This window comes from Leucobacter insecticola (assembly GCF_011382965.1).
In the GTDB taxonomy this organism is placed as follows: Bacteria; Actinomycetota; Actinomycetes; order Actinomycetales; family Microbacteriaceae; genus Leucobacter; species Leucobacter insecticola.
This window is the reverse complement of sequence record NZ_CP049934.1, coordinates 1,896,711-2,358,083: the sequence shown is the minus strand read 5'-3', so window position 1 is coordinate 2,358,083 and position 461,373 is coordinate 1,896,711. Positions and strand designations below refer to the sequence as shown.

397 protein-coding genes, 13 tRNA genes, 1 other RNA gene, 50 pseudogenes and 1 riboswitch (2 of these 462 running past the window's edge) are annotated in these 461,373 nt (G+C 62.5%); of the genes and pseudogenes, 308 read left to right on the top strand and 153 right to left on the bottom strand.

The annotated features are described in order from the left end of the window. The 7 genes from G7067_RS10955 to G7067_RS10925 form a co-directional block, all read left to right on the top strand. On the top strand, nucleotides 1-159 hold the 3' end of the coding sequence (locus G7067_RS10955) for a YlbL family protein (RefSeq protein ID WP_166324236.1). 924 nt of this gene lie to the left of the window's left edge; 159 of the gene's 1,083 nt are visible here — the last part of the coding sequence; its start codon lies off the left edge, out of view; its stop codon occupies nucleotides 157-159. Between the two features lie 124 nt (nucleotides 160-283). Next, nucleotides 284-3,268, top strand: coding sequence for a UPF0182 family membrane protein (locus G7067_RS10950; RefSeq protein WP_205881131.1), 2,985 nt, complete (start codon nucleotides 284-286; stop codon nucleotides 3,266-3,268). Nucleotides 3,269-3,526: 258 nt separating this feature from the next. Continuing rightward, nucleotides 3,527-4,123, top strand: a complete 597-nt coding sequence (locus G7067_RS10945) for an alternate-type signal peptide domain-containing protein (protein ID WP_166324233.1) — start codon at nucleotides 3,527-3,529, stop codon at nucleotides 4,121-4,123. 79 nt (nucleotides 4,124-4,202) lie between these two features. Further along, on the top strand, nucleotides 4,203-4,778 hold the full coding sequence (locus G7067_RS10940) for a hypothetical protein (protein ID WP_166324230.1): 576 nt from the start codon (nucleotides 4,203-4,205) through the stop codon (nucleotides 4,776-4,778). Then, a complete protein-coding gene (locus tag G7067_RS10935; RefSeq protein ID WP_166324227.1) occupies nucleotides 4,768-6,123 on the top strand; it encodes an RICIN domain-containing protein in 1,356 nt (451 codons plus the stop codon). Before G7067_RS10940 ends, G7067_RS10935 begins: the two co-directional genes overlap by 11 nt. Nucleotides 6,124-6,125: 2 nt before the next feature. Then, nucleotides 6,126-7,025 carry an LPXTG cell wall anchor domain-containing protein gene (locus G7067_RS10930; protein ID WP_166321099.1) on the top strand — a complete coding sequence of 300 codons (900 nt, stop codon included), beginning with the start codon at nucleotides 6,126-6,128 and terminating at the stop codon, nucleotides 7,023-7,025. Further along, nucleotides 7,022-7,615 carry a signal peptidase I gene (locus G7067_RS10925; RefSeq protein ID WP_166324224.1) on the top strand — a complete coding sequence of 198 codons (594 nt, stop codon included), beginning with the start codon at nucleotides 7,022-7,024 and terminating at the stop codon, nucleotides 7,613-7,615. The genes G7067_RS10930 and G7067_RS10925 overlap by 4 nt, the downstream gene beginning before the upstream one ends. A 118-nt stretch (nucleotides 7,616-7,733) precedes the next feature. Here the strand turns inward: G7067_RS10925 and G7067_RS10920 are convergent. Continuing rightward, nucleotides 7,734-7,806, bottom strand: a tRNA-Met gene (locus tag G7067_RS10920). Between the two features lie 299 nt (nucleotides 7,807-8,105). Between G7067_RS10920 and G7067_RS10915 the strand changes: the two genes are divergently transcribed. The 4 genes from G7067_RS10915 to G7067_RS14695 all read left to right on the top strand — a co-directional run bounded on the left by G7067_RS10915 (nucleotide 8,106) and on the right by G7067_RS14695 (nucleotide 14,330). Continuing rightward, a complete protein-coding gene (locus tag G7067_RS10915; RefSeq protein ID WP_166324221.1) occupies nucleotides 8,106-10,067 on the top strand; it encodes an LPXTG cell wall anchor domain-containing protein in 1,962 nt (653 codons plus the stop codon). A gap of 501 nt (nucleotides 10,068-10,568) precedes the next feature. Continuing rightward, on the top strand, nucleotides 10,569-11,843 hold the full coding sequence (locus tag G7067_RS10910) for a S1C family serine protease (protein WP_244301087.1): 1,275 nt from the start codon (nucleotides 10,569-10,571) through the stop codon (nucleotides 11,841-11,843). Nucleotides 11,844-11,946: 103 nt separating this feature from the next. Further along, the gene (locus G7067_RS14700; protein ID WP_280115710.1) at nucleotides 11,947-12,636 is read left to right on the top strand and encodes a CDP-glycerol glycerophosphotransferase family protein; all 690 of its coding nucleotides are present in this window, start codon (nucleotides 11,947-11,949) and stop codon (nucleotides 12,634-12,636) included. After that, nucleotides 12,525-14,330 (top strand): CDP-glycerol glycerophosphotransferase family protein, encoded by a 1,806-nt coding sequence (locus tag G7067_RS14695; protein WP_280115709.1) that lies wholly within the window; start codon nucleotides 12,525-12,527, stop codon nucleotides 14,328-14,330. Before G7067_RS14700 ends, G7067_RS14695 begins: the two co-directional genes overlap by 112 nt. Here G7067_RS14695 and G7067_RS10900 read toward each other — a convergent pair. Then, nucleotides 14,327-15,367 (bottom strand): glycosyltransferase family 2 protein, encoded by a 1,041-nt coding sequence (locus G7067_RS10900; RefSeq protein WP_166324218.1) that lies wholly within the window; start codon nucleotides 15,365-15,367, stop codon nucleotides 14,327-14,329. The two genes, G7067_RS14695 and G7067_RS10900, sit on opposite strands and share 4 nt — an antisense overlap. A 39-nt stretch (nucleotides 15,368-15,406) precedes the next feature. Here G7067_RS10900 and G7067_RS10895 point away from each other — a divergent pair, with 39 nt between their 5' ends. Then, entirely contained in the window at nucleotides 15,407-16,630 is a 1,224-nt protein-coding gene (locus G7067_RS10895) for a CDP-glycerol glycerophosphotransferase family protein (protein WP_166324215.1), read from the top strand. 12 nt (nucleotides 16,631-16,642) lie between these two features. On the opposite strand, the gene G7067_RS10890 is transcribed toward G7067_RS10895, so the two are convergent. Together G7067_RS10890 and G7067_RS10885 are read right to left on the bottom strand one after the other, a co-directional pair. Continuing rightward, entirely contained in the window at nucleotides 16,643-17,398 is a 756-nt protein-coding gene (locus G7067_RS10890; protein WP_205881130.1) for an ABC transporter ATP-binding protein, read from the bottom strand. Nucleotide 17,399: 1 nt separating this feature from the next. After that, complete coding sequence (locus G7067_RS10885) at nucleotides 17,400-18,188, bottom strand: ABC transporter permease (RefSeq protein ID WP_166324212.1); 789 nt, start codon at nucleotides 18,186-18,188, stop codon at nucleotides 17,400-17,402. Between the two features lie 98 nt (nucleotides 18,189-18,286). Between G7067_RS10885 and G7067_RS10880 the strand changes: the two genes are divergently transcribed. The 6 genes from G7067_RS10880 to G7067_RS10860 all read left to right on the top strand — a co-directional run bounded on the left by G7067_RS10880 (nucleotide 18,287) and on the right by G7067_RS10860 (nucleotide 24,559). Next, on the top strand, nucleotides 18,287-19,330 hold the full coding sequence (locus G7067_RS10880) for an ABC transporter ATP-binding protein (protein ID WP_244301086.1): 1,044 nt from the start codon (nucleotides 18,287-18,289) through the stop codon (nucleotides 19,328-19,330). Next, nucleotides 19,300-20,871, top strand: coding sequence for a hypothetical protein (locus tag G7067_RS10875; protein ID WP_166324209.1), 1,572 nt, complete (start codon nucleotides 19,300-19,302; stop codon nucleotides 20,869-20,871). The genes G7067_RS10880 and G7067_RS10875 overlap by 31 nt, the downstream gene beginning before the upstream one ends. Before the next feature lie 168 nt (nucleotides 20,872-21,039). Next, nucleotides 21,040-22,638, top strand: a complete 1,599-nt coding sequence (locus G7067_RS10870; RefSeq protein ID WP_166324206.1) for an HNH endonuclease signature motif containing protein — start codon at nucleotides 21,040-21,042, stop codon at nucleotides 22,636-22,638. Between the two features lie 131 nt (nucleotides 22,639-22,769). Further along, on the top strand, nucleotides 22,770-23,168 hold the full coding sequence (locus G7067_RS15280; RefSeq protein WP_425280679.1) for a DUF7674 family protein: 399 nt from the start codon (nucleotides 22,770-22,772) through the stop codon (nucleotides 23,166-23,168). A 162-nt stretch (nucleotides 23,169-23,330) separates the two neighbouring features. Then, entirely contained in the window at nucleotides 23,331-23,915 is a 585-nt protein-coding gene (locus G7067_RS10865; protein ID WP_166324203.1) for a hypothetical protein, read from the top strand. A gap of 347 nt (nucleotides 23,916-24,262) precedes the next feature. Further along, nucleotides 24,263-24,559, top strand: a complete 297-nt coding sequence (locus G7067_RS10860) for a DUF3039 domain-containing protein (protein ID WP_166324198.1) — start codon at nucleotides 24,263-24,265, stop codon at nucleotides 24,557-24,559. A gap of 159 nt (nucleotides 24,560-24,718) precedes the next feature. Here the strand turns inward: G7067_RS10860 and G7067_RS10855 are convergent. After that, nucleotides 24,719-26,034 (bottom strand): annotated as a pseudogene (locus tag G7067_RS10855) (nicotinate phosphoribosyltransferase). A gap of 125 nt (nucleotides 26,035-26,159) precedes the next feature. On the opposite strand from G7067_RS10855, the gene G7067_RS10850 reads away from it, so the two are divergent. From G7067_RS10850 to G7067_RS15275, 12 genes and pseudogenes are all read left to right on the top strand, one after another. After that, on the top strand, nucleotides 26,160-27,005 hold the full coding sequence (locus G7067_RS10850; protein WP_244301085.1) for a GntR family transcriptional regulator: 846 nt from the start codon (nucleotides 26,160-26,162) through the stop codon (nucleotides 27,003-27,005). A gap of 34 nt (nucleotides 27,006-27,039) precedes the next feature. Then, nucleotides 27,040-27,204, top strand: a complete 165-nt coding sequence (locus G7067_RS14390) for a hypothetical protein (protein ID WP_244301084.1) — start codon at nucleotides 27,040-27,042, stop codon at nucleotides 27,202-27,204. Next, a complete protein-coding gene (locus tag G7067_RS10845) occupies nucleotides 27,174-27,983 on the top strand; it encodes a BMP family lipoprotein (RefSeq protein ID WP_341872888.1) in 810 nt (269 codons plus the stop codon). Before G7067_RS14390 ends, G7067_RS10845 begins: the two co-directional genes overlap by 31 nt. 30 nt (nucleotides 27,984-28,013) lie before the next feature. Beyond that, complete coding sequence (locus G7067_RS10840) at nucleotides 28,014-29,168, top strand: ATP-binding cassette domain-containing protein (RefSeq protein ID WP_244301083.1); 1,155 nt, start codon at nucleotides 28,014-28,016, stop codon at nucleotides 29,166-29,168. Continuing rightward, nucleotides 29,057-29,590 (top strand): ATP-binding cassette domain-containing protein, encoded by a 534-nt coding sequence (locus tag G7067_RS14690; protein WP_341872887.1) that lies wholly within the window; start codon nucleotides 29,057-29,059, stop codon nucleotides 29,588-29,590. Before G7067_RS10840 ends, G7067_RS14690 begins: the two co-directional genes overlap by 112 nt. Beyond that, complete coding sequence (locus G7067_RS10835) at nucleotides 29,587-30,717, top strand: ABC transporter permease (protein WP_166324195.1); 1,131 nt, start codon at nucleotides 29,587-29,589, stop codon at nucleotides 30,715-30,717. The genes G7067_RS14690 and G7067_RS10835 overlap by 4 nt, the downstream gene beginning before the upstream one ends. Continuing rightward, a complete protein-coding gene (locus G7067_RS10830; protein WP_166324192.1) occupies nucleotides 30,714-31,616 on the top strand; it encodes an ABC transporter permease in 903 nt (300 codons plus the stop codon). The genes G7067_RS10835 and G7067_RS10830 overlap by 4 nt, the downstream gene beginning before the upstream one ends. A 17-nt stretch (nucleotides 31,617-31,633) precedes the next feature. Next, entirely contained in the window at nucleotides 31,634-32,197 is a 564-nt protein-coding gene (locus tag G7067_RS10825; protein ID WP_166324189.1) for a cysteine hydrolase family protein, read from the top strand. Continuing rightward, entirely contained in the window at nucleotides 32,194-33,114 is a 921-nt protein-coding gene (locus G7067_RS10820) for a carbohydrate kinase family protein (RefSeq protein ID WP_166324186.1), read from the top strand. Before G7067_RS10825 ends, G7067_RS10820 begins: the two co-directional genes overlap by 4 nt. After that, nucleotides 33,114-33,869: a phosphorylase family protein gene (locus G7067_RS10815; RefSeq protein ID WP_244301082.1), complete on the top strand. Its 756-nt coding sequence runs from the start codon at nucleotides 33,114-33,116 to the stop codon at nucleotides 33,867-33,869. Before G7067_RS10820 ends, G7067_RS10815 begins: the two co-directional genes overlap by 1 nt. Nucleotides 33,870-33,917: 48 nt before the next feature. Beyond that, nucleotides 33,918-34,706 (top strand): sugar isomerase domain-containing protein, encoded by a 789-nt coding sequence (locus G7067_RS10810; RefSeq protein WP_166324183.1) that lies wholly within the window; start codon nucleotides 33,918-33,920, stop codon nucleotides 34,704-34,706. A gap of 2 nt (nucleotides 34,707-34,708) precedes the next feature. Beyond that, nucleotides 34,709-36,162 (top strand): annotated as a pseudogene (locus G7067_RS15275) (aldehyde dehydrogenase family protein). A gap of 23 nt (nucleotides 36,163-36,185) precedes the next feature. Here the strand turns inward: G7067_RS15275 and G7067_RS10800 are convergent. The 3 genes and pseudogenes from G7067_RS10800 to G7067_RS10790 all read right to left on the bottom strand — a co-directional run bounded on the left by G7067_RS10800 (nucleotide 36,186) and on the right by G7067_RS10790 (nucleotide 41,921). Then, a pseudogene (locus G7067_RS10800) lies at nucleotides 36,186-39,625 on the bottom strand (error-prone DNA polymerase). 20 nt (nucleotides 39,626-39,645) lie between these two features. Continuing rightward, on the bottom strand, nucleotides 39,646-41,259 hold the full coding sequence (locus tag G7067_RS10795) for a DNA polymerase Y family protein (RefSeq protein WP_166324180.1): 1,614 nt from the start codon (nucleotides 41,257-41,259) through the stop codon (nucleotides 39,646-39,648). Beyond that, complete coding sequence (locus G7067_RS10790) at nucleotides 41,256-41,921, bottom strand: hypothetical protein (protein ID WP_166324177.1); 666 nt, start codon at nucleotides 41,919-41,921, stop codon at nucleotides 41,256-41,258. The genes G7067_RS10795 and G7067_RS10790 overlap by 4 nt, the downstream gene beginning before the upstream one ends. Nucleotides 41,922-41,997: 76 nt before the next feature. On the opposite strand from G7067_RS10790, the gene G7067_RS10785 reads away from it, so the two are divergent. From G7067_RS10785 to G7067_RS10760, 8 genes and pseudogenes are all read left to right on the top strand, one after another. Then, nucleotides 41,998-42,321: a DUF2469 domain-containing protein gene (locus tag G7067_RS10785; protein WP_166324174.1), complete on the top strand. Its 324-nt coding sequence runs from the start codon at nucleotides 41,998-42,000 to the stop codon at nucleotides 42,319-42,321. Nucleotides 42,322-42,449: 128 nt separating this feature from the next. Then, the gene (locus G7067_RS10780) at nucleotides 42,450-42,836 is read left to right on the top strand and encodes a YraN family protein (protein WP_166324171.1); all 387 of its coding nucleotides are present in this window, start codon (nucleotides 42,450-42,452) and stop codon (nucleotides 42,834-42,836) included. Further along, nucleotides 42,833-44,388: pseudogene (locus G7067_RS10775) on the top strand (YifB family Mg chelatase-like AAA ATPase). Before G7067_RS10780 ends, G7067_RS10775 begins: the two are co-directional and overlap by 4 nt. Continuing rightward, nucleotides 44,385-45,434 carry a DNA-processing protein DprA gene (gene dprA / locus G7067_RS10770; RefSeq protein ID WP_244301079.1) on the top strand — a complete coding sequence of 350 codons (1,050 nt, stop codon included), beginning with the start codon at nucleotides 44,385-44,387 and terminating at the stop codon, nucleotides 45,432-45,434. The pseudogene G7067_RS10775 and the gene dprA overlap by 4 nt, the downstream one beginning before the upstream one ends. Then, the gene (locus G7067_RS14370) at nucleotides 45,431-45,661 is read left to right on the top strand and encodes a DprA-like winged helix domain-containing protein (protein ID WP_244301078.1); all 231 of its coding nucleotides are present in this window, start codon (nucleotides 45,431-45,433) and stop codon (nucleotides 45,659-45,661) included. The genes dprA and G7067_RS14370 overlap by 4 nt, the downstream gene beginning before the upstream one ends. Before the next feature lie 4 nt (nucleotides 45,662-45,665). Continuing rightward, nucleotides 45,666-46,037: a site-specific integrase gene (locus tag G7067_RS13840; RefSeq protein WP_205881129.1), complete on the top strand. Its 372-nt coding sequence runs from the start codon at nucleotides 45,666-45,668 to the stop codon at nucleotides 46,035-46,037. Further along, nucleotides 46,016-46,609: a tyrosine-type recombinase/integrase gene (locus G7067_RS10765; RefSeq protein ID WP_280115707.1), complete on the top strand. Its 594-nt coding sequence runs from the start codon at nucleotides 46,016-46,018 to the stop codon at nucleotides 46,607-46,609. The genes G7067_RS13840 and G7067_RS10765 overlap by 22 nt, the downstream gene beginning before the upstream one ends. A 207-nt stretch (nucleotides 46,610-46,816) precedes the next feature. Further along, nucleotides 46,817-48,103, top strand: coding sequence for an ATP-binding protein (locus tag G7067_RS10760; RefSeq protein ID WP_166324168.1), 1,287 nt, complete (start codon nucleotides 46,817-46,819; stop codon nucleotides 48,101-48,103). Nucleotides 48,104-48,163: 60 nt separating this feature from the next. Here the strand turns inward: G7067_RS10760 and G7067_RS10755 are convergent, their stop codons facing one another. After that, nucleotides 48,164-48,709 (bottom strand): murein hydrolase activator EnvC family protein, encoded by a 546-nt coding sequence (locus G7067_RS10755; RefSeq protein WP_166324165.1) that lies wholly within the window; start codon nucleotides 48,707-48,709, stop codon nucleotides 48,164-48,166. A 302-nt stretch (nucleotides 48,710-49,011) separates the two neighbouring features. On the opposite strand from G7067_RS10755, the gene rpsB reads away from it, so the two are divergent. The 8 genes from rpsB to G7067_RS10715 all read left to right on the top strand — a co-directional run bounded on the left by rpsB (nucleotide 49,012) and on the right by G7067_RS10715 (nucleotide 54,731). After that, nucleotides 49,012-49,896, top strand: a complete 885-nt coding sequence (gene rpsB, locus G7067_RS10750) for a 30S ribosomal protein S2 (protein ID WP_166324162.1) — start codon at nucleotides 49,012-49,014, stop codon at nucleotides 49,894-49,896. Between the two features lie 49 nt (nucleotides 49,897-49,945). Then, nucleotides 49,946-50,776 carry a translation elongation factor Ts gene (tsf, locus tag G7067_RS10745; protein WP_166324159.1) on the top strand — a complete coding sequence of 277 codons (831 nt, stop codon included), beginning with the start codon at nucleotides 49,946-49,948 and terminating at the stop codon, nucleotides 50,774-50,776. Nucleotides 50,777-50,923: 147 nt separating this feature from the next. After that, a complete protein-coding gene (gene pyrH / locus G7067_RS10740) occupies nucleotides 50,924-51,643 on the top strand; it encodes a UMP kinase (protein WP_166324156.1) in 720 nt (239 codons plus the stop codon). A 34-nt stretch (nucleotides 51,644-51,677) separates the two neighbouring features. Further along, nucleotides 51,678-52,232 (top strand): ribosome recycling factor, encoded by a 555-nt coding sequence (gene frr / locus G7067_RS10735; protein WP_166324153.1) that lies wholly within the window; start codon nucleotides 51,678-51,680, stop codon nucleotides 52,230-52,232. A 5-nt stretch (nucleotides 52,233-52,237) separates the two neighbouring features. Next, entirely contained in the window at nucleotides 52,238-53,134 is an 897-nt protein-coding gene (locus tag G7067_RS10730) for a phosphatidate cytidylyltransferase (RefSeq protein ID WP_166324150.1), read from the top strand. Then, nucleotides 53,134-53,739 carry a DivIVA domain-containing protein gene (locus G7067_RS10725; protein WP_166324147.1) on the top strand — a complete coding sequence of 202 codons (606 nt, stop codon included), beginning with the start codon at nucleotides 53,134-53,136 and terminating at the stop codon, nucleotides 53,737-53,739. The genes G7067_RS10730 and G7067_RS10725 overlap by 1 nt, the downstream gene beginning before the upstream one ends. 92 nt (nucleotides 53,740-53,831) lie before the next feature. After that, entirely contained in the window at nucleotides 53,832-54,422 is a 591-nt protein-coding gene (locus tag G7067_RS10720; protein WP_166324144.1) for an aggregation-promoting factor C-terminal-like domain-containing protein, read from the top strand. Between the two features lie 12 nt (nucleotides 54,423-54,434). Continuing rightward, nucleotides 54,435-54,731, top strand: coding sequence for an ATP/GTP-binding protein (locus G7067_RS10715; protein WP_166324141.1), 297 nt, complete (start codon nucleotides 54,435-54,437; stop codon nucleotides 54,729-54,731). Between the two features lie 152 nt (nucleotides 54,732-54,883). Here the strand turns inward: G7067_RS10715 and G7067_RS10710 are convergent. After that, nucleotides 54,884-55,399: pseudogene (locus G7067_RS10710) on the bottom strand (ribonuclease H family protein); the annotation flags it as partial. An 86-nt stretch (nucleotides 55,400-55,485) separates the two neighbouring features. Between G7067_RS10710 and G7067_RS10705 the strand changes: the two are divergent. Next, nucleotides 55,486-56,211: an alpha/beta hydrolase gene (locus G7067_RS10705; RefSeq protein ID WP_166324135.1), complete on the top strand. Its 726-nt coding sequence runs from the start codon at nucleotides 55,486-55,488 to the stop codon at nucleotides 56,209-56,211. 19 nt (nucleotides 56,212-56,230) lie between these two features. On the opposite strand, the gene G7067_RS10700 is transcribed toward G7067_RS10705, so the two are convergent. Then, nucleotides 56,231-59,116 (bottom strand): hypothetical protein, encoded by a 2,886-nt coding sequence (locus tag G7067_RS10700; RefSeq protein WP_166324132.1) that lies wholly within the window; start codon nucleotides 59,114-59,116, stop codon nucleotides 56,231-56,233. Between the two features lie 226 nt (nucleotides 59,117-59,342). On the opposite strand from G7067_RS10700, the gene G7067_RS10695 reads away from it, so the two are divergent. From G7067_RS10695 to G7067_RS10640, 13 genes and pseudogenes are all read left to right on the top strand, one after another. Beyond that, nucleotides 59,343-60,725 carry a hypothetical protein gene (locus G7067_RS10695; protein ID WP_244301077.1) on the top strand — a complete coding sequence of 461 codons (1,383 nt, stop codon included), beginning with the start codon at nucleotides 59,343-59,345 and terminating at the stop codon, nucleotides 60,723-60,725. A gap of 8 nt (nucleotides 60,726-60,733) precedes the next feature. Beyond that, nucleotides 60,734-61,294 carry a hypothetical protein gene (locus tag G7067_RS14365; RefSeq protein ID WP_244301076.1) on the top strand — a complete coding sequence of 187 codons (561 nt, stop codon included), beginning with the start codon at nucleotides 60,734-60,736 and terminating at the stop codon, nucleotides 61,292-61,294. Nucleotides 61,295-61,299: 5 nt separating this feature from the next. Continuing rightward, nucleotides 61,300-62,262 (top strand): tetratricopeptide repeat protein, encoded by a 963-nt coding sequence (locus tag G7067_RS10690; RefSeq protein WP_166324129.1) that lies wholly within the window; start codon nucleotides 61,300-61,302, stop codon nucleotides 62,260-62,262. A gap of 18 nt (nucleotides 62,263-62,280) precedes the next feature. Further along, nucleotides 62,281-63,468 carry a cysteine desulfurase family protein gene (locus G7067_RS10685; protein WP_166324126.1) on the top strand — a complete coding sequence of 396 codons (1,188 nt, stop codon included), beginning with the start codon at nucleotides 62,281-62,283 and terminating at the stop codon, nucleotides 63,466-63,468. 172 nt (nucleotides 63,469-63,640) lie between these two features. Further along, the gene (gene mnmA / locus G7067_RS10680; RefSeq protein ID WP_244301075.1) at nucleotides 63,641-64,825 is read left to right on the top strand and encodes a tRNA 2-thiouridine(34) synthase MnmA; all 1,185 of its coding nucleotides are present in this window, start codon (nucleotides 63,641-63,643) and stop codon (nucleotides 64,823-64,825) included. Between the two features lies 1 nt (nucleotide 64,826). Further along, nucleotides 64,827-67,158: pseudogene (gene ligA / locus G7067_RS10675) on the top strand (NAD-dependent DNA ligase LigA). A gap of 126 nt (nucleotides 67,159-67,284) precedes the next feature. Beyond that, nucleotides 67,285-67,965: a DNA-3-methyladenine glycosylase I gene (locus G7067_RS10670; RefSeq protein WP_425280678.1), complete on the top strand. Its 681-nt coding sequence runs from the start codon at nucleotides 67,285-67,287 to the stop codon at nucleotides 67,963-67,965. Between the two features lie 89 nt (nucleotides 67,966-68,054). Then, nucleotides 68,055-68,324 carry an antitoxin of toxin-antitoxin stability system gene (locus tag G7067_RS10665; protein ID WP_166324123.1) on the top strand — a complete coding sequence of 90 codons (270 nt, stop codon included), beginning with the start codon at nucleotides 68,055-68,057 and terminating at the stop codon, nucleotides 68,322-68,324. Continuing rightward, the gene (locus tag G7067_RS10660; RefSeq protein WP_166324120.1) at nucleotides 68,321-68,599 is read left to right on the top strand and encodes a type II toxin-antitoxin system RelE/ParE family toxin; all 279 of its coding nucleotides are present in this window, start codon (nucleotides 68,321-68,323) and stop codon (nucleotides 68,597-68,599) included. The genes G7067_RS10665 and G7067_RS10660 overlap by 4 nt, the downstream gene beginning before the upstream one ends. A gap of 121 nt (nucleotides 68,600-68,720) precedes the next feature. Further along, a complete protein-coding gene (gene gatC / locus G7067_RS10655) occupies nucleotides 68,721-69,056 on the top strand; it encodes an Asp-tRNA(Asn)/Glu-tRNA(Gln) amidotransferase subunit GatC (RefSeq protein ID WP_166324117.1) in 336 nt (111 codons plus the stop codon). After that, nucleotides 69,057-70,592 (top strand): Asp-tRNA(Asn)/Glu-tRNA(Gln) amidotransferase subunit GatA, encoded by a 1,536-nt coding sequence (gatA, locus tag G7067_RS10650; protein ID WP_166324114.1) that lies wholly within the window; start codon nucleotides 69,057-69,059, stop codon nucleotides 70,590-70,592. Next, nucleotides 70,592-72,106 carry an Asp-tRNA(Asn)/Glu-tRNA(Gln) amidotransferase subunit GatB gene (gene gatB / locus G7067_RS10645; protein WP_166324111.1) on the top strand — a complete coding sequence of 505 codons (1,515 nt, stop codon included), beginning with the start codon at nucleotides 70,592-70,594 and terminating at the stop codon, nucleotides 72,104-72,106. Before gatA ends, gatB begins: the two co-directional genes overlap by 1 nt. Nucleotides 72,107-72,153: 47 nt before the next feature. Further along, complete coding sequence (locus G7067_RS10640) at nucleotides 72,154-72,732, top strand: DUF2165 domain-containing protein (RefSeq protein WP_166324108.1); 579 nt, start codon at nucleotides 72,154-72,156, stop codon at nucleotides 72,730-72,732. A gap of 160 nt (nucleotides 72,733-72,892) precedes the next feature. On the opposite strand, the gene glpK is transcribed toward G7067_RS10640, so the two are convergent. Both glpK and G7067_RS10630 read right to left on the bottom strand, forming a co-directional pair. Then, nucleotides 72,893-74,419 carry a glycerol kinase GlpK gene (glpK, locus tag G7067_RS10635; protein WP_166324105.1) on the bottom strand — a complete coding sequence of 509 codons (1,527 nt, stop codon included), beginning with the start codon at nucleotides 74,417-74,419 and terminating at the stop codon, nucleotides 72,893-72,895. Further along, the gene (locus tag G7067_RS10630) at nucleotides 74,412-76,163 is read right to left on the bottom strand and encodes a glycerol-3-phosphate dehydrogenase/oxidase (RefSeq protein WP_166324102.1); all 1,752 of its coding nucleotides are present in this window, start codon (nucleotides 76,161-76,163) and stop codon (nucleotides 74,412-74,414) included. Before G7067_RS10630 ends, glpK begins: the two co-directional genes overlap by 8 nt. 141 nt (nucleotides 76,164-76,304) lie before the next feature. On the opposite strand from G7067_RS10630, the gene dinB reads away from it, so the two are divergent. Next, a complete protein-coding gene (dinB, locus tag G7067_RS10625) occupies nucleotides 76,305-77,522 on the top strand; it encodes a DNA polymerase IV (RefSeq protein WP_166324099.1) in 1,218 nt (405 codons plus the stop codon). On the opposite strand, the gene G7067_RS10620 is transcribed toward dinB, so the two are convergent. From G7067_RS10620 to G7067_RS10610, 3 genes are read right to left on the bottom strand one after another with little or no spacing between them, the layout of a single operon-like run. Next, nucleotides 77,519-78,103 carry a DUF2017 family protein gene (locus G7067_RS10620; RefSeq protein ID WP_166324096.1) on the bottom strand — a complete coding sequence of 195 codons (585 nt, stop codon included), beginning with the start codon at nucleotides 78,101-78,103 and terminating at the stop codon, nucleotides 77,519-77,521. The two genes, dinB and G7067_RS10620, sit on opposite strands and share 4 nt — an antisense overlap. Then, nucleotides 78,100-78,393, bottom strand: a complete 294-nt coding sequence (clpS, locus tag G7067_RS10615) for an ATP-dependent Clp protease adapter ClpS (protein WP_166324094.1) — start codon at nucleotides 78,391-78,393, stop codon at nucleotides 78,100-78,102. Before clpS ends, G7067_RS10620 begins: the two co-directional genes overlap by 4 nt. Continuing rightward, complete coding sequence (locus tag G7067_RS10610) at nucleotides 78,393-78,740, bottom strand: metallopeptidase family protein (protein WP_166324092.1); 348 nt, start codon at nucleotides 78,738-78,740, stop codon at nucleotides 78,393-78,395. Before G7067_RS10610 ends, clpS begins: the two co-directional genes overlap by 1 nt. A 134-nt stretch (nucleotides 78,741-78,874) precedes the next feature. On the opposite strand from G7067_RS10610, the gene G7067_RS10605 reads away from it, so the two are divergent. Further along, nucleotides 78,875-78,950 (top strand) — tRNA-His (locus G7067_RS10605). A gap of 127 nt (nucleotides 78,951-79,077) precedes the next feature. Here G7067_RS10605 and orn read toward each other — a convergent pair. Further along, nucleotides 79,078-79,682, bottom strand: a pseudogene (gene orn, locus G7067_RS10600) (oligoribonuclease). Between the two features lie 155 nt (nucleotides 79,683-79,837). Between orn and def the strand changes: the two are divergent. Beyond that, complete coding sequence (def, locus tag G7067_RS10595; protein WP_166324090.1) at nucleotides 79,838-80,401, top strand: peptide deformylase; 564 nt, start codon at nucleotides 79,838-79,840, stop codon at nucleotides 80,399-80,401. Nucleotides 80,402-80,415: 14 nt separating this feature from the next. On the opposite strand, the gene G7067_RS10590 is transcribed toward def, so the two are convergent. Continuing rightward, nucleotides 80,416-81,618 carry an MFS transporter gene (locus G7067_RS10590; protein ID WP_166324088.1) on the bottom strand — a complete coding sequence of 401 codons (1,203 nt, stop codon included), beginning with the start codon at nucleotides 81,616-81,618 and terminating at the stop codon, nucleotides 80,416-80,418. A gap of 542 nt (nucleotides 81,619-82,160) precedes the next feature. Continuing rightward, nucleotides 82,161-82,853 (bottom strand): TetR/AcrR family transcriptional regulator, encoded by a 693-nt coding sequence (locus G7067_RS10585; protein WP_166324086.1) that lies wholly within the window; start codon nucleotides 82,851-82,853, stop codon nucleotides 82,161-82,163. Nucleotides 82,854-82,969: 116 nt separating this feature from the next. Between G7067_RS10585 and G7067_RS10580 the strand changes: the two genes are divergently transcribed. Further along, complete coding sequence (locus tag G7067_RS10580; RefSeq protein ID WP_166324084.1) at nucleotides 82,970-84,421, top strand: MFS transporter; 1,452 nt, start codon at nucleotides 82,970-82,972, stop codon at nucleotides 84,419-84,421. Between the two features lie 49 nt (nucleotides 84,422-84,470). Here the strand turns inward: G7067_RS10580 and G7067_RS10575 are convergent. Further along, nucleotides 84,471-84,941 (bottom strand): annotated as a pseudogene (locus G7067_RS10575) (alpha/beta fold hydrolase); the annotation flags it as partial. A 53-nt stretch (nucleotides 84,942-84,994) separates the two neighbouring features. Between G7067_RS10575 and G7067_RS10570 the strand changes: the two are divergent. Continuing rightward, nucleotides 84,995-85,582, top strand: coding sequence for a helix-turn-helix transcriptional regulator (locus G7067_RS10570; protein WP_244301346.1), 588 nt, complete (start codon nucleotides 84,995-84,997; stop codon nucleotides 85,580-85,582). A gap of 116 nt (nucleotides 85,583-85,698) precedes the next feature. Here the strand turns inward: G7067_RS10570 and G7067_RS10565 are convergent, their stop codons facing one another. Then, entirely contained in the window at nucleotides 85,699-86,043 is a 345-nt protein-coding gene (locus G7067_RS10565) for a hypothetical protein (RefSeq protein ID WP_166324082.1), read from the bottom strand. 59 nt (nucleotides 86,044-86,102) lie between these two features. Between G7067_RS10565 and G7067_RS10560 the strand changes: the two genes are divergently transcribed. Further along, the gene (locus G7067_RS10560; RefSeq protein ID WP_166324080.1) at nucleotides 86,103-86,381 is read left to right on the top strand and encodes a TipAS antibiotic-recognition domain-containing protein; all 279 of its coding nucleotides are present in this window, start codon (nucleotides 86,103-86,105) and stop codon (nucleotides 86,379-86,381) included. 2 nt (nucleotides 86,382-86,383) lie between these two features. Here G7067_RS10560 and G7067_RS10555 read toward each other — a convergent pair. Next, nucleotides 86,384-86,459, bottom strand: a tRNA-Arg gene (locus G7067_RS10555). A 15-nt stretch (nucleotides 86,460-86,474) separates the two neighbouring features. Then, nucleotides 86,475-87,062, bottom strand: coding sequence for an HhH-GPD-type base excision DNA repair protein (locus G7067_RS10550; protein WP_166324078.1), 588 nt, complete (start codon nucleotides 87,060-87,062; stop codon nucleotides 86,475-86,477). 78 nt (nucleotides 87,063-87,140) lie between these two features. On the opposite strand from G7067_RS10550, the gene G7067_RS10545 reads away from it, so the two are divergent. Further along, nucleotides 87,141-87,785 (top strand): LysE family translocator, encoded by a 645-nt coding sequence (locus G7067_RS10545; RefSeq protein WP_166324076.1) that lies wholly within the window; start codon nucleotides 87,141-87,143, stop codon nucleotides 87,783-87,785. A 33-nt stretch (nucleotides 87,786-87,818) separates the two neighbouring features. On the opposite strand, the gene G7067_RS10540 is transcribed toward G7067_RS10545, so the two are convergent. The 5 genes and pseudogenes from G7067_RS10540 to pepN form a co-directional block, all read right to left on the bottom strand. Next, nucleotides 87,819-89,216, bottom strand: a complete 1,398-nt coding sequence (locus tag G7067_RS10540) for an FAD-binding oxidoreductase (RefSeq protein ID WP_166324074.1) — start codon at nucleotides 89,214-89,216, stop codon at nucleotides 87,819-87,821. Continuing rightward, nucleotides 89,213-90,730, bottom strand: coding sequence for a purine-cytosine permease family protein (locus G7067_RS10535; protein WP_166324072.1), 1,518 nt, complete (start codon nucleotides 90,728-90,730; stop codon nucleotides 89,213-89,215). The genes G7067_RS10540 and G7067_RS10535 overlap by 4 nt, the downstream gene beginning before the upstream one ends. 126 nt (nucleotides 90,731-90,856) lie before the next feature. Continuing rightward, nucleotides 90,857-91,306, bottom strand: coding sequence for a globin (locus G7067_RS10530; protein WP_166324070.1), 450 nt, complete (start codon nucleotides 91,304-91,306; stop codon nucleotides 90,857-90,859). After that, nucleotides 91,303-92,223, bottom strand: coding sequence for a mechanosensitive ion channel family protein (locus G7067_RS10525; protein WP_166324068.1), 921 nt, complete (start codon nucleotides 92,221-92,223; stop codon nucleotides 91,303-91,305). The genes G7067_RS10530 and G7067_RS10525 overlap by 4 nt, the downstream gene beginning before the upstream one ends. After that, nucleotides 92,224-94,793, bottom strand: a pseudogene (gene pepN / locus G7067_RS10520) (aminopeptidase N). 90 nt (nucleotides 94,794-94,883) lie between these two features. Between pepN and G7067_RS10515 the strand changes: the two are divergent. From G7067_RS10515 to G7067_RS10470, 10 genes and pseudogenes are all read left to right on the top strand, one after another. Further along, nucleotides 94,884-95,492, top strand: a complete 609-nt coding sequence (locus tag G7067_RS10515) for a mycothiol-dependent nitroreductase Rv2466c family protein (RefSeq protein WP_166324066.1) — start codon at nucleotides 94,884-94,886, stop codon at nucleotides 95,490-95,492. Between the two features lie 29 nt (nucleotides 95,493-95,521). Beyond that, the gene (locus tag G7067_RS10510) at nucleotides 95,522-96,013 is read left to right on the top strand and encodes a ribose-5-phosphate isomerase (RefSeq protein WP_166324064.1); all 492 of its coding nucleotides are present in this window, start codon (nucleotides 95,522-95,524) and stop codon (nucleotides 96,011-96,013) included. Nucleotides 96,014-96,030: 17 nt separating this feature from the next. Next, nucleotides 96,031-97,016, top strand: a pseudogene (locus G7067_RS10505) (Fpg/Nei family DNA glycosylase). Between the two features lie 146 nt (nucleotides 97,017-97,162). Next, on the top strand, nucleotides 97,163-97,510 hold the full coding sequence (gene rplS, locus G7067_RS10500) for a 50S ribosomal protein L19 (protein WP_166324062.1): 348 nt from the start codon (nucleotides 97,163-97,165) through the stop codon (nucleotides 97,508-97,510). A 112-nt stretch (nucleotides 97,511-97,622) separates the two neighbouring features. Further along, nucleotides 97,623-98,345 (top strand): signal peptidase I, encoded by a 723-nt coding sequence (lepB, locus tag G7067_RS10495; protein WP_166324060.1) that lies wholly within the window; start codon nucleotides 97,623-97,625, stop codon nucleotides 98,343-98,345. Next, nucleotides 98,342-99,040, top strand: coding sequence for a ribonuclease HII (locus G7067_RS10490; protein WP_244301074.1), 699 nt, complete (start codon nucleotides 98,342-98,344; stop codon nucleotides 99,038-99,040). Before lepB ends, G7067_RS10490 begins: the two co-directional genes overlap by 4 nt. Before the next feature lie 9 nt (nucleotides 99,041-99,049). Further along, entirely contained in the window at nucleotides 99,050-99,916 is an 867-nt protein-coding gene (gene murI, locus G7067_RS10485; RefSeq protein WP_166324058.1) for a glutamate racemase, read from the top strand. Then, nucleotides 99,913-100,665, top strand: a complete 753-nt coding sequence (gene rph / locus G7067_RS10480; RefSeq protein WP_166324056.1) for a ribonuclease PH — start codon at nucleotides 99,913-99,915, stop codon at nucleotides 100,663-100,665. The genes murI and rph overlap by 4 nt, the downstream gene beginning before the upstream one ends. A gap of 2 nt (nucleotides 100,666-100,667) precedes the next feature. Then, nucleotides 100,668-101,276, top strand: coding sequence for an RdgB/HAM1 family non-canonical purine NTP pyrophosphatase (rdgB, locus tag G7067_RS10475; protein ID WP_166324054.1), 609 nt, complete (start codon nucleotides 100,668-100,670; stop codon nucleotides 101,274-101,276). 152 nt (nucleotides 101,277-101,428) lie between these two features. Continuing rightward, a complete protein-coding gene (locus G7067_RS10470) occupies nucleotides 101,429-104,383 on the top strand; it encodes an aminotransferase (protein WP_166324053.1) in 2,955 nt (984 codons plus the stop codon). On the opposite strand, the gene mgtE is transcribed toward G7067_RS10470, so the two are convergent. Together mgtE and mgtA are read right to left on the bottom strand one after the other, a co-directional pair. Next, nucleotides 104,384-105,739, bottom strand: coding sequence for a magnesium transporter (gene mgtE / locus G7067_RS10465; RefSeq protein WP_166324051.1), 1,356 nt, complete (start codon nucleotides 105,737-105,739; stop codon nucleotides 104,384-104,386). Nucleotides 105,740-105,805: 66 nt separating this feature from the next. Beyond that, nucleotides 105,806-108,559 (bottom strand): magnesium-translocating P-type ATPase, encoded by a 2,754-nt coding sequence (mgtA, locus tag G7067_RS10460; protein WP_166324050.1) that lies wholly within the window; start codon nucleotides 108,557-108,559, stop codon nucleotides 105,806-105,808. A 307-nt stretch (nucleotides 108,560-108,866) separates the two neighbouring features. Then, nucleotides 108,867-109,036: riboswitch (M-box (ykoK) riboswitch) on the bottom strand. Nucleotides 109,037-109,164: 128 nt separating this feature from the next. On the opposite strand from mgtA, the gene G7067_RS10455 reads away from it, so the two are divergent. Then, on the top strand, nucleotides 109,165-109,878 hold the full coding sequence (locus tag G7067_RS10455) for an MgtC/SapB family protein (protein ID WP_166324048.1): 714 nt from the start codon (nucleotides 109,165-109,167) through the stop codon (nucleotides 109,876-109,878). 7 nt (nucleotides 109,879-109,885) lie between these two features. Here the strand turns inward: G7067_RS10455 and kdpC are convergent, their stop codons facing one another. The 14 genes from kdpC to G7067_RS10380 all read right to left on the bottom strand — a co-directional run bounded on the left by kdpC (nucleotide 109,886) and on the right by G7067_RS10380 (nucleotide 123,819). Beyond that, complete coding sequence (kdpC, locus tag G7067_RS10450; protein WP_166324047.1) at nucleotides 109,886-110,497, bottom strand: potassium-transporting ATPase subunit KdpC; 612 nt, start codon at nucleotides 110,495-110,497, stop codon at nucleotides 109,886-109,888. Nucleotides 110,498-110,507: 10 nt separating this feature from the next. Then, nucleotides 110,508-112,655, bottom strand: coding sequence for a potassium-transporting ATPase subunit KdpB (gene kdpB / locus G7067_RS10445; RefSeq protein ID WP_166324046.1), 2,148 nt, complete (start codon nucleotides 112,653-112,655; stop codon nucleotides 110,508-110,510). Then, complete coding sequence (gene kdpA, locus G7067_RS10440; protein WP_166324044.1) at nucleotides 112,652-114,325, bottom strand: potassium-transporting ATPase subunit KdpA; 1,674 nt, start codon at nucleotides 114,323-114,325, stop codon at nucleotides 112,652-112,654. The genes kdpB and kdpA overlap by 4 nt, the downstream gene beginning before the upstream one ends. Beyond that, a complete protein-coding gene (kdpF, locus tag G7067_RS10435) occupies nucleotides 114,325-114,414 on the bottom strand; it encodes a K(+)-transporting ATPase subunit F (protein WP_166324043.1) in 90 nt (29 codons plus the stop codon). The genes kdpA and kdpF overlap by 1 nt, the downstream gene beginning before the upstream one ends. A gap of 438 nt (nucleotides 114,415-114,852) precedes the next feature. Further along, nucleotides 114,853-115,308 (bottom strand): prevent-host-death protein, encoded by a 456-nt coding sequence (locus tag G7067_RS10425; RefSeq protein ID WP_166324040.1) that lies wholly within the window; start codon nucleotides 115,306-115,308, stop codon nucleotides 114,853-114,855. Between the two features lie 32 nt (nucleotides 115,309-115,340). Further along, nucleotides 115,341-116,162 (bottom strand): TrmH family RNA methyltransferase, encoded by an 822-nt coding sequence (locus G7067_RS10420; protein WP_166324039.1) that lies wholly within the window; start codon nucleotides 116,160-116,162, stop codon nucleotides 115,341-115,343. Nucleotides 116,163-116,217: 55 nt separating this feature from the next. Continuing rightward, nucleotides 116,218-117,093, bottom strand: coding sequence for a MerR family transcriptional regulator (locus G7067_RS10415; RefSeq protein ID WP_244301073.1), 876 nt, complete (start codon nucleotides 117,091-117,093; stop codon nucleotides 116,218-116,220). 18 nt (nucleotides 117,094-117,111) lie between these two features. Beyond that, nucleotides 117,112-117,399, bottom strand: coding sequence for a hypothetical protein (locus G7067_RS10410; RefSeq protein ID WP_166324037.1), 288 nt, complete (start codon nucleotides 117,397-117,399; stop codon nucleotides 117,112-117,114). Between the two features lie 410 nt (nucleotides 117,400-117,809). After that, nucleotides 117,810-118,772, bottom strand: a complete 963-nt coding sequence (locus G7067_RS10405) for an SRPBCC family protein (protein ID WP_166324035.1) — start codon at nucleotides 118,770-118,772, stop codon at nucleotides 117,810-117,812. Next, entirely contained in the window at nucleotides 118,769-119,014 is a 246-nt protein-coding gene (locus tag G7067_RS10400; RefSeq protein WP_166324033.1) for a hypothetical protein, read from the bottom strand. The genes G7067_RS10405 and G7067_RS10400 overlap by 4 nt, the downstream gene beginning before the upstream one ends. A gap of 56 nt (nucleotides 119,015-119,070) precedes the next feature. Next, on the bottom strand, nucleotides 119,071-121,404 hold the full coding sequence (locus tag G7067_RS10395) for an FtsX-like permease family protein (protein ID WP_166324031.1): 2,334 nt from the start codon (nucleotides 121,402-121,404) through the stop codon (nucleotides 119,071-119,073). Further along, on the bottom strand, nucleotides 121,401-122,126 hold the full coding sequence (locus G7067_RS10390) for an ABC transporter ATP-binding protein (RefSeq protein WP_166324029.1): 726 nt from the start codon (nucleotides 122,124-122,126) through the stop codon (nucleotides 121,401-121,403). Before G7067_RS10390 ends, G7067_RS10395 begins: the two co-directional genes overlap by 4 nt. Further along, nucleotides 122,123-122,659: a PadR family transcriptional regulator gene (locus G7067_RS10385; RefSeq protein ID WP_244301072.1), complete on the bottom strand. Its 537-nt coding sequence runs from the start codon at nucleotides 122,657-122,659 to the stop codon at nucleotides 122,123-122,125. Before G7067_RS10385 ends, G7067_RS10390 begins: the two co-directional genes overlap by 4 nt. A 77-nt stretch (nucleotides 122,660-122,736) precedes the next feature. Further along, nucleotides 122,737-123,819: an NAD(P)/FAD-dependent oxidoreductase gene (locus tag G7067_RS10380; protein WP_166324027.1), complete on the bottom strand. Its 1,083-nt coding sequence runs from the start codon at nucleotides 123,817-123,819 to the stop codon at nucleotides 122,737-122,739. Nucleotides 123,820-123,939: 120 nt separating this feature from the next. Here G7067_RS10380 and sigJ point away from each other — a divergent pair, with 120 nt between their 5' ends. After that, entirely contained in the window at nucleotides 123,940-124,833 is an 894-nt protein-coding gene (gene sigJ, locus G7067_RS10375) for an RNA polymerase sigma factor SigJ (RefSeq protein WP_166324025.1), read from the top strand. A gap of 7 nt (nucleotides 124,834-124,840) precedes the next feature. Here sigJ and G7067_RS10370 read toward each other — a convergent pair whose 3' ends face one another. The 3 genes from G7067_RS10370 to G7067_RS10360 are packed head-to-tail and all read right to left on the bottom strand — an operon-like array spanning nucleotide 124,841 to nucleotide 126,290. Then, nucleotides 124,841-125,026 (bottom strand): hypothetical protein, encoded by a 186-nt coding sequence (locus G7067_RS10370; protein ID WP_166324023.1) that lies wholly within the window; start codon nucleotides 125,024-125,026, stop codon nucleotides 124,841-124,843. After that, nucleotides 125,023-125,433, bottom strand: coding sequence for a VOC family protein (locus G7067_RS10365; protein ID WP_166324021.1), 411 nt, complete (start codon nucleotides 125,431-125,433; stop codon nucleotides 125,023-125,025). Before G7067_RS10365 ends, G7067_RS10370 begins: the two co-directional genes overlap by 4 nt. Before the next feature lie 50 nt (nucleotides 125,434-125,483). Then, entirely contained in the window at nucleotides 125,484-126,290 is an 807-nt protein-coding gene (locus tag G7067_RS10360; RefSeq protein ID WP_166324019.1) for a DNA alkylation repair protein, read from the bottom strand. A gap of 154 nt (nucleotides 126,291-126,444) precedes the next feature. Between G7067_RS10360 and G7067_RS10355 the strand changes: the two genes are divergently transcribed. Continuing rightward, entirely contained in the window at nucleotides 126,445-126,936 is a 492-nt protein-coding gene (locus tag G7067_RS10355) for a TetR/AcrR family transcriptional regulator (protein ID WP_244301071.1), read from the top strand. Between the two features lie 505 nt (nucleotides 126,937-127,441). On the opposite strand, the gene G7067_RS10350 is transcribed toward G7067_RS10355, so the two are convergent. The 7 genes and pseudogenes from G7067_RS10350 to G7067_RS14950 all read right to left on the bottom strand — a co-directional run. After that, nucleotides 127,442-128,401, bottom strand: coding sequence for a virulence RhuM family protein/type II toxin-antitoxin system death-on-curing family toxin (locus G7067_RS10350; RefSeq protein ID WP_166324015.1), 960 nt, complete (start codon nucleotides 128,399-128,401; stop codon nucleotides 127,442-127,444). 128 nt (nucleotides 128,402-128,529) lie between these two features. Next, nucleotides 128,530-129,639 (bottom strand): annotated as a pseudogene (locus G7067_RS10345) (type I restriction-modification system subunit M); the annotation flags it as partial. Between the two features lie 246 nt (nucleotides 129,640-129,885). Beyond that, nucleotides 129,886-129,967: transfer RNA gene (locus G7067_RS10340), tRNA-Leu, on the bottom strand. Nucleotides 129,968-130,170: 203 nt separating this feature from the next. Further along, nucleotides 130,171-131,079, bottom strand: a complete 909-nt coding sequence (locus G7067_RS10335) for a hypothetical protein (protein ID WP_166324013.1) — start codon at nucleotides 131,077-131,079, stop codon at nucleotides 130,171-130,173. Beyond that, nucleotides 131,016-131,516, bottom strand: coding sequence for a hypothetical protein (locus G7067_RS10330; protein WP_166324011.1), 501 nt, complete (start codon nucleotides 131,514-131,516; stop codon nucleotides 131,016-131,018). The genes G7067_RS10335 and G7067_RS10330 overlap by 64 nt, the downstream gene beginning before the upstream one ends. Beyond that, a complete protein-coding gene (locus G7067_RS14955) occupies nucleotides 131,513-131,710 on the bottom strand; it encodes a hypothetical protein (RefSeq protein WP_341872823.1) in 198 nt (65 codons plus the stop codon). The genes G7067_RS10330 and G7067_RS14955 overlap by 4 nt, the downstream gene beginning before the upstream one ends. A 200-nt stretch (nucleotides 131,711-131,910) precedes the next feature. Beyond that, nucleotides 131,911-132,102: pseudogene (locus tag G7067_RS14950) on the bottom strand (ATP-binding cassette domain-containing protein); the annotation flags it as partial. A 314-nt stretch (nucleotides 132,103-132,416) separates the two neighbouring features. Between G7067_RS14950 and G7067_RS10320 the strand changes: the two are divergent. From G7067_RS10320 to G7067_RS10310, 3 genes are all read left to right on the top strand, one after another. Next, nucleotides 132,417-133,619 (top strand): sensor histidine kinase, encoded by a 1,203-nt coding sequence (locus tag G7067_RS10320; RefSeq protein ID WP_166324009.1) that lies wholly within the window; start codon nucleotides 132,417-132,419, stop codon nucleotides 133,617-133,619. Next, entirely contained in the window at nucleotides 133,619-134,323 is a 705-nt protein-coding gene (locus tag G7067_RS10315; RefSeq protein WP_166324007.1) for a response regulator transcription factor, read from the top strand. The genes G7067_RS10320 and G7067_RS10315 overlap by 1 nt, the downstream gene beginning before the upstream one ends. An 80-nt stretch (nucleotides 134,324-134,403) precedes the next feature. Further along, nucleotides 134,404-135,942 carry an HNH endonuclease signature motif containing protein gene (locus G7067_RS10310; protein ID WP_205881127.1) on the top strand — a complete coding sequence of 513 codons (1,539 nt, stop codon included), beginning with the start codon at nucleotides 134,404-134,406 and terminating at the stop codon, nucleotides 135,940-135,942. Nucleotides 135,943-136,057: 115 nt separating this feature from the next. On the opposite strand, the gene G7067_RS10305 is transcribed toward G7067_RS10310, so the two are convergent. Then, on the bottom strand, nucleotides 136,058-136,747 hold the full coding sequence (locus G7067_RS10305) for a TIGR00645 family protein (protein ID WP_166324005.1): 690 nt from the start codon (nucleotides 136,745-136,747) through the stop codon (nucleotides 136,058-136,060). A 304-nt stretch (nucleotides 136,748-137,051) separates the two neighbouring features. On the opposite strand from G7067_RS10305, the gene G7067_RS10300 reads away from it, so the two are divergent. The 7 genes and pseudogenes from G7067_RS10300 (at nucleotide 137,052) to G7067_RS10270 (ending at nucleotide 144,903) form a co-directional block, all read left to right on the top strand. Next, complete coding sequence (locus tag G7067_RS10300) at nucleotides 137,052-138,065, top strand: TerC family protein (protein ID WP_205881126.1); 1,014 nt, start codon at nucleotides 137,052-137,054, stop codon at nucleotides 138,063-138,065. 171 nt (nucleotides 138,066-138,236) lie between these two features. Continuing rightward, entirely contained in the window at nucleotides 138,237-139,730 is a 1,494-nt protein-coding gene (leuC, locus tag G7067_RS10295) for a 3-isopropylmalate dehydratase large subunit (RefSeq protein ID WP_166324000.1), read from the top strand. Nucleotides 139,731-139,733: 3 nt separating this feature from the next. Next, nucleotides 139,734-140,335 (top strand): annotated as a pseudogene (gene leuD / locus G7067_RS10290) (3-isopropylmalate dehydratase small subunit). A 50-nt stretch (nucleotides 140,336-140,385) separates the two neighbouring features. Then, nucleotides 140,386-141,822, top strand: a complete 1,437-nt coding sequence (gene murA, locus G7067_RS10285; RefSeq protein WP_425280713.1) for a UDP-N-acetylglucosamine 1-carboxyvinyltransferase — start codon at nucleotides 140,386-140,388, stop codon at nucleotides 141,820-141,822. Between the two features lie 74 nt (nucleotides 141,823-141,896). Next, nucleotides 141,897-142,670 carry a lysophospholipid acyltransferase family protein gene (locus G7067_RS10280; protein ID WP_205881125.1) on the top strand — a complete coding sequence of 258 codons (774 nt, stop codon included), beginning with the start codon at nucleotides 141,897-141,899 and terminating at the stop codon, nucleotides 142,668-142,670. A gap of 62 nt (nucleotides 142,671-142,732) precedes the next feature. Continuing rightward, complete coding sequence (locus G7067_RS10275) at nucleotides 142,733-143,788, top strand: NAD(P)H-dependent glycerol-3-phosphate dehydrogenase (protein ID WP_341872822.1); 1,056 nt, start codon at nucleotides 142,733-142,735, stop codon at nucleotides 143,786-143,788. Continuing rightward, a complete protein-coding gene (locus tag G7067_RS10270) occupies nucleotides 143,785-144,903 on the top strand; it encodes a D-alanine--D-alanine ligase family protein (protein ID WP_205881124.1) in 1,119 nt (372 codons plus the stop codon). Before G7067_RS10275 ends, G7067_RS10270 begins: the two co-directional genes overlap by 4 nt. Before the next feature lie 220 nt (nucleotides 144,904-145,123). Here G7067_RS10270 and G7067_RS14360 read toward each other — a convergent pair whose 3' ends face one another. Then, a complete protein-coding gene (locus tag G7067_RS14360) occupies nucleotides 145,124-145,498 on the bottom strand; it encodes a hypothetical protein (protein WP_244301069.1) in 375 nt (124 codons plus the stop codon). On the opposite strand from G7067_RS14360, the gene G7067_RS14355 reads away from it, so the two are divergent. Continuing rightward, on the top strand, nucleotides 145,499-145,942 hold the full coding sequence (locus G7067_RS14355; RefSeq protein ID WP_244301068.1) for an endonuclease domain-containing protein: 444 nt from the start codon (nucleotides 145,499-145,501) through the stop codon (nucleotides 145,940-145,942). 95 nt (nucleotides 145,943-146,037) lie between these two features. On the opposite strand, the gene G7067_RS10260 is transcribed toward G7067_RS14355, so the two are convergent. Continuing rightward, complete coding sequence (locus tag G7067_RS10260) at nucleotides 146,038-146,532, bottom strand: DUF3515 family protein (RefSeq protein ID WP_244301067.1); 495 nt, start codon at nucleotides 146,530-146,532, stop codon at nucleotides 146,038-146,040. A 52-nt stretch (nucleotides 146,533-146,584) separates the two neighbouring features. Between G7067_RS10260 and thiL the strand changes: the two genes are divergently transcribed. Then, the gene (gene thiL / locus G7067_RS10255) at nucleotides 146,585-147,568 is read left to right on the top strand and encodes a thiamine-phosphate kinase (RefSeq protein WP_244301066.1); all 984 of its coding nucleotides are present in this window, start codon (nucleotides 146,585-146,587) and stop codon (nucleotides 147,566-147,568) included. A 36-nt stretch (nucleotides 147,569-147,604) separates the two neighbouring features. On the opposite strand, the gene G7067_RS14350 is transcribed toward thiL, so the two are convergent. Both G7067_RS14350 and G7067_RS10250 read right to left on the bottom strand, forming a co-directional pair. After that, a complete protein-coding gene (locus G7067_RS14350) occupies nucleotides 147,605-148,162 on the bottom strand; it encodes a PucR family transcriptional regulator (RefSeq protein ID WP_244301065.1) in 558 nt (185 codons plus the stop codon). After that, nucleotides 148,159-149,214, bottom strand: a complete 1,056-nt coding sequence (locus tag G7067_RS10250) for a PucR family transcriptional regulator ligand-binding domain-containing protein (protein ID WP_244301064.1) — start codon at nucleotides 149,212-149,214, stop codon at nucleotides 148,159-148,161. Before G7067_RS10250 ends, G7067_RS14350 begins: the two co-directional genes overlap by 4 nt. A 172-nt stretch (nucleotides 149,215-149,386) precedes the next feature. Here G7067_RS10250 and gabT point away from each other — a divergent pair, with 172 nt between their 5' ends. Together gabT and G7067_RS10240 are read left to right on the top strand one after the other, a co-directional pair. Next, nucleotides 149,387-150,724, top strand: coding sequence for a 4-aminobutyrate--2-oxoglutarate transaminase (gene gabT / locus G7067_RS10245; RefSeq protein WP_166323994.1), 1,338 nt, complete (start codon nucleotides 149,387-149,389; stop codon nucleotides 150,722-150,724). A gap of 28 nt (nucleotides 150,725-150,752) precedes the next feature. Beyond that, the gene (locus G7067_RS10240; protein WP_166323992.1) at nucleotides 150,753-152,222 is read left to right on the top strand and encodes an NAD-dependent succinate-semialdehyde dehydrogenase; all 1,470 of its coding nucleotides are present in this window, start codon (nucleotides 150,753-150,755) and stop codon (nucleotides 152,220-152,222) included. A gap of 52 nt (nucleotides 152,223-152,274) precedes the next feature. Here the strand turns inward: G7067_RS10240 and rsmD are convergent, their stop codons facing one another. Further along, nucleotides 152,275-152,877, bottom strand: coding sequence for a 16S rRNA (guanine(966)-N(2))-methyltransferase RsmD (rsmD, locus tag G7067_RS10235; RefSeq protein WP_166323990.1), 603 nt, complete (start codon nucleotides 152,875-152,877; stop codon nucleotides 152,275-152,277). 88 nt (nucleotides 152,878-152,965) lie between these two features. Here rsmD and G7067_RS10230 point away from each other — a divergent pair, with 88 nt between their 5' ends. The 14 genes and pseudogenes from G7067_RS10230 (at nucleotide 152,966) to mutM (ending at nucleotide 164,817) form a co-directional block, all read left to right on the top strand. Continuing rightward, nucleotides 152,966-153,391, top strand: a complete 426-nt coding sequence (locus G7067_RS10230; RefSeq protein WP_166323988.1) for a GntR family transcriptional regulator — start codon at nucleotides 152,966-152,968, stop codon at nucleotides 153,389-153,391. Beyond that, a complete protein-coding gene (locus tag G7067_RS10225) occupies nucleotides 153,388-153,783 on the top strand; it encodes a DUF1648 domain-containing protein (RefSeq protein ID WP_166323986.1) in 396 nt (131 codons plus the stop codon). Before G7067_RS10230 ends, G7067_RS10225 begins: the two co-directional genes overlap by 4 nt. Before the next feature lie 75 nt (nucleotides 153,784-153,858). Continuing rightward, nucleotides 153,859-154,422, top strand: a complete 564-nt coding sequence (locus G7067_RS10220) for a hypothetical protein (RefSeq protein ID WP_166323984.1) — start codon at nucleotides 153,859-153,861, stop codon at nucleotides 154,420-154,422. Between the two features lie 41 nt (nucleotides 154,423-154,463). Continuing rightward, nucleotides 154,464-155,447: a CPBP family intramembrane glutamic endopeptidase gene (locus G7067_RS10215; RefSeq protein WP_166323982.1), complete on the top strand. Its 984-nt coding sequence runs from the start codon at nucleotides 154,464-154,466 to the stop codon at nucleotides 155,445-155,447. Between the two features lie 49 nt (nucleotides 155,448-155,496). Next, nucleotides 155,497-157,713, top strand: a complete 2,217-nt coding sequence (locus G7067_RS10210) for an ATP-dependent DNA helicase RecG (RefSeq protein ID WP_166323980.1) — start codon at nucleotides 155,497-155,499, stop codon at nucleotides 157,711-157,713. 115 nt (nucleotides 157,714-157,828) lie between these two features. Continuing rightward, entirely contained in the window at nucleotides 157,829-158,740 is a 912-nt protein-coding gene (locus G7067_RS10205; RefSeq protein WP_166323978.1) for an ABC transporter ATP-binding protein, read from the top strand. A 20-nt stretch (nucleotides 158,741-158,760) separates the two neighbouring features. Continuing rightward, nucleotides 158,761-159,675, top strand: a complete 915-nt coding sequence (locus tag G7067_RS10200; RefSeq protein WP_166323976.1) for an ABC transporter permease — start codon at nucleotides 158,761-158,763, stop codon at nucleotides 159,673-159,675. 20 nt (nucleotides 159,676-159,695) lie between these two features. Further along, entirely contained in the window at nucleotides 159,696-161,087 is a 1,392-nt protein-coding gene (locus G7067_RS10195; protein WP_166323974.1) for a sensor histidine kinase, read from the top strand. After that, complete coding sequence (locus G7067_RS10190; RefSeq protein ID WP_166323972.1) at nucleotides 161,088-161,792, top strand: response regulator; 705 nt, start codon at nucleotides 161,088-161,090, stop codon at nucleotides 161,790-161,792. 50 nt (nucleotides 161,793-161,842) lie between these two features. Continuing rightward, the gene (gene coaD, locus G7067_RS10185) at nucleotides 161,843-162,337 is read left to right on the top strand and encodes a pantetheine-phosphate adenylyltransferase (protein WP_166323970.1); all 495 of its coding nucleotides are present in this window, start codon (nucleotides 161,843-161,845) and stop codon (nucleotides 162,335-162,337) included. Next, complete coding sequence (locus G7067_RS10180; protein WP_244301063.1) at nucleotides 162,337-162,912, top strand: YceD family protein; 576 nt, start codon at nucleotides 162,337-162,339, stop codon at nucleotides 162,910-162,912. The genes coaD and G7067_RS10180 overlap by 1 nt, the downstream gene beginning before the upstream one ends. A 13-nt stretch (nucleotides 162,913-162,925) precedes the next feature. Continuing rightward, nucleotides 162,926-163,128: pseudogene (rpmF, locus tag G7067_RS10175) on the top strand (50S ribosomal protein L32). Between the two features lie 38 nt (nucleotides 163,129-163,166). Then, nucleotides 163,167-163,868 (top strand): ribonuclease III, encoded by a 702-nt coding sequence (rnc, locus tag G7067_RS10170; RefSeq protein WP_166326078.1) that lies wholly within the window; start codon nucleotides 163,167-163,169, stop codon nucleotides 163,866-163,868. A gap of 1 nt (nucleotide 163,869) precedes the next feature. Beyond that, nucleotides 163,870-164,817 carry a bifunctional DNA-formamidopyrimidine glycosylase/DNA-(apurinic or apyrimidinic site) lyase gene (gene mutM / locus G7067_RS10165; RefSeq protein ID WP_166323968.1) on the top strand — a complete coding sequence of 316 codons (948 nt, stop codon included), beginning with the start codon at nucleotides 163,870-163,872 and terminating at the stop codon, nucleotides 164,815-164,817. A gap of 27 nt (nucleotides 164,818-164,844) precedes the next feature. On the opposite strand, the gene G7067_RS10160 is transcribed toward mutM, so the two are convergent. Beyond that, nucleotides 164,845-165,267, bottom strand: a complete 423-nt coding sequence (locus tag G7067_RS10160; RefSeq protein WP_166323966.1) for a type II toxin-antitoxin system VapC family toxin — start codon at nucleotides 165,265-165,267, stop codon at nucleotides 164,845-164,847. Then, a complete protein-coding gene (locus G7067_RS10155; protein ID WP_244301062.1) occupies nucleotides 165,264-165,536 on the bottom strand; it encodes a type II toxin-antitoxin system prevent-host-death family antitoxin in 273 nt (90 codons plus the stop codon). The genes G7067_RS10160 and G7067_RS10155 overlap by 4 nt, the downstream gene beginning before the upstream one ends. Before the next feature lie 72 nt (nucleotides 165,537-165,608). Here G7067_RS10155 and G7067_RS10150 point away from each other — a divergent pair, with 72 nt between their 5' ends. Together G7067_RS10150 and G7067_RS10145 are read left to right on the top strand one after the other, a co-directional pair. Further along, entirely contained in the window at nucleotides 165,609-166,010 is a 402-nt protein-coding gene (locus G7067_RS10150) for a hypothetical protein (protein WP_166323964.1), read from the top strand. Between the two features lie 2 nt (nucleotides 166,011-166,012). After that, a complete protein-coding gene (locus tag G7067_RS10145; RefSeq protein WP_166323962.1) occupies nucleotides 166,013-166,261 on the top strand; it encodes a hypothetical protein in 249 nt (82 codons plus the stop codon). A 34-nt stretch (nucleotides 166,262-166,295) separates the two neighbouring features. On the opposite strand, the gene G7067_RS10140 is transcribed toward G7067_RS10145, so the two are convergent. The 4 genes and pseudogenes from G7067_RS10140 to G7067_RS15270 all read right to left on the bottom strand — a co-directional run. Beyond that, nucleotides 166,296-166,760 (bottom strand): SRPBCC family protein, encoded by a 465-nt coding sequence (locus G7067_RS10140; RefSeq protein WP_166323960.1) that lies wholly within the window; start codon nucleotides 166,758-166,760, stop codon nucleotides 166,296-166,298. 465 nt (nucleotides 166,761-167,225) lie between these two features. Next, nucleotides 167,226-167,483 carry an AAA family ATPase gene (locus G7067_RS14345; RefSeq protein WP_244301061.1) on the bottom strand — a complete coding sequence of 86 codons (258 nt, stop codon included), beginning with the start codon at nucleotides 167,481-167,483 and terminating at the stop codon, nucleotides 167,226-167,228. Nucleotides 167,484-167,486: 3 nt separating this feature from the next. Beyond that, on the bottom strand, nucleotides 167,487-167,699 hold the full coding sequence (locus tag G7067_RS10130; RefSeq protein ID WP_244301060.1) for a hypothetical protein: 213 nt from the start codon (nucleotides 167,697-167,699) through the stop codon (nucleotides 167,487-167,489). Nucleotides 167,700-167,711: 12 nt separating this feature from the next. Continuing rightward, nucleotides 167,712-167,771: pseudogene (locus tag G7067_RS15270) on the bottom strand (TA system antitoxin ParD family protein); the annotation flags it as partial. 352 nt (nucleotides 167,772-168,123) lie between these two features. Here G7067_RS15270 and G7067_RS10125 point away from each other — a divergent pair. From G7067_RS10125 to G7067_RS10120, 3 genes are all read left to right on the top strand, one after another. After that, nucleotides 168,124-169,716 (top strand): isocitrate lyase, encoded by a 1,593-nt coding sequence (locus G7067_RS10125; RefSeq protein ID WP_166323958.1) that lies wholly within the window; start codon nucleotides 168,124-168,126, stop codon nucleotides 169,714-169,716. Between the two features lie 134 nt (nucleotides 169,717-169,850). Beyond that, nucleotides 169,851-170,081: a FitA-like ribbon-helix-helix domain-containing protein gene (locus G7067_RS15265; RefSeq protein WP_425280677.1), complete on the top strand. Its 231-nt coding sequence runs from the start codon at nucleotides 169,851-169,853 to the stop codon at nucleotides 170,079-170,081. Beyond that, the gene (locus G7067_RS10120) at nucleotides 170,078-170,473 is read left to right on the top strand and encodes a type II toxin-antitoxin system VapC family toxin (RefSeq protein ID WP_166323956.1); all 396 of its coding nucleotides are present in this window, start codon (nucleotides 170,078-170,080) and stop codon (nucleotides 170,471-170,473) included. The genes G7067_RS15265 and G7067_RS10120 overlap by 4 nt, the downstream gene beginning before the upstream one ends. A 44-nt stretch (nucleotides 170,474-170,517) precedes the next feature. Here G7067_RS10120 and G7067_RS10115 read toward each other — a convergent pair whose 3' ends face one another. The 3 genes from G7067_RS10115 to G7067_RS10105 form a co-directional block, all read right to left on the bottom strand. Next, nucleotides 170,518-171,024: a GNAT family N-acetyltransferase gene (locus tag G7067_RS10115; protein ID WP_166323954.1), complete on the bottom strand. Its 507-nt coding sequence runs from the start codon at nucleotides 171,022-171,024 to the stop codon at nucleotides 170,518-170,520. A 96-nt stretch (nucleotides 171,025-171,120) separates the two neighbouring features. After that, complete coding sequence (locus G7067_RS10110; protein WP_244301059.1) at nucleotides 171,121-171,738, bottom strand: AAA family ATPase; 618 nt, start codon at nucleotides 171,736-171,738, stop codon at nucleotides 171,121-171,123. Between the two features lie 111 nt (nucleotides 171,739-171,849). Next, nucleotides 171,850-172,698, bottom strand: coding sequence for a GNAT family N-acetyltransferase (locus G7067_RS10105; RefSeq protein ID WP_244301058.1), 849 nt, complete (start codon nucleotides 172,696-172,698; stop codon nucleotides 171,850-171,852). A 177-nt stretch (nucleotides 172,699-172,875) separates the two neighbouring features. Between G7067_RS10105 and G7067_RS10095 the strand changes: the two genes are divergently transcribed. Then, a complete protein-coding gene (locus tag G7067_RS10095; protein ID WP_166323950.1) occupies nucleotides 172,876-173,121 on the top strand; it encodes a hypothetical protein in 246 nt (81 codons plus the stop codon). Then, nucleotides 173,111-173,530 (top strand): TA system VapC family ribonuclease toxin, encoded by a 420-nt coding sequence (locus G7067_RS10090; RefSeq protein ID WP_166323948.1) that lies wholly within the window; start codon nucleotides 173,111-173,113, stop codon nucleotides 173,528-173,530. Before G7067_RS10095 ends, G7067_RS10090 begins: the two co-directional genes overlap by 11 nt. 51 nt (nucleotides 173,531-173,581) lie before the next feature. On the opposite strand, the gene G7067_RS10085 is transcribed toward G7067_RS10090, so the two are convergent. Continuing rightward, nucleotides 173,582-174,151 (bottom strand): dihydrofolate reductase family protein, encoded by a 570-nt coding sequence (locus G7067_RS10085; protein ID WP_166323946.1) that lies wholly within the window; start codon nucleotides 174,149-174,151, stop codon nucleotides 173,582-173,584. Nucleotides 174,152-174,208: 57 nt separating this feature from the next. Here G7067_RS10085 and G7067_RS10080 point away from each other — a divergent pair, with 57 nt between their 5' ends. From G7067_RS10080 to G7067_RS09975, 23 genes and pseudogenes are all read left to right on the top strand, one after another. Continuing rightward, entirely contained in the window at nucleotides 174,209-175,252 is a 1,044-nt protein-coding gene (locus tag G7067_RS10080) for an NAD(P)H-dependent flavin oxidoreductase (protein WP_244301057.1), read from the top strand. A gap of 13 nt (nucleotides 175,253-175,265) precedes the next feature. Continuing rightward, entirely contained in the window at nucleotides 175,266-175,817 is a 552-nt protein-coding gene (locus G7067_RS10075) for a hypothetical protein (RefSeq protein WP_166323944.1), read from the top strand. A gap of 234 nt (nucleotides 175,818-176,051) precedes the next feature. Next, nucleotides 176,052-179,704: pseudogene (smc, locus tag G7067_RS10070) on the top strand (chromosome segregation protein SMC). Between the two features lie 135 nt (nucleotides 179,705-179,839). Then, nucleotides 179,840-180,532: a response regulator transcription factor gene (locus G7067_RS10065; protein ID WP_166323942.1), complete on the top strand. Its 693-nt coding sequence runs from the start codon at nucleotides 179,840-179,842 to the stop codon at nucleotides 180,530-180,532. After that, nucleotides 180,514-181,950, top strand: coding sequence for a sensor histidine kinase (locus G7067_RS10060; protein WP_166323940.1), 1,437 nt, complete (start codon nucleotides 180,514-180,516; stop codon nucleotides 181,948-181,950). The genes G7067_RS10065 and G7067_RS10060 overlap by 19 nt, the downstream gene beginning before the upstream one ends. Further along, on the top strand, nucleotides 181,943-182,935 hold the full coding sequence (locus G7067_RS10055) for a TAXI family TRAP transporter solute-binding subunit (RefSeq protein ID WP_166323938.1): 993 nt from the start codon (nucleotides 181,943-181,945) through the stop codon (nucleotides 182,933-182,935). Before G7067_RS10060 ends, G7067_RS10055 begins: the two co-directional genes overlap by 8 nt. A gap of 207 nt (nucleotides 182,936-183,142) precedes the next feature. Beyond that, nucleotides 183,143-183,889 carry an amino acid ABC transporter ATP-binding protein gene (locus tag G7067_RS10050; protein WP_166323936.1) on the top strand — a complete coding sequence of 249 codons (747 nt, stop codon included), beginning with the start codon at nucleotides 183,143-183,145 and terminating at the stop codon, nucleotides 183,887-183,889. Nucleotides 183,890-183,946: 57 nt separating this feature from the next. After that, complete coding sequence (locus G7067_RS10045; RefSeq protein ID WP_166323934.1) at nucleotides 183,947-184,852, top strand: glutamate ABC transporter substrate-binding protein; 906 nt, start codon at nucleotides 183,947-183,949, stop codon at nucleotides 184,850-184,852. Nucleotides 184,853-184,912: 60 nt separating this feature from the next. Beyond that, nucleotides 184,913-185,569, top strand: a complete 657-nt coding sequence (locus G7067_RS10040; protein WP_166323932.1) for an amino acid ABC transporter permease — start codon at nucleotides 184,913-184,915, stop codon at nucleotides 185,567-185,569. After that, nucleotides 185,566-186,498, top strand: coding sequence for an amino acid ABC transporter permease (locus G7067_RS10035; protein ID WP_166323930.1), 933 nt, complete (start codon nucleotides 185,566-185,568; stop codon nucleotides 186,496-186,498). The genes G7067_RS10040 and G7067_RS10035 overlap by 4 nt, the downstream gene beginning before the upstream one ends. 78 nt (nucleotides 186,499-186,576) lie before the next feature. Next, nucleotides 186,577-187,362 carry a TSUP family transporter gene (locus G7067_RS10030; protein WP_166326066.1) on the top strand — a complete coding sequence of 262 codons (786 nt, stop codon included), beginning with the start codon at nucleotides 186,577-186,579 and terminating at the stop codon, nucleotides 187,360-187,362. Nucleotides 187,363-187,400: 38 nt separating this feature from the next. Then, nucleotides 187,401-188,276 (top strand): signal recognition particle-docking protein FtsY, encoded by an 876-nt coding sequence (gene ftsY, locus G7067_RS10025; protein ID WP_166323928.1) that lies wholly within the window; start codon nucleotides 187,401-187,403, stop codon nucleotides 188,274-188,276. Nucleotides 188,277-188,573: 297 nt separating this feature from the next. Further along, nucleotides 188,574-188,834: a 3-hydroxyacyl-CoA dehydrogenase NAD-binding domain-containing protein gene (locus G7067_RS14940; protein WP_341872819.1), complete on the top strand. Its 261-nt coding sequence runs from the start codon at nucleotides 188,574-188,576 to the stop codon at nucleotides 188,832-188,834. Next, nucleotides 188,810-189,421, top strand: a complete 612-nt coding sequence (locus G7067_RS10020) for a 3-hydroxyacyl-CoA dehydrogenase NAD-binding domain-containing protein (RefSeq protein WP_341872818.1) — start codon at nucleotides 188,810-188,812, stop codon at nucleotides 189,419-189,421. Before G7067_RS14940 ends, G7067_RS10020 begins: the two co-directional genes overlap by 25 nt. A gap of 32 nt (nucleotides 189,422-189,453) precedes the next feature. Further along, nucleotides 189,454-191,012 (top strand): annotated as a pseudogene (gene ffh / locus G7067_RS10015) (signal recognition particle protein). A gap of 162 nt (nucleotides 191,013-191,174) precedes the next feature. Further along, complete coding sequence (gene rpsP, locus G7067_RS10010; RefSeq protein ID WP_166323926.1) at nucleotides 191,175-191,636, top strand: 30S ribosomal protein S16; 462 nt, start codon at nucleotides 191,175-191,177, stop codon at nucleotides 191,634-191,636. Between the two features lie 5 nt (nucleotides 191,637-191,641). Then, nucleotides 191,642-191,959, top strand: coding sequence for an RNA-binding protein (locus G7067_RS10005; RefSeq protein ID WP_166323924.1), 318 nt, complete (start codon nucleotides 191,642-191,644; stop codon nucleotides 191,957-191,959). Continuing rightward, complete coding sequence (gene rimM, locus G7067_RS10000; RefSeq protein WP_166323922.1) at nucleotides 191,959-192,558, top strand: ribosome maturation factor RimM; 600 nt, start codon at nucleotides 191,959-191,961, stop codon at nucleotides 192,556-192,558. The genes G7067_RS10005 and rimM overlap by 1 nt, the downstream gene beginning before the upstream one ends. Beyond that, on the top strand, nucleotides 192,555-193,289 hold the full coding sequence (trmD, locus tag G7067_RS09995) for a tRNA (guanosine(37)-N1)-methyltransferase TrmD (protein ID WP_166323920.1): 735 nt from the start codon (nucleotides 192,555-192,557) through the stop codon (nucleotides 193,287-193,289). Before rimM ends, trmD begins: the two co-directional genes overlap by 4 nt. A 50-nt stretch (nucleotides 193,290-193,339) precedes the next feature. Further along, nucleotides 193,340-194,680 (top strand): Mur ligase family protein, encoded by a 1,341-nt coding sequence (locus G7067_RS09990; protein ID WP_166323918.1) that lies wholly within the window; start codon nucleotides 193,340-193,342, stop codon nucleotides 194,678-194,680. Between the two features lie 44 nt (nucleotides 194,681-194,724). Further along, a complete protein-coding gene (locus G7067_RS09985) occupies nucleotides 194,725-195,402 on the top strand; it encodes a type 1 glutamine amidotransferase (RefSeq protein ID WP_425280712.1) in 678 nt (225 codons plus the stop codon). Nucleotides 195,403-195,581: 179 nt separating this feature from the next. Further along, nucleotides 195,582-197,123, top strand: a complete 1,542-nt coding sequence (locus tag G7067_RS09980; protein WP_166323914.1) for a leucine-rich repeat domain-containing protein — start codon at nucleotides 195,582-195,584, stop codon at nucleotides 197,121-197,123. 83 nt (nucleotides 197,124-197,206) lie between these two features. Further along, nucleotides 197,207-197,764: a YceI family protein gene (locus tag G7067_RS09975; RefSeq protein WP_166323911.1), complete on the top strand. Its 558-nt coding sequence runs from the start codon at nucleotides 197,207-197,209 to the stop codon at nucleotides 197,762-197,764. Nucleotides 197,765-197,837: 73 nt separating this feature from the next. Here the strand turns inward: G7067_RS09975 and G7067_RS09970 are convergent, their stop codons facing one another. Then, a complete protein-coding gene (locus tag G7067_RS09970) occupies nucleotides 197,838-198,905 on the bottom strand; it encodes an FUSC family protein (protein ID WP_166323909.1) in 1,068 nt (355 codons plus the stop codon). Next, nucleotides 198,902-199,951, bottom strand: a complete 1,050-nt coding sequence (locus tag G7067_RS09965; protein ID WP_166323907.1) for an App1 family protein — start codon at nucleotides 199,949-199,951, stop codon at nucleotides 198,902-198,904. Before G7067_RS09965 ends, G7067_RS09970 begins: the two co-directional genes overlap by 4 nt. A 241-nt stretch (nucleotides 199,952-200,192) precedes the next feature. Here G7067_RS09965 and G7067_RS09960 point away from each other — a divergent pair, with 241 nt between their 5' ends. From G7067_RS09960 to G7067_RS09935, 6 genes are all read left to right on the top strand, one after another. Next, nucleotides 200,193-201,653, top strand: a complete 1,461-nt coding sequence (locus G7067_RS09960; RefSeq protein ID WP_166323905.1) for a cytochrome ubiquinol oxidase subunit I — start codon at nucleotides 200,193-200,195, stop codon at nucleotides 201,651-201,653. A gap of 12 nt (nucleotides 201,654-201,665) precedes the next feature. Next, nucleotides 201,666-202,694, top strand: coding sequence for a cytochrome d ubiquinol oxidase subunit II (gene cydB, locus G7067_RS09955; RefSeq protein ID WP_166323903.1), 1,029 nt, complete (start codon nucleotides 201,666-201,668; stop codon nucleotides 202,692-202,694). A gap of 81 nt (nucleotides 202,695-202,775) precedes the next feature. Continuing rightward, the gene (cydD, locus tag G7067_RS09950; RefSeq protein ID WP_166323901.1) at nucleotides 202,776-204,452 is read left to right on the top strand and encodes a thiol reductant ABC exporter subunit CydD; all 1,677 of its coding nucleotides are present in this window, start codon (nucleotides 202,776-202,778) and stop codon (nucleotides 204,450-204,452) included. Continuing rightward, nucleotides 204,449-206,188, top strand: a complete 1,740-nt coding sequence (cydC, locus tag G7067_RS09945; protein ID WP_244301056.1) for a thiol reductant ABC exporter subunit CydC — start codon at nucleotides 204,449-204,451, stop codon at nucleotides 206,186-206,188. The genes cydD and cydC overlap by 4 nt, the downstream gene beginning before the upstream one ends. Further along, a complete protein-coding gene (locus tag G7067_RS09940) occupies nucleotides 206,185-206,571 on the top strand; it encodes a hypothetical protein (protein WP_166323899.1) in 387 nt (128 codons plus the stop codon). The genes cydC and G7067_RS09940 overlap by 4 nt, the downstream gene beginning before the upstream one ends. Further along, the gene (locus G7067_RS09935; protein WP_166323897.1) at nucleotides 206,562-206,783 is read left to right on the top strand and encodes a hypothetical protein; all 222 of its coding nucleotides are present in this window, start codon (nucleotides 206,562-206,564) and stop codon (nucleotides 206,781-206,783) included. Before G7067_RS09940 ends, G7067_RS09935 begins: the two co-directional genes overlap by 10 nt. Here the strand turns inward: G7067_RS09935 and G7067_RS09930 are convergent. Then, the gene (locus G7067_RS09930) at nucleotides 206,771-207,511 is read right to left on the bottom strand and encodes an aminotransferase class IV (RefSeq protein ID WP_166323895.1); all 741 of its coding nucleotides are present in this window, start codon (nucleotides 207,509-207,511) and stop codon (nucleotides 206,771-206,773) included. The genes G7067_RS09935 and G7067_RS09930 overlap by 13 nt on opposite strands. A 375-nt stretch (nucleotides 207,512-207,886) precedes the next feature. On the opposite strand from G7067_RS09930, the gene G7067_RS09920 reads away from it, so the two are divergent. From G7067_RS09920 to holA, 8 genes and pseudogenes are all read left to right on the top strand, one after another. After that, nucleotides 207,887-208,351: a hypothetical protein gene (locus G7067_RS09920; RefSeq protein WP_166323891.1), complete on the top strand. Its 465-nt coding sequence runs from the start codon at nucleotides 207,887-207,889 to the stop codon at nucleotides 208,349-208,351. After that, nucleotides 208,348-209,409: an anthranilate synthase component I family protein gene (locus G7067_RS09915; protein WP_244301055.1), complete on the top strand. Its 1,062-nt coding sequence runs from the start codon at nucleotides 208,348-208,350 to the stop codon at nucleotides 209,407-209,409. Before G7067_RS09920 ends, G7067_RS09915 begins: the two co-directional genes overlap by 4 nt. Nucleotides 209,410-209,463: 54 nt before the next feature. Continuing rightward, nucleotides 209,464-211,985 (top strand): annotated as a pseudogene (gene leuS, locus G7067_RS09910) (leucine--tRNA ligase). A 243-nt stretch (nucleotides 211,986-212,228) separates the two neighbouring features. After that, nucleotides 212,229-214,502, top strand: a complete 2,274-nt coding sequence (locus G7067_RS09905) for an RCC1 domain-containing protein (RefSeq protein ID WP_166323887.1) — start codon at nucleotides 212,229-212,231, stop codon at nucleotides 214,500-214,502. Between the two features lie 265 nt (nucleotides 214,503-214,767). Continuing rightward, nucleotides 214,768-215,571: a ComEA family DNA-binding protein gene (locus G7067_RS09895; protein ID WP_244301054.1), complete on the top strand. Its 804-nt coding sequence runs from the start codon at nucleotides 214,768-214,770 to the stop codon at nucleotides 215,569-215,571. After that, on the top strand, nucleotides 215,568-216,992 hold the full coding sequence (locus tag G7067_RS09890) for a ComEC/Rec2 family competence protein (RefSeq protein ID WP_166323883.1): 1,425 nt from the start codon (nucleotides 215,568-215,570) through the stop codon (nucleotides 216,990-216,992). Before G7067_RS09895 ends, G7067_RS09890 begins: the two co-directional genes overlap by 4 nt. Before the next feature lie 5 nt (nucleotides 216,993-216,997). Continuing rightward, nucleotides 216,998-218,083: a ComEC/Rec2 family competence protein gene (locus G7067_RS09885; RefSeq protein WP_244301345.1), complete on the top strand. Its 1,086-nt coding sequence runs from the start codon at nucleotides 216,998-217,000 to the stop codon at nucleotides 218,081-218,083. Between the two features lie 9 nt (nucleotides 218,084-218,092). After that, nucleotides 218,093-219,094: a DNA polymerase III subunit delta gene (gene holA / locus G7067_RS09880; protein WP_166323879.1), complete on the top strand. Its 1,002-nt coding sequence runs from the start codon at nucleotides 218,093-218,095 to the stop codon at nucleotides 219,092-219,094. Between the two features lie 133 nt (nucleotides 219,095-219,227). Here holA and rpsT read toward each other — a convergent pair whose 3' ends face one another. Continuing rightward, entirely contained in the window at nucleotides 219,228-219,488 is a 261-nt protein-coding gene (rpsT, locus tag G7067_RS09875) for a 30S ribosomal protein S20 (protein WP_166323877.1), read from the bottom strand. A 175-nt stretch (nucleotides 219,489-219,663) separates the two neighbouring features. Beyond that, a complete protein-coding gene (locus tag G7067_RS09870; protein WP_166323875.1) occupies nucleotides 219,664-220,083 on the bottom strand; it encodes a TetR family transcriptional regulator C-terminal domain-containing protein in 420 nt (139 codons plus the stop codon). Between the two features lie 67 nt (nucleotides 220,084-220,150). Here G7067_RS09870 and lepA point away from each other — a divergent pair, with 67 nt between their 5' ends. The 11 genes and pseudogenes from lepA to era all read left to right on the top strand — a co-directional run bounded on the left by lepA (nucleotide 220,151) and on the right by era (nucleotide 231,123). Beyond that, nucleotides 220,151-222,004 carry a translation elongation factor 4 gene (gene lepA / locus G7067_RS09865; RefSeq protein ID WP_166323873.1) on the top strand — a complete coding sequence of 618 codons (1,854 nt, stop codon included), beginning with the start codon at nucleotides 220,151-220,153 and terminating at the stop codon, nucleotides 222,002-222,004. A 38-nt stretch (nucleotides 222,005-222,042) separates the two neighbouring features. Further along, nucleotides 222,043-222,705: a DUF1990 family protein gene (locus tag G7067_RS09860; RefSeq protein WP_244301053.1), complete on the top strand. Its 663-nt coding sequence runs from the start codon at nucleotides 222,043-222,045 to the stop codon at nucleotides 222,703-222,705. After that, nucleotides 222,695-223,917 (top strand): annotated as a pseudogene (gene hemW / locus G7067_RS09855) (radical SAM family heme chaperone HemW). Before G7067_RS09860 ends, hemW begins: the two are co-directional and overlap by 11 nt. 97 nt (nucleotides 223,918-224,014) lie before the next feature. Then, nucleotides 224,015-225,049 (top strand): heat-inducible transcriptional repressor HrcA, encoded by a 1,035-nt coding sequence (hrcA, locus tag G7067_RS09850; RefSeq protein ID WP_166323869.1) that lies wholly within the window; start codon nucleotides 224,015-224,017, stop codon nucleotides 225,047-225,049. A 70-nt stretch (nucleotides 225,050-225,119) separates the two neighbouring features. Further along, nucleotides 225,120-226,219, top strand: a pseudogene (gene dnaJ / locus G7067_RS09845) (molecular chaperone DnaJ). A 14-nt stretch (nucleotides 226,220-226,233) separates the two neighbouring features. Beyond that, entirely contained in the window at nucleotides 226,234-227,001 is a 768-nt protein-coding gene (locus tag G7067_RS09840; RefSeq protein ID WP_166323867.1) for a 16S rRNA (uracil(1498)-N(3))-methyltransferase, read from the top strand. Between the two features lie 41 nt (nucleotides 227,002-227,042). Further along, on the top strand, nucleotides 227,043-227,393 hold the full coding sequence (locus G7067_RS09835) for an HIT domain-containing protein (protein ID WP_166323865.1): 351 nt from the start codon (nucleotides 227,043-227,045) through the stop codon (nucleotides 227,391-227,393). Continuing rightward, nucleotides 227,383-228,435, top strand: coding sequence for a PhoH family protein (locus G7067_RS09830; protein WP_425280676.1), 1,053 nt, complete (start codon nucleotides 227,383-227,385; stop codon nucleotides 228,433-228,435). Before G7067_RS09835 ends, G7067_RS09830 begins: the two co-directional genes overlap by 11 nt. Further along, nucleotides 228,432-228,893, top strand: coding sequence for an rRNA maturation RNase YbeY (gene ybeY, locus G7067_RS09825; protein ID WP_166323861.1), 462 nt, complete (start codon nucleotides 228,432-228,434; stop codon nucleotides 228,891-228,893). Before G7067_RS09830 ends, ybeY begins: the two co-directional genes overlap by 4 nt. Further along, on the top strand, nucleotides 228,890-230,185 hold the full coding sequence (locus tag G7067_RS09820; protein ID WP_166323859.1) for a hemolysin family protein: 1,296 nt from the start codon (nucleotides 228,890-228,892) through the stop codon (nucleotides 230,183-230,185). The genes ybeY and G7067_RS09820 overlap by 4 nt, the downstream gene beginning before the upstream one ends. Beyond that, complete coding sequence (gene era, locus G7067_RS09815) at nucleotides 230,182-231,123, top strand: GTPase Era (protein WP_244301052.1); 942 nt, start codon at nucleotides 230,182-230,184, stop codon at nucleotides 231,121-231,123. The genes G7067_RS09820 and era overlap by 4 nt, the downstream gene beginning before the upstream one ends. Nucleotides 231,124-231,394: 271 nt before the next feature. Here era and G7067_RS09810 read toward each other — a convergent pair. Both G7067_RS09810 and G7067_RS09805 read right to left on the bottom strand, forming a co-directional pair. Further along, nucleotides 231,395-232,924, bottom strand: a pseudogene (locus G7067_RS09810) (DUF2207 domain-containing protein); the annotation flags it as partial. Nucleotides 232,925-233,037: 113 nt separating this feature from the next. Then, nucleotides 233,038-233,691, bottom strand: coding sequence for a fasciclin domain-containing protein (locus tag G7067_RS09805; RefSeq protein ID WP_166323857.1), 654 nt, complete (start codon nucleotides 233,689-233,691; stop codon nucleotides 233,038-233,040). Nucleotides 233,692-233,901: 210 nt separating this feature from the next. Between G7067_RS09805 and G7067_RS09800 the strand changes: the two genes are divergently transcribed. The 10 genes and pseudogenes from G7067_RS09800 to G7067_RS09755 all read left to right on the top strand — a co-directional run bounded on the left by G7067_RS09800 (nucleotide 233,902) and on the right by G7067_RS09755 (nucleotide 246,507). Then, nucleotides 233,902-235,620: a cytochrome c biogenesis protein DipZ gene (locus G7067_RS09800; RefSeq protein WP_166323855.1), complete on the top strand. Its 1,719-nt coding sequence runs from the start codon at nucleotides 233,902-233,904 to the stop codon at nucleotides 235,618-235,620. 40 nt (nucleotides 235,621-235,660) lie between these two features. Continuing rightward, nucleotides 235,661-236,260 (top strand): ECF RNA polymerase sigma factor SigK, encoded by a 600-nt coding sequence (gene sigK / locus G7067_RS09795; RefSeq protein ID WP_205881123.1) that lies wholly within the window; start codon nucleotides 235,661-235,663, stop codon nucleotides 236,258-236,260. Continuing rightward, nucleotides 236,257-237,024 (top strand): anti-sigma factor, encoded by a 768-nt coding sequence (locus G7067_RS09790; RefSeq protein WP_166323853.1) that lies wholly within the window; start codon nucleotides 236,257-236,259, stop codon nucleotides 237,022-237,024. Before sigK ends, G7067_RS09790 begins: the two co-directional genes overlap by 4 nt. Before the next feature lie 123 nt (nucleotides 237,025-237,147). Further along, nucleotides 237,148-238,905, top strand: a complete 1,758-nt coding sequence (gene leuA / locus G7067_RS09785) for a 2-isopropylmalate synthase (RefSeq protein WP_166323851.1) — start codon at nucleotides 237,148-237,150, stop codon at nucleotides 238,903-238,905. A 94-nt stretch (nucleotides 238,906-238,999) separates the two neighbouring features. After that, nucleotides 239,000-239,626: a Holliday junction branch migration protein RuvA gene (gene ruvA / locus G7067_RS09780; protein WP_166323849.1), complete on the top strand. Its 627-nt coding sequence runs from the start codon at nucleotides 239,000-239,002 to the stop codon at nucleotides 239,624-239,626. After that, a pseudogene (ruvB, locus tag G7067_RS09775) lies at nucleotides 239,604-240,619 on the top strand (Holliday junction branch migration DNA helicase RuvB). Before ruvA ends, ruvB begins: the two are co-directional and overlap by 23 nt. Before the next feature lie 99 nt (nucleotides 240,620-240,718). Further along, nucleotides 240,719-241,183, top strand: coding sequence for a preprotein translocase subunit YajC (gene yajC / locus G7067_RS09770; protein WP_244301051.1), 465 nt, complete (start codon nucleotides 240,719-240,721; stop codon nucleotides 241,181-241,183). A gap of 48 nt (nucleotides 241,184-241,231) precedes the next feature. Beyond that, complete coding sequence (secD, locus tag G7067_RS09765; RefSeq protein ID WP_166323847.1) at nucleotides 241,232-243,097, top strand: protein translocase subunit SecD; 1,866 nt, start codon at nucleotides 241,232-241,234, stop codon at nucleotides 243,095-243,097. Nucleotide 243,098: 1 nt separating this feature from the next. Beyond that, a pseudogene (secF, locus tag G7067_RS09760) lies at nucleotides 243,099-244,128 on the top strand (protein translocase subunit SecF). A gap of 129 nt (nucleotides 244,129-244,257) precedes the next feature. Beyond that, nucleotides 244,258-246,507: a RelA/SpoT family protein gene (locus G7067_RS09755; RefSeq protein ID WP_425280675.1), complete on the top strand. Its 2,250-nt coding sequence runs from the start codon at nucleotides 244,258-244,260 to the stop codon at nucleotides 246,505-246,507. A gap of 719 nt (nucleotides 246,508-247,226) precedes the next feature. Here the strand turns inward: G7067_RS09755 and G7067_RS09750 are convergent. After that, a complete protein-coding gene (locus G7067_RS09750; RefSeq protein WP_205881121.1) occupies nucleotides 247,227-248,462 on the bottom strand; it encodes a DUF349 domain-containing protein in 1,236 nt (411 codons plus the stop codon). A gap of 144 nt (nucleotides 248,463-248,606) precedes the next feature. Between G7067_RS09750 and G7067_RS09745 the strand changes: the two genes are divergently transcribed. The 14 genes and pseudogenes from G7067_RS09745 (at nucleotide 248,607) to aroC (ending at nucleotide 260,649) form a co-directional block, all read left to right on the top strand. After that, a complete protein-coding gene (locus tag G7067_RS09745) occupies nucleotides 248,607-249,887 on the top strand; it encodes a replication-associated recombination protein A (RefSeq protein WP_166326044.1) in 1,281 nt (426 codons plus the stop codon). 260 nt (nucleotides 249,888-250,147) lie between these two features. Then, a complete protein-coding gene (gene rpsD, locus G7067_RS09740) occupies nucleotides 250,148-250,777 on the top strand; it encodes a 30S ribosomal protein S4 (protein WP_166323843.1) in 630 nt (209 codons plus the stop codon). Between the two features lie 124 nt (nucleotides 250,778-250,901). Then, nucleotides 250,902-251,639 carry a response regulator transcription factor gene (locus G7067_RS09735; RefSeq protein WP_205881120.1) on the top strand — a complete coding sequence of 246 codons (738 nt, stop codon included), beginning with the start codon at nucleotides 250,902-250,904 and terminating at the stop codon, nucleotides 251,637-251,639. Beyond that, on the top strand, nucleotides 251,632-253,095 hold the full coding sequence (locus G7067_RS09730; RefSeq protein WP_166323831.1) for a sensor histidine kinase: 1,464 nt from the start codon (nucleotides 251,632-251,634) through the stop codon (nucleotides 253,093-253,095). Before G7067_RS09735 ends, G7067_RS09730 begins: the two co-directional genes overlap by 8 nt. An 81-nt stretch (nucleotides 253,096-253,176) precedes the next feature. Then, a complete protein-coding gene (locus G7067_RS09725; RefSeq protein WP_166323829.1) occupies nucleotides 253,177-253,389 on the top strand; it encodes a hypothetical protein in 213 nt (70 codons plus the stop codon). Between the two features lie 131 nt (nucleotides 253,390-253,520). Then, a pseudogene (alaS, locus tag G7067_RS09720) lies at nucleotides 253,521-256,174 on the top strand (alanine--tRNA ligase). Between the two features lie 3 nt (nucleotides 256,175-256,177). Next, nucleotides 256,178-256,675, top strand: a complete 498-nt coding sequence (gene ruvX, locus G7067_RS09715; RefSeq protein ID WP_166323827.1) for a Holliday junction resolvase RuvX — start codon at nucleotides 256,178-256,180, stop codon at nucleotides 256,673-256,675. Further along, entirely contained in the window at nucleotides 256,672-256,932 is a 261-nt protein-coding gene (locus G7067_RS14340; RefSeq protein ID WP_244301049.1) for a flagellar basal body-associated FliL family protein, read from the top strand. The genes ruvX and G7067_RS14340 overlap by 4 nt, the downstream gene beginning before the upstream one ends. Next, entirely contained in the window at nucleotides 256,929-257,420 is a 492-nt protein-coding gene (locus tag G7067_RS14685) for an endolytic transglycosylase MltG (RefSeq protein ID WP_280115705.1), read from the top strand. Before G7067_RS14340 ends, G7067_RS14685 begins: the two co-directional genes overlap by 4 nt. Beyond that, entirely contained in the window at nucleotides 257,417-257,728 is a 312-nt protein-coding gene (locus tag G7067_RS14680) for an endolytic transglycosylase MltG (protein WP_280115704.1), read from the top strand. Before G7067_RS14685 ends, G7067_RS14680 begins: the two co-directional genes overlap by 4 nt. 7 nt (nucleotides 257,729-257,735) lie before the next feature. Continuing rightward, entirely contained in the window at nucleotides 257,736-258,458 is a 723-nt protein-coding gene (locus G7067_RS09705; protein ID WP_244301048.1) for a shikimate dehydrogenase family protein, read from the top strand. Between the two features lie 38 nt (nucleotides 258,459-258,496). Further along, nucleotides 258,497-258,703: a hypothetical protein gene (locus tag G7067_RS14335; protein ID WP_244301047.1), complete on the top strand. Its 207-nt coding sequence runs from the start codon at nucleotides 258,497-258,499 to the stop codon at nucleotides 258,701-258,703. After that, nucleotides 258,693-259,418: a DUF6882 domain-containing protein gene (locus G7067_RS09700; protein ID WP_166323825.1), complete on the top strand. Its 726-nt coding sequence runs from the start codon at nucleotides 258,693-258,695 to the stop codon at nucleotides 259,416-259,418. Before G7067_RS14335 ends, G7067_RS09700 begins: the two co-directional genes overlap by 11 nt. A gap of 35 nt (nucleotides 259,419-259,453) precedes the next feature. Continuing rightward, nucleotides 259,454-260,649: pseudogene (gene aroC / locus G7067_RS09695) on the top strand (chorismate synthase). Nucleotides 260,650-260,755: 106 nt separating this feature from the next. On the opposite strand, the gene G7067_RS14330 reads toward aroC, so the two are convergent. Continuing rightward, a complete protein-coding gene (locus G7067_RS14330; protein ID WP_244301046.1) occupies nucleotides 260,756-260,893 on the bottom strand; it encodes a hypothetical protein in 138 nt (45 codons plus the stop codon). Nucleotides 260,894-260,909: 16 nt separating this feature from the next. Between G7067_RS14330 and G7067_RS09690 the strand changes: the two genes are divergently transcribed. The 3 genes from G7067_RS09690 (at nucleotide 260,910) to G7067_RS09680 (ending at nucleotide 264,414) form a co-directional block, all read left to right on the top strand. Then, on the top strand, nucleotides 260,910-261,395 hold the full coding sequence (locus G7067_RS09690) for a shikimate kinase (RefSeq protein WP_244301045.1): 486 nt from the start codon (nucleotides 260,910-260,912) through the stop codon (nucleotides 261,393-261,395). Continuing rightward, the gene (gene aroB / locus G7067_RS09685) at nucleotides 261,392-262,474 is read left to right on the top strand and encodes a 3-dehydroquinate synthase (RefSeq protein ID WP_166323823.1); all 1,083 of its coding nucleotides are present in this window, start codon (nucleotides 261,392-261,394) and stop codon (nucleotides 262,472-262,474) included. The genes G7067_RS09690 and aroB overlap by 4 nt, the downstream gene beginning before the upstream one ends. A gap of 278 nt (nucleotides 262,475-262,752) precedes the next feature. Beyond that, nucleotides 262,753-264,414 (top strand): FAD-dependent oxidoreductase, encoded by a 1,662-nt coding sequence (locus G7067_RS09680; protein WP_166323821.1) that lies wholly within the window; start codon nucleotides 262,753-262,755, stop codon nucleotides 264,412-264,414. Here G7067_RS09680 and G7067_RS09675 read toward each other — a convergent pair. The 3 genes from G7067_RS09675 to G7067_RS09665 all read right to left on the bottom strand — a co-directional run bounded on the left by G7067_RS09675 (nucleotide 264,411) and on the right by G7067_RS09665 (nucleotide 266,513). Next, complete coding sequence (locus tag G7067_RS09675; RefSeq protein WP_166323819.1) at nucleotides 264,411-264,773, bottom strand: type II toxin-antitoxin system VapC family toxin; 363 nt, start codon at nucleotides 264,771-264,773, stop codon at nucleotides 264,411-264,413. The two genes, G7067_RS09680 and G7067_RS09675, sit on opposite strands and share 4 nt — an antisense overlap. Beyond that, nucleotides 264,770-265,015, bottom strand: a complete 246-nt coding sequence (locus G7067_RS09670) for an AbrB/MazE/SpoVT family DNA-binding domain-containing protein (RefSeq protein ID WP_166323817.1) — start codon at nucleotides 265,013-265,015, stop codon at nucleotides 264,770-264,772. Before G7067_RS09670 ends, G7067_RS09675 begins: the two co-directional genes overlap by 4 nt. 67 nt (nucleotides 265,016-265,082) lie before the next feature. Further along, the gene (locus tag G7067_RS09665; RefSeq protein WP_166323815.1) at nucleotides 265,083-266,513 is read right to left on the bottom strand and encodes an AAA family ATPase; all 1,431 of its coding nucleotides are present in this window, start codon (nucleotides 266,511-266,513) and stop codon (nucleotides 265,083-265,085) included. Nucleotides 266,514-266,558: 45 nt separating this feature from the next. Here G7067_RS09665 and G7067_RS09660 point away from each other — a divergent pair, with 45 nt between their 5' ends. The 7 genes from G7067_RS09660 to G7067_RS09630 all read left to right on the top strand — a co-directional run bounded on the left by G7067_RS09660 (nucleotide 266,559) and on the right by G7067_RS09630 (nucleotide 273,129). Next, nucleotides 266,559-268,436 (top strand): vWA domain-containing protein, encoded by a 1,878-nt coding sequence (locus tag G7067_RS09660; RefSeq protein WP_166323813.1) that lies wholly within the window; start codon nucleotides 266,559-266,561, stop codon nucleotides 268,434-268,436. Nucleotides 268,437-268,459: 23 nt separating this feature from the next. Then, entirely contained in the window at nucleotides 268,460-269,317 is an 858-nt protein-coding gene (locus G7067_RS09655; RefSeq protein WP_166323811.1) for a hypothetical protein, read from the top strand. A gap of 793 nt (nucleotides 269,318-270,110) precedes the next feature. Then, complete coding sequence (locus tag G7067_RS09650; protein WP_166323809.1) at nucleotides 270,111-270,758, top strand: PoNe immunity protein domain-containing protein; 648 nt, start codon at nucleotides 270,111-270,113, stop codon at nucleotides 270,756-270,758. A 59-nt stretch (nucleotides 270,759-270,817) separates the two neighbouring features. Next, the gene (locus G7067_RS09645; RefSeq protein ID WP_166323807.1) at nucleotides 270,818-271,198 is read left to right on the top strand and encodes a hypothetical protein; all 381 of its coding nucleotides are present in this window, start codon (nucleotides 270,818-270,820) and stop codon (nucleotides 271,196-271,198) included. A gap of 11 nt (nucleotides 271,199-271,209) precedes the next feature. After that, on the top strand, nucleotides 271,210-271,731 hold the full coding sequence (locus tag G7067_RS09640) for a hypothetical protein (RefSeq protein ID WP_166323805.1): 522 nt from the start codon (nucleotides 271,210-271,212) through the stop codon (nucleotides 271,729-271,731). Nucleotides 271,732-271,881: 150 nt separating this feature from the next. Then, nucleotides 271,882-272,346 (top strand): YrhA family protein, encoded by a 465-nt coding sequence (locus G7067_RS09635; RefSeq protein WP_166323803.1) that lies wholly within the window; start codon nucleotides 271,882-271,884, stop codon nucleotides 272,344-272,346. 429 nt (nucleotides 272,347-272,775) lie between these two features. Continuing rightward, nucleotides 272,776-273,129: a hypothetical protein gene (locus G7067_RS09630; protein ID WP_166323801.1), complete on the top strand. Its 354-nt coding sequence runs from the start codon at nucleotides 272,776-272,778 to the stop codon at nucleotides 273,127-273,129. Between the two features lie 438 nt (nucleotides 273,130-273,567). Here G7067_RS09630 and G7067_RS09625 read toward each other — a convergent pair whose 3' ends face one another. Both G7067_RS09625 and G7067_RS09620 read right to left on the bottom strand, forming a co-directional pair. Next, nucleotides 273,568-273,804: an addiction module protein gene (locus G7067_RS09625; protein WP_166323799.1), complete on the bottom strand. Its 237-nt coding sequence runs from the start codon at nucleotides 273,802-273,804 to the stop codon at nucleotides 273,568-273,570. Nucleotides 273,805-273,922: 118 nt separating this feature from the next. Next, on the bottom strand, nucleotides 273,923-274,486 hold the full coding sequence (locus G7067_RS09620; protein WP_205881119.1) for a thioesterase family protein: 564 nt from the start codon (nucleotides 274,484-274,486) through the stop codon (nucleotides 273,923-273,925). Between the two features lie 130 nt (nucleotides 274,487-274,616). On the opposite strand from G7067_RS09620, the gene efp reads away from it, so the two are divergent. The 10 genes and pseudogenes from efp to gmk all read left to right on the top strand — a co-directional run bounded on the left by efp (nucleotide 274,617) and on the right by gmk (nucleotide 285,517). After that, a complete protein-coding gene (gene efp / locus G7067_RS09615; RefSeq protein WP_166323797.1) occupies nucleotides 274,617-275,180 on the top strand; it encodes an elongation factor P in 564 nt (187 codons plus the stop codon). Nucleotides 275,181-275,189: 9 nt separating this feature from the next. Then, complete coding sequence (gene nusB / locus G7067_RS09610; RefSeq protein ID WP_166323795.1) at nucleotides 275,190-275,606, top strand: transcription antitermination factor NusB; 417 nt, start codon at nucleotides 275,190-275,192, stop codon at nucleotides 275,604-275,606. A gap of 133 nt (nucleotides 275,607-275,739) precedes the next feature. Then, complete coding sequence (pyrR, locus tag G7067_RS09605) at nucleotides 275,740-276,270, top strand: bifunctional pyr operon transcriptional regulator/uracil phosphoribosyltransferase PyrR (protein ID WP_166323793.1); 531 nt, start codon at nucleotides 275,740-275,742, stop codon at nucleotides 276,268-276,270. Further along, nucleotides 276,267-277,223: an aspartate carbamoyltransferase catalytic subunit gene (locus G7067_RS09600; RefSeq protein ID WP_166323791.1), complete on the top strand. Its 957-nt coding sequence runs from the start codon at nucleotides 276,267-276,269 to the stop codon at nucleotides 277,221-277,223. The genes pyrR and G7067_RS09600 overlap by 4 nt, the downstream gene beginning before the upstream one ends. Next, nucleotides 277,220-278,619 (top strand): annotated as a pseudogene (locus tag G7067_RS09595) (dihydroorotase). Before G7067_RS09600 ends, G7067_RS09595 begins: the two are co-directional and overlap by 4 nt. Beyond that, nucleotides 278,616-279,167 (top strand): PH-like domain-containing protein, encoded by a 552-nt coding sequence (locus G7067_RS09590; protein ID WP_166323789.1) that lies wholly within the window; start codon nucleotides 278,616-278,618, stop codon nucleotides 279,165-279,167. Before G7067_RS09595 ends, G7067_RS09590 begins: the two are co-directional and overlap by 4 nt. Further along, complete coding sequence (gene carA / locus G7067_RS09585) at nucleotides 279,164-280,375, top strand: glutamine-hydrolyzing carbamoyl-phosphate synthase small subunit (RefSeq protein ID WP_166323787.1); 1,212 nt, start codon at nucleotides 279,164-279,166, stop codon at nucleotides 280,373-280,375. Before G7067_RS09590 ends, carA begins: the two co-directional genes overlap by 4 nt. 4 nt (nucleotides 280,376-280,379) lie before the next feature. Continuing rightward, nucleotides 280,380-283,690: pseudogene (carB, locus tag G7067_RS09580) on the top strand (carbamoyl-phosphate synthase large subunit). Between the two features lie 2 nt (nucleotides 283,691-283,692). Then, the gene (gene pyrF / locus G7067_RS09575) at nucleotides 283,693-284,556 is read left to right on the top strand and encodes an orotidine-5'-phosphate decarboxylase (RefSeq protein ID WP_166323774.1); all 864 of its coding nucleotides are present in this window, start codon (nucleotides 283,693-283,695) and stop codon (nucleotides 284,554-284,556) included. Nucleotides 284,557-284,602: 46 nt separating this feature from the next. Next, the gene (gene gmk, locus G7067_RS09570) at nucleotides 284,603-285,517 is read left to right on the top strand and encodes a guanylate kinase (RefSeq protein WP_166323772.1); all 915 of its coding nucleotides are present in this window, start codon (nucleotides 284,603-284,605) and stop codon (nucleotides 285,515-285,517) included. Here the strand turns inward: gmk and G7067_RS14675 are convergent. Then, complete coding sequence (locus tag G7067_RS14675) at nucleotides 285,514-285,642, bottom strand: hypothetical protein (RefSeq protein ID WP_280115703.1); 129 nt, start codon at nucleotides 285,640-285,642, stop codon at nucleotides 285,514-285,516. The two genes, gmk and G7067_RS14675, sit on opposite strands and share 4 nt — an antisense overlap. Nucleotides 285,643-285,707: 65 nt before the next feature. On the opposite strand from G7067_RS14675, the gene G7067_RS09565 reads away from it, so the two are divergent. Further along, entirely contained in the window at nucleotides 285,708-286,478 is a 771-nt protein-coding gene (locus G7067_RS09565; RefSeq protein ID WP_244301044.1) for a DMT family transporter, read from the top strand. Nucleotides 286,479-286,701: 223 nt separating this feature from the next. On the opposite strand, the gene G7067_RS09560 is transcribed toward G7067_RS09565, so the two are convergent. The 9 genes and pseudogenes from G7067_RS09560 to aceE all read right to left on the bottom strand — a co-directional run bounded on the left by G7067_RS09560 (nucleotide 286,702) and on the right by aceE (nucleotide 295,198). Beyond that, nucleotides 286,702-286,775: transfer RNA gene (locus G7067_RS09560), tRNA-Ile, on the bottom strand. Between the two features lie 53 nt (nucleotides 286,776-286,828). Next, entirely contained in the window at nucleotides 286,829-287,275 is a 447-nt protein-coding gene (locus G7067_RS14935) for a glutamine amidotransferase-related protein (RefSeq protein ID WP_341872886.1), read from the bottom strand. Further along, nucleotides 287,248-287,571: pseudogene (locus tag G7067_RS09555) on the bottom strand (type 1 glutamine amidotransferase family protein); the annotation flags it as partial. The pseudogene G7067_RS09555 and the gene G7067_RS14935, both read right to left, overlap by 28 nt. A gap of 17 nt (nucleotides 287,572-287,588) precedes the next feature. Beyond that, nucleotides 287,589-288,826: pseudogene (locus G7067_RS09550) on the bottom strand (beta-ketoacyl-[acyl-carrier-protein] synthase family protein). A gap of 76 nt (nucleotides 288,827-288,902) precedes the next feature. Next, nucleotides 288,903-289,151: an acyl carrier protein gene (locus tag G7067_RS09545; protein ID WP_166323770.1), complete on the bottom strand. Its 249-nt coding sequence runs from the start codon at nucleotides 289,149-289,151 to the stop codon at nucleotides 288,903-288,905. Nucleotides 289,152-289,242: 91 nt separating this feature from the next. Then, nucleotides 289,243-290,247, bottom strand: a complete 1,005-nt coding sequence (locus G7067_RS09540) for a beta-ketoacyl-ACP synthase 3 (protein WP_166323768.1) — start codon at nucleotides 290,245-290,247, stop codon at nucleotides 289,243-289,245. Nucleotides 290,248-290,264: 17 nt separating this feature from the next. Then, nucleotides 290,265-291,182: an ACP S-malonyltransferase gene (locus G7067_RS09535; RefSeq protein WP_166326035.1), complete on the bottom strand. Its 918-nt coding sequence runs from the start codon at nucleotides 291,180-291,182 to the stop codon at nucleotides 290,265-290,267. 79 nt (nucleotides 291,183-291,261) lie between these two features. Then, entirely contained in the window at nucleotides 291,262-292,461 is a 1,200-nt protein-coding gene (locus G7067_RS09530; protein WP_166323766.1) for a PucR family transcriptional regulator, read from the bottom strand. 11 nt (nucleotides 292,462-292,472) lie between these two features. Beyond that, nucleotides 292,473-295,198: pseudogene (aceE, locus tag G7067_RS09525) on the bottom strand (pyruvate dehydrogenase (acetyl-transferring), homodimeric type). 342 nt (nucleotides 295,199-295,540) lie between these two features. On the opposite strand from aceE, the gene G7067_RS09520 reads away from it, so the two are divergent. Further along, nucleotides 295,541-295,900, top strand: a complete 360-nt coding sequence (locus G7067_RS09520) for a redoxin domain-containing protein (protein ID WP_341872885.1) — start codon at nucleotides 295,541-295,543, stop codon at nucleotides 295,898-295,900. Here the strand turns inward: G7067_RS09520 and G7067_RS09515 are convergent. Next, entirely contained in the window at nucleotides 295,897-297,570 is a 1,674-nt protein-coding gene (locus G7067_RS09515; RefSeq protein WP_244301041.1) for an AMP-dependent synthetase/ligase, read from the bottom strand. The genes G7067_RS09520 and G7067_RS09515 overlap by 4 nt on opposite strands. Before the next feature lie 115 nt (nucleotides 297,571-297,685). On the opposite strand from G7067_RS09515, the gene G7067_RS09510 reads away from it, so the two are divergent. Next, a tRNA-Val gene (locus G7067_RS09510) sits at nucleotides 297,686-297,761 on the top strand. 211 nt (nucleotides 297,762-297,972) lie between these two features. Next, nucleotides 297,973-299,064 (top strand): Zn-dependent alcohol dehydrogenase, encoded by a 1,092-nt coding sequence (locus G7067_RS09505; RefSeq protein WP_166323762.1) that lies wholly within the window; start codon nucleotides 297,973-297,975, stop codon nucleotides 299,062-299,064. A gap of 74 nt (nucleotides 299,065-299,138) precedes the next feature. Here the strand turns inward: G7067_RS09505 and G7067_RS09500 are convergent, their stop codons facing one another. The 4 genes from G7067_RS09500 to G7067_RS09485 all read right to left on the bottom strand — a co-directional run bounded on the left by G7067_RS09500 (nucleotide 299,139) and on the right by G7067_RS09485 (nucleotide 303,396). Next, on the bottom strand, nucleotides 299,139-301,745 hold the full coding sequence (locus G7067_RS09500; RefSeq protein WP_166323760.1) for a DUF7507 domain-containing protein: 2,607 nt from the start codon (nucleotides 301,743-301,745) through the stop codon (nucleotides 299,139-299,141). 145 nt (nucleotides 301,746-301,890) lie between these two features. Continuing rightward, complete coding sequence (locus G7067_RS09495) at nucleotides 301,891-302,253, bottom strand: DUF1048 domain-containing protein (protein ID WP_166323758.1); 363 nt, start codon at nucleotides 302,251-302,253, stop codon at nucleotides 301,891-301,893. 2 nt (nucleotides 302,254-302,255) lie between these two features. Further along, nucleotides 302,256-302,606 carry a PadR family transcriptional regulator gene (locus G7067_RS09490; RefSeq protein WP_166323756.1) on the bottom strand — a complete coding sequence of 117 codons (351 nt, stop codon included), beginning with the start codon at nucleotides 302,604-302,606 and terminating at the stop codon, nucleotides 302,256-302,258. Nucleotides 302,607-302,910: 304 nt separating this feature from the next. Beyond that, nucleotides 302,911-303,396: a glutathione peroxidase gene (locus G7067_RS09485; RefSeq protein WP_166323754.1), complete on the bottom strand. Its 486-nt coding sequence runs from the start codon at nucleotides 303,394-303,396 to the stop codon at nucleotides 302,911-302,913. 123 nt (nucleotides 303,397-303,519) lie between these two features. Here G7067_RS09485 and G7067_RS09480 point away from each other — a divergent pair, with 123 nt between their 5' ends. Together G7067_RS09480 and G7067_RS09475 are read left to right on the top strand one after the other, a co-directional pair. Next, complete coding sequence (locus tag G7067_RS09480; RefSeq protein WP_166323752.1) at nucleotides 303,520-304,029, top strand: flavin reductase family protein; 510 nt, start codon at nucleotides 303,520-303,522, stop codon at nucleotides 304,027-304,029. A gap of 28 nt (nucleotides 304,030-304,057) precedes the next feature. Then, nucleotides 304,058-305,179: a glutathione S-transferase family protein gene (locus G7067_RS09475; RefSeq protein WP_166323750.1), complete on the top strand. Its 1,122-nt coding sequence runs from the start codon at nucleotides 304,058-304,060 to the stop codon at nucleotides 305,177-305,179. Here the strand turns inward: G7067_RS09475 and G7067_RS09470 are convergent, their stop codons facing one another. The 3 genes from G7067_RS09470 to G7067_RS09460 all read right to left on the bottom strand — a co-directional run bounded on the left by G7067_RS09470 (nucleotide 305,180) and on the right by G7067_RS09460 (nucleotide 308,224). After that, nucleotides 305,180-305,827 carry an MBL fold metallo-hydrolase gene (locus G7067_RS09470; RefSeq protein ID WP_166323748.1) on the bottom strand — a complete coding sequence of 216 codons (648 nt, stop codon included), beginning with the start codon at nucleotides 305,825-305,827 and terminating at the stop codon, nucleotides 305,180-305,182. Nucleotides 305,828-305,852: 25 nt separating this feature from the next. Beyond that, nucleotides 305,853-306,698 carry a universal stress protein gene (locus G7067_RS09465; protein WP_166323746.1) on the bottom strand — a complete coding sequence of 282 codons (846 nt, stop codon included), beginning with the start codon at nucleotides 306,696-306,698 and terminating at the stop codon, nucleotides 305,853-305,855. 86 nt (nucleotides 306,699-306,784) lie between these two features. Beyond that, nucleotides 306,785-308,224, bottom strand: a complete 1,440-nt coding sequence (locus tag G7067_RS09460; protein WP_166323744.1) for a glyceraldehyde-3-phosphate dehydrogenase — start codon at nucleotides 308,222-308,224, stop codon at nucleotides 306,785-306,787. Nucleotides 308,225-308,483: 259 nt separating this feature from the next. Between G7067_RS09460 and G7067_RS09455 the strand changes: the two genes are divergently transcribed. The 7 genes and pseudogenes from G7067_RS09455 (at nucleotide 308,484) to G7067_RS09425 (ending at nucleotide 315,428) form a co-directional block, all read left to right on the top strand. Then, nucleotides 308,484-309,371 carry a MetQ/NlpA family ABC transporter substrate-binding protein gene (locus tag G7067_RS09455; protein WP_166323742.1) on the top strand — a complete coding sequence of 296 codons (888 nt, stop codon included), beginning with the start codon at nucleotides 308,484-308,486 and terminating at the stop codon, nucleotides 309,369-309,371. A gap of 122 nt (nucleotides 309,372-309,493) precedes the next feature. After that, on the top strand, nucleotides 309,494-310,522 hold the full coding sequence (locus G7067_RS09450; RefSeq protein WP_166323740.1) for a methionine ABC transporter ATP-binding protein: 1,029 nt from the start codon (nucleotides 309,494-309,496) through the stop codon (nucleotides 310,520-310,522). Next, nucleotides 310,522-311,187 (top strand): methionine ABC transporter permease, encoded by a 666-nt coding sequence (locus G7067_RS09445; RefSeq protein ID WP_166323738.1) that lies wholly within the window; start codon nucleotides 310,522-310,524, stop codon nucleotides 311,185-311,187. The genes G7067_RS09450 and G7067_RS09445 overlap by 1 nt, the downstream gene beginning before the upstream one ends. 2 nt (nucleotides 311,188-311,189) lie before the next feature. Next, a pseudogene (locus tag G7067_RS09440) lies at nucleotides 311,190-312,025 on the top strand (Nif3-like dinuclear metal center hexameric protein). A gap of 60 nt (nucleotides 312,026-312,085) precedes the next feature. Then, nucleotides 312,086-312,814: a zinc ribbon domain-containing protein gene (locus tag G7067_RS09435; protein ID WP_166323736.1), complete on the top strand. Its 729-nt coding sequence runs from the start codon at nucleotides 312,086-312,088 to the stop codon at nucleotides 312,812-312,814. 50 nt (nucleotides 312,815-312,864) lie between these two features. After that, an RNA gene (rnpB, locus tag G7067_RS09430) (RNase P RNA component class A) lies at nucleotides 312,865-313,249 on the top strand. A gap of 382 nt (nucleotides 313,250-313,631) precedes the next feature. Beyond that, complete coding sequence (locus G7067_RS09425; protein WP_166323734.1) at nucleotides 313,632-315,428, top strand: FRG domain-containing protein; 1,797 nt, start codon at nucleotides 313,632-313,634, stop codon at nucleotides 315,426-315,428. An 850-nt stretch (nucleotides 315,429-316,278) separates the two neighbouring features. On the opposite strand, the gene map is transcribed toward G7067_RS09425, so the two are convergent. After that, nucleotides 316,279-317,148: a type I methionyl aminopeptidase gene (gene map, locus G7067_RS09420; RefSeq protein WP_166323732.1), complete on the bottom strand. Its 870-nt coding sequence runs from the start codon at nucleotides 317,146-317,148 to the stop codon at nucleotides 316,279-316,281. A gap of 72 nt (nucleotides 317,149-317,220) precedes the next feature. On the opposite strand from map, the gene G7067_RS09415 reads away from it, so the two are divergent. The 3 genes and pseudogenes from G7067_RS09415 to G7067_RS09405 all read left to right on the top strand — a co-directional run bounded on the left by G7067_RS09415 (nucleotide 317,221) and on the right by G7067_RS09405 (nucleotide 321,920). Continuing rightward, a complete protein-coding gene (locus G7067_RS09415; protein WP_166323730.1) occupies nucleotides 317,221-317,424 on the top strand; it encodes a methionine aminopeptidase in 204 nt (67 codons plus the stop codon). Nucleotides 317,425-317,522: 98 nt separating this feature from the next. Then, nucleotides 317,523-318,859: pseudogene (gene glnA, locus G7067_RS09410) on the top strand (type I glutamate--ammonia ligase). Nucleotides 318,860-318,873: 14 nt separating this feature from the next. Beyond that, a pseudogene (locus tag G7067_RS09405) lies at nucleotides 318,874-321,920 on the top strand (bifunctional [glutamine synthetase] adenylyltransferase/[glutamine synthetase]-adenylyl-L-tyrosine phosphorylase). Nucleotides 321,921-322,341: 421 nt separating this feature from the next. On the opposite strand, the gene glnA (G7067_RS09400) reads toward G7067_RS09405, so the two are convergent. The 3 genes from glnA (G7067_RS09400) to G7067_RS09390 form a co-directional block, all read right to left on the bottom strand. Further along, a complete protein-coding gene (glnA, locus tag G7067_RS09400; RefSeq protein WP_166323728.1) occupies nucleotides 322,342-323,766 on the bottom strand; it encodes a type I glutamate--ammonia ligase in 1,425 nt (474 codons plus the stop codon). A gap of 134 nt (nucleotides 323,767-323,900) precedes the next feature. Next, nucleotides 323,901-324,329, bottom strand: coding sequence for an RDD family protein (locus G7067_RS09395; RefSeq protein WP_166323726.1), 429 nt, complete (start codon nucleotides 324,327-324,329; stop codon nucleotides 323,901-323,903). A gap of 9 nt (nucleotides 324,330-324,338) precedes the next feature. Further along, nucleotides 324,339-325,028 carry a DUF4191 domain-containing protein gene (locus tag G7067_RS09390; protein ID WP_166323724.1) on the bottom strand — a complete coding sequence of 230 codons (690 nt, stop codon included), beginning with the start codon at nucleotides 325,026-325,028 and terminating at the stop codon, nucleotides 324,339-324,341. Nucleotides 325,029-325,250: 222 nt separating this feature from the next. Here G7067_RS09390 and G7067_RS09385 point away from each other — a divergent pair, with 222 nt between their 5' ends. Both G7067_RS09385 and G7067_RS09380 read left to right on the top strand, forming a co-directional pair. Next, nucleotides 325,251-325,766: a hypothetical protein gene (locus tag G7067_RS09385; protein ID WP_166323722.1), complete on the top strand. Its 516-nt coding sequence runs from the start codon at nucleotides 325,251-325,253 to the stop codon at nucleotides 325,764-325,766. A 78-nt stretch (nucleotides 325,767-325,844) separates the two neighbouring features. Beyond that, a complete protein-coding gene (locus G7067_RS09380) occupies nucleotides 325,845-326,285 on the top strand; it encodes a hypothetical protein (RefSeq protein WP_166323720.1) in 441 nt (146 codons plus the stop codon). 237 nt (nucleotides 326,286-326,522) lie between these two features. Here the strand turns inward: G7067_RS09380 and sucB are convergent, their stop codons facing one another. Further along, nucleotides 326,523-328,190, bottom strand: a complete 1,668-nt coding sequence (sucB, locus tag G7067_RS09375) for a 2-oxoglutarate dehydrogenase, E2 component, dihydrolipoamide succinyltransferase (protein WP_166323718.1) — start codon at nucleotides 328,188-328,190, stop codon at nucleotides 326,523-326,525. Between the two features lie 38 nt (nucleotides 328,191-328,228). Continuing rightward, entirely contained in the window at nucleotides 328,229-329,602 is a 1,374-nt protein-coding gene (gene lpdA / locus G7067_RS09370; protein ID WP_166323716.1) for a dihydrolipoyl dehydrogenase, read from the bottom strand. Nucleotides 329,603-329,808: 206 nt separating this feature from the next. Between lpdA and G7067_RS09365 the strand changes: the two genes are divergently transcribed. Both G7067_RS09365 and G7067_RS09360 read left to right on the top strand, forming a co-directional pair. Continuing rightward, entirely contained in the window at nucleotides 329,809-330,747 is a 939-nt protein-coding gene (locus tag G7067_RS09365; protein WP_205881118.1) for a proteasome assembly chaperone family protein, read from the top strand. A 176-nt stretch (nucleotides 330,748-330,923) separates the two neighbouring features. Beyond that, nucleotides 330,924-332,189 (top strand): RNA polymerase sigma factor, encoded by a 1,266-nt coding sequence (locus tag G7067_RS09360; protein WP_166323714.1) that lies wholly within the window; start codon nucleotides 330,924-330,926, stop codon nucleotides 332,187-332,189. Between the two features lie 68 nt (nucleotides 332,190-332,257). Here G7067_RS09360 and G7067_RS09355 read toward each other — a convergent pair whose 3' ends face one another. Beyond that, complete coding sequence (locus tag G7067_RS09355) at nucleotides 332,258-332,485, bottom strand: DUF7455 domain-containing protein (protein WP_166323712.1); 228 nt, start codon at nucleotides 332,483-332,485, stop codon at nucleotides 332,258-332,260. A gap of 304 nt (nucleotides 332,486-332,789) precedes the next feature. Here G7067_RS09355 and G7067_RS09350 point away from each other — a divergent pair. Next, nucleotides 332,790-334,824 (top strand): annotated as a pseudogene (locus G7067_RS09350) (DNA gyrase/topoisomerase IV subunit B). Nucleotides 334,825-334,939: 115 nt separating this feature from the next. Then, a complete protein-coding gene (locus G7067_RS09345) occupies nucleotides 334,940-335,224 on the top strand; it encodes a GIY-YIG nuclease family protein (protein ID WP_166323697.1) in 285 nt (94 codons plus the stop codon). Between the two features lie 148 nt (nucleotides 335,225-335,372). Here the strand turns inward: G7067_RS09345 and G7067_RS09340 are convergent. Further along, nucleotides 335,373-337,749: pseudogene (locus G7067_RS09340) on the bottom strand (DNA gyrase/topoisomerase IV subunit A). Between the two features lie 123 nt (nucleotides 337,750-337,872). On the opposite strand from G7067_RS09340, the gene G7067_RS14315 reads away from it, so the two are divergent. Continuing rightward, nucleotides 337,873-338,532 carry an alkaline phosphatase family protein gene (locus G7067_RS14315; protein ID WP_244301040.1) on the top strand — a complete coding sequence of 220 codons (660 nt, stop codon included), beginning with the start codon at nucleotides 337,873-337,875 and terminating at the stop codon, nucleotides 338,530-338,532. Beyond that, on the top strand, nucleotides 338,496-339,107 hold the full coding sequence (locus G7067_RS14310) for an alkaline phosphatase family protein (RefSeq protein ID WP_244301039.1): 612 nt from the start codon (nucleotides 338,496-338,498) through the stop codon (nucleotides 339,105-339,107). Before G7067_RS14315 ends, G7067_RS14310 begins: the two co-directional genes overlap by 37 nt. On the opposite strand, the gene sepH is transcribed toward G7067_RS14310, so the two are convergent. Further along, nucleotides 339,108-340,364, bottom strand: coding sequence for a septation protein SepH (gene sepH, locus G7067_RS09330; RefSeq protein ID WP_166323695.1), 1,257 nt, complete (start codon nucleotides 340,362-340,364; stop codon nucleotides 339,108-339,110). A gap of 211 nt (nucleotides 340,365-340,575) precedes the next feature. Here sepH and G7067_RS09325 point away from each other — a divergent pair, with 211 nt between their 5' ends. Continuing rightward, nucleotides 340,576-340,866, top strand: a complete 291-nt coding sequence (locus G7067_RS09325) for a DUF4193 domain-containing protein (RefSeq protein WP_166323693.1) — start codon at nucleotides 340,576-340,578, stop codon at nucleotides 340,864-340,866. A 231-nt stretch (nucleotides 340,867-341,097) separates the two neighbouring features. Here G7067_RS09325 and G7067_RS09320 read toward each other — a convergent pair whose 3' ends face one another. Then, entirely contained in the window at nucleotides 341,098-341,565 is a 468-nt protein-coding gene (locus G7067_RS09320) for a DUF3093 domain-containing protein (protein WP_166323691.1), read from the bottom strand. A 66-nt stretch (nucleotides 341,566-341,631) separates the two neighbouring features. On the opposite strand from G7067_RS09320, the gene dut reads away from it, so the two are divergent. The 5 genes from dut to G7067_RS09295 all read left to right on the top strand — a co-directional run bounded on the left by dut (nucleotide 341,632) and on the right by G7067_RS09295 (nucleotide 347,452). Continuing rightward, entirely contained in the window at nucleotides 341,632-342,069 is a 438-nt protein-coding gene (gene dut / locus G7067_RS09315) for a dUTP diphosphatase (RefSeq protein WP_166323689.1), read from the top strand. A 53-nt stretch (nucleotides 342,070-342,122) separates the two neighbouring features. Then, on the top strand, nucleotides 342,123-342,854 hold the full coding sequence (locus G7067_RS09310; protein ID WP_166323687.1) for a DUF3710 domain-containing protein: 732 nt from the start codon (nucleotides 342,123-342,125) through the stop codon (nucleotides 342,852-342,854). After that, nucleotides 342,851-343,654 (top strand): DUF3159 domain-containing protein, encoded by an 804-nt coding sequence (locus G7067_RS09305; protein ID WP_244301038.1) that lies wholly within the window; start codon nucleotides 342,851-342,853, stop codon nucleotides 343,652-343,654. The genes G7067_RS09310 and G7067_RS09305 overlap by 4 nt, the downstream gene beginning before the upstream one ends. Nucleotides 343,655-343,757: 103 nt before the next feature. Next, nucleotides 343,758-346,445 (top strand): aconitate hydratase AcnA, encoded by a 2,688-nt coding sequence (acnA, locus tag G7067_RS09300; protein WP_166323685.1) that lies wholly within the window; start codon nucleotides 343,758-343,760, stop codon nucleotides 346,443-346,445. 572 nt (nucleotides 346,446-347,017) lie between these two features. After that, a complete protein-coding gene (locus G7067_RS09295; protein ID WP_166323683.1) occupies nucleotides 347,018-347,452 on the top strand; it encodes a hypothetical protein in 435 nt (144 codons plus the stop codon). Here the strand turns inward: G7067_RS09295 and G7067_RS09290 are convergent. Further along, complete coding sequence (locus G7067_RS09290) at nucleotides 347,431-348,513, bottom strand: IS30 family transposase (protein ID WP_166323681.1); 1,083 nt, start codon at nucleotides 348,511-348,513, stop codon at nucleotides 347,431-347,433. The two genes, G7067_RS09295 and G7067_RS09290, sit on opposite strands and share 22 nt — an antisense overlap. 192 nt (nucleotides 348,514-348,705) lie before the next feature. Between G7067_RS09290 and G7067_RS09285 the strand changes: the two genes are divergently transcribed. Both G7067_RS09285 and dxs read left to right on the top strand, forming a co-directional pair. Beyond that, nucleotides 348,706-348,900, top strand: coding sequence for a hypothetical protein (locus G7067_RS09285; protein WP_166323679.1), 195 nt, complete (start codon nucleotides 348,706-348,708; stop codon nucleotides 348,898-348,900). Between the two features lie 87 nt (nucleotides 348,901-348,987). Next, nucleotides 348,988-350,901, top strand: coding sequence for a 1-deoxy-D-xylulose-5-phosphate synthase (gene dxs / locus G7067_RS09280; RefSeq protein ID WP_166323677.1), 1,914 nt, complete (start codon nucleotides 348,988-348,990; stop codon nucleotides 350,899-350,901). 231 nt (nucleotides 350,902-351,132) lie between these two features. On the opposite strand, the gene G7067_RS09275 is transcribed toward dxs, so the two are convergent. The 8 genes and pseudogenes from G7067_RS09275 to G7067_RS09235 form a co-directional block, all read right to left on the bottom strand. Continuing rightward, on the bottom strand, nucleotides 351,133-351,837 hold the full coding sequence (locus G7067_RS09275) for a hypothetical protein (protein ID WP_166323675.1): 705 nt from the start codon (nucleotides 351,835-351,837) through the stop codon (nucleotides 351,133-351,135). 98 nt (nucleotides 351,838-351,935) lie between these two features. Continuing rightward, nucleotides 351,936-352,385 carry a leucine-rich repeat domain-containing protein gene (locus tag G7067_RS09270; RefSeq protein WP_205881117.1) on the bottom strand — a complete coding sequence of 150 codons (450 nt, stop codon included), beginning with the start codon at nucleotides 352,383-352,385 and terminating at the stop codon, nucleotides 351,936-351,938. Nucleotides 352,386-352,725: 340 nt separating this feature from the next. Next, nucleotides 352,726-353,292, bottom strand: coding sequence for a class C sortase (locus tag G7067_RS09260; RefSeq protein ID WP_244301037.1), 567 nt, complete (start codon nucleotides 353,290-353,292; stop codon nucleotides 352,726-352,728). A gap of 244 nt (nucleotides 353,293-353,536) precedes the next feature. Further along, nucleotides 353,537-354,529: an IS1595 family transposase gene (locus tag G7067_RS15260; RefSeq protein ID WP_166323669.1), complete on the bottom strand. Its 993-nt coding sequence runs from the start codon at nucleotides 354,527-354,529 to the stop codon at nucleotides 353,537-353,539. Nucleotides 354,530-354,833: 304 nt separating this feature from the next. Further along, nucleotides 354,834-356,969, bottom strand: coding sequence for a 3-hydroxyacyl-CoA dehydrogenase NAD-binding domain-containing protein (locus G7067_RS09250; protein ID WP_166323667.1), 2,136 nt, complete (start codon nucleotides 356,967-356,969; stop codon nucleotides 354,834-354,836). A gap of 6 nt (nucleotides 356,970-356,975) precedes the next feature. Then, nucleotides 356,976-358,168, bottom strand: a pseudogene (locus G7067_RS09245) (thiolase family protein). Nucleotides 358,169-358,291: 123 nt separating this feature from the next. Beyond that, nucleotides 358,292-359,479: an HRDC domain-containing protein gene (locus tag G7067_RS09240; protein WP_166323665.1), complete on the bottom strand. Its 1,188-nt coding sequence runs from the start codon at nucleotides 359,477-359,479 to the stop codon at nucleotides 358,292-358,294. A 5-nt stretch (nucleotides 359,480-359,484) separates the two neighbouring features. Further along, nucleotides 359,485-360,096, bottom strand: a complete 612-nt coding sequence (locus tag G7067_RS09235) for a DUF3000 domain-containing protein (protein ID WP_166323663.1) — start codon at nucleotides 360,094-360,096, stop codon at nucleotides 359,485-359,487. A 99-nt stretch (nucleotides 360,097-360,195) separates the two neighbouring features. Between G7067_RS09235 and zapE the strand changes: the two genes are divergently transcribed. From zapE to G7067_RS09210, 5 genes and pseudogenes are all read left to right on the top strand, one after another. Further along, nucleotides 360,196-361,260 (top strand): cell division protein ZapE, encoded by a 1,065-nt coding sequence (zapE, locus tag G7067_RS09230; protein ID WP_166323661.1) that lies wholly within the window; start codon nucleotides 360,196-360,198, stop codon nucleotides 361,258-361,260. A 52-nt stretch (nucleotides 361,261-361,312) separates the two neighbouring features. After that, nucleotides 361,313-362,812 carry an SDR family oxidoreductase gene (locus G7067_RS09225; protein ID WP_166323659.1) on the top strand — a complete coding sequence of 500 codons (1,500 nt, stop codon included), beginning with the start codon at nucleotides 361,313-361,315 and terminating at the stop codon, nucleotides 362,810-362,812. Next, nucleotides 362,809-364,316, top strand: a pseudogene (locus G7067_RS09220) (cryptochrome/photolyase family protein). Before G7067_RS09225 ends, G7067_RS09220 begins: the two are co-directional and overlap by 4 nt. Nucleotides 364,317-364,352: 36 nt before the next feature. After that, nucleotides 364,353-364,688, top strand: a complete 336-nt coding sequence (locus tag G7067_RS09215; RefSeq protein WP_166323657.1) for a helix-turn-helix domain-containing protein — start codon at nucleotides 364,353-364,355, stop codon at nucleotides 364,686-364,688. Continuing rightward, on the top strand, nucleotides 364,685-365,977 hold the full coding sequence (locus G7067_RS09210; RefSeq protein WP_166323655.1) for a type II toxin-antitoxin system HipA family toxin: 1,293 nt from the start codon (nucleotides 364,685-364,687) through the stop codon (nucleotides 365,975-365,977). Before G7067_RS09215 ends, G7067_RS09210 begins: the two co-directional genes overlap by 4 nt. Before the next feature lie 1,297 nt (nucleotides 365,978-367,274). On the opposite strand, the gene G7067_RS15255 is transcribed toward G7067_RS09210, so the two are convergent. The 5 genes from G7067_RS15255 to G7067_RS09185 all read right to left on the bottom strand — a co-directional run bounded on the left by G7067_RS15255 (nucleotide 367,275) and on the right by G7067_RS09185 (nucleotide 368,527). Then, complete coding sequence (locus G7067_RS15255) at nucleotides 367,275-367,394, bottom strand: hypothetical protein (RefSeq protein ID WP_425280711.1); 120 nt, start codon at nucleotides 367,392-367,394, stop codon at nucleotides 367,275-367,277. 233 nt (nucleotides 367,395-367,627) lie between these two features. After that, nucleotides 367,628-367,897: a hypothetical protein gene (locus tag G7067_RS09200; protein WP_166323651.1), complete on the bottom strand. Its 270-nt coding sequence runs from the start codon at nucleotides 367,895-367,897 to the stop codon at nucleotides 367,628-367,630. Between the two features lie 343 nt (nucleotides 367,898-368,240). Then, nucleotides 368,241-368,312 (bottom strand) — tRNA-Val (locus tag G7067_RS09195). A gap of 27 nt (nucleotides 368,313-368,339) precedes the next feature. Then, a tRNA-Cys gene (locus tag G7067_RS09190) sits at nucleotides 368,340-368,410 on the bottom strand. A 45-nt stretch (nucleotides 368,411-368,455) separates the two neighbouring features. After that, nucleotides 368,456-368,527: transfer RNA gene (locus tag G7067_RS09185), tRNA-Gly, on the bottom strand. Between the two features lie 172 nt (nucleotides 368,528-368,699). Here G7067_RS09185 and G7067_RS09180 point away from each other — a divergent pair. The 8 genes from G7067_RS09180 (at nucleotide 368,700) to G7067_RS09145 (ending at nucleotide 374,829) form a co-directional block, all read left to right on the top strand. Continuing rightward, complete coding sequence (locus tag G7067_RS09180) at nucleotides 368,700-369,719, top strand: coiled-coil domain-containing protein (protein WP_166323649.1); 1,020 nt, start codon at nucleotides 368,700-368,702, stop codon at nucleotides 369,717-369,719. 91 nt (nucleotides 369,720-369,810) lie between these two features. Beyond that, nucleotides 369,811-369,883 (top strand) — tRNA-Val (locus tag G7067_RS09175). A 4-nt stretch (nucleotides 369,884-369,887) separates the two neighbouring features. Beyond that, nucleotides 369,888-370,115, top strand: coding sequence for a hypothetical protein (locus G7067_RS09170; RefSeq protein WP_166323647.1), 228 nt, complete (start codon nucleotides 369,888-369,890; stop codon nucleotides 370,113-370,115). A gap of 83 nt (nucleotides 370,116-370,198) precedes the next feature. Next, nucleotides 370,199-372,175 carry a threonine--tRNA ligase gene (gene thrS / locus G7067_RS09165; protein WP_166323645.1) on the top strand — a complete coding sequence of 659 codons (1,977 nt, stop codon included), beginning with the start codon at nucleotides 370,199-370,201 and terminating at the stop codon, nucleotides 372,173-372,175. A 41-nt stretch (nucleotides 372,176-372,216) separates the two neighbouring features. Further along, nucleotides 372,217-372,705, top strand: a complete 489-nt coding sequence (locus G7067_RS09160; protein WP_166326023.1) for an HIT family protein — start codon at nucleotides 372,217-372,219, stop codon at nucleotides 372,703-372,705. A gap of 97 nt (nucleotides 372,706-372,802) precedes the next feature. After that, nucleotides 372,803-373,567, top strand: coding sequence for a YebC/PmpR family DNA-binding transcriptional regulator (locus tag G7067_RS09155; protein WP_166323643.1), 765 nt, complete (start codon nucleotides 372,803-372,805; stop codon nucleotides 373,565-373,567). 8 nt (nucleotides 373,568-373,575) lie between these two features. After that, nucleotides 373,576-374,163, top strand: coding sequence for a crossover junction endodeoxyribonuclease RuvC (ruvC, locus tag G7067_RS09150; RefSeq protein WP_166323641.1), 588 nt, complete (start codon nucleotides 373,576-373,578; stop codon nucleotides 374,161-374,163). Nucleotides 374,164-374,313: 150 nt separating this feature from the next. Then, a complete protein-coding gene (locus G7067_RS09145; protein ID WP_166321098.1) occupies nucleotides 374,314-374,829 on the top strand; it encodes a hypothetical protein in 516 nt (171 codons plus the stop codon). 51 nt (nucleotides 374,830-374,880) lie between these two features. Here G7067_RS09145 and G7067_RS09140 read toward each other — a convergent pair whose 3' ends face one another. Beyond that, entirely contained in the window at nucleotides 374,881-375,633 is a 753-nt protein-coding gene (locus G7067_RS09140) for a trimeric intracellular cation channel family protein (protein ID WP_166323639.1), read from the bottom strand. Between the two features lie 61 nt (nucleotides 375,634-375,694). Between G7067_RS09140 and recO the strand changes: the two genes are divergently transcribed. From recO to G7067_RS09120, 4 genes and pseudogenes are all read left to right on the top strand, one after another. Beyond that, nucleotides 375,695-376,417 (top strand): DNA repair protein RecO, encoded by a 723-nt coding sequence (gene recO / locus G7067_RS09135; RefSeq protein WP_166323637.1) that lies wholly within the window; start codon nucleotides 375,695-375,697, stop codon nucleotides 376,415-376,417. Nucleotides 376,418-376,427: 10 nt separating this feature from the next. After that, entirely contained in the window at nucleotides 376,428-377,216 is a 789-nt protein-coding gene (locus G7067_RS09130) for an isoprenyl transferase (RefSeq protein ID WP_166323635.1), read from the top strand. A gap of 208 nt (nucleotides 377,217-377,424) precedes the next feature. Then, nucleotides 377,425-378,611, top strand: a pseudogene (gene dusB / locus G7067_RS09125) (tRNA dihydrouridine synthase DusB). Continuing rightward, nucleotides 378,604-379,893, top strand: a complete 1,290-nt coding sequence (locus G7067_RS09120; protein ID WP_244301036.1) for a deoxyguanosinetriphosphate triphosphohydrolase — start codon at nucleotides 378,604-378,606, stop codon at nucleotides 379,891-379,893. Before dusB ends, G7067_RS09120 begins: the two are co-directional and overlap by 8 nt. A 13-nt stretch (nucleotides 379,894-379,906) precedes the next feature. Here G7067_RS09120 and G7067_RS09115 read toward each other — a convergent pair whose 3' ends face one another. Genes G7067_RS09115 through idi form a run of 6 tightly spaced genes read right to left on the bottom strand, consistent with a single transcriptional unit; the run spans nucleotide 379,907 to nucleotide 385,602 of the window. Further along, nucleotides 379,907-381,082 (bottom strand): prenyltransferase, encoded by a 1,176-nt coding sequence (locus G7067_RS09115; RefSeq protein ID WP_166323633.1) that lies wholly within the window; start codon nucleotides 381,080-381,082, stop codon nucleotides 379,907-379,909. Then, nucleotides 381,079-381,438, bottom strand: a complete 360-nt coding sequence (locus G7067_RS09110; RefSeq protein WP_166323631.1) for a lycopene cyclase domain-containing protein — start codon at nucleotides 381,436-381,438, stop codon at nucleotides 381,079-381,081. Before G7067_RS09110 ends, G7067_RS09115 begins: the two co-directional genes overlap by 4 nt. A gap of 37 nt (nucleotides 381,439-381,475) precedes the next feature. Beyond that, the gene (gene crtI / locus G7067_RS09105; protein WP_166323629.1) at nucleotides 381,476-383,029 is read right to left on the bottom strand and encodes a phytoene desaturase family protein; all 1,554 of its coding nucleotides are present in this window, start codon (nucleotides 383,027-383,029) and stop codon (nucleotides 381,476-381,478) included. A 28-nt stretch (nucleotides 383,030-383,057) separates the two neighbouring features. Continuing rightward, nucleotides 383,058-383,966 (bottom strand): phytoene/squalene synthase family protein, encoded by a 909-nt coding sequence (locus G7067_RS09100; RefSeq protein ID WP_166323627.1) that lies wholly within the window; start codon nucleotides 383,964-383,966, stop codon nucleotides 383,058-383,060. Beyond that, complete coding sequence (locus G7067_RS09095) at nucleotides 383,963-385,102, bottom strand: polyprenyl synthetase family protein (protein WP_166323625.1); 1,140 nt, start codon at nucleotides 385,100-385,102, stop codon at nucleotides 383,963-383,965. The genes G7067_RS09100 and G7067_RS09095 overlap by 4 nt, the downstream gene beginning before the upstream one ends. Further along, nucleotides 385,099-385,602: an isopentenyl-diphosphate Delta-isomerase gene (gene idi / locus G7067_RS09090; protein WP_244301035.1), complete on the bottom strand. Its 504-nt coding sequence runs from the start codon at nucleotides 385,600-385,602 to the stop codon at nucleotides 385,099-385,101. The genes G7067_RS09095 and idi overlap by 4 nt, the downstream gene beginning before the upstream one ends. Before the next feature lie 160 nt (nucleotides 385,603-385,762). Here idi and dnaG point away from each other — a divergent pair. From dnaG to G7067_RS09045, 10 genes and pseudogenes are all read left to right on the top strand, one after another. After that, a pseudogene (dnaG, locus tag G7067_RS09085) lies at nucleotides 385,763-387,644 on the top strand (DNA primase). A gap of 118 nt (nucleotides 387,645-387,762) precedes the next feature. Further along, nucleotides 387,763-388,611 carry an ATP-binding cassette domain-containing protein gene (locus G7067_RS09080; RefSeq protein ID WP_166323621.1) on the top strand — a complete coding sequence of 283 codons (849 nt, stop codon included), beginning with the start codon at nucleotides 387,763-387,765 and terminating at the stop codon, nucleotides 388,609-388,611. A gap of 275 nt (nucleotides 388,612-388,886) precedes the next feature. Then, nucleotides 388,887-391,769 (top strand): DUF11 domain-containing protein, encoded by a 2,883-nt coding sequence (locus G7067_RS09075; RefSeq protein ID WP_205881116.1) that lies wholly within the window; start codon nucleotides 388,887-388,889, stop codon nucleotides 391,767-391,769. Then, on the top strand, nucleotides 391,751-392,398 hold the full coding sequence (locus G7067_RS09070) for a DUF7507 domain-containing protein (protein WP_205881115.1): 648 nt from the start codon (nucleotides 391,751-391,753) through the stop codon (nucleotides 392,396-392,398). The genes G7067_RS09075 and G7067_RS09070 overlap by 19 nt, the downstream gene beginning before the upstream one ends. A gap of 14 nt (nucleotides 392,399-392,412) precedes the next feature. Beyond that, nucleotides 392,413-392,742, top strand: coding sequence for a hypothetical protein (locus tag G7067_RS15250; RefSeq protein ID WP_425280674.1), 330 nt, complete (start codon nucleotides 392,413-392,415; stop codon nucleotides 392,740-392,742). 78 nt (nucleotides 392,743-392,820) lie between these two features. Beyond that, nucleotides 392,821-392,893: transfer RNA gene (locus tag G7067_RS09065), tRNA-Asn, on the top strand. Between the two features lie 232 nt (nucleotides 392,894-393,125). Further along, nucleotides 393,126-394,343 carry a hypothetical protein gene (locus G7067_RS09060; RefSeq protein ID WP_166323615.1) on the top strand — a complete coding sequence of 406 codons (1,218 nt, stop codon included), beginning with the start codon at nucleotides 393,126-393,128 and terminating at the stop codon, nucleotides 394,341-394,343. Continuing rightward, the gene (locus G7067_RS09055; protein WP_166323613.1) at nucleotides 394,322-398,362 is read left to right on the top strand and encodes an Ig-like domain-containing protein; all 4,041 of its coding nucleotides are present in this window, start codon (nucleotides 394,322-394,324) and stop codon (nucleotides 398,360-398,362) included. The genes G7067_RS09060 and G7067_RS09055 overlap by 22 nt, the downstream gene beginning before the upstream one ends. A 73-nt stretch (nucleotides 398,363-398,435) precedes the next feature. Continuing rightward, entirely contained in the window at nucleotides 398,436-399,656 is a 1,221-nt protein-coding gene (locus G7067_RS09050) for a sigma-70 family RNA polymerase sigma factor (RefSeq protein WP_166323611.1), read from the top strand. A 49-nt stretch (nucleotides 399,657-399,705) separates the two neighbouring features. Then, the gene (locus G7067_RS09045; RefSeq protein WP_166323610.1) at nucleotides 399,706-400,245 is read left to right on the top strand and encodes a gamma carbonic anhydrase family protein; all 540 of its coding nucleotides are present in this window, start codon (nucleotides 399,706-399,708) and stop codon (nucleotides 400,243-400,245) included. A 365-nt stretch (nucleotides 400,246-400,610) separates the two neighbouring features. Here G7067_RS09045 and G7067_RS09040 read toward each other — a convergent pair. After that, nucleotides 400,611-400,681 (bottom strand) — tRNA-Gly (locus G7067_RS09040). A 319-nt stretch (nucleotides 400,682-401,000) separates the two neighbouring features. Between G7067_RS09040 and G7067_RS09035 the strand changes: the two genes are divergently transcribed. The 5 genes and pseudogenes from G7067_RS09035 (at nucleotide 401,001) to clpX (ending at nucleotide 405,516) form a co-directional block, all read left to right on the top strand. Then, nucleotides 401,001-401,078 (top strand) — tRNA-Pro (locus tag G7067_RS09035). A gap of 59 nt (nucleotides 401,079-401,137) precedes the next feature. Further along, a complete protein-coding gene (tig, locus tag G7067_RS09030) occupies nucleotides 401,138-402,670 on the top strand; it encodes a trigger factor (protein ID WP_166323609.1) in 1,533 nt (510 codons plus the stop codon). Between the two features lie 151 nt (nucleotides 402,671-402,821). Continuing rightward, nucleotides 402,822-403,406 carry an ATP-dependent Clp protease proteolytic subunit gene (locus tag G7067_RS09025; RefSeq protein WP_166323608.1) on the top strand — a complete coding sequence of 195 codons (585 nt, stop codon included), beginning with the start codon at nucleotides 402,822-402,824 and terminating at the stop codon, nucleotides 403,404-403,406. A 30-nt stretch (nucleotides 403,407-403,436) separates the two neighbouring features. Beyond that, on the top strand, nucleotides 403,437-404,105 hold the full coding sequence (locus G7067_RS09020) for an ATP-dependent Clp protease proteolytic subunit (protein ID WP_244301034.1): 669 nt from the start codon (nucleotides 403,437-403,439) through the stop codon (nucleotides 404,103-404,105). Between the two features lie 137 nt (nucleotides 404,106-404,242). Further along, a pseudogene (gene clpX / locus G7067_RS09015) lies at nucleotides 404,243-405,516 on the top strand (ATP-dependent Clp protease ATP-binding subunit ClpX). A 28-nt stretch (nucleotides 405,517-405,544) separates the two neighbouring features. Here the strand turns inward: clpX and G7067_RS09010 are convergent. From G7067_RS09010 to G7067_RS08995, 4 genes and pseudogenes are all read right to left on the bottom strand, one after another. Continuing rightward, complete coding sequence (locus tag G7067_RS09010) at nucleotides 405,545-406,051, bottom strand: hypothetical protein (RefSeq protein WP_166323607.1); 507 nt, start codon at nucleotides 406,049-406,051, stop codon at nucleotides 405,545-405,547. Next, the gene (locus G7067_RS09005; protein WP_244301033.1) at nucleotides 406,023-406,295 is read right to left on the bottom strand and encodes a Fe-S oxidoreductase; all 273 of its coding nucleotides are present in this window, start codon (nucleotides 406,293-406,295) and stop codon (nucleotides 406,023-406,025) included. The genes G7067_RS09010 and G7067_RS09005 overlap by 29 nt, the downstream gene beginning before the upstream one ends. 8 nt (nucleotides 406,296-406,303) lie before the next feature. Beyond that, nucleotides 406,304-408,906 (bottom strand): annotated as a pseudogene (valS, locus tag G7067_RS09000) (valine--tRNA ligase). A 135-nt stretch (nucleotides 408,907-409,041) separates the two neighbouring features. Continuing rightward, entirely contained in the window at nucleotides 409,042-409,515 is a 474-nt protein-coding gene (locus tag G7067_RS08995; protein ID WP_166323605.1) for a GyrI-like domain-containing protein, read from the bottom strand. A 498-nt stretch (nucleotides 409,516-410,013) separates the two neighbouring features. Here G7067_RS08995 and ileS point away from each other — a divergent pair. The 10 genes and pseudogenes from ileS to G7067_RS08945 form a co-directional block, all read left to right on the top strand. Then, nucleotides 410,014-413,298 (top strand): annotated as a pseudogene (ileS, locus tag G7067_RS08990) (isoleucine--tRNA ligase); the annotation flags it as partial. Between the two features lie 111 nt (nucleotides 413,299-413,409). Continuing rightward, nucleotides 413,410-414,813 carry a bifunctional folylpolyglutamate synthase/dihydrofolate synthase gene (locus G7067_RS14305; RefSeq protein ID WP_341872884.1) on the top strand — a complete coding sequence of 468 codons (1,404 nt, stop codon included), beginning with the start codon at nucleotides 413,410-413,412 and terminating at the stop codon, nucleotides 414,811-414,813. Further along, nucleotides 414,810-415,265: a DUF4233 domain-containing protein gene (locus G7067_RS08980; protein WP_244301032.1), complete on the top strand. Its 456-nt coding sequence runs from the start codon at nucleotides 414,810-414,812 to the stop codon at nucleotides 415,263-415,265. The genes G7067_RS14305 and G7067_RS08980 overlap by 4 nt, the downstream gene beginning before the upstream one ends. Before the next feature lie 70 nt (nucleotides 415,266-415,335). Then, the gene (gene ndk, locus G7067_RS08975; RefSeq protein ID WP_166323603.1) at nucleotides 415,336-415,752 is read left to right on the top strand and encodes a nucleoside-diphosphate kinase; all 417 of its coding nucleotides are present in this window, start codon (nucleotides 415,336-415,338) and stop codon (nucleotides 415,750-415,752) included. Nucleotides 415,753-415,760: 8 nt separating this feature from the next. After that, nucleotides 415,761-417,452 carry a DUF7822 domain-containing protein gene (locus G7067_RS08970; protein ID WP_166323602.1) on the top strand — a complete coding sequence of 564 codons (1,692 nt, stop codon included), beginning with the start codon at nucleotides 415,761-415,763 and terminating at the stop codon, nucleotides 417,450-417,452. Between the two features lie 41 nt (nucleotides 417,453-417,493). After that, the gene (locus tag G7067_RS08965; RefSeq protein WP_166323601.1) at nucleotides 417,494-417,799 is read left to right on the top strand and encodes a hypothetical protein; all 306 of its coding nucleotides are present in this window, start codon (nucleotides 417,494-417,496) and stop codon (nucleotides 417,797-417,799) included. Between the two features lie 122 nt (nucleotides 417,800-417,921). Next, nucleotides 417,922-418,707: a YidC/Oxa1 family membrane protein insertase gene (locus tag G7067_RS08960; RefSeq protein WP_166323600.1), complete on the top strand. Its 786-nt coding sequence runs from the start codon at nucleotides 417,922-417,924 to the stop codon at nucleotides 418,705-418,707. 4 nt (nucleotides 418,708-418,711) lie between these two features. Further along, complete coding sequence (locus tag G7067_RS08955) at nucleotides 418,712-419,920, top strand: winged helix-turn-helix domain-containing protein (RefSeq protein WP_166323599.1); 1,209 nt, start codon at nucleotides 418,712-418,714, stop codon at nucleotides 419,918-419,920. Nucleotides 419,921-420,021: 101 nt separating this feature from the next. Next, on the top strand, nucleotides 420,022-422,109 hold the full coding sequence (uvrB, locus tag G7067_RS08950) for an excinuclease ABC subunit UvrB (protein WP_166323598.1): 2,088 nt from the start codon (nucleotides 420,022-420,024) through the stop codon (nucleotides 422,107-422,109). A gap of 40 nt (nucleotides 422,110-422,149) precedes the next feature. Further along, nucleotides 422,150-422,842, top strand: coding sequence for a helix-turn-helix transcriptional regulator (locus G7067_RS08945; protein WP_166323597.1), 693 nt, complete (start codon nucleotides 422,150-422,152; stop codon nucleotides 422,840-422,842). Between the two features lie 33 nt (nucleotides 422,843-422,875). Here G7067_RS08945 and G7067_RS08940 read toward each other — a convergent pair whose 3' ends face one another. Beyond that, nucleotides 422,876-423,268 carry a VOC family protein gene (locus G7067_RS08940; protein ID WP_244301031.1) on the bottom strand — a complete coding sequence of 131 codons (393 nt, stop codon included), beginning with the start codon at nucleotides 423,266-423,268 and terminating at the stop codon, nucleotides 422,876-422,878. Between the two features lie 119 nt (nucleotides 423,269-423,387). On the opposite strand from G7067_RS08940, the gene uvrA reads away from it, so the two are divergent. The 10 genes and pseudogenes from uvrA (at nucleotide 423,388) to G7067_RS08890 (ending at nucleotide 434,442) form a co-directional block, all read left to right on the top strand. Then, nucleotides 423,388-426,270 (top strand): excinuclease ABC subunit UvrA, encoded by a 2,883-nt coding sequence (gene uvrA, locus G7067_RS08935; RefSeq protein ID WP_166323596.1) that lies wholly within the window; start codon nucleotides 423,388-423,390, stop codon nucleotides 426,268-426,270. After that, nucleotides 426,267-428,194: pseudogene (gene uvrC / locus G7067_RS08930) on the top strand (excinuclease ABC subunit UvrC). Before uvrA ends, uvrC begins: the two are co-directional and overlap by 4 nt. Further along, complete coding sequence (gene rapZ / locus G7067_RS08925; protein ID WP_166323595.1) at nucleotides 428,191-429,069, top strand: RNase adapter RapZ; 879 nt, start codon at nucleotides 428,191-428,193, stop codon at nucleotides 429,067-429,069. The pseudogene uvrC and the gene rapZ overlap by 4 nt, the downstream one beginning before the upstream one ends. Before the next feature lie 53 nt (nucleotides 429,070-429,122). Beyond that, nucleotides 429,123-430,096, top strand: a pseudogene (gene whiA / locus G7067_RS08920) (DNA-binding protein WhiA). 120 nt (nucleotides 430,097-430,216) lie between these two features. Next, nucleotides 430,217-430,834: a superoxide dismutase gene (locus G7067_RS08915; protein ID WP_166326011.1), complete on the top strand. Its 618-nt coding sequence runs from the start codon at nucleotides 430,217-430,219 to the stop codon at nucleotides 430,832-430,834. Nucleotides 430,835-430,839: 5 nt separating this feature from the next. After that, the gene (locus G7067_RS08910; protein ID WP_166326008.1) at nucleotides 430,840-432,042 is read left to right on the top strand and encodes a phosphoglycerate kinase; all 1,203 of its coding nucleotides are present in this window, start codon (nucleotides 430,840-430,842) and stop codon (nucleotides 432,040-432,042) included. Next, nucleotides 432,039-432,866, top strand: coding sequence for a triose-phosphate isomerase (gene tpiA / locus G7067_RS08905; RefSeq protein ID WP_166323594.1), 828 nt, complete (start codon nucleotides 432,039-432,041; stop codon nucleotides 432,864-432,866). Before G7067_RS08910 ends, tpiA begins: the two co-directional genes overlap by 4 nt. A 110-nt stretch (nucleotides 432,867-432,976) precedes the next feature. Next, the gene (gene secG / locus G7067_RS08900) at nucleotides 432,977-433,225 is read left to right on the top strand and encodes a preprotein translocase subunit SecG (protein WP_166323593.1); all 249 of its coding nucleotides are present in this window, start codon (nucleotides 432,977-432,979) and stop codon (nucleotides 433,223-433,225) included. A gap of 74 nt (nucleotides 433,226-433,299) precedes the next feature. Then, nucleotides 433,300-433,616 (top strand): annotated as a pseudogene (locus G7067_RS08895) (RNA polymerase-binding protein RbpA). A gap of 85 nt (nucleotides 433,617-433,701) precedes the next feature. Beyond that, nucleotides 433,702-434,442, top strand: a complete 741-nt coding sequence (locus G7067_RS08890; RefSeq protein WP_166323592.1) for a VIT1/CCC1 transporter family protein — start codon at nucleotides 433,702-433,704, stop codon at nucleotides 434,440-434,442. Between the two features lie 106 nt (nucleotides 434,443-434,548). Here the strand turns inward: G7067_RS08890 and G7067_RS08885 are convergent, their stop codons facing one another. The 3 genes and pseudogenes from G7067_RS08885 to tkt all read right to left on the bottom strand — a co-directional run bounded on the left by G7067_RS08885 (nucleotide 434,549) and on the right by tkt (nucleotide 439,207). Continuing rightward, entirely contained in the window at nucleotides 434,549-436,000 is a 1,452-nt protein-coding gene (locus tag G7067_RS08885) for a glucose-6-phosphate isomerase (protein ID WP_341872816.1), read from the bottom strand. Between the two features lie 2 nt (nucleotides 436,001-436,002). Next, nucleotides 436,003-437,114: pseudogene (gene tal / locus G7067_RS08880) on the bottom strand (transaldolase). Nucleotides 437,115-437,128: 14 nt separating this feature from the next. Beyond that, a complete protein-coding gene (tkt, locus tag G7067_RS08875; protein ID WP_166323591.1) occupies nucleotides 437,129-439,207 on the bottom strand; it encodes a transketolase in 2,079 nt (692 codons plus the stop codon). A gap of 85 nt (nucleotides 439,208-439,292) precedes the next feature. Between tkt and G7067_RS08870 the strand changes: the two genes are divergently transcribed. Both G7067_RS08870 and G7067_RS08865 read left to right on the top strand, forming a co-directional pair. Continuing rightward, nucleotides 439,293-440,225 carry a heme o synthase gene (locus tag G7067_RS08870; RefSeq protein ID WP_166323590.1) on the top strand — a complete coding sequence of 311 codons (933 nt, stop codon included), beginning with the start codon at nucleotides 439,293-439,295 and terminating at the stop codon, nucleotides 440,223-440,225. A gap of 250 nt (nucleotides 440,226-440,475) precedes the next feature. After that, entirely contained in the window at nucleotides 440,476-442,254 is a 1,779-nt protein-coding gene (locus G7067_RS08865) for a choice-of-anchor A family protein (protein WP_166323589.1), read from the top strand. A gap of 432 nt (nucleotides 442,255-442,686) precedes the next feature. Here G7067_RS08865 and G7067_RS08860 read toward each other — a convergent pair whose 3' ends face one another. Then, the gene (locus G7067_RS08860) at nucleotides 442,687-443,631 is read right to left on the bottom strand and encodes a COX15/CtaA family protein (protein WP_166323587.1); all 945 of its coding nucleotides are present in this window, start codon (nucleotides 443,629-443,631) and stop codon (nucleotides 442,687-442,689) included. A gap of 242 nt (nucleotides 443,632-443,873) precedes the next feature. Between G7067_RS08860 and sufB the strand changes: the two genes are divergently transcribed. The 5 genes and pseudogenes from sufB (at nucleotide 443,874) to G7067_RS08835 (ending at nucleotide 447,943) form a co-directional block, all read left to right on the top strand. Continuing rightward, on the top strand, nucleotides 443,874-445,292 hold the full coding sequence (sufB, locus tag G7067_RS08855; protein ID WP_166323585.1) for a Fe-S cluster assembly protein SufB: 1,419 nt from the start codon (nucleotides 443,874-443,876) through the stop codon (nucleotides 445,290-445,292). Continuing rightward, nucleotides 445,292-446,487: pseudogene (gene sufD / locus G7067_RS08850) on the top strand (Fe-S cluster assembly protein SufD). Before sufB ends, sufD begins: the two are co-directional and overlap by 1 nt. Then, entirely contained in the window at nucleotides 446,488-446,814 is a 327-nt protein-coding gene (locus tag G7067_RS08845) for a non-heme iron oxygenase ferredoxin subunit (protein ID WP_166323583.1), read from the top strand. Nucleotides 446,815-446,816: 2 nt separating this feature from the next. Continuing rightward, nucleotides 446,817-447,575 carry a Fe-S cluster assembly ATPase SufC gene (gene sufC, locus G7067_RS08840; RefSeq protein ID WP_166323581.1) on the top strand — a complete coding sequence of 253 codons (759 nt, stop codon included), beginning with the start codon at nucleotides 446,817-446,819 and terminating at the stop codon, nucleotides 447,573-447,575. 17 nt (nucleotides 447,576-447,592) lie between these two features. Continuing rightward, nucleotides 447,593-447,943, top strand: coding sequence for a metal-sulfur cluster assembly factor (locus G7067_RS08835; protein ID WP_244301030.1), 351 nt, complete (start codon nucleotides 447,593-447,595; stop codon nucleotides 447,941-447,943). A 126-nt stretch (nucleotides 447,944-448,069) separates the two neighbouring features. Here G7067_RS08835 and G7067_RS08830 read toward each other — a convergent pair whose 3' ends face one another. Then, the gene (locus G7067_RS08830; protein WP_166323579.1) at nucleotides 448,070-448,249 is read right to left on the bottom strand and encodes a DUF5302 domain-containing protein; all 180 of its coding nucleotides are present in this window, start codon (nucleotides 448,247-448,249) and stop codon (nucleotides 448,070-448,072) included. A gap of 148 nt (nucleotides 448,250-448,397) precedes the next feature. Between G7067_RS08830 and G7067_RS08825 the strand changes: the two are divergent. Further along, nucleotides 448,398-449,995: pseudogene (locus tag G7067_RS08825) on the top strand (ABC-F family ATP-binding cassette domain-containing protein). Here G7067_RS08825 and G7067_RS08820 read toward each other — a convergent pair. The 6 genes from G7067_RS08820 to G7067_RS08795 all read right to left on the bottom strand — a co-directional run bounded on the left by G7067_RS08820 (nucleotide 449,968) and on the right by G7067_RS08795 (nucleotide 453,220). Beyond that, complete coding sequence (locus G7067_RS08820) at nucleotides 449,968-450,429, bottom strand: type II toxin-antitoxin system VapC family toxin (protein WP_166323577.1); 462 nt, start codon at nucleotides 450,427-450,429, stop codon at nucleotides 449,968-449,970. The pseudogene G7067_RS08825 and the gene G7067_RS08820 sit on opposite strands and share 28 nt — an antisense overlap. Before the next feature lie 43 nt (nucleotides 450,430-450,472). Continuing rightward, a complete protein-coding gene (locus G7067_RS08815; RefSeq protein WP_205881113.1) occupies nucleotides 450,473-450,679 on the bottom strand; it encodes a type II toxin-antitoxin system Phd/YefM family antitoxin in 207 nt (68 codons plus the stop codon). 83 nt (nucleotides 450,680-450,762) lie between these two features. Next, nucleotides 450,763-451,638: a cutinase family protein gene (locus G7067_RS08810; protein WP_166323575.1), complete on the bottom strand. Its 876-nt coding sequence runs from the start codon at nucleotides 451,636-451,638 to the stop codon at nucleotides 450,763-450,765. Between the two features lie 46 nt (nucleotides 451,639-451,684). Further along, nucleotides 451,685-452,551 (bottom strand): SURF1 family cytochrome oxidase biogenesis protein, encoded by an 867-nt coding sequence (locus G7067_RS08805; protein WP_166323573.1) that lies wholly within the window; start codon nucleotides 452,549-452,551, stop codon nucleotides 451,685-451,687. Beyond that, entirely contained in the window at nucleotides 452,544-452,789 is a 246-nt protein-coding gene (locus G7067_RS08800) for a hypothetical protein (protein ID WP_205881112.1), read from the bottom strand. Before G7067_RS08800 ends, G7067_RS08805 begins: the two co-directional genes overlap by 8 nt. After that, a complete protein-coding gene (locus G7067_RS08795) occupies nucleotides 452,786-453,220 on the bottom strand; it encodes a DUF3099 domain-containing protein (RefSeq protein WP_166323571.1) in 435 nt (144 codons plus the stop codon). The genes G7067_RS08800 and G7067_RS08795 overlap by 4 nt, the downstream gene beginning before the upstream one ends. 98 nt (nucleotides 453,221-453,318) lie before the next feature. Here G7067_RS08795 and fabG point away from each other — a divergent pair, with 98 nt between their 5' ends. Further along, entirely contained in the window at nucleotides 453,319-454,029 is a 711-nt protein-coding gene (gene fabG / locus G7067_RS08790) for a 3-oxoacyl-ACP reductase FabG (protein ID WP_166323569.1), read from the top strand. A gap of 128 nt (nucleotides 454,030-454,157) precedes the next feature. Here the strand turns inward: fabG and serB are convergent. Further along, a pseudogene (gene serB / locus G7067_RS08785) lies at nucleotides 454,158-454,795 on the bottom strand (phosphoserine phosphatase SerB). 81 nt (nucleotides 454,796-454,876) lie between these two features. Between serB and G7067_RS08780 the strand changes: the two are divergent. Together G7067_RS08780 and G7067_RS08775 are read left to right on the top strand one after the other, a co-directional pair. Continuing rightward, nucleotides 454,877-455,662 carry an ABC transporter ATP-binding protein gene (locus G7067_RS08780; protein WP_166323567.1) on the top strand — a complete coding sequence of 262 codons (786 nt, stop codon included), beginning with the start codon at nucleotides 454,877-454,879 and terminating at the stop codon, nucleotides 455,660-455,662. A gap of 120 nt (nucleotides 455,663-455,782) precedes the next feature. Then, the gene (locus G7067_RS08775; protein ID WP_166323565.1) at nucleotides 455,783-456,031 is read left to right on the top strand and encodes a type B 50S ribosomal protein L31; all 249 of its coding nucleotides are present in this window, start codon (nucleotides 455,783-455,785) and stop codon (nucleotides 456,029-456,031) included. Nucleotides 456,032-456,102: 71 nt separating this feature from the next. Here G7067_RS08775 and G7067_RS08770 read toward each other — a convergent pair whose 3' ends face one another. Beyond that, on the bottom strand, nucleotides 456,103-456,798 hold the full coding sequence (locus G7067_RS08770) for an exonuclease domain-containing protein (protein WP_205881111.1): 696 nt from the start codon (nucleotides 456,796-456,798) through the stop codon (nucleotides 456,103-456,105). 265 nt (nucleotides 456,799-457,063) lie between these two features. Between G7067_RS08770 and G7067_RS08765 the strand changes: the two genes are divergently transcribed. The 4 genes and pseudogenes from G7067_RS08765 (at nucleotide 457,064) to G7067_RS14300 (ending at nucleotide 459,591) form a co-directional block, all read left to right on the top strand. Further along, a complete protein-coding gene (locus G7067_RS08765; protein WP_166323561.1) occupies nucleotides 457,064-457,978 on the top strand; it encodes an alpha/beta fold hydrolase in 915 nt (304 codons plus the stop codon). Then, nucleotides 457,975-458,801 (top strand): annotated as a pseudogene (locus G7067_RS08760) (TrmH family RNA methyltransferase). Before G7067_RS08765 ends, G7067_RS08760 begins: the two are co-directional and overlap by 4 nt. After that, nucleotides 458,798-459,349 carry a hypothetical protein gene (locus G7067_RS08755; RefSeq protein ID WP_244301029.1) on the top strand — a complete coding sequence of 184 codons (552 nt, stop codon included), beginning with the start codon at nucleotides 458,798-458,800 and terminating at the stop codon, nucleotides 459,347-459,349. The pseudogene G7067_RS08760 and the gene G7067_RS08755 overlap by 4 nt, the downstream one beginning before the upstream one ends. Before the next feature lie 80 nt (nucleotides 459,350-459,429). After that, complete coding sequence (locus G7067_RS14300; protein ID WP_244301028.1) at nucleotides 459,430-459,591, top strand: hypothetical protein; 162 nt, start codon at nucleotides 459,430-459,432, stop codon at nucleotides 459,589-459,591. Nucleotides 459,592-459,922: 331 nt separating this feature from the next. Here G7067_RS14300 and G7067_RS08750 read toward each other — a convergent pair whose 3' ends face one another. After that, nucleotides 459,923-460,417: an MFS transporter permease gene (locus tag G7067_RS08750; RefSeq protein WP_166323559.1), complete on the bottom strand. Its 495-nt coding sequence runs from the start codon at nucleotides 460,415-460,417 to the stop codon at nucleotides 459,923-459,925. 108 nt (nucleotides 460,418-460,525) lie between these two features. On the opposite strand from G7067_RS08750, the gene G7067_RS08745 reads away from it, so the two are divergent. Both G7067_RS08745 and G7067_RS14295 read left to right on the top strand, forming a co-directional pair. After that, nucleotides 460,526-461,176 (top strand): phosphoribosylanthranilate isomerase, encoded by a 651-nt coding sequence (locus tag G7067_RS08745; protein WP_166323557.1) that lies wholly within the window; start codon nucleotides 460,526-460,528, stop codon nucleotides 461,174-461,176. Further along, nucleotides 461,173-461,373 carry the 5' portion of a hypothetical protein gene (locus G7067_RS14295; RefSeq protein WP_244301027.1) on the top strand. The gene runs 51 nt beyond the window's last position, so the window shows 201 of its 252 coding nt (coding positions 1-201); its start codon is at nucleotides 461,173-461,175; its stop codon lies off the right edge, out of view. Before G7067_RS08745 ends, G7067_RS14295 begins: the two co-directional genes overlap by 4 nt.

The following is a 461,373-nucleotide window of genomic DNA, read 5'->3' as shown; positions in this document are numbered from 1 at the left end:
TTCTTGATGCCGCTTGAGAACTGTGCTGAGTTGCCAGATCAGATTCCCGCGGGGCTCACTGTCGCGCCCGTGTCCACCCTGAACGAGGCGATCAAGGCCATAGAGACCGCCACTTCAGGGGGCACCCCCGCTGGTATTGAGCGGTGTGAAGTCAAGTGAGGCTGGATCACAACTTGCCGAGCAGTTGAGCGACGGGCAAGTATTTGTCAGCGGCGCCCGATACAGTGGTCCTGATACCCTCCCGACGCATTCGCGTGCACTTTGGACAGGAAAGTAAAACGACGTGACCGACCAAACAGTAGGTGCGCCGGCTACTCGTCAGCGCCGACCCTCCCCGCTCGCCATCACCATCGTGATTGTTGTGCTCTTGATCATCGGCTTCCTTGCGGCTGCTTCAGTGTTCACTGAAGTGCTGTGGTATCGCCAGGTCGACTATTTCCCCGTGCTCACAACGCAGTGGATCGCGGCGGGTGCGATGTTTATCATTGGCTTCCTCGCCATCGCCGTCCCCGTGTTTTTGGCGATTGATATCGCCTATCGAAAACGACCGGTGTACGCGCGCCTGACAGCACAACTGGATCGCTACCAAGAGCTCTTTGAGCCGCTGCGTCGCCTCGTGAAGTGGGCGCTGCCTACGCTGGTCGGTGTCTTTGGGGGATTCAGCACGGCCGCCCAGTGGCAGCAGATTCTTCTCTGGATGAACAGCGAGCCAACGGGCAAGACCGATGCGCAGTTCGGGATCGACATCTCCTTCTATCTCTTCGACCTTCCCGTGTTCCAGGGCATCGTAGGCTTCGCGTCGGCGGTGACACTGATTGCGTTGATTGCAGGTGTCGCAACAAGCTACCTGTACGGGGGCATCTCCTTCTCCGGGCGCGATGTGCGGGTCTCAAAGGCGACGCGGATCCAGGCCGCCATTCTCGCGACCCTGTACTTGCTGCTGCAGGCCGCAAGTCTGTGGCTCGACCAGTACCGCACGGTGAATGACCCGAATGGGCTGCTCACCGGCGCCATGTTCCAAGACGTGCATGCGGTGATCCCGGGCAAGCAGATCCTCGCTGGAATTGCGCTGATCGTCGCCGTGCTTTTCTTAATCACCGCCTTCACGGGCAAATGGCGGCTCCCGGTCATTGGCACCGCCCTCCTTCTCATTTCGAGCATTGTTGTGGGGATCGGGTATCCATGGGCTGTGCAGCAGTTCCAGGTGAAGCCCGACGAGAAAAGCCTTGAGTCCGAGTACATTGACCGGAACATTGCGGCCACCCGCGACGCCTTTGGCGTGGACAACGTTGAGGTGCAGCGCTACGACGCGGTGACCGACGCGGAGCCCGGAGCTCTCCGAGACGATGCGGTGGCGACCTCGAACATTCGCATTATGGACCCGGAAGTCATTTCCCAGACTTTTGCCCAGCTCGAGCAAAGCAAGCAGTACTACACCTTCCCGAAATCTTTGAACGTGGACCGCTACGAGATCGACGGTGCAGTTGAAGATACGGTGTCGGCGGTGCGCGACATTGATATTTCGCGTCAAGAGGGTTGGTATAACCGGACCCTCGTGTACACGCACGGCTACGGACTGGTCGCGGCCTTTGGCAATCAGCGTTCACCCGGCGGTGAACCTGTGTTCCTCGAGAGTGGGATCCCAACGAGCGGCAAACTTGGAGAGTTTGAACCTCGCGTGTACTTCGGCATGAATTCGCCTGAGTATTCAATTGTGGGCGGTGAGCGTGCCAAGCCGATCGAACTTGATTTCCCGGCGGACGCCGAAAGCAAGGCGGAAGCGACTGCGGAGGCTGACTCCGAAACGGCCGAAGAAAAGGCTCCCGAGGAAGCCTCAGGTAGCAAGCAGAACCTCACCACCTTTGACGGCGACGGCGGCCCCGAGCTGAGCAATATCTTCGTAAAGCTTCTGTACGCGTTGAAGTTCCAAGATATGGAGGTGCTGCTCTCTGGTGCCGTCGTTGATGGATCTCAGATTCTCTACGATCGCAACCCCATTGATCGTGTGCAGAAGGTTGCGCCATACCTCACGCTCGATGCTGCACCTTACGCGTCGGTGGTCGACAACAAGGTTGTCTGGATCATTGACGGATATACCACCTCAAACCAGTACCCCTACTCGGAGCAGAAGGATCTGAACGAGGTTACGGTTGACGCCGACAACGATCGGGTCAGCCTGATGGCGAAGCCGGTGAACTACATTCGCAATTCCGTGAAGGCAACGGTCGACGCATATGACGGAACGGTAACGCTTTACGCATGGGACACCGAGGATCCGATCCTCAATGCCTGGAGCAAGGTGTTCCCAGGGACCTTGAAGGACGTCTCAGAGATGAGCGGGGACCTGCTCAGCCACGTTCGCTACCCAACCGACCTATTCAAGATCCAGCGCGAGGTATTGAGCAAGTACCACGTCACCGATGCGGGTTCGTTCTACTCCGATGAAGACGCTTGGCGCACACCGGACGACCCGGTGGCCGCGACCGGCAATGGAACGACCGCCCTTGCACAGCCGCCATATTACCTGACGCTTTCGGCCGGAGTTGGAGTGGAGCCGAGCTACTCGATTTACTCGACGTACATTCCGGATGCGCGGGGCGAGGGTGCGAGGGATATTCTGACCGGCTATTTGGCCGCAGACTCCAATGCTGGATCCGAAGCCGGCAAGGTATCGGACAGTTATGGTTCCCTCAAACTTCTTACTCTGCCAAAGGGCAATACGATCCCCGGCCCTGGTCAGGTCCAGAATAGTTTCAACACTGACCCGAAGGTGTCGACGGAGCTGAACTTGCTGCGTCAAGGCGAGACCAGTGTCATCAGCGGAAACCTGTTGACGCTCCCGGTTGGTGGCGGGTTGCTATATGTGCAGCCGGTCTATATCAAGGCGAAAACCGGCACCAGTTTCCCGCTTCTGCAGAAGGTGCTCGTATCCTTCGGTGACCAGATCGCGTTCGAGAACACCCTCGATGGGGCGCTGGACGTCCTTTTCGGCGGCAATTCCGGAGCGAGTGCCGGTGACGGTGATGCGGCGGGAGGGTCCGATTCGGGTACCCCTGGCGATGGTTCTGGAGCGTCTGATGGCGAAGCCCCTGGTACTAAGACAGGTTCGAGTACGGTGTCTGATGCGACCATTCAAGCGGCGCTGCGTGACATGCAAAGCGCCATTCAGGATCGTGACAAAGCACTCAAAGCTGGCGATTGGAAAGCCTACGGTGAGGCCGATGCTCGACTTGAAGCTGCCGTGAAAGCCGCCCTCGGGACTGAATAGCTCGCGGTAGAGACTGAAGCCTGATGTCCTTATAAAGATTCCTGGTGTAAATACCAGCCAAGTGTCGTATAATTTCGGAACACTCGTTGTTTTGGAACTACGTTTCTTGGGGAGACGCCATTGGGTGAGTAGGTAGGGGATAGGTTTCTGTCGGCGAATGCTCGGCAGGATCCCACTGTGGCTTACTCAAAAACAGTGTGGCTGTGCGTTATTCCTGGACTTCGTGTCGTTTTATTCGATACAGGTAAAGGAACGAACATGAAAAAGTCAGCGAAGGCCGCGATTGCAACTGGCGCGGCGGCGGTACTCCTCCTCGGCTCAGCAGGCACCCTCGCCTACTGGAACGACACGGCAACGTTGAGTGGACAAAACGCGATCACGGCGGGTGATTTGCAGCTCACGACCACAGGCACCCCGACGTGGAAGATTCAGCACACGAACGGCACCGAGTCGACCGTTTCCAATATCGCTTCCGTGCGACTGGTCCCGGGCGACAAACTCACCTACTCTTTTCCTGCGTCAATCAAGGCACAGGGCCAGAACCTGCGGTTCAAGGTCGGGCTCACGGGCGACTCGATCACCCTTCCCGCAAACCCGACGGCGGCTGACAAGGCCCTTGCCGACCAGCTGGAGCTGAGTGCAGAGTTTGATGTGGCCGGGGCAACAAAGGTTTCGGGGCAAACAAACACGTTTGAACACAAGAAAAACGTTGCGACCTCATACGTCACGACCATCACCGCAACGATCACCTGGCCGTTTAATGAGCCGGCGGCGAAAGACAATCTTGCGGTCACCGGGCAGGTGAATCTTTCGAACTTTTCGATCAACGTCACCCAGGTCGACGGCTCGCTCTAGGGGCCTCGCTCGCGAGGCTTGCGCTGCGTGCCTCGCGTTCTCACAAGAGAGTCGGTGAATTGCTGTGATATCGAATGGGATGCGGACAGGTCGCGCTATTGGCGGGCCGCGGACGGCAGGGCTGCGCGCGGGGTCGCTGTGTGTCGCCCTGATCTCGACGGCGTTCGCAACGGTGCTCGGTTTGAGCTCGGTCGGGGGCACCTACGCGTGGCTCAACGCGAGTGCCCCCGCCCCCGGTGCAACGGTGCAGGCTGGGTCATTTGGGCTGGAGATCAACGGCGCAGTATCCACCTCGCTCGGGTCCTGGGTGCCGTCTCCGGAGACTCCGGCAGTGCGGGCATTTAACGTCTCAAACACTGGCGACGCCCCCGCTCTGCTCGAGGCCCAGGTGAGTCGCAACACCGAGGAACACCTGTTCGACTATGCCCTCGCCACCCTCACCCCGGTCGCCGGGGCCGAGGCGTGTGAGGCCGGTCTGGGGGTGCCTTCCCCGCTGCCGGAATTCACGACACCAGCGAGCTGGTTCAGCTTGCCCGTGGGTGAGACGCGGTGGTTCTGCCTTGAGATTGGGCTGCGCGCTGATACGCCCTACTCCGTCAACGGCGACTCGGTTCAATTTAAGCTCACCGTGAGGGGGGATCAAGATGCCGGGTAAGCGGATGGCGCGACGCCGCTCCTCGCTTGCCCGGCAGCGTATCCCGATCATTACCGGGCTGGCGGCGTTTCTGATCGCGATGAGTAGCGGCGGGGCGTTCGCCTTTTGGAGTGCTCAGGCAACCGGTGAAGGGGAGATCTCGACAGAGGTTGTCACCATCGAGGAGGAGGGCTTCTCCGACATGTCGGCGGTGTACACCACTGGCAAAAACGCCGCCACCGCCTCGTTTCTTGTCAAGAACACGGGCAGCATCAAGGGAGACGCCGAGATCCACATCACCGCGGCGGGCCCGCTTGCCGAGGGACTCAAACTCGTGGTCTGGGAGATCGGGCCGCAAGACCCCTGTGATGCCGAGACACACGCGCCCGGCACCGCAGCACGCGGAACGTGGGCGGCACCGCCCAGCTTGACTCGACAGCTCGAAGCAGACGAGGAAGCGAGCTACTGCCTTCATTCGTACGTGATGAATTGGGCGGACGTGGCAACCCCGGACGGTACCCAGTCCTTCACCGCTGAAATGATGGTGTCACTGGACGCGAAGGGATGGCACGCTGAGACGACGCCATCCACGAACACGCAAGAGACCCAAGGCGCGTTTCCACCAGCCCCCGACTTCTTTGATCCGAAGGTGTCGCGCTGGTTCCAAGTGAAGACACCACAAAACCAGTACGTGTGTCTTGCGGCGTATGTGAACTACACATCGCTGTACGGGAGTTCCATTCACACCTACAACTGCACCAGGAATGCGACCAGGCGCTGGGAGTTCATTCCCGTGTACGGGACAGACCAGTCGCTCGTCACGATACGTCCGCGCCACGCGCTCTTGGCGCGCTTGAGTGAGAACCCCGGTGGCCGGTTGACGCTGATAGATTCGCGCTTCGGGCTGAGTCTCTTCCAGCAGTGGATCGTGCGGGAAGACAGTAGCACTGTCCCCTCGACCTTCCAGTTTGAGAATGCGGGATCCGGCGCCTGCCTGAATGTGCAAGCAGTGCAAGGGCCGACCCCGTTGACAACGCTGCCCTGTGATAACGCTTCGACGAGACTGTATTTGGAACGGGACCAACTCGAACTCCTCTTCAACCCGTGGACCGAAAGGTATTCGATCGATTTCGCAGGCGTGGCGTTCTATTTCAACGCGCGCCTCCAAGTGTGGGATTCCGGTTCCTGGACCGATGTATCTCTTGCCGGGCAGAACGACACCACAATGAGTCTTCCGCTCAGCAACATCCCTATGGGGGAAAACACCTACAGAGTCACCGATTGGGCCGCCAATCTCGTCCTCTACGACAACATCATCATCAACCGCGAGGGGAACACCCTGACCGCTGTTGGCGGGTTCGGGTAATCATGACCACTGTGACAGAAATCTTGCGTGCGGCGCCGCTGTGGCGGCGACGGAAACACCCGTTGCGGCGTTCTGGCTGGAAGCTGGCGTTCACCGTCGTCTTGACTCTCGGCGGTGTCGCGGCCGCTGGTGTACCAGCGGCGTTTGCGGCCGCCAATGGACTCATGGTGTCCACGGACGGCGTCAACTACGAGCCCGGTCGCTCGCTGTCAATGTTTGAGGAGATTGAGCGGATCGTGCCCGGAGATGTCGTGCATGATTCCGTGTGGGTCCGCAACGACTCCGCGATCCTGGCACGATTACGCATCGACGTGACTCAACCAGATACTGACTCGCCGGAGCTTGCGGCCGGCCTGGTGCTCTCCGCGGAGATCGAGGGCACGGCAGAGGGGAAACCGCTACCGCTGTATCAGAGCATCGAAAACGGGGTGTGTACGGTGCTCGCAAATGGAATCCTCCTTGATCCCGGCGAGAGTAAACGGCTCGACTTCCAGTTGCAGGTGAGTCCCGGGCTCGATCACCGCGCGGGCGTGGTCGGGACGACCCACTTTGCGGTGCGCGGACTGCTGGAAGACGTCGTGGTGCCCGATGAGACCGTCCCTGGCGGGAAGTGTCTGGCCTCCGGTGGCGGTGGGAACGGCGGTGGTGGGAACGGCGGCGGTGGGAACGGCGGTGGCAACTCGCACGGCGGAAACTCGAATCGTGGCGTCTGGCCGTTTGTGTCGCTCACGCGTACCGGAGCAACCTCGTCGCTGTGGCTGCTCGGCCTCGCGGGCATCTCGATCATTGGCGGCGTTGGATTTGGGCTGCGAGCTCGGCGCAAGCAACGGTCAGTCGCGAGCGCTCCGGACATCACTCCCGGATCCATTGATGCAGCAGACGCGCGGGCCGAACGATCATGACCGGGCGGCACAGCGCAGGAGAGGGGCGAGGAAGGGATGCCCTCGGAGCTCTCGGAACCGGGATCATGACAGGGATCACGCTACTGTTTGCCGGAGTATTGCTGCTCGCGGTGGTGATCCCCGCGCTGACGGGCTCGACCGCGCTGACGGTGCGGACCTCGTCTATGGAACCCGGATTCCCTCCGGGCACGATGGTTGTGGTGCGGCCGAGCGAGTTCAGCAAGATCGAACCCGGAACGGTTATCACGTACCAGCTTCGAAGCGGTGAGCCGACCTTGGTGACTCACCGGGTGAGCCAGCGGCAGGAACTGGCTGACGGCACGGTGGTGCTCGTCACCAAGGGCGACGCGAACCCTGTGCCAGACTCGATTCCCATCATTGAGAAGCAGGTGCGCGGCACGCTGTGGTACGCGATCCCATACGTCGGCTGGGTGACCTCATTCTTTACTGGCCAGACGAAGTCGATGGTGACCATGCTGGTCATCGCCGCGTTGCTGGCGTATGCCGCATGGATGGTGGTCTCCGATGTTCGCGACCGACGTCGCCGAAAGACCGGCATTGCTCGTCCACAGGGCCGTTTCTGGGAATAGGGTCCGAGCTCAGTGTTGTCGAGTCTGACGTCGCTTCAGCCGCAGTTACTCTTGAAAGTGCTGTTTCCAAAATCCAACAGCCCCTGAGCTGGAATCCCAGATCAGGGGCTGTCTTTCGTTGCGGGGCAGGATTTGAACCTACGACCTCCGGGTTATGAGCCCGGCGAGCTACCGAACTGCTCCACCCCGCGGCACAAGAAGCAACACTATCACGGATCGTCGGAGTTCGCGAATCGAGGCCACTCCCATGCCTGTGGATAGCGCCTGCAATATTTCTTCGTGAGCAAGAGCATTGGAACGCGGACGGATGGTCCTCCGCTGCGGAGTAACAAGGGCGCTGCTCTTTATCCGCGACTTGCTGAACGGGGCGAAGATGACCGATATAACACACAGAAGCTTGATCCAACGCGGGGGCGCGATTGAGGGGAGAGGCAGCAACCGTGCCTCCTCGGCAGGTTCGAGAACGCGCACCGCGACACTGTTGTTCGGAATGCTACTGGCCACCATCGTTGCCGCAGGATTGTTGCTGGTGCCCGCCGTGCCCTCGCAAGCGGCTGGGCATGGGCCGGGTTTCGTAATTAATGGCGTCTTCGTGGGGAGCTACATTACTTCAACCAATGGATCGAACGCCTACTGCATTGAACCAGACGGGGCTAATCCGGGAGCCGAGGTGCCTGCCCAGCAGATACAAAGTCTGCGGGGCTATCTCATGCAATCAACTGGACACTGGGTCGCTCCGTATGTCGACACCGAGGGGATACGAAGAATCAATTACATCATTTCGACCTACGGAGGAGTCGGCCCCGGCTCGGGGTGGCAGAGCGAACAGGCTGCTGCCGTGGCGCTTTCTATTTGGGCCATCCGGGGAGTCGAAGACGCGGTGGTTGCTGACTGGGTGGCGGCGCTCCGGGCGCGAGCTCCGCAGCACGTACGGGCCCTCGTCGACCGTTTCATTACGGAAGCCTATGAGCGTGCGCTGCCGGCTGTGGTCGAAGCTCCGCCCGCTCCGGAGCTCATTTGGATGGACGCGGCTACGGCTACTTTGACACTTCCCGCGGGGTATGAAGTGGCGCGCATTGAATCTGGTGGACAGTTCGTGACGGCCTCGGACCCCGACGCTTCATACGGAGACGGCAACAGAACCATTGCCTTCAAGAATGAGGCCAGTCACACCGTGACGCTTGAGCGGATACCGGAGGAAGGATCTGCCCGCACAGAACCTGTAGTGGTCTCGGCAAACTGGTCTCGGGAGGCGACCGGCTGGCCTTCTTGGCTGTGGGGGTTTCAGCCTGCGGCGAGCGACACGGATCAACTGCTGATTGCTGCTGCAAAACCGGAGACCATCTCAGATTCGGGTGTGTGGCGCACTGATTCGGTCGCTGAGCTGCCGTCGCCGTTCAAACCTGTTGTGCGCACCAGCGTGCTCGAAGCGAAGCTGCGTCCAGGCGACCCTTACATCGATCGAGTGGAGTTCGGCCTGGCTGAGGGAAGCAGCCCTTGGCCACGCTTCCTGAAAGACGGGGAGTGGAAGTTTCGGACGGTGAGGGGTGTTGGGACGCTATATGGGCCGTTCACGGAGCCGCCCGTGCAGAGTGAAGCCTTGCCGATGGATCAAGAGCTTCCGATTGTGGGAACCGCGCTGATTGATGCCGACCGAGGCCCGGGAAGCTATGAGGCAAGGATTGAGGCCGAGACAGATCCGAGTAGCGGATATTACACATGGGTATGGAACATCAGCGTGGCTGAGCAGGGCCCGGAGATTTTGACGGGCGACGCCGCCGAATGGCACCTGGACCCCGAGTACGTATTTCAGGACTCCTTTGGGATTCCCGAGGAGACGCATGTGCGTCCCATGTCACTCACGATCAGCACTGCACTGGCAGCGCATGATCTGGTCCCAGGAGAAACAACACACGATGTGATCAACGTGGAAACCGGTCCCGGAACTTGGCTCACGCAGCAAGGTCTCCCGGTACCTGTTGTGCTGAGGGCCACGGTGTATCGCACCGACGGCAACCCCGTTCGTGCGCCGAAAGCTCCCGCTGGTGCGGAGGTGATTTCGGTGAGAACGATCACCGCGCGGGCCCCGGGGGAGCAGACTCCTGTGGAGGTCACGGCTCCGAGCGACGGCAGGGGTGGGTTGACCGTGCAGGTGTGTGTTGTGGCAGAAGATCAGGAGGAAACCGTGCGGGAGATTGTTGAGGAAGGCTGTGACGACTGGGGGATTCCCGAGGAATCTGCGCGTCTCAGGTTGCCGGAATCCAACGAGGAGCCTGCGCCTCCCACGCCGTCCGTTGTTGAACTGCCAAAGACAGGCGAGGCATCGCTCATGGGGTCGGGGATCGGCGGGTTGCTCCTGCTCGCATCCGCCGGCACGATGTTTTGGGTGAGGCGATGTGCCGAAAAGAGGCCGGTGTGGCCCGCTGAGGTACGTGAGTCCGGGGAGGCTTAGCGATGCTCGCATCACTGAAAACCGGAAAAAGGCTGCGGGTCCGCAGAGGTTATGCAGCCCCTCCAAATATAATTCATAGGCACGGGCGGCAGACTACTTCTATACGAAGGGAGCCCCATGACCAATACTCCAAACCAAGACCCATCAGCCTCGGCACCGGAAGAGGGTGCTGTGGATCAAACGACTCCGTTGAGCCCGCAGCCGATTTCGGAGCCGTCGACCGAGCAGCTTCCAGGGGGTGTTCAGCCTGGCGTTGCACCGATGGGACAGGACGCACAGCCAAACGTTGCGCCGGCGTATTCGCCCGCGCCGCTACCGGTTCACGAGCCCCTCCAAGGCGCTGGTGGCTATTCCACACCGCAGCCGGGTGGAATGCAGAGCGGGTATCCTTCATTCCCAGCACCTCAGCAGCAGCCACAGGGAGTTGCGGCTCAGCAGGCCTTTCAGTCGACACCGCCATCTCAGCCTGCGCAGCCTGAACAGGGCAGCTCTGCTCAACCAATGCAGCCTGAACATGTCGCGTTCCAGCAGCCAAGCGCTCAACTCTCTGATGCTCAAGTATCTGCACAGCCCAAAAGTCGTAGTGGGGCGCTCCTTGCCGGCCTCGCGGTAGGTGCACTCATTGGTGGAATTGTGGGCGGCGGTGTCGCGGCCGTGGTCGCTTCGAACGTCTCTTCACCCTCAGTCGCTCAGGGCGGCGGCACGCTGACCCTGAATAACCCCGACAGTGCAACGACTGTTTCCGGCGTTGCCGCGGTTGCCACGCCGAGTGTAGTGACTCTTGAGGTCACGGGGTCTGGGGCAAGCGGCTCTGGATCGGGCGTCATCTACAGTGAAGATGGATACATCATCACCAATGCCCACGTGGTGACACTCAACGTGGCAGGCAATGACAACGCCGAAATTCGTGTAAAGCTCAGTGACGGGCGCATTCTCGACGGCGCGCTCGTTGGTTACGATCCCTACGCTGATATCGCCGTGGTAAAGGTCGAGGCAGAGTCTTTGCCTGCGATTACCGTGGCAGATTCCTCCGAACTCAATGTGGGTGACCTCACGGTCGCTATCGGGGCACCCTTGAACCTCCAAAATACCGTAACGAGCGGTGTGGTGAGCGCGCTCGACCGCGGTATCTCGGTCGGCAGCCAGTTGCTCCCGCAGGAGCCCTCCCAGTCGCAGGAAGGTGAGGGTGGCTTGACGCCCTGGGACTTCCGCTTCGGTAACCCGAACCAGGGGCAACCAGAGGCCCCGCAGCAGGCCGCGGGCGGAACGGTGACGCTTCCGGTTATCCAGACCGACGCTTCCATTAACCCGGGCAATTCGGGCGGTGCGCTGCTCAACAGCGATGGGGAACTCATCGGCATTAACGTCGCCATCGCGTCCACTGCGGGCTCCAGCGATACCGCGGGAAGTGTCGGTCTCGGCTTCGCGATTCCCTCGAACCTCGCGCAACGGGTGGCCGATGCACTGATCGCAGGGGAGCGTCCCTCGCACGGGCTGCTCGGCGCGTCGGTCGCAGATTCGAGCCTCGCAACGAACGAGTCGCGTGACGTGTCAGGCGGGCTCATCATGGAGGTCTCACCCGGTGGCGCCGCCGAGAAGGCGGGTCTGCGCAAGGGTGACGTGATCACCGCAATTGACGGAGTACCCGCGGCAGATGGTACCTCGGTGTCGGCGCTTGTGCGGGTCCACCCCGGGAACTCGACGGTGACGATCGAGTACTCGCGCAACGGGAAGATTCAGGAGACCGAGGTAACTCTGGGGAATCTCTCTGAATAGTCGCTTGTCGTCTTTGTCGTAACTTGCAGTATCGAAACGCCGTGGCGCGGCCCGCAGGGGCTCATCCACGGCGTTTCGTGTCAGATGGCCTACAGTTGTGACAATGAACAATGACGGATTCCGCTTTGCGCGGGGCAACCTCGCGAAGGTACTTGCTCTCCCGAAATACGTGCTCTCCGTGCTCGTGTCATGGTGTGTTCCTCGCAGCGAGAATCGTTGGGTCTTCGGCAGCGGCCTCGGAGTCGGTGAGGGGGCACTCGAACTCGCGCGGCAGCTATCCCGTGAAGATCCTGACGCAAACATCGTCTGGCTCGTAGCGAACGACGCAGAGGCAGAAGCTGCAAGTGAGGAAGGCTGGCGGCCGATCCGGCGCCAGAGTGCGGCGGGATACTGGGCGACCCTCCGCGCGAGATGGGTCGTCGTCACCCACGGGCTCGGTGATGCAAACCGTTTTGGCATCATTGGCGCCACCGTGGTGCAGCTGTGGCACGGAGCGCCATTGAAGCGCCTACACCTTGATTCGCCGGTGACAACCGCCCTGCGCGGGCCAGCCCTTTTACGAAGGCTGCTGCGCCGGATGTATCTTGCTGGCAGCCGTCAGGTCGACCTCTACGTCGCGGGTTCCCCCCTTGCGGCGGATCGCCTGCGTTCCGCATTCCGAGTGGCCCCGGCAAGGTCAGAGTGCTCGGAGACCCCAGAGATGACACGCTTGCACGCCAGGCGGCCGAGCCAGGGCTTGCCGCCGAGGCTCGTGCGCGGATTTGTGGCCTGGTCGAAGGGGCGGGCGGAGTGATCCCGGACGACGCGAGCATCGTGCTTTACGCGCCAACGTGGCGCGACGGTGATCCGGACCCCGCGGAGCCCACCGCTGATGAAGCCGCACGGATCACTGCCGCACTCTCCCAAGCCAACGCGCACCTGCTCGTGCGTTCTCACCCGCTCGGGAGCGGTGCGTACGAGAGCTTGCTGGGCGAGCGGGTACATCCCTTCGGATCCGAGCTGCTACGCGACATCACGCCGCTGCTCGGCGGTATCGACACGGTTATCACTGACTACTCGTCGATTGCGCTGGACTTTTCCCTGCTGGGGCGTCCGATAATCTGGTTTGCCCCGGATCTTGAAAGCTACGAGAATTCGCGCGGCCTGTACGAGCCCCTCGCGGTAACCAGCGGGGGTCGTATCGAACGCAGCTGGGATGGCGTCGCCGAGCGGCTTATCGACCTCGCTTCCGGTGGTCCGAGCGTGCGTGCCGCGTTGGCCGACTCGCGCAGCCTCGCGAATCGTTTTCACAGTTACCCGGAGGGCGGTGCAGCCGCACGCGTGCTCGCGCAGATCCGCACGCTGCGGCTCCCAGACCGCGAGCTCGTTACACCCGGCTCGGTCTTTTTTGAGAGCTTCTACGGGCGTCAGGTCAGCTGCAATCCCTTCGCCATCGACCGCGAGATCGCAGCGCGGTGTCCTGAAGTCACCCGCTATTGGAGCGTGACGAGTGAGCGACAGGCGGTGCCCGACGGGGCGATCCCGCTGCTCGTTGGTGGCCGAGAATGGTTCGCCGCCCGCCGTACCGCAAGACTGTTGGTGGTGAATGACTGGCTGCGATACGGCTTCAAACGTCGGCGAGGCCAGACTGTATTGCAGACCTGGCACGGCACCATGCTGAAACATCTCGCGCTTGGCAGGCCGAACGTGAGCCTGCGCACGCGTCTCGCGATCCGCAGGGAGAGCCGCCGCTGGAGTCTGCTGCTGTCGCAGAACCCGCACTCGAGCGAGCAGTTTCGCACGAACTACGCCTTCCGGGGCGAGATTCTCGAACTCGGCTACCCGCGCGATGATCGGCTGGCCCGCGCGGTCGTGGGTGATGGCCGCAACCCCATTGATGTGATGCGCGCGCGTGCGGTGCTGGGTGTGGACCCCGAAGCCCGGGTGTTGGCGTACGCACCGACCTGGCGTGACGGCGGGATCACGCTGGTCGACGATCTGAAGGTGCAGCAGCTCGCCGAGGAACTGGGCGAAACGTGGACGGTCGTGGTGCGCGGGCACACACGCACCCACGCCTTTGGGCGCTACGGGGGAGCCGTGGATCGCGTTATCGATGCCTCGCAGCATCCGGATGTCAATGACGTGATCCTCGCCGCGGATCTGCTTGTCACGGACTACTCCTCGATCATGTTTGACGCCGCGATTGCCCGCGTTCCCCAGCTCTTTTTTGTGCCCGATCTCGCGGCCTACCGCGATCGGGAGCGCGGCTTTACCTTCGATTTCGAGCGAGATGCGCCCGGGCCGATCCTGACCGCGCGCGAAGAGGTTGTGGCGCACGCCCGCGAATTCGCGCAGCACGGCCGCGATGCCCAGTGGCTGCGTGACACAGAGGAAGCCGCCGCTGCGTGGCGCCTTCGCTTCGCCCCCCACGACGACGGCCACGCCGCAGAGCGGGTCGTTTCTGCCCTCATCGATCGCCGCGCGCTGCCAGGCGGCCAAGAACGTTAAGCGCGAGACCGATCAACGACCCGGCCGCCGCCGAGCGTAATGCCGCGAAGAAATCCGGTGCCCCAGCTCACGTGCATCGTGATAAGGGTAACTGCCGTCAGGATCCGGTCGGCGACGCCGCGCTGTTCCCGGATCCGGATCGTCGCAAACACGATCCCGGCGACATACCCCGCGAGCGGGAGGAGTAGGAGTGACCACCACGATGCCCAGGGCAGCGCGCCAACGCTCAGCAGCACGAGTGCGACGAGGCTGAGTGCGAGAAACACCACCAGGGCGCCCGGGGCAAAGAAGCGCCACGGGTTTGCGCGGCCGTATTTGCGCACGAGCACGGCACGCCAGGTACCGGTTGCGAAAAACTGCTTTCTCAGGTCGCTGAGACTTGCGCGAGGCCAGTAGGTGACCTGAAGTGCCGGAGCAAACCAGACTATGCCACCCGCGCGACGGATGCGGAGGTTGAGTTCCCAGTCCTCTCCTCGCAAGATGGCAGGATCGTAGCCGCCGACCGCGTCGAGCGCTTCACGTCGAAAAATGCCGAGGTAGGCCGACTCTGCCGCTCCGGGAGTGCCGTCACCGTGATAGGCGCCGCCGCCGAGTCCGTAGGGGCTGTTGTAACCTCGCGCAATGGCTCGTTGCACCGGAGAACGCCCGGCGGCCCGCATGATCCCACCGACGTTTGCGGCTCCGGTTTCGCGCAGCGCGGAGACCCCCAGGCTCGTGTAGTCCGGTGTGAGCTCGGAGTGGGCATCGACCCGGATGACAACGGGGTGCTTGCTCGCCGCGATGGCAAGATTGAGTCCGGCCGGGATGTCGCGCGCCGGGTTTTCGACGAGGCGCACACGATGATCCTCGGCCGCGATCTTCTTGGCGATCTCTGAACTGCGATCCCGAGACGGGCCGAGTGCCAGCACGATCTCCTTTTCTCCCTGATACTCCTGGGCCAGGATCGTGCGCACTGCCGCCTCGAGGAAGCCCTCTTCGTTCAGCACTGGCATCACGTAGCTGACAGCCGGGCGTTCTGGAAGCGGAGAGAGGATCACCCCAGCATCTTCCCACATCCCAGCAGATATCCTTACGGGATGCAGTTGGTGACGGATGGTAAACGTGCGGTGCGCTTGGCGAAGCGCGTACTCAAGGGACGGCGTGCATTTTTTGATCTTCGTGCGCTGCTTGAGGCGCGGGGACCGCTGCGGGAAAACCACTATCGAATCGGCGTGTACTTCGCCGATAGCGACGTCAACATTTACCAGATGCGGCAGTGGTATGCGCCGCTGAAAGAACTCTCAAAAACCTGGCCTGTGCTTGTGCTCGCCAGGAACGCGGCGGGCGCGAGGATGCTGATTCAAGAGAGTGGGCTCGACATTGCCTTCGTGCCGAAGATCACCGATATTGAAGAGCTGGTCGAAGCACAACATCTTGATGTGATCCTCTACGTGAATCAGAACACGCGCAATTTCCAGATGATGCGCTACGGCAACCGCTGGCACGTGTTCGTGAACCACGGTGAGAGCGACAAGATGTACATGACGAGCAACCAGCACAAGTGCTACGACGTCGCGCTGGTTGCTGGGGATGCTGCGAAGGCTCGGCTTTCGCAGGCGCTCTGGAACTATGACGTTGAGCAACGCACGATCCCGATTGGCCGTCCGCAGAGCGACCATTTGAGTGGGGAGCCGCCGTTCACGCCTGATGAGCGCACGGTTGTGCTCTACGCTCCCACCTGGGAGGGCGACAGGCCCGCTGCGTGCTACGGATCCGTGGCCACCCACGGTGAGAAGCTGGTGAGTGCGCTCCTCGCGACAGGTACGCACCGGGTCGTGTACCGACCGCACCCGAGAAGCGGGGTGATTGACGCAAAGTTCGGTGAGGCAAACAAGCGCATCATCACGATGATCGCTGAGGCGAACCAGCGCGATGTCAAAGCCCAGCACGTCTATGATGATTCTCCGGCGCTCGGCTGGCAGTTGAGCCTGCCCGATGTTGCGATCTGCGACATTTCGGCGATGGTCTATGACCGTCTTGCGACGGGCAAGCCGCTTCTCGTGACGAAACCGGTTGCCCCCGAAGCCTCGGTCGATGAGGGCGGATACCTCAGCGTCTGCGAGTGGCTCGACGCGGGATCAGCTTCAGAGATTGAGCGCGAGATTGTGCGGTTGATTGCCGATGATGAGGTGCGCGATCGGATCACAACCTGGTCACAGCACTACTTCGGAGACACCTCACCTGGCGCGCCGACCAAGCGGTTCCACGCGGCCATCGAGACGCTTCTTGAGCGTGCGGAGCGGCAGCGTTCGGAAGTATAGCTTGTAAGCCGCTTACGCCGGGTGATCGCTGTTGTAGCGCTCGATGACCTCTTCGATCGGGCCGTCGAGTATGAGGCGCCCGCCGTTGAGGTAGAGCCCGCGCTTGCAGAAGCGGCGCAGATCCCGCTCGTTGTGCGACACGAGGAAAAGGGTCCTGTTCTCGGCGAGGAGCTCCTCGATGCGCGCGTAGCACTTGACACGGAACGCCCGGTCGCCGACGGCGAGCACCTCGTCAACGAGCAGCACCGGCTCATCCAGCTGAGAGACGACCGCAAACGCGACGCGTACTTTCATGCCGCTTGACAGGTGTTTGAACGGGGTATCGACGACCTCGGCGGCACCGGCAAAGTCGATGATCGCGTCGAAGCACTCGGAGATCTTCTGTTTGCTCAAGCCGTGCAGCCCGGCGGTGAGTTGCACGTTGTCACGCACCGTGAGATCCCCGACGAAGCCGCCGGTGAGTTCGATGAGGGGTGCCACGCCGGCGCGGACACTGACGGTGCCCTCATCGGGGAACAGCACCCCGGCCACGAGCTTCAAAAGTGTCGATTTGCCCTGGCCGTTGCGTCCGACGACGCCGATGGCCTCGCCGGGACGCACATCAAATGACACGTCTCTGAGCGCCCAGAACTCGCCGGGGCGAGAACGCCTGGTTCCGCCGGAGAAGAGATCCTTAAAGCTGCGGCGGGATCCTCGGTTGCGGCGAAATCGCACACCGAGGTCTTTCGCGGTGATAATCGGCTTCGTGAGTGATGCTGTCTCGTTCACGTCACAGCTCCTTCAATACGCCACCGATTGAGCGCTTAAACACCCAGAATCCAATGGCAAGAATGACGACGGTTTCCGCTGCTGAAGCGCCTACAAGCGCCCAGTTGAGCTGATCGGAGAAGAACCCCGATCTAAACAGGCCAAAGATGCCTGAGAGTGGGTTGATCCAGGCGAGCGGCTGGGCGAACGCCGGGAGGTCTGAAGCGCCGTAGATGATGGGTGAGGCGTAGAAGAATACTCGCAGCAGGAGTTTCACGGCGCGTTCAAGATCTCTAAATAGCACCACGAGCGGGGCGACGATCAGGCCGATCCCAAAGGTCAGCGCCGCGAGCATCACCACGCCCAAGGGGAAGAGCATCAGCTCCCAACCCACTTTCGCGCCGGAGAACACGGCGAAAACAATCAGTACGGGCAGGCTCAGGAGAAATTCGATCCCCTTTGAACAGATGATGCGCCCCACCCAGATCCAGCGAGGCATCGCCACTGACCTGACGAGCCTGACATCACGCAAGAATGCTCGCGCCGAATCGGAGACGGCGCCGTTGAACCAGACCCAGGGGAGGAGCGCCGTCAGCAGGAACACGATGTAGGGCGCCTTGCCCACACCCCGGGAGAATACCTGTGTGAAAACGAACCAGTAGATCAGGCTCATCAGCAGCGGATCGAGAATCGACCACACGTATCCGAGGAACGAGGTGGAGTAGCGGACTTTCAGGTCGCGCTTCGTGAGCAGCCACAGCGATGACCACGCACTGGCGCGTTGGGGGCGGTGCTCGGGGGATAAGTTCACATAGCCATTCTGCCGCTTTTGTCAGTCTTGGGTGTGTACACACCGAGAGCGCGAGGATTTGCTAAATTAGATGGGTGCCGCCTGAATCTCCGTCAACCATGTCTGCATCCGAGTCCAACACAGACTCGACGTTGAATGAACCGGTTTTGGAGACAACCCACACCTCGATCCCTGCCGGAGCCCCAAGAGTGCGGCCGAGCCGCGCCGAGGTGAACCCTGAGCGTGGCGGCGGATCCGTGGCTGAAGATCAGGGCGCCGGTGCGGAAGATCCTGCGCAGGCAAGCACTCCAAACAGGTCGCCACGCACAGGTCGCATTCAGGTTCCGGTCCCTTCCGTCGTGCGCGCGAGGGAACGCGGCCGCATTGCCGAGCAGAATCCGGTCGTGTTGCGCACCGAGATGCTGACCAAGATTTACGGCTCACTGGTCGCTGCGAACGAAGTTTCGATGGAGGTGCACGCGGGATCGTTCACGGGAGTGGTCGGCCCGAACGGCGCAGGAAAGACGACCACCCTCTCCATGATCACCGGTCTGCTGCGTCCCACCTCCGGGCGAGTGACCGTAAGCGGCGTCGATGTGTGGTCTGACGGGCCTGCAGCCAAGCGCTTGATTGGTACGCTGCCTGACCGGCTGCGGTTGTTTGACCGTCTGACCGGCGCCCAGCTGCTCTACTACTCGGGGGTACTGCACGGCGTGTCCGCGGCTGCGGTGTCGCAGCGTTCCGCGGAGCTCGCTGAGGCCTTTGGATTGGAATCCGCGCTCGGTCGTCTTGTTTCAGACTACTCGGCGGGCATGCAGAAGAAGATCGCGCTTGCCTGCTCGATGATTCACGCGCCAGAGGTTCTCGTGCTCGATGAACCGTTTGAAGCGATTGATCCGGTGTCCGCATCAAACGTCACCGAGATTCTCGAGAAGTATGTGGGTGGTGGAGGAAGCGTGGTGATGTCGAGTCACAGCCTCGACCTTATCCAGCGCATCTGCGACCACGTGACGATCATCGTTGACGGCAGCGTGATCGCCCAGGGCACCGTCGATGCGGTCCGAGACGGCATGAGCCTTGAAGAACGTTTCGTTGCCCTCACCGGAACCAGCGAATCGAAGAAGGGACTCGAGTGGCTGCACGGCTTTTCCGACTCCGCCTAGCGCTACTGGGAAGTGAGTTCCGTGGATCATTCGTACGGGGTCTGCGCACCACGCTGTTGCTATTGGTCGCTGCCGCAGCTGCAGTGGCTCTCGCTTTAGTGCCGGAATGGCTGGCACGAAATGCCGCGGAGCGAGCCGTCATCGACGTGATCGTCGGATGTACGGTGCTGTGCGTTGTATTTCTGGTGCCGTTTTTCGATAACCGACAGAACCTCGAGACGAAACAGTTCGCAAGTTACCCGGCTTCGCCAAGTTCTATCGCACTCTCGCTGCTCGTTACGTCGTGGGTGAGCTGGCCGTTTTTGTTGCTTCTCGTGTGGCTTGTCTCTCTCGGGATCCTGCGCCCCGAATGGAGTGAACCCGGGTGGATCGCGCCCTGCGCGCTCGGACTCGCCGGGATCCTCGCCCTCTGTGGTGTTCGCGTGATGTCGGGGCTGTCGAAGTTAATCGCGGGGCCGCGCTTTGCTGGCGCGCTCCGAACCACCGGAGCGGTGCTGCTCGTGGCTTTTCTCCCTCTTGCCGTGTTCGCCGGTGCGACCGCTTTGGGGAGCAACGGGGGCGCTGCGATGGAAGAGGCCGCTCAGCTACTCTCCTGGACGCCCTTTGGGGCTCCTTTTGCGGCACTGAACTCGGCTGCCGCTGGCGACATGAGTGCGGCGCTGGTGTACCTCGGCATTCTCGGCGGCACCATCGTGTTTCTTATCGCCGTGTGGATCCCCATTGCATGGGTGTCGAACGAGCGCATTGATCGCCCCGGACAGCGCGGCATAGCAAGAAATGAGCTCGGCTGGTTCGAACGCTTTTCTGCCCGCCCCGCGCAGGTGATTGCGGCAAGACAGCTCACCTACTGGGCTCGGGATCCTCGGTACCGTGTAGCGCTGTTCGCGATCCCGATTGCGCCCATTTTTATGCTGGTGGCCTTCTGGATCGCGGGCGCAGACCTCACCGCTCTGGCCCTCGTGCCACTGCCGGTGATCCTGCTGCTTCTTGGATGGTCGCAGCACAACGATGTTGCGATGGATTCCACCGCGATCTGGGAGCATGTCTCAAGCGGCATACGCGGCCGGGCTGATCGTGCGGGTCGTCTCGCACCGGTTCTCATGCTGGGGATCCCGCTTGCGCTCGTCGGCTCAAGTATTACGGTGACGGTGCTCGGCGATTGGCGAGTGTTGCCAGCGGTCATCGGCCTGAATATCGCAGTGCTGCTTGTTGGCTCCGGCGTATCGAGCTTGTTCTCGGTGATGATGCCGTATCCCGCCACGCGACCGGGGGACAGCCCGTTTGTGCAGCCGCAGTGGGCTGGATCCGGGTCGGGTGCATCTCAGACGCTTTCTATGCTCCTTGCGCTGGTGCTCGTCGCGCCCGCGGCATGGTTCTCGGTGATGGCGATCATTAATGTTGAGCTTGTTGAGAATATTTGGGCGCTCTTCTTTGGGATTGGCTACGGGGCGCTGATCCTCGTTCTCGGCACGCTCATCGGCGGCTGGATCTTCGACCGGAGCGGGCCAGAACTGGTTGCGGTTACCCAGGTATTTGACTAGTTGCTTGGGCTAGTCTTCCCGCCCGCCGTCATTCTGCGTTCGCTTGCGAATCGCAGAATCCTCGCCCCCGCTAGGGCCGTACACCCACCGGCCACTTGGCCCCAAAATATCGTTGATATTCCGCCAAATTCTCTAGAACAAATCTTCGAAACATGCGATAATAGAAGCATGGAATCACCGACGATCACCCTCACACCGCTCGCCCCCGGCGAGCGTGCAGGGAGCGCCGATTTTGGTGATTCAGGCGGCGTTGGTGTTGGCCGTTCTGCTGGTCTTGAGGCCGTGTTCGCTGCGGTCGCCGATCAACTCGATAGTGCACTCGCCCCGGGCGAGGTTCCTGGCCTGTCTGATGCTGAGGTGGTGTCGGGTTTGATCGCGGTCGAATCGTTGCAGCGGAAGCTTGCCGCGCTGCAGCTCACGCTCGCCGCGGCCGCAGATACTCGCAGCCGTGACCGGGTGCCTGATCTGGCGCTCGCGTCCGTGTACGGATGCAAGAACGCGGTCGAACTGTTGCAGCGCACCACGCTCGTGTCTGCCAGCACCGCAAGACAGCGGATCCGGGTCGGCCAGACCGTGGTCCCACGGAACGGGTACAGTCTCGGCATGCTGCCACCCCAGCACCCGCATCTCGCTGCGGCCCTTGAAGACGGTGCGCTCGGCATCGAGTCTGCGGTATCGATCGCGGGGATGCTTGACCGGGCGGGTAAACGCCCCGGGAGTTCCCCTGAAGCGCTCGATATTGCCGAGCGTGAACTCGTTACCGCCGCCACCGAGCCCGTGTTGCCGTTGCATGCGGATCAGACGCGGGTGCAGTGTGGGGTGTGGGAACAGTTCCTTGACCCCGACGGCACCCTGCCCGACGAAGAGGCCGCGTTCATGAGGCGGGGGTTCCGGTTCGGGAAAGAACGCGGCGGACTTGTGCCGGTGTCCGGGGCGCTCGTACCGGAGGCTGCGGCGCTGCTTGCGAGACTGTTTGACAGTGTGAACTCGCCCAGGACCGATACCAACAGCGATGCCACGAATGGTGAGACAGGTTCGGGTAGTTCAGGTCATTCAGGTCATTCAGGTAGCTCGGTGCGGTTTGTCCCGGTCCCCGAAAGCATCGACACCGACACCGACACCGACACCGATACCGACAGTGACAGTGATGCTGCACCCACTGATACGGCTCGTACCCCGGATCAGAAACGTCACGACGCGCTCGCGATCCTCCTGGGGACCGCGGCCCGGCATCCGGAGACGCCGTTGTTGGGTGGTGCTCCGGTGACGGTGCTGGTGCAGGTCACTGACACGGACCTCACTGCTACTGATTCCAGCGCGGCTTCTGCCCGGCTGCACGACCACAACGGTCTCCTCGTCCCCGTCTCGATGAGTGCCGCACGCCACGCGGCCTGCGCGGGAGCGACCCAGCGCATCACTCAAGACGCTCGTGGCAGGATACTGGGCCTTGAATCGCCGAGTCGGGTGTTTACGCCGCATCAGCGGCGCGCGATCACTCTCCGAGATGGTGGCTGTGTGATCCCGGGCTGTAATACTCCGGCTTCGTGGTGCGAGATCCACCACGTCACCGAACACGCCCAGGGTGGGCCGACCCATACCGATAATGGGGTGCTGCTGTGTTGGTATCACCATCGCAGTCTCGACACGAGCGGCTGGCAGGTCCGCATGAGCGACGGCGTCCCAGAAATACGGGCACCGAGATGGCTCGACCCCGAGCAGCGGTGGCGACCTCACCATCCGCCGGGCAAACTCAAACTCGCGGCATAGGTCGCGGGATATGGAGTGCGAAGAAGCGGTATGAATGGTCAGAAAGGGTTTGAGAAGATGATTGCGTTTGAGTCGTGAGGCTGATCCATTTGATATTCAAGCCGTACAGCGGGTACTTGAGGAGATTGAGGATGCCTTCAACGGGAAACGATGATTCAACTACAACTCGAGAAGACAATGAGTTCTGTGCCACGCTAGTTGAAGCGGTACCGGCTCTAGCTTCATTGTGGGATGAGCATATGAATGACCAGTTTGAAGAGCCGCTCCCATATGTGTTTCTGGCGGACGTTGCGGGGTGGGCGGAAGCCAATGTAGTCGAGGACGAGGTCTCTGTACGAAGTATACTCTCAGTGCTAAACGAGGGGCTTGACGAAGGGGAGGGAGACGTTCCTAATCTCATTGCGGTCGGTTTCGTGGAAGCGCTTCCTGGTGCTACGCCTCTTCTGCCTTTGGCGAGTGGGTCGCTAAAGGCATGGATGGATTTCCAATTTGGAATCAGCTCAGTTCAGCCCCTGCTGAGGGGGCGCTAGCTCCGGTTACGCCGAAAGTTGGCTTGCTGGAACCCGGTAACGTGTAAACCGGAGGTAGCCGATGAATGACAGAGAATGCCTCAAAATACTTATTTGGATGGCGGAACAGAAAACGCGGCTGCTCGGCCGAGGGAAACGTGCGATGAGTCTGAGGAATTTTGTATGTCTGCGTTAGTTGTTGATGAGAATACTCGCGGCAATGGTGGTCCGTATGTGCCTGAAGGATTCTGGTCAGGGTATGCGGATGCCGGGTATTGCGGCGCTTCGTTTAATGGCGGTTTGGTGCGCTTCCATGATGATCGGTCCGGGCCGCTGTACCGGGCGCAGGTTTTGGAGGCGTTTCCTGAGCTTCCTTCGCTGGCGGATGTTCTCGCGGTTGATTGGCATGGACGTCAGATTGTAACGAATGGATCTTCTGAACAGCTGTTGCTCGCTGATCCGAGCACGGGCAAGACTGTCGAGTGGTATTCAGTTGAGGAATTTAGCACTGCACTGCGTCTTGATGGTGGTTATGCTGCGCTCAATGGTGAGCTTTTTGATCGGTGGCGCGAGTTTGTGGAACGTCCGGGCGGCCGTCTGCCCTGGGAAGGGGCCGTGGCGTATGCGGTCCCCTTGTATGCCGGGGGAGAATCTGGCGTTGAGTGTCTCGAGTTCACTGATCTTGACGTGCTGTGGGATTTTACGGTCCAAGTCCTTGATCAGGTACGAGATCTTCCACCAGGGACGCCAATCAAGATCAGTATGTAAGTCAGTGGTGCCGGAGAACTACGTGCGAGCGAGTTCACAACCGGGTACACCTCGAAGCAGGGTAAGTCGATTCGTGTCGAGTTTATTGCGGCGTTGGATGAGCGGTGGCAGTCCATGGGGAACTCGATTGCCGCGTGTGCCCTGCAAATTGGTCCGCCAAACGACGTGGGGCCAGGGACTGTCTATCGGGACGCCATAAGGCGAGAGTTCAACGAGGCCATGGACGAGCTTTTTGAGCAAACCCAGCCAGATCTGTATTCGATTGAGCGTTCATCGGTGGTGTAGTCGGAGGCCGCCCAAGACAAGATCCGGGTGCACCCGTTGACATGACGGCTTACAATTGACGCATGCGTACTTTCGAGAATCGTGTTTCTGATCCTGGCAGCGACGGCGCTATCGGGGGTGCCGGCACCGATGTGCTCGACCGTGAGCTCGAAAAGCTACTCGAAGACGAAGCGCACATCGAGGACGGCGACCACGAGCGTTTCTCGCACTACGTGCCCAAAGACAAGATCATAGAGTCAGCGGTCACGGGCAAACCGGTGCGGGCGCTCTGCGGCAAGAAGTGGACCCCCTCGCGGGATCCCGAGAAATTTCCGGTGTGCCCCGACTGCAAGCGCGTCTACGAGCGCATGCGCAAGTAGCCCGCGGCGCTAGTTTCCTGCGCGCGCCCAGACACCCGTCGTGTGTGCGCAGATCGTTCTTATGGCGGCGCATAACGACAAACTGCGCACACACTGTGGGTAACGTCGGGCGTTAGGTGCCGATGCCGCCGGGTGCCGGGCGCTTGCGGCGGGGGATGTCTAGCGGTATTCGGTCGGGATCGCGGGATCGCCGCGGGTCAGGCTCATGGAGACCGCGGGGAGTTCTGCGACCCGTTGGCGGTGGCGTTCGCGTGCCGCGGCGATCCCCTCGGCTTCCGTGTGCCCGGGGACGGTTTTACCCTCGACAACCAGCGCCACGAGCACCTCGCGACTATTGGCTGTTTCTCCCTCTGCTTCCCCACCGGGGCCGTCCCCCAGATAGATGGCCTCGGCCTTCGCGACGCCGCGGCCGTCAAAGATGCGCCGCACACTCTTGCGGCCACCCACCGATGCCTTTTCGGGCGACAGCTTCGCAACGGAGACCCAGTCGCCGGCACTGTCTTCGTGCGCGACGAGCTTGTAGACCATCCCCATCGTCGGCGAACCTGATCCGACGACCACGGAGGTGCCGACGCCGAAGCTGTCGACGGGGGAAAAGGCGAGGGTCGCGACCGTGTATTCATCGAGATCATTGGTGACGGTGATCCTGGTGCGCGTGGCACCCAGCTCGTCGAGCAGCTGGCGCACCCGAGCAACCACCACGGGCAGGTCACCCGAGTCGAGCCTGACCGCGCCAAGCTCGGTGCCGGCAACCTCGATCGCGGTGCGGACTCCTTGCTCAACGTCGTAGGTATCGACGAGCAGTGTCGTGTCGGTGCCGAGGGCCGCGATCTGTGCTTCGAAGGCGGCGCGTTCGCTGTCGTGCAGCAGCGTGAAGCTGTGTGCGGCCGTTCCCATGGTGGGGATCCCGTAGCTGCGACCGGCCTCAAGATTCGAAGTCGCGCTGAAGCCAGCGATGTAGGCGGCTCGGGCCGCGGCGACGGCGCTGTATTCGCTGGTGCGACGCGATCCCATCTCGGCGAGGGGCTTGCCGCCCGCCGCGTGGCTCATGCGGGAGGCCGCGGTGGCGACAGCGGAATCGTAGTTGAAGACGCTCAGGGCGAGGGTCTCGAGGAGCACGCCCTCTGCGAAGCTTGATTCAACCGTGAGGAGCGGCGATCCCGGGAAAAAGACGTCACCCTCGGGATACCCCAGATGTTGCCGCTGAAGCGGTAATTGGCGAGCCAGTCGAGCGTGGGGGCGCTCACCACCGCGTGCGCGCGCAGATACTCAAGCTCGGGATCCGTGAAGCGGAAGCGTTCGAGGGCTTCGAGAAACCGTCCCGTCCCCGCGACGACGCCGTAGCGGCGCGCACCCGAGAGTCTCCGGGCGAACAGCTCGAAGGTGCTTCTGCGGTGGGCCGTGCCGGCCTTGAGCGCGGCATCGACCATCGTGAGCTCGTAGTGGTCCGTGAGAAGCGCGGTTGAAGGGTGCACGAAGGCCAGCTTAGTGCGCGATTGCGTCGGCGTGTGGAAAGGCGGCAGCTGCGTGGCTTGCGCTCGAGGCAACAAACACTATACTTGTCCGGACAACCGGTTAACTTCCGGAAATGGGAGCAAAGATGCGATTTGACCTCGACACCTCACGTGGCGTGCAGCCGCTGTACATGCAGCTCGCCAACGCGCTTGACGCGTACATTACCGAAGAGAAATTAGCCCCTGGCACCCAGCTCCCCAGCGAGCCGACACTTGCAGCAGAAAACAATCTGTCGCGGTCGACGATCTTGAAAGCGTTCGAGCTCCTCATCGACCGGGGCCTCGTTTCCCGGCGCCGCGGGAAGGGCACCTTTGTTCGATCCCGCCCGATGGAGCGGAGACTCCCGGAGCTCACCAGCTTTAGCGAGCACATCCACAGCCTGGGCCTGCGCCCGGGAAGCATCCTGCTGGACTACGCGGAGTTCGCGCCAGGATCCTCCCTGCGCCCGGGATCCCCATTCCCAGATGACGTCGGGATCGTTGTGATCGAGCGACTGCGCACGGTGGGGGCCTCGCCGGTGGGGCTGCAGCGTCTCATCGTGCCCGACTACATCGCGCACCGCATTGGTCTCAATGAGCGGATCGCGGCTCGGCCGGACTTCTCTTTCTACGGTGGTCTCTGCGATGCGGGAATCAGGCTGGCCGAGGGCGAGGAAGCATTGCGTGCGATCAACGCGACTCCCGAGGAGTCCGAGCACCTGGGTGTCGACCACGGCACCGCGCTGATCGAGGTCGAGCGTCTGTCACACGATCCTTCAGGCCAGCCGATTGAGCAGGTTCGTGCTCGTTACCTCGGCACCCAGTATCTGTACCGCATTACGCTCACCAATCAATCCAATGGAGGATCTCATGAATCGGACCCGCGCACTACTCATCGCTCCGGCGGCGGCTATACTCCTTGCACTGACAGCCTGCTCGACGGCGACATCTGAGGGAAACGTTGAAGGTGGCGAACGAGCGGCGCTTGTGATCGCACAGGGAGGCCTCGGCGATCAGTCCTACAACGATCTCGCGAATCGCGGCTTTGAGGCTGTTCTGGCGGAAACGGGGTTGGAAGGCAACACTATTGAGTCCGACGATGTCGTCGGGCAGGGGAGCAGCTGCTCCGGCGTGCGGGTCAGTCCGGTGTAAACCTCATCGTTGACCTTGAGTTCTCGCACAACGAGATCATCGGGAAAGTCGCGAGTGACTTCCCCGACAACAGCTGGGTGATTTTTAACGCTGAGACGGAGGGTGACAACGTAGCTTCGGTGCTGTTTCAGGAACAAGAAGGCTCGTATCTTGCCGGTGCGCTCGCGGCAATGCAGACCACCAACACGGCTGATCCTAGGATCAATGCTGACAAAGTGATCGGTGTGATCGGTGGCACTTCCGGAATCGGCATTGATAAGTTCATCGTCGGTTTTATTCAGGGTGCAAAGGATGTCGACCCTGAGGTCAAGGTGTTGACTGCCTATTCAAACGATTTTGCTGACCCGGCGAAGGGGCAGCAGCTCGCGCAGTCGATGTTCGAACGTGGCGCAGACATTGTCTACTCGGTTGCAGGCGGTACCGGAGCCGGTGTGATCCAGGCGGCCGAAGAAGCCAACCACTATGCGATTGGCGTCGATGACAATCAGGATGATGCCGCTCCGGGCACGGTGCTCACGAGCGTGCTCAAGCGCACTGACCTTGCTGTCGAATCCATCGTCGGAGACTACGCCGCAGGAAGGTTTCCCGCCGGCGAAACCGTCACCTTTGGGCTCAAAGAAGACGCCGTTGGCCTCACCGATTTCGAGTTTACGAAGGATGCGATCAGCCCGGAGACACTTGCAAGGCTTGACGAGTTGAAACAGCAGATTATCGACGGCAAAATCAAAGTCTGGAACGTCGTCACCGACGGCTATCCTAACTTTTATCAGGGCAACTAGACCGGCACGCTGAGACGGAAGACTCACGCGATGAACCGCCCCACCACCGCAGCGGGAGCCCACCCCGTTCCGCCCAGAATCGAAGCGCGCAGGATCGCCAGGTCTTTCGGACCGGTGCGCGCAAACCGCGATGTTTCACTCACCGCCCACCGCGGAGCGGTTCTCGCCGTTGTCGGTGAGAACGGGGCTGGGAAGAGCACGCTTATGAAGATGCTCTACGGACTCGACCGCCCTGATTCCGGAATGATCCTCGTTGACGGCACCGCAGTGAATTTCACGAGTCCCCGCGATGCGATCCGGCACGGCATCGGATTGGTGCAGCAGGAGCTTGCGATTGTGCCAGAGCTTACCCTGCTCGAGAACCTGGTGCTTGGACACGAACCGCTTCGTCTCGGACGGATCGACTGGACGGCTGCCCGCAGGGAAGCCGAGGCACTCGCACTGACCGTGGGCGCCGAGATTGATTGGAGCCTGCTCGCGGCGCACGCGCCCATCGCGATTCAGCAGCAGGTAGAGATCCTACGCTTGATTGGCCGTGGAGCCGACCTCCTGATTCTTGATGAGCCGACAGCAGCGCTCGCGCCTGTACAGGCCACACAACTGCTAGAACTACTCAGACGGCTGGCAGATGGCGGCAAAACAGTGATCTTTATTAGCCACAAACTCGGGGAAGTGATGAGGGCGGCCGACTCGATTGTGGTGTTGCGTGCAGGTATCACCGAGCCGCCGGTTGCGCAAAGTGATGCCTCAGTCGAGATGCTCGCCGAGCTCATCATGGGAGGGCAGGCGTCCCTGTCAGCAGAAGACTTACGTGCGGCGGAGCCCGGTGAGACTGTGCTTGAGTGCCGAGGGCTTTCGGCGCGTGACAACCGCGGGGTGGCTCGCCTCAACGGGGTTGACCTGACGGTGCGGGCCGGGGAAATTCTTGGTGTCGCTGCCGTCTCTGGGAATGGACAGGACGAGCTCGCCGAGGTACTGGTGGGGCTGCGACGAATTGAACGCGGCACAGTCGAACTGCGTGGTGAAAGATTGAAGAAGTTCTCGACGCGCGCGCGACGTGAAGCAGGCTTCGGATACGTGAGCGCCGACCGCAAGAACGAGGGCTCTCGCTTGAACTCTCGATCGCTGAGAACGCGATTGCGACACCCGGGCTTGCCCGGCTTGCTACATTTGGCTGGCTGGTGAGATCGCGCGTGCGTCGGGCGGTGGCCGGCGTGCTCGAATCTGGCGCGGTGCGCTACGGCTCCGATCGTGATCCGATCGCGAGCCTATCCGGTGGCAACCAGCAGCGCGTGGTGATCGCGCGCGAGCTGCGGGAGCGGCCAAGCGTGCTCATTGCCAGTCAGCCGACTCGTGGCGTCGATATTCGAGGGATCAACTTTATCCATGAGCAGTTGCGGGAGGCGCGTGATGCGGGGAGCGCAATCGTGCTGTTCAGCGAGGAGCTTGACGAGATCCAGACGCTCTCAGATCGTGTGATCGTGTTGCATCAGGGCAGGGTAGTCGGGGAACTGGGGCGAAATGCTGACCGGGTCACCCTCGGCAAGCTCATGCTGGGCACCTCAGAGGGTGCCCAGGCCTCTCACTCGATGGGAGAGGCGCGATGACTTTTCAGCAAACGCCAGAAACTGGTTCTCGCACTGCGTTTGTACCGGTCGCAGTTCAGTACCGCGGTATCCAATGGACCCGGCTTGGGTTCTCCGTGTGGCGCATCGCGGTGCCTGTGGTGATCGCTCTTGCGATGGGGGCGCTCGCCCTCCTCGTTGGCGGCAAAAACCCGCTTGAGATCTACAACATGCTCGTGCGTGAAGCTTTTGGTGACTGGGCGCGGATCAACGCAACGTTGACCGCGGCGACACCGTTGCTGTTCACGGGGCTTGCCGCGGCGTTGGCGTTCCGGGCCGGTGTCTTCAACGTCGGTGTTGAGGGCAGCTTCGCGTTCGCAGGTCTCGCAACTGCGGTCGTCGGTACCAGTGTGGGAGGGCTTCCTCCAGTGCTGGCGGTGCTCGCCTGTCTGATCGCCGGAGCCCTCGCGGGCATGCTAGTTGCGCTGGTCCCTGCGCTGCTGAGAACCTGGCTCGGGGTCGATGAGGTGGTGTCCACGCTCATGTTTAACTTCATCGTGGTGGGTCTCACCGCCTGGCTCGTGCAATCCTTCTTCCTCGCTCCCGGGCAGGCAAACTCCGCGACCGCCTATCTTGCAGAAACAGCGGAGTTGGCGCCGCTCGTGCCCCCGGGCCAGCTCAGCATCGGATTCGTGATCGCGCTCCTACTTGTGCTCGGCTACGCGGCCTGGGCGCGTCACAGCAGACTCGGTTTTGAATTTGAGGCGGTCGGCAAAACACCTCGCTTCTCGGTTGCGCAGGGTCTGCGCGTGCGGACCGTACTGATGATCTCGATGCTCGCTTCCGGAGCGATCGGAGGCCTGGGCGGCGCGGTGCACGCACTCGGAGTCGTCCACCGCTTCTCGGTCGGATTTTCGGCGAGCTTTGGCTTCACCGGAATCGCTATCGCATTGCTCGCACGTTTCAATCCGATCGGGATCGTCATTGGTGCGATCGCGTTTGGGGCACTCGCAGCGGCCGGCACAACGGTGCAGCTGTTCGTGAACATTCCAATTCAGCTCATTGACATTCTGCAGGGCACCGTCATGATGCTCGCCGTCGCTCAGTTCGCGATTCCGCGCCTGCGTCGACGGAAACGAGCGACGAGCGGCACGGAGGACCTCGCATGATCGACAGTATTATTGGCTCTACGCTGCTGCTTGCCGTGCCGCTCGTGCTTGCCGCCCTCGGCGGCGCCATCCACCGCTGTGCAGGCGTTGTCAACATCGGGCTCGAGGGTCAGATGCTCGTTGGAGCTTTCGCGGGAATCGTCGCGAGCTCTGTCACCGGAAGCTGGCTAGTTGGCCTGCTTGTGGGCGGAATCGGCGGGGGACTCGCGGGCTTTGTGATGAGTCTTGTGATCACCCGACTGTCTGCGAACGAGATCATTGTCGGGCTCGGGTTCAATATCCTGGCTCTGGGCATCGTCGGCTTCACACTTCGTGCGGTTTACGGGGTCTCGGGAACGCTGCGCTTCCCCGATCAACCGCGATTGCCGCGGATCATTATCCCCGGACTGGACGAAGTGCCGATACTCGGAGCAATCGTGAGTGGCAAAGACGTGCTGTTTTGGTTCGCAGTGCTGCTGGTGCCGTTCCTCGCATGGGCGTTTGCCAATACGAGGTGGGGGATCCGTACCCGCGCCACAGGCGTCAGTGAATCAGCAACAGCCTCGCTCGGTGTACGCACCCTTGGCCTGCGCGACATCGCGGGAACGCTCGCCGGTGTACTGGCCGGACTCGGCGGCGTGTCGCTCGCGCTCGGAGTGAGCGGACTCTTCAACGAGAACATGATTGCGGGGCGCGGGTTTGTGGCGCTTGCTGCGTTCTATTTTGGTCGGTCGAGGCCGTTACCAACCGCACTCGCGTGCCTGTTGTTCTCGTTCTTTGATGCGCTGCAGATTCGTCTGCAGACTGGCGGCGGCTTCTCCGCCGATCTCATTCAAACTCTGCCCTATCTCGCAGTTGTTGTTGTGCTTGCCTGGGCCGGATACTCCGGCCTGCGCCGTCGCACTCGAATTACGGCATAGCCGGAACAAAGGACACCATGAACCCCACACCCGAGACAGCGTTGTTGCTCGTTGACGTTATCAACTCGTTTTACGAGCAGGACCAAACCAACTATTACCCGGAGGTCGAGAAGACCCTGCCGGCGCTTGCCTCGCTGCTGGACACGGCTCGTGCCCGGGACGCACTAGTGGTACACGCGGTCGAGCGCCACTACCGCGGCCTCGCAGATTTCGAGTTCGCCAAGTTGCCACGCCACCATCAGGCCGGTGAGCACGACGTCAACTTCTTTCCCGGGTTTGAACCGGCTGAGCGAGTGCGGGAGATCGTTATTCCGAAGCGCCGCTACTCGGCTTTCTACGCAACCGACCTCGAGCTGTTGTTGCGTGAACAGAGCATCACCCGGGTCATCGTTGCCGGAGTAAAGACGAACGTGTGTATTCGGGCAACTGTCCAGGACGCCTTCGCGGGCGGCTTTGAAGTGGTGGTACCGCGCGAAGCCACCAATTCGAACCGGCCCCATCTCGCCGAAGCCACTCTCGAGGATATCGAGCGGTACTTCGGTCATGTGGTTTCGCTGCACGAGGCCGAGGCGCTGCTGTGACTGGCGGCACCCGCACGATCCTAGTGAGTGGTTATGCGAGCATCGACTACGCACTGCAGCTTGCACCGTTCGAGGGATTCGACGCCACAACGCGGGTGCGCTCGCGCGCGGAGGAATGGCCTCGCTTTGGCGGCATCGTCCACGTCACAAATGCCGCGGTGGCTGCCGATCCAGAAGCTCGTGTTGCTGCTTTGTCATGGGTCGGCACGGATGCCGAGGCAGCGGGGTGGCTGAGCGCCGTTACCGAGTCAGGCGCCGACACCATTGGTGTTGCTGTTGCGGGACCCCGCAGCCCCTCCTCTTACCTGCTGTATCCGGAGGGGCAGGGCGCGATTTGCCTCTTTGACCCGGGCGATTGCCACGCGGGTGATCTGAATCGGGCACAGCGTGAATTGATCGCTCAGGCAGATCTCGCCGTTGTCACGATCGGTCCCGCCGCTGCGACGACGGAGCTACTTAAACTGTTGCCTCGCCGATGTCGCCTGCTCTGGGTCGTGAAACAGGACCCTGCCTCACTCCCAAAGGCACTCGCTGAAGCCCTTGCCGCTCGTGCGGACTGGATCACCCTAAGCGAGGGGGAGCGCGGCTACCTCGACACGATCGCTCGTGTTGCTCGGCCCGGCACGCTGGTGGTGCTGACCCGCGGTGCTGCGGGATCGGAGCTGCTGCACATGACGCACGAACGGCATGCTGAGAGCCTCGCTTGTGTCCCAGCCGAGCCGGTGGGGGGCGTTGACACCACGGGAGCGGGCGATACCTTCTCCGGAACACTCGCGGCTCATCTTGCGCGTGATCCGGCTCACACCCCCGAGGAAATGCTCGACCGCATCCGGAAGGCAGCAACGGCAACTGCCCACCTACTGATGGCTCGCTCCGAGCGGTTAGTAGCCGCGATCGAGAGTGACGAGATGGAGTAATGAAGAGGAATGGAGAAACGAATGATTTTGGTGGACGAGGCCTGGTACTTGCATTGCACCCCGAGCAAGTCGGAGAAGACGCCATCATTGTCGGGGATCGTGGACGAGTTTTGCTCGCGACCGAACTGCTTGATGATGCGCAGCTGATCAACGAGGACCGTGGGCTCACCACCGCGACGGGTAACTATCAAGGACGCAGGGTGACGGTCTCGGCGTTCGGTATGGGGGCGCCAATTGCGGCAGTTGTCGTTGAAGAACTTGCGTCGATCGGTGTGCGCCGTGTGCTTCGATTGGGCACGGTGATGAGCGCAGGTCAAACCCAGCTAGGCGACCTCGTCGTTGCACACGGTGCGATCCGTGAAGAGAGCACTTCGCTCGGCTACCTGCCGCTTGAGTATCCCGCGGTGCCCGATTTTGAGCTCACCGCGCGGGCCGAGGCTGCCGCGCGTGCGACGGGACTCCCTGTTCGCAGCGGGATCTACGCAACCGCGGACGGCTTCTACACCGATCTGATGCGGCGTGGCGATCCAGATGGGCAGGCCGAACTTGTTGCGAAACGGGCCGCCCAGCACGTTGTCGGCACCGACATGGAGACGAGCGCCGTGTTGATTGTCGCTCGCGCTCGCGGCATCGCTGCTGCGTCGCTCTGCCTTGCGAGCGTTGACGGCCGAGATTTCTCAAAACTTGATGCGTATCCCCGTCGCGAGGCCGAGCTGCAACTGCTGCGCGCTGGCCTCGAATCGCTTGCGACGTAGCGCTGAGCGCCACGTCGACCCCAGACCCACAACCCAAGGAGAATTACCATGAGTATCGCCACCAGCTATTTTGACGACGTTATCGAGAAGCTCACGCGCGTGCGTAACACCCAAAACGAGGCTATACGTCAGGCCGCAGAAATCTGCGCTGACACCATTGCGGGCGACGGCCTTGTCTTTACCTTTGGTACCGGGCATGGCGGGTTCGCCGCGCTTGAAATGTTCCCCCGGACGGGAGGGGTGACGGGCTTTCGCCCCATCGTTGAGAGCTCGATTGCGTTGATGCATCACGTGCTTGGTGACCAGGGCACCGCACAGTACCGCTTTCTGCACACTCGCGAAGGCTACGGCAACGCGATCCTGCGCTCACACCAGATCAAGGAGGGCGACGCGCTCATACTGTTCTCCCACTCGGGCATCAACGCGGTGATTCTCGATATGGCCGTCGAGTTCAAGGAGCGCGGTCTGAAGGTTATCGCGGTGACTTCGGTGCCGCACTCCTCGCAGGTTGAGAGCCGCCATTCGAGCGGTCACCGCCTGTACGAGATTGCCGATGTTGTGATCGACACCGGTATTCCACTCGAGGACGCCTCGCAGTTTATTGACGGTCTTGAATTCCCTGTTGGACCAACCTCGACCTCAATTGCCGTCGCAGTGGGGCACGCGATCAACGCTGCCACCTCCGCCGCGCTTGTTGCACGCGGCGAAACCCCAATGATCATGGTGAACACTAACTCGAACCGCACGCAATTTGCGCACCAGCAGAATGACCGCAACTATGCGGAGCTTTGGCGTCGACTGCGCTCGCGCGAGTTCTCCGCACCGGAGGTGAAGTAGCCGTGACGGCTCATGACCGCTTGCTCTGCATTGGAGGAGAGTGGGTTCCAGCACTAAGCGGCGAGATCGTTGAAGTGCGAGACCCTGCAACAGGCGAGGTCATTGCCACGAGTGCCGTCGCCGGATCTGCGGATGTGGACCGCGCCGTGGCCGTTGCGAAGGTCGGTTTCCAGAGCTGGAAGCAGCTCACCGCTGATGAACGCTCCGAGATCCTGCTGCGTGCAGCGGTCTACATTGACGAGCGCACACCGGCGATGGCCGAATTGCTTACCCGGGAACAGGGCAAGCCCGTCCTTGATAGCGTGAAAGAGATCTCTTTCGGTGCACAGGTGATCCGGTACTACGCGGAGCAGGGGCGTCGCGTGTGGGGAACAGTGCGCCCGAGCCCGCGAGCAGATGTGCGCTCGCTCGTCACCTGGGAACCGCTCGGAGTGGTCGCTGCTATCGTGCCGTGGAACTACCCCGTTGACCTGTACGCGTGGAAGATTGGTCCTGCCCTCGCAGCAGGCAACTCGGTCGTGGTGAAGCCGCCGGTTGAGACACCGCTCGCGGTTGCCGAATTCGTACGGTGTTTCATCGATGCCGGTCTGCCCGAGGGCGTGCTGTCTGATCTCCCCGGGTCTCTCGAAGCCGGTTCCCGGCTTTCCGAGCATCCCGATGTCGCAGCGATTACCGCGACCGCGTCAACCGCGACCGGACAGGCGATTATGCGTTCGGCTGCAATAACGATGAAGCGCGTCACACTGGAACTTGGGGCCATTCGCCGTTCATTGTGCTCGACGACGCAGACATCGCAGAGGCTGCGGCCGCGGCAGCGCGGCGGTCATTCTCGAACGCTGGTCAAATTTGCATCGCCGTGAACCGGATTGTCGTCGCCGATTCGATCGCTGACGAGTTTACGGATGCTGTCGTTGCCGCGGCACGAGCGATCACACTCGGCCACGGTATTGAGGCGGGGGTTACCGGCGGACCAGTCACTACGACGGCCGTCATCGACAAGTCGCGTAGGCACATTGACGAGGCGATCGCGCGCGGTGCCGTGCTCGGAACTGGGGGCGGTTATGCCGAAGTGCGCGACGGGCTGGACCGGGCGATGTTCTTTGAACCCACGGTGCTCGACCGAGTGCCCGCCGAGGCGCTGGTGATGCGCGAGGAAAGCTTCGGTCCACTTGTCGCGGTTCACCGTTTCGCCGCCGGTGCGGATGTCGCGGAGCTTGCGAATCGAGGCGAGTACGGCCTTGCCGCGTACGTCTACGGTGACGATCTCGACCGTGCTTGGGGTGTCGCCGAGCGGATCCACGCTGGTGGTGTTGGCGTGAATATCAATGATGTGTCTGAGTTGCAGGCGCCGTTTGGAGGTTGGAAAATGTCTGGATTTGGGCGAGAGCTCGGGCCAGAAGGGCTGCACGGCATGATGCAGCAGCGACACATTAGGCTGCGCCGTCGGCACGGGTGAGAGGCTCATGGCGTCCCGGCCCCCTACTGGAAATCGCGGGAGCTGACCCCAACGGGTGCGGCGAGCGGTTCAAAGCTCGACGCAATAACGTTGACGACGCCCTCGGGTGAGCGTTCGAGCACGCCGGTGATGACGAGCGCCGGCGAAGACCGGGCGACGAGACGATAGCGGGCCCACACCTTCGCCCAGGTCACCACGTTGACGGTGCCGGACTCGTCTTCCAGCGTGAGGAAGGTGATCCCGCTGGCAGTGCCGGGGCGTTGCCGGTGGGTGACGAGGCCGGCGATGGTGACGGAGATTCCCGGGCGGGTGTGCCGGATCCTGTCGGAACGGACCACCCCGCGCGCATCGAGGGCGTCCCGCAGCAGTGCGAGCGGGTGGGCGTCAAGCGCGACGCCCGTGCTCCACAGGTCAAGCGCGGTCTGCTCGGCCGGGGTGAGCACTGGCAGCAGCGGCGGCTGAATGTGGACGGCGATCCCGGGAAGGAACCGCTCGCGGTTGTCGGAGGCCGGGGCCGCGGCCCACAGTGCCTCCCGGCGGTCGAGGCCGAGACTCTGGCAGGCGCCCGCGCTTGCGAGGGCTTCCAGCTGGGAGCGGTTCAGATCTGCGCGGCGCGCAAGATCGGCGAGGTCGAGAAACGGGGCGTGATCCCGCGCCCGCACGATACGTTCGGCAGCGGCAGTCTCGATGCCCCGAATCTCGGCGAGGCCAAGCCGCACCGCAAACGCGGCGTCGAGGCGGTGCAGGCCGCTCGTGTCTGGTGCGTCGCGCTGAAACGGGGGAACCCGGGGCGGATCGAGAGTGAAGGGCAGGTGTGCGGTGCAATCGGAATCTGGGGAGGTGCGCGGGCGGGATCCCCCCTCGGTGACCTCTTCGAGGTCTGCAAACACCGCTGAGTGCTGCACATCAGCAGCCCGCACCACCACGCCGTGCCGCCTGGCATCTTCGACGAGTGTGCGCGGTGAGTAAAACCCCATGGGCTGTGAGCGCAGCAACCCGGCGAGGAACGCGGCGGGGGTGTGCAGCTTGAACCAGGCACTGACGTAGACAAGCAGTGCGAAACTGATCGAGTGGCTCTCCGCAAAGCCGAAGTTCGCGAAGGCCTCGATCTGGGCGTAGATGAGTTCGGCCTCTGCGTCCTTGATCCCGTTCTGCCGCATGCCCGCGAACAGTTTCTGCTTCAGTGACTCGATGCGCTCCTGGCCGCGCTTGGAACCCATCGCGCGGCGCAACAGGTCGGCGTCTTCTGCGGAGCAGCCCGCCACCGCGACCGCCATCTGCATGAGTTGTTCCTGGAAGAGGGGCACTCCGAGCGTGCGTTCGAGCACCGGCTTCAACTTCGGGTGTGAGTATGCCACCGGCTCGACACCGTTCTTGCGGCGCAGATACGGGTGCACGGCACCGCCCTGGATTGGCCCGGGGCGGATCAGCGCGATCTCGATAACGAGGTCGTAGAAACTGCGGGGGAGCAGCCGCGGCAGCGTGTTGAGCTGCGCCCGGCTCTCCAACTGGAACACCCCGACCGCGTCGGCGCGGCACAGCATGTCGTAGACCCCGGGCTCCTCCTTCGGGATCGTGGCGATGGTCCACCGCTTCCCGGTGTGGGCAGCGACCAGGTCCATCGTCTTTTGTAGGGCGCTGAGCATCCCGAGTCCCAGCAGGTCGAACTTCACAAGCCCCATCGTCTCGCAGGAGTCCTTATCCCACTGCAGTACGGTGCGGCGCTCCATGCGTGCGTGCTCGATGGGGCAGACCTCACCCACCGGGCGCTCGGTGAGGACCATGCCGCCCGAGTGGATCCCGAGGTGCCGTGGGGCCCGCATGAACTGGGCCGCGAGCCGCTGCACGGGGAGCGGGATCGGGCTCGTCGGATCCTCCTCGATGCTGCCCCAGCGATCCAGGTGTTTGGTCCACGCCCGCTGCTGTCCGGCACTGTAGCCAAGCGCTTTTGCGGCGTCGCGGATCGCGGCCTTGGGGCGATAGGTGATGACGTTGGCGACCTGCGCCGCGTTCCTGCGACCGTAGCTGTCGTAGACGTACTGGATGATCTCCTCGCGTCGTTCCGAATCAAAATCCACGTCAATGTCGGGTTCCTCGTCGCGCATGCTCGACAGGAACCTCTCAAAGGGAAGATCGTAGAGGATCGAATCGACCTCGGTGATCTGCAGCACAAAACACACGGCAGAATTCGCGGCGGATCCGCGGCCCTGGCACAGGATCCCGCGGCTTCGTGCCTCACGCACCAGGTCGTGCACGATGAGGAAGTAGCCGGGGAAATCCTTGCGCGCGATCACCTCCAGCTCCCGCTCGAGCCGTTCTCGGCGGTGGGTGTTGAGCTGAGAACCGTAGCGGAGTTCCGCACCCTGCCACACGAGCTGCCGCAGATAGTCCATCTGTGTCATTCCCTCGGGGAGGGGAGTTTTGGGAGTTTGGGACGTGCTGCGCGCAGCGGGAAGGCGAGCTCGCGGGCGAGCGCCGTCGTGCGGGTGACGGCGTCGGGGGTGCGGGCGAAGCGCCGCAGCTGTGCCGCACCACTGCGCAGATGCGCGGTTCCCGCGGCGGGGAGATACGCGTCGAGCTCGTCGAGGCTGCGGCGTGCGCGCACCGCGGCCATCGCTTCTGCGAGGTGTGCGTGTGCGGGGACGGCGTAGTGCACATTGCCGGTTGCGAGGGTGGGAAGGTGATGTTCTGCGGCGAGCAGCGCCAGCCGATCATTGCGCGGATCATCGTCGGGGTGTCCGTGATGGGTGAGTTCGACATACACGTTGTCTGCACCAAAGAGGGCGGTCAGACGGTCGAGCTCTGCGCGTGCCCGCGTGTCTCCCTCCTCGCGTGTGCTCGCCGCGCTCAGCGCTCGCGGCAGCGCACCCTTGCGGCAGCCGGTGAGGATCACCCAGTCTCCGCCGCTCGCCGCACCGAGCTGTTCGAGGTCGTAGCGCGGGCGACCTTTCTCGCCGCCGCTGAGTTGCGCCTCCGTGATCGCGGCGGCGAGGCGGTGGTATCCCGCGGTGCCGCGCGCCAATACGAGGAGGTGCGTGCCTGCCGGGTCGGCGGCACCGAGCTGCGGCGCGTCAAGCCCGAGCGAGAGTTCGGCACCGTAGACCGTGAGGAGGGGCGGGCGATCGGGATCCGTGTTGGTGGCTGCCTGAACCTCGGCGGCATCGGCGAAGTTTGCCGCACCGTACAGGCCGTCGTGGTCGGTGATGGCGATGCCGGTGAGGCGCAGGCGGGCCGCTTCCTGTACGAGCTGTTCGGGGGAAGAAGCACCATCGAGGAAGCTGAAGTGTGAGTGGGCATGCAGCTCCGCGTAGGGCACGGTCGGGGTGGCTGATGGCGCGTCTGACGCCCTCAGTGCGGCCGGCGTGTCGGGCCGCGCCGCAGGATCCCCTGGGGGCGTCGTGCCGCGCCCCGAAAGGCGACGCTCAAACTCGCTCCACGGTATCGGTTCATTGTGCCACCCCATTGCGGTTCTCCTTTCTGGCGTTAGTGGTAGCGGCCCTCGGCGAGCCAGTGTTCTGCCTCGTGATAGAGCAGCCAGGCGTCGCCCCCGTCAAGCTGCACCTGCAGGCGGAACCGTGGGGGCGTTCCCTGCCACCATCGCTCCCGCACTGCCCAGGGCAGCGACCACGCCTCCACCACCGCGTTAACGTCGGCAAGGAGGACGCGGAGGCGTGCAGGGTTCGCCGTCAGTAGATCGTCGGCATCGATGTGGAGCGTGTGTCCGGTGGCGTCGAGCAGCTCAGCGGGGAGTGGCTCGGGGAAGACCTGGCTGGGGGCGGGGCCTGCGAGCGCACCCGGCCACGGACCCGCCGCGGAGGCGCGGGATCCGCGAGGGCGTTTTCGTGAGGTGCTCCAGGGCACAAAATGCTGCCGCTCCCTCAGTAATCGCCCGCCCGCGAGCTCCATCGTGCCGACCCCGGTATGCCCGAGCCGGCTTTGTGCCCGGCTGAGATGGTGGTGCACGCGCGCATCAGGCTCGGTGCTCCACAGTCCCGGTTCGTGCGCGGCGGCGCGGTCTGTGTGGGTGGGGGTGATCCTGACGCGCGTGATCCCCGCCCCGCCCCGCTCGCTCTCGCGCACGGCTGAGGCGGCCTGCCATCGGATCCGCCCCACCGTATCTGCCGGGGTGAAACGGTGCGGGTGCAGCCACTCGCGTTCGTGTCGCAGCCCCACATCATCGGTGAGCTCGATGCGGATCGCGGTGCACACGAGACCCTCCTCGCGAAGCGTTTCGATGAACTGTTCCGCCAAGCCCGAGCACGCAAACGCGAGCTGCTCGGTGGTGTTGACCGGAGGCTCAAAGGTGAGTTCCACGCTCAGCTCCCGTGCGGGGTTGCGCGGTCGCACTTCAGCGCCGTGGCTGAGGGGGATCCCCGAGGCGCGACGGTGGGCTGCGACACCCGGTGCACCAAAGCGCGCCCTGACAGCGTCTTCGGGGAGCGCCGCGAGGGAACCGAGGGTGCGGATCCCGAGCCCCACGAGGAGCTCGGCGAGATCTGCGTCGGCGGCGCGCGAAACGGGCAGCGGGCTGAGGAAGGCTGCTGAGGTGCCCGGGGGGACGATCCGGATCGCATCGTGCGGGGCTTCCACACCGGGTGAATGGGCGCCTGCCCGGACGGCCTGCTCCGCCGCGAAGAGCCCGTCAGCGATGCCGATCTGAATATCGTGGAGATCGAGGGCGTCTCCGAGTGCTATGAGCGCACTGCCCGCGGCCTCTTCGCTGCCGTAGTAGCGGGCAGGTCCCCGGGCGCGCATGGCGCACAGGCCGGGGCGTCGCACCTCGACCCCCGGCACCAGCTGTTCGAGTGCCGCGACCACGGGAGCAAAACGCCGCTCATCGACCCCGGGATCGTGCGGGTACACGGTGAGTTCGGGGCAGCGGGACTGCGCCTCACGCTCGCGGATCCCCGTGCGCACTCCGGCGGCGCGGGCGGCGGCGGAGCAGGCCACCACCCGGTGCTGGGCGATCAGCGCGAGGGGGGAGGTGTGCTCTGCAGAAACGTTCTCGGTTCCGTCCGTGTCTGCGCGGTCCCGCAGCTGCGCGTGGATCGGCCAGTCGGGCACCCAGAACACCAGCGTGCGCGGGGCCGCACTCATTGCGGCACCGCTCGCGGAAGGCGGGGCTGCGCAGCGGTGGCGCCTGCAGGCCCCTGGATGCGGCCGCCCGTAAAACGGACGGTGTGTTCGGAGATGCCGCGGCGATCCTGCGTTCGCACAGAAATTTCACGTTCCTCAAGCAGCCCGTAACCGGTGCCGAGTCCCCGCCAGCGCGAGGCGGTGACCCGCAGTGAGCTTTCGGGGTGCGGCCAATCGCCGGCAACGATGAGCGCGGTGCCGTGTTCGCGAAGCCTGGCCGAAATGCGCTCCACATCGCGGTGGCTTGGCCGCGTGGGCAGCATCAGGAGTACGACGGTAAGGATCTCGCTGAGGGTGCCGCTGAGGGCCAGGGCGTCTGCTCCGGGGGCTGGGATGAGGATCAGACGTTCGAGGGCGATGCCGAGGGAAGTTGCGGCTTCCGCGCTGAAGGTGGGGCATCCGATCACCCCGCACCATTCGCCCGAGGCTGAGGCCGCCGAGAGCATGGAGAGGGCAAGCTGCTGCGATCCTTGCACCGCGTAGCTCGCCCCCTTTTTGAGGGCGCCGCCGGGGAACAGCTGACGCAGGCCGGGGTGTGTGGGGAGCGCGCGATCGTCGAGCCGGAGCGGCTGCATCTCAGTGATGCGCTGCTGCAGCGTGTGGACAGTTGCGACGGAAGCCATACGGCAATATTCGAACATATGTTCGAATAAGTCAATCTCGATTCGGAGTGTTGCTAGGGTGAGTAGGATAGGGGAGATGAACGAGGAAGAGCTAGACGATTACGAGCGTGAAGCCGAGCTGTCACTGTTTCGGGAATACCGCGACATCGCCAGCCAGTTCCGCTATGTCGTTGAGACCGAACGCCGCTTCTACCTTGCAAACGAGGTGGAGCTGAAGCGTCAAGACGCCGGCAGCGACTTCTACTTCGAACTCACAATGACTGACGTGTGGGTGTGGGATGTCTACCGCGCCGACCGGTTTGTAAAGTCGGTTCGAGTGCTCACCTTCAAGGACGTCAACGTCGAAGAACTGTCGGCGCGCGAGTTCAAGCTGCCGCAGGAACTCGCGCTCGACGAGTAAGGTTCCTCGCAGCGCGACCTCCGCTCACACCCCTCTTTTTTCGGGCGCGGTCGTGAACTTTTCCACAGATTTCGGTTTTTCCGTCTTCGCACCCCGTTTCGCTGCAGGATAGGCGCAGGAGGTGCGCCATGACCAGCACTACAGCAGTCCCGCACAGGGAGCCACACAACCAAACACTCGGTGCCTACGGCGAGTCGCTCGCCGCGGAATACTTAACGGGGCTCGGGTTCCACATCCTTGAACGCAACTGGCGCACCCGTGCCGGCGAACTCGACCTCATTGCCCGTGACCGTCAGACTCTCGTGGCGATCGAGGTCAAAACACGAAGCGGCACGGGGTACGGTAACCCTCTCGAAGCGATTACCGCGCAGAAAATGCTTCGCCTGCGGCACCTCTTGCTCGACTGGGCGCACGAGACGCGGGCCCACGGGCACGGGTTGCGTGTAGACGCTGTCGGGATCACGCTGCGTGCGAATCAGACGCCACGCATTGATCACCTCCGGGGGATCTCGTGAGCGGGGAGGTCTGCCGGGCGGCGGCCGTCGCGCTCACCGGCGTGCAAGGCACCATCGTGATGGTCGAAGCTGCAGTCTCCCAGCAACTCCCGGGAATGGCGATTATCGGGCTGCCCGACACGGCGCTCACCGAAGCAAAAATGCGGGTGCGTATGGCCACGACCCAGGCAAAGATGCCGCTCTCGGATCGCTTTCTGTTGGTCAACCTGAGCCCGGCAGCGCTCCCCAAACAGGGTTCCGGCTTTGACCTCGCGATCGCGCTGTCTGCGCTCGCCGCATCCCGTCATCTCCCGGCCGACCGGCTCGCGGAAACCGCCCACATCGGGGAGCTGGGACTCGACGGCGGGCTGCGCCGACCGGCAGGCCTCCTCACCGCCACCCTTGCCGCACGAGATCTCGGGTTTCAGCGGGTGATGGTGCCGGAACGGGGTGGCGCCGAGGCGGCACTCGTGCCCGGGATCGAGGTGATCGCGGCCAGAGACCTTGCTGGGGCGGTCGCCTGGTATCGCGGCGAGAGCGACGGCTGGCGTGTGATGCCGGCCGGTGGTGAGGCCGGGGGTGCTTCTGCGAAGCAACTCGCGGATAGCGATATTGATATGTCTGATGTCATCGGTCAAGCCGAAGCTGTTGAGGCGATGACGATCGCCGCGGCGGGGCGACACCACGTCTCGCTGCTCGGTTCTCCCGGCGCGGGGAAGACCCTTCTCGCCACCCGACTGCCGACGATCCTCCCGGATCTGACTCCCGAAGAGTCGATCACCGCGAGCAGCATTGCGTCGCTGGGAGGATCACCGCTCAGCGGGCTGATTCGCAGGCCACCATTTGAGAGCCCACACCACAGCGCCTCGGCCGTGTCCATCATCGGGGGTGGCGCGGGAAGCGAAGTGCGCCCCGGAGCCATGACACTCGCCTGCCACGGAGTGCTGTTCCTTGACGAAGCCCCGAGTTTCCTCGCGCGGTGCTCGAATCGATGCGACAGCCGCTCGAATCGCGAGAGATTAAAGTTCATCGATCCAGGGTGCGCGCGTTACTCCCCGCAGACGTGCAGTTAGTGCTGGCCGCGAACCCCTGCCCGTGTGGCTATGCCGGGTCCGTGGACACGGTGGCGCAGTGTCAGTGCACCCCGCATGTGCGAGTGCGGTATTTGCAGCGCATTTCAGGTCCGCTGGGAGACCGTATCGATGTGCGGCTTACCGTGCGCAGGGTCTCGAACGTGGTGCGCGCTGAAGCCGATACAGCACCAGCAACGAGCGCGGAGATTCGGGATCGTGTCACCCAGGCCCGGCAAGCGGCAGCCCAGCGTCTGAGCGCGACACCGTGGCGGGTGAACGCCGAGGTGCGCGGGAGCTGGCTGCGAGGCCCACGGATGCGGCTTCCGCGCAGCGATACTGCTGTGCTTGATCGCGCCCTCGATCGCGGCGCGTTGACAATGCGAGGCTACGATCGGACCTTGCGGATCGCCTGGACTGTGGCGGACCTGGCTGGGCGAGACAGACCCGGTCGCCGTGAAATCGCGAGAGCGTTGCTGCTGCGCGGGGGTGACCTGCCGTGAGCCGGGGACTCGTGCAGGTGAGAGCCGATCGCACCTTCCGTGACCTGCTGAGCCAGCTGGTGCCCGCGGCTCCGGGTTCTGGAGCAGCGAACCCCGAGCCGCTGAGTCAAGTGACCGCCGATGCGCTGCTTGCCCGGGTGGTCTGGTCCTGCCTCGTCGAACCCGGTGACGCCGTGGCCGGCGCCGTGATCGCAGCCCTTGGCGCCGGGCCATCTCTTGATCTCCTCGCGTCTGCGAAAGCCACAGCACAGCTGGGCGCAGCAATGCGAAAAGGCGGCCACGAGGAGGTCTCCGATCGCCGCATTGCTGCCGGGGTGAAACGGTGGCTGCCTCGGCTCGACCGGGCCGCCGTGCTTCACGCGCTGACCGCCGCCGTCAACTGCGGTGCCCACCTCGTGACGCCGGATTCTTCGCGCTGGCCCGCGGGCCTTAACGACCTGGGAATCCACACGCCGCTGCTTCTGTGGGTCAGGGGAGACCCTTCGCTGCTGGATGCCTTCTCGCTGGCGGTCGTTGGTGCGCGCGCCTGCACCGGGTATGGAACCGATGTGACAGCGGAGTTCACGGGGGAGGCGTGCACGACAGGAGCGACAATCGTGTCAGGCGCGGCGTACGGCATCGATGCCGTCGCGCACCGTACCGCCCTCGCACTCGAGACCCCAACGATCGCCGTGCTGGCGGGCGGGGTGGATCGCCCCTATCCGAGAGCCCACAGCTCCCTGCTCGATCGCATCGTGAACGCGGGTGCTGTGTGCTCAGAGATGGCTCCGGGATCAGCGCCCACCCGCTGGCGATTCCTACAGCGAAACCGCGTGATCGCGGCCCTCACCCGTGCCACCCTCGTAACGGAAGCCGGCCCAAAATCGGGATCCTTGAACACCGCGGGCCATGCCGCAGAGATTGGGCGCCCCCTCGGGGCCGTGCCCGGTCCGGTGACGAGCGCAGCCTCGCTCGGTTGCCACCGATTGATCCGAGACTACGGGGCAGCCCTTGTGTCGCGCGGCAGCGACGTGCGAGAGTTGCTCGGGTCTCAGCAGATGCGTTGATCGGAGAGACGGCCGGAGATGCGCAAGAGCCCGCACTACACCGTCGTGTGGTCGACGCGCTCCCGCTTCGTGGTAGCCGCACAACCGCCGAGGTGACCAGGCTCGCGGGGCTCTCACCAGAGGAAACCCAGGAGGCTCTCGCCGAACTGGAACTGCTCGGTAAGGTCCGCCGCAGCGAAACACCGGGAGGGGCAGAGGCGCGATGGGCGCTGCTGCGGGCAGAATGAGGGTATGCAGCTGAGAGATGCGATCGAGTCGTTCCTCAACGCTGTCCAGTTCGAATACGGATACTCGGAACACACCGTGCGCGCGTACCGACGTGATCTCCTCGGCTTCGTTGACTACGCCGAACAGCAGAGCGGTGCGGGTAGTGCGGGCGGCATCACCGTGAACGACTGCGACCTCGAACTGATGCGCGGCTGGCTCTGGACCCGGCAGCAACAGCAACTCGCCCCCTCCACGATCGCGCGCAACGTAGCCACCCTGAAATCCTTAGGCGCATGGCTCGAACGCCACCGCCTCGTGCCCGGCAATCCAGCCTCGCGTCTCAGAGCCCCCGTGTCCCCAGATCGCTGCCCCGCGTGCTCGCCGACGAACAGATGATCCGGATCCTTGACCGTGCCGCCCTCCGCGCCGCTGCAGGGGATCCTGAACACGTGCGCGACCAGGCAGTGCTCGAACTGCTCTACGCCTCAGCGCTCCGCGTCTCCGAACTGTGCACACTCCCCATCTCCGGATTTGACCGGAGAGAACGAACCGTCCGGGTGCTTGGCAAAGGAAACAAAGAGCGCGTCGTGCCGCTCGGCGCCCCCGCCGCACGCGTGCTCGAAGAATATCTCGCGACTGCGCGTCCGGCGCTCGCCGCAAGGGCTCAGCCCGCGGTCGCCGTTACCGCCGAGGCCTCGCTGTTTCTCGGAAACCGCGGGGGCCAGCTCGGCACGAACGCCGTGTACCGTCTGGTCGCTCGCGAACTGCAACAGGAGCCTGGCGGGGGACCGCGCGGCCCCCACACACTGCGGCACACCGCCGCAACTCACCTGCTCAACGGCGGAGCGGACTTGCGCATTGTGCAGGAACTGCTCGGCCACTCCAGCCTGTCCAGCACGCAGGTCTACACCCACGTTTCAACTGAGCGCCTTGCCGAGAGCTACCGCCAGGCGCATCCGCGTGCGTGACGAGCACGCGGGGGAGGCGGATTATCTTCTGACCCGCCGAAGTGCGTTCCGCGACCATCTGACCTCGGTCGGGATCGCGAAGCCCGGGTGAAACGGCAACGAGGCCCGGGTAAAACGGCAACGAAGCCCGGGTGAAACGGCAAAGCAACCCGGGTAAAACGGCAGAGACTGCTGGTGAAATCGGCAATCCTGAAGTAGCATCGACGCATGGAGTTGGATTTGATTCCCCGCAATGTCACTGGTCTGGCAAGGAAAACGCTCGACGACACCCCGATCACGGTGATCAGTGGTGCCCGGCAAGTCGGCAAGAGCACGCTCATGCAACAGCTTGTCCAGGGTCGAGAAACGCGACTTGTAAACCTCGACAATTTTGGTGATCGAAGCGCCGCGCAAGCGGACCCCGACGGGTTTGCTTCACAGTACCCGCAGGGTCTTCTCGCGATCGATGAGATACAACGCGTTCCGGAATTATTGACCTCATTGAAAGCCTCCGTTGATCGTGATCGGCGACCGGGGCGCTTCATCGTCACAGGTTCTGCGGATCTCCTCTCTCTGCGTGGCGCGCAGGAATCCTTGGCTGGGCGCGCGGAGACCATTCCTTTGGAAGGCTTCAGCAGAGACGAGCTTTCCGGCCGCATTGCAGACTTTGCGGCGTTTGCGTGGGCGCTGCCGTCCTCCGAAATGCCTGCAGATCGTCGCGGTATTTCCCGTCGTGAGTACCTGGAGATGGCTGCGACACCAGCGTTTCCTGAGGCGAGGTTGCGGCTTGGACGTTCCCGGGATCGTTGGTTGTCCGGTTATGTTGACCGCCTTCTTTCGAAAGACGCTGGTGAGGCCACGGGTATTCAGTACCCAGACCGTCTTGCGACTCTCCTCAGTCTGCTCGCAGCGCGGAACTCGGGCGAGTTTGTTGCTTCTCACGTTGGGCGTGAGCTTGATATCCCTGCACGATCCATACCCGCGTATCTGGAGGCGCTCCGCAGTCTATTCTTTGTGCGGGTCACACCGGGCTGGTCAAATAACATTGCCAGACGTGCCGTGTCTAAGCCCAAGGTCTCTCTTACCGACACGGGACTTGCCGCGCACCTTTCTGAGGTTGATGTTGATGGTCTCGAGAAAGCTGTGTCGTCGTCGCTCACAGGTGGCCTTGTGGAAGGGTTCGTTATTGGGGAACTCGAGAAACAGCGGTCTTGGTCAACAAAAAAGACCCGTATGTTTCACTACCGAGACGACCACGGTCGCGAGATCGATATCGTGCTTGAGGACCGCCGTCGCGACATCGTCGGCATCGAGGTCAAAGCATCGTCAAGCCCTCGTTCCGAGGATTTCAAAGGACTTCGGTACATGCGGGACAAGCTGGGGGAACGCTTCGTTGCAGGCATTGTCTTGCACACTGGTGAGCGGTCATTGCCGTTTGGGGACAGGCTCTGGGCATTACCGATCTCGACGCTCTGGGATCACACAACGCCTGAGTTCGTACCTGCTCCTGAATAATGCATCTGCGGATAGCTCGGACGGACCAGCCCACCCCCGCGCGTGACCGCGGACATACCCTCACTCCCAAGCCACCAGTACCGCGCGCCCGTAGAAGTAGCGCAGGGGATTGACGTACTCGCCGTCGACCCGCACGCCGAGGTGGATGCACTCGTCATAACAGTGGCCGCCGCTCGACACGGTGCCCAGCACCTCGCCGGCGCGAACGGTGTCGCCGGCGCGGAGGCTGCTCGTGATTGGCTCGAGCGAAAACACCGTGTGTTCATCGACCTGCACCGACACTACCCCGCGGTCCACCACCGTTCCCGCGAAGGTCACCGTGCCAGCGGCGGGGGACCTGGCTGTAAAGCCCGGGGACGCAGGGAAATCGATACCGCGGTGTCCGGAGGCGTAGGGGTGGGGTGGTGCAAGATACGGGCCCGAAACGGTGAAGCGGCCGCTGAGCGGCGGAACCCAGGTTCCAGAATCTGAGGGTGGGGCTGGTGAAGCGTTGCTTGAAGTGCTGTCGAGAAGGCTGAGCGCTGGAATCAACACCACTGCCAGAATCACGAGGGCGATAAGCGCGCGGAATCTGGGATGAAGTAGGGAGGGGTTACGTGTAGACATGCTGCAACGCTGCCAGAGCACGCCTTGCTATAAAGGTGAAGCGAGCAATCTGTGGAGAACTCGTAAAAAAGAGTAGGGATTGGCCGCTGTGAGCGAAGATTGAAGGCCGAGAGCGATGATACACTTATCGCTGCGCCTTGAAAGAGGTGACTTCGCGTGCCCACTCACCGGAGTGAAGCCGTCGGTCCTCGTTCGCAATGAATGGGGCGGCTGATCCCGCGGGCACCAGGATCTGGCTGCAACCGCAGCCGACATAACCGCAAGCGCGTGTTCACGTGAACACGCAGAAAAAGGAGACAGCAATGGCTGTTGTAACCATGCGCCAGCTGCTTGACAGTGGCGTCCACTTCGGACACCAGACACGCCGCTGGAACCCGAAGATGAAGCGCTTCATCTTCACCGAGCGTTCCGGTATCTACATCATCGATCTGCAGCAGTCGCTCGGGTACATCGATGACGCCTACGCCTTCGTGAAGAACACCGTCGCCCGCGGCGGCAACATCCTGTTCGTCGGCACCAAGAAGCAGGCACAGGAAGCGATCGCCGAGCAGGCGACCCGCGTCAACCAGCCCTACGTGAACCAGCGCTGGCTGGGTGGTCTGCTGACCAACTTCCAGACCGTCACCAAGCGCCTCGAGCGCATGAAGGAGCTGGAGCAGCTCGATTACGAGGGCACCACGAGCGGCTTCACCAAGAAGGAGCTCCTCCTCAAGAAGCGCGAGCTCGACAAGCTGCAGAAGTCGCTTGGCGGCATCCGTCACATGACGAAGACCCCCTCGGCTCTCTGGATCGTCGACACCAAGAAAGAGCACCTCGCAATTGATGAGGCGAAGAAGCTCGGGATCCCCGTCATCGCGATCCTCGACACGAACTGCGATCCCGATGAGGTTTCCTACCCGATCCCGGGTAACGACGACGCCATCCGTTCGGTTGCTCTGCTGACCCGCGTGATCGCTGACGCCGTAGCTGAGGGCCTCATGGAGCGCCACCAGAAGCCGGAGGAGGGCGCAGCCGCTGCTGAACCGCTCGCCGAGTGGGAAGTTGAGCTGCTGAACGCCGAGGCAAAGCCCGAAGAAGCTGCTGAGGCACCCGCTGTTGAAGAAGCACCCGCTGCTGAAGAGGCGCCTGCTGAGGCCGCAGCCGAAGAGGTTGTTGCTGAAGCTGCCACCGAGGCCGCTGCTAAGTAATACGGTTTCCCCAAGTTTTTGATCGACTGATCTTTTAAAGGAGTGACACATGGCCGCTGTATCCATGGCCGCTATCAAGGAGCTACGCGAGCGTCTCGGCGCAGGCATGCTCGACAGCAAGAACGCGCTCGCTGAAGCTGAGGGTGACATCGAGAAGGCGATTGAGATTCTGCGTCTCAAGGGCCTCAAGGGTGTTGCGAAGCGCGGCGACCGCGAAGCAAGTGAGGGCCTCGTAGCCGTCAAGCAGAGCGAGGGCGCTGCCACGATGATCGAGCTCGTCTGCGAGACCGACTTCGTCGCAAAGAACGAGAAGTTCATTGCTCTTTCGGACCGCGTGCTTGACGCGATCAGCGCGGCAGGTGCTACCAGTACTGAAGAAGCACTCGCTGCTCCGCTCGAGGGCAAGACCGTTGCTGACGTCATCACCGACGAGTCCGCCATTATCGGCGAGCGCATCATCCTGCGCAAGGTCTCGCGGATCGAAGCTCCGAAGACCTCCGTGTACCTGCACCAGACCTCGAAGGATCTGCCGCCGCAGATCGGTGTGGTTGTGGGCTACGAGGGCGACGACGCCGATGCTGCGCTCAGCATCGCGCGCCACATTTCGTTTGCGGATCCGCTGTACCTCAGCCGTGAGGACGTTCCCGCGGCTGACGTCGACAAGGAGCGCGATCTCGTCACCGAGATCTCGAAGAACGAGGGCAAGCCCGAGGCTGCTCTGCCGAAGATCGTTGAGGGTCGCCTCACCGCATTCTTCAAGCAGGTTGCGCTGAACGAGCAGGTCCACGCGCTCGACGCTGACAAGCGCGAGGTGAAGAAGGTTGCTGAGGCAGCCGGGATCACCCTCACCGGCTTTGCTCGAAGCAAGGTTGGCGCGTAGCACGCAGTAGTGAAGAAGGCCCGGGCGTTTGCTCGGGCCTTCTTGCTGCCCGTGGCCGCGTATCCGCAGAGCCGCCGGGAGCGCCCAGCGCGAGCACACAGATCACCGATACGCTGGATGTTACGACTCGAAGAAGGAGATTCACCTATGCCCGAAACTGTCACACGTAAGCGCCGAGTTCTGCTCAAGCTTTCGGGAGAGGCGTTCGGAGGCGGAACTCTCGGGGTGAATCCCGACGTTGTGAGCCAGATCGCCCGCGAGATCGCGGCAGCAATGGATTCCGCAGAGGTTGCTGTGGTGGTGGGTGGCGGAAACTTCTTCCGCGGTGCCGAGCTCTCGCAGCGCGGCATGGATCGCGCACGAGCCGACTATATGGGCATGCTTGGCACGGTCATGAACGCGCTGGCGCTGCAGGACTTCCTGGAACAGGCGGGGGTGTCGAGCCGCGTACAGTCCGCAATCACGATGACGCAGGTCGCCGAGACCTACATTCCGCTGCGTGCGATCCGGCATCTGGAAAAGGGTCGCGTGGTCATCTTTGGTGCTGGTGCAGGCCTGCCATACTTCTCAACCGACACGGTGGCTGCTCAGCGGGCGCTGGAGATCCACGCCGACGAAGTACTGGTCGCAAAGAACGGCGTTGACGGCGTCTACACCGCGGATCCACACAAGGATCCCGATGCGACGCTCATCGAAGAGATCAGCTACAACGACGCGCTCGTGCGCGGTCTCAAGGTCGTGGACTCGACCTCGTTTAGTCTCTGCATGGACAATGGTATGCCGATGCGGGTGTTTGGGATGGAACCATCCGGAAATGTCACCGCCGCGCTGCGCGGTGAGAAGCTTGGCACTCTCGTACACCGCTAAACTTGAACGACGAACCACTAAGAAGGAGAGCACCGTGATTGACGAAGTCTTCGCAGACGTGAGAGAACGCATGACGAAAGCGGTCGAAGCGGCGAAGGACAATTTCGCTACGGTGCGTACGGGGCGTGCGAACCCCTCGCTGCTGCAGGGTGTGCAGGTAGATTACTACGGCACGCCAACGCCTCTGCCGCAGCTTGCCTCGGTGCAGAATCAGGACGCCCGTAGCCTTCTCGTCACCCCCTACGACAAGGGCGCGATGAAGGAGATCGAGCAGGCGATCCGCGATATGCCGAACCTGGGGGCCAACCCATCGAATGACGGTTCCGTGATCCGTCTTGCGTTGCCGGAACTGACTCAGGATCGCCGCAAGGAGTTCGTGAAGATCGTCAAGGGCAAGGCTGAAGACGCACGCGTTGCGGTGCGGAATGTGCGCAGGCACGGCATGGACGAACTCGATGCTCTCAAAAGCGAGGTCGGCGAAGACGAGGTCGCGCGCGCGGAAAAAGAAATCGAAGTGCTGACGAAGCAGTTCATCGAGCAGATCGATGAGGCCTTGAAACGCAAAGAGGCCGAACTGCTGGAGGTCTAGCAGCAATGTCCGGCGCCGAGAAGCGCGAGGACCTTAGGGCTCAGCTTGGGGCAGCGAATGCGAAAATTGAGGCGAGAGCTGGCCGTAACCTGTTCTTTGCGATTCTCTCCGGCCTGATATTCGGTGGCGTGTTTCTCGGGAGTTTGCTCTGGGTAAAACAGCTGTTTGTGATCCTCGTCGCCGCAATTGTCGCCGTCGCACTGGTGGAGCTTGCATCCGCTTTTCGCGTCGGTGGTCGGCGTGTGCCGCGCATCGGCGTCGTCTTTGGCGGATTGATTATTGTCAGCGGTGCATACTTCTGGGGACCGGAAGGTATGCTGATCGGGCTGTTCTTGGGATCACTGGTGCTGACACTGTGGCGGCTGATTGAAGGTTTGGTTCCCGCGTGGGAGACCCCGCCGCGCACCCTAGTACGTGACGTTTTCTCGGGGCTGTTCACGCTGGTGTACGTGGCGTTTCTGGCTTCGTTCGCGGTGTTACTGGTGCAGGTCGACAACGGCCAGTGGTGGGTGTTTGCCCTCGTGGTGATTGTGGTGTCGGTTGATGTTGGCGCCTATGTCGCCGGGGTGACACTCGGCAAGCACAAGATGACCCCGCTCATCAGCCCCAACAAAACCTGGGAGGGGTTTGCGGGTGCCGCAGCGGCAGCAATGGCGGTGGGGGTAGTGATCACGATCTTCGCCCTCAACCAGCCGTGGTGGGTCGGGATCATTCTCGGTATCGTGGTGCTGTTCACTGCGACGGGAGGCGACCTTACCGAATCGCTCATCAAGCGCAATCTTGGAGTTAAGGATATGAGTAGCTGGATCCCGGGTCACGGCGGATTCTTGGATCGACTTGATTCCATCCTGCCCTCCGCCGTGGGCGTGTACGGGGTGGCACTCGTGATTGGAGTTGTGTAATGAACGCTCGCTCCCAGGCCACAGATAAGAAAACCGGGCATAATGGTGTGGTGCATACCGCTTTCCCGCTTTCCCCTAAACGACAGCTCGGCTACCAGCAGGATCAGGTGGACGCCTTCCTCGACCGGGCCCGCTCAACCTATGAGGGCGGAACAGAAGCCGGCATCGTCACGACCTCTGAGGATGTGCGGCGGATGGCGTTTGCAGTGAAACGCGGTGGGTATTCGCCAAGGTATGTTGATGCCGCGATGGACAGACTCGAAGAGGTGTTCTTCGAACGCGAGCGCCGGGCGCGGGTGCGCGCCGAGGGTGAAGAGAAGTGGTGGAACGAGACGCGCGCGCTGCTCTCCGATGTGCGCGGCAGGTTGCAGCGTCCCCGCGGCAAGCGGTTTCGCCGCCGCGGAGTCTTTGCGACTGGCTATCGCCGCTCGCAGGTCGATGCTTTTCTTGACAGAGTGGCGCAGATGTTTGAGAAGCGTGAGCTGAATTTACCGCCCGCCGAGGTGCGCGATGTTGTGTTCCACTCGCAGTGGCGTGGCTATGACGAGGAACAGGTCGATGCGCTTCTTGACGGTGTCGTTGAGCTGATCCTGTCCACTCGCTGAGAGATTCCGGCGCGCCCGCCGCAATCGGCGTTGAGCGACATGCCTCTCTGAGATAGAATCGTTACATTGTGCCTGTGAAAAAAGCTTCTCCCTTGTCCTTTTGGTCACGCTTCAGGGCACCCCTCGCAGCCGTTGTGGTCGCCGGTTTCTTCGGCACTGCCGTTGTGGCTCCGTTCGCTATGCCGAGCCCGGCGGATGCCGAGACGATGGCTTTCCAGACCCGCATCAATCAGCAGTTCGTGCCCAACGAGTCGCTTGAGGCTGATCTTGTGTACGCAGATGTGCCGGTGCTCAAACTGCCGGATCCCGAAGAGGAGCGTCTGAAGAAGGAAGCCGAAGAGGCAGCGAAGGCGGCTGAGAAAGCGAAGGCTTCCTCGTCCGGTGCCGCGCCGAGGTACACCGGTGGCGGATCTCCGGCCGAGTGGATGGCGGCAGCGGGTATTCCCGAGTCCGATTGGGGTTATGTCGATTACATCGCTTCAAGGGAAAGTACTTGGAACCCGAATGCAACGAACGCGAGTTCAGGGGCGTGCGGGCTGATTCAGGCTTTGCCCTGCAGCAAGGTTCCGGGTAACGGTTACGACCCCGTTGACAACCTTCGCTGGGCAAACGGCTACGCCGTGGGTCGCTACGGAAGCTGGGCGAAGGCCTACGACTTCTGGACCTCAAACCACTGGTGGTAGTGGGGCCTCGCCATGGCGCGTAATCGGCGAACCAACAAATACCTTCGCGCGGCCGAGGATCCGCCCCGCGACGTCACCCGGCTCGCCTACGGCGGCGCGCGTAAGGAGTTTCGGCGCGGCAGTGAATGGTTCGTGCGGGAGATCCCCGCGCATCGGGCCGAGAAAGCGTACCGCTGCCCGGAGTGCGGCACCGATGTGCCCATCGGCCAGGCGCACGTGGTGGCGTGGAGCGCCGAGCACTTCTTCGGGGATGAGGCTGCGATTCGGGATCGTCGCCACTACCACGCCCACTGCTGGCGCCTGGCTTAGCACCACCCCTCCACCCCTTCACCCTCTCGCGACCTCCACCCTTTCGCCCCCTCGCCCTCCTACACCCCTGTTGTGTGCGCAAGTGGTTGTTACGCGCGCGCATAAGAACAATCTGCGCACACGCGAGGGGTTTAGAAGAGTGTTGGGGGAGCGGCGGGCCCTTCGAGGGAGACCTCGGGGGTCGGGGCAGAGGTAGTGGAAGCGCCGGCAAGGCCCGGGCCCTGATCCGGATCCTGACCCACCTGGAATGCGGTCGCTGCGGCACGGGCGCGATCGTCCGCGGCCTCGTTGAGCGGGTGTCCGGCGTGGCCCTTGACCCATTCAAAGCTCACCCAGCGTCCAGCGAGTGCCGCATCAAGCTGTTCGAGGAGTTCCCGGTTGAGGACTGGCTTTCCGTCAGCCTTTCGCCAGCCCTTGCGCTTCCAGCCGGGCATCCATTTGGTCACTGAGTTGATGACGTACTGGCTATCGCAGAGCACGTGCAGCTGCTCGTCTGCGCGGTGAGCGGTGGCGTGCAGCAGGTCGAGCACCGCCATCAGCTCGCCCTGATTGTTTGTCGCGCGCGGCCAGCCGCCGGCGCGCCACTGGGAGTCATCCACGACCCAGGCCCAGCCGGCGGGGCCGGGGTTTCCGAGAGCTGATCCGTCCGCCGCAGCCGTAATTGTCATTGTTCTATCCTGCCAGAGAGGGGCGCAGATACCGGGTAGGCTGGTTCGAGTTTGCCACGGCATCGGGGACCCAGGGAGGACGAAGCATGGAAAAGATCAGGAGCAACACCACCCTTCGCGCGCGTCGCGAAGATATCGAACTGCACACCGCGGACGGCTTGACGCTCGTGGGCGAGCTGGCGTTGCCGCAGGATCGCGAGCCACAGGCCACGCTCGTCACGCTTCACCCGCTCCCGACGCACGGCGGGTTCATGGACTCTCACGTGTTACGGAAAGCCGCGAATCGGCTTCCTGAGCTCGCCGATCTGGCCGTGTTGCGCTTCAACACGAGGGGCACCAGCTCCCCACGTGGCACGAGCGACGGCGCCTTCGGGGACGGTGAGAAGGAACGTGCAGATGTCGCGGCCGCAATGCAGTTCGTGCGGGATCGTGGACTTCCTCACCCCTGGCTGCTCGGCTGGTCCTTCGGCACAGAGCTCGCGCTGAAGTACGGTCTCGAGCACCCCATCGAGGGTGCGATCCTGCTCTCGCCCCCGCTGCACCGCGCTACGGAGCAGGATCTTGCGGCGTGGGCCGACGCGAATCCCGCGCTTGTCGCGATCATCCCCGAACTGGATGACTATCTGAGGCCAGAGGAAGCCGCGCGGCGTTTCTCGGCGGTTCCGCGCGCGCGGCTCGTGCCTGTTGAAGGTGGTCGGCACCTTTGGGTAGGGGAGCCGCAGACCCGGCGTGTGCTGAACGAGATCGTCGCGACGCTCGGCACAGCTCCCACCCCGCTTCCCGAAGAAGTCTCAGAAGACCTGTTGCGGTAGCGGGGCGGGTACCCTTTGCCTATTGAGCGGCCTCAGACTCCGAATCGGCTTCCGAGTCTTCAGCAACGGGGCGCTCAACGAGTCGACCAGCGACCGTGCTCATCTTCTGTGCATTCGTGATGACCTCACCCAGGCTCTCAAAATAGCGGGCGACGGCACCTCGTTCAACCTTCAGCTGAGCCATACGATCTTCGGCAGCAGCGAGCACCTTCGTCGCGCGATCCTCGGCGTCCGCGAACAGCGACTGGGCGCGCTGCTCTGCCTCAAGGATCGTCTCGGCCGCCTGCCGTTCGGCCTCTGCGCGGAGATTGCGAGCAACCTGCTTTGCATCAAGGGAGATGCGTTCGTACTCTTCACGGGCCGCCGCGAGCTGCTCACGCAACTCATCAAGCTCGCGGGTCGCCGCTTCACTCTCGCGACGTGCGACCTCGGCAGCCTCGTGCTGACGGGCTGCAAGCTCCTGTTCGAGCTGCTCACGCTGAGCGGTCGAGCGGGTTTTGAAATCGATCGTGTCGCGTTCAATCTGCTCGCGGAGTGCCCGCGCGGCGTCTTCGGTGCTCGCGGTGAGAACCGCAAGTTGCGCCTCCTGTGTTGCGCGATACTCCGCAAGCTCGGCGACGGTATCTGCGCGAAGGAGATCTGTCTCTTCGGTTACCGCGGCGCGCTGTGCGGCCACCTCCCGCTCAATCTCAGCGGTCTTGGCCTCCCGCTCCTGGCGCATATCTGCTTCGTGCTGTTCGCGGCGTAGAGCGATGCCGCGTTCGTGCTCTTCGCGCTCGCGGGCGATATCCGCTTCGAGCTTGCTGCGGTCGCGTTCAATCTGCAGTTCCAGCGCTTCGCGTTCGAGGCCGAGTGCAGCTGCGGCCTCCTCGCGCTCGATCCGAAGCGCCTCATCGGCGGCTGCGCGTTCGTCGGCGAGGCGCTGTTGGTGCTCGATGAGCTGCGCCTCGATCCGTTCGTTGTGGACAGTGGTTTCGTCCGCCAGTCGGGCTTCGTGCGCGGCACGTTCAGCTGCGATCTGTTGCTCATGCTGCCGACGTGCGGCTGCGAGCTCTGCTTCGTGCTCGCCGAGCTCTGTCTCGATCTTGCTCCGGTGCTCGTCCCATTCGGAGATGAGGCGATCTTGATGGCTCGCCAGCTCACTGCCGATCCTGGCGTCGTGGGCCTGACGCTCCTGCTCAAGCGTTGCATCGTGTGTTTCGCGCTCAGAATTGAGGCGATCTTGGTGTGCGCGGAGTTCTGCAGCGAGTGCGGCTTCCTGTGTGTCGCGCTCAGTGGCGAGTGCCCGCTCGTGGGCGTCGCGCTCACGAGCGATACGAGCATTGTGTTCGGCGAGTTCAGCGGCAATCTTCTCCTCGTGTGCCGCGCGCTCGGAGGTGATCCTTGATTCGTGAGCTACACGCTCAGCAGCAATGCTCGTCTCGTGAGCTTCACGCTCGGCCGCAATGCTCGTCTCGTGGGCTTCACGCTCGGCCGCGATACCGGATTTGTGATCGGCAAGCTCCTCGGCAAGCCGAGTTTCTTGTGCCTGAGCCTCGTTTCGCAGGCGAACGTCGTGTTCCATACGTTCGGTCCGTAGCGCCTCATCGTGCCGACTGCGTTCCTCGGAAATGACCTGCTCGTGGAGCTTACGTTCCTCGGAAATGGCGTGCTCGTGCAGCTCGCGTTCCTCGGTGATATGTTCGGTGTGCTCGGCAAGCTCTTTGGCGAGACGCTGTTCCTGTGCCGCACGTGCCGCCGCAAGGGCTGTTTCTTCTGTAGCTCGGAGCTCGGCAAGATCCGCTGCTGCGGCCTCGTTAGCGCGGGCGCGTTCGCGTTCGGCTTGCTCGGCGAGGGTGCGGAGTTCGTTCTGCTGTGCCTCGATCTCACGCGCGATGGTGGCCTCGTGCTGGAATCGCTCCTGAGCGATGCGTTCGTTGTGGGTCTGCAGCTCAGCCTCGATCTTGCGTTTGTGCTGCTCGCGTTCTTGAGCGATTGCCGCATCGTGCTCCGCGCGCTCCTGAGCCAGCTGGCCGCGGAGATCCTCAATCTCGGTGTTCAGTGCGCGTCGTTGTGCCTCAATACCGGCTTCGAGTTCACGCCGCAGCTCAGTATATTGAGCCTCAAGCTCGGCCTCCGTGCGCTGGCGTGAAGCCTCAAGCTCTGCGCGGGCCCGCTCGCTTTCTTGCGCGAGTCTGGCGCGTTCGAGTTCCGCCTCGCGTTCGTTTTCTGCGCGCTCCCTGGCAAATGTCTCGGCGTGCTTCTCAGTTTCTTCGCGCAGCTCGTTCGCGGCGAGTTGCGCCTCTGCGGTGATCCGCTCGGCCTCGGCGGCCGCATGGGCGAGCCGGGCTTGCGCATCGCTCTCCGCGGTGTCGCGCAGCGTGATGCTCTCACGCTCCGCGGAAGAACGGGCGAGTTCTGCGGCACGGCGAGCCTCTTCGAGAAGCCGATCCCGCTCAGCGTTGGCGTCAGCGGATTGCTGCGCAACGTCGGCGCGGGCACTGGTAATGATGATCTCGGCTTGCTCACTTGCAGAGCTCAGGAGTTCATCCGCGCGTTGCTGAGCCTGCCGCAGCACCCGCGCGCTTTCTTCCTCGGAGGATCGCCGCAGTTTCTCAGCATCGAGATCCGCCTGGGCCATGAGACGCTGAGCGTGATCTTCCGCAAGCTTCAGGCTCTTCTCAACGCGCAGCCCAAGACCCGAGTAGCCGCTTGCGCCGAGCTCCGCGACCTGCTCTTGCAGATCCGCGACAAGCTCACGCTGTTCCTGGCTGACCTGTGTCGCCTGTTGGTGGGCGAGCTGTAGCGACTCGAGATGAGTCTGTAGGGTGCTGATGTGGCCCAGAAGGGACGCTACGCGCTCGTCAACTTCTTCGCGATTGTAGCCGCGAAAGGCTGGGGAAAACTGCTGGGCTGATTCGGACACTGGCCCTCCGGGTAAGACAACATTCCGCTGGAACGCGATGATCGCGCCCAGCGGGGATACAAAGCTTCATGATACTCGAAACTGACACTCGTCGACTGACCAAGGCCACTTCCAACTCTTATACGGAAAGGTCCGATAGCGTTGAATGTTGAGAATCTATGCCTGCGACGCGATGCCCCGCTTGGAATCGTCGATCAGGCTCCATCTACCTTAAGAGGAGCCCCACGTGCGATACGTGTTTGCAATCGCCGCGCTTGTGATCTCCGGCGTCATGTTGATACTGGGCATCGGACAGCGCACCTTTCTTGCCGGACCCGCCGAGATCAGTCTTCCAGTCGGTACGCAGTCGGAGACCGGGTACGCCATTTTGAAGGCCAGCGCGTTCGAGAACGTTTCGGGCCAGGCAAATGTTGTGGTGAAGGGTTCGCAAGGGTTTGTCGCGAGTGGATCCACTCTCGACGTTGAAGCCTGGGTTGAGCCTTTCGACCACGCTGAACTATCGATCAATAAGGACGGGGATCGGGTGCTGAGCAAGAACGTGGCAGCCGTGGAACCTGAGCCCGCAGTAACGCCGCAGACGACTCCTGACTCGGAGACAGAGTCCGGCGAAGATGGTGAGATGAAGCCGATCGATCCGCGCGGCAGTGACCTGTGGCTGGAAGAGCGATCGATCGATAACGCGGGTACGGGCACGGAGACCGAGACTCTGCGATTTCCAGTCACCATCAACGATCAGCAGTCTCTGATCATCGCCTCTGATGGGGTGGACCCGCTGCCTGGCGATGTTGCGCTGGTGTGGGTGCAGGATCGCAACACACCCTGGGCTGGCCCACTGCTGGTGGGCGGCGGAGTGTTCGCGCTCCTTGGCGGTGTGCTCTATCTGCTCGCGGTGGATCACGATCGCCGCGGTCTCGGGCCGCGTCGAGGTCGCCGTGGCCCGTTGCTCGGGATCCGGAACATGTTTGGCAAGCCCCGCGTGCGGAGCGAGAGCGGTCCCTCAGATCAGGCCGGTTCTGGCGACAGCACCCGCGCGCCGATGAAAGCCTCACGGTGGGCACTGCTTCCCGCCCTCGGGCTCACGGTGATGCTCGGCCTGAGTGGCTGCTCAGCAAGCTACTGGCCGAGTGCGGCCGAGGATCAGGAAGAGTCTTCGAGCGTAGAGGCGCCTGTCTCTGCGGTCGCACCCCTCCCTGTGACGGATACGCAGATCGAGCGGATTGTGGAGCGGGTCTCCAAGGTTGCTGAAGAGGGCGACGAAAATCTCGATGCGGCCGTGCTGGAAACTCGGTTCACAGGATCTGCGCTGCAGCAGAGGGCCGCAAACTATACGATTCGCGCCGCGAAGCCCGACTACCCGATCGTGCCGCCTCGAATCACCGATCAGAGCCTGCAGTACGAGCTGGTGCAGAGCACCGTGTCGTGGCCGCGCACCATCTTCGTGACGGTGGCGTCTGCCGCCCCGGACGAAAAGGCGGAGGAACCGGCGGAGGGATCCGAGGCTGGTGCCGACGGTGCCGAGAAGGCTGAAGATAAGACCCAAGAAACGACCGCTTCTCCCTCTCTCGCGCTGATGCTCACGCAGACCACCCGCAAGAGAACTTCATGGTGACCCGTGTGATGGCTCTGCGCGGAGGGATCTCCATGCCGCAGGCCGCACCCGTGGAGGAGGGGACCGCGCTGCTCTCCAATGATCTTGAGACGCTGATGCTGCCCCCCGGTGAGGTTGGCACCGCATTTGCGAGTGTGCTGCAGGGCGGCACTGGGGTGGAACAAGCGAAGCTCTTCGACTTGACCGCAGAACCCCTGCTTGAGAACTATGGGCTTGCCTACGCTCAGAAGGTGCAGCAGGATCTCGAAGCCAGTGGCCAACAGTCCATGGTCTTCTCAGACACCGTAAGTCAGGGGGAGCAGCGGCCGACGGCACTCTCCACAGGGGTGGGGGGTGCGCTCGTTGCGACCACGTTGATCGAACAACGGACCTTGGATTCGGCCGGCGGTCGATACAAACCCGAGGCAACCGGGTTGGTTACTGCGCTCTCCGGTCTCTCGGGGCAGCAGGATCGTATCGTGCAAGAGATCGCGCATCAGATCCTGTTCTTTGTGCCGAGCAAGTCTGACGACGGCGCCAAGATTCAAGTGCTCGGTGTGTCGAGCGAACTGGTAGGAGCGAGGAACTAAGGGCCATGACTCAACATATTCCCGAACGGATCCCCGGGGGCGGGATCGATCTCAGCCACCTTGCGGCTTCACGTGCGCAAGCCCAGCCGGGACTGCCCGGCGAGGCGGCGCCCGCGGGGGGTGCGCCTCAAGTGGTAGATGTGCCGGCGCTCGTCATCGACGTTACTGACGCGAGTTTCGAGCAGGTTGCGCAGCTCTCCGCCGTCGTTCCGGTGGTCATTGACCTGTGGGCGGAGTGGTGCGAGCCCTGCAAGACCCTGGGGCCCGTGCTCGAGAAACTCACGCGCGAGTTCGGCGGTCGCCTGCTGCTCGCCAAGGTAGACGTTGACGCGAACCCCGGTCTGGCTCAGGCGTTCCAAGCCCAATCAATCCCAACGGTTGTTGCTCTCGTCGGAGGCCGCCCGGTGCCATTGTTCCAAGGCGCGATGCCCGAAGCTCAGGTGCGCGAGGTCTTTGGACAGCTCCTGCAGCTTGCCGCGCAGCAGGGTGTCGTTGGGAGTGTGAACGCGCCCGAGAGTAGTGAAGAGGCCCCGGCCGAGCCCGTTGAGCCTCCGATTCCTGCAGCCCACCTTGCGGCGGTGGAGGCGGCCGAGCGCGGCGACTATGCGGCGGCAGTGTCAGAGTGGGAAGCGGTGTTGACGAAGTCTCCGGCGGATGCCGAAGCGCGTGCCGCACTCGTGCAGATGAAGCTGCTGCAGCGGCTTGAGGGTTTGACGCTCGACGGTGTGCGCGCAGACGCGGCCGCACGCCCCAATGACCTGGAAGCGCAGTTGCGGGTCGCCGACCTTGATCTTTCCGGCGGGCACGTCGAAGACGCCTTTTTGCGTCTGCTCGATCTTTTCGCGGCGGCAAGCGAAGAGGATCGCGCGGTGATTCAGGCCCGCCTGCTCGAACTCTTCGAGGTGGTCGGGGTCGCAGACCCCCGCGTGATTGCGGCCCGCGGCAGGCTCGCGAACCTGCTGTACTGATGTGATGGGGTGCTTACGATGACTGGCGGCGCCTACCTCGATCACGCCGCGACCTCGCCCATGCCGGATGAGGTACTGAGCGCTTACGCGCGGGCCCTCAGCAGTGTCGGTAACCCTGCGTCGACCCACGGCCACGGGCAGCGCTCGAGCGAGCTGTTGGAGGGAGCTCGCGAGCGGATTGCGCAGGCTCTCGGCTGCGATCATGCTGAGCTGATCCTGACCGCTGGCGGTACCGAGTCGATTAACCTCGCGCTGAAGGGGATCTACTGGGCGAGGCGGCGTGCGGGTGGGGGGTCCACGCTCCTGGTTGCCGAGGGCGAGCACCACGCCACGGTCGAGGCGGCCGAGTGGCTGCGCGACACCCAGCAGGCGGAGCTGATCTGGTTGCCCATCGATGATGAGGGCGTGCTGCAACCGAGCGTGCTCAAGGCCGCCATCGCGAAGGCCGGCGCGGAGAATATTGCGCTGCTCTCGTTTCTATGGGCGAACAACGAGGTGGGGTCGATCCAGCCGGTCTCCGAGCTCTGCCGCATCGCACACGATGCCGGGATTCCTGCGCACGTTGACGCCGTCTCCGCGCTCGGTCAGACACGGATTGATTTTGCCGCCTCGGGTGCCTCCGCCATCAGTGTGTCGGCGCACAAGATCGGGGGACCGGTGGGCGTCGGCGCGCTGGTGCTCGGCAGACGCACGGGCGCCGAGGCGCTTCTGCACGGTGGCTCGCAGCAGCGGTCGCGATCAGGCACGCAGAACGCGGCGGGGGCGGTCGCCTTTGCGGCGGCTCTTGACACGGTCGTGGATCATGCAGGGCAGCCTCTTCCCGCGCACCTTGCGCACCTTGCACGGCTGCGTGACCGCCTGATTGCGGGAGTGACGCGGATCGACCCTACTGCGACCCTCCGAGGATCCGCGCCGGGGGAGGCACGGCTGCCAGGCAACGCGCACTTTACCTTCGCGGGGTGCCAGGGTGATTCGCTCGTTTACCTGCTCGACGCCTCGGGGGTGTCGGTGTCGGTAGGATCCGCATGCCAGGCGGGGGTTGCAGAGATCTCCCATGTGCTGCTCGCGATGGGGCTTCCGGAGGAAGACGCGGCTGGCGCACTCCGTTTCACGCTCGGTGCCGGATCGACGGAGGACGAAGTAGATAGGTTGCTCGCGGCGCTCCCCGAAGCACTAAAGAAAGCGCGTGCGGCCGGACTGGTCTAGTGTCCCGTGTCGCAAGTTGCTTTGCAGATACCGGTGCTCCGGTGGATGCATCGCGAGGCGGAGGAGTGAGGCGATGCCGTTGCATCGTCGAGTGACGACAACGACGTGATGCGCCGCCGGAGTGCCGGGATATGTGAAGCGAATTTGCGACACGGGGCACTAGGCTGTCTGCGTGAAAGTTCTTGCGGCAATGAGCGGGGGAGTCGACTCCGCGGTAGCGGCGGCCCGTGCTGTAGATGCGGGCCATGAGGTTGTTGGTGTGCACCTGGCGCTGAGCCGAATGCCTGGCACGATCCGCACAGGATCCCGCGGTTGCTGCACCATCGAGGACGCGATGGACGCCAGGCGCGTCTCCAACTTGCTCGGGATCCCTTTCTACGTTTGGGATCTCAGCGAACGATTCAAGGAAGACGTGGTCGACGACTTCATTGCCGAGTACGCGGCCGGCCGCACACCGAACCCGTGTATGCGTTGCAATGAGAAGATCAAGTTTGCTGCCCTACTCGACAAGGCCATCGCGCTTGGCTTCGATGCTGTTGCTACCGGCCACTACGCCAAGGTTATTGATACCCCGAGGGGTCGCGAGCTGCACCGTGCAAGCTCCTGGGCGAAGGATCAGTCCTACGTGCTCGGGGTGTTGACGGAGCGCCAGCTTGCCCACTGCTATTTCCCTCTTGGAGACACGCCGTCGAAGGCGCTCGTGCGTGCCGAGGCAGACGACCGTGGTCTGCAAGTGGCGCAGAAGCCCGACAGCCACGACATCTGCTTTATCCCGGACGGCGATACCCGGGGGTGGCTCTCCTCCCACCTTCACCGTGAACCTGGTGAGATTCTTGATGAAACAGGCGAGGTTGTCGGCCGCCACGATGGCGCCCACGGCTATACCGTCGGGCAGCGCCGGGGGCTTCAACTCGGCCGCCCCGCCGAGGATGGTCAGCCCAGGTACGTACTGTCGATCCGCCCCGTTTCAAACCAGGTGGTGGTCGGCCCGAAACATCAGCTCGCGATCGGCAGAGTCGCCGGCGGCCGCTTTAGCTGGGCGGGGGATCCGGGCTTTGATGTCGCCGAGTGGTTCGACTGTGACGTGCAGATTCGTGCGCATGCCGATCCTGTGCCCGCCCGCGCGAGCCTGCAGCCGATTCTTGACGAGGAACGCACTGAGTTGCACCGCGACGGCGCAACTCACGAGATCGTCGTTGACATTGACCTCAATCAGTCTGAGCCGTTGTTGGGCGTTGCGCCCGGCCAGACCGCGGTGCTCTACTCGGGCAGCCGGGTGCTCGGGCAATTCACCATTGACCGTGCCGTTGCGGCCGGGGCTATTTCGCGGGGGAGGCGGCGTGAGCGAGCTGTCTGAAATGACGTTCGACGAGGCGAGGGCCGAGGCGGAGCGCTTGACCGCGGAGATCGAGCGGCTGCGCGTCGCATATTACTCTGAGGCTACGAGCCTCGTCTCTGATGCAGAGTACGACGAGATGTTTCACCGACTCGAGGCTCTCGAACGCTTGTATCCGGAGCTTGGCGGGCAAGACAGCCCCACGCAGGAGGTGGGTGCCGCGGTTGTTTCTGCCGGCTTCCCCGAGCACGAACACGCGGAGCGGATGCTCAGCCTCGACAACGTCTTTTCTCTCGAGGAATTTCGGGAGTGGGCTGAGAAGACTCGCCTGGCTGCTGGGCGCCCTGTGCGCTGGCTTACCGAGCTCAAAATTGATGGACTTGCGATCAGTCTCGCCTACCGCAACGGTGTACTCGAAACGGCGACCACTCGCGGCGACGGCCGGATCGGCGAGGATATTACCGAGAACGTTGACATGATCCCGGTGATCCCGCGCCAGCTCAGGGGTGAGGGGATCCCCGATTTTTTCGAAGCTCGCGGTGAGGTCTTTTTGCGCGGCGCAGATTTTGAGGCGCTCAACGATCGGCAGCATCAGTTGCAGGCTGGCTTTGTTGCTGAGCAACTCTCGAAGGGCCGCGACGCGGATGCGATCCCCGTGCGCTACCCGGAGTTTGCGAACGCCCGCAACACCGCCGCGGGTAGCCTGAGGCAGCGCGCCGACAAGAAAACCGAAACCGAACTTGAACTGATGCGCGACCGCCTGGGGCGGCTGTCGCTCTACGTGCACGGGATCGGTGCCTGGTCTCACCCGGAGTTCACCAATCAGTCTGAGGCCTATGCACTGCTCGCTTCGTGGGGGCTTCCGGTGTCGCCGCACTCTCGGGTGTTCGAGACCGTTGATGAGGTCGTCGGCTTCATTGCCGATCGCGGCGAGCATCGGCACGATGTCGAACACGAGATCGACGGCATCGTAGTGAAGGTGGACGAATTTGAGCTGCACGCTGAACTCGGGCAGACGAGTCGCGCCCGCGCTGGGCGATCGCCTACAAGTACCCGCCGGAAGAGGTGCACACCACCCTCCTCGACATTCGCGTGGGCGTTGGACGCACCGGACGGGCAACACCCTACGCGGTGATGGAACCTGTGAAGGTCGCGGGATCGACCGTGCGCCAGGCAACGCTGCACAATCAGCAGGTCGTCAAGGCGAAGGGCGTGCTGATCGGTGACACCGTTGTGTTGCGAAAGGCCGGGGACGTGATCCCGGAGGTGCTGGGCGCGGTGATTGAGCGCCGCGACGGCAGCGAGTTTGAATGGCAGATGCCGACCGACTGCCCAGAGTGTGGCGCGACACTGCGCCCGATGAAAGAGGGCGACATCGATCTGCGCTGCCCGAACGCGCGGGCCTGTCCTGCGCAGGTCCGAGGGCGCGTGGAACACATCGGATCGCGCGGCGCACTCGATATCGAGGTGCTCGGCGAGATTACGGCCGCGGCGCTCACTCAGCCAGAGGTGCCCAAGACTCCGCCACTCCAAACAGAGGCCGGGCTCTTCGCGCTCACTCTTGAGGAACTGGTGCCGATCGAGGTCATCGTGCGTGACAGCGAGACCGGCGAACGTCGCGTTGACGAGGCGACAGGAGAGTATGTGCGGCGTGCGCCTTTTCAGCGCGTTTCGTTCGAGTATCCGCCGGAGGCCGAGGGGCTCAGCCCGAGTGAGCGGCGTGCGGCGGGCCTGCGGAAGGATCACCGGGTGGTGACGCCGTCAAAGGACGCAGAGACGTTCCTCGCGGAGCTTGAGAAGGCGAAGACCAAACCGCTGTGGCGCTTGCTTGTCGCCCTCAATATCAGGCACGTTGGGCCGGTCGCGGCGCGGGCGCTCGCTGACTGGTTCGGTTCTCTTGACGCGATTCGTGCGGCTTCCGTTGCAGAGCTTTCGGAGGTTGAGGGCGTGGGAGATACCATTGCCTACGCGCTCACCGAATGGTTTGACGAGGAGTGGCATCGGGAGATCGTGGATCAATGGGCCGAGGCCGGTGTGCGCTGGTTCACCCCGGTCATCCGGGTCCCGGCGCTGCGGTGGCGGCGGGGGGCGTGCTTGCTGGCCTCACGATCGTCGCTACGGGAAGCCTTGATGGCTTCACTCGTGACGGGGCCAAGGAAGCCATCATTCAGGCGGGCGGCAAGGCCGCATCGAGTGTCTCGAAGAAGACCGACTTTGTGGCGGCCGGACCGGGTGCTGGGTCGAAGCTGAGCAAGGCTGAAGAGCTCGGGATCCCGGTGCTAGACGCTTCGCAGTTCGCGGTGCTCGTGACCGAGGGACCCGATGCTTTGGAGCTGACTCCTCCCGTCCTGTGAGCGGGTGTTGGGAATCAAAGTTATCCACAGATGTTGCTTATCTGGTTTCTTCGCGCTCCTTTTGCGTAATGTTGGGACGTGAAAACTTCCATGTTCACACGCATCCGGCACTGAGAAGGGGACGATATGCCGCCCGCAACCGAGCTCATCACGAACACCGAAACCTGCACCGCAGCCGACACCGATGCCGAATCTCCGCGCGAAACTGAATCGAGAATGTTGATTCGTGCGGGCTGGGCCAATACCGATCCGCTGCTGCGCGATTACTACGACCGCGAATGGGGCATGCCCGTCCGAGACGAGACCGGGTTGTTCGAGCGGCTCGCGCTTGAGTCGTTTCAGGCCGGACTGTCTTGGATCACGATTCTGCGACGACGCGAGGGGTTTCGGGCCGCATTTGCGGGTTTTGAGGTCGACCGGGTTGCTGAGTTTGATGCGGCGCGGGTGGACGCTCTGATGCTCGACACCGGGATCATTCGCAATCGGCGCAAGATCGAGGCGACAGTGCAGAATGCGCGCGCGGTGCAGCGTCTGCGAGAGAGTGGGACCGAGTTTTCTGAGCTGATTTGGTCGTTTCAGCCGGACGTCTCGCCCGTTCCCCGCGATGACAGCGAGGTGCCCACCACCTCGGAGGAAGCCCTCGCGCTATCCAAAGAGTTGAAGCGCCGCGGCTTTACCTTTGTCGGGCCGACGATGATCTACGCGCTGATGACCGCGATCGGTATGGTCGACGTGCACCTCCTCGGCAGTCACCGCCGCGGCTGCTCCGGCCTGTGGAACACTGACGGCACGAGGGTGGGGTCATGAGCGCGTCCCTACCTGGAAGCCTTGTCGGCACGAATTAGCGGTATGAACGTTGGTGATACTCTGTACATACCGAATCGTAGGAGGTCGTTGTGAGCAAGAGCGCCGTATTTACTATGAAGCTCGAACAAGAACTCCGGGATAGCTTCGTGGAGGAGGCGCGGGCGGTGCATCGTCCAGCTTCGCAGATCGCTCGAGAACTTATGCGAGACTACGTTGAGCGCCAGCGCAGCGAGCGTGAGTATCAGTCTTTTCTCACGAAGAAGGTGGAGCTTGCGCGCGCTTCACTCGTCGCGGGTGGAGGCATTGACTCGCCCAGCATTGAGGCTGAGTTCGCCGACCGCCGGAACGCCGCAGTGTGAGACTCCTCTGGAGCGCAGAGGCCCGCGCGGATCGTATTGCGATCTGGGACTATCTCGCTGCAGAGAATCCAGCGGCCGCGATTCGTGTCGACCAAGCCTTCGCAGATGCTCTCGAGCACCTCTGCGGGAATCCCTTGCTTGGACGCCCCGGTCTTGTCCGGGGAACACGTGACCTCTTCCCGGTAGGCCACTATCGAATCGTCTATGAAGTTGTTGACGATACGATCTCGGTGCTCGCCATCACGCACACCTCAAGGCTCTGGCCTGCACAGTAGCCACTTGAACGCGCTGTCCTGCCTCCTGCTGTGACACCTCGGGCTTCTCAGAGAACCCCCCGTCGCAAGCATCAGCGATAGGATGGTGAGGTTCACCGACCCACTTCATCGATGGAGCAGCATGCCTGAAACCAGTGCGGCAGTCCGCACCGGAGCGAACGGCGAGATCACGGCGGAGACCGTGCAGCATCTCGCAGGTCTCGCCCGGATTGCACTTACCGAGGCCGAGGTGTCGAGCCTCACAACCGAACTCGGCTCGATCCTCACCAATATTGCAAAGGTGAGCGAAGTCGCTGGGGCCGATGTGCCCGCGACCAGCCACCCGCTGCCGCTCAACAACGTGATGCGTGAGGACGTGATTGCCGATGTGCTGACGCGCGAGGAGGCGCTCGCAAACGCGCCCGAGACGAGTGATGGCATGTTCCGCGTGTCTTCTATTCTGGGGGAGGAGCAGTAGATGTCTGAGCTGATTCAGCTGACCGCGGCCGAGCTTGCCGCGAAGCTGTCCGCCCGCGAGGTGTCTTCGGAAGAAGCCGTGCGCGCGCACCTCGACCGGATCGAGGCCGTCGATGGCCAGGTCAATGCCTTTCTTGCAACGAACGCGGAGGCTTCGCTCGCGGCCGCGCGTTCGATCGATGAGCGGCGTGCGGCAGGCGAGACGCTTGGCGAGCTCGCCGGGGTGCCGCTCGCGGTGAAAGACGTGCTCGTCACAACCGACATGCCCTCGACCTCGGGATCGCGGATCCTTGAGGGCTACATGTCGCCCTACGACGCGACCACCGTGGCGAAAGCTCGTGCCGCGGGCCTGGTGTCCATCGGCAAGACCAATATGGACGAGTTCGCGATGGGATCCTCCACCGAGAACTCCGCCTACGGCCCGACGCGCAATCCCTGGCAGCTTGACCGGGTGCCCGGCGGCTCCGGCGGCGGCTCGGCTGCGGCGGTAAGTGCCTTTGAAGCACCGCTCGCGCTCGGCTCCGACACGGGCGGATCGATCCGTCAGCCCGCTGCCCTCACCGGCACGGTCGGCGCGAAGCCAACCTATGGTGGCGTCAGCCGCTACGGCGCGATCGCGCTGGCCTCTTCCCTGGACCAGGTGGGTCCCTGCGCGCGCACGGTCCTCGACACGGCTTTGCTGCACGATGTCGTGGCGGGCCACGACCACCACGACTCCACCTCCCTCGATTTCGCCTGGCCGTCGATGGCCCGGGCCGCTCGTGAGGGCGCCGCAACTGATTCACTGCGCGGACTTCGCGTCGGCGTTGTGAAGCAGCTCATGCTTGACGGAGTGCAGCCCGGAGTGAAGGCTCGTTTTGAACAATCGCTCGCGCTGCTGACGGCTCAGGGCGCTGAGATTGTTGAGATTGAGGCCCCTCACTTCGAGTACGCCGTGGCCGCGTATTACCTGATCCTGCCCGCTGAGGCCTCGAGTAACCTCGCAAAGTACGACTCGGTGCGCTTCGGGCTCCGGGTGACACCTGACGGCGGCGGCACCGTCGAGGGCGTGATGAGCGCGACCCGCGCGGCCGGCTTCGGCGCCGAGGTGAAGCGGCGCGTGATCCTGGGCACCTACGCTCTGTCAGCTGGTTACTACGACGCCTACTATGGCAGCGCGCAGAAAGTCCGCACGCTGATTCAGCGTGACTTCGCCAGCGCTTTCGAGCGGGTCGACATCATTGCCTCGCCGACCGCTCCCACCACTGCGTGGAAGCTTGGCGAGCACTCGGGCGATCCGATGCAGGATTACCTTAACGATGCCACCACGATCCCGGCCAACTTGGCGGGGATCCCGGGCCTCAGCCTGCCGATCGGTACGGCCGCAGAAGACGGACTGCCCGTGGGTCTGCAACTGATGGCACCCGCGTTCGAAGACGCCAGGCTCTACCGCGCCGGTGCCGCAATCGAACGACTGATTGAAGAACGAGACGGAACACCGTTCTGGGCGCAGACCCCCTCCCTTGCGGGCGCATCCACCGGAAAGGCGGCACGCTAATGGCGAAGACTAAAGTGATGGACTATGAGCGGGCGCTCGAACTTTTTGAGCCCGTGATTGGGCTTGAGGTGCACGTCGAGCTGAACACTCGCACCAAGATGTTCTCCTCGGCGCCGAACGTGTTCGGATCAGAGCCGAACACCAACCTCACCCCCGTCTGCCTCGGCCTGCCCGGCGCGCTGCCCGTGGTCAACGAGCAAGCCGTGCGCTACTCGATCAGCTTGGGCCTTGCGCTCGGCTGCGAGATCGCGGAGCTCTCCGGTTTCGCCCGCAAGAATTACTTTTACCCCGACATGGCGAAAAACTACCAGATCTCGCAGTTTGACGATCCGATCGCTTACGACGGCTCGGTCGAGATCGAGCTCGCCTCCGGCCGCATCGTGCACGTGCCGATCGAGCGCGCACACATGGAGGAGGACGCCGGCAAGCTGAACCACGTGGGAGGCGCCACCGGGCGCATTCAGGGCGCCGAGTACTCGCTGGTCGATTACAACCGCGCGGGTGTGCCACTCGTAGAGATCGTGACCCGCCCGATCTTTGGCGGCGAGGCGGACACTCCTGAAATTGCGGCCGAGTACGTGTCGACGATTCGGGATCTGGTTGTTGCTCTCGGCATCTCTGACGCCCGCATGGAACGTGGCAACCTGCGTTGTGATGCGAACGTGTCGCTGCGGCCCCGCGGCAACGAGGGCGCCGGGATGGCCGTGCTCGGCACGCGCACGGAGACGAAGAACGTGAACTCACTTCGCTCGGTCGAGCGTGCGGTGCGGTTTGAGATTCAGCGACAGGCCCAGATCCTGGCTGACGGCGGCACGATCACGCAGGAGACGCGTCACTGGCACGAGGACACGGGCGAGACCTCGCCGGGCCGCCCGAAGTCTGACGCTGACGATTACCGTTATTTCCCGGAGCCAGACCTCGCACCACTTACGCCCACGCGCGAATTTGTGGAGGAGCTGCGCGCGGCTCTACCCGAGCACCCGACCCTGCGTCGCCGCCGTCTGCGAGCGGAGTGGGCGTTCTCAGCCTTGGAGTTCCAGGACGTCGTCAATGCTGGACTGGTGGGAACGATCGAAGCCACGGTCGCAGCCGGTGTACCGCCGCAGACCGCCCGCAAATGGTGGACGGGCGAGATTGCCCGTATCGCGAACGAGCGTTCTGTTCCCGCCACGGATCTCATGGCGCCCGCCCAGCTCGTTGAGCTGGTCGCACTTGTCGACGCAGGCACGCTCAACGACAAACTCGCCCGCCAGGTGATCCAGGGGATCATCGACGGTGAGGGGAGCGCCGAGGAGATCGTGGCCGCGCGTGGGCTCGCGATCGTGTCGGATGATGGCCCGCTCATCGAAGCGATTGATGCGGCGCTCGCTGAGCAGCCCGATGTGCTCGAAAAGATCCGCGACGGCAAGGTGCAGGCCGCCGGTGCGGTGATCGGCGCTGTGATGAAGGCGATGCGCGGCCAGGCTGATGCTGCGCGCGTGCGCGAGCTCGTGCTGGAGCGCGCCGCCCAGTAGCGGAATTCTGTTTGTCGTTCCCCGGTGGTGAGGGTTATTCTGACCGTATGGATACTCACACCACTGGGGAACAGGGCTGGAAGAAGCTCGGCTCACTCCCATTCGCTGCCGCCGTTTTTGTCTTTGTCAATGCGCTCTATATTTTTTTGGTGGCGCTCGGCAACATCACTGACTACGGAACGAATTTCGCTTTTGTGCAGCACGTTCTATCGATGGACACCACGAACTTTGGCCAGCCCGCGGGGCAGGGGCTTGATCCCGAGGTGATGTGGCGAGCGATCGATAACCCCGTGCTTTGGAACCTTGGTTACATTGGGGTGATCGTGATCGAGTCGCTCGCCGCGATCATTCTGATCATCGCCTTTGTCGACTTCATGCGTGCAATCTTTGGTGCGGCGAGTTTTGCTCGTGCCAGGCGCTGGGCGAGCCTCGGCTTGGTGTTGATCGTGCTGCTGTTCGCAGGCGGCTTTATCGCCGTGGGTGGGGAGTGGTTCCAAATGTGGCGCTCGACTGAATGGAATGGACTCGATCCCGCGATCCGCAACGCGATGCTCGCGGGAATTGGCCTCGTGTTGCTGCACCTCCCGAGCCCAGGGTGGCAGAAAGCTGGGGCTGTGGCTCGATAGAGCCGAGCTCGACGCCGTGTGTGCGCGGATTGTTGTTATGGGTGCGCATAAGAACAATCTGCGCACACGCTACTGCGCGCATGTTTCTGCGCGGAGGCTATTGCGCGCAAGTTTCGGCGCGCACGCTACTGCGTGCACGCGGCCGGGGCGGCGCCGTGCATCACGCGGAGTCTTCGTCGATCCAGTCCATCGATTTGGTGACCGCCTTCCGCCACAGGCGGAGCTGGCGCTCGCGCTCGGCCGCGCCCTGCACGGGGAGCCAGTGGCGATCCTCGCGCCAGTTCGCGCGCAGCTCATCGAGCCCCGACCAGAAACCAACCGCGAGTCCCGCGACGTAGGCCGCCCCGAGCGCGGTCGTCTCGGCAACCTGGGGGCGCACGACGGGAACGCCCAGCACGTCGGCCTGGAACTGCATCAGCGTATTGTTTGCGACCATGCCGCCGTCGACGCGCAGCTCGGTGAGGTGGGCACCGCCGGACGCCAAGACATCAGCATTGACCGCATCGAGCACGTCGCGAGTCTGGAAGGCGACCGCCTCGAGCGCCGCCCGCGCGATGTGGCCGCGATTTGAGAAGCGGGTGAGCCCGACGATCGCCCCGCGGGCATCCGGGCGCCAGTAGGGTGCGAACAGTCCGGAGAACGCCGGTACGACGTACACCCCGCCGTTGTCGGGCACGGAAACCGCGAGCTGCTCAACCTCCGCCGCAGAACGAATCAGGCCGAGCTGATCCCGCAGCCACTGGATCAGCGACCCCGCCACCGCGATCGAGCCCTCGAGTGCATAGTGGGCGGGGCCGTCACCCAGCTTGAATCCGACGGTGGTGATGAGACCGTTCTGCGAGTGCACGATCTCCTTACCCGTCTGAAACATCAGGAAGCAGCCTGTCCCGTAGGTGTTCTTCGACTCACCGGCATTGAAGGCCGCCTGGCCGAAGGTAGCTGCCTGCTGGTCACCGAGGATTCCGGCGACGGGAACGCCGCGCAATAGCGAGGAGTATTCGGCCTCGCCGTAGACCTCTGAGGAGGAACGGATCTCGGGCATCATTGAACGCGGAATATTGAAGACCTCAAGCAGATCATCGCGCCAGTTCAGTGTTTCGAGGTCCATCAGGAGAGTGCGCGAGGCGTTGGTGACATCGGTGACGTGCACTCCGCCCTCGACACCGCCCGTGAGGTTCCAGAGAATCCAGCAGTCGGTGGTGCCAAAGAGGAGATCCCCGGCCTCAGCTCGCTCGCGGGCACCCGCAACGTTGTCGAGGATCCACGCGATCTTCGACGCCGAAAAGTAGCTCGTCAGGGGGAGCCCCGTGATTCGTTTGAAGCGATCCGCGCCGCCGCCTTCCGCGAGCGTGTCGAGGGCGGGCTGGGTGCGGGTGTCCTGCCACACGATCGCATTGGACACCGGGACCCCGGTGCGGCGATCCCAGACCACCGTCGTCTCGCGCTGGTTGGTGATCCCGATGGCGGCGATGTTGCGGTCGGTCGTGTCTGCCTTGCCGAGGGCGGTACCGATCACCTCCTGCACGTTTTGCCAGATCTGCACGGCGTCGTGCTCCACGTATCCGGCCCGAGGCATGATCTGGTCGTGCTCCTTTTGGCCGACCGACACGATCCTGCCCGCCCGATCGAAGATGATCGCCCGGGTTGAAGTAGTGCCCTGATCGATGGCAATGACGTAATCAGACATGGGGGACCTCCCCCTCGATGGGGGCGGGGCCCGCGCCGTTAAGATCCACACGGTGGGCCGCGCGCAGGATCATCGCGCTTCGGTCGACCTCGGTCTTCTGCATCGCGGCATCCCAGCCGAGCACGGGGGCCACCGCCGCGGCGATCTCCTCAAGCGTCTCTTGGGTTACCCCACCAACGAACGCAATTGAGGTGCGACGCAACATCACATCATCGAGGTGTACGACATGTTCTGCTCCTGCCAGGTGCGCGAGCTCTTCAACGAAGTAGCCCGGGGCCGATGCGAGCGCGTGCGGCTTGGCCGGAAGCGCAGTCAGCACATCGGAGGCTTTTGTGCCGTAGCGATCGAGTAGGCGCGACACGAGTTCGGGATCGTGCCCGTGGGCGTTTCGCGAGATCCAGATGCGCCGCGATGCACGGTCGCGCGGGAAACCTGCGCCGCCGCCAATTACGGTGTTCCGACTGCTCACCAAACGAGAAGCGCCGAGTAGTTCTAGTGCCGTGTCGCCCAAGTGTTCGGCGAGCGCGCGAAACGTCGTCCACTTGCCGCCCACGAGGCTCAGGGTCCGCACCCCGCCGATCCAGCCCTGTTCGATGCGGTAGTCGCGCGACACAAAGCCGGGCAATGTTTCGTCGTGTTTGGGGAGTGGGCGGATCCCGGAAAAGGTGTAGACGATCTGCGAACGGTCGACAGAGATGGACGGAAACACGTGCGGGATCAGATCGAAAAAGTAGTCGATCTCGTCGTCGGAGCAGACGCTCGCCTCGCGCGGATCCGCGTTGATGTCGGTGGTGCCCACGAGCACGCGCTCCTTCAGCGGATAGATCAGCACGATGCGGCCATCGGAGTGCTCGAAGAACATCTCGCGCCCGGCGGTTGCCTCAAGCAGCTCGGGGTGGTCGAGCACAATGTGTGAGCCCTTGGTGCCGCCCATGTATTGGGATGGTTGCCCGAGCGCCGTATTCGTAAGGTCGGTCCAGGGGCCGGAGGTATTGATGATCAGCCCAGCGGTGAAGGCGAACTCTTCTCCTGAGGCTTCGTCGCGAAGGGTCACGGCGCCGTCTTCGAAGCCCACCGCGGAGACATAGTTTGCCGCGCGCGCCGTTGCCTCCGCTGCCGGGGCCGAAGGGTTTGCCCCAGCAGCTACGCCGTCGTATAGGACGTCGAGCGCGAGGCGCTCAGGATCGTGCATGGAAGCGTCGAAATAGGTCGCCGTGTACTTAATCGCCGGGTTGAGGCGCGGAAGCTCGCGGAGCGACCGGTTGCGGCCACGGAAGCGGTGGCGAGGCACCCGGCCACCGCCCCGCGAGAACGTGTCATACAGCACCAGCCCGACTTTGATGAGAAAGGCGCCGCGCTCACGGGGTTTGCCGCGACCGTGGGTGATTAATAGACGGAATGGAGCCGTGAGGATCCCCGAGAAGGTCTTGAAGATCGGGATCGTGGTGCGCAACGGGCGCACGTAGTGGGGAGCATTGCGAATCAGGCGATTGCGCTCCTGTACGGCCTCACGCACCAGCCGGAACTCGCCGTTCTCCAAATACCTGACCCCGCCGTGCACCATGTGGCTGGAGGCCGCGGATGCCCCTGACACGTAGTCGTTTCGATCCACCAGCGCCACATCGACGCCTTGCAGTGCCAACTCTCGAAACGTAGCGATACCGTTGATGCCCGCGCCAATGATGAGAACATCAGCGCTCGGGCGCTCACGAAGTTGCTCGACCGTGGATCGTGACTTACTCATCGGGCTCCCGCTTTCTTGCGAATATGGCGTGAACGAACTCTTGTCTACAACGCTAGCGGAGGCCTCGGACAATGCGACAAAAAATGGAGCAGAATCACCACGAAAAACACGATGTCGGTGGGGTATGGTGCAATGGATCCTATGGATACCACGCAGCGAGAGATAGCTTCGATGCTGCACGTCGACATGGATTCGTTCTTTGTCTCGGTCGAACTCCTCGATCGTCCGGAACTTGTCGGGCTTCCCGTGGCGGCAGCGCACGACACGCTGCGCTCGGTCGTATCGAGCGCGAGCTATGAAGCTCGGCGATTCGGAGTGCGCTCCGCGATGCCGGTCGCGCGCGCCAAACAGCTGTGCCCGCAGCTCATACTGATTCCTCCGACCTTCGAGAAATACCGCCGCGCCTCGCACGAGGTGATGAGAATTTTCAGCGAGTTCACCCCGCTCGTTGAACCCCTCAGTATCGACGAAGCGTTCCTGGATGTTGCGGGATCCGTGAGGCTATTCGGCCCTCCTGCCTCGATCGCGAGGCAGCTGCGCGAGCGGGTCAGAGCGGAGACCGGGCTGCCCGCATCCGTAGGGCTCGGGCGCTCAAAATTCATCGCAAAACTCGCCTCACAGCGAGCGAAGCCCGATGGCATCCTCGAGATCCCGCCCGAACGCACTCTCGAGTTTCTGCACCCGCTCCCGATCGACGCGATGTGGGGAGTCGGGCAGGCAACAGCGAAGACGCTGAGGTCGCGGGCGATCCACACCGTCGGTGATCTCGCGCGGGAACCGCTTGTGTCGCTGCGACAATTGGTAGGCGTAGCCAGTGCCGAGCGGCTACACGATCTCGCTAACGGGCGCGATTCGCGCGGCGTCGAGACCACACGGGTCGAGAAAAGCATCGGCCACGAGGAAACCTTTGCCTTCGACGAGCCCGACATCGAGGTGCTGCAGCGTGAACTCCTGCGCCTCTCCACCCGCACGGGCGAGCGCCTGCGCGAGGCGCAGCTTGAGGCGCGGACGCTCGCGATCAAGGTGCGCTGGGCCAATTTTGAGACGGTTACGCGCTCACGTACGCTCACCGAAGCGACGAACTCAACCCAGCGCATTTACCAGACCGCCTGCGATCTGTTTGATGGGCTGAACTCCAGAGGCAAGCCGGTGCGACTCATTGGGGTGAGAGCCGAGCAGCTGGTTCCAGAGGGGAGCGACCCTGCTGGGCTGTGGAGCGATGACGACGGCTGGCGCGCAGTCGATCAGGCCGTTGACGATGTGCGTATTCGTTTTGGCGGGGCTGGGGTAAAGCCCGCGAGGCTGCTGACAGATCGCGGACCCGTGGTGGATCCCCGCTCGCTGCAACCGCCGAGTTAGTGTGCTGCGCCGTCCGTGTCGTCCTCATCCGGCATTTGCATCATGAGCGCGGCCTCCAGGATCGCGGCGAGCCAGTCAAACACCAACACCGTGCCGCGGGTTTCTTCGTCCTCAAGCAGACGGTCGTGATCCTCCGCCGTGTCGAGCCCGATTCTCGCCGCAATCGCGAGCCGCAGCGCCGTCACCGTTCGCGCCCATGCGGGGAGTGTGTCCGCGGAAATATCGACTTCGACGGTGGTGCGCTCGTCTGGCATGGCGCCGAGCCCAAGTGCGGAGACAACCTGCATCGCGTCCTGCATTTTCCGGTTGAGTAGACCCTGTTCTGTGATCTTGCGGAATTCGCTGGCCTCGGCGTCCTTCTCGTAGGCGTTTGGAAACAGGCGTGCGAGCGCCGGGTCCTCCGGGATGACATCGGATCCGCCGACCTCGAGGCTTGCGAAGAGGGGGTCAGGATCGAGGGCCGTACCGCTGTGGCTCTGCAGCAGCTGCAGCAGTTGAGTGATGAGCTGATCCAGCATCGTCGCCTCATCAAAGTTCAGCAGCAAGCGCAGCCCGCCCGCGGGTAGTGGAATGAGTTTCACTCTGTGCCCGCTTGTCTGACGGTTGCCCAGAGGCCGTAGCTGTGCATCGCCTCGACGTGCATCTCCATGGCCTCACGTGATCCCTCAGCCACTACCGCACTCCCGGCGTTGTGGACTTGCAGCATGAGTCGCTCCGCGTGGGCGCGATCGTAGCCAAAATGGGTGCGAAAAACGTAGCTGACGTAGGACATGAGGTTGACCGGATCATCCCACACCACGGTCTGCCAGTTCGAATCCGGCGCGATCTGCTCGGCCTGATCAAGAGTAGGTTTTATGCGTGTCGCAACCATCAGCCCCACCCAAGCTCGTGAATGCGCTCCTCGGAGATGCCGTAGAAGTGGGCAATTTCGTGAACGAGTGTGATCCGGATCTCGGCTACCAACTCGTCCATGTCGCTGCAGTGGGCGGCCAAGTTTTCTCTAAAGAGGATAATTCGATCCGGTTCCTCGCCGTAGCCGTAGATATTGCGCTCCGCGAGGGAGTAACCCTCGTACACGCCGAGGATTGGACTGCCGTCAGCAGGTCGGTCCTCGATGAGAAAGATCACGTTGTCGAGCTGAGTAAGCATGTCATCGTGCAGAGAGTCGAGGCCGTCTGAAACCAGAGCCTCGAATTCTTCGTGTGACACTTCGACCATGGCTTCACCCTATCGGGCTGCGCCGCAATTCGCCGGAGAGATTCACTTGGGAGGTGAGTGGGAAAATGAGGTGCCGGGATACGCTATGATCGTAGGGTTGCCTCGCGCGCCTTCGGGTGTGCGAGACCAGCATGGTGGCTATAGCTCAGTTGGTAGAGCACCGGCTTGTGGTGCCGGTGGTCGCGGGTTCAAGTCCCGTTAGCCACCCCAAGTAAATGACCCCGGCGGATGAACTGCTCCCCAGTCGTTGGTTACTGAATTTCTCAGTCCAACTTCTGGGGACCAGTTCAGGAGCCGGGGTCATTTTTTCTTGGTTGAGACGGTGGGCTGAGCCAGCCTACTTTTCGGGTGCCTCGTCGAGCCCGTCGATCAGCGTGCCATACTTTTCACTTGCCGCGGATGCGACAGCTTCGACTGCAGCCTTATCTGGCCCGGGCTCATCGACCATGACGGTGGCGCGGAAGTAGGCGAGCTCCTGAATTGACTCGGCGATGTCGGCAAGGGCACGGTGCCCGCCACGTTTCGTGGGGAGCCGAAATAGGCAGCCGGGTACCAGCGGCGGCTGAGCTCCTTGATCGTAGAGACATCAATGCTGCGGTAGTGCAGGGTTTCCTCGAGCGTTGGCATGTATTTCGCAATGAATCGGCGATCCATGCCGATGGTGTTGCCGGCCACAATCGGCTTGCGGCCCTTCGTGACGAGCCCGCTCAAGTACTCGATGACCTGGGCCTCCGCGTCAGCCACGGTAACACCGGCCTCGATGCGAGGAAGGAGACCCGAGTCCGTGTGCATTCCGCGCACGAAGTCGCCCATGTGCTCAAGCGCCTCGGATCCTGGGTTGATCACAACTTCAAACCCCGGGTGCAGCGGCGTCAGCTCGAAATCGGTGACGATAACGGCGATCTCGCACAGGCCATCTCGATCGATGTCAAGCCCCGTCATTTCGCAGTCGATCCAGACGATCTGCTCCGCGGGGTATTCGACACGATATCTCCTTGGGTTCGGGCGGTGGATGCCATGCATGCTGGCGGCGTGGCTCCCTCAGCTCAGTCTATAGGTGGCGGTCTCGTCGGATCACTCGCACTAGGCTTATTCCCATGGCAGTTCTTCCCATCACGATCTGCGGTGAGCCCGTGCTTCACCGTCCCGCATCCCCGGTTACCGAGTTTGATGATGCTCTGCGCACCCTCGTAAACAACATGTATGACACGACGCTCGCGGCGCCAGGAGTGGGCCTCGCCGCGCCGCAGGTCGGTGTCGGCAAGCGGGTATTCGTGTGGATGTATGAGGACCAGGATGTGGCTCCTGCCCAGGGGGTCGCGATCAATCCCGAGCTGTGGATCACGCCGCCGGATCCGGGGCTCCCCGGAGAGGACGAGGTCGAGGGGTGCCTGTCATTCCCTGGTGAACGGTTCGCGCTGCGCCGTTCCGCCCGAGCGTTGCTTCGCGCGCAGGACATTGACGGCAAGCCCTTCGAGATTGAGGCGGACGGCTGGTTTGCGCGGATCCTGCAGCACGAATTCGATCACCTCAGCGGGCTGCTCTATGTCGACCGACTGGTGCACCCCGAGAACCGCGGCGCACAGAAGGCCGAGCGAAAAAACGGCTGGGGGAGGCCCGGCCTCACCTGGATGCCAGGGGTTGACGACCTCGAAGGGTGAGCGGGATCCTGGCCCTACTGGTGCTGCGTTTGGAGTCGGCGTGAATCGGGAACAAAGATCCACACGGTCGCGGCAATTGCGAGCAGTGCGGCAGTGACGCCAAACGCCCAGCCGAATCCGGCGAAGTCCACGATGGCTCCCGCAACGAGTGGTCCAAGCACCCCACCAAGATCCGAAGTCATCGAGTAGCCCGCTACGACGCCACCGCCGTTTCGGAGACCAACGACATCGGCGAGGGTGGCTTGCTGGCCGGGGTTTACGAGCGCTGATCCTGCGCCAGCGAAGAACATGACGAGGATTGCGAACCACAGCGTCGTTGAGGCTGGAAAAACGAAGTAACTCGCGGCGAGCACCAGCATTCCGATAATGATCATCGGCTTGCGACCGACGGTGTCGCTCCAGCGGCCGGACGGGAAGATGAGGATCGCATTTCCTGCCGCGTAGGCCGCGAGGACCCAGGCGGCGACCGCTGCGTTCCCGTTGAGCGCTACCGCGACGAAGATGGGAATCACCGAGACCCGCACGCCGAACGAGGCCCAACCGAAGCTGAACACTGACACCAGGAGGGCCCGGTATTGGGAGACACCGAGTGCGGTCTTGAATGTGACGGATTCGGTGTGGGTTGGGCCCGCTGAGGTAGAGCCCGCAAAGCTGGAGTTTCGCAGGGCGATGGTGACAATCGAGGCCGCAATGACGAGCGTGAAGAAGTAGAAGATGAACGGCGCGCGGAGGCCAAAGCTGGCGACGACGCCCCCGAAGACCGGGCCGAGCAGCCCTCCCAGCAAGAATCCGGCCGAATTGAGACTTGCAACCCGGCCACGAGCAGCCGGAGGGCTCACCTTGATGATGAGCGCCGTCGCTGCCACCGTAAACATGGTGGAACCAATCCCGCCGAGCCCACGCAGCACGACAAACTGCGCGTAGTCCCCGGCAAAGGCTGCGGCACCAGTCGAGGCTGCGACGATCAGGATCCCGGTCGTGTAGCTGCGTCGCTCGCCGAAACGCCCGACCACCCAGCCTGCCAGGGGTGCAGAGAGGAGTCGCATGAGTGCGAAGGCGCTGACGATCGCGGAGGCTGCGAAGTTGCTCACCCCAAACTCGAGGGCGAACTGCGGGATCGCGGGTGCGACGATGCCGTAGCCGAGTGCGACCGCGAAGCCGCCCGCGACGAGCGCCCAGACCTCAAACGGAAGCTTGGGCTTTGCGGAGGTGGGCACCGAGTCAGTCTACTACCGGCAAAGGTTTGGCGATTGGCGGTCCAGTACCGCCGCGGTCGATTGCGCACCGGGGCATCACGGTGCGTTGTTTTAATTAGCACGAGTGTGCTAATTCGGGTGCACCGAGCTGGATCGTGCTCGAAAACGGCTGGGGGAGACATGGAATCTGGCAGGCCGCTGCGGCGAGTCTTTGGGGCGTTGCTGGTTGGCGTCGCCGCGCTGTCACTGACGGGATGCGGCGTGGTTACGGACACGATTGTCGGGCTACGAGGAACCGTGCCTTCTGACCCCGAGGCGACACCACAGGCCCCGCGCCCCTCGCCGTCCTCGCCGTCGCAGCGGTCGCAATTGAGGTCGCAACGATGCTGCCCTATCTTGCCGCCGTTGGGATCATCACCGCGCAGAGCCCCGGTTGGGTGGCGACCGGCCTCATACTGCTGGCATATTGCATCGTGATGATCGCTCCCGCGCTCATCTTGACGCTCGGCCGTGTCGCCGCGTACGCGCAGCATGAGGCGGGGGATCGGTGGATATACGGTGTTCTACTCGTTAGGGGTTGCGACTGGATCGATTGCCTCGTCTGCGTTGTTTGCCGTTTCCGTAAGGGGGGCTGTAAGCGTTCTCGGCGCTGCGTTCGCAGCCTCTGCGGTCATGGTCTGGACTGCAGGAGTGTGGGTCGACGCCAGGGCCTCCGCCTGAGCGACGAGCGCGGCTCGCCGTGCGGAGGTGGAGATTCCCGTGGTCATAACCTGTGTGAGGCCACCGAGTGACCACCATCCCACCGTCAATGTAACAAGTGAGAGGAGGAGATGCTGTGCTTCGTCGGGGGTGGTGCCGGGCAGGGCCTGCATGGTGCGATTGATCTGAGGCACACATGATTCGTGGCGCAGTGATCGCCCAACCGGTTCGGTGAGCTCGAGGCTTTCCCATGCGAGGAGTCGGGCATAGTCGGGGTTGCGCTCAAAGTGATCAAACATTCCGCCTACAAATTCGCCGAGGGAGGTGGGCCCGTGTCCTGAGATGGTCGCCGCCTCCAGGAGGTCCGTGAGGCGGTCGGCGAGCACGGCTGCGAATAGGCCCTGTTTGTTGCCGAAGTATTGATATACCCGCTCCTTGTTCACCCCGGAGTCTTTGCCGATCATCTCCATACTGGTTCCCGCGAAGCCGCGCTGCGCAAACTGGCGCGCGCCGGCTTCAAGGAGCTGGTGTCTGGTTGCCGCTGTATCCCATGCCATGTGAACAGCTTACTTGAATCCAAACGATCGTTTGCTAATTGAGGTCCCGAGTTGTACGGTGGGAAATATTCCAAATGACCGTTTGGATTTTCGTTAATTGCATGAGGGGGAACGCAATGCACGATTCGATACCGCATGGCCACGCGCATGAGCAGCATGATCCAGAACATCGCCCGCATGATCCTGATCCTGCGCAGCACACGGACGAGAGGCAGTACCAGCATGACCCGCATGAGCATCCTGAGCAGCACGTCGCAGCTTCAACGAAGGACTGGTTCGTGCTTGCACTGCTGTGTCTTGCGCAGTTCATGCTGATTCTTGACGTCACCGTCGTGAATCTGGTGCTGCCGGAACTGACACGCGAGCTTGGGGGAACCGCTGCAAATGCGGGCTGGGTCATTACCGCCTACGTCATACCCTTCGGCGGCTTGCTCATGCTCGGTGGCAAACTCAGCGATATGTTCGGCAAGAAACGATTGTTCCTTTACGGGATCATCGTGTTTACTGCTGCGTCGCTCGTTGCCGGAGTGGCGTTGAACACGCCAGCTCTACTTGCGGCGAGAGCAGCCCAGGGGGTCGGTGCGGCCTTGCTGTCGCCCGCAGCGCTCGCCCTCGTGACCTCGCTGTTTACCGGGCATGCTCGGGTGCGCGCGCTCGCGATCTGGGGAGGGCTCGCGTCAGCGGGTGCCGCAGTCGGTGTGTTGCTGGGAGGTTTGCTCGCAGCTGGTCCGGGATGGCGCTGGGTCTTTCTGATCAACCTGCCGGTTGGCGTGGTTGTTGGCGTGTTGGTGCTCCTGATGGTTCGGGATCATTGGGCTCAACCCCTGAAGAGACAGCCGCTTGACGCTCTCGGCGCGGTGCTCTTGACCGGCGGGATCGGTGCGCTGGTGTCGGGTATTGCCCTGCGAGGCAACGGTGTGTTGTCGCTGATTTTGGTTGTGGGCGCAGTGCTCCTGATCGGTGTGTTCGTGTGGGTGGAGCGGCGAAGCGCGGCACCTCTCGTAGAACCAGAACTGTTGATGCGTCGTCCGATCTTGGGCGGGGTTGTCGCGATGCTTTCCGCGACCGCACTCATGGTTGGCGGTTACTACCTGCTGTCCTTCCTGCTGCAGTCCGTGCACGGGCTGAGTCCGTTGACCACGGGCCTCGCGTTCCTGCCGATCGCGGTCGCCACCTTTGTGGGAGCGTGGGCGGCGGGCAAACTGGTGATCCGGATCGGATCCCGCTTCGTGGGTGTCATTGCATTTGGGATTGCTGCTCTCGGAACGGCGGGATCAGCTGCGGCGATCGCGAACCCGGTGGTTCTGATGGTGTTTGCGACAATAACTGCAGCGGGCGTTGGTGTGGGTTTTGTCTCGGCAACGACGACGGCGTTTTCCCATGTTAGCCACCACGAAACCGGTACGGTTTCGGGGACGATTAATACTGCTCACGAACTCGGGGAGCTCTCGGAGTGGCTATCCTCGGTGCAGTCGCGGCATCAACCAGGGGATCCGAGATTGCAGGGTACACGTGGGCGTTCGGTGTCGCCGCCGCGATCTCGGTGGTCACACTGCTCGTGTTCGTGACGCTCGCTCCTCACGGGCGCCCCGCGCCGGATGCGCCGGCGTTCGTGCACTAAACCGCGGAGACGAGCTGGGCGAGCTCCTTCGGCTGGCTCCACATCGGCCAGTGTCCGGTTGGGAGATCGACAAGATCGAGGTGTACCAGGTTCGCGACCTCAGCAAATATCGGATGGCCCGCTTGAGCGAGCTCCATCATCTGTGTGCTCGGCATGGAGCAGCACACGATCGTGGTCGGCACGCGCAGGCGTGCCTCGTTGCTGAGGTCAACCGCTTGGCGAAGTACGGGGGCCGGCTCAGGGACGGCGCGGGTGCGGAAACGTTCGAGTATCTCGTCGCTGAGGCCTTCAATGCTCGCCTGTTTCTGCAGGATCTCGAAGGGAGGCAGGGGCAGTTCGGTGACCTCCTCCGGAAGGTCCGGGGCGAACACTGTACCGGACGCCACCGGCCCGCTATCGACCCAGACGACGCGCTGTACTCGTTCGGGGCACTGATCCAGCACAATACTGGCCGGAGCGTTGGCGCCACGGATCCCGCGGCTGCACGGCCGATCGGCTCGCAGAAGAGTTCGAGGTGTCAGTGCGCACCATCAAGCGGGATCTCACGGCCCTCGAAAACAGCGGCGTGCCGATTTGGGCGCGCCCGGGCCCCGGTGGCGGGTATGGTTTGGCGAATCGAGCGACCCTTCCCCCGGTGAGTCTGACTCCGGCGCAGGCAGTGGCCCTTCTCGCGGCCGTGTCGATAGCCTCGGAAGCCACGTACGCGGATCTCGCCAGATCCGGCGTGAACAAGATACTGGACGTGCTCGACCCCGGCACCCGGGCGCAGGCCAACGAACTTGCGCGGCGCATTTGGGTCAACAAGGCTCCTTCGTTGAGCCGCGTTGTGAGATCGGCCATTGAAGAGGCGATGCTGGATCAGCGCGTGGCGCGCATCCACTATCTGTCGGGCAGCGGTGCCGAGACGGTTCGCGAGGTCGAACCGATCATGTTCGGTGCCCGGAACGACCGCTGGTATCTCATCGGCTGGTGTCGCTTGCGCGATGAGGTTCGTTGGTTTCTGGTGGAGCGGATTCAACGCGCGAATGTGACCGCGACTCCCTGCTCCGGCCACGAGATTCACGAAGTAGGAGAGCCTCCGGTGACGGCTCGGCACGTGGGTGGCTGAGTTTGGCGTAGGCTACGCGCCTTGCCCACTGGCGAACGCGGTCAGCGTTGTCAGATCCGTGCGGCGCTGTGTGCGGCCATCATGCAACTATCATGCGGTCGCCGAGGCGCGGGCTTCTACTGCCTGCGTAGCTGCTCTGGCGTGGGGGCCGTGAGTGTGAGCCTGGTGTTGAAAAGCTCAGGGTGTCCGTAGTCGGCGTACTGCACGGTGACTTCGCCGGGCTTGGCTTCGACGAGCGTGACCGTGATCCAGGCTCCGTCTTGGAACACTTCCCAACGATCTGCTAGATAGCTCAGGCCGTGAGCCCGCAGCACGGCCTCCGCGGCGGCCCTGGAGCGCGGGCTCGCGATCGGGATGCCAAAGACCGTGCAGGGCGTCCAGGCGTCGTCGAAGGGTTGCAAGAAGCCGAGGAGTTCGCCGGCATCGCGCAGAACGGGCGTCGGATTTTGAGCAGCAGTCATTGTTGGTCCTCGGTGTTGAGGGAAGCGGGGTCGTATCTCAGCGTAGAACTTGACACTGTGTGAGGGTCAAAGGGAGCCTGGGGGCGTGGAACTTTCAATTAGCCAGGTTGCGCGACGAGCCGGGTTCCTCACCGGGATCCGCGGAAGCCGGTGTGCTCATTGCCGAGCATCGGGTGGCGATCGGTCAGCACGTGTCCCTCAGCGAAGAGAACTATCGCGCGCTCGCCGGGCTGTATCTCACGGACCCGTTTCAGCGCGGGATCCTCACCAGCGTTGACCCGCGCCCTCCCGAGTGGCTTGCCGCGGCGATGCTCCACGCGCGGACGGCGGTTCGGTGAGATGGTGCCCCCGGCAGGATTCGAACCTGCGACCAAGAGATTAGAAGGCTCTTGCTCTATCCCCTGAGCTACGGAGGCGACTCTTCGAGGGTACTACGACTTCGCGTCTGTTTTTGCAGCGCGCGCGGCAGCCTTCATCGCGCGCTTGGTTTCGCGCACCCGCAGCAGCGTGTCGGGGGAGGTGATGTCGGCCACGCTTCTGAACGAACCCTCCTCGCCGTAGGGCTCGGCAGCCTCACGCCAGCCCGCGCCCGCGAAGCCGCGCTGCTTGCCGAGAAGCGCGAGAAATATCCGCGCCTTCTGCTCGCCGAAACCGGGCAGCGCGCGGAGCCGCTTCAGGACGGTCGCCCCGTCGGGATCGCCCTCGGTCCAGATCGCTGCGGCGTCGCCGCCCCAATCGTCAAGCAGGGCCTGGCACAGATCCTGCACTCGTGTCGCCATCGATCCTGGAAAGCGGTGCACCGCAGGGGTCTGCTTGAACGCTGCTGCGAAGACCTCCGGATCCGTCCCGGCAATGGTCTGCGCATCGAGCGCCCCCACGCGCTGCTCGATCTTCAGCGGCCCAGCGAAGGCGAGTTCCATCGCGACCTGCTGGTCAAGGAGCATCCCGATCAACAGCGCGAGCGGGTTCTCCGTCAAGAGATCATTTGCGGCAGAATCGTCGGTCAAGTAGAGACTCATGCTCGCCATTCTAGATCCGGGCGAGGCCAGCGGGAAGTCTTGGATCTTCGGGCCCACCGCAGAGGATACAGTGGCTGCATGGTGTCGCTCGAAAACTTGCTCGCGTTTGGTATCGCTGCGGTGATCCTAATCGTGATTCCAGGGCCGAGCGTCCTGTTCACGATCGGACGCACGCTGGCGCTTGGGCGCCTGGGCGGCCTCCTCAGCGTGATTGGAAACTCTCTCGGATCCGCCGTGATTGCCGCGGCAGTCGCGCTCGGGATCGGCACGCTCGTGTCACAATCGATAATTCTATTCTCGGTGGTCAAGTACGCCGGCGCCGCGTACATGGTCTTCCTCGGAGTGCAGGCGATTCGGCATCGTCACAGTGCCACAGAGACGACCGAGAACCCGGTGCGGTTGACGTGGCAGCGCCAGATTCTGCAGGGCTTCGTGGTGGGGGTTTCCAACCCGAAGTCGATCGCATTTTTCATCGCGGTGCTGCCGCAGTTCGTGTCGCACGGCGAGGGATCGGTGCAGCTGCAAATGCTCGAACTTGGGCTCCTGTTTTCGGTGCTCGCCGCGCTCTGCGACTCTGTGTGGGCGATGATTGCGGGGGTCGCGCGCGAGTGGTTTGGCAAGTCCCCTGAGCGCATGGCGGGAATGAGCGCCACCGGTGGTGGCTTCATGATCGCACTCGGTGCTGTGCTCGCGCTCACCGGGCAGCGGCACCTGGCGCTCTAGCTTCTAAATGCGGCCGCCCCGCGGTTACCTCGGCTAGCCAAGCACCTTTCCTGGATTCAGGATCCCTGCCGGATCGAGCGCCTGCTTGATAGACCGCATCACCGGCACCCCGCTCGGGTGCTCGCGCAGGAGGTCTCCGACCTTGCCCTGTCCGATGCCGTGCTCCCCGGTGCAGGTGCCGCCGCAGGCCAGCGCCCGCGTGATCAGCCGCTCGTAGAGTTGCTCGGCTGCCAGACGTTCGGTCTCATTGCCGTGTTCGAGCACAATCGCCAGGTGGAAGTTGCCGTCGCCGACGTGCCCCGCGATCGGGGCGACAAGGCCACTCGCGACCACATCGGCCTGGGTTTCAGTGATACACCTGGCAAGGTGAGAGATGGGGACACAGACATCGGTTGACCAGGTGTATGAGTTCGGCCGCAGTGCGTTCGCTGCGGGAAGCGCATCGTGGCGAACCTTCCAGAATCGCTCGGGATCGTCGCCGTCGATATGGCGCTCGTCGAGGCATCCGTTGCTCTCCGCAATCGCGCGGAGAAGCCGGGTCTGCTCAGTGACCTCGGACGCTGATCCGCTGAGTTCGATGAACAGTGTGGGGGTGACGTGAAAATCGAGCCCTGAATACGCGTTCATCGCTCCGATCTGTACATCGTCGAGGAGTTCGGCGCGCGCGAGACCAATGCCGGTTTGCAGCGCGGTCTGCACGACTCGCGCGGCCGCGTCCACTGACGGAAACGACAGTACAGCAAGGTATCGGGAAGCCGGAATGCTGTGTACACGCAGGATGAGTTCGGTGATGACACCGAGGGTGCCTTCGGAACCGATGAGGAGGTGCGTGAGATCGTAGCCGGCCGACGACTTGCGGGCCCGGCTCCCTGTCCGCACGACGGTGCCGTCAGCCAGCACGGCGGTGAGTCCGAGCACGTTGTCGCTCATCGTGCCGTACTTGACCGCGTTGGTGCCGCTCGCTCGGGTCGCAGCCATTCCGCCGATCGAGGCGTCTACGCCCGGCCCCGCGACGAACTGCAGGCCGTGCTCCGCGAGCAGTGGATTAAGTTCGCTGCGACGCACGCCTGCTTCGACGACGGCGTCGAGCGAGTCTGGATCGATGTTGATGATGCGGCGCATCCCGCTCAGATCGAGAATGATGCTGCGGGAACGATCGGCTTCCTCCGATCCGGTCACGGCGTTGGCTCCGCCCTCGAGCCCGGTGCCAGTGCCGCGTGTGACGACCGGCATCGCCGCCGCGTGACACAGACGGAGCGTTGTGGACACGTCCTCCGTGGTTGTGCACCGCACGACTGCCAACGCGGGTGCCCAACCGTGGTGCGAGCGGTCGTGAGAACTCCCGGCCACGGCGTCGAAGTCGGTTTCGACCTGCCCCGGGAGCGCCTCGGTGAGTTCATCGACGAGATCGGTCATGACCTGCGTGCTCATATTGTGGCCTCCTCATGTACGGGGACGACGTTGATGCGCCCGGTTTGCTCCGCCGAATACTCGGGCGGGTAGATCATCTCTGCGGGCGGGCGCATTGTGCGCTTTGCCCAGGGGTAGTACACGCAGAAAGTGACAATCATCGAAACGATCCACGAGATATCCATGCCGCCGAGAACGTGAGAAAACACGCCGTTGTAGTCGCCGAGCACACTGTAGGTTTCGTTCGTGAGGAACGGGATCTGCACCACGATTCCGATGGCATACGATGACAGCGCGACCCAGTTCACCGAACCGTAGCGGCCGCGGCGATCGTAGAGCGCGGGTATGTCGATGCGCTCCTTGGAGACCAAGTAGTAATCGACGAGGTTGATGATGCTCCAGGGGATGAAGACCGCGAGAAGCAGCAGCACAAAGTTCTTGAAGTTGTTGAGGAAATCGGCGCTGGCCGCGATGGCAATCACCATGGTGAGCGCTACAAACACGATGATGTAGAGCGACCGTGCCCTCGACGTGATGCGGGTGCGCGCGTTGAAACTTGTGATCGCGGTGACCGTGCACATGATGCCGCCGTAAGCGTTGAGTGTGTTTGCGGTGAGCTTTCCGACGATGATGACGAGATAAATGACGAGCGCTGCGTACACGGGGCCTGCGAGGACTCCGAGAAAGCCGACTGGGCCTCCGAGGAGGTCATTGCCGGAGACTGCTCCAATGAGCACACCCATCGTCATGGAGATCTGTGTCCCGGTGACGCTGCCGAGGAATGTTGCCCAGAACGTCTTGCGGACCGGGGTGTCTGCTGGGAGGTAGCGCGAGTAGTCCGCGACATAGGGCGCATAGGTCATCTGCCAACTCGCCCCGAGCGTGACGCACACCATGAATGTCGCGATGCCCGTCTGTCCCACTCCGAAGGACGCCGAAACGTCGTACGCGGTGAAGATCCGTATGAACAGGTAAGCGAACCCGAGGATGCCGGCAATTGTGGCGACGCGGCCCATGACGTGAATAAGCCGATAGCCAAAGATGGAGACGATTGCGGTGAGCGCGCCAAAAATCAGGATACCGGTAATGGGTGCTTCACCCGGCTCCGTTGTGAGGTCGATGAGGTGATTGATCGCGTCGCCAGAGAGTGCGGCTCCCGTCGAGGCGAATCCCAGGTACATGCAGATCACGAGTACCAGGGGGAGCGTGGCCCCGCGCACGCCAAACTGGACGCGGCTGGAGATCATCTGGGGGAGCCCCATCCTCGGTCCCTGCGCGGAGTGGAGCGCCATAGAAATGCCGCCGATCACGTTGCCCACGATCAAGGCGATGATCGCGGTGAGGGGTTCGGCTTGGAAGATGGCGACGGTGATGAGTCCGGTGACAATCGCCGTGATTTGCATGTTCCCGCCGAACCACAGCGTGAATTGACTCATCGGGGTGCCGTGGCGCTCATTCTTCGGGACCATATCGATGGTCCGTTGCTCTACCGAGAGGGTAGACGTGCTTGTGTCTTCTGCTGGTTGATGCGTCATTGCGTCAGATCCTTTGAAAGCTACATATTGGTTGTGTGTCGTTTGCAAGAGCCAGACTATTGTTTGCGGGCCGACCGCAATGCGTTCTGCGCATGAACCTGTCTGGGGAGTCAGACAGGCGGTGGATTAGTCGAGACGGTTCACCATGGCCTGCGCGGCGCGGTCTACGTAGTCGCGGAAGGCCGCGTCGTGCATGGGGGCGAGGGCCGCCTCATCCAGCGCCGCGTTCATGTGCAACAGCCAGCGATCCCGAGCCGCCGGATTGACGTGGAACGGCTGGTGTCGCATGCGCAGCCGCGGGTGCCCGCGCTCCTCGGAGTAAGTCGTTGGCCCGCCCCAGTACTGTTCAAGGAATGCCCGCAGCCGCCACTCGGCACCCTCCCAATCATCATCCGGGTACATCGGGGCGAGAATCGGGTCCTCTCGCACGCCCCGATAGAAGGCGCGCGCGATCTTCTCGAACGTTTCGGTGCCGCCGACCTGCGCCCACAGGGTTTCGGTCACCGCCTCACCCGTTGCGCCCGAGCGTATCGTCAGCCTGGGGGCGGGAGCCTGCTCGCTGCGTGCTTCGTTCATCTTGTTCCTCCGTGCCCTTTCGGAAACTCATCCGCCAGCTTGATGTTGTGCTCACGGAACTTGCGGCGCAGTTCCGCGCGGATGCCCCGCTGCACTTCCCATTGCGCCTCGGGTCTGGTGCGCACCGCGAGCCGCAGCGTCGCGCGGTCGCCGAACACACTCTCGAGGCCCATGATCTCTGGCTCACCGGTGACCTTGCGCGCGTACTTCTCGGAGCGCAGCAGAGCCCGTGCCGCCTCCAGTGACACCTCGGAAACGTGCGAGAGATCCTGATTCGCATCGACCGTCACGTCGATGAGCGCCCGGCCCCAGCCCTGCGAAGAGTTGCCGAGGGTCAGGATCTCGCCGTTGCGGATAAACCACAGCGTGCCATCGAGCGCGCGCACCTGGGTGACGCGGATCCCGACGTCTTCGACGGTGCCGCTGATGGCTCCGATCGTGACGACATCACCCACCCCCAGCTGGTCCTCGAACACCATGAAGATGCCGTTGAGAATGTCTTTGACGACGTTCTGCGCACCGAAGGCGAGGCCGGCCGCCACGATGCCCGCGGAGGTCAACAGCGCGGCGAGGTTCAGGCCGAGCTGGCCGAGAATCAGGATCAGCGCAATCACCACGATCGTCCACGTAATGACGGCGCGGCCAACTGTGCCGAGGGTGCGGGTCCGCTGCACGGCGCGTGCGTTCACGTAGGGCGCGGCCTGCATCTCGGAGGTCGTATCGACGTCCTGAGATTTCTTCACGCCGCGCACGATCTGGGTGACCGTGCGCACCAGGATCCGGCGCAGCACCCAGTTCACCAGGATCGCCGCGATGATGATGATGACGATGTTTATCGGGACGTGAAACGTCTCGTAGAAGGCGCCGATCGTGTGTTGCACGACCTCCTCAACACCGTCGATTTCAACGTCGTCCATTTAGGCCGCCTGATCCGCCTGATCGGCTCGCTGCGCGGCGAGTGCTCGGGTGACGCCCGCAAGGTGCTCAATAATCAGTCGCCGGAGTGCAGCGGGTGCGTCCTCGTTCGCGGAGAGCCAGGCGCGAGTAGCCTCCGCGAGTGCCTCGTTCGCGAGGGGTGCGGGGTAGAAGCCGTCAATGATCTCTTCGGCGATAGCGTAGCTGCGGGTGTCCCAAATGTGCCGGAGCGACCCGAAGAAACGCTCGACGAACGGCTCGAGCGCGGTGAGGTCAGCGACCCGGGTGAAACCGAGGCCGGTCGCACGCACGATGAGGTTCGACGCGCCAGCCTCATCGAACACGGATGCCCAAGCGGCATTCTTTTCTGCAGGCTCAGGAAGTGCTGCGCGTGCGTGCGCTGCCGACTGCTCTCCGCTTGCCGTGCGGTCATCCGCGAGGGCGGCCTCGATCTCCGCTGCCGTGGTCCGGCCCCCAGCGGCGAGTGCGATCAGGAGCTCCCAGCCGAGATCCGTATCGATGTCGAGACCCTGAAGCTCGGTGTCGCCGGCGAGCAGCTGCAGTACGGTGTCGAGCTGGGCCGGTGTCGCGGCGATCCCCGTAAACGCCTTGATGAACTGGAACTGGTTGTCCGATCCCGGGGCGGCCTTTTGTGCCAGCGCCCAGAGCGCGTCGGCCACGCGCGCAAGCGAGGCGGTACGCCGTGCCGGGGCGACGTAGCTTGAGGCTGCGAGGATCAGCTGCTGCAGCAGCGTGCGCAGCGTGGTTGATCCCGTCTCGTGTTCGATGTGAGCGAGCACAACGTCGATGAACTGGCTCGCGGGAAGCTCGGCGTCGCGCGTGGCGTCCCAGAGTGTTCCCCAGACGAGCGCTCGGGGAGCGAATCTGGCATGCTGCCGAGGCTGCGCGCGACAGTTTCGAGCGAGCGCGGATCGAGACGAATCTTCGCGTAGCTGAGGTCGTCGTCGTTGAGGAGCAGCAGCGCGGGCTGCGTCTCGCCTATGAGCTCGGGAACCTCGGTCACCGCGCCGTCGATGTCGAGCTCGATGCGCCTGGTACGCACGAGCGCGCCATCCTGCTCCGTGTAGAGCCCCACCGCGATCCGATGCGGGCGCAGCGTCGGGTACTCCTCGGTGGCCGACTGCGAGATCGCGAAAGATGCGTAGCGGCCCTCATCGTCAAGGGTGAACTCCGGACGCAGCGTATTGACGCCAGCCGTTTCGAGCCACTTCTGTGACCACTCGGTCAGGTCGCGACCGCTCTGGGCCTCAAGCTCCACCAATAGGTCACGCAGTTCGGTGTTGGCGTGGTGATGCTTCACGAAGTAGTCGTGCACGCCACGCATGAAGGGCTGCTGGCCCACCCACGCGACGAGCTGCTTGAGCACCGATGCGCCCTTCGCATAGGTGATGCCGTCGAAGTTGACGAGCACGTCTTCCAGATCCCGAATCTCGGCAACGATGGGGTGCGTCGAAGGGAGCTGGTCTTGGCGGTAGGCCCAAGACTTCTCGGAGGCAACGAACGTGGTCCAGCACTCCGTCCACTCGGTCGCCTCGGCGGTCGCGAGCGTCGACATGTACTCCGCGAAGGACTCATTGAGCCACAGGTCGTTCCACCAGCGCATCGTCACCAGGTCGCCAAACCACATGTGGGCGAGTTCGTGCAGGATCGTGATGACCCGGCGTTCACGCATTGCGTCGGTGACCTGGCTGCGGAAGACGTAGGCTTCGGTGAAGGTGACCGCGCCCGCGTTTTCCATCGCGCCCGCGTTGAACTCGGGCACAAACAGTTGGTCGTACTTGTCGAAGGGGTAGGGGTAGTCGAACTGCTCCTCGAAGAACGCGAAGCCCTGGCGTGTCTTCTCGAACACGTAGTCGGCGTCAAGATACTGCGCGAGCGATTCGCGGCAGAACACGCCGAGCGGAATGGTGCGGCCGTCGCGGCTCGTGAGCTCGCTGCGGACCTCGTGATAGGGGCCCGCGATGAGGGCGGTGATGTAGCTCGACATGATCGGCGTCGGTGCGAAGCTCCAGGTGGCGATAGCTTCACCGTTGGCTTCGCCCGCCGGCACCGGTACCGGGGTGGCCTGGTTGCTGGAGAGCTTCCACCGGGCGGGGGCCGTGACCGTGAATTGGAATGTCGCCTTCAGGTCCGGCTGTTCAAAGACGGGGAACACACGCCGAGAATCAGGCACCTCGAACTGCGAGTACAGGTACACCTCGCCATCGGCCGGATCGACGAAGCGGTGCAGGCCCTCGCCGGTGTTGGTGTAGCTCTGGGTTGAGCGGATCCGCAGCGTGTTCTCCGCAGCGAGGCCCGCGAGTTGGATCCGGGAGTCTGCGAAGGCGTGGGCCGGATCAACCGAGGTGCCGTTCAGCTCGATCTCTTCAACAGAGGCGGCAATGAGATCGATGAAGGTGTCGCACCCGGGTGTCGCGCTGAAGACAATGGTGGTGTCTGCCGCAAACGTCTCGGGGCCGGTAGTGAGATCCAGCTGAATCTCGTAACTCTTGCTGCGAACGATGCTGGCGCGTTCCTGCGCTTCTACTCGGGTGAGATTTGTGCCTGGCACTTGAGCTCCTGGGATCTAATTGGACCGTATGAGACCAGCCTATTGCCCGCCACTGACAACGGGGCGAGATCTGGGGATACACTATTCGGCATGACTACCGAAGCCCCCGTTGTTGAGTTCTGGTTTGATCCGATCTGCCCGTGGTGCTGGATGACGAGCCGCTGGGCCAGCGAGGTCGCCGATGCCCGCGGGTTCAGCATTGCTTGGCACCCGATTAGTCTCGCGATCATTAATGAGGGTCAAGAAGACCAGGGTTCCCACGGTGAGTTTCACCGCCAAGGCCTCAGGCTCGGTCGTGTCGTTGAAGCAGCGCGGCGGGCGCACGGTGAGGACGTCGTCGGAAAACTTTATACGGCCTTCGGTACGCGCATTCACCCGGGCGGGCAAACAGACACCGACGCAATCATCTCTGCGTCCCTCGCAGAGCTCTCGCTTCCCGCGGAACTTGCCGCGGCCGCTGAAGATGACAGCCTTGATGCGCAATTACGTGCGAACACCGATCACGCAATGGCGATCGCGGGACCCGACGTGGGCGTGCCGATTATCTCCGTCAACGGGGTCGCTTTCTTTGGGCCCGTGGTAACTCCGGCGCCGACGGGCGAAGATGCACTGCGTTTGTGGGACGGGATCGTGATGGCGGCCGGCGTGCCCGGTTTCTACGAGCTGAAGCGTGGCAGGACCGCCGGTCCGCAGTTTTGATCGGGGATCCCGCCGCTACAATTACCCGCATGCGCATTCACGTAGCCACAGACCACGCCGGACTCGAATTTAGCCAGCAGCTGCAGCAGCATCTGCAGGGGAGAGGATTCGAGGTCGTCGATCACGGGCCCGCTGAGTATGACGCGCTCGACGACTACCCGTCGTTCTGCATCAACGCGGCGTTGGGGGTGGCGCGTGATGAGCGTGCGGGGGTTCCGGCGCTGGGAGTGGTGTTTGGTGGCTCCGGCAACGGTGAGCAGATGGCGGCGAACAAGGTCGAGGGGATCCGCGCCGCCCTTGTGTGGAACGAGTCGACAGCGACGCTAGCGCGCGAGCACAACAATGCGAACGTCATCTCGATTGGCGCCCGCCAGCACCCGGTTGAGGATGCGATCCGGTTCATCGACACGTTTATCGATACGCCGTTCACTGAGGACGAGCGTCACGTGCGTCGCATCTCCCAGTTAGGGGAGTACGAGCGCACGGGCGCGATCGCGGGTAAACAGGTCGACGCGCTGTAGCCCGATAGTCCGTAGCCATGCCAGAGGGACATTCCGTACATCGCATCGCACGCCAGTTCGCGGCCAATTTTGTTGGTACCGCGCCAGAGGTGTCGAGCCCGCAGGGGCGCTTTGCCGAGGGCGCCGCGATCCTGAACCGCCGCGAAATGACCGACGCTCGCGCCGTGGGGAAGCAAATGTTTCTCGAGTTTGAGGGGGGCTGTGGCTGCGGGTACACCTGGGTATCTACGGAGCCTGGGATTTTTCGGGGGATGTTCGGGTGGATCCGTCGATCCAGATTCACGGGCAGACTCCCGGGCACTCGAAACTGGGCCAGACCGGCATGGCGGGCGCGGTCGATCACGCCGGCGAAGACTCGGTCACCTCGATTGGTGCGCCGAGACGCACACGCGTGCGCATGGCGGAGGAAGACCGCGAGGGCACAGCGCTTGAGAGCTTCCCGCCGGAGCCGGTCGGCCAGGTGCGGGTGCGGCTGCTGAACGACACGGTGTGCGCGGATCTGCGCGGGCCGACCGTGTGTGAGGTGCAGACGCCCGCGGAAGTGGAAGCGGTGCGGCAACGCCTCGGCCCGGATCCTGCGAACGCCAACACGGAAGCAGAAAAGCGACGTTTCATCGAGCGAGCCGCGAAGAAGAAGACCCCCATTGGGTTGGTGCTGATGGATCAGTCGGTCGTTGCCGGTATTGGCAATGTGTACCGCGCGGAGATGCTGTTTCGCGCCGCGTTGAATCCACACACTCCCGCGAATGAAGTCGGCGAAGATGCCCTCGCTGCGATGTGGGATGACTGGGCGCAGCTGCTAGAAATCGGCATCACGGTGGGGCAGATGATCACGATCGACGGGCTCACGGGCGACGATTATGTGCGGGCGCTTCGGGATCGCGACGAGCGCCACTGGGTGTACAAACTTGAGGGAACTCCCTGTAAACGCTGCGGCACCAACATCGTGCTCGAGGAGATCGGTGCCAGGAAGCTGTACTGGTGTCCGGGGTGCCAAGCCTGACGCGCAAGACCCCAGAACTGTGACATAATAGATCCTTGTGCCACGGTGCGTCACTGCCACGAGGGTCCGCACAGACCGTGAGCTCATCAACTTTTACTTATCGAATTCCGCGTTCCGACTTGTGGCGGCCGCAGAGAGAGACCATCATGCAGAAGCTCGACCACGTCGATGCCGCGTCGCTCAAGAGTGACATTCCCGCGTTCCGTGCCGGCGATAACGTCAAGGTGCACGTCAACATCGTTGAAGGCAACCGTTCACGTATCCAGGTGTTCCAGGGTGTTGTGATTTCCCGCCACGGCGAGGGCGTCCGCGAGACTTTCACCGTTCGCAAGATCAGCTTCCAGGTGGGTGTGGAGCGTAAGTTCCCGCTGCACTCGCCTGCGATCGACAAGATCGAGGTTGTCACCCGCGGTGATGTCCGTCGTGCAAAGCTTTACTACCTGCGTGGCCTCACCGGTAAGAAGGCCAAGATCAAGGAGAAGCGCGAGATCTAGTCGCGTTTCCTCTCGGACTTTTCAAAGAAGTCTGTGACACTCTCAGGCTCCCCCTGTCAGGGATGGGAGCCTGAAGTGTCTGTAGAAGCCGTACCTGAAGCATGGAGCAGTAATGAGCGAAACCGTGGCCTCTGAGCCTCGTCGACGGCATCGTCGTGGAGGTCTGTTCGGCTTCCTACGTGACCTCATCATCATTTTGGTGGTCGCCTTTTTGGTGTCGTTCCTGCTGAAGACATTTCTGGTGCGCAGCTTCTACATTCCTTCGCCGTCGATGGAACAGACGCTCATGGTGAACGATCGGATCCTCGTCAACCAGCTCGTGCCCGACGTTGTCGGTGTGCAGCGCGGCGACATCGTGGTGTTCAAAGATCCGGGTGGTTGGCTGCACCCGAGCGGCAATCTGCCACCTCAGGGCTTTGAGAAGGTGCTGCAAGCGGTGGGACTCGCGGCCGACACGAGCGATGAGTACGTGGTGAAGCGCGTCATCGGGATCGGAGGGGACCGAGTCTCTTGTTGCGATGCCCAGGGCCGCGTGATGGTCAACGGCGTGCCGATCGACGAACCCTACGCGGTGATTCCGCAGGGTGAGAAACGGGCCTCCGCCATTGACTTCGATGTCACCGTCCCCGAGGGATCCGTGTGGGTGATGGGCGACAACCGCTACGCGAGCAAAGATTCGCGCTACAACCAGGATCAGCCCGGCAAGGGCTTTGTGCCCGAGGATGAGATCGTCGGGCGAGCCTTCGTGCTCAACTGGCCGCTGAATCGCTTTAGTTGGCTCGGCACGCCCGAGGGCACGTTCACGGGGGTTGAGGAAGCGAAAACCTCGAAGTGACGGCCGGGAAGGCTGCCGCGGTCGATCCTGAAGCTCAGACCGTGGTCTCGAAGGATCCTACCCTTGACACAGAGGCGGCACTCTTTGCCGAGGGGGCGACGCTCGTCATCGGCATGGACGAGGTTGGCCGTGGCGCGATCGCTGGCCCTGTTGCGGTCGGCGCCCACGCAGTCGCAGTGGGCACGAGCACTTTTCCTGAGGGTCTGCGAGATTCCAAGCTGCTGAGCGAGAAGCGGCGCGACGCGCTTGCGCCGCTCATCGAGGAGTGGGGTGCGGGGGCCGTGGGCTACGCGAGCGCCGAAGAGATCGACGAGCACGGGATCACGGCCATGCTGGGGGAGGCTGCCCGGAGGGCACTGCTCGAACTTCACCGTGCGGGAGTGAGTGTCGACACTGCGGTGATCCTGCTCGATGGCAACCAGGACTGGTTGACCCCGTGCCTGCGCAAACCACTCGATGTGCGCACAAAAGTTGGGGCCGATCGCAGCTGTGCGAGCGTCGCGGCGGCCTCGGTGCGAGCGAAGGTGGCGCGTGACTCGCTCATGCGTGAGGCCGATGACGTGCACCCGGAGTACTGCTGGGGCTCGAACAAGGGCTACGGCGCGAAGGCGCACTACGCGGGAATCGAATCACACGGCCTCACCGAGTTGCACCGGCACAGCTGGATTAAGGCCGGAACTCAGACCGAGCGATAGGCTTGTCTGGTGCGTACAGCTGAGCTATCACCGGAGGCACCCATTGGGGTCTTTGACTCCGGTGTAGGCGGACTCACCGTGGCGCGGGCGATTCGGGATCAGCTCCCGAACGAGTCGATGATTTACGTCGGTGACACGGCTCGCACGCCCTACGGCCCGCGCCCCATCGCGGAGGTGCGTCAGTTTGCGCTCGAGATCCTTGACGACCTCGTCAGCCAGGGCGTGAAGATGCTCGTGATCGCGTGCAACACGGCTTCGGCTGCAGTGTTGCGTGACGCGCGAGAGCGCTATGCCGTGCCCGTGATAGAGGTGATCGCGCCGACCGTGCGAAGTGCAGCATCAATTACTCGCAACCGGAAGGTAGGGCTCATTGGCACGACGGGCACGATCCAGTCCCGCGCGTATGACGACCTGTTCGCTGTGCGCCCGGAGATTACCCTGAGCGCCGTCGCCTGTCCGCGCTTCGTTGAGCTGGTCGAGGCCGGCGAGACGAGTGGCCCCGAGGTGCTTGCCGTGGCTGAAGAATACCTGGCGCCGTTGGTCGACCAGGGTGTTGACACGCTCGTGCTTGGCTGCACACACTACCCATTCCTGCGCGGAGCAATCGCGCAGGTGATGGGCCGCGGCGTTGCCCTCGTGTCGAGCGACATTGAGACCGCGAACGAGGTGTACCGCACACTCACCGAGCTTGACCTGCTGCGCACCGCGCCCACTGAGCCCGAGCTTCGCTACGAAGCTACCGGCACTGATACCGCAGAATTTGTCGATCTTGCCCAGCGCATGCTGGGCATCGGGATCGAAACCGTAGACCTACTTTCAACCGGGGCGATTCAACTGCCCGTTTACTCTGTCGATACCCCTGGAGGATCCGAATGACCGAAACTGTCCGCGCCGATGGGCGCAAGAACTCGCAGATGCGTCCGGTCGCGATTGAGCGAGGTTGGAGCGCTCAGGCCGAGGGCAGTGCACTCATCTCCTTTGGGAACACCCGCGTGCTCTGCACCGCGTCGTTTACGCCCGGGGTACCGCGCTGGTTGAAGGGTCAGGGTACCGGCTGGGTCACGGCCGAGTATTCGATGCTGCCGCGGTCCACGAACGAGCGCATGCAGCGTGAATCGGTGCGCGGCAAGATTGGTGGTCGCACCCACGAGATTTCGCGACTGATCGGCCGCAGCTTGCGCGCTGTGATCGACACGAAAGCGCTCGGTGAGAACACGATTGTGATTGACTGCGATGTGTTGCAGGCAGACGGCGGCACCCGCACCGCGTCGATCACCGGAGGGTATGTTGCTCTCGCTGATGCGATCGCCTGGGCCCGCGCCGAGGGACACATTGCGAAGAATGCCGCGCCGCTGACCGACAGCGTTGCAGCCGTGTCGGTCGGGATCGTCGGCGGTACGCCGATGAGTGATCTCGCCTACGTCGAGGACTCGCGCGCGGAGACGGACATGAATGTGGTGGTCACCGGATCCGGCGACTTCATCGAGGTGCAGGGCACCGCCGAGGGCATGCCGTTCAAGCGTGCAGAGCTTGACGCACTGCTTGATCTTGCGCTCGTCAGTGCGGCCGAACTGACCCTGTTGCAGGGGAAGGTCCTCGCAGAGGCTCTGGCGGAGAGTCGCTAACCATGACTGCGCGCACGGTGGTCCTCGCCTCCCACAACGCACACAAGCTCGAGGAGTTGCGCCGGATCCTCGGCCCGTTGATCCCGGGGATCGAGCTTGTCGGTTACGACGGGCCCGAGCCGATCGAGAACGGGCTGAGCTTTGCTGACAACGCGTTACTCAAGGCGCGCGCGGCAGCCGCTCACACTGGCCTTCCCGCGATCGCCGACGACTCGGGGATCGCTGTTGATGTGCTCGGCGGTTCTCCGGGCATCTTCTCGGCGCGCTGGGGTGGACCGGCGCGCAGTGACCGGGCAAATGTTGATTTGCTGCTGTGGCAGTTGACTGACGTTGCCGACGAGCACCGCGCTGCGGGTTTCGTGTGTGCGGCAGCGTTGGTGGTGCCCGGCAACGATGGCGATGCTCACGAGACAGTGAAGCTGGGTGTGTGGCCGGGGCGCGTGCTGCGTGAGCCGCACGGCGAGCACGGCTTTGGTTACGATCCCGTGTTTCAGCCGGAGGGGGAGACTCGCTCGGCCGCCGAACTCACCGCGCCCGAAAAGGACGCTCTGTCGCACCGCACCCGTGCGTTCAGTGCGCTTGCGCCCGAGATCGTGGAGCGGCTAGCCTAGACACTGTCGTTTTGCGTTCGCGCGCATAATTCGACCGAACCTGGGCTCGTGGGCAGATCTGCCCGGGCCTGTGTGCATTCGCAGTGGCCCCACAACCGCGAATCCGGCACCCAACACACCCCACTTGATTGTTCACTCATTGGGAGAAGTGTATGTCGACAGTTCCGTCGGGCGGCTTGGTGCGCCCGGAAATTTCAGAAGCAGATGCCGCAATGATTGCCCGCGAGTGCTACGGCCTCGACGTGCAGGTTCGAGAGCTGGGTAGCAACCAGGATCGCAACTTTGCCCTGGTTGCTACAGACGGTTCACGCAGTGTGTTGCGGATCGACAATCCGGTCTTTGAAGATGCCGCACGAGACGCGCAGCACGCCGCGCTCGATGCCTACCGGGCTGCCGGTGTGGCCGTCGCGAGTGTGCTGCCCGGGCTTGATGGCGAGCTAACGCAAAGCTGGGGCGGATTTGCGGCGCGCCGCAGCGAGTTTGCCGAAGGTGAGCCGATGGTCGACGCGGGCTATTTTGCGCCGATCGTCATCGAAGAGTTTGGGGCACTGGCTGCTGCCTCGGTGAACGCACTCGCCGGGCTGACGCATCCCGGCCTTGAACGCGCGCAGATGTGGGACATGCGTGTCGCGTACGCGGAGACGATGGGGCTCGCCGCCTCGATCACCGATGCCCCGCTGCGGGATCGGGTGATCGCCGCCGCGGAGGCGGCCAATGCCGCGCTGTCCGCGGTGCAGAGCGCACTGCCGGTGCAGGCGATCCACGGTGATCTCACCGATGACAACGTCATGGGGCGCCGTGGCAGCGACACGCGCCTGCACCCCCACACCGTGCTCGACCTCGGGGATCTCGGTATGGGGTGGCGCGTTGCCGAACTCGCCGTGACTTGTTCGTCGCTGCTGCACCACGAGCCCGCGCGTCCGCTGCGGCTCCTCGATGCCGTCAGCGCCTTCCACCGTGATGCTCCGCTACATGAGACTGAGGCGCGTGCACTGTGGCCGCTTATCGTGCTTCGGGCCGCGCTGCTCGTTGCGAGCGGCTGGCGCCAGCTCGAGATCGACGGCGACAACGAGTATGCGCGTGAGCGGATCGCGGGGGAGCAGGCGATCTTCGATTCTGCGACGCTACTGCCGCTCGCCGAGATGACCGAGCAGGTGCTCGCGCGCTTGGGTATTGCGGTTACCATGCCGGAGCCTCAGAGTGTTGCAGGAGATCCTTTGCGCGCCCTGCTGCCGGGACTCACCGGCAAGGTGGCGGTGCTTGATCCCGGTGTGGAGAGCGAGGCTCTGGAAGCCGGAAAGTGGCAGGCGTCAGACGCGGAGGAGCAGCTCATCATGCGCGCCTTCGCCGATGGCGCGCCGGCCGCAGTGCTGCCGTACGGGGTTTACCGCATGACGAGGACTGTCGTCGATACACCAGACGCTGCGGCAACCTGGCCCATCGACGCTGAAGTGTGGCTGCCTGCCGGCGGCTCCTTCTCCGTGACCGCACCCGCTGCCGGCCGGGTCATCAACGTCGACGCTGGCACCTTGCGGATCGAGACCGGCGATGGCTGGGTGCTTGCGCTGCGCGGGATCCAGCACAGCCTGTCACTCGGAACCGAACTCGCTGCGGGCGACGCGATCGCTTCGCTGCACGAGAGCACGGAACCGCGTTCACTCGCGGTGGGGCTGCGTCGCGCCGATGTTCATGACACGGTCGAATTCGACGAGAACCGCGCTGCCCTCGTGACGCCGGAGCGCGTGCCCGCATGGTCACGCTTCACGCACGACCCCGCCGCGATCCTCGGACTGCCGCAGCTTGCGCAGCACGACGAATCGGCCGCCGAGCTCGCCCGCCGCGAACAGATCTTTGCGAGTGCGCAGGAGCGCTACTATGAGCGCCCCATGCAGATCGAGCGCGGTTGGCGGCACCACCTGGTTGACACGACCGGGCGCGCCTACATCGACATGGTCAACAACGTCACGGGACTGGGGCACGGCCACCCCGGCGTCGCGGACGCGGTGAACCGGCAGATCCGGATCCTGAACACCAATTCGCGCTTCCTCTACCGCGAACTCGCCGAGTACAGTGAGCGGCTGCTTGCGCTGCTGCCCGCGGGGAGCGAACTCGATACCGTCTTGCTGGTCAACAGCGGCTCGGAGGCGGTGGATCTGGCGCTGCGGCTCGCCCAGGCCGCGACCGGACGCAAGACCGTTGTCGCACTGCGCGAGGCCTACCACGGCTGGACGATGGCCTCCGATGCAGTGACGACTTCCGCTTACGACAACCCCTATGCACTCGAAAACCGGCCCGACTGGGTGCACGTCGCCGACGTGCCGAACCGTTACCGTGGAACCTACCGCGGCGAGGCGACCGGGGCCCAGTACGCTGCAGACCTGGGGCGGGATCTTGCGCAGCTCGCCGCCGAGGGGCGGGCGCCGGCCGCGTTCATCTGCGAGTCGGTGCTCGGCAATGCCGGTGGCGTGTTGCTGCCCGAGGGGTATCTCGCGGACACTTATGCGCGAGTGCGTGCCGCGGGCGGTCTGTGCATCGCCGACGAGGTCCAGGTGGGCTTTGGTCGCATGGGGTCGAGCTTCTGGGGCTTCGAACAGTCGGGGGTCAGCCCCGACATCATCACGATCGCGAAGCCAATGGGCAACGGATTCCCGATCGGTGGCGTCATTACTTCGAAGCGGATCGCTGATGCGCTCGCAACCCAGGGGCAGTTTTTTGCCTCCGCAGGTGGTAATCCCCTGAGCTGCCGAGTGGGGCTGGCCGTGCTCGACGCGATGGCGGCGGAAGGCCTACAGGAGAACGCTCGAGTAGTGGGGGCGCGGCTCGCGGCAGGCTTCCGTGGGCTCGCCGAGCGTCACGCCATCATCGGGCCGGTGCACGGCGAGGGTCTGTACCTCGGTGTTGAGCTGGTGCGGGATCGCGACACCATGGAACCCGCGACCGCTGAGGCGGCTGCGATCTGTGAGCGCCTGAAGGAACTCGGGGTCGTGGTGCTTACGACCTCCGAGCGCTCCAACGTGCTGAAGGTGAAGCCCCCGCTGTGTCTCACCGCTGAGAGTGCCGACTACGTCGTGTCTGCGCTCGATCGGGTCCTCACCGAGGGGTGGTAGCTACAGCTGCAGCACCGTACGGGCGATCAGGAAGTAGATGATCAGGCCTGTGGCGTCCACAAACGTCGTGATGAACGGATTTGAAAATACCGCAGGATCCACCTTGATTGCTCGCGCGGCCAGCGGCATCACCCCGCCGACCGAGGCAGCGACCGTGCAGACGGCGAGGAGGGTGAGTCCGATCACCACACCGATGTCTGGGCTGAAGAAGACAGCGGTGATCCCGAACCCCATGCACCCGAGGAGCAGGCCGAGCATTGCGCCCGTGCGTACTTCCTTGCCGAGCACGCGCGCAAGATCCCGCGGCCTGACATCACCAAGCGCGAGGGCTCGGGTCACCGTGGTGGCGGCCTGATTGCCGGTGTTGCCGCCCGTGCCAATGAGCAGCGGCACAAACAGGGCGAGGGCCGTGACCTGTTCGATTGTCGCCTCAAAGGCAGAAAGCACCTGCACGGTCAACGCCGCACCGAGCGCGAGCACCAGCAACCACACCACGCGCGAGCGTACGATGGTGAATACCGGGGTCGAAAGGTACGGTCGATTCAGCGGTTCGACACCGCCCTGGCGCGCCGAATCCTCGTTCTCCTCGATCTCGACGATACGTGCCGCGTCATCAATGGTGAGCATGCCAACGAGACGGTTCTCGCTGTCGACGATCGGCATGGCGAGTAACCGCAGGTCGACACAGAGCCGAGCTGCGTGTTCGGCGTCGAGGGTTGCCTCTGCGGTGTGAGGGGCCTGCATGAGATGCTCGACCAGGGTGTCATCTGTGGCACCAAGCAGATCCCGCAGGCTAATGACCCCAACCACTTTGCGGCCGTGATCGAGTACCGGGATTGTGTAGATCGTTTCGGCGTCTGCGAGACGATCACGCACCCTCTGCATCGTCGCCGCGACCGTTGTCCCAACGTGGGTGCTCACCATCTCGGGTGTCATACGGCGCCCGACGCTGTCTTGTGGATATCCGAGCAACCCGGCGGTCAAAGCGCGCTCTTCGGCGGGAAGACCGCTCAGGAGCCTGGCAGCAAGCGCGGCGGGTACTTCGTCGAGCAGCCACATGCGGTCATCGGGATCAAGCTCCGCGAATAGTTGGGCGACCTCCGGTGCCTGCAGCGCGGTGAGGAGGTCGCTCTGCAGCGCAGGATCAAGCGCCTCGAACACCTCGAGTGCACGATCCTTCGGCAACAGCCGATGCGCCATCGCGCGGTGCTGCACCGAAAGATGCTCGAACACCACCACCAGATCCGGTGACGACAGTTCTGTGAGTTCGGCAGTGATCGGGGCGAGTTCGCGGCTCTCGAGTTGCTGCGGGATGCGATCGATGAGCTGATCGAGCTGTTCGGTGTGAATGGTCATGGCAAACACTTTCGGCTGATACACGCGAAGTACGTGTATCAGCCGAAAGTATCAGTCGAGGCAGGGTTAGAGCCAGGTGCCAAACTTCTTCACGAAGCGGACTTTCAGGAACTGCGTCAGTCCCATGTAAGCGAGCAGCGTACCGATCAGCCACGGGAAGTAGCTCCAGGGCAGCGGCACCAGGCCGAGCGACTGACCCCAACCCGAGAATGGCAGGATCAGACCAAAGACACACACGATCGAAGTCGCGACCAGTACAGGCCAGGCGGCCGTTGACTGAATGAACGGAATCTTCTTGGTGCGGATCATGTGCACGATCAGAGTCTGCGACAGCAGCGACTCGATGAACCAACCGGACTGGAAGAGCGACGCGTCGCCGACGGTGTTCGCCTGGAAGATGAACCACATCAGTGCGAAGGTGGTGATGTCGAAGATCGAGCTGATGGGTCCGATCCGGATCATGAACTGTGCGAGGCTCTTCGTCTCCCACTTGCGGGGCTTGCGCAGGTACTCGTCATCCATCTTGTCCCAGGTGACGGTGAGCATCGAGAGATCGTAAGACAGGTTCTGCACCAGCACCACGAGCGGGATCATCGGGATGAACGGCAGCATGGCGCTCGCGACAAGTACCGAGAACATGTTGCCGAAGTTCGACGACGCCGTCATCTTGATGTACTTGATGGTGTTCCCGAATGTGCGGCGGCCCTCAATGATGCCCTCTTCGAGCACGCCCAGATCCTTCTCCAGCAGGATGATGTCAGCTGACTCCTTCGCGATATCGACCGCGGTGTCGACGGAGATGCCGACGTCCGCCGTGCGCAGCGCTGCCGCGTCGTTGATGCCATCACCGAGGAAGCCGACGACGTGATCCCCAGCGCGGATCGCCTCGACGATGCGTGCCTTCTGCAGCGGGTTGACCTTCGCGAACACTGTGGTCCGCTCCGCCAGCTCCGTCAGCTCTTCCATCGACAAATCATCGATCGCGCTGCCGAGCACCACGGTGCCGACGTCGATCCCGACCTCGCGGCAGACCGTCGCGGCAACCAGCTCGTTGTCGCCCGTGATGACCTTCACCTGCGTGCCGTACGCCTGGATCTTTTCGATCGCATCGGATGCCGAAGCCTTGGGCGGGTCAAGGAAGGCGAGCAGACCGACGAGGGTCATGTCGCGCTCATCGCTCGTGAAGTAGTCTGCCTCAGTGCCCCGCTCGGGGATCGGCCGCACGCTCCGTGTTGCGAGCGCGAGCACCCGCATGCCGAGCTTGTTGTTTTCCGCGATAAGTGCGTTGATCTCAAGCTTGCGCTCGGTGGTCAACTCACGCACTTCGTCGCCGCGACGCTCGGAGGTGCACACCGACATTACTTCCTCCGCGGCACCCTTGGTGATGATGAGGTGCTGTTCGGCATCGCTGACCACCACCGACATCCGCCGCCGCACGAAGTCGAACGGCATCTCGTCAACCAGCTCGTAGTCGGTCAGGACCCGGTCGAGCACGGAACCCGCGCCGGCGTCGATGATCGCACGATCGAGGAGGTTACGCAGCCCGGTCTGGAAGTGCGCGTTCGCGGTCGCGAGCTGCAGGATCTCTTCGGAAGTATCGCCGTTGAGATCGAGGTGGCGCTCCAGCACGATGCGATCCTCGGTGAGGGTTCCGGTCTTGTCGGTGCAGAGCACATCCATCGCACCGAAGTTCTGGATGCTGTTGAGGCGCTTCACGATGACTTTGCGCTTTGCCATGAACTGTGCGCCCTTGGCGAGGTTCGCCGTGACGATCAGCGGCAGCATCTCGGGGGTCATGCCCACCGCAACGGTGACGGCAAACAGGAAGGCGCTCGTCCAGTCCTTGGTCAGGCCGTTGATGATGAACACACACGGCACCATGAACAGCATGAACTTGATGAGCAGGAAGGTGACGTTGCGGATGCCCTTGTCGAAGCTCGTCTCGGGGCGGGTGCTGCTGAGGCTCGAGGCCATGCTGCCGAAGTAGCTGTTGCTCCCGGTGCCGAGCACGACCGCGGTGCCCGAACCGCTGACCACGGAGGTGCCCATGAAGCCGATGTTGGTGGCGTCGAGCAGATCCTTGGTATCGAGCTCAAGCATGGGCTCCGGCGTCTTCTCCGTCGGCAGTGATTCGCCCGTCAGCATCGCCTGGTTCAGCTGCAGGTCCTTGGAACGCAGCAGGCGGACGTCCGCGGGGATCATATCGCCCGCGGCGAGCTGGATGATGTCACCCGGCATGATCTCTTCGATCGGCAGCTCGCGGGTGACTGCGACGCCCTTCTGCGAGCGGGTCACGGCGGCGGTCGTGCGGACCATCGCCTTCAGAGCTTCGGCTGAACGGCTCGAGCGGTACTCCTGCCAGAATCGCAGGATCGCGCTCGCGAGCACCATCACGGAGATGGTGATGACGCCCGTGTATTCGGGTCCTTCCTCGGGGTCAGCCCAGATGATGTCCGTGAACACCATGATGGTGACGAGGAACATCAAGATGACAATGAAGGGGTTCTTAAACGTCGCCAGGAACTGCAGGATCGCGGGGGCCGGCTTGTCGTGGCTGACCTCGTTCAGGCCGTAACGTTCCTGGCGTTCTTCGACCTGCACTGCCGTAAGACCCTCAATGGTGCCGCCCATGGTGCTGAGTGCGGTCTCGGGTGCGGCGAGTGCGGCGTCGCGCAACATTGTCTGTTGGGTGTCGGAGAGGAGTGCGCGGCGCTCTTCTCCCTGGTTTGCCCGTCCGCGCTGCTTCTTGCCCTTGCGGGGCGGCGGCGAGGACAGAACTGCTGTGGCGGTCTGGCCGCTCGTTGAGTTCAACGTGTTCATGCCTGATCAGGCCTTTCGTGACGTACACCCTGAGGGGCGCACACGAGAATCTTGGGAATTGGGCACGCCAAATAGCGGATCGTGGATCCGATGGCGGTGCGCCGAGCCTGTGCTACAGGCGGGTTGTCCCTTGGCCGGTGAGGACCGGGGTGGGACGCAATACAGAACTCAATAAATTGGGCGGGTCGTCCATGCCGGATCACCTCCTGCGTTCAATCGGGCAGGGGTACAGTAGCTCTGCCCATCACAAACCGTGATCGTCGAAACGATCACACTGCTCATCGTTCTACCGAAGTGGAGCGATTCACAGTCACCTCCACGTAAGAGCTTCGACACTGCGCGACGTGATCCAAAATTTGGAAGCCACTTTGGGTGACCCCTTAACCCGGGGAAACCTGTCCTAACCTTGGGCATCTCTCGATGTCGTCAGATCAGTGGCCTTTGTTCGCGCAGGAGCCTCGCCTAACGAGGTGCTGCGTGTGTAAGAATAGACCCCAGCCCTACTGTTGTCAATTTAATCGACGCGAGGGCCTCCAACCGGGCGCAAGATTGCCACGTCTGACACGGTCTGACGCACTGTGTCACCACCAGCTGTGAGGATCACCATGATCGACTGGATCGACATTACCCTGCGAATTGGCGCGAGCATCAGCCTCGGCGCGCTTATCGGAATTGAGCGCCAGTGGCGATCGCGGACCGCGGGAATACGCACGAACGCGCTGGTGAGTCTCGGCGCTGCGCTGTTCGTCATCATGGGGGCGTACAGTTTCTCGGGCACCGATGCTGATCCAACCCGCGTTGCCGCACAGATTGTGTCAGGCATCGGATTCTTGGGTGCCGGCGTCATCATGAAACAGGGTGCCTCGATCTCCGGGCTCAATACCGCCGCGACGCTGTGGGCGTCTGCCGCTGTCGGGGCGCTCGCTGGTGGTGGGCTGATGTGGATTGCCGCCGTCGGTACGGTCACGATCATGGCGGCAAACACGCTACTTCGGCCCCTTGGTCGACTGCTCGATAGACGGGTGAGTCCCGGGTTTAAGGAAAGTACGGAGTCGGAGTACACCTTTGAAGTGCGATGCATGCGGGAGCATGAGGTGACGATCCGCGCCGCGGTATTCCGGGCGGTGCACCGCCCTGAACTGGTCGTCAAATCCATCGCTGCGACTGACCTCCCCGAGGACGTTGTGGTGATCTCTGCCATCGTTCACTCTGCAAAGCGCAACGACAGCGAGATCGAGCAGGCCATCGCCGAGGTGATTGAGGCACCCGAGGTGTTGAGCGTGCGGTGGAGCGCTGACGATCTCTCCGGGGTTGACTGAGGGGCTGTTACCTCAGCGCGTCGAGCGCCAGGTTCAGCTCGACGACGTTCACGCGGCGCTCGCCCATAAACCCTGCATCGCGTCCGGTCGTGTATGCATCGAGCAGTGCGGTGACGGTGCCCAGGGGTACGCCTCTGGCCTCTGCCACGCGGGCGGCCTGGAGATAGGCGTAGTCGACGCTGATGTGCGGGTCGAGGCCCGATCCTGACGCTGTGACGGCGTCGGCAGGCACCTCGGACGGATCAACACCGTTGAACTCGGCAATCGCGTCCCTGCGCGCAGATACCTCGGCGATGAGTTCCGGGCTCTCTGGCCCCAGGTTCGAGCCTCCCGAGGCCGTCGAGTCGTAGCCGTCACCGGCAACCGAGGGGCGAGGCTGGAAATACTCGGGAAGCGGGGATCCGTCCGAAGCCTCAAAACGCTGGCCGAGAAGGGCGGATCCTGCGATCTCGCCGTCGGGTCCCCGTAACAGCGAGCCATTCGCTTGCGATGGAAATACCAGCTGCCCGATGCCCGTGACGAGGAGCGGATACGCGATCCCGAGCACCACGGTGAGCAGAAGAGCGATGCGTAGGCCGGTCCAGAGAGGAGTGACCCTGCGGGCTAATTTTTTCGGCATACGGGCCTCCTCAGTATCCCGGCAGCAAACTCACGACCATGTCGATGAGTTTGATCGCGATAATCGGCACGAGCACACCGCTCAAGCCGTTGACGATGAGATTGCGAGTGAGCGCGGAGCCCGGTTCTGTGCTGCGGTAGGGCACGCCGATCAGGGCGAGCGGGATCAGGATCACCATCACCACACTGCTAAACAGCACGGTTGAGAGGATCGCGGAGGCAGGGGAGTGTAGCTGGAGCACATTCAGCGCGGTGAGCCCGGGAAACACCCCAACAAACAGCGCCGGAAAGAGCGTGAAATACCTCACCACATCGTTCGCGAAGTTGAAGGTCATCAGCGCCCCGCGAGTCGACATCTGTCGGCGACCCACCTCGATAATGTCGACGAGGTGGGCGGGATCGTCGTCCAGAATGATCATGTTGGCGGCCTCTTTGGCTGCCGAGGTCGCATTATTCATCGCGATACCGATGTCGGCCTGAGCGAGAGCTGGAGCATCATTGACGCCGTCACCGCTCATCGCGACGAGGTGCCCGAGTTCCTGCTCGTGCACAATCAGGGCAAGCTTGTCTTCAGGTGTCGAATTGCCGACGTACTCGTCGATACCCGCTTCCTCACTGATCGCTTTCGCGGCAAGCTCGTGATCGCCCGTCACCATCACGGTGCGGATCCCGAGCGCGCGCAGAAGACTAATCTTCTTCGGCACGGTGTCTTTCACAACGTCTTGAAGATGAACGACGCCGAGGGCCCGGCCCGGCCCGCTGCCGGGCTTGATGGCGACCACGAGGGGGGTGCCGCCGCCGCGGGCAATATCACGCGTGATCGTCTGCAGTTCATCGATCACGTGCCGCTGCGGCTGGGTGCCGTGCTGTTTGAGCCAGGTGACGGTTGCGGCAACTGCGCCCTTGCGTATCTTCGTGCCGTCCGCGAGATCCAGCCCCGATATCCGCGATGCTGCGCTGAACGGCACCGCGCGGACGTTCGCCGGGTCGGTCAGTTGCGGTTCAATACCCGTCTTGGCTGCGAGCTGAACGATGGATTCGCCCTCGGGTGTTGGATCCTGAATCGATGCCTGCGCGGCAAAAAGTATGAGCTCGTCACGGTCCACCCCGCTGAGCGGCAAAAACTCGATTGCGCTGCGGTTACCCTTCGTCACCGTGCCGGTCTTGTCGAGCAGCACCGTCGTAATATCTCCCGCGGTCTCGAGGGACTTCGCTGAGGTGACGAGCACGCCGCGACGCAATAGCTGTGACATGCCAGCGATCCCAGTCACCGACATGAGCGCTGCGACCTCGGTGGGGATCAAACAGATCACGAGGGCGACCAGGACGGGAATTGAGACCGGCGGAGCGACGGGAGAGACGACAGAGTTGAGCGTGAGAGCCACGATCACGAAGGAGAGTGAGAAGGACGCGAGGAGCGCACCGAAAGCGACCTCGATCGGTGCTTTCTTACGGTGGGATTTGCTCGCGAGGCGGATCGTGCGCTCGAATGTGCTTTCCTCAAAGGAGGCGGTGATCCGCACCACGAGACGATCCGAAAGGTCGAGGGTGCCGCCGGTGACGGCGGTGCGGTCGCCCCCCGCCTTACGGATTATGGTGCCCGAGTGCCCGGTGAATTCGGCCTCATCGATCTCGGCTGCGCCCCACAGTACCTCGCCATCGGCAGGAATCACGTCGCCAGCTTCGACAACCACAACGTCTCCCGCCTTGAGTTCGTGGGAATCGACTTCTTCGATGACGGCGTGCTTCGCTCCACGATCTTTTGCGTAATCGTAATTAATGACTCGCTTCGCGATTGTGTCGGTGCGAACTTGGCGGAGCGACTGCGTTTGTTTTCGCCCGCGGCCTTCGGAAATCGACTCGGCGAGGGTGGCGCTGTAGAGGCAGAGCCAGAATCCGAGGGCGAGCGCCCAGGTGAAGCCGGGCGGCATGACGGTTCCGCCGGACGGCCTCGCGCCACCGAGAAATGGTTCCGCGATGGCGATGACAGTGGTGAGCGCGGCACCCACCTCTGTGAGGAGCAGCACGGGGTTGCGCCAGAGGTAGCGGGGATCGAACTTGCGGAGGGCATCGATCAGGACGGCGCGAATCTCGCTCGGCGCGAGGATGTTGCTGCTCGCCGCGAGGGTCTGCGTGGGGGAGGGAATCTGAGTGGTCATCTGATAAACCCTTCAGCCAGCGGCCCAGCAAGCAGCACGGGTATGAACATGGGGACAGCAATAAAGACGATCAGTCCGGCAAGGAGGATGACGAACTGTGGTCGGTGAAGCGGCAGCTCGAGCGTGCTCTCGGCTTTGCCTTGTTTGGCAAAGGATCCCGCGAGCGCAAGCACGAGCGCGATCGGAATGAAACGACCCAGAAGGATCACCGTGCCGAGCATGTAGTTGAGAAGCGGTGTGTTGGCGCTGAGTCCCGCAAAAGCAGAGCCGTTGTTGATCGCGGCAGAAAGAAATGCGTAGACCACCTCGGAGAGCCCGTGCGGCCCCTCGTTGCCCATACTCGAGACGATCTCGGCCTTCACCGACGGGATCGCGAAGCTCGCCGCGATCCCGCCGATGGCGAGCGTGGGCATCACGAGAATTGCGATGCTGACGATCTTGAGCTCCCGCACGCCGAGTCGCTTGCCGAGGTATACAGGAGAGCGTCCGAGTAGCAGAGCAGTGAGGAACACGGCGATCACCATGAGAATCAGCAGCGTGTAGATGCCGGATCCGGCTCCGCCGGGAGCGACCTCGCCGAGCATCATGTCAAACATGAGCATTAGCCCGCCAAACGCGGTGTAGGAGCCGTGCATCGAGTTCACGGCGCCGCCGGTCGTGCCCGTGGTCGCGGTGGCAAAGAGCGTGGATCCGACGATCCCGAACCGCTGTTCTTTGCCCTCCATCGCACCGCCCGCGAGTTCCGGCGCCGACCCCGCGCCCGCAAATTCGAATGCGGTGAGCGGCGCATAGACGAGCAGGAACAGTGCGCCCATCGTGAAGAGCAGGGCGAAGCCCGCGCGCTGATCGCCCAGCATGGTGCCGACCGTGCGCGGCATGGTGAACGGGATGATCAGCAGCAACAGGGTCTGCAGGATGTTGGTCCACGGCGTCGGGTTCTCGAACGGGTGAGCCGAGTTGGCGTTGAAGAATCCGCCGCCGTTGGTGCCGAGCATCTTGATGGCCTCTTGCGAGGCGGTCGGGCCACCAGGAATTGACTGTGTCGCGCCGGCGACGGTCTCAACGTCGGTGAACCCCGCGAAGTTCTGAATCACCCCGCCAGCGATCAGCAGCACCGCCGCGACCACCGAGATCGGCAGGAGGATCCGCAGGTTTGCCCGCACCAAATCGACCCAGAAATTGCCGAGCCCGCTTCGCCCACCGCGCGAGGCGATACCGCGAATGAGTGCCACAGCGACGGCCATGCTGACGGCGGCGGAGACGAAGTTCTGCACCGCGAGCCCCGCCATCTGCGCGCCGTAGCCGATTGACTGCTCGGGGGAGTACGACTGCCAGTTGGTGTTTGCGACGAACGACGCGACGGTGTTGAACGCGAGGTCCGAACTCATCGCCGGTGTGCCGAGCGCGTAGGGCAGCAGATTCTGGAAACGCAGCATCACAAACAGCAGCAGGAAACCGGCGATTGAGAAGCCGAGGATCGACATCAGATAGGCGCGCCAGGACTGCTGCCGCTCGGGATCGACGCCGGAGAGCTTGTAGATGACACGCTCGATGCGCCAGTGCTCTTTCGAGGTGAACACCCACGCCATGTAGTCACCGAGAGGCCGGTAGGCGAGGGCGATGACCAGCGCGACCGTCAGCAATGACGAGATTGCCAGAAACCAGTTCATTAGAATCGATCCGGCCTGAGAAGTGCGTAACCCAAATAAATCAGCGATCCGAGGCCGATGATTACGGCCACGGCGTCAATGATGCCCATTCATACTCCATCTTGAGGACTGCCCATTGAGCATAGTCCTCGGGTGGTGGGGCGCTAGTCGGTGGGGTTGGGTTGGGATTGCGCTGTTGGCTAAGAGGTTTCATTGGGATGGTGGGTGTGCACTTTTTCAAGGTAAACACAGTTGTCGGCCACGTAGAACCAGATCCGTGCACCGTTGCCCTGTGAGGGTTTATGTTGCCAGCGAGCGTGTTTACATCCATTCCGAGTGATGGTGCCAAGTTCTCCTCGAAGCGGATAGTTCGTGGGAGTGTGCTTTAAGGGATGTGCGGTGAGGAATTCCCAAGTATCAACCGTCAGATTTCGATGGGTAGCAACTAAATCTCGCCAGCCTTTATCTGCCTGAGCTGTCGCTGCGACGATGCGGTATTCCGTTCTCTTGGTAGGTCGATTGACCTGGCGCTCTCTTGCCATAGTGCTTTAGGGGCGGGCTACCGTGTTGTCATGGTCAAGCCATTCCACCAGGGTGCTTTGGTGGCCAGCTGCGATCGCTTCAGCGGTTTCGCGCCAGGAGTTTAGTTCTGCAATTGCGAGATGTGGTTGTTCGGTTGCAAACGAGGCTCTTGCTGCGTTCACGAGGTCCTTCGCGCACTGGGCTTTGTCTGTTTCGGAAAGAGCGAACATCCAAGGGAAGTGATCTGACATGCGATCCGCAAGCGTACCGCGGTCATCAGTTGTAATTGCGATGAGCTGAGCGGCAAACTCGAAAAGTTGCTTGCGGATTTCAGCTTCTCTTTTGTTCATGAGTACCAGCGAGTCTGCATCGCGACGAGTGACCGTGACGGGACCGTTTTCGGCGGCCGCAAATACTTCACCGGAATTTCGGCTGAGTTCAGAAGATTTGAATTCTTGTCGGTTCGCAGTTGCCGTGTTCATGAGCTTATTGTACTTCAGAACACAATCCGAACTCAATGGCTCGCGCTGACCGCGTGCTCGTAGAGCGCGATCCCGGCCGTGACCGATACGTTGAGGGACTCCACACCCGAGGCCATAAGGATCGCGTATCTGTGTGTCGCGAGCGCATCCAGCTCCCGTGATAAGCCCTCACGCTCGCCGCCCAACACGAGTGCCAATCGTTCTCGAACTGTGCGGATCGAACTCAGCGGTTCGGTGGCACTGGCAGACAGCGTGGCGAGCGCAAGCTGCTTTTGCCGGACAAACGCGATGCACTCTGCACGGGTGGTAAGGACGACGGGCATCGCGAACACCAGCCCGCGGCTGGCGCGGACGAGGCGTCGATCCACAATCGTGCTGAGCCCGCTGTTGATGACAACGACGCCCGCGGCCCCGAGCGCGCAGGCGGTGCGAATGATCGCGCCGATGTTGCCGACGATTCGCACGCCATCGAGAATGAGGATGTCGCCTCGACCTCCGGCGAGTTCGCCTAGACTTCGCTTCTTGGGTGTGCGTGCCAGAGTAAAGATACGCGAATGTTTCTGCGTGCCGAACAGATTCTGGATCACACTCTCGCTGAGGCAATAGCGCGGCACGCCCGGATCAACACCTGTGAGTTTCGGGTCGTTGGCGGAGGCCGAGAAGTAGACGCTATCGAGCTCGATGCCGCAGGCGACGGCTTGCGCAATGTTTTCTGGATCATCAAGTACAAATGTTCTGGGCTTCTCGCTGCGGCTGCGCAGAACATCGGCGAGGCGTTTGGCGACAGGATGGCTGGGGTCATCGATCGATTGAGGTACGGTCTGTTTGAGCTGTTCCAGGGATACTGCCGCCATACGCACAAGCGTGAGCCCTCACGCGACGTCAGGGTCAAATTTCCGCCGCGGCCGTTCATTCCCAGGTGGCGGTGGCGGGATCCACACTGTGCAGCCTCGCATTCGCGTCGATAATCTCGGAGAGCCATACCGAGAGCCCTGGCTCGCGCTCGTCGATCTGAGCTGTGAAACGTGCGTCTTGCACGTAGAGTTGGCCCAGGCACACCTGCATTGAGTGGCTGCAGTTGAAGAGTGCGCTGATCGTCTCTCGATGCCGTTCAGCGAGGCGGTTCGCCTCATCGCTGCCCGCCGCAATGCCGGAACGTTTTGCAGCGGCGAGTTCTGCGAACAGAGCATCTCCGCCGAGTTGTAGCTGTATTCTCTCTGTCTCAGAGGACATCACGGCTTTGCGCTCGAACTGCGCCCATTCTTCGGACTCGCCCCAGCGATCCTGCGCTTCTTCTGCCCAGTCCTCGCGCCAGCCTCGGCCAAAGATCTCGGCCTGTTGTTGGGCGGTGAGACTGGTTCCTGAGGTGCGTGATTCCAAGATCTGATCCACTGCAGCGGCCATCTGTTGGAGCCTTGCGATGCGCTCTTCGAGTAAGTGCCGTTGTTGCCTGAGTTGAGCTGCCTCGTCAACGGTGGGGTCATCCAGAAGGAGGGCGATCTGTGTGAGAGCAAAGCCAAGCTCCCGGTACACGAGCACCCGGTGAATTCGGCCGACGTCCTCCGCTGAATACGTGCGATACCCGCCTGTGGTGCGACCTCGTGGATGCACCAGACCCACCGAGTCCCAGTGGTGCAAAGTCCGTACGCTGATCCCGACCAGCGACGCGACCTCGCCCACGGTGAATTCACCCGGTGCCGGTTCTTGCGCAGCCGGATTGGTGGGTACCGCGGTGGTCTGGCTCCTGATCCAGGGAGTCATCGATTCCGGCACGTTCACGCCCATCCTCGATTCCTTTCGCGGTTATCGTGCCTTATTGACGAGGCGCTTCGCGATCTCCAAGGCTGCGGCGGCGTCAAGTGCCGGGTAGCCGGCCACCTGCGCGCCACCGGTCGATATTTCAACTCCGGGCAGCCACACCGTTGTGACGGTCACTCCGGCAACGGCTGTCTCCGGGGTGCACGTGTAGGCGACACCACCGTTCGACTCAACCCAGCTATCTGAAATTACTGAGCAACCCTCCATCTGCATAACAAGTCCCAGATCAGGAACCTCGGCACCTGCCTCGACGGGAGTAAGGCCAACTGACACCGACCTGGCATTGGCGATGTCATAGTCGCGCTCGGCAGTCTCCCAGTCGCAGTTCGCGCCCCACTCGTTGACGGTGTTGCCCTCGTAAGGACGAGGTTCTCAAATATAGGGAGCCACCACGACCGCGACGTCGTCACATGACTTGATGTGATCGATCGTGAACCCGTCCTGGGGTTTCGTCTCTTGGGAATCGCTCGACGATGTGGGTTCTGGCTCCACGCTAGGTGATGCATCTTGGCTTGCGCACCCTGCGAGCAAAAGGAGTGAAACGGTCAGGCTGCCAGCGGCGAAAAAACTACGCATGTCGCAATTCTATCCTGTGTGATGGCCCCTCCTTGGCACTCGGTTCGCTACGTAGTGACGCATATTCTTCTAGCGAAACGCGCGGCTGAGTCCGCTGCCCGTCTGCGTCAGGTAGATCCAGCGGGCGAAGCGCCACACGGGGCGCTCACGAACCAGCGGAGCGGGTTTCGACGTTCGTGGCTCACCGTGATGGTCAGCTGGGTGCCACCGGCGGCGGGGGAGAGTGCGATCTCGGTGCGCATCGCAATGGGGCGGGGCGTGTCCATGTGTGCGATCCGCCACGCGATCTTGCTGCGCGGCGATACGTGGGTCACCGTAACTTGGCGGCGCACGTAATTCTCGTTGACGCGCAGCGGCTTCCCGTCAGGCGACTCGGTGCGCGCGCGGGCGATCCAGCTATCGCCTTGCCGGGATCCAAGCCCGGTATCGGGGTCTTCAGGCAGCTCCACCGAGCCGGTGTACATATCCCACTGCGGCATGTGTTCGGGATCGACCAGCAGTTCCCATACCTGCTCGATAGATGCCGGCACGAAGGCCTCGATCCTGCTCGACGCAAGCCCTGGCTGCTTGGGGGCGCGCACATGCTTGGTGGCGAGCTCCGGGATGCTCGCGGCTTGATCCAGCCGGGTGCGGACCTCCTCGGGGGTCGTGTCGAGACGGTCGAGAATGCTCGGGATCATGCCGCTCGGGTCATCAAGGAGTTCGCGCAGCACGGCTGCGGCGTCGCCCGCCTTCTTGCCCTTCCCGGCGTTCTGAAATACCTCTTGGCTGCGCCTATTGAGTTCGTAGCCGCCGGTTTCGTGGAACACGATATCGCCTGCCTCGGGCATGGCGGCACCGAGGCCGAGAGCGTCGAGTTGCTCGCGGTGATAGGACTCGACGGCGTCGCGGGCGGCCTGGATCGTGATCCCGAGCCCGCGCAGAACCTGACCGGCGGCCTGATCGCTGAGTACGAGCGCGAGAAACAAGTGATCGAAGTCAATGGTGCGCTGGCCGCTGCGGGACGCTTCTTCGCCGGCGGCGATCGTCAGCTGTTGGCTGGTGCGTGCGATGTCGAGTAGTTTGCTCAAGTGTTTCTCCTGGGGACGGGGATGCTCTGGTCGATGCGTTTGGCGTACTTCTTGTGCACGGCTTGTCTGCTGACGCCGAGGGCATCTGCAATGCTCTGCCAGCTGAGGCCGGCACGCAGCGCGGCCTCAACCTGGCGGAGTTCAAGCGAGTCGGTGAGGACTCGCAGGGAGGCGACCGCGCGCAAGCCGGCTCTCGGATCGCTGGTGTCCGCAGCAATCTCGGTGATCTGAGTGGTGCTCATGTCTGTCAACCTACATTGCTAAGTGGGGGTGTGTCAACCTTGGTTGCTAATGAAGGCTATTCAAAGCGCGTCTCAGTGAGGGCCGTACTACGCCCGACCGTGCGGAACGTCGCGAGGACCGCGAGGATGGCGGCCAGCAGGCAGAACACGACCGCCAGATAGTATCCGGGTTCGGGCCAGGTGACCGTTCGCCTTGGGTTGAGGCCCGTGATGATCGCCCACGCGGTAAACGCGCCGGTAACGATGCACAGCAGGAACGTGGTTGCGAACGGCACCGCCGCTTCCAGCGTAATCATGCGGCGCAGCTTCGTGGCAGGCATGCCCGTCAGCCGCAGCAGTGCGAGCGCTCGACGCCGTTCGATGACGCCAGCGAGGATGGAAACCGCAAGAGATACGACGGAGATGAGCGCTGCGATCACGATCCCAATGTTTGCGAGCCCCTTGTATTGCTGCGCCCAGCTGAGTGAGCCGTTGTTCTGCATTCCTTCGTTCAGGGTTTGGGGAGGGGAACCGTGTGTGATGGCCGAGGAAAAGGGGCTGAGCGACAGCGTGGTGCGCACGCGCTCTTGGGTCCCGGAAGTCCCGTCCGTCGTGACCACCACAAACATCGGGACCCCCAGGGGCGCGAGGCCTTCAGCGGCTTTGACGGTCACCGGAGGCGGTGATTGCGAAGTCGGTGAGTAGTAAAAATAGTCAGAGCTCACTGAGACGAATTCGGCACCGTTCGGCACGTCAAGCCCGAGCGCCCGCGCATCAGCGGTGCGCAACAGGTAGCGGTTATCATCGAAGCTTGGCGAAGAATTGAATATCACGAAGGCGCCCGTCACCCCAGAAACCTCTGAAGCTGTTTGGGTCAAGTGTTGAGCAGCAGCGATGGCGGCGGTGCTTTCCGTCTCGTTCCACAGGCTGGAATCGTAGGCAAGGCTGGGGGAAACCTCGGCCATGAAAGCATCGAAAGGGACGTGGTGGTGAGAAGTCGCGGCCGCTTGGTTTTGTGTCTGTTCGGTTTGATCCGTGGTCAGGGCCACGGCAAAGACGGTGACGACAAAGAGTGCGAGCACCAGGCCGCTCACGGTTCTGAACGTTGCTGAGGGGCGGCGCATGAGACGATTCAGCGCGAGCACACCCTCCGGGCTCTTCGCTCGCCGGACAGATAGTCGCGCTGTCCATGAAAGTAGGAGTGGACCGGCAAGCACGAGGCCAAAAGCGGTGAAGAGGAAACTGGGGATGAGGGTCACGCTAATGAGCTGGATAAGGAGCGCCGCGATCCCCGAACGCTCGTTCTCGGGGGTTTGTCCGTAGAAGAGACTTGCGGTCGCCGTGACCGCGAGGAGCCCGAGCCCGAGTGTTAGCGGAGTGAGACGCCACAAACTCGGGCGCTTCTCGGGGATGTCCCGCGCGGTGCTGCGGATCCCCCGCTGTGCACGCAGCGCGGAGAAGTGCGCGGTGAGAGTCGTGCTCAGAATGATCAGGACTGCCGCCGCAACAATGCCGCCCAGGCTGAGTGTCAAGTCTGAGACGAAGAAGCGTGACTCGCCAATACGAAGTTGCGCAACGACGGGCAGGCTCAGCCAGTAGAGAACGACGCCCGCGAACGTGCCGATGATGCCCACCGCGGCGGTCTCGAAGGCGGAAATTGTGGCGATCCGCATCGGCGTTGCTCCGACAAGGCCAAGCGTGCGAAAACGGTCAGAGCGGGCGGCCTGGTCAAGCTTTGTAACAATGCTGATCAGGATGACTACGGGGAAGAGGACTGCGAGACCGCCGATGAGCGCGATGATCATGTAGCTGAAGTTTTGGTAGGGGCTCCCGGTCAGGTTTGCCGCGTCGACGGTGATTACCCCGGCCGTTTGAGCAATAGCGTGGGGATCGTGGCCGATGACAATGAGTAGGGTATCGGGGCCCATCAGGCCTGCATCCCCAATCAACCCCGCCATGGAGCCATAGCGCGCACCGAGTTGGTCTTCGGGGTGCTTCGAGATGAGTTCGGCGAGCGCGGGGGAAGCGAGATATTCGCCGGGCTCTGGTAGTGCGTCTAGGCCGGGGAGGGTCGCAGCTGAGCTTGCTGCAGCAGCTACGTCGACTCGCGTGATGCGCTGATCCTGAAACCGGTCGTAGCCGCCGCCGAACGAGGTAGCCATCGTCAGGAATTCGGTGGCGCCGAGCTCGGGGCTGGTGTCTTCGCCGCCCTGACTGGGCAAGCCTGCATACCCCAGGTGGGTGTACACGTCGGCGCGAGCCGCGCGGTCGGTCATCCCTTGATACGCCGCGAAAACGAGCAGTAGCAGCATGGTGCCGACGGCGAGACCTGCCGCGGTGCCCACGAGTCGGAGCCGTCCTCCCTTGGCGCGGCCGCCGATAAGCCAGGTCAAGGTGCCGAGGTTCTTCATGCGTGGACCCCCTCGGGCGTGCGAAGCGCATTCGCGTTTCCGGAAATGCGCCCGTCGCGCACGACAACCTCGCGGTCAGCATAGGAAGCGGTGCGAGAGTCGTGGGTCACGATGATGACGGTGGTGCCGCTGCTCCGTGTGATATCGGTGAGCAGCGAGATCACGTTCTCGGCGGCCAGGGAATCGAGGGAGCCGGTTGGCTCGTCGGCAAACAAGACCTTCGGGCCGGTGACGAGTGCTCGTGCCACCGCGACTCGCTGGGCTTGGCCTCCGGACAGCTCACCCGGGAGCGCCTGTCTGTGGTCGGCGAGGCCGAGACGGTCGAGCCAGCTCGCCGCCTGGGAGAGCGCAACGCGGCGCTTGAAACCCTGCAGTAGGAGCGGCAGCGAAACGTTGTCGAGCGCGGTGAGGTCCGGGAGGAGCTGGCCGAACTGGAAGACGAAGCCGAAATCTCTGAGGCGGAGTCGCGCGCGTGCCGTCTCGCCGAGCGATTCGAGTGCGGTGTTGCCGTAGTGCACGGCACCGCCGTCTGGGGGGATGACGCCCGCTAGCGTGTGTAGCAGGGTGGATTTGCCGGATCCCGATGGCCCCATGATCGCCAGAATCTCACCCTGATCGATGTCGAGATCGATCCCGCGCAGGGCCTCGATCTGTCCGAAGGAACGCGTCACCCCGCGAAGACTGAAAAGGGGAGGGTGGGTGGAGGGTTTGAGTTCGTTCATGCTGACGCCACCTCTTCTGTGAGTTCTTCGAGTCGTGCTGCGGTGAGATCGATCCAACGCAGATCGGCCTCGATGTGAAACAGGGCGTGATCGCACAGCAGAACCGTGGCGAAGCTGGCGCCCCGTTTCTGTTGGGTGAGCTCGCGCATGCGGCGCATGTGCTCTGCGCGCTGTGCCTCGAGCAGCTCCGCGGTATCTTGGCCGAGCAGGATCGCAATGACTGCTTTCGCGAAGAGGTTCGATTGCATGGCTTCGGATGGGGTGTCGGGTGTAAAAAGCCACTGTTGAACCCGCTCGCGGCCGGTAGGGGTGATGTCGTAGCGCTTGCGCTCAGGCCCAGATCCTGCCTCGTCGCCGAGGAGTTCGATAAGGCCGTTCTTTACGAGGCGAGCGAGCGTGGCGTACACCTGGCCGAAGGCGAGTGGTTTCTCGGCGCCGAACCAGCGATCGTAGTCGTGCTTCAGGTCGTAGCCGTAGCTTGGCTCGGTGCTGAGGAGCCCGAGAAGGGCGAGGGAGCTTTCCATTTGTGCCATACACGGAGTCTATACACTCGATGTATAGATAGGCAACTGTGAAGAGATCATGCCGCTCTGACCCAGGTGCCAAAAGGCTAGGTGTGAGCGCGACGGTGCAGCCCGGATCGCCGCTTCATCCCGGCGAAAGTGGAAAAGACTGGGGAGGATGCGAACAGTACCGCGCTGCAGACCATGCTCTTGGCCCAGGCTCCTGGCAGGCCGGGAATGAATGCCTTCTGGGGGTGATTCAATGGATCCACCGCGAGGATCAGGCCGTTTCGTCGCCCGAGGCTCAGGCAGCGCACCGCATAACCGAAGTCGAGCGGCCTGGGTGGCTGGTCTTTGAGTGCTCGGGCGATGTTGTCTGCCGCGTGAGCTCCCATGGGGACCGCGACCGCGCAACCGCCGCGGAGATGATCCTGGCCCGCAACCTGGACGGCGTCTCCCGCGCCCCAGATTCCCGGCACGCTCTCCAGTGTTGCCGACACTTGCAGTTGCCCGTGGGTTGCGTTTCGTGGGGGTGTTGCCTCCGCGAGCGAGGAGGCGCTTGTCAGCGGGGAGTAGTGAAACCCGGTGGTATCGATGTGCAGGTCTGCCCCTGGGCTAGTGCCGTCGAGCACCACTCCCAGGGTTTCGAGTGTGCCGCGAAGGTAATCGTGTGCGCGTTCGGGAAGGTCGGCCCCCGCGGGGCTCCTCCCGTTCAGGTGTACCGTGAGTTCGGGGCGACGATAGGCGATCTCCGCCGCGAGCTCAATCCCGGTGAGGCCAGCCCCGCGGATCGCGATCCGAGCTCCGGGGCGCAACTCGGCGAGCCGCTGACGGATCTTGGAGGCTGACGCGAGCGAGTTGATTCCGTTCGGGGTGGGTTCGTCGCTGCCGGTGGTGAGCAAGATGTGTCGCGTGCGCAGCGTTGTGCCATCACCGAGACGCACGATCCCGGGCTCGACCTGCACCGCACTGGTACGGTGGTGCACGACACCGCGCCGGAGTACCTGGTGAAAGGGCTTCTCCACGCGAATGTCGCCGCCCGCGGCGTGTTCGTGGAGGTGGACGCGGTGCACAAAGTTGGGTTTGGGATCAACGAGCGCAACTCGCGCGCTGCGGGGGAGTCTGGCCACCGCGGTAACCCCCGCGTATCCGCCGCCGATCACGATGACGTCGTACATTTCCTGGCTCATGTCCTGTCTCTCTGTCCGTAGGGTTCACCCAGTCTGACCGGGAACGGCGAGGAAGTGTGAGGTTCGCCTCACATTCCCGGGTGATGCTCGGTCAGAATTGGGGGAGAGGGAGGCTCAAGCATGGTTGAGAGCGAGGTTGAGGGCGAGGTTGAGGGCGCGCGCGCGCGGTTGACGTGGCTGGCGTATCGCATGTTGGGGAGCTGGAGCGACGCAGAAGATGTCGCGCAGCTAAGTTTTGAGCGGTGGTATCGGCTGACGGCAGCTGAACGTGAGCGTATCGAGCGGCCCGCTGCCTGGCTGACGACCGCGGCATCGCGGCTGTGCATCAACCTGCTGGACTCTGCGCCGAAGCGACGCGAGCGCTATGTTGGGCCGTGGCTGCCGGAGCCGATTCCGGCGCATGTGGTGCCGGATCCCGATCCTCTCGACCGGGTCACTCTCGATAACCAGGTGAGCATGGCGCTGTTGGTGGTGTTGGAATCGTTGACGCCCGCGGAACGGGTCTCGTATGTGTTGCACGAGGTGTTTGGGCTGCGCTATGCGGAGATTGCTGAGATTGTGGGGCGCACGCCCGAGGCGACGCGGCAGGCTGCGGCTTCGGCACGCCGGCATTTGCGCGATGCGCGATCCAGGCCCAGCGACCCTGCCGAGCATGCCAGGCTGGTCGATGCGTTTCAGCAGGCGTGTGAGCAGGGTGACTTCGCCGGATTAATCGCGGTGCTCGACCCGCGGGTGGTCTCGGTGAGTGACGGCAATGGCAGGATAGGGATCGCCAAACGCCCGACTGTCGGGGCCGAACAGGTGGCGCGCTTCCTGCTCGGGATCCTGCGGCGTCCACTGCCCGGCACCGCGATTGAACGTGTCGAGGTGAACGGGTTGCCGGGGTTTGCGCTCGTGCGGACGGGGCTGCGAGGCAGAAAGCGGGTGACCGGCGTGATTTCGTTCGGCGTGGAGTCGGGGAGGATCAGCAATATCTGGTTTGCGATGAACCCGGACAAGCTTTCTGCTTGGTGAAGTGGGTCTATTGGGGCTCTGGATGAGCAGTCAGCGTGATTGCCGCGAGGGTGTTGTTGGTGATGCGCGGCAAGTCGGCGTCGTTTCGCAGGATCCCGTTGCGTGCCAGGAACGTCACAAACAATGCGGCGGCGCTGCTCCTGGGCCAAATGGTGCGCTGCCTGGGGCCACGGTCGCGATCAGGGCAAGTCACACCATGTATTTGTCCCAGAAGCCAGGTTGCGGGGCTATCTGCTCGACTACATCTACCCATAGCCCAGAAGGGTCAGTGAACCCGAATCGACGCTGACCGAATGGCTCGTCGGTGAGCGTGTACGTGACGACAAGACCCTTGCGGGTGAGCGCCTCGTGAGTGGCTTGTGCGTCTTCGACTTCCAGTTCAAAACACACGCCGGATCCGCTGAAGATTTTTGGCCCTGGCGGGGCTGAAGGGTGATCCGGTGTCATGAAGGCGATTGAGGCTGTGTTGTCGTCAGCGACGAGGAGGCTGAACCAAATGCTTTCAAATGCTGCTTCAAAGCCGAGATAGGTTGTCCAGAAGTCCTGCGAGGCATCTTTCTTTGTGGTGACGATGATGGGGTAGCGGTCCGAGAACCGCATATTGTGTCTCCTTAAGTGACTCTGTGGTCCTGGTGTTCGTTGTTTGGGGCTCAGAGGGCGTGCTTGAGAATGTTTTGGGCGTCGGTGGATCCGCGTCTGAGTTCGTTGCGAAGCGCGTGGCGAATAATCCATTGCCGTTGTGGTGTCGGATTTGCGGCCCAGCGAATTAGCAAGTCGAGGGTGTCAGTGCGGTTGCCCTTGAGGTAGTCGTTGAGGTTATTGGCCACCGATTTCTGCACGAATCTTGACGTGTCGTCCTTGAGTGTGTCAAGTACTTCGAAAATGGGCTGAGGTTCAGTGATGAAGAGTGTCAGTCTTTTGGACCAGGGGAGACGCGGACGCAGTCCCTCGGACGCGAGTCGGCGTATATGCACGTTTGACGATGTGGTCCAGCCCCGCATTACTTCCACTGTCTCAGTTGGCCGAGCCGCGATGTAGGGGCGGATGGCGAATTCGCCCGTGTGACGTTTGGTGAGTTCCTTGATTGCAGCGATTGACTCGTTGGGGTGATCGAGGCCATAGGTGGCAATGAAGGAGCCCACTGGCCAGAGCCAATAGCCGAAGGTGAACATTCCCGTCTCGTTCGGATTCTCTGGGCCATAGATGCGCGCAAGTTGCTCCAAAGCATCTGGGTAGTGCTGCGGTAGATGTTTGCGGAGGAGGTGAGCGAGAGTATCGACTCGGTCTAACAGCTCTAGCTCGGTCAGACCAGATGCTTCGGTATCCGCCAAGAAAGCTTGTGCCGGGAAGTTTGGATCCTGGGCGATGATTTTCTCGGACAGCAGCCGAGCAAGTTCGATGCCAAAGAAACGCTTATGGCCGGTTTCATTGCCCGTGTCGGAGCCTAAAGTTTCCACTGGAGCCTGCTTTGTCTTGTCGTTTCGCGTACTCTTGGTATGTCAATGAATAGGTGGGCGAGTGGCTGGAAAAAGGGACGCTCAGCGCGAGGCGACAGCGAAGGCGCTGGTCGCGGAGGCACGGCGACAGTTCACTCAACATGGATACTCTGCCGTGAAACTCACAGAGATCGTTTCCGCGCTTGGAATGACCAAGGGGGCGCTCTATCACCACTTCGACGGAAAGATTGAGCTGTTCCGAGTAGTCGTGCAAGAAATTCAACAAAAGGTTGGTGATCGCGTCGCCGCAGCGGCTGAAAACCAGAGCGACCCGTGGGAAGAGCTCGTGGCGGGATGCGAAGCCTTTTTGGAGGCACAGGCTGATCCTGAAGTGCAGCAGATCATGCTCATCGATGCCCCTGCTGTCTTGGGGTGGCAAGAGTGGAGAGCAATGGACGAGGCGGTCTCGGGAAGACTTCTTACGGAAATCCTCAACGCTCTTGTCAAGAAGGGAATTATTGCATCACAACCAGTGGAGCCACTCTCACACCTGCTGTCCGGCGCCATGAATGAAGCGGCATTGTGGCTCGCAGAGACAAACTCGCCGACGGCCTTGTCTGAGGCGACGGCTGTTCTGCGCCGCCTGCTCAACTCACTTCGTGAGTGACGGCTCTCCAGCTTTCCTTCCGGGAGGCCCTCCCCATCTGCGTATCGATTTGACCCCACGAATGAACGCGTCCGAGAAACGCAGCATGAAGTGAGCAATAATGTGGATGGGTAGTTTTGTTCGAAGGGCCGGTGAAAATTTCTGGTCGGTGAAAGGCGCGCTGAGCCGCGAGAGGACCCCATAGATATCGTGATTTGGGGTGCTCTCGCCGCTAAGGAGGTCCTTCACCACATACCACTGCTGCGCAAGAAGCGACGATTTCGAAGAGGCCCCGGAAGAAGGGTAGGCCGAGTACCGAGGTGCCCTGCGGCGAAAACGCTAACGTTGGCTTTCAGACATAGCGACTGGTTTATCTCTCGCCGTCCGCCGGATCACCAGATGGCAGGGTGGGGCGTTGTCTCCAGGCGGGAACCGGTTCGAATCTGCTGGAAGATCCGACAGGTAGCCAGCCCTGTGAGTTCTTCATTTCACTGATTCAGGAACACCTCAGCGGTTCTGTTCTCGCTCATGCGTGTGCCTCCGACAGCATGCGAACGATCAGCTCGACCATGAGTTCCTTTTCTTTCGGGTCGCTCATGGCGACCATCAGTGTGATCGCCGCGAGGGTGTTGTTGGTGATGTTCGGTGATTCGCCAGCTCTTCTTAGGATCCCGTTGCGGGCCAAGAACGTCACGAACAGGGCCGCCGCGCTGCGTTTGTTGCCGTCGGATAGTGGGTGATCCTTTACGATGAGGTAGAGCAGATTCGCTGCCTTCTCTTCGACCGTGGGGTAGAGATCCTGACCCCCGAAGCCCTGATAGATCGTGGCGACGATGCCTGCCAGCCCGTCACCGCGCTCGTTACCGAGCAGCCCATCGCCCGGAAACTCTGCCGCGACCCGCTGGATCACCTGGCGCGCCTCTTCAAGCGTTAGCTCCCACCCTGGAACAGCGTGTGGCTTCGGGTTGAGGCTCGCCTCGTCGTAGTCGCGCAGCAGCGTCAACCCGGGCACATACTCGGCCAACACGTCGGCCACGCCCGCGAGCACTTCGTCGCTGGAGCGGGCGAGAATCTGTACCACCTGGCCCAGCTGTTCAAGCCGCTGCTCGTTGACTGCGTAGCCCTGCATCAGGTACTCGCGCAGGCGCTGGGTCGCCCAGATTCGAAACTGGGTCGCGATCGCACTCTTTACGCGATACCCGACGGATAAAACCAGGTCCAGGTTGTAATGCGTAAGTTCGCGCTCGACCGTTCGTTTACCTTCGGTTCGAACTGTTCGGAATTTCCGAACAGTTGCCGAGGCGGACAGCTCACCCTCGGCAAAGATGTTAGTGATATGTTCGCTCACATTGGCTTTCGACGAATCGAAGAGCTCCACGATCTGAGCCTGTGTCAGCCAGACCGTATCAGCCTCGGTGCGTACCTCGAGGCTTATCGAGCCGTCTGCGGAGGTGTAGAGCACGACACCGGTTAGTTCAGTATCCATAGTGTTTCCTCAGTGTTGGCCGCTCGTCAGAGCAGTTTCGGCGATGCACCGAACCGCATCTTGGGCTCTGTGCGCTGTGCTCAGACGGTACTGCGAGCCACCGACATTGACGACTGTGGAGTTTGCGATCATGGTGCATCCCCTTCAAGATCGGCCACGATCGCATCGATTGAGGTGCGCAGCTCGGCTCGCCGCATCACGATCTGCTCAATGCGCGCGTTCACCTCGGTGATGTCGATAGCCTCGCGGGTGTCTTCCGCTTCAACATACGATGACACGGCGATGTTGTAGTCGTTCTCTGCGATGGCGCTGTTCGCGACGACCTTCGCGAAGTGTTCGTCGACTCCGCGATCTTCAAGCGCCTCAAGAATCTTGTCGATGTTGCTCTGCGCCAGCTTGTTCTTGTTGCCGGTGCGGGTGAACTCCGCTGAGGCATCAACGAAGATGACGTCGTTTGTGTGCTTTGACTTCTTCGGCACAATAATGCAGGTGCCGATGGTGGTGCCGAAGAACAGGACCGGCGGCAACGGGATCACGGCCTCAACGTAGTTGTTGTCGATGAGGTACTTGCGGATCTTCCGCTCCGCCCCACCCCGGTACAGTACTCCCGGGAACTCAACGATCGCCGCGGTGCCGTCGGTCGCGAGCCAGTGCAGCATGTGCATCGTGAACACCAGATCGGCCTTCGACTTCGGGGCGAGCACGCCCGCCGGTGCGAACCGCTGATCGTTGACGAGTAGCGGATTCGCACCACCGTCCCACTTAATCGAGTATGGGGGATTGGAGACGATCGCTTCAAATGGTTCTTCGCCCCAGTGTGCGGGATCAAGAAGCGTATCGCCCAGGGCGATATCGAACTTTTCGTAGTTCACTTCGTGCAAGAACATGTTGATGCGCGCCAGGTTGTACGTGGTCAGCTTGATCTCTTGGCCGCAGAACCCGCCGACGTTCTCTTTGCCCAGCACCTTCGCGAACCTCAGCAGCAGGGACCCTGAACCAGCTGCTGGGTCGTACACCTTGTTCACGCGCTTCTTGCCGCGGGTCGCGATGTGGGCGAGGAGCTCTGACATTTCTTGCGGCGTGTAGTCCTCACCACCAGATTTACCCGCGCTTGAGGCGTACATTTGCATCAGGTGCTCGTACGCATCACCGAAAAGGTCGATCGAGTGATCTGCGTACTCACCGCCAATCGGCAGGTCGCCAATGACGTCGAGCAGCTTCACCAGTTTCCCGTTTCGTACTGTGCCTCTTTGGTGCTCGGTGCCATCGTTGTTGGTTCTCCTGCGCTTCGCCGCGCGATTCGGTGGTGTTTGGTCGTTATAGTCACCGTACTAGGGACTACCGACAAGCGCCGAATGGCATTGCGCCGCAAACACGTGACCACCGAGTTCATGTGTCACGGATCTGTACTAAAACGCTGGGAAGTACACATCCGTGACACATGAATCCGGGCGGGCAGGGGAGGGGGCACCGCCTGCCGTTCGTGCGCAAGAAGGGACTTGAACCCTCACGTCCGAAGACACTGGAACCTAAATCCAGCGCGTCTGCCAATTCCGCCACTCGCGCGTGAGCGCACCCGGGGCGAGCACGCGGGAATAAGCATACCGGTTCCTCGTGGTGCCCTGACACCGCCCGCCCCGGGCCAGCTTCGGGCTTTCAGCGTCGCGAGGCCACCTCGATGATCCTTGATTTCGATTCGCTTTGCTCACTCAATCGGCGGAAGGCACGCTTTGCTTACTCAATCGGCGGAAGGTACCCCTCCACCCCCGCTACTCGCCCCGCGCAGGCGCCGCGAGCGTCCTCCGCAGCACGGGCGCCGTCGCTCTGGCCCCAGCGGTGACCAGCAGCATCCCGAAGGCGAGAATCACGGCGATCCCGAGCAGAAACAGCGGCGCCAGCAATGCGGCGGTGAATACCACCGGGGCCGCCAGAGCGACGGCGGCGATGGCCGATCCGATCACGGCAACCGCGGCGGGCATGGTCGCGCTCATCCTGCGGGAACGAATCACCTGAGACACAGGCATGCCGATTCGGTCGAGCGCGATGTAAAGATCCCGCCGCTCAAGCACCGCGGCGGTCTGAGTGATCGCCGCCTGGCACGCGACCACAAGAAACGAGATCGCGACAAGAGCGAGAAGGATCGTGCGGGCATCGCCGAAAATCAGGAGCGTTTCTTCAGACATGAGGTCCTGGCTTTCACTGTTTCGGATCCGGTCGAGATACCCGAGCAGACTGCCGACCGGGATCACCACGAAGGTCGCGAGCGCGAGCCCCGACACACCGCGCCAGGCGGCTTTTGGATCGTCGACCGTGCCGCGCGCAGCGACCAGCCGCGCGGCGTCGCCGGTGCGGGCGGCCCGCATCCGGGCGATCAGCGAGACCGCAAACGGGCCGACGACGCCGAACACCGCCATCACCGCGAGCACGACCGCTGCGAGCGCCCCGACCACCGCGACCACGCCCCAGGCTGGCGACACCGCCCGCGTCACCAGCACCGCCGCGCCAATTACGGCGACGCCGAGCACGAGCCGCAGCCACCCCAGGCGCGGCGCATCCTGCCGGGTGCGCACGCCGAGCGGCGAGATCACCACGCGGCGAAGCCCGAGCAGCGCACTCAGGGCGGCGATACCAACGAGCAGGGGTGGGATCCCCGCAGCCAGCCACCATGGCAGCAGCAAATCGTCGGGCAGCAGACGTCCGCCGTGCAGGGGATCATGCTCAGCGCGAGGGGCAGCGCCGCCGACACCACGGTGCCGAGGGCCACCCCTCCTGCCGCGAGCAGGGTGACCTCCGCAACCGCGATCCGCCGCACGCGGCCGGATGTTGCCCCGATAAGGCGGAGAGCCGCGAGCCGACCGTCCCGGCTGCGCGCCGCGAGCCTGGCCGTCGCGGTGCCGAGGGTGACGAGCGGCACGACAAGCAGGCCCACCAGGGCGAGCGCGAGGATCCGGTACGCCGGCTCATCCGACGGCAGCCGCCAGATCGCGAGCGCGAGCATTGCGACAGCAAAAGCGAGCAGCGTCGTCACCCCGGAGGCGAGCAACTGCAGGCGGGTAAGTGTCCCTGACTCTCGTCGCGGCCGGATCAGGATCCAGCCAGCGCCCCCGCCACTCATGATGCCTCGATTCGGCCGTCGCGCAGCATCACAATGCGATCGCAGCGGCCTGCGATTTGCGCGTCGTGGGTGACGATGACGAGCGCACGAGAGGAGACGCCGCCAGGATCGTGGAGGGTGCCGAGTAGCGCGTCGAGCACCTCGCCCGCCGTGCGCGAATCGAGCGCACCGGTGGGCTCGTCAGCGAAGATCAACGAGGGGGCGGCAACCAACGCCCGGGCGATCGCGACGCGCTGTGCTTGCCCGCCCGAGAGCTGGCCGAGGCGCCGCCCGCCAAGCCCCGCGAGCCCGAGGCGAGAAAGCTCGGCCTCCGCCCGGCCAAACGCCGCCGCCCGCCCAACCCCGCCAGCAGCAGCGGGAGCGCGACGTTTTCGATCGCCGGGAGTTCCGGCAGCAGCATGCCCTGCTGAAACACAAAGCCGAAGCGACGCAGCCGAGACTCCGAGCGTTCCGCATCGGCAAGGCCGGAGAGTTCGTCTGCTCCGTCGCCGTCTCGCCGCCGCACGAGCACCTCGCCGCTGTCGGCGGGCACGATCCCGGCGATCGCGTGAAGCAGCGTCGACTTGCCCGATCCGCTCGGCCCCATGATCGCGACGGCCTCACCGGGCGCGATGTCGAGGCTCGCGTCGATGAGGGCCTGGGCCTGGTCAAAAGACTTGCTGAGCTGCCGCGCGCGCAACAGCCAGGGGGAGCCGATCGCCCCGCTGCGTAACGCAGCAGGGCGAGAATCGAGTTAAGGGTTCATCTTTGGTGCTTTCCGTGAGGTGATTGAAGAGGGGATGATTCCAAGCTACGAACCCAGGCAACGATTCAACACCGCCCACGGGTTGATCCGCATCTTCCACCCGCGGGTGGAAGCCAAATCTCGCGAGGTGCGAGAGAATGAGGCGAGGAGGTCACGTGTCAGCACCCGCGGTATTCGAGGAGCCTGCCCTGCGCAGGCCTCGGATCGTGCGGTGGTTTGCCGAACGGCCCAGGATCGCGGACGTGTTGGTGATCCTCGCGTGCGCGGCGCCCGCCTCGGCCGTGCTTCTGCTGGAGCCACCGACACACGCGTGGCTCGGCTGGCTGTGTGTGGGAGCAACGGCGCTTGCCCTGTGGCGGCGGCGTCAGTATCCGCTCGTGGTGCTGCTCGTGGTGATGGCGTTTGCGGCGCTGAACCCGATTTCTGCGCAGACGATGTCGCCAGGCCAGCTCGAAACGTTCTTCACCGTTTATACGCTTGCGGCGCAGCGGCGCATGCGGACCGCGATCCTCGGCGCCCTCGCTGGCGCTGTCGTGGTGCTTGCGTTCTCGGGTCTTGCGGTGCTGTTCGGGATCCGCGACGGGTTTCCGGCCTCGCTGCTCAATTTCACTGCGGTGATCGCGATCGCCCTCGGCGTTGCCGTGCGCGCGAGCCGGGCGCGGCGCGAGGCGATTACGACCATGATCGAGATGCGCGAGGAGCGGGCAAGGTCGGCAGAGCGCACGCGTATCGCCGCCGAGATGCACGACGTCGTGGCGCACTCGATCACCGTGATGGTTGCGCTTGCGGGTGGTGCGGAGGCTGGCTGGCAGAAACACCCCGAGCGGGCCAGGCGGGCGCTCGAACAGCTCGGCGATGTCGGCGCGCGGGCGCTCGAAGAGATGCAGCGCACGCTCCAGGTGCTGCACGAGGGTGACGAGAAGCTCACGGAGGATCTCGCGCACTCCGGGCACAACGTGCCGGAACTCGCTGAGCTCGTGGCGGAGTTTCGGGAGGCCGGGCTGCCGGTCACACTCGCAGAGGATCCCGAACTGCCAAGCGATCCGGCGCTCCGGACGACGATCTACCGGGTCGTGCGCGAATCGCTGACGAATACGCTCCGCCACGCCACCGGCACGAGCTTTGTTGAGGTGAAGGTGGTGCGTGATGCGGATGATGTCGTGGCGACGGTCACGGACAATGGACGGCAGGACCCTGCCCGAGAGACAGCGGGTTCGAGGCTCGGGCTGCAGGCAATGCGCGAGCGGGCGGCGGCGTTCGGCGGAACTCTTGAGGCGGGCCCGCTCCTGGCAACGCCGGCGTCACCGGGCGGAGGCTGGCGGGTTTGTGCGCGGCTCAAGGTGAAGGAGGGGCCGTGATGGGCGAGCATTCGCAGGGCCAGGATCCGCTGCGGGTCGTGGTGGTTGACGACCAGCCGCTCGAACGCGCCGGGATCGCCCTGATCCTTGACTCCGACGACAGCATTGAAGTGGTGGGGGAGGCCGGCAGCGGTGAAGATGCCCTCGATGCTGTCGCGCGCCAGAAGCCTGACATCGTCCTCATGGACGTTCGCATGCCTGGCATGGGCGGGATCGAGGCAACCCGGCGGATCACCGAGCGTGATCCGGGCGTCCGGGTCATCGTGCTGACCACCTTCGACCTTGATGAGGCTGCGTTCGGGAGCCTGCGCGCGGGCGCAAGCGCGTTTCTGCTCAAGAGCATCAGGCCCGCCGCACTCGTGGATGCCGTACAGACGGTCGCTGCGGGATCCGCTGTCGCGGCGCCGAGCCTCACCAGCAAACTCATTGAGCATTTTCTTGCGGGGAACAACCATCCTGTCGGGCCCAGAAGTGACGCACTCGGCCGGCTCAGTCCCCGCGAGCGAGAGATCTTTGCTGCAGTGGTGCGGGGGCGCTCAAACCCTGAGATCGCCGAAGAGCTGTTTCTCGCGCATTCGACGGTGAAATCCCACGTCAACGCGATCTTCGCGAAGCTCCACCTCAGGGATCGCGTCCACGCCGTGATCCTGGGCTACGAACTCGGTTACAGCCCTGAGTCAGGATCCGCAGCCAGGCGCAGGTAAAGTGGGCGCAGACATCCCGGAAAGTGCTGGGACAGAGGCCAGAATCCGTGAATGTCAGTGGGTGATGTGACACTGGTTTTATGTCCTCCCAATCCTCCGTAGACCCGCGCAGCATCGCCCCGGCGATGTTGCGCGACACTGCGATGGACGCTGTACTGAGCGAGCTGGAAGCATTGGAGCAAGAAAGCCGCGCCCTCGAGGCTCGACGCTTGAAACTGCTCGCCGCGGCCGCAGATATCGCACGACTCGATGCCGAGCCCGCACCCTCAGCGAATGTCAGTGGGAGGAAGACGGAATTGGCGTATCGTTCGGTCCGTGCGGAGATCGCCGCTGCTCTGCACCTCAGCGAATGGAGCATTGGTCGGCAGATGCATCATGCTTGCGCCCTCACCGAACAATATTCGCGCATCCGTGACGCGCTCGAAGATGGCCTGATTGGTGCGCAGCACGCTTCCGTGGTGGTTGAGGCTGGCTGCGTGATTGGTGTCGGCGGTGACGTCACCGCGGTGCTTCGGCGCGCCGCATACGAACAAGCGGTGCTACCGTTCGCGCAGACCGAAACGCCGAGCAGACTGCGGTCGATCGTGCGGGCCCTTGCGGAGCAGTTCGCTGAAGTGTCCCTCGATGAGCGTCATGAAGTGGCGAAGAAGAATCGTCGGGTGACGGTGACCGCGCACGAGGATGGCATGGCGGATCTGATCGCGTATCTTCCGGCGGTCGAGGCGTATGCGATCTATGATCGCCTGGCTCGTATGAGTCGGGCAAGTCGCGATTCAGCGGGATCCGATTCAGCGGGATCCGATTCAGCGGGATCCGACTCAACTGGATTCGACTCCGCAGGATCCGACTCAACGGAGGATCGCTCGTGTGACGAGTTGCGGGCGGATCTTTTCACCCGGATTCTCCTGGGCGATACGCCAGACACGAAAGGCACACGCGGGAGGCGAAGTGCGCCCGCCGGGGCTGAGCGATCTTCTGCGCGGCTTGGCAAGGTTCGGGCAGAGGTTCAGCTCGTTATTCCGGCGGCTGCTCTCGGGCTTTCCCCGCTCCGCAGCGGCCATTCGAAGGATCCCCGCAGTGGCGGCGCCCTGAACGACGCGGGGGTCTGGAGCGACGCAGAAGCGCTCCGCGAAGTGCTCCATCCGCCGCCGGCTACTCTCGCCGGGTATGGGCCGATCGATCAGGCATCCGCGGCCCGACTTTCCGAGACCGCGGCGTCGTGGGATGTGACCTATGTGGATGCTGATACGGGCGCGCTGGTTTCAGTAGAACGCTACCGGCCCTCGAAACGGATTCGGCGATACCTGCGGGTGCGAGATCAGAGATGCCGCTTCCCCGGCTGCGCAGTCCCGGCGATCCGCTGCGATATCGACCACACCATTGATGCCGCACTGGGTGGAGCGACCTCAACGGCTAACCTTTCCGCGGCCTGTAAGGGACACCATACGTTGAAGCATCACAGCGCCTGGCGGGTTACGCAGCCGGTAGAGGGGGTACTGGAATGGACGTCACCCGCGGGGCGGAGCTACCGGGAAAAGCCACCCAGCCGGGTGGCGTTCGTTCCCGTGAACCCCGAGACCGCCCTCGCGGAGAGTGATTCCGCACCGCACCCATTCTGACGGATTGCCTTTTCCGCCGGGCACTCCGTTCCAGTCAAAGACTGCTATCGTCCTGCGGGCGGAGCCACGACCTCCGCGCCGGGAGGAAGTTCGGTGCCCGCAGGCAGGCGCACGGTCACGAAGTTACTGGCGGCAGTCTCAGTGACTGCGGAGTGCCGCAGCCCGGCCTCGATGTTGCCCGCGGTAATGGGGCAGCGTGATCCGGAGCGTGCTGCTTGCTCATCTTGTCGATCCAGGCCAGCGCGAGCGCCGACACGATGAAGGCGAGGTGGATCATGACCTCCCAGAACACGCCGTTATACGAATAGAGAACATTGCCGTCGCTGGTGCGCACAATGTCGTTCTCCATGCGACCGACCTCGATGAACGTCTTCAGGAGGTGGATCGAGGAGATCGAGATGATGGAGATCGCGAGCTTCACCTTCAACAGGTTCGCGTTGACGTGCGATAGCCAATCGGGCTCGTCGTGGTGGCCTTCGACGCGGATCTTAGAGACGAAGGTCTCGTAGCCGCCGATGATGACCATGATCAGCAGGTTCGCGATCATCACGATGTCGATGAGCGCGAGCACACCCAGCATGACATCGGTCTCGCTGATGTGACCCGACAGGATCGCCTTGTCGATCAGATGCCACAGCTCCACAAAGAACAGCACCACATAGACGGCCTGCGCCACGATGAGGCCGAGGTAGAGGGGCGCCTGTAGCCAGCGGCTCGCGAAGATAAATCCTGCGAGGGTGCGCGACGCGAATCCCGGTCCGCGGTCGGCGCTGCGCTCAATGGAATTAGCGGATCGATTGCTCACGGGTACCTCTCGTGCGGGATCACGGACGTTACATATGCTAGTGCAGGATGACTATCCCGCCGATTGAGCGAGCGCGAGCCAGTCGAAATCAAAGGTGCGCTGGCGCCGGCAGATCTTGCCTTCCATCCACTACACTGAAGTAGGCGAAGGGGAGTATTCCAGTTTCGTCCGCCTCGTCAGTACGTGTCGCTCCGCAGCGGCACCGGAGCGGATGCGGTGCGCGAAGACCAGAGATGGTCAGGTTCGTGCAGCGGGAAGAGACTTTCGGCGTTTTGCGCACCCCGCGCCCAGTCGAAGGAAGTCCGTGACCTCTGCTCTCCCACTCTGGTTCGAAATCGGATCGATGGTCGTACTCGTTGCGATCCTGGTTCTTGATCTTGCCCTTATTGTCCGTCGCCCCCACGTTCCCTCGATGCGGGAGGCGAGCCTGTGGGTCGGCTTCTACGTGTTGCTCGCGCTTGTGTTTGCCGGGGCAATGTTCCTGCTCGGCGATGTGCAGCACGGCACCGAGTTCCTGACTGGCTGGCTCACCGAATACAGCCTCTCCATTGACAATCTCTTTGTCTTTGTGATGATCCTCGCGAGTTTCAAGGTGCCGACGGCATATCAGCAGCGTGCATTGATGATCGGGATCGTACTCGCGCTCATCTTCCGCGGCATCTTTATCCTGGCTGGTGCGGCAGTAATCGAACGCTTTATTGCGGTGTTCTTCATCTTCGGTGCGTGGCTCATTTGGACCGCCTGGCAGCAGGTAAAGCCGGGCGAGCACGAAAACACGGGTGACAGCTGGGTGATCCGACAAGCCAAGAAGGTAATGCCCTTCAGCGATGACTATGACGGCGGCAAGATCCGCACCGTGGTCGACGGCAAGCGCATGTTCACGCCGTTTCTGCTGGTGTTGATTTCTCTCGGCGCGACGGATCTGCTCTTTGCGCTGGACTCGATCCCCGCGGTCCTCGGCATCACCCAGAACCCGTTCATCGTGTTCACCGCCAACATCTTTGCCCTGATGGGGTTGCGTCAGCTCTACTTCCTGCTCGGGGGGCTGCTGGAACGTCTCGAATATCTCAAGTACGGTATTGCGGCGATCCTGGCGTTCATCGGCGTCAAGCTGATTCTGCATGCGCTCCACGACAATGAGCTGCCGTTCATCAACGGTGGCGAAAGTGTGCCGGTGCCGGAGCCGTCTACCTGGATGTCACTCGCTGTCATTGTCTTGGCGATGTTCGTAGCCACCGTCGCCAGCGTGGTGAAGGCGAAGCGTGACGCGAAGGCTCGCGGTGAGCGTTTGCGGATCGGTGCCTCAGAAACCGAGTGATAGACTGTCGCTCATGCGTCGGCGGCAACAGCTTCTTCCAAGCCGCGACGGGGTTTAGCCCATCGGCCACCCGTCGCGGAGTTTCGTATCGCCGATTTTCATGCGCGGGCAGGGAATTTTTTGCGCAGCGCAGCGATTAAACATCGTAGAGACTTGAGAAGAGAAGCACACATGAGTGATCAGAACGCCGCCGGGGCACGCGCGCCACGTACGCTGGCCGAAAAGCTCTGGGAAGACCACGTCGTCGTCAAGGGTGAGAACGGTGACCCGGATCTCATCTACATTGATCTGCATCTCATTCACGAGGTGACAAGCCCGCAGGCGTTTGACGGACTGCGCGTCGCGGATCGCCCCCTGCGCCGCGTCGACCTGATGATCGCGACAGAGGATCACAACACGCCGACGCTGAACATCACCCGCCAGATCGAAGACCCCACGAGTCGCCTGCAGATCGAGACGCTCCGTAAAAACGTCGCCGAATTCGGTGTGCGTTCTCACCCCCTCGGTGACACCGAGCAGGGAATTGTGCACGTTGTTGGCCCGCAGTTGGGTCTCACGATGCCGGGCATCACCGTCGTCTGCGGTGACAGTCACACCTCGACCCACGGTGCATTCGGAGCGCTCGCGTTCGGGATCGGCACCAGCGAGGTCGAACACGTCATGGCGACCCAAACCCTGCCGCTGAAACCGTTCAAGACCATGGCGATCAATGTCGAGGGCGAGCTCCGCCCCGGTGTCACGGCGAAAGACATTATTCTCGCCGTGATCGCGAAGATCGGCACCGGCGGTGGGCAGGGTTACGTCCTCGAGTACCGCGGATCCGCGATCCGTGCGCTGTCGATGGACGGCCGCATGACTATCTGCAACATGTCGATCGAGGCCGGTGCCCGCGCGGGGATGGTCGCGCCCGACGAAACTACCTTTGAATACGTCAAGGGTCGCCCCCACGCGCCGCAGGGCGACGACTGGGATGCGGCGGTGGCGTACTGGAAGACGCTGCCGAGCGACGAGGGTGCGAAGTTCGACGCCGAGGTGTTCATCGACGCGAATGAGCTCGAGCCCTTCGTGACCTGGGGCACCAACCCGGGCCAGGGCGTGCTGCTGAGCGATCGCGTGCCGAATCCCGCAGACATCGCCGACCCGAACGAGCGCGCAAACGCCGAGCGGGCGCTCGAATACATGGATCTCACCGCGGGCACTCCCATGAAGGAGATCCCGGTCGACGCCGTCTTCATGGGATCCTGCACCAACAGCCGCCTGGACGATCTGCGCACCTTCGCCGAGATCATCAAGGGCAAGAAAAAGGCCGATGGTGTGCGCCTGATGGTGGTGCCGGGCTCCGCCCGCGTGCGCCTTGAAGCCGAGGCCGAGGGGATCGACAAAATTGTTGAGGAATTCGGCGGAGAATGGCGATTTGCCGGCTGCTCCATGTGCCTTGGCATGAACCCCGACCAGCTCGCCCCCGGCGAGCGCTGCGCGTCCACGTCAAACCGCAACTTCGAAGGCCGCCAGGGCAAGGGTGGCCGCACCCATCTGGTGTCCCCGCTCGTGGCAGCCGCGACCGCGATCCGCGGCACCCTGTCGAGCCCGTGGGATCTGCAAACCGACGCGGCCAACGGCATCTCGCACACTGCGGTCGCTGCAAATGAGAAGGTTGAGGCCTAGATCATGGACAAGTTCACCACGATGACCGGCTTGGCCGCGCCCCTGAAACGCTCAAATGTTGATACGGACCAGATCATTCCCGCGGTCTTCTTGAAGCGTGTCACGAAGACCGGTTTCGACGACGCCCTGTTCTATCACTGGCGTCAGGATCCAGATTTTGTGCTGAATCAGCCGCAGTATCAGGGGCCGAGATCCTTGTCGCAGGACCGGACTTTGGCACTGGATCCTCTCGGGAGCATGCCGTGTGGGCGCTGCGAGATTTTGGTTTCAGGGTCGTCATCTCTGCCCGATTCGCAGACATTTTCCGCGGCAACTCGGGCAAACAGGGTTTGCTCGCGGCGCAGGTGAGCGAGGCTGATGTTGAGCGGCTGTGGGCGGCAATTGATGCTGCGCCCGGCACGCAGCTCACCGTCAGCCTTGAGGACCGCACGGTCACAGTGGGGGAGCTCACCGTGCCTTTTGACGTCGATGATTACACTCGCTGGCGCCTGATGGAGGGTCTCGACGACATCTCCCTGACGCTGCGCAGCGAAGACAAGATCACCGAGTTCGAAGCGCATCGCCCGAGTTGGATGCCCAAGACACTACCGGTGGGAGCCGAGTGAATACCCAGAACACCCTTGAGGTTGATGAGCAGGAGTCGCAGAACATGAGCATTGCAGAGCATGATGCGACCTCGGACGAAGCTGAGAAGCTCGCGCAGTCGCCCGAAGATCTTGAAGCGGCCGGCCGCAAACTTGATGCGCAGAAGGCAGGCGCGCGTGTTGGCCTGACCTCCGACGAAATCATCATCAACGGCGGGCGTCCACTCAAGGGACGCATCGAGGTACGCGGCGCCAAGAACCTCGCGACCAAGGCGATGGTGGCGGCGCTGCTCGGGAAGTCACCGAGTGTGCTGCGCAATGTCCCTAACATTTCCGATGTGCGCGTGGTGGCGGGGCTGCTGGCACTGCATGGTGTGCTGATCACGCGCGGGGACGATCCTGGCGAGTGGCGCCTCGACCCCTCGAACGTTGAAGTTGCGCACCAGGCCGACATCGACGCTCACGCGGGCTCGTCGCGGATCCCGATCCTGTTCTGCGGACCTCTCTTGCACCGACTGGGCGAGGCGTTCATTCCCGACCTCGGTGGCTGCAGGATCGGCGATCGCCCGATCGATTTCCACCTTGATGCGCTGCGCAAATTTGGCGCCGTCATTGAAAAGCTTCCGAGCGGGATCAGCTTGACTGCCCCGCACGGGCTGAAGGGCGCCAACATCGAGTTGCCCTACCCCTCTGTGGGTGCGACCGAGCAGGTCCTGCTCACCTCAGTGCTTGCTGAGGGACAGACCGAGCTGCGCAACGCGGCGATCGAGCCGGAAATTATCGACCTCATTTGCATCCTGCAGAAGATGGGCGCGATCATCTCCGTCGAGCCGAACCGAGTGATCTTCATCGAGGGCGTCCCCGAGCTGCGCGGGTACGATCACCGCGCGATTTTCGACCGGAATGAGGCCGCAAGCTGGGCCGCCGCCGCCCTCGCCACCAAGGGCGACGTGTTTGTTGGCGGTGTGAAGCAAGAAGAGATGATGACCTTCTTGAACGTGTTCCGCAAGGTCGGCGGTGACTTCGACGTGCACGACGACGGTATTCGGTTCTGGCACCCCGGCGGTGACCTGAAGCCCGTCACCATTGAGACAGACGTGCACCCCGGCTTCATGACCGACTGGCAGCAGCCGCTCGTGGTGGCGCTGACGCAGGCGCAGGGCGTGTCGACGATCCACGAGACCGTCTACGAGAACCGTTTCGGATTCACGGACGCCCTCAATAAGATGGGCGCCGACATTACCGTGTACAAGGACGGTTTGAGCGATCCGCGCAGGCGCGTGAAGCGCCGCGAATTCGAGCAGGCGGCTGTGATTACGGGACCGGTGCCGCTCAGGGGAGCGGATATCGAGGTGCCGGACCTGCGTGGCGGCTTCAGCCACCTCATCGCAGCGCTTACGGCCGAGGGGCAGTCTAAAGTCACAAACCTCGGCATTATCTCGCGCGGTTACGAAAACTTCATTGAGAAGCTGCGGCTGCTCGGTGCAGACTTTGTGTTCGAAAGCTAGCGGGTGGCTCGACGATTCTGCGGTTTCCGAGCTGTCATGCAGCTGTGGGAAGCGGACTCCGAGATAATCGAAGCATGACTGAAACGGTGAAGCTGCGGAGCCTCCGCTCAGCAGAGAAACGGCGGCCCAGCCTCTTCTGGGTGCTGGCGACCCTGATCCTGCCTCTGTGGTCGCTGATGGCGCGCTATCGCTTCACACCCGCATCGAAGCTGCCGCAGTCAGGGCCGTTTATCATCGCGCCGAATCACTTCAGCGAGCTTGACCCTATCGCCATGGGCGCCGCCGTGTGGCATCTCGGCCGGGCACCGCGCTTCATGGCAAAGGCCAGCCTGTTTAAAGTGCCAGTCTTGGGGGCGCTCATGCGTTCCACCGGGCAGATTCCGGTCGAGCGCACGGGCGCGATCCCGAGTCGCGATGGCAAGAACCCGATGGGCGCCGCCGCTCAGCTCATCGAGCAAGAGGCAGCTGTTGTTGTCTACCCTGAGGGCACGCTGACGCGGGATCCTGGCCTCTGGCCCATGCGGGGTAAGAGCGGTGCAGTGCGACTCGCACTGGAATCCGGCGTGCCGCTGATCCCGGCCGCTCACTGGGGTACCGAGAAGCTGATGCCGCGCTACGCGAAGCGGATCCGCCCCTTCCCACGTAAGACCATCGAGGTTGCGATCGGTGAGCCGCTCGACCTCAGCAAGTTCAAGGATCGCACGCTCGATCAGCAGACGATCAACGAGGCGACGAGTCTGCTGATGGACGCGATTACGGCGCTGCTTGCTGAGCTGCGCGGCGAAGAGCCCCCGGCCGAGCGCTGGGATCCGAGTAAACACCAACAGAGTGAAACGGGCCGCTTTTGAACGTCAAATCTGTTCCACTCGGATCTGGAAAGGGAACGCGTAACCGCGGGCGCAAGGTTGCCGTGATTGGTTCGGGCAGTTGGGGCACCACTTTTGCCAAGGTGCTCAGCGATGCTGGCTGCGATGTGACCGTGTGGGCGCGTCGCCCCGAGGTCGCGCAAGAAATACAGGTCGCAAAGCGGAACAGCCAGTATTTGCCCGGCATCAACCTCCCTAAGAACCTGAAAGCGACGGACTCTCTCGAGATCGCGCTGAAGGGCGCGCAGCTCGTTTTTCTCGCGGTGCCGAGCCAAACGTTGCGCCAGAACCTCCTCGAACTTGAGCCATTCCTAGAGCATCGGAGCGTGCTCGTCAGCCTGGTCAAGGGAGTCGAGCAGACCACCACCATGCGCATGTCGGAGGTGATCGCCGACACCTTGGACATCGGGCCGGAACGGATTGGCGTCGTGTCCGGGCCAAACATCGCACTCGAGATCGCGAAGGAGCAGCCCACGGGCGCCGTGGCGTCGTGCGTGGACATGCAGGTCGCGCAACTTATTGCGACCGCCTGCTCCGCACCTTACTTCCGCAGCTACTTCAACACCGATGTGGTGGGGACGGAGCTCGGCGGCGTGCTGAAAAACCTCATCGCACTTGCCATTGGCATCGTCGACGGCGTTGGCTACGGCGAGAACACGAAGGCCGCGATCATCACGCGCGGGCTCGCGGAGATGACCGAGTTTGCCGTTGCATCCGGCGCGGATCCCGTCACCCTTTCGGGGCTCGCCGGACTCGGCGACCTGATCGCCACCTGCCAGTCGCCGCTATCGCGCAACAACACCGCCGGGCGCCTCATTGGCCAGGGCTACACCCAGGAAGAGACCCGAGAGCAAATGCAGCAGACCGCTGAGGGCATCACCTCGGTCCCGCCGGTGCTCGAGCTTGCCCGCGAACGCGGCATTGTGATGCCGATCGTCGAGCAGGTGCACATGGTCCTGAGTGGCACCATGGCCCCGCAGCAGCTCGGTCCGCACCTCGCGACCGAGGATGACGTGCCTCGCCCAGAGCTTCGTCTTGGCGGAGAACGGCCCAGCCGTTGGAAGCGTTTTCTTGCGCGCATGAAGGGAAGCACAGAGTGAACTCCATTGCCACTGTGAAGCGTACTGTCGTCCTGCTTTTTGGCGGCCGCTCAAGTGAACACGGCATTAGCTGTGTGACGGCCGCTGGCGTGTTGCGGGCGATTGATCGAGAGCTGTTCGACGTGATCCCGGTCGGAATCACGAAGCACGGCGCGACGGTGCTGATGCAGGAGGAAGACCTTTCCGGTTATGAGCTCGAGGCCGGGGCTCTCCCCGAGGTGCTGGACAACGGCACGCGGGTGCTGTGGCCAGCGTCGACGCAGACGCGCTCGTTGACGCTTATTGACCAGTCGGGGGCGCTCCGCACACTCGGGCACATCGACGCTGTGCTGCCGATGATGCACGGACCCTACGGTGAAGACGGCACGATCCAAGGGATGCTTGACCTTATCGACCTGCCCTATGTGGGCAGCGGGGTGTTGGGATCCGCGCTGTGCATGGACAAGCACGCGGTGAAGACGATCCTCGCGGATGCTGGAATAGCGGTGGCACCGTGGCGAACGGTGACGAAACAGCAACTCGAACGGGATCCCTATCTCGCTGAGCACCTTGACGAGGGGCTGAACTACCCGCTGTTTGTGAAGCCCGCGCGGGCCGGATCGAGCGTGGGGGTGAGCCGTGTGACAGAGGCTTCAGAGATCCCGGCGGCGCTTGAAGTGGCGTTCGCTGAGGATCGCACGGTGCTGATCGAGTCGGGCGTGACTGGCCGTGAGGTTGAGATTGCCGTGCTCGAGGGTCGCGGTGACGCTGCGCCTCGCACGAGCAGCGTGATTGGCGAGATCGTGATGAGTGGGCGCGAGTTTTACGATTTTGAGGCGAAGTACCTGGGGGCCTCCGGCGTTGATCTTGCGCTGCCGGCGAAGGTCACCCCGGAAGAGTTCACCGCGATCCGCGATGCTGCCGTGCTTGCCTTTGAAGTTGCGCAGTGCGCGGGGCTGTCGCGCATCGACTTCTTCCTGACGGCGGACGGTCCTGTGCTGAACGAGATCAACACCCTTCCGGGGTTCACGCCGATCTCGATGTACCCGCGGCTGTGGCAGGAGTCTGGCCTAGGGTACACCGAGCTGATTACCGAGCTCATCGAGCTTGCGATCGAGAGACCTGCCTCCTACTAGCGCCGTCGTTCTGCACGTCAGCCGGTACTCACTGCTCAGCCGGTAGAAAAGGCCTGTTTCCAGCCGGTTGACGTGTGAGTACCGGCTGACGTGCAGAAGGTTGCTGGCTCAATCTCCGCTCACACCTGCCCTCAATTGCGGATCTGAACCAGTTTTCCACAGATTTCCCTGTAGTTACATGAACCGGACCAATTGGGGCAGGCTCTAAGGCATGGTGGCCCTACAGCAGTTGCTTCGCAAGCACGATGGGATTTTGCGAACCGCACAATTGTATGAGTCTGACGTAAAACGGGCGGACCTTGAACGTGCCCTGAGCCGAGGTGAAGTTTTTCGTCCGCAACGTGGATGGCTTGCGCTCCCCGGCGCTGATCCTGAACTCCTCTTCGCCGCAAGGCATCACGTGGTGTTGAGCTGCGTTACTCAGGCAAAGCGGCTGCGGCTCTGGGTTCGTCAGGCACCTGCACAGCTTCATGTAGCGCCGCCCGGCCCGGGCGCGAAGATCGGACAGATTGCCGCGACTGTCCACTGGAGAAAGCCACAGGTCTTGCGCCCGCCGTATGCTCTGGTCGATCGAATTGAGAATGTGCTGTGCCACGTGGCCGAGTGTCAGTCGAGAGAGGATGCACTCGTTATCTGGGAATCCGCGCTCAATAGGCAGCTCATTCGCTACGATCAGCTCAACACCCTCCCGCTGAACGGTGCGGCGAGAAAGCTGCTTCAAGAGTGCACACCCTTCTCGGATTCGGGACTTGAGTCCCTGGTTCAGTCCCGGCTTCGGTGGTTGCCGACCTCAGTGGTACAGCAGGTGCACGTGGCCGGGCACCGTGTGGATATTTTGATCGGTGCCCGCCTGATCCTGCAGATTGATGGTGCTTCACACACGGGGGAGCAGCGCAACTCTGATATCGACCACGATGCGGAACTGATTCAGATGAATTACACCGTCATTAGGGTGTCATATGCGCAGGTGATGTATCACTGGGAGGAGGTGCAAGACAAAGTGCTGGGGGCATTCGCGCGAGGGAAGCATCTTGCTTAACCTGCTTGGGTTCAGCACGTCAGCCGGTACTCACCGCTCAGCCGGTAGAAAAGGCCTGTTTCCAGCCGGTTGACGTGTGAGTACCGGCTGACGTGCTACATTCCGAGATTGTCCGCGAGGCTCGTGCACTGGCGCTCCTGGGGGAGTTCGCGGGCGACAGCGCTCAGATCGGTGACGACATCCGTGCCGCTCAGCTTTTCCGAATCCACATAGACCTCAAGCCCGGGCGAGCGGCCATACGCCTCGAAACGGTAGATTGGCGCGGCCGACTCATCAATGATCCAGTCGACGCCGTTGACGTTCACGCAGGTGTCAGTGGTGGGGCCGCTCGGCTCGATCCCGCAGAACAGTTGCACGCTTGCCGGGTTCCCCCAGGCGCCGGTCGACTGCGCGTTCGTGCCGCGGCGTTCAAGGCCCGCGACGGTTTGTGGCAGACGCACGATGACATCAGCGCAAGCTGGGTTGTTGGCGTCGGGTGCCGCTTCGAGAGGCACCTCGCCCGAACACCCCGTGAGGAGCGAAGCGAGAGCGGCGATAGAGAGAGCAGTGGAGAAGAGCACGCGCCGAGAACTGGCCTGTTGGAAACTCACGCTCCTAAGCCTATCTACTGTGCCTGGGGGAATCGCGCGATAGCTTGGGGGAGTGAAGTGTGATGAAGAGCTGAATCAGACCGTGGGGGAGCTGGGCGAGGCCGGTGTGCTGCGGCGGATCCTCGCACAGCTTGTGCCCGCGGAGGCTGCGACGCTCGGGCCGGGCGATGACTGTGCGGTGCTGCGCGTCGCCGGACCGCTGGTGGTGACCAGTGACACGATGATTGAGGGCCCAGACTTCCGAAGCGCCTGGCACAGCGGCTATGAACTGGGGTGGAAGCTTGCTGCCACCAACCTCTCAGACGTTGCGGCGATGGGCGCGCGGCCGATTGGGCTGACGGTCGCACTCGCGGTGCCCCGCGACACTCCCGTTGAGCTGCTCGAAGACATCATGCGCGGGCTGAATACCGCGTGCGCCGAGCTTGCGCCGGGATGCGGCGTGGTCGGTGGAGATCTGGGCACGGCGTCCGTGATCACCGCGGCGGTGACCGCGCTCGGCGACATGGACGGGCGTCCTCCGGTGACGCGCGCGGGAGCGCAGCCCGGTGACCAGCTCGCATACGCTGGCGATCTCGGACTTGCGGGCCTTGGGCTGTCGCTGCTGTTCAGCGACGGCGTGGATGCGGACGGTGTGGCCCACGCGCGTGGGCTTGAGCAGCACCGGCGGGACCACGGTGCGTTGATCTCGGCGCAGCTCGCGCCGAGTCCGCCGATCCGGCTTGGTGTCCAGGCTTCTGAAGCGGGCGCGACCTCGATGATGGACGTCTCAGACTCGCTCTCACTCGATTCCGACAGGCTCGCGCGTGCAAGCAGCGCCGGATCTGGGCAGGAGCTTGCGATTGATCTTGATCCCGAGCTGCTTATTGCGGCGTTCGGTGAGCAGGGGGGTGAGTTCGTGCCCGTCGAAGCGATGCTTGCGGGGGTGAGGATCACGGTCTGCTCGCGACGTTCCCTGCTGACGCCGAGCTGCCCGCGGGGTTCCACAAGATCGGAGTACTCCGGGAACAGGCGGAAGCGACAGGACACCTCTTGGTGAACGGGGTTCCTTACGAGCCGCGGGGTTGGGATCCCTTTACGGTGCAGCTCCCCGGGCTTGAGACACGCCACTAGGGTGTGAGTTTTCACTCACCAACCGCAGAGCCGCCCACAGCTCGGCCCGGATGTCGGGGGAGTCGAGATCGCTCTGCAGCAGGTTCGCGGCGGTCTGCACGCGGGCGCGCAGCGTGTGGCGGTGTACTCCGAGCTCGGCCGCGGCGGGGCTGGTCTGGCCGTGGTGAGTGAGCCAGACGCGTAGGCTCGTCTCGATGGTGTCGCCGTGCCGAGTATCGTGATTGCGGATCGGGGCCAACAGTCCAGCGGCGCGCTGGGCGGCATCCGGATGCTCCCCGAGAAGGTGCAGCACCCCGTCGTGCAGGGCCGGCTGATAGTCAACGGGCGCGTCGGCTTCGTTTGCGAGAGAGTGCTCAAGGGCCCGCGCTGCTTCGCTCATGAGCCGAGGGATCTCGCTGAGCGATCCGCGATCCGAGACCCCCGTCGGCACTCGATACGCCAGCAAGAGCCGCCGCAGCGCGGGGAGATGGCGGGCCTCCGCGAGGATCACCGGGCCGTCTTCGAGTGTCGCGCGGATCATGCCGGGGCTGCCAGCATCGAGCGATTCGAGATCTTCCTCAAAGGCACCGAGCGAAGCACGATCGGGCGCGAATCTGACTGCGATGACCTGATCCCGGGGAAGCCTGGCGAGCACCCCAGACGCCAGCTTGGCTGCAAGCTCGTGATCCTGCGCGAGCAGCGCCTGCACGATCGCGGTTCGCAGCGTTGCAGTCGCTGCATCCAGCCCGCTGCGGTGCTCAAGCTGCACCGTCGCGAGGGCGGCCACCAGACCCACGAGTGCGCGTTCGGCATGGTCGGGGGCGCCGTGATCCTCAAGCACGAGGACCCGAGCACGCGCCCCGCGCGGCCCAGGGTGTGCATTTGCAGCCCCGAGCCCTCACTGTCCATGCCGGTGCCGATCCGGCCCGCGCTCGCGCCGCGCTCGATCAACCGCCTCGTCTCGCGGCGAATCCACTCGGCTGACACGCGGGCGCGGGCCGACTGCGGCGCAAACTCGACCAGGCGTCCGGATCGATCCGTGATCCCGACCCAGCCGCCCAAGCGCGAGGAGGCTTCGCGGATCGCGGCGCCGAGTCCGTTCCTATGCAGCGACGCGTTGGTGACGGCGCGCTGGGATTCGAGGGCCCAGATGTCGCGCTCGCGGATGCGCGCGTCGAGCAGGCGAGCCGCGGCCTGGGTGACGGCGATGAAGGCCGTGTCGTACGGCACGCGAAAGAGCGGCAGGCCCAAGCGGTCACAGGCGCTCACGAAGGTGGCTGGCACGCGATCCCAGTGCACCCCGACGGCAACGCCGAGCGCGGTGGTGTCGGCAGCGATGAGGCGCTGGACGTAGGCATCGGCCGTGCGCTGGTCGGCGATGTCGGAGAATCTGGCCCCCGTGGTCAGCAGCACGGTGCGCGGGGGAAGAAAAGGGGTGGGATCCTCAAGCTCGCTGCTGTGCACCCAGCGCACGAGGCGGGAGTCCGTGTCGTCTCCTGCGCCCGCAATCACCACGAGGCTCAGCGCGTACTGGTGCAGCAGGTCCCCGAGTTCGATGGTCGGGTAGGAAGACCCCGAAACGCCCTGCGTCATCACTGCCTCACACCCTCACCGGAAAGCTTTGCCAGAGTGGTGAAACTCGGGCTCCAACCACTCCATTCTGGCACGCTTTGACTTGGCGGCCAACGGTTAGGCTGATCCGGAACCGCATGCACCAGCGCCCCGTGCGCCGCATGCCACACCAACACCCCCAAAGGAGAACTCTATGACTCAGGTTGTCGGCGGCCCCTCTCTGCCGCAGGAGCGCAAGCTTGTTACCAGCATCCCCGGCCCGAAATCGCAGGAGATGCTCGCCCGCAAGAACGCCGCGGTTGCCGCTGGCGTGGGTGTTGCTCTGCCCGTCTCGATCGTGGCAGCCGGTGGCGGAGTCATGGTTGACGCTGACGGTAACTCGCTCATCGACCTCGGATCCGGCATCGCGGTGACCGGCGTCGGCAACTCTGCCCCCGCGGTCGTTGAGGCGGTCGTGAACCAGGTGCAGCAGTTCACGCACACCTGCTTCACCGTGACCCCCTACGACGGCTACGTGAAGGTGGCGGAGAAGCTCAACGAGCTCACCCCCGGCACGCACGAGAAGCGCTCGGCGCTCTTCAACTCCGGTGCCGAAGCGGTCGAAAACGCGATCAAGATCGCGCGTCACTACACCAAGAAGACCGCCGTCGTGGTGTTCGATCACGGCTACCACGGCCGCACCAACCTGACGATGGGCATGACCGCAAAGAACATGCCCTACAAGGACGGCTTTGGCCCGTTCGCTCCCGAGGTCTACCGCGTGCCGACCTCCTACCCGTTCCGCGATGGCCTCTCCGGCGCTGACGCGGCGAAGGTTGCGCTGACGCAGATCGAAAAGCAGGTGGGTGCCGCGAACCTCGCCGCCATCATCATCGAGCCGATCCAGGGCGAGGGCGGCTTCATTGCTCCGGCCGCTGGCTTCCTGCCTGCGCTGCAGGAGTGGGCAACCGCGAACAACGTTGTCTTCATCCTCGACGAGGTGCAGACCGGCTTCGCTCGCACCGGCGACATGTTTGCTGCGAACCACGAGGGTGTTGTGCCCGACCTGATGACCACCGCAAAGGGCATCGCGGGCGGCCTGCCGCTGTCGGCCGTGACCGGCCGCGCCGAGATCATGGATTCCGCGCACGCCGGTGGCCTGGGTGGCACCTACGCGGGGAGCCCGATTGCGTGCGCAGCCGCGCTCGCCACGATCGACACCTACGAGAAGGAAAACCTGACCGAGCGCGCGCGCCAGATTGGTGCGATCATCGACGAGTTCTTCGGTGAGCTCGCGAAGAACGATGACCGCATCGGCGAGGTCCGTGGCCGCGGCGCGATGAAGGCCGTCGAGTTTGTGGTGTCCGGTTCACAGGAGCCCAACGCGGCCCTGACCGGTGCGATCGCAAAGCAGGCGGGCGAGCAGGGCGTGGTCCTGCTGACCTGCGGTACCTACGGCAACGTCGTCCGCTTCCTGCCGCCGCTCGCGATCTCCGACGAACTGCTCCGTGAGGGCCTGCAGGTCGTCGCAGACGCCCTCGCCGCCAACTGATCCTCCCCTTCGAAAGGAACCACACATCATGGCATTGAAGCCCAACGAACAGGCGCTGCTCGACAGCGTGCAGACCGGCCTCGGCATCGGCGGCAAGTGGGAGGCCTCGACCTCCGGCGCGACGATGGACGTGCAGGATCCCGCCACCGGCGAGACCATCAAGACCATCGCGGATGCGACCGTTGAGGACGCCGTGCGCGCACTCGACGCGGCCGTTGCTGCGCAGGACTCATGGGCGGCAACGCCGACGCGCGAGCGCTCAAACATCCTGCGTCGCGCCTTCGACCTGCTGATGGAGCGCAAGGAAGACTTCGCGCTGCTCATGAGTATGGAGATGGGCAAGCCGATCGCTGAGGCGCGCGGTGAGGTCAACTACGGCGGCGAGTTCCTGCGCTGGTTCTCAGAGGAGGCTGTGCGGGTGCGCGGTGACTACCGCGACAACCCCGAGGGTACCGGGCACATGGTGGTCTCTCACATGCCGGTCGGCCCGACCTACTTCATCACCCCGTGGAACTTCCCGCTCGCAATGGCGACGCGGAAGATCGCCCCGGCTCTCGCCGCAGGGTGCACCGTGGTGATCAAGCCGGCCGCTTTGACGCCGCTGACCACCATCTTCTTCGCGCAGCTGCTCGAAGAGGCCGGGGTGCCTGCCGGTGTGGTCAACGTGGTGCCGACCTCAAAGTCGGGTGCGCAGTCGAGTGCGATCCTCTCCGATCCGCGTCTGCGCAAGCTGTCGTTCACGGGTTCCACGCCCGTCGGCGTGAAGCTGCTTGAGGCTGCCGCGCAGAACGTGCTGCGGACCTCGATGGAGCTCGGCGGCAACGCGCCGTTCATCGTCTTTGAAGACGCGGATCTCGACCGTGCGGTCGAGGGTGTGCTGCTCGCGAAGTTCCGGAACATCGGTCAGGCCTGCACCGCTGCGAACCGCATTATTGTGCACGAGTCCGTTGCGGACGAGTTCGCACGTCGCGTCGGCGAGAAGGTCGCCGCCATGACTATCGGTCGCGGCGCTGAAGAGGGCAACGACATCGGCGCACTGGTCGACGCGAAGGCCGTCAGCAACACCGCCCGTCTCGTGGCTGACGCCGTCGAGACCGGCGCAACGATCGTCACCGGTGGCGAGACGATCGACGGCCCGGGCAACTTCTTCCAGCCCACGGTGATCGACAACATGAGCCCGCAGGCTGCGATCATGCGCGAGGAGATCTTCGGGCCGGTGCTCGGGATCGTGCGCTTCTCCACCGAGGAGGAAGCCGTCGAGATCGCCAACAACACCGAGTACGGCCTGATCAGCTACGTGTTCACGGAGAACATCCACCGTGGTCACCGCATGATCGAGAAGCTTGAGACCGGCATGATGGGCCTCAATACCGGGCTCGCATCAAACGCCGCGGCACCCTTCGGTGGGGTCAAGCAGTCGGGTATCGGTCGCGAGGGTGGCTTCGAGGGCATTCACGAATTCCTCTCCACGAAGTACACGCTGATCCCGCGCACCTAGTCGCGAGATACACACAGGGGCTCAGGATCGCGGATCCTGGGCCCCTGTTGCTTTAGGCAGCGGGTTCAGCCCACCACAGCACGGTGTCGCCGTAGGCTTTTTTACGCACCAGCGTGAGGGCGGCGGGCCAGCTGGGCTCGGGGGAGCGTGCATCGCGTTCGACGAGCACCACCGCATCAGGGGTCAGGATCGGGGCGAGCGCCGTGAGATTCGCCGCGAGCTCGGTCTCGACAAGGTCATAGGGGGGATCGAGCAGGGCAACGTCCCACAGCACCTCTGCCGGCGCGGCGTCGAGAAATGACTGCACCGACTGGCGGATCACGTCGGCGCGGGGCACAGCGGATCCCGATCCGGATCCTGCCCTCGATGCCGCCGCGATCGCCGCCAACACCTTCTTCGCATTCTGGTCGGCGACCTGGGCGGCCTGAGGGTGCTTCTCGACGAGCACCGCTTCGCTGGCACCGCGGCTGAGCGCCTCGAGTCCGAGAGCGCCGGATCCCGCATACAGATCGAGGACTCGTGTTCCGTCGGTGAACCCCCACGAGTCGAGCGTCGAGAAGATCGCCTCGCGCACGCGGCCGCTGGTGGGGCGCGTGCCTGACTTGGGCACCTCGAGGCGCAGCGATCCGGCGGCCCCGGCGATGATTCTAGTCACCCGCAGATTCTAGCAATGCCGTTCAGAATATCTTGCGCACTATAGTTCTATTTGTTGTAGAATTAATGTCGAATCGGGGTGATCGTGCGTGCCGTTTCGAATTGATGAGTCGAGCGAGCGGCCCATCTATGCCCAGATCGCCGACGCGGTTCGCAGTGACATTCTGCAGGGGAACATCGTTGCGGGATCCGCGCTTCCGCCCGCGAAGGAAGTCGCCATCGGTCTCGGGATCAATGTCCACACCGTCTTGCGCGCTTATCAGCTGCTGCGTGACGAGGGCCTGATTGACCTGAAACGCAGACGGGGTGCCGTGGTGACACATGGTGCGACGGCGATAGCCGAGTTGCGTTCCGAGGTGCAGTCGCTGGTGGAGCGTGCCGCGACGCTCGGGGTATCGCCCGATTCGCTTGCGGCATTGGTCGCAGGAACGGCGCCGCACAGTGCCACACACATGACCCGCGCGCTGTCGGGGACAGCGCGGCCAAATGAACCAGGGGAAGGGGTCGCCATATGAATGACATGCACGACGCTTTGACCGAAGAACAAAGCAGTGAGCTGAAACGAGCCAGAAGGGCTGCCAGATTCGTCGGGCTGTTCTTGCCACTCCTCGTTGCCGTTTCCGGAGCACTGATAATGGCGCTATGGGTTCCGCGCCTCCCGAACCCAACCGCAACTCACTGGGGCATGAACGGTGAGCCGAATGGATTCGGTTCCCCGTGGTTCAACGTCATCGGCATCTTTGGCATTAGCCTGTTCTTGTCCGCGCTTTCCCTGCTGCAGAGCGTTCAGATGCTGCAGAAGCCCGGCGCCGCGGTTTGGTCCGCGATGAATCGTCTCCTCCCCGCGATCATGCTCGGGGCGGTTGTCATGATTCAAGTCGCGATCATGCTGATGATGGTCCCGTAGCTTGATGCGAGCGATGCCGCGAGTGTCCCGAACGCACCCTGGGGACTGCCGATCGGCATCGGAGTCGGCATTATCGTGGGGCTTCTTGCGTTTCTGTTGCAGCCGCGGGTGCGCATCGAACGTCCGCGCGACGAGGACAGCGCCCCTCTGTCGCTCGGTGACACGGAACGGGCCGCGTGGCTCGGTGGGGTGGGCCCGTCGGGTGTGTATCTGTGGGTTGTCGGGGGAACGCTCCTGTTGCTCCTGGGTACCGCGGTGATGGTGCTGCTCCAGGACGGCGTCGGCGGCTTGGTGCTCCTGATCCTTTTCGTAGTGATGACCTCCCTGCTAGCGACCTGCTCCTGGTTCCGCGTGCGTATCGACGACACGGGGATCGAAGCCCGCTCGACGCTGGGTTGGCCGCGCTTCCACGTGCCCGCCGCCGACATCGAGCGGGTGGCAGTGGCCCAGATCTCGCCGTTCTCTGAGTTTGGTGGCTGGGGGCTGCGCTGGGTGCCGGGCGGGTTTGGGCTCGTCATGCGCACAGGCGAGGGCATCGTCGTGACGCGCAAGGGCGGCCGCAGCTTCACCGTCACCATCGACGACGCTGAGACGGGCGCCGCGTTGCTCGCGGCCGCAGCAGACCGAACAGACGCGTGACGAGACCGCAGAAGAATCTGAATCAGAATCAGGGGAGAGCAATGACGCAAGTACCGCCGTTCCAAAACCGTGACCAGGATGGCGCAGCCCGTCCAGACCGACTGCAGCGCGTGCCGTGGGGAGCCGTCGCCGTGTTTGTTATCACGGCGTGTGCGCTCGCCTGGCTCATCGCGCTGCCGCTGTGGATCATGGGCACCAAGGATCCGGCCTTCCCCGTCATGCTCGGGCTGCTCGCGTCGGTGATGATGTTTGCGCCGCTGCTTGCAACGCTCGTGGTGATCTTGGTCATGAAGGTGCCTGGGAAAGGGGCACGTCTGCGCCTTCTTGGACTGTGGCCGCTGCGCCCGGCGAAGCGCGTGGTCTGGTTGACGGTCGCCGCGATTTTCGCGCCCGTGGTTGTTGTGGCGCTTTCGATCGCGGTGGCCGGGATTCTCGGCTGGGTGACGCTCGACCTGACAGGTTTCTCTGGCTTCGCAGAGACCGTGCAGGCGTCTCTGCCCGAGGGTATGTCGCTGCCGCTTCCGGTCGGCGTGCTGATCGCCCTGCAGTTTCTCTCGATCCCGTTCGGTGCCGTGTTCAACGGTCTGTTCGCTGTGGGGGAAGAGATCGGCTGGCGGGGCTGGCTGTTGCCGGCGCTGCGGCCGCTTGGCGTGTGGCCAGCGCTCCTCGTTTCAGGAGCGATCTGGGGTCTGTGGCATTCGCCCGTGATTCTGCTCGGCTACAACTTCGGCCTGACCGACTGGCGCGGCGTGGCGCTGATGACGATCGGGTGCGTGTTCTGGGGTGTGCTCCTGGGGTGGTCCCGCCTGCGCTCCGGTTCGGTGTGGCCGGCGGTGTTTGGACACGGGGCGCTCAACGCTTCAGCCGGGATGGCGGTGATTCTTGCCGCTGCGGGCACGGAGCTCAACCCAGTGCTCGTAAGCCCGCTCGGGGCTGCAGGGTGGATCGCTGTGGCGTTGGTCACGCTGGTGCTGTTCTTGACGGGCCAGTTTCGTAAAGAACCGGCTCTCGCTCAGGATCGCTGAGCGCCGCTTGCGCGAGTGAACTGTCGGGGGTCCGCGATACCCTGGGTGCATGCCCACGACGACCCTCGACACTCGCCTCGATGGTGTTGTTGGCGCGCGCACGGCAAAACCGCTCGCGAAGGCGTTTGGTGTGACCACGGTAGGCGAACTGCTCATGCACCTGCCCAGGCGGTACTCCCGACGGGGCGAACTGACGCCGCTCCTCGGTCTCCCGATCGGGGAGCATGTGACCGTCGTCGCGCAGGTGCTCGACGTCAAGCAACGCACGATGCAGCGCCGCCGCGGGAGCATCCTTGAGATCCGCATCACCGACGGCACGGGTTCCCTGGTGCTGACCTATTTCAATCAGCCGTGGCGGGCGCAAGAACTCACTGCCGGGCGGCGCGGGATCTTCGCGGGCAAGGTCAGTGCATACCGCAACCAGCTGCAGCTGCAGCACCCCGACTACGAGCTCTTTGAGAACCGTGAGGATGCTCCCGGCGGCGCGAAGCTTGATGAGGCGGCGGCGCTCGCCTGGGCAGAGACGCCGGTGCCGATTTACCCGGCGACCGCGCAGCTCACAAGCTGGAACATTCAGAAGGCCATTGCCGTGACGCTTGATGCGCTCGGTCCCGTTGAGGATCCGCTTCCCGCTGAGATCCGTAACTCGGAAGAAGTGATCGCCTTCGGACCGGCGCTCGAGCTTGTCCACCGGCCAGAGACCGAGGCCGATTGGCGCCGCGCACGTGACAGCCTCCGCTTCCGTGAAGCGTTTGAGCTGCAGCTCGCGCTGCTTGATCGCCGCCGCCGTAACGGACTCGAGGCGAGCACACCGCGCCCGCTCGGCAGTTCGCAGGGCGCCCTCGCGCGTTTCGACGCCGCGCTGCCCTTCGAACTGACCGGTGACCAGCGGCGTGCGGGGGAGACGATCTCTGCGGAACTCGCGGCGCCGCATCCGATGCACCGCCTGCTGCAGGGCGAGGTCGGTTCTGGCAAGACCCTTATCGCGCTGCGCGCGATGCTGCAGGTTTCCGAGGGCGGCGGCCAGAGCGCCCTGCTCGCGCCCACCGAGGTGCTTGCGGCGCAGCACCACCGATCAATCGTTGAGGGGCTCGGCCCGGAGCTCAGCGCCGAGTTGGCGCCGGTGCTCGTGACGGGGCGCATGCCCGCCGCCGAGCGCAAGCGCGCACTGCTGGCGCTCGCCTCGGGCAGCGCTCAGATCGTGGTCGGCACCCATGCGCTGCTCAGCGAGGGGGTCAGCTTCTTTGACCTCGGCCTGATCGTGGTTGATGAGCAGCACCGGTTTGGGGTTGAACAGCGCGAAGCGCTCCGCCGCAAGGGTGCCCAGCCTCACGTCCTTGCGATGACCGCCACCCCGATCCCGCGCACCGTCGCGCTGACGGCATTTGGTGATCTTGAAGTGACGACGATCAGGGAGTTGCCGCCGGGGCGCAAGGGCATTGAGACGTACACCGTCCCGGAACTCGAAATGCCCAACCGTGCGGCGCGGGTGTGGGCGCGGGCGGGCGAAGATGTTGCCGCGGGGCGACAGGTCTACGTGGTGTGCCCGGCGATCTCTTCGACTGAGGCAGAGGCAGAGGGCCAAGGTGACGCGGGTGCCCCGGAGGAGCCGGTGACGGCCGAGGCCGCAGAGCGTGCGGTAGCGTCGCGTCCGCTCGCGAATGTCGCCGATACGGTGGCCGAAATGCGCGCTCGCCCCGAGTTCCGTGGCGCCCGCATCGAGGGATTGAGCGGTGGCATGAGCTCAAGCGAAAAGGATCGGATCATGAGCGGCTTCGCGTCTGGAGAGATCCACGTGCTTGTCGCCACCACCGTGATCGAGGTCGGTGTGAACGTGCCGAATGCTTCGATCATGATCGTTCGCGATGCCGATCGTTTTGGTGTCTCTCAGCTGCACCAGTTGCGGGGGCGCGTGGGCCGCGGCGAACACGCAGGCCTGTGTCTCCTCATGACGACCGCCGAGCAAGGCACGCTCGCGAGGGAACGCGTCGAAGCGGTTGCTTCGACGAGTGACGGTTTTGAACTCGCTGAGATCGATCTGAAGCTGCGGCGAGAGGGTGACATCCTCGGCACCGCCCAGTCAGGCGGCAAATCGACCTTGCGACTACTCAGAGTCGCGGAGCACGGCGAACTCATTGCGCACGCGCGAGAGGTTGCGGCGGCGCTGCTCGAACAGGATCCCGAGCTGACAGATGCGCCAGGGCTTGCCGCCCGCATCGCGAGGGCCCGCGAGGCGCAACTGCTCGACAATCTCGCAAAGTCCTAGAAGTGAGTACCTGGGTACCGCTCGAGCGGCACCCAGGATTGACGCGGGCCACCGGCAGATTTCCTACCGTTGAATCGACGCTGAATTTCAGTGGCGAAAAACGAAAGGGAACGCGATGATCGAGGCACGCGGATTGAGTAAACACTACGGCGCGAAGGTGGCTGTTGACGACATCAGCTTTTCGATCCGGCCGGGTCAGGTGACCGGGTTTCTTGGGCCAAACGGCGCTGGGAAATCGACGAGCATGCGTCTGATGGTCGGTCTTGACCGGCCGACGTCCGGCACCGTCACGATCGACGGGCAGCGGTACCGCGACCTGGCGGCCCCGCTTGCTGAGGTGGGGACGCTGCTCGACGCCAAGGGCGTGCATCCGGGCAGAAGCGCCCGCAGCCACCTGCGAACGCTCGCGGCGACACACGGCATCTCTGATCGACGCGTCAGCGAGGTGCTCGAACAGACCGGCCTTTCATCGGTCGCACACAAGCGCGTGGGCGGCTTCTCCCTCGGTATGGGGCAGCGGCTCGGGATCGCAGCGGCGATTCTTGGGGACCCCCGTGTGCTGATCCTGGACGAACCGATCAACGGACTGGATCCTGACGGCGTGCTGTGGGTGCGCCAGTTTCTGCGCCACCTCGCGAGTGAGGGCCGCACCGTGTTGCTGTCCAGCCACCTCATGAGCGAAATGGCGCAGACTGCCGATCACGTCATTGTGCTCGGCCGAGGCCGGGTCGTCGCGGATGCCCCCATCGGCGAGTTCATCTCGCAGGGGCGCGGTGAGACGGTCACCGTTCGCACTCCCGAGGCCGCGAAGCTTGCCTCGTTGCTGCTTTCGGGGGCGAGTCCGAACGTGACCCTTGAGCCGCTCACCGATGAGGGATTCACGACCCAGGGGCTCGCGGCTGCTGAGATCGGCGGGATCGCGGCTCGCAACGGAATCGAATTGCACGAGCTCAGCCCCGTGCAGGCGAGCCTCGAAGACGCGTATATCGCGCTGACCCGAGATCAGCTCGACTACACCAGCAACTGACGCACACGAGGAGAATCACCATGAATTCAACCATTGTTATCGACGCGAGTAGCGTGCCAAACCCCAATCAGACCTCTCAGCCTGAACCGACATCGCGGGCAAGCCTGCAGCGCCGCAACGGTGAACCGAGGCCACGGCTCACCTTCGGGGGCGTAGTGCGCTCCGAGCGGATCAAACTCACCTCGCTGCGAGGGGTGCGCATCACGATGCTCGTTTCCGTCGTTGCCGGTCTCGGATTGAGTCTGCTGATGGCGTGGATGATGAGCTCGTCGAATGCGGGTGGCGTGGATGAGGTGTTCGGCACCGGAGATGAGGCGTTGCAGAGCTATCTCCTGATGATCTCGACGTTCTCTGCGTCTTTCCTTTCTCTCGTGTTTGGAGTGCTCGGAGTGTTTGCGGTGGCGAGTGAGTACTCGAGCGGCATGATCCTCTCCACTCTGACGGCGGTGCCGAAGCGCATGCCGGTTGCCCTCGCAAAAACACTGGTGCTCTCGACCCTCGCGCTGCTCGCCGCCGTGATCGTAGTCGGCGGCGGGCTCGGGATCGCTGCGGCATTCGCCCCCAAGGCGCTCGGACAGATCGGATCCACAGTCGTGATCTCGGGGGCTCTCGGCACCGTCGCCTACCTCGTCATCTTTGCCCTGTTCGCGATGGGCGTGGCTGGGATGCTCCGCTCATCTGCCGGGGCAATCGCGGTAGTGACGGGAGTCGCCTTCGTGCTGCCTGTCGGTTTCCAGGTGCTCACGATGACGGGCTGGGCATGGGTATATGACGTCATGAACGTGCTGCCCTCGAGCCTGGGCAGCATCCTCTCCCAGGGCACCCTCGAGGGAAGCGTGGTGGGATTCTGGCCGGCACTCGCGCTGATGGCCGCGTGGGCCGCGGCGACGCTGATTCCGGCGGCCATCGTGTTCGTGTGGCGCGACGCCAAATAGTTGCCCGTTAGGCTAATTGCGTGACGCAGTCCCCATTCGTTCAGACCGACGCAGCTGAGGTGCGTCTGCCGCGCCCGCCGGGAGTGATCCGGCGGGCGTTCGCGGCGCACCCGCGCGCGGTCGACATCGGCATCGTGGTGTCGTACCTCTTTGGCTGCCTCCTCATGAGCCTGCTCGATATCGCGAACAGTGGCCTCATCGGTTTCTTTGAGGGCGAAGAGCGGCAGCTGCCCGGGTACCTTGTGGGACCGGCACTGATCTTCTCGACGCTCCGCGTGTTGCTCGTCGCGGCCGCACTGCTGTTTCGCCGTCGCTTCCCCCTGCTCGGCCTCGTCGTGGTGGGACTCGCGCAACTGGGGGAGCACCAGGCCCAGGGGATCGCCACGGCGGTCGCGCTCTACTTCATGATTTACGCAGTCCCCGTCCACCGCGGTGTCCGCGCGGGCTGGTTGGGGTTCGGGATCGCAGTGGTTACCAACGCCGTCGCGACGTTTCTCCCGACGAGTTTCACCGCGGGCGGTCCGATAAATCTGTTCGCGGCTGAGTCCGCTGATGTCGCGACCAATATTTCGGCGACCGTCATGAATGGCTTGTGGATGCTCGCGATTCTGATGCTCGGGATCAATCTCGGGAATCGGCGACGCTATGTTGAGGCGATCATCGACCGTGCTCATCAGCTGGCGCGGGAACGTGATCAGCTCGCCCAGCTAGCCGTTGCCGAAGAGCGCAGCCGGATCGCGCGCGAAATGCACGACATTGTCGCGCACTCGGTGTCGGTCATGATCACCCTCTCCGAGGGAGCGGCACGCGCGGCCGCGACCGCGCCAGACGCCGCAACCGACGCGATGCGGCGGAGCGCGGAGACCGGGCGAACGGCGCTCGCGGAGATGCGCCGCCTGCTCGGGGCGCTGCAATCACCGGAGGATGGTGGTGCGGAACTCGCACCGCAACCGGGTGTGACAGACATCCCGCAGCTGGTGCAAAGCTTCAGGGACGCCGGTCTCAACGTTGGCCTCGAACTTGCGGGCGGTGATCTCGGGGACCGCGGGCAGGAGCTCGCCGTCTATCGCATCGTGCAAGAAGCCCTGACGAACGTGTTGAGATATGCCGGGCCCGAAGCGAGCGCGACGGTTATCGTGCGCGCATCGACCGACGGTACTCTCGTTGAGGTACGAGACAGCGGGCGTGTACCCGGGGCGACCGGTCCGCTGAGTGGAGTGGGATCCGGACGCGGGCTTGCGGGCCTCGCCGAGCGGGTTCGCGTCTTCGGCGGACACATTGAATCTGGCCGGATAGTGGATGGTCCCGGGTGGCGAGTCCGGGCGACCTTTCCGGTTCACGCCGCAACTCAGGGGGGCGCTGAACGTGCAGAACGTGATCGCCACCCCAAGCTGGGAGAGGGAAGTGAATAAATGAGTGAGACACCTATCAGGGTCATGCTGGTAGACGATCAGGAATTGATCCGCACCGGGTTTCGGCTGGTGCTGCTGTCAGAACCGGGTGTGGCTGTTGTCGCAGAAGCCGACGACGGGGAAGCGGCCTTGAATGCACTGGCAGAGCTACGCGACGACAGCGCGGGTGATCCAGGATGCGACATCGTGCTGATGGATGTGCGTATGCCCGGCATGAACGGGATCGAGGCAACCGCGAGGATCGTGGCCGAGCATCCGACTGTGCGTGTGCTAGTGCTCACCACATTTGATCTCGACGAGTACGCCGCGGGCGCGATTCAAGCCGGTGCGAGCGGATTTCTGCTGAAGGATGCCCGCCCGACGGAGCTTGTCGACGCGATTCACCGGGTCGCGGCGGGTGACGCCGCGATGGCGCCGAGCGTGACGAAACGACTCATGGAGCAACTGAAGGATGGCGCTGCAGGTCTGCCCGGAGTCGCCCAGCAATCGCCGGACGCAGAAGCGGCGCCAGAACTGCAGGTGCTCACCGAGCGCGAGTTCGAAGTGTTGGCCCTGATTGCCGAGGGCAAGAACAACGGCGAAATCGGGGCCGAGCTGTTCCTCTCGGAATCAACCGTGAAGACTCACGTTGGTCGTGTGCTGTCGAAGCTGCAGCTGCGGGATCGAGTGCACGCGGTGATCTTCGCGAAGCAACACGGCCTGTGACTCTCCGGTGTATGCTCCGTTCCCGAAGCTTCACCCAATAGGCTAGTCGCATGAGCAAGATTGCCGTAGTTCCCGGTTCCTTCGACCCGGTCACCCGAGGACACCTGGACGTGATTCGTCGGGCGGCTGGACTGTTTGACGAGGTCCACGTGCTCGTCGTTCACAACCCCGGAAAAGACGCTATGCTTCCGATCTCGGAGCGCGTCAACCTCATTCAGAAGTCCCTGGATGAAGAGCCTGACGTGCCGGAGAACATCACGGTCGCTTCGTGGTCTATGGGCCTTCTCGTTGACTACTGCACGGAAGTTGGCGCGAGTGTTCTCGTCAAGGGCATCCGCTCGCAAATTGACGTCGCCTACGAAACCCCGATGGTGCTCATGAATCGCAGTCTCGCGAACGTCGAGACAATCTTCATGTTGCCCGATCCTGCGCACGCACACGTGTCGAGCACGCTGGTGCGCCAGGTCGCCTCGCTCGGCGGCGATGTGTCACCGTATGTACCGCCGGCCGTGGCGCGCTTCCTGAACGCTGCGAGGCCCGCCTGATGTCTGAAGTCATGTCGAATGCGGCTGCACGCCGCCAGTACGAAGAGAACATTCGCGAGATCCTGAACCGCCCGGGGGAGATGCGTGAGCGCTCACGCACCCTGGTGGTGCCTGAGAAGCTCGGTGAGGCACTTGCCGAGGTTCCGGCCGGCGCGGAGATGAGTCTTGATGTGCGCCTCGAGTCGGTGCACGAGGGGATTCTCGTATCTGCCGAGGTGCAGACAATCATGGCGGCCGAGTGCGGTCGGTGCCTGAAAAATTTCACCACGCCGTTTCAAGTCGAGTTTCAGGAGCTTTTCGCGTATACTCCTACGGAGGCCGACGAGTATGAGGTTCACGGTGATCACGTGGATCTTGAACCTCCGCTCCGAGACGCGGTAGTGCTTGCACTACCGTTTCAGCCTGTGTGTCGCCCGGACTGCCCGGGGCTCGATCCCGAGTCCGGTGAGCTGCGCGAGGCCGAGGCTGTAGTGGTGCCCAATGAGATCATTGATCCGCGTTGGGCTGCGCTGGCAGGCTTTGAAGCTGAAGAAGACCGTGATTCGGGTGGTACGCCCGAGTCGACACGAAACTAGGAAAGAGAACATCATGGCTGTTCCCAAGCGGAAAACGTCGCGCTCGAACACCCGTCACCGCCGTTCGGCTTGGAAGGCCGAGGCCCCAAGCTGGTTAAGACCGTAGAGAACGGGAAGACTGTTTACAGCCTCCCGCACCGCGCTCGTGTGGTCGAGGATTCGCAGGGCACCCCCCTCTTCCTTGAGTACAAGGGCCGCAAGGTCGCTGACGCGTAACATTGGCGCGAGGCGCTACTGAACCGTCGGGCACGTCACTGAGCAATCAGGGCGGGCCCGGCGGTTTTCTTGACCCCTTCGGTGTTGAGGTCGATCCCGCGCTGCTCACGCTCGCGCTCACACATCGCTCGTGGGCCTACGAGCACGGCGGTGCTCCGCACAATGAGCGGCTTGAGTTCCTGGGGGATTCGATCCTCGGGCAAGCCGTGACCGTGCAGCTGTACCGCGACTTCCCGACTCTGAACGAAGGGGAGCTCGCGAAGCGTCGTGCTGCGCTCGTCTCCACGGTTGCGCTCGCCGAGATCGCACGCGGACTCGGCCTGGGCGCGTCGCTCAAGCTCGGCCGAGGTGAAGAGATGACGGGCGGACGCGACAAGGACTCGATCCTGGCGGACACCGTCGAGGCCGTGATTGGCGCGGTGTTTCTGTCGACCGATCCCGCGACCGCGAACCGCTTTGTGCTGGACCTGATTGCGCCGTTGCTTGCCAACCACGAGCGTTTTTTGAGTTCGCTGGATGCGCTTGATCCCAAAACGTCCCTGCAGGTCGAGGCTTCGCGCCGCGGACTTCCGCATCCGCAGTATGAGACAACGGGGAGCGGGCCAGATCACGATCGCCGCTACCGTGCACAGGTGACGCTTGCGGGCGTGACCGGCATCGGCGAAGGTACAAGCAAGAAGACCGCCGAGCTCCACGCCGCCCAAGACGCCCTGACGCAGTTGCGGACCGCAAAGCGCTGACGTGCCCGAGCTCCCCGAGGTTGAGGTTGTTCGCGCCGGTCTTGCGCCCGCGGTGACGGGGGCGCAAGTCGTTGGCGCGGAGGTGCTGGATCCGCGCGCTCTGAAACGGCATGTGCCTGTGGGCGGTTCCGCCAGTGATGGTGGTCACGGGGTGACGCTCTCTCCTGAGGAAGGGGCGCGGCGAGCAGCCGACTTTGAACGTCGCGTCGCTGGGCTTCGCCTGCTCGCCCCCAAGCGTCGGGGTAAGTTCCTGTGGCTTCCCGTGAATGACACTCTCGATACATCGGGACCCCCGCAGGCCCTGCTCGCGCACCTCGGAATGAGCGGGCAAATGCTGCTGCGCGCGCTTGACGCACCGAATGACCGATTTGTCAGGATCCGGCTGTGGATCGAACACCCGGAGCACGGCGAGCTGCGGCTCGACTTCGCCGATCAGCGGCTGTTTGGATCCCTCGCGCTCGATGATCTCGTGCCTGGCACCGGGGGCAAGATCCCGAGCCAGGCGACTCACATCGCTCCAGATCCGCTTGAGCCGGTGTTCGATGATGCCTCGTTTGTGGCGGCGCTGCGGGCGCGAAAGACTGGGGTGAAAAAGCTGCTTCTCGATCAGGCGCTCATCAGTGGCGTTGGCAACATTTATGCGGATGAGGCGCTGTGGCGGGCGCGGATCCACCCCGAGACCGCAGGCTCTGCGCTCAGTGATCGTAAGGCTGTGCAGTTGCTTGCTGAGTTGCGAGCGGTTTTCACGAAGGCTCTTGCGGAAGGCGGCACGAGTTTCGACGAGCAGTACGTCAACGTGAATGGGCAGGCCGGTTACTTCGCGCATTCGCTCAACGCCTATGGCCGCACGGGGGAGCCGTGCCCACGATGCGGTAACCCGATCCGCCGCCTGGTCATTGTCGGCCGCTCGGCGCACTTCTGCGCGAGATGCCAGCGGCGGCGGGTCTAGCCTGAACCCTTCCGGGTTGGCCTCACGCTACCGAGATTGCCATGGATTTATGACGGCAACGCTCAGCTGCTGGAAGTCCTTGACGTTGCGGGTCGCCACCGTCAGGCCGTGGGTGCTGGCGGTCGCCGCGATCATCGCGTCGCGCTCCGGTCTCGGATCTGGAACGTGCAGCTGCGCCGCTCTACGAGCAGCGGCGAGATCCAGCGGGAGTATTCGGCCCGCGAACACTTTGAGCAAGTCGTTCTCCATCCATGACCGCAAGTGCCCGGATTGAAAGGGATCGCGCGATTGAAGACGGCTGATTTCGATCTCAACTTCCATCACGGTAATCACCGAGAGGAAGAGGGTGGATGGAAGTTGCGATGATGCCCATGAGCGGACTCGTGCGTCCGCGCGGCGCTCCGGCTTGCGGAGTTCGCTGATCACATTTGTGTCGAGTAGGTAGCTCATAATTCCGGAACTTTGAGGTCGAGCGTGAGCGGCGCGAACTCGATGTCGATGTCGTCAGACATACTCAATCGTTCGGCTAGATCTGTGCCGCTCTCGCCGAGTCGCTTATATTCTTCAAAGGACAAGAGCACGAAAGCCGGCTCGCCACGATCCGTAATCACCGCAGCTTCGCGGCTGGCTTCGCGCTTGGCAGCGCTCACATCGCGATTAAGCTCGCGCGCGGTAAAGGTTTTCATCAGTTTGTCCTTAATGTAGGTACGTTTCTGCATTATCCTGATCGTCTTGGGTGCACAAGAAAGAGATGCGATGCGAGGGGAGTGCGGCATGGCTATGCTGAAGGCATGACTGCACTGAGGGCGAAAGCCACACGAATGAGTCTCATCGTGGCGGCTTTGTCCGCCGGAGCAATGCTCGTGGGGTGTGTCCCCTTGGCGAATGGCGATGACCCGCAGCCTGAAAAGGCAGACGAGACAATGAGTGACGCGGAGCTTGACTTGCTGGGGAGCCTGACAGCCGGTGTGCCGCCCAAAGACCTCATTTGGTACCCGCCGTCCCAGCTGCCGAAGGGATGGAAAGCTGAGACTTTCGATGAAGAAGGCGTGCGTCATGTCACCGTGACGCCTAACTGCATGATTCAGTTCCGTCAGCCCGCAGGCTTGGGGATACGGATGATCCCGATTCCGCGCAGGTGGCGCTCGACTTTTCGGAGGAACTCGGGCACAAAGCGTTTGACACGGAGTTGACCGTGACCCCTGAAGAGCCCGTCATGTTTGACGCGATCATCAACGACGGGGCCATGACCGCGAAACTGAGTTTCGCGCGCGTGGGATTTACGGCTGCGCAGCTGCCGGAGCTTGCTGGCACAACGTATGCCCTCCGCAGCGGCGACTACGCCTTGATTGTGACCGCTGCGTGCGGCGCCGGCGAGTATGCCGCGCGAGGTGAAGAGATGCGCAGCTTTGTCGAGAGCGCGCGGGCTGACGTGAGCTATTAGAAGTTAACTCACGGCGAATCTGATCTCTGCGCTATTAGCTCTCGATGACGCGCTTGATCGCGGCAAGTGTGACGGGAATGCCGGAGTGTGCAGCCGCTTCACGCTCCCGCATCTGCGCCGATGCTTCGTCGCCGTACTTTTCCACGAAGTACGCTTGTCCGGCGGGCGTGAACTCCCATGACTCAGTCAGGCGGGATCCCTGCTCGGCCTCCACGATCGTGTAGGTCCACAGCACGTATCCTGGGCCCACGCTCCAGCCAAACGACCGACCTTCGTCGGCGACCGTCACCTGGCTGCGTGTCTTCCACTCCCGCTCGGCCGTGACGTTCAGGCCCGTGAACCAAGCGCCCACGCGCGGTCCATCGCCCTCGTCCCACCAGCAGTCGCGGCAGATCGGTGACCACTCGCCGGTGCGCGTGATGTCGGAGACCGTGGCGTACACCGTAGCGGGATCTGCCGCGATGTGGATCGATTCGGAGTACCTTCGCGATTCGCTCATGCACCCCATCGTAGGGGAGGTCTGTTCGGTGGACGCCTGGGATGCGAGAAGGGATTCCGAACGGTGGCTTTCCTGCTCCCGGTCGCCGCTGCGTGCCAGATCATTGCACGTTTGATTCCGGGCAGGTAGTTTGCTCCGAAGTTATTCTGTCGCTTCGCTAGCTTGAGACAGCCGCGGGCACCCAGCTCGGCCAAGTGGGTGTTCCCAAGAGTATGCCGTGCTCATATTCGGCGACACGACGGAACGGAGTAGCTGCAAGGCTGTTGTCACGAAACTCGGTTCTGTGGGCAGACGATCGTGCGATCGCGATGAGGTTCCACAACCTTGCATATCGTCCCCGGATCTTATGTTCAGGCACCTCGTGCCCTCCATGAAGCACCCGTTCAGCAACGCGTTTCACGGAATCCTCTACCGGCACCATGATGACATGGAGGTGGACGAGGTAGCCACGGTCGATGGCAGCGTTCACGAGATCGTTTTGCTCGGATGGCTAAACACTGTCTTGGTGATGAAGGATCTTTTCGTCAGCAACAACTGTGTGCGCTCTTCTGCGGCCGCGCGCGACGCTTCGTACGCATGTGTCGCTTGTGCATCAGGCCACCGCTCAGCAGCGATCACATCGGCGTTGACAAACGGAAGGTTGGTTGCGGGCCGAAGGACGCGATCGACAAAGGTAGACTTCCCTGACCCATTCGGTCCAGCGAGAATATGGATGACGGGCACGCGCTACTGATCTGCGCTTGGTACGGAGGTGATGTCGTTGCGCGTGACTGCGTTGCCCTGCTCGTCAGCTTCGGTCCAGGATCGCCCAGCCTGTGTGAACTCGGCAGCGAGATCCAGTGACGCAATGCGCTCCGTTATCCGCTCGTCCCAGCTTGCGCGCACGACTGCCTGGTCTCGGTGCTCAAGAGTATCGTAGCTTTCCTCACCGGCCAGCACACGCTGGATGTCGCGCTGGCTTATCTCAGGTGAGGATTCAAGTTCGCGTCCGATCCGCGCCCAGTGGCTAATCTGCTGGGCCGCACTGCGACTCGTCAGGGCGCCGACGGCGCGAGCGGCCTAAAATAGCTCGCCATTCATTCGTACCGGCATTGTGCTGCTCATGCCTATATTGTCGCAACTTGCTACATCGACCGCGAGGGGGCGCGTTTCCTGTGCTACTGGCTCTCGAGGACGCGCTTGATCGCGGCTAGTGCGGCGGGGATCCTGGACCTCCCACCGCAGGATTTTTCACTGAGTAGAAATATCGCGAAATTTCTCCTCTAAAATCGCCGAGGTGGCCGTCTTGGCTGGTGCAGAGTAGAAGTAGTTCAACCGGAGCGCGATGACTGTGATCCGGGGTTCACGACTCAAGGGAGATGCCATGACGACATACAACGACGACATTGAGGCAGTGGAAACACTGAAGGCTCAGCACGGTTCAAGCTGGGGCAGCATCAACCCGGAGTATGTCGCACGCATGCGGGCACAGAACCGTTTCAAGACCGGTCTCGAGATCGCGCAGTACACCGCCGACATCATGCGCCGCGACATGGAAGAGTACGACGCCGATTCCTCGGTCTACACGCAGTCGCTTGGCGTCTGGCACGGCTTCATCGGTCAGCAGAAGCTGATCTCGATCAAGAAGCACCTGAAGACAACGAACAAGCGCTACCTCTACCTCTCGGGTTGGATGGTCGCGGCACTCCGCTCAGAGTTCGGCCCGCTGCCTGATCAGTCGATGCACGAGAAGACGTCGGTGCCCGCGCTCATCGAAGAGCTCTACACGTTCCTTCGCCAGGCCGACGCTCGCGAGCTGGATCTGCTGTTTTCGCAGCTTGATGATGCCCGCCGCGCCGGCGACGACACCGCCGTCGAGTTCGTGCAGTCGCAGATCGACAACTTTGAGACGCACGTGGTGCCGATCATCGCGGACATCGACGCGGGTTTCGGCAACCCCGAGGCAACGTACCTGCTCGCGAAGAAGATGATCGAGGCGGGTGCGTGCGCGATACAGATCGAGAATCAGGTTTCGGATGAGAAGCAGTGCGGTCACCAGGACGGCAAGGTGACGGTGCCTCACGAGGACTTCCTCGCGAAAATCAACGCCGTGCGCTACGCGTTCTTGGAGCTCGGGATCGACAATGGCATCATCGTCGCCCGCACCGATTCGCTCGGAGCGGGGCTGACCCAGAAAATTGCCGTGAGCCACACCCCCGGCGACCTTGGGGATCAGTACAACGCGTTCCTTGATGTTGAAGAGGTTGCTAATGCGCAGCTCAGTGATGGCGATGTTGTGATCCGCCGCGATGGCAAGCTGCTGCGGCCGAAGCGTCTTGCCAGCAACCTGTACCAGTTCCGCCCCGGCACGGGTGAGGATCGCTGCGTGCTCGATTGCATCACCTCGCTGCAGAACGGCGCCGACCTGCTGTGGATCGAGACCGAGAAGCCGCACGTCGCGCAGATCGCGGGCATGGTCGATCGGATCCGCGAGGTGATCCCGAACGCGAAGCTCGTGTACAACAACAGCCCGTCCTTTAACTGGACGCTTAACTTCCGGCAGCAGGCCTTCGATCTGCTCGCCGAGCAGGGCAAGGATGTTTCGGCCTACGATCGCGACAAGCTGATGAGCGTTGACTACGACGGTACGGAGCTTGCGCAACTCGCCGATGACATGATCCGCAGCTTCCAGCGCGATGGGTCGGCCCGCGCGGGCATTTTCCATCACCTCATCACCCTGCCGACGTACCACACGGCCGCGCTGTCGACTGACAACCTTGCCAAGGGTTACTTCGGTGAAGAGGGCATGCTCACGTACGTTCGTGACGTGCAGCGTGAGGAGATCCGCCAGGGGATCGCAACCGTGAAGCACCAGAACATGGCCGGCAGTGACATTGGTGACAACCACAAGGAGTACTTCGCCGGTGACGCTGCGCTCAAGGCTGGCGGCAAAGATAACACGATGAATCAGTTCTAGCGGGATCGCGGACTCGGACTCCGAGTTCGCAACACCAGCAAGGGCCCGACGGCAGCGCACGCTGTGGTCGGGCCCTTGCTGTGCGCTGCCAGTTTTCCTTGCGCATGTGATCTAGATGATGTCATCATTAGAGCATGTCCATGATTCAAGTTCGAAACGTTCCCGAGGATTTGCATCGGAAGCTCAAAATGCGGGCCGCCAGTGAGGGACTCACGCTCTCGGATTTTGCTCTGCGAGAACTTGAACACGCGGCGGCGTTGCCAAGCAGGGCCGAGCTTAACGCTCGTCTTGCGGATCGAACACCTCGGCCTTACAACGGTGAGACCGCGGCGGAATCTGTTCGTGCCGAGCGAGACGCAAGGTGATCGTACTCGACGCCTCAGCAGCAATCGAACTGATCCTGGGCCTCCCTCTATCTGAGCAGGTTCGGAATCGACTGGTGCAAGGCAACTGGCACGTCGCCGCCCCGCAGCTCCTGGTCGTCGAAGTGTTGCAAGTGCTTAGGCGACGTGTCTTGGCAGGCTCGACCTCTCACAGTGACGCGGACGAAGCGTTGGATTTGCTGGATGACCTCGGCATTCACTACTTCGATCATCAAAGCCTTGTTGGGCGTGTGTGGCAGCTGCGCGATAACTGCTCCGCGTACGATGCGAGCTACGTTGCTCTCGCGGAAGCGCTGGACGCGGAACTGCTCACTCTCGACGCGCGATTGGCGCAGGCGCCAGGCCTGGTCTGTGGCTTCCAGCTGATCGATTAGCCATTCCCGTAACGGCTGCGCGACGGCCTCGCGGGGAGGCGCGCTCACTCCTGTATCTTGAGGGAATGCACGAGAACATAGTCGTCGCCGTGATCCGCAAACTCGGTGAAGCCGAGCCTGCGATACAGTCGCAGTGCCGGGTTTGCTTTCTGCACTGACAGTGAGGCGCGGGCGTAGCCGCGATCCCGCAGCTGGTCCAATACTGTGCGGATCAGCTGCGCACCGATGCCGCGGCCGCGTTGCTCGGGAACCACAGCGATGCTGAACTCTGGCGTGTGCCGGTCGATGTTGCCAAAGCCTCGGGGGTTGCCCGCGAGGATCCGCGTCCATGCTGCGCCCACAATCTCGCCGTCGTGATCCGCAACGATGCAGAGATCGTCCTCGCGCCCCCAATCGTCGATGTAAACGGATATGGTCGGGCCCTTCACGACCTCGCGCGGGATGATGTTCTCAGGATCGGGCTGGAATATCGCCAAATAGAGAAAGCTCTCCAGCTGCGACACCTCGTGCGCTCGTATGGGGCGGTAACGAATGCCTTCAGCGGTGTTCATGCGCTTAGCGTATCGTTCTCGGACTCTTCAAGCGGTCGGCATTGCGTGGGTCCGCCGTGCAGTGTGGTTGAACACAACCTTGCAGCGGTGAGGCCCTCAGGCGAGGTGCCGCAAGTATCTCTCGGGTGCATCAAGAAAGAGTCGCCAGTCACGCACCAGATCGAGGTCGTTGTAGTGCTGTCGCGTGATTCCTGTTTCGCTGAGTTCATATATCGTGGCGGCGGGGTGCGATGCCAGGATCGGCGAGTGCGTCGACATGATGATCTGTGATCCTGTAGCGAGAAGCTCCGTGATCTGGGAGAGCAAGGCGAGACAGCCGTTGAACGAGAGCGCCGATTCGGCCTCGTCGAAAATCCACAACCCGCGAATGCCAGCGCGCGCCGTGAAGAACTCGATGAACGACTCGCCATGGCTCTGGAAGTTATGCCGCCCGGCATTGAGCTCCGACAAGTAGGCAAGGTGCCCATGCATGGTTTCTGCGCGCAAGAAGACGCCCTGCTTCGCGGCACCCGCGTCACGGACGAGCCGCAGGTGATCCTCGAGACCCGACTCCGTGTGTTGGGTGCGATGGTGAGCATTGCGGGTGCCGCCCTCAACGTTCAAGCCAAACGCCGCAGCCACTGCCTCAACAATGGTGGACTTACCTGAACCGTTCTCGCCAACGAGCACGGTAAACGGAGACAGGTCGAGGCCCTCGTCAAGGATCTGCCGCACCGCAGGAATGGTCGCCGGCCAATCGTTCCGTGGAAGCTCGTGCGGGTTATGCTCCTCGATTCTTCGGAGAGGAAGGGGCGGAAGTGGACGTGTCACGATCGTGTGTCCGGCCTAGCCGCGTTGAGGAGCCGGGTTGTGCCCCTCCGGGCGATCCAACGCAAACGCGAAGTGCGGCATGACCACGCCGCGGTACTCCTTGTCGAAGCGGCCGCGCACGGTCATCCCCATGCGAATCGCGACGTTCATTGAAGCGATGTTGGTGTCCCGAACCTGCGCATAGACGCGACTCTGGTTGAGTTGATCGAACGCAAAGTGGCGGCAGGCATGGGCCGCTTCGATCGCGAAGCCCTGATGCCAGTGGGCGCGGTTGAAGAGATATCCAATCTCGATAACATCCTGGCCGAGAATCTGCTGCCGGGTTGGGCCGCACTGGCCAATCATCTCGCCGGTTTCGCGAAGGATCACCGCCCACATGCCAAACCGGTTGTCTCGATAGCTGGTCAGAATCGTCTCAAACCAGGTCTGCACCATTTCGTCATCGAAGGCGCCTTCGTAGGCGGCCATTGTTTCATCGTCTTGCAGGATCGCCTTGAGCGCGGGCAGATCCTGCGCCGTCATTTCGCGCAACTGCAGCCGCGGAGTCTCGATCAAGAGCGGGTGAATCATGTATTGAAAGTCCGAGACGCTCGGGGTGCGCAGCTGCGCCATCAGATTCTCGATGAAGGCGTCGACCTGGTCGCACTGGTAGCCGTCACGCCAATTTGTCTCCGAGAATCGGGTGGCAGAGAGCGTCTGCAGGACCTCGTCAATCGCGGCGGGACTTTTGAGCATGGCGACAATCACGTCAAGAAACTCATCGACCTCGTCGAGGGAGTACCCGGTCTTGAACTTCGTGATGGCAAAGCGGGAGTTGAGGACTTCCTCTGCCAGTCGCAGCCGTTCCGGAGGGGTCGCAGTCATGAGTGTCCCTTGCCTAATAAGCGATTGCGGCGTGAACGTGGTGCAATCTGTTGAGCCTTGCCGTCAGCCTATCGCCGCACTTCGCTTATGCTGCAAACTCAACTGATGCGAGTTGGGTCGTCGAAGTTGATGCTGTGAGGCTGTGATGCGCTGATGCTGTGATGCTAAAATGTGGTCATGCGAACCACTCTTGATATCGATCCTGCAGTGCTAAGTGTTGCCCGGGCGAAGGCTCGTGCTGAACAAATCTCAATCGGCCGGGCTGTATCTGAACTGGCACTGGCGGGGATTCAACGGCCAAGCCCGGCTTCGCTGGCCGCGTCAGGTTTCCCGGTACTGTCGGGTGCTCCCGGGCACCCCGTGACGGACGAACTCGTTGCCGAGTACCGCGACGACGAAGCGCGACGCAACGATGCTGCTTGACATCAATGTTTTGCTCGCGTTGACGTGGGATCAGCATGTTCACCATCGCGCTGCGCACGAGCGCTTCGCCGCGCTCGATTACTGGAGCACCTGCCCCGCAACGGAGTCAGGCTTGCTGCGGTTGCTCCTGACCGAGGCTGTCGTCGGACGAAAAGTATCTGGGGCCGAGGCGCTTTCGCAGCTCGCCGCTATTCGCCGGGTCCCCGGATGGCGGTTTGTGCCCGATGAACAGTCTCTGGCCGAGCCCGTCATTGATATGCGGGTGCTCGTCGGGCGGAACCAGGTGACCGACCTGCAACTTGTGAATCTTGCCGCCAAGAATGGACAGCAGCTCGCCACATTTGATGCCGCGCTGAGGGGGTCTCTTGTCCCCAGCGAGCAACGCTGGGTTCAGGTGTGGAGCGCGTGAGGTGTTCGCGCCCTGCCGGAACAGCTAGCGCGCGCCCGTACTTTCAAACGCCTATTGGGCAGGCCCCGCAGGAATAATGTCGTAGATGAGCCTCGCGAATTGGCCGACCGCCTCGGCTGACACGAGACGAAGGCGATCCGGCCCGACTCGACGCGGGAACAGCGGTGCCCCGGAGGGCAGCGCAGCCGGGGCAACCGACACCGCGATCCGGTCGAGGGCACCCGCATCCAAGAATTGCGCCGCCAATTCGCCGCCGCCAACAATCCAGATGTCGCCGTCGTCCGCCGCTGCACGGATCTGGGGGAGTATCTCCGTGACCAGCCCCGAAACGAAACGGACGTCTGCGCCCTCGGGAACCGGCAGCTGGCGACGCGTAAACACGAAGGTGGTTTTGTCCCCGAAGAGCTGCCGCCACTCTTCAGGCTGCGTGAGTAGATCCTCGTGCTTCAGCACCCACTCGTAGGTGGACGACCCCTCAACAAGTACTCGGGCCTCGGGCGGCGTGAGTTCCTCGGCAGGTTCATCGCCGCCCTCAACGGCAAACAGCCAGTCGAGCGAGTGGTGTTCGTCGGCGATCCAGCCATTGAGGGTGGTTGCGGTATCAAAGATAATTCTTCCCATGATTCGAGATTAGCCGTGACCGCCGACAGCGGAGCCTGAGCAGGGTAGGGTGACGACGTGGTCTTTGACATGCGTTCGCTTCCCGTTCCCGTCGTAGGCGCACCGATGGCAGGAGGTGCGACGACCCCGGCGCTTGTCGCCGCCGTTTCTGACGCGGGCGGCATGGGTTTTTTGGCTGCCGGGTATCTCACAGCCGAAAAGCTTGCGGATCAGATTCGCGAAACGCGTCGGCTGACGAGCCGCCCCATAGGGGTGAACCTGTTTGTGATCGCCGAGAACGAGGTGGATGCCCAGCAGCTTGACGACTACGCGGCCAGGATCGCGGATGATGCCCACGCTCTGGGCATCACGCTGGGAGAACCGCGCTGGGATGACGACCACTACGAAGACAAGATTGAGACGCTGCTCTCCACCGACGTGGACCTCGTCTCCTTTACCTTCGGCGTGCCGGAAGAGTCGGTGGTGCAGCGATTCAAAGCCGCTGGTATCGCAGTTGCGGTGAACGTCACCTCGGTTGAAGAAACCCACGCTGCACAGCGGGTCAGCGCTGACGTGTTGATCGTGCAGGGCGCTGAAGCGGGTGGGCATCGGGGAGCGTTCCTTGCTGAGGGGCCAGGCATGCCGCCGCCACTACCCGCCCTGGTGCGTGCGATCCGCGCTGTCAGCTCACTTCCTATCGTTGCCGGCGGTGGCATTGCCTCTGCGTGGCAAGCTCAGGCGGTGCTCGAGGCGGGCGCGTCGGCCGTGCAGATCGGTACCGCGTTGTTGCTCAGCGATGAGGCCGGTACGTCGCAGACTGTGCGAGATGCGTTGTTGAGTGGCGAATTTACCGAGACGACCGTGACCCGCGCGTTCACTGGACGCCCGGCGCGGGCGCTCGAGAACGACTTCACGCGCCACCACAGCGACGCGGCACCGAGCGCATTCCCGCAACTCCACTTCATGACGACGCCATTGCGCGCGGCTGCTTCACAAGCGCATGATGCGCAGAGACTTCATCTCTGGGCGGGAACGGGATTTGCCGAGTGCCGCAGAGGCCCGGCCGCCGAGATCGTTCGAAGCATGGTCAACCCGCACGAGGGAAGCCATACTCCCGCCTGATACCTTGGTGGGCATGGTTGACCTGCATCAGCAAGAGCCGGGGCTCCCCAACGGGCACCCCTGGCTGGCGCTCTCGCGCTGGGGGATGGCGTGGCGGGTCGGGATCGGCGCGCTCTGTGTCGGCATGCTCGGATCGCTGCTGCTCGCCCTGACCGGGTTCGGTGTCACGGCCCCTGGGGTGATCTTTGCAGGCCAGCCCGCGCTTCTTTTTGGCGTCCTGCCTGCGGCCATTTTTGGCGGTCTAGCGGCGGTGCTCGGGCCGTGGCTGCGACGCTATTACCCTTTCAGCCAAGCCCTCATCTTCGGGTTTCTGGGGGTGGCAGCTTGCACCGTGATTCTTGTCGTTCTTGACGTTGCGGATCAACTCTCCAGCACCGGCTGTCTCCCGGAAGACGGCTGCGCCCGGATGGGGTTTGGCTCCAGTTTTCTCGTCATCATGTTCGCAGGCCTCCCGCTCGCGCTGATGGCGGGGGTCGGCCTAGCCCTCGCGATCCAGGTCGCGGGAGTCGCCGGGCGCGCCGCATCTTCCGTTGGCTCTTGCTCGGGATCGGGACGGTCTTCGTGATCGTGCAGACACTCGCGGTCGTTGGCATCATCAATCCGCCACCCCCGCCAGGGCCCGAGAATCCGGGACTCTGTAGCACGCTTGATAGCAACGGCCACGCCAGCATTGTTGATTGCGTCGAGTGATCGCTGAGTACGCGCGCCGGTCGTACCGGGGCCGAAAGGCGGGCCGTCAAGCCTCCGCCCGCTGATCGGGTATTCTTGCGAGGGTTGGTTAGATCACACAGGAGGCGGCGTGCATCTCAAGAGCCTCACGCTCAAGGGTTTTAAATCCTTTGCACAGCCGACCACCTTTCAGTTCGAGCCCGGTGTCACCGCGATCGTCGGTCCCAACGGCTCTGGTAAATCGAACGTCGTCGACGCGCTCGCCTGGGTAATGGGCGAGCAGGGGCAAAGACCCTGCGCGGCGGCAAGATGGAAGACGTCATTTTTGCTGGCACCTCAACCCGTGGTCCGCTCGGCCGCGCCGAGGTCCGCCTGACGATCGATAACAGTGATGGCGCGCTGCCGATCGAGTACTCCGAAGTCACGATCAGCCGCACGCTGTTCCGGAACGGCTCAAGTGAGTACGCGATCAACGGCGAAGGCTGCCGTCTTCTCGACGTTCAGGAACTGCTGAGCGACTCGGGGCTCGGCCGCGAGATGCACGTGATTGTGGGCCAGGGGCAGCTCGACGCGGTGCTGCGCGCGACCCCGGAGGACCGCCGTGGCTTCATCGAAGAGGCCGCCGGGATCCTGAAGCATCGCCGTCGCAAAGAACGCACGCTGCGCAAGCTTGAGGCCATGGAAACGAATCTCACCCGCCTGAACGATCTTGCGGGCGAGATCCGGCGGCAGCTGAAACCGCTAGGACGTCAGGCCGAGGTTGCCCGCGCAGCGCAGGGCATCGCCGCCGAGGTTCGTGACGCGAAGGCGCGCCTACTCGCCGACGATGTTGCACGGTTGCGGACCGAACTCGACGAGCTCGCGCGCGACGAATCCGAGCGGCATTCCGAACGAATCGTGCTGCAGGAACAGGTGGAGCAGAAGCAACTGCGGATCCACCGCATTGAGCAAGAACAGCAGGGTGACGAGCTCGACGCCGCGCGCCGCGTAACGATTGGCCTGGAAGCGGTGCAGTCGAAGCTTCGCGGTCTCTTCGCCCAGACGCAGCAGCGCCTCACATTTCTCGCGACGCAGGCGGAGGGTCCCGAGCAGGCCCATCGCACCAGCCAGACGGCGGTTGATGAGCTGGCGAAGGAAACCCAACGGCTTGAGGCGCTGATCCCGGAGATCGAAGCCGACTGGAAACGCGCCGGGGAAGCCACGCGCATCGCACAGCAGGCGCTTGACGCCATCGACGAGCACATTGCCGCCCAGAGCGCCCTCGTCTCGAAACATGATCTACGGCTCTCTCAGCTGCGCGGACTGGCTGAGGCCGCTGAGCAGAAACGTGCGACGGTCGCGCAGGAGATCCAGCGGCGAGAGCTCGCCGTTGAGCAGGCAAGGGAGCGGGCCGAAACGGCTGAGCGTGAGCTTGCGGCGTTCACTGAGCAGACAAACACGGAAGTGACCGCCGAGGAAGGCCTGGATGACAGCTACCGTGCGGCGCAGGAAGCGCAGGCAGTTGCCGAGCAGCGCCGCGATGAGGCTCGGGATCGCCTGCACCAGCTTGAGCAGGAACAGGCGGGCCTGGAAGCTCGGGTGAGTGCGCTCACTCGATCTCTGGATCAGCGCGATGCTTCGGCTGCGCTGCTCGCGGACGGGCAAGACGGGATCCGCGGCCGGGTATCCGACGCCGTGCGTGTCGCTGACGGCTACGAGGCCGCCGTGGGCACCGCGCTGGGGGCGTTCGCTGAGGCGCTTCTGGCAGACACTGCGCAGAGCGCCGGTGATGCCGTTGATGCGGCCAGGCAGCAGGATCTCGGTCGCGTGCGCGCGGTGTTGGCCAACGCGCAGTCGGGTGAGGTAGCTCCGAAGATCGACGCGGCCGTGAGGATCCTCGATGTCATTGAGGAAGCTCCGCGGGGTGTGCGCGGGCTGCTCTCGGGCGGATACATCGCCGAGGACATTGACGCGGCGCTGCGGGCAGTCGCCGAGTTGGCGACTGCGTGGCCGGGCGGCGCCTACACGGTGGTCACGGGGAACGGCGACATCATGACCCCGCAGACGTTGACGGGTGGCTCAGGGCTCGCGCCGTCTCGGATCGAACTCACCGCCGAGCTTGAGCAGGCAAGAGAACGCCACGGCATTGTCGCGGCCGAGGTCGAGACGACCGCGGCCGAGCTGAGTGAGCTCCGTGCCGCAGCGCAGCTGGCAAAGACCGCCGTGCAGGAGGCATACTCGGAGCTGCGCACCGCGGACGCGCAGTTGGCGGAGGTCGCCAAGGAACGACACCGGCTGCAGGCGCGAGCCGAGGCTGCGAAGGCCGAAGCCGAGCGTGCCCGGCAGGCGCTTGCCGCGGTCGCGGAGTCCGCGAGCGAGGCTGAGCGGGAAGCGGAGAGCGCCGCGCAGGCTTTCGCTGAGGCGGAAGGATCGCCGCGCCCGATCCTCGATGCGAGCGAACGCGAGACGGTGTTCGCTGAAGTTGAAGAGGCTCGTGCCCATGAGGTCGAACAGCGGCTCGCGCTCGAGACCGCCCGAGAGCGGGCCCGCGCCAGCAAGATGCAGGGCCAGACCCTCGCCGAGCAGCTCGAAGCCGAGCGTCAGGCGGCCGAGGAAGCGGCACGCCGGGCCGTGTTGCGATCCCGCCAGGTCGCGCAGGCCGAACGAGTATCCGGGTTACTACCCGCGATCCTTGACGCCTGCGACCGTTCGCTTGTCGAGGCGCGGATGGCGCAGCAGGCCGCGGAACAGGAGCGTGCCCGTCACAGCCAGGAGCTGACGCTGCTGCGCTCTGAAGAATCGGAGCTCAGGCAGCGGTTGAACGGGCTCACCGAGCGGGTGCACGGCGCCGAGCTCAAAAGCTACGAGCGGAAGTTGCAGCTCTCCTCGCTGCTGGAGCGCTCCGGGAACGAGCTCGGCTTGGTCGAGGACGTCTTGATCGCTGAGTACGGCCCGGATCAGCCGATCCCGGTGGTCCGGGATACTGAGTCCCCTGCTCCACAGTCGACCGATGCGGAACCTAGAAACGCGCTTGAAGCCGAGCTCGAAGCGGAACTCCTCGCGCAGGAGAAGGGGGCAGCCGAGCCAGAAAGCCAGGGCGGCCAGGAGACTATCCCCTTTGTACGCGCTGAGCAGGAACGGCGCCTCGCCCGCGCCGAAAAGAAGCTTGGCGAGCTGGGCAGGATCAATCCGCTCGCACTCGAGGAGTTCGCTGCGCTTGAGCAGCGTCACTTGTTTCTCACGGAGCAGCTTTCGGATCTCGCGAAGACGCGCACCGATCTGCTTGCAATCATCGCCGACCTCGACGATAAGATGCAGGGCATCTTTGCGGCGGCGTTCGAAGACACCAAAGCTGCCTTCGCCGAGGTCTTCCCGATTCTGTTCCCGGGCGGTTCCGGCGAGATCGCACTGAGTAACCCCGAAGACCTGCTGAGCACCGGCATCGAGATGGCGGTGAAGCCCGCGGGCAAGAAGGTGGAGCGGCTGTCGCTGCTTTCGGGCGGTGAGCGATCTCTTGCCGCCGTGGCGTGGCTGATGGCGATCTTCCAGGCGCGGCCGAGCCCGTTTTACATTGTGGACGAGGTCGAAGCGGCGCTCGACGATGCGAACCTGGGTCGGCTGCTCCAGGTGTTTGAGCGGCTGCGGGAGAACTCGCAGCTGATCATCATTACGCACCAGAAGCGGACCATGGAGATCGCGGATGCGCTTTACGGCGTTTCCATGCGGCAGGACGGCATCTCTGCAGTTGTGGGGCAGCGGATCGAGCACGCTGAGTCAGGGATCGGGCCAATGGCTCGCACCTAGCGGTATGCGTGAACACTTGGATGCCTGGTTACTGGCAAGCGAACGAGTCGCGGGATTCCTGGGGGCTCCGCGACTCGTTCTTGATTGTGTGGGGTGCGATAGTTTCTTAGTGCGGGAGAAAGGTTGGGGCGGGTCATGCAAATTCTGATTGTTGAAGACGATTCTCGTGTCGCCGACGCACTTGGTTCTTACCTTCGACGCGAAGGCTACACCACTCGTCAGGTCGGTGACGGTGCTTCGGCAGTCGCAGCCGTGAGCTCTGAGACCGAGGCGGTGATCCTTGACCTTGGCCTCCCCGACATAGACGGCATTGATGTCTGTCGACGTATCCGCGGCGTGAGCGGTGTGCCGATCCTCATCGCTACTGCGCGCAGTAACGTAGAGGCCAGGATTAGGGGCCTGCAAGCTGGAGCCGACGACTTCGTCGTGAAGCCCTATGACGTGCGTGAGCTCATCGCTCGTATTGAAGCGGTTACACGGCGCACTCGTACCGCGCCGATTCCGATCGGCGAACAATCACTTGTCAAGATTGACGGAGTCAGCATAGACCTGGCCAATCGGGTGGTTACCGTCGACGGTCTTTCGGCAGACCTCACTCCGAAGGAGTTCGATATTCTCGCGGTGCTTACCCGATACCCAGGGGTCACGATTCCGCGAGACCGGATTATTCGCGAGGTGTGGAAGACCGACTGGGCCGGGTTTAGTCGCTCGCTTGAGGTGCACGTTGCCTCGCTTCGACGCAAGCTTAACCGCCCCGAAATGGTCGCGACCGTGCGCGGCGTCGGCTACCGATTGCTGGGGGGCCAACGGTGCGCAGACGCATCATAGTCGTCTTCCTGCTCCCGGTGGTCCTGATGTTGCTGGCGATTTCTGGGGCCTACGGTTGGAGCGCCGCCCGGAGCAATCAGCAAAACGCCACCACCCAGTTGCTGAGGGATCTCAGCTATTTTGTGCCAGGGGTGCGACAGGCGCTGCAAGCCGAGGACCCCAGCATCATCAAGAGTGAGCTCGATCGCTATGCGTCACTCTACGGCTCCCGGATCACGGTTTATGATCGCTCCGGTACTGCCTGGGTCAGCAGCGTGACTAGCAGCAGACTCAGCGGCACATCTACCCAGCAGGCGGGCAGTGACGTCGCTGAACAAGTGGGGCTCGCGCTCTCGGGGCGACGTTCGGATCCGATCGAGCCATCAGTACCTTGGAACGCGGCAGAGACCGTCATCGTTGAACCCGTATTTGATGACGACAGTGTGATTGGCGCGGTGCAGATATCTGCGAGCCTGGAATCCTCGCAGCGGGCTATTCTCACGCAGTGGAGCATGCTCTTTCTCGGCGGAGTCATCGCGATTATGGTTCTCACCTGGACTGTGTACTGGCTTGCAAGTTGGGTGCTTCGCCCCCTACATCGTGTTGATGCCGCCATGGCTGCTATTGAGAGTGGCGAGATGGGGGCGAGAATTGCCGACAATACCGGTCCGCCCGAGGTGCAACGCATGGTTCGCATGTTCAACCAGATGGCCGAAGAAATTGAGCGCGTCATGACACGGCAGCAAGAGTTTGTGTTCAACGCTTCGCACGAGTTGCGCAACCCGCTTGGGGCCTTACTGCTGCGGGTCGAGTTCTTGGCTACCGGTCTCGATGAGTCCTGGGATGAAGCCGTTGAGAGCACTCGAGAAGAGGGACGGCGCATGACGCGGATCTTGGACACCCTGCTCAACATGGCACGGGTCGGCAAGACTGATTCGGCGTTTGCGGCTGTTGACCTGCAGGAGATAATTGTGGCGAGGGTCGAGGCCTGGCGCGACCGCGGGGTGGAGCAGCAGGTCATGGTGCTTGCAAGCGAAGGGTCCCCGAAGTTGAGCGTGACTGATCGCACCGGCCTGGAAAGCGCGCTCGATGCAATAATTGATAATGCCCTAAAGTTTGCTCCTCCAGATACCAGCGTTGAGGTGGCGGTCACCGAGCACGAGAGCGAGTACGTCATCACGGTTCGGGATCGCGGCCGTGGTCTCGATACCCGGCAACTCGAGTTGGCTACTGACCGCTTTTGGCGCAGCTCGCTTGATCAGAACGTTGCGGGCACTGGCTTGGGTCTTGCGATCGCATCGGACCTTATGGATACGCTGGGAGGAAGGATCGTGCTCGAGTCTCCTCAGGGGGGTGGGCTGCAGGTGGCGCTGTGCTTGCCAATCGATGACTCAAAACAAAGACCCATAGCTGAGAAAGCGGATGGATCTCATGCGTGAGCGATGGCGCAATTCTGGGGCCGGCCCGCGCACGAGACTACGGCTTCTTGCGGGCCTGTTGGTGACGGTTTACGCCGTCGCTGCACTCGCTGGCTGCGACAGCGCGGCAAGCAGCGCAGGGCGGCAAGTGATTGCCGGTGGTGCATCGACTGGCATCTACTACGCGTACAGTTCGGGGTTCGCGGAGCAACTTCGCGTTGCCGGGTTCGACATCGTCGCTGAAGAAACCGGAGGATCCGTAGACAATCTGATGCGGGTCGGCAGCGGCGATGCCCTGCTCGGTTTTGCGCAGGCAGACACGGCGGCCGATGCGGTTGCTGGAGTCGGTGCCTTTCACGCCAAGATCCCCATTGCCGCCGTTGCGCGTGTGTACGACGAGTACGTTCAGCTCGTTGTACCCGCTTCTTCAGCGGTCAGGCAGCTTTCGGATCTACCAGGTCTACGTGTCTCAGTAGGGGAGAAGCACTCCGGTGTCACGGTGATCGCAGATCGAGTACTTTTGGCCGGTGGTGTTCGAGAGGGCACGTTTACCCGGCGAGAACTCGGGATCGATGATTCGATTGCTGCGCTTGAACGGGGCGAGATCGACGCATTCTTTTGGGTCGGTGGTGTGCCCACACCTGGCATTGAATCACTCTCAGAACGAGTCGCATTGCGCATGATCCCAATTGGCCCAGAAACCGTTGAAAGAATGGACCTTGGGCGTGCGGGGGTGTATCGGGTGTCTGCTTTGCCGCTGGGCGCCTACGACACATCAGGGACCGTGGAAACCATGATGGTGCCGAACTACCTTGTTACCTCGACTCAGGCTTCGGAGCACCTCGTGTTCGAGGTCACCAAGGCGCTGTTTGAATCGCGCGCAGAGCTTTCCCGCACCGTTCCAGCGGTTGCGCTGCTCGACCCGAGACAAGCAATCTTTACGTCCCCCGTTCCATTGCATCCGGGCGCTGAGAAGTACTACGTGCAGAACAGAAATAATCCCTGATCGGGAATCCTACGAACCTCAAGAAAGATCAACGCCAACCTCAAGATACGCTCAAGGCGCGTGCCTTCGTCTCTTTCGCTCGTTAGCCTTGGCACGAACGGTTCGAGGGTGAGCAAAACTATCGCCGCCCGAGCAGCCGAATGAGTAGACGGTATGCCGAGGCAGCGCAGCACGCGCTCGCGGTCGTGATCCAAAGGTGGAACAGTGATGAGTACGAGCGATCCGCTGGTCGTCGTTGAAAACGTGCAGAAGCACTACGGCGAGTTCCAAGCGCTGACCGATGTGAACCTTTCAGTCGCGAAGGGTGAGGTCGTGGTTGTGATCGGTCCTTCCGGCTCCGGAAAATCGACGCTGTGCCGATCCATTAACCGCCTCGAGACCATCACGAGCGGATCGATCCGAATTGACGGAACCGAACTTCCCGCAGAAGGCAAGAGACTCGCGCATCTTCGTGCCGAGGTCGGTATGGTGTTCCAGTCCTTCAACCTCTTTGCGCACCTCACCATTCTGGAGAACGTGACCCTGGGGCCCATTAAGGTGCTCGGCCATTCAAAAGGAGACGCGGAGAGGGAGGCGATGAAGATCCTCGCCCGCGTTGGCGTTGAGAAACAGGCGGAGAAACTCCCAGCACAATTGTCTGGCGGACAGCAGCAGCGCGTTGCGATTGCTCGCGCCCTGGCCATGCAGCCGAAGGTCATGCTGTTTGATGAGCCGACAAGCGCACTCGACCCTGAGATGATCAACGAGGTGCTTGATGTGATGATCGGCCTCGCCAAAGACGGCATGACCATGGTCGTCGTAACCCACGAGATGGGGTTCGCGCGCAGAGCAGCCGACCGCGTGGTGTTCATGGCGGACGGGCAGATTCTGGAGACCGGAACACCCGAGCAATTCTTCAATGATCCCCAGACTGATCGCGCTCGCGATTTTCTCTCAAAACTCATCACCCACTAGATCACCCCTGGGTCACCCCTCTTTGGGGACCCGCAAACCAACCGAAGGGAAACGCTTATGCGGTTCAAGAAAGCTTTCGCAACGATCGGCCTCATGAGTGTGGCCGCGCTCGCCCTGAGCGGCTGCGCCGACGGCGGCCCGACCGACGCCAATGGTGGCGGCAACTCTGCGACTGTCGACATGCCCTGGACTGTCGCCGAGAATGTGACGCTCGAGGGGAGCCCGACCTTTGACGCGATGCAGAAGCGCGACAAGGTCGTCATCGGAGTCAAAGAAGATCAGCCGAATCTCGGCTACTACGACAACGTCACGCAGGAGCGCAGCGGATTCGATGTTGACGTTGCCCGCTGGATCGCAGCTTCGCTCGGTTTCAAGGAAGACCAGATCGAGTACAAGGCCATTGCTTCGGCAAACCGTGAGCAGGCCATCGTCAACGGTGACGTTGATTACTACGTCGGCACATACTCGATCAATGACAAGCGCAAGAAAGAGATTGATTTCGCTGGCCCCTACTTCGTTACGGGTCAGGGTCTTCTTGTGAAGAAGGGCGATCAGGACTACCAGTCGCTCGACGAGCTTGAGGGTAAAAAAGTATGCTCCGCGACCGGGTCGACCCCGATCCAGAACATCAAGACGAATTTCCCCGGAATTAAAACGGAGGAGTTCGACCTGTACTCCGCCTGCGTCGATAGTCTCAAGAATGGCCAGGTCGATGCGGTGACCACAGACCAGGCGATTCTCATCGGCTATGCTGCTCAGGATCCCGAGAAGCTGATGGTCACAACAGGCCCGCTGCTCACGGAAGAACAGTACGGTATCGGCCTTCCGAAGGGTGACGATGCACTCCGCTCACACATCAACGAACTCTTGACTGACGGCGGCGATATTTGGAAGAAGATCTTCGAGAAGGATTTGGGCAACTCTGGCATCACCGTTGACCAGCCCAAGGTTGACGCCTACTAAATCCCTGGGTTTGGGGCGGTGTAGCCGCCCCCAAACCCCATCACCATAGAAGGTAGAGGAATGGACGTCATCTTCGGAAACCTGGATCTCTGGGGGACCGCGATCAAGAACACCCTGATCGTCTTTGCGGGTGGTGGAGCTATCGCTCTGATCCTCGGAATAGTCGTGGGTGCCATGCGTGTGTCGCCGGTGCCCATCGCGAGGGGGGTCGGTACGGCGTATGTGAATATCATTCGTAATACCCCGCTCACCCTCGTCTTCTTCTTTTTCGTTCTGGGATACCCCGCGCTCGGTCTCCCGCGGTTGAGCTCGCTGGTGCTCGGGATCATCGCCATCGGTATCTACACTGCAACGTATGTGGCAGAGGTCCTGCGGGCGGGGATCAACACCGTGCCGGTTGGTCAGGCCGAAGCAGCCCGAGCGATCGGGTTGCCGTTCGGGCAGGTCATGAGCCTTGTGGTTTTGCCGCAGGCCTTCCGCTCGGTAGTGCCGCCCATGATGAGCGTATTTATCGCGCTTCTGAAGAACACCACCATCGCCGCGGGCTTCTCTGTTTCAGAGCTCGCTGCACTGCGCGCCACCATTAACGACTCGGGAGATCGCCCCGGTAGCCCGATGGAAGTCTTGTTGTGCGTCGCGCTCGTATTCGTCGTGCTGGTGTTGCTGCTCAGCGCGTTGCAACACCGACTCGAGAAGAAGTGGAGGATCGTGCGATGAGTACTTCAGTCTTGTACGATGTGCCGGGCCCCAAAGCGATCCTCAGAAACCGTGTGCTTGCGGTCGCGACAATCGTAGTGGTTGCTGCGATCATCGGCTTCCTTGGGTATCGTTTTGCGCTCTCAGGGCAGTTTTCGCCGACGAAGTGGGGTCTGTTTACCTACGCAACGGTGTGGTCACAAATCTTTGCAGCACTCGGAAAGACCCTCGCCGCCTTTGGCCTTGCCGCGATACTCAGCTTGGTTGCTGGGTTTGCGCTGGCGATCGGGAGGCTCTCCGATCACGCCTGGGTTCGCGTACCGACCACAGCGGTGACTGAGCTCTTCCGGGCCGTTCCCGTGCTGGTAATGATGATGCTGCTCTACTACGGCCTCCCCTCGGTCGGGATGCGAATGGATCCGTACTGGGCAGTGGTCATTGCGCTTGTTGTGTACAACGGTTCGGTGCTTGCCGAGGCGTTGCGTGCGGGTATCGAATCGCTGCCGCGTGGCCAAAAGGAAGCCGGGTATGCGATTGGATTGCGTAAGAGCGGAGTTATGCGTCTGATTTTGCTTCCGCAAGCCGTGCGTGTGATGCTCCCAGTGATCATCGCTCAGCTCGTTGTCACGATGAAGGACACGGCCCTTGGCTTCATCATCACCTACCCTGAGCTGCTGTATTTGGCGAAGCAACTCAGTAGCAATGCGCAGTTCCAGCAGCCGATTTTGCAGTCCGCGTTCGTTATCGGTGGCATCTACATAGTGATGTGCCTAATCTTGTCGGGCATCGCTCGTCTGCTTGAGCAGCGACTGCACCGCAACCCGCGGGCACACGGCGGGCGCGGTGACGATGCCGCCAACACAGGTCCTGCACCGGTTGAACCGGGGGATCCGCGCTTGCATCCCGAAGGAACCGTAACCGAGGTTATTTCTGTGCAGGGTCGAGAATAGTGGACGACATATTCTGATCGCTGAGCCCGCATTCCTTGCGGAAAGGTGAATTGATTGAGCCAGTTCGTCACGTCCTTCATGCTCGTTCCTGAGGGGCTCGGGTGGGGCGGCATCCTGCTTCTCCTTTTGGCAGCGTTTGCGGCCGGATGGATCGATGCAGTGGTCGGTGGCGGGGGGCTACTGCAGTTGCCCGCGCTGCTGCTTGTCCCCGAAATGACCCCACTGCAAGCGCTCGCCACAAACAAGCTCGCCTCGGTGTTTGGCACCGCGACGAGCAGCATGAGCTACTATCGGGCGGTGCGGCCGAGCCTGCGTACGGTGTTGCCGATGGCGGGGATCGCGTTGCTCGCGGCCGTGGGCGGGGCCTCGTTCGCTGCGCTTCTGCCCGCCGCGGTGTTTGCACCCATCATCATGGTGGCACTTATCGCTGTGGCTCTCTTCACAATCTTCAAGCCTGCTCTGGGAGCCGTGACCAGGCTGAGACACGGCGGTGCCAAGCACATCGCGCTGGCCTTCGCTGCGGGCATGGGGATCGGCTTTTACGACGGTCTGATCGGCCCGGGTACCGGCGCTTTCCTTGTGATCGCGTTGGTGGGGCTGCTCGGCTACGACTTTCTCATGGCGAGCGCCCAAGCAAAAATGGTGAACTTTGCGACGAACCTGGGCGCGCTGCTCCTGTTCATCCCCCTGGGCGCGGTCCTGTGGCCCCTCGGGCTGGTCATGGGAGCGGCGAATATCGCGGGGAGCCTGCTGGGATCCCGCATGGCAATCAAACGCGGCGCCAAGTTTGTGCGCGTGTTCTTCCTGATCGTCGTCGCGGCACTCGTGGTGAAACTCGGTTTTGAGATGTGGTCCACGCCCTAGGTCCCCTGCGCGAAGCGTGCCGACGGTAGGATCGATGCATGGCAGAGCGTTCGTGGTCCTTCTCAAATGCGTTTCGTGGCATCTTCAGTGGAGCTGAGCAGATCACCGACGACACGTGGGACGATCTCGAGACCGCGCTGATTACCGCAGACTTTGGCCCGGACGTGACCGAGTCGATCCTGGATCAGTTGCGTGCGGACATCACTAAGCACCGCGTCACCGAGGTCAAAGAGATGAAGCGGATGCTGCGCGACGCGATCGAAGAGCGGCTCGCGGCCTACGATCCGACGCTGCTGCTGTCGGAGCGGCCCGCCGTGATTCTTGTGGTCGGTGTGAACGGCGTCGGCAAGACAACGACGATCGGCAAGTTTGCGAACTACCTGAAGTCTTTCGACAAGCGGATCCTGGTGGGCGCCGCTGACACCTTCCGTGCAGCGGCAGTGGAGCAGTTGACCACCTGGACCGAGCGCGCCGGAGTCGAGATCGTGCGTCCGCAACAGCAGGGACAGGATCCCGCATCAGTGGCGTTCCAGACCGTGCAGCGGGCGGTCGATGAGTCATACGAGGTCGTGATCATTGACACGGCGGGACGGCTGCAGACCAAGGGCGGGCTGATGGATGAGCTCGGTAAGGTCCGCCGCGTTATCGAGAAGCAGGCACCCGTCGCCGAGGTGCTCCTGGTGCTCGATGCGACCACCGGCCAGAACGGACTTGCGCAGGCGGAGGCCTTCATCGAGCATGCCGGAGTGACCGGCCTGGTGCTCACGAAGCTTGACGGTTCAGCCAAGGGCGGGTTTGTGCTCGCGGTACAGGAGAAGACTGGGCTGCCGATCAAGCTGGTCGGTCAGGGCGAGGGCATCGGGGATCTCACCGGCTTCACCCCGCACGTCTTCGCGCAGCAGCTCGTCGGCTGATCCGGCTTCGTCCTGTCGCCAGGGCCCACTGTGTGCGCCGCTTGTTGTTATCGGCCCGCACAACAACAACTTGCGCACACGCTAGGGGTTCGTCGGGGCGTCGGGCGCGTGGGGGTGAGGGCGTGGGAGGCGAGGGTGCGTGGGGTGGATCCTGGGGCTACTGCACCGCGCGGGTGCGCGGGCCGAGATGCTCGGGTGAGTAGACGCGTCGGGAATGCTTTCGCGAAGCTGAGAGTGACTCCCAAACTCGGGGAGTAGACCGGAGCTGGAAGAAGTCACACTCGAGAAAGGCGCAACATGCAAAACCTCACGGTGCTCGGAACAGGCGTACTCGGTTCTCAGATCATTTTCCAGTCGGCGTACGAGGGTAAAACGGTCGTTGCGTATGACATCAGTGACGAGATTCTCGCCAAATTGCCGGAGCGATGGGAATACTTGAAACCGCTCTACCTGCGGGACCTGCCCGATGCGACCCCAGAAAAGCTCGATGCCGCCGTGGGCGGATCCGCGCGACCTCCGATCTTGCCGACGCCGTGGGTGACGCGGACATCATCATAGAAGCCGTGCCTGAACGGCTTGACATCAAGCAGCAGACCTGGGAGAAGGTCGGCAATCTCGCTCCGGAGAAAACGATCTTTTGCACCAACTCTTCGACGCTGATGCCGAGCGACATCGCGCCGTTCACGGGCCGTCCCGAAAAGTTCCTCGCGCTGCATTTTGCCAACGAGGTGTGGTCGAAGAACACGGGCGAGGTGATGGGACACCCCGGCACTGATCCGGCAGTCTTTGAGGCGGTTGCGCAGTTCGCCGAAGAAATCGGGATGGTTCCGATCCGGATCCACAAGGAGCAGCCGGGATATCTGCTGAACTCACTGCTGGTGCCGTTCCTGTCTGCCGCAGGCACCCTGTTGGTGCGCGGGGTGGCGTCTCCCGAGGACATTGACAAGACCTGGAAGATCGCGACGGGTGCGCCAACTGGACCGTTCGAGATCTACGATGTTATCGGCATGATGACGCCCTACAACCTGAACAAGGACAGTGCCGATCCGGAGTCCCGGAAGTTCGCCGAGTACATTAAGACCGAGTACATCGACAAGGGTTGGTTGGGCAAGGGATCGGGACGCGGCTTCTACGAGTACAACTGATCGGGCGGTGAGCCGGGTAGACTGTTCCCGCTATGGCTACTTTCGGAAATCTGTCTTCGCGGCTCACCGACACCTTCAAGAACCTTCGCGCAAAAGGGAAGCTGTCGGCCGCGGACGTCGACAGCACAGTGCGCGAGATTCGACGTGCGCTCCTTGAGGCCGACGTCGCCCTCGATGTTGTCAAGGACTTCACCGGCAAGGTCCGCGAGCGGGCGCTCGGAGACGAGGTCAACAAAGCGCTGAATCCTGCGCAGCAGGTCGTGCAGATCGTGAACGAGGAACTCGTTGAGATCCTCGGCGGCGAGCAGCGGCGACTGCAGTTCGCCAAGAACCCGCCCACGATCATCATGCTCGCGGGCCTCCAGGGTGCTGGTAAGACCACGCTCGCCGGCAAGCTCGCGAAGTGGCTGCGCGAGCAGGGCACACGCCTCTGCTGGTCGCGTGTGACCTGCAGCGTCCGAACGCGGTGACGCAGCTGGGCGTCGTCGCCGAGCAGGCGGGTGTTGCGATCTTTGCGCCCGAACCCGGCAACGGCGTCGGGGATCCGGTGAAGGTTGCCAAGAAGGGTATCGCCGAAGCGAAGAGCAAGCAGCACGACTTTGTCATCGTCGATACCGCCGGTCGGCTCGGTGTTGATGCAGAACTCATGAAGCAGGCTTCCGACATTCGCAAGGCCATCGATCCTGATGAAGTGTTGTTTGTGATCGACGCCATGATCGGTCAAGATGCGGTGACCACCGCGAAGGCCTTCCAAGAGGGCGTCGACTTCACCGGCGTGGTGCTCACCAAGCTTGACGGCGACGCCCGCGGTGGTGCGGCGCTCTCGATCCGCAGTCTCACCGGGCGGCCGATCCTGTTCGCCTCAACGGGTGAGGGTCTCGGCGATTTTGAGCCGTTCCATCCTGACCGCATGGCGAGCCGGATCCTGGATCTCGGTGACATTCTCACCCTCATCGAGCAGGCGCAGCAGAGCTTCGACGAAGAGGAAGCGCGCAAGGTCGCCGAGAAGATCGCGAAGGATCAGTTCACCCTCGACGATTTCCTTGGCCAGATGCAGCAGCTGCGCGGCGCCGGCTCCATCAAGAAGATGATGGGCATGCTCCCGGGCATGGGCAAGATGAAGGATCAGCTCGAGAACTTCGACGAGCGTGAAATTGTGCGTACCGAGGCCATCATCCAGTCGATGACCAAGGAAGAGCGGCAGAATCCAAAGATTCTGAATGGCTCTCGCAGGCTCAGGGTCGCCAAGGGTTCGGGCATGACCGTGACCGATGTGAACGCGCTCGTGCAGCGTTTCGAGCAGGCCGCCAAGATGATGCGCACCGTTGCCCGCGGTGGGGTGCCACAGATCCCCGGTATGGGGCCGATGCCCGGCATGGGGGGACACGGCGGCAAGAAGAAGCAGCAAGCAAAGGGCAAGGGCGCAAAGCGCTCAGGCAATCCTGCAAAGCGCGCAGCCGAGGCCGCTGGTAGGCCCGCTGCACCGGTCGGCGGCGGTTCTGGCTTCGGCCTCGGTGGTGGTGCGGGTGCTGCGCCGAGCGAAGATGAGCTTGCCAAGATCCAGCAGATGCTGGGCAAAGGGCTGCGCTAGCGCTGTGGGCGCGTGACGTCTTCGACTAAAACCCCTGATCCTGGAATAAATTGCATTTCTTGGGCTGATGTGGCAAACTTGACAAGTTCGCGCGAACTGCGCGTCTAGGCTTCCGTTCCCGCTGGGTGCGGCGTCGTAATCGTTTATCCCAAGGAGTCATTCATGGCTGTAAAGATTCGCCTCAAGCGTCTCGGCAAGATCCGCGCCCCCTACTACCGCATCGTCGTGGCAGACTCGCGCACCAAGCGCGACGGTCGCGTGATCGAGGAGATCGGCAAGTACAACCCGATGGTGAACCCGTCGTTCATCGAGGTTGATTCGGATCGTGCGCAGTACTGGCTCAAGGTGGGCGCTCAGCCGACCGAGCAGGTTGCTGCTCTGCTGAAGCTGACCGGCGACTGGGGCAAGTTTAAGGGTGAGGGCGAGACCGAGTCGCGCGTGCTCGCTCCCGAGCCCAAGGCCGTTTTTGAAGCCGATGCAAAGAAGAAGCCGGTTCTTCGCCCGAAGGCAGAGAAGCCCGCTGAGGCCCCCGCTGCTGAAGCTGCAGCTGATGAAGCCCCTGCAGAGGCTCCCGCTGAAGAGGCTCCGGCTGAGGAAGCCGCAGCTGAGACCACCGAGGCCTAATTACCTTGGCAGATCAGGCGCTCGCAGAGGCGCTCGAACACCTCGTCTCGGGAATTGTCGAGCACCCCGACCGGGTACGCGTGTCCTCACGTGACTCCGGTCGAGGTGAGGTGCTTGAGGTTCGCGTGCACCCGGCAGATCTTGGCCGCGTCATCGGTCGAGGTGGGCGCACCGCGCAGTCGCTCCGCACGGTCATCTCCTCGCTCGCTATCGGTGAGCGTGTTCGAGTTGACGTCGTCGACACCGACGTTGCCGACTCGGAGCCGGTAGATGGCTCGGAGGCTCCGTCAGATTCTTCCGCGCCCTCGGAGAACGAGGCCTAATGGCTGACGCTCCCAAGCGCGTGCAGGCTCCCCGTCCCAACTCTGGACCGGGGAGCCTGCGTGTAGGACGACTCTCCAAACCGCACGGCCTCAAGGGCGGTCTGAAGCTCGAGCTTTTCACCGATAATCCAGAGCTGCGGTTTGTTCCCGGCGCGGTCTTCCACCTCCAAGTCCCCGAGGACTCGATGTGGTTTGGCCGCACGATCACCCTGCGCGAACTTCGCTGGTTCAACGCATCACCGGTCGGCTTCTTCGAAGAAGTGCAGGACCGGACGGCGGCCGAAAGTATCGTTCGTGCGATCCTCTGGATCGACGAGGCCACGGTCGCCGAGGGGACTGAAGACAACGCCTGGTACGACCATCAGCTCGTGGGTCTCGCGGTGATGCGCGATGGTGTGAAAGTGGGTACGGTCGCAGAGGTGCAGCATTTCCCCGCACAGGATCTGCTGACGGTAACAACCGATCGCGGTCCCGTTCTCGTTCCGTTTGTTGAGGCAATCGTCCCACGCATCGACCTCGAGGCTGGGCTCGTGCACGTCACCCCTCCGACTGGCCTCTTTGAGGAGATCCCTGATACAGATCCCGAGCCTGACGCGTGAGAATCGACGTCGTTACGATCTTTCCCGGGTACTTTGACTCCCTTGAGCTTTCGCTGCTCGGCAAGGCGAAGAGTCGGGGATTGCTTGACGTGCGGGTGCACGATCTTCGGGACTTCGCCAGGGACAAACACCGCACCGTTGACGACACCCCCGCCGGCGGTGGCGCGGGGATGGTCATGAAGCCGGAGCCGTGGGGTGAAGCGCTCGACGGGATCCTGACAGACACGCCCGACACGCAGCCACTGATCATTTTCCCCTCGCCCGCGGGAGAGGTCTTCACGCAGCCGATGGCCCGTGAACTCGCCCAGGAGCAGCATCTGGTGTTCGGCTGCGGTCGCTACGAGGGCATAGACCAGCGAGTCTTTGACGAGTACGCGGAGCGTGGCCGAGTGAAGCTCGTCAGCATCGGTGACTACGTGCTGAACGGGGGAGAGGTCGCCTCGATCGCGATGATTGAAGCGATCGGACGCCTGATCCCGGGCGTCGTCGGCAACCCCGAAAGTCTCGTCGAGGAATCTCACGAGGAAGACGGACTCCTCGAGTACCCGAGCTACACGAAGCCCGCGGTGTGGCGCGAACGCGAGGTGCCTCCGGTGCTTCTCGGCGGCAACCACGCAGCAATCGCGCAGTGGCGGCGCGAGGCGAGCATCGAGCGGACCCGTCGTGTGCGCCCAGAACTGCTCCCGCGCGAACTCGACGATGCGCCCCGCGGCCGCCACGCCGCGGACTAACAGTGTGCCCTCACTCGGACTCCTGCGGCACTGAACACTAGGCTTGATACATGCGTGATTTCTTCTCGGCCGTTATCGGTAAATCGGTGCGGCAGCTCGCGCGGCTGCGCGGTGGCGGATCTGCGCTTCCCGGCCTCGTGATCGAGCGACTGGATCCCGGGTTCCTACCCAGAGTGCTCGGGAGGCTGCCCTACGGGGTTGTCGCGGTGAGCGGTACAAACGGCAAAACGACGACAACGAAGATGATCGTGGAGATGCTGGAGGCGCGCGGCCTGCGGGTCTTTACGAACCGCACCGGCTCCAATTTTTCTCGCGGTGTCATCGCTGCGGCGGTGCAGGAGTGCAGCCTGAGTGGCAAGCTCGACGCGGATGTGGCGGTACTCGAACTCGATGAGGCTCACGCCATGTATTTCATCGAGCGAGTGAAGCCGCGCTTCACGCTGCTCCTCAACGTGTTGCGGGATCAGCTCGACCGCTTCGGCGAGATCGATACCACCGCCAAGCTGCTACAGCGCATCGCCGACGCGACGACCGAGGGGCTCGTCGTGAACCGTGAGGATCGCCTCGTGGCGGCGATCGGTGAGCAGACGCGAGCGCGGGCGGGATCCGCACCAGAAGTCCGCGAATTCGGCCTGTCGAACGCGCTGCTCTCGACCTTCCCGAGTGATGACGATTTCCACGCCGGATCGTCGACCGATGCGAGCCTTTCGGCGGCCGCGGAGCGGCCCGACGCCGACGTCACGCTCGTCGAGCTGGGCGATCACGAGGCCGTGTTCCGGATCGACGGCGAAGACTTCCGCACGAAGCTGAAGCTCGAGGGCCTCTACAACACCTTCAACGCGGCGGCGGCGCTGTCCACCGTGCGGATGGTGATGCAGGCTTCTGAGCTTCATGGGCACCCGGCAAAATATCGTGCACAGGAGACTCCCGAGGATCTGATCGCGGCCCTTGCCGAGGTGCGCCCGGCATTCGGACGCGGTGAGCAACTCATCCTCGACGGTCAGCCGCTGGATCTGGTGCTCGTGAAGAACCCAGCAGGCTTCCGACTCGGCTTGGCCTCCTTTGACCCCGTGGGCGTGGGAGTGATGATTGCGATTAACGATCAATACGCCGACGGTCGCGATATGTCGTGGCTGTGGGACGTCGAGTTTGGGTCACTCGCCGCTGGCGGAGTTGCGACGGTGAGCGGCAGCAGAGCGTGGGACATGGCGCTGCGCCTTGAGCACGATGACGTTGTGGTGGGTGGCGTGGAAGAAGACCTGACGCGCGCGCTGCAACGTTTCCGAGACGCGACCCCTGACCAGCCGCGCCGCATCTACTGCACCTACACGGCGATGCTCGCCCTCCGGAAAACACTTGCGGAACTGACCGATGTGGAGGATATCTGGTGAGTGACGTCAATGAATTGGTGATCGTCTCGCTCTATCCGCGCGACATGAACATCTATGGCGACCGTGGGAACGTCCTCTCGCTATCACGACGCGCGCGTGCGCACGGCTTCGCGCCGCGCGTCGTCGAGGTGAACCCGGGAGACCCGCTGCCGGCGCAGATCGACATCGTGCTGGGCGGCGGCGGACAGGACTCCGGTCAGGGGAGGGTTGCCGTTGACCTCGTCGCGCGCGGAAACACGATGCGAGATCTCGCCTCTGACGGCGTGCCGATGCTGATGGTGTGCGGGCTCTACCAGCTCTTTGGCCATCGTTTCCTTACGCACACCGGCGAAGAACTCACTGGCATCGGTGTGCTCGACGTTGAGACCCGGGGCGGCGAGGAGCGGATGATCGGTAACATCGTGCTCAGCTCGGACGAGTTTGGCGAGATCATCGGCTACGAGAATCACAGTGGGGACACCACGGTGGGACCGGGATCCAAGCCCCTCGGTAAAGTGCTTCAGGGTGCCGGCAATAACCCTCGCGACGGGGTGGAGGGCGCTCGTACCAACAACGTGATCGGGACCTATCTGCACGGCTCGTTATTGCCCAAGAACCCCGCCATCAGTGACTTTTTGATCGCCGAGGCGGCTCGACGGCGGTACGGCTCTTTTGAGCCTGCAGCGGGTGACGACCTCACGGTGCAGCGCGCACGGGAGAGCGCAAAACGTCGACCTCGCTAGTGACCATCGCAGAAGACTGATCAGGGCATCCTGTTGTGAACCTGATAGCTTCCTCATTGAATGTGTGTATAGTGACGGTGTATTTCTGGGGAGCTACACCTGTTGTTGACTGTGAAAGATCCAGTGTTGGAGTGCGCAATCACAACAGTTCATTTGCTGCGCGAACAAAGGGGAAACCGGTGCGCGAACATATTGGCATACGTCGAAAGGCGTCTGAAATCATTGGAGTCGGGGCGGTGGCGCTCTTGGTGCTCGGGAGTGTGTTTGCTGGAGGTAGCATCGCCCACGGCGCTCCAGACGATACGGTCGTCTTCGCTGACCGTAAACTGCAGGAGTGCGTGGCCTTTGCCTTGCACTATGACACCTCAGCGACGGTCACCGAAGCGGAACTCGCGGACGTGGCCAACCTCTTCTGCGGGTATAGCGGGATCACCGATCTCGATGGGCTTGAGTACGCGACATCTCTGCAGTATCTTGAACTGGCTGATAATGAGATCTCGGATCTGGGACCAATTGCGGGCCTCACCTCGCTCCGTACGCTTGATGTAACGGGTAATCAGATCGCGAGCCTGGAACCGCTGAGGGGGCTTTCACAGCTCGAGGCCATCTATGGCAAGCTCAACAGGGTCGCTGATTTGCGACCGCTAGCGGACCTTGCTGCGCTCGAACACCTTGACCTGACGGCCAACGAGGTCAGCGAGCTGGGGTCGCTTGCGGGGCTCACGCAGATGCGCTCCCTCGCGCTTGCCGAGAATCACATCTCGGATCTCACGCCGCTGGCGGCACTGCTTGACGTTAACTACTTGGATTTGCGCCAAAACCAGGTGGGGAACCTGTCGGCTCTCTCGGGAATGAGCTACCTGTCATCCCTCAACCTCGAAGAGAACCGGGTGACTGACGTGTCGCCGCTGCAGGGGAAGAACCGCCTCTCGGTTGTGCTTCTTCGGGCAAATCAAATCGCCGATGTATCCCCACTCGCGGGCTTAGGGCCAGAGTGGGCGACCTTGGAAGATCAGGTCGTCACCGCACCGGACGCTGTCGTGGACGTTGCCGTAGCGAATCCGCTGCGCGACACCGAGGGTGAGGTCGTTCCGACGGCGGATTACTGCGTTGAGGCTGGGTGTGCACAGCAGCTCTATCCGGATGTGGCGACGGGAGTTACCACGACGTGGAATGTTACCGATCAGCTGATGCGATTTGAATTCAGCGGAACCCTCGTGCGAAATGTCGTTGATCCTCAGACGGCCCCCGCTCCGCCAACCATCACGGGGACCCCGCCGAATGGCGTGGTGGGAACGCCGTACACGTTTGACTTTATTGTGAGCGGTGATCCCGATCCGACGGTGTCACTGAACGCGCAGATCTTACCGCGGGGCCTCGAGCTGAGTGCGACGGGGACGCTGTCAGGGGTCCCGACCCTTGCTGGCACGTTCACGTTTACCGTGCAGGCCGAGAACGGTGTGGATCCGATCGCAACGCACGAGGTCACCGTCGTGATCGCGGAACCCGCGAGTACGCCGCCGCCCAAGACGAACCCACCCAATACAAACCCGCCCAATACAAACCCGGGCGGCGAGAAGCCGACGGTACCCGATAATCCGGGCGGCACCCTCCCGCGCACCGGAGCATCGCAGGCCGAGTGGGCACTGTCGGTTGCGGCAATCGCACTCGGTGGAGTCGGTATGGTGCTCGCGATGCGGCGGAGAAGTAGGCTCTCGTAGAAAAATTTCTACGGGCCGGGAATATTCGCACGCATGTAAAAGTTGTCCTCTGATGTACCGCAACATGACTGAAAGGGACACCAATGACTATTACGACCGAGCAGATCCCCGGCTACCGCGTGGGCACCTGGACGATTGATCCCACCCACTCCGAAGTTGGGTTCTCGGTCCGTCACCTCGCCATCAGCAAGGTGAAGGGGAAGTTTGAAAGCTTCGACGCCACTTTTGTGACGGCCGAGAACCCGCTTGAGTCGTCGGTGGTGGCGTCCGTGGACGTCGCCTCAGTAAACACCAACGAGAAGAACCGCGATGCACACCTGCGCACCGGGGATTTCTTCGCAGCGGAGGAACACCCGAAGCTGACTTTCTCATCCACCGGTGTTCGCGCGGAGGGCGGCGACTTCTTCGTTGATGGAGAGCTGACGATGCGTGGAGTGACGAAGCCGGTGACGTTTACCTTGGAGTTTGGTGGGTTCGGTGAGGATCCCTACGGCAACTACAAGGCGGGGTTCACCGCCACTACTGTGGTCAAGCGTGAAGACTTCGGACTGAGCTGGAATGCCCCGCTCGAAAAGGGGGGCCTTCTGCTCGGATCTGATGTCACCATCAATATCGATGTGCAGGCGGCGCTCCAGGTCTAGATCCTGCGACTCCTCCGTCGCGCAGGATGACGGGTGGGCACAGGCGGCGCTCCAGGAGTAGGGTGCGCCCTGTCTAATCGAGCTCGCCCGTAATGCGACCGCGCACGCGGCGCAGATCCTCCATCAAGGATCCGATCAGCACCCAGTGTTCTGGGTGTGGTCGAAGAATCGTGTACGGCGTTGTTAGTGCCGCCGGTTCCGCGTGAGACACCTCCGCGGAACCGGCGCCCGCCAACCGCTCCAGATCATGAGCGGCGCGACGCATCTCTTCCACCATGCCGATCACGGCCGGATCTGTAGTGAGGTCGGCCTGATAGAGATCGTAAACGGCGCGGGACATTCCAATCACCTGGGTCACGATTGGTTGCAGCCGTTGGAAGAGCTCATCATCCGCAGCAAGGCCTTGTTTGTGGCGATTGCTACGCGGATTCAGTCGCAGACTCTCGCGCGCCTGGCGCAGTAGCCCGTGAACGCGCTCGCGTTCCGCCTGCAGCTTCCGCGCTTCAGCGTGCATTGCGGTGAGCCACTCGGTATCCCGGGGTTCCGCGAGACTGTCAGCGATTTGCCGCAATACACGGGCAGAGTGTTCCGCGAGGCTCTTGATTGCAGCGTGGACCGAGGAGGTTCGAATTGGGGCGATGACGAGGGCGTTGAGGGTGACGCCGATCGCTGCGCCAATGGCCGTCTCGATGAGGCGCTCAAACCCGTACCCGAGCTGCAGACCGCCGAGGGCGATCATCAAGAGCGCGCTGATCGCGACCTGATTCGTTGAGGTCGGGGTCATCCGAAGCACCCAGCCGACGCCCATTGACACGATGATGGCCGCGATGAACAGCCACGACTGCGGGCCGAAGATGACTCCCGCCCCGAGCGCAACGGATACGCCCAGAAGCACTCCGACAACACGCTCGATTCCGCGGGTCAAAGACTGATCGATGCTGTCTTGCACCACGATCAGAGCGGCGATCGCCCCGAAAATGGGAAGCTGTTCGGGGAAGAGCAAAAGGCATACGAACCAGGTCAAAATCGCTGCTGCGGCGCCTTTCAATAGCTGCAGCAGAGAGGGGCGCATGGAGACCGTAAACCTGTGCGTGAGTCGGCGCTCGATACGCCGCCACGGGCGTGTGGGCGGAGCCGTCACAGTAGCCCCAGTTTAAGGAGCTCCTCGCGCAGCGAAGCGCCATCTGGCCCGTACACCCAGGGCACCCCGCTCGTACTGCGATGCAGGCGCGCTTTCGAGCGCCCGCCCGCGAGCACGGCTTCACCAATGGAAAGCTGCCGAATTGCCACGGCGGCAACGTTCTCGGGGTGTGCGGTTGCAAACTCGTGATACAGCGCCTCGTCGTGCTGGCCATCGTCGCCAAACAGTACCCACCGCACGCCAGGAAATTCGGCTGCGAGACGCTTCAGTTCCCGCTGTTTATGTTCGCGACCACTTCGAAACCACCGGTCGTGAGTCGGGCCCCAGTCGGTCAGGAGGAGCGGTCCCATCGGATACAGGTTCCGGGCGAGAAAACGGCTGAGCGCGGGCGCAGCGTTCCAGGCGCCGGTGGAAAGGTAGATCACTGGGGATCCCCGGTGCGCGGCGACGAGATGATCGAGCAGCACCGCCATCCCCGGAGTTGCCGAGCGCGCATGCTCATCGAGCACAAAACTATTCCAGGCGGCGACAAAGGGCTTCGGAAGCGCGGTCGTAAGAATGGTGTCGTCGACGTCGGAGACGACGCCGATGCTGGCGCGAGGGTCGATAATCTTGACCGGCGCCGCGGCTGCTTCGCTGCTCCCGGCTTGCAGCGTCACCGTGTGCCAGCCGGGGGAGAGGGAGACTGGCACATTGGCGTCGATCACGCCGCCTCGATCCGCGAAGACCTCTGCCACTGGTTCATCGTCGATCAGCACACGCACGGGTTGGTGTGGCACAGACAGGCTCGTGAACGTCCGCCAGCCACGCACCCGCGAGACCGCGGCGACGTCTGGCCGAAATCGTGTGTGTTCTCGAGATTCGGGCCTCAAGTACAGCACTCGGCCGAGGATTCGTACCCACTCTGTCGAGCCGTAGCCAATATAGGGGATAACCGAGGGCGACTTTCCACGAGAAATCGCGCGACGAGCGCGACGAACGTGCAGCCAGTCCTCCAGCCGTGCTGCAAAGCGGGGCCGGGAATCGGGCTGCTCAAGCGAAGTCACTCGACCAGTCTAGAGGTCTGATTCCGACACGCCGGGGCCCGAGGGAAAATGTGGTGAGAATACCAAGGTGAGAGTTAGCTTCACATCGAGAGTTATTCGCAGGGAACTCTCAGAATGGGTATTATGGTGGATGACTGGTCGCCGACCAGTAGCTCCGGCGGGAATAACATCCCGTTGCGGATCTCACTAAGGGAGTGCTGCCCTCTGGTGAGGTGCGGCGTTCTTCGTTCAGGAGCAACACATGAACGAATTTCTTGACCCGCTCGTTCTCGCGCGCTGGCAATTTGGACTGACAACGCTCTATCACTTCATCTTCGTGCCGCTCACGATCGGGCTCAGCTTGCTGGTCGCGATCCTGCAAACCGTTTGGGTGCGCACCGGCAAAGTGAAGTACCTGAAGCTCACACGTTTGTTCGGGAAGATTTTCCTTATCAACTTCGCGATGGGCATCGTTACCGGCATCGTGCAGGAGTTCCAGTTCGGTATGAACTGGTCCAACTACTCCCGCTTCGTCGGTGACATCTTTGGAGCACCGCTTGCAATGGAGGGCCTGATCGCCTTCTTCTTCGAAGCGACCTTTATTGGTCTCTGGATCTTCGGTTGGGACAAGCTCCCGAAGAAGATTCACCTGATGACCATTTGGTTCACCTGGCTCGGCACGACGATCTCCGCATACTTCATCCTTGCGGCGAACGCCTTCATGCAGAACCCCCAGGGCTTCGAGATCAACGCAGAAAAGGGCCGCGCAGAACTCGTCGATATCGGCGCAGTGCTGACCAACCCGATCGCCCTCGGACAGTTCCCGCACACCATCTTTGCTGCCGTCATGTTCGGCGGTACGGTGATCGTCGCAGTCGCTGCCTGGCACCTGAAGCGCAACCAGTACGTTGACGAGATGCGCACCGCTCTCCGCTTCGGCGCCTGGGCCAACATCCTTGCCTTTGTCGGTGTGGGCCTCACCGGTCACACGCTCGGCATGACAATGACGCAGGCGCAGCCGATGAAGATGGCTGCCGCGGAAGCGCTGTACAACAACGCTTCCGGAGCAGACGCCTCCTTCTCGCTGTTCAGCCTGGGTACGCCGGACGGCGCACACGAGATCTTCTCCGTGCGTATCCCGTACCTCCTGTCATTCCTCTCCAACGGCACCTTCGACGGTTCGGTCGAGGGCATCCGCGATCTGCAGAGCACCTACGAGCAGATGTACTGCTCCGGCGCTGACACGCTGCTGACCTGCCCGTCTGACGGTCAGTTCGCGCCCGTGATCTGGATCACCTACTGGTCCTTCCGCTGGATGATCGGCCTCGGCTTCCTGGCCGCGCTCGTCTCCGCAGTTGGCCTGTGGATCACCCGCAAGAACACCGAGCTGCCCAACTGGGTATGGAAGGTCGCTATCTGGACCGCTCCGATCCCGATGCTCGGATCGCTTATCGGCTGGATCTTCACCGAGATGGGCCGTCAGCCCTGGATCGTGTTTGGGGTGATGACGACCGAACAGGGCGTCTCCCCGGGAGTACCCGGCTGGGCGGTCCTCGTATCGCTCGTCGTGTTCACCCTGGTCTACGGCGCACTCGCTGTGGTCGAATTCAAGCTCATCTTCAAAGCCGCGAAGGAAGGCCTGCCCGAGATCGAGCACCTTCCAGGCGAAGGTGGCGAAGGCACCGGCGAACCGGACCAGCAGCAGCTGGCCACGGTCTACTAGGAGGACTTGAACATGGAACTCACAACTGTTTGGTTCTTGATTGTCGGAGTGCTGCTGATCGGCTACTTCGTGCTCGATGGTTTCGACTTCGGTGTCGGGATATCGCTTCCCTTCCTCGGCAAGGACGACACTGATCGTCGGGTGCTGATCAACACGATTGGCCCGGTCTGGGATCTCAACGAGACCTGGCTTATCGTGGCTGGTGCGTCGCTCTTCGCGGCGTTCCCCGAGTGGTATGCCACGATGTTCTCGGGCTTCTACCTCGCCCTGCTGCTGATCCTCGTCGCTCTGATTCTCCGCGGTGTCTCCTTCGAGTACCGCCACCAGGGCAAGGGACAGAAGTGGACGCGCTGGTTCGACCAGTTCATCTTCTGGGGCTCGGTGCTTCCCCCCGTGCTGTGGGGTGTCGCGTTCGCGAACCTGGTGCAGGGTGTGCCGATCCGCACGGTTGAGACTGGCGGCTGGATCTACGAAGGAACGCTGCTGACGCTGCTGAACCCGTACGGTCTGCTCGGTGGCATCTGCATGCTGCTGCTCGTCTTCAACCACGGACTTGTGTTCGTATCACTGAAGACGGTTGGCGAGATTCGGGATCGTGCTCGTGCGCTCGCCAAGAAGGTCGGCATTGCCACAATCGTGGTCGGCGCTGCCTTCCTGGTCTGGACCATCATCATGCACATGGGCAGTGACACCATCCTGCTGATCGTCGTCTGCGCCGCGATTGCCGCGGTGGCGCTGATCGCAGCCTGGGTCGCCAACGCCGCAGGCCGCGAGGGCTGGGCGTTCGCAGGGAATGCGGTCGCCATTGCGTTCGCGCTGCTCGCGATCTTCATGGCGCTGTTCCCGAACCTGATGCACTCAAGCCTGGGTGCCGCAGAGTCGATGTCTATCGAAGGGGCCGCAAGCTCCCAGAAGACGCTGGAACTGATGACCTGGGTCGCAGCGATCTGCCTGCCGCTCGTCCTGGCATACCAGGCCTGGACATACTGGATCTTCCGCAAGCGCCTGTCGCGCGAGATGATCCCGGCTGCCGCTCACTAGAGCTGCGATAGATTAGAACCTGGGCCCCTTCCGTTTCGGGACGGGCCCAGGTTTTTTCGTTCTCGAGGACAAAGGATCCGAATGAAACCGCTCGATCCGAGATTGCTGCGCTATGCCCGGGCTGCGCGCGGTGTGTTCGTTCTGGGAGCGCTCTTCGGGCTCCTCCGCACTCTCGCAATTATTGCGTGGTGTTGGAGTCTCGCGCAGATGATTGCGGCGGCGGTACTGCCGATTATCGGCATGCCGACGGGCTTGGTGAGCGATGGATCCTTTGCCCTCACGGATCTTTCTTGGCTGGCACTCGTCGCGGTCGCCGCGCTGTTCCTGCGCTCGCTCGCCTCCTGGGGCACCGACGTGGTCGCCGCGCGGGGCGCGGTCAAGGTGAAACAGCAACTGCGCGGTGCGGCGCTTGATGCGCTTGATGTGGGATCTCCGGAACGCGGCGATGGCAAGTCCGATGCGGAACTCACGACCTCGCTAGGACGCGGGCTCGATGCGCTCGACGGCTATTTTTCAGGCTACGTGCCACAGCTGATCCTGACCGTGATCGCGACCCCCTTGCTTGTTCTCTCAGTCTTCCTCGCGGACCCGGTCAGCGCGATCACCGTGTTGATCGTCTTTCCGGTGATCCCGCTATTCATGATTATGATCGGCATGGCCACGCAGGCAGTGCAAGACCGCCAGTGGGCGCAGCTGCAGCACCTTTCTGCGTCGTTTCTTGACGTCGTCTCCGGACTCTCCACCCTCAAGATTTTTGGTCGTGAACAGCGCCAGAGCGAACGAATTGCGCGCGAGACCGACGAGTATCGCTCGCGCACCATGAAGGTGTTGCGGGTTACCTTCCTTTCCGGTTTTGTGCTTGATCTTGCCGGTACCTTTTCGATTGCTCTCGTTGCGGTGACGGTGGGCACCCGCCTCGTCAGCGGCGATTTTCCGCTCGCGCTTGGTTTGTTTGTGTTGCTGCTGCTCCCCGAGGTATTCATTCCGATCCGCCAGGTGGGGGCGGCTTTCCACGCGTCGACTGAGGGGTTGTCGGCTTCGGCTGAGGTGTTTGAGATCATCGAAGGCAGCGCAGACGCGGGCTGGATCGTGGACGGGTATGAAGCACGCGGGGAGCGGAGTCCGCTGGGCTTTGCCGGTGTCGAGATCACGCGGAACGGTCGCTCCATCATGGAACCGGTGAGTTTTGAGGTCGCGCCTGGCGAACTAGTTGTGCTTGCGGGCCCTTCCGGGTCTGGCAAGTCGACGTTGCTTTCAGCGCTGTTAGGTTTTGTCAATCAGAGCGCAGGTACCGTCTACCGCCCCTACGAGGTCGCCTGGGTGGGCCAGCGCGCGGGGCTCTTGCAGGGCACCGTGGCGAGTAACGTCGCGCTGGGTGATCCCGAGCCTGATGCGGAGATGATCGATCGTGCCCTCGTTGCCGCCGCGCTCCCCGGCCTCGCCCAAAACACGGTACTCGGCGCATCGGGAGCAGGACTCTCCGGCGGGCAAGCGCAGCGTGTGAGTATCGCCCGCTGCCTGTATCGCGCATGGCGGTATGACGTCGGCGCAGTGTTGCTCGACGAACCGACCTCGGCGCTCGATGCCGCGAGTGAGGCGGCGATCTGCGCTGCACTGCGCGCCGAGGCGAATGCTGGCCGCGCGGTGCTCGTGGTGAGCCATCGACCAGGAGTACTTGAAGCGGCAGATCGGGTGGTACGTGTTGCGGGAGCAGCGTACTCGGAGTCACCCGCGGCAGAAACCGAGGTGACAGCGTGAGCGATCGCCGAACGGATACGACGAAACGACTCACCGACCGGCAGGCGGTCTTGCAACGCGCCATGCCGAGCCGGAAGCGGAGTCTTCCAGGCCTCAGCGTTGGCGTGCTCGCTGACGCCTCAGCGGTGGGTTTGCTCGCGCTGAGCATGTGGCTGATCACCCGTGCCGGAGACCAGCCGCCCATCCTGCACCTGACGTTCGCGATTGTCGGGGTGCGTGCGCTCGCGATTGGGCGGGCAGCGTTCCGATACACGGAGCGCATGTTCAGCCATGATGCGGCGCTTGCACAGCTCGCAAAGCTTCGCACCACCACGTTTGAGGCGCTCGTGCCGCGAGTTCCCGGCGCGATTGAGACTCGCCGTCGGGGTGAAGTCCTCGCGGCGTTTGTCGATGATGTTGATCAGTTACAGGATGAGCCTCTGCGGGTGCGCCAGCCGATCGTGGTGAGCGCGGTGGTGGTCGGGCTGAGCCTGCTGCTGATCGGCGTCGCTTCGATCCCCGCCGCCCTCATACTTGCCGCGTGTGTTCTCGTTGCCGGGCTCCTCGCCGTGTGGCTGGCAAACCGGATTGCCGGACGCAGCGACCGCGAGTTGAGTCTCGCCCGCGCGGCCCTCGTCGACGCACTGCTCGAGCGCTTGGCGGCCTCGGAAGTGCTCGCGGCCTTTGGTGCGGTCGGTCTGCAGCGTCAGCGAATCTCCGACTGTGAAGCCAGGCTCGCCCGGGTGCAGTTGGAGCGCAGCCGCGCTGCGGGGCTCACTGGTGCGATCCTGGCGCTGGTATCCGGCGCTGGCTCGTTGCTTGTCCTGTGGGTGCTCCTGCCGGGGCTCGGCACCGCGATGACCACCGCGATGTTTGGCGCGATCGTCGTTGTGCCCGCGGCAGTGTTCGAGGTATTCGCGCAGTATCCCGCGGCGATCGCTGCGAGGCGCACGGTCGAAGCGAGCGCGGACCGAGTGGCGTCGCTGACGAACGAGGACTTGCCGCCGGAGATTCCGGTGGATCCTGCAGTGAATGACGGAGATGCTGCTTCGGCCGGGGCCGATGCCCGAGGCAGCGATGTCGGCGATGCGGCCGCGCCGCTGATCGAAGTGACCGACTTGTCTGCACGGCACCCTGGCGCATCGCGTACCGCGTTTAGTGGCATCAGTTTTGCGCTGCACAGCGGTGAGACGCTGGTCGTGACGGGGGAGAGCGGCGCGGGCAAAAGCACGCTGGCGCTCGTGCTCGTGCGCTTCCTGGAGTATGCGGGCAGCTACCGGGTGCGCGGCGTTGAGGCGCGGACACTTCCCGGGAGGGTTCTGCGTCAGATAGTGGGGCTTTGCGAGCAGAACCCGCACCTGTTCGACACAGATCTGCGCCAGAATCTCAAGTTTGCGCGCGACTCCGCGACGGATGACGAACTGATGGCGGTGCTCGAACAGGTCGGCTTGAGCGAGTGGGCGCGCACCCGCGGTGGCCTCGACGCGCAGGTCGGCGAGCGCGGCGCACTCGTGTCCGGTGGTCAGGCGCAGCGCATCGCGCTCGCGCGTGCACTGCTCGCAGATTTCCCTGTGGTGGTGCTTGACGAGCCGACCGCCGGCGTGGACCGGGAACTCGCCGATCGGCTCCTCACGGATCTCATCGGCGCAGTGCCCTCTGACCGGGCGGTCGTGCTCATCACCCATACGGAGATTCCCGCGGGTATTGAGAGTAAGACCCTCGAACTGCCCGCGCCCGGAGAAGTGGTGCCAGGATGAGGTACACCGGGATCTACACATTTCCAGAGCAGAATCCGCGGGCCTGGTTGTGGCTGTTTTGGGGATTAAACGGCAGTTTCTTGATCATTGCGCTCGTTACGCTGCTGCCCTCAGCGATCTTGGGAAGAGGAATGACCTCGACCGGGGTTGCCGTTTTGATCGCGATTCCACTCGTAAACGCGGTGATCGTGCCGATCATGATCGCGCAGCTGAAGAAACGAGTCAGCTTCGATTTCGATAACGGGATCTTCTTCTCGAACAGATCTCGCCCCCTGTATGCCTCACGTCTAGCCATGCTGGTGCACATTCGCCGCCTCATGGGCCAGATGTCGCCGGGCCTCACACCCTCATATTTCGCACGCTTGATGGCGACATGGAGCTGAAGCAATGGATGTACCGAGATACACCGGAGATTAGCGCGCGAAACGAGGCCGCACTCGCCTTTGTCTGGCAGTGGCTTCAGATTCCGGATCACTACTCTCAACTGCGCGACGTTGGGTTATGGGGTGAGGAGCAAGTGATCGGTAAGCAAGAAGCTCTCGTTGTACTCAGGCGCACCGTGGTGACAAATCCAAACGACCCCTACGCGCGCTGATCTGGCTGGGTGAGTGGTTGCCAATAGCGGTCGAGGGCCTCTCTGAACCACTTCAGCCGGGCTTCCTGAGGGTGCTGGGTGGGAACCCCGTCGATTGCGGTGACTACACGGATGCCGTGGAGAGCGTTCACCGCCCACACCTCACACTGGGTGAGGTCCGCGGGGGAGATCCTGCTAGGAGCAATGGCAAATTCATGAGTGAGAAGTTGTTCAGTGACTGAAGCGACTCGATGTCTGCGTGCTTCGACGACATAGCCCTCTTGGTCGGTAGGGTCCCACCACACGAGGCTCGTGGTGGCGCCTTCAAGTGCGTAGCCTTCAGCGTCCGTGAGCAGCGCCTCGGCGCCAAGTTCTCGGTTGAGTTCGGCGAGGCGGGCAATGTTGGGTCCCTTACGGGCTCGGGATTCAAGGGTGAATCCCGAAAAGCTGCGCATTTCGAGCTGGGTGCCGAGTTCTGGGAGTGGACGGAGGCTCAGCGCGAACTCGGGATCCTGCCCCGCGCCGCCCCACAGTTCGAGCCGCGGAAACCCCTCGCCGTACTCCTGAATGCGTGAAACAGCGTCTGCGAGAAACCCGTCCGCCGATTGACTCTCCGTCACCGCACAAACCCCGGTCAGAAATCTCGCCAGGTGCCGATCCCAACCTCGCACCTCGGGCTGCCCTGTCGCGGGATTCACTCGTACCCGAAACGAATCGGCGACGAGCAGGCGGCGCTGATCCGCAGTCACCCGAGCACCGAGTAGCCGAGTGGGAAAGGCGCCGGCGCCGCGAGTGCCAGGATGGGCCTCTGGCTCTCTCCGCCGCGTTTCGCTGGCCGTCGCGAGATCGTATCTGCGCACCACCCGCTCGTGCCCACAAAGGCTTCAGCGTTCGCCCACGTTCTCATGCCGCGAGCGTACCATCCGCGCTCCCGTCCCTGACCATGCCCGGCTGGGCTGCGCCAAGTTGGTGTTGGTGTGTGCGCAAATGGTTCTTATCGTGGCGCAAAAGAACAATCTGCGCACACGCCACACGCCACACGCCACACGCAACACACGCCTCACGCCTCATGTCTGCGGCGGCGGCAGGGTGGGGCAGGGCTGAGTGGGCACTACGCTGGGAGGGTGAGTGGCGCAGTAGAACGCGGGCGAAGGCGGGGGCGCTGGATCGCGCGGCCCGTTCCGTTCCCGCACGATCTCGGAGCCGTGGCGAGGCGCCTGGCTGCTGCTGCCTCGGCCGGCTGGTTCTGGCTCGACGGTGAGGCTGATGGCGGCTGGAGCTACCTCGGCATCGCGTCGGAAGTGCGCGTGGCGGAGCTCCGCCGCGAGCTGGAGTTTTTGACCTCTTTGCGAGAAGAGAACGGTTCCGACGGCCGAGGTTTCTTTGGGGGCTGGATCCTCGCCCTGGGCTACGAGTTTGGGGTGGGGCTGCTGGGGCTCGATCCCACGCCGGATGATGCCTCACCGGGCTTCGCACTGCGGATCGACACCGTGCTTGCGATCAACGAAGCGGAGGGCGGGCAGAGCTCCGAGGTTCTAGCGACGCCGCGCTCGACGCGTGGGTGCTGCGATTTGGGGGTGCGTTGGTGACTGGGGCGCACGGCACGGATTCCGCACACGAAGAACGTTTGGTGGCGGAGGGGTACTCAGACCGCGATGATCCTGCGATTCGCGAGCGAACGCAGGATGACGGATGGGGTGTTCGGCGAACGCAGGATGACGGGTGGGGTGTCCGGCGAACGCGGGATGACGGATGGGTTGGCACGTCAACGCAGGATGCGTCCCGGCTGGGGGCGCAATGGCGACACAGTGATGCGGAGTACTGTGCGCGCGTCGCGGAGGGTAAGAGCGCCATCGCCGACGGTGATGCATATGTACTCTGCCTCACCGATACGGCGACGATGCGCGGGCACTTCGACCCGCTGGATCTTTACCTCTCGCTGCGCAATCGAGGCGGGGCGATTCGCGGCGGCGTGATCGTTGCGGGGGATCGCGCGCTCGTCTCGGCCAGCCCGGAGCGGTTCTTGAGCGTGCAGGGATCCACGGTTGCGACGCACCCGATTAAAGGAACGCGACCGCGAAGCGCTGATCCAGAACGCGATAGGGAATACGCCGCGGAACTTGCCGCCGATCCCAAAGAACTCGCCGAGAACCTCATGATTGTGGATCTCATGCGAAACGACCTCAGTCGGGTGTGCACGCCAGCGAGTGTGCGCGTGGACGGATTCCGATATGTCGAGACGCACCCGCACGTGCATCAGCTGGTGAGTACGGTCTCGGGCGACCTGGATCTAAGGTTCGATACGGTCGATGCGATTTCGGTGACCTTTCCCGGAGGCTCGATGACTGGCGCACCCAAGCGTCGCGCGGTTGAGATCCTGGCGGAGATGGAAGCCGGCCCGCGAGGACTCTATTCGGGTTGTTTCGGGTGGCTTGATGTACGGGGAGACGCCGAGCTTGCAATGACAATTCGTGGGATCGAACTGCGCGAGCCAGACTCTGCGACTGGCCGATTTCGGCAGGCGCGCGTGGGCGCGGGAGGCGGGATTACCGCTGATTCCGAGCCCGCAGCTGAGCTGCGCGAGAAGCACCTGAAGGCCGCGCCGTTGCTTGCAGCCCTCGCTGAGGTCTCAGCACGGTATTCTTGAGGAATCTGTGCGTGACCGCGCGAGCGGCACGATCCCGAAGTAAACGAGGTGTGTGTGACTGAGCAGCAGGGGCGCGAGTCCGAAGGCTACAACTTTCAGGCGATTCAGGATCGCTGGCTTCCCGTGTGGGATGAGCTGAAGCCTTTTGAGGTGACCGATGCTGACACCACCAAGCCGACGAAGTACGTGCTCGACATGTTCCCTTACCCGTCGGGCGACCTGCACATGGGGCACGCCGAGGCGTTCTGTTTCGGTGACGTGCTCGCGCGCTACTGGCGTGGCCGTGGCTACGACGTGCTGCACCCGATTGGCTGGGACTCCTTCGGGCTTCCCGCCGAGAACGCGGCGATCAAACGCGGCGTCGATCCGCGCGAGTGGACCTACGCGAATATCGCGCAGCAGAAGGCGTCGTTCCGTGTGTACGCGCCCTCCTTTGACTGGAGCCGCGTGCTGCACACGAGCGACCCCGAGTACTACAAGTGGAACCAGTGGATCTTCCTGAAGATGTACGAGAAGGGGCTGGCCTACCGCAAGGCGAGCTGGGTGAACTGGGATCCGGTGGATCAGACGGTGCTCGCGAACGAGCAGGTGCTTGCAGACGGTACGTCAGAGCGTTCGGGCGCAATCGTCGTGAAGAAGAAGCTGACGCAGTGGTACTTCCGCATCACGGATTACGCCGATCGTCTGCTTGAGGATCTCGATCAGCTTGAGGGCAAGTGGCCGAGCAAGGTCCTGAACATGCAGCGCAACTGGATCGGGCGCTCGCGCGGTGCCGAGGTCGAGTTTGAGATCGAGGGACGCGACGCGAAGGTTCCCGTGTTCACGACGCGCCCCGACACGCTGCACGGCGCGACGTTCATGGTGGTCGCTCCCGATTCCGATCTTGCCGCCGAGCTGGCGTCCGGTGCCTCGCCTGAGGTTCGCATGCAGTACCAGGCATATTTGGAGCAGACGCAGAAGCAGACCGAGATTGAGCGGCAGAACGCTGATCGTGAAAAGACTGGTGTCTTCCTCGATCACTTCGCGGTCAATCCGGTCAACGGCGAGCGCATTCCCGTTTGGGCATCCGACTACGTCCTCGCCGACTATGGGCACGGCGCGATCATGGCGGTGCCAGCGCACGATCAGCGTGACCTCGACTTCGCGCGGACCTTTGAGCTGCCGGTTCGCGCCGTGCTTGATGTTCGTGACGCCGATGGTGCGCCGCTCCCGGATCCGGCGGTCAGCGGCGTCGCGACCACCGGTGACGGTACCCTCGTGAACTCGGGTGAGCTCGATGGTCTCGATAAGGCCGCCGCGATCGCGAAGGCCATCGAGGTGCTTGAAGCCCGCGGCACCGGCCGTGCTGCCACGACGTACCGGCTGCGGGATTGGCTGATTTCTCGTCAACGCTACTGGGGCACACCGATCCCGATTCTGCACGGAGAAGATGGCTCCATGCAGCCGGTAGCGGAGAGTGAATTGCCGGTTGAGTTGCCCTCTTCCGCGGGGCTTGACCTGAAGCCGAAGGGTACTTCGCCGTTGGGCGGTGCGGAGGAGTGGTCGAGCGTCACGGACCCCACGACCGGGGCAACGCTGCGGCGTGATCCCGACACGATGGACACCTTCGTCGACAGCTCCTGGTACTTCTTCCGGTTCCTGTCTGCGCAGGACGACTCGCAGCCCTTCGATCCAGCGGCGGCCAAGAAGTGGGCGCCCGTCGATCAGTATGTTGGCGGTGTGGAGCACGCGATTCTGCACCTGCTGTACTCCCGCTTCATTACGAAGGTGATGCACGATCTCGGCTACATCGATTTCGACGAGCCCTTTATGGAGATGTTGAATCAGGGCATGGTGCTGCTCGATGGCGCAAAGATGTCAAAGTCGAAGGGCAACCTCGTCGAGTTCGCTTCGGAACTTGAAGCGCACGGTGCCGACGCGCTGCGGGTGACGTTGGCGTTTGCTGGTCCGCCCGAGGACGACATCGACTGGGCGGATGTTTCAGTGCAGGGCTCGGCGAAGTTCTTGGCGCGCGCGTGGCGGATCGCGGACGATGTGCAGGCGACCGGCTCGCAGCCCGGCGTGGACTTTGCGACTGGGAGAAGACCCTGCGCAAGCACACGCATAAGCTGCTCGCGGATGCGCCGGGACTCATCGAGTCCTACAAGTTCAACGTGGTCGTTGCTCGTCTGATGGATCAGGTCAATGTGACCCGCAAAACGATTGACGCCGGTGTCGGTGCGGCGGATCCCGCGGTGCGGGAATCCGCAGAGGCGATAGCCGTGATTCTGTCACTGTTCGCTCCCTATGCCGCGGAGGACATGTGGGCAAAGCTTGGGCACGAGCCCACGGTGGCGCTCGTCGAATGGCCGAGTGCGGATCCGGCGCTGCTGGTCGAAGACGAGGTCACGATGGTGGTGCAGGTCGACGGCAAGGTGCGGGATCGCCTTGTGCTGCCTGCGACGGTGTCTGAGGCTGAGGCTGAGGCCGCAGCGCGCGCCTCTGCTGCGGTGACGCGCGCGATCGGTGACCGCCAGGTTGTCAACGTCGTGGTGCGCGTGCCAAAGATCGTGAGTATCGCGACAAAGCCTGCTTAGCGGGGGAGATAAGCGAGTGCCGGGTCGTGAATGAACGACCCGGCACCATGTCGTGTAAAGGGTCCAATTCGGCAACGATCGTCGCCCATGTAGCTGTTTGGTGTGTCCATTTACTCGATTTCCTGTGAATTGCATCCCCTTGCATCAATTTTCACCGCGAAGAAGGTACGATATCTCACTGTTGCCTACTTGCTAATTGGTGTGTAGGCGTTGATTTGTCTAGTTTTACATCCTTGGGGGATCATGACTCGCGTCTATTCTGATGCTGTCCGGCGTGCTGCCGGATCACTGTTGTCCGTTTCTCTGGTGCTTGCATCAGCCACTGTTGGCATTTCCGCGGCACACGCAGAAGTTGAGTCGACAGTTGCGACAGAGGTGTCTCTCGGTTCTGGCTCCACACTCGGTGGGACCACGCTGACGATCCCGACGCAGCAGCTCGCCTTCACTTCGATGGCTTCCTGTGGCACAGCGTCCTTGGGGATGACCCAAGACGGAACTGTGTACACCTGGGGGAGCGGCGCGGGAGTCGGTCAGGGAGACAGCGTCTTCACATCGTTGCGACCCGCCCCGCTTGCAGGGGATCACCGCTTCAAATCCGTTTCCATCGGCCCAGGGTGTGGCGGCATCGGCATCGATGTTGACAGCAAAGCCTGGGTCTGGGGAGCCAACAACTCCAACCAGATCGGTGATGGCACAACGACCGCTCGCTTCACCCCGGTCCCTCTGCCTCTCCCAGAGGGCGTCACCCTTGCCTCCGCAGCCATTACGCGAGTGGGCATTGCCCTTTCGACTGACGGCGACGTCTACACCTGGGGCTATTCCAATACTGGGGCTTTGGGATCTGGCCTGCGGGTCGACAGGAGAACGGTGCCGACCAAAGTCGACGGACTGCCGAAGATTGCACAGATCTTCGAGGCAGGCGAGTCGCACGCCGTGTTTGTAAAGGACGTTGACGGCAATTTCTGGTCATGGGGCGACAAATCGACCAATGGGCAGGGAGTTCAACTCGACACCCCACAGCTGTGGGCTGACGCACCTGACTTTATCCAGATCGTCGGGGCCATTGGTGCAGCAGCCGGCGTCACCTCAAATGGCGAGATCTACTCCTGGGGGCAGGCTGTTTACGGTGAGCTGGGGCGTCCGGTGCCAAGTGCAACGAGCGAACAGCCCGGCGTGGTTCAGCTGCCTGCTGGGAAGCGCGCCACCCAGATCGCAAGCTACGTGTACGCGTTTACCGCGCTCGCTGAGGACGGCACCGCGTACAGCTGGGGCTTCGGAGATAGCGGTCGCCTCGGCACCGGGTCAACGAGTGATCAGTCTGAGCCGACCAAGGTCAATACTTCCAAGAAGTTCTCGCTCATCGCCAACGGAAACATGTCTCCGCTCGCGGTAGCGACGACGGGCGAGGCGTACGGCTGGGGCATTAACTACTACGGTCAAATGGGAACCGGTGCAACCTCAACCTCACCGATTCTCTCGCCGGCGCCCCTCGGTCTCGATCAGCCGCGTGTGTTGGTGGGGGAAGTCGAGGCGAGTAACGTTCGCTTGCTGCCGAACGGTGACCTTTCCTTTGCGGTACCCGCGCAGGCGGTCAGCGGCACCTACCCTGTCACCGTGCGCGGTGTCCAGGTGGGGACCTTCACCTATGGCACTTCGCCCGCCGTTGTTGCTGATCCTGTAGCTGCGATGACGTCGGGCCCCGCCGAGCGAGTGGTACTCACCGCTTCAGGATCTGGCGATGAGGCGCCTCAGATCGTATGGCAGTCCGCCATTGCCATTGACGACAGCTGCGTTGATCCATCGACCGTGTGGACAGACATCGCGGATCCGGCGGTTGAGAACACCACGACCGCCACGACCGCAAGTGACCTGGGCCGGACTGACTCGGAACTGGCGATAACGTCTCCGACGACGGCGGGCCTCTACTGCTACCGCGCAGTCATGGTGAACGCGCTCGGTACTGAAACAGAAACGAATGTGGTGACGGCACCCACGGTGGTCCGTGTTGTCGCGGGCGCTGCGAAGGCTGCGACCATCGCGACATCGACTGACGCCGCGCTAGCGGACGGTGCTGACCCCGTCATCGTGACCGTGTCTGTGTTTGACGAGTTCGACAATCCCCTTGCCGGGGAAGACGTCGAGCTGAGCGCCTCGCTCGGAACTGTGGATCCTCTCGTCGATAACCAGGACGGAACGTACACCTCCACGCTGACCTCAGTTCAGGAGGGCGAAGCAGTTGTGACCTTTGACGTGACGAATCTCGAAGGATCCGCATCGGTGAAGTTCCTCCCTGTCGCCGTTGCGCCGGGGCCCGGGCCGACGTCGCCGGTGCCCGACACGAAGCCAGCCACAAAGCCAGCGCCGGGCGAAGACGTTGTGCCGGGAGCGAAGGTTTCACCCGCGAGTGCAGGCGGTCTCGCCACGACCGGTGCTGAGTCGATGCTTTTCATCGGAGGGTTCGCTGGGCTCGCACTGCTCGGCGGTGCGATGCTGGTGCTGCGGCGTCGACGCGCATAACTGAACGAACAGGGTGTTCGGGCGTTCACTCTCGACGAGTGAGCGCCCGAACAGTTGTCCTGTGCGGAGGGTGAGCAACCCTCGTTCACAGGCGCGTTGTGGCCCACGATTCTGACGGGTTATGCACAGATGCGGTGACAGGCCTCCGTAAGCGGGTTTCCCGTCCTATCGTGTGTGCATGAAACCTCAACTCTCACCCAATCGAACACGCAGCCCCCTCAACGATGGGGCCGGCCCACGGCATCTCAATTCTGATGATAGCGATGTGTCGTCGGAACAGACGCCACGCGGATCAGATCCTCCGCTGAGTTCTGAGGCGGTACTCAGGCGGGGTGCGTGGCATGAACGCGCCACCGTTGAAAGCGGGCCCTCCGCACAACCCGAGGCGCTCGAATGGCGGCCAGAGCAGACACTTCGACAGCGAATCACCCGTTCGGTCTCGGTGCCCGCGGTCGCCGGAGCTGCGGTGTTTGTGGTTGCGGTGGTGATCGCGATCATCATGACGATGCTCCAGAGCGGTGCGGGGATCGACACGACCTCGGCGGCTGCTCACGATGGGGCCGCAGAGGCTGCTGCGCCCGGTACGCCTTCCGGCGAAAATGAGCCCCCCGCCGACACCGTTGTATTTGTGCACGTCGTTGGAGAAGTGCTGAATCCAGGGGTTGTTGAGCTGAACGCTGGCGCCCGCGCTTCCGAAGCCATTGAGGCAGCGGGCGGAGCCACGCCAGAGGCGGCACTGGCCGGCGTCAATCTAGCGAGGGTGGTGGTCGACGGTGAGCAGCTTCTGGTGCCCGATGCGGAGCAAGCGGCCGCGCAACGGGCTTCCGCGGCTGTAGAGGGCGGAGGTGTGACGAGTGGCGGTTCCGCCACCCAGGGCGGCCTCGTTAACCTGAACTCGGCGGACGCTGCACAGTTGGAAACGCTGCCGAGAATTGGCCCGGCACTTGCCCAGCGCATTGTGGACTGGCGGCAGACGAACGGCGCCTTCTCGAGTGTCGAGCAGCTCCTTGAGGTCTCCGGTGTTGGGGCGAAGATTTTGGAGAACCTGCGGGATCGGGTGACGGTGTGAGTCGGCCGCCGCCTGGGCGCTGGCGGCTGCTAGCTCCCGCGCTCCTCGCTTGGGCAATAACGGCATGGGCGGTGACCCAGCCCGGCACCGGGTGGTGGGTGTGTGTCGCGAGCGTAAGCTGCGGGGTACTCGCACTCGCATTCGCCCTTCAGCGCGGCAGAAATCGCGCAGCTTGGCGACTGCTCGCGCTGAGCTGTGCGGCACTGGTCGTGTTGGGGGCCACCATCAACGCGGGTGAGTGGCAGCGTGCGGATCCGATGCTCGAAGAAGCTGCGGTGCGGCGTGCGGATCTCGGGATGCAGGTGACCATTGTGACATTTGCGGCGGAAACGCAGGGCGGGTTCGGTGAACGCTTCTGGGTCCGGGCGACGGTGCATGCGCCGAGAGGCGATATCCCAGTGCTGCTGTGGGTGGACGGTGAGACGGATGCCCGCTGGGTTCCGGGATCACGCCTGGAACTGAGTGGCCGCCCTGAGCGGCTCGAGGCGGGATCGGCTGCCGCGTATGGTGTTACGGTGGCCGACAGTGACGCGGCGGTGCCCGCGGCACCCCGCGGTGCGTGGTCACTTGCGGCGGGCGCCGGGGTGGTCGCGAGCGAACTGCGGCTGGGGCTGCGTGAAGCGACGAGCAAGCTGCCCGGAGCCACTTTGTTGCCTGGCTTTGCCGTCGGAGATACCTCCCTCGTTGACGAGCATCTCCAGAACGCGATGCTCGAAAGCTCCCTTACACATCTCACCGCGGTGTCAGGCGCGAACTGCGCGCTCGTGACAAGTTCGATCATGTGGGTGAGCTCGCGGTTGGGCGCGGGAAGACGGGTGCGGCGGATCCTCGCCGCCGCTGCTCTCACGTGCTTTGTCTATGTTGTTGGGCCAGACCCGAGTGTGCAGCGAGCCGCGGTGATGGCCGCCGTCGTGCTGATCTCCGGCTACGGTGGCAAGCGTTCGCAGGCGCTTCCGAGCCTGGCGGTCGCGATCCTGCTGTTGCTCGCGCTCGATCCGTGGCAGGCGCTGCATCCCGGGTTCGGGCTTTCGGTCGCGGCCACTGCGGGGATTCTGTTGGGGGTCCCCGCGCTGAGCGCTGGCCTGCAGAAGCGATTGCACATACCGCGGGTGTTGGCGGTGCCCATCGCGATGGCGCTTGCGGCGCAGATCGCGTGTGGTCCACTGTTGTTGCTGTTACAGCCAGGGATCCCCGCCGCGGGCATCTTAGCGAATGTGCTCGCGGCCCCCGCGGCACCCCTGGGCACGGGGCTTGGTCTTCTCGCCATGTTGTTACTGCCCGTCGCTGAGTCGCTGGGAACACTGATCCTGCACGTTGCTGCGGTTTCGGCACGATGGGTTGCTGCCACCGCGGAGATCTGCGCACAACTCCCGTTTGCCCGCTGGATCTGGCCGGAAGGCTGGTCGGGGCGGCTCTGTTGACGCTTGTGCAGGTGCTTCCGATCCTCGCCTGGGCGTTGCACACCGGGCGTCTTCCGTGGCCGGGAACCGCGCGCGTACGCGGGAGGGTTCCCTGGGTTGAGAACGGTGAGTCTCCGCGTGTGCCCCGTGCAGTGCGGGGCGCGGTGGCGGTCCTGTTGTGCGCGGCCTGCGGCATCTTCGCCGGGGTGACGCTCGTGTCTCCGCTGACGCAGCGGGCGAGCGTGCCCGGTGACTGGGCGGTTGTCGCATGCGACGTCCACCAGGGCGACGCGATACTGCTGCGAGAACCGGGTGTCCCCAACAGCACGATTCTGGTTGACACGGGAGACAGCCCCGAACTCATCGAGGACTGTCTGGCCCGCTTCGGCGTTCACCGCATTCGGCTCTTAGTGCTGACGCACGACGACCAGGACCACGTCGGGGCGCTCAGCGCGGTAGCCGCGATCACGGAGGCTGCGCTGGTGTCACCTCCGGTCGCGGAGTATATTCCTGGCAGCGAGGGCGTCGCAGGCGCTTCACCGCGGCCGCTGCTGCAAGAACTTGAAGAATATGGTGTGCCGTACCGAGTGGGCGTTGAGGGGATGCGAAGCGACGACCCCGGGGTGCGGTGGGAGATTCTTGCGCCCGAGCCCGGGCGCGTCGTCACGGACGAGAACGCGACCAGCCTCGTGCTGCTCGCGAGCGCGGGCGGCCTCACCACCCTTCTTCTTGCGGACACCGGCGAAAACGAACACCGAGCACTCCTGGCGCGCGGTGTGGGTCTCCGCGCTGACATCGTAAAAGTTGCACATCACGGCTCAAGAAACCAGGACTCGCGCCTGCTCGCTGCAACCGCAGCAAGGTTTGGGCTGGTGTCTGTGGGGGCGGAGAACCGGTATGGACACCCAAACGAGGTTGTGCTCACGGCAATGCGCGATGCGGGCATCATCGCGTTACGGACCGACGAACTCGGATCGATTGCGCTCCGCAAGGTCGCGGGGGAAATCCATGCCTGGAGTGTGCGCGCACCCGAAGAAACGGGGGAGCAAGGACGCGAAGAGCTGCGTGATCTTCCCGCGCGTAGCGGGAGCGATGTCGGTGCCACCGAGTAGGGTTAATGCGTGGCAACCGCACGAAGCACCAAGACCAAGATCCCGCAGCTGAGCTGGACGGAGGCGCAGCCCGCGCCGGTCGTTCTCATCTCCGGGCCCGAGGCCTTTCTTGCCGACCGCGCGGGCCAGGCCATCCGCGACGCACTGAAGGCGGAACGCGCCGATCTTGAAGTACACGACATCGACGCGGCCTCCTACACCGCTGGTGAGCTGTTCACGCTCGCGAGTCCCTCGTTGTTTGCTGAACCACGCCTGATCCGGGTCGACAGCGTCGAGAAGTGCTCCGACGCGTTCCTGGAAGATGCGAAGCGATACGTGGTGGAGCCGGCAGAAGACACGACGCTGGTGCTGCGGCACGGTGGCGGTGTGCGTGGCAAAGCACTCCTTGACCTGGTGCGCGGGGGCAACGGCGTCGAGTTTGTGTGCGCCGAGGTGAAGAAGGACCAGGATCGTCTCGCGTTTGCGCAGGCCGAGTTCGCCCGCTTGGGCGCACAGATCGCCCCTGGTGCGCTTCGAATGCTCGTGGCCGCCTATTCGGGGAGTATCGGCGAACTTGCTGGGGCGTGCGGGCAACTGGTGTCTGACCTCGGTACCAAGATCACCGAAGAACACGTCAATCGCGCGACGGAGGGCAGGGTCGAAACGAACGCGTTCAAGGTCGCCGACGCCGCGACAGCGGGGCGCGCAGCAGAGGCCCTTGTGCTCCTCAGGCAGGCATTCTCGACGGGCATCGACCCCATTCCGATGCTTGCGGCACTGAATTTTAAAATGCGGGGGATCGCCCGCGCGTTTGGTGCGACCGGCAGCGGAGGTCAACTCGCGAAAGATCTCGGGATGGCTCCCTGGCAGGCCGATCGTGCCGTGAAGGATGCTCGCGCCTGGCGTGAAGAGGATCTCGCGAGGTGCATGGATCTGGCCGCCGAGACCGAGTGGCTCCTCAAAGGCGGCAGCCGCGATCCCGAGTATGCCCTCGAGAAGTACCTGCTCTTCGTTGCTCGCCGCGGCCGCTAGAGTTGGGGCGCGCACCCTTCGTCATCCTGCGTGCAGTCGCGGATCCTCGCTGCCGAAGCGAACGGTGATGGGGTAACGCAAAAGTGCCCCCGGTCCGCAGAACGGGGGCACTTTGAAAGCCAAAGCAGCAGTCTTAGAGAGCTGCAACCTTTGCAGCGATCTTCGACTTGCGGTTCGCAGCCTGGTTCTTGTGGATGACACCCTTCGAAACGGCCTTGTCGAGCTTGCGGGTCGCCAGCTTCAATTTTGCTTCTGCCTCAGCCTTGTCACCAGCGGCAATCGCCTCGCGAGTCGCGCGCACGACGGTGCGGAGCTCGCTCTTGTAGGCGCGGTTACGCTCGGTAGCCTTCTGGTTGGTCTTGATGCGCTTGATCTGCGACTTAATGTTTGCCACGTTGGGTTGTGTCCTTAAGGTCATTACGTAGTTACGGGATGTTCCGCGCGGCGGGTAGAGGGCACCTTGCGGGGTGTGTGGTGTGAACCACACGCAAGCCAAGAACCAACTTTAGCAGATTTGGCCTGGCAATGCGCGCAGTAGGGGTGCGTCATTTTCTGGGTCATGTTGCGGCTTAGGGGCGCTCAAGATGGCGCAGTCCACTGATGTACTCGGCAGGGGAGAGCGGTCCTTGCATCGCCGTGTGAGTAATGAACCCCTGCGCGAGTGCGACGAGGATAAAGGAAGTGCGATCGGCGAGTTGAGTGGCCTGCTCTTCGGAGGGAGTCTGTTGACGCGCCCAAGGGGTCACGGCGTCGCGCATTGCCGCGCGCATCTGCCCGAGTAGGCCTTGAACAACCTCTCCAAGAGCGGGATCCGTGATTGATTCGCTCCACATCTGCATGACGACGGCGAAGAGCACCGGTTGGTTGATGGCCCCCGTCAGTACCGCCTCGAGGAGTTCAGATGGTGTCGGGGATCCGCCGCGCTTGACGAGTGCGTTGAGTTCGTCGACCCGGGCGCCGAGAATGACGCCCGCGACATAGCGGGTCATTGCGCAAGCTTCCCGCACGGAGCGCCTAACTTCTGCGCTCAGTGAAGTAGTGAGATAATGGCTGGCAATGTCTCCACGCAGCGTAAACCCACAGATCCCGGCGTCAACTGACCCCGAGAGGATCCGCAACTTTTGCATCATCGCCCACATCGATCACGGTAAGTCGACCCTTGCCGATCGCATGCTGCAGATTACTGGTTCTGTGCCGGATCGGGAGATGCGTGCGCAGTACCTCGACCGTATGGACATCGAGCGTGAGCGTGGCATCACGATCAAGTCGCAGGCGGTGCGGATGGCGTGGGAATTCGAAGGGCGGTCCTATGCGCTGAACATGATCGATACCCCCGGTCACGTCGATTTCAGCTACGAGGTATCTCGCTCGCTCGCGGCCTGCGAGGGAGCCATTCTGTTGGTGGATGCCGCTCAGGGGATCGAGGCCCAGACACTCGCGAACCTGTATCTCGCGATGGAAAACGACCTCGAGATCATCCCTGTCTTAAACAAGATTGACTTGCCTGCTGCTGACCCGGAGCGGGTGTCGCAGGAGATCGCCGATCTCATCGGTGGCAATGCGCAAGACATTCTGAAAGTCTCCGGCAAAACGGGCATGGGTGTCGAGGAACTGCTCGATAGAGTCGTCGAACGAGTGCCCGCTCCGACCGGCGACGCTGATGCGCCTGCGCGAGCCATGATCTTCGATTCTGTCTACGACCCCTACCGTGGTGTTGTGACCTACGTTCGTATGATCGACGGACGACTGACGCCGCGCGAGAAGATCCTGATGATGTCGACGCACGCGGAACACGAAGCGCTAGAGATCGGCGTATCATCTCCGGAACCCGTCGCAGCCAAGGGGCTCGCGGTGGGTGAGGTTGGCTACCTCATCACGGGCGTGAAAGACGTCCGGCAGTCCAAGGTCGGTGACACCGTCACGACAAAGCTGAAGCCTGCGAGCGAAGCGCTGCCTGGCTATACCGATCCTAAGCCGATGGTCTTCTCAGGCCTGTACCCGATCGACGGCTCAGATTATCCGGTTCTTCGCGAGGCTCTTGACAAACTCAAGCTCTCTGATGCCGCCCTGCAGTATGAGCCAGAGACTTCTGTTGCGCTCGGCTTTGGCTTCCGCTGTGGCTTCTTAGGCCTGTTGCACCTTGAGATCATTTCGGAGCGGTTGCGGCGAGAATTCGATCTGGATCTGATCGCAACCGCACCCAGTGTGGTGTATCAGGTGACGACTGAAGACAAAAAAGAGATTACCGTCACGAATCCTTCGGAGTATCCGTCGGGCAAGATCGCGAGCGTACGCGAACCCATTGTGCGCGTTGCGATCCTCGCCCCCAAGGACTACGTGGGCACCATTATGGAACTGTGTCAGTCCCGCCGTGGCAGTCTGATGGGCATGGAGTACCTTGGCGAGCGGGTCGAGCTGCGCTACAGCATGCCGCTCGGTGAGATCGTTTTTGACTTCTTTGACCATCTGAAGAGTCGCACCCAGGGCTACGCGAGCCTTGACTACGAGCCGATGGGAGAGCAAGAAGCGGATTTGGTGAAGGTAGACATTCTGTTGCAGGGCGAGCAGGTTGACGCCTTCAGCGCGATCGTGCACCGCGACAATGCCTACGGCTACGGAACCATGATGACCGAGCGGTTGCGCAAGTTGATTCCGCGGCAGCAGTTCGAAGTGCCTATCCAGGCGGCAATTGGATCGCGGATCATCGCGCGCGAGAACATCCGCGCGATCCGCAAAGACGTGCTAGCGAAGTGCTATGGCGGCGACATTAGCCGAAAGCGCAAGCTGCTCGAAAAGCAGAAGGAAGGCAAGAAGCGTATGAAAATGGTTGGCCGAGTCGAGGTGCCACAGGAAGCCTTTATCGCCGCCCTCTCGGGGGATGTCGAGGGTAAAGACGCGGCTAAGAAGTGAGTGAACAGGGCGGTAGTCGACGAACAAGCCACCAGGAAATGCCCGCCAGCTATGCCGCGGTGGGCGCATCGAAGTTTGCAGATCTGTTGCGCTTTCCCCCTGAAGGCAGCACTCCCTACGAGGAGACCCTGCAGCTCGGCAGCGGCCAAGACCGTTTCATCGCGGCCTCAAGCCTGCTGATGACCTGGGGTGCGCAGCGCGGTGCCGGGCTCGCGGTCGTTGACATCGAGCGGGGCCCGAATGACACCTACCTCGGCCCTGAGTTTGATGACCAGGGCCGGCCACTCTCGGTGGGCGAGCGCGAGGAACAGTTTGGCCCCGACGGCGAGCCGTATCTGGTCGCGGGATCCTCGGCGACGCTGCGCAGTGCTGACGGAACTGAGCGCCGGATCCTGGTCGTGTACACGATCAATCAAGAGCGTGTTGTCGGCTTTGCTTGGGGCACCCAGGACGATGCCGGCGTGGTTGGCGAGCAGCGGTTCACCGTCGAATTTCGCGATGACGGCACCGTATGGGCTGTTGCGCGCGGCTTCCTCACCGCGCCGAAGAATGGACTCCTCGGGTTGAAAGCCCGCGCAACCACCAAAGACGCGATTGAGTCGGTCAGAGCGCAGATCCGCGCACTTGCTCCCGGCGGTGCGGTGGTAACAGACGCTCGCGAGTCGAACGCCAGCGAAAGCACCGGTTCTGGTGGCGAGTAGCCTTCCAGACGGTGAGGCAGCTCCCGCTGACGGCTCGCTCCCCGAGAGCGTGGCCGCAGGATCACAGGATCGCCGCTTCGGTGTCTACGTTCACGTCCCATACTGTCGGGTGCGCTGCGGCTACTGCGACTTCAACACCTACACCGCCAGCGAGTTGGGCGGCACAAGCCAGCACGACTACGCAGGCCAGGTGTGCCAGGAGCTCCACTTCGCGGGCCAGACACTTCGGCGCGCCGGTGTTGCCGAGCGCCCGGTGTCGACCGTCTTCTTTGGTGGCGGCACCCCCACGCTGCTGCCGGCCAGCGATCTGGTGGCAATGCTCGGCAGCATCACGCGCGAGTGGCCGCTCGCGGAAGGCGCTGAAGTAACGACCGAGGCGAACCCTGATTCCGTCGACGAAGCCTACCTGCACACGCTCGCGGAGGCGGGCTTCACCAGGGTGAGTTTCGGTATGCAGTCTGCGGTGCCGCACGTCTTGAAGACTCTGGATCGGACCCACTCGCCCGAGCGGGTCCCGCTGGTGACGCGCTGGGCGAAGAACGCGGGCCTGCAGGTGAGTGTGGATCTGATCTATGGCACGCCGGGGGAGAGCCTCGCCGACTGGGAACGCTCGGTCGAGGCGGCGCTCGCCACCGATCCCGATCACATTTCTGCGTACGCGCTGATTGTCGAACAGGGCACCAAACTTGCGGCGCAGATCCGCCGCGGCACCGTGCCCGCCCCGACGAGGATCTCCACGCCGAGATGTACGAGTTCGCCGATGCCCGCTTCGTGGAGGCGGGCTTCAGCTGGTACGAAATCAGTAACTGGTCGCGTTCGCCCGAGACTCGTTCGCGCCACAATCTCGCCTACTGGACCGGCGAGGACTGGTGGGCAGCAGGCCCGGGCGCCCATAGCCATATTGGTGGGGTGCGCTGGTGGAACGTGAAGCACCCGGGTCCCTACGCCGAGCGGATCGCCCGGGGCGTCTCGCCCGCGCAGGCGCGCGAGATCCTGAGTCCGCAGGCGATCCGTGACGAACGCGTGCTGCTCGAGACGCGGATCTTCTCCGGGCTGCCGACCGAGGTGCTCACGGCCGAAGAGCGGCGGGCGATCCCGGATCTCGTTGCCGACGAGCTCATTGACGGTCGCGCCGCGATCAAGGGACGTATCGTGCCGACGCTTCGAGGCCGCTTGCTCGCCGACACGGTTGTGCACCGTCTGCTGAGTTGAAGCGGACCGCCAGGAAGCCTGCGCTAGACTTGGCACTCAGTAGTGCCGAGTGCCAACGCACTCGCGTTTGTTTGGGAATGAGGACGGAGGGGTAGCTGTGGTTTCTGAGCGAAGTCTTGCTGTGTTGCACGCCATCGTCAGCGACTACGTTTCTCTGAACGAACCCGTCGGGTCCAAGGGCATCGTCGATCGCCACAGTTTTGGCGTCTCCGCTGCGACGATCCGCAACGACATGGCCTCCCTCGAAGAAGACGAGCTGATCGCTCAGCCGCACACCTCCTCGGGGCGAGTGCCGACGGACAAGGGCTACCGGCTCTACGTTGACACGCTCGCGAAGATCAGGCCGCTCTCGGCGGCACAGCGATCCGCGATCGAGCGTTTTCTCGGCGAATCTGTTGACCTCGACGACGCAATGAGCCGCACCGTTCGTCTGCTGTCCCAGCTCACCAATCAGGTCGCTGTCGCCCAGTATCCCTCCCTGCGAAGAACCGTTGTGCGACACCTTGATCTGGTCGCGGTGGCCGAGGACCGGATCCTGTGCGTGCTGATTCTCGGCAGCGGGGTGGTTGAGCAGCAGATGGCGCGACTCCCCGCCGCCCGCGTGTCTGAAGCTTGGGTGCAGGGGCTTCGCGAGCGGATCGCAGCCGCCGTGGTCGGTCGCGATGTCGACGCAGCCGCGGCAGAAGTGGTCAAGCTTGAGACTTCCGTCTCCGATTGGGCGCCGCCCGGCGAAGGGGAACTCGTAAGCTGCGTACTCGAGGCGGTGTCGACCCAGTTGCAGGCCAATCGCAGCGACCGGATCGCGATCGCCGGTGCCGCGAACCTCTCCCGGCCCGGCTTCGAGGGCAGCCTGCCGCTCGTCCTCGAAGCGATTGAGGAGCAGGTTACCCTGCTGCGCCTTTTCGACGAGCTGGTGCAGGATGAGCGTGATGTCGCCGCGTCAATCGGCCGCGAAAACGAGGCATACGGGCTTTCCGAAGCCTCTGTGATCGCGTCCAGCTACGAGGCTGAGGGCACCTCGGTGTCTCGCCTTGGCGTGCTCGGCCCGGTTCGCATGGACTACGCGAGTAACATCGCATCCGTGCGCGCGGTTGCGAGATACCTCAATCGGCTTCTTGGCGAGGATCAGTGAGCCGGCAAAGCTCGACTCGCACACGTTGACACTTCAGAACCACCCACTACCCCTGTGAGGAGCACAATCCGTGGCCGACCACTACGAGACCCTCGGCGTGACCCGTGAGGCGACACCCGAAGAGATCAAAAAGGCCTATCGCCGGCTTGCGCGCGAACTGCACCCCGATGTGAATCCGAGTGAAGAAGCCTCGGAGCGTTTCAAAGGTGTGACCCATGCCTACGACGTATTGAGTGATCCCGAACAGCGGCAGCGCTACGACATGGGCGGCGGCCAGTCCGATATGGGCGGCTTTGGTGACATTTTCGAGACGTTCTTTGGCGGTGGCGGTTTTGGGGGCGGCCAACGCGGCCCCAGGTCACGCTCCGAGCGCGGCGAAGACGCGATGATCCGCGTGGATGTTTCCCTCGAAGAGGTCATTTTTGGGGTGCAGCGCGACGTCACCGTGAACACCGCGGTGCTCTGCGGCGCCTGCCAGGGCAGCTGCTGCCAGCCCGGCACCCAGCCCGTCACTTGCGACGTCTGCCACGGCCAGGGCCAGGTGCAGCGCCAGGTGCGCTCGCTGTTTGGCAACGTTGTCACCATGCATCCCTGCGGCAGCTGCCACGGCTACGGCACCGTTATCGAACACCCCTGCGTCGAGTGTGCAGGCAAGGGGCGGGTGCGCGAGAAGCGCACGATCCCGGTCGATATCCCCTCGGGGATTGACACCGGAACCCGCATGCAGATGCGCGGCGGCGGTGAGGTCGGGCCAGGCGGGGGCCGAACGGCGACCTCTTCATCGAGTTCCGGGTCACGCACCACGACATCTTCAGCCGCGACGGCAACGATCTGCTCTGTACGATGCAGCTTGCGATGACCGACGCGATTCTCGGCACTGAAGCGACGGTCGGGGCGCTCGACGGCGATGTGAACGTCGAGATTCCAGAGGGTACACAGTCGGGCGACGTCATCACGATCCGCGGGCGCGGGATCCAGGCCTTGCGCACCACGACGCGCGGGGATCTGAAGATCGCCGTGCAGGTCGCGACTCCCGAGAAGCTGTCGAACCGGGAGAAGGATCTTCTGCGCCAGTTCGCTGCCCTCCGTAAGGATCAGCCCCCTCACCTGGGCGAGTTTCAACAGAGTTTCTTTGGCAAGATCCGCGACCGCTTCTTCCGTCAGGGATAGCGGGCGGGATCGACGTGGCGAATCTCTACTTCGCTGATGCGGCTAATGCGGCTGATGCTTCACAGTGGCGGGCTGGCGCTCAGGTCACCATTTCGGGGGATGAGGGTCGCCACGCGGTGAGAGTAAGTCGCTTGCGTGCAGGCGAGCAGATCCTGGTTGGGGACGGTGCCGGAACGATTGGTGAGGGCAGTGTTGAGAGCGTCGCCAAAGACTCCTTTGTAGTGCGGCTCGCCCAGGTGTCCCTGCGCCCAGCGCCCACACCCCGTGTGGTGCTCGTACAGGCGCTCGCGAAGGGTGACCGAGACGAGCGCGCGGTCGAGCAGGCGACGGAGTTTGGCGTTGATGGCATCGTGCCGTGGCAGGCTGAGCGATCGGTGTCGCGCTGGAGTGACACGGACAAGGCTGCAAAGGGCGTGTCAAAGTGGGCGAGGATCGCACGCGAGGCTTCAAAGCAGTCGCTACGCGCGAGAATCCCCGAGGTGGAGGAACCGATCACCCTCGCCGGCCTGTGCGAGCTGGCTGCGTCTGATGGTGCTGAGGTCTTAGTGTTGCATCCTCGGGGCGTGATGGCGTTGAGCGCTTGGGCGCGAACATCGCTTCCTTCTGACGCACGTGAGGTCTACCTGCTTGTTGGTCCTGAAGGCGGGCTCTCCGACGCCGAGCTTGATGCTCTGGAAGCCGCAGGAGCAAACGTGCTGATGCTCGGCACCACCGTGCTCCGCACCTCCTCTGCAGGCCCTGCTGCCCTTACCGTTCTCAACGTCGCCCTCGGCCGCTGGTAGTAGCCCGGCAGACTGTCCTTGGTCACCGCTAGACTAATCGCATGGCAGAAGAGACGATATTCAGCAAGATCGTGTCGGGGGAGATCCCGGTGAAGATCTTGGCAGAGACCGAGCGGGTGATGGCGTTTCCTGACATCAACCCGCAGGCCCCCGTGCACGTGCTCGTGATCCCGAAGGCGACGCAGTACCGCAACGTCGTCGAACTCGCCGCGGCTGAACCCGAAACTCTCGCCGAAATGGTGGCGGTTGCTCAGCAACTCGCAGATGAACTGGCAGAGGGCGAATTCCGCCTGATTTTTAACAGCGGCGCAAATGTTGGGCAGACCGTGTTTCACGTCCACGCCCACGTGCTCGCAGGCGACCTCAAAGAGCAGTCCCTCGTTGGATCCTGAACGCACCCCGCGCTCCAATGAAAGCGCGGAGACCGAGCTGCAACGCAGAATACTGCTGAGCGGCGTCGATCTTGCTTCGTTTCTCGGCCACCGGGATCAGCTGATCTCGGACCTCGAATCGCAGCATCCGGATGTGACGTTTCACGCTCGCGATGAAGTCCTCACACTCAGGGGACCCGCTACTCAGACGCGCGCCGCCGAGGAGGTCGTGCTTGAGGTACTCGAGCTGGCGCGGCGAAGCGGGCCTGTTTCGAAGCTTGACGTTCGCGAGGTGACACGCATGGTGCGCGCCGGCGACGGGCCGACCGCCGCTCAGAGGCTGAGCACTCCGATCCTGACCGTACGCGGTAACGCGGTGCGCGCGCAGACGAGCGGGCAGCGTGCCTATGTTGACGCGATTGACAACAACACGATCGTTTTCGGCATTGGTCCCGCGGGCACCGGGAAGACCTATTTGGCGATGGCGAAGGCTGTGCAGGCCCTGCAGCGACGTGAAGTATCGAAGATCGTGTTGACACGCCCCGCGGTCGAGGCTGGTGAACGCCTCGGGTATCTGCCGGGCTCGCTCGAAGACAAGATCGACCCGTACCTGCGTCCACTCTTCGACGCCGTCGGCGCCATGATGGACCCCGAGGTCGTGCCAAAACTTCTCGCGAGCGGCACCATCGAGGTCGCGCCCCTCGCATACATGCGGGGCCGAACCCTCAACGAGGCCTTCGTGATCCTCGACGAGGCGCAAAACACCACCCCCGAACAAATGAAGATGTTTCTCACGCGGCTCGGTTACGGTTCCAAGATGGTCGTGACGGGGGATATTACCCAGGTCGATTTGCCGCTGGCGGTCAGCGGGCTGCGGGTGGTGGGCCGGATCCTGCGAGGGGTCGAAGACATCCACTTCGCTGAGCTCAGCTCCGACGACATTGTGAGACACAGTCTGGTCGGTCGCATCGTTGACGCGTACCAGAGCTACAGCGAGTCTGAGGGCGCCGAGCCTCGCGAACGGGCGAGGCGGCGGAACAACGGGAAAGAAGCAGCGCAGTGAGTGTAGAGATTAACAACGAGTCCGGCATCACGATTGAGGAAGATCGGCTGCAGCGGCTTGCGATGTTTGTGCTCGAGTCAATGCACGTACACCCGGACACCGAGCTCGGCGTGATGATGGTTGACGAGGCCGCGATCGAGCAACTGCACGTGCAGTGGATGGACGAGCCGGGCCCGACCGACGTGCTGAGCTTTCCGATGGATGAGCTGCGCCCCGGCCGCATCGATGCGCCGACCCCGGCGGGTCTCCTCGGCGATGTGGTGATCTGCCCGCAGGTTGCAGAGCTGCAGGCCGAGGCCGCAGGACACGACCTGCCTCAGGAGATCGCAGTGTTGCTCACCCACGGCATGCTGCACCTCCTTGGCTTTGACCATGCGACGCCCGACGAGGAGGCCGAGATGTTTGGCCTGCAGCGCGACCTGCTGCTTTCGTTTGCGATGCGAGAGCGCGGTCGATGAGCGGCTTACTTGTCGTGGTGCTCCTTGGAGCAGCCATCGTGTTGCTCGCTGTCGGGGGGCTCCTTGCCGCTTCAGATGCGGCGTTGGGTGTGCGGTCCCGTGCCGAGTTGCTCGCGCTCGCGGATGAGTCCGGACGCGGCTCGCGTGCCATACGTGCGATCGCGGACGATGAAATCGGTCACTTCAATGCGCTGAGTTTCGCGAGAGTGTTGGCGGAGACACTTGCGGCGGTGCTGATCACGCTCGTGCTCGCGTATTCTCTTGACGAGCTGTGGCTTGAGCTGGTGATTGCGACCCTCGTGATGACGGTCGTCACCTTCGCGCTGGTGGGGGCCAGCCCGAGGAGCTTTGGCACGCACCGTCCTGACGCGGTGATCCGATTCTCGGCCTCGGTCGTTCACGCGCTTCGGGTGATTCTTGGCCCGGTGGCGACGGCGCTGATTCGGCTCGGCAACCGCGTCGCTCCAGGCCGCGGTTCCGGTGGTGCGAGATTCCGCGACGAACAGCAGCTCCTCTCCATGGTTGACCAGGCCGCCGAGCAAGCTCTGCTCGAGACGGACGACAGGGACTATATTCACTCCCTGGTGGAGTTTGGTGAGACCCTCGTGCGCGAGGTGATGGTGCCGCGCATCGACATGGTGACGATCAATGCTGAATCGACCGTGCGTGAGGCCTTCGAGCTGCTCATTGACTCCAGGCACTCCCGCATCCCCGTCATTTCTGGTGAGGTTGATGACGTCGTCGGAATCGTCTACCTGCGTGATGTCAGCCGGTTTATTCTGCGCCGTTTTGACGAGGCGGATACGGCCCAGGTGACCCGCATCATGAAACCCGCGGTCTTTGTGCCGGAGGTGCAGCGCACAGACAAGCTGCTGCGTCAGATGCAGCGCGACTCGAACCATCTCGCGTTGGCTGTCGACGAGTATGGCGGAATCTCGGGGCTCGTGACCCTGGAGGATCTCATCGAGGAACTGCTCGGCGAGATCTCCGATGAACACGATCGGGAGGAGCCCGAGATCACGCCGCAGGACGACGGATCATTCACCGTCAGCGCTCGGCTGTCCGTTGAAGATCTCGGTGATCTGTTTGGCATTGAACTCGACGATGACGAAATTGACACGGTGGGCGGTCTCGTTGCCAAACATCTGAGTCGTTTGCCCGAGCCGGGCGATACGGTCACCGTAGCCGGGATTGAACTGACCGCACTCGAAACTGAACGGCGGCGGCAACGACTGCTAACGGCCCGCGCGCGCTGGGTCGGCACAGAACCTAGTGAAGAGGATGAGCAATGACTGACGAGCTGCCGACAGAACGCACCGAACCCGAAACTTCGGGGGGCGGATCCGTGCCGTTTCGGGCTGGCTTCGTCTCCTTCGTGGGTAGGCCAAACGTCGGTAAATCGACGCTAACGAACGCGATCGTGGGCGAAAAGATCGCGATCACGAGCCCGAAACCCCAAACCACCCGGCGCGCTATCCGGGGAATCTCGCACCGCGAGAACGGGCAGCTCATCATCGTTGACACCCCCGGGATCCATCGCCCTCGGACACTGCTCGGGGAGCGTCTGAACGCGCTTGTCGAGGCAACCCTTGGCGACGTCGACGTCATCGGCTTCTGTGTGCCCGCTAACGAAAAACTGGGTCCGGGGGATCGCTTTATCAATGAGCGACTTGATGATTTCCCGCGTGCGAAGAAGGTCGCGATCCTCACCAAGGTCGACGAAGCATCCAAATCAGAGATCATCGATCAACTCACCCGCCTCGGCGCGCTGCGCGAGTGGGATGCCGTGGTCCCCATTTCCGCAGTGACCCGCGAGCAACTGGACGTGCTTTCAGACGTGCTGCTGAGCCTAATGCCCGAATCACCCCCGCTCTACGAGTCGGAGCAGACGACGGACGAGGCTGAGGATGACCGCATCGCCGAGCTGATCCGCGAAGCCACACTCGAAGGGGCGCGTGAAGAGCTTCCACACTCCCTCGCCGCGACCGTTGACGACCGCGAAGAACGCGAAGACGGACTGCTCGAGCTGTATGCGTCAATCTATGTGGAACGTGACAGCCAAAAGGGCATCGTTATCGGGAAGAGCGGATCGCGTCTGCGAGACGTGGGGGAGCGGGCTCGGCACGAGATCGAGGCGCTTCTCGGCCGGAGGGTATACCTGTCGCTGCGAGTGAAGGTGCTGAAAGAGTGGCAGCGTGACCCCAAGGCGCTCGGCAAGCTCGGGTTTTAGCGTCCCCCGAGAAACCGCCGCCACCGCCGCCACCGGCGAAGCCGCCGCCCGAGGAGCCGCCAGAGCTGCTGGAGGTGTAGCTCACGGCGGAGTTGAGTGAGCTTGTGAACTGTGAAAGCGTGCTGTTGATCCCGGAGAACCCGTGCACGCCGAGCCCGGGGTACCAGGCGGGAACGTATCCTGGGCTCTCAAGGTAACGCGTCTCGAGGATCTTGCCCCACTGCTTCTCAAGTCCAAACATCATGGCGTAGGGCAGTAGCTTTTCGTAGAGGTGCACAATTCTGGTGTCGCCGACTTGGATGCGTTCTGCTCCCTCGTGTGATTGCAGCATGCGGATCCGCTCAGTCTCCGCGACGCTGATGAAAAGCTTTACGCCCTCAAGGTACTCGCGGGTTTCCGCGCCGAGTGGCGTGTGCACGCGATGTTTGCTCATGCCAAAGGATCCGAGAGCGAGGGCGAACACTCCCAGAACGAGGGATATCGCCGAGGCCTCATTCCCACGCGTCAGAATCCCGAGCACCGCAAGCACCAGGAGCACCGCGAAGGTTCCGAGCGTGATGGAGCCGAGCAGCCTGGCGAGAGGGCTTGCGGCCTTCTCGAAATAGCCGCGCGCGGTGGCTTCCTTCGCGCCCAAACCCTTGATTGTTTCCATGCGCTTGGCGAATCGTTCATCGTTCTTGGGAATAGTGATGACCGTGCCGGGGGAAAGCTCAGGAAAGAGATCGTTCACCACGGCGGCATCGAGCGGGTCGCAGGCTACAGCAGGATCGAGGAGGCGCAGTGCCGGCTGAAGTTCCTTCTCGCCGAAGATACCTCGCTTCCCCTCGTTCTCTTCAATGCGGGCCACACCAGTCACGGCGAGGTGCACGAACTCGGCGGGTACGGGGGACACTGTATTCCCGACGATAGGTGCGGCGATGAGCGGGGGGAGGGAAGTTGGAACATCGTACTGAGCGACGACGACGCCGCGGGCGCTTCGACGTTTGCGTTGGAGCATGAAGACAGGGATCGTGCTCGCGAGGCCCGTTGCCAAGGCCGCACCCGCAAGGAAATAGGGCAGTGTGTCGAGCAGGAAGTTAGGGATTCGGGCGGGCGGTTGGGCGACACTGCCGGGATTCAGGCCAACGGCCACTGTGACGCCCTGCTGCGGTGCGAGCGGGATCGCGGGAACGGTGAACTGGTTGCCGGCCTCGTTCAGTGTCATCTCGCACTCGTCGCTCGACCCCGCGATTCCTTGATAGCACCGGAAATTCCCGTTGAGTTCGCCGGCGAGTTCGGGCGAGAGTGAAATCGTGGCCGAGAAGGCGTCGATCCGTTGCCGGTGCTCAAAGTCGACGAGATCCCAGTAGAACTCGTCGGCGCTAGCGTCGTCCCGGGCCAACACGGTGTCGCTGAGCGTGTAGCTGATGACATACGTTTGGACGCCGCGCACGTAGTTGTCGTCGCCAGTGAGGACCGCGACAAAGCCGCTGTCTTCTTCGATTTCGAAGGGGATCGGCGCACCGGCGAGGTCCGTGACGCTGAAGTCTCGCGGATTCGTCGAGGTGCCCTGGTAGTCGATGGGGAGTCCCCGCACGATGCCGCGATTTTGATTGAAGTCCGGGAAGCGTGCCGTCAGCGTCTCGGTGACCCGCGTGATGGCGCGGCCCTGCGCGTCAGTGCTGATTTGATAGTCGACGTGCCAGCTGTCATAGCTGAAGTTGTTGGTGTCGGCCTGGGCTGGAGGGGCCCAGGGTATGAGGGTCAAGAGCACCGTGAACAGGAGAGTGAAGCCGAGGGAAGTTCGCGCGGTAATACCCATGTATCCAGCTTAGAGGTCGCGCAAATCGCTTGTTCCGTGTTGAGTGTGGGGCAATAACACTGAAGGGTGGGCGCTGACCGCACCCACCCTTCAGTTTCTGCTTCGAACGATGGCTACATTGCCGGCGGCATCAGAACCGTGTCGACGAGGTAGACAGTCGCGTTTGCCGTCTGCACGCCACCGCAGATGACCGTTGCGCCGTTCACCATCAGTGCGTCGCCCGAGCCGGTCACCTCAAGGGTTCCACCCTCGACCGTCTCGTGCGTTCCTGCGATGTCTGCCGGTTCGATCTGCCCGGGGACAACGTGATAGGTGAGGATCGACGACAGCGTGTCGCTATCTGTCTTCAGTGATTCAATCGTTGCCGGGTCGATCTTTGCGAAGGCGTCATCAACGGGTGCAAACACCGTGAACTCGCTTCCGTTGAGGGTGTCAACGAGATTCACATTTGGGTTCAGCTTCCCGCTCACCGCAGAAACCAGGGTCTTCAGGAGCGGATTGTTGGAGGCCGCTACCGCGACGGGATCTTGTGACATGCCCACAATTGATCCGGCACCCTCGGGAACTGCCTCGGCGTAGGCTGCGCAGCCCGCACCCACGAGATTTGCGGCAGGATCCGCTGTCGTCATGCTCTCTTCAGGCATGGGGGTTGTCTGCTCCTGCTCAACCGGGTCCTTTTTCTCTTCCATTGCACAGCCGGTCAGTGCGAACGCGCCAGCAAGGGTCAATGCGAACGCTGCGGTGAGGGTTTTCTGGGTAGTAAACATGACGTTCTCCTCATTGAGTGGTGTGCCGCGGAATTCCACGGTCTGAAAGTGATTCGGAGCACTCGCCTCAGCGGATGGGTATTTTTTCGAAAAAATCCTCCTCCTCTGCGGAGCGATTCTGCTGACCTGTATCGGGCAACGCTCCAATCCAAACGGCTCACGGTTCCGAATACCCCTGTAATAGCGACACCGGAGGCTCGGAGGAACCCCATGGACACTGTTCTGATCGGCCTGCTGGGCGGGCTCATTACCGGCATCTCACCGTGCATTCTGCCGGCGTTGCCGGTCATCTTCCTCACCGCCGGCGCCCAATCGGCAGGCGTGGGCAAGACACCGGAGGTGATCGAAGCCCCCAGAAGTCGCCCGTACTTCGTCATTGCCGGACTCGTCACGAGCTTCACTGCGGTGACGCTGCTCGGCTCTCTGCTGCTCGGGCTTCTCTCCCTTCCTCAGGATGCCATCCGGTGGGCCGGGGTTCTCGTCCTGCTCCTCATCGGTGTCGGGATGCTGTTTCCGAGAGTGGAGCAGTTGCTTGAAAAGCCGTTTCAGTGGCTGCCCCGGCGCAGAGTGAATGACAAGGGCAACGGTTTTGGCATGGGACTCGCCCTGGGAACCGTGTTCGTGCCGTGCGCGGGACCGGTGCTCGCCGCGATTATCGTCGCGGGCGCAACGGGGACGATTGGCTTCGACACCGTTCTCTTGACCGCTTCGTTCGCGGTCGGTGTCGCGATTCCGCTGCTGATCTTCGCGCTTGCGGGACGCGGTCTCGTTGAGCGCATCAGGTTCTTTCGCAGTCGCGAGCGGGGGATCCGGATCACGGCTGCCGTCGCGATGATTGCTCTTGCAGTGGGACTTGCATTCAACGTGCCGCAGGCCATCCAGCGTCTTCTCCCGGACTACACGGCGGGTCTCCAACGTGATCTTGCCTCGAGCGATGCGGGGGAGCGTGCACTAAACCTCGGAGGCCTCATCACCGACGAGAACCGCGACCTCGACCGGTGCACGACCGGAGCCGACGAACTCGAATCCTGTGGCACAGCTCCCAGCATTCGTGGCATCGAGTCATGGATCAACACGCCTGGCGGTGCGCCCGTGGAACTCGAAAATCTCAGAGGCAAGGTCGTGCTTGTAGATTTTTGGGCGTACTCCTGCATTAACTGCCAACGTTCGATCCCGCACGTCGTTGCGTGGAACGATGCGTACCGGGATGCCGGGCTGCAGGTGATCGGCGTGCACTCACCCGAGTATGCGTTTGAAAAAGAGCGCGCGAACGTGGAGTCCGGCGTCAAGGAGTTTGGTATCGAGTACCCGGTCGCGCTCGACAACGCGCTCTCAACGTGGACCAACTACCGTAATCGCTACTGGCCAGCGCACTATCTCATTGATGCGAGCGGCACTGTGCGCCACATCTCGTTTGGTGAGGGGAACTACGCGGCGACCGAAAAGCTCATTCGCGAGTTACTCGCAGAGGCGAAGCCGGACGTGCGGCTCCCAGCAGTCACCGAGGTGACTGACGCCACCCCGGAACAGGGTGAGACAACGCAGGAGACGTTTCTCGGCTTCGCGAAGGACCAAAACTTCGCCGAGGCCGGAGCCTACCGTGCCGGCGAGCGCGAGTACCGGTTGCCCAAAACGCAGATGCCGGACACCTTCGCCTTGGAGGGTCTCTGGCGAGTTGAGGCCCAATCTGCAACACCGATCGACGCAGACGGGACGATCCAACTAAACTACCGCGCGAGCGAGGTTCGCATCGTCGTTTCGGGGCAGGGCACGCTTGCGATTAGCCGGGATGGCGAGTCACTGGATCCGGTCGACGTCAGCGGAACGCCTCGCTCCTATCCGTTGCTGACGAGTAATCAGCCGAGTGCGGGCACATTGCGGGTGCAGGTACCACCCGGTGTGCAAGTGTTTTCATTCACATTCGGGTAGCGCCGGGTGTCGAGATAGCCGGAAAGGAGGGTGATGGGGCATGCTTATGGAGATGGTAATCGACGGACTGGAGATACCCGAGGACGGGAGCGGGATCGATCCTGCCGACGCGGCCCTTGTTCGCTCCGCTTCCGGTGACCGCGACGCGTTCGCGGAACTGTACGACATGATGTCGGCGAGGGTGTTCGGACTCGTCCTCAGAGTGGTCGTTGACCCTTCACAGAGCGAGGAAGTGCTGCAAGAAGTCTTCCTTGAGGTGTGGCAGTCGGCGGCCTCGTTCGATGAGAATCGTGGGCATGCCAGATCCTGGATCTTGACGATCGCTCATCGCCGCGCCATTGATCGGGTGCGCTCGGCGAGCTCTCGTGCGCGCCGCGAAGAGCGGGTAGCCTTACAGGAGTTGCATACGTCGGCGGCCTCGGTTGAAGACCACGTGCAGCTCCTCATTGATGGCTCACGCGCGATCCGCGCACTTGACGCCTTGCCCGAGGCGCAGCGCCAAGCCATCGTCCTCGCCTATTTCGGCGGGTACAGCCAGCGAGAGATCGCGAGCCTGATGGGGGCGCCTATCGGCACCGTGAAGACCCGCATGCGCGACGGCCTATCGCGGCTCAGAACAGAGATGGAGGTGACACGATGAAACTTCAAGAGTTTCGCGACCTCTCAGCGGGGCACGCGCTCGGCGCGCTGAGCCCGGAAGAAGAGCAGAGCTTCAAGGCCGTGCTCGCCGCCCGGCCCGAGTGGCGGGACATTGCAGATACGGATGCCGCAGTGGCGGCCGAACTCGGACGGAGCCTGCCCGTGGTGCCGCCGCGCGCGCAACTCCGCGAACAGATTCTTTCGGCAATCGATCTGGATACGCAAACTGCAACTGAAGCGGATCATCCCAGTGTCGATCCTGAGCCTTCGACAGCGGTGAGCCGTCCCGGTTCGCCCTCTCGTCGCGCGTGGATCATCGGGGCTTTTGCGCTCGCAGCGTCGGTAGCGCTGTTTTCGACCGTAATGCTGGGGTCTGGCGTTCTCTTCCCGCCGTCGCCGGAAGAACCGGCGGTGGTTGCGCTCCACGAAGTCGAGAAGTCTCCAGACGCCGCTTCACGTACGGTGACGATTCCCGGCGGACCCTCCGTGACCCTGCACTGGTCGAATTCGCAGGGCATTGCCGTCCTGGTCGCCGAGAACATGGCGCCAGCTGCAGCGGGCGAAGACTATGAACTCTGGATCGTGCGCGGTGATGAGAAGAAGTCTCTCGGTCTGATGAAACCGGACGATGATTTGCGGAGCGTGTTCGCTACGAACGCCTTTGTTGCCGGTGACGTGGTCGCCGTCACGGTTGAGCCTGAGGGTGGATCGCCATCAGGGCTCCCCACCACGGAACCGGTTCTCGCGATCACGACAGTGCTATAGTGGGTGCCATGCTGTTCGGCTCGCTTCTCCTTAGCTGCCGCGACGGGGCCTAATTTCCAGGCCTTCCTCGTCGCGGTGTTTGTGTTTGGCTGAGCAAGAGTTGTAAACGAGGAAGACGAGCCCATGAAGAACACGCAACAGCCCTCCGGTATGCCGATTCACCGCTACCGTCCGTTCCACGAGATCATCAACGTGGATCTGCCGGATCGCACCTGGCCGAGTAAGCGGATCACCGAAGCCCCGCGCTGGTGTGCCGTTGATCTCCGCGACGGCAACCAGGCCCTCATTGATCCGATGAGTCCGGAACGCAAGCGGATCATGTTCGATCTGCTCGTCAAGATGGGCTATAAAGAAATCGAAGTTGGCTTCCCGTCCGCGAGTCAGACCGACTTTGACTTTGTGCGTCACCTCATCGAAGATAACGCGATCCCCGACGACGTCACCATTCAGGTTCTCACCCAGGCCCGTGACCACCTCATCAAGCGCACCTACGAGTCGCTGATCGGTGCGAAGCAGGCGATTGTGCACCTCTACAACTCGACGAGTATTCTGCAGCGCGACGTCGTGTTCCGTCAGGATCGCGAGGGCATCAAGCAGATCGCGATCGAGGGCGCGAAGCTCTGCGTCGCGAGCGAATCCATCTGCGCGGGCACCGACATTTTCTACGAGTACTCGCCGGAGTCCTACACTGGCACCGAGCTGGAATACGCTGCAGAGGTGTGCAACGCGGTACTGGAGATCTTCAAGCCGACGCCAGACCGCAAGGTCATCCTGAATCTCCCCGCAACCGTTGAGATGGCCACCCCAAACGTGTACGCCGACTCGATCGAGTGGATGGGGCGCAATCTCAACCACCGCGAGAACGTGCTTATCTCCTTGCACCCGCACAACGATCGCGGCACCGCCGTGGCGGCGGCCGAGCTGGGCTACCTGGCGGGCGCGGATCGCATCGAGGGCTGCCTGTTCGGTAACGGCGAGCGCACCGGCAACGTCGACCTCGTCGCGCTGGGCATCAATATGTTTACGCAGGGGATCGACCCGCAGATTGACTTCTCGCGCCTCGACGAGGTGCGTCGCACTGCGGAATACTGCAACCAGTTGCGTGTTCCGGAGCGCAGCCCCTGGGCCGGCGACCTGGTGTACACCGCCTTTTCTGGCTCGCACCAGGACGCCATCAAAAAGGGCTTTGAGCGCATGGAGCAGGATGCGGCTGCCGCCGGGGTCGGTGTGGACGACCTCGAGTGGGCCGTGCCGTATCTGCCGGTCGACCCGAAAGATCTGGGCCGCTCATACGAGGCCGTGATCCGCGTGAACTCGCAATCGGGTAAGGGTGGTGTCGCATATCTGCTCAAGACCGACCACAACCTCGATCTGCCGCGTCGTCTGCAGATCGAGTTCAGTTCAGTCGTTCAGGGGGTCACCGACTCCGAGGGTGGCGAGGTTTCGAGCGATGAGATCTGGCGGATCTTCCAGGATGAGTACCTGCCGGTGAATGGCGGCGACGCTGAACGCTGGGGCCGCTACGAAATCTTCCGGACGTCTTCAACGAGCGCGGGCGACGGCGTCACCGAACTCGTCGTCGACTATCGGGTTGGCGATGATGAGGCGCAGTCCACCTCGCGAGGCAACGGGCCCGTGGACGCGTTCCTGAACGCACTGAACGAGGCCGGTCACTCGGTCACGCTATTTGACTATGTCGAGCACGCGATGAGCTCGGGCGGTGACGCGGTCGCGGCCTCCTATGTCGATCTTGAGGTTGATGGTCAGCGCCTGTGGGGGGTCGGAATCGATCCTGACACGAGCCGTGCCACGCTCAAAGCCATCATTAGCTCGGTGAACCGTGCGGTCCGCAATCGTGTCCGCGAGACAGTGAACGCCTAGGTACTGTCACCGCCACACCGTGCGTTCGTACATATATTCGAATTTACGGTGTGGCGGTTGCCGCTATGTCGGCGGCGGGATCTAGGCTGATCGTGTGATTGCTTCGATTCATGGACAGGTGCTCTCCGCAGGCGCGGGGTGGGTGGTGATTGGTGTCGGCGGCTTGGGCATGCGCGTCGAAACCCCGAGCGGACGTGTTTCTCAGGCGCATCCGGGGGAGGAACTCATGCTCCACACCAACCTGGTCGTGCGCGAAGACTCGCTGACGCTGTTCGGCTTTGCGACCCAGAGCGAACTCGAGGTCTTCGGGCATCTGATCGCGGTGTCTGGTGTCGGGCCCAGAAGTGCGCTCGGCGTCCTTTCGAGCCTTACACCCGTTGACGTCGTTCGTGCGGTGGAAGCCGAAGATGAAAAGCCCTTCAAGCAGGTTTCGGGGATTGGCCCGAAGACCGCAAAGCTGATTGTCGTGTCCCTTGCAGGAAAACTGAAGGGGCTGGATCTTGGCACCGAGGAAGATGTTCGGGTGCAGGATCCCGACCTGGCGCTCGCAGAGGCCGTGAAGGATGGCCTCGTGGGTCTTGGCTGGGGCGATGCTGACGCTCGGCAGGCGGTGCAAGATGCTCGCGATGCGGGTGCGCCAGCTGATAGCGCAGGTCTGCTTCGAGCTTCGCTCGCGCTGCTACAGAGCGGTCGACCCGGTGCACGGGGCGTGGCGCGGTGACGGGGAGCTGTCGGCCCAGGCCTCGCCTGCTGAAGTCGGATACGAGGGTGCGCTACGCCCTGGCACGCTTGACGAGTTCATTGGCCAAGCCAAGGTTCGCGGCCAGATGAGCCTGTTGTTGAGCGCTGCAGGCATGCGTGGCGTTGCTCCCGACCATATCTTGCTCGCTGGCCCACCGGGGCTCGGCAAAACGACCCTCTCGATGATTGTGGCGACGGAACTCAATAAGCCGCTGCACCAGACTTCAGGGCCCGCAATTCAGCATGCGGGGGATCTTGCCGCCGTGCTCTCGGCGCTGACTCCCGGGGAGGTGCTGTTTGTTGACGAAATTCACCGGATGGCGCGCAGCGCAGAAGAGATGCTGTATCTCGCAATGGAGGATTTCAAGGTCGACATCATGGTCGGCAAAGGCGCTGGGGCGACCTCGGTGCCGCTTGAGCTTGCACCGTTCACTCTCGTCGGGGCAACGACGCGGGCCGGGCTGCTGCCAAACCCGCTGCGTGACCGCTTTGGTTTCACTGCGCACCTCGAGTTTTACTCTCAAGATGAACTCGCGAGTGTGGTCCGCCGTGCCGCCGGTCTGCTCGATTTCGACATCTCAGAGGCGGGGGTGCAAGAGATTGCGCGCCGCTCGCGAGGCACGCCGCGCATCGCGAATCGACTGCTGCGACGAGTGCGCGATTACTGCCTCGTGCACGAGACTCTCGGCGACACACCGAGTGTGCAGGCTGCGCTTACGCTCTACGACGTTGATCCGCACGGACTCGACCGCCTCGACCGGGAAGTGCTGCGAGCTGTGGTGGATCGATTTGACGGGGACCGGTGGGTCTATCGACGCTCTCGGTGTCGGTCGGGGAGGAAGCCGAGACCATCGAGGCGGTTGTTGAGCCGTTTCTCGTGCGCGCCGGGCTACTCAGTCGGACTCCGCGGGGAAGGGTAGCGACGCGGCTCGGCTGGGAGCATATTGGGCGCGTTGCTCCCGGCTCGCTATAAACTTGACCCCCACGCGTCAACGAGCACAGCAAATTCACTGTAAGCTTATGAGGTCTGTGCGCCCCGCGCGAACCTTGCACGCCCATCGAAAGGACCATCTTGGATCCGACAATCATACTCATGCTCGGCCTCGTCGTCGTCTTGATATTTTTCATGTTTCGCAACGGGAAGAAGCGTCAGGCCGCACAGCAAGAGATGCAGAACAACATGCGCCCGGGTGTTGAAGTGATGCTCCAAGGCGGCATCTTTGGCACCGTGCTGAGCATCGACGACGAAGAGAATCGCGTCACGCTGCAGAGCGGAACGAGCTCTATGGTGGTGCACCGCAACGCGATCGTGCAGATTGTCACTCCGGTCGATGCGCCAGCGTTCGAAGGTGCAGACGCAGATCTTGCTCCCGATGACGATCCTGCATTCGGTGAGCGTGTTGCTGAAGAACTCGCGGCGCCGGCTGACTCCACCGATTCCCCGAACCCAACGGTGGAATGTCAGCAGATACCAATTCAACAGATACTGACGGAAAGAGTGACGAAACGCCCAAGGCGTAGGTCACGGCTGCCGTGACCTCCACGCGGCAGTTCACCCGATTAGTTTAGAGAAAGCAGTACAGTTTTGGCGTCCACACCTGCGGTGCGGAGAGCGCGTCGCTCCCTCGTCTTTTTGTTGGTTTTCACAGTTGGGCTCGCTGGCCTGATCACCCTCGGGGTGTTTCGCAGCGACGCAACGTGGACGCCAAAGCTTGCCCTCGATCTGCAGGGCGGAACCCAGATTCTTCTCGCGGCCGAGCAGACCGACGGCAAAGCGGTAAGCGGGGAGCAGCTGCAGCAGGCAGTGTCGATCATCCGTCAGCGCGTTGACGCAGCCGGCGTCTCGGAAGCGGAAATCACCACGCAGGGCAGCCGAAATATTTCGGTGTCGATCCCGGGCAAAGTTGACGAGGAGACGATGCAGCGCATCGAGGCCTCGGCGAAGCTCGAGTTCCGTCCCGTCCTCGCCACCGACATTGGCATCGTGCCGGAACAACCTGCTGGCGAAGCCGATACGGAGGCGGAGGCGGAAGCGAAGCCCGGCGACGCAAAGACTGATGACGCGAAGAAGGACGACGCGGCAGCAAAGGCTGATGACGCGAAGAAGTCTGATGACACGAAGAAGTCTGACGACGCGAAGAAAGCCGACGACGCGAAGAAGGACGAAGGCGCGAAGAAGGACGACGCTGCCGAAAACCTTGATCCTGATCCGCTGCCCGAGGGCGCAGGCGACCTCGCGTGGATCACACCAGGTCTGCAGCAGCAATTCGCTGACTTCACCTGCACTGCCGAGAACACTCAGAATGCTCGTGAGTCCGCTGCTGATCGTCCACTCATCACTTGTGATGCGCGGGGCATGAAATACATTCTCGGTCCTGTGGAACTTGGCGGCGACGTCATCACCGACGCGAAGGCGCAGGCCGAGACGACCTCGCAGGGAGCGACCACCGGTGGCTGGGTCGTGCAGATTACTATGGACAAGAAGGGGACTGAGGTTTTCGGGAAGATCAGCACTCGGCTCTTCGGTGCACCTTCCCCTCAGGACCAGTTTGCCTTCGTGCTCGACGGCTCGGTGCTCTCGGCACCGACGATGCAGGGCCAGATCCTGAACGGCAAACCCTCCATCAGCGGTGATTTCACCCAAGAAGGCGCAAAGGCTCTCGCCGATCAGCTGAAGTTTGGTGCCCTGCCGATGGACTTCACCGTGCAGAGCCAGGAAGACATCTCCTCTACCCTTGGCGCGAACCAGCTCCAAGCCGGTTTGCTTGCTGGCCTTATTGGGCTCTTGCTCGTGGTTGTCTACTCGCTGTTCCAGTACCGTGCCCTCGGCACCCTGACGATCGCCTCGCTCGCCATCGCAGCGATCCTGACATACCTGTTGCTGACATTCTTCTCGTGGCGCCAAGGCTACCGGCTGTCCATGGCAGGCGTCGCGGGCATCATCGTCGCCGTTGGCTTTACGGCGGACTCTTTCATTGTGTACTTTGAGCGCGTGCGAGACGCGTTGCGAGACGGCTTCGCGATTGACAGCGCTGTTGAGCAGGGCTGGAAACGGGCCTTCCGTACCGTGCTTGCCTCCGACGGTGTGAACTTCCTTGCCGCGGTGATCCTGTTTATTCTTGCCGTTGGCAACGTCAAGGGATTTGCGTTCACTCTCGGCCTCACGACACTCGTCGATGTGATCGTGGTCGCGCTGTTCACTCACCCGATGATGACACTACTGGGCCGCACGAGGTTCTACCGAGAAGGCCATCCCGCATCTGGCCTTGATCCACGTCGTCTTGGTGCCGTGTATCGGGGGCGGGCGCAGTTCCGTGAGCCGGTCATCGCGAGCAAGGGCGCTGGCAAGAAAATTGCTCGTAGCCAGCGCGAGGCTGAACGTCGCCAGACGATCGCCGAGCGCAAAGCCGCTGAGAACTCCGCGGCATCAACCACCGGAAAGGAGAGCTAACATGGCTCGCTCATTCTCCGAATTTGGAAATGCGCTCTACACCGGTGAGAAGTCGATCGACTTCATCGGTCGCCGCAAGACCTGGTACATGGTCTCCGCGCTGCTTATCCTGATCGCTATTCTCGGGCCGGTCCTGCGCGGTGGCTTCAGCTTCGGCATCGAATTTACCGGGGGAAGTCAATTCCAGGTACACCTCGCTGAGGGGCAGGATCGCGATCCGAAGATTGCTGAGCAAGCGGTCGTGGAGGTGCTTTCCTCAAGCGCACCGCGCGTTTCAGCGCTTGGCCCCACCGATGTGCGTGTTCAGACCGAGGCCTTGAAAGAATCAGAGAATCTCGCGGTCACGGCGTCGCTTGCAAAGGCCTACGGAGTAGAGGAAGCCGATGTTACCTACTCCTTTGTGGGCCCAGCCTGGGGTCAAGACATTACGAGACAGGCGTTGATCGCACTCGTCGTCTTCATTGTCTTCGCGACAGTGGTGATGGCGCTGTACTTCCGCACCTGGAAGATGTCGCTCGCGGCGATGGCAGCGCTGTTCCATGACCTCATCATCACGGCGGGAATCTATGGGCTTTCCGGCTTTGAGATTACCCCGCGGCGATGATCGGGTTCCTTACGATCTTGGGCTACTCCCTGTACGACACAGTGGTGGTCTTTGACAAGATTCGCGAGAACACGTCACCGGGCGAGATGGGGGACCGACGCACCTTTGCTGAAGCGGTGAACCTCGGCGTCAACCAGACTCTGGTGCGCTCGATTAACACCTCAGTCGTAGCGTTGCTGCCGGTTGCTTCGATTCTCTTTATCGGTGCCTTTGCGTTGGGTGCGGGAACGCTGCGCGATATTGCGCTCGCGCTCTTCATCGGAATTTTCGTCGGGGCCTACTCAACGATCTTCATCGCCGCCCCGTCTACGCGCACTTGCGTGAGGGAGAGAAATCGGTTCAAGAGCGAGATGCGAAGGTGCTGAAGGCTCGCGAGAAGGAAGAGTCCGAAGCGCTCTCCAATGAGCCAGAAGTCAGCAACGGCTAACCGCGCAATCATGGTCCCTCGCCCTGAACGCTTGTTCTGAGCGGGGGACCATTTCCTTGGTGGCAGCTCGCCGTTTCGCAGGAATGGTGGACTGTGGTGTAGCGTTCAATCATTCAAGGGAGGTTGGTCGTGGCAGTGAACGATACCGCGCAGAGTGCGACTACGTCACTGCGCCGTCTGGTACCAAGGATCTTCTCGCGCGGGAGTTCTCCCGGCGCGGTTGACCAGCTGGTTCGGACGGTGAGAGGCAATCACCCTCGGGCAGACCTCTCCATGATTGAGCGCGCCTACACGGTGGCTGAACGCGCTCACCGTGGCCAGAAACGTCGAAGTGGTGAGCCCTACATCACCCATCCCATTGCGGTAGCCCAGATTCTCGCCGACCTAGGTATCGCGCCAGTAGCGATCGCTGCGGCGCTGCTGCACGATACCGTTGAAGACACCGATTACTCGCTGGTACAGCTCACGGAGGAGTTCGGCGAGGAAATTGCGATGCTCGTTGACGGCGTCACCAAGCTGGACAAAGTGAAGTATGGGGACTCGGCGCAAGCGGAGACCGTCCGCAAGATGGTGGTCGCGATGTCGCGTGACATTCGCGTACTTGTCATCAAGCTCGCGGATCGGCTCCACAACGCGCGAACCTGGGGCTTTGTTTCGGGGGATTCGGCGAAGCGGAAGGCTCAAGAGACACTTGAGATTTACGCTCCGCTCGCTCACCGGCTCGGCATCCAGTCGATGAAGTCTGAGCTTGAAGACCTTTCCTTTGCCGTACTAAAGCCCAAGCTCTATGCGGAGATTGAGAACCTGGTCAGCCAGAGGAACCCGCAGCGCGACGAGGTGGTCGGCGCGGTCATCCAGTCGATTAACTCGGATCTACGTGAGGCGAAGATCCGCGGCGAGGTCACGGGGCGTCCGAAAGAGCTCTATTCGATTTACCAGAAGATGATCGTTCGCGGTCGTGAGTTTGACGATATCTACGACCTCGTAGGAATCCGAGTGCTTGTGAACTCGATCCGCGACTGCTATGCCGTGCTGGGGGCCGTACACGCGCGCTGGACACCAATCCCGGGGCGGTTCAAGGATTACATCGCCACGCCGAAATTCAACCTGTACCAGTCGCTCCACACCACAGTGATCGGCCCTGACGGCCGTGCCGTTGAGATTCAGATTCGCACCGTTGAGATGCATCAGCGTGCGGAATATGGCGTTGCGGCGCACTGGAAGTATAAGCAGCGACAGCAGGGCTCGCAGAACCCGAGCTCGAACGACATGGCTTGGCTCGCGCACATCTCCGACTGGCAGGCGGAAACAGAGGACCCCAGCGAATTTCTCGACGCCCTCCGTTTCGAGATTGGCGCCAAAGAGGTGTACGTTTTCACTCCGAAGGGCCGCGTGATCGGGTTGCCGGCAGGCGGCACGACCGTTGACTTTGCGTATGCGGTGCACACCGAGGTCGGACACCGCACGATGGGTGCACGGGTGAACGGGCGGCTCGTGCCACTGGAAACGGCACTGCAGAACGGCGACGTCGTTGAGGTTTTCACTTCGAAGGATCCAAACGCTGGCCCGAACAAGGCGTGGCTGAACTTCGTCAAGAGCAAGCGCGCTCAGAATAAGATCCGTCAGTGGTTCACGAAGGAACGCCGCGAAGAGGCGGCTGAGACAGGCAAGGTCGAGATCACAAAGGCGCTGCGTAAGCAGGGACTCCCGCTGCACCAGGTGATGAACTCCGCTGCGCTGCAGCAAGTCGCCCTGCAGTTGCGCTACGCGGATGTTACCGCGCTCTATGCGGCGGTCGGTGAGGGGCATGTCTCGGCCCAGTCGGTGCTCGAGAAAGTATCTGCGCTCGTCTTTGATGACCAGGTGTCTACTGAGCCTGCTCTCGCGACCCTTCCGATCATCGAATCGCCACGGGTGAGTAAGCCGAACTCCACAAGCGGTGTCGTCGTTACCGGCGCGAGCGATGTGCTCGCCAAGCTCGCGAAGTGCTGTACTCCGGTGCCGGGTGACGAGATCCGCGGCTTCGTGACGAAAGGGCAGGGTGTTTCGGTACACCGGCTTGACTGCCACAACTACCAACAGTTGCAGAACCAACAGGAGCGCCTGGTTGAGGTTGAATGGGCCCCAACGTCAAAGAGTGTCTTCCTGGTGCAGATCCAGGTGGAAGCGCTCGACCGCTCGGGACTTCTCTCTGACGTGACTCGCACACTCTCGGAGCACCACGTCAATATTCTCTCTGCTTCGGTCAATACCTCCACTTCTCGGCTCGCGATCAGCCGTTTCCTATTTGAGATGGCGAACGCAACCCATCTTGACCATGTACTGAACGCCGTTCGCCGCATCGACGGCGTGTACGACGTCTACCGCATCACGTCGTAGTCACGCGGCGGAACGGCTAGCCTGCCGCGCAGATCTCGAGCTTCCGTAGGGCCTGCGCTCGATAGGGTCGTGGACCCGCGAGCAGTGCCTCCCGGATTGAAACGTGGCCTCCCGGCACAAGTGCGAAGAGTAAACGACACGCGACCCGGCTGTGCAGGTCGAGCTCGCTTGGGTTTCGAATCAAATCGATAATCGTGCGCGGCGGTGTTGTGACCGCGTAGGGCCCGAACTCCTGCACGTCATCTTCGCGAATCACCAGTTGCTGGAGATCATAGTCCGGCGTGCCGGATGAGCGTGCTCTGCGACCATACCTCGTGGAAAGCTGCAGAGGTAGCCGTGCGTTGCGCGCTGCGCCCCACACCCACGCCGCGGTGAGACGGACCGCGATTCTGTTGCCAGCGAGCCAGGGTGCGAGAGCGTACGCTCGAACCCTTGGTGTTTCCGGCCACGCCGCGAGTCTGAGACCAGGGCCGCATCTCACGAGCGTCCCCCGGATGGTCTCCGCAGAACGCTCAGCCTGGCTCCAGCCCATGAGGTCGGGTGGCGAGGGCGGCGGCCGCGAGCGAATGGCTTGCGGGACGAACGAGTGCACGCTTGAAAGATCCATGCGTTCAAGCGTGCACCCTTAAGCCGTCTTGTGCGGCCTCGCAGTAAATCTGTGGAGAACTATTCCGCGGAACGCTGGTTCAGTCGCCTGTGAGCGGAGGTTGAAAAACGCGCTAATCCCCGAGCGCTGCGAGCCAAGACTGCTGGGTCGCAAGCTTTGATTCAGCCTCCGCCTTCGCCTTCTTGTCGCCGGCGGCCTCAGCCGCAGCGATCTGCGCGGTGAGATCGGCAATCGAGTCCTCAAGCTGGCCACGAAGACCCTCGCTGCGCGCCTTCGTCTCTGGATTCGACTTCTTCCAGTGATCGTCCTCAAGTTCCTTGACGTGGTCCTCGATCTTGCGCAGCTGAGCCTCGGTGTCACGCAGCGACGCGCGCGGCACGCGGCCGATTTCATCCCAGCGGATTTGGATAGCGGTGAGCAGTTTGCGCGCTGCAACGTGATCCTTCTCCGCAAGGATCGGCTCAGCCTCCTCGAGCAGGGCCTGCTTCGCGAGGAGGTTCGCGGCCTCTTCTTCGCTGGACTGTGCTTCCTCGGCGGCCTTCGCCTGGTACAGCACGTCGCCAGCGGCCTTAAATCGGGCCCAGAGCTGGTCGTCAATCTTGCGGCTGGCGCGCCCTGCGTTCTTCCACTCGTCAAGCAGCGAGCGATATGCGGAAATACCGTCGACTCCTCGGGGGGCAAGCGCTTCTGCGGAGGCAATGATGCGCTCCTTGCGCTGCTTCACGTCCTTGTTTGTGGCGTCCATCTGCGCGAAGTGAGCGCGGCGAGCCGTGTCGAAGCTCTGCCGGGCAGCGCGGAAGCGCTTCCACAGTGCGTCGGCCTGCGACTTCGCGACCTGGGGTCCGTTCTTCTGAGCGGCCTGCCAATCGTTGAATAGCTGTTCGAAGGCGAGGCTCGTGTCTTTCCAACGGATGGAAGCTTCCGGCTGTGCGGCAAGGCGTTCCGCCTCAACAGCGATCGCTTCGCGCTTCGCGAGCGCTTCCTGGCGCGCTGCCTCACGCTCTGCCTGCTGTTTCTCGTTGAGCTCAGCTGCTTTTCCGCCGAGCTTCTCGACGCGCGCTCGGAGGCTGGCGAGGTCACCAACAGCTGCGGGCTCAACCAACTGCGCCTGCAGCTTCGTGACGGTCTCCGCGACCGACCCCTCGGCGGTGCCGCGCGCGATGCGGGCTTCGAGGAGAGTCACTTGACCCTCGAGATCTGAGAATTTCCGAGTGAAGTAGGCAAGCGCCTCTTCGGGGGTACCGTCTGGGAACGATCCGACTGCACGCTCGTTGTCGCCCTCGCGGACATACACCGTACGATCTTCGTCGACTCGGCCCCAGGGCTTCTCGTTGCTCGCTTCGCTCACCGTGCTACTCACCTGTCGATAACGGGGTCAGCAGGATTGCCGACCGAATGTGACTCTTCCAACTATGCCATAGCTGAGCATCGATAGCATGGCAGGGTGAGCACCTCAGCAATTCCCGGACACACGGCACCCCTCGCCGTGCGCATGCGCCCGCGCTCGCTCGATGAAGTTGTGGGACAGCAGCACCTGTTGCGCCCCGGCTCACCGCTGCAGGTTCTTGCCGCCGCCGGAGAGGCTTCGCAGGGGGCGGTGTCGATCATTCTGTGGGGTCCGCCCGGCACCGGAAAAACCACGCTCGCGCAGGCAATCGCGCACTCGAGTGGTCGGCGGTTCGTTGAGCTCTCCGCGGTAACGGCAGGCATCAAAGACGTCCGTACGGTCATGGAGCGTGCGCTGAACGACCGTGATCTGTACGACATCGCGACGGTGCTTTTTCTGGACGAGATCCACCGATTTACGAAGGCTCAGCAAGACGCGCTGCTGCCCGGCGTAGAAAATGGCTGGGTCACCCTTGTCGCGGCGACGACCGAGAACCCCTCGTTCTCGGTGATCAGCCCGTTGCTGTCGCGGTCGCTGCTGCTCACACTTGAACCGTTGCAGGATCAGGACCTGCGAACCCTCCTCACCCGCGCGATTCAGGATCCTCGCGGGCTCGGAGACACCGTTGGGATCGACGATGATGCGCTCGATGCGCTGATCCAGCTGGCCTCCGGCGACGCCCGGCGCGCCCTGACCGGGCTTGAAGCGGCGGCGGGTTCCGCCCTCGCGGGGGTCGAGGGTGAAGAGACGCCCGTCATTACGGCCGAGATAGTGTCGGCATCGATTGACCGGGCGCTCCTGCGCTACGACAAAAACGGCGATCAGCACTACGACGTCATTAGCGCCTTCATCAAGTCGCTGCGCGGTTCGGATCCTGACGCCGCGATCCACTATCTTGCGAGAATGATCGAAGCGGGGGAGGATCCGCGATTCATTGCGCGCAGACTCATGGTTCACGCCGCTGAAGATGTGGGAATGGCGGATCCCCAGGCGCTACTGATCGCGGTCGCGGCGGCTGAGGCGACGCAGCTGATTGGGCTTCCCGAGGCGCGGATCCCGCTTGCTGAGGCAACGATCTACATTGCGACGGCGCCGAAGTCGAATGCGGTGATCAGCGCAATTGATGCGGCGATCGCGGATGTGAAGGCCGGGCGATTCGGGCTCGTTCCGATTCACCTGCGCGACGGGCACTATCCGGGCGCGAAACGGCTCGGCCACGGCAAGGGCTACAAGTACCCCCACAATGATCCGCGTGGCGTCTCGGAGCAGCAATATCTCCCCGATGAGCTCGTCGGGCGGCGGTACTACGAACCGGTATCGCGCGGGCATGAACGCGAGATCGCGGACCGACTCGAGAAGATCCGCCGCATCACCGGCGGAATCTGATAAGCTCTTCGTTGGCCTACACCGTTCCCGCCGCTGGCTGCGCGCGAGAACAGGTGGCAGTCGCCCTGTAGCCGGGTTTCTGCACTGGTCGTTCCCTCACCGAAGACGGTGTGCTGTGTCGCGTGCATTGCTGTCTGACCGGGTCGTGTGATCCTGTCGGGCGTTGTCAATGCGGACACAGCGTGGCCGAGAGAACATGTGTTTCGACCTGTGAACCTCACAGACAGAAGCACGAGAAACAGAAACCCGAAAGGATCAACGTGTCGACTACGTCGCGTACCCGCTCACAGACCCGCCGCTCGCGGGCACTGGGCATTGCCCTGACCCCCAAGGCTGCCAAGTACATGGAGCGCCGCCCCTACGGTCCCGGCCAGCACGGCCGCACCAAGCGCAAGAGCGACAGCGACTACGCTGTGCGTCTGCGCGAGAAGCAGCGTCTTCGCGCCCAGTACGGCATCCGCGAGAAGCAGCTCGTGATCGCGTTCAAGGAAGCCCGTCGCCAGGATGGCCTGACCGGTGAGAACCTGGTTGAGCTGCTCGAGATGCGTCTCGACGCCCTCGTGCTCCGCGCAGGCTTCGCCCGCACGACCGCGCAGGCTCGCCAGCTCGTCGTGCACCGCCACATCCTTGTTGACGGCAAGATCGTCGATCGCCCCTCGTTCCGCGTCAAGCCCGGACAGCTCATCCACGTGAAGGAGCGCTCCGAGGGCATCGAACCCCTGCAGGTTGCTGCCGCTGGTGGCCACGCAGAGGTTCTGCCGAACGTTCCCGGCTACCTCGAGGTTGAGCTCGACAAGCTGCAGGCACGCCTGACTCGCCGCCCGAAGCGCGCCGAGGTCCCCGTGACCTGTGAAGTGCAGCTCGTCGTCGAGTACTACGCAGCGCGCTAATACGGCGTAATTCAAAGGAGGGGTCCCGGTTCGCCGGGGCCCCTCCTTTGGTTTGTGAGCAATGTCCAGCCGATCTGCGGGGCGTGCACACGATCCGCATAGGATCATCTGGCTGACTGGGAGCATGCGAACTCAGACGGCGACCGCGGCAGACACCGCACAGGATCAGAAGCCCCGTGTGCTCGTGGTTGACGACGAGCCCTCGCTTGCTGACCTCATCAGCATGGCCCTGCGCTACGAAGGCTGGGAGACCCGGATCGCGCGAGACGGTGCCGAAGCGCTTGCCTCAATTCCCGACTTCAAACCGGATCTCATGGTGCTCGACATCATGATGCCCGAGTTGGATGGTCTCGAAGTGCTGCAGCGCTTGCGTTCCGAGGGTGATCAGATTCCCGTGCTGTTTCTGACCGCCCGCGATTCGCTGCAGGATCGACTCACGGGGCTCGGCGCAGGCGGCGACGACTATCTCACCAAACCGTTCAGTCTCGATGAGTTGGTCGCGCGCGTACACGCGCTGGCCCGCCGCTCGACGACGACGCTTCGGCAGGCAACGGATCCGGTGCGGCGTTTTGGTGACCTGACGCTCAACGAGCACAGCTGCGAGGTGCAGCGTGGCGGAGAAACGATCAACCTGACCTCGACGGAGTACGAGCTGCTGCTGTTCCTCATGGAGAACGAGCAGCGTGTGGTCAGCAAAGCAAAGATTTACGAGCGCGTCTGGCATGGGGAGTATGACGGCAGCCGGGCGGTGGTGGAGCTCAACATTTCGTATCTACGCAAAAAACTAGAAACGGGGCGATCGCCCATAATACGCACCGTGCGGGGAGTCGGATACATTCTGAAGCAGGCGAGCGATGACTGAGCGAGCAACTTTGCGATCGTTACGCCCCGCGCACTGGTCGTTGCGCACCCGGCTCGTTGCAGCGCTAGCGTTCACCGTCATCGTGCTTTCGGGAACGATTGCGCTGATCGGACTTACCTCGCTGCGCGCATCGCTGATCGAACAACTCGACGGAGAGCTCGGAATGCTCTCCTCGCGGGTCATGATTACTGGCGGAGTTGGAGTGCCAGGGCAAGTCACCAAGAGCGACGTCTCAGTGATCGTTGAGGGTCCGGGCGTCGCCGCGGGTGCGATCGTGATCCGGGTGGATCCGGATGGTGCGACCGGCGCGTATCTCGACACCGACTACAGCGTACAAATGCTTTCGACACAGCAGCTCGCGAAGATCCTCAACAATTGGCCCAGCGCTTCGCACCGCGAGCTTTCACCCGGTGAAGGGCTCGGAGGGTATCGTTTCGCGCTCGAACAGCGCGACGGTGCCACCGTTGTGACAGGGCTGCCGCTCACATCGGTGGAGCGGACAATTTCCTCCTTAGGGCTCACGATGGCGACCGTGGCTGTCCTCGGCTGTCTCCTTTTCGGATCTCTCGCGGCCTGGTACATGAGGCATGAATTGCGGCCGCTTGAGCTGGTCGCTGCCGCAGCCGAGGAAGTTGCGAACACGAGCCTGGAACACGGCAGCGTTGAACTACAGCGGGCGGAGGAGCTACGGCCAGGCAGTGCGGGGGAGCTTACCCGCTTAGTCTCGGGCTTCAACGCGATGATCGATCAGGTCACCCACGCCTTTCGGGCCCGCCACGAAAGCGAGAAGAAGATGCGTCGCTTCGTGGCAGATGCCTCCCACGAGCTGCGCACGCCGCTCGCCTCAATCCGAGGCTATTCGGAGCTTACGAAGCGCATGGGGCTTGAACTCCCTCAAGATGTCGTCTACGCGCTCGGCAGAATCGAATCGGAGTCGGTGCGCATGACGGCCCTTGTTGAGGATCTGCTGCTGCTCGCCCGTATCGATGAGGGTAAGGAAATTGCTCGGGATCCGGTGGACCTGGTGGTGCTGATCTCCGACGCCGTGAACGACGCCGCCGCAGCCGGAAGTGATCACGAGTGGATCTGGGAGGCTCCTGAAGAGGACACGACCGTCATCGGTGACGGCGCCAGGTTGCAGCAGGTGATGGTGAACCTGCTCGCAAACGCGAGGGTCCATACGCCGGCGGGTACCAGCGTCCGGGTGAGCGCGGTGAATCGGCCGGGATGGGTATCGATAACGGTGCGCGATGATGGACCCGGGATCCCCGAAGAACAGCTGCCGTCCTTGTTTGAGCGGTTCACACGCGGCGACAGTTCGCGCACTCGCGTGACGGGCAGCACCGGCCTTGGACTCGCCATCACTCAGGCGATCGCTCAGGCTCACGGGGGATCCGTGCGGGTGACAAGTAGCCCGGGAGATACCTGCTTCACAGTGGAGTTGCCCCGCGGGTGAATGGCTCACCCGCTAAGCTGGTTCGCGTGTGTCTGCGCTGGAAGGGAATGCGCGGGTTTCACGCTACGAAGGGATGATTACATGCAGAAACTCAGATGGCTCGTCTGCGGCGCAGTGCTGGGGTTCGTCGCAGCGCACTTCGTCAATAGGACTCCTGAGGGGCGCCGCTTTTTCGACCGGGTGAATCGCGGGATCGCCGAGTTTAACCGCGCCTTCGATAAGGGCTACCACGAGGGAGACCCGGTTCATTTGGATGTCGAGGCCGCGCTCAGTTCGCTGCCCGACAAGCGCTAGTACCTCTCTCTGCCGCCGGCCCCGCGAGCGCAGCGAGTCGAAGCCCCGTTGATTTCGATTCTGCGAGCCAAACTCAATCGGCGGCTTTGGAACCACGATTCTTCAACACCTCAAACAAGGACACGTAACGGATGCAGACCGCCGAGATTCACCGCCGTTGGCTCGATTTTTTTGAGAAGCGCGGACACACCGTGGTGCCCTCAGCGTCACTCGTAAGTGATGATCCCAGCCTGATGTTCACGGTGGCGGGAATGGTGCCGTTTGTGCCGTATCTCTCCGGGCTCGTCCCTGCGCCGTACCCGCGTGCCACAAGCGTGCAGAAGTGCATTCGTACCAACGACATCGAGGAGGTCGGGCGCACCCCGCGCCACGGCACCTTCTTCCAGATGTGCGGAAATTTCTCCTTCGGCGACTATTTCAAAGAAGGGGCGATTACTTTCGCTTGGGATCTGCTCACCACCAGCGAAGAAGAGGGCGGTCTCGGCTTTCGCCCCGAGGATCTCTGGGTCACCGTCTACGAAGAAGACGATGAGGCGCTGGCACTGTGGAAGCAACACTCGACGCTGCCAGAGGAGCGGATCCAGAAGCTCGGCAAGGACACCAACTACTGGTCTACCGGCCAGCCCGGCCCCGCGGGCCCTTGCTCCGAGATCTTCTATGACATGGGGCCCGAATACGGTGTCGACGGGGGCCCGCCACCGACGACGATCGCTACGTGGAGATCTGGAACCTCGTGTTCATGCAGTACCAGGTTGCCGATGTGAAGTCGAAAACCGACTTCACGATCCTGGGCGAACTGCCGAAGAAGAACATCGATACCGGCCTCGGTCTTGAGCGCGTTGCCTTCATCAAGCAGGGCGTGCAAAACATGTACGAGATCGACCAGGTGCGTCCCGTGCTTGATCGCGCGGCGGAGCTCGCTGGCAAAGTGTACGGAGAGAACCACGAGGACGACGTGATGCTGCGCGTGATCGCGGATCATGTGCGTTCGGGGCTCATGTTGATCGCAGACGGAGTGACGCCCTCGAACGAGGGGCGCGGCTACATTTTGCGGCGTCTGCTGCGTCGCGTCACTCGTTCTATGCGTCAGCTGGGCGTTGAGGGACCGAGCTTTGCCGAGCTGTTCCCAGTGTCGCGCGATGCGATGAAGGCAGCCTATCCCTCGGTTGAGCAGGACTTCGAGTTCATTTCTCGCGCCGCATATGCCGAAGAGAAGGCGTTCTTGCGGACCCTCGCATCGGGCAGCCAGACCCTTGACACCGCGGTGGCGGAGGCGAAGACTTCAGGCAAGCCGGTCTCGGGTGAAACCGCGTTTTTGCTCCACGACACCTTCGGTTTCCCCGTCGAGCTGACGCTTGAGGTGGCAGAAGAAGCCGGTGTTTCTGTAGATGCTGACGTCTTCCAGACGCTCATGCAGGAACAGCGGGATCGCGCAAAGGCGGACGCGAAAGCCAAGAAGGGCCAGCGGGCGGACCTGACGGTCTACAAAGAACTGCGCGGCCTCGGCGAGACACTGTTCACCGGCTATGACGAGCTCAGCCACGAAAGCCGCGTGCTCGGGATCGTCGTCGACGGCCTGCCGGTTTCCGAGGCGCGCGAGGGCCAGATCGCCGAGCTCGTGCTCGCGGAGACCTCGCTGTGGGCGGAGTCGGGTGGTCAAGACGCGGATCAGGGCCTCATCGTCGGCGACGGCTTCGAAGCTGAAGTGCTCGACGTGCAGAAGCCGGTGCCGGGGCTCATCGTGCACACCGTGAAAGTGACTGTCGGCACCGTGGGGATCGACGCGCGTGCGGAGACCCGTGTCGACGCTGACTACCGCCGCGGTGCCACGCAAGCGCACTCCGGCACGCACATCGTGCACGCCGCCCTGCGCGAGGTGCTCGGCAGCGGAGCACACCAGGCGGGTTCCTACAACAAGGCAGGCTACCTGCGCCTCGACTTTACGCACAGCGACGCGCTCTCCGCAGAAACGAAGAGCGAGATCGAAGAGATCTCAAACCTTGCGATTCGCGCCGACTATGACGTGGTAACCCGCGAAATGGGCATTGACGAGGCGAAAGCCCTCGGCGCAATGGCGCTGTTTGGGGAGAAGTATGGCGACCGCGTGCGCGTGGTCGACATCGGCGGTGCGTGGTCGCGTGAGCTCTGCGCGGGCACCCACGTTTCGGGATCCGCGGAGGTCGGCATGATTAGCCTCATTTCGGAGAGTTCTGTCGGGTCCACCAATCGTCGCATCGAATCGCTTGTCGGTATCGAGGCGTTCCGCAACTTCGCTGCCGAACGTGCGATCGTGCAGCAGCTGACGAGCGGCCTGAAGGTGCCGCGCACAGAACTCGTCACGAAGGTGCAGGATCTTGGTTCCCAGCTGAAGCAGGCGGAGAAGAAGATCGCGGCGCTCGAAGCCGAGAAGCTGGGGCAGCGGATCCCGGAACTGCTTGCGGGCGCGGAGCAGATCGGAGGTGCCCGCGCGGTGCTCGCAGCGCTCGGCACCGTCGGCTCCGCTGACGAGCTGCGCAGCATGGCTCTGCAACTGCGCGAGCGGCTCGGCAGCGAAGCGGCGGTCGTCGTGCTCGCGGGCGAGGCCTCGGGCAAACCGGTCGTCATCGCTGCGACGAATGCCGCGGCGCGCGAGGCCGGCGTCAAGGCGGGTGCCCTCGCCAAACTGGGTGCGCAGGTGCTCGGCGGCGGTGGCGGCGGCAAAGACGATCTTGCGCAGGGCGGCGGCACTGACCCTCTGAAGATCGCCGATGCGCTCGCTGAGATTCGCCGGGAGCTTGGGGCCTAGGGCTTGCGCACGGGAGTACGTCTCGGTATAGACGTCGGAAAGGCTCGCGTGGGGGTCGCGCAGAGCGATCCACACGGCATGCTCGCCACACCGGTTGAGACGGTGCCGCGTGAGCGGCCCGGCGGGTCGATCGTGCGGATCACGGAACTTGTGAGGGAACTCGAAGCAATCGAAGTCATTGTGGGGTTGCCCCTCAACCTGCGCGGCGAGCACACACCCTCCACCGATGATGCGCGAGAGTTTGCGCAGGAGCTCGCCGTGGAGCTCGCGCCTCTGAACATCGCTGTGCGGCTCGTGGACGAGCGACTTTCGACGGTGTCGGCGCACAGCCAGTTGCGGCAGGCTGGAAAGAGATCGAAACAGAGCCGCAGCATCATTGATCAAGCGGCCGCGGTCGTGATCCTGCAGCATGCGCTTGATATTGAGCGCTCACGCGGGGAAGCCGCGGGCAGCGTGGTCGAGACGAAGAACGAGACAACCGAGGGGAACACAGCAGAATGAGCGCTCGCACACGCGGGGAAGCAAAGACCACTGGAAAGCGGGTCCTCATCTCGGTGATCGTCGCCGTGGTGCTGCTCGGCGGACTCGGAGCGGCGGGCACGTATCTGTGGTCACAGTTCGGCGATCGCATTTCGCTTGCGCTCGGATGGACGAGCAACGACTACGAGGGTGCGGGGCGCGGCGAGACCATCGTGGTCATCACCGAGGGGAGATCGGCGAAGACGTTGCAAACTCCCTTGCTGAGGCCGATGTGGTGAAGACCTCGGAAGCCTTTTACGAGTTGTTACTTGCGCAGGATGGCCCCGTCGAGTTCCTCCCGGGCTCGTATCGTTTGAAGTTGCAGATGAGTGCACAGGCTGCCCTGGATGCGCTGCAGGATCCGGCGAACCGGATGGCGTTCACGGCCATGATTCCGGAGGGAAAATCGGTCGCGCAGACACTGGAGATCGTGTCAGCGGGGGCGGGGATCCCGCTCGCGGAGCTGAAGACTGCTGCGGCGGATCCGAGCCAGTTTGGTCTACCAGCGGGGGTCACCTCGCTCGAAGGGTGGCTCTTCCCTGCCACTTACGAGTTCGAATCTGACACCACCGCGGTCGAGGCCATTACGCGCCTCGTTGAGCAGCAGAAGCAGGTGTTGAACGAGTTTGGCGTTCCCGAGGATGACCGCGAGCGCGTGTTGACCATCGCCGCGATGGTGCAGCGTGAGGGGGCAGGATCGAGGACTTCGGCAAGGTTTCGCGCGTGATCCAGAATCGACTCGACAAGGACATGCTGCTGCAGATGGACTCCACGGCGCAGTACGGCATGGGGCAGCACGAAGACGGCAGCGTGTGGTCGACCGACGAAGCGCTCGCTGACGACAACCCCTGGAACACCTATGTGCACAAGGGCTTGCCCGCGGGGCCGATCTCAAATCCTGGGCGTGACGCGATCGGGGCGGCGCTGAACCCGGAACCGGGGATTGGCTCTACTTTGTCGCGGTCAACCTTGATACGCGTGAATCGGTGTTCACGACCAACGTCGAGGATCACGAAGCGGCGGTCGCGCAGCTGAACGAGTGGTGCGTGGCGAACCCGGGTCGCGGCTGCTGATGGCGGGATCGGTGCCTGCGGGCGAAGTGAGCGGGCTCGGCGCCGCCGATCACCTCGCGGTGATGGGCTCGCCGATTGCGCACTCCCTTTCTCCCGTCATTCACCGGGCCGCGTACGCTGAACTCGGCCTGCCGTGGCAGTATTCCGCTGAGCAGCGCGAGGCGCACGAGCTCGAGGATTTTCTGCAGACTCGCGGGCCCGAGTGGCGCGGCTTTTCGCTGACGATGCCGCTGAAGGAAGAAGCGCACCGACTCGCGCGGGTGCTTGACCCTGTGGCGACAGAGAGCGGCGTCGTGAACACGCTCCTCAGGCTTTCCGGAGATGCGGGCTGGGCGGGCTTCAACACCGATGTTGCTGGGCTTGCTGCGGCGATCCAAGACGCTCGACTCGACGCGACGAGCACGATCGTGCTCGGGTCCGGAGCCACCGCCGTCTCAGCGGTTCTTGCGGCGCGGAAGCTGGGTGCGCGGCATGTCGAAGTGGTTGCGAGGAATATCGATGCGATCTCGGATCTGGTTGCACGCTTCGCGGAGACGACTGAACCCGGCGCTGCCGAGGCGTTGCACGTTTCCGGCACGCCTCTTGCGCACGCCGATCTCTTGACTGCGGATCTTGTGGCTCACCCTGATCCGAGGGTCGGCGCGCCGACACTGGTCATTTCCACGCTTCCCGGCCCGCGAGCGCGAGCCTGAAGTTCCCGGCCGAGATCACCGCGATCCCGCTCTTTGATGTGGCCTACGACCCGTGGCCGTCGCCGCTTGCCGAACGCTGGTGTGAAGCTGGGGGAGAAGCGCACTCGGGGCTCGGCATGCTCGTGCGGCAGGCGCTGCTGCAGATCAGGATTTTTAGCGCCGGCGATCCGGACACCCCGTTGCCCGACGAACAGGGCCTGCTTTCCGCGATGCGCGCTGCTCACGACTTGCTTCGTGACCTTTGAAAGCCTCTCTCCCGTCAGTACCCACGCCGCGCTCTACGCTCACTTGCAGCAAGAGGCCCTCGAACGTCTGACGGACACCCTGGGTGAATACCGCTGGGACGTCGACACGACTGCCGGCATCCTCACGTTTACCTCGCCAGTGGACCCATCGCGGAGCATCGTTGCTGGCTGTGAAGTGATCGCTTCGATTGCGCCAGGGCCACGGTCGATGCTCTGGGGATGGTCGATGGAACAGGGGCGAGCTGATGGATTCGCGGCCAAAATCCGCAGCTACGGTGCGCAACACGGCATAGCCGAATTGACTGCACCGGAGGTGTTCTTCCCCACCGACCCGATTGATGATTTGGCGAGCTGGGTGTTGGGTGCTTCGCATCAGGTGGGTGCCGTGGCTACCGCCGTCACCGGCCACGGCCCATATTTCTCGGCACCTTTTGGAGGCGGGTCCCGTGCAGTCTGCATGTTGACTTTGAACCCGCCGCTGCCAAAACCGACAGTTTCAGAAGCGGTCGTTGCGCTCCCGCGCCTGCTCAGTGGTCTCCCTCTGACCGATCCTCGGCAGGCGGTGCTCGGGCTCGCCAGGCTCTCGGGGTGGTCAGCGGAGTGGACGGACGCGCAGTACACGCACCTGACGGTTGACGACAACGTGAGTAAGGCAACAATCGAGTTTGACGAGCAAGGCCGCGTTGTACGAGTGCAAGGCAGTCTCTCCGCATAGTGTTCCGGGCCGCGAGTTATGGGAAGATAGTCCGTATGCTGCGTTGGCTTACCGCCGGGGAATCCCACGGCCCTGAACTCATTGCTGTCCTTGAAGGGCTGCCCGCGGGCGTGCCCGTGTCTCTCGACGAGATCCGAGAGGATCTGGCGCGACGAAAGCTTGGCTATGGCCGAGGCTCGCGCATGAAGTTCGAGCAAGACGAGCTCAACCTTTCCGGCGGTGTGGTGCAGGGCGTCTCGATTGGCGGCCCGGTAGCGATTCGTATCGGCAACACCGAGTGGCCGAAATGGACCGAGGTGATGAACCCAGAGCGCACCGAGCTTTCGGAGCGGTCACGCGGTCGCGGCGCCCCGCTCACGCGACCCCGCCCGGGGCACGCGGACCTCACCGGTATGCAGAAGTACGGCTTTGATGAGGCTCGTCCGGTTCTTGAGCGGGCCAGCGCTCGCGAAACCGCCGCGCGAGTCGCGCTCGGCGCTGTCGCCCGCGCGTTCCTGCGAGAGCTCGGGATCACCCTCGTCAGTCACACGGTTTCGATCGGGGATGTCGCGGTGCCCGCGGGAAGTGCGCTGCCGCGCCCCGAAGACGTTGCCGCGCTTGACGCTGATCCGCTGCGCTGCTTCGACGCCGCCACGAGCGCCCGCATGGTGACAGAGGTCGACGACACGAAGAAGTCGGGCGACACGATCGGTGGCATCGTCGAGGTGCTCGCTTACGGCCTGCCGCCGGGGCTTGGATCCTACGTCCACTGGGATCGGCGCCTTGACTCCCGTCTCGCCGGGCCCTGATGGGGATCCAGGCGATCAAGGGCGTTGAGGTTGGAGACGGCTTCGAGACGACGCGCCGACGTGGATCCGAAGCGCACGACGAACTCCACATCGTCGACGGCGAAATCCAACGCGATACGGGTCGCGCCGGTGGTATCGAGGGCGGCATGACCACCGGTCAGGTGCTGCGAGTCCGCGCCGGCATGAAGCCAATCGCGACGGTTCCCAACGCGCTGCCCACGATCGATACGGCGACGGGCGAAGAGGCGAAGGCGCATCACCAGCGCAGCGACGTTTCCGCGGTTCCCGCCGCGGGCGTAGTTGCCGAGGCGATGGTGGCGCTGATCCTGGCAGACGCGGTCGCTGAGAAGTTTGGCGGTGACAGTGTTCAGGAGACACGCCGCAACATGCAGAGCTACCTCGCCGCGATCCCGGACCAGCTCACCACCGCTATCGAATCGTGAACGGTTCGAGGCGGGTGCAGTGGCCAGCGGGCCTTCCCGGGCCTGTGCCGGCGCCTCCGCCCGGTGACAGCCCTCGTCGCTCGCCAACGCCGTCTCCGGCGCCACCTCAGCCAAAGCCCGGCCCGCCGACGACACCGATCAGCCTGCCAAAACCGGCGCCCTCCGCTGAGGCGGGGAAACCGTCGCGGCCAAAGCGGCGCAGACGCCGCAGGCGCAGGGGGCCCAGGCTTCCCGATCGCACCATCGTGTTTGTGGGGCCCATGGCCGCCGGCAAAACGAGCCTGGGCAAACGGGTGGCGCGAGAACTCGGGATCCCGTTCGTCGACAGCGACGCGATCATCGTCCGCAAGCACGGCCCGATCACGGCGTTCTTTGAGCGGCACGGCGAGGCGGAGTTCCGTCGGATCGAGGCCGAGGTGATTGCGGCAGAGCTCGCAAACTCCGAGGTCCGGATTCTCGCCCTCGGTGGGGGAGCAGTGATTACCGAAAGCACGCGGAAACTGCTCGCCGGGCACCCGGTCGTTCTGCTCCTCACCACCCAGGAAGCCGTGATGCGCACCGCGAATATTGCGCGGCGCCCACTCCTACGCGACGATCCCAATGCCTGGGGTCGCATCTTTGAGGAGCGCCGCCCGCTCTATGAAGAAGTCGCGGACGTTTCATATCGCACGGATCGTGCGTCAAAAGAACAACTTGCCAGGCGCGTAGCCCAGTGGGCGCGCAGCTTCAGGAAGGACACCGTATGAGCACCCCCGTCACCGAGATCCAGGTCACCGGCGATTCCGAGTACACGGTCACGGTGGGGCGCGGGATCCTGGATCGCTTGCCTCAAGCTCTGGGCGACCGCGTGAACAAGGTGCTGATTGTGCACACCCCGACCGTGGGGAAGCTCGCGGACGAACTGCGCGAGTCGCTGCAACAGCGGTATGCGCAGGTGCTTCTCGCGGAGGTACCGGACGCGGAGTCCGCGAAGAGGGTTGAGGTTGCGGCGTTCTGCTGGCAGATCCTCGGTCAGGCCGACTTCACGCGCACTGACGCGGTGATTGGCCTCGGCGGTGGCGCGGTCACGGATCTTGCGGGCTTTGTGGCGGCGACCTGGCTTCGCGGCGTTCGCCTGGTGCAGGTGCCGACGACGGTGCTCGGCATGGTCGACGCATCGGTCGGGGGGAAAACCGGCATCAACACGGCCGAGGGGAAGAACCTGGTCGGTTGCTTCTATGCACCGAGCGCCGTCATCTGCGACCTCGAGCTGCTCGCCACGCTGCCGCGCAACGAACTCCTGGCGGGGTTTGCAGAGGTCGCGAAGTGCGGATTCATCGCTGAGCCGGAGATCCTGGAACTGCTCGAGGCTGATGTTGAGCGCGCGACGGATCCTGCCACACCGGAATTTCAGCGCGTGGTCGAGCTTGCGATCGGCGTGAAGGCACGGGTCGTTTCCGAGGACTTCCGCGAGGGCGGGCTGCGCGAGATCCTGAACTACGGACACACGCTCGGACACGCGATCGAGCACGCCGAGCGCTACCAGTGGCGGCACGGCGTCGCGATCTCGATCGGCATGATGTACGCGGCAGAGCTGGGACGGATGGCGGGATCGCTGTCCGATGAGGCGGTTGAGCGCCATCGCCGGATCCTGAGCTCGCTGACGCTGCCGCTCGCGTATCCGGCCGGGCGGTGGCAGGGTTTGCTCGCGACGATGCAGCGAGACAAGAAAGCGCGTGCGGGCATGCTGCGGTTCATTGTGCTTGACGACATCGCGAAGCCGCGCGTGCTTGCCGGCGTTGACGAGTCTGTGCTGCAATTCGCCTATCAAGAGATCGCGAATTAGCTACGGCCACTTCTGGCCGTAGCCGCGAGCTCCCGAGCCCGTCTCGGGCTCGGTGTAGGCGCCTGCATTCGGCGGCGCCGTGATCGGGAACTAGCTACCGCAGGCCCCCGCGATTTCACCTAGGGCACCGATTCGACTGAGAACACCTCTTTTGTGGTGCAAGGAGGTGTTCTCAGTCGAATCGGTGTTTGACGCACAAGTCTCGGCGGCGCAAGATACCCCCGGGGGTATGTGCTAGTCTCGTGGGCGAACAGAGTTTCGCAAACGAGAGGACCAACATGCGCATCGTCATCGTCGGGGGAGTCGCAGCGGGCATGAGTGCGGCTGCGCGCGCACGCAGGCTCGACGAGTCGGCCGAGATTATTGTGCTCGAGCGCGGCGAACACGTCTCGTTTGCGAACTGTGGCCTGCCATACTACGTCGGTGGTGAGATCGAGGATCGCGCCAAGCTGCTCGTGCAGACCCCGGCCTCGCTACGTGAAGCGCTCAACCTCGACGTGCGGATCCACCACAATGTCACAAGCCTCGACGCCGACACCAAGCAACTCACCGTGCAGACCCCAACGGGCGCGCAGCAGCTGAGCTATGACACCCTGATTCTGTCTCCTGGCGCGTTCGCCCTCCGCCCGCCCATTGACGGGCTCGACTCGCCGCGCGTGAGTACGCTGCGCACCGTCGACGACGCGATCGCCATGCGCGATCGGGTCGAGACCGGAGCCCGCAAAGCTGTCGTGCTGGGTGCCGGGTTCATCGGAATTGAGGCGGCCGAAGCGCTCCGCATGCAGGGGCTTGAGGTCGACATTGTGGAGTTCGCGCCACACGTTTTGCCGCCGCTCGAGACCGAGATCGCTGTCCCCGTCACAGCGGAGCTGCGTCGCCTCGGCATCACCGTGAATGACGGCATTGCCGCCCAGGCGATCGAGCCGGGCGCGGATCGCGACACCGTGATCCTCTCGGACGGTCGCCGTATCGACGCCGATCTGATCGTGCTCTCGGTGGGCGTGCGCCCCGACACGGCCGTGTTTGAGGCTGCCGGGGTTGCCTGTGACCGTGGCGCCATGCTTGTCGATGAGCACGGCCGCACGAGTCTCCCCGGTGTGTACGCCGCCGGCGATGCCACGGTCTCGGTGGATCGTGTCACCGGGATCAAGCGTCCCGTCGCCCTCGCTGGCCCCGCGAATCGTGCGGGCAGACAGATCGCCGATCACATTCTGCGTCCCGCGCAGGCCCGCCCGATCCCCAGCGCTGTCGGCACCGCGATCGTGCGCGTGGGCGAACTCACCGCCGCGATGACCGGCGCGAACCGTGCTTCACTACAGCAGGCCGGGATCGAGTTCGACACGCTGCATCTGCACCCCGCCCAGCACGCCGGCTATTTCCCGGGGGCGCAGTCAATGGCACTGGTCGTGCATATTCGCCGAGGTGACGGATTGGTGCTCGGTGCTCAGGGAGTCGGGCCGGAGGGAGTTGACAAACGCATCGACGTGCTCGCGACCGCGATTCGCGCCGGATTTACGGCGGCGGATCTCATTGACCTGGATCTTGCCTACTCGCCCGTTTACGGCAGCGCGAAGGATCCGGTGAACATGGCCGGCATGGTCGGCTCGAACGTCGTCGATGGCACGCTGAAGCTTTGGTACGCGGAGGAATGGGAGGCGCTGCGAGAGGAGAGCCTCATCCTCGACGTGCGCAGCGTGGCAGAATTCGCGGCGGGTCACCTGCCCGGTTCGCTCAATGTGCCGCACACCGAGCTGCGCGAGCGGATCGCGGAGGTCGAAGCGGCGGCCGCGGGTCGCGCCGTGCGGGTGCTCTGCGGATCCGGCGTCCGCTCACACATCGCGCACCGAGCGCTGACCCAACTCGGCTACGACAGCGCGTCGTTATCGGGCGGAATGGTCACGGTGCGCGCGGTGCTCGGGGACGCCATCCTCGTGCGCTAACGCAAGTGTTCGACGTGTTCGCTGCTGCCCCAAGCTCGGTCGGCAGTGAGCGCGGCGACGCCCAAGCGCTCTGCGAGTGCGATGCAGAGACGATCGGCAAGGGAGAGGCCTGATCCTTGACGCCATAGGGCGGCGGCGCGTTCTGCGTCGGCGGTCGTCACCGGCTCTATCCGAATACCGTAGCTTTCAAGTAATACTCGAGCGAGGTTCCAGTCTGCACCGCGGGCTCGGACTTTCTGGGCAACCTCGGACCAGTTTGCCGCACCGATGATGCCGCCGGAGAGCGCCAAACTCACTCGTTCAGATCCGGTCTCGCCCTGCAGAAAAGCAAGAACTGCGGACGCGTCGAGCACCATCATGCAGCGTCTTCATCCGCAGCAGCTTTTCGTCTTTCATCAATGAGGGCGTCGACCAAGCTTGCTCCCGCGAGTTGTTTGCGGATGAGCTGTTGGGCTTGAGCTTGAGTCGTTAGGATCACGCCCTGTTCGGTTTCGATGAACAGCAACGGAATCCCCTGCTCCCACTTCTGCTGTGCGCGCAGTGCCGCAGGCACCACCAAACGTCCACGATCTCCCAGGGGCGCGATAAAGGTGGTACTCATGGAAACACTCTACCATTCACGTTCTATCGGTGGGAAGGGCTTGGATGCCTGTGTCCACGTCGCAGCCTCACCCGAGGCGCAGCCCTTGGCCCTCAAGGATGAGCGCGAGCACCCGGCGATCCTCGCGGTGCATCACACCCTCCACAAACCGGGTGAGCGCGTGTTCGAGGGTGACGGTGCCTGCGCTACCCGCAACCTTCTGCAGGATCGCGACGAGCGTGCGGGGCGCGAGCACCGACTCTTCCAAACCCGGCCTGCCATCGATCTCGCGCTCGGTCGAGACATATGATTCAAACCCCTCGCCGTGAGCACCCGCGAACACCTGTTGGCTGATGAACGCGGCCCGCGCCACCCGCTGCAACTCGTCAACAGAGATGCCGGGTGGCAGTTCGCCGCGGTGATCCACGACCGCGGCCGCCGCGAGCAGCGCATTCTCAGTGGGAAACTCGCTGTAGTCGCGTCCCGTGTCGGGATAGTGCACCCGATAGCTGTTCGCGCCGAAGCGGTTGACGAGTTCAGCGCTCAATCGGTCGAGGCCGCGGTAGCGGTGCGGGGTCTGTTCGTTGGCGGTGGCGAGGATCGCGAACCCCTGCGCGACACGCACGGCACGCCCCGCATTCTCCTGCACGTTGAGGGTGTCGCCCGGCCGCAACTGCAGGATCCGGTTGAGTCGCTTCAGGAATTCCGGCGGCATCGCGTTCACCTCGTCGAGGATGACGGGCCGCCCCTCAGTCATGGCGCGCAGCAGCGGCCCCGGCACAAACACGCTCACCGTCGCGCCGCCCTCGGCGCGCAGCTCGTGGCTGCCGATGAGCTGCGCGCTCGTGATGTCACCGTAGCCCGAGATCAGCTCGGGTTCCGCGCGCGGATCCGCACCCACGACCCTGCACAGGTGCTCCGCGAGCGCGGTCTTTGCGCCACCGGTCTCACCCACCAGCAGCAGAGGTTCGCCGCGCCTCAGCGATGGCATGGCCTCCGCAATAATGCCGCGCATCTGCGCCGTTTGGAGGAGGCCATCGCGTAGCTGGGCACGCGCCTCGCGCAGGCGCACCGTTCCGAGGGCGGTGAGGACGCTGTCGCGGGTCGCGGCGGAGGTGATGCCATGCTGCCAGCGCACGTCGTCCGCGGATTCGCTACGCAGGCGCGTGATCCTTCCATCTTCTCCGGGGGTCAGCTCGCGTCGATCCGCCACGGCACGCGCAACCGTGCGATCCGCGGCGGCGAGGCGTTCCTCCCTTGCCCGCTCGGCCCGGCGCGCCTCCGCGGCGATCCTGAGTGCCGCCGCGCGCTCAGTGAGGGCAAGTTCAAGCCTGGCGCGATGCTCGGGATCCTCCCACAGCGCGTCGCGGCGCCGTTGCAGGGCCCGGAGCTCTTCTACAAGCTCGGGGTGCGGCAGCTCCTGCGGCCCCGAGGCCGCGAGCGCCTTCCGTACACGGCGCGCTTGCGTCGAGAGTTGGTGAACCTCAAACAGAATCGGGTCTGCGTCGATCGGGAGCATATCGTCACGCTATCACTCTGTCCGCCCGCGAGTAGGGTGGGAAGCATGATCCCGAGCGCCGACCCGTTGCATGAGCGTCTGCGCGCGGCCTCGGCGATCGTGGGGGTACCGATCACCGTGACCGACGATGCCGAGTGGCGCATCACCGACGGTGGAATCCAGGTGGGTTTCGGCTACTACGCGGCAGGCGGGCACGGCGATCACGAGGCGGTCGCGCTTGCACTGCTGCAACTGTGGGAGGGCGCGCGTTTCCCGCAGACGGGCCCGGACCGCGCCCGGCGGCGCGAGTCGATCCTGCAAAAGGAGCCGGCGCTCGAACCGCTGCTCGACGCGATACTCAGGCTGCAAGCCGCCGCCGAACTCCTCACCGCATTGCCGGCGCTGCGTGATGATCTTGCGGCTGCGGCGACGCGCAGCCTGCCCGAGATGCTTGAAGAGCTGCCCCGGCACCTGCAATGGGTAGCGTTGCTGCTGTGGGTGGGGCTTGCGCGGCGGAACCGGCTCGCCGCAGCGCCCGAAGTGATTGCAGAGTGGCAGACCCTCGCTGCCCTCGGTAGCGAGCGCACCGACCCGCTGCGGCACGTGTTGGCGCCGGATCCGGCGCGCACGCCCCTGCAGCGGTTCGAGCGCGCGCTTGCGCTGCTCCTGCCCGCTTACACGCGGCTGATGGCCCTTGACCGTGCGGATCGCGGCTTGGCGCACACGGGGGACGAGAGCGACGGCGAAGCTGCCAGTGCTGGTGCTGAAGGTCTTGGCGGTTCGGACGGCGGTGACGCGGAAGAACCACAACAGGGTGAGGGCGAGGCCACCGCGGGCACTGCGGCGGAGGCCCCGGATCCTGCGAGCGATCGGGCACGGCGTGGGGAAGGGCAGGACCGTGCGGAGGGATCGGATCTCTTTGCGGCAGAGCAGGCGGGGTTTGTGACGGCGTTTCTGTCGACGCCGATGCCTGTGCAGACAGCGCTGCTCGAAGCCAACGTGGAGCTCTCGATCGACGCGCGGGCGGACGCTGCCGCGGAGGCCTCCGCACCGACCGGGGGAAGCGCGGGAACTGCGCAGTCGGCGCGCGCCACAGCCGACTATCGAACGCGTGCCGCGGAACTCGCGGCAGCGATCGCACAGATGCGTGATGTCTGGGCTGAAGTGGTGACCGAGCGTATTGCATATCGTGCGGCATTTGACCGTCTGCCGCACGAGGAGGGTGACGCCCTCCACCCGGAGGCGCTCGCGTCGGTCATTGCGGAGGTTAACGCGGGGACGCCGAACCCGCGCGCGTTCGTGAAGCGCCGCGCCCGGCCACGCAGGACACGGCGCAGCGGCAGCACCGACTACGTGCTCTTGATCGACCGGTCCGCGTCGATGCAGGGCGCGGCAGCGGCGGCAGCGGCCGACGCAGCGTTGATCATGCTCGAGGCGCTGGCCGGCGCCGAACGCGATGTTCGTTTCGCCGAGGTGACGTCGGGGATCAGCCTGGACCTCGATATTCGCACCTCACTCATCGTCTTTGACGCGGTCGCTGAGACCGTGAAACCGCTGTCTCGCGGGCTCGACGATACGGTGCGGCAGCGCATGGTGGCGGCGATCCAAAGCCCGCGTGGTTCGACGAATGACGCCGCCGCGCTCTCCGAGGCCGCCTCGCAGCTCGGTCTCGGCGGCGACCGGGGGAGCGTGGATCCTCTCGTGTCGGATGGACTTGAGCGCCGCCGCATCGTGATCTTTGTGGGAGATGGCGGATCCAACGACCCGGTGGCGGCCGCGGCACAGCTGCGGCGTCTACACGCGGCGGGTGTCCATGTCTACGGCATTGGGATCCGCAGTGACGACATCGTGCAGCGATTTGCGCCGAGGAGTCACCGGGTGGACGACCCGCGGGATCTGCCGAGCGCGCTGCAGGAACTTATCGAGCGCGAGCGGGTAGCGTAGGGCCCACTAGAGACGGGATGACGATGGAATTCACAACGGGTAATGAGCAATTGGCGCTGGTCCGTGCCCTGTTCCCGGATCTTGCCGAGACACTCGACTCAGCGCTCGCGGAGCGCGGACAAGGTGCGGCAGACCGCGACGACCGGGGATTTGATGCGTGGCTCGATGCCGAGGCCGCGAGCCTTCGCAATGGTGCGCTCGCGGGCGCCCCCTTTGCTGCACTGGGAGATGCTGAGTCAGCACGATTTGAGGCCGCCTTTGTGTCTGCTCGTTCGGTTGCGCTGCAAGGCAAACTGGCGCTTCCGGAACCGGAGGCATTCGCCGCCGCGGGGGTCGATCTCGGGCGCCTCGCCCGGCACCTGGCCTCAGATGCCACGCTGGTACCCGTGCCCGCACCCTACGGACTCGGGGCCGAGCGCTGGGGCGAACTGTTTCGGAACGCGGCCGCGCAGCCCGGAAGCCCCTTTGGTGCGTCCGATTCGCTGACCTTTGCGGCGGAGGTGCTTGATGGTTTTGGGATCCTGGATTCGGTCCCGGATCCCGCTCTTGCGCGCGTCGAGACGCACTCGGACGAGGCAGTGCCGCTGACCTGGACGCTGCGCCTCATCCCGGCGACTCCCAAGCCGCCGCTGTTGGGGCTCGGGTTCGCCCACGGCCCGCACATTTCGCTCCCGGAGATGCTGATGTTGCAGCTGATGCGTGTCACCACCGGGGCGCGACCCGTCGATACCGAGAGCTTCACCTGGCTCGCGGGCGCACTTGCTGGTGGCAGGCTCGCCGCCCGCCACGTCTTCGACGACAGCGAATCGCTAGTTCGTATCAGTTGCCGAGAGATCGGGAACCAGGGACCGCATCTGGGAGCGCGGCCGCCGGTGGGGTAGGGTTCGGCGTCGTCTGTGCCACCGGCGGAGGGGCGGGAGCGGCCCGGCATTCGCTTAAACAGGGAACCCCGCCGCGTCGCCGCTTCGCGCCGCCGCGCCGACCCTGATGCGCTCATTGCCGGGACGCTCCCGCCCCTCCGCCTTAAGTCCTGTCGTTCGGGCGGTGGCGGTTGTTGAGAAGGTGATGTCCGCACTCGCACGGGCCAAGCCGAGGAAACCTGTGACCTCAGTGGAGAAATAGGCTCCAGGCCCGAACGCGAGCAACCGTGTCAAGGGCGAATACGGCGAATGGGTGAGTGATAAACACTTCCACGAGCTTGGATATGAGCGAGTAGACACACCGAAGCATGTCAAGGCGAAAGGTATCGACGTCATCTACAAGACTCCCAAGGGGAAATTCGTGATCGTTGAAGCTAAGTACTCGACCAATGGGAAGCCCAGTCTTGGTAAGACTCAGGATGGTACGCAAATGAGCGATAGCTGGTTGAAAGGGGAAACTCTGAGTTTAACCGAATTCTCAAGGCTGTGGACGGGGACGAGAATCTTGCAAGGCAGATACGCGATGCCTTGAACAAGGGCGAAGTTGATAAGATAATGTCCATCATCCGACCGGATGGCTCGTTGACCTTAAGGCCCATCCCGAACGACTTGATTTAGAACCGGGGTGAGGATGTCGAACATATTTCGTGATCCACGTGCTGAACGTGAGCCGCTCCAGAGATTTCTGGAGAACAAATTCGAGGCGATTCCGTTGTATATTGACTCGATTAGCGAGGGTCGGCGACAGTCATCTGTGGATCGGATTGATTTGCGGGATCTCTCGCGAATCTATTTTGATGTGCTGAAGCTGTCGTATTCCTTGGGCGCCGCGCCTGAAGATCTTCGCGAGTATCTGGATCCTGCGGTTGACTTGTACGTGGAATATCAACGCGAGGACGGACGTATGAAGTCGGCGTCGAAGGGGCAGATTTACTCCTGGCAGGAATTGCCGACTCGTCAAATTAATGCAGCCCAGCTGTTGAGTGTCGTGGTTGTGATCGGCACTCCTGAGCAGCGTGCCCGGATTGGCGAGGTGCTTGAGGTGAGGGGGCCTGAACCTGTGCTTGAGTTCTTGGCGGGATTGCGTGATGACTCGATTGACGGAGCTGAAGCGGGGGACTACCCCCCGAGGCCGTATGGGCGTCTATTGAAGGTGATTCAAGCTGCACCTGAGAAACGGCCGAAGTTAATGGCTGATTTTGTGAAGCATTGGTACAACGGATGCCGGAAAGCTCAGTGGTGGGGAGACCATCTGAGTGGTCCGAGGCGTGGCAAACCAGTTGTGTATTCGGGCTATTGGTGTTTTGAGGCTGCGGCTGTGACGCAGTTGCTGGGGATCGATGATTCGCTGTACCGGGATAACGAGTATTATCCGCGAGACATCTTTATTAAGCGCGATTAGAGCCCATTCCTGCCTGAGCGTGCTGAATACGAAGTGTCTAAAGAGAGAACTGGAGCGTAATGACGAGTCCTACTGTGGCCGACTTTCCGACTAGCTATGCGGATGCGAGAAGTCGCATCCTGCTGCGGCCTTTCGGGGTGATGCCAGGTGCAGTGCGGCATCTTGAACTGTCGGTTGCTGGCCGCGTTGAGGCGTTTCCCGTGTTGAGTGCTGTCAGCGATGAAATAAACCTCGCGCCAGTTGTCTCCCTCGCAGACGGGGACGCTTGGCTAACTGCCGCAACGCTCGCAGAGTGGGGTGTGGTCGTCGAGCAGGTTGTGATCGACTCGTTGAGTGATCTTGGTGAGTTGGCTGTTGACATTCGGCAAGTAGGAACAAGTACGTTTGTTCTTCACAGTGACGTTTGGCGGGTGCCGTGTGGCGTTCCCCTCAGCTGGTAAGCGGGCTGGAAGTGGAGGGGCTTCCGGTCATGTGGCATGCTGGCGATGGCGTCACCCTTGTGGCGGGCGATCGTGCGGTTGATGGGTTTCGGATTGCTGCAGCTATGCTGCTTGAACGTTTGCAGTCTGGTATTGAAGTCGAAACTCTCACGCCGCACCGGCTCGTTGATGGTGCATGGGTGCCGTCAGTTTGGCCGGAAGAGGTTCAAGACACGTTGCGGCTGGTTGAACGGCTGTTTGCTCAGCAATGGTATGAGCGGCAGCGCGGACCGCTTGGCGACTACTGCCAGCAACAAGGCATCGATGTGAGCGTGCCAGAGTATCGGGTGATGGAGACTCCTGAAGGAGAAACCATTTCGGCATGCGCCTATGTCGAGGGTACTCAAACTCTGATTCCTGATGTCGATTTGGTGTTGGTGATCCGGCCCGATGGTTCTGCGCAACCACATTCGTTTGATGAGTTCCGAACGAGTGCCGGAGTTTCTCTTCAGAATGCGCGGGTGTCACCGCAGCGCTGGTTCCGTGGGGTGTGATACAACGCGTTTCCCCGCTTTCTGAGAATTCGTTTGTTCGCCTGTTCCAACAATGCGGCGCAAAACTGGCTGATAGTTTGAAGTATCTGGTTTGTGACAGGGTGCCTTGGCCATAAGCTTCAGAGAACGTGTGCACTCAGGGGGTGCGAGATGAATTGGAATGATTGCCTTAACAGACTCAATGAAGTCAACGAAAAGTATGGTCACAGCGCTCCGCCCCCGGCGAAGAAAGTCTACGACTTCCTGTCGTTCGCGAGATCTCGATATGGCCTCTTCATTCCAGTTGAGTTTGCGGAGTTTTGGAAGCTCCAGAACGGCTTGGAATTTGATGGGAACGTCTTCTATCACGTAGACGAGAGTTCGAATGAGGATATTGATCCCTCGGACGTTTCGACCAACAACTCGATTATTGCCACCAATGCTATTTGGCGCGAAAACGAAGGCAACCCTCGGTACACGTTCCTCGGAGACGGCAATATTGATTGGTACGTTTATGACACTGAGAGTGGTAGGTACCTGGTATTGGACAAGTCTTCCGCTGAGATTATGGAGACTTTTGATAACTTTGAAGAGTTCTTCACAACAGTTTTGACTCAAATGGTAGAACAAATCTAAGCCGATTTTGTGCTGAAGAACTCGGTTGAAACTGGATTGGATAATTTCGGATCTGTCGACTTTGATTGTTCAGGCGCAGCAAGCGTTGGTATCTGCTGAAAGGGCAGGTCGTTCGGCTGATGTGCAGGTTTCACGCGAGCTCCCCTTGGTGCCTATACTCGACGGATCCGTACGTCAAATTCCCGCTGTTATGGCCAGTAAAATCTGGGGGAGTGACATTCGCTCAGCTGTCCCCAAAGGGTGGCTAAGGAAGGGAATTGGTGTTCGCTTTGTCAATCCTAAGTGCTCAGACGAGTCAATTTCAGTTGAAAATGGCTGGGCGGGACTTACCTACGCGTTGCACTCTGGACCATATGTCAAGATTGGGCGAGACGGCGTTGTCACTCGGATCCCGTTATTGGGTAATCCAGTTTTAGGAGGAGAACAGTGGTGGAGGATACCAAGGCGCTTCTCTGGCTTGCAGTCGAAGACTATGCTGGTCTTTGGGAAGCGGTGTGGGAACTCCGCTCGATTCATCCCGATGCCGCTGATGGTTTTCTTCTGGACCGGGCAAGGGTAATTTTGTCTGAGCTAATTGAAAAGAATCTGATTCAGTTATTCTTTTACCAAGAGTCTTCGGAAGCGCTTTGGTCCGTCGCGAGTGATGAGGTCGGCGAATTACTAGCTAAAGCCGAAAATTGGGTTGAGCCAAAATCTGATGAGGATATTCTGATTAGGTTTAGTGCTACGTCTGCTGGGGAAACGAGAGTATTGACCGGGCGTGCTATAGATATTGAATCTTGAGCCTGGTGCGTGTTTGATGACAATGAGTGCCTGGGCCGGTGTACGCACCGAGTCGCGCGAGCCGCTGCATGTGTGCGGGGAGCGCGAAGCGCAGATCCACCGTCAAGCTTCTCGTTGCGCCGTTCAGTTGCCCAGCCGGTGGAGCCAGTAGCCGGGTTCGCGGTGCTCATGAGCGTACGCCAGAATCAAGATCGCCTGCGGTTCTACAGCGTAAACGATCCGGTACGGGTATCTTCCGAATGGCCTTGCTGCGGATCACGGTGCCATCGTCGGCGGTGGTGAACGTTGGGGCAGCGCTCGGCCAGCGGGCGATGGCGTTTCGCGCTCGCCGGGCCTGCTCGATGAGCACGAGGCCGATCCCCGGTTCCTACTTTTCATACCAGCGCACAGCGGCATCGAACTCATCGACTGCCTAGGGTTGCTCCCACTGGTGTAGGGTCATGCGGTGAGGGATGAGCGCAATTGGGTGTAGTGCTTGTCAGCATCCATCAACTCGACGGTGCCGGCGCGCACCTCGGCAAGTCGCCGTGTGGCTTCAGCGCGCCAGAGCCCATCGGCCTCACTCGTTTCGTCTGCGTCACGGAGGCTTGCGAGCAGGGCGTGAGCGACGACCGCGCGCTGATCAGCGTCGAGCGCGAGGCCGTCTCGGATCAGAGTCGCGGTGTCTGGTGTCATCTTTCCAAGGGTACGTCGAACGGCTGACAGCCGCCCGCGTAGTGCCCGCTGCCAGTGTGTGAGCGCGACCGCACCGCCCGCCGGGCAGGCTCAGGCTCGCCGCTTGACGCAGCGCGGGCTACCAGGTGCTTGTCGCGTCATCCCGCGTCGAGGGGAGCCTGGTTGTGCGCCCCCACTCAAGGATCTCCTGGGGGACAGAAAAGCTCGCGGGATCCACGCCGGATTTTTCGATGATCTCCGCCACCGGCACCACACCACCGCTGCGGCGAAGGATCCTGGCACGGACAACCGCCCGCGCATAGATCTCCGGCCGTCGATGTGCATCGGGGCGCACGAAACGCTGTTCCATGAACACCGCCTGCTCGTCAAAACCGAGGATCCGTGACTCGATCCAGAACCGCTGCCACGGATTGAGCGACTTGCGGTACGAAATCGTCTGCCCGACGACGACCGGGTACCAGCCCTCACTCTTGAACAGCGACATCACTCCGTTGCGCTGGATCAGGTCAAAGCGCGCGATATCCATGATCGACAGGTACTTGCCGTTATTCATGTGGCGGAGCAGATCAAGGTCGGTCGGCCACACCCGAAAGCGAGATCGCGACATGTCCGAGAACCCAAGCCTGCGACCGCGGGGTCCCACGAAGAGTATGTGCCAGACGGTCCGAAAGAGCATGTGCATGCTCGTGATCCTACGCTGTTCCACGTTCGGTTCGTCAGATTCTCCGGGAACCGCAGCCTCGACCCGCTAAGATGGGTGGGCGCGATCCCGCGATCGAACTTGAACGACAGAAACTCGGAGAAACCCCCGCATGGCAACCTCAAACGATATTAAGAACGGCACTGTCATCAAGGAGGCGGGCCAGCTCTGGAGCGTCGTCGAGTTTCAGCACGTAAAGCCCGGCAAGGGTGGCGCCTTCGTGCGCACCAAGCAGAAGAACGTGGTCTCCGGCAAGATCATCGACAAGACCTACAACGCGGGCGCAAAGATCGAGACGGCAAACGTCGATCGCCGCGACTTCCAGTACCTCTACCAAGACGGCGCCGACTTCGTCTTCATGGATCAGACTGACTACGACCAGATCACGGTTTCCGCGGTCGTCGTGGGCGACGCGTCCAAGTACATGCTTGAGAGCCAGCAGGTGCAGATTGCCCTGCACGAGGGGGAGCCGCTCTACTTGGAGATGCCGCCGTCCGTCGTGCTCGAGGTGACCTACACCGAGCCCGGACTGCAGGGCGACCGCTCCACGGGTGGCACCAAGCCGGCGACCGTCGAGACCGGTGCCGAGATCCAGGTGCCGTTGTTCCTCGAAACCGGAACGAAGGTCAAGGTTGACACCCGCACGGGTGAATACCTCGGCCGCGTCAACGACTAGTCCGCCTACGTGTCAGCACGAACGAAGGCCCGCAAGCGCGCGCTCGACATGCTGTTCCAGGCCGACGTGCGCGATGTTCCGATCTTCGACATCCTGCACGCCGAGTCGAAGCGTGCGGCGACGGAGCCGGATCGCGCGGCATCGTGGATGTATGCGCGCGAAATTGTCGACGGCGTGACGGATCATCGCGAAGAGATCGACGAGTTGATCTCCAGCTATGCGCTTGGGTGGACCTTGGAACGGATGCCGAACATCGACCGGGCGCTGCTGCGGGTCGCGGCTTGGGAGATCCTCTACAACGAGGAGGTGCCCGCAGCCGTCGCCATCGACGAGGCCGTGGAACTCGCGAAGGACTATTCCACAGAGGATTCAAGTCGTTTCGTCAACGGTGTTCTCGGCAAGATCGCGGATCACGCGAAGGCGTAGAAGCGGTCCCTTGGCGGGCTCGCGAACGGCGCAAACCGCGCGAGATCGGCCCGGAATCATGCGCTAGACTTGCATGCGGTACATCAGCACTTCTTTAACTTCCGTCCCGTGAGGCGGAGAAGGGGGGCTCGGAATGACGGAAACGCGAACGGTGCTCGAAAGCGCCGAGATTTCGCGGGCACTGACCCGAATCTCGCACGAAATCATCGAGGCCAATAAGGGCGTCGACGGCCTGGTCCTCATCGGCATCCCGACGCGGGGAAGCCTTCTCGCGCAGCGCATTGCCGACACCATCTCCCGCATCGAGGGCATTGAGGTGCCCGTCGGCAGTCTCGACGTGACGCTGTACCGTGACGATCTCGCCCGGCAGCCAACGAGGGCCCCGTTGCCCACGGAGATGCCGGTCACCGGGATCGACGGCGCGACGGTCGTACTGGTAGATGACGTTCTTTACTCCGGCCGCACGGTGCGGGCCGCGCTCGACGCGCTGGGGGATCACGGCCGCCCCACTTCCGTGCGGCTCGCCGCGCTCATCGATCGCGGTCATCGTGAGCTGCCGATCCGCGCCGACTACATCGGCAAGAACCTGCCGAGTGCGAAGCACGAGCGCATCTCGGTGCGCCTCCAAGAACTCGACGGGGAAGACGCGGTGACGATTTCATGAGGCACCTGCTCGACACGAAGACGCTCTCAAAAGACGACGCGATCCTGATCCTCGATACCGCCGAAGACATGTCGGCGACGCAGCAGCGCGAAGTGAAGAAACTCCCAACGCTGCGCGGCAAGACCGTCGTCAATCTGTTCTACGAGGATTCGACGCGCACCCGCATTTCCTTCGAGGCCGCGGCAAAACGCCTGTCTGCCGACGTCATCAACTTCAGCGCCAAGGGATCCTCGGTCTCGAAGGGCGAGTCGTTGAAAGACACCGCGCAGACACTGCAGGCCCTCGGCGCGGACGGGGTGGTGATCCGGCATCCGGCATCCGGTGCGCCCGCAATGCTGGCCTCAAGCGGCTGGATCGACGCGGGCGTATTGAACGCAGGCGACGGCACGCACGAACACCCCACGCAGGCCCTGCTCGACGCCTTCACAATGCGCCGCCGCCTCTTCGGGGACGACAGCCGCGGCCGCGACCTCGATGGCACCTCAGTGGTGATCGTCGGCGATATCGCGCACTCGCGCGTCGCACGCTCAAATTTGTGGCTGTTGACCACTCTCGGCGCGGCGGTCAGCTTCGTCGCCCCCGAGACCCTGCTGCCCTATGGAGCTCGCACCTGGCCGGTCACGGTGCACCACTCGCTCGACGATGCAATCCGGCGCGAACAGCCTGACGTGGTGATGATGCTCAGGATCCAATCCGAGCGCATGCACGCCGCGTTCTTCCCGAACGAGCGCGAGTATGCGCGCAACTGGGGCTTCAACGACGCCCGCGCGGCGGGGCTTGCGGATCGCACCATCATCATGCATCCCGGGCCGATGAATCGTGGCCTCGAGATTTCTTCGGGCGCCGCCGATTCGGCGCGTTCAACGGTGCTCGAGCAAGTCACGAACGGCGTATCCGTGCGCATGGCCGCCCTGTACCTACTGCTTTCCGGCGAACGAGGAGACACCGCATGAGCCACCACCACACGAACCCCGACATCCTGATCCGCGGGGTGCGGCTCGCAGCTGAACTGACCGAGCGCGGGGCCGCTGTCGAGAGTGCTGAGAAGATCGACCTGCGGGTGTCCGGGGGCGGATCTCCGAGCGCGGGACCGGGCTTGAGGCGCGCGAGGGTGAGCAGGTCATTGAGGCAGACGGTCTCGTCGCGATGACGGGTCTCGTCGATCTCCACACCCACCTGCGCGAGCCCGGCGGGGAGCAGTCGGAGACCGTGCTCACTGGCACGCGCGCCGCAGCCAAAGGCGGGTTTACGAGCGTGTTTGCGATGGCGAACACGCTGCCCGTCGCCGACACGGCCGGCGTCGTGGAGCAGGTGCAGACACTTGGCGACGCTGCGGGCTACGCCACGGTCCGTCCGATCGGCGCCGTGACCGAGGATCTAGCGGGGGAACGCCTCAGCGAGATCGGCGCGATGGCGCAGTCGCGCGCGCAGGTGCGCGTGTTCTCAGATGACGGCAAATGCGTGCACGACCCGCTGTTGATGCGCCGCGCGCTCGAATACGTGACGACCTTTGGTGGGGTCATCGCGCAGCACGCGCAGGATCCGCGCCTCACCGAGGGTGCGCAGATGAACGAGGGCGCGCTCTCCAGCGAGTTGGGTCTCAAGGGCTGGCCGGCGGTCGCCGAGGAATCCATCATCGCCCGCGACGTGCTGCTCGCGGAGCACATTGGGGCGAGGCTTCACATCTGCCACCTCTCCACCGCAGGATCGGTCGAGGTGATCCGCTGGGCGAAGGCCCGGGGGGTGAACGTCACCGCCGAGGTGACACCCCACCACCTGATCCTCACCGAGGAACTCGCGCGCAGCTACGACGCCCGCTACAAGGTCAATCCGCCGCTGCGTCGCGACAGCGATGTGCGGGCGCTCCGCCAGGCCGTCGCGGACGGGATCATCGACATCATCGCGACGGACCACGCACCGCACCCGGTGGAGGCGAAGGAGTGTGAGTGGGATCAGGCCGCTTTCGGCATGGTCGGCCTCGAATCGGCTCTCCCCATCGCCCTGCTGACCCTCATTCGAGAGGGACATGCGAGCTGGGCAGAGCTTGAAACGCTGCTCTCGCACCGGCCCGCACAGATCGGCCTGCTTGAGGGGCACCCAGAGGCACTGCGCGTCGGCCAAATTGCGGACCTGGTGCTCATCGACCCGCGCGGCTCGAGCGAGTTTCGTCTCAGCGACCTGCGCGGCATGAGCGTCAACTCACCCTATCTCGGGATGGAGCTGCCGGGCCGTGTCGCCTACACGATCCGACACGGCTACCTCACTCTCGACGACGGTGAGCTGGTCAGCCCGGACGCCGTGGCCGCCGCCGCTCTCGTCGTTGCGCAGTCTCGTGGTGACGAGCTGTGAGCCGCACCTCTTTCGCCATCCTTATGGCGTCGATCGCGGCCCTAGCGCTGATCGGCATGTGGATCGCCTGGCGCGGCAGGCGACGCCGCGGTGAAGATAGTTACCGGTTGAGCAGCGTCCCCGAGCTGCAGGGTGAGATCCTCGCGGAGTTTCCCCGGGTGAGCTACGTATCAACCACGCCGCTGGGTGCTCCGCTCGAGCGCGTGGCGATCCCGGGACTGCGGTACAAAGGCTTTGCGGAGGTGACCGTGCGACAAGACGGCGTCACCATAGCTGTGACCGGTGAACCCGCGGTTCACGTGCCGACCGCGCAGCTGCGCGGCACCGACACCGCAAGTGGCCGCATTGGCAAGGTCGTCGAACGCGATGGCCTGTCGCTGCTGCTGTGGGAACCGCGCCCCGAGCACGACATCGACCTGATCGTTGAATCGAGTTTCCGATTCACCAACAGCGAAGATCAGATCGCTTTCTCACGAGCGATCGAGACCCTTACAGACGAAGCAAGCACAGACGAAGCAAGCACAGACACGACCCAGGAGGAAGCGTGACCACGAATACGAGCGAAGTGACGGTGCCCCCGGCATCTGCCGTACCCACCGGCGCCGCGGTACTGGTCCTTGAAGATGGCAGCCGTTTCGCCGGTCGCGCATACGGGGCGACCGGCCAGAGCCTCGGCGAGGTGGTGTTTTCGACCGGGATGACCGGCTATCAAGAGACCCTCACCGATCCGTCCTATGCCGGCCAGATCGTGCTGATGACCGCGCCGCACATCGGGAACACGGGCGTCAACGATACCGACATGGAGTCGCGCAAGATCTGGGTTGCCGGGTTCATCGTGCGGGATCCCGCTCGCCGCGTATCGAACTTCCGTGCCGAGCGTTCGCTCGACGAGGATCTGGTGGCTGACGGTGTCGTCGGTATCCACGGGATTGACACGCGGGCGGTGACCCGCCGGATCCGCGACGCTGGCGCCATGCGGGGCGGGGTGTTCTCCGGGGAAGCGCTTGATCTTTCAGAGGCGGATCAGCTGCAGCTCGTTCGCTCGCAGCCCAGTATGGCGGGTAAGAACCTCTCCGGCGAGGTCACCACTCCCGAGGCCTACCGCGTGCCCGTCGCAGACGGTGTCGAGCGCGTCGGCACGATTGCGGTGCTCGACCTCGGCATCAAGCGGGCGACGGTGCAGTACCTCGCGGAACACGGCTTCGATGTTGCGGTTCTCCCCGCAACCAGCACGGCCGAGGACATTCGGGCAACCAAACCGGATGCGCTTTTCTACTCGAACGGTCCCGGCGATCCGGCGGCCTCTGATGCGCAGGTGGCGCTGCTGCAGGAGATGCTGCGCGAGGGGATTCCGTACTTCGGGATCTGCTTTGGAAACCAGCTGCTCGGGCGTGCGCTCGGCTTCGACACCTACAAGCTGCCGTTCGGGCACCGCGGCATCAACCAGCCGGTGCTCGACAAGCGCACCGGGCGGGTCGAGATCACCGCGCAGAACCACGGCTTTGCCGTGGACGTGCCCATCGAGGGCGAATCGCAGTCACCGGCCGGGTTCGGCCGTGTGCAGGTCAGCCACTACAGCCTGAACGATCAGGTGGTTGAGGGGCTTGAATGCCTCGATATTCCCGCATTCTCCGTGCAGTATCACCCCGAGGCCGCGGCAGGCCCGCACGATGCCTTTTACCTTTTCGACAGATTCCGCGAGCTGGTTGCGAACCGCTCCGCCAATTCGACCGGCGCTCACGCCCAGGAGGCCTAAGCAGATGCCCAAGCGCTCAGACATCAATTCAGTTCTCGTCATCGGCTCAGGCCCGATCGTCATCGGTCAGGCGTGCGAGTTTGACTACTCAGGCACCCAAGCCTGTCGCGTGCTGCGCGAGGAGGGTGTGCGCGTCATCCTCGTCAACTCAAACCCCGCGACGATCATGACCGACCCGGATTTCGCCGACGCCACCTACGTCGAACCGATCACCTCCGAGGTGATCGAATCGATCATTATCAAGGAAAAGCCCGACGCGATTCTGCCCACCCTCGGCGGCCAGACCGCCCTCAATGCGGCGATCGAGTTGCACGACAAGGGCATCCTCGCCAAGCACAATGTTGAGTTGATCGGCGCAAAGGTCGAGGCGATCCAGCGCGGTGAGGACCGCCAGATCTTCAAAGACCTGGTCATCGAGTCGGGTGCCGACGTTGCCAGGTCACACATCGCGCACACGCTCGAAGAAGCCAAGGAGTTCGCGAAGGATCTGGGCTACCCGCTCGTCGTGCGCCCCTCGTACACCATGGGCGGCCTCGGCTCGGGCTTCGCTTACACCGAAGAAGAACTGGTGCGAATCGTCGGCGACGGCCTGCACTACAGCCCGACCACCGAGGTGCTCCTCGAAGAGTCGATCCTCGGCTGGAAAGAGTACGAGCTTGAACTGATGCGCGATACCTCTGACAACACCGTTGTCGTGTGCTCGATCGAAAACGTCGATGCGGTAGGTGTGCACACGGGTGATTCGATCACGGTGGCGCCCGCGCTGACGCTGACCGACCGCGAGTTCCAGAAGCTGCGAGACATCGGCATCGACATCATCCGTCGCGTCGGCGTCGATACCGGCGGCTGCAACATCCAGTACGCGATCGATCCGAAGACCGGCCGCATCATCGTCATCGAGATGAACCCGCGCGTCTCGCGGTCGTCGGCCCTCGCGTCGAAGGCTACCGGCTTCCCGATTGCGAAGATCGCCGCGAAGCTGGCCCTCGGCTACCGTCTCGACGAGATCCCGAACGACATCACACAGAAGACCCCGGCAAGCTTCGAACCGACCATCGATTATGTGGTCGTCAAAGCTCCGCGCTTCGCGTTTGAGAAATTCCCCGCCGCAGACGACACGCTGACCACCACGATGAAATCCGTGGGTGAGGCGATGGCGATCGGCCGCAACTTCACCACCGCGCTGCAGAAGGCGCTGCGCTCGCTCGAAAAGCGGGGCAGCTCGTTCCACTGGGATGAAGAGAAGCGCTCTGTCGATGATCTGCTCGCGACGATCGGCCGACCCACCGACGGCCGGATCGTCGACGTGCAGCAGGCGCTCCGCCTCGGCGCGAGCGTGGAACAGGTGTACGCGGCGACCGCGATAGATCCGTGGTTCCTCGATCAGATCGTGCTTATTAACGAGGTCGCCGAGAGGATCCGGACGGCGCCGATGCTCAGCCACGAAGTGATCCGCGAAGCAAAAGACCACGGCTTCTCCGACGTGCAGATCGCCGCGATTCGCGGTGTCTCCGAGTCTGAGGTGCGAGGGCTCCGGCACGGGCTCGGCCTGCGTCCGGTCTACAAGACCGTTGACACCTGCGCGGGGAGTTCCCGGCGCTAACCCCCTACCACTACTCCTCCTACGATCAGGAGACCGAGGTCACTCCCTCTGACCGCAAAAAGGTCGTGATCCTTGGCTCTGGCCCGAACCGCATCGGCCAGGGTGTTGAGTTTGATTACTCCTGCGTGCACGCCTCGTTTGCGCTGTCTGAAGCGGGCTACGAGACGATCATGATCAACTGCAACCCTGAGACGGTCTCAACCGACTACGACACCAGCGATCGCCTCTACTTTGAGCCGCTGACGCTTGAGGACGTGCTCGAGGTGATTCACGCCGAGCAGGCCTCTGGCACGCTTCTCGGGGTCGTTGTGCAGCTGGGTGGACAGACCGCGCTCGGGCTTGCACAGCCGCTCAAGGACGCGGGGATCCCGATCCTCGGCACCACCCCCGAGGCGATTGATCTCGCCGAAGAACGGGGTGCGTTCTCGGGGATTCTGGAGCAGGCAGGCCTCGCCTCGCCGCGCAACGGCACCGCGATCGACAAAGAGGGCGCGATCCGCGTCGCCGAGGAGATCGGCTACCCGGTGCTCGTGCGCCCCTCCTTCGTGCTGGGCGGCCGCGGCATGGAGATCGTCTACGACACGGATTCGCTGCACGGCTACTTTGAGCGTATCGAGGGGCACGCCCTCGTCGGCCCCGGGCACCCGCTGCTCGTTGACCGATTCCTTGACGATGCCATCGAAATCGACGTTGACGCACTCTACGACGGTGAGCAGCTGTATGTCGGCGGCATCATGGAACACATCGAAGAGGCCGGTGTGCACTCGGGTGATTCCAGTTGCACGCTGCCGCCGGTGACGCTCGGTCACGAGCAGATCAACCGAGTGCGTGAGGCGACGCGTGGAATCGCTGCGGGAATCGGTGTGCGAGGACTTCTCAACGTGCAATTCGCCATCGCCCAGGGAGTGCTGTACGTACTGGAGGCGAACCCGCGTGCCTCGCGCACGGTGCCCTTCGTGTCGAAGGCGCTCGGGATCCCGCTCGCCAAGGCCGCCTCGCGCGTGATGGCGGGGGAGAGCATTCAGCAGCTCATCGAGCTGGGGCTGCTGCCCGAGCGCGACGGTTCGCGTGCACCGATCGATTCACCGATCGCGGTGAAGGAGGCGGTGCTGCCGTTCAAGCGCTTCCGCACCCACGAAGGGCTCGTTGTTGACTCGCTGCTTGGGCCGGAGATGCGCTCCACTGGCGAGGTCATGGGTATGGATCGCGACTTCCCGACAGCGTTCGCGAAGAGCCAGTCAGCTGCCGGAAGCGAGCTGCCGACCTCAGGCACGGTGTTCCTCTCGGTCGCCGACCGCGACAAGCGTTCGCTGGTGCTGCCGGCGCTGCGCCTGCGGGAACTCGGCTACGAACTGCTCGCCACGCAGGGCACTCAAGTGGTGCTCGCGCGAAACGGTATTCGCTCGACCACGGTGCGCAAGCATTCGACGCACGGCGAGGGTGCGACGATTGTTGATCTCATCAACGGCGGTAAGGTCGACATGATCATCAACACGCCGTCGGGCTCGGGAAGCGACGCACGCGCCGACGGATACGAGATCCGTGCGGCCGCTGTCGCGGCGGATAAGCCGATCTTCACCACGATTTCGGAGCTTTCAGCCGCCGTGGGCGCGATTTCGGCGCAGAGCGCGGGTTTCGAGGTGAAGTCGCTGCAGGAGTACGCGACGGATCGTGCCACAGCGTTGGCCGCATCGGGTTCGGCGGCCAGCTGACCATGACCGCACGGAACTTCTCGCAACGTCTGGGCGCGGAATTTGCCGCGAAACGGCACCTGTGCGTGGGAATTGATCCTCACGCTCCGTTGCTCGCCGAGTGGGGACTCGGAAACGATCCTGCAGGGGCCGAGCGCATGGGACGCGATGTCGTCGCGGCAGCGGCCGGTGTCGCGGCGTGCGTGAAACCGCAGATCGCGTTCTTCGAGCGGTTTGGATCCGCCGGCTTCGTGGCGCTCGAACGGGTGCTAGCTGACGCGCGCGAGGCCGGGCTGCTGGTCATTGCCGACGTGAAGCGCGGTGATATCGGATCCAGCTTCGCCGCCTACGCGGAGGCGTGGCTGAGTCCGGGATCGCCGCTTGAAGCTGACGCGATGACGGTTGCGGCTTACCAGGGCTTTGGCAGCCTCTCCGGAGCCTTTAAGCTGATTCGCGAGCACGGCAAGGGCATGTTTGTGCTCGCTGCGACCTCGAATCCCGAGGCCCGCGAGGTGCAGCGCGCCGTGCGCGAAGACGGACGCACCGTTGCGCAGGCGATGGTGGAGGACGCCGTGGCGTTCACGTCTCCGCACGACAACCACGTTAACTCCGTCGGCGTCGTGCTGGGTGCGACGCTGACGCTCGCGGACTTCGGCATCGATGTGACGCTGCCCCCGGCCAGCCCAGCCATCCCGGTACTCGCCCCCGGCTTCGGGCATCAGGGTGCGAGTATTGAGAATGCGGCGGAGACTTTCGGTGGTCTCGGTTGGGCGCTGCTCGCGAATGAGTCGCGCAGTGTGCTGACGGGTGGAAGCGACGGGCTCGCTGAGCGTGTCCGAAGGCGTTCGGATACTATTGCGAAGGCGTTGGTTCCCCAGGCAGTCTGAACTCGTGAGAGTACGGTGTGAGTGAACGAGAGACATGAGGACACGAATGAGTGAGCAGCACGCGAAGAACACAGCGCAATTCGTCATGCCCGAAGTTGACCGTGTTGCAGCAAACCGGGCCGCGATCGCTGCCCGGCGTGCACGTGCAGAACTGAAGCAGAAGCTGCGAAGCGGTGAGCTTTCGCCGCTGAAGGTGCTTGAGCAGTCTCTTGAGACGAACACCCCTGCAGCGACGCTCCGCATCACCGATTTTCTGCTCGCTCTGCCCGCAATCGGCGAGGTGAAACTTGCGCGGATCCTCGATCAGCTCAAGATATCTGAGCGTAAGCGCCTTGGTGGGCTCGGCAAATTCCAGCGGCAGCGTCTCACCAATTTTGTGCGGGAACGCCTCGGCGTCGCTTCGACGCACAACCGGCCACCGCTTACGGTGCTCGCCGGTCCGACTGCCGTGGGAAAAGGGACAGTGGCTGCCTATATCCGCGAACACTTCCCCGGGGTGAAGTTATCGGTGTCCGTGACGACCCGCGCTCCGAGACCCGGCGAGGTTGAGGGCCAGCACTATTTCTTTGTCGACGATGAGCGTTTTGATCGGATGCTTGCCACGGATGAACTGCTCGAATGGGCGACCGTGCATAACAGCCACCGGTACGGGACGCCGCGCGGGCCCGTCCTCGAGGCCGCCGCGAATGGTGAACCCATGCTGCTTGAGATTGACCTGCAGGGTGCCCGTCAAGTGCGAGCGAGCATGCCTGAGGCTCGTCTCGTTTTCCTCACCCCGCCTTCTTGGGAGGAGCTCGTGAATCGACTTGTCGGGCGCGGCACCGAAGGTGAAGAAGAACGCAGCAGGCGCTTGGAAACCGCCAAGGTTGAGCTTGCCTCTGCGGAAGAGTTCGACGAGATCATTATCAACGACGAGGTGCCGCGGGCGGCTCACCGCCTCGTTGAACTCATGCGCGGCTAAGCCTCATGGATCAGTTGCCCGAGGCCCTGAGCAGCGTTACCCAGCTCGACCCCAAGCAGTTTCTCGGCATACCCCTCGCGCTCGTGGGGCGGCGTTCCTGGCGTTTGGGGCGCAGTATCAGTCACGCGGACTCAATAAGGTTGAGCGAATTGTCGGTACAAGCGCGGGATCGGGGCTGTCGCTCCGCCACGTGTTTAGCCTGATCAAGCGGCCGTCATGGGTGATCGGAACCGTGCTCCTTGGTCTTGCCGTGGTGTTTCAGATTGGATCGCTCTCGTTCTCCCCGCTGATCATCGTGCAGCCGATCGGCGTGGTAGGGCTCGTCATCACCTCAGTGCTGAACTCGCGGATGAGCCGCGTGCGACTCGGCAGACGAGTGAAGATCTCGATCGGCCTCGCCGTCGCAGGGATCGTGATCTTTGTGACGATCGCCGCGTTTACGGCCGCGGATCGTCCCGTCACCGATACGAAGCTGACGGTGATTCTGATCACTTTTGCCGTGGTTCTCGCGGTGGCACTAGGGTTGTTTCTGCTGCTGCGCCATCGAGGGATCGCTCTCATCTATATTGCGGGAGCTGGCGTGCTGTATGGCTTCGTCGCGACCTTCGCGAAGGCCGTCATCGGGCGATTACAGCAGGGGGAATTTGAGCTCCTGACCTGGATGTGTGTCGCCGCGCTGATTGTTGGCGCGCTGCTGGGCATGGTCTTCGTGCAGAATGCCTACTCGTCCGGTCCGCCGGACCTGGTGGTCGCGGGGCTCACCGTCATCGACCCGATCGTGGCAGTGCTGATCGGAATCGTGGTGCTCGGTGAGGCGGCAGGCGCGCCGCTGTGGGCCGTGTTTGCCTTCATTGCTTCGGGGGTCCTTGCGGTCTTTGGCGTGCTCGGCCTTGCTAAGTTTCATCCTCAGACAGGGGTGTCGGCGCTCGACGCCCAGGCCGAGAAGAAGCCCGGGAACTGAGCTTTCTAGCGATTGCCGCAATGCGTCGGTCGTCTTGTTGTAGCCTGCCGCGAGGCTTGGTGCCCGCGAAACTCTCGTACTCGCGAAGCTCTCGTATCCGCGAAGCTTCGGCACCCCACCATTGAGGTGGCGCGACTCCGTCGCGCCAGTGTGTGCGCACATCGTTCTTATGCGTGCTCAAAAGAACCATTTGCGCACACAGTAAGGCATGAGGTGTCTTCAGTAGGGCGTGCGGGGCTTGAACCCGCGACCGACGGATTATGAGTCCGGTGCTCTAACCAGCTGAGCTAACGCCCCTCGTGTGCGCATCCAGTCTAGTGAATCCGAGCGCGAAGCATGAACACGGCACACTACCGCAGCGTGGAAGAAAGGTACTCCTCAATAAACCTGCCGAGCACCATGTGGGAGGCTCGCACATCAACATGCTCGACGCCCTCGATGATCGCGTCAACCTCGATTGGGTCGAAGTAGCCGTGATTCGCGTAGGTGCGCACGCGATCGGTGAAGGCTGCCGTGTCAAGCTCGGGGTGAAACTGAGTCGCATAGACGTTGCTACCGACGCGAAACGCCTGCACCGGACAGCTCGCGGATCCCGCTAGCACGGTGATGGTGTCAGGCACCGCGCTGATCGCTTCCTTATGGCCAACAAACGCATCAAACTCGGCGGGGAGTTCGTGAAAGAGGGATCGTCTTGCCCGGCAGGGGTCAGCGCGATCCGCACCGCCTGCGACGGTTCCCCATAGGTGCGGTCGACTTTTGCCCCTTGGTGTGCGCCGATCGTGCCGATGCCGTAGCAGACTCCCAGAAAGGGGAAGTCGCGAGCAATCACCTCGTCGAGCAGCGCGGCAAGCTCCTGCTCCACGCGTAACTCGGTCTCGGACTTGCGTTCGCTTGGCTCGCTGACGGTGAACGGACTGCCCGCGAGAATGATGCCCGAGTATCGGGAAAACTCGACCGTCCCGAGTGGATCCCGATCGATACGCCGCCACTCGAGGTCCTCCGGCAACAGCCCCGTCAGTCGGCAGTATGCCGCGTGCTCTTCCGCGGCGACATCGTCCTCGCCGCGGGAGGTAACGAGCAAAAACGGCTTCATGTTTCTACGGTGTCGCCCTAATCAACCGAGCGGATCGCAACAACGGCGTTGTGGCCTCCGAAGCCGAATGAGTTGGAGATCGCGAGCTGCGGGCCCTCTCCGAGCGGAATTGGCTCGCCGGAGATCGTGAGCGGGATTGCCGGATCCTGTTCGGTGATATTGATCGTTGGGGGAGCGATGCGGTTCTGTACCGCGAGTACAGCGAATACGGCCTCGAGCGCACCGGTGCCACCGAGCAGGTGCCCGGTCGCGCCCTTCGTCGCTGAAACGGGGATCGAGTCGACTCGGTCCCCGAACACAGCGCGCAGCGCGGTGTACTCGGCAATGTCTCCAGTCGGCGTTGAGGTCGCGTGCGCGTTGACGTGGGTGACGTCATCGACGCTCGCGCCCGCCGCTGCCAGGGCCAACTCGACGGCGCGGATCGCTCCTTTGCCTTCGGGCTCGGGGCCGTGATGTGGTAGGAATCTGCGGTGACTCCGCCGCCAGCAATCTCGGCGTAGATCTTTGCGCCACGGGTAAGCGCATGTTCTTCGGTCTCGAGCACGAGAGCCGCGGCACCTTCGCCCATCACAAAGCCGTCGCGGTCGATGCTGTAGGGGCGGGAAGCGGTTGAGGGGGAGTCGTTGCGCTTGGAAAGTGCCTGCATTGAGGAGAAAGAGGCGAGAGTGATGGGGTGGATCGCAGATTCGGAACCACCCGCAATGACAACATCGGCGTAGCCCGCCTGGAGATGTTCGTACGCGTTCACGAGGGACTCGGTGCTTGACGCACAGGCCGACGCGACGGTGCGCGCATAGGCGCGTGCTTCAAAGTGCATGGAGACGGCCGCCGAGGGCGCGTTCGGCATGAGCATCGGCACGGTCAGCGGCATGACACGGCGCGGGCCTTTTTCGCGGAGCGTGTCCCAGGCGTCGAGGAGCGACCATAGGCCGCCGATCCCGGTTGCCCAGTCGACGCCAAGACGCTCAGCAGGAAGCTCAGGTGACCCCGCATCTGCGAATGCTTCCATCGCGGCGATCAGCGCAAACTGGCTCGACGGATCGAGACGTTTGGCCACCGGCCGCGCGAGCACCTCTTCAGGGCGCACAATGGCTTCCGCAGCGAAGTGTACGGGGAGTTCGTATGTGGCAACCCACTCGTGCTCGAGGCTGCGCGCGCCAGACTTCCCGGCGAGGAGTGCTTCCCAGGTCTCCTGGGCGGTGCCACCAATGGGTGACGTTGCTCCGATACCGGTGACGACAATCTTCTTTGCCATGTGTTACGTGCTCCGCATGATCGAGTGGGTACAAATTTGGGGGAGGCGGGCGACGCCCGCCTCCCAATCACAGTGCTTAGGCCTGTGCCTTGACGATGAAGTCGACGGCGTCGCCGACGGTCTTCAGGTTCTTGACCTCTTCGTCGGGAATCTTGACGTCGAACTTCTCTTCGGCGTTGACGACGATGGTCATCATCGAGATGGAATCGATGTCGAGGTCGTCAGTGAAGGACTTGTCGGCAGCAACCACGTCAGCTGCGATACCGGTTTCGTCGTTGATGAGCTCTGCGAGCCCCGCGAGGACCTCTTCGTTGCTGTATGCCATTTCCGTATTCTCCTTGTTGTTGTGGTGGGAAAGTAGTCCGTGTGAAGTGTAGGGGATCAGCGAGGGGATCCACGCTAAGCCGTAGCTTAGATTACGGCATTTCGACGATCTGAGCACCGTAGACGAGGCCTGCGCCAAATCCGATGGTGAGTGCCAGACCGCCCGAAAGCTCGGGGTGCTCCTCAAGGAGCGCGTGCATAGCCAGCGGGATTGACGCCGCGGAAGTGTTGCCCTGCATTTCGATGTCGCGAGCAACAACGACGCTTTCGGGGAGCTTCAGCTGCTTCGCGAACTCGTCGATGATGCGCATGTTGGCCTGGTGCGGGATGAACGCTGCGAGGTCCGCGACATCCACACCCGACTGCTCGAGCGTGTTGCGTGCCACCTTTGCCATCTCCCATACTGCCCATCGGAAGACGGTCTGGCCGTCCTGGCGCAGAGTGGGCCATTCGACCTCACCGCCACCGTGTCGATATTCCTGGAATGTGGTGCTCATGCGAATTGCATCCCACTTTTCGCCATCGGACCCCCACACGGTGGGCCCGATACCCGCGTGATCGGCGGCACCAACGACCACCGCGCCTGCACCGTCACCGAGAAGGAACGAGATGCTGCGGTCGGTGGGATCGACGAGTTCGGAGAGCTTTTCCGCACCAATGACCACCACGTTTTTGCACACGCCGGAACGCACAAGCGCATCGGCCTGGGCTACGCCATAGACGTAGCCGGCGCACGCGGCCGAGATGTCGAACGCTGCTGCGGGGGAGAGCCCGAGTCGGTGTGCCGCGAGCGAGGCCATCGACGGCGTCACCGCGACGTTGGAGATCGTGGAAATAATGACACCATCGATGTCTTCGCGAGCAAGCCCGGAACGCACGATTGCCTCATCAGCCGCAGCAACGGCCAGATCGACCGCCGCGATATCTTCGCTTGCACGGCGCCGCTGTACGATTCCGGTGCGTTGACGGATCCACTCGTCAGAGGAATCGATCGGGCCAACAAGATCGTCGTTGGGGACATTCAGGTTTCCCCTCGAAGCTCCGATGGAGAGAAGCCGAGTGTGTGCGGGGCCTTGGGTTTGAACAAGATGAGCCACGTTCGATATCCTTTCGATCAGGCAGCATCGGCGAGCATTGCGACCGCCGCGTCGAGGTCTGCGGGGGACTTGATCGCGACGGTTGGCGTCCCCTTGAGTGCCCGCTTGGCGATGCCCGTCAAAGCGCCCGCGGGAGTAAGTTCGATCATGCCGGAGATGCCCGCGTCCTGGAACCCGGTCATGCACGCATCCCAACGAACCGGGTGCGCGACCTGCGATACCAGCAGCTCCACAAAGTGGGCACCGTCAGTGACGACGGAGCCGTCGCTGTTCGTCCACAGGGTGTGGGTGGGGTCACTGGCGGTGACTTCGGAGGCCGCCGCACGCAGGCTCGGGATCGCTGAGGCCATGTACTCCGTATGGAATGCTCCCGCGACCTGCAGCGGAATCACGCGCGCAGCGCGTGGAGCATCATCAGCGAGTGCCGCGAGACCGGCGACCTCTCCGGCGGCCACAATCTGACCGCCCCCATTTCGGTTGGCGGGGGTCAGACCGTGGGCGGCAATCTTCTCGAGCACGTCGTCCTCGGCGCCACCAACCACCGCCGCCATGCCCGTCTCGGAATGGGTTGCAGCCTCGGCCATAGCACGGCCGCGCACGCCCACAAGCTGGAGCGCGTCGTGTTCGCTCAGCACTCCGGCGAGGACCGCCGCAGCGAACTCGCCGACCGAGTGTCCGGCGACGCCGACCCCTGCGAGAGAGGTGCGGGCGGCAAGCTCGCGCCAAGCGAGGAGGCTGGCGGCGACAATCAAGGGCTGAGCTACGGCGGTATCGCGGATCGTGTCCGCGTCGCTCACGGTGCCGTGAGCGATCAGGTCGACGCCAATGCGCTCGGAGGCTTCGCCGAGCGCATTGCGCGCACCGGGAAGTTCAAGCCACTCGTTCAGAAAACCGGGTGTTTGAGAGCCCTGTCCAGGGCAGGCGAGAACAATCACATCGTCCAGTTTCTCAGATATGCGGGGAAGACCCTGCATATAACGCACCATAAATCAGAAAAATCTTTGTGGAAAGTCATCATTTTTTAAGTGGTGCGGCGCGGCGAACGCCGTGTTGGGCGATTGAACCGGCGATCAAGGCCGATTGTAGGATCAGGGCTTCGCGCGCACCCGTCGCGTTCCAACCGATCACCTCGGAGACCTTTTTGAGACGATATCTGACCGTATTGGGATGCACGAATAGCTCGCGAGCGGTCGCCTCAAGAGAGCGGCCGTTGTCCAGGTAGCACCACAGCGTCTCGAGCAGCTCGCCAGAGTGCGCGCTCAGCGGTTCATAGATTTGCTCGATGAGGGTGCGGCGGGCGAGCCCGTCGCCCGCCAGGGCGCGCTCAGGGAGCAGGTCGTCCGCCGCGACCGGGCGGGGAGCGTTGCGCCATGACCTCGCCACAGCAACTCCGGCGAGCGCCGCACGAGCGCTGCGGGATGCATCAACGAGGTTGTCAACAGTGGGCCCAAGCACGAGTGGGCCGTCGGAGAATCCTCCGGCAAGACGCGTCGCGATTTCAAGGAACGAAAGAGGTGCAGTATCTGAGCCGTTGCCATCTTTGGGCGGGGAAGCCATACGCCCGAGCACGACGACCAAGCGCGTGCCCTGGAGCCCAACAAGTACGTCGGCACCTGCATGGCGCGCCGAACGGCGGAGCTGATCCACGTCGACGAAACGTTCAGAGGTGCCCACCAGCACCGCAGCCTCGCCATCACCATGCCAACCGAGTGCCGCGATCCGGCTCGGCAACTCATCATCAGATTCACCCGTGAGAATGGAGTCAACGACGAGCGCTTCGAGGCGGGCGTCCCACAGGCCACGAGCCTCAGCGGCGCGGGCGTACACATCGGCTGCCGCGAAGGCGACATCGCGGGAATAGTGCATGATCGCTTCGCGCAATGCTTCGCTTCTGGGTGCGACGCGATCCTCAACCACCGAAACGACGACCCGGATCAGCTGCAGCGTCTCCTGCAGGCTAATTGACCTCAGCAGTTCGCGCGGTGCGGAACTGAAGACGTCCGAGGCGATCCAGGGGGTCGCCGACGGATCCTCGTACCACTGAACGAAGGAGCTAATGCCGGTCTGAGCCACCAACCCAACAGCTGACCGGCGACTCGGCGGCATATTGCCGTACCAGGGCAAGGTGTCTTCGAGCCGCGCGATCGTCTGGGTTGCGAGCTCGCCTGCGATCGTGCGCAACCAGGCGAGCTCCTGTTCTTTCGTGCGATCCATCGAGGCGTGTCCTATGCCTCACCGCCGGCGCCGCCGGTAGTGCCCGCGTTAACATCGTTCAAACGATACTGGGCGGCAGCCTTCGCGGGGATGCTCGCGTCGATCTTGCCTTGCGCGGCAAGCCGCTGTAGCACCTTTACGACAACCGACTCGCGATCGATACCGAAGTAGCGGCGGGCCGCCTGGCGGGTATCCGAGAAGCCGAAGCCATCGGCGCCGAGCACAGAGTAGTCCCCGGGCACGAATGGGCGGATCTGCTCGGGAACGAGCTTCGCCCAGTCACTGACCGCCACAACGGGGCCGTCATGGCCGGCAAGCTTCTCCGTGAGATACGGCACACGAGCCGGCTCATCCATGTGACGGAAGTTATGGTCTTCGGCGGCAACACCATCGCGGCTGAGTTCGTTCCAGCTCGTGACACTCCACACATCTGCGGCCACGTTCCAATCGCGGGCAAGAAGCTCTTGCGCCTCGATGGCCCACGGTACGGCAACTCCCGAGGCGAGGATCTGCGCTGCGTGCTCGCCAGCGCCTGCTGGGCTGACACGGTAGATCCCGCGAACGATGCCCTCGGCATCCACGTTTTCGGGTTCGGCCGGGTGCACGATGGGCTCGTTGTAGATCGTGATGTAGAACATCACGTTCGGGTCCGGGTGTTCGCCGCCGTACATCCGCTCGAGGCCAGCCTTGACGATATGGCCCATCTCATACCCGTAGGCCGGATCGTAAGCGATGACAGCGGGGTTTGTCGCAGCGAGTGCCATCGAGTGCCCATCCGCGTGCTGCAGGCCCTCGCCCGTCAGTGTGGTGCGGCCCGCAGTCGCGCCAAGCACAAAGCCGCGCGCCATCTGGTCACCGGCCGCCCAGAAGGCGTCGCCGGTGCGTTGGAAGCCGAACATCGAATAGAAGATGTAGACCGGGATGAGCGGCTCGCCGTGGGTTGAGTAGGAGGTGCCGACCGCAGTGAATGCGGCGGTCGCGCCCGCCTCATTGATGCCGACGTGGAGGAGCACGCCCTCGGGGCTTTCCTTATATGCGAGCAGGAGCTCGCGGTCTACGGAGACATAATTTTGGCCGTGAGGATTGTAAATCTTCGACGTCGGGAAGTACGAGTCCATGCCGAATGTGCGTGCCTCATCGGGGATGATCGGCACGAAGCGCGAGCCCATGTTCTTGTCGCGCATGAGGTCCTTCAGCATGCGCACGAAGACCATCGTGGTGGCGGCCTCTTGCGTGCCGGATCCCTTCGCGGCGATCGCATAGCTCTTCGGCTCGGGCAGCGCGAGTTCCTTGTGCTTCGTGCGCCGCTCCGGCAGGTAGCCACCGAGCGCGCGACGCCGCTCGTGGATGTACTGGATCGCTTCGTCGTTCTCGCCCGGGTGGTAGTAGGGCGGGAGATACGGATCAGCTTCGAGCTGCGCATCAGAAATCGGGATGTGCATGGTGTCACGGAAGAGCTTTAGATCTTCCAGCGTCATCTTCTTCATCTGGTGCGTCGCGTTGCGGCCCTCGAAGTGCGGGCCGAGGCCGTACCCCTTGATGGTCTTCGCCAGGATCACCGTCGGGCGCCCCTTGTGTTCGGTCGCCGCCTTGTAGGCCGCGTAGACCTTGCGGTAGTCGTGACCGCCGCGACGAAGTCCCCAGATCTGTTCGTCGGTGTAGTCCGACACCAGGCTGAGCGTGCGCTCGTCTCGTCCGAAGAAGTGATCGCGCACGAAGCCGCCACTTTCGGCCTTGTAGGTCTGGAAGTCACCGTCGGGGGTGGTGTTCATGAGGTTCAGCAGCGCGCCATCGGTGTCGCGGGCGAGAAGGTCATCCCATTCGCGACCCCAGATCACCTTGATGACGTTCCAGCCGGCGCCGCGGAAATAGCTTTCGAGCTCCTGAATGATCTTGCCGTTGCCACGCACCGGACCGTCGAGCCGCTGCAGGTTGCAGTTGATCACGAAGGTGAGGTTATCGAGGCCCTCGTTTGCGGCGACCTGCAGCTGGCCGCGGCTCTCGACCTCGTCCATTTCGCCGTCGCCGAGGAACGCCCAGACGTGCTGGTCAGAGGCATCCTTAATGCCGCGGTTGGTGAGGTACTTGTTGAGCTGCGCCTGATAGATCGCATTGATCGGGCCCAGGCCCATCGACACGGTCGGAAACTGCCAGAAGTCAGGGGCGAGGCGCGGGTGAGGATAGCTCGGCAGGCCGTTCCCGAGGTGCGACTTCTCTTGCCGGAAGCCGTCGAGCTGGTCGGCGCTGAGGCGCCCTTCGAGGAACGCGCGAGCGTACATGCCGGGGAGGCGTGGCCCTGCACGAAAATCTGGTCGCCACCGCCTGGGTGATCCTGACCGCGGAAGAAATGGTTGAACCCGACCTCGTACAGCGAGGCGGCGGAGGCGTAGGTGGAGATGTGTCCACCAACGCCGACTCCGGGGCGCTGCGCGCGGTGCACGGTCATCGCCGCGTTCCAGCGAATCCAAGAGCGGTAGTTGCGCTCAAGTTCTTCGTTGCCCGCGAACGCCGGTTCGTCTTCTGAGGCAATGGTATTGACGTAGTCGGTCGTCGGCACCTGCGGCACATTCAAGTGCAGTTTGCGCGACTGATCGAGCAGGCTTGTCATGATCTCGCGACCACGACCGGCGCCCCGCTCTTCTACGACGGCACCCAGCGACTCACGCCACTCTGCCGTTTCTTGGGGATCCAGATCATCATGATCAGGTGCGTATGGATCCTGCGTGTTCACAGCCAAGATAGGTACTCCGTTCACCATGAGCCGTGCTTGAAACGAACGCGGCTTGGTGCAGCCGTAACGAAGCACGAACGGTCCCCGCTGGTCCGCGGGTCACCGCCAGACTATCGAATATCAACGACAAACCACGGCATCTTTCGGCCAGAAGCAACTAAATCGCACAATATTCGGCAGGATCGATAGTCTTAACACCAGAAACCCGTCCAAGCATCGGTGCCGAACGCGCCAGAAGGGAGGCACCGTGGTGCTTCAACAGGGCGCAGTGGCGCCAGATTTCACTCTCTCTGACCAGCACGGTGAGGAGCTACGGCTCTCGGAGCTCGTCGCCGAGGGCCGGTTGCGCTGGTCTTTTTCCCGCTGGCTTTCTCGGGCATCTGCACGGGAGAGTTGTGCGAGCTGCGTGACAATCTCTCGGTGTTCTCCGACAGCAAAGTGCGCCTCATTGGCATCTCCGTCGACTCGGTGTTTGCGCTGCAGGCGTGGGCAAAAGAAGAGGGCTACGAGTTCTCCATCCTCTCCGACTTCTGGCCGCACGGCGGTGTCGCCAAGGAGTACGGCGTGTTCGTCGAGGAACGGGGAATTGCGACGCGCGCAACGCTCCTGATCGGCGCTGATCGCAAGGTCCTTGCTTCGTTTGAGACCGAGCCCGGCCAAGCCCGAGACTTCGGCTCGTACCGCGAGGCCATCGCGCAGCTTGCCTAGCGGTACATCTCATCGGCCAGAGGCGCACACTCGCGCATCAGTTCGCGTCGCTTCAGCTTGAGTGTAGGAGTCTGGAAGTCGTCCATACGGCTCGGGCGGATCTGCACCAGTGTCTGAGCTTGCACCTGCTCGGTGGGTGAGACCCGGCGATTCGCTTCCGTGATCGTCGCGGCTATTTCGGCGGTGATCGCGGGATCCTCGCAGCGCGTGATCCCGCGCGGTGTTTCGAGTCTGGTGTACTCGTCGTCGAGCACGATGAGGGCTGTGAGATACGGGCGATCCGTACCGACCATCGTCGCGTACGCGACGAGTGGATGCGCTTCCACCGCCTCCTCCCAGGAGTTTGGTGCAACGGTGCGACCGGTCGAAGTGATGATGGTGTCTTTGAGTCGACCCGTAAGTGTGAGTCGGCCCTGGTCATCGAGCACGCCCTGATCTCCGGTGCGGAAGTAGCCATCGTGTGTGAAGGCTTCGGCATTGTCTTCCGCTCGGCGGTAGCCGGTAAACACCCCAATGCCTTTGGCTTCGACCTCGCCGTCGCTCGCGATACGCACCTCATTTCCCGGCAGTGGTACTCCGACTGTGCCCGCTACGAGGGAGCCGGCGCGGCCACCCGTGAGCGGCGCAGTCGTTTCGGTCAGCCCGTAGCCCTCAATGACGGTGATCCCGATTCCAGTAAAGAATAGGGAGATGTCGGGGCGGAGGGTCGCTGCGCCCGAGAGCAAGTGTTCAAGTCTGCCTCCGAGAAGGGCGCGGATCCTGCGGTAGAAGATACGGTCGAAGATCGCATGGCCGAGCTTGAGCCCCAGTGAGGGCCGTGACGTCATGGCGCCGTCGCCGCGCTCGGCAAGTCTGCCCCACGCGACAGCGGTGCGGTGGGCCATGCGCCAAGCCCAGCCGAGCCGCTTTTCGCGCGTAGAACTTGCGGCGGCCTCTATGATCTTTTCGAGGACGCGGGGCACCACCATCAGGAACGTCGGTTGGACAGTGGCAAGCGCCGGCACCATGTCCTTCGTGCTTGAGAGGTGCGCGACCCGCATTCCACTTGCAATGCACACGAGCTGCACCGCGCGGCCAAGGACGTGGGTGAGCGGAAGAAACAGGACCGTGTTCCCGGAGTCCTTGAAAGGATAGTCGTATTCGGCAGCGGTGTTGACGGTGAGCCCGGCCATGTTGCGGTGGGTGATGAGGGCGCCTTTGGGGCGTCCGGATTCCAGAAGCTGCTGGCCGTGTTCGTGAGTGTCTACAAAAGCAAAGGTGGGCCGTGCATCCTGCAGCGTCATCTCGAGCTGGGGGAGCGTCGCAGTGTCATATACCGGCACTACGATGCCGCCTGCGAAGAGGATGGCGTGGTCAACCACCGCCCACAGGTACTGGGTCGGGGCCATAATTACGGCGGTGTCGCCCGGAGCGAAGCCCGCGGCCATCATCCCCTTGGCCAGACCTTCGACAGTGTTCGCGAATTCCTTCGTACTGATCGGTTGCCACGGTCCCGTCGGGCTCGCACCGGGCTCGCGGACCTCGAAACATACGTGATCTGGCGCTTTTCTGACCCGGTCCGCGAGCAGATCCGTAACGTTACGGAGTCCTTCGGGATCGACAAGCAGCGGAGAGCTAACGTGCGTTTTGGGTAGTGGCCGGGACGACGTCTTGGAATCACTGTGTGGCACGTTGCACACACTACGGGAGAGCGCATGCTCAGATTGCATGTTGGGGAGCCATGCCCGCGATTCGTGCCGCGCGGGTTTTTCCCCTAAGATGGTGAAGTTCGCTTTCGCGAGCGGAGGGCCTGTAGCTCAGCTGGTAGAGCGCCACGTTTACACCGTGGATGTCGTCGGTTCGATCCCGGCCGGGCCCACCACAATATGCGTCACAAACCGTCGAACGCACCCGGCATTCACCGCACGTATGGCGTGGACCCGACCGTGTAGGGTGCGCCGGGGAAGCGCAGCGATCGCGGATTCTGCGCCCGCATCCAAGCGGGATTCGCCCGACGCCTAACTCCGGTGGGACTCTCCGCGATACGCTCACGAGGTATTCATTCACTCATCGAAGAGATAAAGGTGGAACCGATGAAGGCCATGGTTGCTCGCTCGCTCGGCGGAGGCTGGGTGCAGGAAGACGTCACAATCGCGGATCCTCTCGAAAATGAGGTCCTCGTCGACATTAAGGCTTCGGGCCTGTGTGGAAGTGACTTCATGGAGATGAGCCACGGGGTGATGCACCAGCCGCCCGTGGTCTTGGGCCACGAGATTGCAGGCGTCGTCGTAAAGGTTGGATCAGCGGTCACCACGCTGCACGTCGGCGACCACGTCGCTGGCTGCCTCGTGCAGTTCTGCGGCAAGTGCGCCCGCTGCCTCTCGGGCGAGGTTGGCCTATGCCGCAACCCCGGAGAAGCCGTTCGCAGCGCGGATCAGGCGCCCCGTCTCACCGACGCAAGCGGCGCGCCGCTCGACCAGGGCATGGCGCTCGGCGGCTTCGCTGAGCAGGCGCTGGTCCATGAGAACATGCTCGTGAAGATACCGGATCACATGCCTTTCCCGCAGGCGTCCGTGCTCGGCTGCAGCGTCATCACAGGCACCGGTGCAGTCCTGAACGCGGCAAAGGTCGAACGCGGCGAGACCGTAGTGCTTATCGGTGCCGGTGGTGTCGGCCTCAACGTCATCAGCGGCGCACTTCTCGCCGGGGCCGCAAAGATCATTGCGGTCGACCTCAACGACGCGACGCTCGAGACCGCCAAGAAGTTCGGCGCTACCCACGTCATTAACTCGGGCACGAGCGATCCGGTCGCCGCAGTGAAAGAACTCACCGGCGGCTACGGCGTCCGCTACGCCTTCGACGTGGTGGGTATTCCCGCGACGGCACGTCAGGGCTACGACATGCTCGATCGCGGCGGCACGCTCTACCAGATCGGCATGGGCGGCAACACGCTCGAGCTCGCCAGCATGGACAACATCTTCAATCGCAAGGCCGTGCAGGGCGTCTTCATGGGTTCGGGTGTCCCGAAGCGCGATATCGCGTCGCTCGTGGATCTCTACCTCGACGGCCGCTTGAACCTCGACGACCTCATCTCGGAGGAGATCTCGCTGGGTGACCTCAACGAGGGGTACACGCGTCTCAAGGATCCGCAGGTGAACCGGGTGGTCATCACCAACTTCTCGTAGTCTCTGCCGTATAGCCGCCAAGGGGGCGGATCCTGTCCGGGATCCGCCCCCTTGGCGCGTGTGCGGCGCCTAAACTAGCGAATCCTTGTTCCCGCACGACGGCGGAGCAGCAGCAGGACGCCGCCGCATGCGCTCAACAACACCGCTGCCAAGCCGAGGGGTGCCAGGCCGTCGCCACCCGTTGCGCTGAGTGTCGGAGATTTGGAGCCGCCGTCAGTGCCGGGTTTGTTGAGGCCAGGACTATCCGGATCCGGCGCGACACCAGCAGCGACGCCGAACCCAAACCACTGGTCCTTCACCGTCACGGCCGTACCCGTGCCGGTCACGGTGCCACTGGCCACTGCGGTGTTCTGATACGCACCCAGTGGCACGTCCCCGATCGCCTCAAACGTTACAGCGGCGCCCGGAGCGAGTGTGCCATCGAATCCTTCAGGTGCCGTTACCCGCGTGACGGTACCAAGTACATCGTCTGTAAGGCTCAGCCCGGTGACAGCGGTATTACCGGTGTTTGTGACGCTGTAGCTAAAGGTGACCGGGGAGTCAGCAGCAACCTGGACGGCCTTGTCGGCGCTGCGCGCAGTCTTGCCGTTGCCCTGCTTGACGAGCGTCAAGCCGGAGGTCACCCCAAAGCCGTGCCACACCGCGGTCGCCGTGATGTCGCTGCCTTCAGCAAGCGCTGTCGCGGTGGCCGTGTTGGAGTAGCTGCCCGCGGGAATGTTGCCGTCCGCTGAGACAGTGACGCTTTCACCGGGTTCAAGGGTGCCGTCGAAGTCGGTCGGCAGATCCACACTGCCAAGCACGGAATCGTTGAGAACAACGTCGGTGACGGCGACGTTGCCGCCGTTGGAGATGGTGTACTCGAAGGTCACGCGTGCACCAGACGCGACGTTGAGCGCGTCCGCGGCTGTGCCCGCGGAAACACCATTTCCGGTTTTTGTCACCGAGATGGCGGGGTCAACGGCCGGTGTCGTCCAGGTGACGCTAGCCGGATCACCGGAACCAGCCTCGTTGAAGGGCGTGATCGTCGCCTCATAGTCAGTCTCGGGGGTGAGCCCGGTTATGGTGCGTGAAAGCTCCGTCGATGTCGTTGTACCCCCGGGGACAGCCGCTGCCGACCACACGGTGTCACCGACCTTGCGATATTTCACCACGTAGTCGAGCAGATCCGGTTGCTGATATCCGACGGTGGATTCTTCCCAGGTCAGGGTGGCGCTTCGGGGCTCGGCGACCGCCTCAGCGGTCCCCTCGATCGAGGTCGGTGTCTTGCCCCAGATTTGCACGATCGCGCGCGTGGTGCTCGGTGTTGTCGATTGCTGCGTGGTGGCGTAGACGAGGCCGCGGTCGTCGACCGCGATACCGCGAACGAAGTTCATGGCCGAATCCTGTTGTGCGCTCGGCGTATTCACCGGCGCGGGGGCGGAGACCGCCGTTTGCCCCGTGGTGAGATCCACAGCGCCGAGTTTTACGCCGGAGACGCCGTTCAGGGAGTAGTAGAGCGTTCCGCTACCCGGGTCCGCTTCCAGCCCAAACACACCCTGCGCGGTGAACCGCGGGCTTCCGAAGAGATCAATCAGTGTGCTCCCCGGAAATTGAATCGCCCCGTTGTCACCAAAACTCGTGTCGAGTGTCCATTTCCAGCCTGCCGGATTCCAGCGAGCATCGACGATGCCGCCGCTCGTGGTCAGCACATACTTCTTGATCGAAGCCGGTTTCAAGTACTGCGCAGTGGATGAGCCCCCAGGAAAATGGATTTTGTAGTCGGGCTGGTAGTAGCCACCCGCGTCGCCGAGGTAGACGACGATTTGACCGTTCTCTTCGGTGACGCTGAGCCCAAGGCTCTCGCCCAGATAGTCAGGCTTTCCGTATTCTCTCGGTACGTCGACAGCGCGGGTTGGCCAATTCACGCGTGTTCCTTGGTTCTGCCCGTCCTGATCAAAATAGAAACCAACGGAAGACAGAAAAGTGCCGTCACTGCCGTAGACCACAACGCCAGTGTTGGTAGTCGCGTACACATTTCCAACGGCATCGGTGTCAACAGCAACCGGGCCCGGCAGGGCGCCAGTCTGACGGTAGTCGTACGGGCCCCAAATATTGGTAATGTCGGCCAGGGTGGAACTTGAGTACTCCCGCATTTGAACCGATGAAGCGGTCGGAGTACCGGATTCGTAGCTCAGGGCGTAGACCTCGCCATTGGCGCCGAAAGCCGCACCGCGGGGTCCTCGCGGGGTGCCAATCGCGTAGTAGTCAATTGCCGTCGGGCTGAGAATGCTGTGCGGGTCGATCACTCCGCTCTTCGTGTTGATGATGTCGTACTGGCCGCCACCGAGATAGTTGCCGTGGCCAGCGGCTCCCGGATCTGCGGTCAGCGCGAAGGTCTGTACTGAGTGGCCGAGCGCCTTGTTGCCCGATTCCCACGAGGCCAATCCTGAGTCAGTAACGACGATCTCGTTCTCATTGACGTCGATGGCGTAAGGAAAGATGAAGTCACCGAGCGACGGCTGAGCCGTTTTGTTCAGGCTGCCGAATTGGCCAACATACCCCCATTTGCCGGAGCCGGTGGCCCGGCCAGGCGCGGTCACGCCGTCGATTGGAGCGGCTTGTGCGCCTGCCGGTGTGAATGTGGCAAAACCAATGGCGATCACTCCGATTGCGGCAATGGCGCGCGCTAGTGCTGTCTTCAAGTTTCCCCCCTGGGATTCGCAGCGGTGCAAATAGGTACACTGCAATTTGAAATGTATTCTTTGAGTATTGCCCATGCTATCTGATCTCGTGTGCGCCCGGCGTTTCGCGCCTCGTTCCGACAGTTGCGTCATACCCGGTGGGGGATCACGCCTCGCGCACCGCTTTGTCTATGGCGTCATTCAGGCGCGTGCGCTCCTTGTTCACCCAACGGCCATCCTCGTAGTTCAGAAGGAAATCTTCGGCGAACTCGACAGGGTCATCGCCCACGATATTACGGATCGAAGTTGAATCGGCTGCCGCCTGTTCGAATAGATCGAGCAGATCCTCCATCATCTGCATCAGGATGTCGCCCTTGACGATGGCTCCCGCGTACATAATGTAGCGTTCGAGTCCGTTGATCGCGGTGCGGTAGCTCTGGGGGAGATCCTGCTTGCGTGCCTTGTACTTCCGCCAGCGCTTCTTGTCTTCGAATGATCCAGTGACGGTTTCGATCCATGTTGCGGCCATGATTATTTTCCTTCTGTTTCGGGGTGATCCGTGATGTTGCGTAGCTCTTCGATGCGTTCGGCAAGAAAGCTCCAGGTGGTCCAAAAATCGCGCAGGTACGCCCGCCCTGATGCGTTGAGCGTGTAGACCTTGCGCGGTGGCCCTTTTTCCGAGGCGACTTTCGCGACATCAACGAACCCGCGCTGCTCGATACGCACCAAGAGTGCGTAAATTGTGCCCTCGACTATGTCTGAGAATCCCCGCTCTCGCAGCCCAGAAGTGATCTCATAGCCGTAGGCAGGCTTGTCTGCCAGGATTGCGAGAACAATGCCGTCGAGCGTGCCCTTCAGCATCTCAGTGATCTGTTTTGCCACGATTTCCCCTACTCTGTGTCACTGACTATCTCTAGATAGTAACACTAAGTACTAGTACTTAGCAATGCTAAATACCGTGGAGCGGGGTCACTCAGCGGGGACGTGAATACAGACTGAGTTTTCGAGCATGAGTGTGGGTCAAGGGCCTGTTCAGCGTCGTTGGCATCGCCTTGAGGCTTGCTTTCGATTCACTGGCGCACTAACGCCAGCGGCGAGCGGCAGTGGGGCGAAGTATCGAAAACCAGGGATCGTCGTGACGGTGAAGCGGCTCTGGATCCACACTTACGCAGGGAGACTCAGAAAACTATCGCGGCAATCCGTTCTCAATGGCCGCAATGACCGCGGGATCATCGGGAAGCGTCGTCGGGCGGAACCGGGCAATCGAGTCATCCGGCGCGATCACGAACTTCTCGAAGTTCCACTTCACGCGCCCCTTCTTTCCTGCACTGTCGCGGACCTCGTGCAGAATCTCATACAGCGGATGCTTGTCGCGCCCGTTGACCTTGACCTTTTCCATCAGTGGAAAGGAAACGCCGTAGGTCATCGAGCAAAACTCTTTGATCTCTTCTGCCCCGCCGGGCTCCTGACCGAGGAACTGGTTGCAGGGGAAGCCGAGCACGGTGAAACCGCGGTCGGCATACTTCTTCTGCAACTCCTCCAGCGTCTCGTACTGGGGGGTGAGCCCGCATTTCGATGCGACATTGACGACCATCACCACACGGTCCGCATAATCCGAGAGGGAGGTAGCGTCGCCGTCGATGGTGGTGAGGGGGATCTCGCGGAGGTTCATGGTTCACAGACTATTCCTGCATGCTGTGAACGGGCTTTCGGAATGAAAGCGGCCCCGCTGGTGTTGCATCGCGTAGCGGAAGAACACGATACCGTCGCGAGCAACGAGGAAAGGTTGGCAAGGATGGCTTCAACGCACGGGGACGCATCAATTCCAGTTGAGTTCAGTGGGGCCGAGGCACTGAAGCGGGCGTTCCGGGAGCACCCTGCCGGCGTCTCACTCATCACCGCGCAGACCCCCGAGGGGCCTGTCGGCCTCACAGCGTCAAGTGTGGCCTCGGTGGGTATTGATCCACCAACGCTGTCCTTCTCCGTCACGCGTGCGACGGGGAGTGCGGGAGGGATCCTTGGCGCCGACACCTACATGGTGCACTTGCTCGACCGCAGGCACACTGAGATCGCGCAAACCTTTGCCGTTTCCGGCTCTGAACGGTTTACAGCGGAGCAGGGCTGGGAATATCTCGAGACGGGAGAACCATTCCTGCGCGACTCGCGGGTCGCCCTGCGGTGCCAAACTCTTCACTCGCTCGGTGTGGGCTCATCCGTCGTCGTGATCGCGGAGGTGTTGGGCGCGCATTTCGGCGAGTCGGACGCCGCAATGGTGTATCAGGATCGAACGTTCCACACGCTCTAGCGCGACCGCACACTCAAGGAGGACCAACGTGTCAGCACAAAACGAGTACTCGACCAGGGGAAGCTACGTCACCGACGGAGAAGCCTTCGAACGCGATACGCAGTACATCGAGGATCGCATCGTCGCGGATCCGGATGCCGTGCGTCAGCTCCCCGCTCCACCCGCATCGAAGATTGGCACGGTTGGCGCTGGCCTCAGCGACGGGGCACAGGCGTGGCCGGTCGAGCCGCACCGCTACCGACTGGTTGCGGCACGGGCGTGCCCGTGGGCGAACCGAACGCTCATCGTGCGCAGGCTCCTGGGTCTTGAAGATGTGATCTCTATCGGGCTTCCCGGCCCCGTGCATGACGCCCGATCCTGGACCTTTGATCTGGATCCCGACGGGCGCGATCCAGTGCTTGGCACTGAACGGCTGCAAAGCAACTACTTCGCCAGGTTCCCCGATTATCCACGTGGGATCACCGTCCCCGCGATCGTGGACATACCCTCGGGCGCTGTCGTCACCAATGACTACCCCCAAATCACGCTCGACTTCTCGACCGAGTGGCGGGAGTTTCATCGCGAGGGCGCGCCCGATCTTCTCCCGGTTGAGCATCGCGAGGAAATGTGGCCGCTCATGAACCGCGTGTTCACCGAGGTCAACAATGGCGTGTATCGCTGCGGCTTTGCGGGCAGTCAGGCGGCCTACGACGAGGCGTACGCACGTTTGTGGTCGACGCTCGATTGGCTTGAGGATCGCCTCGCGACTCGCAGGTTCCTGATGGGGGATCGCATCACCGAGGCGGACGTGCGACTCTTCACCACGCTTGTCCGCTTTGATCCCGTGTATCACGGTCATTTCAAGACGAACCGTCAACGCCTGAGCGAGATGCCACATCTGTGGGCCTACGCACGCGATCTATTCCAGACACCCGGCTTTGGCGACACTGTTGATTTCCAAGAGATCAAAGAGCACTACTACATCACGCACAGTGACATCAATCCCACGGGGATCGTCCCCGCCGGCCCGGATCTTTCCGACTGGCTCGAACCGCACGGACGCGAGAACCTTGGCGACGCGCCATTTGGGGCAGGCACTGCTCCGGGACCGGTCCCACCACATGAGCGTGTCACCGCGGGTCACAATCCCATGTACCCCGCGGGAGACTGATCACCAGCCCCGCGCGAGCCAGGCGTCAAGCGCCGGGGCTTCAGCCTCGATACTGGTGTGATCGCCGTGACCCGGCTGCACGGTCATGCTGCCGGGCAGCGTGAACAAGCTGGTCTGAATCGATTCGACGATCTGCGGGAAACTTGAGTACTCCCAGCGGGTGGCCCCCGGTCCACCCTGGAAGAGTGTGTCGCCCGAAAACACCGTGTTCAGATCCTGCGCGACAAAACACATCGACCCTGGGGTGTGGCCCGGGGTGTGCACTGCAGTGAGATCAACGCCGGCGACCGAAAACGTCGCACCTTCAGTGAGCTGAAAGTCAGGGCTGGCTTCTTCGTAGAGCTGGTCCCAAAGAAACAGGTCATCCGGGTGTAAATAGATGTGGGTATCGAGAAGTCTGGCTGCCTCAACTGCAGCACCAATGTGGTCCTCGTGTCCGTGGGTCAGGAGGATCCCGAGCGTGTCGCGCTCGCCCACGGTCCGCACAATCTCCTCAGCATCGTGCGCCGCGTCGATGACGAGCACCTCGGTGTCATCCCCAACAAACCAGACGTTGTTTTCGAGCTTGATCCCCTCCGGGGGAAGTCCCGGTTGCCCGGTACCAATGAACCCGGAGGTGATGAGCCGCTCGATCTTGACCGCGGTCATGTGCCCGCCCTCACCGTGCGCAAAACTACGCCCGCGTCACAATCACCGGGCAGGGGAGCGCCTGGAGCACGCCGTGGCTGACCGAACCGAGGAGTAGCCGGGAGAGACCACCGCGACCGCGGCTTCCCACGACCACCAGTTCAGCGCCCTCCGCTGCCTGCACAAGAGCGGCAACCGGGGGCGCCTGCACGATCTCGCGCCGGATCTCGAGATCCGGGTAGCGGGTTGCGAGCCCCGCAACGCCGATAGCGATCGCTTCCTCGGCGGCCGAGCGCTGCGAATCAACGAGTTCTTCACTCCACAGGTACTCCAGCCCCGGGGTGAGCGGCGGCATCCACGCATAGACCGCGACGAGCGCGAGACCGCGGAAGGAAGCTTCCTCGGCGGCAAACGCGATTGCCTTCTTCGAGGCTTCGGATCCGTCGACACCGACGACGACGGCCGCATTGGGGTTCGCGTCGTTGTTCGGGATCACCGCCACCGGGCAGTGCGCGGTAGCGGCGGCCTTCACTGCGCGGGTGCCAAAGAAGGATCCGGCGAGACGGCTGCCGCTGTGAGCGCCGAGCACCAGAAGATCAGCGCTACGCGATGCCTCTTCGAGTTCGGCGATCGGGTGACCGACCACCGCGTTACCGGTGATCTTGCCCGTAAAGCCGAGACTGCGCGCGTACTCGATCTCCGCGTTCAGCATCTGCTCGGAGGCTTTCTGCGCCTCCGAGAGGAAGGCAACACTCTCTGATAGGAACGAGTCATCGGCAACATGCAGGAGCTCGACATCTGCGCCGCGCTCGGTTGCGCGAGCAAGGCCCCAGGCGAGGGCAACCCTGCTCTGCTCTGATCCGTCTACTCCAATGAGATACTTCTCGGACATCGTGGGTCCTCTCTCTATTCGGATTTCTTTCAGGATAGCGCTTCAGCACGCCCGCGAGCGCAGATGATGAAACTCTGCTGTGTTGGCTATGCTTCGAGCGCCGGCAGGTGTGCCGGGTGGCTGCCTGCGAGCTGCTCGATGATCCGCACGACCTGGCAGCTGTAGCCGTACTCGTTGTCGTACCAGACGTACAGCACGGCGGTGTTACCGGTCACGATCGTTGCAAGACCGTCAACGATGCCTGCCCGGTTGGAGCCGACGAAGTCCGTCGATACGATCTCCGGCGACTCAACGTAGTCGATCTGGGTGCGCAAAGCTCCGGTGAGCGAGACCTTCTCCAGGAAGGAGTTGATTTCGTCACGGTTGGTCTCGGTCTCAAGCTGCAGGTTCAAGACCGCCATAGAGACGTCCGGCGTAGGCACGCGGATCGCGTTTCCGGTGAGCTTGCCTTCAAATTCGGGGAGCGCCTTCGAAACGGCCTTGGCAGCACCGGTCTCCGCGAGCACCATATTCAGTGCGGCAGAACGGCCGCGGCGGTCGCCCTTGTGGAAGTTGTCGATCAGGTTCTGATCGTTCGTGTACGAGTGCACGGTCTCGACGTGCCCCTGCTTCACGCCGAACTTGTCATTGATGACCTTGAGTACCGGAGTGATCGCGTTGGTGGTGCACGAAGCAGCGCTCAGAATCGTGTGCGCATCGGTGATGCTTGAGCTGTTGACGCCGTAGACGACGTTCAGCATGTCGCCCTTGCCCGGCGCGGTCAGCAGCACGCGAGCGATGCCCTTGTTCTTCAGGTGCTGGCTGAGGCCTTCGCTGTCGCGCCAGCGGCCGGTGTTGTCGACGAGGATCGCGTCCTCGATGCCGTAGGCGGTGTAGTCAACATCGGCCGGGTCGTTCGAGTAGATGACCTGGATCCGCACACCGTTGGCGAGGATCACGTTCTCCTCGGGCAGCACCTTGATCGTGCCGTTGAAGGGGCCGTGAACAGAATCGCGACGCAGCAGGTTCGCACGCTTCTCAAGATCATTCTCGGCACCCTTGCGGACAACAATCGCACGCAAGTTTAGGCCGTTGCCGCTGCCGGTGTGCTCAATGATGATGCGCGCGAGCAGGCGGCCGATACGGCCGAAGCCATACAGCACAACGTCGCTGCCCTTGCTGGGCTGAGCACCGAGCGCCGGCGCAAGTGCCTCACGCAGGTACGCGTGCAGGTCAGCGGATCCTGAAGCGCGGAAGCCGTTCGCGAGGAGCGCGAGATCGATGGATACCGGCCCGGGCTGGATCTCAGCAAGCGCCTCGACCACCGCGGAGGTCTCTTCGAGCGGAAGCTCGACGTCGTCAATCTTGCGCGCAAAGCTGTGCGCGCGAATGATGTCAATGGCGGAGCGGCCGACCAGACTGCGCCCGTGCACCGACATTACAATGTCGCGGTCACGGTAGAGCTGCCCGATCAGCGGGATCATCCGCTCTGCGAGTTCCTGCTTGGTCTTCCAAGCCTCGAGGTGAGACACAGCTCGCTGATTCATGTGAACGGAGGGTTCCTTTCAAGGATGAAGAGCTTCGGCCTGCCCGCCGGAGACACAGTGGCGTCGCTACCCAGTATCCCACATCGATCTGCGGAGCCGGGGAGAGCCGGGGCGAGTCACGATGACGCAGTGTGACACGCGAAATTGCGCCGCCAAGGTGTTGTGCATCAGGCTGTTGACGTGCCGCAGGGAGGGTGAACCGCATCTGCGGCGACACTCGAGCACTCTCGTTCACGAAACTCCGACAGAATGGATCACCATGTCACTGAAAAAAGCGGGTCTGATAACCGCGTCACTCACTGCCCTTGCCCTCACCCTGACCGGGTGTTCAAGCCCGGCATCTGACGAGACTTCAGCCGAGACCGTCAAAATCGGCGTAGTGGGAGCGAGCGATCCCTACTGGGATACTTTCGTCGCAGCAGCGGCTGACGAGGGAATCACGGTCGAGCTCAAGGACTTCAGCGACTACAACCAGCCGAACCCCGCGCTGAGCGCTGGTGAACTGGATCTGAATCAGTTCCAGCACATCGTGTATCTTGCCGACTACAACGTCGCGAACAACGATGATCTGGTGCCGATCGGCTCGACGGCGATTTACCCGCTGGGCGTCTTCTCCACGAAGCACACGAAGCTTTCTGAGATCCCCGAGGGTGGCAAAGTGGCGATTCCCGCCGACCCCACGAACCGTGCCCGTGCGCTGAACGTCTTGGAGTCCGCCGGTCTCATCAAGCTGAAGGACGGCGGCACGCTGTTCTCGACCCCCGCGGACATCGACACCGCTGCGTCGAAGATCACCGTGACCGAGATGGACGCGGCATTCACGGCGACCTCGCTGTCTGATGTCGACGCCGCTGTGGTGAATAACGACTTCGTCACCGAGGCTGGCCTGAAGTTTGACGAGGCGCTCTACCAGGATGATCCTGAAGACGAGGGCGCGAAGTTCTTCGTCAACGTGTTCGCGGCGAAGAAGGCTGACGCCGACAACCCGACCTACAAGAAGCTCGTCGAGATCTACCAGAACACCGAAAAGGTGCAGGCAGGTGTGTTCGAGAACTCGGGTGACAGTGCAATTCTGCTGAAGACCCCGGCATCGGAGCTGCAGCAGTACCTCAAGGATTCCGAAGAGCAGGTTCGCAAGAACAAGTAAATCGGTCTGAAACCGCATAAGATCGGGGCGTTCGAATTTCGGGCGCCCCGATCCGTGAGGTCGATCAGCCGCGTCGCGATCAGTGCTGGGATGCGGGGAGAACACATAATGAGGAGACGCAGATGACACGCGTACAGTTGATTGGCGTTGGCAAGGAGTACCCGGCCCGCGGCAAACAGGCGGCACCGGTTGTTGCTGTGGATGACGTCTCCATCGATGTCGCCTCGGGCGAGATCCACGCGGTGATTGGCTACTCGGGCGCGGGCAAGAGCACGCTACTGCGGCTCGTCAACGGACTCGAGCGGGCGACCTCGGGCCGGATCCTCGTCGGCACGGACGAGATCACCAATCTTCCGGAATCCCGCGTGCGCGTCGTGCGCGGTGGCATCGGCATGATCTTTCAGCAGTTCAATCTTTTCCACTCGAAGCGGGTGGCCGCGAACGTCGAGTACCCCCTCATCGTCGCGAAAGTGCCACCGACGGAACGCAAGCGCCGGGTTGCGGAGCTGCTCGACTTTGTCGGGCTGAGCGACAAAGCGACGGCGTTCACCGACCAGCTCTCCGGCGGGCAGAAACAGCGCGTGGGCATTGCCAGAGCGCTCGCGACGAACCCTGGCGTGTTGCTCGCGGACGAGGCCACCAGCGCTCTCGATCCCGAGACCTCACAGGAGGTGCTCGCGCTCCTCAAACGGGTCAACTCTGAGTTCGGCATCACGATTATGTTGATCACCCACGAGATGGAGGTCGTCCGCGAGATTGCCGATCGTGTAACGGTGATGGATGCCGGCCGCGCGGTCGAGCAGGGCGACGTCTTCGACGTTTTCTCGAACCCCAAAACGGAAACAACCAAACGCTTCGTGGCGACCGCGCTCCCGACCGAGCCGAATGCGGCGCATCTTGAAGAGCTGCGACGCAGGCACCGCGGAAAGCTGGTGACGTTGACGTTCAGGGACGGCGACGTGGATCAGCCGGTCGTCTTCCAGACCATCGCCGACCGGGGCGTCGGCGTGAGCATCGTGCACGGCGGTGTTACCGATGTCGGCGGACGAAGCTTCGGGAGACTCACCCTGGAACTCATTGGCGACGATCTCAAGATTGAACACGCGGTTGCCGCGCTCGCACAGCATGCAGAACTGGAGGTTCTGGCGTAATGGAACAACTCTTTGCTCTGTTTGAAAGTGGAAAGTTTCTCGAGGCGACCTTTCAAACCCTCTTGTACGTGCTCGTCGCGATGGGCCTCGGTGGCGGCATTGGTTTGATCCTGGGCGTGTGTCTGACGGTCACCCGCCAGGGCGGCATTCTGCCCAGCCCACCCACCTACTGGGTTCTGAACTTCCTCGTGAACTTCTTCCGCCCGATCCCGTTCGTCCTCCTGATCTTCGCCCTGCAACCGCTCGCACGCGCGGTCATCGGGACCGGAATTGGGGATCCGATGGCGATGTTCGCCCTCGCCTTCGCGGCGAGCTTCGGAATCGCACGCCTGGTAGAGCAAAACCTGCTGACCGTCTCTCCGGGCGTTATTGAGGCCGCCCGGGCGATGGGAGCTGGCCCGCTGCGCACGATCCTCACCGTGCTGATTCCGGAGGGCCTCGGCCCGCTCGTGCTCGGCTACACCTTCGCGTTTATCGCGGTGGTTGATATGACCGCGATGGCTGGCATTATTGGTGGTGGTGGCCTCGGCAACTTTGCAATGCAGTATGGCTTCCGCCAGTTCAACCCCTGGGTAACCTGGTCGGCAGTGCTGTTGATTATCGTCATCGTGCAGCTCGTACAGGTACTCGGGAACGCCATCGCCAGAAAACTGCTTCGGAGGTAGTGATGACATCGCTCGCGGATCGCACGGGACACTTCACGCTCGCGGATATCCGCCGCGTCGCAGAGGAATTCTGGCCCGAGGATTCCGCAGAGTCATGGGACCGCGTGGGGCTCGTCTCCGGCCGAGACGACGCGCCGCTGCGACGAGTGTTGCTCGCCGTTGACGCGGTAGCGGCGACGGTCGACGAGGCGCTTGAGTGGGGCGCGGACCTCCTCTTCACGCATCACCCGCTCCTGCTGCGGGGGGTGCACTCGGTCGCGGAGGACACCTCCAAGGGTGCGTTGCTCGCCCGGCTCATCCGGGGCGAGTGTGCGCTTCTCGCGGCGCACACCAACGGGGATATTCCCGGCGGCGGCGTCTCCGACGTCATTGCCCAGCGGCTCGGGTTGCGCGGCGCAGCGCCGATCGTACCCGCGGCTGAGGCAGGCATCGGGATCGGTCGCGTCGGTGATCTGGCGACGCCCGAAACGCTACGGTCGTTCGCTGAGCGGGTCGCGGCGATCCTGCCAGAGACTGTGACCGGTGTGCGGGTGGCGGGGGATCCGGATCGCGAAGTGCAGCGCATCGCGCTTCTCGGGGGCGCCGGCGACAGCCTCCTTGACCACCCCGAGGTGCGCGCGGCGGACGTGTATCTCACGAGCGATTTGCGTCACCACCCGGCGCAGGAATCGCTGGAGCTGAGCGCGGCGACCACCGGACCCGCGCTGATCGATGTGGCGCACTGGGCGAGCGAGTCGCTGTGGCTTGACGGCGCTGCGGAACGCCTCGCGGCCCAGCTGCCGGGGTGGAGTTTCGGGTCAGCACGCTCCGCACCGATCCCTGGACCTTCAGCGTCTGAAGGATCTTCGCGGCTGCGGCTTCGCAGCGCCCGGGGGCACTTGCCGATAGGCTTGGAAGCATGAAGGCCAGCACACGCCAGCAGAGACTCCTGCTTGATCTCCAAGACCTCGACACTCTGCTGGCGCGGCTGCGCAGACAGCGCGCCACACTTCCCGAACGTACCGAACTTGAGGGGCTTGGATCAGAGCATGCGGCAGCCCGCGACGGCTTTATGCGGGCGCAGCGCGAGCTTGATACGCAGCGTGGCGAGCTCGAACGGATCGAGTCCGACGTTGCGACCGTGCAGCAGCGCAGGGATCGCGATACCGAGATGCTCAGCTCCAGCACCTCAAGCAAAGAGGCCCAGGCGCTGCAATCGGAACTGGAAACGCTGACGCGTCGGCAGTCCGAGCTTGAGGATCGCGAGCTCGAGATCATGGAGGTATTGGAGACCGCGCAGGCCGCCTTTGACGAAGCAACTCAGCTACTGGAAGGTGTTGACGCGCGTCGCGCAGAGGTCACCGCGCGGCTCGAAGCGGCTGAGCGAGAACTCGACGCAAGGATCGCAGCGCAGTCCGAGGAACGCGCGAGTGTCGCCGCGGAGCTACAGCGCGACCTGCTCGATCTGTACGAAGAGCTTCGCGGCCGGATTGGAATTGGCGCGGCGCGACTGCGTGGCAACGTGTCTGAAGGTAACAACATGGCGCTCGCTCCTGCCGAGCTCAGCGACATCCGTGCCACCGCACCCGATGAGCTGGTGTTTTGCCCGGGCAGCGGCGCGATCCTGGTGCGCGACTACGAAGAGTAGCCCGCACGCGCCATTATCTCGCCCGCTCTCCGCTACACTGAATCACGGAATGGGTCGGTGAGGCGGTCGCGTCACGACACCGCGCAAGCGGTGGCCGTGCCGAGGAACGTCCGGGCTCCACAGAGGAGAACGGTGGGTAACACCCACCCGGGGTAACCCGCGAGAAAGTGCAACAGAGAGTAGACCGCCAGGAGTGGCTTGCCACTTCCGGTAAGGCTGAAAGGGTGGTGTAAGAGACCACCGGCGTTCGTGGTGACACGGGCGGCCAGGTAAACCTCGTTCGGAGCAAGGCCAGACAGAAGACATTGAGGCTCCTCGCTGAGTCTTCGGGTAGGCCGCTAGAGGATGCTGGTAACAGTATCCCGAGAGAGATGACCGTCACCGCTGGTTTTCGGGCCAGCGCGACAGAACCCGGCGTATGATCCGGCCCATTCCATCCCCAGCAACATGCTGCGCGCCCCCTGTCATTCTGCGCGAAGTCGCAGAATCTCCGATTTCAAGACTGACATATCTCTGTCGACGTGGCGACTACCGGGCAGAGGCAAGCCGACATTCGCTTAAAGCAGGGGACCCCGGCGTTTCGCTTCGCGCAACGCCAACCCTGATGCGCTCATTGCCGCCCTGCCTCTGCCCGGCAGCCTCGAGTCATTCTTACCGACTAAAATCGTCAAACTCTTGGACAGATGAGAAAGCCTTTGCATTCCAGCCGTGAATCTTCGCATCATCGCCACGTATGACGTCCAGGTCGCCTTCGCAGTCCACGGCACGGTGTTCATATCCAGAACTCTCTAAATCTCCTCTGCACTCAAATAGGGTGATGGTAAAGAGCAATGAATGTGAACGGAGGTCGACGGACTTGGTACCGGAAGACGACAATGATGGCTCAGGTGGACCCAAACCAGGAACCAGCGATGACTCCGTTCAGCCGGACGAAGAAGCACCGAATACTTATCGGTCAGAGGCGGCGCAGAAAAGCGAGACCGAGAACGACAACTCCTCGTCTGTCTCCGCCCAAGAGATCGCCGCGAGGATCGCGAGCGCGAACCAGTTCAGCCACCTCATGCCAACTGTCGGGAACAAAGCTTGGAATGACGCGCTAAGTGCTGCATTGTCTGGCCCAGCCAAAGAGGCCGCCGCGAGGATCGCGAGCGCGAACCAGTTCAGCCACCTCATGCCAACTGTCGGGAACAAAGCTTGGAATGACGCGCTAAGTGCTGCATTGTCTGGCCCAGCCAAAGAGGCCGCCGCGAGGATCGCGAGCGCGAACCAGTTCAGCCACCTCATGCCAACTGTCGGGAACAAAGCTTGGAATGACGCACTAAGTGCCGCATTGTCTGGCCCAGCCCATGAGATCGCCGCAAAGATAGCCAGTGCAAACGAGTTCAACCACTGGGCGATCGACGATGCGAATACGGTCTGGAACGATGAAGTTCGAAACTCGCTCACCCCAGCGACCAGGGAGGCCGCCGACCGGATTAGCAAGTCATCTCTCGGCTGGCTTCAAAATTATTCCGGGCAAACGCTCGAACCAGCATTGTATGCCCGCGTTGCTCGCGAGTTAGCTAATGAATCGTTCGACTCGCCTGAGTCGGACTATGAACCAATAAGATTCGAAAGCTACCCCGAAGACAAGGTGAGCACACCTGCGGCAATCTTTGAACGGTTCGAGGTAACTGTGGAATCGCTCTCAGAACTCATGACGCAACTCGATGAACTCACCCGCAGGCTCGCCCCGCTCACTGTTACGTGGAGAGGGCAAGCGAACGCGAACTGGGGCTTGCACTCTACACTTCATCGTGAGGTGCGTAGGGCAAAGGAACCCATTGGTGAAGGTCTACACCAGACCGCCAACACCATACCAACGGAGCGGGAAATCGTCGCCGCTGAGCGGTATCTTCTTGCAGATGTGGGTGCTCGGTGGAGACTCGGTAGCTCTCCTGCGGTCGAGACGCTGGCGAGAATGCAGCATCGTGGAATCCCTACCAGGTTGCTCGACGCCACTAGAAACCCGCTGCTCGCGCTCTGGTTTGCTGTCACAGACCCAGAAACCGCAGAGACTGATGCCCGACTCATTGCTGTAGCCCACCGCGCAGTTTCTCAAATCGACGATTCGCAAGCCAAAGAAATAGACAAGGCTTTCTGGTCCGAACAGTACCCATTTTGGTTTGATTTTAGCTCTCCAAAACATCGAGTCACGGGTGCATGGGGGACCGGGACCCGGCTTCGGGAAGTCATTCCACCCGACTACGACAAGCGCATTTTGGCGCAAAACGCTGTGTTTCTTCTCGATGGAGCACCAGCGATTACGGAATCGGTTCTTGAACGTTATAACGAGATTGTCGATGGAGATTGGCGGGCGACAGACATAGCTGCGTCTATGTCTGTCGTGTTAGCCCCCTGCGACCCCAGCAAGACTCTTGCCAACCCCGATAGCGACCTGTCTCTTACCTACAGCTTCCGGATACCGGCCAGGCTGAAGGAGCCCATTCGAGAGACTCTAAAGCGTACATACGGCTTAGATTGGGAGACAATCTATCCAGATATGGAAGGAATCAAAGGGTTTCTCGAAGGAGAACCAGAATGGTTCTCTCACGTTAGAGAGACGTACCTGTGATGATTCGAATACTTACTTCAACGCACGTCCATGTTTACCTGTGTTGAAGGTTGCTCCACTTCCGGGTCGGTGCCATTTTCTCAGGCGATTTCTTGGCTTGAATGAGGCCGCTTTCGAGTAAGCGAAACCGGTCCTCAACAGCTTTGCTGAACGCAAACCGTCGCTGAGCGGTTACTGACTGCCCACCATTGCGACCGGTCTACGGCCACCTTGCCATATCACCCTCGCCCGGGTGGCAGATTAGGAGTCACAGCCGTTCCGGGTGGGTGTGTCGGTGCGACGGCTCCTAGTCCGAGGCAAGCCGGCATTCGCTTAAAGCATGGTTCCCTTGCGTGTCGCTTCACGCGGTGCGGGCTTACCCCTGCCCGGCAGCCTCAAGTCATTCCTGTCAGCTATGATCGCCGGACCCTTGGATGGATGAGGAAGCCGTTACAGACTAATCGTGAACGATCACATCATTGGCCCGCATGACGTCCAGATCGCCGTCCCAGCCAATTCCGTGGAGTTCCTGGAAGGAGGTTTCAGTAAGCAGAGACCTCATACACCAATGGTAGACCTTGCACGCGTCTCTTTCACGACCGTGCGGCTCGAATTCGCACTCTCGACAATTGCACCATACGGAACTACACACCAGAGAGCCGGAGACGGTAGGCCCGTGCTGGCGCATTTGCGGAGGAGAGATGTGCGACCCTTGCGCGTCTCGATAACGCAATCAAGCGCTGGCACGGGCCTACCGTCTCCGGCTCGCCAAGCTCCCCGCAAAACAAGGATCCTAGTTGGGACACGTGGATCCTGCGACTGCGCGCATGATGAAGCAGGGTGGGCGCGCAGGATGACGCAAGCTCACGAGCTACTCCGACAGAGTCAGGATCTCGAAACCGTCTTCACGCACCACGATGGTGTGTTCGAACTGCGCGGTCACGGAGCGATCCCGCGTGGTCACGGTCCAGCCGTCGTCCCACTGATCCCACTCGTGCGTGCCGAGGGTCAGCATCGGCTCCACCGTGAACACCATGCCCGGCCGAATCACGTCTGCGTAGGCGGGGGCCGAGTCATAGTGGGGGATGATCAGCCCGCTGTGGAACGAAGATCCGACACCGTGCCCGGTAAAATCACGCACCACGCCATAGCCGAAGCGCTTCGCGTAGGTCTCGATGACGCGGCCAATCACGTTGACCGCACGGCCCGGACGAGCGGCCTTGATCCCGCGCATCATCGCCTCGTGCGTGCGTTCGACGAGCAGATCAATCTCTTCCGGGACCGCGCCCACGCGGAAGGTGCGGTTCGTGTCGCCGTGGAAACCGTCGAGATATGCGGTGACGTCGACGTTCACGATGTCGCCCTCGCGCAGCACGGTGTCGTCGGGAATCCCGTGACAAATCACCTCATTGACGGAGGTGCAGCTTGACGCCCGGTATCCGCGGTACCCGAGTGTGGAGGGGTAGGCGCCAGCGGCGACCACCGATTCGTGAGCGACACGGTCGAGCTCGGCCGTGGTCACTCCAGGGCGCACCACCTCCGCGACGGCGTCGAGCGCGCGGGATGCGATCGCTCCCGAGATTCGGATCTTTTCGATCTCACTCTCCGTGTACGTATTGTCGCCGGCATACGGCGGCGGGACGCTGAGCCCCACATACGGCGGCCGCGCGATGGTGCCGGGCACCGTCCGCGCTGCCGGCAATGATCCTGGAACAAGAAACCCCTGTGCGTCGAATGGCATGGTTCTAGTCTAGGAGTGTGGCGGGCAATCGCTCTGTCATCTCATCACCCAGAACAAATCGAGGAGCGCACCATGAGCAAACGTGACTGGGGTATCGAGGATCCCGCCGAAACCTACTGGTACAACACCCGCACCGGCGAGGTGGAGGACGGCCCGCAGTCGCTCTCGGTAGACCGTGTTGGGCCGTTTCAGAGCCGGGAAGAGGCCGCAAACGCGCAGGAAATCATCGCGGAACGGGCGCGGCAATGGGCCGAAGAGGACGCACGGGAGGACTAGCGTCCTGCGCGGGCCCAGAACACAGGCCGACGTAACATGATTGTCACAGGGGCGCGATAGTCTGATTCTGCTAAACGTCATTCATGAACGGAGCAGGCATGAGTAAACAGCGTGATTTTGTTCTTCGCACCATCGAGGAGCGCGGTGTCAGGTTCGTGCGGCTGTGGTTTACGGACGTGTCCGGAACGCTCAAATCGGTCGCGCTCGCACCGGCCGAGGTGGAGGGCGCGTTCAGCGAGGGCATTGGGTTCGACGGCTCCGCGATCGAAGGCCTCACCCGCGCCTATGAGTCTGATCTGCTCGCGGTACCGGATCCTGCGACGTTTCAAATGCTTCCGTGGCGCAGCCAGAGCGAGCCGACAGCGCGTATGTTCTGCGATATCAGGACCCCGAACGGTGAACCCGCGGTTGCGGATCCGCGAAACGTGCTGAAGCGCACCCTGGCCCGCGCCGCCGAGCAAGGATTCACCTTTTACACGCATCCCGAGGTCGAGTTTTATCTGCTGAAATCAAAGGAGTTTGGAGCAGAGGGCCCGACGCCCGTTGACCGCGCTGGATACTTCGACAATGTTCCGGGCGGCACCGCGCACGACTTCCGCCGGGAAAGTGTGAACATGCTGGAAGATCTTGGCATCTCCGTCGAGTTCAGCCATCACGAGGCCGGTCCCGGGCAAAACGAGATCGATCTGCGCTACGCCGACGCCCTCACGACCGCCGATAACCTCATGACGTTCCGCAGCGTCGTGAAGGAGGTCGCGATCGCGCAGGGAGTGCACGCTACCTTCATGCCGAAGCCACTCGTGGGGCAGCCAGGATCCGGCATGCACACGCACCTCTCGCTGTTCGAGGGCGACACCAACGCCTTCTACGATCCGGGCGCGCGCCACCAGCTTTCTCAGACCGGGCGCCGCTTTGTCGCGGGGCTGCTGCGCCACGCTCCCGAGATCACCGCGGTCACGAACCAGTACATCAACTCCTACAAGCGGCTCTGGGGCGGCGACGAGGCTCCGTCCTTCGTCAGCTGGGGCCACAACAACCGTTCGGCGCTCGTGCGGATCCCGATGTACAAACCCGGCAAGGGTGGTGCCGCGCGTGTCGAGTACCGCGGCATGGACAGCGCAGTGAACCCGTACCTTGGATTCTCGATGCTGCTCGCTGCCGGACTCAAAGGCATCGAGGGAGAGTACGAGCTTCCCCGGAGGCAGAGAACAACGTGTGGGCGCTCAGCGACGGCGAACGCCGGGCCATGGGCTTCGACGCGCTGCCGACAAGCCTCGACCATGCCCTCGCGGTGATGGAGCGCTCAGAGCTTGTCGCTGAGACACTGGGGGAGCAGGTGTTTGCCTATTTCATCCGAGATAAGCGACGCGAAGTCGCCGAGTACCGTGCCCAGGTCACCCCGTACGAGCTCTCTTCAATGCTCGATACGGTGTAGCTCGGGGATCGGAAGTGACGCGCGAAACACGCGAACTGCGCCTTGCGGATTTCGCTCGGGCCGGATTTCAGGAACTCACCTCATCGCGCGCTCGGCTTGACGAGCTTGCTGCGAGCCTGGCGAGGCCCGTCGAGGGACTGTTGCAGGCGTTTGCACAAGCCGCAGATCCTGATGCCGCGCTCGCACGCGTGCGGCAACTCGCGGAGCAGCATCCCGGTCTTCTGCGAGGATTCGACACCGTTCAGCTGGAGCGTCTTTGCCTCCTTATCGGAGCGTCGCCCGCGCTCGGCGATTTCTTCACCCGGCATCCGGCGCAGCTTGGTTCGATCCTGAATCGCGGCGGCCGGATCGTGCGCGGTGAGGAAGCACGCGAGCAGCTACTTGTCGCGGTGCATGATCCCGAGACTCAGCTCCCACTTGCTTCTGAGCCGGGGTGGTTGGCCCTGCGGGTGCGCTACCGCGAACTGCTCGCCGAAGTGATGCTGTACGACCTTCGTGAGTCGCGGGAGAACCGCGCGGAAGACGCGTTCGAACCGGTAGCACTGTCGCTGTCCGGTCTCGCGGGCGGGGCAGTCGAGGCGTCCCTCGCCGTGGCCCGTGCCACCCTTGCGGCGGGAGGCTCGGGTCCCCAGGTCGCAGCCGAGCGCCTTGCCGCGGTGCAGCTTGCGGTGGTGGCGATGGGAAAGTGCGGCGCGGAAGAACTCAATGTGGTCTCCGACGTCGATGTCGTGTTTGTCGCCGAATCGAATGACGATGAACTGCTCGATAGCGATGCTCTGATCCGTCTCGCCACCAGACTCGCGTCCGAGACGATGCGCGGAATCCACGGCCCCGCGCTCGAGCCGCCGCTTTGGGAACTGGACGCGAATCTCCGCCCGGAGGGTCGCCACGGCGCTCTCGTGCGGACGCTCGGTTCGATGCTCGCGTACTACGAGCGCTGGGCAAAGGGATGGGAATTCCAGGCGCTACTGAAGGCCAGACCCCTCGCGGGGGCGCTGGATCTTGGCGCCGAGTTTGTGGCGCGCACGCGCGAAATGGTGTGGGCGTCTTCATCTCGCGAGGATTTTGTTGGATCCGTTCAGCGGATGCGCGAGCGCGTCACCGAACACATCGACAACGAAGACCTCGAAGTGCAGCTGAAGCTTGGGCCAGGGGGCCTGCGCGACATCGAGTTCAGCGTGCAGCTTCTGCAGCTTGTGCACGGCCAGTACGACAATCGTTTGCACCTGCGCGGCACCCTACCGGCGCTTCGCGCGCTCGTCGAGGGCGGCTACATCGCCAGGAGCGACGGAGAGCGGTTGGAGTCCGACTACCGGCGATTGCGGGTGCTGGAACATCGACTGCAGTTGCGGGATCTGCGCCGCACGGCGATTATGCCGCGGGATGAAGAACAGCTGCGCGTACTCGCTCGGTCCTCGGGCCTCGCAGAGAGCGGGGCTGCGCTGCTCGTGCTCTGGGAGGGGATCAAGCGCGAGGTCAGAGAGCTTCATCTAAAGATCTTCTACGCACCGCTGTTGAGCGCGGTGGCCTCGCTTCCCGAAGAAGAGATGGTGCTCGGCTCTGATGCCGCGCGGGTCCGGCTGAGCAGCATCGGCTTCCGGGATCCCGACGGCGCGATGCGGCACCTAGCTGCGCTCACCCGCGGGACATCCCGGCGCGCCAAGATTCAGCGCAACCTCATGCCGGTGATGCTGCAGTGGCTCGCCGATGGTACGGATCCCGACTTCGGTTTGCTGTCCTTTCGCCGTGTGAGCGAGGCAAATCAGGAGACACCCTGGTACCTGCGGCTGCTTCGGGATGGCACCGACGCGGCGGAGCGGCTTGCGCGGGTGCTTTCCTGCTCGCGCTTCGCAGCCGACCTCTTGGAAACGATTCCCGAGGCGGTGGCCTGGCTCGAAAGCAATCAGCGCCTGCAGCCGACAAGCTTGCAGGCGCTTCTCGAGGAGATGCGGGCCCTCGCTTCGCGAAGGGAATCCGCTGAAGACGCGGCTGGTCATCTGCGGGCGGTGCATCGGCGCGAGGTGCTGCGTCTCGCACTCGGGCGGATCGTGGGGGCTATCGATGACGAGGCGGTCGCTTGGGGACTTGACGCCGCGCATACGGCGTTGCTTGATGGCTTGCTGATCGCGATTCGGCGGGACGAGACTGCGACGGCTACGGGCGCCGCTGACGCGCTGCCGCCCGTGGAGTTTGCCCTCATCGGGATGGGCCGGTACGGCGGCAGGGAGTTGGGCTTTGCCTCCGACATCGATATCGTTGCGGTCTATCGCGCCCGGCGGAACTCAGCTCAGAGCAGGCGTCCCGGGCCGCCACGAAGCTCGTTTCCGAACTGCGCCGCCTCGTCGCGGATCCGCGGTTTCCGGTAGATCTTGACTTCGATCTGCGCCCAGAGGGGAAAAACGGCCCGATCGCACGCAGTCTCGACGCCTATCGCGCCTACTACGAACGGTGGTCGGTGACCTGGGAGGCGCAGGCGCTGTTGCGTGCCCGCCACGTGGCGGGTGACGTGACGCTCGGCGCCGACTTCATCGCACTGGCGGACGAGATCCGGTATCCAACAGCTTTCGGCGAGAGCGAGATTCGCGAGGTGCGGCGGATGAAAGCTCGGGTGGAATCGGAGCGGTTGCCGCAGGGCGCGGACCCGAGGCGCCACCTGAAGCTGGGGCCGGGAGGCATCAGCGACGTCGAATGGCTCGTGCAGCTCATTCAGCTTCGTGAGGGGCACCGGGACGAGAGTCTGCGGACGGTAGAGACGCTCGCGGCTCTCGACGCAGCAGCCAGGCTCGAGCTTCTGCCTGCGGAGGAAGCGGAGCAGCTTTCCGAGTGTTGGCAGTTCGCAAGCCAGCTGCGTTCCGCCCTCAAATTGTGGACGGGGCGAGCCTCGGATTCTCTGCCAAATGACTGGGTCGATCTTGAGGGAATTGCCGGGGTCCTGCAGCTTCCGCGGGGTCACACCTCTGAGATTGAGGATCGATGGTTTGCGGTGTCTCGCCGGGCACGCGCTGTGTTTGAGCGGGAGTTTTTTGGGTATTCCGAGAACGAAAGATTCCCGCTCGGCTAATCCTGGCTCCCTTGCTGGTCGCATTCACCACCGCCCGGGCACCCCCTGGCGTGAGTGCCCACTTCCCCTGCGACTGCCCACCTTTCCGACGTGCGGGAATGGTGGGCAGTCGCAGGATTGGTGGTCACTCACCGGAGAACCCGAGCTCAAAGCCGTCGTCCGTGACACAAAGTGACATGTTTACGAGCAATTCACACGAAGTCCTGGTGTATTTCGTTATAAAAGCGTAACGTGATCGTTATGCATTACTTTCAATCGTTCCTCGAGGCCTTACTCGCCGAAGACGGAGCCGAGCTCGACGACGAGCACGATTCCTAGGTCTTCCTGACCCGCACTGCAAAGGAGCAGCTGCTTAATCTCATACACATTGAAGCCCGCTTCTCGGAATGAGAAGCGGGCTTCAATGTCAGTACTGGTGAGACTACACCCCGTAGTACATTTCAAACTCGTAGGGGTGCGGGCGCAGGGCCATCGGCGCGATCTCGGTATCGCGCTTCAGCGTGATCCAAGTCTCGATGAGCTCCTCGGTGAAGACACCACCCTCAAGCAGGAACTGGTGATCAGCCTCAAGGGCTGCCAGAGCTTCTTCAAGCGACCCGGGCACCTGAGGAATGTTCTTTGCTTCCTCCGGAGGCAGCTCATAGAGATCCTTATCGATCGGCTCCATCGGCTCGATCCGGTTACGGATCCCGTCAAGGCCGGCCATCAGCTGCGCAGCAAAGGCGAGGTAGGGGTTGCCCGAAGCATCGGGCGCACGGAACTCGATACGCTTGGCCTTCGGGTTAGATCCGGTCAGCGGAATGCGCACGGCCGCAGAGCGGTTGCCGGCGGAATACGCGAGGTTGACCGGAGCTTCGTAGCCCTTCACGAGGCGACGGTAGCTGTTGATCGTCGGGTTCGTAAACGCCAGCAGCGCGGGTGCGTGGTGCAGGATCCCTCCGATGTACCAGCGAGCAAGATCTGAGAGCCCGGCGTAGCCATTCTCGTCGTAGAACAGCGGCTCGCCGCCCTTCCACAGCGACATGTGGGTGTGCATGCCCGAACCGTTGTCACCGAAGACCGGCTTCGGCATGAACGTCGCGGTCTTGCCCCACAACTCGGCGGTGTTCTTGACGATGTACTTGAACTTCAGTACGTCGTCGGCAGCGTGCACCAGCGTGTCAAAGCGGTAGTTGATCTCGGCCTGGCCGGGAGCGCCGACCTCGTGGTGGGAGCGCTCAAGGTGCAGGCCCGCTTCGATCAGTCTGAGGGAGATGTCGTCGCGAAGATCCGCCTGCTTGTCGACGGGGGAGACGGGGAAGTAGCCGCCCTTTTCCGCGGTGGTGTTGCCGAGGTTACCGCCTTCGATCTTGCGGGCGGAGTTCCAGTGCGCCTCTTCAGAGTCAATCTCGTAAAAGGTGCGCTGCGGGGTCGTCTCGTAGCGAACAGAATCGAGGATGTAGAACTCGGCCTCAGGGGCAAAGAACGCGGTGTCGGCGATCCCGGTTGATGCGAGGTACTGCTCGGCCTTCTTCGCAACCTGCCGGGGATCCTTGGAGTAGATCTCGCCGGTGCGCGGGTTGTAGATGTCGAAGATCAGCACGAGCGTGCGCTCGGCACGGAACTGGTCAAGGTACGCGGTCGTCACATCGGGGATCAGCTGCATGTCTGACTCGGCGATGCCCGCAAAGCCGCGAATCGAGGAGCCGTCAAACATCTGGCCGACCTCGAAGAAGTCGAGATCCACCGTGGCTGCCGGGATGTTGAAGTGCTGCTGCACCCCGGGCAAATCCGTAAACCTAATGTCAACGAACTTGACGTCGGTCTCCTTGATGAAGTCGATGACTTCCTGCGGGGTCTTGAACATGCTGCTCCTTTTGTGTTGGACCGGATGATCCGCTCGCTGGTATCAAGAATATGGGAGACGGATTTCAGAAACGTGAGTCGAATGTTTCGCGGATGTTACGGCAGAGTGGGTGAGTTCTGAAAGCATCGGGGTTGCTAGGCCCGAATGAGCACCGTGCCGGCGATCTTGTCGTGGAAGGCGCGCTGATCCGAATCCCAGACGAGCACAGGAATGACGAGCGCGAGCAACAGTGTGCGCACGATCGGGCGCCAGAATCCCACCCAACCACCGACTAATGGCACGACGCGCAGGCCGAGTATCCTGTGCCCGATCGAACCACCAATCGTTGGAATGAAGATGATCTGCATAATCATGAACACCAGCAGGGTCATCCAAGAGGCGGCGGTCCCGGAGGCAAGGAAATTGCCGAGGATCATCGCCAGGGCCCAGTCAATCAGGATCGCAAGAACCCGACGGCCGAGTCTGGCGACCGAGCGTGAGCCTTTGTCGGGGAGGCCGAGCCGTTCACCAGGCCATTTACTCGGCTCAAGCTCACCAAACTTTTTCGGCGCGGAGCTAGACATCTTGATGGGCTAGCGCGGACGCTGCGGACGGATTCGGTTCGGATCCATTCCCTTGGGTATTCCGACCGGCGAGCCCTGCAGCGACACGAGCCTGTTGTAGATTGCGTCAACCTCGGCGCGGGTGAGTTTCGACTTCAGCTTCACGAGCGTTTTTGAGAGATTGTGGAGCGGGATCCCGCCGTCGTCTGGCCCGACATAGAGGTGTACCACCTCGACGTCTTTCACGGCACGCTTCATTTTGCGCTCTTCATCGGCGACCATGCGCCGCGTGCGGGTGTACGAGCCTTCTGCGATCAGCACGACGCCGCCGCGCCCGATAACGCGGTACACGGCGTCCTGCTCACGGTTGATCGCGACGGGGACCTCGGAGCCACGCCATGAACGACGCAGCGCGCTCTGAATCACGGACCCTACGGCGCCTGGCCGGCCCTCAATCTGCTGATATGCAGACTTCTCTGCGCGGCGCCCCAGCATGATCATGACGAGCAGGATGCCGACGAGGATGCCGCTGAGCGGCCACACGATCCAGTTCAGCCAGCTACCCGGAAGTAACCATGCGAGAAGGAGCGAAGCGAGGAGGGGCCCCAGGAAACAGATGAGGAGTATAAGTGTGAGATTTCGATCCCGCTGCCGCGTGATCTTATAGATCTCGACCATCTGTTTGATGCGACCGTTGCGTTTCGCCTTCTCTGCTGCCATGACTACAAGGGTATCGCGTCAGAGCCGTGCAGGGAGACAGGCGCAAGCGGCGCTGGGCGATGTTCGCTCACAGCCTCGCTTTTTCTACCGTGCGCTGCGCGTTCTCCACAGATTCCAGAGTTCTCGTTGCGGGCGATGATTGTGGGGCATGGTAGAGGACGACCGGGATCGACCGGTCAGCGACACCTCAATCAACCCGTTCGGGAGGCCAAAGCTATGCGCGTGTCTCCAGACAATTATGGCGCGGCCGCGCTCGCGTGGCAGCTCGAGCAGTTGTGCGCCTGGGGGATCACCCTGCGGGATCGGGGCCGCTGCTCGGGCGGTGCACGAACCAGGGACATGCTTCAGCGCAGCGACCGATTTGAGTGCTGGGCGGTCTTGCAGGGCCTTGAGCCGAAAAACTGGAAGCCGGGGCGTGCCCGTGCACTGCGTGCCCGCGCGGAGACACACGCGCGGGGAGGGCATGACCTTGGCTGCGCCACCATCGGCGTCCCCTTTTCTCTGCTTACGCAATTGGCGCAGCGCTGGGACGGACAAGGCGCGGCGCGCTATCTCACCGAAGCGATCCGTGAGGCTGCCACGGAGATCGCTGCGGATTTGAGGAGAAGCACCCATCCCGCTGAACTGTGGCGAGCTGAACGCGCATGGGAATCCGTGGTCTTCACGGTGCACCAGCGCATTACGCCGACGGTCACCGCTCAAGAGTTCCCGACACACGAGTGGGGCCGCGGTAGCTGAGTCGCGAACCTCATGCAGCCATGTACAGGCCGTCCCGATGAGCCGACGCTGTCATCGACAACACATCACGAGCTCCGGATGTGGCTAACTAGACAAAGCCAGCTCGGTTTCCCCACGGGACCCGGGTGGGAACTCGAGACGCATGAGGTTCGCTTCTACGAACGCTTCACTGCCGCGGGCAACGACGTGCGACTGATCCGGAAAAGCTTGGCCCAGAAACCAACGAACGATTTCAGGTGGCTGTCCAGAGGCGGTATCGAGATCGAGGTGAAGCGCCCGGAGAACCCCTCCTACGCGTCGAGCAAGCAGCTCATCCAACGTGCCGTAGCGAGAGCAAAGAAGAACCACGATTTCGTCAAGGACCGTTTCATCCTCGACTTCGGAGACCACGCGCTCAATGACCTCGTTCGTATACAGCTTGGACGGTACAACGATCGGAACCCACTGAATCAGATCCGCGAGCTTTGGGGGTGGTCGCGCGACGAACTCGTCCAGATCCCGCTTGAAGCAAAGAAGTAGGGCCCTATCCCAGCCGTTTTATTGTCCGGGGAGGCCCTACATCTACAAGTGTACGCTGCTTCTGGCGCATTTGCCATGCATCGTGCCCAGACAAATGCAGTTCCGCGCGGCATTCGGGGAAGCTTACTCCGGACGCATCGCACCCACTAAACACACGAGTGGCCTCCTCAGTTCCGCAGGTAGCGGGGCTGAGGAGGCCACTCGTGTGTTCACCGTATCGATGTACGGTAATGAACCCTAGTAACCGAGGTTCGCCGTGAAATCGCCCGTCTCGAGGCGCTGCTTCACCTGGGTCAGGAAGCGAGCCGCATCAGCGCCATCAACGATCCGGTGATCGTAGGAGAGCGCGAGATACACGGTGGAGCGGATAGCGATCGTGTCGCCCTCGGGTGTCGGTACCACGACGGGCTTCTTGACAACCGCGCCGGTACCGAGGATCGCAACCTGCGGAAGGAATACAAGCGGCGTATCGAATAGCGCGCCGCGCGATCCCGTGTTTGTGATCGTGAAGGTGCCTCCGCTGAGCTCATCTGGGGTGAGCTTGTTATCCCGAGTCCGTCCGGCGAGATCAGCGATCTCGTCGGCGATCTGAGCGAGGTTCTTCTCGCCAGCCTCCCGCAATACGGGGGTCAGCAAACCGCGTTCGGTGTCTACTGCAATACTGATGTTCTCAGTGTCGGGGTAGGTGATCGAATCGCCCTCAACCGTCGCATTAATGATCGGGTAGGTGCGCAAGGCTTCGGCCGCCGCGAGGGTGAAGAACGGCAGGAACGAGAGCTTGTTCCCGGTCTTCGCCAGGAACTCGTCCTTCTTGGCCTGGCGGAACTGCGCCACACGGGTGACATCAACCTCCACCACGGTCGTGAGCTGCGCGGTCGACTGGAGCGATGCCACCGCACGTTCGGCAATCACCTTCCGCAAACGGCTCATCTTCTGGCTCGAACCGCGAAGCTCGGAGACCTCGAGCGCCGCGATTACCGGGCTGACGGCGGCCGCTGGGGCCACCACCTTGGCGGCAGCTGCTTCGATCACGTCTTCCTTGCGGATGCGCCCACCGACACCGGTGCCGGTGACCGTCGCGAGATCGATACCCTTCTCATTCGCGAGCTTGCGAACGATAGGAGTGACGTAGCTTGCGCTCAACGCGTCCGCTGCGGCGGGCGCTGCGGCAGGTGCGGGCGCTGCGGCAGGTGCGGGCGCTGCGGCAGGTGCGGGCGCTGCAGCAGGTGCAGGCGCTGCAGCAGGTGCGGGGGCAGCAGCAGGTGCGGCCTGCGGCGCCGGAGCAGCCGGAGCAGCCGGAGCCGATCCGCTACCGATGCGCACGAGGACTGCGCCAACCTCTATGGTGTCGTCCTCCTGCGCGAGGATCTCCTGCACCACGCCCGCAATGGGAGAGGGCACCTCGGTGTCAACCTTGTCCGTCGAGACCTCAAGAAGAGGCTGATCGACGGCAACCTCGTCACCAAGGGCGACGAGCCAGCGGGTGACGGTGCCCTCGGTGATGCTCTCACCGAGGGAGGGCAGCGTAACGTCCTGGCTATCCGATCCGGACTGGGGCGCCGCTGCGGGCGCAGCTGCAGGGGCCGGAGCAGCCTCGGGCGCGGGCGCTGGAGCCGCAGCAGCTTCAGCAGCAGCCGGCGCAGCGGGGGCCGCAGAGGGGGATCCCGAACCGTCACCAATGCGCGCAAGAATCGCACCGACCTCGGCAGTCTCGTCTTCCTGCACGAGGATCTCTTCGAGAACCCCCGAGATGGGAGACGGGATCTCGGTGTCGACCTTGTCGGTCGAGACCTCGAGAAGAGGCTCGTCGACCTCGATGGTGTCGCCGACGTTCTTCAACCAGCGAGTCACCGTCCCCTCGGTCACGCTCTCACCCAGTGCGGGGAGGACCACCGATTCACTCATCGTGTTTCTCCGTTCATTGTTCGTCTGTAGTGCAGCGCTTAGATCGCGTGCAGGGGTTTGCCGGCGAGCTTCAGCATGGTCTCGCCAATGGTCTCGTTCTGTGTCGGGTGGCCGTGAACAAACGGAGCGACATCCTCGGGATACGCTTCCCAGTTCACAATGAGCTGTGCCTCACCGACGAGCTCGCCAACGCGAGCGCCGATCATGTGCACACCAACCACGGGCCCGTCTTTGACGCGTACGGCCTTGACCGTGCCGGCGGTGCCGAGGATCGAACTCTTCGCGTTGCCTGCCAGGTTGTACTCGTAGCTTTCGACGTTGTCATCGCCGTGCAGTTCTTTGGCTTTCGCCTCGGTGAGTCCGACGGACGCAATCTCGGGATCGCAGTAGGTAATCTTCGGAATATTCACGTCGGCAACGACCACGGGTGAAAGTCCCGCGATCTCTTCTGCGACGAAGATGCCCTGCTGGTAGCCGCGGTGCGCAAGCTGCAGGCCGGGGACGATGTCGCCGACGGCGTAGACACCGGGAACGTTTGTCGCAAGACGTTCGTTTGTGAGGACGAACCCGCGATCCATGTTGATGCCGACCTCTTCGTAGCCGAGACCCTGGGTGACCGGGCCGCGACCCACGGCGACGAGCAGGTAGTCAGCAGAGATCGACGTACCGTCTTCGAGGTGCACGGTGACGCCGTTGGCGTCCTGGTCCACAGACTTGAAACGCACGCCGAGCTTGAAATCGATCTTCCGCTTACGGAACGCACGCTCGAGCTGCTTGGAGACAGACTCTTCTTCGTTGGGTGCGAGGTGGGGGAGACCCTCCACAATTGTGACCTCAGAACCGAAGGAGCGCCACACGCTCGCAAACTCGACACCGATCACGCCACCGCCAAGAATCACGACGCGATCCGGGATCTCCTGAAGTTCAAGGGCCTGCTCGCTCGTAATGACGCGGCCCTCAATCTCGAGCCCCGGCAGTGACCGGGAAAAGGATCCCGTTGCGAGCACAATGTTTTTTCCGATGATGCGATCTTCGCCCACCTGCACCGTGTTCGGTGCGACAAGCTTGCCGGATCCCGCGATCACGGTGATCCCGTTGGCCTTCAAGAGCCCCTGGAGCCCCTTGAACTTGCCCGCTACGAGATTCTCTCGGTAGCGGTTCACTCCGGCGATGTCGATGCCCGCGACGCTTGACAGCACGCCGTAGACTTCGCCTTCACGAGCCACATCGGCAACCTCCGCAGCGTGAAGCAGAGCCTTTGTAGGCACACATCCCCGGTGCAGACAGGTCCCTCCAAGTTTGTCCTTCTCAATGACTGCGGCGCTAAAGCCCAGCTGAGTTGCGCGGATTGCAGCCGCGTACCCAGCGCTGCCTCCGCCCAAAACTACGACGTCAAACTGCTGTTCGGCCAAGTGGGATCTCCCTCGGATTGTTCGCTGTTGATTCAGGCGGGTCCGTGCGGTGTGGATGACACAGCCGATACAAAACCGGACACACGTTATTCAGCCTACACCTGAGGCCAGCTTCACCCGGGAGCTGGCGAGGTCTGTTTCTCGGGTTCGCTACGGGCGTGACCGAATCGGTGCCGTTCTCCTGGAAGCCTTCCTAAGATGGATTCGTGACCGATTCGATCTTTTCTGCAGAGCACCCCGAACGACGTGCTCTCGTTCCCCGCGGGATCCCGCTGCTCGTAGCCATGCAGGGGCTCAGCGATGCTGGTGGCGCAGTATCCCAGTTGGAGGAATACTTCTGGCAGCAATATGAGCCCGAGGAGATACTTCGGTTCAACGCCGATCTGCTGCTCGATTACCGAGCACGGCGGCCGATCCTGACCTTTGATGAGGATCATTTAGTCGACTACTCCCCGGAAGAGTTGTCGCTCGCGCTGGTCCACGATGAGCTGGGTGCTCCCTTCCTGTTGTTGAGTGGCTACGAACCCGATTTCCGCTGGGATCAGTTCATCGACACGGTGCTGTTGCTGGTGCACGAGTTTGAGGTTTCCACGGTGGTGTGGACCCACGCGATTCCGATGCCCGTTCCTCACACACGCCCCATGACCACCACCGTCAGCGGATCACGCGACGACCTCATCGAGGCTCGCTCGGTATGGCGACCGACGACCAAACTATCCGCCTCCGCCGCGCACGTGCTTGAGTACCGCCTGCACAACCTCGGGGAAGAAGTGGTCGGATTCGCGCTACTCATTCCGCACTACCTCGCAAATACGGAGTATCCGGAAGCTCTTCTCGTTTCGTTGGAAAGCATCATGGCGGCGACCGGGCTGATCCTTTCCACCGATCAGGTGCGTGAGGCCGCGCAAGCCTTTCAGTTGAAGGTAGATTCTCAGATCTCAGAAAATGAAGAATCGATTGAGATGGTTCGCACTCTCGAGCAGCGTTATGACGTATATATGGAAGATCAGACTGTCCGCTCGCCCCTCATGAGCGAGGACGGCACGATCCCCTCGGCAGATCAGCTTGTTGTTGAGCTCGAGCGTTACCTCGCCGAGCAACAGCAAAGTCCCTCAGACGGGGAATCGGGCGACACACCCGCGTAGCCGCGTTCATTACACGCCGAAGTCCGTGCAATAATGGGAGCCTTAACCCATTCAATTCGGTGTACTTTCCCGCCCGCGGGAATAAACCGAGCTTGACATGGGTTTTCATGCTGTGACCACTCGTTGACCTGACGGTCGACACCACAGCGGCAATTCTGAAACAGAGAGGCGACTGCGTGGCAACTCCATCCACGACCAAAGCTCGTGCTACGTCTGCAAAGGCCAAGGACGAAACTCCCGAGGCCGAAGACGTAGGTGCGGCTACGGTAGCCGCGAAGAAGGCGCCCGCCAAAAAGGCGGCCGCCAAGAAAGCACCAGCGAAGAAGGCACCGGCGAAGGAGCCAGCCGCTCGCAAGGCCGCGCCGAAGGTTGAAGAAGTAGTAGAAGAACCCATTGACCTTGAGGATGAGTCCGCCGAGGCCCTTGAATCCGACAAGCCATCCACTCCTGACGAGCCACTCCCGACGGGCGCCATCGTACTGAAGGCCTCCGACGAAGAGGACGTGCCGACCGTCACGACACTCATTCCGGGCGCAACAGCCGATCCCGTGAAGGATTATCTGAAGCAGATCGGCAAGGTCGCGCTTCTCAATGCCGCAGAAGAGGTGGAACTCGCGATGCGGATCGAGGCGGGCCTCTTTGCTGAGGAGAAGCTTGGCACTGAGAAGGGTCTGCCGAAGAAGCTTGAACGCGAGCTCAAGTGGGTCGCCCGCGACGGCCAGCGCGCCAAGAGCCACCTACTTGGCGCGAACCTGCGTCTCGTGGTGTCTCTCGCGAAGCGCTACACCGGCCGCGGGATGCAGTTCCTGGATCTGATCCAGGAGGGCAATCTCGGTTTGATTCGTGCCGTCGAGAAGTTCGACTACACCAAGGGCTTCAAGTTCTCGACGTATGCGACCTGGTGGATCCGCCAGGCCATCACCCGCGCGATGGCTGACCAGGCGCGCACCATTCGCATTCCGGTGCACATGGTCGAGGTCATCAACAAGCTTGCACGCGTGCAGCGCCAGATGCTTCAGGATCTCGGGCGGGAACCCACGCCGGAAGAGCTCAGCCGCGAGCTCGACATGACCCCCGAGAAGGTCGTCGAGGTCCAGAAGTACGGCCGCGAGCCGATCTCGCTGCACACTCCGCTCGGTGAAGACGGCGACAGCGAGTTCGGCGACCTCATCGAGGACACCGAGGCGGTTGTTCCTGCCGATGCGGTTGGTTTCACAATGTTGCAGCAGCAGCTTGAGCAGCTACTCGATTCGCTCTCGGAGCGCGAGGCCGGCGTGATCCGCATGCGCTTTGGTCTCGGCGACGGCATGCCGAAGACCCTCGACCAGATCGGTGACACGTTTGGGGTTACCCGCGAGCGGATCCGCCAGATCGAGTCGAAGACAATGGCGAAGTTGCGTCACCCCTCGCGCAGCCAGCAGCTGCGCGACTACCTCGAGTAGACCGCTTGCACGAAGAAGGCCCGCCCCTCAGATGAACTGGGGAGCGGGCCTTTGTCGTTGCTGCTGGTTTACACCGCAGCGGTCAGCTTGTGGCTTTCGTCATACCAAACCTCAGCCATCGGGCGGAGCTTGGCTTCGTGCTTGTTCCCGTGGTGAGCGCAAAACAAGAGCTCACTTCCGTTCAGCACGGCACGAACGTAGGCCTGTGCACCGCAGCTATCGCAGCGGTCGAGTCCGCTCATGGGGCGATCCGCTGCCTCAATAGTGTTGGTGCGATCTTGCTCGAGCGTTGTCATGGTAACCTCCCTGTTCGTGTTGCAGGTGGTTCTATCAAAGCACGTCCGGCCACGGAAGAAGCTGCTTTTTTGTCACGGTTCGCTGAACGCGTAGCGAAGCCCGCGGGTTTGCCAATCGCCGCGGGCATGAAGCCGCTGTGTCCGGAGTCTGGCATACAGTGAATGGGTTAGTGAACAAGAGGAGATTCCCGTAGTGGCAGAGTCAGCGGCATCGAAGAAGTCGTCATCACCGAGTGCAGGCGCAACTGACGCCGGAGCAAATTACTCGGCTCGTCACCTCACCGTTCTTGAGGGCCTTGAAGCGGTGCGCAAGCGCCCCGGCATGTATATCGGCACGACCGATTCGCGCGGCCTCATGCACTGCCTGTGGGAAATCATTGACAACTCGGTTGATGAGGCGCTTGCCGGCCACGGCAATGATATTCGCATCACCCTGCACGCTGACGGCAGTGTCACGGTGGCGGACAATGGCCGCGGGGTCCCTGTGGACATCGAGCCGAAGAGTGGCCTCTCTGGTGTCGAACTGGTGTACACGAAGCTGCACGCCGGCGGCAAGTTTGGCGGCGGCGGGTACGCCTCTTCCGGAGGCCTTCACGGTGTTGGGGCCTCCGTGGTCAACGCTCTTTCCTCCCGTCTTGATGTCGAGGTTGATCGCGATGGCAAGACCTGGGCCATGTCCTTCCGCCACGGCGAGCCGGGCGTGTTCTCGGGCGACGGGCCTGACAGCCCGTTTACGCCTTTTGAAAACGCTTCAGAGCTGCGTGTCGTTGGCAAGGTGAAGAAGGGGTGACGGGTACCCGCGTACGTTACTGGGCGGATCCGCAGATATTCCTGGCGACGGCGCGTTTTGAACCCGATTCGCTCATTGCACGGGCCAGGCAGACCGCATTCCTCGTGCCAAATCTCGCGATCGAAATCACCGACGAGCGCCCAGAATCACAGGACGAATCAGGCGTGAGCCCGGTACACCGTTTCCAATACGAGGGCGGGCTGTCAGAGTTTGTCGACTTTTTGGCGGTCGACGCACCGATCACCGACACCTGGCGGGTAATCGATTCCGGCACCTTCACCGAGACCGTGCCCGTGATGGACGAGGTCTCCGGGGTCTCGTCTCCCGTGAGGTCGAGCGGCGCTGCGAGGTCGATGTCGCGCTGCGCTGGGGGACCGGCTACGACGTAGAGATCCAGAGCTTCGTCAATATCATTGCCACACCCAAGGGCGGCACCCACCTCGCCGGCTTTGAGCAGGGCCTCACGAAGTTCTTCCGAAAGCAGATCGAAGCGAACGCGCGCAAGCTCAAGGCTGGCACTGACAAACCCGATAAAGACGACATCCTCACCGGTCTCACCGCCGTGGTCTCCGTGCGGGTGCCCGAGCCGCAGTTTGAGGGTCAGACCAAGGAAGTGCTCGGCACCGCTGCCGTCCGCTCTATCGTGTCAAAGGCGATCGTGCAGGGCATGACCGAGCGCTACGAATCAACGAAGAAACCCGACAAGGCTCAAACTGCGGCCCTGCTCGAAAAGATGGTCTCGGAGATGAAATCCCGGATCGCCCTGCGCGCGCAGCGCGACACCGCGCGCCGCAAGAGTTCTCTTGAAAGCTCCTCGCTGCCGGCCAAGCTCATCGACTGCCGTTCGAAGGATGTTGCCGACACCGAACTCTTCATCGTGGAGGGCGACAGCGCGCTCGGCACGGCCAGGCCCGCACGCGACAGCGAGTTCCAGGCGCTGTTGCCGATCCGCGGCAAGATCCTGAACGTGCAGAAGGCCTCCGTTGCTGAGATGCTTGGCAACGCAGAGTGCGGGGCGATCATCAAGGTCATCGGGGCGGGATCAGGCCGCGACTTCGATATCGATGCTGCGCGCTACGGCAAGGTGATCCTGATGAGCGACGCCGACGTCGACGGTGCTCACATTCGGACGCTGCTCTTGACGCTGTTTTTCCGTTACATGCGCCCGATGCTTGAGGCCGGCCGTGTCTACGCCGCCGTGCCGCCGCTGCACCGAGTGATTGTGCAGAACGCGGGGCGGAAGCCCAACGACGTGATCTACACCTACAGCGAGCGGGAGTTGCAGACCCTCCTCAGCGATCTGAAGAAGCGCGGTAAGAAGTATCAGGAACCGATCCAGCGCTATAAGGGCCTGGGGGAGATGGATGCGGATCAGCTCGCCGAAACCACGATGGACCGTGAGCATCGTGCTCTGCGCCGTGTCCGTCTCGAGGATGCGCACGCGGCAGCTCAGATGTTTGAGCTGCTCATGGGTAACGAGGTTGCCCCGCGCAAGGAGTTCATCATCGACAACGCTGACGACCTGGATCGCGAGCGTATTGACGCGTAGACACCACTGACGCTTGAGCGAGGCGCCCCTCACGCCGGTTGAGCGAGGCGCTAGCCGAGTCGAAACCCAAGAACCTTCTTGACAACCAACAATCGCGGTTCTGTAGGATTCCCGCATGCCTCATACGTACATCCTGCGATGCGTTGACGGAAGCTTTTACGTTGGCAGTACCCGAAACCTAAAACTTCGACTCTCGCAGCACTCATCGGGACACGGGGCCGAGTACACCAAGCGTCGGCTGCCCGTCGAACTCGTCTGGAACCACGAGTCTGATCGTATCGATGAAGCGTCCCAACTTGAGAAACGGATCCAGGGCTGGTCCCACAACAAACGTAAGATACTCATTGAGGAAGGCCCGGCCGCATTGAAAGGGTGGAGCGCTAGGACTCGAAAAGAGTAGCTGTGGTTTCGACTCGGCCTACGGCCTCGCTCAACCGGCGGGGTGGGACAGCCTCGCTCAATTGGCGGTCGAGAGGGGTACTTGGTTTCGACTCGCTACGCTAGCTCAACCGGCGGGAGGGACGGCCTCGCTCCGGCGGGAGGCTGGGCTAGGGCGCGAGGCCAACGAACGCGGCGGCGCCGTCGATGGGTTGGCCGGATCCGTCGCGCTTGCCAAGTTCAGTGGGGAGCTTCCGGGCGGCGCCGTCGGCAGCGAGGGCCCGGGCTCACCCGTGCCCACCCAGGCACACGCGATCTGATCCTCCCACTTCAGGAAGCGCTGAGCACGTACCCCGCCCGTGGCGCGGCCCTTCGCGGGGAACTCAGCCCAGTCTGACACCTTCGCGGTCGCCACGTCCGTGCCCGGTAGCGTGATCGAGCTGTCAGCGACAGTGACAACTCGCGCTTCGGTCCCCTCCGGCACCGCCGTGGCGAAGACGACCCGCGCTTCGGATCCGAGTTTCATCCCTGCCATGCCGCCCGCCGGTCGGCCCTGAGGCCGAACGGACGCGGCCGGGAAACGCAGCAGCTGCGCATCGCTTGCGACCACGGCAAACTCGCTATTGTCGGGGGCTGGGAACGCCGCTACGAGCAGATCATCCGATTTCAATCCGATGACCTCGAACTCCGGCCTTGCGGGGAGGTCCGTGAGCACCACACGTTTGACGGTGCCCTGCCGCGTGAACAGGCCGATCGGCGTCTCGGTGTCGAGGGGCACGATGCCGACGACACGCAGCTTCTTGTCGGTGACTCCGATGTACTCGGCGAGCTTCACGCCGGCCGAGAATGCGATACTCGCGGCGGGCACCAGCGGCAGATCGACGGGGGTGAACCTGTGCAGCGTGCCGTCTGAAAGCACCGCGCCGAGTTCCCCCCGCACCGTTCCATCAACCGCGGCAAGCAGTGCCCCGTGTTTCGTGGCGCGCGAAGCCCCACGCAGCGGCTCGGGCGCGTCGGGATCCCGATCCACCCGCAACGCGCGACCGGTCACAGAAAGCAATACCGTACACGGCGAATCCGCGACCTGCAGCGCCTCCGAGCCCGCGGCGGCGCGCGTGGGTCGGATCACTGCCCCGGTGAGCACCGTGCGGCGCGGCGTGCCAAATGACTCGGCAGCCTGGTCCAACTCGGAGGCAACGACCCCGCGCAGTTTCTCCTTACTGCCCAGGATCTCGAGCAGCGCTTCGATCTCACGCTGCAGTTCATCGCGCTCACTCTCAAGCTCAACGCGCGAGAACTTCGTGAGGCGCCGTAGCCGCAGCTCAAGAATGTACTCCGCCTGCACCTCTGAGAGGTCAAAGACCTGCATCAGGCGGGTGCGTGCGGTCTCGGCGTCGTCGCTCGTGCGAATCAGCTGAATGACCTCGTCGATGTCGAGGATCGCGATCAGCAGACCCTCCACCAAGTGCAAACGCTCACGGCGCTTCTTTAGCCGGAATTCGCAACGACGTGTGATCACCGAGATGCGGTGGTCGAGGAACACGCGCAGCATCTCGCGCAGCCCGAGTGTTTGCGGCTGCCCATTGACGAGTGCGACCGAATTGATACTGAAGGAGTCCTCGAGAGGCGTGTAACGATACAGCTGCTCGAGAACGGCCTCTGGAGAGAAGCCCGTCTTTAGGGTGACGACGAGCCGCAGCCCGTTCTTGCGGTCTGTCAAGTCGGCGATATCGGAGATGCCCGAAAGCTTCTTCGCCTCGACGCCCTGCTTCACCTTCTCGATGACCCGCTCGGGGCCGACAAGATAGGGAAGCTCCGTCACAACGAGCCCGGTGCGGCGCGGGCTCAGCTGCTCAACAGACACTTTCGCACGGGTGCGAAATGCGCCCCGTCCGCTGCGATAGGCGTCTTTCACGCCGTCAAGCCCGACGATGGTGCCGCCACCTGGAAGATCCGGCCCCGGAATGAACTCCATCAGTTCGTCCACGGTCGCGTCTGGGTGATACAGCAGGTGCTTTGCGCCCTCCACAACCTCGATCAGGTTGTGCGGGCAAGGTTCGTCGCCATGCCCACCGCGATGCCGCTCGCGCCGTTGACGAGCAAGTTGGGTACGGCGGAGGGCAGCACATCGGGCTGCATGATTTGGTTGTCGTAGTTCGGCACAAAATCGACGACATCTTCGTCGAGCGATTCGGTCATCGCAAGGGCCGCACCGGCGAGGCGCGCCTCGGTATACCGGGAGGCTGCAGGGCCGTCGTCGAGGGAGCCAAAGTTGCCGTGGCCGTCAACGAGCGGGAGGCGCATCGCAAAGCCTTGCGCCAAACGCACGAGCGCATCGTAAATTGACGAGTCGCCGTGCGGGTGAAGTTTGCCCATCACTTCGCCGACCACACGGGCCGACTTCACGTGGGCCTTCTCGGGCCGCAATCCCATGTCCTGCATCATGTACAGGATCCTGCGCTGCACGGGCTTCAGGCCGTCACGAGCGTCAGGCAACGCTCGTGAGTAGATCACCGAGTACGCGTATTCGAGGAAGGATCCTTCCATCTCGGCAGAGATGTCGATGTCTTCAATGCGTTCGCCGGCCGCTTCGTGGACGGCGCGAGTGAGTTCACCTTCAACTCGGGGTTCTCTGAGGAGGCACTGGGGGCTTCGGTCATAATGGTGCTTATGCTACCGATTGCCACCGACAACGGCGCGAGGCTTGCCGCGATTCTGCCAAGCGGACTTGCGGCTCTTTCTCGAGGGCTCGGTGGCGATCCCGAAGCGACGCTCGATGCGGCACTCGGTGGGGCCCGGATCCCCGCCACCCCGTTTGCCCTGGAGGAACTTCCCGGCGTCCGCTCGCTCGTGTTGATCGTGGTCGACGGGTTGGGGTATTCGAACCTCAAGGGCCGCATCGGTCACGCCCCGACGCTCGCGAGGTTACCGCAGCGGCGCATTGAAACGGTGACGCCCTCGACCACGGGGGCAGCGCTCACCACCCTCACCACCGGACGCCTCCCCGGCGAGCACGGCCTCATCGGCTACCAGATCCGCCACCCAGAACTCGGCCTGGTATCGACGCTCAAGGGTTGGGACGGGATCGCGGATCACCGGGCCTGGCAGCGTGCCACACCGCTGTTTGCACTCGCACGTGAAATAGGTGCGCGTCCGTTCACCCTCGGTCGCCCCTCACACGCCACTGGCGGGCTCACAGGCGCGATTCTCACGGGCGCTGACTATGTTCCTGGGCAGCGGATCGAAGATCGCTTTGCGGCGGCCTCAGCGCTTGTGCGGGTGCGGAGCCGGTATTGGCGTATCTCTACGTTGACGAGCTCGACAAGGTAGCCCACGAGTCTGGCTGGCAGAGTGATGCTTGGGTTCGTCGCCTCGAACAGTTCGATGCCGCGCTCGACGGTTTCCTGCGCGGGCTCCCCGGTGACGTCGGCGTGATTATCACTGCCGATCACGGCGTGGTCGATGTCGCCTCGCACCAACAGATCATGCTCGACGCTCGCCCCGAGCTTTTGCGAGACGTCATTGAGATCGGGGGAGAGCCGCGCTTCCGTTCGCTCTATCTCCGGGACGGCGCGGATCCCGCCGCCGTTGCCGCTGCCTGGGAACAGGCTGAGGCCAAGCGTGCCTGGGTTGCTACGCGCGAGGAGGCGATCGCCTCGGGAATTTTTGGTCCGGTCGATGATGCGGTTGCGGCGCGACTCGGCGATGTCATCATCGCAGCTCGCAAACTCGTGGCTTACTACCGAAGCGACGACAGCCCCAGTGCGCTCGCCATGATCGGACAGCACGGTTCCCTCAGTGAAGATGAGCGGGGCGTGCCGCTGATCCTCGCTGGCGCCCTTGCGGGGAGCGGTTTTGTGGGTGCCGTTGCTGAGGTGGCTCGCACACGGATAGCTGGAGCCTAGCTAAGCCGGATCCTCGTCGCTTCGGGTGCCAAAGAGGATGTCGTCCCAGCTTGGGATCGAAGCGCGACCCTTGCGGCCGGTGCTCTGCTCGGGCTTGGTCGCGGGCTCCGTGTCATCCTTCGGGACTGCAGCCGCGGCGGGAACAGGGGCAATGGTCGGCGAATTGCCTGGCCGTGCGCCACCTGTCACACCTGAGGCGCCCCAAATGCTCCGCGGCGCTGCCTGATCACCGGCAGCCCCCGAGCCATCTGGAACCTCTCGAACCGCTGGTGCGTTCGGTGTAGCCTGATCGCTTGCATTTTCCGGGTCGCCTGCACCAGCGGGGTGAGTACTCGCTTCGCTGCTGCGTGCATGCTGCTCTCGCTCACCGCGGCGTTTCCGAAGCGCGTCAAGCAGATCCGCAGTCTGGCTGAGGTCCACCTGTTGCAGGTCATCGGTCTTAATCGCTCGCTGATCAATCTCGCGGCGTCGCTCATACTCGGCGTTGGGATCCGCGAGCGATGGTGCCAGCGTGTCAGGAGCTTCCTCATGGTCACGGAGCTCCGCTGAGCTTTCAACCGAGGCATCATCGACCGCCGGCCGCGCCGCACTCGTGGGCGCGGATGCAGGATCCAGTGCCAGCTCAGTGTGGTCGAAAGCGCCCGAATCGAAGCGATTCACTTTCTCGGTGCTATCGACTGCGCGAAGCTTCGGGATCAGCCGATCCCCAACCTCACCCTGTTTCGAGAGGGTGACGGCGTCCGGGTTGATCGGGGAGAGCGTGCCCTTGCGATGGGCGAAGGCCCAGACCGCACGGTGGGCAACATCATGGGCAACGAAGTCGAGGCTGATCATCCAGCCAGACTCTTCGTCTCGCCAAGAGCTCCACTCACTCGCCTCAGAGCCAAGCCCGATGAGGCGCTCGGAAATGACGGTGCCGAATCGCTGATCCGCGTCGCCACTTGCCTCTGTGCGCACGGGAACATCCTGTGCAAGCTCAAGGATGTAGCGGCGTTCAGCCAACACCGGTTCCTCGTAACGCTCAATATCGGCTTCATCGAGTTCGGTGAGTTCAGCCACCTCGGCACGGCTCTTCCCGGCCCGGATCAATGCTTGGATCTCGCGTGGCTTCACCCGCAGAGCGTCGCGATCACGCTTACTCAGATGCCTGAGCTCGCTCAGCACGGCATCGTCGACGATCAGGCGAAATTCTTCATCCGCCTCATTCGCAACGATCAGTGCCAGGTCTTCGCGTCGCACAAAGCGCAATTCGTCCATTGGCGGCATCCCTTCACAACTCGCGACCTAGATTGTCACATAACTGTCAGATATACCCGCATTGAAGCGGGCGCGTGTGGAAAATGGGGCTTCAGATCTTCGCGCTGAGAGAAATCTCAGGAACAGAGTTTGCGTCGGAGTGGCAACGTAGGGCAGACTATGGCCGCTCGCAGGTTGATGTGCCCACAGGGGCACGGGAATGCAGGAGAGAATGGCCACCGATTACGACGCCCCGCGCAAGTCCGAGGAAGAAGCCGAGTCGATCGAGGCTCTGAAGGAGCGTGGTCCAGCAAAGGGTGCCTCCGCGATCGATTCCGAAGACGCGGACAACCCGAGCTTTGACCTCGGAGGTTCAGACCTTTCAGACATCGAGCTCGACGTTGTTGTCTTGCCTCAGCAGGATGACGAGTTCACCTGTGTGAGCTGCTTCCTCGTGCGCCACCGCTCACAGATGGATCACCAGTCTGACCTGGGGCCGGTTTGCGCGGAATGCTCAGGCTAAAACACATCGTGTTTTAGCGCATTCCGCGCTGGCGTCACCACGCCAGGTATGTTCAGGCTAAAACGCGCGTCAGCGTTTTAACACATTCGGCGCCGACGCCACTGCGTCGGGAATGCTCAGGCTAGCGACCCCCGCCGATTGAGCGAGGCTTGCCGAGTCGAAATCAGACAGGCTCGATGGTTTCGTTGGTTTCGACTCACCTCGTTCGCTCAACCGGCGGTGTGGGTTCCCTCAACCCGCGTTGGAGCGCGCCGCCTCGATTGAGCGGGCGAGTTTTTCGGGGTGGCGGGTCGTCAACACCCAGTACGGCGCGGGGTCGGCCGGGTCGATGTTCTCGATCCTCACCCCGCGATGAATCCAGCCCCGCACGAGCAGAAAGTTGCGCGCATCGTTCCCGGGCCCGATCGCGAGGCGCAGCGCCTCAACGCCTAACAGCTCAACACTGCCGAGTTGATCGACGGGGATACTGGCCCGCCCCGCGGTGAGTCGCCCACCCTCAACTCGAAGGCTTGGACTGAGCAGCAGGAAGGTCCCGACGAGCAACGCATAGATGACCACGGCCACGGGCACGGCAAGTTCCGAGGCAATCGGCAGCATCACCAGCGACACTCCGGGCACCACAAGCAGAAGTGCGGTGAAGAGGCCGGGACCTGGGATGAGTCGTTCGCGGTAGGGCAGCATGTCCGAGGCAATCGTCATGTCCCCATTATCCCTCTCCGAGCGCATCGAGCTTCCCAGCTCCGCTCGATCCGGTAACCTGGCGTGGTGAGTGATGTTGTAGAGATCCCAATCCAAGCTGACACCCCGCCGAGTTACGCGCACACGGGGGATGCCGGAGCCGACCTGCGGGCATCTGCTGCGGTCAGCATCGGTCCCGGTGAGCGCGCGCTGGTCGGGACCGGCGTGTCGATCGCGCTGCCCGACGGCTACGCGGCGTTTGTGGTGCCGCGGAGTGGGCTTGCGGCGAAGCATGGCATCACCGTCCTGAATTCCCCCGGCACGGTGGATGCGGGCTACCGCGGTGAGATCAAGGTCACCCTGCTCAACACCGATCTGGAACAGAGCTTTGAGATCGAAGCTGGGGATCGGATCGCGCAGATGATCATCATGCCGGTCTCGCGCGCCGTGTTTGTGCCGGTGAGCGAGCTCTCTGAGAGCGACCGCGGGGCGGGTGGATTCGGTTCCACCGGCATCAAAAACTAAGCTTCATCTAGAGGTCGCCCACCCAGGGCGCGAACAAGGAGATTCCAGGGCTCATGAGCACCGAGGATAAGAACACCGAACACGAAGACACCCAGGCCGGCGAAGAGGTCGTCGATTCGGGATCGACCGACGTTGAGGTCCGCGAGGGCGAATCCTCGGAACCTGAGATTGACGACGCAAAGTCTGCGCCTGCTGACCGTGAAACGGAAGGCCCGTTTGATGTCGCTGAGGTTCCGGCGATGCGGCCGTATGTCGATCTCGGCGGTATCAAGGTAGCCCCGCGCGAGGGTCTGCAGCTTCGCCTTGAGGTTGAGGAACGCACCAGTCGGGTGGTTGCCGTGTCGCTCGACTATGCGGGTTCCGTGTTGCAGGTGCAGGCCTTTGCTGCCCCGAAGACCACGGGGCTGTGGGGTCAGGTGCGTGCCGAGTTGACGCAGCAGATGACCGCGCAGGGAGCTAAGGTTTCAGAGGAGCAGGGTCCGCTCGGCACTGAGTTGCTGGTGCGTAGCCAAGCTCCGGCGGGCCAGGGGGGCGGCGAAAGCGTCGTCCGGTTTATCGCGGTTGACGGTCCGCGCTGGATGCTCCGCGGTGTGATCATGGGCAAAGCCGCGAGCGATGAGGCGAAGCGCGCCGACACTATCGAGCTGTTCCGCGAGCTTGTCGTTGTCCGGGGCGACCAGCCGATGCCACCGAGTGAATTGATCCCGCTCAAGGTTCCCGCGGGCGTGCAAACCGGCAACCAGCCCGGCGCGGCAGGCGGGCAAGACCCGGTCCAGCAGGCGTGACCGAGAACTTGGATCGGGATTCCGGTTCCGTGCCGGATCCTGACGACGCGGCCGAGCCGTCCGCCACGTTTTCCTTCGGCGGAGGCATGGGTCGCGCCGTCAGCGCGGGCCTCGGCGGCGAGGCGCTGTCGCGTCGGGGCGTGCTCGAGGCGATTGGCGGGTGGCGCGGGATCTTAGAAACTCTCGTCCCCGGCATGCTCTTTCTCGTGGTGTTTGCGTTTACCAGAGATGAGAAGGCGTCTGTCATTGCGCCCGCAGCGCTCGCCGTTATCGCAGTCGCCGTGCGCTTGTTTCGCCGCGAGTCAGCAATGTCGGCCTTTTCTGGCGCCATCGGCGTTGCGATTGCGGTGGCGGCGACACTGATCACGGGCAAGGGGAGTGGGTATTACATTCCCGGTTTCTGGACGAACGGCGCCTGGAGTGCCGGGCTTCTTCTCTCCATCATTGTCGGTTGGCCGTTGCTCGGTTTTGCGCTGGGCGCGTTCCGGCAGGATCTGACCGGCTGGCGTGGTGACCGCCAGCTTCGCCGCATCGCATTCGGTCTCACCTTTCTGTGGCTGGGCCTGTTTGTCGCGCGTCTCGCGGTCCAACTGCCACTGTTTTTTGCGTCCGAGGCGGCTCCGCCTGGTGACAACAGCGCGATCGATGCGCTCGGGATCGCGCGCCTCGTAATGGGGCTTCCGCTCTTCGCGCTGGTCATCATCTTCACCTGGATGGTGTTGAATCGCGCGAGCCAATCATCGGATGATTCTGATCCTGAAGCCGCCGAGGACGCCGGCGAAGACTCATCTCCCGCCTGACCACCGAACCCCGCGAACCGGTGTAGACTTATCTTGACATCGAGACACTTTACGTGATCGGGATTGCCGGTCAGGGGATATCGAATGACTATGGAGGAGCCTCATGGGAGCGGTCAACAGCTTCGGCGCCAAGCGCAACCTCGCCGTTGGTGAGAAGAACTACGAGATCTACGCAATCGATCAGGTGCCCGGCGCCGCGCGGCTTCCCTACAGCCTGAAGGTGCTCCTGGAGAACCTGCTGCGCACTGAAGACGGCGCAAACGTCACGAAGCAGCACATCGAGGCCCTTGGCAACTGGGATCCCGCAGCCGAGCCCGACACGGAGATCCAGTTCACCCCCGCACGCGTCATCATGCAGGACTTCACGGGCGTGCCCTGCGTTGTCGATCTCGCCACCATGCGCGAGGCCGTCGTCGACCTCGGTGGCAGCCCCGAGCAAATCAACCCGTTGGCTCCCGCAGAGATGGTCATTGACCACTCGGTGATCTCCGATGTGTACGGTACATCCGATGCTGCCGCGCGCAACGTTGAAATCGAGTACCAGCGCAACGGCGAACGCTACCAGTTCCTGCGGTGGGGTCAGGGTGCCTTTGACGAGTTCAAGGTGGTCCCACCGGGCACCGGGATCGTGCACCAGGTCAACATCGAGTACCTGGCGCGCGTCACCTTCACGCGCAACGTCGACGGGGTGTTGCAGGCATACCCGGACACCTGCGTCGGCACCGACTCGCACACGACGATGGAGAACGGTCTCGGCGTGCTCGGCTGGGGCGTCGGTGGCATCGAGGCCGAGGCCGCGATGCTCGGCCAGCCCATCTCGATGCTGATCCCGCGTGTCGTCGGCTTCAAGCTCTCGGGCCAGATCCCCGCCGGTGTCACTGCTACCGATGTCGTGCTCACGATCACGCAGATGCTGCGCAAGCACGGTGTTGTCGGCAAGTTCGTCGAGTTCTATGGCGAGGGTGTCGGCTCCGTGCCGCTCGCAAACCGTGCCACGATCGGCAACATGAGCCCGGAGTTCGGTTCGACCGCCGCGATGTTCCCGGTCGACGACGTGACTCTCGACTACATGCGCCTCACGGGTCGCCCAGAGGAGCAGATCGAGCTCGTCAAGGCGTACACGCAGGCCCAGGGCATGTGGCACGATCCCTCCCGCGAGCCCGAATTCAGCGAGTACCTTGAGCTTGATCTCTCCACGGTCGTATCATCGATCGCCGGCCCGAAGCGGCCGCAGGACCGCATCGAGCTGACAAGCGCAAAGACCCAGTTCGAAAAGGATCTGCAGAACTACGCCCAGGCCGCCAACCCGGCCAAGGTGAAGGATCAGCAGGGGCGCGAGTTCGAGCTGGATCACGGCGCGGTCACTCTCGCTTCGATCACCTCCTGCACCAACACCTCGAACCCTTCGGTGATGCTGGCTGCTGGCGTGCTCGCTCGCAACGCGGTCGCTAAGGGTCTGAAGGCGAAGCCGTGGGTGAAGACGACGCTGGCTCCGGGTTCCAAGGTCGTGACCGACTACTACGAGAAGTCGGGCCTGAACGCCGACCTTGAAAAGCTCGGCTTCTACACCGTCGGGTACGGCTGTGTCACCTGCATCGGCAATTCGGGTCCGCTGAACGAGGAGATCTCGCAGGCGGTCAACGACAACGATCTCGCTGTCACCGCGGTGCTCTCGGGCAACCGAAACTTCGAGGGCCGCATCAACCCGGACATCAAGATGAACTACCTCGCGAGCCCGCCGCTCGTGATCGCGTACTCGCTTGCCGGCACGATGGACTTCGATTTCGAGACCGAGTCGCTGGGTCAGGATCACGACGGCAACGATGTCTTCCTGCGCGATATCTGGCCGAACGCGACCGAGGTGCAGAAGATCGCTGACGACTCGATCGACTCCGGCATGTTCATTTCGAAGTACGCCACCGTGTTTGACGGCGATGAGCACTGGACCTCGCTGCCCACACCCGATGGCAACACCTTCGCGTGGGACGAAAAATCAACGTACGTGCGCAAGGCACCCTACTTCGAAGGCATGCAGCTTGAGCCGTCGCCCGTTACCGATATCTCGGGTGCGCGCGTCCTCGCGAAGCTCGGTGACTCGGTGACCACCGACCACATCAGCCCCGCAGGCAGCTTCCGGGCCGAAACGCCCGCTGGGCGCTACCTCATCGAGAACGGAATCGCGGTCAAGGACTTCAACACCTACGGCTCGCGCCGCGGGAATCACGAGGTCATGATCCGCGGCACCTTTGCGAACATCCGCTTGCGGAACCAGCTGCTCGCAGGCGAGAACAACGGTGCTGGTGTTGAGGGTGGCTTCACCCGCGACTTCACCCTCGAAGGCGGCCCCAAGTCGTACATCTACGATGCCGCGCAGAATTACCAGGCAGCCGGTGTTCCGCTTGTCGTGCTCGGTGGCAAGGAATACGGTTCGGGATCCTCGCGCGACTGGGCAGCCAAGGGAACGAGCCTGCTCGGTGTCAAGGCCGTGATCACCGAGAGCTTCGAGCGGATCCACCGCTCCAACCTCATCGGTATGGGCGTGCTGCCGCTGCAGTTCCCCGAGGGCCAAAGCGCCGATTCGCTCGGCCTCGACGGCACCGAAACCTTTGATATTTCAGGCGTGACCGTGCTCAACGAGGGCAAGACCCCGAAGACGGTGGCGGTCAAGGCAACGAAGGACGATGGCTCGGTCGTTGAGTTCGACGCCGTCGTACGCATCGACACTCCGGGTGAAGCGGATTACTACCGCAACGGCGGTATTCTCCAGTACGTGCTGCGCTCGCTCGTGTAGGCGGTTGCGCGTTCCACAGGGGCCCTTCCCGTCAGCACACCTCTGGCGGGAAGGGTCTTTGTGTCGTGTCCACGTACTGGCACAGAGACAGCCGCGACCGGGGCGACAGCGAGTGCGCGATGGCTGAGAACGGAGGAATGTCTCACCCCGGGGCTAAACTCCTCTCTATGACCAGGCGACAACATCGAGGTTTACTGTGGGGCTTATCGTCTGGACTTCGTGTGGCGTGGTGGGGCTTGATCGGATTCATTTCCCGCCGTTACTTCTTCATGGAAGTTGCCCCCTGGGTCTTCCCCGTGGTCGGAGGCCTGTTCATATCCACTCACATCGGCAAGGACATTGACTGGTTCTGGCTCGTGATTGGGATCTGCATAATCCTTGTCGGAACGGTGCCGCTAGGAATCCGTGCCTATTGCCGTGAACACGTTCAGAAGGGTCTAGATCAGCAAGACGCGCGTGAAAGGGTCTGTCTGAGAATTGTGTCGAACTTGGTTCCGCAGTTGCCACTGAGTGGACAGGGGTCCCTCGCGCAACGAATCAGTCTCAGGAACCGTCTTCTGCATGAGACGATCATGAACCTCGTCAATAGTGCGTATCCGGCGAAGCTTGGTTACCGAATCACGTTCTACGAGCTTGGGCAGGATGAAGAGCACGGCGTTCAGTTGCGACCTCTAGTGAGTCGGGGTCGAAGCCACCGGCCGAGCACACACGCTCAGGGCAATGAAGCTTTTGACGGAATGATGGAGTTACTCAACGGCTCCATCGAGTCAACGAGCAAATCAGACGTTCGTGGGCACGATTACACGAGCTACGCACAAGCGGCTGTGTCGCGAGGCGACGCCCTGTATGGTGTCATCTCAATCGATACCAATGCCGAGATTGCCCTTTCGGAATCCGATGAGGCTAATCTAACTCCAATCGCTGATGTGCTTGCGGCATTCTTCTTTGCGGCTGATCCCGGGAATCGCGATCAAGCTCCCGAATTTTATTCTGAAGTGCAACACTGACCGGTTCGCAACGAGTCTAGCTGCTCTTGGAACGCTTCATACGGTGTCAGCCAAGCGAGGTTTTTGCGGGGCTGGTTGTTGATCTCGGCGATCACTGATTGGAGTTCTTCTTCGCTGACCTGACTGAAGTCGGTCCCCTTCGGATAGGTGCGGCGTAGCCTGCCGTTGTGGTGTTCGTTCGTGCCTCGCTGCCACGACGAGTAGGGGTCCGCGAAATAGGTTTTCATGCCCAGCTCGGTGACGAGTTCGGTGTGGAGATGCATCTCGGTGCCGTTGTCCATCGTCGTCGAGCGACGGGCTCCTGGAGGCAGCGAAGCGAAGATCCGTTTCTGCGCATCAACGCCATCGCGTGAGGTGAGCGTGTCGACTTTCGTGGCGAACATCATGCGGGTTTGTCGTTCGACCTCGGTATGCACGCCGCCGCCAACGCTGCGTACCCCCACAACGCTGTCGCCTTCCCAATCCCCAAATGTCGCCCGTTCGTTCACCTCGGGTGGGCGGTGGTGGATTGAGACACGGTTCGGGATCTTCGAGGAGTGGACCTTACGTCCGTGGTGTTTGCGGCGTTTCTTATGTCCGCGGGGGAGGTACTCGGCGAGTCTGCGATCCCGGTTCTTGGGTGCGTAGACGAAGCGGTAGATCGTTTCTGGGCAAGCCCACATTTGGGGGTCGTCGGGGAAATCGATTCTGACTCGTCCGGCCACCATTTCCGGGGTCCATCCGCCCTTGAGTTTGTTCTCGACGTAGGTGATCGCTTTCGGCGTGGTGAGGCGGGTGGGCTGGTGTGAGCGCTTGGCGCGCTCGCATGCTTTCTTCTGCGTGCGAGCTGCCCGATACTGGGTGGGGGTGAGTTCGTCGCCGTGGAGGGCTGGGTCACGGTAGGGGGTGTAGGAGGCATTCTCGCGGGAGGGCCGCCAACTGTTACGGCGCGTCTCGCGGGAGATTGTTGAGGGGCTCCGTCCGAGGTGTTTCGCGATGGCGCGGCAGGAAAAGCCAAGATCGTGTTTCTTCTCGATCTCGATACGTTCTTCCAGGGTGAGGTGACGGTATTGTGTATTCACGGGAGTGTGGCTTTCTTGATCAGTGGTGTGATGATTACCGATCAAGTGTCGCACTCCCGCTTTATTTCCCGGGGGTCATCCGCGGGAGTCGGGGGTGTTGCACTTCAGAACAGAACTCGGGGCTGAGTCAATCTGGAGCCAGAGGATGTACGCTATCAGGAAGAGATTTACGGTGAGAGGGGCTGATCGGAAATGACGTTCACGCCAATGCCCTACAGGCTTGCCCCGGAAATCGTTGCTAAACGTCAGCAAAAGCGCGAAGCCAAGCTGCATCAGAGTTTTGACGAGACGGTGAAAGAGGTTCGCCGCGAACGACAGAGCCTCAAGAAGGTGCGACGCAACGAGCTGAGTTCCAAATCTGTCAGCGGTCGTTTCACCAGCCGCTAACTGTCGGATGCGTGTCGCGTGCCCTCCCGGCACTAAGCTTGTGGGGTACCCGTTGCTCTCGCAGCGCAGTTCGAGGGAAGGTTTCGGTTGTCGATCCTGGAGCAGATTCAAGGGCCACGCGACCTTGACCGTCTGAGTAACGAAGAGTGCAAACAGCTCGCGGCGGAGATCCGCGAGTTCTTGATCGCAGAGGTCGCAAAGACCGGAGGTCACCTCGGCCCGAATCTTGGCGTCGTTGAACTCACCATTGCTCTTCACCGCGTCTTTGAATCGCCGCGCGACCCGATCGTCTTTGATACTGGCCATCAGAGTTACGTTCACAAGCTGCTGACAGGCCGCCGCGACTTTTCTATGCTCCGTCAGCGCGGAGGACTCTCAGGCTATCCGCGCCGCGCTGAGTCAGAGCACGACATCGTCGAAAGTTCGCACGCCTCGAGCTCACTGAGCTGGGCCGACGGCATCTCCAAAGCTTTTATGCGCACGGGCCAGCAAGATCGTTTCGTCGTCGCCGTCGTCGGTGACGGCGCACTCACGGGCGGTATGACTTGGGAAGCACTCAACAACATCACCGACGATAACGACCGGAATCTCGTCATCGTGGTGAACGACAACGGCCGCTCGTATGCCCCGACGATCGGGGGCATGGCCCGGTTCTTGAACTCGGTGCGTGTCACCGGCAGCTACCGCGACCTGCAGGAAGGTAGCGAGCGACTCTTTTCTCGCTTCGGGACGCTGGGGCAAACCGTATACCGCTCGGCCCGCGGTGCCATGCGTGGCTTCGTAAGTCGCGCCTCAGACAATCAGGATCTCTACAGCAACCTTGATATCAAGTACATCGGCCCCGTGCACGGGCACGATCTTGGTGCGATCGAGCTTGCCCTGCACCAAGCCAAGGACTACGGCCAGCCAACTCTGGTGCACGTGATCACCGAAAAGGGACGCGGCTACGCGCCCGCAGAAAACGATGTCGCTGACCAGTTTCACGCGATCGGCCAGTTCGACCCGGGAAGCGGTGCAGCACTCGAAACCGGTGGCGATGCCAGCTGGACCTCAGTCTTTCGTGAAGAGATCGTTCGCATCGCGGAAACGAACGAACACGTGGTCGCGATCACCGCTGCCATGCTTGCGCCGACCGGGCTTGACGCGATGGCGGAGAAGTTTCCGGATCGCGTTTACGACGTCGGGATCGCTGAACAGCACGCGGTCACCAGCGCCGCGGGCCTGGCCTACGGTGGACTCCACCCGGTTGTAGCGGTATATGCGACGTTCATGAACCGCGCCTTCGACCAGCTACTGATGGACGTTGCCCTGCACCACGCGGGTGTCACCTTTGTTCTCGACCGTGCCGGCATCACGGGCCCCGATGGCGCAAGCCACAACGGGGTGTGGGATCTCGCGACGCTCCAAGTGGTGCCAGGCATCAGGATTGCGTCTCCGCGCGACGAACCAACGCTCCGCGAGCTTCTCGCAGAGGCTGTTGGCATTAATGATGGTCCCACCGTCGTGCGTTACCCGAAAGGTGCCGTAGGCGCGGAAGTGCCCGCGCTCCGCCGAACCAGTGACGGCGTTGATGTGCTGCGCGAAGACACCGCGAGCGGGGGAGTACGCGACGTGCTTTTCGTCGCCGTAGGGCCAATGTCGCGCGTCGCGCTCGATGCCGCTGAGATTCTTGCGCAGCAGGGCATCACCTCGACCGTGATCGATCCGCGCTGGGTGGTGCCGATCGCACCATCGGTGACCGATATTGCTCGGGATCACCGCCTGCTCATCAGCATCGAAGACGGCATTCGCGTTGGGGGTGTTGGTACCCGGATCCGACAGGCCATCCGTGACGCCGGTGTCGATACTGCCGTGAGCGAGCGTGGCACTCCCGACGAGTTCCCGGATCACGCATCACGGGCCGAGCTACTGCATGATGCGGGCCTCACCGCCGAACAGATCGCAGCAGACGTCATCGAGCAGGTGCGCGGGACCAGGATCCCGATCGCCCGCCCCGAGTAGCGACCACCGTCCACCCGGCGATGCACTACCAGAGTGCTCAGGTGCGACGGGCGGAACTTAAGCGGTTGCCCGTGAATCCGGTTGGGGGAAGTCGCTTCACGGGCAACCACATTTAGGACCGCCGCGCCCGCCTCCCCAGGAGCAAGAGCGCTGCGGTAAGTATGAGGGGTACAGAAATGAGCGCCAAACGACCGTCCGTTCCTGTTGCAGCAAGTTCGCCGTCCGGGCGCGTCACGGCATCGGGTGGTGTCGTCGGCGGGTTCGGATCCGTCGGTGCTGCCGGCTCGCCTTCCCAAACGGCGTAGAGCACGTTAGGAAGCCCTGGGTGTCAACGAGGTCAAACTCTTGGCCTGACCTCAGCGTAACGACGGCCTGGCCTGACGCGTCTTGGCAGGTGGCCGCGACGGGCGGTGACGGGCACCAACCCAAGAACTCGTGGTCTGCGCGGATCGGCTCGGGCAGGATCAACCAGTGGCGACCAAATGGATACGCGGGGGAGATGCCCGTGTATTCGGGCACCCCCGCGAAGGATGCGCGATGTCCTTCGCCTTCGGGATACGCAAACCGCTGCGAAGATCCATTCATCTCCGCGATCGTGCCTCCATCAAGTTCGAGTTTGAGCTCTCTGTACCCGGTAATGTCGTAGTCAAACGACCCGGGGGAAAGCTCCGAAGCCCAAACCGTATCGGTCTGTGACGTTGCGCCATACCAGAAGAGGTGTCCGTTTTCGGCAATGATTCCGTTTCCCAGGGTGATCGAGTTTGCACCGTCGCCCGGAGGCGCGCCTGTACGAATCTCAACGACAACCGGGAGCGAACGAGAAAGGAAGGCACCTCGCGCGAGCCGGAGTTCTTGCAGTGTCGATGGGAGAGTGACCCAGGCAAGTCTGTTCTCGCTGTTGTTTGACTGGTAAAAGCCGTCAACGCCGACCGACAACGAGAGCAGACCCTCTGGAAAGTCGATCCGTTCAAGCGCGTTCTTTCCGCCGCCGGGTGCCCACTGTGAAAAGGTGCGATACCCGACCGAAAGCTCCTTCAGCGTCGACGGGAAGTTGATCTCACGCAGGGCGTTATCCTCACTCTGAAGCAGGCCCCGATCTGGTAAAACGCGTGATCGCCAATCGCCAGGGTTTCAAGCCCCTCTGGGAAGGTGACTGAAGCGAGGGCATTGTCACCCGTGGAATAGACGCGTCGACCCTGCGAGAAAGCCCCCGCCCGAATGTTCAAACTCTTCAGCGAGCTTGGAAATACGATATCGCGCAGCGTGTTGTCCTCGTTGGACGCGTACTGGTAAAAGGCCTGTTCGAAGATATCAAGGGAGGTGAGTCCCTCGGGAAATACCACGGAAACGAGCGTATTGGCGGCGTCGTTCTGGAAGAAGGCGTTGATTCCTACCGACATCTCAGTGACGTTAGCCCCGCCCGTGAACACGATCTGACGAATCGTATTGCTGCAGCCTTCGACGATCTCAGTGGGAATGTGCACAGCCTCCCAGGGGCCGGAACCTTCCCAATATCAAAGCCAAGATCCAGCAGGCCATTTCCTGCGTCGGTGACCGTGATGATCCCCGTCGCGTCAGTGCCAATCGTGCACGCGGCGCTCGGCCCGCCGATCGTGTACTCATTCGCAGCGAACGGGACCGGCGCTGGCGCTGGCGGCAGAAGCGGGTTCTCAACCGGCGCCTCGGTCCCGCCTTCGGAGAGTGCCTCGGTGGCCGGCAACGTCCCATCCTGCGGAGAGGCAATCGCAGGGGCGGTCAGTGCGACGGCAGTCAGCACGCCACCCGCGACCGCGCAAAAGGTCTTCACGGCCAGTCTTCTCGGGTTCACAGGGTCTCCTTCGGCTCTGAATCAACCAGTCGCCGGATTTGACGACCATCAACAGCACCCAGCAGAAGCCAGGCGGCGGTTGGGGCACCAAGCACAGCCAATGCCCACCATGGAGAACCCGGGCCCGGAGCGATGGTGGCGAGGTCCTTCGAGCCGTCCTCCTCGGGGTTTGGAATCCGCTCGCCTCTGATCAGCAGACGATGCGAATTGATCCCGGTTGGAGTGCAGGTCATGAGGGTGGCATAGTCTTTGCCTTCGACAGGCTTCAGCGCATCACCAAAATATACGGTCTCGACCACTTCGATGTTGTCAACCTGGTAGTACATGCGTTCACCCAAGGTCTGCGTGACAAAAACATCGCCGGTCTTCAACTTAATGAGGTCAGTGAAGAGGCGGGCATTGGGGCGACCCGAGTGCGCGACGATAATCGAGTGTGTTGACTCGCCACCCACCGGCAATGACGAACCATAGAGGTGCCCGGCATTCCAGTCGAGGGTCTCATCATTGGTACCGTGCAGGATCGGCAGCTTGGTATTGATCTTGGGTACTTCAATCCAGGCCATCGGCTCGTCTGGGCCGATCCGAAGCTGCGAGTAATAGTCGGCCTGGTCGGTGGGTTCTATCTACTTAGGTGCCCGAAGTCGCCGGATCAGTGAGGGGCACGCGCCGTCTCGCCTTTCAGCACATACCCACACGGGAGCGGCACGATGCAGGAGAAGGGGGACAGATGGGGGCAAATCGTGATGAGACTGGCCCCTGAACAAGGTGAAAAGGTATGAAATCTATCCATTTTGGTGCCCGCGAGAGCTATCTATCTTGGCGCCACGGGTGCACAATGGGCGCCTGGACATCTTCAGACTCATCGCTTCCCTCCTGAACAAGTTCACGATAGGTGGTGGGCTCACTGCGCACCGCACAACGAAGAAGCCACATAAAGACGAGGCCACGATCGCGGCAGTTCCGAAGGTTGAAGCGGAAGACAAACTCGTCGAGGTACTCCATCAAGTGTTCGACGCTTCCAGCATTACGATACGTCCCGGAGAGCATTCGCCGTAGCAGCATAAAGACTCGCTGAACAGCAGATCTTGTGGCGGGATTTCCGCGCGGCCAAGCTGGGGGTCCGACGTGGCGGTAGCCCTCGATGGCGCGTGTGAACATCCGGCGGCTACGTGAAATAATCGTGGATCCCAAGGCCACGTTTGCCTCCACAAAGTCACGCAGCGGGGCCGCTGTCCGGTTAGAGAGCAACGCAAGACGCACCCTTCCGCGCCCTTGCGGGTCGAGTTCAATCGCACAAGCGATATGCGTCTCAGGGCCGGTTCCAGGAGCGACGGTGCCGGGTTGCAGCCGACCAAGAGCGATCACCCCAACTTCAACGCGACCGGTTAAGGGCTCGGCAGCTGCAGCGGGCATGATCCGCCGGAGTTTCCCGAGCATCGCCCAAGCCGTCTGATAAGACGCGATTGGGAGATCACGGTGCAGAGAAGACGCCGATACTCCCTCCCTGCTTGACGCGACAAGCCACACGACTTCAAACCACACTGAGAGGGGGATACGAGTCTTGTCAAAGACCGTCCCCGAGGTGACGGACACACGCTTACGACAACAGCGGCAGCGGTACCGCCCGCCCTCACGTGCTGCCGAGTCTTCACCACAACGGGGGCGCAGAAAACCGCTTGGCCAGCGCAGCCATTCCAGGTAGTCAAGGCATGATTCATCGGTACCGAACCACGATTGCAACTCGGTCGTATCCGTTGGGTAGTCTCGACTCGCGACGAGTCCGACTACATCGGGTAACATGATTTTTTCCACAAAGCGGGACCCCCTCCATTGCCTTGTGGTATCGATCTTAGAAGCCTCAAGGCCGTGAAAAAATCGCTTTGCTATCCACTTAGATGACCAAATTTGTTGGCTGGCCAGAGTCTGTGCCGTAAAAAAACCGTTCTATGCGCGCAAGTTCGCGCTTCGAATTTTTGCTATGTAAAATTTTGTCGCACGCCAAATGTCTTGGCCCGAATCTCTATTGCTTTACTTCATTCAAGCTGGATTCGTCTGTCTTGTGGCTCCGACCCTGGACTCGCCGGAGCCACAAGCAAAAGGGGGCCTATCCTCGGCCGGCGATCGGGGGCGAGTGGAATTTCACCCCGAAGACGCGCTCTGACGCACCGGAGCGGTCGAGGTAGGGTGTCGCACCGCCAGCTTGGAAGGGCCAGCCCGCACCGAGGATCAGGCAGAGGTCGATATCTTCGGCCGCTGTCACCACGCCCTCGTCGAGCATAATCTTGATCTCGCCCGCGAGCTCGTCTTCTACGCGACGCAGGATCACCTCTTCGGAGACCGCGGTCTTGCCGAGCTTAACGGCCTTCTTACCCGCCTTTGACAGATCCTCGACCTTGCCGAGCTTCGTCTTTGTAAGCGGCTCTGCAATCTCCGCGAGGGCGTGCAGGTTGGGCGATGCGTAGAAGCGCTCGGGGAACGCTGCCACCATTGTGTCTTGCACGTGTGCCGCGACCTTCCAGCCGACGAGGTCGATCAGTTCGAAGGGGCCCATTGGCAGCCCGATGGGGGCGAGAGCGCGTTCAACCACCGGCATCGGCGTACCCTCATCGAGTGCGCGAGCCGCCTCTCCCATCACCTTTGCGAGCAGGCGATTCACAACAAAGCCGGGGCGATCCGCTGTAATCACAGCGCTCTTGCCGAGCTTCTTCGCGACCGCCATAGCTGTTGCAAGCGTCGAGTCACTCGTCGTCTCAACTTTCACCACCTCGATCAGCGGCATGACCGCGACCGGGTTGAAGAAGTGGAAGCCCACGAGCCGTTCCGGATTCGCAAGGTTCGCACCGATCTCCTCGACCGAGAGCGAAGAGGTGTTGGTGGCGAGGATCGCGGTTTCTGAGATGATCGGTTCGATCTCGGCGAAGACCTGCTGCTTCACACCGAGCTCTTCGAAGACGGCCTCGATAACCCAGTCGCAGTCTGCGTAGAGCGACTTATCTGTGGTGCCGCTGACGAGAGCCTTGATCTGGTTCGCGTCGTCGCGCGAGAGGCGCCCCTTCTCCTGCATCTTGTCGACCTCACCATAGATGTAGTCGATGCCCTTGTCGACGCGCGACTGATCCAGATCGGTGATGAGCACGGGCACCCGCAGGCGGCGCGCAAACAGCAGAGCGAACTGGCTGGCCATGAGGCCCGCACCGATCACACCAACTTTCTTCACCGGGTGCGCGAGCTCACGATCCGGAGCGCCCGCTGGCCGCTTAGCGCGCTTCTGCACCAGATCGAAGGCATAGATGGAGGCAGCAAACTGGTCGCCAGAAATGAGTTCCGTGAGCGCATCATCCTCGCGTTCGAAGCCGCGATCCCGGTCGTTGTCCCTCGCGGCGTTCAAGAGCTCAAGCGCGACGTAGGGCGACTTAGCCGCTGTACCGATGCGTGCTTTGAGGGTGTCGCGGGCAATCTTGATCGCTGCCGGCCACTTCGTGAGACGCTCGAGCTTGCCCGGTTCGTTGGGACGTTCCACCTTCACTGATCCTGAAAGCACTCCGTCTGCCCACGCCACAGAGCGCTCGAGGAAGCTCGCCGCGCCAAACATTTCGTCAAACAGGCCCATTTCAAAGGCCTGCTTGGGCTTCAGCATCCGGTTGTTCTTCAGCGGGTTCGAGACGATGACCTCGAGCGCCTTCTCGATCCCGATCAGGTTGGGCACGATCGTGGTGCCGCCCCAGCCCGGAATAATGCCGAGGAAAACCTCGGGGAACGCGAGCGCCGCCGTCGATGAGTCGAGCGTGCGGTAATCGCAGTTGAGCGCGATCTCCATGGCGCCGCCGAGCGCCAGTCCATTTACAAACGCGAACGACGGCACGCCGAGCGAACTGAACTTGCCGAGAACGTGGTGACCGTACTGCGCCATCAGACGCGCGTTCTCGCGGGTGGCGAGGGTCGAAACCTTCGAGAGGTCCGCGCCGGCAGCGAAGATGAACTGCTTGCCGGTGACGGCTACCGCCTTGATTTCTCCGGCGGCGGCACGCGCCTTCTGCTCGTCGAGCACCTTGCCAAGCGCCTGCAGCGTCAGCGGTCCGAGCGTGTTCGGCCTCGTGTAGTCACGGCCGTTGTCGAGCGTGATCAGCGCGAGGGTGCCACCTGACGGGAGCGCAACGTCTCGCACGTACGACTCGGTGATGATCTCGTCGGCGGACACCGCGAGGAGCGGGGAAAAGTCAATCGTGTTGTAGTCGGTCATCGCGAGTTACTTCCTCTTCTTGCCGTCGAAGTGCGGGTTTTCCCAGATCATGGTGCCGCCCTGTCCGAGGCCCACACACATGGCCGTCACGCCGTAGCGGACGTCCGGGCGCTGCTCGAACTGGCGAGCAAGCTGGATCATGAGGCGGACCCCCGAAGCCGCGAGCGGGTGGCCGAGCGCGATCGCGCCGCCCCAGGGGTTCACACGGGGATCGTCGTCCGAGATCCCGAAATGATCGGTGAACGAGAGCACCTGCACAGCAAATGCCTCATTGAGTTCAAACAGTCCGATGTCGTCAATGGTCAGGCCCGCACGCCGCAGCGCCTTCTCCGTTGACGGGACCGGCCCCAGCCCCATCACCTCGGGCTCCACGCCGGCGTAGGCGAAACCGACCATCCGCATCTTGGCGGTCATGCCGAGTTCGCGCGCGGTGTCTCCGCCTGCGAGCAGCGACACGGTCGCGCCATCGGTGAGCGGAGAGGCATTGCCCGCCGTCACTCGGCCGTGGGGTCGGAAGGGCGTCTTCAGCCCGGCGAGCCCCTCCATCGTCGTCTCTGGGCGACGGCCCTCGTCTTCCGTAGCGAGACCCCAGCCTGCAGCCGACCGCAGCGCGACCGGGACCAGGTCAGGCTGAATATCGCCCCGGTCGTATGCAGCTTGGACCTTCTGCTGGCTCAGCATGCCGAAACGATCCGCCCGTTCCTTGGTGAGCTGCGGGAAGCGGTCATGCAGGCGCTCGGCGGTGATCCCCATGTTGAGTGCGTCAGGGCTCACGAGCTTTTCAGCAACAAAGCGGGGGTTCGGATCCGCATCAAGGCCGATGGGGTGCCTCCCATGTGTTCGACGCCGCCAGCGATCGCGAGATCGTACTGGCCCGCACCGATAGCGCTGCCCATCATCGAGGCCACTGTCATCGCACCCGCGCACATACGGTCGAGCGCGTAGCCTGGAACGGTGACGGGGAGGCCCGCGAGCATCGCCACTGTGCGTCCGAGCGTGAGCCCCTGATCACCCTGCTGGGTCGTTGCGGCAATTCCTACGTCATCGATTCGATCGAGTGGCAGCTGGGGGTTTCGTTCGATCAGCCCCTGCAGCGCCTTTACCGCGAGATCGTCGGAGCGAGTCCCCGCGTACATCCCCTTGTCTCCAGCACGTCCAAACGGGGTACGCACCCCGTCCACGAACACAACTTCTCTCATCGCGGCCACTTCGCCTCCATCGGGTCTGCTTATTTAGTGCTCACCCCATCCTAGAGACGGCGCCTCAATATGTTGAGACGACGTACAGTTCCACCGCTGGTCACCGCAAGACCGGGAGGGGCGTTATCTAGATTCTACAAACGCAGCGGCCAGTATTGGTGCCGAAAGTGCAGCCTGCCAGTCACGGGCGCCTAGCCCTTTGAGTCTCAGGGCGATGCTTTCAGGAGAGAGATCTTGGGGCGGATCCCAGGCAAGACGGCGCACAGTGTCTGGCGTGATGAGGTTCTCCGCGGGCATGCGCAGCCGTTCGGCCTCGGCCTCAATTCCGGCTCTTGCCGCGGCGAGCCTTGCCGCGGCCTCCGGGTGCCGGTGTGCCCAGCCGCGGTGGTGCGGGATCGAATCGGGATCACGCGGCCGCAGACCGGGCAGATCCTCGGTGGTTTTGCCCCGGAGGATCGCCTCCCACCAGCGATCAATCTCGGTGCGGCTGGCACGGCCCCTGAACGTCTGCAGCCTGGCGAGGTCGTTCTTTGAGCGCGGGTTGGCGGCGGCGGCAGCAATGATCGACTTGTCGGGGACAAGTCTGCCAGGAGCGGTGTCGGTTGCGCGCGCGAGCTCATCGCGTGCAAGCCAGAGTTCGCGCACGAGGGCAAGCGATCTGGGGCTGCGCAGATCCGGTCCGTTCGCAAGCTTTCGCCACGGCTCGGCGGGCTGAAGTTTCTCGGGCTTGTTGCGCACCGCTTCAAACTCTTCGAGAGCATAATCGAGCTTTCCCTGCTCCTTGAGGTCCTCGAGCACCGCGTCACGGAGGTCCGGGAGCAGCGCGACATCAAACGCTGCATATTCGAGCCAGGATTCTGGAAGGGGCCGCACCGACCAGTCCGAGGCCGAATGAGCCTTATCGAGCTTAATGCCGAGCAACTGTTCGACAACTGAGCCAAGCCCCACGCGCTCATAACCGAGCAAACGAGCCGCGAGCTCGGTGTCGAAGAGTCTGGGTGGGCGCAGGCCGAGCAACTCGAGGCAGGGGATATCCTGACTCGCCGCGTGGAAGATCCACTCTTCGTCTCGGATCGCGTCCGCAAGCGGCGCGAAATCTCGGATTCCCACCGGGTCGAAGAGAAACGTACCTGATCCCCGGCGAAACACCTGCACCAAATAGGCTTCAGAACCATAGCGGTAGCCTGAGGCGCGCTCCGCGTCGACCCCGACCGCTCCGGTTCCCTCCGCGAGAGCTGCGGCGGCCCTGCGAAGACCGTCGTCGTCGGAGACCAGGGACCATTCGGTTTCGAGTTCTGACTGTTCAACCACGCTGACTATGCTCCCGGAAATGTCTGACGTGTGCGGCGAGCTGAAAGCGAATCAACACCCTCGTGGTGTGGGAGACCTGCGAGCAGGCACAGCAGCTCGGACCACGCTTCGGCGTGAGCCTCGAAGCCTGTGCCGAGCGGGGTCCAAGAGGCCCGTAATTCGATCTGAGCAGCGTCTCCCTGCGATTCGAGGCCTCCGAAACCGGAGGACAGGGTCTTAGTTGCGGTGCCGGAAAGGAAGGTGTATTTGGCATCCCGGGAGTCCAAAGCGTCAACAAGCCAGGACCAGGCGACATCTGAAATGAACGGATCCACGCCAATCTCGACTTCGAGTGGCGCCTGGGCGAAGCACACGATCCGAAACGGCCCGCCCCATTCTTCTGCGGACTCGGGGTCGTACATGAGCACGATGCGACCCGCTCCGTACGCAGAATCGAGCACGCTGTCGTCATCGTCATCGCTACCGCGCGCGATACCCGCGGCGAAGGCGATGGAGTGGGGGGCGATTCGCTCTGGGGCTGGAATCTCACGAGAGCGCAGCTCGCTTCTCAGCCTGGCGCCGCGAAGTTGCTCCACAGCAGCCAAGAACTCAGAAGGTTGCCCTGCGATCGTTGCCATCACACAGGGAACACTAGAGTTCGCCATGCAGGAGTTGCGGTTGCCACGCCGGAGAGCGTCGACAACGGCGCCGCGGGCGGTGCAGCTAAACTGGGAAGGATGCCTCACGATACTCAGCACAGCGCCGCGCGACTCGTCGACCGAAGCCCCAGCATCTCCGGTACTGAACTTGTTGCAACCCTCGTGCCTCCACGCCAATTCGATCACGCAAGCTTCGACTCGTATCGACCCGACCCCGAGTATTCTTCTCAGGCCGAGGCCCGCGATGTATTGCGCGCCTTCGCTGAGCCAGAAGCTCCGGTGTCCCGCGGCGGTCTCTTTGGGTTCGGACGCAAGAAGCAGGCGGAGCCCCAGACAGCGGCGCCGAGACGACCGGGCGTCTACCTTGACGGGGGCTTTGGCGTCGGGAAGACGCACCTGCTCGCCGCCACTTGGCACGCGACCGCGGGGCGCAAATACTTCGGCACCTTCATCGAGTACACCGCTCTCGTCGGAGCACTCGGCTACGACGGCGCCGTCGGCGTCCTACAGGGTGCCCGACTGATCTGCATCGACGAGTTTGAGCTCGATGATCCGGGCGACACAATGCTCATGACCCGGCTGATCAAGGATCTCACGTCCAGCGGTTCCCGTATCGTTGCAACCTCAAACACACCGCCGAACGCCCTCGGCGAGGGCCGCTTCGCCGCAGCCGATTTCATGCGTGAGATTCAGGCCATGTCTGATCGCTTCACCACGATCCGCATCGACGGGGTCGATTACCGTCAGCGCGACCTCGTGGGGGAGGCCGTGACACTCTCTGATGACGCCTACCGCTTCGCCCTTGCAGACGTGGTGGCTTCCGGTGAGCGCATGACCGACGACGACTTCACAGATCTCGTGTCGCACCTGGCAACCGTGCATCCTTCAAGTTACGTCGGCATGCTCGACGGTGTGCAGTCGATCGGGCTCCGCGAGGTGCGCGAGCTGACAGACCAGTCCGCAGCGCTGCGCCTCGTCGCCTTCATCGACCGTGTGTACGACGCACAGATCCCGATCCGAGCGACTGGAGTGCCGCTTACGAGCGTGTTCGGTGGCGGGATGCTCGACGGCGGATACCGCAAGAAATACCTCCGCTGTATGTCGCGACTGAACGCGTTGACCTCCAGCGAAGTAGTGGTCTAACTCGCAGCATTACCCCCTTTTTTCAGGGCTGAATACGCCCTACACTTCGAGCATGAACTCGACAAAAGGTGCACTCCCGCCGCGGGTATTGGTGACGGGAGCGAGCGGATACATTGGTGGTCGTCTGGTCCCACTTCTGCTTGAGGCGGGCTATCGGGTGCGCGTGCTGGTTCGTGATTCCAGTCGACTTCGAGATGTGCCCTGGATCAATCAGGTGGAAGTCTGTGAAGGAGACCTGCGCGACACCGCTCGCCTGTTGCCAGCTTGCGCAGGGGTTGATGCGGCGTACTATCTCGTTCACTCGATGGGTCCCGGCGCGAGCCGCAAGACCTTTTCCGGTATTGAAGAGGAGTGCGCCAGGAACTTTGTGACGGCCGCGGAGAGCTCGGGTATAGGAAGGATCGTGTATCTCAGCGGGTTGCACCCGGATGGCGATTTGTCCCAGCATTTGACCTCGCGCGCGGCTGTAGGCGAGGTGTTCCTCAGTTCTTCGGTACCCTCCGTGGTCTTGCAGGCGGGAGTGGTCATCGGTTCGGGATCCGCGTCGTTCGAAATGATCCGGCATCTGACGGAGGTGCTGCCGTGGATGCCTGCCCCGCGGTGGGTCAAAAATTTGGTGCAACCAATTGCGGTCCGAGACGTTCTTCACTACCTCTTACACGCTCTCGAGCTGGATCCTCTGAGCAATCGCACCTTCGACATTGGTGGGCCCGATGTGCTCAGTTATGCGGATGTCATGAATGGATATGCCGCGGCAGCTGGACTTCCCAAACGCAGGATCCTCGCGCTCCCGGTGCTCACTCCCCGGCTCGCGGCCCACTGGGTGAACATCGTGACGCCAATCCCGTACAGTCTCGCAGGCCCGCTCGTCGAATCGCTGCAGCACGACTGCGTGGTGCGTGAGCATGACATTACCTCCTTGATCCCGGAACCGGAAGGCGGCCTGACCGGTTATCGCGATGCAGTGAGCCTCGCGCTCGGCAAGATGCGCGACGGCCAGGTCGTCACAAGCTGGCAGAACGCATCGGTGGCTGGCGCTCCGAGTGATCCGCTGCCGAGCGATCCTGAATGGGCGGGGCATCGCGTCTACACGGATGTTCGCAGCCGAGAGTGTGCTGCGTCGACCGCGCAACTCTGGCGGGTCATCGAGGGCATTGGTGGTGAGCGCGGCTGGTACTCGTTTCCACTTGCCTGGGCGGTTCGGGGCTGGATGGACAAGTTTGTCGGCGGGGTTGGACTGCGGCGGGGACGCCGCGATCCTGACTCGCTGCTCGTGGGGGAGGCTCTTGACTTTTGGCGCGTGGAAGGCCTTGAGCGTGGGCAACTTCTGCGGTTGCGGGCCGAGATGAAGGTTCCGGGGCGAGCATGGCTCGAAATGCGCGCGATTCCCGGCGCAGACGGTCAGGGATGCCGCTACGAGCAACGGGCCGTATTCTTTCCACGTGGATTGCTCGGCAGACTGTACTGGTACGCGGTGCTCCCTTTCCACGGCATTATCTTTAGTGGTATGGCAAATCGAATCATCCAAGCAGCCGGCGTGAGTAAACAGTGAGCGGATCCGGTACGCCCCCGCTGACTCTGGTGTGGCTGCGCAACGACCTGAGGCTTGAGGACAATCCGGCGCTGCTCGCCGGGCTAGATGCCGCGGGCGCACACGGCTCGACCGTGGTGGTCTACGTGCTCGAAGAGCTGGACGCTACCGACCATGCGGTGGAGCGTGCTTCAGGATCCGGCGATCCTGAAGCAGCATGGACGCCCGACTTGCGCGCGCCGAGGCCTCTCGGAGGCGCCGCCCGCTGGTGGTTACACCATTCACTCGCGGCTCTCGCCGAACAATTGCGCGCTCTCGGGGGCGAACTGATCCTGCGGCGGGGTGACGCGGCGAGCATAATTCCCGAACTCGTCCGTGAGATTGGTGCGACGGGGGTGTACTGGAATCGGAGGTACACCAACGCTCGTGCCGTAGATTCGACGCTGAAGTCTCAGCTGCGTGCCGCAGGAATTGAGGTTCGAAGTTTCCACGCCAACCTGTTGAATGAACCCTGGACGGTGAGCACGGGGTCCGGTACTCCATTTCGAGTATTCACGCCGTATTGGCGGGCGTGTCTTTCGCTGCCGCATCCGCGAGCACCATATCCTGCGCCGACCCGGCTCTCCTCGCCAGCCGTCCAGATTGCCAGCGATGAGCTCGCATCATGGAACTTGCTGCCTCGTGATCCCGACTGGGCGGCAGGCTTTCGCGCGACCTGGCAGCCGGGGAGCAGGGGGCGCAGGATCGATTGGCTGCGTTCGTACACCAAGGCCTCAGTCACTACCATCGCCGTGACGAACCAGCGGAGCCCGTGAATTCAGTGCTCAGTCCGCATCTCAGATTCGGGGAAATCAGTCCGTTTCAGGTCTGGCATGCCGTGAATGCTGCGACTCATACGCGGGCTGGTGAGGCACAGTTTTGCGAGAACGCAGCCAAGTTCTTGAGCGAGGTGGGTTGGCGGGAGTTCAACGCAAGCATCCTGTTCCACACGCCCGGCCTGCGGGAACGAAATGTCCGGCCCGAGTTTGATGCGTTTCCTTGGCGGGAGCCTGAGCCGGAGGCGCTGCGTGCGTGGCAGCAAGGCCAGACCGGGATCCCGCTTGTCGACGCGGGGATGCGTGAACTCTGGCACACCGGGATCATGCACAACAGGGTCAGAATGGTGGCGGCGAGCTTCTTGGTGAAGAATCTGCTCGTCGATTGGCGGATCGGGGAGGCCTGGTTCTGGGACACGCTCGTCGACGCCGATGAGGCGAGCAACCCGGGAAACTGGCAGTGGGTCGCGGGCAGCGGTGTCGATGCGGCACCCTACTTTCGCGTGTTCAACCCGGAGACGCAGGCGAAGAAGTTCGATCCGCTGGGGGAGTATGTGGGGAAATGGATCCCGGAGCTTCGTCATGGAGGCTCTGCCGATGACCTCTTCGGCTCCGGCTATCCTGCTCCGATTGTGGATCTCCGCGAGACCCGCGTCGCCGCTCTCGCCGCCTACAGTGAGATACGAGCTACCGCCCCTGTTGAGGATTAGCCACTTTTATGACTATAAGGGTGATATTCTCTCTATATGGACACAAAAGTGACCACGGCTAAGGCATGGGAGTCTGAGCAGTGGGAGGCGCACATTGGGCAACAGGTGCGCCGAGCACGACTCGAAGAGAACTCCTCGCAGGCGCAACTCGCCGAGCGCGCAAATGTGGCGCTCGGGGCGCTTAAGAATCTCGAAGCGGGAAGAGGATCCACCCTCCGCACGCTTGTGCGTGTCGTTCGCGCACTCGGGCTTGAAGAGTGGCTCGAAGAGTTGAGCCCGGATCCGGGCATCAGCCCCATGGCGATGCTGCGCGCTGCCCGCGACTCCGCGCCACCGAAGCGGGCATCGGGATCCCGAAGGGAGCGAGCATGACGTTTCGACGAGTCGAGGTCCTTGAGGTGCGTGCTTGGGGGTCCCTGGTCGGCGCCGTCACGCAGCTCCCAGACTCGCCGCTGGCGGTGTTTGAGTACAACCGGGCCTGGCGTGGGCCGGAGCTGTCACCTCTGCTCATGGCGCGCTCACCCCGAAGACGCACCTGGACCTTCCCCGGCCTTTCCCTCGAAACCTTTCACGGACTGCCGCCACTTCTCGCGGGATCGGTGCCAGACGACTTCGGCAACGCGGTGATCACTGCCGCGCTACTTCGAGAGGGGCTGCAACGTGCAGATGTGCGCCCCATCGACCGGCTCGCCTATGTCGGAACGCGGGCGATGGGTGCGCTCACCTTTCACCCCGCGCAGTCGCCGAAGCTGGAGGCGACCGCACTCGAAATGGCGCAACTCGTTGAGGGAGCGAGGCGCGCGATCCGCGGGTCTCTGGCAGAGGATCAGCGCAGCGAGACCGTGAACGAGATCCTCTCTGTGGGTGTTTCGGCCGGCGGCGCACGGGCGAAGGCGATCATCGCGTTCGAGCCCGAGAGCGGCGAGGTGCGCGTCGGCGGCATTGACGCTCCCGAGGGCTTCGAGCAGTGGCTCATCAAGTTCGATGGTGTGGGGGAGGACCGCGAACTCGGCACCGGCGGCGACTTCGGTCGCATCGAGTATGCGTATTCGCTCATGGCTCGGCAAGCGGGTATCGAGATGGCGGAGTGCCGGCTACTCGAGGAGGCGGATCGGGCACACTTCATGACCCGCCGCTTCGACCGACCGGGTGTTCACGGCGAACGGCTGCACCTGCAGTCCCTCAACGATCTGCTCGGACTCGACTTCCGGCAGCGCGTCACGCACGGCTACGAATCGCTCTTTCAGGCCGACGCGGAGCTTCAGAGTGGAGCCGCCGAGCAGATCTTCCGGCGCATGGTCTTCAACGTGCTGGGGTCAAACCATGACGACCACACGAAGAACCACGCTTTTCTCCTTTCGCAGGAAGGTTCGTGGCGGCTTTCACCCGCCTACGATCTCAGCTACGCATACAACCCGCAAGGGTTCTGGACGTCGCAGCACTTGATGGGGGTGAACGGGAAGTTCGCGCAGATCACTCGCGCAGATCTCTTGGGGATCGCCGACAGGTATCGGGTCCCGGGTGCATCGCGGGTGCTCCGTGAGGTCGCCGCGGCGGTCGCCGAGTTCACGGACTTCGCACGTGCCGCCGGAGTCTCTAAGACTCGCACCCAGCAGATTGAGCGACGTCTGCGGGAGCTGCGCGACGAGTCTGGGGCCTGAGGCAGGCTCACGTTCGGTTGCAGCGAAGGGTTAGTCCGTCGTGGCCATACCTTCGTTGAATCTGGTGTGTCTTGACGCCCACCATTTGTGTTTCTAGCCTAGAGCTGGCGTTATGTTCGTGCGCATGTGTGAGAAACGAATGCAGAGGTTTCAGCGCGAATTCAGGGCCCCTGTTGAGCGAGCGCAGTCTCATCGTCGATTTTCTGGTCTTCCGTGCAGGAGCGAGCCACTTCCTCTTAGACCGACTTCGAGCTGATCCCCACGGGGCAATGGCGGGAACCGACCTCGAACGACTTGCCCGTTCAGGGTCGAGAATGACTCGGAAGAATACCCCTCGGGGCAATGTCGTTCGGTTGAGTGATTCTTCCACGTGTCAGATCGCGACTCTGGACTGGCCTTCTGCCACCTGGCACGGCTACACACCCACCCCTAGTCCCCGTCGAGCCTGCGTTTCACCGTCGATCCTGCGGTCAGGAACCGCCATTTTGGCGGTGGAGGGCAGTCTCGATGGTGGTACCTCGAATGACCCGTCCGTCATTCTGCGCGTAGGGAGAAGCCCGGAGTCGCAGAATCCTCGTTCTTTCAGAGCCGGTTAGTTGCTGGCTTCCGGTCGGACAGCGAGGATCCCGCGACTCTGGCACTGTAGTGCCACCGCGGAATTTGGAGAAAGCGATGCCAGGAGTCATCGAGTCACAGTAAACGCGACAGCAACAGCGAGCTGGTCAGACGCTCACTGCCTATGGAATGGATACCCGATTTGGACGCCCATCCGCAGACGGTCTTGGGTGACGTCTCCCGGGAATCGGGCAAAGTCTTCACCGGCGGGCGGCGGAACATCAGCCGGACAGTAAATGACTGCGTATCCTCCGTAAGGGCTGGGACTCCCGTCAGCTTCGAGCGTTGACGCGGTGCCCCCAAAGCATTCGTCCTGCATGGCTGCGAATGACAGGGTGAAGCCAGTGGCTCGCCCTTGCGTCGTCTGCTGAGAGGTTCCAGGTAGGTCGATTGTCGCTGTCACATCGCGGGTGGTGTCAGTGCTCACCCATTCGCCGTTGAGGTCTTCCCATGCGGCTTGCTTTCGAGCCTCCGGCGCAGGCGCTTCGGTCTCAATTGGTTGTGTACCTTCTGGCGGGACTTGACTTTACTCAGTTGGTTTCGGACCTGTCGCTGAGGTTGATGCTTGGCAGCCGGTGAGCGCCAAGCTACCCATGATTACGATTCCTACGACCGCTTTTGATGCACGCATGGTGGCAAGCCTATAGGGGCTCCGATCTCGGTTGAGGATCGCGAGCACCTACTACTCAGAGATGAGCCGAGCAGAAACATCCATCGCTTCATGCAGAATACGAACCACCTCGATGACCTCACCGGCTTGTCGATAAACGACAAAGTGTCGCGGATGCGCGATCCGCCGCACAGCAGGACTCACTTCGTCGCGGCAGGTATTCAACTGCGCCGTACATACGCTTCGTCCGAGGTCAGGTCGGTCATGCGATCCCGGAAACTCAGGATCACACACAATTTTGGCGAAAGCTGCGCCGATGAGTGCTTGGTAGCCGTCTCAGACGGAGACGCCGAACCGGAAGACTGGCCACTCGAGAATGTCATCAACATCATTTTCAATATCCGCCCCAAGTCGCAGCCTGTAGATCACGCGCGTTTCACTTCTGCACGCTCAGTTGCCAAGCGACCACGCTCACCCAAGTAGTCTCCAAGTTCGTCGACCGAAAGCTCGATTCCCCTGCCGGCATCCAAACTGGCGATACCTTTGTCGACAGCTGATTTGAGCTCAAAATAGCGGGCCTCGTCGTACTCGTTCGTGGTTTCAAGCGACGCGATCAGCTCATGCGCAACCTCGGCACGTTCGGCGCGCGAGAGTGCACGCGCAGCGTCGAGCACTTCAGCCAGATTCGAGTTCATGAATGCAGTCTACGCCGGATGCTTTTCAAAGTGGCGGCTGCCCAGGTTCGAACACGAGGATCCTGCGACTCTGGCGCTGTAGCGCCACCACGAAATGTGCACAAAGGCTTCGCTTTTCTGCCCAAACATTTCGTGCAGGATGACATGGGTCGGGCCCGGACGATTGGGGAACTCCAAGCCCGAGGCGAGCGCAGCGAAGCCGCTGCCGTACCCGCCTGGGATCGAACCAGCGCAGATTCCTCAGAGCAAACGCATCGCGTTTGCGGAATCTGCGAAGGTCACTGGTTCGGTCCCAGTATCTTGCGCGCAACGCAAAAGACCCGGCGTGAGCCGGGTCTCGTCGTGCGCGATACTGGGATCGAACCAGTGACCTCTTCCGTGTCAGGGAAGCGCGCTACCGCTGCGCCAATCGCGCCTGTTAAAGGCTATTTAGTTGTAAGCGAGGTGGCGACGGGATTCGAACCCGTGTATACGGCTTTGCAGGCCGCTGCCTCGCCTCTCGGCCACGCCACCGTACGTGGTTGACACCACTAGTGGTTCGGCAAGCCGACCCACTCGAGCGGATGACGAGATTCGAACTCGCGACCCTCACCTTGGCAAGGTGATGCGCTACCGCTGCGCCACATCCGCACTGTTCACGTTGCCGTGTACTCGAACGACTATAGGCGAGTTTCCGGGTAGCGCGCAAATCGGGGTGACTCGGGCGCGCCGAAACGGCGCAATGACAACGGCGCCGCCAATTTGTGAGTCAGATAGCGTCATTTTTTGGCCGCGCAGCTGCTCTCCCAGATACTGTAGGTTCATGGGAACGAGGCTGCGCAGAGGAGCGAAACGCACGATCGCGTTCCTGCTCACGACCGCAGTGCTCGTTGCGGGGGTCATTGCTTTTTCCTTTCGCCAAGATATTCAGGATCATTTCCGCGCTTTAGGTTTTGATCCTTCTGCTCGCACGATTGAAGTTATGGACTTTCTGCAGCTCACGGACAGGGGTGAGCGGGTGTTCCTCGCCTCTCGTCCCACCGTCGACGGCAGTCAGCTTTTCAACGCACAGTGCTCGGGTGTTAATCATTCAGAAGAAGGGCATGTGCTTGGTTGCTATACGGGGGAGCGTATCCACCTGTTTGACGTTCCAGATCCTCGGATCGGCGGGATCGTGGAGGTCACCGCCGCGCACGAGCTCCTTCATGCCACGTTTGACCGTTTGAGTGACGGCGAGCGGGCAGCGCTGACCGAGCGGCTCATGACCGCCTACGACGTGCTGAGTCTTGAGCACCCCGAGCTTGTTGAGCGCATGTCGGTGTATGCGCATCTCTCTGCTACCGCTTTCGCGAATGAACTTCATTCAGTGCTGGGAACCGAAGTACGGGATCTGCCAAGCTGGCTTGAGCAGCGATATGGGGACTGGTTTAAGAATCGCGATGCACTGATTGATCATTTCGAGTCGTTTCACGCAGTGTTTGTCGAACTCGAGGATCAAGCAAAGACCCTTGAAACCGAGATGACGGCGCTTCGCGCGGATGTTGAACGGCGCAACGCCGAGTACGACGCCACGGTGCATCAGTTCAACCTCGACGCGGCAGATCTTCGTAGACGAAACGAAAACTTCGAGTTTTCTGACAATCCCGCCGAGTTCAATCGAATGCGCGACGAGCTCGCCAAACGGCGCGCGGCAATCCAGAGCACGCTTGATGGCTTACAGGCCGATATCGACCGATACAACGCCATGCGTGAAGAACTCCAAAAGCTCAGCCAACAGAGCACCGAACTTCAAGAAAAACTCAATAGTGAGCTCGCGCCGGTGACAAGCCAACCGGAGGAGTGAGCGACTGGCGATCTTCGATTTCCTCTACGCCTTCAGTTCCATGTAAGATCGATCCGGTTAGCACGGTGCCGCAAGGTTCCTCAAACAAAACGGGCGATTGGCGCAGTTGGTAGCGCGCTTCCTTCACACGGAAGAGGTCATCGGTTCGAGTCCGGTATCGCCCACAATATGTTTCCGCTCTTTGAATTCGTGTGGACGGTCACCGTCGCCGTTCATTTTGGGCTGGCCTTGCTCGCGGTGCTCTCGCTGAGCAAGGTGGCCTCCGCGCTCAGCGTGCTCACCTGCGCGTGGTGGACGATTCTCTGCGCGCTGCTGCCGATCATCGGGAGTGTGCTGTGGTTTAGGATCGGCAAGCCGAAGGCGCTTCGCGAGCTCAGTGACGACACAACCCAGTAAGATCGATACCGTTCCCTGTGATGCTGGTAGATCTGAGACCTCTCTGATTGCCGCGTCTTTTCCGCCGTGAAGGAGTGTGCCACGTGGCAGACGGATTCTCCCTGTTTACCGATCGTTCGATTGTCGCCATGCGCGTCAATGGCGAACTGCGCGATCTTGCCGCAGAGGTGACGGAGTCCGACACTGTCGAGCCGGTCACAATCGATTCCGATGAGGGCCTCAGCATCCTCCGCCACTCGGCCGCGCACGTGCTGGCACAAGCGGTGCAGACGATTAATCCCGAGACCAAGCTCGGGATCGGCCCGCCCATCGCCGATGGCTTCTACTACGACTTTGATCCCGCGGAGCCGTTCACACCCGAGGATCTGAAGGCGATCTCGTCCCAGATGCAGAAGATCGTAAAGCAGGGGCAGCGCTTCGTGCGCCGTGTCGTCACCGAGGATGAGGCACGGGACGAGCTCGCGAACGAACCCTACAAGCTCGAATTGATCGGGCTCAAGGGTGGCAGCGGCGATGAAGTCACAGGATCCGACAACGAGAACGTTGAAGTCGGTGGAGCCGAGCTCACGATCTACGACAACGTCGATCCGAAGACCGGCGAGGTCTGCTGGAAGGATCTCTGCCGCGGCCCGCATCTGCCCAACACCCGCATGATCGGCAACGGCTGGGCGCTGATGCGCAGCGCGGGCGCGTACTGGCGCGGCAGCGAGGCGAATCCGATGCTCCAGCGCATCTACGGCACCGCGTGGCCGACCAAGGACGAACTTCGTGAGTACCAGACCCGCTTGGAGGAGGCTGCCAAGCGCGACCACCGCAAGCTCGGTGTCGAGATGGACCTCTTCAGCTTCCCCGACGAAATTGGCTCTGGCCTCGCGGTCTTCCACCCCAAGGGCGGAATCATCCGTCACGAAATCGAGTCGTACATGCGCGACGAACTGCTGCGCAACGGCTACGAGGTCGTCAACAGCCCCCACATCACCAAGGGCACCCTTTTTGAAACCAGTCAGCACCTGAACTGGTATAAGGACGGCATGTTCCCGGCGATGCACCTCGACGAGGTCGTCGACGCTGATGGGAACGTCACGAAGCAGGGGCAAGATTACTACCTGAAGCCCATGAACTGCCCGTTCCACAATCTGATCTTCCGCGCCCGTGCTCGCAGCTATCGCGAATTGCCGCTGCGTCTGGCCGAGTTCGGTACGGTCTACCGCTACGAAAAGAGCGGTACGCTCTCCGGCCTCACCCGCGTGCGCGGGCTGACTCAGGATGACGCGCACATTTATGTCACGGATGAGCAGGTGAAGGAAGAGATCAAGCGACAGCTCGAGTTCGTGTTTGCGACGCTGCGCGCTTACGGCCTCAACGACTTCTATCTTGAACTGTCAACGCGGGATCCCGAAAAGTCTGTCGGCTCAGACGCTCAGTGGGAACTCGCGACGGAAACGCTGCGCCAGGTGGGTGAGGAGTCCGGCCTCGAACTCGTGGCCGATCCCGGCGGCGCGGCGTTCTACGGCCCGAAGATTTCGGTGCAGGCTCGCGACGCGATCGGTCGCACTTGGCAGCTTTCAACCGTGCAACTCGACTTCAACCAGCCCGAACTCTTTGAGCTCGAGTACGCGGCAGCCGACGGCACGCGCAAGCAGCCGATCATGATCCACCGCGCACTGCTCGGCTCGGTCGAGCGCTTCTTCGCGATCCTGCTTGAGCACTACGCGGGAGCGTTCCCCGTGTGGCTCTCGCCCGTGCAGGTGGTCGGGATCCCCGTCGCCGAGCACTATGGCGAGTACCTTGACGAGATCATTGCCCAATTGCGTAACCGCGGCGTACGCGCCGAGGTCGACCACAGCGATGACCGCATGCCGAAGAAGATCCGCAACCACACGAAGGCCAAGGTACCCTTCCAGCTCATTGCGGGTGAGGAGGATCGCGAGGCGGGCGCCGTGAGTTTCCGCTTCCGTGACGGCACGCAGCTGAACGGTGTGCCTATCAATGAGGCGATCGAACGCATCGTCAGGTCGATCGAGTCCCACGAGCAGGTGTCGACCGCGTGGACGGAGTAGAGAGCCTTCAGACCACCGCCGCCGTCGGGGAGCCCGATGGTATGGCGCGACTGTGGGTGCCACATCGCATGGTCTACGTCGCGGATCACCACCAACCGGACCACACTGACTGCCCCTTCTGCGAGGCGCCAAAGCGCAGCGATGAAGACGCGCTCATTGTTGCCCGGGGTGAGACCGCCTATGTGCTGCTCAACCTGTTTCCCTACAACAACGGACACATGTTGGTCTGCCCCTATCGCCATGTATCGCTTTATGACGAGGCGACGCGGGAAGAGGTCGCGGAGGTCGCGGCTCTGACACAGGTGGCGATGCGAGTCGCCCGCGAGGTGATGGGCTGCCAGGGTTTCAATATCGGCATGAACCAGGGAGAGATCGCCGGGGCCGGAGTCGCGGCGCACCTGCATCAGCACATCGTGCCCCGCTGGGCTGCCGATTCAAACTTCTTTCCGATCATCGCAAAGACGAAGGCACTCCCGCAGCTGCTCGGTGATGTACGCGCCTCCTTTGCTGCGGCCTGGCCGCACCCTTAGCACCCTCGCATCGCAGGGCTTTCACCGCGACCTCTCCGCGACCCTGCAGATAGACTCACTTCAGCAATCAACACACCGTAGAAAAGGGGCAGATCCCGTGTCAGGTCACTCCAAGTGGGCAACGACAAAGCACAAGAAGGCGATTATCGACAGTCGCCGTGCGAAGGCGTTTGCCAAGTACATCAAGAATATTGAGGTCGCGGCGCGCATGGGCGGCGCCGATCTTGCCGGCAACCCGACGCTCGCCGATGCGGTCCACAAGGCAAAGAAGAACTCCGTTCCCGGAGACAACATTGAGCGCGCGATCAAGCGCGGAGCCGGTATCGACGGCGACGCGGTTGAGTACCTCACCATCATGTACGAGGCCTACGGACCAAATGGCGTCGCCCTCATGGTCGAGTGCCTCACCGACAACAAGAACCGCGCCGCCGCCGAGGTACGCACCGCGCTCAGCCGTAACGGTGGCACTCTCGCCGATCCCGGCAGCGTCGCCTACAACTTTGCCCGCAAGGGCGTCATCACGGTTCCCGCTGAGGGCACCACCGAAGACGATGTGCTCGACGCCGTGCTCGACGCCGGAGCAGAAGAGGTCAATCTGACCCCCAACGGCGAAGCTTTCGAGGTCATCACAGAGGCCTCAGAGCTGGTTGCGGCCCGTACTGCCCTCGTCGATGCAGGCATCGATTATGAGGCAGCCGATGCAGAATTCGTGCCGAGCCTGAAGGTGGAGATTGACGCCGCCACGGCACGCAAGGTGTTTCAGATTATCGATGCGCTCGAAGACAGCGACGATGTGCAGAACGTCTACTCGAACTTTGATCTCACCTCCGAGGTGCAGGCGGAGCTGGCCGGGGACGAGTAGTTCCGCACATGCGCATCATCGGTATCGACCCGGGGCTGACCCGCCTCGGGGTCGGGATCGTATCAACCGATGCCGGGCGGCGCGTCACTTTCGAACATGTTGAGGTGATGCGCAGCCCCGCAGACGCAAGTACACCCGCGCGGCTTCTGCAACTGGGATCCGGGATCCAGCGCCTGCTTGACGGGGAAAAGCCCGACGCGATCGCCCTCGAGAGAGTATTCGCGCAGCAGAACCTGCCGAGCGTGATGGGGGTCGCACAGATCAGTGGCGTCGTGATGTTCCTCGCTGAGCAGCGCGGGATCCCGGTGGCCCTGTACACTCCGAACGAAGTAAAGTCTCAGGTCACCGGTTACGGGGCGGCGGATAAGGCCCAAGTGACGACGATGGTGACCAGGCTTCTCCGTCTCGGGGCTCCGCCAAAGCCCGCTGACGCGGCAGACGCCCTCGCGCTCGCGATCACTCACGCCTGGCATCTAGGTCGTGGCGGTGCGGCCGACCGCGTCGGGAAGATTTCGCCCGCGGGAGAAACGCCCGCACAGCGTGCGTGGCGCGAGGCAGAACAGAAGTCGGGCACCCGGCGAAGCCCGCGCCACTGATAGCGCCTCTCAGGACTAACGCGATTCTTTCTCCGCTCACATGCGATGTTTTGCTGCAACACGGGCGCAGTTATCCACAGATTCGAGATACTGCGGATTCAGTCCGCATTGCTATGGCAATGTGAGTGCAACTGGCGCACAATAGGGGGCATGATCAACGTGACGGAACCGCAAGTCTGGACGCTCATCGGCGTTTTGGGTGCCGCATTTTTCGCCCTCATCGGAGTTCTCGTTCAGGTCCTCACAAGAAACATCACCGCCCAGATCGACGGCCTCGGGCAGCGTATCGACACGAGGATCACTGACCTTGAACGTCGCGTCGACGACAAAATTGACGGGCTCGAGAAGAACGTCGACGCCAAGATCGTCGGACTTGAGAAGAGCGTCGACGCTAAGATCGATGGTCTCAGAGCCGAAATGGTGGTGCGCTTTGAGCGTGTTGATGAGAGGTTTGAGCAGGTCGACAAGAGGTTTGAGCAGGTCGACAAGAGGTTTGAGCAGATCGATAAGCGGTTTGAGCAGGTCGACAAGCGGTTTGAGCAGGTCGACAAGCGGTTTGAGCAGGTCGATAGGCGGTTTGAGCAGGTCGAATCTGCGGTGCACGGCATCAACAACGAGGTCCAAGCGCTCACGAAGAGAGTGTTCCCTGAGAACTTCGCAGCTTAAGCGCTGGTGCGTTGCTGAAACGATTCACGACGCCGGGTCCGGTGAAGACCCCTACGGCGTCACATTCCGTTCAGGATCACTAGGATTCGGATCAGTGGTCGGCAGCGAAATGCTGCCCGTGTGTAGCGCCTCATCGATAGCTTCTTCGACCTGACGCTGACGCCGAAGTCTGAGGCGACTGAGCGCACGCTGCTCGGGGAGACTCCACCCGAACCGCACCGCGAGGAGCCTGACGATCGCCGTGACCACAACGCACACAAGTCCCGCAACAAAGACTGGCACCCCAAGCGCCAACAGCGCAATGAGCACGCTAACGCCCGCGAGGCTCGCGAACGCATACAGCGAGCCAACGTGCATGAGCGCGATCGGAATATTCAGCATGACGTCGCGCAGCACTCCGCCGCCCACCGCCGAAACGGTTCCGATGAATATGGCCGGCACCACCGGCATGCCCATTGCCAACGCTTTTGTCGCCCCAATCGCGCCAAACATGCCGATACTGAGCGCGTCGAGCGACGTGACGAGCGGGTCTAGTCGTTGAAACAAACGGGGGAGCAGCATGCCAAGAAATGCCGCACCGGTCGCGACGATCAGATACAAGTTGTCTGAAAACGCTGCGGGCGTCACCCCTAGAAGAATGTCGCGCAGAAACCCGCCGCCGATTCCCGAGGCAATACCGATAATGGCGACGCCAAGTAGGTCGATACGTTTAAAGCCCGCAGCAAAAAGCGCCCCTTGCAGGCTCCCCACGCCCACCGCGACAAGATCGGCCGGGAGGGGAGTGGTAAAGGTTTCGTCAAGCACTGGTCTATTCTTGCATCCCCTCTTACAAGGCTAGGCAGTATCGCGGTGAGATACTGGAGAGATGCCACTATACCGAGAAGAAGGTGTGGTGATCCGCACGCAGAAACTCGGTGAGGCGGATCGCATCGTCACCATGCTGACGCGCGGTCGCGGACTCTTACGCGCCGTCGCGAAAGGCGTGCGCCGCACCTCCTCGAAGTTCGGCGCAAGGCTCGAACCCTTCATGGTCGCTGACGTTCAGTGCTACGAGGGCCGCACGCTCGACACCATTACGCAGGCAGAAACGTTGGGCGCCTACGGTCCTCAAATCAGTGCCGATTACGATCGTTACCGCGCGGGTAATGTGATGGTCGAGACCGCTGAGCGGATCGCAGAAGGCGGCCCATCCAGAGATCAGTACACCTTGCTTGTTGGCGCGCTGCGCACGCTCGCCGCGGCCAGAATCCCCTCGGAACTCGTGCGCGACGGCTACCTGATGCGCGCTATGGGCCAGGCGGGCTGGACCCCCGGCTTCGATCACTGCGTGCGCTGTGGCGCGCCCGGTCCGCACACCGTCGTCGCCGTGCAAATGGGCGGTGTCGTCTGCGAAAACTGCCGAGTGCCCGGTTCCCCGCGGCTTGATCCGGGCAGCATCGAGCTTCTGGCAGCGCTGCTTTCGGGCGACTGGGATCGCGCGCTCGAATCGACAGAACGCGAACGCGGGCAGGCAGCGGGAATCGCCGCCGCCCACACGCAGTGGCACCTTGAGCGCGGGCTGCGCTCTTTCAGTGCTCCGCGGGCATAAACTGGCATCCATGCACAACGCACCCACCGCTCTGGTGCCCGTCGACTGGACCGGCGAACAGCCGCCCCATTTTGACGGCCCAGCCCCCAAACATATCGCCATCGTGATGGACGGCAACGGACGCTGGGCGAATCGCCGCGGGCTGTCGCGTGTCGAGGGGCACCGCATGGGGGAGCAGGCGCTTCTCGATGTGGTCGCCGGCGCGATTCAGGCGGGAGTAAGTCACCTCAGCGTCTACGCCTTCTCCACCGAAAACTGGCGGCGTTCACCCGATGAGGTGCGCTTTCTGATGGGCTTCAACCGGGATGTTCTGCGTCGCCGTCGGGAACAACTCCACGCCTGGAACGTGCGGATGCGGTGGGCCGGTCGACGCCCGAAACTCTGGGGTTCCGTCATCAACGAACTGCAGGCTTCCGAGCGACGCACCGCAAGAAACACCGGACTCACCCTCACCATGTGCGTCAATTACGGCGGCCGCAACGAAATCACCGATGCGGTGCGCGAGATTGCGCGGGAAGTGCGCGCGGGCAGGCTCTCCCCGAATGGGATCAGCGAGCGCACGATCGAACGTCACCTCTACGTTCCCGAGCTCCCCGACGTCGATCTATTCTTGCGCAGCTCGGGCGAGCAGCGCACCAGCAACTTCATGCTGTGGCAGTCCGCCTACGCCGAGATGGTGTTCCTCGACACGCTGTGGCCGGATTTTGGACGAGCGGATCTGTGGCGTGCGATCCAAATGTTTCATGCTCGGGATCGCCGCTTTGGTGGCGCGGTTGATCGTCCGGGCACGGGATCCTGAGCCGCCCCACGTCATCCTGCGCTGAGGGCATCGCCCGGAGTCACAGGATCCTCGTTTGGAAACGCTGAGTTTCCGGTGAGAAGTTGCAGTCTTATAGGGCGAGGATTCTGCGACTGCGCTGCGCTTGCGCAGAATGACACTGAGGAAGTACCCACAATGACGGGGGAGGATCACGTCACCGCGATCGATCTGCGAGAATAGACCGGATATGAACACCCAGACTTTTACCGGCGACCGCCTGCGCATCGGCCCGCTCGAACTCGACGTGCCCGTGGTGCTCGCCCCCATGGCGGGGATCACGAACACAGCGTTTCGTCGCCTCTGCCGCGAGTACGGTGCCGGCCTGTACGTCTCAGAGATGATCACGAGTCGCGCGCTCGTTGAGCGAACCCCGGGTTCGTTACGTCTCATCAAGCACCATGAGAGCGAGACGCCGCGCTCAATCCAGCTCTACGGGGTCGATCCGCAGACCGTCTCGGAGGCTGTCCGGTTCTTGGTCGGCGAGAATCTCGCGGACCACATTGATTTGAACTTCGGCTGCCCGGTCCCCAAGGTGACCCGCAAGGGCGGCGGATCGGCGCTGCCCTGGAAGAGCGACTTGTTCCGCGCGATCGTGGAGGGCGCGGTCAAGGCCGCGGGGGAGATCCCCCTCACGATCAAGATGCGCAAGGGCATCGACGCTGATCACCTCACCTACCTCGATGCGGCCAAGGCCGCGGAGGGGCGGGAGTCGCTGCCATCGCCCTGCACGGTCGTACCGCCAACGAGTTCTATTCGGGCCAGGCCGATTGGTCGTCGATTGCGACGCTGAAGGAAACCATCTCAAGCGTGCCGATCCTCGGCAACGGCGATATTTGGTCTGCGGATGACGCGATCCGAATGGTCAGAGAAACCGGCTGCGACGGCGTGGTTGTTGGGCGTGGCTGCCTCGGTCGCCCGTGGCTGTTCGGAGATCTTGCCGCCGCGTTCCGTGCGGAGAAGGGCGAGATCAGCTGGGATGAGGCGCGTGCGGCCACCGCGAAACCACCGCTCGGCTTCGTGATGGAAGCCATGCGCCGCCACACCGAGCTTATGATCGAGTTCTTCGACGGCGAAGAGGATCGCGCCTGCCGCGACATTCGCAAGCACGTCGCCTGGTACTACAAGGGCTACGGAGTGGGCGGAGACACCAGGCGGGCACTCGCCACGGTCGAGTCCCTGGAGCAGATGGACGAGATTTTTGCCACAATGGATCCCTCGTTGCCCTATCCGGGTGAGGGTGCCGAAGGCCCGCGCGGTCGCGCCGGCAGCCCGAAACGGCCGATTCTGCCGCACGGCTGGCTCGAAAGTCGCACGAGCGATAGCATCGACTACTCCGAGCTCGCCGAAGCTGAGAGGGACGATTCAGGTGGGTAGCGACCGCGGCGCGGCTGCGCAGCTTCCGGAGGGCTATACCGCGGCGGATGCGGAGCGATTCCTGCCTGAGGAACGGGGCACCGACAACACGGCTTCGGCACGGAGCGATTTTGCACGCGATCGCGCTCGCGTACTGCATTCGAGCGGTTGGCGGCGGCTGGCTGCAAAAACCCAGGTTCTCAGCCCAACGGCCGGCATCGATTTCGCTCGCAATCGCCTCACCCACTCGCTCGAGGTGGCGCAGATTGGCCGCGAGCTCGCCGTGTCACTCGGCCTCGCACAGGATGTTGTCGATACGGCCTGTCTCGCACACGATCTTGGGCACCCACCGTTCGGACACAACGGTGAACGGGCGCTGAATGAGTGGGCTGCAGACGCCGGCGGTTTCGAAGGCAACGCACAGACACTCCGTGTGCTCACGCGCTTAGAGCCGAAGCGGTTTACCCCTGACGGCCAGAGCGTCGGCATGAATCTGACGCGGGCAACGCTCGATGCGAGTTGCAAGTATCCGTGGAGCCTCGCCGAAGCAGCACCCGGCAGCACGAAGTTTGGCTACTTCTCGGATGATGCGCCCGTGTTCAACTGGCTCCGCGCTGGCGCGCCCCCACAGGTCAAGTGCGCGGAGGCGCAGGCGATGGATCTGGCCGATGACATCGCGTATTCCGTGCACGACTTTGAAGACGCGGTGGTGAGCGAGTTCATCGATCCCGAGATCCTGACGGCGCGCTCCGGTCACGAAAGCTTGATCCGAGCCGTGTCGGAGTGGGCCGGGGGAAGATTCTCGGCCGACGAGCTCGGCGAGGCTTACAATCGCATCGCCGCGCAGCCCACCTGGCTCACCCGCTGGAATGGCTCCAGGCAGCACCAAGCGCAGCTGAAGAACTTTACGAGCGACATGATCGGTCGTTTCGCTCGGTCTGCGATCCACGACACCCTTGAGATGGCCGATGGCCAGCCGCTTGCTCGGTACGGAGCAGGCATTGTGGTGCCGCGCAGCGTGCGTGCCGAGATTGCGGTGTTGAAGGGGATCGTCGCTGCGTTTGTGATGGCGAGCGGGCGCAGGCAACCCACCTATCGTCGGCAACGAGAGCTTCTGCTCGAACTCCTGCAAACGCTGTGGGAGTTTGGCCCTGCGGAGCTTGAACCGCCCTTTGCAGCCGACTACCTCGCGGCTGCAAACGAAGCGGAAGCGAAACGCGCAGTGGTGGATCAGGTTGCCACGCTCACGGATCAATCTGCGATCGCGTGGCACAAGCGCCTCTGCGATGTCCCGCTCGTATAGCGCCCCGAATCCCCTAAGAGTTCCACCACAGGATCATGATCATCGTTGCGATGAAGCCCGCGCCGTAGTTCAACCAGATAAATCGACGCCAGGCGCGATTGCTCCCGGCTGCGGTGTCGTCGGTGACCCGCGCCCAGGGTGCGCAGTTGACGAGATAGGGGATCACGATCGCGGCGGCGAGCGGGCCCGGCCAGGGTGTGAACAGCATGAGCACGCCGGCGAGCGTCCACAGCACGAGGGCGATCCACACGGTGGCGCGCGCTCCGAACACTGTGGCGATGGACCCGATACCGGCCGCGCGATCGGGCTGAATATCTTGAACAGCCCCGAAGGCGTGTGCGGCCATGCCCCACAGGAAGAAGGCTGCGAGCAGGAGTATGGTGCTCGGCTGCCAGGCAGCTCCGGTGAGCGCGAGTCCCACAACCGCAGGGCTCACAAAGTGAGTACTCGAGGTGATCGAATCAAGTACCGGGCGTTCCTTGAAGCGCAGTCCGGCTGCTGAGTAAGCAATGACGGCGAAGGTACTGACGAGGAGCGGGCCCCAACTGGCAGGACCGCCAACGGCGGCCAGCACGAGCAGAAAAGGAATGTTCGACCATGCCGCCAATTGCAGCATCGGGCGATGGAACTGGGGCTGCAGGAGCGCGCCCTCAATGCCGCCCTTGCGCGGGTTATTGATGTCAGAAGCGTAATCAAACACATCATTGATGCCGTACATCGCGAGGTTGTAGGGGATTAGGTAGTAGAGCGCACCCACCACGAGCACCCAGTCAATTTCGCGGGTAGTCAAGAAGTATGCGGCGGCGAAGGGGAACGCGGTGTTGATCCAACTTACCGGCCGGGAGGCGACAAATGCCTCCCGCAACAATCTGCGGACCGGGACAGCAGCTCGGCGGTTCAACAACTCCCAAAACACTGGCAGCGCAATGATAATCGCAATGGGATAGGCAAAATCTTCAATCGGCGCGAGGCCGATGGTGATACCGGAAATGTGTTCCGCCGTGTAGCTAAAGAGGCCGCTTGCGATCATCAAGCTGTCAAACACCGCGGTGAGCAACACGAGAACCGCTGCAGCCATCACAGAAGCGCGCCATTCAACGCGCCAGCCTCGCCCGCCGAGACGACTCAGTACGGCGGCGGCAACGATGGCAACACCCATAAACAGCAGGGTCAGAAGCAGGTATCTCATGTGATCTCAGGCTCCGGTGGGGTTTCGTCATCCGTCTTGCGGGTCCATTTTCCCAGCAGCCTGGTAGCTCCGGTGTAGAGAATCATCGCGCAGAGCACCAGAAAGAGGAGAAACACGGGTTCCTCCAGCGGCATTTCAGGTGCCAGCACGATCCCTGAAGCGATCGTGGCGTCTCCCCGCAAAAAGATCCCGGTGGCGATTCCGGCTGCATCCCACAGCAACAAAAAGGTGACGCCAGCGAGAGTGACGAGCGCGGCGGATGCCGGGCTCTTCCAGAAGAACAGCCGAAACCGTAGGTCGAGCAGGAGCATGCACACGATGCCCCCGAGCAAACACGCGAGATACAGGTACGACACTACGACCCCCGGGGTGTGTTCCGGGCAATCGGGGCTTTCAGGGGCCAGCTGTACGGTCGCCTCGGATTCGCTTCAGTACAAGCTCCGCGCTGATCAAACACATCGGGACTCCAACCCCCGGCGAGGTTGTCGCTCCCGCGTAGAAGAGTCCGGCGACGCGTTTCGAAGCGTTTTGCGGGCGAAACATCGCGCTCTGTCGGAGTGTGTGCGCTGGCCCCAGCATGCCGCCGCGCCAAGACGAATAGTCATCGACAAAATCCGCCGGCCCGATCGTCTCCCGCACCACGATGCGCTCGCGAAGATCTGGGATATTCGCCCATGCGGATATCTGATCGATTGCCGCGTCCACCGCGCGCTCCACTGCCGGGTCGCCCTCGCCATCGGCGCCACCTCTGCCGATTTCGGGATCCGCGGGAACCGGGATCAACACGAACAGGTTCTCGTCTCCCTCTGGCGCAACTTCGGCCTCTGTTGCACTCGGCTTGCACACGTAGAGTGATGCGGGATCCGGTACCGACGGCCGCTCACCAAAGATGGCATCAAAGTTCGCATCCCAATCGCTCGTAAAGAAGAGTGAGTGGTGGCCAAGCTGGGGTAACTTACCCGACACGCCGAGCAGCGCGATCACACCGCCGGGACCGCTCTCCTTGCCTTTCCACCACGATTCCGGGTAGCTTCGGGCCGAAGCATCAAGCAGCACCGTCTCCGTGTGATGCAAGTCCGCCCCCGACACCACGATGTCCGCCGGCTCCGTAAAGATTTCACCTGCAGCATCACGCCACTCAATACCGCTCACACGTTGCTTACGACCGGCCTGGGTCGTCAGGATCCGCGTCACCTCTGCTTCTGTGACGACGTGCACCCCCGATTCAATCGCGAGACTTGCGATTCTTTCAACGAGGCCCCAAAAGCCGCCCATCGGATACTGCACCCCCTCATCGAGGTCGAGCGTGCTCATGAGGTGGTACATAGCGGGTGCGCGACGCGGATCGGTGCCCAGAAACACTGCCGGATATCCGAGGACTTGACGGAGCACTGGGTGCTGAAACTGCCGGCTCACAAACTTCTGCAACGAGGTTCCCAGCAGCGATGCGAGTTGCGGGAGTGCCCGCACCACCTCAGCCGCGGTGAGGGTGCTCCACTTGGTGAAAGGGTTGTAGAGGAAGTGCCGCTCAGCGAGGTCCGTCGCGTGCGCAGCAGAGGCCAGGTACCTGCGTAGGATCGGGGCGCTGCCGGGTTCGAGCTCTTCAAAGAGTTCAGCCACCCGTTCAGCACCATAAGGCACCGCAACAGGATCCGATTCTGCTCCGCCGGGCGCGCGAAACACCTGATACCCGGGATCAAGAGTGACAAGATCCAGCTGTTCGCGGGTGCTCGTGCCGAGAAGCTCAAAATAGTGATCAAAAATGCGTGGCATCAAATACCAGGAGGGGCCCGTTTCAAAGCGGTATCCGTCGCGCCGAAGCACACCCGCTCTGCCGCCGAGCCGCGTGTTTCGTTCGAACAGCCGTACTTCGTGCCCCTCACGCGCCAAAAGAGTCGCCGTCGCGAGTCCGGCGATCCCGCCGCCAATCACTACCGTCCGAGTCATTGTCTTCCTTCGTTCTGGTGCCTAAGTGTCACTTTCGAAACTCGATTGCCGCCTGCGCGAGCAGCAACAGCTTTTCGGGACCGGGGATCCGCACCCGCTGCGAGTACAGCTTTTCGGCGTCTGTGCGTTCGAGCCGATCATTCAACCGTTCAAACAATCGCAGCGCCGTTCCCACCGCGATCCGCGCGTCGCGAGGAAGAAGCGGAATTGATGCGCGCGCGTCCGCGATCTGCTCGCGAATCGTCACGACCCACCGCTGCTGCTGCGCCCGATCGATGCGACCCTCAACGCTGAGATAACTGCGACCTAGGCGAGCGGTGTCGTCCGCCAGATCGCGCAAAAAATTGACGTTCTGGAAGGCGGCCCCGAGACGCCTCGCGCCGTGCTCAAGCACCTCGGTCTCGTCAGCGTTCAAGCGCTCATCGCGCGTAAAGACCCGCAGACACATCAGTCCGATCACCTCCGCCGATCCATACACGTAGCTCGCGTGGGCCTCTGTGCCGAAGCGGAGCAGATCGCTCGCCGAGACAGCTTCGGTCTGGGGTTCGCCCAGATCCGCGCGCATGGAGGCGAAGAAGGGGGTGGTCAATTCGGTACCGATCCCGGATTCCCGCGCTGTCGCAGCGAAAGCGTGCACGATCGGATTGCTGCTGTAGCCGCGCAAGACCGCGGCATCGGTTTCCCCTTCGAGTTCATTGAGCGCGGCCCGCTGCGCTTCGAGCGTGAAACCCGCCTCAGAAGTCGCTCCGTCGACGAGCTCATCGGCGACCCTCACCAGCGCATAGATGTTTCGCACGTGGCGCCGGTGCCGAGGGCCCAGAAGGCGCGTTGCGGCACCAAAGGAGCTTGAGTAAGCGCCGATGATCTGTTGCGCTGATCGCTCTGACGCGACCGTGTATCTTTCGAGCGTGCTGAGGGAATCAAGTGAGGGCGTCATGAGCGGCGTTCCTCAAGCGATGCCACGAGATCCTCGATGTAGCGGATAACCTCGACCGGCAACTGGTGGTCAGGCTGCGCAAGAAACTCGATACAGGTCCGGATCTGCTCGTCGATCAACGAGCGAATAAATCCCTCGGCGCCACACTCGATGAGCAGCTTTCGGGCGAATACTCCGTCTTCTTCCGTCAGATTGGCGCGGCCGTGGTAGGGCTCAATGCTGGGCCAGGCCTCTGACATCCGTGCGTAGGCGATGATCACCGTTTCTTTACCCTCGCGCAAGTCCGAGAACATGTCTTTCCCGTGCTCTGTCGCGTCACCAAAGGTTGATAGCAGATCGTCTTGCAACTGGAACGCGATCCCGAGATGGCGTCCGACCATGCCAACCACCATCTCAGCGCGCGCGCTTGCTCCCGCGAGGACCAAGGCGGCGCGCAGAGGCAATTCAAAGGTGTACGTCGCGGTCTTGAGTCTGCTCATGTTGAGCACCGTGTCGAGATCCGCCGGCACCAGGCCGTCACTCAGCCCGACATCGAGATGCTCACCGACCACAGACTCCGTGATGGTGTGGTCGAGAATGTCGAGCAAGCGGATGCGGATCTCCTCAGGGAGCGCCTCCCGTGCGAAAATCTGGTGCGTAGCGGACAGCAGGAGGTCGCCCATCAGTATCCCGCTTGTTCGCGCCCAGTGAAGCGGTCCGCGTTGCTCCCCGGCTTCATCCTGCGCCAGCACAGCATCGCTCGCACACAGCGGTTCTGGACGACGCACCTGCAGGAGCGTACCGATCAAATTCGGCCGCCCGCGTCGGAACAGGTCCCCATCAATGACGTCATCGTGCAGCAGGAATGAGTAATGCAGGAGTTCCGTCGCGGCCGCGATCCGGATCACAGCATCACGCGACACGGGGGGTGTTTCTGCCTGGGAATTCGCCAAGGCGTCAAACGCACCGATCAAGAGCCTCGGACGAATCAGTTTCCCGCCGAGTATGCACTCGGAAGTAATCTCCCACAGCTCGGCAAAGTGCGCGCCGTAGGCGGTGGAGTGCTGAGAATAGACGGCGAGCTGTCGTTGCAACTCGGTCTCGATGGCCTCCGCCGAGGCCGCACGCTTCAACTGGGCTACAGTATTTTCCCTCATGCTCGGTTCTCCGAACTGATTCGTCCGCTCTCTATGAGCTGCGACAGTTGCTCATTCATCCACGGACTGAAAACGAAGGGTGTGTGAGCGCGAGAGGAGATCAGCGACTCCTGCGACACCCAGCTCCACTCCGCAACTTCGCTGGGAGCAGGATCCAACGCCCCTTCAAGGCGCGCGGTGTACACCGGGCAAATCTCGTTTTCAACGACGCCACTCGCGTCCACGGCGCGATAGCGGAAGCCGGGGATCGCAACCGTGATGTCGGTGACGATCGCACCCAACTCCTGTGCGGCGCGGCGCGAAATAGCTTCTTCAAACGTTTCACCGGGGGCGGGATGACCGCAAAAGCTGTTGGTCCACACTCCCGGCCAGGTGAGCTTTGACAGCGCCCGCCGCGTCACAAGCACTTCTCCGCGATCGTTGAAAAGATAGCAGGAGAATGCGCGATGCAAGGGAGTGTTCGTTCCGTGCACGAGCGATTTTTCACACTCGCCGATCACGTTTCCATCATCACCAAGGAGCACTACTAGTTCTGGCAAAGACCTGTCATTTCTTTTCTGAGGCGGAGTTACATCTTCACGTAGTCTATTCCGGACCTCCCTGCGTTCTCGCTTAACTCGCGCAGACGACAAATTGGCGGCCGCTGTAGACTCATCATTTATGGCTGGTCGGATTCGTGCGAGTGACGTAGAGGAAGTGAAGCGTCGCTCAAACTTGGCCGATCTCGTGGGGGACTACGTCACTCTCAAGAACGCAGGAATCGACTCAATGAAAGGCCTGTGCCCTTTCCATGACGAGCGAAGTCCCAGCTTCCACGTGCGGCCGGCCCTCGGTTACTACCATTGCTTCGGCTGCGGCGAATCCGGGGACGCCTTCACCTTTCTGCAGCGCATGGATCATCTCACCTTCGCCGAGTCAGTGGAGCGACTCGCAGCGCGGATCCACTACACGCTGACATATGAAGAAGGCAATTTCCAGCGCGAGGAGGGTCCGAACCGTGCCCGACTGCTCGCGGCGAACGAGGCTGCCGCGAAGTACTACACCTCCCAACTCGCGAGCGACGAAGCAAAAGCCGGCCGCGATTTCCTGACGCAGCGCGGTTTCGATGAGGCGGCGGGGGCCCGGTTTGGTGTCGGCTACGCTCCGCGCGGCTGGGACTCACTGACCAAACACTTGCGGGCCCAGGGGTTCACGCCTCAGGAGCTTGCGCTCGCCGGACTGGTGTCGGAGGGACAGCGCGGCATCTATGACCGCTTCCGAGGCAGGCTGGTGTGGCCGATCCGTGACACGAGCGGCCAAACCCTCGGCTTCGGCGCGCGGCACCTTTACGAGGACGACAAGGGACCGAAGTACCTCAACACCCCGAGTCTCCCGTCTACCACAAATCGCAGGTGCTCTACGGTCTTGACGTCGCCAAACGAGCGATCTCTCGCGGGCACCAGACCGTCGTGGTCGAGGGCTACACCGATGTGATGGCGTGCCACCTCGCAGGTATCGAAACCGCGGTCGCCACTTGTGGCACCGCATTCGGCAAGGATCACATCGCGGTGCTGCGCCGGATCATGGGCGACAACAGCGCCTCTGAGGTGATCTTCACTTTTGACCCCGACGAGGCCGGACAGAAAGCAGCCCTGAGAGCCTTCAGCGAGGAGCGCCGATTCACCGCGCAGACCTACGTCGCGGTCGCTCCCGAAGGCTTCGACCCCTGCGACCTTCGTCTGCATCGGGGCGACGAGGCGGTGCGAGATCTCTTCACCCGCAAAGTGCCCCTCTTCGAGTTTGCACTGCGGCAGGCGGTCAAGCGTTTCGACCTCAACAGTGTCGAGGGCCGGGTGTCGGCTCTGCGCGAAGCAGCTCCGATCATCGCAGAGATCAAGGATCCCTCCCTCCGCCCCGGCTACGCCCGTGAGCTCGCCCGCATGCTCGGCACCGAGCTGGTCGAGGTGCAACAGGCGGTGCGGCAGGCTGAGCTGCGGTCGCGCGGCAACCCGGCTCCCGCCCCTCGCGAGCTCAACGCGCAGAGGCTCAGGATCCATCGCCTTACGCCACCCCTGAAGCAGCGGCGCCACGCATCAATCTCGGCTCGTTGCAAAATTCCCCCACCACCTGGCTCGAACGTGACGCGCTGATGGCGATGATTCAACAGGGAAACGCGGTGGGCGCAGATCTTATGCAGCAGGCGGTCACCGCGCAGGTATTCGAGCCACAGCTGAGGGTGGTGCGCGACGCCCTCGCCGCCGCCTTGCCACAGCTCGGCTCCGACGCCTGGTTCGAAACCATCCAGGCGTCCGCCCCGGCGAGTCACCATGAGCTCATTCGCGAACTCGCCATGGCCCCGATGCCGCAGCGAAACGAGGATCTCCTGGTTGCATACGCCCGCGACGTCGTCGTATCGCTGCTTGACCGGGATCTCATCGCCCTAAAGTCTGAGCTACTCGCTCGCTTGCAGCGCATCGGTGACCACACGGATCCAGCTTCCCGTCGGATCCAGGAACAGCTTGTCGCACTTGAGGCCGCCCGACGCGGCTTGCGCGAGGAGTAACTTCACCAGATCCTGCAACGCACCGACTGATCACCCGGGGCGGCAAAGTGAATGCCCTAGGCTTTTTACGTACGAAGCCAATTAACCGTGGCGAAGAAGAAGATTGAGGAAGACACGCATGGCACACCCCAGACTTGAGGCGGACCCGACAATCAGGGTCTCAGACCTTTCGCTCGGGTATCCAGCGCACGCTGGGGGACGGGAGTTCCAGGCTGTCGAGGGTATGTCGTTCGACGTTCCTCGTGGCGATGTCGTGGCGCTCCTCGGAGAGAGCGGATCCGGCAAGTCAACACTCGCGAAGTTTCTTGCCGGCCGTGGCCCCGACGCGGGGGAGAAGGCGGCCAGGATAAAGCTCACCGGCGGAGAAGCTACTGTGCTCGACACGCCGATGCGGGGACTTGGCCGTCGGACCCGCGCAAGACTTACGACCTACATTGGCCATTTGGCGCAGGATGCGGGCGCAACGCTGACGCCCGAGCTCAACGTGGGAGACATCCTGTTCGAACCCATCGTCGAGCGCAGCAAACGCTTTGACCGGGACGCGCTTGGCGAGCGCATTGCTGAGATGATGGACATCGTCGCCCTGCCACTCAGCAAGCTGCAGGAGTACCCCTACGAGCTTTCAAAGGGGCAGCGTCAGAGAGTTGCAGTCATGCGCTCGCTGATGCTCGATCCGACTCTTCTCATTGCCGATGAACCCACGCTGGGCGTCGACGCGAACAACCGACCGAAGATCGTCGATCTGCTGCGCTGGTACCGCGAGCGCACCGGCGCAACGCTGATGCTGATCAGCCACGACATTGGAATGCTTGAGGCGCTGGTGAAGGATGTGCTCGTGATGCAGCAGGGCCGCCTGGTCGGCCAGGGCGACATCAATGAGATCTTCCGTCACGCCGATCACGGCTACGTGCAATTGCTTGCTCAAGCCCTTCGGGCGACTGCTTATGACGAAATCGCGGAAGAATAGTGCGGCAATACTGAAACAGCAACGTTCAGCACCCAATTCTTTCGATTCGTATACTGAATTCTTCACGCCTTCTACGCAAACCTGAAGCCGATGCCTGTCTCACCAGGTTTCGGGAACTATGCTCTGGGGAGTCTGGCGCTGCCATTTGAGGTTCTATACCCGGAGTCAAGGCTTCTTTGGAGCGAATATTTCGAGGCACTGGGTTTGTCGCCCGAATCAAACGTTTCTGGTGACTATTGGGGGATGAATTGAAATACAAGAAAACTCTGTCTGCCGTGATCGCGGTTTCTTCGGTGTACCTGATCGCACTCCCGCAGGCACCCGCTGAGGCGGCTTCAAACGAACTTGTCTACGCCGTCTCGCTCGGCGAGGTTCTCACCGGCACGGCACCGTTTGACACGGAAAGCGGCCCCGGGTTAGACACTTCCCCGACCGATAACGTGTTGCGCTCCCACGACACCGTCACGTGGGAGGTCGCAGTTTCCGCCAACTCGCTCGTGGGGGAATCTGGAACAGCGAATAATGCGACTATCACTTTTGCTCTGCCTGACGGCCTCGTTTGGAACGCGCTGCCCGCCCAGTGCATAAGCCCTGTCGACGGCCCGCCCTCCCAGATCAGCCCGGACGAGCGGACTGCAAATTGCAACCTTGGCGACATTCCGCTTGGCTCTTCCCCCGTTGTAACGCTCTCCGCGAAGGCCGTCAGCAGGCCCGACGGCACGCAGCTGACTTTTGCGCCCGATGCTATCTCTTTTCGAAGCGATGATCCCGACACGCCGGCCGCGACGACGGCACCAGATGAAATCACAATATCGTCGGCACCCCGCCTCAACATGACGAAGGTTCCAAATCCCTACGTGACAACCAATGTGCTTGGACCTGACGGCGTCACGCGGGGCTGGAGTGTGCAGTACGGGGTGACCGTATCAGTGCCCGGCCTGAACACCAAAGGGCTGCGCGGCTATCAAACACCAGATCAGCCCGTCACCTTCGTTGACGACCTGAGCGGGATTAGCCCGAACGCACAGTTGCTTGAGGTGCGTGGTTCCGACATCACCAATCACGGAGAATTCCCCGGATTCAGTCGCGGCTCGACTACCGTAAATCAGGTCGCAAACGGAGGCAAGTGGTCAGCGTCCGTGGATCCGCTGAACCCTCAACTGGTCACAGTTTCTATCTCGCAAGCGGATTTCAGTGCGACTCATCTCCCAACACACGCCCGCAACGGCTCTGTCCTTGGTGACAACAAAGGGTATGTCACGATGGGGTACGTGCTGGTGTTTGTGCCACTCAACGATGTTCCAGGCTACGAAGCCGGAGCCGGGAGCATCAACGCCGTAAACCAAATTAGAGACTTAGAAGCTAATGGAACCAACGTTGGCGGTGCCTTGATACCCAACACAGGCGAGGATCACTCGGACAATACCTCGACAGCGAAGCTGACTATCTCGGTGCAAGGGTCCATGTCGAAACGTTTTGTCGATATCATCAACAATCCGACCCGGCCCCCGCATCTTCCTGTGGGCGGCACGGCTGATCGTAGTGGCGACGGACCTCTCTCAGCAGGGCAGCAAGTCCAGTCCCAGGTTTCGCTGCAAAATGTGTCGACGTCGACGCCTCTGAGCGACGTGCGCGCTTGTGATATCTGGGACTCCACGGCGATGAGTCTGGCCAGATTCCGGACCGCCCCATCAGGGGCTTGGGCGTGGCCGAGTGGAAGTGAGGGATTCCCTGCCTACTCTAGAAATGACGCATTGAAAGGCCACTTTGAATACCTCACAGACTATGAACTGAGCGATAACGCAGATACACGCTGGCAGCAAATGCGCGCCTTTACATGCGAAGACAATTTGGGCACCTGGACTGATCAGGCAACCGCACTCGCCGATCCAGATTTCGACCTCACCTCAGTTTCTGCCGTGCGGTTTATCGCCGATAATGGTGCGACTATCTCCGCGGGACAAACGAACGTGCTTCTGCTCGTCAATCTCGAACGCAAGCCGGATCTCGCCGCAGGCACCATCGTCGCCAACATGGCGGGCTGGAGCGCGAGCGAACTGAGCGGGGGCACATACCGTCGCGCCGGCTACGACCCAGTCACCAACGAAGAGCTCACGACGCCCGCGGGAATCGCAACCACCGGTGATCGAATGATCGCCGTCGATGCAGCAATCGGCATCGCCAAAACAGTTGAATCGGCACGTATCGCAGCCGGATCATCCGGTCAGTTCACACTCACACCGCGAGTGCTTGATCTGGGCGCAGCGGGAAGCGACACCGCAGAAACCGTGACTGTGACCGATGTTATTCCGTCCGGCTTGTCCTTGATCGAACGGGACACCACGATTCAGGGTCAACCTGTCGCGGCTCCTTCCCACGCCCCCAGCAAGGTGACCATTCACGAGGACGGCTCGACAAGCGTCACGTGGAGTTTCGCTTCGATCCGTCGTGGGCAAGAACCCGTGATTACGTACTCCGTTCAAGCGGCAAACACAGCGCGCGGCGACTACGTAAATTCGGCGGTCGTGTCGTCTCCGTCCGACGGCACCTCGCCCGCTCCTGGCACACTCCCTGTTCTCGCGAATGACCGGCATCTGGCTCTTGCCACTGTCAGCGTGGATGGGGTATCTGGGATCGCGGTGTCGAAAGTCGCGCTCAACCCTATCGTCGAAGCTGGCGAAGATTTCTCCTGGCGGGTACAGGTAGCTAACGGTTCCACGGTCACCACACAGTCGAATCCAACAGTCATCGACGTTCTGCCCTACCTTGGCGACGACGGTAGCGGAGCGACGGCCCGAGTCCCAGGTACGACAAACACCGCCCAGTTTCGATTGGCCGGTCCGGCAGCTGTTCCCGCAGGCGCGACCGTGCTCTACACGACCGATGATGCGCGCGCAGTGCAGCTTTCCCAAGACCTCGGAGCAGCAGCCCATGCCGATTTTGGGTCCGGGATTACCTGGGTCGGCTACGACACGGTTGCGAATCAACTCGACCAGGTTACTGCGGTCAAGGTCACGTTTGCCGCGATGACGCCCCTGTCAGACGCATCCTTCACCTACACCCTCACACATGTTTCCGGGGAGGAAGGCGGCATCTGGTCAAACAACGCATCTTTCCGCACAGCGGAGGCCCCCTCGGCGTGCTCTCGAATACCGTGAGCACCACGATGTTGCCCGGGCCGGTGAGCCTGAGTCTCGTGAAGTCAGCCTCTCCGCCAGCGAATGGCGTGAGCTACACCGCGGGGGAGCGAATCATGTTCAGCTTCGAGGTCACGAACACAGGTTCTCGAGATCTGAAACACGTAACCGTCTCCGAAGAACGGTTCGTGAACGGTGCGGGGGCCTCGCTATCCCTCGCGACGCCAATCTCCCCGCGGAGTCCCGCTGATTTTGACGGCATACTTGCGTCAGGGGAATCTGCAACGTTTGCGGCGGATTACCTCGTCACTCTCGAGGATCAGCTCGCGGGCGGTGAGATCACCAATTCTGCCGCTGCAAGCGGAGTCTCGTTCGGTGGCGAACAAGTGCAAGCTCACTCTGACGTCGCCGTAAGCGTTGCTCTCCCACGTCCGGCTATCGATTTGGTGAAGTCCGTAGCCAATCGCCCAGCCCAGGGCACCGCGTTCACACCGGGTGAACGCGTGCAGTATGAATTCACCGTGCGAAATACCGGCAATGTGCCGCTCAGCTCTGTCAACGTTACCGAAGAATCATTCACTAACGGGAACCTTGAATCCGTGCGACTGGACGGGCCAATCACTGCCCCAACGGCTTCGACGGAATATTGAATCCCGGAGAGGTCGTGGTACTTACCGGAACATATACGGTGACTCAAAGTGACCTTGGTGGGGATCTGGTCAATGTTGCTGCCGTCACCGCCGAGCCTCCCGCTGGCGTTACACCGGCATCTGTCACGGACGCCTCAAATGCTGTCGCTCATGTCGCGGAAGTGGCGACGGACCATTCACCCGAGGACCCAGCGGGCGATCTCGCGTTGCCAACCACGGGAGGTAGTTTCAACTGGCGTGACGCGCTTATTGCCTGTCTGCTTCTTGGTAGCGCCGCTGCAGTGTTCGTGTTTCAAAGAGGTGTATACCTGCCCCGGAGGTCCCACGAGCGTTCGATTTCCTAGCAGCATCGCCCACACTCGGATTCGATTTGCAAACCATTTTCCGAGCTTGATATTATAGAAAGGTTGCCGAGGCAATATTCCCCTGTAGCTCAGTTGGCAGAGCGCTTGACTGTTAATCAGGATGTCGCTGGTTCGAGCCCAGCCGGGGGAGCACAGGAAAGCCGGTGGCCACCATTTTGGTTGGTCACCGGCTTTTATTTTTCTTGTGCGCGTCAGTTTTGTTGCCACTCTGACTCTTTCCTATTGATAGCGCGCTCGCGATGTTCTCCGTTTCGGTGGCCGTCCGAGCGCTCACATGAAGAAGATTTACTGAGGGGTACTGCGTGAAATCGCACAATAGATTGAGAAGGTTCGCGGTAAAGCTCTCCGCCAGCCTCTTCGCCTTGTCTGTTATCGCTGCTGGATTGGTCGCAAGCGCGCCCGCCCACGCAGCGGCAGGAAACATCACTGCAATCGGTGTCACCGTTGTAAACGACGGAACCGCACCGTGGGATTCGCTCGACGATAGCGCAAACAACGGCATCGTACGCACGAACGACAGCATCAAATATCGTCTCAATGTCTCCTATGGCACGCTCGGAGACGTGAGCTTCACTTCCACGCTCCCCGAGGGTATGGAGTGGGACGATTCTTCGCTCGCGTCCGCCGTCTGTAATGGCCCGGGAGGTGGCACGCTTACAGACAATAAGCGCACCTGGACCTGTAACCGGAGCGCAGAGTCTATCTCGGAGAGCTTCGATCTCACGGCTTGGGTATACTCGGTTGCGAATGGGGACGTCATCCGCCCCAGCGTAACCGGAGGCGCGATCACCACGCAGTTCCCGGAGGTGACAGTAGCCGCCAAGCCAGCGACCGAGATTCGCAAGTACATTGGCGCGCAAACTTTCGTATCCAACTACGAACACGAAGGGGCCAAGGGGTTCAAATTCACCGAGTATGTAGGCCTCGGTGCCACAACCGTGAACGGAAATGTGCGTGGCCTTGAGGCACTCGATGACACATTTACGTTCACGTTGAAGGTTCCTCCGCACTCCATCGTTCAGTCCGCTGTCGTAACACGAGGCACGGGCACGTTGAGCTATTCACAGGCCGCACCCGGCGATGATGTGGTCTTTACGGTTTCAGGTGAGCGGTCTGATTTTAAAGATGCGACACAGTTCCTGAACCCTGATTTTCTGAGCTTTGCTCGATACGACATTTCTGTTTGGGTCCCCTACGATCCGACTCTGCCAGCGGGTCAGGTGACAAATGTGCAGACTCAGCTGACCGGCTTCGATCCGGATTCTGTAAGCGGTGCATCAAACTTCGACACTGGCTTTGCGCCCGGGCAAGAACCCGGCTACACGTGCCCGGCGTCGGGGATCTGCTGGGCGGACAACTTGCGTGTTTCCGTTACGCACTCGACCGCACGCAGCCATTCATTATCGGAGGAACGAACGTCGGTACCCTTCATGCACCACTCGTCACGTTGCTGGGTGATGGGCATGGCTACGCGGAAGGTCACGAGAAAATTGTCCCGGGACAGTCATTTCTTGCGACAACCGGTCTCTACAACGCAGGGAACGCGAACGATTCAGCCATGGATCCACACGGCTGTGTGACTTGGGACAGCGACTACCTGTCTGTTGTCGGGCGCCCAAACATGGTCACGCGCGAAAACTCGAACGAGACAGCGTTTTATCAGGGCAATGGCACTGTGCGGGAAGCTGACCGGTATATTGTCGAGTACTCCGCAGCTTCATATGCGGATGACGCTGCTCGTCGCGGCGCAGACTGCGGTATTGCTGGTGACGGAGCCTCGGGCTGGGTGAGTGACCTCTCAGATCTCCCCGGAGGCCCGGAATCAGCCACCAGTCTGCGATTCAAGTCGGTGGCTATTCCGTTGGCTCCTGGTCGCGCGATGGGTCTGCAAGTCCCATTGAAGCGCACCACCAATGCAGCGTCACTCGCGCTCCCAGTTGATGCGCCTCTTCCCTGGTTCTGGCAGTACGGAACGTCCGACACCCCAACGGTGAAATCAGCTTACGCTCCCGGAGACGAAGCAGCCAAGGACGGTGGTTACGTGCAGGCGGTTCCGGCGATGGTCCGGGCAACGACGGACTGGTCTGACGTTTCAGTCGCGCCAGGAAACGTTGCGACGCTCACCGTCCACCCGCTCGTCATCGGGCCGGTGGGTGACGGTGTCGATACCGTCGCGAAGAGTGTTGATGTGAAGGTCACCTTCAGCACCCCGTGCGCCGTGCCCGTCATGGCCTCGCTCGAGGCCACTGGACTCGACTACACCTATACCCCGGGAGATCCCGGTCCGGACGGTGTCACGTGCACACCTGATGATGGCGCGCCTGGTTCTATCGTCTTCCACCTCGGAGATGTTACGGCCTCTGGTGGTGACGTTGGAGGCACATTCCACCCCACCGTTGGCGGTCACGAGACGCTGCTTGATCTCATACAGTTCCAGGTCATGCAGTCGGTGTTTACCCCTTCAAACAGCCACAATGTGGCGACAGTTGTGATCAGTTCGCCGAGTGACGCGTCGAAGGAATCGTGGGTTGGAGCGCTCAACCAGGCTCCTTCCGCCGTACTCACAGATAGGACCTCGACGACAGACCTTATCGTGAGCGGTGTGGCTGCGTTCCGCGGCGGTAAGACGACCTCGACAAAGACTCCGGGCGAGGTCGGCCCGGATGAAGCGTTCCTTTACACGATCAACTGGGGCAATGGCTCTGAGATTCCCGCTGGCCCAGGCACCTTTGTTGATCTCCTTCCTTACGATGGAGACGCTCGCGGTACCGACGGGCTCGGCTCTGCGGGGTTCAAGGTCATCGACGTCGTCGCAGAAACGGCAAACCCGTCGCTCATGGGAACAGTCTCAGTCGAGTACTCAAATGACCCTTCAGAGACCATTGCAGCAGCGCTTGCACTTCCCGGAAACGCGAACGGTGACACAGGAATCAACTGGTCGACAGGTACTCCGCCCGAAGACACGAAGGCAATCCGGGTGATCACCAGCGATGACATCCTGCCGGGATACTCCGGCTCCGCCACGATCACGCTGAAGGCTCCCGAGCTCTCGCGCGGCGGCTCTCTCGTGAACGACTTCTATGGTCGTACCGCTCCAATCTCGGGGGACCTCACAACGGTCCGAGACATCTATGCTGCGTCGACGGTTTCACTCAGCTCGAACGCCGGGCTGATTGCGGGAACGATCTATCGGGATACCGACTTTGATGGGGCGGTGTCCGCCGGGGACGCTCTCTGGCCCGCAGGTACCGCGATCGTCGAGGCAGTCGACACGACCGATGGCTCAGTGGTCGCAACGACGTCACTGAAGTCGGACGGTAGCTACTCGTTCGACCCGATTGCCCCGGGTGACTATGACATCCGTTTGAAGCCTTCGGTAGGAGCGGGGTGGACAAAAGTGACGACGCCGACCGCGGTCGCTCACGCCACAATCGATTCCGGTGTGCTGCTCCGCAACGTCGACGTGCTCTACCGCGAGAACATCGCGCGTACAACACTCCTCGATGACAACGCAAAGGTAAGCCAGAATGGCAGTGTCGTAGTCGATGTCACCGCAAACGACACACTCGGGCTCCCCAGCCAGGTGAGTGCTTCGAAGAGCCTCGACGGAGTGCGTTTGCCCGCTTCGGGCGGAGCACCCAGCTATGGCACCGTTACAGTAACGGCACCAGAGATTCCCAACGTGCAGTCACGGATCACCTACACTGCCGCGAGCGTCTGGCCCGCCGCATTCGCGGGTCAGACACAGTATGAAGACACTTTCGACTACGAATGGGTCGACGTACTCGGCGCGGTTCAATCCGCAAAGGTCACGGTCACCGTCTACCAGCGGGCGCTTGCGGCTAATGATGCAGTAACGATCACTTCGGCTGGCGGCAGCGTCAACGTGCTTGAGAATGACCTGGGAGACGGTATCACCATTACCGGCACTCCAACGGCCGCGGGAGACGTCTCCGCGACCATCGATGGAAACAATCTGGTCTTGGCTTCATCCCATGTCTGGGCAGAAGGCGAATCGAGCTACGTCACAACCGTCGGTTACCAGATCACCGATTCGCAGGGAAACACCTCGACCGCCAGCGTCACTGTTACTGTCGTGCGAGGCCCGGTTGTCACTGGGGAAACGAGCACTGTGATTCCGTTGGACGGAGCCGCGAGCTTTGATCCGGCACTGCTCGATCCCGCTTCAATTCCGGCGGGCGGTATTGTCATCAGCAGTGACCCCGCTGCGGGCACTGCGCGCGTGGAAGCCGACGGCACCATCACCTTTGATGCTGACGGGATCGACGCTGGGACTTACAGCTTCGTCGTTCAGTTCACTGACTCGCGCAACCAGCAGGTGACCCAGACCTACACGGTTCGAGTCCAGGCACCGCCGACCGCCCAGGACGGCAGCGCCAATATCGGTATCGGGCAAAGCCATACATTCCAGGCAAATCCTGTGACAACAGGCTCTATCGCGGATGCGCGTGTGTCCGTTCCGTCAAGTGCTGGATCTGCGAGAGTCACAACTGATGGGACCGTGATTTTCGACTCGACGGGGGCGACCCCGGGAAGCTACACCTTTACGGTCGAGTTTGTCGATGATCTTGGGCAGACCGGCACAGCTGACTACACGGTCGTCGTGCAGGATGCTCCTGTCGTCGCGGGTGACACCCACATGGTCATCGGCGAGAACCAAAAGGCAGACTTTGGAACGGTCGTGGAAGTCGAAGCGGAGATCGTGTCTGCCACGCTGACCAAGCAGCCCAGTTCTGGCAGTGTGATCCTGGACGATGCGGGTGGTGTCGTGTTTGATGCCGCTGGTGCCGAGCCCGGCGAATACACCTTCGAGGTCACCTACGTTGACGAGAATGGCCTGACGACCGTGGTTACGTTTACGGTGGTCGTGCAGGAAGCTCCAAAGGCGGTCGGAGGGAAGGTGACCATCCCGCTTGGTGGACACTTCACCTTCACTGAGCAAGTGCAGACAACCGGCAGGATTGTGGATCGCGAGATCACGACAGCAGCCGCCGCAGGTACCCTCGACCTCGAGACAATGGACTACGCCGCGGGCGATGCGAAGCCCGGAACGTACACCGTCGTCGTGACCTACACCGACGATGTCGGGCAGCAAGCCACCGCAACGTTTGAGGTGACAGTCCAGGCGCCACCCACAGGCAATGGGATAACCGTGACCCTCACTTCTGACACGGATCGGGCGACGTTTGATCCAATCGGGGATAGCACCGGCACGAATCTGCAGGCACTCACCGACTCGGCCTTCACACAGCCGGGGCACGGCTCAGTGAGGTTGAAGAATGGACTCCTCGAATTCGTCCCAGAGCCAGGCTTCTTCGGAACAACCAGCTTCACGGTGACCGTTGAGGATGACCTTGGACAAGCGGTCGTGCTCACCTACACGATTCATATCGTGAACCCGAATGGCGGCGATGGGTCAGGCGATCCGACCGGAGGCGGCAGATTGCCGGAGACCGTCGCCGGCGGCCTCGCCGTCACCGGAGGTCAGGGGCTTGGCATGGCGGCAGCGGGAGCAGTACTTCTCGCCGTCTTCGGCGCTGTACTGATCCTGCGACGCAGATCACAGGCAAGTGAATAATTAAATAGCCAGGATCGGGGGCCCACATTTGTGTGGCCCCTTTCGTGGTTACCCAAGGGGGGAACGAGAAGAGATGACAGAACAGCAGCGAGGCGCTCAGGACGCTGAAGCAGCGGCCGAGTGGTTTCGCACCGACCAGGCGCTACTCGAGCGCTTTCGTGCGGGCGACCGTGAGGCTCTCAAAGATCTGTACGAACGTCATTACAGCGCTGCTGTCGCATTCGCACTGAGATCCGGAGCGTCGTCAGACAACGCGGAGGACGCGGTGAGTGAAGCGTTCCTCAACGTCGTTGATGCCATTCAGCGCGGCAACGGGCCCACCGTTTCAATGGGGCTCTACCTCCGATCTGCCGTTCGAAACTCGCTGATCCGGCAGAGCAGAGAATCGAAACGCTCAATCCTGGTCGATGACCTGGAAGAGTTCGCAGAGCCCGTGGTCGACGTTGGAGAGCCAGAGGACGGGGGCGTCATCCAAGCGTTCCGCGCTCTGCCCGAGCGCTGGCAAACCGTCCTCTGGCTGCGCGAGATCGACAAGCAACGCACCTCCGAAGTTGCAAAGTCAATGGGCATCTCACCCGGCGCGACGACCCTGCTCTACCGGCGCGCACGGAAAGGCCTGCGCGCGCGCTACGTCGAAGTTCTCAGCGACTCAGATGAGTACGTGTGTGAAGAATACCGGGCCACGATTGCTGCGCGCGCGAACGGAACGCTTCGCGGTAAAGCGAAGGAGGCCTACGAGCAGCATCTTTCTAGTTGCTTGTCGTGCAGGCGTTCTGATCGTAATCTCGCCAACGTGGTGGCGCGGTTCGCAGCCATCATCCCACCCACCGCTCTTGGCCTCTTCACCATCCAAAGGCAGGCCCCGGCCAATGCTGTCGCAGCTTTCGCGAAGCGCCCGCTCGTGCGCCTGGCCACCGGACTTGTCACCGCAGCCGTCGCCACTGCAGCGTTAAGCAGCTCATTCGCCGGACACGGTGAGCCCCGCCAGGGAGATCCCGAGACACTTGATCAGCGGGCGTCAACGACCGTTGAGGTTGCGCGTGCGCCCGTGTCTGCCGGATCATGCCAACTCCTTTTCACAGGTTCCGGTGTCAATGGGGAGTCAGCATACTTCGAAGTCCGACATACCGGCACAGACGCCTGCGCGGTCGCCTATTCGTGGGACGGTGCCGAGCTAGCTGAGCTGGTTGACGTACGCACTCGTGAGTATTTCTTCGCACCGCGGGTGGGGAGCTACGAGGTCCGACTGGTAACAGCAGAGGCGGATCAAACGTTCTCGTTCGAGCTTCGCTAGATCCGCGCCTTGACTTGTCTCCTGCACTGAAACGAGCCAAAGTTAATCCATGACGTCGTTTCCGAGAGAATCCCTCGTGCGCCCGGTTTCACCCTACGGCGCTCCTGAGTTGCACGAGTCGGTATGGCTGGCTCCGGGGTCCGTGGTCGTTGGCAGTGTGCGGATCGGTGCAGACAGCAGCGTTTGGTACAACGCGGTGGTGCGCGGTGACTCCGACAGTGTCACGATTGGGGCCCGCAGCAACGTTCAGGACGGCGTGGTGATCCACACACACCGCGGCCACCCGGCCGTTATTGGAGACGACGTCTCGATCGGTCACAACGCCGTTGTGCACGGCGCCACGGTGGAGAACGGCTGCCTGATAGGCATGAGCGCGACGGTGCTGAGCGGCGCGGTTGTGGGGGAGGGATCCCTCGTCGCCGCTGGGGCGCTCGTGCCGCAGGGCGCCGTGATCCCGCCCCATTCCTTGGTGGCGGGGATCCCGGGCCGGGTGGTGCGCCCGCTCACCGACGCGGATCGCGAGTCCGTGCGCCACAACTCGGCGGTCTATCTCGACTACACCACGAACCACCGCGACGCGCTCGGGTAGGTGCACCTCTGCCGGGGTCTCCACCTAGCCACGAGTGTCCCCGATACTGACGATCGTCCCACAAACTCTCCCGAAATCTTGCGCCCGGATGGGAGGATTTCGTCAGGATGGGGGACGCTCGTCAACTTTCCGCGCGATTCCCGGTCTCAGACCTGGAACGAAGTGGAGGGGATGACGGGAATCGACGTGTGCGCAGCGCCTGCGGCGCGGCACCCACCGCGCTCGCGCATCCTTCGGCTTCGCTCACGCCGCGGCCGGGTCGAACGCTGCGCGTTCTCTTGCGGCCGCGCCCCTTGCGGGGTTCGATTCCTGTCATCCGGAAATGCGTAAGGCCCCAGCTTTTGCAGGGGCCTTACGCATTTCGGAGGGGATGACGGGAATCGAACCCGCGTAATCAGTTTGGAAGACTGAGGCTCTACCATTGAGCTACATCCCCGGAGCGTTCAGTGAAGAACGCGCCTCAACGAGCATAGTGCATTTTGAACTCGTTTTTGAACAGAGCTCCCTCATCCCCTCCACTTCTTCCTCCACATCCGGCACCAACACGGTGAACGCCCACCTTTCCGGCGAGCGCCCACTGAACCCACGCGTCGCTAGGGTGGGCACTCGGGGATTGGTGGGCACTCACCGACACAGGGTCGGCGGGGCAGCAGCGGCAACTTGGGTCGGCGAATACATTTTCACGGCTTGTTTCGGCTAGACTTGCTCAGGTTGCGCGCGCAGGCGTGCTCCACAACACTGAAACCTCAGGGTTTCGGGGCGTAGCTCAGCTTGGCTAGAGCGCCCGCTTTGGGAGCGGGAGGTCGCAGGTTCGAATCCTGTCGCCCCGACCAGGGTCAATCCGGCCCGAGACAGGCTGCCACCAGCAGATGCACGATCATGAGAGGTCAAATTGCCGAAGACGACAGCTGAAAAGCTCACTCCGACCCGCGCGAAGCTGAGCGTTACACTCACGCTCGATGAGCTGGAACCGTACCTCAAGCAGGCGTACAAGACGATCTCAGAGCAGGTTTCGATCCCCGGCTTCCGCAAGGGAAAGGTGCCGGCACCGATCATCGATCAGCGCGTCGGTCGCGAGGCTGTTGTGCAGGAAGCGGTCAACGCTTCGCTCGACGACTTTTACCAGGGCGCGCTTGCCGAGTCGGGTGAGCGCCCGATGGGACGCCCGACTGCCGATGTCGCCAAGTGGGCGGACGTGAAGGATCCGAAGAGCGAGCTCGAGCTCGTTTTCGAGGTTGAGGTTCGCCCCGAGTTCAAGCTTCCGAAGTACGACGGGCTCAAGGTGACCGTCGACAACGCCGTGATTGACGAGGCCGCCGTCGAAGCCGAGATGACGAAGCTACGCGAGCGCTTCGGCACTCTTGTTACGGTGGAGCGCCCCGCGAAGACCGGCGACTTTGTTGAGCTCGACTTGATCGCCCGTATTGATGGCAAGGACGTCGACCAGGCGAGCGGCGTTTCCTACGAGATTGGCGCGGGCAACCTGCTCGAGGGCACCGATGAGGCCATCGAGACGCTCACCGCTGGCGAGACCACCACGTTCTCCTCGCAGCTGCTCGGCGGCGAGTACGAGGGCCAGGACGCGGAGGTAGAGGTCACCCTCACCGCGGTCAAGGAGCGCGAGCTTCCCGAGGCTGACGATGAGTTTGCCCAGCTCGCAAGCGAGTTCGACACGATCGCCGAACTGCGCGAGAGCCTGAAGGATCAGGTTTCACGCGCCGCAGTGTTCGCGCAGGGTCAGCAGGCTCGCGACATCTTCACCGAAACTCTCATCGAGAAGGCGGAGATCCCGATTTCTGAGGAACTCGTCGAAGAAGAGGTTCACCGTCACCTTGAGAGTGAAGGTCGTCTCGAGGATGACGAGCACCGCGCAGAGGTTCGTGTCTCCTCGGAGAAGCAGATCCAGCTGCAGCTTCTGCTTGACGCGATCGTCGAGGCCGAAAAGGTCACGCCAACGCAGAACGAGCTCTCGCAGTACATCTTCCAGTCGGCTCAGCAGTACGGCATGGAGCCCACCGAGTTCCTGCAGGCGATCAGCCAGGGCAACCAGATGGGCGTGATCCTCGGCGAGGTCACGCGCAACAAGGCCATGGCCGTTGCGCTTGGTAAGGCAAAGGTCGTAGACAAGGATGGCAACGCCGTCGACCTGAGCGAGTTCACCGCGGTTGATTCCGAGGAAGAGGCCGAGGAAACCGTCGAGGAAACCGAGGCAGCCGAGAAGAAGCCTGCGACAAAAAAGGCACCAGCCAAGAAAGCACCGGCCAAGAAGGCTCCGGCACAGGCCAAGGAAGACTCCGCTGAAAAGCCCGTTGCCAAGAAGACCCCGGCGAAGAAGGCGGCGGCTGAAAAGCCCGCCGCGAAGAAGGCCCCAGCAAAGAAGGCTCCCGCTAAGAAGACTGCCGCTAAGGAAGCCGAATCTAAGTAGTCGGTAACTCCTGTGACGCAGAGATCCCTCGCCCTTCTCCGGGCGGGGGATCTCTGCGTTTGGCGCTCAGCTAACGCCCAGGGCGAACACGGCTATATCCCGGGCCGCAAGTCGGTAACCTCGAATCAAGCAACAACGAATGGAGCTCCGCATGGCAGAACAGACGCCACCAAACAGCGTGTTTGATCGGCTGCTGAAGGATCGCATCATCTGGCTTGGATCCGAGGTGCGTGATGACAACGCCAACGAGATCTGCGCCAAGATTCTGCTGCTTGCAGCAGAGGATCCTGAAGCTGATATTTATCTCTACGTCAACTCGCCCGGTGGTTCGATCACCGCCGGTATGGCCATCTACGACACGATGTCTTTTGTGCCGAACGACATTGTGACCGTGGGGATCGGAATGGCGGCCTCGATGGGCCAGTTCCTTCTCACCGCCGGCACCAAGGGTAAGCGCTACATCACCCCGAACGCGCGAGTACTCCTGCACCAGCCGCACGGGGGCTTTGGCGGCACCGCCAGCGACATTCAGACTCAGGCGCAACTCATCACCTCGATGAAGAACCGACTGGCCGAGATCACCGCCGCACAGACCGGCAAAACCGTCGAGCAGATCAACGAAGACGGCGACCGCGACCGCTGGTTTACTGCCCAGGAGGCGCTCGATTACGGCTTCGTGGACTTCATCCGTGACTCCGCCGCTGACGTCGTTGGCGGCGGCGGAACCAACAACTAGGCAACGGGACAGAGAGTAAGCGATCCAACAATGACCCAATTCATGCCCCAGTCAGGCGGCCAGAGCCTGCAGATGCCCAATTCCCGCTACGTGCTCCCCAGCTTTGAGGAGCGAACCGCTTACGGATATAAGCGGCAGGATCCCTATGCCAAGCTTTTCGAGGATCGCATCATCTTCCTCGGTGTGCAGGTTGACGATGCCTCGGCGGACGACGTTATGGCACAGCTACTCGTCCTTGAGAGCCAGGATCCCGAGCGCGATATCACCATGTATATCAACTCGCCCGGTGGCTCGTTCACCGCAATGACGGCGATCTACGACACGATGCAGTACATCCGCCCCCACGTGCAAACGGTGTGCCTTGGCCAGGCAGCGTCGGCCGCGGCTGTGCTACTCGCAGGCGGAAGCCCCGGTAAGCGTCTCGCGCTTCCCAACGCCCGCGTGCTGATCCACCAGCCCTCGACGGGGCAAGCAGGCCACGGCCAAGCCTCAGACATCGAGATCCAGGCAGCCGAGATTATGCGCATGCGTGAATGGCTTGAGGAGACCCTTTCCAAGCACTCCAAGCGAACCCTCGAAGAAGTGCACACGGACATAGATCGCGACAAGATCCTGAGCGCCGCAGAAGCGCTCGAGTACGGTCTCGTCGACCAGGTTTTGACAAGTCGCAAGAATCCTCAGGCGGTTATTGCGCCATAGTGGATCGCGGGCCTCGGGTTGGTGCAGTGCCAGCCGGGCCCGCGGCGCGTCGCCGGTGAATGTCGGCGGGTAGAGCTAATCTCGAATGAGAGATTTTTACTTGAGAATCGCCTCGAAGAGCACGAAGGAGCCACCGGATGTCAAAGATCGGCGAGAGCAACGAAGTGCTCAAGTGCTCCTTCTGCGGCAAATCACAAAAGCAGGTGCAGCAGCTCATCGCGGGTCCGCAGATCTACATTTGCGACGAGTGTGTAGCTCTCTGTAACGAGATCATCGAAGAGCGTCTCGCTGAGAACCAGACTGCCGAGTCTTCAGACTTCACGCTACACAAGCCCCGTGAGATCTCCGATTTCCTCGATCAGTACGTCATCGGGCAGGATCGCGCAAAGCAGTCGCTCGCTGTAGCGGTCTACAATCACTACAAGCGAGTCCGGGCACTCAGCACGCTTACCTCGGCAGAGGCGGCGTCGGAGCAGGTGGAGATCGCCAAGTCGAACATCCTCCTCATTGGGCCCACTGGCTGTGGAAAGACGTATCTTGCGCAGTCGCTCGCACGTCAGCTTGGAGTTCCCTTCGCGGTGGCCGACGCGACAGCCCTCACCGAGGCCGGCTATGTCGGCGAAGACGTCGAAAACATTCTCCTGAAACTGCTGCAGGCCGCCGATTTCGATGTGCAGCGCGCCGAAACCGGGATCATTTACATCGACGAGATTGACAAGATCTCACGCAAGGCAGAGAACCCATCGATTACCCGCGACGTGTCGGGTGAGGGCGTGCAGCAGGCACTGCTCAAGATTCTCGAAGGGACCGTCGCCTCGATCCCACCCCAGGGCGGCCGCAAGCATCCGAACCAGGAGTTCATCCAGATCGATACCACCAACGTGCTCTTCATCGTTGCTGGTGCCTTCGCTGGCTTAGAGGAGATCATCGGATCCCGTCTCGGGAAGGGGGCATCGGCTTCGGGGCTCCTGTCAACAGCAAACGCAACGAAGAGGAGCTGTTTGCTCAGGTCCAGCCGGAAGACCTCCACAAGTTTGGCTTAATTCCTGAGTTTATTGGCCGCTTGCCCGTCGTGGCTACTGTTGATCCGCTCGATGTGACGGCACTCACCCGGATCCTCACCGAACCGAAGAACGCGCTTGTAAAGCAGTATCAACGCATGTTCGAAATCGACGGGGTCGGCCTTGAATTCGAAGACGCGGCGCTCGAAACGATTGCCGAGCTTGCCGTCTCGAAGAAGACCGGTGCGCGTGGCTTGCGGGCCATCCTTGAGGGTGTGCTGCAGCCGGTGATGTTCGACGTGCCTTCAAATGGCGACATCACGAAGGTGATCGTCACCCGCGAGTCTGTGCTCGGGGAGGCTCCTCCGCGCGTACTCCAGGCGCGGGGCGGGCGCGAGCGGAGCGCTTAGTCCCTTCTCCGCTGCCCCAGTCCAGACTCTAGAATTGCGAAATATCGTAGCTCAGCAGCACGGTATCGTCCTCCTGCGGGATCATGAGCGCATTCACTACGAGCGTCGCGTTGGTGAGCGTTGCCAAAGTCTCACCGTTCTCGCCGGTGGCTTCGTCGCTCGCAGTGAACCCGCCGAGGTTGATCACCTGAGCCCAGAGCGCCGCGCCAGCATCGATGTCTTCGGCACGTAACACCACAAACCAGCTGGTCTCCGAGCGCTCACCAGTGTCGTCAATGACGGCGTCCTTCGGGATCACAAACGCGGTCTCCGGAAAAGACGCCGGCAACTCGGTCTTCTTCTGGCTCACTTCCGCGGGGTTTTCGGCGGACCAGCTCTCGGAGTTCGGTTCCCCACCCTTCGAAGGGGCCCCCGCAATGTCTTCTCCCGGCTCGGGGGCACAGGAGGCGAGTGATGCCGCGAGCACCACGCCCATGAGGATCGCGGCCGCGCGGCTCGCTCGCTTGCTAGTTGAGCCAGTCATCATCGTCTTCATCGTTTTCTTCCTGATTCAAGACCTCGCGGTTGCCCGCCGTTTCTTCAGTCACAGTCACCCCGCCCTGACCATCGACGGCCACAAGGACGAGATCGTCGAGGGCAAGCCTGGGCCGACCCTCTAGCCAAGTCAGCGTCCAGGAGTGTGCCTCCGGGAAGCGCGCCTCCTGTTCGCGGACAGTCTCGTACAGCGACGCGGGCACCGCACGGTGTGGTGATTCACCGACCCGCCAACGCGCGCCCATTTGCACGGCTAGGCTCCTGTGCCTTCGGTAGCGACAGTCTCGAGCTGAATCTCGGCGATCACGGGCTCAGCGACGTCGGCGGATTCGATCCGCAGCTCGGTGACGCGACCAACGAGAGAAAGATCGGCGGCTGCGAGTTTCAACCTCTCACTATCTCCGGCAGGGGCGTGCACTACAGCCAGGACTACCTGGGTCTTCTGCGATGCCTTGGCCGCAGTTTTCGCACCTCGAATCCCGGCGAGAGCGGTGCCCGCCAGCCCCAGCAGCCCAGTGTCTGCATCCGCACCAGCGAGATCCTGTGCCTCGCTTGACTCCGGCCACGCGGCGAGATGAACCGACCCGTCACCAAACCAAGACCACACCTCTTCTGTGGCGTAAGGAATGAAGGGGGCAAACAAGCGGACGAAGACCGAAAGCGCGGTACGCAGGGCCGTCACGGCCGAAGCCTGAGCCTGCCCGCTCCCGCTGTGAGCCCGCTCCTTCACCATTTCAAGGTAGTCGTCGCAGAAGGTCCAGAAGTAAGATTCGGTGACTTCGAGCGCCTTGGCATGGTCGTAGGATTCAAAGGCAGCTGTCGCGCGCTCGATCACGCCTGCGAGGCCGGCGAGCATCGAACGGTCAAGCGCCTCGGTCACGGACCCTGCACCGCTCGCGTCAAAACCGAGGGTGAACTTCGCCGCATTGAGCAGCTTGATCGCGAGGCGGCGACCAATCTTGATCTGCGTCGGGTTTTGCGGATCAAACGAGGCGTCCGTGCCGAGCTTCGCCGAAGCCGCCCAGTAGCGGACCGCATCGGAGCCGTGCTGCGCGAGCATACCGGCCGGGGTCACCACGTTGCCCTTTGACTTCGACATCTTCTTGCGGTCGGGGTCGAGGATCCAACCTGACACCCCCGCGTGCTGCCAGGGCAGCTGACCCGATTCGAGTTCCGAACGCAGCAGCGTCGAAAACAGCCAGGTCCGAATGATGTCCTGTCCCTGCGGGCGCAAACTGAAGGGGAACACGAGGTCGTAGAGTTCAGCATCGCGCTCCCAGCCGCCAGCAAGCTGCGGGGTCAGCGACGAGGTTGCCCAGGTGTCCATGACGTCGACCTCGCCCTGGAAGCCGCCCGCCTGGCCGCGCTGATCCTCGGTGTATCCCGCGGGAACATCGCTCGAGGGATCAACCGGCAGCTGCTCGACAGCGGGCAGGATCGGCTGATCAAACACCGGGTTGCCCTCGGCATCGAGCGGGTACCACACCGGAATCGGCACCCCGAAGAAGCGCTGACGCGAGATCAGCCAGTCGCCTGCGAGACCTTCGACCCAGTTCTCGTAGCGAACCCGCATGAAGTCCGGATGCCACTCGAGCTCACGACCGTGCGCGAGCAGCCGCTCCCGCAGCGCCTCGTCGCGTGCGCCGTTCTTGATGTACCACTGGCGCGTCGAGACGATCTCAAGAGGCTTGTCGCCCTTCTCGAAGAACTTGACGGGGTGAGTGATCTTGCGGATCTCGCCCTGCAGTTCACCGGAGGCCTGCAGCAGTTCGACCATGGTCTGCTTGGCACTGAAGACGGTCTTGCCCGCGATCTGCGCGTAGGCGTCACGGCCCTGTGGGCTGGTGATGGCCTCGGGAGCCTCCGAGAGGACGCGGCCGTCAAAGCCGAGGATCGCTCGGTTAGGCAGGTTCAGCTCACGCCACCACACTACGTCAGTCACGTCGCCGAAGGTACAGATCATTGCGATGCCGGTGCCCTTGTCCTGCTGCGCAAGATGGTGGGCGAGGATCGGCACCTCAACATCGAACAGGGGAGTGCGCACGGTGGATCCGAAGAGCGGCTTGTAGCGCTCGTCATCGGGGTGCGCCACGAGTGCCACACACGCCGCGAGGAGTTCGGGGCGCGTCGTGTCGATCAGGATGTCGCCGCTGCCATCGCTCTTGTGGAACGCGAGCGTGTGGTACGCGCTGGGCTGATCCCGATCTTCCAGTTCGGCCTGGGCCACCGCGGTACGGAAGGTGACATCCCAGAGGGTGGGAGCCTGCGCCTGGTAGGCCTCGCCGCGCTCGATGTTGCGGAGGAAGGCAAGCTGCGAAGCGCGCAGGGAATCTGCACCGATCGTGCGATACGTCTGCGTCCAGTCGACGGACAGACCGAGCGTGCGCCACAGATCCTCGAACTGCTTTTCGTCTTCAACGGTCAGTCGTTCGCACAGCTCAATGAAGTTGCGGCGCGAGATCGGCTGCTGATCCGCGGCCTTAATGCTCTTGCCCTCGCCACCATCGTGCGGGGGCACAAAACCCTCAATGTAGGGGAGTGAGGGATCGCAGCGCACGCCGTAGTAGTTCTGCACGCGACGCTCGGTGGGCAGGCCGTTGTCGTCCCAGCCCATCGGGTAGAAGACGCGCTTGCCGCGCATGCGCTGGAAACGCGCGACCGTGTCGGTGTGCGTGTAGGAAAAAACGTGGCCGACATGCAGCGATCCGGAAGCTGTCGGCGGGGAGTATCGATGCTGTAGACGTCATCGCGGGCCGCACCTTCACGGGCGAAAGCGTAGGTGCCCTGCTCTTCCCAGACCGCCCCCCACTTAGATTCGAGGCCTTCGAGTGCCGGCTTGTCAGGAATCGCGCTCATGCGTGTGCTCCGTGGGGTTCGATGTGGGCGGCACCGCGTCAGTGAGCAACCGTATGAGTGCTCTAGTGCCTGATGGTCAATTCGGCTAGTTTACCGGGAATCACGCCGCTCAGCTGAGGCGCACCCGATCAGTCGTTATTTGAGGTGCACCGCGATCAGAGTCTCATTCAGTGCTGGATCGCCTCCGGGCTTGGGCTCGGTGAGGTACTGCTCCCAAGCAATGCCCGCAGCTTCGAGTCCCTGCTCCGTAACCCATCTGCCGAGATGCTCGTAGGCCGGAGCCAAATGACTGAAGTCACCATGCACCATCATGGTCGCAACGCGCGCCGCGGGAAGCGTCTCGCCCGTCACTTCGACGGTGTCAGCAAAGGGCTCTGCGACCGGCACCGCGACTGATAGGTCAAGCACGCCGCCCGGTTCGCCATGGAATACGCCCATAGGTGGCGCAACCGGCGCGATTCCAGCCGCGCCAAGAGTTCCAAAGATTGTTGGATACGCGCGGTCGTAGAGGCTTGGAATGTCAGACATCGCAACTTTTTCCCTGACCACCACGAGATGCATTTCTGGCATTTCCTTGATCTCCGGTGTGGGGAATGCTGACTCGTTCATGGGTGGGCCTCCTCTGGCGCGAGATGAGTATGTTGTTTCAGTGTAAGACTCCATATATCCTCCCGCCTCCAGTTCGGTGTGTGCGCAATTCGTTCTTATCCCGACCCATAAGAACCATCCGCGCACACGCCACAGGGCGTTCGCTCAGGACGACGTGGGCGGGCCGCGTCAGAACAGATACCGAGCGGAGACAACTCCTGCCCAACTGCGCTAAGATCGCTCACTAGAGACGACGATCCACTATCAATGGGGAGTTCCTGGAAGAACAGCGATCCTGCGAGGAAACTCGCGCGAAAGCCCATTAGACCCAGGCGGGCACGGCCCGTGACAGCCAAAGGAAGTGGCGCACCGCGATTCTGTAGCAATATCACGCAGGATCGGGCGCGCAAGCGGGGTGGTACCGCGGGAGTTGACGGCAAGAGCCAGACAACCCTCGTCCCGGCAGAAACTTAAGAAGATCAGCAGCTTAAGCAGAAACGCCGGAACCGAAGGAAGCCCATGTCATACCCCCAGCAGTCGACAGGCGCAGCGAGCGATCAGGCCCAGCCCGCCGAACACGTAGCGCACGTGGGCGCAGCGTTCGGCGTCAGCCCGTCACCCAAGCTCCCCGAGATGGAAGAGCGCGTGCTCGCGTTCTGGGCCGCAGACGACACCTTCCGCGAGTCGATCCGCCAGCGTGACACGGCTGAGGAATGGGTCTTCAACGACGGCCCTCCCTTCGCAAACGGCCTGCCGCACTACGGCCACCTGCTGACCGGCTACGCGAAGGACGTCTTCCCGCGCTTCCAGACGATGCTCGGCAAAAAGGTCGAACGGCGTTTCGGGTGGGACACGCACGGTCTCCCGGCAGAGCTCGAAGCGATGAAGCAGCTCGGCATCACCGAGAAGACCGAGATCGAAGAGATGGGCGTCGCCGCGTTCAACGAGAAGGCACGCGAGTCGGTGCTGCAGTACACCCGCGAATGGGAAGAATACGTCACCCGCCAAGCCCGCTGGGTCGACTTCGAAAACGATTACAAGACCCTCAACCTCGACTACATGGAGAGCGTCATCTGGGCGTTCAAACGCCTCTACGACAAGGGCCTCGCTTACGAGGGATCGCGGATCCTGCCTTACTGCTGGCGCGACGAGACACCGCTTTCAAACCACGAGCTGCGCATGGACGACGACGTCTACCAGATGCGTCAGGATCCCTCGGTCACTGTGACCTTCCCGCTCGAAGGGGGCAAGGCCAAAGAGCTCGGGATCGAAGGGGCCCGCGCGCTCGCCTGGACGACCACACCCTGGACGTTGCCAACGAACCTCGCGCTCGCGGTGGGTCCCGAGATCGAGTACGCAATCCTGCCCGCCGGGCCCGAGGGCGCGGCCGATGGGGGAGTCGCGAACGAGACGCAGTATCTCCTCGCCGTCGACCTCGTCGGCAACCACGCCAAGGATCTCGGCTACGCGTCCGCCGAAGAAGCCACTGCGGCGGTGACCCGCACGATCCGGGGCGCAGAACTCGCGGGTGTGCGCTACGAGCGCCTGTTCGACTACTACGCCGACACCGAAACCTGGGGCACAGCTCAGGCCTGGCAGATCCTTGTCGACGACTACGTTTCCACCAGCGACGGCACCGGTATCGTGCATCAGGCCCCGGCCTACGGTGAAGACGATCAGCGGCTCGCGACGGCCGCAGGCATCCCGACGATCGTCAGCCTTGATGAGGGCGGACGCTTCGTGGGCGCGGTTCCCGACGTCGCCGGCGAACTCTGGATGGACGCCAACCGGCCGCTGATCCGCATGCTCAAGGAATCGCAGCGCCTGCTCCGCGAGCAGAGCTACGTGCACTCGTACCCGCACTGCTGGCGCTGCCGCAACCCGCTGATCTACAAGGCGGTATCCAGCTGGTTCGTGCGCGTCACCGAGCTGAAGGATCGGATGCTCGAAACCAACGAGCAGATCACCTGGGTGCCGGAAAACGTGAAGCACGGCCAGTTTGGCAAGTGGCTTGAGGGCGCTCGCGACTGGTCCATCAGCCGCAACCGCTTCTGGGGCAGCCCGATCCCGGTGTGGAAGAGCGACAACCCCGACTACCCGCGCGTCGATGTCTACGGTTCCGTCGCTGAACTCGAGGCCGACTTCGGTGAACTGCCGCGCAACGAGTCCGGCGAGATCGACCTGCACCGCCCCTACATCGATCAGCTGACTCGACCGAACCCCGACGATCCCAGCGGTGCATCGACCATGCGGCGCATCGAAGATGTGCTCGACGTGTGGTTTGATTCGGGATCGATGCCCTTCGCTCAGGCACACTACCCCTTCGAAAACCAGGACTGGTTCGATACACACCAGCCTGCCGACTTCATCGTGGAGTACATCGGGCAGACCCGCGGCTGGTTCTACGTGCAGCACGTGCTTGCCACGGCGCTGTTTGATCGCCCGGCGTTCAAGAACGTCATTAGCCACGGCATCGTGCTCGGCTCCGACGGCAACAAGATGTCGAAGTCGCTGCGGAACTATCCGGATGTCAACGAGGTCTTCAACCGCGACGGCTCGGACGCCATGCGGTGGTTCCTGATGGCGTCACCTGTGGTTCGCGGCGGCAACCTGATCGTCACCGAAGAAGGGATCCGAGAGGGCGTGCGGCAGTTCATTCTGCCGCTGTGGAGCACCTGGTATTTCTTCAGCCTCTACGCCAACGCAGACAATCTGTCCGCCGAGCGACGCACCGACTCCACCGACCCGCTCGACCGCTACATTCTCGCGAAAACCGGCGATCTCGTGCGCGAGGTCGAGGGCCATCTCGCGGGTCTCGACACCACCTCCGCGGCCGAGTCGCTGCGCGCCTACGCCGACGTGCTCACCAACTGGTACGTGCGGCGATCCCGCGACCGCTTCTGGGAGGGCACGCAGGGCGCCACCGGCAAGCCCACAAACCGCCAGGCCTTCGACACGCTCTACACCGTGCTCGAAACCGTAGCGCGCGTCGCAGCGCCGATGGCCCCGCTCGTCACCGAGGAACTCTGGCGCGGGCTCACCGGCGGCCGGTCCGTGCACCTCACGGACTGGCCCGACGCGGCCGAGTTCCCGAGCGACCCTGAGCTCGTCGCCGCCATGGACGAGCTACGCCAGATCACCTCGCACGCGCTCTCTCTGCGCAAGGCTCGCAGGCTCCGCGTCCGCCTGCCGCTCGCAACACTCACCGTTGTCACCGCCCGGCCAGACGCGCTTGAACCTTTCGCAGACATTCTGCGCGAGGAGCTGAATGTGAAGGCGGTTGAGCTCGTGCAGCAGACAGCATCGAGCGCGGCGGATCACGGCATCGTGCACACGCTCGCGGTCAACGCCCGCGCGGCAGGTCCGCGCCTCGGCAAGCAGGTACAGCAGGCCATTAAGGCTGCGAAGTCCGGTGACTGGAGCGAAACCGACGGGGTTGTTACCGCGGGCGGCATCACGCTGGAACCGCACGAGTACGAATTGACGTTGAACGTGGGTGGATCCACGCCGGTTGAGCGAGCCGAAGGCGAGTCGAAACCCTCAGAGCGACCGGCGCTCGCGCTGATCCCGGGCGGTGGCTTTGTGCTGCTCGAGACCGCGACCACCCCGGAGCTCGAGGCCGAGGGCATTGCGCGTGACGCGATCCGCGCGGTTCAGGAAGCCCGCAAGAACGCGGGTCTTGAGGTGAGTGACCGGATCGTACTCGCGCTGGTCGCGGCGCCGGAACACGCGTCCGCGCTGGAAAGTTTCTCGGAGCTCATCGCGGCGGAGACGCTGGCCACCGCGATTGCGGTCGAGGGCAGCGAGGACGCCGCCGCCCTTGAGGGGGTCGCGGATCGCAGCATCGACGGCGAAGTGTTCCTGTCAACCGCAGCTGCGCTCGGGACCGAGAAGGCCCCCTCACGATCACAATCGATGCCAGCAATAAGTCGGGGGAGTAACCAGGTGAACAGTCACATGATCGGCGAAGCGAGCGGCAACGATTCCGCCGCCCGCGTCTACGAAGCCCTGCTGGAGCGCACCGGCGAAGCGAACCCGCGGCCGCGCATCGATCCGGTGCGCCGGCTCGCTGAGCTGGCGGGGTCGCCGCAACTCTCCTTTCCCGTCGTGCAGGTCGCAGGCACCAATGGCAAGACCTCAACAAGCCGCGCCATCGAGTCGCTGCTGCGCGCGCACGGTCTGCGCACCGGGCTCTTCACGAGCCCGCACCTCATCGACTTCTCCGAGCGCTTTCAACTCGATGGTGAACCGGTCAACGCAGACGTGCTCGCTGCCGCCTGGGAAGAGCTGCAACTTCCTCTGCAGGTCGTCGACGCCGAGCTTGTGGCGGCTGGCCACGGCCCGATCACCTTCTTCGAGGCACTTGTGGTGCTCGGTTTCACGATCTTCGCGGATGCCCCCGTAGAGGTCGCCGTGATCGAGGTCGGCATGGGCGGCGAGTGGGATGCGACCAACATCGTCGATGCCGAAGTCGCGGTGTTCACCCCGATCGATCTCGATCACACCGAGATCCTGGGCCGCGACATTGCAACGGTCGCGCGCACCAAGGCTGGCATTATCAAGCCCGGCTGCACCGTGGTGACCGCGGTGCAGGATCCGGCCGCTCTCACAGAAATTGAGGCCGCAGCGGCGAAGCACCAGGCCCGCCTCCTCGTACAGGGCCGCGATTTCCGTCTCGCCGAGGATCGCCTCGCCGTAGGCGGTCGCCAGATCGGTGTCGTCAGCGCCACAGGTCAGAACTACGATCCCGCGTTTGTGCCGCTGCACGGCAAGCACCAGGCGGAGAACATCACCCTTGCTATCGCCGCGGTCGAAGCGTTCTTCGGTTCGGAACGACCGGTGCCCGAGGAAGTTCTCGATGAGGGGCTTGGTCAGCTGACCTCGCCTGGCCGTCTGCAGCTCATCGGCAACGATCCGGTCGTGTATGTCGATTCCGCACACAACCCGCACGGTGCCCGTGCGCTCGTCGAAGCGGTCACCGAATCGTTCAATTTTGAGGAGCTTGCGCTTGTGGTCGGGGTGCTCGCGGAGAAAGACGCCGCGAGTGTGCTCGCCGCTCTCGCCCCCATCGCACATCAGGTCACTGTGACCCCCGTCGATTCTGCGCGCACACTCGACGGCGAGGCGCTGTTCGAACTCGCATCTTCGGCGATCCCTGACACGCTCATCGAAGTGGCGCACTCGCTTCCCGAGGCGCTTGACGCGGCAAGAGCCTGGGCAGGGGGCGCGGATGGACGCGCCGTGCTCGTTGTTGGATCAGTGCTGTTGGCGGGCGAGGCAATCGCCTTCTCTCGCAGCGAAGGGTGGGGGATCGCGTGAGCAATGTGAACGAGCCGAACGAAGAGCTGGTGCTCTCGCCCTCTGAGGAGCGCGCCCACAACGCTGCGCTGCGCGTTTCTGGTGCCGGAAGCGGGCAACGCTCAACCCAGCGCGCGCTCGCATCGATCGTGCTCGGTTTCGAGCTGATCATCGTCGTGCTAATCGGCCTCACGATTTTCGGGCTCGGCATCACCGAGCCGCGCGAGATCGGCCTGTATCTCGGCGGTGGCCTCGCCCTCGTCATCATCGTTGCGCTCGGGATCATGCGCCGCGGCAAGGTGGGCATTTACCTGGGGTGGGCGGTGCACGCGCTGATGCTCGCCTCTGCGATCATCCTGCCGATGGCGCTCGTTGTAGGGGTGCTGTTTACGGCGCTGTGGGTGTTCTGCATGGTGAAGGGCACTCAGCTGGATCGCGACCGCGCGCGCTGGATCGCGGAGCAGTCAGTTTGAGACCGTAACTCAGGCTAGGCTTGAACGTCGGGGGATACCCCATCTGACTTTTGACGAGCCGAGGAGCAATATGTCGACCGAAGAAACTCTGATCCTGGTCAAGCCCGACGGTGTCGCGCGCGGACTCACCGGAGAGGTCTTGCGGCGCATCGAGGCGAAGGGCTACAAGATCGTTGATCTGCGCATGGTGAACGCGAGCCGTGAGCTGCTTGAGGAGCACTACGAGGAGCACGCCGGCAAGCCGTTCTTTGGCCCGCTCGTCGAGTTTATGGCGTCGGGCCCGGTTGTTGCCGTGCGCGCCTCGGGCAACCGCGTCATTGAAGGCTTCCGCTCGCTCGCGGGCGCCACCGATCCCACGGTGGCTGCCCCCGGCACGATCCGCGGTGATCTCGGCCGCGACTGGGGTGCCGCCGTCACACAGAACATCGTGCACGGTTCCGACTCAACCCTGTCGGCCGAGCGCGAGCTCGCACTCTGGTTCGCGTAGCCCCGAAGATGGCAAACCGCAGCTACCTCTACATCATCGATCGACTTCCCGAGGAAGGCGAACCCCTGCCCTTAGTTCGGGGCGTGCACGAAAACAATTACGACGTTCCGCTGCTCCACACGCTGCTGGTCAGTGGTGATCCTGTTGAGTATCCGTCACTCATCGGATCGAGTGACCCAGAAGACGGCTGGCCGCCGGCTCGGTGCATCGTGGGAAACGCACGCCAGGGGATCGAAAACCTGGAACAGGCCTTTGCCGCACTACCCAACACTTCGCAGGTTCAGGAGCAAATCGAGCGGGCCCGCGCAGCACTTGCTGCGGCCATCAACCACGGGTCCTACTTTGTTTTAGAACACGCCGAGATCACTCATGATTTCGCGGAAGATGCAGCTGAAGCTCAACTCAATTCGGACCGAAGCTACGCTTCGGCCCAGCACCCGGATCTGAGTGACTTGCAGCAGAACGCTGAATCTCTGGCCGACGAGGTTACCGGAGCTAGCGGATTCTGGAGCGAGCACCTGTACTACACCTCTGTCGGCACTGTTCCTGAACCGGAGAGTGCGGTGGCGCCAAGCAGCGAGGAACAACCGGAAGTTCCCGCGCAGCTCCCGCAGTCCCAGCCCAATCCGCAGTCCCAGCCCAAGAAGAAACTCTCTCTTGGCGCACGCATTGGCATCATCGTTGGGTCTGTGGTGGTGGGGATCCCGCTGTTACTGATTGTCGCTCTCAAGGTTTACGGTGCCGTTTCCGCTCCCAGCGGCACGGTCTCGGATGCGGCCGCGATCACGGCCGTTGAGTCCTACTTTGACGCGCTTGCAGCGGGAGACGTGGAACGTGCTCTGGAGCACACGGGAGTCGACCTCACGGACCCGTTGCTCAGCCAGGCCGTACTTGACAGGTCCCTCGAACTCGCACCCATTACCAATGTCGCGGTCAAGATAAGCGATTCGGGTGAGGGCGCTTCTGGCGGCAACAAGATGGTGGAAGCCACCTTTATGCTCGGAGACGTCACGGCCTCCAAGGAGTTCGAGGTCTCTGGCTTCGATGAGGAGGTTTGGCACATCGCCGATGCGACCACCCTTTTGATTTCGGTTGACTCGCGTATTGCAAAGCTGGGCGGAGTCTCTGTGAACGGGGTCAAGGTTTCAGATCTTGAGTTTGTCCACCTCTTGCCTGGTGCATATGAAATCGCGCTCGACACTCCCTACTACGAACTCGTAGGTGAAACCGAATTCATCATCGCCAACTCCGAAGATGCGCAGATCCTGGAAGATATTGAGATGGAGCTCACTCAAACGGCCATCGACAGTTTCCGTTCCCTGGTATCCGTCTCTCTCACCGAGTGTCTGGCCTCAAAAGAAGCCTCCAGTCCCTGCGGCATCGACATTCCGACCACTCTCGACAGCGGTGAAACCGTGGTCGCTGGCACTGTGACCCGGACACTGACGCCGGAGGGTCAGAGTGAACTGGATACCATGGTTCCTGAACAGGTCCTCACCGACCCGTTGTTGCTGTCGACCTCAGCTCATTTTGCAACCAAGATCACAGCAAGTTTCGTCCAGGACGGCCAGACCGTCGAAGGCGAAGTCGTTTGGGGCTTCGGAAACACCGCGAGCGACTTTGGCAACACCGACAAGAAGAACGCAAAAGCGCCAACGGTTGATTTCAGTGCTGCAACCCCCGTGGTTACCTGGGGTTAGGTTAGCGTTGCAGTAGAAGGTTTTTTGAGGGGAGGCCCGTAGTGCTGGTGCAGTTGTGGATGGTGGCTCAAGTCGCCATGCTCCTGCTCACTGTCGCTGCGGGTTCACACCTCCCACAGTCGACGCTTCCGATCCTGCTCGTCGCCGCGCTGGGGGCCGCGATCCTGGCTCCGGTTGCACCGTGGGCGATGCGAGCTCTCGCGCGCGCCCAGGAACTGACGCCGCACGAACCGCCCGCGCTCAATCGCACCCACGCTGTTCACGTGACGCGGATTCCCGGCACCCCCGGCACCCCGGGAACAGCGCTCGCACGCGCCCCCGCACTCGTCGTTCTCGCTTCTGCCTGAACGACAACCCAAGCTCACGCTGACTCTCTGGCAGTCAGCTCATTTGGCGCACTCATGCGCGCCCGTCGTTCTCGCAGGGCACACGAATTCTTCCGTGATCCTCAGCGTAGAAAGACAGACAATTGAACATCTATGAATTTCCGCCCGTCAAGCTTCTGGTCGACGCCGCCTACTGGCTCGTGAACCACCTCAGCGATCTCCTCACCCCGATTGCTGACGGTTCCAGCGCGGTGCTCGCGATTGTGCTCCTCACGTTCGCAGTTCGCGCGGCACTGATCCCCGTCGGACGCTCCCAAGCGAGAGCAAACATCACACGTCAGCGCATCGCCCCGCAGCTTGCGGAGCTGCAGCGGAAATATGCCAAGAATCCAGAAGTGTTACAGCGCAAGACCATGGAGCTGTACGCGAAGGAAAAGGCCTCGCCATTTGCCGGCTGTTTGCCCGTGCTGGCCCAGATGCCCGTGCTGATGGCCGTCTACGGGATCTTCATTCAGCCCACGATTCACGGTGAAGCGAACACGCTCCTGGGCCACACGTTCCTCGGGATCCGCCTGAACGAGAGCTATCTCGGGATCCTGGGATCGGGAAACGTGGAATGGTCCGCGGCCGCGGTGTTCCTGAGCATCATGGCGATCATCGCGGTGGTCGCGCAGCTGTCGCGCCGGCTCCTCATGCGTCCCGCGCAAGCTACCGCTCGGACCCCAAAACCGGCACCTGCTGCGGGAATGCTAGCCGGGATGCCCGACCTCAGCCGCTTGACCTCAGCGTTGAGCTTCATGCCGTTCATCACCGCTATCGTTGCGGCGGTGGTCCCGCTCGCGGCTGCGGTCTATCTGATGACCACCGTGACCTGGACACTCGGCGAGCGCCTGATCCTCAACCGCGTATACCAGGCCACGATAGCCTAAAGGCATGCCAGCGCCCTCCTCCCTCAGCGCCGCCGAAGCGCGGCGCGTTGCACTTGCCGCCCAGGGCTTTCGTGGTGCCGGCGGTGCGACGCCGAAGCTGCGCACCAGGCGGCCGTTTGATCCGACGCTTGAGCGACTGCACGTGCTCCAGATCGACTCGGTCAATGTGTTCGCGCGCAGCCACTACCTGCCCGTGTTCTCGCGGCACGGCGGCTACAGCCCCAATGAACTCGACAGGCATCTCTGGGACAGCGGAGAATACACGGAGTACTGGGCGCACGAGGCGGCGTTTCTTCCCGTGGGGGATCGACCACTCTTCGCGTGGCGAATGCGGGAGTTTCGCGATCGCTACGCCCGCGACGACACCACCGCGCAGCTGGCCCCGACGCTCGCCCGCGTGCGCGACACCCTCGCTGACGGCGGTCCCCAGTTTGTGCGTGAGCTGGAGAACGGGCCCCGCGAGAAGCGCGGCCCGTGGTGGGACTGGAGCGAAACGAAACGAGCCGTCGAGGTGCTGTTCGCGCAGGGCGAGGTGGTCTCTGCCGGACGTGTCGGTTTCCAGCGTCGCTACGCCCTCGCCGAACAGCTGCTGCCCGCGCACGCCCTGCGCGAGGTGCCGCGCGAGAGCGCGCAGCAGCAGCTCATTGAACGTGCCGCCCGTTCGCTCGGCGTCGCCACCCTCGCCGACCTGGCTGACTATCACCGCCTCAAGATCACCGATGCCGGACGGGCGGCTCGGATCCTTGAAGAGCGTGGGATCCTGATCCCGGTCAGCGTTGAGGGCTGGCGGAAAGCCAACGGCACACCCGAGCAAGCGTGGATGCATCACGAGACCACGGTGCCGAGCCGGCTCGCACCGGACGCGCTCCTGACCCCGTTTGATCCGCTGGTCTGGTTTCGGCCGCGCACAGAGCGGCTGTTCAGTTTCCACTACCGCATCGAGATTTACACGCCAAAACAGAAGCGCCAGTTTGGCTACTACTGCTTGCCGTTGTTGGTCGGTGGCAAGATGGCCGGGCGGATCGATCTGAAGGCCGACCGCAAGGCCCGCGAGTTGCTCGTGCAGGCGGCCTGGCAGGAGGACGGTGCGCCGGCGCGCACGGCGGAGGCTGCTCAGGATCTACTCAACCAAGCTGCGGCATGGCAGGGGCTCGAAGCGGTGCGGATCAGCGGGGTTGGGAATCTCCCGCTGCCACGACACACGAACGCCTAGTTTTCTTTCGGACGTACACACGCCCCGTGCGTTGCCATCGCCGGTGGGTTGCCGATGCCGACGGGCCACCATTGTCAGTGGTCCAGAGTAGGCTCGATCCCATGGAACCCACACGCAGCGTCCGCCCTTTTGAGGTGATCAGCGAGTACGAGCCGAGCGGCGATCAACCGGCCGCGATTGAGCAGCTTGCCCAGCGAATCAACGCGGGTGAAACCGATATCGTCCTGATGGGCGCGACCGGCACTGGCAAGTCAGCCACCACTGCTTGGCTGATCGAGGCGGTGCAGCGACCAACGCTGATTCTTGCGCACAACAAGACGCTGGCAGCGCAGCTCGCGAGCGAGTTCCGCGAGCTTATGCCCAACAACGCCGTCGAGTATTTCGTCAGCTACTACGACTACTACCAGCCCGAGGCCTACGTACCGCAGACCGACACCTTCATTGAGAAAGACTCCTCGGTCAATGCGGAGGTTGAACGGCTGCGCCACTCGACCACCAACGCGCTGCTCAGTCGTCGCGATGTGGTCGTGGTATCGACAGTGTCTTGCATCTACGGCCTCGGCAAGCCCGAAGAGTATTACGAAGCCATGGTGCCGCTGCTCGTCGGCGACGTCCTGGATCGCGACGTGCTACTCCGCCGCTTCGTTGACATGCAGTACCAGCGCAACGACATCGAGTTCGTGCGCGGCAACTTTCGCGTGCGCGGCGACACCGTCGAAATCATCCCCATGTACGAGGAGCTTGCGATCCGCATCGAGTTCTTCGGCGACGAGATCGAGGCGCTGTACTACCTGCACCCGGTCACCGGAAATGTCATCAAACAGGTTGATGCCGTCTCGATTTTCCCGGGTTCGCACTATGTCGCCAGCCGCGACGTCATGAACCGCGCAATGGGGCAGATCAGTGAAGAGCTCGACCAGCGCGTTCGCGAACTGAAGCGGCAGAACAAGCTCGTCGAAGAGCAGCGCCTGCGCATGCGCACCACCTTCGACCTCGAAATGATGGAGCAGATCGGCTTCTGCTCAGGCATCGAAAACTACTCCCGGCACATTGACGGGCGGCAGGCCGGCGAGGCTCCGCACTGTTTGCTCGACTATTTCCCCGACGATTTCCTCGTCGTTATCGACGAGTCGCACGTCACGGTGCCGCAGATCGGTGCGATGTACGAGGGCGACTCCTCGCGTAAGCGCACCCTCGTTGACCACGGGTTCCGGCTGCCAAGCGCCCTCGACAATCGCCCCCTGAAATTCGCCGAGTTCAAGGAGCGAGTGGGTCAGACGGTGTACCTCTCGGCGACCCCCGGGAAGTACGAGATGGAGCTCGCCGACGGTGTTGTCGAGCAGATCATTCGCCCCACGGGGCTCATCGATCCCGAGATCATCGTGAAGCCGAGTGAGGGACAGATCGATGATCTCCTCGAAGAGGTGCGGATCCGCGCCGAGCGTGACGAGCGTGTGCTCGTCACCACGCTCACGAAGAAAATGGCGGAGCAGTTGACGACCTTTATGGAGGAGGCAGGCGTGCGAGTGCGCTACCTACACTCCGACGTTGACACGCTGCGTCGCGTTGAACTCCTGACCGAATTGCGCGCCGGCGTCTACGACGTGCTCGTGGGCATCAACCTGCTGCGGGAGGGCCTCGACCTCCCTGAGGTGTCACTCGTCGCTATCCTCGACGCCGACAAAGAGGGATTCCTGCGCTCAAGTACCTCGCTCATTCAGACCATTGGACGTGCCGCACGAAACGTCTCTGGACAGGTCCACATGTACGCCGACAAGATCACCCGCTCGATGCGCGAGGCGATCGATGAAACGAACCGTCGTCGCGAGATCCAAATCGAATACAACACCGCACACGGTATCGACCCGCAGCCGCTGCGCAAGAAGATCAACGACATCACGGCGATGCTCGCGCGCGAGGCCGCAGACACCGAAGAGGTGCTGAGTTCACGCGCAGGAGCGCACGCGCAGAAGGGATCGCCACAGCGCAGCAAGGGCAAGAGCGCGGCGCGAGCCGGAGCGATCGCGGGAGAGGGCGCGGCGAAGCTGGAGGAGATCATCGCCGAGCTCAACGAGCAGATGCTCTCCGCGGCCGAGGAGCTGAAGTTCGAGCTCGCAGCGCGGCTGCGCGACGAGGTTGCCGAGCTCAAGCGTGAACTGCGCAGCATGGACGCGGCCGGGCACCTGTAGCACGCCCCCAGCGGAGACACGCACCATACGATATGCAGAGTTGAAGATTGCTGAAGTTGGAACCCTGTGGCGGTCAAACGGTCTGGCGGCCCCTCTCGTGCTTCAGGCTGACGGTTGCGTCGACCTGATTTTGCGCGATGATGAATTGCTCGTGGCGGGCCCGTCTACGCGCGCGTTTGTGGGGCGCGGAAGTAGCCGGGGGGAGACACTCGGTATCCGATTCCTGCCAGGACTGGCTAACTCCGCGCTCGGCAGGTCGCTCTTGGAGTTGCGCGACCTGCAGCTCGATGCATCCGATGTACTCACCCCGAGCAGACGACAGGCAGGCCTTTCATTGCTGCGTCGGCTCCGAGACGCGAACGGCTCCGAAGTCGTAGAGGTAGCCTCCGCCGACATCGCCGCCGAGTATTCTTTGCTTCCTGCGACCCAAGGCTGGACTGCGGTTGCCCGCGAGGCAGCGGTCCTCGGAGAGAGCGCAGCAGCACTTGCGCGAAGGCTTACGATCTCCGAGCGACAACTACATCGCCGAATGGTCGCAAGTTTTGGCTATGGATACACGGCGCTCCGCAGGGTGGTGCACGCCCAGCGGGCCAGGGCGATGCTGCGCGCTGGCGTGGCATCGTCGGAAATTGCGTATCGCGCAGGCTACTGCGATCAGGCCCACTTCACCAGGGAGTTCTTGAAGCTCGCCGGGACGACCCCCGGATCTTTCACCTCGGTCACGCAAGCCTGAGACGTGCACAGCGAACATCTCAAGAAGCTCCAGTCAGCTGTGCGGCGTAGAGATACACAGTGTTGCCGTCTGGGTCGCGGAGGGTCGCGTACCGCTGACCCCAGGGTGCGTCCCACGGCGCAGTGTCGGCTGCTTGGGGAATCGTCCCACAACTTCAGCGTAGGTGTTGTCAACACCGGCTGGCGAGTCGGTCTCGACGGCAAAACTAATGCGCCCCGGCCCCGTCGGAAACTCATACCCAGGCTGGAAGCTTTCAATGGTCGAGACCGGATCCCATGCGAGCTTCACACCGCCAGGAAGCTCGACCTCAATGTGGTTTGCTGAGCCTTGCCCCTCGGGAGTATCAAGACCCAGAGCACGATAGAAATCGAGAGAAGCTCCGAGGTCACGGGTGACGATGCCAATGAAGTTGAATGTGAGTGTCATGCTCTGAGCCTAAACTCACCCGCGCGTTGAGTCTTGAAGGTTTCGGACGCGTTGCTTCAAGAATTCCCACACTCGCACATATGTTCGAATTCTCAGAGGGAAAGGCATAGGATAGAGCGGTGACTGCGACGCCTTCAACACCCATTCGTTCCTCTGCTACCCACGCTCACATCAGCGTCCAGGGGGCTCGGGTCCACAATCTTCAAAATGTCGATCTCACGATTCCGCGGGACTCGATGGTGGTGTTCACCGGCCTGTCGGGGAGCGGTAAATCGAGCCTCGCCTTCGACACCATTTTTGCGGAGGGTCAACGTCGCTACGTCGAGAGCCTCAGTGCCTACGCGCGGCAGTTTCTTGGCCAGGTTGATCGCCCCGACGTCGATTTCATCGAGGGTTTGAGCCCCGCAGTGTCGATCGACCAGAAGTCAACGAACCGCAACCCGCGCTCAACCGTGGGCACGATTACCGAGATCTACGATTACATGCGTCTCCTCTGGGCCCGTATCGGGATCCCGCACTGCGCGATCTGTGGCGAACGCATCGCTTCGCAGACCGTGCAACAGATCGCGGATCAGCTCATCACCCTGCCCGAGCGCACCCGTTTCCAGGTGCTCGCGCCGGTGGTCAGCAAGAAGAAGGGGGAGTTCGTTGACCTCTTCCAGGATCTCGCCGCGAGCGGTTATTCGCGCGCGGTCGTCGACGGCGAGGTTATCCAGCTCTCTGAGCCGCCGATCCTGAAGAAACAGGTCAAACACGATATCTCCGTGGTCGTCGACCGCCTGGTCGCGAGCCCTGACGGCCTCGGGCGGCTCACCGACTCACTCGAAACCGCGCTGAAACTCGCCGGCGGCATCGTGTGCATCGACTTCATCGATCGCGACGCCGAGGCAGAAGATCGCACGCAGCTGTTTTCGGAGCACCTGTCCTGCCCCAATCAGCACCCCGTACAACTGACAGAGATCGAACCACGCACCTTCTCGTTCAACGCTCCCTTTGGTGCGTGTGGCACCTGTTCCGGCCTCGGCACGAGCATGTCCGTTGATGAGGATCTGGTACTCGGTGATCCCGAGCTGTCGATCGCCGAGGGGGTCATTGTGCCCTGGACCAGCCAGGGCAAGAGCCTCTACCAGTACTATGAAAAGCTCCTCGTCGGCCTGTCAAAAGACCTCGATTTCTCGCTGACGACGCCCTGGGGTGAACTCGAAGATGAGGTCCGCGAGGCCGTGCTCTACGGCAACAACTTCAAGGTCAATGTGCGCTGGAAGAACCGCTTCGGTCGCGAGGTGAAGTATTCCTCTGGCTTCGAGGGCGTGATCCCGTTCATCGAGCGGCAGTACGCCGAGGCCGAGTCCGACACGAAGCGGGATCGCTGGTCCGAGTTCCTGCGAGAGGTGCCATGTCACGCGTGCAACGGGCAACGCCTGAAGCCCGCGGTGCTCGCGGTCACCGTCAACGGCGAGTCGATCGCCGCAGTCGGAGAGTTCAGCCTCCTCGAGGCCAAGCGATTCTTCAACGAGGTCACCCTCACCGAGCGCGAGGCGAAGATAGCGGCCCAGGTGCTCCGTGAGATCCGCTTACGCTTCGACTTCCTCATCGAGGTCGGTCTCGGATACCTGACGCTCGCTCGCGCCGCGGGAACCCTCTCCGGCGGCGAGGCGCAGCGTATTCGGCTCGCCACGCAGATCGGCTCGGGCCTTACCGGGGTGCTGTACGTGCTGGATGAACCCAGCATCGGCCTGCACCAGCGCGACAATCGCAGACTCATCGAGACGCTGATCAAGCTGCGGGATCTCGGCAACACGCTCATCGTCGTCGAACACGACGAGGAGACCATTGAGGCTGCCGACTGGATCGTCGATATCGGCCCGGGAGCGGGCGTTGAGGGTGGCACGGTTGTGCACTCCGGAGAGTACGCCGAGCTTCTCAAGAACACCCGCTCGGTGACGGGCGATTATCTCGCCGGACGTCGATCCATTGAGACGCCGAAGAAGCGTCGCAAGCGCGACAGGAAGCGCGAGCTGAAGGTTCAGGGCGCCCGCTCCAACAACCTGCAGAGTGTTGACGTCGCCTTCCCGCTCGGCATCATGACCGCGGTTACGGGTGTCAGCGGCTCCGGTAAATCGACGCTCGTGAACGACATCTTGTATCGTGTGCTCGCGAATCAGCTGAACGGTGCGCGGCTCGTGCCCGGCAAGCACACGCGCGTCACCGGGCTTGAACACCTCGACAAGGTGGTGCACGTTGATCAGGCACCGATTGGCCGCACCCCGCGTTCAAACCCCGCGACCTACACGGGCGTCTTCGACAAGATCCGAAATCTGTTTGCCGAGACCCCCGAGGCGAAGACCCGCGGCTACCTGCCCGGCCGCTTCAGCTTCAACGTCAAGGGCGGCCGCTGCGAGGCCTGCTCGGGCGACGGCACGCTGAAGATCGAGATGAACTTCCTCCCCGACGTCTACGTCGCCTGCGAGGCCTGCGGTGGCAAACGCTACAACCGGGAGACGCTGCAGGTGCGGTACAAGGGCAAAAACATCTCCGAGGTGCTTGAGATGCCGATCGCCGAGGCCGAGGAGTTCTTCGAACCGATCAGCTCAATTCATCGCTACATGAAGACTCTGGTCGACGTGGGGCTCGGTTACGTGCGTCTCGGGCAGAGCGCCACGACGCTCTCCGGCGGCGAGGCGCAGCGCGTGAAGCTCGCGACGGAGCTACAGAAACGCTCAAACGGCCGCAGCATTTACGTGCTCGACGAGCCAACCACGGGCCTGCACTTTGAAGACGTGCGCAAGCTTCTGCTGGTGCTGAACGGACTCGTCGACAAGGGCAACACGGTCATCACGATCGAGCACAACCTCGATGTGATCCGCAGCGCCGACTGGGTGATTGATCTCGGCCCGGAGGGCGGGTCCGGTGGCGGCACGATCCTCGCCGAGGGCACACCCGAGCAGCTTGCCCGGGTGGAAGGAAGCTACACCGGCGAATTTCTTGCCGAGGTGCTTTGATTCAGGGAGTCGACAATCGAGGGTCGTTTCGTCCTGCCCAGGGCGAAATCCCGACGAGCCCCGGTGTCTATCGCTTTAGCGATCGGCACGGCCGGGTGCTCTACATCGGCAAGGCAAAAAACCTGCGGGCGCGGCTGGCGAACTACTTTCAGCCGCTGCATTCGCTGCAACCGCGCACCAGGCGCATGCTGGCGCTTGCGGCAAAGGTCGATTGGACCGTTGTCGCCACCGACACTGAATCGCTGGTACTGGAACACACCTGGATCACCGAATTCAAGCCACCATTCAACGTCCAGTTCAAAGACGACAAGACGTACCCGTATTTGGCGGTGACCCTGCGCGAAGATGCCCCACGGCTCATCATTACGCGCAACGAGAAGATCCGGGGGGCCCGCTACTTCGGGCCATACCCGAAAGTCTGGGCGCTGCGCGAAACAACCGCGCTGTTGCAGCAGGCGTTCCCCATCCGCACCTGCAACGACGCCGACTACAAACGTGCCATGTCGAGCGGTCGCCCCTGTCTCGCGGGTCAAATCGGTCGCTGCAACGGACCCTGCTCCCAGAAGATCACCGTCGAAGAACACCGCGAACGGGTCACGGAACTCGTCGCCTTTCTTGCGGGGGCGACACGAGCCACCTCCGCGAACTGCAGCGCGGCATGCGGGAGGCTGCGGCGGAGCAACGCTATGAAGACGCGGCACGGCTGCGCGACCAACTGCAGGCCGTGGAGCACGTGATGGAGAAGAACGCGGTGGTGCTCGGGCTCGACGTCAATCTTGATGTGTTTGGGCTGCGTTCCGACGAACTCGCGGCGGCCGCTCACCAGTTCATTATTCGCGGTGGCAGGATCCGGGGCGAACGCAGTTGGATCGTCGATGTTGAGCTTGATGATTCGCCGAGCACGCTGCTCGAACAGGTGGTTCAATCCGCCTACGAGGGCGAGCGCGAACCGCCGCCCGAGATCCTGGTCCCGCAGCTGCCAGAGAATGCCCAGGATCTCGAACAGGCACTCAGCGCGCTGCGACCCAGAAAGGGGCGCGTACGCGTGCGCGTGCCCGAGCGCGGCGACAAAGTGCAGCTGATGGAGCGCGCGACCCTCAACGCCGGCGAGCACCTGATCCGCTACAAGATGAAGCGCGCCGCAGATCTCACCGCTCGCACCGATGCCCTCGCCGAACTCCAGAACGCGCTCGGAATGGACGAAGCGCCGCTGAGAATCGAGTGCATCGACGTGTCGCACCTGCAGGGCACCGGCGTCGTCGCCTCGCTCGTGGTGTTTGAGGACGGACTGCCCGCGAAGGGCGCGTACCGCAAGTATCGGATCGAAGAGACGCGCGACGACACCGATTCGATTCATCAGGTCGTGGCGCGGCGCGCGGCGCAGCTCAACCTGGCGCGCGAAACGGGTGAGCCCTCGGTGGGGATCTATCGCGACCGGCCACAATTGCTCATCGTCGACGGTGGCGAACCCCAGGTACAGGCGGCAGCGCGTGCACTCGCAGAGGCTGGCATCACCGATGTCGCGCTCTGCGGAGTCGCGAAACGCCTGGAAGAGCTGTGGTTGCCGGGCGACCCCTTCCCCGTGATCATGCCCCGCACGAGCGAGGCCCTGTTTCTGGTACAGCGGATCCGGGACGAGGCGCACCGCTTCGCTATCACCTTCCAACGGCAGCGCCGCAGCACCTCGATTGCGAGCAAGTTGTCTGAAATACCTGGGCTCGGACCGAAACGGGTGCAGGGTCTCTTGAAACACTTCGGATCGGTGACGAGGCTCCGGCAGGCCACGGTGGCAGAACTGGCCGCGGCCCCCGGTCTAGGGGAGAAACTTGCTGAGCAGATCCTGGACCACCTGAACTCTAATGCGCAGGCCGCTAAGCTTGGTGAAGCGACGGACACGGATCAGAATGAGAGGGGCGTCGAATGAACGAGACGGTATCCGAACAAGAGATCCTGATCGTGACCGGCATGTCAGGCGCCGGGCGCAGCACGGTCGCCAACACCCTCGAGGATCTGGGCTGGTACGTCGTTGATAATCTCCCACTGACGATGCTCAAGACGCTTGCCGATATGGCAGACAAGTCCGGGGGAGCGCTGCCCCGGATCGTCGCGGTGGTCGATGTGCGCGGTCGCGATCTTTACGCTGACATCGAGGCGACGGTGGGGGATCTACGCCAGAACGCAACGGTGCGGGTTGTGTTTCTCGATGCAACCGATGAGATCCTGGTCCGCCGTTACGAGTCAGTGCGCCGACCTCACCCCTTGCAGGGCGAAGCGGGCAGCCTCCTCGAAGGCATCAAACTCGAACGCGAGCGACTCCAGGAGCTGCGGGCTTCAAGCGATGTCGTCATTGATACCTCGCGCTACAACGTGCACGATCTCTCAACGGCAACGCGCGAACTCTTTTCTGACGACAACACTCCCGGCCTACAACTGTCCGTTGTGAGTTTTGGGTTCAAGTACGGTGCCCCAACTGACGTCGATTTGATGGTCGATATGCGCTTCCTGCCGAACCCGTTTTGGGAGACAGAACTTCGCTCACTCACCGGGGTCGACCCTGAGGTGAAAGAATATGTACTCGGACGCGAAGGCGCCGCCGAGTTCCTAGAACACTACGTGGCTGCACTGACCCCGGTTTTTGCCGGTTTTCAACGTGAGAATAAACGCCACGCCTCACTTGCCGTGGGGTGCACCGGTGGGAAGCATCGCTCAGTTGCGACCGCGCGAGAACTTGCGGATCGACTGGCAGGACTTCCGGGTGTCAATGTGACACTGCGTCATCGCGACCTCGGTCGCGAATAACCAAGCGTCATCCCACGCGTTCGTTTTGCCCAATTGTTTGAGAGGATTTTTTAGTGCCGTCTACCGCCGAGGTGAAGAGCGAGCTCGTACGATTTCCGGTGCAGCGCACCGGGGAGCGCATCGCCGAAGTGGCCACGATCCTGCGTCTCGCTGGCGGTTTGCATACGATCTCGGGACGCATCGCTCTTGAGGCCGAGCTGCACACCCCCAGATCGTTCAGCGCGTGCGCAAAGATCTCGCCGAACTCTACGGGGTGCGCTCAGAAGCCAAGCAGTTGCCCCCCACCGCTGCTCGACCGGGTGCCCCGCAGTTTCTCGTCCGCGTGCTCGACGGCGAGACACTCGCACGTCAACTGGGCCTCCTCGACCAGCGCCGCCGCCAGATCCGAGGCCTGCCGAACCGTCTAACCACAGGCACACCCTCCGAACTCGCGGCAATCTGGCGAGGCGCATTCCTTGCCCGCGGTGGCATCACCCCTCCGGGGCGCTCGGCCGGCCTTGAGATCATCTGCCCGAGCAACGAGGTCGCGATGGCGCTCGTGGGCGCGGCAGGCCGCATCGGTATCGAGTCGAAGAGCCGAGAGATTCGCGGCCAAAACAAAGTCCTGATCCGCGATGGCGAAGCGATCGGTGAGATGCTCGGCGCGATAGGAGCGAACGATTCGCGCACGAGCTGGGATCAGCTGCGAAAGGCACGCGAGACCCGTGCAACCGCAAACAGGTTGGTGAATTTTGATGATGCCAACCTGCGGCGATCCGCGCAGGCCTCTGTCGCCGCCTGCGCGCGCGTGGAACGGGCCCTCGAGATCCTGGGCGACGACGTGCCAGCTCACCTGCGCTACGCGGGCGAGCTCCGTCTGAAGCACCGCGAAGCAAGCCTTGACGATCTCGGTGCGCGCGCCGATCCGATCCTCACCAAGGACGCGGTCGCAGGCCGGATCCGGCGCCTGCTGGCCATGGCCGATAAAGAGGCAGAAACACGCGGTATCCCAAACACCGAGGCGAGCCTGCCAGACGAACTCGACTGAGTCGAACCCTGAATCCCCGTTCGCCACCGGCGCAAGTCACTTTCGAGCGACAACCGAGGAGCGGGCATAGACTGAAACAACGATTTGAAACCACGATTGTCGAGAGAATGGAGCGCCATGATGGCCGCATACACACTTCCTGAGCTTCCCTACGATTACGCAGCTCTCGAGCCGCACATCAGCGGAAAGATCATGCAGTTGCATCACGACAAGCACCACCAGGCCTATGTCACGGGCGCAAACACCGCGCTTGAGCAGCTCGCTGAGGCACGCGATTCAGGCAATCTTGCCTCGGTGAACAAGCTCGAGAAGGATCTCGCGTTCAACGTTGGCGGCCATGTCAACCACACCATCTTCTGGAATAACCTCTCGCCCGAGGGGGGCGATCGCCCCGAGGGCGAGCTGGCTGCCGCAATCACCGAGTATTTCGGTGACTTTGAGAAGTTCCAGGCCCAGTTCACCGCCACCGCAATGGGCGTGCAGGGTTCGGGTTGGGCCGTGTTGGCGTGGGATGCGCTCGGACAGCGCGCAAACATTGTGCAGCTCTTCGATCAGCAGGGTAACCTGCCCGCTGGCACCGTGCCGCTGCTGATGCTCGATGTCTGGGAGCACGCCTACTACCTTGATTACTTGAACGTGCGCGCTGACTACGTCAAGGCCTTCTGGAACATCGCCAACTGGCAGGATGTCCAGAAGCGCTTTGATGCAGCTCGCTCGCAGACCCCGGGCCTGATCTAGCGGTGATGCGCACGATCGAAGCCCTCGGTACGCTCGCAGGCCGCACGGTTATCGTGCGCTGTGATCTGAACGTGCCGCTCTCAGACGGCGTCATCACTGACGACGGCAGGATCCGCGCCTCACTGACCACGATTCGTGAGCTGCGCGACGCCGGGGCGAAGCTGGTACTGATCAGCCACCTGGGGCGCCCGAAGGGTGAGCCAGAGGATCGTTTTTCGCTTCGTCCCGTCGCAACGCGCATGGCTGAACTCCTCGGCTCTCCGGTGCAGTTCTGCCCGGAGACCGTTGGAGACGAAGCCGCCGCCGCGGTCGCCTCACTGGGTGACGGTGACATCCTGCTGCTCGAAAACCTCCGCTTTAACGCGGGGGAGACGAGCAAAGATGCCGCCGAGAGGCGCGCATTTGCGAAACAGCTCGCCGCATACGCTGACGCGTTTGTGTCCGATGGTTTCGGCGTCGTCCACCGTTCCCAGGCAAGCGTGACCGACCTCGCGGAGATGCTTCCGAGCGCTGCAGGGCGTCTTGTCGACGCTGAGCTCAAGGTACTGCGACGATTGACCGAGGATCCCGCGCGCCCCTACACGGTGGTGCTCGGCGGTTCGAAGGTATCCGACAAGCTCGGCGTCATCGCGCACCTCCTCGACAAGGTTGACACCCTGTTGATCGGTGGCGGCATGCTGTTTACGTTCTTGAAAGCTCAGGGGCACTCTGTCGGAGCAAGTCTTCTTGAGGAGGACCAGCTCGACACCGTCCGCGGCTATCTTGCGGAGGCAGAAAAACGCGGCGTCCGCATCCTGCTTCCCACCGACATCGTCGTGGCAGAGCGCTTTGCCCCCGACGCCGCCCACGAAACCGTTGCTGCTGATGCGATCGAGTCATCGAGCTTTGGGGCGGCCGGGATCGGCCTCGACATCGGCCCGGAGTCGGCGACAGCGTTTGCAGAAATCATTGCCGAGTCGGCAACCGTGTTCTGGAACGGCCCTATGGGAGTGTTCGAGATGGACGCCTTTGCGTCCGGCACCCGCACCGTCGCCGAGGCTCTCACCCAAACCGAAGGCTTCACCGTTGTGGGCGGGGGAGACTCCGCAGCGGCCGTGCGAGCGTTCGGTTTTGCAGACGAACAATTCGGCCACATTTCAACCGGCGGCGGCGCAAGCCTGGAATTTCTTGAGGGCGCCCAACTGCCCGGCCTGGAGGTACTCGCATGAACGACCAGATCCCCGAGCTGAAAGAGCCACTCCCACTTGTCAACCGGATCCCGCTCATTGCGGGAAACTGGAAGATGAACCTCGACCACCTGCAAGCGATCGCGCTCGTGCAAAAGCTGTCGTGGAGCCTCAAAGATGCCAGGCACAACTTCGGCGAGGTCGAGGTCGCGGTGTTCCCACCGTTCACCGATCTGCGGTCGGTACAGACGCTGCTCGCAGCCGACAAACTCGCGCTGAAGCTCGGTGCGCAGGATGTCTCTCCTCAGCAAGCGGGTGCCTACACCGGCGATATCTCCGCTGAGATGCTCGCTAAGCTCGACTCCGCCTACGTGTTGGTAGGGCATTCAGAGCGTCGTCACGGTCACTCCGAAAGCGATGAGCTTGTTGGCGAGAAGGCCCGCGCCGCACAGGCAGCAGGGCTTGTTCCGGTGATCTGCGTTGGCGAGACCGCCGAAGATCTTGAGACTCACGGCGCAGCGGCGATCCCGCTCGCTCAGCTTGCTGCGGCGGTCGCAAAGCTGCCCGCAGACGCCGAGTTTGTGGTTGCCTACGAGCCCGTTTGGGCGATTGGCAGTGGCGAGCCGGCTACATCCGAGCAGGCCGAAGAGGTTGCGCGGGCGCTCCGCGAGTCGTTGCGGGATCTCCGCGGCGACGATGTGGCAGCCGCGACGCGCGTACTCTACGGCGGATCGGTGACGAGCCAGAATATCGCCAGCTACCTGCGCCAGCCCAACATTGACGGGGCTCTGGTCGGGGGAGCGAGCCTCAAGGCCGATGAATTCTCCCGCATTGTGCAGTTCAAAAAACACGTCACCGCGGCGTAGCTGTTCGCCCGGCTTCCCTTTGCCGCTATACTCGTATCTGGCGCATCGCGTCAACGGCTTTCTCAAAAGCCTCAACCCAGAATATCCCTAGAAGCAGGAACGGTGACCGCGTGCTCATCCTCAAGATCGCACTGATCGTTATTCTCGTGATCACGAGCTTGCTCCTCACGCTTTTCATTTTGCTGCACAAGGGCCGCGGAGGCGGCCTCTCCGACATGTTCGGTGGCGGCGTAACCTCCAGCCTTGGCTCATCGGGTGTTGCGGAACGCAACCTCAATCGCATCACGATCGTGGTGTCGCTGGTCTGGGTTGTAACGATCATCGCACTCGGGCTCATCACCCGTTTTTCAGTGGTCTAACGCTTGGAATTTTAGAGAGGTAATTCGTGGCAGGCAGTAACGCCATTCGTGGCGCCCGCGTCGGATCCGGCCCTATGGGCGAGAAGGATCACGGCGCACGAGCGGAACGCATCCAGATCTCATACTGGGACGCCCTCGGTAACGAGACGGTTCGCTACTTTGCGGCCGATGTCGACGACGAAGACATTCCTGAACAGATTGATTCCCCACCACCGGTCTCCCCGCTGGCAGGGACAAGGAGAACCCTCCCGTTCTCTTAAAGAACGAACCGTACAAAACTCACTTGGCATACGTGAAGGAGCGCCGCACGCCAGAGGAAGCCGAAGAGCTTCTTGAAGCTGCGCTGCTGAAGCTGCGTCAGCGCCGCGGCACCGCGAAGGCCACGGCCTAATAGCATCTCGATACGCTAACTCTCCCTCACTTATGTGAGCCTCACCTTCCTTGCGAAGAGGGTACATAAGGGGGAGCATAAGGGCATGAGTATCGAACACAGTGAAATCGAAGCTGCGATTCACCATCTGCATGAATCGCACAGCGACGAAAAAATCGGTCAACGCCTGAACTGGCTTCGGGCCGGTGTCCTCGGCGCAAACGACGGTATCGTCTCCGTGGCTGGTGTGGTGGTGGGTGTCGCTGCTGCAACCCCTGGCAACATCGCGGCAATCGCGACCGCCGGAATCGCCGCTCTCGTCGCCGGAGCCTTCTCCATGGCGGGCGGCGAGTATGTCTCCGTGAGCACCCAACGCGATACCGAGAAGGCGCTCATTGTGAAAGAGATCCAAGAGCTGGAGGAACAACCTGCCGCCGAGCTTGCGGAGCTCACCGGACTGTATCGCAAGCGCGGGCTTTCAGCGGGTCTCGCCCGAAAGGTGGCGGAGGAACTCACTGCGCATGATGCGCTTGCGGCTCACGCCGAAGTCGAATTGGGTATCGACCCGGAGGAACTCACGAGCCCGTGGGTTGCGGCATTCTCGTCCTTCGTAGCGTTCACGGTTGGCGCGTTGATTCCGCTCGCACTCGCGTTGATCGCGGGGGACTTCACGATCATTGTGACAGCCTCCTCGGTTGTTATTGGGCTGTTTCTGACCGGCTGGATCAGCGCGCGCCTGGGTAAGGCGCCGCTCCTACCGGCCATCATGCGAAATGTGTTGATGGGCTCCGCAACCATGGCGGCCACCTATCTTATTGGGCTGCTATTTGGGGTCGCGATTAGCTAAAGCTCGAGGATTTCGCGGATGGCCGCTGCGGGATCACCGCTCGCGATTGTTACGACAGTGCGGCCGCGCGACTCCAGCACCTCGCGGTCGCCTCGGGCCTGCGCTGCTATGAGCGCGTCAAAACCGTTGTCAGAACCGGGGATCGCAAGCGGTTCAAGATCCTGCTCCGTGACCTGCAGGAAGACACCGAGCGCGGGTCCACCCTTGTGCAGCTGCCCGGTCGAGTGTAGATAGCGCGGCCCCAGCACAGCGCCACGGGAGCGCCCAGCGCATCAGCGAGACCGTTGCGCAGCTCGTGCAGCAGCGGTGCAGCGGGCCCCTCTGGATCAAGGTAGGCCTGGATCGCGAGATAACCGTTTGCGGGCAGGCTCGCGCGCAGTGTAGTGATGAGGCTCGCGGGGGAGACGCTGTCATGCCGCGGTGCTGGCGTAGCTGCGTCTAACTGTGCGCGCGCTGCCAGCTTGGCGGACTCAACGTCGGGCTGATTGAAGGGATCAATACCCATAAGCCGTCCGAGTACCGCCGTTGCAGTTTCCCAGAGCAGCAGCTGCGCGCCGAGCGGGGCAGCAACGGTGAGTTCTTCTGAAGATCCCGCGAGCGAGCGAGAGCCAGCCGCCAAACGCACAACTCGAGTGTTGAGGGGCCGCCGCACAAGCTCAGCCGCATCATCGGGCAGTGCGATCGGGAGCACGCCTCGGCCGCTCTTCCCCGTGGACTCCGCGACGAGCTGCTCGATCCAGGATCCCAGCCCCCAGCGCGCATCGGCATCCGCCACGATTCCGAGCACATACTTCTCGGGCAGATCCTGTGCGATTGCAGCGGCAAGCACGAGGGCTGGGTTCAAAGCGGAGTCACTCGCGAGCGCATCGCGTACCGCGGCCGCCTCTGCAATCAGTGGACGCACATCGGCGCCGGCCAGCACGGAGGGCACGAGCCCGAATGCGGTGAGCGCGGAAAAGCGACCGCCGACGTTTGGATCCGCGAGGAAGACCCGCTGACCGACCGCGCTCGCGTCAGCCTCGAGCGCTGACCCCGGATCCGTGACAACGACAATGTGCTGCGCCGGGTCAAGACCGGCCTTGCGAAACGCGGCAGTGAATGCAGCGCGATGGCTCAGCGTTTCGATCGTGCCACCGGACTTGGAACTCACTACGACTACGGTGCGGGCGAGCTCGCCTCCCAGCGCAGCTTGGACGGCCGCGGGGTGCGTTGAATCGAGCGTGACAAGCTGAACACCTGCCCAACGGCAGATCACGGCGGGGGCGAGGCTCGATCCGCCCATCCCGCAGAGCACCACTCGGTCGATGCCGCGCGCGCGCAGTTCCTCTCGCAGCTTCTCGGCGTCGGCGACGACGGCGCCTGCACTCGCTTGGAAGTCGGTCCATCCCAGCCGAATAGCCGCCTCTGCGGCGGCCTCCGGTCCCCACAACGAGGCATCAAGCGCAAAGAGCCGGCTAGCGACGCGATCCCGCACGAGTGCGGCGAGCTCGCGATCAACGCCGGCGCGATAAACGCCCGGGCTCTCATGGGTGTATGGTGCGCTGAGTTGAATAGTCACGGCTACTTCTGAAGTGCCTTTCTCACGGTGTCGCACAGCTCGGCCCAGGAGGCGTCAAACTTCTGCAGCCCTCCGATTCGAGCTTCGCAACAACCTCGAGGTAGTCGATGCCCTGCGCATCAAGCGCGTTGAGCAGCTGGTTGGATTCGAGGTACTCCGAGCTGACCGTGTCACCGCGGACCGTGCCGTGATCGGCGAAGGCGCGCAGCGTCGCCTCGGGCATCGTGTTCACGACGCTTGGCGCGACAAGCTCAGAGACATACAGCGTGTCGGGAAGCGCGGGATCCTTGACACCCGTCGACGCCCAGAGCGGGCGCTGCGGGTTCGCTCCGAGCGAGGAGAGGAAGTTCGCCCGCTCACTACGATACGACTGCTCAAACACCTCGTAGGCGAGGCGGGCGTTCGCGACACCGGCCTGCCCCTTGAGCGCGAGCGCCTCGGGTGTACCGATCGCGTCGAGTCGCGCATCAATCTCGGAGTCGACGCGCGACACAAAGAAAGAGGCGACAGAGTGGATCTTCGAGAGGTCGTGCCCCGCGGCCCGTGCCTGTTCGAGGCCCGTCATGTAGGCGTTGATGACCTGGCGGTAGCGCTCAAGGCTGAAAATCAGAGTGACATTCACGCTGATGCCCGCAGCGATCGTCTCGGTGATCGCATCAAGGCCTTCGAGCGTAGCGGGGATCTTGATCATCGCGTTCGGGCGATCCACGCGGTGCCAGAGATCGCGAGCCTGAGCCGCGGTACCGGCGGCATCGTGGGCGAGCCCGGGCTCAACCTCGATTGACACGCGGCCGTCTAGGCCGTCGCTCGCCGCGAACACTTCCGCAAAAATGTCGCAGGCATCAGCGACATCGCCGGTGGTGAGTTCGACAATCGTCTCGCCTACGCTGAGTCCACGCTCGGCACAGGCCGCGATCCGCTCGCCGTACCCAACGCCGTCACCGGCCCCGCCACCAATCGCACTGGCAAAGATCGTCGGGTTCGTGGTGACCCCCACAACATCGTGTGATGCGATGAGCTCTCGCAGGCTGCCGCTCTCAATGCGGTCCCGCGAGAGATCGTCCAGCCAGATACTGACACCAGCCTGGCTCAAGGCCGCGGTGGGTGTGGTCATTTCTGCAGGGCTCGTCACTTACGCCCCAGGCTCTCGCGGGCCGCGGCCACAACAGCGTCTGCGGTGATCCCGAACTCGCGGAACAGCGTCTCGAAATCGGCCGAGGCACCGAAGTGCTCAATGGAGACCGAGCGGCCGCGGTCACCGACGTAGCGTTCCCAGCCGAGCGCGAGCCCGGCCTCGACGCTGACGCGCGCTGTGACATCTGCTGGCAGCACGCTTGCGCGGTACTCCTCACTCTGCTCGGCGAACCACTCGAGACAGGGGGCCGACACCACGCGGGCGCCAATGCCATCAGCAGCCAAGCGCTCACGCGCCTCCACGGCGAGTTGCACCTCAGATCCGGTCGCGATCAGAATCACGTCGATTGAGCCGGTGGGGGAGTCCGCGAGCACGTACGCGCCCTTCCGCACGCCCTCGGCCGCGGCAAAGTCGCCGCCGCGGGGAAGCACCGGCACGTTCTGGCGTGTCAGCGCGATCCCGGTGGGCCCGGCGTGCCGCGAAAGCATCTCGTGCCACGCGACGGTGACTTCGTTCGCGTCGGCAGGGCGCACCATCGCGAGATTCGGGATCGCCCGCAGCGTCGCGAGCTGCTCGATCGGCTGGTGGGTCGGGCCGTCCTCGCCGAGCGCGATCGAGTCGTGCGTCCACACGAAGATGCTCGGCACGTTCATGAGTGCTGCAAGGCGCACAGCGGGACGCATGTAATCGCTGAAGATCAGAAAGGTGCCGCCGTAGCTGCGGGTCTTGCCGTGCAACTGGATCCCGTTCAGGATCGCGCCCATCGCGTGCTCGCGGATCCCAAAGTGCAGCACCCGGCCGTAGGGGTCGCCCTGCCAGCTTGACGTCGACCGGCGCGCGGGCACGAAGGAGGGCACGCCGGGAATCGTGGTGTTGTTCGATCCCGCGAGATCTGAGGATCCGCCCCACAGCTCGGGCATCACGGGTCCGAGCGCTGCGAGTACCTTGCCGCTTGCCGAGCGCGTTGCGACGCTCGTGCCGGGCTCGAACTGGGGGAGGACGTCCGCAGCTTCTGCAGGAAGTTCTCGCGCCTCGATCCGGTCGAAGAGTGCTTTGCGCTCGGGGTTCGCTGCCGCCCATGCGTCGAACGACACCTGCCACTCGGCGCGGGCCGCTGCGCCGCGAGCGACGGCCTTGCGGGTGTGCGCGATCGTTTCGGGGGCGACCGCAAAGTGCTGCTCGGGATCGAAACCAAGCGCGCGCTTGAGGCCCGCGAGTTCTTCACCACCGAGTTTTGCGCCGTGGATTCCGCCCGTGTTCTGTTTACCAGGGGAGGGCCATCCGATGATGGTCTTCAGGATGATCAGGCTGGGCTTGGAGCCCTCTGCCTTCGCTGCCTCGATGGCTGCGTGCAGTTCGGCAAGATCCTCAATATAGTCGCCGGTTTTCTTCCAGTCGACCTCGAGCACCTGCCAGCCGTAGGACTCGTAGCGCTGTGCGACATCCTCGGTAAAGGAGATGTCCGTGTCATCTTCAATGGAGATCTGGTTGGAGTCGTAGATAGCAATCAGGTTGCCGAGTTCCTGGTGACCGGCGAGCGAAGACGCCTCGCTCGTGACGCCCTCCTGCAGATCGCCGTCCCCGGCAACCACGTAGATGAAGTGGTCGAAGGGGCTCGTGCCCGGGGCTGCCTCGGGATCGAACAGCCCGCGCTCGTAGCGGGCGGCGTAGGCGAAACCGACAGCGGAGGCGAGGCCCTGGCCGAGCGGGCCGGTCGTGATCTCAACGCCCGCGGTATGCCCGTATTCCGGGTGACCCGGAGTCTTTGATCCCCAGGTGCGAAGCGCCTTAAGATCCTCAAGTTCAAGACCGTAGCCACCGAGATAGAGCTGCACGTACTGGGTTAGCGAGGAGTGCCCAACAGAGAGAATGAAGCGGTCTCGTCCGATCCAGTCGGCATCGGAGGGGTCGTGCCGCATCACCTTTTGGTGCAGCAGGTACGAGACGGGAGCCAGGCTGATCGCCGTTCCCGGGTGCCCGTTTCCAACCTTCTCGACCGCGTCAGCCGCGAGCACTCTCGCGGTGTCGACCGCGAGGCTATCGAGGTCATCCCACTGCAGTTCGTTTCCCAATGCATACCCTCTCTAAGGAACGTCCGCGCGCCGCTTTCGCACACACTCACCAATCCTACCGGCAGGCGGGGTACGATAGAGCGTGATGTCCACCGAGATCTCAGCCTCCACTCAGTCCAGCGAAGAGCGCTCACCGCGCCCTTTCGGTCGCACTGTCAAGAACTACGTCGCCCTCACTAAACCCCGGGTGATGGAGCTCCTTCTTGTTGTCACTGTCCCGGCAATGATCCTCGCACGGGGTGGACTTCCGGACCTCTGGCTGGTGCTTGCAACCCTCTTGGGGGGCGCAATGAGCGCGGGATCAGCGGGGGCATTCAACTGCTATCTCGATCGCGACATGGATCGCAAGATGAAGCGCACCAAGAACCGCCCCTTGGTCACCGGTGAGATCTCTGACCGCAACGCGCTCATCTTCTCTTGGGTACTTGGCATCTTGTCTGTGGTGTGGCTGTACTTCACCACCAACTGGCTAGCTGCCGCCCTCTCGGCCGGGGCCATCTTCTTCTACGTGGTGATCTACACCATCGTCCTCAAGCGCCACAGTGAACAGAACATCATCTGGGGTGGGATCGCTGGCTGCTTCCCGGTACTCATCGGCTGGGCCGCGGTGACGGGTACGCTCGACTGGCCCGCCTGGGTGTTCTTCCTCGTGATCTTCCTGTGGACCCCGCCGCACTACTGGCCGCTGTCGATGCGCTACCGCGAGGACTATGCCGCTGCCGGCGTGCCGATGCTCGGGGTCGTGCGCGGCCGCGCAACCGTTGGCCTGCAGATCATCCTCTATGCGTGGGCGACCGTTGCGTCGAGCCTGCTCCTTTTGCCGGCAGAGGGCATTGGCTGGATCTACGCCAGCGTGGCCATCCTCTCGGGCGGGTACTTTATCATGCAGGCGCATCGCCTTTACGGCCACGCCATTCGGGGACAAGAGGGCAAGCCGATGCAGGTCTTCCACGGCTCGATCACCTATCTCTCGGTACTCTCCCTCGCGATCGCGATTGATCCACTCCTGCCGTTCTAAACCGCCAGGCTCACTGACAGAAATGAGCCTTCTGCACAAACTACAACACACCTCTCATCCCAAGTTTTCTGCTGACTACAGCATCAAAACCACAGCGTGGTGAGCGATGTGGAGCATTTCTACACCCGCATTGCACACGGTTTTCTCACAGGAATAGGCTGTTTCTCGGAAGCACTACCCCGGACAAGAGAACGGGGCTGCTCCACTCGGGAGGAGCGCTGACTGCGCTCAGACATTTAAGGAGTCTCCCATGCCCATTTGGCGTAACATTCTGATTCCGTCTCTTCGCGCGTTTGCGAACGTTTGCCTGGTACTTCTGTCGGTCGCGGCCGTCGTTCTCCTCGGCGCGGCACCCGCTCTCGCGACCAGTTCAGAGCAGCGTTTTCGCACCCGAGAGGCGGCCCGTTTGCGCAGCTCCCTTGAACAATCTATCCCGTCACAAAGTGTTCAAGACAGCCTCGAGTACTTCGGCCCAGGTCCATGTGTCGGTGCAAAATGCCCTGATAAGTTCCCCGCCCCAGGAACGAACATCGATCGCGGTCACCGGGACGCGGCAATCAACGTCTTCGCGGGCGGAGACATCACCGTCACCGGAGATGTCGCAGAAATGGAAGGTCGCATCGTGACACTCGGCACTTTCCGAGTCAACAAGTCTCCGGTTGGCAACTACAACATTGGCGTCGCGGGTGTTGGTTCTCGCGTGTCTCCGCCCGACGGCAGCGATTACTTGACCGTCGGCGGCAACCTTGATGTGGCGAGCGGCTCAACCCTTATCGCGGAGCGCGGGTACATCCGACTGGGCGGGCAGCGAATCGGCAACGGACACACTAGAGGGGGCGGAGTTATCACCGATGCAGGAGCGACACAAATGTACGCCGACGCACAATCTACTCTGAGGAGCACGAGCGACACCTATGCTGCGCTCCCCACGACGGGAACCGTCAGTGTTTCCTCGTGGCGTGCTACCTTCCGGGGGGACGGCGAGTCACCGGTGCAGGTGTTTCAAAGCAATCAGTCGCTCGAGTCCCCAGACGGCGGCTCGCTTGAGTTCGCGTTTCAGGGTATTCCCGCTGACGCAACCGTCATCATCAACCTCATGGGAAGCAATGTGCGCCTCGCGACCTACAGCGGGGACCTCAACGACAGCGGCACCTGGAATAAGCTCCGAGACCGCATGCTGTGGAATTTCCCGAACGCCACGAGCGTCACGTTTCACGGCCCCGCCCAGTTCCAGGGCAGCGCGCTGATCGGGCAGGCCGGGAGCACGGCGACCGTGTCGGTGGCGGGCTTCAGTGGCAGGTTCTTTACCGCGGGCAGCCTCACCCACACGCCCGACAGGCTCGGGGGACAGGGTGGCGAGTTCCACGCCTATCCGTTTATCCCACAGGCGGAGGATCCGGAGAACCCCGATCCGGAGAATCCAGATCCCGAGAACCCAGATCCAGATCCAGAAAACCCAGATCCAAAAAACCCAGATCCGGAGAACCCCGATCCGGAAAACCCGGATCCAGAAAACCCGGATCCAGAAAACCCGGACCCAGAGAACCCTGACCCGGAGAACCCTGACCCGGAGAACCCCGATCCAGAGAATCCCGACCCAGAGAACCCTGACCCGGAGAACCCCGACCCAGAGAATCCCGACCCAGAGAATCCCGACCCGGAGAACCCCGACCCAGAGAATCCTGACCCGGAAAATCCCGACCCAGAGAATCCCGATCCAGAAAACCCGGACCCAGAGAACCCCGAGCCGGACGTTCCCGAGGGCACGGTGACCTCACCGCCACCCACCACCACGTCTCCTCCGGCACCCGAGAGACCAGAATCTGAGACGCCTCGGACACCTGCGGTGCCCCTCGCCCCAGAACAGCCGAAGGCATCAGCCGCACAGGGCGCGCGTCTCGCAACCTCAGGCTTCAGCACACGCGAAATTCTGCCCCCGTTAGGGGCGTCGATCCTTCTCGGAGCGTGGCTGCTTGTCCAGGGCCACGTCCACTCGGCGCGTGATTCGGAGATTGTGCGCTCTTCGTAGACGAGAGTGTGATCGCGGGTTCTTGCCGAGCCTGCGTTTCACCGTCGAACTTGCCGTCAGGAACCGCAGGCTCGGCGGTGAAACGCAGGCTCGGCAACGGCGTACCACTTGTGGCGCTACAACGCCAGAGACGCAGAATCTTCTCACAAGTGTTTCGCGTCCTCGGCATCCGATCTGCCACCGAGGACCCTGCGACTCCTCCGGAGCGCAGGAAATAACCCTTCGTCCTGAAGCACCGATTGCGCGGAGAACACCCAGCTTTGGCCGTGGAGAGGCAGCGGTGTGTTCGTGGACTCGTGAACGAACTTGCGACACAGGACACTAGGGCGTCTCGCACCGCATGAGATGTCCCGCCTCGCGTGTCATGGATATGTGAATACCGGAAGGTTTAGAGCATATCCGTGACACGCGAACCTGTTGTTGGCGACGATCCTAGCGAAGCTGCGAACCCCGGCTGGGCTGTCGGGTTTCAACGAGGGCGAGGAACACACCCGCAGCGAGGAGGCACGCGAGCACCATGTGCAGCCCCACCAAGACCGGAGGCAACGACAACCGCGCCTGCACGATGCCGACAATGATCTGCGCGAGGATCACCACAATCGTCCAGCCAGCCCAACGCGACACCGAGTACGCGCGTTCGCGCCGCGCAAGGAACAGCGTCATCAGCGTGAAGAGCAGCGTGCCGTAGGCCGCGACCACGTGCACGGTCTGGATCGTCTCAGAATCGAGCCCGTTTCGCAGCGCTCCGCCGTCACCGGCGTGGGGGCCGGAGCCCGTGGTCAGGATCCCGAGCGCGACAACGACGAACCCGAAGATCGTGGCCAGCCAAGCCATCTGCAGCAGGGGAGCGGATGCCACGAGTCGGCGCGGTCCCGGGCCGGTGTAGACGCGCAAGACCAGGAGCGCCGCGAGCACCACCAGCACGAGGCTCGCAAAGAAATGCAGCCCGACGAGGTAGGGGTTCAGACCGCTCCACACCACGATGCCGCCGACAACGGCCTGCACGAGCACGCTGAGCGTTGGTACGACGGTCAGCCAAAACAGGTCGGGGCGCTGCTGCCGGAATCGCCACACCGCAAGCAGAGCAAGAATCGCAACAACCTCAAGCAGAATCGTCAGCGTTCGATTGCCAAACTCGATGTAGGAATGGATACCCATCTCTGGGTTGTTCACGAACGAATCGGCGGTGCACTTGGGCCATGTGTCGCACCCGAGGCCGGAACCCGTCAGCCGCACCGCACCGCCGGTTGCGATGATGAGGACCTGCGTTGCGAACACCCACCACGCGAGTGCGCGCACGCGTCGCGTCACCCGGTCGGGCATCCACCGTTCTTTCAACGACAGCTCCGGCGCAGCGGTGGTGTTAGCGGCAGACAAAGGGTGCTCCTCTCGGCGACAACCCATTTTACGCTGACTGCGTGATTCCCTCCCGTTTTGGCCTGGAATCTGTAGAATGGGAAGCTGTGGTTGGGAACGGCGAACGCCCCGGAGAAACACGTCACCGGAAGCATCGGTGCCGTCCACGGTCCAGACTACTGCACCGCTGCAGGGCCTAGCATGAGAGCCCGCGCTCTCGTCTTGTAGTCCAACGAGCACGACAATGAATTGAGGAAGGGATCATGCCCGAGGTATTGATCGACCGGCCGGAGCTTGAGGGCTTGGGCCAGTATGAATTCGGCTGGCACGACAGCGACGAGGCAGGCGCGATTGCCAAACGTGGCCTCAGTGAGCAGGTAGTGCGCGAGATCTCAGCACTCAAGGACGAACCGGAATGGATGCTGGAGCGACGACTCAAAGCGCTGCAGATCTTCGACCGCAAGCCGATGCCCTCATGGGGCGCGGATCTTTCGGATATCGACTTTGACAACATCAAGTACTTCGTGCGCTCCACTGAAAAGCAGGCGACCACCTGGGAGGAGCTGCCCGAGGAGATCAAGGAGACTTACGAGCGTCTCGGGATCCCGGAGGCCGAACGTCAACGCCTCGTCGCGGGTGTTGCGGCGCAGTACGAATCAGAGGTTGTCTATCACCAGATCCGCGAGGACCTGGAAGAACAGGGTGTCATCTTCCTCGACACCGATACCGCGCTTCGCGAACACCCCGAGATTTTTGAGCAGTACTTCGGCACCGTCATCCCCTCAGGTGACAACAAGTTCGCTGCTCTCAACACGGCCGTGTGGTCGGGTGGCTCGTTCGTCTACGTTCCCAAGGGCGTGCACGTCGAGATCCCGCTGCAGGCTTACTTCCGGATCAACACGGAAAACATGGGGCAGTTTGAGCGCACCCTCATCATCGCCGACGAAGACAGCTACGTGCACTACATCGAGGGTTGCACGGCGCCGATTTACAAGTCCGACTCGCTGCACTCCGCCGTCGTCGAGATCATCGTGAAAAAGAACGCTCGCGTGCGCTACACGACGATCCAAAACTGGTCGACGAACGTCTACAACCTCGTCACCAAGCGTGCGGTAGCCGAAGAGGGCGCAACGATGGAGTGGGTCGATGGCAACATCGGTTCCAAGGTCACCATGAAGTACCCCTCGATCTATCTCACCGGTGAGCACGCCAAGGGCGAGACCCTGTCGGTTGCGTTCGCGGGTCCTGGCCAGCACCAGGACACCGGCGCGAAGATGATTCACCTTGCTCCGAACACGCAGTCGTCGATCCTCGCGAAGTCGATCGCGCGCGGCGGCGGGCGCACGGGTTACCGCGGTGAAGTACGTATTGAGGCTTCGGCCCACCACTCCGCCAACTCGGTGGTGTGTGACGCGCTTCTCGTTGACCGGATCTCGCGCAGCGATACCTATCCGGCAATCGACATTCGCACTGATGACGCGCAGCTCGGCCACGAGGCGACCGTCTCCCGCGTCAGCGAAGAGCAGTTGTTCTACCTGATGAGCCGCGGAATGGCGGAAGAAGAGGGCATGGCGATGATTGTGCGTGGATTCATTGAGCCGATCGCTCGTGAACTGCCCATGGAATACGCGCTCGAACTGAACAAGCTCATTGAAATGGGCATGGAAGGATCCGTCGGATAATGACCACAGCTGAAGCTACGACAGACACCGCTCAGCACGGCCTGAAAGCACACTCCGACGGAGACTGGGAGAATCGCATCCCGGTGCAGACACGTTCAGAGCGACCGAAATCCACCGACGTTGGGGCCTTCGAGAAGGTCACCGGTCGCGAAGCCGTCTGGAAATTCGCCCCCGTTCAGAAGCTCGATGCGCTACTGAACGGCGAACTCGACGGCTCGCGGATCCCGGTCACCATACCAAGCATTGCGGGTCTCTCCGCTGAGTGGATCTCCCGCAACGATGAACGCATCGGCCGCGCGGGCCTCCCCGAGGAACGCGGGGCTGCGGCCGCCTGGAGCGCTTTCCAGGAGGCGCAGCTGATTACGGTCGATGCAAACAACGACGGCACTCAGGTCACCGCGACCATCAAGCGCGATTCGCTCGATGCCGCTCCGCGTGCAGCGCACACCATCATTGAGGCGGCGCCCCACAGCCGCGGTCTGGTTATCGTCGAGAACACCGGATCGGCGCAGCTCACCGAAAACGTCGAGATCGTGGTGGGTGACGGCGCCGAGCTGACGCTCGTTTCCGTGCAGCAGTGGGGGAGTGACGCGATCCACCTCGCGAGCCACTACGCCACAATCGGACGCGACGCAACGCTCACTCACATCGTGGTCTCCCTCGGCGGCAGCATTGTGCGCCTGAATCCCTCGCTCCATCTCGATCACCAGGGCGCAAACGGAGAGGCCTTCGGCGCCTACTTTGCCGACGCCGGCCAGCACCTCGAACACCAGGTGTACATGGATCACGATGCCCCGCACACCCGCAGCCGCGTTACCTACAAGGGTGCGCTGCAGGGCGAGGGCGCACGGACAGTGTGGATCGGCGACGTGTTGATTCGACGCAACGCAACCGGCACCGACAGCTACGAGCAGAACCGAAACCTGGTGCTGTCCGAGGGCACCCGCGCCGATTCGATCCCGAACCTGGAAATCGAGACGGGCGATATCGAGGGGCAGGCCACGCTTCGGCAACCGGCAGATTCGATGAGGAGCACCTGTTCTATCTCATGAGCCGCGGCATCTCCGAGGAGGAAGCGCGCAAGCTTGTCGTGCGCGGATTCTTGCTCGAGGTTGTCGCCAAGATCGGCCACGAAGAGACTGAGTCAAGACTGCAGGCTGCAATCGAGGCTGAGCTCGCCGAGAGTTCCATCTAGATGGCGGCGCAGAAGGTGCTCGCGCTCAGCGAGTTGGTTCAGGATCAGGCAACCCGAGTTGTCGTTGATGAGGTCCCGATTGCGGTCGTCCTCGATGCGAACGGCGACGTCCACGCGATCGGAGACACCTGCAGCCACGGCCAGATCAGCCTCTCCGAGGGTTTTGTGGAGGGTGACACCCTTGAATGCTGGGCCCACGGCTCCGCATTCTCGCTGTGCACCGGCAAACCCCAGAATCTGCCGGCCTACGAGCCGGTCCCCGTTTATGTCGTCAAAATCGAAGACGGCGACGTGTATATCGACCCCAACGTTACGAAAGAGATTTAGTCATGAGTTCAGTTCTCGAGATCAAAGACCTGCACGTCAGCGTCGAAACCGAGCAGGGTGCAAAGCAGATCCTGCGGGGTGTTGACCTGACCATTAAGCAGGGCGAAACCCACGCCATCATGGGCCCGAACGGCTCTGGTAAGTCGACGCTCGCCTACGCGATCGCTGGGCACCCCCGCTACGAGGTCACGAGCGGATCGATCCTCCTTGACGGTGAAGAGGTCACCGAGATGGGCGTCGACGAACGCGCGCAGGCGGGGCTTTTCCTAGCCATGCAGTATCCCGTCGAGATTCCCGGCGTCACCAACGCGAACTTCCTGCGCACCGCGAAGACCGCAATCGATGGTGAGGCTCCTGCGATCCGCGGCTGGATGAAGGAAGTAAAGACCGCGATGGATAACCTCCGCATGGATGAGTCCTTCGCGTCGCGCAACGTCAATGAGGGCTTCTCTGGCGGCGAGAAGAAGCGCAACGAGATCCTGCAGCTTGAACTGCTGACCCCGAAGTTTGCCGTGCTTGACGAGACAGACTCCGGGCTCGATGTCGATGCGCTCAAGATCGTATCGGAGGGCGTCAACCGCGCCAAGGACAACACCGGCCTCGGCCTGATGCTGATCACGCACTACACGCGGATCCTGCGCTACATCAAGCCCGACTTCGTGCACGTGTTCGTGAACGGCCGCATTGCGGAACAGGGCGGCCCGGAGCTCGCTGACCGTCTTGAGGAAGAGGGCTACGACCGCTTCCTGGTTGACGCGTAGCAGCGTAAGCTAGCGCTATGAGTGACGAGACCGTAACCATTCCGCAGACGATCGACCCCGATTTCCGCGAGCAAGCGATCGAGGCGCTGAAAGATGTCTCGGATCCCGAGCTCGGTGTCAACATTGTTGATCTCGGCTTGATCTATGATCTGGCATTTGATGAAGAGCATGATGCACTGGTCATCAGTATGACGCTGACCAGTGCTGGATGCCCACTCACCGATGTCATCGAGAACGATATCGCCGAGTCCCTTGACGGGCTTGTGACCGCGTTCCGCATCAACTGGGTGTGGATGCCGCCGTGGACCCCGGAACGCATCACCGATGACGGCCGCGATATGATGAGGGCTTTGGGATTTTCGATCTAGGAATCGAAACTGGAAACAGCCCAGTGGGCTGTTTCCGTCCCAAAGCCCTGCCGAAAGGCAGTTGGGATTTTCGATCTAACGCAGAGCGCTCCTCTCCAACTCAGGTGAGGAGCGCTCTGCGTTTACTTAGCCGCTCTTGCGGCGGAACTCGCGCTGATGACTCGCTGGGCCTTGAGTGTGCCCGATCGGCCCCGAACCAGATGCACGCCCTTTGCCGCGCGGCTGGGACTGTTGTTGCTTTTTCTTCTCGAGCGCTTCCCGAAACTTCCGCTTCGTCTCTTCCTGCGCTTCTTCTTCAGAACTCATCTTGAGTCTCCCTCATCGTGTTGAGCGTGTATCCAGCCTAGTCTTCTTGGCCAGGGCGCGTGGGTACAGGTCTCGAGTGACGTAGACTAGCAAGGTTGCCTATCGGGAAATACGCTCCCGACCACGAACCCAGGAGCTCTACGCACACATGATTACGGTCGAGGATCTCGCGATCGACGTTGGTGCCCGCCGCCTGATGTCGGGCGTCACGTTTCGGGTGAACCCCGGAGACAAGATCGGACTTGTCGGTCGCAACGGTGCCGGAAAGACGACTCTGACGCGCACGCTCTCAGGGGAGCTGCCAGCCGCGGAGGGAAAGATCACGGTGACGGGGGAGCTTGGCTTCTTGCCGCAGGATCCCCGCTCCGGCGATCCCGATCAGCTTGCACGACACCGCATCCTTGACGCGCGTGGCCTCGGCACCCTGACGCAGAACATGGCCAAGGCCACTGAGGACATGGCGTCTGATGATCCTGCCGTCGCTGAAAAGGCGATGAAGCGTTTTGGCAATCTGACTGACCGTTTCCAGGCGCTCGGCGGCTACGCGGCGGAGTCCGAGGCAGCCTCGATCTCGCACAACCTCGGGCTGCCGGACCGGATCCTGGATCAACCGCTCGGCACGCTCTCGGGCGGTCAGCGCCGCCGCATTGAGCTCGCACGGATCCTGTTCTCGGATGCCGACACGATGATCCTCGACGAGCCGACCAACCACCTCGACGCCGACTCGATCGTGTGGCTGCGCGAATTTCTGAAGACCTACAAGGGTGGCGTCATCGTCATCAGTCACGACATCGACCTCGTGGGGAGACCGTCAACCGTGTCTTCTATCTCGACGCGAACCGGCAGGTCATCGACACCTACAACATGGGCTGGAAGCTCTACCTGCGGCAGCGTGCGGCCGACGAGGAACGCCGTCGCAAGGAGCGGTCGAACGTCGAGAAGAAGGCGTCCGTGCTGAAGGATCAGGCTGCGCGGTTCGGCGCCAAGGCGTCGAAGGCAGCTGCCGCCCACCAGATGGTCGCGCGCGCGGAAAAGATGCTGTCGAGCCTCGAAGAGGTGCGGCAGGTTGATCGGGTTGCGAAGCTGCGCTTCCCGGACCCTGCCCCCTGCGGTAAAACTCCGCTGATGGCCGAGGGGCTTTCGAAGTCCTACGGTTCGCTCGAAATCTTTGCCGGCGTGGATCTCGCGATCGACCGCGGGGCGAAGGTTGTGATCCTGGGACTGAACGGCGCGGGAAAAACGACGCTGCTGCGTATGCTCGCGCAGGTTGATGAGCCGGATACTGGTGAGATCATTGCCGGCCACGGCCTGAAGGTTGGCTACTACGCGCAGGAACACGAGACGCTCGATGTCAAGGCGAGCGTGTTGCAGAATATGGTTTCGGTGTCCAGCCACCTGACGGAGACCGAGGCACGCAAAGTGCTCGGTTCGTTCCTGTTCACCGGTGACGATGTGTTGAAGCCTGCCGGTGTGCTCTCGGGCGGGGAGAAGACTCGACTCGCGCTCGCCATGCTGGTGGTATCAAGCGCGAACGTGCTACTGCTCGACGAGCCGACGAACAACCTGGATCCCGCGAGCCGCGAGGAGATCCTGGACGCGCTCGCGCACTTCAAGGGCGCCGTAGTGCTGGTGTCGCACGATCAGGGCGCCGTGGAGGCGTTGAACCCGGAACGTGTGCTCATCATGCCCGAGGCGACCGAGGATCACTGGTCGAAGGACTACCTGGAACTCATCGAGTTGGCGTAATCGCGGGCGCTATTCGTATCGGAGGTGGCGATCCCCATTGCGCGCCACGCGGCGAGTAGCCGAGCGTCGCCGGCAGCAGCGACGAGCGCAGGATCCTCTTTCATCGTGAGCGCCGCCGCACAGTGCACCGCATCATAGCCACGGAGCCCATGTCGGCGGGCAAGATCCGCGGCGATAACCGTGAGATCATCACTCACTTCAACCACATCGATCATTCCCCACAGCTTTCGCAACGTTTTGAGACAGCTCAAGTGTTGCTCTTCGGAGATCCGCTTAAGGCGTTCTGCCATCGCGAGCGCCGCAGCAGCTTCGACAAAAGCGATTCGAACTGTCGATACATGAATCGCTGCTTTCCAAAGCTGTGAACACAGACCCGTTGCAGGCTCGCTCAGGATCAGCGGAACGATCGCTGACGTATCGAGGTACAACCTCATCTGCGTTGCTGTTCGATCAGATCACTGACGGTTCCACTCACAGCTATTGGGCTGGGAAGCGGTCCCTTGTCGACTCGTGCGGGGTCACCTTCCCTTCCGCAATAAGTCGATCAAGTATCGTCTCGTTTGAGGCAGGCACGATCCTGGCGATAACCTTGCCATGGTCAGTGATCGTGACCGTCTGTCCTTGCTTCACTAGCGCGAGGTTACGACTCAAACCATCGCGCAGCTCCCGAACGCCGACGTTCACGATTCCTCCCGTAGCCACAAATATTTCAAATATGTGGCCATTCTCGCATGGAGGTGACGTGCTCGCAAGGAGCAACAACGAGGCTACCGTGTGAGTTTCACCCGCGGGTTCAGGAGGTCGATGACGAAGTCGGAGCCGTCCTTCTGCATGCCGTTGCTGTAGTAATCGGTGTGGTGCTTCTGCGCTTTGTCGGCCGCCTTCTCGGATTGGGCAACATCGAGCGTCGCCTGGCAGACCAGGTCACCCTTCACGCAGAAATCAATGATGCGGTCGGCGTAATCGTCCAGTGCTCCCAGCGGCCGTGGCATGATCCCGCCAAGCTCGGGGTCAAAGGTGCCCTCGTTGAACGGTTCTTCCCCGTTGAATCGAGGGTCGCCATACATCACGACCGCGCGAATCTGTTTTGCGGCGTCCTCCGTGATCGCACCGGCTGTCGCGCCGATCATGCGCTGCTCGGCGGCGGCGAGCGCATCGCCCACCACCATCGCGCCCTGGGAGTATCCCAGGAGCACAAACTTCTCTTTCGGGCAGGCGTCGGACTGCACATTGATCGTGTCAATGAGTAGTCTGACTCCCTCGGTGCCGCCCTCTTTGACGTCCGTGTCGGCCGGATAGTCGAGATCAAGCGTCGCAACATCTTCCACGGGTGATTTCACGATGGATCGCGCGACGGGGGAGAGGAGCTGACCCTTCATCGGTTCACCCGTGCCGCGAACTTTGATCACGAGCACGGCCGAGCAGTCGCGCGCTTCGACGAGAGGTTCCGGATGCAGTTCGGCATCAAAGATCTCGTCGGCTTTGGGGGGAGCGGGATCCTCGTTAACAACAGACAGCGAGTCACGGGCTTCCGCCGGGTCGAGCTCCGCTGAGCATCCCGAAAGCATGACTGCCGCCGCCAACATCGCAGCCACCGTCAACGCTCCGGCACCCCGGTGGGCGCCCCGTCTTCCTACCCGCATTCTGTGGTTCCTCTGTCGTTCGTTCAGGCCTGTCCGGGATCGGGACTCAGGCGTCGAGCATTGCATCTTCAATGTCGGCGTCTGTCGGACCCTTGCGGGCCTTGCGATCAGCTCGCCGGACATCTTGTGCACGCACGATCGTACTGCCTGCGTTGAGCGAACGGTACTCTTGCCGCGCCGCAAACGCCACACCGATGGCCGCAATCAAAATGAACACGTACCACTGCAGCGCGTAGGAGAGATGCGGTCCCTCATCGCGCTCCGGTTTCGGCGGCAGCACACCTGCCTCGCCAGCGGGGGACTCCGTGACGAGCATGCCGTATGCGGCCGTGTACGCCTCGCCCTCGGTCTGCGTCAACTTTGAGAGTTCAGGCAGATCGATGCTCGCGACCGTCGACCCGGACGAGGAACGGCCCGGGATCTGAGGCTCGCCTGCGCGAAGCCGCACCTCAACAACGGTCTGACCTGATGGGGCTTGGGGGAGCTCGCTGGGACCAAAAGCGCCGGAGTCGCCTTCAACCCCGTCGATTGGCACCCAGCCTCGATCGATGAAGAGTACCCGGCCGTCATCTGTGCGAAAGGCTTGGATCAGATCGGATCCGACTCCTTTCGGACCCGGCCGGTTTCTCGCCAGGTAGGGAACGCCCACGTACTCCCCGCGAGCGACGGCTGTGCGCCATTTCTGCTGATCCTCGTTGAATGCGTCGAGTGTCGGGAGCTCCTGCGCGAGTTCCACGGGGGGCGCACCGTAGTTCGTGTCCAAACGGGCGATCTCTGCACGGGCTTCCGCGCGTCTCTCAAACTGCCAGTTGCCAAGCCAGACACAGGCAATCGAGAACACGAGCAGCATTACAAAGTAGCCGATCCAACGCCGGGATCGCAAAAAGCTCCACCCCACCTGCATCTCAGCCATCAAGCTCACTCACCCCTACAACGGTTAACGGAAAGGAGCGCGCTTCGAGAAAGTCACGCAACATCGAGAGATGTTCGTCGCAGGCCAGCCACGTCTTCCGTCGATCCTCGCTGTGGATCTTGGGGTTGCGCCACTGAATACCCCAGCTCGCTTCTTGGGTGCAGGCGGCACGCGAGCATTCGAAGCGCCTGGAGGCCTCACCCCCGAGGCTCAGACCGCCGAGGACCGCTGCATTCACGTTTCATCACTCCGGAGGTCCGTCGGAGGTTCCGTCGGTGGTTCCGCCGCGGGTTCCGCCGCGGGTTCCGTCGCGGGTTCGGCATCTGCGCGCGACGACCGTCGCTCAGGATCCACATCTACCACCAGCAGCACTTCAGAAGCCTCTTCCGCCACGGGGGCTTCCTGCGTGCCCGTCTGCAGCTGCAGCGGATCAGGTGCCTCGGGCGTTTGTTCTCCGCCGTGGGCCACAGCGTTTGCGATCATCACGGCGAACCAGGGGAGGAACACAGCTCCGGCGCCCACGAGCAAAATCCACCATCCGCGCACCCAAAACAGGGAACCGATGCACAGCACACGCAGCGACATCGCCATGAAATACATGCGCATACGGTGCGCGCGGTCCTCGGCGGGGTTCACCCCGGCCGAGGTTACGCTGTAGTTCTTCGCCATGCGCCCCTTCTCCGATGCCTCAACTAGCCTACGCGGTCACGCTGAGGCTTCGCCCCGACTAGGCTTGGAGACGCGCTTTTCCAACTGAAAGGGACCCCATGAGCACTTCTCGCACCGTACTGGTGACTGGCGGCAACCGTGGCATCGGTTATGCCATCGCGGAACGCATGATCGCCGACGGGCACCGCGTCGCTGTCACCGCCCGCTCGGGCAGTGGACCGGCGGGATCGCTGACGGTGCACGCCGAGATGACGGATGCCGCCTCAATTGACGCCGCGTTTACACAGATCGAGGCCGAGCTGGGAGCCGTCGAGGTCATCGTGGCCAACGCGGGGATCACGCGCGACACCCTCTTGCTGCGCATGTCAGAGGAGGAGTTCACGAGCGTCATCGATACGAATCTCACGGGTACCTTCCGCGTCGTAAAGCGCGCGGCAAAAGGGTTGCTCAAGGGACGCTTCGGCCGGGTCATTTTGATGTCGAGCGTTGTGGCGCTCTACGGTTCGCCAGGGCAGATCAACTACTCATCTTCGAAGGCGGCACTCGTCGGCTTTGCGCGCTCGCTCACCCGAGAGCTGGGTTCGCGCGGCATCACAGCCAACGTGATCGCTCCGGGGTTTATCGAAACTGATATGACTGCGGCGTTGGGGGAGGATCAGCAGAAACAGTACCTATCGCAGATCCCGGCCGCCCGCTTCGGCCAGGTGGCCGAGATCGCTGGAGCGGTTTCGTTCCTCGCCGGTGACGATGCGGCATACATTTCGGGCGCCGTCATCCCCATTGATGGCGGCCTTGGCATGGGTCATTGAGTTGCTTCGCAACATAATGACCCTCTCAATGCCAAATACCCGTGGCCGAGGGCGGCCCCGGCGGCATCGCCGCGCAACGCGATGCGTTGCATCAAGCGGCTGGCCGGGCATGGGCCACTAGTCAAGCCTCAGCCCAACCGCTGCAGTAGCGGGATCACGAGCGCGAGGTCCTCCTCAATCGAGACGTCAGCCTGTTCGCGCACGATCGGTTTGCCGTTGTAGGCGATCCCGAGCCCCGCGACCCGCATCATGTCGAGGTCGTTGGCGCCGTCGCCGATCGCGACGGACCGTGAGACCGGGATCCCGCTCGCTGCAGCCCATTCTGTGAGCGCCGCTGCCTTCGCCCGCGCGTCAATGATCGGCCCGACCGTGCGCCCGGTGAGCAGCCCGTCGACCACCTCAAGCCGGTTCGCGCGCCAAAAGTCGAGACCGAGATCCGCCGCGAGCGGATCCAACACCTCGTGGAAGCCGCCCGAAACGACGCCCACCTTGCCCCCGCGCGCGTGCACTTCCTCGATGAGTTCACGGATCCCGGGGAGAGGCGCACCCGATCGTAGGCCTCCTGGAACACCGACTCGGGGGTGCCCGCGAGAGTTGCGACACGCTCGCCCAGACTCTCCGAAAAGTCGAGTTCGCCCCGCATCGCGCGCTCGGTGATCTCAGCGACCCGTTCTCGGGTGCCCGCAACCTCCGCGATCAGTTCGATCACCTCGTCTTGAATAGTGGTCGAATCGCAATCAAGAACGAGCAGCGGTGAAACAGTCATGCGGTCCAGTCTAGAGAATGTCTGCAGGCATCTTCGGGGTGCCGCCCACGAGATCCGCTTCGACTGGCTAGGCTTACGATCATGGTCAACGTGCTGCGCTTCACCGATGTCTCTTATCTGCGGAACGGTCGTCCAATCTTGGACGGCGTGGACTGGACCGTGACCGACAGCGACCGCTGGGTGATCCTGGGGCCAAACGGCGCCGGAAAAACGACCGTCATGAAGCTCGCGACCGCAAACGACTACCCGACCACCGGCACCGTCGATGTGCTCGACAAGCGCCTCGGTCGCGTCGACATTTTCGAGTTGCGCAATCGGATCGGCTTTGTGTCCTCTGCGACCGCCCGCAGGATCCCGGCGAACGAAATCGTGCGTGATCTGGTGCTGACGGCGGCCTATTCCGTCGAGGGTCGCTGGAACGAGCACTACGAAGACATCGACATTCGACAGGCCGAGCGCATTCTTGCGGAGTGGGATCTTGCCGGCTTCGCCGACCACACTTTCGGGACGCTGAGCGACGGAGAGCGCAAGCGCGCACTGATCGCGCGGGCCGTGATGACCGACCCGGAGGTCCTGCTGCTCGATGAACCGAGCGCGAGCTTGGATCTGGGCGCGAGGGAACGGCTGCTGCAGATGCTGTCAGGTTTCGCGCAGTCACCTTCTTCTCCCGCCATGGTGATGGTCACTCACCACGTCGAAGAAATCCCGCCGGGCTTCACCCACGTCATGATGTTGAAAGCGGGCCGCATTCAGGCGATCGGCCCGATGGCGACGACCCTCACCGCTGACAACCTTGAGGCCACCTTCGGCATGCCATTTGAGCTCACCGCGCACGACGGCCGCTATGCCGCCGTTGCACGCCCGTAACCCGATACCCCGGATGCAGCGTTTCGGCCGCGAGTTCTGCTAAAGTAGAACCTTGGCGCGGTCACACCGCAAGACTCTGTGCGCGAGACGCACCATATCCGACTCAATATAAGGACACTCATGAAGACCGATATCCACCCCGAGTACAACGCAATCGTCTTCCGCGACCTCGCTTCGGGCGAGACCTTCCTCACCCGCTCAACGCTGGGTAGCAGCAAGACGATCGAACTCGACGGTGCGACCTACCCGGTCATCGACGTTGAGATCTCCAGCGCATCGCACCCGTTCTACACGGGCAAGCAGCGCATCATGGACTCCGCCGGCCGCGTGGAGAAGTTCAACCAGCGCTTCAAGGGCTTCGGCGCCTAAGCTCCAAGCTTTTACGCAAAAGGGTGGTGGGGATCTTCGGATCCTCACCACCCTTTTGTTTCTGTGCAAGATCAGCGCAACGGCCAGCTGCCGTCCGCCACGAAACTCGGATCCTGGCGCCGCCTGAACTCCTGATAGCTCGCCGCCTGCGCCGCCGCCCAGGCAATCTGTGCACGGTGCAGGTCTTCGAGGTCGCTGGGGATCACGTCTGCGTACTTGCGCGCGATCCGCTGCAACACCCGACCCGCGGCGATCGCGTCGTCCCCGGCATCGTGCGCCGTGCCAATCTCGACACCGTGGTGGGCAGAGACTGCCTCGAGCGTGCGCTTGCCCTTGCGGTAGCGATCAAACTGCTTGTCAATGATCAACGGATCGATCACGGGGGAGAGGTCGGCAGGCCACGGCACCCCGTAGCGTTCGGCCTCCGCACGCAGCAGCGTCAGATCATAGGGAGCGTTGTAAGCGACGATTGGGAAGCCGCGCTCGATCATCTCGGCCAGTTGCACGACAATCTGTTGCACCCCCACTGCGGCGTCGATGCCGCTGGCACGGGCGATCTGGGTGCTGATACCGTGCACGCGCTCGGCGGCCGCGGGGATCTCGATTCCGGGGTTCAGGAGCCAGTCGTATCGTTCAACAACCTCTTCATCAGGGCCGAGCAACGCAATCGTGGCGCTCACGATCCGCGCCTGCGAAGTGTCGATGCCCGTCGTTTCCGTGTCGAACACGGCGAGATTTGAGGCCCAGAGCGGGAGAGGTGAGGTCACGGTGCTCCTTTCGTTATCTTCGATGCTATCGAGTGCTAGTGTCCCGTGTCGCAAATTCGCTTCACATATCCCGGCACTCCGGCGGCGCATCGCGTCGTTGTCGTCACTCGACGATGCAACGGCATCGCCTCACTCCTCCGCCTCGCGCTGCATCCACCGGAGCACCGCTATCTGCAAAGCAACTTGCGACACGGGACACTAGGAGATTGCGGAGCACTCGGGTAAGCGCAGCCGCCTGCCAGAGTGGCCTCGCTAGGATTATCTCGTGACTTCCGCTCTCGTTTCTGCTCGCCCATTTGGTGTACCGACGCTCGGTATCCAGACTCGCGCCTGGCAGTATGGCGATCCTGCGGGCACACCCCTGATCTTGGTCCATGGTTTTCGGGGGGATCACCACGGCCTTGAGGAGATTGCCCGCGAGGTTGCTGCGGTACTGCCGAGTGTGCGCACAATCGTGCCGGATCTGCCTGGCTTCGGTGAGACCCCGGCGATCCCAGGCCGCGAGCACACGATCGAGCTTTACGGCGAGTGGCTGCGAGCGTTTGCCGCCGAGGTCGCGCCGGAGGGTCATGCGATCCTGGGGCACTCATTCGGATCTCTCGTTGTGTCCGCCGCGATTGCTGGTGGACTCGATCCGAGCAGAATTATTCTCATCAACCCCATATCTGCGCCGGCGCTTGAGGGGCCGAAGGGGGCGCTGACGAAGCTGACGATCGGGTACTACCGGACCGCCGAGATCCTGCCCGCGCCTGCGGCGAAGCAGTTGCTGGGAAACCCGCTGATCGTCCGTGCGATGAGCGAGGTCATGGCAAAGACCGGGAATCCCGAGCTACGGGCCTGGATCCACGGCCAGCACGCTCAGTATTTCAGCACCTTTTCGGATCCGTCTACGCTGCTGCAGTCTTTCCGCGCGTCGGTATCTCATACCGTACTCGAGTACTGCGCGTCTTTTGACCGGCCGACACTGCTGATTGCGGGGGAGCGCGACGATATTACCGACCTCTCGAAGCAGCTTGAACTGAAGCATCGGGTTCCAGGATCGCGCCTACGCATCATTCCCGGCACCGGTCACCTCGTGCACTACGAGGCGGTCGCGGACGCGGTGGCGTTCATCAGCGAGTTCCTTGTTGAAACGGCAGCAGACACGCCGGCCAGCACGGTGAGCGAGTGTGTCGCGTGAGGGTCACGCATATTACTGACCTTGCCGCTCCCGAACTCGCTGACTACACGCAGCTCACGGATGTGGCGCTGCGGCGCGTCCGGGAGCCCGCGGAGGGGCTGTACCTTGCTGAATCCCCGAAGGTGATCGAGCGGGCATTGCGCGCGAGGCACGTTCCGCGCTCGCTGCTCCTCCTTAAAGAATGGCTGCCGCGCGTCGAGCCGCTACTCGCGGATCACCCGGAGGTGCCGGTGTACGTGGGGGACTCCGTGCAGCTCGAGACGCTGACGGGGTTTCATCTGCACCGTGGAGCGCTGGCGTCGATGCATCGGCCCCGCAACTGGATCCGGTCGAACTTCTGCGGCGCTCGCGGCGGGTGGTGGTGCTTGAGGACCTCGCGGACCACACCAATGTGGGGGCGGTGTTTCGTTCGGTGGCGGCGCTCGGGGCGGACGCCGTGCTGTTGTCGCCGGCGTGCGCCGATCCGCTCTATCGTCGGGCGGTTCGCGTGAGCATGGGGGCGGTGTTGCAGGTGCCGTGGGCACGACTCCCGGAGTGGCCCGTTGCCGGGCCGATGTTTCGTGAGGAAGGCTACGAGCTGGCCGCGTTTGCGCTGCGCGACGACGCCGAGGATCTTGCGGATTATGCCCAGCATTTGCCAGACAAGCTCGCGCTCCTGTTTGGTACGGAGGGGGAGGGGCTGAGCCGTCGCGCACTGGCCTCGGCGGCACGCACGATCCTGATCCCGATGGAACACGGCGTTGATTCACTCAATGTTTCCACGGCCGCGGCCCTGGCGTTGTGGGCGGTTCGCACCGCAGACCAGCGAGCGGGGGAGTCGTGAGTGTGGCGGGCCTCGACACCAGACGTCGTTTGGGGGCGCTGTGGTCGCTCCTGTTCTGGGTCGCTGTGGGCGTCGGATCGTATGTACTCGGTGTGCAGAGCGCGCTCGGGCAGCAGGCTGAGGCGAGTGTGCTTGACGCGGCGAGATTCACCACCGATCCGCCGGCACCGCTGAATCTGGTGTCGGTGCCATCGGTGGCGTTCTCATTGCTCGCCGTCAGCGCACTGGCGTGGTGGGTGCATGGTTTCCGGCGCGGCATCGGCGTTCTGACGGTCTCGCTGTGTGTCTTGGCGGCCTCCCAGCTGTTGAAACTGCGACTACTGACGCGGCCGGGGCTGTTTGAGCTTGATGCGCCCAATACGTTCCCGAGCGGCCACATGACGTTCTTTGCGGTACTTGTTGCGGCGCTGATCTGGGCGGTGCCCGCGAAGATGCGCGGGCTGGTGATGCTCGGGGATCCGTATTGCTCTCAGCGGTCGGCTGGCAGTTGCTCGCGTACGGATGGCACCGCCCGAGTGATGTGTTCGGTGCGATCGCGCTGTGTGTGAGCGCGTTTGCGGTTGCCACGATCATGAGGCCTGCGACCTCTCGGGGTTCGGTACAACTGGGACGCACACTGAGCATTGTTATGGCGGTGATTGGCTGGGGCCTGGTGCTCGTGGCAATGGTGTTCACGATCGTTGCTGCTGCGAACACGAGCCAGGCGCTGATGCTCGATGCCGGTCAGCTCGCGGCGGCTGCGGCCTCGACGCTTGCGTCACGCTCGCTGTTCCTTCTGAGCAACGGCTAGTCCTGAACGAACCTGGCGAGCCTGCGAGCCTGGCACACCTGCGAGCCTGGCACGCCAGCATGAACCCAGCGTGTGCGCAAGTCGTTCTTATGCGCACCGATAACAACCATCTGCGCACACAGCACTCCGTACCAGCGTTGTGACACGCACTCAAGAACGCACCCAGGGTTCGTACCCAGACAAGCACCCAGGGTTCGTACCCAAGACACGCACCCAAGCTTCCCAGCCCACGGTAGATTATCGTACACCGCTCCGCGGTAAGCACGATAATCTATATTATGTCAGCTTGAGTGTTCGCAAGGCTCTCCCCAGACCACCACACTGCTGCCGATCACGGACGCGCAGGCGGAGTATCCTGCGCCTGCGGCGCATCCGTGACGATCAGCACTTCGCCGGGCTTCACAAACCCGGTCGACTGCGTAAACTCGGCCTCAGCAAACCCGCCCGACATCACCGCGGCAGCTTCGCGCCGCAGCTGCCGCAGCGACGACCACAGCAGCAAGGCTGCGGACACAATCGCCGCGGTGAGCGCGAGCGGAAACCACGTCTCGACGTAACAGCCCACGAGGATCACCAAGACGTGCCACACGGCGAAGCCCGCGACATCGGGCCACGACAACGCCCGATCCCGCCTCACCGAAGGTCGAGACCGCACGAGAAAGGCCATCAGCAGCTGCCCCAGAAACACCGAAGGAATCGCGACGAAGAGCACCCACAAGAACACCCAGCCACCAGCACCGAAAACGCCCCAGCCGATAAGCAACCACATTGGTAACACAAAGGCCGCAGGAAACAGCCAGAGATACATCGCGCGCCGCAACCACATACGTTCACCCTAAACCCGGCCTGATCAGAATGTCCTGAAATTACGGTGAGGGCGAACACGGCGCTACTCCCCCGCTACCCTTGATGAGGGCAAACCAAAGGGGAGACCATGTACATCAAGATTTGCGGACTGCGCGATGCGGAGATGACGCGTCGCACAGTTGACCTTGGAGCTGACGCTATCGGCGTCGTGATGAGCCCAGGGAGTCCACGCGACACCTCCCCCGAGATAGCCTCAAGCATCGTCTCCGCCGCGCGCGCGGCTTCGGCCTCGGTCGACACGGTGCTGGTCGTCAACCGCATGCCCGCCGCCGAGGCCGCCTCTCTCGCGGCCCATCTCGGCTTCGACGTACTACAACTGCACGGCAGCTACTCCGCCCAAGACTTCGAGGCAGCGAAGCAACACATTTCCAGGGTGTGGCGCGCAACCTCGCTCGCAGCCAACCCCGATCTCCGCGCCGGTGATTTCGGCGAGGAGCGTCTGCTGGTCGATGGCACACGCCCCGGATCCGGCGAACCCTGGGACCTTAGTGCGCTGCAAAACGCGCAGCTGGGTGACGAGTGGATCCTCGCGGGCGGCCTTGATCCCGAATCCGTCGCGGCAGCGATCGCCCAGTCGTCACCGTGGGGCGTTGACGTGTCGAGCGGGGTTGAGCGCTCCCCCGGCGTGAAGGATCCGGCACGCATTCAGAGATTCATCCGCGAAGCCCGACAGGCTTCAAGCGATACCAAGAACAACCCGAAGGAAACTTCAGTTTGAAAAACCCACTGCCCAAAAGCTCACTGCCCAAAAGCCCGAGCAACCGCAAGATCCGCATTCCCTCACTGCCGACCCCTCCGCACCCGGGGCTGATCCCGGGTATCGGCGTCGAGCAGACGGGCGTCCGTTTCGGTACGAACTGGCTGGTGTTGTCGGTCACCGTCGCGCTCACCCTTGCGGTGATCCTCTGGGCGTTC

Bases quoted from the DNA above. Each gene is read 5' to 3' on its own strand.
- G7067_RS10225 (WP_166323986.1), top strand. From the start codon at position 153,388: ATGAATGACATGCACGACGCTTTGACCGAAGAACAAAGCAGTGAGCTG.
- rapZ (WP_166323595.1), top strand. From the start codon at position 428,191: ATGAACGAGACGGTATCCGAACAAGAGATCCTGATCGTGACCGGCATG.
- G7067_RS09835 (WP_166323865.1), top strand. From the start codon at position 227,043: ATGGCAGAAGAGACGATATTCAGCAAGATCGTGTCGGGGGAGATCCCG.
- G7067_RS08795 (WP_166323571.1), bottom strand. From the start codon at position 453,220: ATGGCGAAGAACTACAGCGTAACCTCGGCCGGGGTGAACCCCGCCGAG.
- G7067_RS10190 (WP_166323972.1), top strand. From the start codon at position 161,088: ATGAGTGAGACACCTATCAGGGTCATGCTGGTAGACGATCAGGAATTG.
- G7067_RS08995 (WP_166323605.1), bottom strand. From the start codon at position 409,515: ATGAACGAGTCAGCATTCCCCACACCGGAGATCAAGGAAATGCCAGAA.
- G7067_RS08810 (WP_166323575.1), bottom strand. From the start codon at position 451,638: ATGCGGGTAGGAAGACGGGGCGCCCACCGGGGTGCCGGAGCGTTGACG.
- G7067_RS09935 (WP_166323897.1), top strand. From the start codon at position 206,562: ATGGAGCTGAAGCAATGGATGTACCGAGATACACCGGAGATTAGCGCG.
- G7067_RS15280 (WP_425280679.1), top strand. From the start codon at position 22,770: ATGCCTTCAACGGGAAACGATGATTCAACTACAACTCGAGAAGACAAT.
- mgtE (WP_166324051.1), bottom strand. From the start codon at position 105,739: ATGACCATTCACACCGAACAGCTCGATCAGCTCATCGATCGCATCCCG.
- G7067_RS09450 (WP_166323740.1), top strand. From the start codon at position 309,494: ATGACACGCGTACAGTTGATTGGCGTTGGCAAGGAGTACCCGGCCCGC.
- G7067_RS10140 (WP_166323960.1), bottom strand. From the start codon at position 166,760: ATGAGCGAATCGCGAAGGTACTCCGAATCGATCCACATCGCGGCAGAT.
- G7067_RS09100 (WP_166323627.1), bottom strand. From the start codon at position 383,966: ATGACGCCCTCACTTGATTCCCTCAGCACGCTCGAAAGATACACGGTC.
- G7067_RS10155 (WP_244301062.1), bottom strand. From the start codon at position 165,536: ATGCAGAAACGTACCTACATTAAGGACAAACTGATGAAAACCTTTACC.
- G7067_RS09295 (WP_166323683.1), top strand. From the start codon at position 347,018: ATGAACCTCGTCAATAGTGCGTATCCGGCGAAGCTTGGTTACCGAATC.
- leuC (WP_166324000.1), top strand. From the start codon at position 138,237: ATGAGTGATCAGAACGCCGCCGGGGCACGCGCGCCACGTACGCTGGCC.
- G7067_RS10280 (WP_205881125.1), top strand. From the start codon at position 141,897: ATGACTGAAACGGTGAAGCTGCGGAGCCTCCGCTCAGCAGAGAAACGG.
- G7067_RS10780 (WP_166324171.1), top strand. From the start codon at position 42,450: ATGACCAGCACTACAGCAGTCCCGCACAGGGAGCCACACAACCAAACA.
- pyrR (WP_166323793.1), top strand. From the start codon at position 275,740: ATGACGGAAACGCGAACGGTGCTCGAAAGCGCCGAGATTTCGCGGGCA.
- G7067_RS10810 (WP_166324183.1), top strand. From the start codon at position 33,918: ATGAGTATCGCCACCAGCTATTTTGACGACGTTATCGAGAAGCTCACG.
- G7067_RS09455 (WP_166323742.1), top strand. From the start codon at position 308,484: ATGTCACTGAAAAAAGCGGGTCTGATAACCGCGTCACTCACTGCCCTT.
- pyrF (WP_166323774.1), top strand. From the start codon at position 283,693: ATGACCGCACGGAACTTCTCGCAACGTCTGGGCGCGGAATTTGCCGCG.
- G7067_RS09655 (WP_166323811.1), top strand. From the start codon at position 268,460: ATGGAATTCACAACGGGTAATGAGCAATTGGCGCTGGTCCGTGCCCTG.
- G7067_RS09215 (WP_166323657.1), top strand. From the start codon at position 364,353: ATGGACACAAAAGTGACCACGGCTAAGGCATGGGAGTCTGAGCAGTGG.
- sufB (WP_166323585.1), top strand. From the start codon at position 443,874: ATGCCCGAGGTATTGATCGACCGGCCGGAGCTTGAGGGCTTGGGCCAG.
- G7067_RS09325 (WP_166323693.1), top strand. From the start codon at position 340,576: ATGGCCACCGATTACGACGCCCCGCGCAAGTCCGAGGAAGAAGCCGAG.
- G7067_RS10670 (WP_425280678.1), top strand. From the start codon at position 67,285: ATGCCGCCCGCAACCGAGCTCATCACGAACACCGAAACCTGCACCGCA.
- G7067_RS10180 (WP_244301063.1), top strand. From the start codon at position 162,337: ATGTCTGAAGTCATGTCGAATGCGGCTGCACGCCGCCAGTACGAAGAG.
- G7067_RS09495 (WP_166323758.1), bottom strand. From the start codon at position 302,253: ATGGCCGCAACATGGATCGAAACCGTCACTGGATCATTCGAAGACAAG.
- lepA (WP_166323873.1), top strand. From the start codon at position 220,151: ATGTCTCCACGCAGCGTAAACCCACAGATCCCGGCGTCAACTGACCCC.
- G7067_RS09415 (WP_166323730.1), top strand. From the start codon at position 317,221: ATGAGCAAACGTGACTGGGGTATCGAGGATCCCGCCGAAACCTACTGG.
- G7067_RS09180 (WP_166323649.1), top strand. From the start codon at position 368,700: ATGGGAACGAGGCTGCGCAGAGGAGCGAAACGCACGATCGCGTTCCTG.
- G7067_RS09055 (WP_166323613.1), top strand. From the start codon at position 394,322: ATGGATCCACACGGCTGTGTGACTTGGGACAGCGACTACCTGTCTGTT.
- G7067_RS09130 (WP_166323635.1), top strand. From the start codon at position 376,428: ATGCACAACGCACCCACCGCTCTGGTGCCCGTCGACTGGACCGGCGAA.
- G7067_RS09345 (WP_166323697.1), top strand. From the start codon at position 334,940: ATGCCTCATACGTACATCCTGCGATGCGTTGACGGAAGCTTTTACGTT.
- kdpF (WP_166324043.1), bottom strand. From the start codon at position 114,414: ATGGGCATCATTGACGCCGTGGCCGTAATCATCGGCCTCGGATCGCTG.
- G7067_RS09530 (WP_166323766.1), bottom strand. From the start codon at position 292,461: ATGGATCGCACGAAAGAACAGGAGCTCGCCTGGTTGCGCACGATCGCA.
- G7067_RS08940 (WP_244301031.1), bottom strand. From the start codon at position 423,268: ATGACACTCACATTCAACTTCATTGGCATCGTCACCCGTGACCTCGGA.
- G7067_RS10705 (WP_166324135.1), top strand. From the start codon at position 55,486: ATGGAAAAGATCAGGAGCAACACCACCCTTCGCGCGCGTCGCGAAGAT.
- G7067_RS10115 (WP_166323954.1), bottom strand. From the start codon at position 171,024: ATGAACACCGCTGAAGGCATTCGTTACCGCCCCATACGAGCGCACGAG.
- G7067_RS09730 (WP_166323831.1), top strand. From the start codon at position 251,632: ATGACTGAGCGAGCAACTTTGCGATCGTTACGCCCCGCGCACTGGTCG.
- G7067_RS10310 (WP_205881127.1), top strand. From the start codon at position 134,404: ATGTCCTCCCAATCCTCCGTAGACCCGCGCAGCATCGCCCCGGCGATG.
- G7067_RS10585 (WP_166324086.1), bottom strand. From the start codon at position 82,853: ATGGCATGGGATACAGCGGCAACCAGACACCAGCTCCTTGAAGCCGGC.
- G7067_RS10125 (WP_166323958.1), top strand. From the start codon at position 168,124: ATGACGACATACAACGACGACATTGAGGCAGTGGAAACACTGAAGGCT.
- kdpC (WP_166324047.1), bottom strand. From the start codon at position 110,497: ATGCCGAAAAAATTAGCCCGCAGGGTCACTCCTCTCTGGACCGGCCTA.
- G7067_RS09145 (WP_166321098.1), top strand. From the start codon at position 374,314: ATGATCAACGTGACGGAACCGCAAGTCTGGACGCTCATCGGCGTTTTG.
- mgtA (WP_166324050.1), bottom strand. From the start codon at position 108,559: ATGAACACGTTGAACTCAACGAGCGGCCAGACCGCCACAGCAGTTCTG.
- G7067_RS09460 (WP_166323744.1), bottom strand. From the start codon at position 308,224: ATGAATCAGCGAGCTGTGTCTCACCTCGAGGCTTGGAAGACCAAGCAG.
- ftsY (WP_166323928.1), top strand. From the start codon at position 187,401: ATGGCAGAGCGTTCGTGGTCCTTCTCAAATGCGTTTCGTGGCATCTTC.
- dinB (WP_166324099.1), top strand. From the start codon at position 76,305: ATGGATACCACGCAGCGAGAGATAGCTTCGATGCTGCACGTCGACATG.
- G7067_RS10160 (WP_166323966.1), bottom strand. From the start codon at position 165,267: ATGAGCTACCTACTCGACACAAATGTGATCAGCGAACTCCGCAAGCCG.
- G7067_RS10075 (WP_166323944.1), top strand. From the start codon at position 175,266: ATGGTTGACCTGCATCAGCAAGAGCCGGGGCTCCCCAACGGGCACCCC.
- G7067_RS10240 (WP_166323992.1), top strand. From the start codon at position 150,753: ATGGCATTGAAGCCCAACGAACAGGCGCTGCTCGACAGCGTGCAGACC.
- gatA (WP_166324114.1), top strand. From the start codon at position 69,057: ATGTCTGAGCTGATTCAGCTGACCGCGGCCGAGCTTGCCGCGAAGCTG.
- G7067_RS10540 (WP_166324074.1), bottom strand. From the start codon at position 89,216: ATGAGCACGCAGGTCATGACCGATCTCGTCGATGAACTCACCGAGGCG.
- G7067_RS08780 (WP_166323567.1), top strand. From the start codon at position 454,877: ATGGTCAACGTGCTGCGCTTCACCGATGTCTCTTATCTGCGGAACGGT.
- ndk (WP_166323603.1), top strand. From the start codon at position 415,336: ATGTCGACCGAAGAAACTCTGATCCTGGTCAAGCCCGACGGTGTCGCG.
- sigK (WP_205881123.1), top strand. From the start codon at position 235,661: ATGCTTATGGAGATGGTAATCGACGGACTGGAGATACCCGAGGACGGG.
- G7067_RS10065 (WP_166323942.1), top strand. From the start codon at position 179,840: ATGCAAATTCTGATTGTTGAAGACGATTCTCGTGTCGCCGACGCACTT.
- gabT (WP_166323994.1), top strand. From the start codon at position 149,387: ATGACTCAGGTTGTCGGCGGCCCCTCTCTGCCGCAGGAGCGCAAGCTT.
- G7067_RS10535 (WP_166324072.1), bottom strand. From the start codon at position 90,730: ATGACGCATCAACCAGCAGAAGACACAAGCACGTCTACCCTCTCGGTA.
- rdgB (WP_166324054.1), top strand. From the start codon at position 100,668: ATGACTGCGCGCACGGTGGTCCTCGCCTCCCACAACGCACACAAGCTC.
- G7067_RS10045 (WP_166323934.1), top strand. From the start codon at position 183,947: ATGCGGTTCAAGAAAGCTTTCGCAACGATCGGCCTCATGAGTGTGGCC.
- G7067_RS08775 (WP_166323565.1), top strand. From the start codon at position 455,783: ATGAAGACCGATATCCACCCCGAGTACAACGCAATCGTCTTCCGCGAC.
- G7067_RS10095 (WP_166323950.1), top strand. From the start codon at position 172,876: ATGCGAACCACTCTTGATATCGATCCTGCAGTGCTAAGTGTTGCCCGG.
- G7067_RS09635 (WP_166323803.1), top strand. From the start codon at position 271,882: ATGAATTGGAATGATTGCCTTAACAGACTCAATGAAGTCAACGAAAAG.
- G7067_RS10930 (WP_166321099.1), top strand. From the start codon at position 6,126: ATGACCACTGTGACAGAAATCTTGCGTGCGGCGCCGCTGTGGCGGCGA.
- G7067_RS14700 (WP_280115710.1), top strand. From the start codon at position 11,947: ATGAACAATGACGGATTCCGCTTTGCGCGGGGCAACCTCGCGAAGGTA.
- G7067_RS10030 (WP_166326066.1), top strand. From the start codon at position 186,577: ATGCTCGTTCCTGAGGGGCTCGGGTGGGGCGGCATCCTGCTTCTCCTT.
- G7067_RS10840 (WP_244301083.1), top strand. From the start codon at position 28,014: ATGAACCGCCCCACCACCGCAGCGGGAGCCCACCCCGTTCCGCCCAGA.
- G7067_RS09745 (WP_166326044.1), top strand. From the start codon at position 248,607: ATGCGCCCGCGCTCGCTCGATGAAGTTGTGGGACAGCAGCACCTGTTG.
- G7067_RS10895 (WP_166324215.1), top strand. From the start codon at position 15,407: ATGCAGTTGGTGACGGATGGTAAACGTGCGGTGCGCTTGGCGAAGCGC.
- recO (WP_166323637.1), top strand. From the start codon at position 375,695: ATGCCACTATACCGAGAAGAAGGTGTGGTGATCCGCACGCAGAAACTC.
- G7067_RS10470 (WP_166324053.1), top strand. From the start codon at position 101,429: ATGTCGACAGTTCCGTCGGGCGGCTTGGTGCGCCCGGAAATTTCAGAA.
- G7067_RS09390 (WP_166323724.1), bottom strand. From the start codon at position 325,028: ATGGCAGCAGAGAAGGCGAAACGCAACGGTCGCATCAAACAGATGGTC.
- rimM (WP_166323922.1), top strand. From the start codon at position 191,959: ATGGCTGACGCTCCCAAGCGCGTGCAGGCTCCCCGTCCCAACTCTGGA.
- G7067_RS09620 (WP_205881119.1), bottom strand. From the start codon at position 274,486: ATGCACATGCTCTTTCGGACCGTCTGGCACATACTCTTCGTGGGACCC.
- G7067_RS08845 (WP_166323583.1), top strand. From the start codon at position 446,488: ATGGCGGCGCAGAAGGTGCTCGCGCTCAGCGAGTTGGTTCAGGATCAG.
- kdpB (WP_166324046.1), bottom strand. From the start codon at position 112,655: ATGACCACTCAGATTCCCTCCCCCACGCAGACCCTCGCGGCGAGCAGC.
- coaD (WP_166323970.1), top strand. From the start codon at position 161,843: ATGAGCAAGATTGCCGTAGTTCCCGGTTCCTTCGACCCGGTCACCCGA.
- G7067_RS10085 (WP_166323946.1), bottom strand. From the start codon at position 174,151: ATGGGAAGAATTATCTTTGATACCGCAACCACCCTCAATGGCTGGATC.
- G7067_RS10090 (WP_166323948.1), top strand. From the start codon at position 173,111: ATGCTGCTTGACATCAATGTTTTGCTCGCGTTGACGTGGGATCAGCAT.
- G7067_RS09470 (WP_166323748.1), bottom strand. From the start codon at position 305,827: ATGACCGCGGTCAAGATCGAGCGGCTCATCACCTCCGGGTTCATTGGT.
- G7067_RS14340 (WP_244301049.1), top strand. From the start codon at position 256,672: ATGAGCGCTCGCACACGCGGGGAAGCAAAGACCACTGGAAAGCGGGTC.
- G7067_RS10315 (WP_166324007.1), top strand. From the start codon at position 133,619: ATGGGCGAGCATTCGCAGGGCCAGGATCCGCTGCGGGTCGTGGTGGTT.
- G7067_RS10395 (WP_166324031.1), bottom strand. From the start codon at position 121,404: ATGAAGAACCTCGGCACCTTGACCTGGCTTATCGGCGGCCGCGCCAAG.
- G7067_RS09670 (WP_166323817.1), bottom strand. From the start codon at position 265,015: ATGAGTACCACCTTTATCGCGCCCCTGGGAGATCGTGGACGTTTGGTG.
- G7067_RS10525 (WP_166324068.1), bottom strand. From the start codon at position 92,223: ATGGACGACGTTGAAATCGACGGTGTTGAGGAGGTCGTGCAACACACG.
- G7067_RS09005 (WP_244301033.1), bottom strand. From the start codon at position 406,295: ATGGGCGCGCGTTGGCGGGTCGGTGAATCACCACACCGTGCGGTGCCC.
- G7067_RS09800 (WP_166323855.1), top strand. From the start codon at position 233,902: ATGGACACTGTTCTGATCGGCCTGCTGGGCGGGCTCATTACCGGCATC.
- G7067_RS10380 (WP_166324027.1), bottom strand. From the start codon at position 123,819: ATGAGCCAGGAAATGTACGACGTCATCGTGATCGGCGGCGGATACGCG.
- G7067_RS10035 (WP_166323930.1), top strand. From the start codon at position 185,566: ATGAGTACTTCAGTCTTGTACGATGTGCCGGGCCCCAAAGCGATCCTC.
- rplS (WP_166324062.1), top strand. From the start codon at position 97,163: ATGCAGAAGCTCGACCACGTCGATGCCGCGTCGCTCAAGAGTGACATT.
- G7067_RS09485 (WP_166323754.1), bottom strand. From the start codon at position 303,396: ATGAACCTCCGCGAGATCCCCCTCACCACCATCGACGGCGACGCTACC.
- ruvC (WP_166323641.1), top strand. From the start codon at position 373,576: ATGCGCATCATCGGTATCGACCCGGGGCTGACCCGCCTCGGGGTCGGG.
- G7067_RS10150 (WP_166323964.1), top strand. From the start codon at position 165,609: ATGACTGCACTGAGGGCGAAAGCCACACGAATGAGTCTCATCGTGGCG.
- uvrB (WP_166323598.1), top strand. From the start codon at position 420,022: ATGGAACCCACACGCAGCGTCCGCCCTTTTGAGGTGATCAGCGAGTAC.
- G7067_RS08805 (WP_166323573.1), bottom strand. From the start codon at position 452,551: ATGGCTGAGATGCAGGTGGGGTGGAGCTTTTTGCGATCCCGGCGTTGG.
- G7067_RS10755 (WP_166324165.1), bottom strand. From the start codon at position 48,709: ATGTCTACACGTAACCCCTCCCTACTTCATCCCAGATTCCGCGCGCTT.
- G7067_RS09690 (WP_244301045.1), top strand. From the start codon at position 260,910: ATGGCCGCCGGCAAAACGAGCCTGGGCAAACGGGTGGCGCGAGAACTC.
- tsf (WP_166324159.1), top strand. From the start codon at position 49,946: ATGGCCGCTGTATCCATGGCCGCTATCAAGGAGCTACGCGAGCGTCTC.
- G7067_RS08970 (WP_166323602.1), top strand. From the start codon at position 415,761: ATGGCAAACCGCAGCTACCTCTACATCATCGATCGACTTCCCGAGGAA.
- zapE (WP_166323661.1), top strand. From the start codon at position 360,196: ATGCCTCACGATACTCAGCACAGCGCCGCGCGACTCGTCGACCGAAGC.
- G7067_RS10850 (WP_244301085.1), top strand. From the start codon at position 26,160: ATGCGATTTGACCTCGACACCTCACGTGGCGTGCAGCCGCTGTACATG.
- G7067_RS10790 (WP_166324177.1), bottom strand. From the start codon at position 41,921: ATGGCTTCCGTCGCAACTGTCCACACGCTGCAGCAGCGCATCACTGAG.
- G7067_RS10050 (WP_166323936.1), top strand. From the start codon at position 183,143: ATGAGTACGAGCGATCCGCTGGTCGTCGTTGAAAACGTGCAGAAGCAC.
- G7067_RS10250 (WP_244301064.1), bottom strand. From the start codon at position 149,214: ATGACGCAGGGCGTTTCGGGGTCTTCCTACCCGACCATCGAACTCGGG.
- rph (WP_166324056.1), top strand. From the start codon at position 99,913: ATGACCGAAACTGTCCGCGCCGATGGGCGCAAGAACTCGCAGATGCGT.
- G7067_RS09940 (WP_166323899.1), top strand. From the start codon at position 206,185: ATGAGGTACACCGGGATCTACACATTTCCAGAGCAGAATCCGCGGGCC.
- G7067_RS09805 (WP_166323857.1), bottom strand. From the start codon at position 233,691: ATGTTTACTACCCAGAAAACCCTCACCGCAGCGTTCGCATTGACCCTT.
- G7067_RS09250 (WP_166323667.1), bottom strand. From the start codon at position 356,969: ATGACCGACTACAACACGATTGACTTTTCCCCGCTCCTCGCGGTGTCC.
- gatB (WP_166324111.1), top strand. From the start codon at position 70,592: ATGGCGAAGACTAAAGTGATGGACTATGAGCGGGCGCTCGAACTTTTT.
- G7067_RS09235 (WP_166323663.1), bottom strand. From the start codon at position 360,096: ATGGCAACGATCGCAGGGCAACCTTCTGAGTTCTTGGCTGCTGTGGAG.
- G7067_RS10795 (WP_166324180.1), bottom strand. From the start codon at position 41,259: ATGAGTGCGGCCCCGCGCACGCTGGTGTTCTGGGTGCCCGACTGGCCG.
- G7067_RS09095 (WP_166323625.1), bottom strand. From the start codon at position 385,102: ATGAGGGAAAATACTGTAGCCCAGTTGAAGCGTGCGGCCTCGGCGGAG.
- G7067_RS10730 (WP_166324150.1), top strand. From the start codon at position 52,238: ATGTCCGGCGCCGAGAAGCGCGAGGACCTTAGGGCTCAGCTTGGGGCA.
- G7067_RS08870 (WP_166323590.1), top strand. From the start codon at position 439,293: ATGTCCACCGAGATCTCAGCCTCCACTCAGTCCAGCGAAGAGCGCTCA.
- glpK (WP_166324105.1), bottom strand. From the start codon at position 74,419: ATGTCTGATTACGTCATTGCCATCGATCAGGGCACTACTTCAACCCGG.
- G7067_RS09870 (WP_166323875.1), bottom strand. From the start codon at position 220,083: ATGACCCGCTATGTCGCGGGCGTCATTCTCGGCGCCCGGGTCGACGAA.
- G7067_RS09160 (WP_166326023.1), top strand. From the start codon at position 372,217: ATGGCGCGACTGTGGGTGCCACATCGCATGGTCTACGTCGCGGATCAC.
- G7067_RS10420 (WP_166324039.1), bottom strand. From the start codon at position 116,162: ATGGCGGCAGTATCCCTGGAACAGCTCAAACAGACCGTACCTCAATCG.
- G7067_RS08750 (WP_166323559.1), bottom strand. From the start codon at position 460,417: ATGTGGTTGCGGCGCGCGATGTATCTCTGGCTGTTTCCTGCGGCCTTT.
- G7067_RS09445 (WP_166323738.1), top strand. From the start codon at position 310,522: ATGGAACAACTCTTTGCTCTGTTTGAAAGTGGAAAGTTTCTCGAGGCG.
- def (WP_166324090.1), top strand. From the start codon at position 79,838: ATGGCAGTTCTTCCCATCACGATCTGCGGTGAGCCCGTGCTTCACCGT.
- G7067_RS10610 (WP_166324092.1), bottom strand. From the start codon at position 78,740: ATGGTCGAAGTGTCACACGAAGAATTCGAGGCTCTGGTTTCAGACGGC.
- G7067_RS10400 (WP_166324033.1), bottom strand. From the start codon at position 119,014: ATGAGCACCACTCAGATCACCGAGATTGCTGCGGACACCAGCGATCCG.
- G7067_RS10685 (WP_166324126.1), top strand. From the start codon at position 62,281: ATGACTGGCGGCGCCTACCTCGATCACGCCGCGACCTCGCCCATGCCG.
- G7067_RS09960 (WP_166323905.1), top strand. From the start codon at position 200,193: ATGAACGAATTTCTTGACCCGCTCGTTCTCGCGCGCTGGCAATTTGGA.
- G7067_RS09985 (WP_425280712.1), top strand. From the start codon at position 194,725: ATGAACATCTATGGCGACCGTGGGAACGTCCTCTCGCTATCACGACGC.
- G7067_RS09080 (WP_166323621.1), top strand. From the start codon at position 387,763: ATGGCACACCCCAGACTTGAGGCGGACCCGACAATCAGGGTCTCAGAC.
- G7067_RS10715 (WP_166324141.1), top strand. From the start codon at position 54,435: ATGGCGCGTAATCGGCGAACCAACAAATACCTTCGCGCGGCCGAGGAT.
- G7067_RS14330 (WP_244301046.1), bottom strand. From the start codon at position 260,893: ATGGTGCGATCGGGAAGCCTGGGCCCCCTGCGCCTGCGGCGTCTGCGC.
- acnA (WP_166323685.1), top strand. From the start codon at position 343,758: ATGGGAGCGGTCAACAGCTTCGGCGCCAAGCGCAACCTCGCCGTTGGT.
- G7067_RS09600 (WP_166323791.1), top strand. From the start codon at position 276,267: ATGAGGCACCTGCTCGACACGAAGACGCTCTCAAAAGACGACGCGATC.
- G7067_RS09210 (WP_166323655.1), top strand. From the start codon at position 364,685: ATGACGTTTCGACGAGTCGAGGTCCTTGAGGTGCGTGCTTGGGGGTCC.
- G7067_RS09665 (WP_166323815.1), bottom strand. From the start codon at position 266,513: ATGCTCCCGATCGACGCAGACCCGATTCTGTTTGAGGTTCACCAACTC.
- G7067_RS14350 (WP_244301065.1), bottom strand. From the start codon at position 148,162: ATGATCCGCGCGACACTCGAAGACGGCCCGGTGATCCTCGCGGAGGCC.
- sucB (WP_166323718.1), bottom strand. From the start codon at position 328,190: ATGAGTGAATCGGTGGTCCTCCCCGCACTGGGTGAGAGCGTGACCGAG.
- G7067_RS10210 (WP_166323980.1), top strand. From the start codon at position 155,497: ATGCCCACGACGACCCTCGACACTCGCCTCGATGGTGTTGTTGGCGCG.
- G7067_RS10940 (WP_166324230.1), top strand. From the start codon at position 4,203: ATGCGGACAGGTCGCGCTATTGGCGGGCCGCGGACGGCAGGGCTGCGC.
- G7067_RS08910 (WP_166326008.1), top strand. From the start codon at position 430,840: ATGCGCACGATCGAAGCCCTCGGTACGCTCGCAGGCCGCACGGTTATC.
- G7067_RS10785 (WP_166324174.1), top strand. From the start codon at position 41,998: ATGAACGAGGAAGAGCTAGACGATTACGAGCGTGAAGCCGAGCTGTCA.
- G7067_RS14940 (WP_341872819.1), top strand. From the start codon at position 188,574: ATGCAAAACCTCACGGTGCTCGGAACAGGCGTACTCGGTTCTCAGATC.
- pyrH (WP_166324156.1), top strand. From the start codon at position 50,924: ATGCCCGAAACTGTCACACGTAAGCGCCGAGTTCTGCTCAAGCTTTCG.
- rpsB (WP_166324162.1), top strand. From the start codon at position 49,012: ATGGCTGTTGTAACCATGCGCCAGCTGCTTGACAGTGGCGTCCACTTC.
- clpS (WP_166324094.1), bottom strand. From the start codon at position 78,393: ATGGTTGCGACACGCATAAAACCTACTCTTGATCAGGCCGAGCAGATC.
- G7067_RS09020 (WP_244301034.1), top strand. From the start codon at position 403,437: ATGACCCAATTCATGCCCCAGTCAGGCGGCCAGAGCCTGCAGATGCCC.
- G7067_RS10830 (WP_166324192.1), top strand. From the start codon at position 30,714: ATGATCGACAGTATTATTGGCTCTACGCTGCTGCTTGCCGTGCCGCTC.
- era (WP_244301052.1), top strand. From the start codon at position 230,182: ATGACTGACGAGCTGCCGACAGAACGCACCGAACCCGAAACTTCGGGG.
- G7067_RS10350 (WP_166324015.1), bottom strand. From the start codon at position 128,401: ATGGATACTGAACTAACCGGTGTCGTGCTCTACACCTCCGCAGACGGC.
- G7067_RS10825 (WP_166324189.1), top strand. From the start codon at position 31,634: ATGAACCCCACACCCGAGACAGCGTTGTTGCTCGTTGACGTTATCAAC.
- G7067_RS10550 (WP_166324078.1), bottom strand. From the start codon at position 87,062: ATGAGTCTCTACTTGACCGACGATTCTGCCGCAAATGATCTCTTGACG.
- G7067_RS08890 (WP_166323592.1), top strand. From the start codon at position 433,702: ATGAGTATCGAACACAGTGAAATCGAAGCTGCGATTCACCATCTGCAT.
- lepB (WP_166324060.1), top strand. From the start codon at position 97,623: ATGAGCGAAACCGTGGCCTCTGAGCCTCGTCGACGGCATCGTCGTGGA.
- G7067_RS10385 (WP_244301072.1), bottom strand. From the start codon at position 122,659: ATGGCACAAATGGAAAGCTCCCTCGCCCTTCTCGGGCTCCTCAGCACC.
- G7067_RS09675 (WP_166323819.1), bottom strand. From the start codon at position 264,773: ATGATGGTGCTCGACGCGTCCGCAGTTCTTGCTTTTCTGCAGGGCGAG.
- G7067_RS09170 (WP_166323647.1), top strand. From the start codon at position 369,888: ATGTTTCCGCTCTTTGAATTCGTGTGGACGGTCACCGTCGCCGTTCAT.
- G7067_RS10055 (WP_166323938.1), top strand. From the start codon at position 181,943: ATGCGTGAGCGATGGCGCAATTCTGGGGCCGGCCCGCGCACGAGACTA.
- map (WP_166323732.1), bottom strand. From the start codon at position 317,148: ATGCCATTCGACGCACAGGGGTTTCTTGTTCCAGGATCATTGCCGGCA.
- sepH (WP_166323695.1), bottom strand. From the start codon at position 340,364: ATGGACGAATTGCGCTTTGTGCGACGCGAAGACCTGGCACTGATCGTT.
- G7067_RS08820 (WP_166323577.1), bottom strand. From the start codon at position 450,429: ATGAGGTTGTACCTCGATACGTCAGCGATCGTTCCGCTGATCCTGAGC.
- G7067_RS09625 (WP_166323799.1), bottom strand. From the start codon at position 273,804: ATGACACCAGACACCGCGACTCTGATCCGAGACGGCCTCGCGCTCGAC.
- G7067_RS10630 (WP_166324102.1), bottom strand. From the start codon at position 76,163: ATGAGTAAGTCACGATCCACGGTCGAGCAACTTCGTGAGCGCCCGAGC.
- G7067_RS09860 (WP_244301053.1), top strand. From the start codon at position 222,043: ATGCCCGCCAGCTATGCCGCGGTGGGCGCATCGAAGTTTGCAGATCTG.
- G7067_RS10510 (WP_166324064.1), top strand. From the start codon at position 95,522: ATGCGCATTCACGTAGCCACAGACCACGCCGGACTCGAATTTAGCCAG.
- gatC (WP_166324117.1), top strand. From the start codon at position 68,721: ATGCCTGAAACCAGTGCGGCAGTCCGCACCGGAGCGAACGGCGAGATC.
- G7067_RS08915 (WP_166326011.1), top strand. From the start codon at position 430,217: ATGGCCGCATACACACTTCCTGAGCTTCCCTACGATTACGCAGCTCTC.
- G7067_RS10945 (WP_166324233.1), top strand. From the start codon at position 3,527: ATGAAAAAGTCAGCGAAGGCCGCGATTGCAACTGGCGCGGCGGCGGTA.
- G7067_RS10390 (WP_166324029.1), bottom strand. From the start codon at position 122,126: ATGAACGAACTCAAACCCTCCACCCACCCTCCCCTTTTCAGTCTTCGC.
- crtI (WP_166323629.1), bottom strand. From the start codon at position 383,029: ATGACTCGGACGGTAGTGATTGGCGGCGGGATCGCCGGACTCGCGACG.
- G7067_RS10865 (WP_166324203.1), top strand. From the start codon at position 23,331: ATGTCTGCGTTAGTTGTTGATGAGAATACTCGCGGCAATGGTGGTCCG.
- G7067_RS09975 (WP_166323911.1), top strand. From the start codon at position 197,207: ATGACTATTACGACCGAGCAGATCCCCGGCTACCGCGTGGGCACCTGG.
- G7067_RS09225 (WP_166323659.1), top strand. From the start codon at position 361,313: ATGAACTCGACAAAAGGTGCACTCCCGCCGCGGGTATTGGTGACGGGA.
- G7067_RS09310 (WP_166323687.1), top strand. From the start codon at position 342,123: ATGAGCACCGAGGATAAGAACACCGAACACGAAGACACCCAGGCCGGC.
- G7067_RS09025 (WP_166323608.1), top strand. From the start codon at position 402,822: ATGGCAGAACAGACGCCACCAAACAGCGTGTTTGATCGGCTGCTGAAG.
- G7067_RS09115 (WP_166323633.1), bottom strand. From the start codon at position 381,082: ATGAGATACCTGCTTCTGACCCTGCTGTTTATGGGTGTTGCCATCGTT.
- G7067_RS10365 (WP_166324021.1), bottom strand. From the start codon at position 125,433: ATGCGGTTCTCGGACCGCTACCCCATCATCGTCACCACAAAGAAAGAT.
- tpiA (WP_166323594.1), top strand. From the start codon at position 432,039: ATGAACGACCAGATCCCCGAGCTGAAAGAGCCACTCCCACTTGTCAAC.
- G7067_RS15265 (WP_425280677.1), top strand. From the start codon at position 169,851: ATGTCCATGATTCAAGTTCGAAACGTTCCCGAGGATTTGCATCGGAAG.
- G7067_RS10870 (WP_166324206.1), top strand. From the start codon at position 21,040: ATGGAATCACCGACGATCACCCTCACACCGCTCGCCCCCGGCGAGCGT.
- kdpA (WP_166324044.1), bottom strand. From the start codon at position 114,325: ATGAACTGGTTTCTGGCAATCTCGTCATTGCTGACGGTCGCGCTGGTC.
- G7067_RS14365 (WP_244301076.1), top strand. From the start codon at position 60,734: ATGGCTCTGCGCGGAGGGATCTCCATGCCGCAGGCCGCACCCGTGGAG.
- G7067_RS09260 (WP_244301037.1), bottom strand. From the start codon at position 353,292: ATGGCCTGGATTGAAGTACCCAAGATCAATACCAAGCTGCCGATCCTG.
- G7067_RS10200 (WP_166323976.1), top strand. From the start codon at position 158,761: ATGAATTCAACCATTGTTATCGACGCGAGTAGCGTGCCAAACCCCAAT.
- fabG (WP_166323569.1), top strand. From the start codon at position 453,319: ATGAGCACTTCTCGCACCGTACTGGTGACTGGCGGCAACCGTGGCATC.
- G7067_RS10515 (WP_166324066.1), top strand. From the start codon at position 94,884: ATGACTACCGAAGCCCCCGTTGTTGAGTTCTGGTTTGATCCGATCTGC.
- G7067_RS10205 (WP_166323978.1), top strand. From the start codon at position 157,829: ATGATCGAGGCACGCGGATTGAGTAAACACTACGGCGCGAAGGTGGCT.
- G7067_RS09355 (WP_166323712.1), bottom strand. From the start codon at position 332,485: ATGACAACGCTCGAGCAAGATCGCACCAACACTATTGAGGCAGCGGAT.
- G7067_RS09045 (WP_166323610.1), top strand. From the start codon at position 399,706: ATGACGTCGTTTCCGAGAGAATCCCTCGTGCGCCCGGTTTCACCCTAC.
- G7067_RS10455 (WP_166324048.1), top strand. From the start codon at position 109,165: ATGATCGACTGGATCGACATTACCCTGCGAATTGGCGCGAGCATCAGC.
- G7067_RS10215 (WP_166323982.1), top strand. From the start codon at position 154,464: ATGACGCAAGTACCGCCGTTCCAAAACCGTGACCAGGATGGCGCAGCC.
- G7067_RS14315 (WP_244301040.1), top strand. From the start codon at position 337,873: ATGCTACCGATTGCCACCGACAACGGCGCGAGGCTTGCCGCGATTCTG.
- cydB (WP_166323903.1), top strand. From the start codon at position 201,666: ATGGAACTCACAACTGTTTGGTTCTTGATTGTCGGAGTGCTGCTGATC.
- G7067_RS09725 (WP_166323829.1), top strand. From the start codon at position 253,177: ATGCAGAAACTCAGATGGCTCGTCTGCGGCGCAGTGCTGGGGTTCGTC.
- G7067_RS08745 (WP_166323557.1), top strand. From the start codon at position 460,526: ATGTACATCAAGATTTGCGGACTGCGCGATGCGGAGATGACGCGTCGC.
- sigJ (WP_166324025.1), top strand. From the start codon at position 123,940: ATGGTTGAGAGCGAGGTTGAGGGCGAGGTTGAGGGCGCGCGCGCGCGG.
- G7067_RS09380 (WP_166323720.1), top strand. From the start codon at position 325,845: ATGTGGCTAACTAGACAAAGCCAGCTCGGTTTCCCCACGGGACCCGGG.
- G7067_RS09505 (WP_166323762.1), top strand. From the start codon at position 297,973: ATGAAGGCCATGGTTGCTCGCTCGCTCGGCGGAGGCTGGGTGCAGGAA.
- G7067_RS09990 (WP_166323918.1), top strand. From the start codon at position 193,340: ATGCGTGATTTCTTCTCGGCCGTTATCGGTAAATCGGTGCGGCAGCTC.
- G7067_RS15260 (WP_166323669.1), bottom strand. From the start codon at position 354,529: ATGTTACCCGATGTAGTCGGACTCGTCGCGAGTCGAGACTACCCAACG.
- G7067_RS10815 (WP_244301082.1), top strand. From the start codon at position 33,114: ATGAAGAGGAATGGAGAAACGAATGATTTTGGTGGACGAGGCCTGGTA.
- aroB (WP_166323823.1), top strand. From the start codon at position 261,392: ATGAGCACCCCCGTCACCGAGATCCAGGTCACCGGCGATTCCGAGTAC.
- gmk (WP_166323772.1), top strand. From the start codon at position 284,603: ATGAGTGAGCAGCACGCGAAGAACACAGCGCAATTCGTCATGCCCGAA.
- G7067_RS10880 (WP_244301086.1), top strand. From the start codon at position 18,287: ATGTCTGCATCCGAGTCCAACACAGACTCGACGTTGAATGAACCGGTT.
- G7067_RS09010 (WP_166323607.1), bottom strand. From the start codon at position 406,051: ATGAAGACGATGATGACTGGCTCAACTAGCAAGCGAGCGAGCCGCGCG.
- G7067_RS14300 (WP_244301028.1), top strand. From the start codon at position 459,430: ATGGCGGTGATTGGCTGGGGCCTGGTGCTCGTGGCAATGGTGTTCACG.
- G7067_RS09425 (WP_166323734.1), top strand. From the start codon at position 313,632: ATGGTAAAGAGCAATGAATGTGAACGGAGGTCGACGGACTTGGTACCG.
- G7067_RS08955 (WP_166323599.1), top strand. From the start codon at position 418,712: ATGCCAGCGCCCTCCTCCCTCAGCGCCGCCGAAGCGCGGCGCGTTGCA.
- G7067_RS10925 (WP_166324224.1), top strand. From the start codon at position 7,022: ATGACCGGGCGGCACAGCGCAGGAGAGGGGCGAGGAAGGGATGCCCTC.
- G7067_RS14305 (WP_341872884.1), top strand. From the start codon at position 413,410: ATGCCAGCAATAAGTCGGGGGAGTAACCAGGTGAACAGTCACATGATC.
- G7067_RS10580 (WP_166324084.1), top strand. From the start codon at position 82,970: ATGCACGATTCGATACCGCATGGCCACGCGCATGAGCAGCATGATCCA.
- G7067_RS10330 (WP_166324011.1), bottom strand. From the start codon at position 131,516: ATGAGTGGCGGGGGCGCTGGCTGGATCCTGATCCGGCCGCGACGAGAG.
- G7067_RS10690 (WP_166324129.1), top strand. From the start codon at position 61,300: ATGACTCAACATATTCCCGAACGGATCCCCGGGGGCGGGATCGATCTC.
- G7067_RS10545 (WP_166324076.1), top strand. From the start codon at position 87,141: ATGGTGTCGCTCGAAAACTTGCTCGCGTTTGGTATCGCTGCGGTGATC.
- G7067_RS09320 (WP_166323691.1), bottom strand. From the start codon at position 341,565: ATGACGATTGCCTCGGACATGCTGCCCTACCGCGAACGACTCATCCCA.
- G7067_RS09465 (WP_166323746.1), bottom strand. From the start codon at position 306,698: ATGTCCGAGAAGTATCTCATTGGAGTAGACGGATCAGAGCAGAGCAGG.
- G7067_RS10565 (WP_166324082.1), bottom strand. From the start codon at position 86,043: ATGACTGCTGCTCAAAATCCGACGCCCGTTCTGCGCGATGCCGGCGAA.
- G7067_RS09435 (WP_166323736.1), top strand. From the start codon at position 312,086: ATGAAGGCCAGCACACGCCAGCAGAGACTCCTGCTTGATCTCCAAGAC.
- G7067_RS08835 (WP_244301030.1), top strand. From the start codon at position 447,593: ATGAGTGACGAGACCGTAACCATTCCGCAGACGATCGACCCCGATTTC.
- G7067_RS10860 (WP_166324198.1), top strand. From the start codon at position 24,263: ATGCGTACTTTCGAGAATCGTGTTTCTGATCCTGGCAGCGACGGCGCT.
- G7067_RS10915 (WP_166324221.1), top strand. From the start codon at position 8,106: ATGCTACTGGCCACCATCGTTGCCGCAGGATTGTTGCTGGTGCCCGCC.
- G7067_RS09820 (WP_166323859.1), top strand. From the start codon at position 228,890: ATGAGCGGCTTACTTGTCGTGGTGCTCCTTGGAGCAGCCATCGTGTTG.
- G7067_RS09905 (WP_166323887.1), top strand. From the start codon at position 212,229: ATGACTCGCGTCTATTCTGATGCTGTCCGGCGTGCTGCCGGATCACTG.
- leuA (WP_166323851.1), top strand. From the start codon at position 237,148: ATGAAGAACACGCAACAGCCCTCCGGTATGCCGATTCACCGCTACCGT.
- G7067_RS10760 (WP_166324168.1), top strand. From the start codon at position 46,817: ATGGAGTTGGATTTGATTCCCCGCAATGTCACTGGTCTGGCAAGGAAA.
- G7067_RS10040 (WP_166323932.1), top strand. From the start codon at position 184,913: ATGGACGTCATCTTCGGAAACCTGGATCTCTGGGGGACCGCGATCAAG.
- G7067_RS10725 (WP_166324147.1), top strand. From the start codon at position 53,134: ATGAACGCTCGCTCCCAGGCCACAGATAAGAAAACCGGGCATAATGGT.
- cydD (WP_166323901.1), top strand. From the start codon at position 202,776: ATGAAACCGCTCGATCCGAGATTGCTGCGCTATGCCCGGGCTGCGCGC.
- G7067_RS09285 (WP_166323679.1), top strand. From the start codon at position 348,706: ATGACGTTCACGCCAATGCCCTACAGGCTTGCCCCGGAAATCGTTGCT.
- G7067_RS08865 (WP_166323589.1), top strand. From the start codon at position 440,476: ATGCCCATTTGGCGTAACATTCTGATTCCGTCTCTTCGCGCGTTTGCG.
- glnA (WP_166323728.1), bottom strand. From the start codon at position 323,766: ATGTTCAAGACCCCGCAGGAAGTCATCGACTTCATCAAGGAGACCGAC.
- G7067_RS09790 (WP_166323853.1), top strand. From the start codon at position 236,257: ATGAAACTTCAAGAGTTTCGCGACCTCTCAGCGGGGCACGCGCTCGGC.
- rpsP (WP_166323926.1), top strand. From the start codon at position 191,175: ATGGCTGTAAAGATTCGCCTCAAGCGTCTCGGCAAGATCCGCGCCCCC.
- G7067_RS09735 (WP_205881120.1), top strand. From the start codon at position 250,902: ATGCGAACTCAGACGGCGACCGCGGCAGACACCGCACAGGATCAGAAG.
- G7067_RS10415 (WP_244301073.1), bottom strand. From the start codon at position 117,093: ATGGGCGTGAACGTGCCGGAATCGATGACTCCCTGGATCAGGAGCCAG.
- G7067_RS09545 (WP_166323770.1), bottom strand. From the start codon at position 289,151: ATGGCATACAGCAACGAAGAGGTCCTCGCGGGGCTCGCAGAGCTCATC.
- G7067_RS09050 (WP_166323611.1), top strand. From the start codon at position 398,436: ATGACAGAACAGCAGCGAGGCGCTCAGGACGCTGAAGCAGCGGCCGAG.
- G7067_RS09480 (WP_166323752.1), top strand. From the start codon at position 303,520: ATGGCTTCAACGCACGGGGACGCATCAATTCCAGTTGAGTTCAGTGGG.
- G7067_RS09645 (WP_166323807.1), top strand. From the start codon at position 270,818: ATGACGAGTCCTACTGTGGCCGACTTTCCGACTAGCTATGCGGATGCG.
- sufC (WP_166323581.1), top strand. From the start codon at position 446,817: ATGAGTTCAGTTCTCGAGATCAAAGACCTGCACGTCAGCGTCGAAACC.
- G7067_RS10530 (WP_166324070.1), bottom strand. From the start codon at position 91,306: ATGAACGAAGCACGCAGCGAGCAGGCTCCCGCCCCCAGGCTGACGATA.
- efp (WP_166323797.1), top strand. From the start codon at position 274,617: ATGGCAACCTCAAACGATATTAAGAACGGCACTGTCATCAAGGAGGCG.
- G7067_RS10105 (WP_244301058.1), bottom strand. From the start codon at position 172,698: ATGACTGCGACCCCTCCGGAACGGCTGCGACTGGCAGAGGAAGTCCTC.
- G7067_RS10640 (WP_166324108.1), top strand. From the start codon at position 72,154: ATGGATACTCACACCACTGGGGAACAGGGCTGGAAGAAGCTCGGCTCA.
- G7067_RS10425 (WP_166324040.1), bottom strand. From the start codon at position 115,308: ATGAACACGGCAACTGCGAACCGACAAGAATTCAAATCTTCTGAACTC.
- G7067_RS09395 (WP_166323726.1), bottom strand. From the start codon at position 324,329: ATGTCTAGCTCCGCGCCGAAAAAGTTTGGTGAGCTTGAGCCGAGTAAA.
- G7067_RS08830 (WP_166323579.1), bottom strand. From the start codon at position 448,249: ATGAGTTCTGAAGAAGAAGCGCAGGAAGAGACGAAGCGGAAGTTTCGG.
- G7067_RS10910 (WP_244301087.1), top strand. From the start codon at position 10,569: ATGCAGCCTGAACATGTCGCGTTCCAGCAGCCAAGCGCTCAACTCTCT.
- G7067_RS09660 (WP_166323813.1), top strand. From the start codon at position 266,559: ATGATCCCGAGCGCCGACCCGTTGCATGAGCGTCTGCGCGCGGCCTCG.
- G7067_RS13840 (WP_205881129.1), top strand. From the start codon at position 45,666: ATGCAGCTGAGAGATGCGATCGAGTCGTTCCTCAACGCTGTCCAGTTC.
- G7067_RS09680 (WP_166323821.1), top strand. From the start codon at position 262,753: ATGCGCATCGTCATCGTCGGGGGAGTCGCAGCGGGCATGAGTGCGGCT.
- G7067_RS10835 (WP_166324195.1), top strand. From the start codon at position 29,587: ATGACTTTTCAGCAAACGCCAGAAACTGGTTCTCGCACTGCGTTTGTA.
- G7067_RS10935 (WP_166324227.1), top strand. From the start codon at position 4,768: ATGCCGGGTAAGCGGATGGCGCGACGCCGCTCCTCGCTTGCCCGGCAG.
- G7067_RS09200 (WP_166323651.1), bottom strand. From the start codon at position 367,897: ATGAACTCGAATCTGGCTGAAGTGCTCGACGCTGCGCGTGCACTCTCG.